This window comes from Nostoc sp. ChiQUE02 (assembly GCF_034531305.2).
Classification (GTDB): domain Bacteria; phylum Cyanobacteriota; class Cyanobacteriia; order Cyanobacteriales; family Nostocaceae; genus Nostoc.
Window position 1 is genome coordinate 1 of sequence record NZ_JAVRBN020000003.1, and the last position, 343,703, is coordinate 343,703.

The following is a 343,703-nucleotide window of genomic DNA, read 5'->3' on the forward strand; positions in this document are numbered from 1 at the left end:
TTTGCTCAAAAGCTGGTGCGTTAGGCTAAAGCCATAACACATCCTACTTAAGATTGTAGTTTTTCACTCTCTCCCCTAAAACAAGAGTTTGCAGTGTAGGTAAAAGTAGGGGTGACTATCGTATGGTAATGTAAAAAATAATAGTGCAATAAAGCCAAAGCACGAATGAATCGACTGAGCAAAGAAGACCTCTCACAGATGAACCAAAACTACTTCCAATCTCTGGACAAAGAGAAATTGGTAGAAGTTGCAGGTAATCTTCATTCTTTAGCAGTCGAGCAACTAGAAAAATGAGAGCAAAATTCAAGCAATAGTTCGTTACCCCCATCATCAGACCAATTTAAAAGTAAAGAGAAAGTACCATCACTAGAATTACAACCAACGGGGAGTGAAACTTCCGTTTCAGAATCAGAGCGAGAAGATAAGAACGTTTCACAAGAAATAATCCACCTTGATGAAACGCCCTGGTATGAAAAAGGAAAATATCGGTGGTTATGGGTAGCAATTACAAGTACAATCGCGGTTTTCCACATCGGCAGTCGTCGCAAAGAAGAATTATTGCACCTGATAAGTGAGGCGTTTGTGGGATGGCTAGTCACTGATGGCTATGGAGCTTACAGTAGTTACCCCAAACGCCAACATTGTTTAGCCCATCTCATCCGTAAAGCCATTGCTTTGACCACATCGGTAGATCAAGAAGTTGCGGATTTGGGACAGTGGCTATTAGAGGAACTCAGGGAACTGATACATACACTTGCTACTGGCGACGGGGAATCAGATGAATCAGACTCACACCCCGCTCGCTTATATCGAGTCTGCCGATTAGCTACGGTGCTAGAGCATACTAAGTTAAAAGCTCTGGCAAAAGAAATTTTAGCTGATTGGGATGCTGTGGTTGCGTGTTTTTATAATCCGCAATTACCGCCGACTAATAATGAGGCAGAACGCGCTTTACGCCATGCTGTAATTGCCCGACGTATTAGCTATGGGACTCGCACACCAGAAGGCAGTTTAGCTTATTGCTCTGTTTTAAGTGTTGTTGAAACTTGTCGTCTGAGAAAAGTTAACCCTTAGTGTTATGTTGCAATGGTTCTTACTCAGGCTCGTAAGGGTATAAAACATCCTCCTATTCCTGTGCCTTCTTAATCCCTTTTTACTGGGGGAGAGTGAAAAACTACTTGAGATGGACAATCATTCAAATAGACTAAGCACAATATTTCATTAATACTGTTGCGATCGCAGTCAGATAATCTAATGCATTTAGAGTTCTGCGAATCTTTCAATGAGATTATTCTATATTAAGCTGGGCTGTCCTAGTTAGTGGTCTAGATTTTTCAAAAATAAATAAGTAATATAATATTTGTTTTGAAATTCTTGTATTGTAAATTTCGTTGATTCTAAAAATTCAAGATATAGAAAATATAAGTTAGTCAGACATTAAGCCTTTAATTCGATAATCATCTAACTTTTTACCAATATTTGAATACCATGGCTAATATAAATCCGGAAAAATATCCTCATGAAGATTTACGACTATTATCTTATTACAAAAGCACAATAGAAGAAATTTTGAATGAACTAAATGATATCAAACAGTTGTATCCTTCTCTATACAACAAAGCTTGGCATCTCCACAAAAACATAGAATGGCACATCCAAAATATTGAAAACAACGGTCAACCTAAAGCACCGAGACTTCCCACTGATTTTTAACTATAGTTTTGTGGAACATAGTACCAACTGTAACGCTATATGAAGTAAAACACTCGTTACACTGGTATCTGCATTCATTCTTCAATTTCCGGGAATTGGTAGATTCGCAATAGGGGCATTTTGGCTTTCCACCCCAGCGAATTTGCTCAAGTAGGGCAAGGCATTCTTCGTGATTTCGTGACATGGTTATTCTCAGAACTCTGAGAATAACCATGTCAAAAATTACTCTTTTATGTTGCAGGAGTATGCATTAGATCCAAAGAAAAACTCCAAAGCAATTAATCTTTTTGATACTTTCTACTTAGCTAATTGAAATATTTATAGATTCTTTTGTTACTGTACACCTTTCTCTTGCAACAGTGCATCTGCTTAAACTGCATCTGCTTCTGATAATGCTGGTACTGGCTGTTGGCTCTATGAGTATAGACTTTAAGAACTTAAGAATTCAGCACCCAGCACTATAGCTAACTCTACTTCTCAATTTTGTTGACTCCTGAATTCTTACGAACAACTAGTAAGGGCTGCACCACATTGATCTTCCCTTGTTAACCAACCCTTAAAACCTTGATATTCCACCTGCGCCCAATCTCCCTGACAGCCTAACAATTTGACAACCGTATTAGCAGGAATTGTTCCCACTTTTTGGCTTTGTTGACTGGTATTAGCATATAAATCTACGCCATTAGTACCGTAGCCCTGCGTTGTTAAGCCTAATTTTGGCACAAATACCCATCCAGTTCCTTGAAAACCATCACTGGCATTAGTAATCTGCACCCAATCTCCAGCAGCACCAATAACCTGAACTGTTTCGTTGATAGGTATTTGTCCTAGAATTGTCTTATTTGCACTTGCACCACTCCGCACATTTAAACCTTGCGGATCTGTATCGGTGACGTAGGCAAGAATATCGCACTTTTGAGGATCAGTTGATTTCGCTAAACTTATTTGATGAGCTATACCAGTATTGAGCATCACACTAATACAAATGGATGCCAATCTTATTATTAACTTTGATGCTGGATTTTTCACTTTTTTTGTCATCTTTTCTTCAATTATCTGGCATCAGTATCCAAGGTTGGAGTCTTATTTTTATCTCAGAATCTACTTCAATAAATTATGGTTAACTTTGTAATGTAATTCTCTACAATAGATTTTAGTACTGTAATAACACTTTTAATTTTACAAAATTTAGTCCTGCGATCGCTGATTGTTGCAACACAACGACATGATTGAGTACTAAAATGCCAGTATATGGTGTAGTTATCAACAATAGTGAGTTTAAGTTTCGACAAAGCTTTATTATGAAGTTATGTCAATACTAAGATACAGCCGTCTGAACTGAATGAAATTAATGAAAAAATAACCACGGAAATTTCGTGGCAAAAAGGGGATATTTTAATCATTGATAATACAAAAATACTTCATGTAAGAAGAAGTTTTGCTGACGATCAAAGAGATATTTATATCAGGCTATATTTTCCAGCTTTTTCACTCTGATATTTTGTTAGTTTTAGATAAGTTTGACTGATAAAAATCAATTAAGCTGATAGCCAGCATAGATTTTTACCAGTTTATATCTAATACGTTACTTCATATTATAGCCAAACAAATTTGGGTCTACTTCTCCTAACTGCAACTCTGCTAAACCATACTCCGCCCATCGTCTCTCTACCATCGCCGCCACATCTGGGTCAGATTCCAAGGGTGCGCCCCATTCATGGTCTGTTTCCGGCGGAATCTTTGTAGTCGCATCAATTCCCATGCGTCCACCTAAGCCAATCTTCTCACTGGCAAAATCCAACGTATCAAAAGGTGTATTCGGCAAAATAAATACATCCCGCACTGGGTCAACTTTGGAACTAATCGCCCACACAACTTGACGCGGATCGCGAATATTTATGTCTTTATCGACAACAATGACAAATTTAGTGTAAGTAAATTGTGGCAAAGCACTCCAAAACGCTAAAGCCGCCCGTCGTGCTTGTCCGGGATATGCTTTATCAATAGAAATAATCGCCGCTTTGTAACTCAAAGCTTCCATTGGTAGGAAGAAATCGACAATTTCTGATACTTGTTGCCGCAATATGGGCGTATAAATGCGATTTAGTGCGATCGCCATCATCGCTTCTTCTTTAGGTGGACGACCGCTAAATGTTGTTAAGTAAATCGGATTTTTCCGGTGCGTCATACACTCGAAGCGTATCAACGGTGAATCTTCCACACCGCCGTAATAACCCATGTGGTCGCCAAAAGGCCCATCTGGTAGCACTTCCCCTGGTGTAATCGTCCCTTCCAAAACAAATTCTGAATCTGCGGGAACTTCCAAATCGACGGTTTTACACTTTGCCAACTGCACACCAGAACCGCCGTAAAGTCCAGCAAACAGCCATTCTGATAAATCTACAGGGATGGGTGTGGCAGCTGCCATGATAATTAGAGGATCTACACCAAGTGCGATCGCAACTTCTAATTTTTTCCCACGTTCGGCCGCTTTTCGCAAATGCCTCGCCCCACCTCGCACTGATAACCAGTGAACCGTCATCGTATTTTTAGATTGTAGTTGCAAGCGATACACACCTACATTTGGAGTACCCGTCTCACAATCTTTGGTAATTACCAGTCCTAGCGTGATAATCTTGCCAGCATCACCAATATAAGGACGTATCAAGGGCAACTTGTTTAAATCTAAATCATTACCTTGAAGCACAACTTGCTGACAAGCAGGGAAAAAGTCCCGTCCTGGTTTCGCCTTCACCACATCAAACAGTACTTTTCCAAAATCTATCGCCTGGGAAATTTTCTTCGGCGGTTTTGGCTGTTGCAGCATACTCAATTTTTTCCCCAGAGTTTCCAACTCCTCTGGATGCTGCATATTCATCGCCCAGCAAATCCTTTCCACGGTTCCCATCAAATTTACCGCCACTGGGAAGGAAGCGCCTTTGACGTTTTCAAACAACAACCCTGGACCACCTTTTTGCAGCATCCGGTTGGAAATCTCAGCAATTTCTAAATCAGGGTCAACTAAAGCTGAAATCCGCCGTAATTGTCCCTTCTCTTCCAAAATTTTGATGAATCCCCGCAAGTCTCTTGCCATTGTTCTAATAAAGCTGATTATTTAAGAAGTGTGAAGCGCTTTCTTATATTATGGGGCATGGGGCATTAGGCACTGGGCATTGGGAAATATTTTTCCGTGTCCCCATATCCCCATCTCTCGATTTGGGGAATTGTTGGTTTTAATTAGAAATTAACCGATTTAGTAACTTTTCTTAACTGTGTTTTCCAAAGTATTTAGTTATCGTATCTAGGGATACGCAATTATTTTTTACAAATAAGCGCTAACCTAATCAAACATGGCCAGAATATACTATACCTTCCTGGCAGGTGGCCTTGTTATATAGCCCCTGCTGGGTTTATTTGTTACAAGCTTGGGCTGTGTCTTGCTTTTGAATTATTGTAAGTTTGCGTGCGTTAGCGTAGCCCAACCCAGGCATCGCGACATAATAGCATTTTCAAAAATCTGTGCAAAAAATGCATCAACTGTAGGCGTTTAAAACTGTACGCCCCTACCAATGTATATATAACGAGTATTTTGTGAAATGGAATAAGAAATATTTTTCTGAGTTGAGCAATGAATTTGATTAATCTTTAAGGTTATCAATAAAAAATATTTTATAACTAATAATTTTTCCAACATCATCAAACTAAGAATACTACACCTAAAAGGTGTGAGATGTTTAAGTAATAATGTTGACTTTACCAGTGTCAATATCATAACAAGCGCCAACAATTTTTAGTTTACCTTCACGGATCAATTTGGCTAAAATTGTTGAGCTTTCCTGCAATTTTCCAGCTTGGTATTGAATATTGGCTATAACTGCATTCTGCATATTATCACCTGTTTTTAACTTTACCTTTTCTATAGATGGTTTGATGCCCTCAATAATCAAACCAATTCTGCCAGGAAGTGGCTCGTTTTTGATTGCTTCTGCCACTGCACCGCATCTTCTATGACCCAAAACCACAATCAACTGCGAACCCAATACTGCTGTAGAATATTCCAGACTACCTATAACCGTGTCACTGACGACATTACCAGCAACTCGCACGACAAATAAATCTCCAAGTCCTTGATCAAATACGATTTCCGCAGGTACTCTGGAATCTGCACAACCCAATATGGCAGCAAAGGGATACTGAGCTTTAGCAACTAATCGTAGATGTTCTAGTGATTGATCGGGATATTGACGTTTTTGATGGATAAATCTTTGATTACCATCCAGCAAGCGTTTTATAGCTTCATTCGGATTGATTGGATTAGGGTTAACTGGGTGAATATCAGCAACAGCAGTTTGCTCTGGATTCCAAAAGCTATCACCAAAAGCAGTAGCCGCAATACCTAACACACTTGCAAATTTGAAGAAATCACGTCGCCCTACAAATCCATTAATTCGACTCATTAATCTACCTGACAACAATAAAGCTGTTTTCAGGAAGATATCAGATTAAAGCAAGAGACAAGAGTACTCTTTTACACGATTTAAGAGTCATTTAATCTTCATACTGCATCGGATTTTAGAAATTTTATCCTCTACATATTGATTATTATATGCATCAAGCAAATTCAATAACATTTGTCAAATTTAAACCCAGGTTAGCCATAACTAGGATAATTTTTCTAATACATTATCCTCTGGTTATGAAAGAGTATAATTCGTGTCAAAAGCCAAAACGCTCTACTGTTTATATTTCCTGCGCTTTTGGGAATACTTAACAGAGTACTGGCTATAGATATGGCTTTTTTAAATAAAATAAACTGGAATTTACTACGTAAAAATGCTCCAAATAGCTCTGGGATAGATCCGTCTACTTCCAGTCCACAACCTGTAGTACGAAACAAACCTGCAACACCATTAACCCCCAAAACCCTTGCTGAATTAGAGTATGAAATGCAGTTAGAAAAGCAGGTTCTCAAAACATCCCCTCAGCAACTGCATCGCAAAGCCAAGCGGGGTATAGGTAGTAGACTTATTTGGATAGCAATACTTATAGGCATTCCAGTTGGTGTAATTTGGGTGGCGAACCAGCCTTATCCGGTGATTCGTCGTCCAGTGATGATCCATGCACCTTTTTTGTTACTACCCAGCTACATCAGCATGGATAATCACTATCGGCAGGCGTTGGTATCAGTCGAGCAAGCTGAACAGTTGATTGAAAAAGCTACTAGTCCCGCTGATTTGGCTTTGGGAGAACAGAAGCTACAAGAAACACAAAAACATCTAGATCAGTTACCAACTTCCTTTGTCAACGATTGGTCACAATACAGCTATTGGTGGTATGACTCACGCTTTAGCATCTACGGTTTTAATGCATTCCGGAGTAAAGTTGGGCAGCTAGAAGCTCAGGTTTTTCAAGAAAAGAATGCTCAGTCCTTGCTTACCGATAATATGCAGACCTTCTTAAATGCAAAACAGCAATATGAACGGGCTGCAACAGCAACTGATAAACAAACTGCAACAGCTGCTTGGCAAACGGCGCTTAATCAATTTGAGCAGATTCCTGGTGAAACTCTGGCAGGAAAAACTGTACAAAATCAACTAGACAATTATAAGCATGAGTTTAAGGAAGTTGTTGGATTGGCAGCGGGGAACGATCGCATCAGTGCCTTAATCACCGCAGCGCGGCAATTTTCCTGGCAAGCTGCCAAAGCTGGTCAAAATCCGCCGCACAGCGTAACTGAATGGCGACAGATAGAAAATTTGTGGATAGAAGCAATTGAACGGCTTAAAGAGATTCCTTCAAAAGACGTGGCGGGTTATACCGAGGCACAGAAGTTATTAGCAATTTATGAGGCAAATTTAGGTCAAGTTAAGGTAAGACGGCAAGCTGAGGCGGATGCTGTGGAAGCTTTGGAGGCAGCACAACGAGAAATCGAAAGCTTGTTGGCTTCAATTCCTGCTGATGCTCATGATGTGAAGCGCAATCGGTTGTTGAGCCAATTGCAGAGTATTATTAATCAATTAGAAAAAGTGCAAAATGGCACAACAGCCTATCTGAAAGCTCAAGAGTTACTACTATCGGCAAATAATAAACTAAGGCAACTACAGATTCATTAAATGGTGGCGATCGCTTTGATATGATCCCCTTGGCTAAGTGATGACGAGGCATCACCTGACTTAAATCTGCGTAAGTCCATTTGTACTATGTGTTTTCTGTTTGATTTCTAGCCAGTTGTGGTGAAGCGGTGACGCTTGCGCTGCATCCCCTTTAGGGTGGTTCGAGAGCGTGGGCGTCAACAACTGGCCATTGGGTGGGATTTTGAGACGGGAATTCATCCCTTGTAGAATTTTCTCAATGTCCCTGTAACCCTGTTGATATCTCAATTAAAACCGCAACAGAAAAATTTTGGATGCCAAATTGCCAAAAGCACTCAACATAATAATTACTAATTCGTAATGACGCTCTCTACGTTCGCGCAGCGTGTCGCAGACAGACGCTGGGTGTAGCTTGCTTCTTTGCAGGAGTACGCGGACTCGCTAACGTAATTCTTAATTAAGAAACCAGTTAGAGTAAGACATTTATATAGGTGGCGACCTTATGGTTGGGGTCTCTGTTGCAAAATCCAGAGTGGAGGAAACCTCCGCTCCAGTTTTGCGCTAAATCCCCAACCATAACGTAATTAAGAATTACAAATTGCTAATCGGGGTTTTGGCAGTCCGGGTAATTTACATTTTGATCGCTTTTTCCTGAATGAATGTCCTGTTTTACTTCTCGACTAGCTGTAGATGTGATTAGAAACGCAAGGATTATTGGGGAGAATTCTTTGAGCATCGAAAACGACGGTCGCGGCAGTGGCAGGATGTGTATTAGTTATATAGCGCAGGCGCAGCCCACCGTAGGCATCGCTATCGCCTGGTGAAGCTCCCTTATTAAGCTGGTGTTATGTTGAATGGGGCAAGAGTGATTAAAAAGAGTTAATGTCTCTTACCCGCTCCCAGATATAGCTCACCCACTTTCGGGTCATTCAACAATTCTTCACCAGGGCCGGAGATCGCATCACGTCCCGACTCTAATACATATCCACGATTAGCCATCTCTAAAGCTTTACGGGCATTTTGTTCTACTAATACGATCGCAGTACCTGCCTGATTAATTTGTTTAATCTGCTCAAATACTTGTGTCACCAAAATCGGCGACAAAGCAGCAGATGGTTCATCTAAAATCAGCAAGCCAGGTTCCAACATTAAAGCTTTGCCCATCGCTAGCATCTGGCGTTCTCCTCCAGAGAGAGTACCAGCGCGTTGACGACGGCGATCGCTTAGTCTGGGAAACATAGTAAATATTTTATCTTTAATTGGTTTCAGGGGAACGTTAAGTACAAAAGCACCCATCTCCAAGTTCTCTTCAACACTCAGAGAGGGGAAGACATTGGCGATTTGCGGTACGTAGCACATTCCTCTTTGGACGATTTGATTGGACTTTAGCCCCACGATATTTTCACCTTTGAAGGTAATTGTGCCTGTGTGGGGGATCAAAAGCCCAAAAATTGCTTTTGCCAAAGTAGATTTACCCGCACCGTTGGGGCCAATCACTGTTACCAATTCTCCTGGTGCAACCTGGAAATTCACACCTTGCAGGATATCTACATCTTTGATGTATCCAGCGTGGACATTTTCAACGTCTAATAAATAGTCATTTGTCATTGGTCATTTGTCATTTGTCATTTGTCAACAGTCAAGTCAAGCATAACTATTGACTGTTGACTATGGACTATTACGGAGTTTTTTGCAACTCCGGTCGTTCTTCTGGAAGAATCGCCCCTTCTACTGGGCAAACTTGGAGACAGATGCCACAGTCGATGCAAGTGGCAAAGTCAATCCAGTACCAATCTGTTCCCTTGGTATTTTTGCCTGGGCCCTCATGAATGCAAGCTACTGGACAAGCACCTACGCAGTCAGCAACGCCTTCACAGACTTCTGTAACAATTGTATGCGGCATGTTCTCGATTCCCTCTTTTCTGTATCGGCTATTTCTAGCCTAGCAGGGGAGTGGGGAAGAAGCAGGGGAGCAGGGAGCAGGGGGCAAGGGGGAGAATAAATAATTAGCTCTTTCTCCTCTGCTCCCTGCCCCTTTGCCTCTTTCGCCATGTCCACTAAAGCAATGGTTCTATTTTTGGTGGGCCATCAGCTTTGATCCAAGCAATTTCGGCAATGCCGCGATCGCGTGCATATTGGCGAATAGCCTCTGCATCTCTTCCCCCCAAATCAATTTCTACCCGCACCAAATCAGTAGAATCTCTGAGTTTTTGCGCGTAGGCAAAGGCGGCGGCGTTAGCACTGGCCGTCTCTGGTACTACCAAATAGTTACTCGCTGGGGTTACTTGTGGTAATTGCTGAGTAGACAATAAAACTTGGTATAAATCTTCAATGCTGAGTCCAAAACCAATACCAGGGATGTTTTCTCCTTGAGGATGATATAGCCCCAAAAGCTGGTCATAGCGACCACCACGCCCTAAAACTCTGGCTTGGGATTCGGTATCGTTGACAACCTCAAAGACAATGCCAGTGTAGTAATCTATAGTCTGGATGAGGCTGAGGTCGAGGATTAACGGAAATTTTTTCTCTGATTCTAGTAATTCTACTAGGGATTTGAGGTTATTCACCGCCTCTCGCTGTTCTTCATCTAGATCCAAACTACTGACTTTTTGCAACACGTCTGCACTTGGGCCGCGCAAATCCATGATGATTCGGGCGCGATCGCGTAGTTTGTCACTCAGGGGTAAATTATCTATAGTAATGCGGTCAAGATGAGCGATCGCACTGCGAACTTGATCTTGGAGATTAGCAGGAAAAGCACTTAGGAGCGATCGCGTAATTCCCGCCTCACCTAAAATTAAATGCCATCCCTGCAAACCCAGTGCTGCCAAACAATCTGCTACTAACAGCAGTACTTCGGCATTCGCCAGCAATCCGCCAGCACCTAACAACTCTACCCCAGCTTGATAGAACTCCTGTTGGCGATTGTGTCTACTTTCCCAAGTGCGGCGAAACACATTGGCGTTGTAGTACAGCCGTTGCGGATAACGCAAACCTGCCATTCGAGTCACAACAGTACGAGCAATAGATGCTGTTAATTCTGGACGTAGACCTAATTCTTCATCTTCGCCATTTTGTTGTAGTTGAATCACCATCTGACGCTGGATTGCTTCCCCCGCCATCAGGGTATCCATGCGTTCTAAAGTTGAGGTGATTATCCTGTGATATCCCCAACGGTGAAACACCTGTTGTAACCGATCTTCAATCCAGCGTTTTTTCTCCACATCCAAGGGCAATAAATCCCTGGCTCCCGCTGCTGGTTGATACACCATTATTTTTTCTTCCCACCAAACAAACCACCGAACAAACCACCACTACCAGATTTATCTGGTTGCTTATCTCCATTATTGGGGGATGAAGTCACCTTATGATCGCTAGATTGTTGTCCTAAAGCCTTATCGATTTTCGGTTTCCATTGCAACGCTGTTTCGTCATTGGGGTCTAATTTGAGAGCGTTGTCGAAGTGGATTTTTGCCATTTTTAGCTGATTTTGCTTCAAATAGACCATTGCAATTAAGCTATGGCAACGACTATTTTTAGGTTCTAGCTTCAGGGCATCTTGCAACTCTACTTTGGCTTGGGCAAATTGGTTTTTGTCAATCAAAGATTGAGCGCGACGAACATACTGTTCTACAATCGTGTCTTCTTTTGGTGGTGTCGATGCTGATGCTGATGGTATATTTTTTGGTGTATTTGGCTGAGGCGTACCTGATTGGACTTTGGGTTGAGCAGGTGGCGGCGGCGCTGCGGATGATTTGCTTGCACTCCGCATTAAATACACTAAATTCAACTCACTAACTTGGGCAATGACTTGCAGCGCTTGCTCTAAAGAATTATATTGGGTTTCGCCGATTTTTGCGATCGCATTTTTATAGAAATGATCGATATTAGGCGCATCAGCTAACTGTCTACCCAAGTCGGTATTGAGAGTTACCGAAGTAGACTCTTGTACCAGGCGCTTGCCAATTTGCGACAAAATTAAAATATATTCGGTGCGAGTGCGATCGCCACACAGTTTTTCGTAAGCTGGGTTAACCAGCTTTGATAACAATTCGTTCCCTAGATGTTTTTGAGCAGCGGTTTCAGTAAAACTACTGTCCGGGTGCAAACGACGAGCGATTTTGAGATAGCGTTTGCGAATCTCTTTGACATCCGCATCAACTGGAACGCACAAAACTGCGTGATGATCTATGAAATCATATTTAAATAGTCCACGATCTATTTTGAAAGACATATAGAGATTTTGCACCAAAGGAGCAGTTAGATTCTTTTTAGTTTACCCAAAGTCGGGGGGAAAGCCCCCACCTGCTACACCCATGCTGACAGTGGTGGAACTTGTAAAAGTTCGCGACTAAGAGAGTTGTGAATATAACCATTTGTTGCAAGAATTCTACCTGACTCAATTTTGACGGGAGTGTCATCGTAGGCGGTGACTTTGCCTCCAGCTTCTTGTAACAAAATTATCCCGGCGGCAATATCCCAAGGAGAAAGCCCTCGTTCCCAGTAACCATCGACACGTCCACAGGCGACATAAGCCAAATCTAACGAGGCGGAACCGCTACGTCTGACTCCTTGGGTAAGATGGGTGAGGTGACAAAATTCTGCGTAGTTGTTATCAGAGGTTTCGCGGCGATCGTAGGCAAATCCTGTCACTAGTAGGCTTTTACTCAGTTCAGATGTTTCTGAAACTTGGATGGGACGACGGTTACGCGTTGCTCCCAAGCCAGCCGCCGCACGGAATAGCTCGTTGTGAAAGGGGTCATAAATTACACCAACTTGTGGAACACCATTAATTAACAGTCCAATAGAAACAGCAAAAAATGGGTATTGATGGGCGTAGTTGGTTGTGCCATCTAGAGGATCTATTGCCCAGAGGTATTCATTCTCTTGATTGCCTAATTTCCCTGATTCTTCAGCGAGGATAGAGTGCTGGGGAAAGTGGCGACGCAAAATTTCTAAAATCAACTTCTCTGAGGCTTTATCAGCAGCAGTGACTAAATCACCAGGGCGTCCTTTTTCAATAATTGCGTCTTCTAACTTACCCAAATAACCTTGCAAAATCGCACCAGCAGCCAAGGCCGCTTCTGTCGCAATATCTAGAAAAATTTGTAGATTAGTCATTAGTCATTGGTCATTGGTCATTGGTCATTGGTCATTGGTCATTGGTCATTGGTCATTGGTCATTGGTCATTGGTCATTGGTCATTGGTCATTGGTCATTGGTCAAAATCAATAGTTATTCTTCCCCTGCTTCCCCTGCTTCCCCTGCTTCCCTGCCTCCCTGCCTCCCCTGCCTCCCCTGCTTCCCCTGCTCCCCTGCTCCCCTGCTCCCCTGCCTCCTCTGCCCCCTGCTTCCCACTCAAAGATTTTGCCGGCGAAACTCAGCGGGAGTGAGGCGCATAGGTTTTTCTGAGTTCCAGATTCCTTGTCCCATGAGTCTAGCCCATTGTTGAGCACGTTCTAAACGCAGGTCATATTTGTGGTTAGGCGATCGCCCAACAAACATTGCATTCCCTTGTTTCACCAATTCTTCATTCAACAACACCTTATTTTTCCACACATAAGCTAGAGTTCGTCCAATTTTGTCTTTTGCTTCTAAATCAAACTCCAGCGTTACAGACTGTTCTGCACCACCAATTAGATTCTCTAACTGTTCTTTTGCTGCTTCCCCCCAAGGTCGCTGTCGCAAATCTGGTGCATCAACACCAACCAACCGCACTTGGGAAATCAAATTTGGTTGTTCAGCCATGCCTAAAACTTCCAAACTTTGCCCACTAACTACCCGTGCTACTTTCACCTGAGCCTGATTGTTTGGCAGCTGGTTTTTACCTTGGCAACTCACCAAGAGCAATAAGCAAGCCAAAATAGCTATTTTTCGCACCCAGTCACCAAGACCTATAGGCATCAGAACTTCTCTTATAGTCGCCGCTGCGCGTAGCTGGCTTCCCCTCAAGGGTACGGTGACTTTGAATTGCTTATTCCTCATCTAAGGGTAAACCCGCTTTAACTCTCCCCCTAGCAAAATAGCGTCCAAACTGGAGTTCGTAGACTTCATCTTCGTCTTGTGTCTCCACTTCCAAGTCAGACCGGGGGTAACTCACACACAACAAGGCATAACCTTGCCGACGTAAATCTGGCGACAATCCGATCGCCTCTGGTTGGTAAATTTCTCCTGAGAGCACCCTCACAGCACAAGTGGTGCAAGCCCCATTGCGGCAGGAAAACGGCAGTTCTACCCCTTGTTTTTCGGCAGTGTGCAGGATGTAGCGGTCTTCTGGCACTTGTAGGGTATATGTTTTGCCAGTGGCGCGATCGCGAACTCTAATTGTGTATGTACGGGACATCTGGATTTGCGTTTTGGAATTGGGACTTTCAGATTCAATCTAAAATCTCTTTCTTTATCTTTGCATTTTTTGGGATTCTATAGTATGATCGTAACTTGTGGCACCTGGAGAGGTGGCCGAGCGGTTTAAGGCGCAGACCTGGAAAGTCTGTAATGGGGGAACCTATTCGAGAGTTCGAATCTCTCCCTCTCCGTTGAACGTATATAGGGTAAGGCTTTTGGGCTTTACCCTTTACTATTTTACCGTTTTATGCAGTCAAAAATGGTTTAGGAATTGTTTTAGTTGGTTTAGTGATTCGGTTGAGTCAATAGCACCAAAGTACTACTTTCTGTACCATCGATTAATATAAGAAACTATCATCAATGCTGTAAAAGAGTGATATTCATTACTTATAAGTAATGAATATCAGTTATTGATAAGTAAAATTTTGGCGATACTTAAATAGCATAGTTTTTCCTTATCTTAAGTTACCCGATCCGTTCATCAGGCTGTTGCCATAGTGAAGTAGGAGTTTGACGACTTTACAAAATGCCTCGATTATGAGTGAAAAATAAACAGATGTTACTTCCTGCTGGATTGTGTATTGAATTTAGCAGTCAGATTTAACACTTAGCTGTGCCTGAGGTATGAAGAGAAGACTTGGGTAGCAGACGTAGGTTAGGGGTATGACTGTTAAATACAGCGTCAAACCTTTAGGAGAATCACAATGGTTCAACTTAGCGAACGTCCCGGTACCAAAAAAATCACAAACTTGCGCGATAAGTTTCTCTATGAACTTGCTGCTATATACGATGCTGAACATATCTTTTTGGAAGCACAGCAATTAATGTGGCAGTATAGCCAACATAACCAGTTGAAGTCCTTGATCGAAACCCATATTCGGGAAACCGAGCAGCAAATTAGGAATCTGGCGCAAGCGTTCAGCACCTTGGGACAGCAACCACAGCGGGTTCATTGCGAGGTTGCAACAGCTCTTGTTAGTGATGGTCAAAAATTAATACTATTGAGTGCTGATAATCCTACAATTGTAGATTTGGCGCTTGCAGGGGAACAGGCTAAGGTCGAACAGTTAGAAGTTGTCACTTATCGTGGCTTGATTAAGGATGCTGAACAGTTGGGGCAGAATCAAGTAGTGCAACTGCTACAGCAAAACTTGCAGCAAGAAGAGCAGACTGCTCAAAAGATTGAACAGCTTAAGCCGCAGTTACTTCAGGAGGCGAAGTCGGCTGAAGGTGGAAGTGGTAATAGGTCTAATAGGTCTCGCTAATTCTGTGTCAACCACTGGTGTAACGGGGTGAGTCAAAAGAGCAGCGAGGTCACAAGTACCTCGCTTCTCTATTGGTTCCTGTGATACCTTCTCTACGAGACGCTATACGCTATGTAGGGGTACGGTAAGCTTTTCTCCGGAGCGCTGCGCGTAGCTTGGCTTTTGAGCAGGGGCGCGATCGCACTTTCAAAGCATTTTTGAGAATATATTTGTTATGCACTTTTCAAAAATCCTTGTAACACATGAATCAGCTGTAGGGGCGTACAGATGTGTACGCCTCTACTAGGTTTTTTGTGAAATGATATAACACCAAACGTATGGAGTTCTAAGGCACTTCAATGGGAATCAAAGCATTTTCTGGCAAATAGTTGGAAAAACGCCCTTCATCAGCAAGCACCAAAATCAGACGCAGGGGATAATCTGGCGGAACTTGCAAGTCTGCCCAGGGTACTGCTAACTCTAAACAACTATTTAAAGCAACTTGAGCACGACTGAAACGGGGATGCCATTGATGATTGTCTCCAGCTTCCCGAAACTGAATCGATTGCGTCAGCAAGTTAACTTCCAGAAGATGGTGGAAAAGATAATTTAGTGGGGCTGCGTCTGGTACATTTGCCAAGGGAACTGGGCTATTGACCATTGTTTTTTCTGGATAAAACCATAGCAAATTCAACTCTGTTGGCAAATCTTGCCCTGGTGTAGCGCCACTTTTAAAGTCCAGCCGCAAATAGAAATTGAGGTGATCCACCCCATACCAAAGTCGTTGGATGACGCTGCTATTGTGCATCGTTCCTCGCGCACCGCCGATTTCTATGCGTCCAGCTTTATCCCAATCTTGTTCATCACCCTTACCATCGATGATGGGATGAATAAACCCTTGTGGGGTGTGGCTTCCCTGTGCTTCGTGGATTTCCACTGGTTGCTTGAGATAGGGTGGTGCAGGTTCATTTAATGCCTTGTAAATGCCAAACAAGTGTTCTCGAAACAACTGGTCAAAAATGGCATCCTGGTTTGAGGAATGTCCTGCACCAAACCACCAAAACCAGTCGGAACCTTCTGCGGCATACAATGCTTCCCAAGCTTCTGGGTTGTTTTCTTCCGTTGCTTCGGGATGACTTGCGAGCATTTCCCTAGCTTCTGTCAAGTAATCCCAAGCACGATTTTTGGCGGGATCGCCGATCCAAGTGGTGAAACTGCCATCCACCCAAGAACCACTATGTAGTTGCCTTCCGGGGATAGTGGCTGTAGCTGGAAATTCTTCGAGAAATTCGGAGACAGTAACGAGTTTGAGATGGGGTTCATCGCTCAAGCTTTGATACAAAGCTTCTAGGAAGGGTTTGCCGTCTTGGGGATAAAATTCCCAGCAATTCTCCCCATCCAAGGCGATGGTAACTAGCCAAGGTTGCTCACTTTGACTATCTCTTTGCATTTTAGCGATCGCTTGCAAATGTCCCACTAAATCCGCTGCTGCTTGTTTTGCTGGCATGGCGCTGTAGGTAAAGCCAATCAAATCTGATAATCTGTGGTCGCGAAATACAATGGACACGTCACCCTCGGCGGTTTGCAGGCGATAGGGTCGATACAACAGTTCTGGTTGCTGCACATTCCCCGCTCCATCTCGATGAAAAAAGTGTTTCAGCGTCCACCCTAAGACGGCTTCATCTGAGCATATCCACTTAAATCCTTGGTCAATAATATGTGGAAGTATTGCCGGGCTTACTGACTGTTCTGAAGGCCATAAACCACGAGGTATCTGTCCAAAGCGTTCTTTATAAAAGTTCCAAGCTTTTTGCAAGTGGCGGGGAATATCTTCTACCCACTCAAATCGCTGCTTGGGTAGCGTCATATTGGGCACAGCTACCCGACCAGAGTTAGTATCAGCTAATAAAGGTAAAATCGGGTGAGTGTAAGGCGTAGTGGTAACTTCTAGCTGCCCCGCCTCCTGCATTTTTCGATGCTGAGGGATAATGCGGCTGAGGATTTCTCGCTGTTTTGAATAAATGCGCTGGCGATCGCTTAAAGTAAAATTCCGACCCTGTTTTAACCAAGTCGCAATTTCCGGGTCATCCCAAAACAGCGGATCGATCCAAGCCAAATTGTGCCAAGCTAGCAAATCACCATAATCTGGCAATTCCCAATTTGCTAAACACCAAGCTTGCCCTTTTTCCTGCCTTTGCTGGTATAACTCGGCATAGCGGGGATGAGGATCAATCAGAGTGTGGTGATTGGCATCGAAAAAGTGTTGGATAATAAATTCCCGCTGTTGCTGGGTGAGTTGTTCATCTGGTGTTAAGCTGGCTGTGAGGTAAGGGTCAAAAGCAGTGCCAGCAATATAATCTTCGAGTTGCAATATCAGCGATGGTACTAAATTCACCGTTTGGTGTAACTTAGGATACCGCTCTAAGAGCAATACCAAATCCAAATAATCTTTAGTCCCATGCAAACGTACCCAAGGTAGACGGTACTGCTGACTTGGAGATAGCGAAACGCCGCTGCCAGGAGATTTGTACAGCGGCTGATGTTGATGCCAGATAAAAGCGATGTAAAGAGGATGGGACATAAGAATAGTTAGGAGTTAAGAATGAGGAGTTAGGAGTTGATTCAAAACTCAATAACTCCTAACTCCTAACTCCTAACTTTTACACCACTTGCTCAATTTCTGCAATTTCAGGAATCATTTCCTTGAGGCGGCGCTCAATACCCATTCTCAGGGTCATTGCAGAACTGGGACAAGAGCCACAAGCACCTTGCAACCGTAGTTTTACAACAGGCCCATCGAGTTCTACGAGTTCCACATTGCCGCCATCAGACATGAGATAAGGGCGCATTTCATCTAAGACTGTTTCAACGTTGTCAATTGTGAGTTCCATAGTTTTAGACCTGCTAAGTGAATGATGGGCATTGGGCATTGGGGATTGGGCATGGGGCATTGGGCATGGGGCATTGAATAATAATGATCCCTGTACCCTATGCACCGTTACTCATTAACCATTATCCAAAATTTTATTTTTCAGCTTTGTTAAATCGATCCTAAATCTAATTGCCGCTAGATTGTCAGGTGTCAGTTTTTAATGACTTTTGACTAAATCACTGCTGATTTTAGCAACTTGATATTAGATTAGCTGAACAATTTGTTGTGCAAGCCCTCCTACTCTACTTTAGCCTTTAAAGTACTGAAGAGAACGCAAGGAGGTGAGGACAAGGAAGGTTGGCGTTGCAGAACAATGGGATGAATTGAGGCAAGTAGGGGAGGCAGGGGAAGCAGAGGAAGCAGGGGGGGAATTTTAGAAATTGCCAAATCATCCCGCTTTTTTTTTGCAAGGCCGGAAGGTTTTTTCCCAATACCCCATGCCCAATCTGGTTATTAAATAATAATTGCTAAAAAATTTAAAACTTAAAACTTAAAACCCTGTACTGGTAATATTCCAGATGACTAATGACCAATGACTAATGACTAACTCAGCACTCAGCACTGTTTATTAAGTCGCTATCACTAGATGAAACCATGACTGGCTGTTGATATAGTGGCACGGTGAATGTGACTGTTGAGCCAAGTCCTTCGCCCAGACTATAAAAATGTACCTCACCGCCCATTGCCTCCACTAGCTTTTGGGATATTGCCAGCCCTAAACCTGTACCGCCATACTGGCGAGTGCGGGAGCCATCCACCTGAGAGAATAATTGAAACAGTTTATCTTGTTTGTCCAAAGAAACACCGATGCCAGTGTCTGCCACACGGACTCTTACCATCCCAGGAAATTCCTGACCTTGAAAGTTCGGCTTCGCTTTTTTGAGTACTAAATCGGCGCTGACGGTAATGCCACCTTCATGGGTAAATTTGATCGCATTACCTACCAAATTGAGCATAACTTGTAGCAAGCGTTGGTAGTTGCTTTGGACAATGATTTCATCGGAGGTAGCAGGCATTTGCATCCGGAAGCTGAGGTTTCTCATTTCTGCTTGGGGACGCATGTAATTTTCTACATCACTGAATAGCTCATCTAGCTTGACTGGAGCGTAAGCTAGCTCCATTTTGCCTGCTTCGATTTTAGCAATGTCCAAAATGTCGTTAATGATATTTAGCAGATGTATTGATAACTGATGAGCTTCTGCCAAAAATTGGTTTTGTTCTTCTGGGTCATCTGCCATCCCTTCTAAAATCAGCTTCAAGAAGCCAATCATGCCATTGAGGGGAGTACGAATTTCATGAGATACATTAGCCAGAAACTCGCTTTTGAGGCGGGAGGCTTCTTCGGCTTTTTGACGCGCTGATTCTAATTCTTTATATAAAGTAGCATGAGCGATCGCAGTTCCCAATTGATCTGCTGCTTCTTTTGCCAGTTCTAATTCCGATTCTGTTAATGTGTAGCATTCATCCTGCCAACTCAAGGCAACCAATCCATTGGCTTGGTCTTGATAGCAAGTCGCAACTACTAAAGTTCTCTGCCGCCCAGACTCTTTGTATCCAGGTACTTCCATCACAACTGGTTCTAGGGTTGCCAAGACTTGAGCAAAGGCAGGCTCAGAAACTATATCTATTTCTGAGCCAAGCATTGATTTGAGTTCTGGCTGGCGATACTCAGCCTTCACCTCCACTTTTGAGCTAGAGGGCTGATAAGGACAAATAATACAGCGCTCTAGCCGCAGTGCTTTCCCCAAACTGTCAACTGTTTGCTGCCAAATAATATCTAAATCCAATGTCCGGCGAATATTTCTGGTAATGCGATTTACCAGTTTTTGGTGTTGCTGCGATCGTATTGCCAATTCTATCTGTGTGGGCGTTTTTGATGCCGCACGCACTTGTTTTTTGTTGAGTGTCGCTTGCACTAAGCGTCCCATCACTAAAACTGTAGTGGCAGTCGTTCCTAAACTCGGCATAATCGGACTAATCACTAAGTCCAACTCAAATAATTCCTGGTGGTAGCTAAACCAACACTGAAACCTTTCTGGCACCAAACTTGTCAAAATTCGGTGCAATCGTTCCAAATAAGTAACCTTATCCACTGGGGTAAAGGTTTGGCTCTGGTTCAGCTCGTCAACTATTTTTTCAGCATTTAATCCCAGGAGTTCGCTGTGCTGCCAACAAAAGGTCAGATAGCGCCCTGCCCCATCTTGCGTATACACCAACTCGGCTCCTAAAGTTGGTAATGAGCCATCAGTCTTACTGGTAGTAGATTCCAGATTTTGGGAAAATATATTTGGCAATTGGGAATTGGCAGTAATAGTCATTAATTGAGTTGGATAGACAAAGGGTGTCCGACCGGAATTTTACTAAAGCCGCTCAAATTTATGCATAAATTCTTACAGCTTTTTTGTTTTTGATTGGGTATTTCTTGGTGTTCTAGAAACGAGATTGACAAACTTTACTTTTTTTAACTTGCATTGACAGCTGATTAATGGGGTCAATCGTTCCATTCACCACGAGGAGGAACAGGGGTACGCACAGGGGTGCGCGTCAATTCATCATCTCTGAGGATTTCACCCCGCAACCACTGGCGAATCGCCACCTCAATCACTTTACTTGGGTCATTAGTGAGATGCTGAATTTGCTCTAGTAACTCGGAGTCTAGGCGGACAGCAATTTCTACCTTATCGGCTCGTGTGTTTTCCGCTTCGGTAGTTTTCTCTTGCATATTCATAGGTTTGATATACTCTGAATTGGTTTTGTCTAAAGCTTTGTAAAGTAGTTATATTCATCATTTGGGCTAGTTCACTGAAAAATCTTCAAGGGGACAGTTACATAGTTCCCAGAAATAGCACCAAAGTAACAGCTTTAAGTTTCAAATCGCATTTTTCATATAACTGACTAGACAATGGCTCTAGAAGTTTTGCCGATAAATCAGTGATTATGAGTAATTACGGGTCGTAATTGCCCATGATCCCTACATGATCCCTACATGTACTTATTTACATTTATTGTACGCTCCTAGCTGTTGAATACTAGCAGCAACAAATAGACTTTCATAATATTCTTAAAAGTCCACCTATTTAGATCGAAAGTTAAAGATGGGGTGAAGAGGCAGGGGGCAGGGGGCAGGGGAAGCAGGGGAAGCAGGGGGAGTAGGGGGAGAATAATAACTTTTAACTCCTAACTTTTAACTTCCTACTCGGCAATAAAAGCTAGCAGCGTCTTGGCTAAGAAAGCATTAAAATACATTAAGTAAATTGCTCTTTTAACTTTGGTTGCTGCTAAGGCAAAGATAGTATATGACTGACGTTCCCGCAGTTCGCATTCGCAATTTTTGTATTATTGCTCACATCGACCACGGGAAATCAACCCTCGCCGATCGCTTGCTGCAAGCTACTGGCACTGTTGAAGACCGACAGATGAAGGAACAGTTTCTTGACAATATGGATCTGGAACGGGAGCGCGGCATTACAATTAAGCTGCAAGCTGCCCGGATGAACTACACAGCTAAGGATGGTCAGCAGTATGTGCTGAACCTCATTGATACTCCGGGGCATGTGGATTTCTCGTATGAAGTTTCCCGCTCTCTTGTTGCTTGTGAAGGAGCGCTATTGGTAGTAGATGCGTCCCAAGGTGTGGAGGCGCAAACTTTGGCTAATGTATATTTAGCCTTAGAAAATAACCTGGAAATTATCCCGGTTTTAAATAAAATTGATTTGCCAGGGGCTGAACCAGAACGGGTAATTGGCGAAATTGAAGAAATTATCGGTCTAGATTGCAGTGGTGCGATTCTGGCCTCTGCTAAAGAAGGAATTGGTATTGATGAGATTTTAGAAGCAGTTGTCGAGCGGATACCGCCACCGCCAAATACCATAAATGAACGCTTACGAGCGTTAATTTTTGATAGTTATTACGACAGTTACCGGGGAGTAATTGTGTATTTCCGGGTGATGGATGGCACCCTGAAAAAAGGCGATCGCATCCATTTAATGGCATCCGGTAAAGAATTTGAAATTGATGAGTTAGGTGTCCTTTCTCCCACTCAAAAGCAAGTTGAAGAACTGCACGCTGGGGAAGTAGGCTATTTGGGAGCGGCAATTAAAGCTGTAGCTGATGCACGAGTAGGAGACACAATTACCTTAAGTAAGGCGAAAGCAGAGTCACCCTTACCAGGTTACGCAGAAGCGAACCCGATGGTTTTTTGCGGGATGTTCCCCATTGATGCTGACCAATTTGAAGATTTGCGGGAAGCCTTGGAAAAGCTCGAACTCAACGACGCAGCGCTACATTACGAACCAGAAACTTCGAGCGCGATGGGGTTTGGCTTCCGTTGCGGGTTTTTGGGCTTGCTGCACATGGAAATTGTCCAGGAACGTCTAGAGCGGGAGTATAACTTAGATTTAATCATTACAGCCCCCTCAGTGGTTTATAAGGTGATTACCCTCAAAGGTGAGGAACTGTACATCGATAATCCCAGCCGTTTACCTTCTCCCAACGATCGCGAAAGAATTGAAGAACCCTACGTCCAAGTAGAGATGATTACCCCGGAAACTTATGTTGGCAGCTTGATGGAGTTGTCACAAAATCGCCGTGGCATCTTCAAAGATATGAAATATCTGACCCAAGGGCGAACCACCCTCACTTACGAACTTCCCTTGGCGGAGGTTGTGACTGACTTTTTCGATCAGATGAAGTCGCGATCGCGCGGTTATGCTAGTATGGAATATCACATTATCGGCTACCGTGAAAATCCTCTGGTGAAGTTGGATATTATGATCAACGGCGATCCCGTAGATTCCTTGGCAATGATTGTACACCGGGATAAAGCTTACAACGTCGGGCGGGCAATGGCAGAAAAACTCAAGGAACTAATTCCCCGTCATCAATTTAAAGTACCAATTCAGGCATCTATTGGCAGTAAAGTGATCGCCAGCGAACACATCCCCGCCTTGCGGAAAGATGTGTTAGCCAAGTGCTACGGTGGTGACATCAGTCGGAAGAAGAAACTATTGCAGAAGCAAGCAAAAGGTAAAAAGCGGATGAAATCTGTGGGTACTGTGGATGTACCGCAGGAAGCCTTTATGGCAGTACTGCGCTTGGATCAAAGCTGATTTAAGAGTGCTTAATCCTCAGAGACGATTGGCTGCTTGCAGTTACATCTCAACCTGAAAAAGCATAAAAGACCTAACCCCCCAGCCCCTTCCCTTGTAGGGAAGGGGAGTCAAACCCTCTCTCCGAAAAAGAGAGGTCTGATATTTAATAATCAGAAATAAGGTAGGAATATTTCTGGTTTAAGATCCGTTAATTTTAATTACAAAGGCTGTCAACAGCAGCCTCAAGTGTAGAAGTTTCAGCCTGCTGCTGGTAAATTTAGCTTTCAGAAAGCCAGACTGACTCGCTGTTGGCTCAACCATCTTTGAGTCTGCCTCTAACTACAGGATTTCTAACAGCAAAATATAATTTATTGTAGAAATTCAAAACATCATGAGTCGCAAGCAGGCCCAAGAAAAACTCTCTGAGGCAGAACAAAAGTATCGCACTCTGGTAGAGCAAATTCCGGGCGTTGTTTATATCTCACCAATTAATACCACTGCAAAAGAAGCTTATATTAGTCCGCAAGTGCAGCAATTATTGGGTATTGCTGCGGAAGATTGGAATCCTGCTTTCTTGAATAGTTGGTTAGATTACACTCATCCAGACGATCGCGATCGCTATTGGCAAGCTGTAAACACTGCGATCGCAACAGGAGAGCCTTTGAGGATCGAGTATCGGCTGATTAGGCGCGATGGCAGAACAATTTGGGTACGAAACCAAGCTAATCTCGTTCTCTGTGCCGATGGGCAAACTCAGGTACTTCAGGGTTTAGTGTTTGATATTAGCGAACAACAAGCTGCGCCACGCGATGTCTACGACGAGCTTCTCTACGAGACCCAACCCGTAGCTTGCTTCTTTGTTCGCGCAGCGTCCCGTAGGGAAGGAGTACGCTTACATAAACAGGCAGAAGCTACGCGGCAAGAAAGCGAAACGCGTTATCGTACTATCCTCGAAGACCAAACGGAACTGATTGCTCGAACCTTGCCAGATGGCACTTTTACTTTTGTTAATGAAGCTTTCTGTCGATTTTTTGGACTGAAGCAGGAAGAGATTATTGCCCAGCACTACAAACCTGTTGTGTTTGAGGAAGACCGGGAACGTGTATTTAGTCTGATAAATTCCATTAGCTTAGAAAATCCCGTTGTCACTATTGAAAATCGGGTCATAGCTTGCCAGGGGGTGCGGTGGACGCAATGGATTAACCGAGGGATATTTGATGACCAGGGTACTCTTGTAGAACTTCAATCGGTCGGACGAGATATTACCGATCGCAAACAAATAGAAGAAGCCCTAAGTGAAAATGAGAAAAAACTTCGTGCGATCTTTAATCAAACTATTCAGTGTGTGGGATTGCTTCAGCCGAATGGAGTTGTGTTAGAGGCCAACCAAACAGCACTAGATTGTGGTGGGATTACTCGAGAAGAAGTAGTCGGCAAGCCATTTTGGGAAGCAAAATGGTGGACAATTTCTCCAAATACCCAAGCGCAATTGAAAACTGCGATCGCAGCTGCTGCTAATGGTGAATCTATTCGCTATGAAGTTGAAGTTTGGGGTAAAGACGATCGAGTTATGACGATTGATTTCTCACTTCGTCCCATATTCGATGAAACAGGGCGTGTGGCACTACTGATTTCAGAGGGACGAGATATTAGTGAATTTCAAGCCGCGCTACGCGAACGCCATAAAGCTGAAGAAGCATTGCGCTCAAGTCAAGACTTTTTACAAAAGGTTGCTAATACCGTACCGAATATTTTGTATCTGTTTGACCTCTTACAAGGAACAAGCATTTATCTGAACGAGAAAAGTGTTACCGTTTTAGGCTACTCCCCAGAGGAAATTTGCCAAGCAGATCCGCAGTGGTTGATGAATTGCTTTCATCCAGACGACCAACACCTCTGCTATAACGTACCGAGTCGCTTCGTTAACCTGGGTGACAATGAAGTTCTTTCCACCGAATACCGATTCCGACACAAAGATGGAGAGTGGCGTTGGCTAAATACACGAGAAGTCGTATTTGCCAGAGATGTTAGTGGCACTCCAACGCAGATTCTTGGCTCGGTAGAGGACATTAGCACTCGCAAACAAGCTGAAGCGATGCTGCGACAACAGGCAGAGGGGGAACGGCTAATTACTGAAGTAACTCAACAGATTCGGCAATCACTGAAATTAGAAGAGGTTCTTAATACAACAGTCAACAGTATTCGTAACTGTTTGGGTTCAGATTCTGTAGCTATCTACCAGTTAGAGCCTGACGGAAGTGGCAATTTTGCGGCAGAGTCATTGGGTGATGACTACCCCCAGAGATTAGAACTGACAATGCACCCATTCTCGATCAAACGAGATTTTAGCCACTATTACCAGGGATTACCTACAGTCCTGCACGATATTCAGGAGTCTGATTTTTCAGCCGATCTTTTTGAATTATTACAACTCTATCAGATTAAGGCTGCTATAATAGTGCCGATTTTGAATGGAGAGCATCTATGGGGTTTACTCATTGCTCACCAGTGTGCCGCACCTCGTTACTGGCAGGCCTTTGAAGTTAATTTGTTGCAGCAGTTGGCCAGCCAGGTAGCGATCGCTATTCATCAATCAGTACTCTACCAGCAAGTACAAGCCGCCAATGAAGAACTAAAAAGATTGGCTACCCTAGATGGCTTGACTCAAATAGCCAATCGCCGCCGATTTGATGAGTATCTGGAGATTGAGTGGCATCGACTCAAACGCGAGCAAGTGCCGCTTTCTTTAATTTTGTTCGATGTCGATTTTTTTAAACTCTACAACGATACTTATGGTCATTTGGCAGGGGATGATTGTTTGCGGCAATTGGCGAGTGCCCTCAAAAATATTGTTAAGCGTCCAGCCGATTTAGTAGCCCGTTACGGTGGGGAAGAATTTGCTGTCATTCTACCTAATACAGAGATTCAAGGAGCAATCAATGTAGCTCAAACCATTCGACAAGCAGTCCGTAACTTAGTCATTCCCCATGCTCAGTCTAGTGTGTGCGATCGTGTTACCGTGAGTCTAGGCGTTGTCAGCATTGTGCCAAATTGCGAAATTTCGCCCTTAGGCTTAATTAATGCAGCGGACAAAGCACTTTATATAGCCAAACAGCAAGGGCGCGATCGAGTTTATGCTGTTTGTGTCGTTACCCCTTCTTAAGCCTAAGTTGCCAAAAGGAGGCTTAATTGTTCTAATTACGAATTAGCATTATACCTTGCTTCTTATCCCTAGCCCACAGTTGATAACCTTTGATAAGCTTTAACAAAATCACTGTTAAAAAATCTAAAAATTTTAGTAAAAGTACTCACTGCATTCGCCAGACTTGTATTTTTAGGTCAATGTAGTTTTTTAGATATTTGTAAAGTGTCGGGGAGTCTAGTAGATGAAGATACTGGTACTGAGTTGGGAGTTTCCACCAAGGATTATTGGGGGAATTGCGCGGCATGTAGCGGAGTTGTACCCAGAACTGGTAAAGCTAGGACATGAAGTCCACCTGATTACAACGGAGTTTGGTCAGGCATCAATGTATGAGGTGGTTGAGGGAGTAAAGGTGCATCGGGTGCCAGTTGGCCATAGTCACGACTTTTTCCACTGGGTAGTAAATCTCAACCTGAGTATGGGAGATCACGGTGGTAAGTTGATCTTGGAAGAAGGGCCCTTTGATTTAATTCATGCCCATGATTGGTTGGTGGGAGATGCTGCGATCGCTCTCAAGCATAATTTTAAAATACCACTAATTGCTACAATTCACGCTACAGAATACGGGCGCTATAACGGTATTCACACAGACATTCAAGGCTATATAAATGGCAAAGAAACCTTGCTGGCTTACAATGCTTGGCGGATTATTGTTTGTAGCGACTATATGCGCCAAGAAGTAGAACGAGCGCTACACAGTCCTTGGGAAAAAATTGATGTCATTTATAACGGTATCCGAGCCGAAAAAAAACAGCATCACATAGATTTTCATGCTCTGGATTTTCGCCGCCAATTTGCCACAGACAATGAGAAAATCGTTTACTACCTCGGTCGGATGACCTACGAAAAAGGTGTACCTGTATTGCTCAATGCCGCACCCAAAATCCTTTCCCAAATGGGAGGTAACGTTAAATTTGTGATCGTTGGTGGCGGCAATACTGACCATCTCAAGCGCCAAGCCTGGGATTTGGGAATTTGGCATCATTGCTATTTTACAGGTTTTCTCTCCGATGAATACTTAGATAAATTTCAAACTATCGCTGATTGTGCTGTGTTTCCGAGTCTTTACGAACCCTTTGGAATTGTGGCTTTAGAAAGCTTTGCTTCTCGTGTTCCTGTAGTAGTTTCTGATACTGGTGGTTTTCCAGAAGTGGTGCAACATACCAAAACAGGTATTGTGACTTGGGTTAACAATCCCGATTCTTTAGCTTGGGGAATTTTGGAAGTGTTGAAAAATCCAGGTTATCGGCAATGGCTGGTGGATAACGCTTATGAGGATTTAGAGCGACGCTTTAGCTGGCCGAAATTAGCTAAGAAAACCGAGGAAGTATATCAGCGAGTTGTGCAAGAGCGATCGCAAATTGCTTGGTAGTCTAGAGAATACACTCTTTCATATATGACATCAGGGACAGCTAAATTTAGCTGTCCTTAGCTATTGCTGAATCGAAGTGCATAAATGCCATTTTTTTTGAACTTGCATAAAGTTTTAATTAAGGGGTGATAGTTCTTCAACGTGCACAGCTTCAGCAAAAAGTGAATAACTAATAACTGATTTAATTTCTTGAGCAGAGTAAATTTAGCGAGGTTACAGATGTCACTTTTTCAATTACGTCATCATTAACGCTATGAGACTAGCCCTTTCAAGGTAGTGAGGCCATATCTTATGTTTGCTTTAAAGCCTTGCCAGACATTGATTCAGCCTAAATAACCTTTAAAAAATGGGAGGCGATCGCTTTAGAGAGTAACTTAGTCTCAGGTTTATCAACCTTTGCCGTTCAACTAATTTACTCATTCCGAGCGGAACTTCTCAAATTGTAGACTACAGTTTTGACAACAGTAAAGGCTGTCAGCTAATCCATGTAGTCTCTACAAGAGTTGTTTAATTAACCTTGAAAGGGCTGTTATGCACTGTGCAAATAGACAGTAGTATGCATGAGCGCTCCTTCCTTATAGGTAGGGTAAAAAAGTTTTCCCTTGCTCCGATTTCCAAAATTGGAAATGTAGTTTCCGCTCATGACGATGCCTTCCTAGTTAGCTTGGACTTATTGTTTGAGTTGTAAGGCAAACAATAAATATCGCAATTACGGAAGGATCTGAGAAAGCAGATTACAGCTGATCTGCATAATTTCTGTCAATTTAAGTCCTAACTCTCTTGCGGCACTTATTAATAAACAGCCGCGTAGTAAACAATCAATGGAAAACTTCAGCCGAATTTAAGTGCACAGAAAGATTGCACTCAAGTTTTGTTGAAAACAAATCATGATTAAGGAAAATTGTCATGCCCTTAAATAGACTTTTTGATTCAGGACAGGCTTTGCCAATACCTGATGTGCAAAAAACTACTTTTGCATTAGATGCAGTTGCTCGTTTGGTTTGCAATACTTGGGAAGAAATCCTCGGAGCACAAGCAGGTGGTCAATTTGACGCTGTGGTGATTGGTTCAGGGATGTATGGTGCATACACAGCTACCAAGTTGTTTGAGTTTGGTAAGGATTTACCAAACCGACAACCACGCATTCTAGTTTTGGAGTCTGGGCCATTCCTGATCAGCGAACATTTTCAAAATCTGACTCGTGTTGGTAACTTATTTAACTCAGTTTTGGAACCACTGGTTGAGCCAAATTCCCAGGGAAGAAACATCGGCGAACCCTCAAACTATGCCGGTGCTAATAGGCTAAATGACCATCACCGTTGTGTGGGTGGCAAATCGCTGTTTTGGGGCGGCTGGACACCGCGTCTGGTCGAAGAGGATCTCAAACATTGGCCCCCCGAGGTTGTGGAATATCTGCGGCTCAAACAGCAGCCCGACGGCTATGAATACGTAGAGCGTGAAATCGGCACTTGGCCTGTCGCCGACTTTATCAATGGCGATCTGTTCGATATTCTCAAAGACCGTGCTAAAAGCGTGTTGAGCAAAGTGCCGTCACTAACAACAGTGCAAGATCCACCGATCGCAGTGCTAGGTCAATCGCCAGGCTCTGGCTTGTTTAGTATGGACAAGTTTAGCAGCTTGCCTCTGCTGCTCAATGCCATCCGCGAAGCCAGTAATCAAAATGATGCCAACCGACGGCTGTTTCTCGTGCCCAACGCCGAGGTAATCAAGTTAGAAACTAGTAACGGCGTCGTCACCCAAATTGTGGTGGCTTTAAAAAATCCGTTTGACCCCAACAACAAGAGCCAAGCTCGAATCGTGCGTCTGGATGTCAAACCCAGCGCTGCGATCGTGCTGGCAGGCAATACTGTCAACTCAACACGCCTGGCTTTAAACTCATTCCCACGCCCCAAAGCGTTGCAGCCTAACTCCGAGTTGATCGGGCGAAACTTGATGGTTCACGTTCGTGGCAACTTCATCTGGAAGATCACCCGCCCCGCCTTGGGTGTTCCGTCAACACTAGAAAAAGAGTTGCAGACTGCTGCTCTCCACATCCCAGGCTCAACACAAACGGCCAAAGGCCCGGGACAATTCCACTTTCAGTTTTATGCTGCCCCGAATGTATTCACCTCCGCTTTTCCTGGTGCCCCCAATAATCCGGAAGAGTTCCTCTACCGGGTGGTGCCGAACATTGAGGAGTTTGAGAAGATTCTCGCCGCTCAAACTACCGGAACGATTGAGAATAAGGTTGTGATCGGCATTCGCACCTGTGGCGAAACCTTTGGCGATCGCACAACCCCAATCGGTAATCCTAATAGTAGTTGGATCAGTGTCAATCCCTTTGGCGGTACTGGCGATGATGTGTACTTTGAGAACGGACGGGAACTGCGCGTACCTAAAGCATTTGTAAACCTAGTAGAAACGCCCGCAGACAAACAAGTTCGAGATGCTCAGTCTGAAGCAGCTTTTGCCTTCATTGAGGCGTTGGCTGGTCAACCAAAAGGCACTGCCACCAAAAGAGACCCCAATGCACCAATTGAGTTCTTTAGCGGCGGGGAAGATGGAATAGGTACCACTTATCACGAATCAGGGACATTGTGGATTGGTAATGACTTCACCACATCGGTCACTGATGTAAATGGTCGTTTCCACCACGTATCTAATGCCTATTGCGTAGATCAGTCTATTTTCACTACCGTTGGTTCAGCGAATCCTGTACCCACAGGGCTAACCCTATCTCGTAAAATTGCTCGCTCAATTATTGAACGCTACTCCCAAGTTCAAACTGTTGACGATGAACCAGGTTTTGAAACTCTTTATCGGGGTAACTTCAAGGCTGATGGTTGGGAAATTGCAGCATCAGGTAGCCAAAACTTCTTTGATGTCCCAAATCAGAGTGGTGCTGTGCTTGGTGCAGGTGTTGGTAATAAGAATGTCGCCCTGGGCGTTCTCTGGTTTACTCGGAAAAAATTCAAGAATTTCATCCTGAGGTTGGACTGGAAAGCCTTCGACATCGAAGCTAACTCTGGTATTTTCCTGCGAACACCAGAACCTAAGGCTCTTGATGATAGCTTCTATCATTCCAGCACCGAAATTCAAATCGATGAACGCGGTTACGATTTTCCCAATAATGTTTATGGTAGTCCCTTGCACAAAACAGGTGCAGTATATGAAGTTTTCCCCGCTCAAAAATGGGCTGCTAAGGTCTTAAGTCCGCGCAACTCTGGTAACCAAGAATACTGGAACAGCTATGAAATCAGAGTGCAAGGTAATGAGATTGAAGTCAAACTCAATGGTCAATTAGTTAGTAAAGGAGCCTTCTCGGGACTCTTGGGATTCGCCGATCCCAGCGATGGTAAGAAGAAGCGTTCAGAAGGTTTCATTGGCTTCCAGTGCCATACCGAAGTAGTTCAGTTCCGCAACATTCGGATTAAGGAACTGTAATCAGAATATTGCGACACCTTGGTACCATTCCAAGCTGACCTCTTCCCTACTGGCCCCTACGGTACACACAAGTCGAATTACCCCCCTTAATCCCCCCTTATAAAGGGGGGAAAGAGGAAGTTTAGTTCCCTCCCCAATGCATCGGGGAGGGCTAGGGTGGGGTAAAACCTATGTTTTCCAGCTATTTTCAGACTTGTGTGTACACCGTAGCCCCTAAAAGGAGAGGGGAAGAAAAGCTTCCTATTCCCTTATAGGGAACTCTGTTGGAGGGTTAGGTTTCATGACTGTACTTTATCCAACCGAGAATCGTTACAAATGCGATCGCACGAAAAATACTTTCCCAACACGATTCAGCATCTTAAGTTGTTTAAGGAGTAAACAATGCCACTAGACCTCAATTCCAACAAAGAACCTATTGACCAGAACGACCAACAGTATCAAGATGTTCTCCAAGACTTACAAGGCAACATTCTCAAATCACATGGAAGAGACAACTCTGTACATATTTTCTTAACTTTTCCCAATCCCAAAAACAATCTGGACAAAATCAGATCGCTTAAGCAATGGATTGCTCAACTCGCAAATAAAGATATTATCTCTACCAAGAAGCAGTTAGATGATGCTGTTGCCTGGAGAAATGAAAAACGTGATGCAGGTGTATTTGTCCACTTCTCTTTATCTTCGTCAGGCTACGCAAAACTAGGTTTACCTAATTCTCAACAGCCGAAAAGTCCCAATCTTCAGAATCGAAAAACACCTGACGAAAAACAACTGAATGATGACTATGCTGATGTCTTCCAAGACGGCATGAAGACCCGACAGTATGCACTTCTAGATCCACCAGTTAGCGCTTGGGAGGGAGGATTTCAGAACGACATTGATGCATTGGTGATCATAGCAGCCAATAATTTAACAGATGTCAATAAAAAACAATCAGAAATTACCGACCAACTGAGGAACATTGCGACAATAGCCACTGTTGAGCCAGGACTGGTAATCCGTCGCAAGTTTAATAACACTGGCAAGAATAATGTTGTTGAGCCTTTTGGCTTCACAGATGGTGTTGGCGACCCGCTCTTTTTTCAGAAAGATGTAGTTGAAGAACAAGGCAATATTGCCAAAAATCTGTTCAGCGCTCGACTCAATCTTGCCCTGGTTCAAGATCCCTTTGGCACTCAAAATGTTAGCTTTGGTAGTTTTCTTGTCTTTCGCAAACTTGAGCAAAATGTTCAAGGATTTAAAAAAGCCGAAGTTGCCTTAGGTAATGCATTGGGGATCTCTCCTCAGCAAGCTGGAGCAATGGTAGTAGGACGTTTTGAAGATGGCACACCACTTGTTCAATCAGAAAAAGACGGGCAAAAAAACCTAAATAACTTTGACTATAGTGATGATGCTGCTGGATTAAAATGTCCATTCCAAGCGCATCTTCGCACAACTAATCCGCGATTAGAATCGGTTAGAAAAGGCGGGCCTTTTGCCCAGAGCCAAGAACAGGAGCTTGGACATCGGATTACACGACGTGGAGTCACCTATGGTGCAGAGATCAGCGACTATAGCAACCTCGATCGACTACCTAAAGGTGGTGTTGGGTTGCTATTCATGTGCTACCAGTCTGATATCTGGGAACAATTTGAGTTTATTCAGCGGTTCTGGTCTAACAATCCCACATTCCTTGAACCCGCTATGTCCCTGTCGCGCAACATAGAAAATAAAAATTACGACAGAACCGGATTGGATGCAGTCAGTGGTCAAAGCCAACCTGGTCAAAGCGATCCGGTGATTCAAGAAGTGCCACAGCCAGCGCAAAACTGGTTAAAAGAGCGGGATCAACCAACCGCAAAATCTGATGTCAAGTTTGTAAACTTCGTAACACTCAAGGGCGGTGAGTACTTTTTCTCGCCAAGTATCAGTTTCCTGAAGAACTTGCCCAACCTACCTGAGGATTTCACCGCGCCACAACTTCAAGAACCCATACCAAGCAAAACATACGTTGTGCGACAAGGTGACGATTTATCAAAGATAGCCCAGAGAGCTTACGGTGATGAAAGTATCTTCACGTTAATCTATGAGGCTAATAAAAATGTAATTGGGCCGAACCCTGGCTCGCTTTTAGCTGGGCAGATACTTTACATTCCAATACTGCCAACAAACATTAGACCTGAACCTGGGAAAGAATATGTTGTGCTACCAAATGATTATCTCTTTTTGATAGCCGAAAGAGCTTACAGTGATGGCAATAGGTTCAGAGAAATTTATGAAGCTAATCGAGATGTGATTGGGCCCGACCTTACCGTACTCGTGCCTGGGCAGCGAATTCGCATTCCGTAACTATAGGGAACAACACCTAAAGGCTCCGCCAAAGAAAGCGTTGACTTTAGAGATGCGATGAAGAATTAAGTCAATTTCAACAACTGAAAGATAGGAGAGAACAACAATGGCAAATCTATCTACCTTACCTTCAACAGAAACCCAAACCAACCGCCACTTGAGACTGATCTCTGACAGCGTGGGTGATTTTTCTACTGCTGGTGCCGTGATAGAGCTTGATTGGCAATATACTTTCTTGGGCGGCAGAGGCGGATTTTATTCTGCATCGCCATTACGCATTTCTGTGACGCCAGCGCATCCCGATCTTGTGGATAATATAAAAGTGAAGCTGGTGGAACCTAATGGCCGTACCGGGGCGTTGGATAAGGAAGAGAATGTTACGCTCGATCGCGAAAATGACAAGTACGTTGGGCAAATTACCTGGGATTCAACAACCAACAATCCTTATCAAGAGTTAAGCGTCTTGTTTGAAAACCGCAGCAATAGTGCTAACCTCTCTCCTTCTCTGTTGAAAGACCCAATCAGCAAGCGTTTTAATTTCTTAATTTCGTTGCATAGTGAAGGCGTGTAATTCGGGCTAATGATTGGGAAACAGCCAATATTCTTTGGTTAAGGAAAATTATTTGTTGAGGCAAGCAGTTTTTGAGTAGGGGGAGTTTTTCTCCTCCTACTTCTCCAGTTGATCCGAACCGTATTCAGAGTTACCTTCTTGGTTTTCAATTTTGGATTTCATCTGGTCAAAATTATAGCGGTTGTCGCTTCAAGCGATCGCGAGAGAATATTGCTGTGCCCCTACTGTGTATTGTGGTGTATTGCTTCCATTGGAGAAGGAGAAGCACTATAAAAGACACAAGTAATAGGGAGATTTTCGCAGAATAGGGCAGAGAATAAATGATTACTCCGCGATATTTTGCGTTAACAAACAGTACAAGCCCTGTACGCTGGAAATTCTACCCTATCTAGTGCCAGAGTTAAGCTAGTACGCGTCTAAGTTGCACATTTTTTCGTTAAAACTGTCATTTGTCATTAATTATTTACAAAGGACATCTGATAAATGACTAATGACAAAAGACGAATTTCACGGATAAATAAGCAATTAAAGTGCGTAACAGCCTAGCAATAATTGCAGTTTGCTCCAGAAGTTTAGTATGACAAAGGCATTCCCAAGCATAGCAAGGCGCTTGAAAAGTACAGGAATCAAGTTGTTGAAAATGGGAACCTTCCTAATAACCCGTTTTATTGCAAGCTGGAAACGCTACTTCCTGGGTGACACTGTTGATGTCCGCCCCTCCCCATCTCCCTCCTATGATGTCCGTCCCTCCTTAGGGGGCCCAGTCCTGAGCTTAGGTGGGGGAGGCCCTGATGTCGATGATGCTATCCAATGGATGATTAACCAAGTTCGGGGAAGTAGCAACTCCAGTACTAAAGTTAATGTTGTAGTTCTCCGCACTAATGGTAATCACGATTACAATCGGCTAATTTCTGCTATGAAGGGCGTAAACTCTGTGGAAACTCTTCTGGTTAGCAATAGACAAGAGGCAAACAAAGCCGAGATTTATGAAAAAGTCAGAAATGCTGATGTGGTTTTCTTTGCTGGCGGCGACCAATGTCAATACATCCGCAACTGGAAAGATACCAAGCTTGAGGCTGCTGTTAAGTCAGTTTACCTGAAGGGAGGTGGTGTTGGTGGCACCAGTGCGGGTGCGATGATCCAAAGTGATTGTGTCTATGATGCTTGTGCTTCTTCCGAAAAAGGCATTGAAACTAGAGACGCACTCGAAGATCCTTACCGGGACATTACTTTTACTTACAACTTTTTCAATTGGAGTAATTTGAAGGGAACTATTGTAGATACACACTTCGACAGGCGAGAAAGAATGGGTCGAATTATGACTTTCATTGCCCGTCAAATTAAGGACGGTGTATCTAGCAGTGTTTTAGGCATAGCAGTTAGTGAAAGTACATCGGTTCTTGTGGATAAAAACGGTTTGGTAAAAGTTATGGGTAGGGGTGCGGCGTACTTTGTACTTGGAAATCATCTACCGGAAGTATGCGAACCTCGAAAGCCTTTGACCTTTTCCAATTACAAAATTTGGAAAGTTCGCAGTGGCGATACCTTTAACTTGAGAAACCGGCCAACTTCTGGGTACTATCTCAGGAGTGTCAAAAGGGGACGGATTGATTCAAATCCTTATTAAAATTTGAATGTTGAGCCTCAAAAGCTCAATTTTGACCTTTTGAGGCTCGAAGTTGACCTTCTGAAGCTCGACGTTGACCTTCTGAGGCTCAATGTTGACCTTCTGAGGCTCAATGTCTCCTATTTTCTACCAAGTAACTCCACAATTTTCATCAAAAAACCCTCCGCTTGAAGCATCATCAGGTAAAGTAGCAAGTCTTACTGCTGCGTAGGTGTAGCCCCCCGTAGGGATCGCTCCTTGCTCAACAGTGCGATACCCTTGGTATTGATTAATATCAGTCGCTGTGAAACCAGGGTCAGCAGCATTGATTTTAATCGCGGTATCTTTAAGTTCAGCAGCAAACAGAACTGTGAATTTAAACGGAGTTTATTCGCCGCTTCTTCACCACGTTTTATATCTCTTGCACCAACAAGAACGGTAGCACCTCTAGAACCGAGTTGCCGTGCAATCTCATACCCAATACCTTTGTTTGCACCAGTGATCAGCGCAACTTTGCCTTTTAAATCTTCTGACATGTGACTTCTCTATTTTGATAAACACTGGCAACTGTTAATATCTTCGAGCAAGCCTACGGAAGACAAGTGGCTCAAGTCACTTGTCTTGTTAATTGAGATAGTAGCTGGATTTACACCGTGCTGTACTAATGTATAAGTAGTATGTATCAACACAACATTCAGGATTTAGTAATCCTACATAAGTAGTGATTCGCTGTCGTGTTTTCAGCAGTAGTCATTCACACTTCAGATAGCGGTTGAGAAAATATTTGTAACCTAAACTAGCAATTGACTCAAAAATCCTTGGAGAAAATAGATATGCAAACCAAACAGCTCGGTAATTCGGAGCTTCACATTACCCCAATTGGCTTTGGTGCTTGGGCGATCGGTGGAGGTGGGTGGGCTTTTGGTTGGGGAGTGCAGGATGACCAGGAATCGATTGAAGCGATCAATCGCGCTCTTGACCTCGGTGTTAATTGGATTGACACCGCAGCTATCTATGGTCTGGGACATTCTGAGGAGGTTGTGGCTAAGGCGCTCAAAGGTCGATCTAGTCGCCCCTACATTTTCACTAAATGCTCAATGATCTGGGATGAAAAGGGTGAAATTGGTCGCAGCCTCAAGGCGGATTCGGTGCGGCGGGAAGTTGAAGCCAGTCTGCGCCGACTCGACATTGAAACCATTGATCTCTACCAAATCCACTGGCCTAACCCTGACTCAGAAATTGAAGAAGGCTGGACAACTCTCGCCAAGCTCAAGAATGAGGGTAAGGTTCGCTATATTGGGGTTTCAAACTTCAATGTAGAACAGTTGAAACGTGTCCAGGAGATTGCACCAGTTATCTCATTGCAACCACCTTATTCACTGGTGAAGCGCGATGTTGAGAAGGAAATTCTGCCTTTTTGTAAGGAAAACAACATCGGTGTGATTGTGTATTCGCCTATGCAATCTGGTTTGCTCACAGGAAAGATGACACCTGAGCGGATTGCCAATTTACCAGATGATGATTGGCGTAAGAAGAGTGATGAGTTTCAGGAGCCACGTCTATCTCGTAACCTGAAACTGGTCGAGGTGTTGCAGCACATTGGTGAACAACACGATCGCTCGGCCGGTGAGGTGGCGATCGCTTGGACTTTAAACAATCCGGCGGTGACAGCTGCGATCGTTGGCGGACGTAATCCAAAGCAGGTGGAAGGAATCATCAGTGCTGGGGAATTTCGCCTCAATCAGCAGGAACTAGATCAAATTGGTACTTTCCTGCGCGAAAATCTCTAAAATCTCTGATATCAGAAACCCCACGCATCAAGCTGGGGGTTTAGAGGTTGTTTGAAAAGTCTACGGTTATATCGAGATCCTCCTAAGCAAGCCTTTTTTTTCAAAGTCCTCCTTTTTAAGGAGGATTTAGGAGGATCTAAAATTTTTGATACATCAGCCACTACTTTTCAAACATCCTCTTATTCATATTTTTATTCAGCAACCCCAAAAAGTTGTTTCACTTTGTCGCTACACCGATAATATGAGGACTAACTATCGGCAATTGTGCGTCAAATCGCTCATAATTCACACTAGCAAAACCAGCATTTTCTAAGGATATCCAAGTTTCTCTATCTGGATGACAACCATCACCTATCGCTTTCCAAATCGGATTAATTGCGCTTTGTAGTTGTCGTAATAAACTTCCTTGAGGTGCAGCAACATGTTCAATAAATAAGAAGCGTCCACCTGGTTTGAGTACTCTTAAAATTGCCTGTAATGTATAATCTATATTCGGCACTGAACACAAAACTAAGGTACTCACAACTGTATCTATGCTGTTATCTTCAGCATCTAACCATTCAGCATTACCAATGCGGAGGTCGATGTTTAAACTCAGTTTTTCTGCTTGTTTTTGGAGATAGGAATGCATGTGTGGGTTTGGCTCGATTCCTATCCAGTGGATATCTTTAGGGTAGTAGGGTAAGTTAGGACCTGTTCCTGGAGCAATTTCTAACACTTTACCTTGGAGATTAGCAAAAAGAGAACGTTTGCGCTCGCTCACAATTTTATCATACGTACCGCTACTTTGAGCCATCATCCAGGCAAAAAAACGTTTACCAAAGCTGGCACTAATCTGATTTGGTGAATCTCCAATAATTTGGTTGACAGTCATTATCTATTTCCTAATTCCTGAGGCTAAAAATCGGTATGCCAAGCAATCATTTATAGCCTCAAGGTACGATATTTTGTGTTTATTGTACCTCACCCATTAGAATCACCTGATAGGGTGATTTTGATAAATATACACACATAACGACTTACCGCAAGCTACTACAGAAAGAGCAAAAGTATAGAAGCAAAAGTAGAATTTACCTATATAGTTCTTTCAAGGTTGAGTTTTTTCAGATTTGGTCAAATTCTGTCTTTCTGCTAACCAGGTAAACAACACAATACCGCACAGGTCAGCGGCTAAGTCAACTAAATCAAAGCTACGATAGGGTGAAAATAATTGAATTACCTCATCAACTATACAAAAAAATATTACAATCAGTGATGCCATCGGCAGAGAAATATTGAATATTTGAATCTTACGTTTGTTTAATGCTAGATGGCCCAAGTAAGCAGCGATCCCTAGCAATAGGAAATGCAAAATTGTATCATAATAAGGGATTTGTGATATTTTTGCTGGAATAATTCTCAGGTAGGCTGACATCGAGATAAACATTAAAATTCCAAAGTAAACCCAAAATGCAAAAATCCACCGCTGATTAGATTTCATTCTGATGATTTTAAAAAGTATTTATGAGCAATCCAAAGATAACAAAGAGCATTCCACAATCGGGAACGCTCTTGGTTAAATTCTATTAAGATAATATGAATTAAAATCAGGCATGAAGATTTGCTTGTTCCTGTAACCAAGGATCTACAGGTTGTCCATCTTTGCGGCGTAATTCAATTTCTACTACCATCACTTCTTTTGAACCAGGAGGTGCAGGTTTTTTATTGAAAATAATGTCATAATCATCTGGATTGTGTTTACGTTCTTTCAACCATTCTTGTACCTTGGTTGTGGCAAAAAATGATTGCCCTTGCTCAAACATTCGGGTAATCTGCAATTGCAGTGTATAAGGATTTATGCGACCCATTTTCTACCGCCTTTGTTAAGTTAATTTTAGGATAAGTAATCTGCTTACCCTAGATAATAATCATGTTAGTGCGAAGTACCCACACCTGACACTTTGCATACAGCTATAAACTTCCAGTTTCAACGCTCTGCTATTTGTAAGAACAAAGTCTGAACTTAGTTCGGTGTATGGTGCAACAACTTAGTAATGTTATAATAGTACCTCACAAAAACTAATGTCAAAAACTTGACAGCACTTCACTACCGAAGCTGTACGTATACCAAGAGACGAGGAAAGGGAATAGTTAAGGACTGTTCAGCATTTCCCACTGCTTCTACAACATATAACTACTTAATTCTGTTATAGATTGGAGAGAGGCACGCCGCTTCAAAAACTGACCAACAGACTGAGATGGTTGTTATGAAGAGCAAAAATCAAGCTGTTTTCGCTTTAATTGTAAAAAGCACTATTGTATTTTTACCCTTACTGTTATCCGTTGGAATTGCCAGTGGACAATCTGCGCTATCACCCTCCCCAACAATAACTCCTACTCCAGTCTTATCGAATCAAGAACGGGAAGAATTAGCGCGACTACGAGCCGAAAAGCGAATTCAACAGCAAGTCCAATCTGATTTTAATAGCGCTTTTAGCCGTACAACTATCTTACTCAATGTCTGGCTAGTTATATTAAGTCTATTTCCAGTTGCAATCATTGCTTTATTTTGGCTCCTGCGCCGGGTGGTAATCCGTGAAATTGTTGATAGAGCAATGCAACAACTACAAGGAATGGAAAATTTGCAAAATCAGCTAACCACTGTTAAGCAAGAGGCTGAAAATGTTATTCAAGAAGCTAAAAAAATCAATTATGAATTAGAACAAGAAACGACTGCTTTACAACAAAAAATTAAAAGCGAACAAGAAAATGTATCTCTCCTTACATCTGAGCTAGATTTAGCTAAAGCACAAGTATTAGGTAGATTAGAAACTGAACTCAAAAAGTCTCAAGAAAATATAGAAAATTTAGAGTCAAAATTTGCTTCTGGGCTATCTAAGTTAGAGTTTGATGTTCAACAACAAAGAGAGATAGCACTGGAAAATCTCGGAAAATTAGTTTCGGTTATGGCAGAGGAACTGTCTAATTTAAAGTCAGGTATGCAACAACAGCAGGAAGTAGCCGTTGCTGATTTAGAAATCTCAAAGTCTGAGTTCACATCTCAACTTTTTAAATGGCAGTCTGATGCTCAAACCCAAAAGGATATAGCTCTTGAAAGTTTAACAAAGTTGCAGTCAGAATTTGCTGATAATTTATCAGAATTACAGAGAGATGCTCAAAAGCAAAAAGAGATTACATTTGAAAGTTTAGGAGAATTAGATAAACAATTGAAACTTGAATTATCTGAATTACAGGTAGATGCTCAGGAGCAAAAAAATAAAATTGTTGAGAGCTTAACAGTATTGCAGTCAGAATTTGCTAATAAACTATCAGAATTACAAGGAGATGCTCAAAAGTGCAAAGAGTTAATCATTGAGAATTTAGAAAAATCTGGTTCTGAATTCACTTCGCAATTCTCAGAATTACAAGTGAATGCTCAACAACAAAAGATTCTCATTTTGGAGAAGCTGGAAAGATTAGAAACTGAATTTGTCTCTCAACTCTCTGAGTTACAATTGGATGCCCAAGAAAGAAAGGATCTGATTCTTCAAGAATTAACTGAAATTACACCAGAATCCATTCCAGAAGCAGGTAATTCTGAAGTTAAGGAAGAAATACAGGAACAGCCACAACAACCGGAATTAACCGCTGATGAGTATGTACAACAGGGAGACGGGCTGTTTTCTAAAAGGCGTTATGAAGATGCGATCGCAGCTTACAACCAAGCGGTTAAAATCCAACCTGATGAACCTGTGGCTTGGTTAAAACGAGGTCTAACTCTCGGAAGATTGAAACGCTACAAAGATGCGATCGCTTCCTACGATCGAGCTATTCAGATTCAGCCAGATTATCATCAAGCTTGGTGCGATCGCGGCGTTGCTTTTGGTAACTTACAACAACACCAGCAAGCCTTTGGCTCATTTGACAAAGCTACACAAATCAAGCCTGATGATGCAGTTGCTTGGTTAAATCGCGGTCTTTCCTTAGTAGCATTAGAGCAATATGAAGAGGCAATAGCGTCTTTGGATAAAGCGCTGGAATTCCAACCCAATTCTCCCAAAATTTGGGATAAACGCGGTTATACTTTGGTGAGATTGGGACGCGATGATGAAGCGATCGCTAGTTTTAACAAAGCCTTAGAAATTAAGCCAGATTATGCAAGTGCCCATTACAACAAAGCAGCCTGTTACGCACTGCAAAGACAAGTTGAACGATCTCTGCTAACTCTACAACAAGCGATTGAACTTAATCCCAGGTATAAAGAAGACGCAGCAACTGACCTAGATTTTGATGAGATTGCCGATGACGAGCGCTTTAAGCAGTTAATTGCAGAATAAAATGTCATTTGTCATTTGTCATTTGTCATTAGTTATTCTCCCCCTGCTCCCTTGCTCCCCAGACATGGCTTTGAGTTTAGATGTGAAAGAGTCAGAGCGATCGCTTTTTTCGGGAGTAAATTGCCCGATTGGGGCATGAATAGCAGCAGGTGGGAGCAATTTTGGCTGTCGTTGATGATGGCTTGGTGATGGAGAAGGCGGTGGACTTTCTTGTGAAGTTTGCCTTTGGCTGACAGCAGACGAAAGCTGAAGCGTTGCAGAAGAGGCAAATTTCCCAGAAAATGGAGATTTTAGGACAGTTTTATTGTCTCTATCTTCCTGCTTCTCCTCTTGTTCACTCAAAGATGTCTTTGGCTCGTAACTTTTCAGTTGTAGAGTTGTAGTATTGCTTTTTTGATAACCGTTGTGAATCCTAGCTGGTGGTAATTGAGGACTCGTCACTTTCTCTACAGTAGGGTTTCTCTTGGCTAGCGGTAGGGCTGGAGCAGGCAATGAGGTTAAACTTTGGGGAAATTTGCTACAAATCATCCGTTCAAATTCCATGTTGAAATGATATGTAGCCTGATCCCGGCGCTGCCAAAATACTAAGATTTGCTGCACGGAAACCGCTTTATAACGACCTTGATATAGTGCCTCAATCACTGCCAGGTGTAGCCAATTAAGCGGGTATTGCGTTTGCCAACGCTCAACTAGCTCATTGGCAGTATAACCACTGAGATCGAAACTATAGTTAATTAATAAGGCGATCGCTAAGTTGGCAGAGGTGTCTGGAAGTGTTGTTAACATGGGGCTATTAGCTTTAGGCAATAGGTCTCAAATTTGTCACCCATCGCATATTAGCCTAACGTGCTTTTAACTACATGGTTTTTTTTCCAAGAGTTACCAAGCCGATAAGCAGTGTTTCCTATTCTACTTGTCAACTTCTAGAATGCAACCCTACATAGACTGATTTAATCGCAGATGTTCGCCCAATAGCGACTAATGCCTGATAAACCATCGCTGCAACTTCAGCACGTGTTGCCAAACGTGAAGGTGCAAGCACTTTTGGATCGGGATAGTTGACAACTATTCCCCCTTGTGTAGCAGTGGAAACGGCTGTCCGGGCGTAGTCGGGAATGGTATGACGATCGCTATATACTTCTAAAACATCGCTATCAACTGCTGGTAGCCCTAGTCCGTTTACTAGGGAGACAATCACCTGTAGCCGCTGTACATTTTGATCGGGGCGGAAAGTGCGATCGCTAAATCCGCCAACAAAGCCACCGCTAGCCGCAATTTGGATCGCACTATAAGCCCAAAAATCCTTGAGTACATCCGTAAAATCAGGTGCTGGAATTTTGGGAAATGGGTTAAAGGCGATCGCCACCAGAACTGCATACTGGGCACGAGTCATGGGTTTATCTGGCTGGTAGCTACCATCGGCAAAAGCATGAGTTAAATCCATGCTCACTAATGCCTTAATAAATGGTTCTGCCCAATGTCCATCTAGTTGGGGAGATGCGGGGAGTTTTTGAGATGAGGATTCTGTTGGGGGAGCGGAGAAACTGGTGCTAACTGTTACTTGATTGGTTGAGATAATTTCGACTAAGCCCTTGACCAGAGCAGGATTTAATTGATTACCTACGGAAACTAGCTTTTGTGTAGTGGCATTGTATAAATCAAATTCATTATTATCACGAAAAATATTATCAGCGGGATCTTGGGTATTGCCTAAATCAGGGACTGCATTGCCATTGACTAATAGACCACCTTGGGTATTTTTAACAATAAGATTTTGACGCAGCACAGGTTGGGCGTTGCGAGAAAGGGCGATCGCCGTGCGATTTTCTGATAACTTGTTATTTGCGATCGCAGGAGTGGCAAAGTCACTAATTGCTATGCCTAAAGGGTTTTTTTGAAATACATTCCCTAGTACTTCTCCCTGGCTATGGCCTGCCATCACTAACCCGCTAGCAGTATTTTGCACAAATATGTTATCTAAAATTGCGGGTTTGGCAGTACCAGTACTAAACACACCTTCCCGCCCACAGTTGCTTAAAGTATTGTTACCTAAAGTAGGTGCAGCCGATTCAATCCAGATACCAGTACCTTTGGCTGAGGGATTAGTGACAGTTACACCTAAAAGACTGGCATTATCTACCAAAAGCAGCGTGATATTTTGCATACCAAAGCTAGGACTTTGATACTTGCCACACCCGGAAATTATAATCCCTGCACCTTTGTTTGCTTCGTTACCCACCACATTCGCCTCTCCAGGAACGATCAGTGGGAATACCTCACCACTAGCGGCGCTGTAAGTCCCAGATTCGAGATGAATTATTGTGGGGATTTTGGTTACTTTTAAGGCACGGGTGAGGCTTTTAAACGGACTCAACCGTGAACCAGTATTGGTATCATTCCCTGTCATAGGGTTGACATAGAGTGTGACAACGAGGGTAGAGTTCACCATTGATAGTTGAGAGTCAATTGTTTTAATTATGACAATCATAAATAACACTACTTGTAACAAAGTTTTTGAAAGTAGTATCTTTGTGTGTAGAAAATATATCCACGTTACTTTTTCTCGCAAGGGAATCGTGTGTACACACAAGTTATAGACTCTCATGCAACATTCCAAGTTCTCATCTCGAAGTTCCGAGTTTTGAGGGCGATGTTTGGGTTAGGCTACTTGCGATCGCTCCACTGGGGACTGGGGAAGAAGCAGGGGAGCAGGCTTGCCGTGAGCGTAGCCGAACGGGAGCAGAGGAAAAATTCCTCTCCTCTGCACCCTTCTCTGTGCCTCTTGTGCCCAATCCCCAATCCCCAATTCAATTGTGAATCAGCGTACCTGCCATTTTTTGCAGTTTTCTGCCCACCTCTTCCATCGTGTAGAAGAATGTGAAAAATCGGAGTAGCTCATCCATTGGGTAATCTTGCTGCTTAATCTCTTCCAATCGATTTAATTGCCCTCAGAATCGTTGACATCCCATCGGGAGTAGCAGCCCAAGTTTGCAATGCTGTGATGATTCTCAGCTTGGGCGATTGCCGTGCAGGTGGAAGGCCATTGGAGAGTTGTATCATGGTTGCTGTTTAAGACGTTGTTTGAAAAACCGATACCAGCGATCAATTGCAAAACGTCGCGGAAACCAAATTTTTGAGTATGTTTACTCTTTCAGAATGCGAAATACATCATCCCATAGATGGGTAATGTGTTAAGTGCAACAGTCGACACAAAAACGACTGTTTCACGGCTTTGATGAGTTTAACTCCAGATCATGGGTATCGGGACTATTTGATTTGACAAGTCTCAATGCGAGAGAACAAAGCAACACATAATCGCCACCAGGAAGCTGTAGCGATCGCACTATGCCATTCCCAAACACCTAATACCTTTAACCGCCAAACCTGCTCAAAAAAACCAAAGTATGGTAACTGCCCATTGGGAGCATCTTCTTCCACAATTAAGTTACTATAATCAATCCAGGAATCTTTTAAACGCCACCCAGCGCGATTGCCAAAATCAATACAAGTTTGGGAAGCAGCAACATTATCATTACCAATGATCAAAGCCAGCACAGGATCGCTGGCAGAAGTATCTCGAATACTCTCCCAAATCCGCTTCTGGACGCTGAAACCGAAGCGTCCATGACTATATTTAACCCAGAGAGCATCGATAGCACATAAGTCGATGCAGGGAAAGTTTTCTAGACTTTCTAAATCAAGATAGCGTTTTTCTTCTCTACCAGCTATTTTCAAGATGAGAGTTGTAGTTTCCTCATCCGCCTCTAACCATCTCCCAGCTTTGAGTAAATCCCGCAGTTGAGTGTAATCTACCCCTAAGGCTGAACTCAAATCATCTAAATCTTCAGCTTTTTGTTCCGAAGTATCGCCCGAAAACAAAGTTTTTCCTGGTAAGACTTCAATCACACCTTGAGAACCAAATAACCAGAAATATAATTCGATATCGGTGCGCGATAATTCTACTTGTAATTGTGTGATCCAAGCTGCGGCGGTGAGTCCAGATGCTTGGATATTAGGGGCAGACGGCTGTGCTACTTTATTTAGGGTATCTACTAAACAAGAAGCAAAGCGTTCACTTTCTAAGGGTGGCGCAGCAGCAGCAATTAGACATTGTTCATCTAGTCCCAGTTGTAGTTCTTCCACCCAATCGCGTAGAGATGCAGATGTGTGCGTTCCCACAGGGCAATCTAATATGATAATTTGTTGCGAGCGACATCGGCGCAGCTGTTTTCTCAACCAGGAACGATTAAGTACAACATTATCAGAAAGTACTAATACTGCTTCTCCTTGTTCAGTTTCTTGAATCTGCCCTCGCAAGTATAAAAATACAGTTACGGTTTCTTCTATAGAATTGGCGGTATTGGGTGACTCAGAAAAAGATTCAGATAGTAAGCACTTTTGGATCGCTTTGCGGACATCTGAAGAAGGGGTTTTTTCGCTAATAGTCCAATAATTTACCTCAAAGCCACCAGATGTATTGAGTATTTTACCCAAAGCTAAAGCACTCTTGCTCTTAGGAAGTCCCTCTATAACTAATGCCTGTCGTGGATGTCGTGTAGAAACTGTTTTATCTGGTTTTAGTCCTAAAATCACTTCTCCGATTCCTTCTACAATTCGCTTAGGCGTTTGAGATGGATATTCTGGATGAATTTGGTTTTCGCCGCGACCTTTTTTTAGCTGATTAATCACCCGCAGTTGCTGATTAGCTTTATCTATATATGCGAGAGTTTGGTGATAAACGTAGCGATAAAGTCCATCTGCTTCGATAATGCCTTGAGAGTCAGCTGCTTCTCCCCGCAGTCCCCGAATTAAGTAATAAGTGAATACTCCATGTTTTAATTGCGGAAATTCCCAAGATTGTTGTCCTTGATCGCAAGATAGTAGGGCATAAAATCCTTTTCTTTTTGCGGCGCGTTGTCGCAGAACTTCTACTAATTCTTGTGTAGGGTTTAGTTGCGGATCTATTGGTGTTTCTCCCCTAGCCCCCAATAACGTCATGCTACCGCTATGACACGCATCCAGCCATACAAGTTGCTGCTGGGCAGCACAATTTTCCAATAATTGCAATAATTCTTGCAACTTTAGACCAGTTTCGATTAAGTTGTCTTTTTGAGTATCTTTGAGACACAATACCACCTGCTGACTCGATGGCTCTAGCATCCCATGTCCAGAAAAATAAAACAGAACGGTGTCGATGGGTTTCGTAGCAGCAGCTACTTGTTTGAGACTGGTACGGACATTTTCTAATAGGGGCTGCCGATGAGCAAAATCGTTGTGAATCTTCACATCCCTTTGCGGAAATCCCTGAGTTGCGGCGTTTAATGCTTCTCCTAAACCTTGGCAATCTAGTGCTGAGTAACGCAAACAGGGTATTTGTTCATCCTGATATTGGTTGACTCCCACTAATATGAGCCAAAGCTTTGCCAAGCCGGTTTCTAAGGCATGAGTTGAGTGACTAGTACGAACACCGACTGGACACATCTGTTAAAATTCCTTGACAGGAAGAGTACGGTAGCTTTTATATAAATAGTATTCAATCGTACTGACATGAATTACTGAAGTTGGTTCCAAAAAGCTAGCGATCGCTATGACAACATTACTGATAAAATACCGAAAATGCGAGAACTTTACCCAGCGATCGAGCCTTACTTAGAAGGTAATTTACAGGTTTCCGACCTTCATACTATTCATTTTGAAGAGTCAGGTAACCCGCAAGGTCAACCCATCGTTTTGCTGCATGGGGGCCCTGGTGGTGGTTGTCCAGCTTTTTATCGGCAATATTTCCACCCAGAAAAATGGCGGTTAGTGATGTTTGACCAGCGCGGTTGTGGTCAAAGTACACCCCATGCTGAGTTACGAGAAAACACCACTTGGGATTTAGTCAGTGATATCGAAAAACTGCGCCAACATTTAGGTATAGAAAAGTGGGTGGTTTTCGGTGGTAGTTGGGGTAGCACATTATCATTAGCCTACAGTCAAACCCATCCCTCTCAATGCGCGGGATTAATCCTGCGTGGAATCTTCATGCTGAGGCAAAAAGAGTTGCAATGGTTCTATCAAGAGGGTACTAGCTATATTTTTCCTGATGCTTGGGAAGAATATCTTAAACCAATTGCGATCGCAGAACGTAATGATATGATCGCAGCATATTACAAGCAGTTAACCAGTCCAGATTTAGAAATTCAATTAACAGCAGCGCGTGCTTGGTCAATTTGGGAAGCTAGCACCAGTAGACTTTTCTTAGATCCAGAACTCATGCAAAAGTTTGGCGAGAGTGAATTTGCTTCAGCTTTCGCTCGGATTGAATGCCATTACTTTATGAATAAGGGATTTTTTGAAACTGAAGATCAATTACTCTTAAATGTACACCGCATCCGCCATATTCCAGCTGTAATTGTTCAGGGACGCTATGATGTGGTCTGCCCGATGATATCAGCTTGGGAATTACATCGGGCTTGGCCAGAAGCCGAATTTATAGTGGTTCCTGATGCCGGGCATTCGATGAGTGAGCCAGGAATTCGTAGTGCTTTAATTGAAGCAACAGATAATATCGAGTTCGGCTGAATACTTAGAGCATGTTTGAAATAGTACACCGTGGCGGAAGTCTGTCTACTTTTAACCAATTGCTTGAGCAACTTGTCTAGTTTTAAGTATGCCACTTCCAAAAAAAGCCCTCACCTTGCTTCGAGGGCTAATAATATCTATTTATATAAGTAGGTCGGCGTGAATAATTATAGTTGGGATAAGGCAGGGAGCAGGGGGCAGGAAGCAGGGGGAAAAGGAGTTTTAGTCTTGTTGAGCTTTCTTCACATAGTTTGGTTTTATTGTGCCAACTTACTTATCTGACTAACATCGAAATGCACAAAAGTGAGATTTGACCTGGAAAAAACCCTTAAGGATTCGTTTGAGTGAATTAAACTTAACCCGCCTGATAGCTTTAGTCACTTCTACCCACTGCCGTTTTCTTTTACTTGCTTCTGGATAATCTTCACTCAGCATCTCGACTGGTAACAAATACATCTTGACGCGGTAAATTTTGCCTCGTTTGCGGTACTTGTAAGTGCCCAGTTCATTGGCGTCTACCTGCCCAATCACCCCTGCTTCTTCCCATGCCTCTTTGGCTGCTGAAGCAGGCGGACTCATGCCATTAGGAATATCTCCTTTCGGTATTACCCAGTGTTGAAAGTTACGGGTTGTGATTAGCAAGATTTCAATTTTGCCATTGTTCACTCTGTAAGGAATTACCCCGGACTGTTTAAACACTTTGCTGACTTTTCGACTCATGTAATTTGCATCCTGTAAGGGCTAGCTTTTTTGTACAATGTTTATTTCAGAAAGTCTAGAGCTGATACCGGATAAATTTTGATTAATTTTAGGTTATGAAAAGGTTAAAAATGTTTTGAGCCATAATAGCTAATTTTTGAAAGTTTTTGATTGTTGAAGTAGGGACGCACAGCTATGCACCTCTACCATCTGTTGCAATAAGACGCGTAGCGGTGAGTTAGAGCTACTCTACGAGAACATCTGCGAACCCGCAGGGTATGAGAATCGCGAGGTTTGTAATCTAACAAATATAAAATTAACTGCTAGAAAATGTGTATTCCTGATGATTGATTGACAAATGCAGCACTATTTCAATGAGCGCGCTTGCTTTGGTATCAAACCAGTTGCAAACCCATATACTCCTGACCGATACCATTAACAGTCCCAAAACGGTATATCAGATTGCAATACTGCTCGGTTAACGCTAAAAAATAAAAATGTGTAGGTTGGGTTGAGGAACGAAACCCAACATTTTGAAGGGTTTGTTGGGTTTCGCTTTGCTCAACCCAACCTACGAATATCCTTAACCGAGCAGTATTGGATCAGATTTAAAAATATGCGCTTGAACTATTACGTAACTATGAAATTTCTGAATGGAAAATTAGCTTTGGTATTTACCTTGTTTAAGTTGAAACTTGGAAAAAACGATATGCTGATGAGCGGGAACGATCATCTATCCCGATAGTCATTCAAAGAGAGGTAAAAACTCAATCACTAGGTGGACAGAATCTTTTGATTTAAAAGATTATTAACGAGTTTGCAAAACCTTGTCTTATATAGATGCAATAGTTCAGGCAAAGCGTAGTAGAGTAAAGTAAGAAATCTCAAGGTGCGTGTAGGTATGGAAACCTACCGACTAGAAATTCAACACCACATGCAGTGGTAACGTTAATCGCTCCCAAAGCAAGATTGTCGCCATGAGCAACTCAACTCCAATGGATGACGATAAAAATCTCCCAAAGAAGAAGGGCAGGACACTCCCTCCAAAGCTGATAATTTGGCTAGGAAAGTTTGTCTGGACGACTATGTGGCAAATAATGATGTCAAAGCTTGCTCCTACCAATCAGTCGGGAGCGTATATTCGTCCTAATAGCCAGTTTCGAAAGTTCATCGGCACAGAGTCAGGGAATCCACACCCACCAGCAGCTGGGCGCTACAAACTCTATGTTGGGCTGGGCTGTCCTTGGGCGCACCGAACCTTAGTTGTGCGATCGCTCAAAAAACTCGAAGCGGTAATATCAGTATGTATTGTCTCTCCTTCTCCCATTGAAGGCGGTTGGATATTCAACGAAGAAGAAGAAGGTTGTCGCACACTGGCCCAATTGTATCAACTGGCAGAACCAGGCTACAGTGGACGCTCGACAGTTCCAGTATTATGGGACAACCAAACAAAAACGATCGTCAACAATGAGAGTGCAGAGATTATCGTCATCCTCAACTCTCAGTTGAACGAGTTCGCCAACAATCCCACTTTGGATCTTTATCCAGAAGCACTCAAAGAAAAGATTGACTGGTGGAATGAGAAGATTTATCATGCCGTAAATAATGGCGTATATCGCTGCGGCTTTGCCCAAACTCAAGAAGCATACAATCAAGCCTGTAACGAACTGTTCGCAACTCTCGATGAGATTGACATTGCATTGCAGACTAATCGATATCTGTGCGGCGATCGTCTTACACTAGCAGATATTCGTTTATTCACGACCTTATTTCGTTTTGATAGTGCCTACTACGGCTTATTTAAATGCAATCGGCGGCGAATTCGAGACTATCAGAACTTAGGAGCTTACTTACGTGATTTATATCAGCTTCCAGGTGTTGCTGACACCTGCGACGTAGAGAGTGTGAAGCGGGATTATTACGGTAACCTATTTCCACTCAACCCGGGCGGGATTATTCCCGATGGCCCTGATATGTCCTATCTTAATCAACCACACGATCGCGATCGCATCGGCAAAGTGAATGTTTCATAAGGTACATTAAGAACTGATACCTCGATGGCTGCATTCCGGAGTTAGTGTAATCGTGAACCAGATTAATCGAGTTGCAATTGTCGGTGGAACTCATGGCAATGAGTTTACAGGGGCCTACCTGATCCAAAAATTTGCCCAGTTTCCCGATTTAATTACTAGACCAAGTTTTGAGACAGTCACCCTGTTAGCAAATCCTCATGCTTTTGCAGCCGGGAGGCGATATGTAGAGAAGGATTTAAATCGCTGTTTTCTTAAGCAAGACTTACAAAACCCGACTCTGAACAGTTACGAAGAATTGCAAGCTAAATCAATCCAAAACACCCTAGCATCAAACGGGAATAAACAAGCAGATTTCATCTTAGACTTGCACAGCAGTACAGCTAATATGGGACTGACAATTATTTTGGTAAATAGTCATCCATTAAACTTGAAATTAGCTGCTTATCTGAGCCAGATCAGCCCTTTGGTGAAGGTTTATCGCTGCTCTTTTAAATTAATTGAAGAAAATCCATTTGTAAATTCTCTGTGTAAATTAGGCTTTGCGATCGAGGTTGGGCCTATTGCCCAAGGTATCTTAAAAGCGACGCTGTTCCAACAAACAGAGGAACTTGTTCATGCAGTTCTGAACTATTTGGAACAGTTTAACCAGGGTGAAATTCCATCAACTAACGAAATGTTAATTGTCTATGACCACTTATCAGTTGTGGACTATCCAAAAAAACCTGATGGTACAATGTTTGGGATGATTCATCCAGAGCTTCAAGACAAGGATTATCAAGCCTTGAACCCAGGAGATCCCATTTTTATAACCTTTGATGATAAAACAATTTTTTATGAGGGTGCATCTACCGTTTGGCCGATTTTTATTAATGAGGCAGCTTACTACGAAAAAGGAATTGCAATGTGTTTGACTCAGAGGCAGCAAATCAATATCTAGGATGTGGAAAATTTTTGTATGCTTGCTTTTTATTGGAAGTAATTATAGAAATTTAGCATCCAAATCATTAATAACTTCTATATCTAGTGCGATGTCTGCGACGGGCTACGCCTACGCTAAAACCTACTTAATATAAGTTTAAATGTCTCTGGGTTATGATATATTGATGACCAGGAATTAAGTACCAGGGTAAAAAGTTGTCTGAAGGGCCGATAAAGTCGATATTAAAAAAGTGCTGAAAGCCTATTGTCTAATTCACCGAGAATATTTTTTAGAGAAACAGAATTTGTTTATAAATATGGGAAACTAATTTGGGCGATGCCTGTGATGGGCTACGCCTATGGAATTGTGATCTTAAAGTCACTCTTTATTTTTAAAATAAGGAGTTGCAAACCTTCTGGCTTGAGGTTTTCCCTAAAACCAGCCTTGAGTCAAACTATGAACCTTTACCGATAAAGCCCAAATTTAACACTATAATTTACGCTTAAAATTGTCCCAATACTTGAACTTATAATGAAAACCAAGAGACCAGGAAATAGACCGATAGCCAGCCTTTCTTTAGACTTAGATAATATTTGGTCTTATCTAAAAAATCAAGGTGCTCCGGGTTGGGAGACTTTCCCCTCTTACCTCGATATTGCAGTCCCTCGTTTCTTAGATATTCTCCAGCAATGGGATTTGACAATCACAGTATTTATTGTCGGTCAAGATGCAGCGCTGGAAAAGAATACCAAGCCAATACAAGCGATCGCTAACGCTGGTCACGAAATTGGCAATCATTCATTCTACCACGATCCCTGGCTACATCTGTATTCAGAGGATGAGATTGAACAAGAGGTGGCGCTTGCCGAACAACATATCAAGCGTGTCACTCATCAACATCCTATTGGCTTCCGGGGGCCTGGATACAGTTTTTCTCCTGCCGTATTGAAAGTTCTAGCACGACGGGGATATGAGTATGATGCTTCGACTTTCCCGACATTTTTAGGGCCAATAGCACGAGCTTATTATTTAATGACCTGTAAATTGAGCAAGGAAGAACGCAAGAAACGGGAAGCCTTGTTTGGCGGTTTCAAAGAGGGTTTGCAGCCTCTAAAACCTTACCAATGGCACATGGGTAAGGATAAACTGACTGAGATTCCCGTTACCACTATGCCAATTTTCAAGGTGCCAATTCACTTCAGTTACATCATGTATCTAAGTACATTTTCTTCGGAAGTGGCGTTACTCTACCTGCGAATTGCCCTCTGGCTGTGTAAACTTACACGTGTCCAGCCTTCTTTACTACTCCATCCTACAGACTTTGTAAGTCAAGAGGATGTGCCAGAACTATCATTCTTCCCTGGAATGAGCGTTCCTACCTACAAAAAGCTAGCAATAGTTAACAAAAGTTTAGAACTTATATCCAGTCAGTTTAATGTTTTGACTGTTGGACAACACGCCAAATTCGTAGCCGGTGCCCGTCAACTGCCTGTATTAGTGCCTCAAAAGAGGTAAAAATACGATTAATGCGATTTCTCACTTAAATTTGTATTCTTGATTACAGGCAAAATTAACTTTGTCCTGTGCTTGAGAAGGAGGTAATAGTGTTGGCAAAAAGATAAATTTATTTCTATAATAGTTCACTATTCCAATGTCTTTATTAAAAACCTCTGGTGATATCCCTTCTCTAGAGGTTATTTTTTTAGATGCGATTAATGTCATATAGAAATCCGATTTTATTCTTGAACTGAGGTTTTCCAGATCCCGTGAAAAGTCAGGTAGTTGCTATTGTCCTGTTGAGAGCGATGATTTCAAATTTTTCGGTTAATACTGTACTGATGTCTTGATTAGCAAAGCGAATTTTTGCTTCTTCTAGACTACCAATAGCACTTAATATAAATCCTGCTTTGATGTCTTCCTATTTGACAAAATTCTTTAAGCTTTGTCTTAAATCGTCCTGAGGTTTCAATCTGATCGCAAAAACTTTCATTAGTTAATAACCATTAATTAGTTGTTTAAGTAATATCAGCAATTAAACCGCAAATAAGTCTCAGGAATTTTACTGAACCATCAAGACAATAAATATTACTAATATATAGATAAATATTGTCAGGATGCTGAATATGTCAGATTTACCACTTCAGTGCAAAAATTTGAAAGGGCAGGTTGAATCTATATTACAACTTTTGCAGCAAGAACCAACGCTACGTTCCCAAGATATTACACCTGTACAAACTTCCTTAAGTAAGGCGATTTCTCCCAAGTTTGAGATTGTGTTTGCGGGTGCGTTTAGTGCCGGTAAATCAATGCTAATCAATGCACTATTAGAAAGGGAATTACTATACAGTGCAGAGGGACACGCTACAGGTACAGAATGCAAAATTGAGTATGCAGAAGTAGATAAAGAACGTGTTGTTTTGACGTTTTTAAGTGAAGTAGAGATTCGGGAACAAGCAGTTTTTTTGTGTCAACAACTAGGATTTAAAACAGTAACTAATATTAACCAAGCTGATGTAATTAACTTACTACGTCAAGATTCTGAAGCGATTATTCAGCAGGAGGGTGGCGAGAGTAGATCAGAACGTGCAAAACAGGCGAAGGCGTTAATGTTATTGCTAGAGGGATATATAGCAAACCGCGATCGCATTAACACGGTTAATAATGCTACATATTCAATGGAACAATTTAATTTTTCTAACCTCAAAGAAGCGGCTGGATATGCCCGTCGTGGTAGTAATAGTGCAGTATTGAAGCGAATAGAATATTACTGTAATCATCCTCTGCTACAAGATGGCAATGTAATTATTGACACACCAGGTATAGATGCGCCAGTAGAGAAAGATGCCCAACTAACTTATGCCAAAATTCAACATCCTGATACTTCGGCGGTGGTGTGTGTGCTTAAACCTGCTTCAGCGGGTGACATGACAAAAGAAGAAACAGAACTTTTGGAATTAATGCGGGAAAATGGGGGAGTACGCGATCGCGTTTTCTATGTCTTCAACCGGATCGATGAGACTTGGTATAATACTCAATTACGGCAACGATTAGATGATTTAATTAGTGGGCAGTTTCGCAATACAAACAAGGTTTATAAAACCAGTGGATTATTAGGGTTTTATGGTAGTCAAATTAAACAGACAAGCCAACTAAATAGATTTGGTTTAGATTCTGTTTTTGCAGAAAGTATTAAAGGTTTAGATGGTAATGAAGAAACACCACAATTTGTCTATGCATTTAACAACTACTGCGTAAACTCCGGAAAACTATCTGCCACTCAATTCCGTGTTTCTGTTAACGGCCATGAAACCCCAAATCAAAATTATGTGCGGATTTTGGGAGATTGGGGAAATGAACTTATAGAACAGCTAATTAAAGATAGTGGGACTGAGGAATTTCGCACAGCTATTACTCGCTATCTTACAGAAGAAAAGCGTCCACAATTATTTAAAAATCTTGCTGATGATTTGGAAGATGTTTGTATTAAGCTGAAGAAACATTATCAGAGCGTCCAACGTGATTTAGATAGTCAGCCCCAAGAGATTGAGACGATGAAGGCGCAAGAATTGCAACAACTGAATCAGCAACTCCAGCAAATTGGGAGAGAATTTAGTGAGCATATCACAGAAGAAGTTAACCATGTAATTAATAATTCTTGTGATGCCTTTGAAGCAGATTTTAAGCAATTGCAATCACGAATGATTCGCCGTCTAGATGAATTACTAGATACTTTTTCTGTAGCTTATGCTTATCGACGTGCAACCATCAGCCATCCTCGCAACGCTACCGCACCTTTAATTGCTATTTTAGTAGAGGCATTTTATTACTTAGCAAATCAATTAGAAGATATTTTGGTTGAATCTTCTCAGCAAGTAGTTGCAAATTATTTTCAGCGGTTGATTGAAAAGATTCGCAAGTCAGAATATTATCGCCAGTTATATCGTTTATTAGCTCATGATGGCGGAATTGAACAAGAGATTAGAAGTTTAGAAAAACAAGTTACTCAAGCATTGGTGAGTGCAGCTAGTGTAGAGTGCGATCGCTTCGTGCGAGAAAGTCCGAGATTTTACGATGAAGGCACTTTTTCTATATATCAATTTCGCCAAACTTTATTACAAACTTCTCAAGGTTACGATGCTGAAAGTATAATAGAAGCAGAACCAGCAATTAGGCAGTTATTGAAGTTAGATTTTGAACCAAAAGTTTCCCAAACTATTCGTAAATCTTTCCGTCAAACCATCAACCAAACTCTGAAAACTCAGTTGTTACCAATGGCAGATCAGCAAGCCGATGAAATTTTGCAACAATACCCACAGGCACGTGCTTATTTAGAGAAAACACTGCAACAAGAGGCTGAAGAAAAAATTGCGAATAATCGCCGATTATTAAATGTCGTTGAAGAAAATATTGCAGCATATAATTCAGCAGTTTCTAGTATTAATAATTGTTTACAGTCCATGCAATTATATGACCATCTTTTGCCTGTAATTGGTGATTTGTTTGACACTGATGGTAAGTTTGCTAATAATGGGTTTGTGATTTCAGATGTTGTATAACAATCCTATTTGATTTGTGAAAATTTGTGGTGTCTAGATCCCCGACTTCTCAAAGAAGTCGGGGATCTAACTTTTTAGAATCCTCATCAAAATTCCTCACATCCCAATCCCCAACTTAATGGTTATGATTATCAAACGTCGGGAATTTCTTACAACCTGTGGACTGGCTACCTTAGCCACCCAGATACCTGCACTTACTGCCCAAGGTAAGCCATCTCTAAACATCATCCGCAAGCCGCCCCGCCTGCAAGTGGGCGATACAGTAGGATTGATTTCCCCTGCGGGTATCGTTGACGCCAAAGACATCGAAGCAGCGCAGAAGTCAATTTCACAGTTAGGGTTAAAAGTCAAGCTAGGGAAGCATATTTTAGACCGTTACGGCTATTTAGCGGGTAAAGACGGCGATCGTGCCCAGGATGTAAACTTGATGTTTAGCGATCGCTTCGTAAAAGCAATTATTCCCATGCGTGGTGGTTGGGGCTGCAATCGCATTTTACCCTTACTAAACTACTCGCTGATCCGCTCCCATCCGAAAATTCTCATAGGTTACAGCGATATTACGACGCTGTCGTTGGCAATTAATGCCCGTAGTCAAATGATTACTTTTCATGGGCCAGTTGCCACGTCTACCTGGAATCAATTTACAGTCGATTACTTCAAGCGCATCCTATTTAATGGTGAAGCAGTGACTATGCAAAATCTCAACCCTAGCGAAGTGCGGGTGGAGACAATAGCACCAGGAAAGGCGAGAGGTAAACTTGTGGGTGGGAACTTATCAGTGCTATCAGCGATGCTAGGTTCACCTTACCTACCTTCCTGGAACAAAAGCATCCTGTTTGTGGAAGAAATTGGCGAGGATGTTTACCGGATAGATAGAATGCTGACGCAGTTAAAAACTGCTGGGATACTTAATCAAATTGCTGGCTTTATCTTTGGGCAATGCACTAATTGTAGTCCTGGGGATGAACCGTCATTTACATTAATGCAAGTATTGCAAGACCACATACTTCCTTTAGGGATTCCTGCTTGGTATGGTTCAATGATTGGTCATATTAAGGAAAAATTTACCTTGCCAATCGGTGTAGAAGTGGAAATAAATGCTGAACTTGGGACAATACGAATGTTAGAGGCGGCTGTTAGTCTTGTTTGAACCACGAAAATCAGCCGCCCTGCAATGATTTTGATTAAGATTTTGATAGACAGTATGCATTTCTCCTCGCTATGTTACGACTAACAGAAGTAAAGCTCCCGCTTGATCATCCTGAAGATGAGATCAAGACTGCCATCCTCAAAAAGCTGCAAATCACGGACGAAGAATTGATCGGCTATTCCATCTTCAAGCGTAGCTACGATGCCCGTAAGAAAGGAGAGATCGCTCTTGTTTATATTCTGGATGTAGAAACAACTCAGGAAACTCATCTACTCAAGCGCCTCAAAAAAGATCCCCATGTGATGGCCACGCCAGACATGAGTTATCGCCCAGTGGCACAAGCACCTAGCAATTTGGCGATTCGCCCCATCATCATTGGTACTGGACCTTGTGGCTTGTTTGCAGGTTTGATGCTGGCGCAAATGGGGTTCCGTCCAATCATTTTAGAACGTGGGAAAAAAGTTCGCGATCGCACCGTTGATACCTTTGGCTTTTGGAAGAAAAAATCAGACTTCAACCCAGAATCTAATGCCCAGTTTGGCGAAGGTGGGGCAGGTACATTCTCTGATGGCAAACTCTACAGTCAGGTAAAAGATCCTCAGCATTATGGGCGCAAAGTACTAACCGAACTCGTCAATGCGGGAGCCTCACCGGAAATTCTCTATATCAACAAACCGCATATCGGCACCTTCAAACTGGTCGGAATCGTCCAAAGTATGCGTGCCAAAATCGAATCCCTCGGCGGCGAAATTCGCTTTCAAAGTCGGGTGGAAGATATTAACATCGAAAATGGACAGGTGCAGGGAGTCACCCTCGCCAGTGGGGAATATATCGCCAGCGATCATGTAATTTTGGCGGTGGGTCACAGTGCCCGCGATACCTTCCAAATGCTATACGATCGCGGGGTTTACATTGAGGCTAAACCATTTTCCATCGGCTTTCGGGTCGAACATCCCCAGTCTTTGATCGACCAATGTCGTTTTGGCCCTCAAGCTGGTCATAAGCTTTTAGGTGCTGCCGATTATAAACTCGTTCACCACTGCCAAAATGGTCGTTCCGTTTATAGTTTTTGTATGTGTCCGGGAGGCTTGGTGGTTGCAGCTGCATCAGAACCGGGGCGACTTGTCACCAATGGGATGAGCCAATACTCTCGCAATGAGCGCAATGCCAATAGTGCGATCGTTGTGGGCATCACCCCCGAAGATTATCCGGGAAATGCCTTAGCGGGAATCGACTTTCAACGGCGCTTGGAAGAACGGGCTTTTGAATTGGGCGGTGGAACTTATGAAGCTCCAGGGCAGTTGGTGGGAGACTTTCTCAACCATCGCCCTTCTACAGCATTGGGTACGGTTAAACCGTCTTATACACCTGGGGTACATTTGGGTGATTTGAGCGAGAGTTTACCAGATTATGCGATCGCAGCGATCCGTGAAGCACTTCCCGCTTTCGACAAACAAATTAAAGGATTTGCGATGGACGATGCCGTATTGACTGGTGTGGAAACCCGCACTTCATCACCGATTCGGATTAAACGCAAAGAAGATTATCAGAGTTTAAATACAGTCGGTCTTTATCCGGCTGGTGAAGGTGCAGGATATGCAGGGGGAATCCTCTCGGCTGGCATCGATGGTATTAAGGTGGCGGAGGCGGTGGCTTTAAGTATTTTGAGGAATTGCGATCGTAAAATCTAAAATATTGCCTTAATATCAAGCCCCACCTAGATGCTTTCGAGGTAGGGCTTTTGCTTTTATGACTGGAGCAATGGGGAATTTATCCGATTGTTAAAGCTGGTTCTTCACAGAAGTTAAATAGGGCTGAATCAGTTTCTGATTCATCTTCAAATACAGCAGATATGTACCATTCACAGGGCGAATTATTCGTATATTCAGCCCAAGCAATTGTTACTGTTTCACCCGATGGAATCCCTGACTCACTCAAGGTAAATGAAGCCCACTCTTCATCATCGACAGATACCCACAACTCTGTAATTGCCTGTTCGGTTTCATTGGTAACGGTAAACGTGAATTGGTCTGACATAAATAGCCTCTTAGCTATAAATAGATTGCAGATTGTCAGTCACCGATTATACTGGCACTATTTTAAAAATTTTGTCATATTAGCTGTCTAATCTATGCTCAGAGAAGGTTTGAAGCTTTTTTGATCCAGTTTAATTTTTGAAACATTGTTAAAAATTTCACAGACTCAACGGTGCGTTAGGCTAAAGCCGTAACACACCCTACTACCGTAAATTGCAAAGTCTGACCGATTTTGTTTTAATACAGTTCATATTTCATTAACTGACAAGGCAGCGCTCCGTTGTACACTGCAATCCGCTGGGATGATTTTAGTCCAATCGATTGAGACAGTTCCTTGTTGCCACTCAGCACAAATGCAGTCCAGCCTTTGAAGCGTTGTTTCAGCACATCGCCCAAAAGTTTGTAAAATGACCCCAAATCACTATCTCGCCCCAGCCGTTCGCCATAGGGAGGATTGCAGAATAAAATCCCACTGTCTGCGGGGGCGACAACATCAGCAAGCTCCATTTGAGAAAACCATACATGGTTATCAACACCGCAATTTTGAGCATTGTTAATCGCTTGCTCGATTATATTTTCATCGCGATCGCTTCCCCAAATAGGTGCGGGCAGGGTATCCAGTTGGCTGTCCTTAGCTTCTTGCAGCAGCTTTTCTAAAAGGGATAAATCAAAATCGAGCCAAGTTTCAAATCCAAAGGATTCACGAAACAGCCCTGGCGCTATGTTCAGTGCCTTTAAACTAGCTTCCAGGGGTAAAGTCCCAGACCCACACAGAGGATCGTAGAACATCTGGTTTGGCTGCCAACCCGAAAGTTGAATGAGGGCAGCAGCTAGAGATTCCTTGAGAGGGGCTGCTCCAACCGCAGGGCGGTAGCCTCGGCGATGCAGACTATTTCCAGAACTGTCGAGTTTAACGGTACAAAAGTCGCGCTCAATGTGAACATTGATCCGCACATCTGGTTCATGAAGCTCTACATTTGAACGCTCGCCCAAATTTTCTTTCTGCTGATCAACGATCGCATTTTTGACCTGGAGAGATGTGAAGTGGCTGTGGTTGAGGCGATCGTTTTTGCCCGTGACATTTACCGCCAGGGTCATGTCTGGCGTTAAATAGTTTAGCCAATCGATGGTCTGGATACCACGATAGAGATCCTTAGCATCAAGGCATGGAAACTCATGGATATTCACCAAGATTCGGAACGGCAGCCTAGCCCAGAGGTTGACGCGATAAAGCAGAGTGCGATCGCCCTCAAAGGCTACACCGCAAAACCCTGGCTCCACAGAATGAGCACCCAGTTGCTCTAACTCCTGAGCCGCCAGGGTTTCTAATCCGCGAGCAACCGTTGCAAAATAATTCATAATTCGTAATTAATCGCTGTTACTAACTTAATTTAGTGATGAAGATAAAAAACATTATTCCTTTTTTTCAGAGCAAGCAGCATTTAGAACTAAGATTAATCTAGAAATTTCTAAAATCAATCATTGTCTGACGATAAGCATCTGGCAATCCTGTATCAAAACACTTACCTTTAACAACATATCCTGTCATTCCCTCTTCCTGACGCAATCTTTCCAGACAAGATGTTAATTGAAATTCACCTCTTTCTCGGAAATTTTGGTTGATATGTTCTGCTAAAAAGTCAAAAATTTTCGGCGTAAGTAAATACAAACCGAATATACATAAAAACTCATTTTCTGCCATTCCTTCTACACGCAAATGCTGTTGTGCATACTCAATGCTAGGCTTTTCATAGAGTTGTGTAACTGACAAAATCGAGTTTAACTCTTCTTGCCAAATGCCTGTCACACACCCAGCTTTATTAATAATCTCTGCTGGCATTGTAGTTAAGCCAACAACACTTTGATTAACTTGTTCGTAAACATCTAAAACTTGACGCGCACAAGATTTTTCAATGTCAGATGAATAAATGTGGTCGCCCAACATTAACAGAAACGGCTCATCTTGCACCCAATCCTTGGCACAAAATACCGCATGACCATAGCCTAGTTGCTCCTCTTGCAATAAGATGGTAACTCTGCTACCTAAATCTTCGAGATATCGGCTATATTCTTGATTTTGCGGCGAAAGTTTATCGAAAAGTTCTTTTTTAGGCGGGTTTTTTAATAAATCTTCAAATATTTCTTTGTCATCTGGCTGCACCACAATCCCTACTTCTGCAATTCCAGAATTAATTGCCTCTTCAATAATTGCGAGAATGACAGGTTTTGCCCTACCATCTCGATCAATAATCGGGAAAAGTTCTTTTTTAATAACTTTAGTAGCTGGAAACAAACGAGTCCCAAAACCAGCTACCGGAATCACAGCTTTTCTAACTTGATATTTCTGCATAAATGGATCGTCACCCCAACTTTTCAAACAACTCCGCCAACACTACATTAGAAAACAAAAACCCTTGGGGATCAATCAAACGCAACCTTCCCTCTGTAACTTCCACCCAACCTTTCTCAAAATAGCCTTGCAAACACCTACAAATTTCCTCCACCTTCTCTTCGCCAAATGCTTCCGCCAACGCCGCTAAACTCAAACCCTCCGCCAAACGCAACCCCAACATTAACGTTTCTAACAATACTTCCTTTGGGGGAGTCAATTCACAATCAATCACACCGCCAGCTTCCACCCACTGGTAATACTCCCTAGTTTTGCGCGGACGAGTGAAGCGTTTCCCCTCAACATAACTTGCTGCACCCATCCCAAAGCCATAGTAAGGGCGGTTTTCCCAATACACTCGATTATGCCGACACTGATGACCAGATTGAGCATAATTGGAAATTTCATAATGCTCATAACCTGCGCCAGTCAAAACTTGCTGCCCCATTTGGTACATTTTGACTGTGGCTTCATCCGTGGGTAAAGGAGTATCGCCGGGTTTGTAGTAACGACCAAAGGCTGTACCAGGTTCGATGGTAAGATCATAGATAGAAATGTGAGTGGGTACAAGCGCTACCGCTTTTGTTAGAGAATCTTGCCATTGATCCAAAGACTGATGCGGCAACCCAGAAATTAGGTCTAAGCTGAATTCGGGAATCTCGACTTGGTGGATTAGTTCCACCGCTGCAAAAATATCTTCAACTGAGTGCGATCGCCCCGCCCTTTGCAATAATTCTGATTGAAAGGCTTGTACACCTAAACTTACCCGGTTCACGCCTGCACTGCGATAGCCTGCTATATGGGCTAAATCAAAGGTGCCTGGGTCAATTTCCATAGAAATTTCTGCCCCAGACGCAATACCAAAATGCTTCTCTAGCTCTGTAACTATCCGTTGTAGCTGCTCCGTTGATAGCAGCGAAGGAGTACCACCACCGAAGAAAATTGTCTTCAGGGGTTGACCAAATGCTGGTGTAATGGCAATTTCTTGACATAGCACCTCAACATATTGGGAAATAGTGCCAGATGTTTCGCCCCGCAAGCGATCGCCCACAACAGACACTGGGAAATCACAATAAAAACACCGCCGTCTGCAAAAGGGAATATGCACATAAGCAGAACTCGCAATTCCAGAAATACTAAATTTTTGACTCATTTTGAGAAAGAATTAAGTTAAGCCAACTGCGAATTAGAGACAATGAAAATGAGTAGTTTATTTACAAGTTTTTGTCGTTTTACAACGAAACAATGAAAAATATTAAGATAAAAGCCTTTGGTTATAATAATTGCAGATATTGCGCTACTAAACCCTTAGTGTAAGTCAATATTGATGAGTTTATCTTACCGATGAAATAAAAAATACTTAACTTTCTCGGTGAACACAGTTGCAGGAAAACAAGACAACCATGCTTGACGCCATTATTATTTTCTCATTTATCCTAGCAGCGTCGGGAATAGGGTTCTACAGCATTGAACTACTACCCAATGGCACACTAGATCAGGTAACAAATCTTGAAGCTTTACGCTTAGTTGTTGCCGTCTTTGCCGCTATTATTGGTGGTGCGATCGGGCTGAGTTTCCAGACGACATATCGTCGTCTAGAATCACAAGTCAAAGAAATGCCTCTGGAAGTGATCTTAACTCGTGCCATTGGCTTAGTGATTGGGCTATTGCTAGCTAACCTCATGTTAGCCCCACTATTTTTGCTACCTATCCCGGCGGATTTTGGATTTATTAAGCCATTGGTGGCAGTTGTCGGTAGTATTATCCTTTCTGTCACTGGCATGAATTTGGCAGATACTCACGGGCGAGGTTTATTACGGTTCATTAATCCCAACACTGTCGAATCGATGGTAGTGGAAGGAACACTAAAACCAGCCAATACCAAAGTTTTAGATACTAGCTGCATTATTGATGGTCGCATTGAAGCTTTACTAGAAACAGGGTTTTTAGAAGGGCAAATTCTTGTACCGCAATTTGTCTTGCAAGAACTCCAACAAGTAGCGGATGCTAGCAAAGACCAAAAGCGCGTGCGGGGAAGACGAGGACTAGAAATTCTCAACCGCATTAAAGAAGAATATCCCGATCGCATTCTGATTAATACAGTTGACTACGACGATATTCCCACAGTGGATGCTAAGTTAGTGCGCTTTGCCCAAGAAATTAGCGGCACATTGCTAACCAATGACTACAACTTGTCTAAAGTTGCCAGTGTTCAGAAAGTACCTGTTTTGAATGTGAATGATTTAGTGAATGCCGTCCGCCCCAGTTATTTACCTGGCGACAACCTTGATTTGAAAATTCTCAAGGAAGGCAAAGAACCCAGTCAAGGTATTGGCTACCTAGATGACGGCACAATGGTAGTAGTTGAAGAAGGTAGCAGTTATGTTGGTGGTGAACTGCGAGTAGTAGTTACCAGTGCTTTGCAAACTACAGCAGGAAGAATGATTTTTGCCAAACCCCAAGCTTCAGCATTGGCGTGAAAAAATGGGATGTTCAATTCAAGTGACACTTAGTAATCGGTGCAGGTTGGCTGCACCGATTATTTATTGATTAGAATCACGAGACTGTTATCAAATAGCTCGTTTATTTGCTATTTATCTAAAATTATTTAATCCAAACATCTATATATTCTAATTTTCATAAATCTCTAATGGTAAATTATCTGGGTCTTTAAAGAAAGTAAATTTTTTACCTGTAATTTCATCAACTCTGATATTTTCTACTTTTAACCCGTTTGATTTTAAATAAAAAACAGTTTCTTCTACATCATCAACTTGGAAAGCAAGATGTCTTAAACCACAAGCCTCTGGTTTACTAGCTCGTTTTGGAGGATTTGGGAAAGAGAATAGCTCTATTTGGGTATTTTCTGCAACTTTTAAATCTAATTTATAAGAATTTCTTTTAGCGCGAAAAGTCTCTTGAATAATCGAAAAACCTAAAACTTCTACATAAAAAGTTTTGGAGCGATCGTAGTCAGAACAAATAATAGCTACATGATGAATACCAGTAGTTTTCATTTTAATTTCTCAAGCTACTAATCATTTACCTTTAGCACTTGTAGCAGAGTTTTGCTAGTTTTTGCAAGACTAGGGCTTTAGCAAAGTGCATCGCATCATTAAACTACCCAACCGCTATGAAATTGTTGCCCCGTCAGTAATTACCACTCTCTGCGGCAGCATTGCTACGTGATGCAGGTATCGACACCATCGCTTACCGTTGTTGCCGGATGTCTAAACTTTCGCATATTTAACTTAAATTTATATTCAATCAGCAAAAAGGCATATTACTTTCTTAAAACTTCATATTTAATAAGCAAAAAGGCATATTGCTTACTCAAAATGGCATTCTACTTTCTCAAACCCCAGTTTGCTTTCTCATTTTGGTGTTTTCCGCAAGTAAAAAGAGCTTTTACTTTCTCAAAGCCCAGTTTGCTTGTTTATTTAAGTAATTCGCGCATTGATTTTGGTATATAGTTGAGCCGAAAGCTTGCGATTGGTTGATAAGGTGGATATCTAGAACAATTCCAATAACTAGTTGTGCCGTTTAGGTTATCTGTAAGGGCGCAATCGCAAACTGATCGGTGGGACTTAAGATTAGAGTATGTATACCAACCAAGATGTTATGGGAAAAATGCAGGATAACATCTATGACTACATAGCGAAAGCTGCCTTTGCACAATATGATATGGCTCAAGGAGAGCGTTATTTTTTAGGTCATAGTGGAAGCGTAACCTTCTGTATAAAAACACAAGCGGAAAAATTTCTTCTCCGTATTCATCAACCAATATCTAAGCTACAAGGCGATGTATGGCAAAGACCACAAGTGATTGACTCAGAACTTTTGTGGCTTACTGCCTTGCGTCATGACACAGAGATTGTTGTGCAGGAGCCAGTAAAAAATCTACAAGATAGATGGCTCACTCAAGTTTTAGATGAGACCGGAGAAATGTTTTATTGCTCACTGCTGCATTGGATTGATGGCAACAACCTCAACGGAGAACAAACTCCAGAACAAGCTTACCAACTCGGTTTGTTGCAAGCTAGATTGCACCAGCATAGTAGTCAGTGGCAACTGCCAGAAAACTTTGTTCGCCCAGCCTACGATCAGAATCGGCTGCAAGCAGCACTTTCGGCACTTTATCCAGCAGTATTACAAGAATTGATTTCAGCAGAAGATTACAAGACCCTCGAAGCGGCGGCTTGTCAAGTTCAAGGAATGATAGAAACACTGGGTCAGACACAAAATATCTGGGGACTGATTCACGCTGATCTTCATGAGGGCAACTATTTATTGCACAACGAGGAATTCCGTCCAATCGATTTTGCTCGCTGTGGCTTTGGATACTATCTTTACGATATTGCAAGTTCGCTTCAATATTTACTTCCCACTGTCCGACCTTCCTTTTTTGAAGGCTATCAAGCTATTCATAAGCTACCTGAACATTACTTACAGATTACAGAAGGTTTCTTTATCATGGCGCTGATTGAAGTACTTTCTTTTCATGTAAATAATCCACAAGAGCATAAGTGGATTTCGGAAACCGTGCCGTATATCGTCAAAGAACACGTTCATCTGTATCTTCAGGGCGAATCATTTCTGCTTAATAAATACTAAGGCAGTCGGTGGCGGTTACGACACAACAAGTCAATTGCAATATCTATTTCTGTAAAACGGTTTTTGATACAATCCTAGTTTTTTTGAGGTCTGCTTCGGAAAGTTCTTCTCCAGCTTGCAGGCGAGTAGCAGAAGTTTGCAACACTGTTGCTGCACCTTTATCTCCAATTTGTAAAGCGGTTTTAGCAGCAGTTTGCAACATTGTGGCTGCACCAGTGCGATCGCCTTGTTGCAATTTCGCCTCGGCTAACTGGGTTTGGCGATACTTCGCTAATGCCAAAATAGACTGCTGCACCTGCGGATTAGAAGCTGGTTGATACGCCCGCACCACATCTGCATACACTGGCACGAGGGGCGAAAGTAAACCTTGTTCGTTAACCAACGGGTCATCATAACGGATTTGCAGATGCCCAATCGCTTGTTTCCCTTCTGGCAATTGTCCCAGATAAATGTTTGCCAAAACTACCCGTTCTACATCCTGCATCAAATCTCCCAAACGGACAGCAAAGCTGCCATCAGCTTCGGGTTCCACTGGTAACTCGATTGTGTCTGGGGCAACTTGGGCAATGGGTTTCAATTCTGCTAATCGGACATTGGGCACTAGAGATAACAGCAAGTAAGCATTAGTTAGCCCAATTGACTGAATCCTTCCAAATAGTCGGCTAAATTGCTCCACAGCTTGTTCAGGATGTTCAATATGAGCTAGAGTACCACCACCGACATCGGCAATTTTTTCCAGCAAATCCTGATTCCAGCTATTGCCAAATCCGAAAGTGTTGATAGTTAGGTTCAGCTTGGCAGCCTTTTGCGCCAGTTTCAGACAGCGTTTATTGTCATCTCGCCCAATATCCCACTTCCAAATTCGCAAACCGCTTTCACCATGCCCATCCGTCAGCAGAAACGCCTGGGAAACAGCGCCTCTTGTCCCCTTCATCAATTCTGTAATTCCCAGTTCCAAACCCTCAGCGATCGCAGTGCCGCCGCTAGCAGTCAGTTTGCTTTTTATTTGAGATTTGATGCTTTCGGGATCTTCGATCGCTTGGTTAGGGATAATGACTTCCGCAGAACCAGAAAAAGCCACAACTGAAATGCGATCGCCTACTTTCAACCGATCGATTAATCCTTCCACCGCCTGGATCACCGTTTTAATTGGTTGTCCATGCATGGAACCACTTCTATCCAAAATCAAGCAGAGATTAAGGGGGAGATTTTGGTCAGACTCACCAGCGATCGCAAAAATAGTCATTGCTAGTTGACGTTGGCTACTTGTTTGAGCCACATCAACATTATTGTCATTTAACGCCGAGAGCAATTTAACTTTCATTGAGGAGGAGTATCTTGCAAAACTGTTTTGGAGACAATTCTGGTTTTCTTGCGATCGCTTTCAGATAAATCTCCACCAGATTGTAGCTGGGTGGCAGAAGTTTGCAACACTGTCGCTGCACTAGTATCTCCCATTTGCAAGGCAGTTTTCGCAGCCGTTTGTAACATCGTCGCTGCACCAGAGCGATCGCCCTGTTGTAATTTCGTCTCGGCTAACTGGGTTTGGCGATACTTCGCTAATGCCAAAATAGACTGTTGCACCTGGGGATTTGGGTCTGCTTGGTAGTTTTTCACTACATGGGCATAAACTGGGATATTTGGTGTAACTAAACCTACGTTGTTGGCGGCTGGATCGTCGTAGCGGACTTGCACATTAGCGATCGCTTGTTCACCTGTTGGCAATTGTCCCAAATAAATATTAGCTAAGATTACCCGTTCCGCATCTTTCATTAAATCTCCCAACCGCACAGCGAAACGTCCATCAGCTTCTTGTTGCAGTGGTAATTCAATTGTGTCTGGGGAAACTTGGGCCACAGGTTTAAGTTCTGCTAGCCGGACATTGGGCATGAGGGAGAATAACAGATAAGCGTTAGTCAATCCCACAGTTTGAATACGGCTGAACAGGCGATTAAACTCTTCCACTGCCTGTTCGGGTTTTTGAATATAAGATAAAGTACCTAAGCCAGCATCGGCAATTTTTTCTAAAACATCTTGGTTCCAGTTGTCACCAAATCCCAAAGTGTTCAAAGTCAAATTATAGCTAGCAGCCAATTGGGCGAATTTTAAACAGCGATTATTATCACCATGTTCATTTTCGCCATCGGTTAATAAGAAGGCTTGGGAAACAGTATCTTTTTTTCCCTTTGCCAACTCCTCAATGCCCAAGCGCAGTCCTTCATCAATCGCAGTTCCACCATCGGCGGCGAGGCGATTAATTTGCTGTTTAATTTTGTCTGGATCTTCGACACTTTGACTGGGTACTAAGACTTTGGCACGGTGATCAAAAACTACCACACTGAGGCGATCGCCCGGATTGAGTCTATCTACCAGACGATTCGCTGCTTTTTTGACCGTTTCTAGCGATCGCCCGTTCATGGAACCACTATGATCGAGAATTAAGCATAAATTCAGGGGTACATGGCGGTCTTGAGTCTCTGCGATCGCCGAAATCGAAATTCCCAACTGACGTTGACTGTTCAGTTGATTTGCGTCCAAATTACCATCATTCAAGGCAGGGTGCAAACTAACCTTCATAACTCAAAGTCCTTATTCAGGATATACATATTAATAAATAACTTCAAAGCACTACTTTAGCTCTACGGAAAACTTATCCAAACACAAATACATTAATATAATCAGAATATCTTAGAAGCCAAGCATTGGCAGATGCAAAGCCACCTTCAGCATTAGGGAGAAATCCGCACCTTGAGGGAAGCGTGCATCGCGCTAGGATGTATTACAGTTAACGGCATAGTTTCAGGCGATCAGTTGCTATGGACATTTCCCCAATCAAGGCTGTTCAAGCCCCATATTACGGCGATAACTTTTACCGGACACCACCGCCAGATTTACCTTCCCTTTTATTGAAGGAGCGAATCGTCTATATTGGGATGCCACTGGTGCCTGCTGTCACGGAATTGATCGTGGCCGAGTTGCTGTTTTTGCAGTCCGACGACCCCGAAAAGCCGATTAAAATCTATATCAACTCGACCGGCACTTCCGGTTACAGTGGCGAACCCATTGGCTTTGAAACCGAAGCCTTCGCCATTTATGACACCATGAAATATATCAAGCCTCCTATCCACACCATCTGCGTCGGTTCCGCGATGGGTATGGCAGCGATGCTACTCAGTGCTGGTACAAAAGGTTGCCGCGCTAGTTTGCCTCACTCCTCGATTATCCTGCATCAGCCCAAGAGCTACGCCCAAGGTCAAGCAACGGATATTCAAATTCGCGCCAGGGAAGTTTTGGTAAATAAAGGGGCGTTAGTTGATATCTTACATCGCACCACTGGACAGGCTCCAGAAAAAATTACTAAAGACATGGACAGGCTGTTATATTTAACACCCTATGAAGCGAAGGAATATGGGCTGATTGATCGAGTTTTTGAGAAAGAAGAACTCGCTAATCCTCCCCTCCCTGCCAGTGTCCTTTAATTTCTCCTACCCTACGAGAAGCCGCTGACGCGTCTATGTCATTCGTCCAAAGTCCAATTGTTAATAACCAAAAATTATTAATAACCAATGACCAATGACTAATGACTAATGACTAATGACTAATGACTAATTAAGAACGGAGTAAATTATGCCTATAGGCGTTCCTAAAGTTCCTTACCGGATGCCCGGTGGACAATATACAGATTGGATTAGCATCTACGATCGCCTTTACCGGGAACGGATTATTTTCTTGGGGCGAGATATTGATGATGAAATCGCCAATCAAATTATTGCTGTAATGCTGTATCTGGACTCGGATGATCCAGGTAAAGATATTTATTTATACATCAATTCCCCCGGTGGAATGGTTACATCTGGTATGGCTATTTTTGATACCATGCAACATATCAAATCAGATGTAGTGACTATTTGCGTAGGTTTAGCTGCTTCAATGGGGTCTTTCCTACTGGCCGCTGGCACCAAAGGCAAACGGTTAGCATTGCCTCACTCACGGATTATGATTCACCAGCCATCTGGTGGCACTCGGGGACAAGCAACCGATATCGAAATTGAAGCTAAAGAGATTCTGCGGATTCGTCACCAGCTCAATGGCATTTATGCTGATAAAACTGGTCAGACCATAGAAAAAATTGAAAAAGATATGGATCGTGACTTTTTCATGTCTGCTGAAGAGGCTAAGGAATACGGTTTAATTGACCGTGTAATTGAAGAACGAACCTCTGTAGTAGCAGGGGAGTAGGGAATAGGGAGATGAGGAAGCAGGGGAAGCAGGGGAAGAATTATAACTCCTAACTCCCCACTTTCCACTCCCCTCCCCTAAAGAAACTGTCAACATTGAACTTTAAAATAGCAAATTTGCCCTTATTATTAATAGTTCAGGCTTAAAGCTCATAGCTGATAGCCCTTAGCTGGATATTCGATAGCTCATAGCTCAAGATGGATCTTGGAGATTGCTACCGTTTATTGGGTTTAAGGTCGGGAGCTTCTTTTGCTGATATCAAGGCGTCTTACCGACGGCTGGCGCAGCAATATCATCCCGATATCAACCCAGATGACAACAAAGCCAAAGATAAGTTTATTGCCTTGACAGAGGCTTACAAACTCCTACTGACGGTAGTACTGCCAGAAGAAACTGCTGCCCATTCAAGTCAGGTGTCAACGTCTGGGCGTGGTAACGCCAAGGCAACGCAGCGACAGAAAACACCAGTAACAACAGTCACAAGCCAACAACCACCGAAACCAAAGCCGCCTAATCTGTTGGAAATAGAAGAGCGGCTGAAGTGGAAGACTTATGAGCAATTGCAGCGATTTTTGCAAGAAAGACGATTTCCGCAAGCGATCGCACTGGCGGAAGCTTTAGCAGATCGTTTGTCATCAGATGCAGAAGTTCGCCAATGGTTAGCGATCGCTTATCAAATTTGGGGACGGGCGCTAATTTCCGAAAACCAACTGCTCAAAGCCAAAATTTATCTTAAAAAAGCTCTGAAGACAGACCCCCATAATAAAAGTCTCTGGTATGAAGTGCAGCGCGATTTTCAGCGCTTAGAACAAATTTTTTAAGGATTTACGTAAGTTTACTGAAAACTGTGTCACTCAATTTTGGATTTTAGATTATCTTCAATCCAAAATCGTTTGACTGAGCGAACGCGAGTGCGTCTCGCAGAGAAGCCGAAGTCCAAAATCCAAAATTAGTACGGTATTACCGCCATCCGCGCAAGACTGCTCCCAAGGTAGCAATTCCCTCGACAATCTTTTCGGTTGGTTGAAAGCTAAAAGCTAACCTGATGGCATCATCTCCCTGTCCATTGGCGTAGCAGCGAGTCCCCGGAAGAAAGCTGATGCCGTGTTCACTGGCAGTGGTTAGGAGTGCTTTGGCGCTGATGTCTGGTGGCAATTTACACCAAACGAAAAAGCCCCCACCTGGTCGCAAAGCAACTACATCACTGGGAAACTCGTGAGCGATCGCCTCTAACAACAAATTGCACTTATGCTTGTAGCAGGCAATTAGCTCTTGAATGTGAGCATCTAGTTTGCCTGTGGCACAGTAGCGACCAACCACATGGCTGACAAATGGTCCCACAGGCCCTTCGCTTTTGAACATTGCCAACCGCTCAATAATTGTTCTATCGCCACAAGCCCAGCCCAACCTCACACCCGGTGCAATAATTTTCGAGAAAGTACTCACATATAACACCCACCCTTCCTGGTCTAGGGATGCGAGGGAGGGCACAGCTTCTCCTTGGAAGCGTAAATCGCTGTAGGCATCGTCTTCCACCACCAGCACGCCATACTCAGCCGCCAGTGCTACTAACTTTTGGCGGCGAAATAACGGCATAGTAGTGCCTGTGGGATTGTGAAAGGTCGGAATGGTGTAAATAAACCGGGGTCGAATGCCCTGTTTCTTCAAATCACTTAAAGTTTCCTCTAGGGCGTCCACATCCATTCCCAATTCATCTACAGGAATAGTCATGAGGCGTGCACCAGCATGGACAAATCTACTAACTACTCCCAAGAAGGTTGGCCCTTCCACAATCACCACATCACCAGGTTCGATAAATACATCTGGTAGCAAGCCGAGAATCTGACCAGAACCGTAGCCAATGAGCAGGCGATCGCGATCGGCAGCGATTCCTTGAGCCTGCAAGCGGAGGATAATTTGTTCATACAATTGGGCTGAAGGCGGCCCGTAATTGAGAGCGTTCGGAGCTTCTTCTGCCAGTACAGCAGCACTTGCAGCAGCCAAGTCAGCGTGGGGAAAAAGAATTGGGTCAGCTAGACCGTAGGCAAAGCTGACGGTGATGATTTTGGTTAACTCTGTGCCGTAGGTTGGTGGTGTCAGATTTCTAGCTCGTTCGGCGAATAAATCAGTAATTTGGTAAGCAGGGGTGGTGGGAGCCATAAGCAATTCAAAATTAGAAGTCAATTAGCGAAAAGTCAGATCCGAAGCTTCCTTCGATCTGTTAGCGCAACGTTAGCGATAAGGCTGCGTTGGAACGAGCGTCCGCAGGAGCATCACTTTTCAAGAGAGTGGGGGTCTTAAACTTTCCTTAGTCGCCCAGAATTCATGGTGGATTCTGGCTCCTGACGGATGTATTCTTTTTTATAACATCATGACAAGTATCGTGAATATTCACTGATAAAACGGAATTACTAGAGTGAAATTAATTAACTTCAAGTGGCAGCAGCTAATTCTAAGCTTAGGCTGTCTGCTACTGATTATTGCTTGTAAAAGTCTCTATCCCACTACTAACCCAGATGCTAAACCTCTTAAGGTGGCGACAGATCCTACCTTTGTCCCTTTTGAAATCCAAAGGGCTAGTGGGAACTTAGAAGGTTTTGATATTGATTTGATGAATGCGATCGCTAAAGTAGCAGGTTTTGCAGTTCAGTTTGAAAGTCTGCCCTTTGATGGCATGATCTCGACTTTGCAAGCCAAAAGAGTCGATGCAGCAATTAGCGGAATCACGATTACCGCCGAACGCCTGAAAACAATTGCTTTTTCCCGACCTTATTTTAAAGCCGGACTAGCGATCGCTGTCCGCAAAGACAACCAGAATATTAAAGACTTCAATAGTCTCAAAGGTAAAAAAATTGCTGTACAAATTGGTTCTACTGGGGCAGATTTTGCCAAAAGCATTCCCAACGCCAGAATTAGTACTTTTAATTCTGGCCCAGAATTTTTCCAAGACTTGCTCAATGGTAATGTTGATGCTGTGGTTAGCGATGCTTTCGCTACTTTGTATGCGATTAAAAATGGCAAACTCAAAGGCATCAGAGTTGTTGCCGATCTGCTCACTGAAGAATACTACGGGATTGCTACCCCTAAAGACTCCCCCCATCTGGATGCAATTAACAAAGGTATAGCTACTTTGTTATCCAATGGCACTTACAAGCAAATTTATCAAAAATGGTTTAATGCTGAACCTCCACAATTGCCAGACTCTTGGGCATTAGTCATTAGTCATTAGTCATTAGTCACTTGTACTGGGCGTAGCCAAAGTATTGGTCAAGAGTTAGAAATTCTTCCCCTGCTCCACGGCAGTTGCTCTACTTGGGGAAACCCCATCGCGCAGCGTCTCGTAGAGAAGACCGCACTGCCTCCCCTGCTCCCCCTACTCTCTTAATTCCCCACTCACCCATTTATAAGAAATTGGCTGCCAATTATTAAATATTTATCTAATATGCGTCACAATTAATACTGCCACCAAAATTCATTGATAAACTACAATCTCTTATAGGTCTACTGTAGTCAGGGACAGCCAATTGTGGCACCTTGGATCTTAGTGGCTAGAAGCACTTTGGAACGGGAATAAAGGAACTTCCACTATGCTGATTTGCCCTCAGTGTAAATTTGAAAACCCCAATAGCAACAAATTCTGTCAAAACTGTGGCATGTCCCTGACTCACAAGGTCTGTCCTGAATGCAGTGCCGATGATGTACCTGTGAATGCACTACGTTGTCATAACTGTGACACTGAATGTGGAACAGTGTTTTGGGCAATTATTGCTAAAGAAACAACTAGGGGAGCTTTGGGAGTAGAGAAGGATAAAGGAGATAAGGGAGATGTGGAAGTAGAAGAAGATGAGGGAGCAATATCCTCCTCATCTCCTCTATCCTCTAGTTCTCAAATTGCATTAGGCTCCTATTTAGACTCTCAAGAGCGCTATCAATTGTTAGATCCGCTACCTGCCCAAACTGAAACTGCCACCATTACTGATGTAGGCGTCAGAGTTCTAGACTGCCAACCGTATCAAATATCACCCATTGATGCGATACTAGCAAGTCAACAATCAGATTTGCTAACGCCATCAGTAGAAGCAAGTGAAATTCCTCGCCTTGCTAAACTTTATATTGTCTTACAATCCCAAGGTGAGCGCGGGATACCGCCGATCCACGATTCATGGCAACAGGGGGATATCCAGGTAGTAATACTTGAAGACCGCTCGGGTTGGCAGCATTTACTCGATCGCTGGCAAGAAGAAACAACGAGTTCGTTAAAAATTTTACACTGGTGTTATCAGATGACCCAACTTTGGGCAGTATTGGAACCAGTAAATTGTCGTCAAAGCCTTTTAGATTTGTCGAATTTGCGATTGGATGAAGACCAAACGCTGGCGCTACAAAGGTTGTATGTGGAATCATCGAATTCTCAGCCTGCTACCGAGTCCCCAGAAGATGCCCAAGCCCAAACATTTGCTATTCCAGAGGAGCCGTTAACTATCAAAGCTTTGGGGCGGGTTTGGCAAGCGTTATTTAGAGAGTCTCAACGCACTCAATTTGGCTCTGTAGTCCAGATGTTGGGGGATTTAGATGTAGGTAAAATTCAGACGATCGCACAGTTGCGATCGCGTTTGGAGGAAATCTCTGTTGAACTGGAAGCACTAGGAACCGCAACTTTACCCCCAATCAAGGAGAAAAATACTGCTGTGCCCACTATCCCGCAATCAGATGAGCCAGAAGATATCATTAGCAAAACTGATGATATGCCAACTGTTGTGCTGGCGATGCAGTTAAGTAGCTTAGAAGATGCAGGACGCACAGATGTTGGGCGTCAACGTCATCATAACGAAGACCACTTTGGCATTGAAACCAAAATTCATAAGCTAGAGTTGCCCAAAAGTCGAGTCCTGCAAGGGTATGGTTTGTATATTCTCTGTGATGGCATGGGTGGACACGCTGGCGGCGAGATAGCCAGTGAGTTAGCAGTCAACACCCTACGGCAATACTTTCAAGAACACTGGATTTCCAACCAACTGCCAACAGAAGATAGCATTCGCGAGGCAGTGTATTTAGCTAATGAGGCGATTTACAAGCTCAATCAACAAGATGCCCGTTCTGGAGTGGGGCGTATGGGTACAACTCTGGTAATGCTCTTAATTCAAGATACTCAAGCAGCAGTTGCTCATGTGGGAGATAGCCGTCTCTATCGCTTGACGCGCAAGCGGGGACTAGAACAAGTCACAGTAGATCACGAAGTTGGGCAACGGGAAATTACGCGCGGAGTAGAAGCAAGCATCGCTTACGCCCGCCCCGATGCCTACCAACTCACCCAAGCCTTGGGGCCTCGTGACGAAAACTCGATTAATCCCGATGTCGGCTTTTTCGACATCAATGAAGATACCCTTCTGCTGTTGGCATCAGACGGTCTATCAGATAATGATTTACTAGAAACCCATTGGCAGACTCACTTAGAACCCTTACTTAGTTCTGGCGCTAACTTAGAACGGGGCGTTACAGATTTAATTGAGTTGGCGAACCAACATAATGGTCATGACAATATTACTGGTATACTTGTTCGGGCAAAAGTACGCCCAAATCTGGAAAGTTAAAAATAAATTGGCATGGGGTATAGGGTATGGGGCATAGGTAATAAGAAGAAAGAACAATCACCAATTCCCAATAGACATATCAGCTAATTAACGTCAAAAGCTTATAAATCAAGCGTTAAAACCTAATTTACGGATAAATTTAATGCCCAATGCCCAATACAACTCTTGGAGAGGCTGCGCCAACGGCTTACCTCAGCTTCGGCTCCATCGAGCGACTTGTACTGAGCGTAGTCGAAGGAAGTCGAGATGCTCGGCACGAGTCGCTCAGTACAAGTGCCCAATGCCAAATACAACTCTTGGAGAGGCTGCGCCCTAAGCGTAGCTATGCCGCAGGCTTTACGGCTTCTCTACGAGACGGTACGCAAACGCTCAGTACAAGTGCCCATTCCCCGATCCTTTTACCTTGTAGGTTGTATTGTGGTTAGTCTGACCCTGTTAGAACCGCAACAGAAAACGCCCCTCCAGCAGTGGTGCTTTGAGAACTCTTCCATAATTCGGATTGGTCGAGCGGCAGATAATCACGTTGTTTTAACTGATAGTTTAGTTTCGCGGCATCATCTAGAACTGAGACAAGTCAGTTCCTCTACCAATGGCGATACTTGGCAGCTGATTAGTCAGGGTACAAATGGGACTTTCCTCAACGGTGTCCTTGTGATTCAGAGTCCGTTACCAGATAATTCCCTTTTGCAACTGGCACAGGGAGGCCCAATACTGCAATTCCAAATTCAGGATGTAACAGTGCTGGAAACTGGTTTGCGATCGCAACAAATGCAAGGGACAGAAGAAAACGCCGCCGAGACACTTTACTCAGCAAAAAACCTGGCAAATTCATCCTCCACTTGCACGCACGAAGGTAACTCCCCGAACAATTTGTTTTGCATCCACTGCGGTCAACCTCTCTCAGTACAACAGAGGATTCGCCATTATCAGGTGTTGCGAACTCTCGGACAAGGAGGTATGGGTACTACTTATCTTGCTTGGGATGGCACTGGTCAGATTGGGAGTATCCCACAACTGTTGGTGTTGAAGCAAATGAATGCTGATATGGTAAGAATTGCCAAAGCTCAAGAATTATTTGAGCGTGAGGCCTATACTCTCAAATCCCTTAACCATCCTGGAATTCCCAAGTATTATGATTTCTTTGTAGAAGACGGAAAAAAATACTTGGCAATGGAACTAATCCACGGACAAGATTTAGAGAAACGTGTCTATACCACTGGGCCAGTGACACCAAGCCAAGCGATCGCTTGGATGATCCAAACCTGCGATATCTTAGACTACCTTCATAGCCAAGAGCCTCCACTGATTCACCGCGATATTAAACCCGCTAACTTAATGGTGCGAAGTTCAGTAAATCGCATAGTGGTGCTAGATTTTGGCGCAGTTAAGGAAATTGGCACAGCGCCTGGGACTCGGATTGGTGCAGAAGGTTACTGTGCTCCTGAACAAGAACGAGGACAACCTTTGACTCAATCTGATTTGTATGCAATTGGGCCAACACTGATTTTTCTGCTCACAGGCGAAAACCCTTTCAAGTATTACCGCCAACGAGGACGAAACTTCAGGTTTGATGTGGCAAAAGTTCCCACCATTAGTTCCCAATTAAGAGATGTGATCGATCGCGCTACAGAACCGTTGCCACGCGAGCGCTATCAAACTGCAAAAGAGTTAACTGCGGCTTTAGCTGCTTGTAAAGTATAGGAGAAACGCGATTAATCGCATCTGTACTGGGGAGTAGAGAGTGGGGAATATTGAAAATCCCTATTCCCTATTCTTCATCCCAAGTTTCTACAGCTAGCAATTCACTAACTGGGTCTTGCATACTAAAGCCAAAGTCCAGCAGTTCCTGTTTCCAGTGCTGCCATTCATTACCGTAGAGCAAAGCGATTTTCCAGATGCTATCGCTTGGCTTGATAATATTCGATTCTATGAGTGATTGCACGTTGCGTTGCAATTTCACCATTGGGTGAATCACTTGCTGAGTCATAACCTCGATTGAATTCAGATTTTGTTGGTAAATACTTAATTAAAACTGCTTCCCATTCTGCAATTGTTGCCGGGTCGTAGAGTGGTGTAATTTTGGTAAAGCTAGTCTTAACTTTCTAACTATACCATAACAAACTCTACTAAATTACTGGTAAATTCGATTTTGTACGGTAATTACCACCACAAAACTCCAATTTCACCAAGCAGTCCTTAAACTTTTTGCAGAAGCTAGGCAAAAGTTTAGGGGGTAAGGGTTAAGGGATGAAGGGGTAAGGGATGCTTTTGTTTCCCCTTTTCCCTTCTTCTTTTTCCTCTTAACTTTTACCCTTTCTCCACTACAGTGCAACAGTACCTTTTGTCATAGATACATTGTGGACGCCGAGTAGAATAATTAGTCGTCTGGTAAATTGCACTAAGAAGTCTGACTAAGGACGAGTGAGAAAATTCTATTTGTTTTAATCACAAAAAATATGTGTGCTTGTTGAAAAACCCATAGGACACGGGCTAGTTTGAAAGTTTTTGACTGACAGGGAAATTTGCAATTGAGTAGAAATGACTACTGTTGTTATCTATTTAAACGTTATTTAGAATATCGCAAACATCTGGCATTAGGTAGAATCATCGCAAATCTTTATATAATTTTAATGTTTCGCCCAATGAATAAGACCTGAGGGGTTGGCTCTGTCTAGACGCAGGAGAGGGTTTTACTTTGAAGCATAGGGGCGATCGCATGGCAAAATTTTCAGTAAGCATGGGCTTACCATAAAGTTTCCTCGTCTTCAGAAGTCAGCATTTGAATTTTGTGTAAAAAATTTGTAGCCAAAATGTTAGTTTCTGTTGGGCAGATGGGTAACCTCATAATGGGAGGCTTGCTACTACCTAAGTATTTACCACAGCAAGTATGTGAAGTATGACTGGTTCGGGGGATGAATACCTAATTTCCCGCAAAAAGCAGATTGAGCGGCGACAAAAGATTGTCACGATAGTGTCGTTAGTGGGGTTTGTTGGTTCTACGGTGTTTGCAGTAATTCCAGCAATACAACAGGCTAGTCAACCTAAGCCAGAGCCAGCAACTGCGTCTGCTTCTCCTGAGTCAGGATTACAACAACAGGCGCGGGGCTACGAGCTGGTTTTACAACGGGAACCAGAAAACCAACTTGCTTTAGAGAAACTGTCTTTGGTGCGGCTGCGATTGAAGGATGCTAAAGGTGCGATAGAACTTTTGGAAAAGCTGGTGAAGTTGCACCCTGAACGGCAAGATTACAAAGTTCTATTAGAGCAGATTAAAAAGCAATTTGACAACAGCGATCGCAGCCCAAATCAGCAGCCCAAATCTAAGTAGGAATTTCACTTAAATATTTTTGGTAAAAAATAATTTACAGATTACAAATAAACAAAAAATGTTTGATAGTAAATCTATTTTGATTACTGGTGGTACAGGCTCCTTCGGCAAGCAATTTGTGAAAACGATTCTCAGCCGATATCAACCTCAGAAAGTCATAGTTTATTCACGGGATGAACTGAAGCAATACGAAATGGCGCAGGAGTTTAATGCACCAGTGATGCGCTATTTTATTGGAGATGTGCGCGATCGCGATCGGCTACGTCTGGCAATGCGGGGTGTCGATTATGTTATTCATGCTGCGGCGCTCAAGCATATTCCCGCTGCTGAGTACAACCCAATGGAATGTATTAAAACTAATATTTATGGGGCAAATAATGTTATTGATATCGCTCTTGATCAAGAAGTAGAAAAGGTGATTGCTCTCTCAACAGATAAGGCAGTTAATCCAATTAATCTCTATGGTGCAACCAAGTTAGCTGCTGATAAACTCTTTGTTGCAGCTAATAATATTGTTGGGACAATGAGAACCCGGTTTGCCGTAGTTCGCTACGGTAATGTTGTCGGTTCAAGAGGCTCGGTAGTGCCTTTTTTTCAAAAACTGATTCAAGAAAAAGCCAGAGAGATTCCCATTACAGACCCACGCATGACCCGCTTTTGGATTACGCTACCACAGTGTGTAGATTTAGTAATTAACAGTTTTGAAAGAATGCACGGCGGAGAAATATTTGTTCCAAAAATTCCTTCAATGAAAATTACCGATTTAGCTGAAACGCTTGCACCGGGAGTTCCAATTAAAATTGTTGGCATTAGACCAGGAGAAAAACTACATGAAGCCATGTTTTCTTCTGAAGCTTCACATTTAGTATTGGAGTTTACCGATCATTATGTGATTAGACCAACTATTGAATATACTCATTCTGTGGATTACGCCTGCAACGCTTTAAGTCAAAAAGGAGTGCCCGTTTCTGAGGGGTTTGAGTATAGCTCTGAGATAAATACAGAATGGCTAAAAGGTTTCCAACTACTCGATATGTTGAAGCAATGAGTGACTACATTCCTTATGGAAAGCAAGATATTAATCAACAAGATATTGATGCCGTAATTGAAGTTTTGCGCTCAGACTGGATTACTCAAGGCCCAACCATAGAGAGGTTTGAGCAAGCTGTTGCCAACTATTGTGGAGCGAAATATGCCGTAGCGGTTTCTAGTGCGACTGCCGCATTACATATTGCTTGTCTTGCTGCTGGTTTGGGGCAAGGAGATATTCTCTGGACATCACCAAATACCTTTGTTGCCTCAGCTAATTGTGGACTTTACTCTGGTGCAAAGGTTGACTTTGTTGATATTGACCCAAATACTTACAATTTGAGCATAGATGAATTAGAAAGTAAGTTAGCTGAGGCAGAAAAGCAAGGTTGTTTGCCCAAAGTATTAATACCCGTGCATTTTGCAGGACAATCTTGTGAGATGGAACAAATTGCTGCTTTATCACAGCGTTATGGTTTCAAAATTATCGAAGATGCTTCTCATGCGATTGGCGGAAGCTATCAGGGACAACCTATTGGTTCCACTAAATTTTCCGATATGGCGGTTTTTAGCTATCATCCAGTAAAGATTATCACAACTGGTGAAGGTGGTATGGTGCTAACAAATCATGAGGAATTGTATCAGAGATTGATTAGATTAAGAAGTCATGGCATAACTCGTAATCCAGATTTGATGCAAGCAAAATCTCATGGTTCTTGGTATTATCAGCAACTAGAACTAGGCTTCAACTATCGAATGACGGATATCCAAGCAGCATTGGGTGCTAGTCAGATGCAACGACTAGATAAATTTGTGGAATATCGGCAGTTGATAGCTCAAAGATATAATCAGCTACTACAAGATTTACCCCTGATATTACCTTGGCAACACCCTGATTCTGAATCTAGCTGGCATTTATATGTCATTCGGCTCAAGCTGGATAAGATTAATAAAACTCATCGACAAATATTTGAAGAACTTCGTAGTGCAGGAATTGGGGTAAATTTGCACTACATTCCAGTTCATACACAACCTTACTACCAAAAATTAGGTTTTCAATCAGGGAATTTTCCCCAATCCGAAAAATATTATCACGAAGCAATAAGTATTCCTATCTATTATACTTTGCCTGAAGAGGCTCAAGAAGAAGTAGTTAATTTAATTAGACAAAAAATTGGGTGACAACATATAAACATTAATACTTCAGAAAAATAGGAAATAGCATGATGCCAACTATAAGTTGCAGTCAATCATTAGAACCAATAGAACCAGATGTTTTTACTCTAGCTCTTATCCTATCCAGTTTTGAGCTAAGTAACTATAGTGATGTATCGGCTCTAACTAAGGTAGTTGATATTTTTTTAGAGGGTTATCAGAGCTTTTTCAGCACGTGAAGCTCTTCTTAGAGTAAAAGTATTTGTTGTCACACTTGGAATGAACGAGGTTTGGACTCTAAAGTCTGATGGTTCTGTATTCTCAAGGTGTCCGTGGGGCTTTGCCGCATCCCTCGTAGAAAGAAAAGTATTAACAGTAGAAGAAAATGTATATAATCTGCTGCCCAAGTAAAAGCAGCAAGTCTTCCTATCTGAGAGTCAGTTACTTAACTGTATACAATGATGGTTATATTACCGTTTAAGTGTGGAAGAGCAATATAAAGTGGTAAAAGGATTACAAGAATTTTTTTATGAAAACTGTGGCAATTATTCAAGCGCGTATGGGTTCTACTCGCTTACCGGGAAAGGTAATGAAACAACTTTGTGGAAAAACTGTTTTGTCTCATGTGATTTCTAGAGTTAAAGCTTGTTTCTTAGTAGATGCAATTGTTGTAGCAACAACTAACTCTTTAGCAGACGATGTGATTGTAATAGAATCCGAAAAATGTGGTATCCATTGCTTTAGAGGTAGTGAAGATGATGTTTTAGAACGTTATTATTTGGCTGCTAAAGAATATCAAGCAGATGTAATTATAAGAATAACTTCTGACTGTCCTTTATTTGATTCAGAAGTTTTAACTGCAATGTTGGAATACTTTAAAACCGAAACAGGAGATGGTTTAGAAATAGACTACCTTAGTAACTGTTTACGTCGCAGCTATCCTCGCGGTTTAGATGCAGAAGTTTTTACCTTTAAGGTTTTAGAAAAAGCCTTTCAAGAAGCACATGAATCTTATGAAAGAGAACACGTTACCCCTTATATCTACGAGCATCCTGAAACTTTTTCTTTATATAACCAAACAAATAATGAAGATATATCTAATTATCGCTGGACTTTAGATACCGAAGAAGATTGGAAATTAATAGAAGCAGTCTATACAGATTTATATCAGGAGGGAAAAATTTTTACAACTAATGAAGTAATAGCTCAATTTAGAGTAAAGCCAGAGTTAGTGAAGCTAAATGCTCATGTGAGGCAGAAATGAAAATTCCCTTTGTGCAAGCAGTACAAGCATCAATTATAGAATCTGAATCTATAAGAAAGCTTGATTTACTATTCACTTTTGGTATTTTAATTCATATTAATTTAGATGAAATATAAATTTTATATACAAAAATTATGAAATTTATTTTCGGGATACTTTGCTTAATGATTACTACAATTTCGTACTTATAGAAATGAATTACTGAGAGCATACAAGTAAACTATTTAAGCATGATTTTGCTGTTGAATTTATTGAACAACATAGTGGCAAAGTGTCAGCTATTGACTATGAATTTTTGTGGAATAGACTACACCCAGGATGGGACAACACGACTTGGTTTTTGCTATAAAAGATTGCTTAACACTTTATGCCTTAAGGAGCATTGACTATGACTAAATACATTCAGTACTGCATTAACTGTATTATGCCAGAAACTAAACCAGATTTATATATTGACGAGCAAGGAGTTTGTAGTGCCTGTCGCAATTTTGAAAAGCGACAAGAAGTTGACTGGCCAGCACGGAAAAAGGAATTTCTTAAGATCCTAGAGCGTTACCGCTCTAAGAACAGCAGTAATTATGACTGCATTATCCCTGTTAGTGGTGGTAAAGATAGCCACTTTCAGGTACTCAAAATATTAGAGATGGGGATGAATCCTCTGTGCGTGACAGCGACAACAGACAAACTATCTGACATTGGACGACGTAATATTGAGAATATTAAAAATCTCGGTTTAGATTACATAGAAGTGGCCACCAATCCTTTAGTGCGTCGCAATATCAATCGTCTATCGCTAACTGAAATTGGCGATATTTCCTGGACAGAGCATGTAACTATCTTTACCATACCTGTTCGGTTAGCTGTACAACTCAACATACCACTGATTATCTGGGGAGAAAACCCACAGAATGAGTATGGTGGCCCTGCTGCTGCTGGAAGCAATAATTCCCTGACTAGGCGATGGCTAGAGGAGTTTGGCGGACTGTTAGGACTGAGAGTCACTGATTTGATCGGGCAAGAAGGGATTAAGGCACAACACCTCATTCAATATACCTATCCCTCTGATGAAGACTTACAAAGGGTTGGGGTAACGGGGCTTTTTCTCGGTTATTATCTGCCTTGGGATGGCTATCAGAACGCGCTCTATGCACAAGCTCACGGCTTTGAAACTTACCACAAGAGTGTTGAAGGTTCCTTAGTTAACTACGAAAACTTAGACAATTATCAGACGGGAATACACGACTACTTTAAGTTTCTAAAGTATGGTTTTGGGCGAGCTACTGACCTTGCTTGTATGCACGTCCGGCGTGGACGACTGGGAAGAGAAGAAGCTATCAAACTAGTGAAGATGCACGATGGCAAATTTCCTTGGGTTTACTTAGGATGCCCTTTAGAGGAGATTCTCAAAGATATTGACATGACTGTGGAAAAGTTTATCCAGGTTTGCGATCGCTTCACCAACAAAAAGCTGTTTCTTTGTGATAAAACGGGTAACTTGATAAAAGACAAAGAAGGAAATCTCAGTAAAATCAACTATGACAACATCATTTTTACCTCAGAGTTAGACTCGGAGCTAACTCTCAATCATGTCACAATCTCATAATATACCAATGAAGAAAGTCGCCATTGTTGACTATGGTATGGGAAATGTGGATTCTGTCGCCCGTGCAGTTCAGCACTGCGGTGGCGAACCAGTTATTACCTATAAAACTGCTGATTTTGAAGTAGCAAATTATATCATCTTACCTGGAGTGGGTGCTTTTGAAACTGGAATGAAAAATATCCGTACCCACGGTTTAGAAGCAGTGCTACGAGAACAAGTCTTGGAAAAGGGTGTCCCTTTTTTGGGGATTTGTTTGGGTATGCAACTGCTAGCTACTAAAGGTTGGGAAGGAGGAGAAACAGAGGGGTTGGGTTGGATTGAAGGAGAAATAAAGCGACTTGTACCTGATAGCTCTGGTAGCCGCATCCCCCATGTGGGATGGAATGACGTTATTTTCAACCAACCTTCATCTGTATTTCAAAACATTCCATCGGGCAAAGATTTTTACTTTGTTCATAGCTACCACTTCTCATGCAATCATCCGCAGGACGAAATTGCTCATACACCTTATTGTGGAGGTTTCGTTTCAGTAGTTAATAGAAATAATATTTTGGGTGTCCAGTTTCATCCAGAAAAGAGCCAACGGCTGGGATTACAAGTTATCAAAAATTTTCTCTCTCTTTAGCAGGCGCTATGCTGAAAGTTCGTATCATGCCAACTTTGTTATTTAAAAACTTCGGCTTAGTTAAAGGTATCCAATTTAACAGTTGGCGGCGGGTTGGTAGTGCTATGCAAGCTGTTAAAGTTTACAATATGCGCGAAGTCGATGAGTTAATTTTTCTTGATATTAGTGCTAGTAGTGAAGGGCGTTCTCCTGACTTTGAAACCGTTGATGAGCTTGCAGATGAGTGCTATATGCCCTTAACTGTAGGCGGCGGCGTACAAACAGTTGCAGATGTAAAGCGATTGTTGCAGGTTGGAGCTGATAAAGTAGCTATCAACACTGCTGCTGTATTTACACCAGAACTCATTCAATCAGTAGCCCAGCAATTTGGCTCCCAATGTGTAGTGGTTTCAATTGATGCCAAAAAACTCCTACATGGAAACTATGAAGTATTTACTCATGGTGGAACACAGCCTACAGGAAAAGACCCTGTGACATTTGCTCAGGAAGTTGAAGCACTGGGTGCTGGTGAAATACTGCTGACATCTATTGACGCAGATGGGATGATGAAAGGTTACGACATTGAACTCACAAAAGCTATTACCCAGGCTGTTTCTATTCCTGTGATTGCATCTGGGGGAGCTGGGAATTATGAACACATGGCTTCGGTATTAATTGAAGGAGGAGCATCTGCGATCGCAGCCGCTAGTATATTTCATTTTACTGAGCAGACACCTTTAGAAGCTAAACGTTTTCTCAGGGAAAAAGGTATCAATGTACGACTGTGATTCACTGCTGAAGCGGACTTTTAAATAATAAAGAAGAGCCAAAAAAAATCCGATGAAATTAATCATTCGTGCAGATGCTTCTAGAACAATTGGCACAGGTCATGTTATGCGCTGTCTAGCCTTGGCCCAGGGATGGAAAGTAATTCCAGAAAAAGCAATTTTCGTCATGAGAACAGAAGTTCCTACTTTGGAGGCGCGTCTTAAATTAGAAGGATTTGAAATCTTCCATCTGCCAATGCATTTAGAACAGGTAGAGGATGCCAGAAAAACAGCAAGTTTGGCAAAGCAGTTAGATGCTAACTGGGTTGTAGTAGATGGCTACCACTTTAGTGCTGAATATCAACGAATAATTAAAAACTTTGGGCTAAAGCTTTTGTTTATTGATGATTATGGACACGCAGAACACTACTATGCGGATATTGTCTTGAATCAGAATCTCTTTGCAGATGAAAGTTTATATAAGAATCGAGAACCTTACACCCAATTATTGCTTGGCACAAAGTATATACTCTTACGGCGAGAGTTTTGGCAGTGCCAAGGATGGCAACGTATAAACCCATTCATAGCCAGCAAAATACTAGTTACAATGGGTGGTGCTGATCCTGATAATGCCACCTTTAAGGTAATTCAAGGGTTACAGTTGCTCTCAGTTAATGATTTAGAAGTAGTGGTAGTGGTAGGAGGAAGTAATCCTCATTATGAGCAACTAAAATTAGTGTCTGAAACATCTCAACTTCCAATTCGGTTAGAAAAGAATGTCACAAATATGCCTGGGTTAATGGCTTGGGCTGATTTGGTAGTAACTGCTGGTGGCAGCACTTGTTGGGAACTCGCTTTTATGGGTTTACCTAGTGTAATTTTAATTCTGGCTGAAAATCAACGAGCGATCGCACAAAAATTAGATGAAATGGGGGTATCTATCTATCTTGGTTGGCATCAGGATGTTTCTGCTGCTGAAATAGCGTCGGCAGTTGCTCATCTATTAATAGCTGCACATACACGAGTAGAAATGACTAGACGCGGCCAAGAGTTAGTGGATGCTGAAGGAAGTAAGCGTGTATTGAGGCATTTAGAAGCTAAGTTATTTAAATTACGTTTAGTTTGCCAAGAAGATTGTCGGTTGTTGTGGGAATGGTCAAATGATCCAGAGGTAAGAGCTGTTTCCTTTTCCACAAAACCTATAGCTTGGGAAAATCATGTTCAATGGTTCCAATCTAGATTAGATTCTTTTCATTATATTATCTATATTATTGTTGATATAAATAATTTACCTGTTGGGATGATTCGATATGAATTAGAAGGTAAAGAAGCTATTATTGCTATCACTATTGATCAAAAGTTTCGTCATCAAGGTTATGGCAGCAATTTTATAGAATTAGGATCTGAAGAGATATCCAAGAGTTTAAATATTCTCAGCATTCATGCATATATTAAACCTAGCAATGAGATATCAATAAAAGCTTTTTCTCGGGCTGGTTTTCATAATATAGGAATAACTAAACTACGAGGACATGAAGCGGCTCATTTAATCAGAAAAAATAAAAGTCCAATTACAAAATTAGATGCAAGAAATTAACATAGTAGGTAAAAAAATTGGTGCAAACCATCTACCATTTGTGGTTGCTGAAATGTCTGGCAATCACAACCAATCATTAGAAGTAGCTCTAGAAATAGTTGAAGCAGCTGCTAAGACTGGTGTACATGCACTCAAAATCCAGACTTATACAGCAGATACAATGACTTTGGACATCAATGAGGGTGAATTTTACATTGATAATCCTAATAGTCTCTGGAATGGTAAGTCTCTGTATCAGCTATATCAACAGGCTTACACGCCTTGGGAATGGCACAAACCAATTTTTGATCGCTGCAAGGAATTAGGAATCATCGGCTTTAGTACTCCCTTTGATGCTACAGCAGTCGATTTTCTCCAATCCTTGGAAGTACCATGCTATAAAATTGCCTCTTTTGAAAATACAGATTTACCCCTAATTCGCAAAGTTGCTAGCACTGGTAAACCGATGATTATCTCTACTGGTATGGCAACAATCTCTGAGTTAGATGAAACAGTGCAAACAGCACGACAAGCTGGTTGTAAGGACTTGATGCTACTTAAATGTACCAGTACCTACCCTGCTAGACCAGAGAACACTAACCTACTGACGATTCCTCATCTGCGTGACTTGTTCGATGTGCAGGTGGGACTATCAGATCACACGATGGGGATTGGATCTGCTGTTGCTAGTGTTGCTTTAGGGGCTACATTAATTGAGAAACACTTTACTCTGTGTCGGGCTGATGGTGGAGTCGATTCAGCTTTTTCAATGGAACCAGTAGAGATGCAGCAACTGGTGATAGAGAGCCAAAGAGCTTGGCAAGCTTTGGGCAATATAAAATATGGGGCAACTGAGGCTGAAAAAGAGTCGCTGGTTTTTCGGCGATCGCTCTATGTTGCCAAAGACATGAAAGCAGGGGATATATTCACGCCAGAAAACCTCAAGGCAGTACGCCCAGGATTTGGTTTGCCGCCGAAATATTACGATATTTTAATAGGAAAAAAAATCAAACAAGATACTAAAAGGGGAGCACCGATAAGCTGGGATTTATTTATTTAATCAGCTTAAAGTATTGATTAGTTGAGGCTGTGAAGATGAAATATTGCTGTTGGAGTCATAACTCTAAGTAACTAAGCATGAATAAACCTAACTTATGTAACAGAATGTAAATCTCTCAAAACCCATGTGATTGCTTGACTCTGCTTCACTCCGTTTGCAATGACGTAGTTATAAATTTTCGCGCCCACCTACTTAAGTAGTTGATTTAAATTTTTACAAAGGCTCACTGTCGTGTAACCACCGGGAATTCACAGAAGTGATTTTGCAGTTCGCGTAAATTTAGAAGAATTTATCAGTACAATTCCCCTTGGATACATAGTAGATATAGCGTTAGATTGCTTGAGTTAATAGGCGATCGCTTTGCATTTATCCAGGGAAATGGGAGATATTTTCACATAACTAAAATATTTTTTTTAGAAAGTAAATTAACATTATGTCTACCAAAAATAAAGTTCTTTTCTTTTCTCCGTATGGTTTGTGGTTAATTCATAACCAACTGGATGCTGTTGTAGCTACTGCATTACAACTTCGTGACTGTGAAGTTTTGGTTGTAGGTTGTGACGGCATTTATAATGACTGCGCTATTACAAGGTTTAATAGCAGCGAAGAATTATGCAAAAGCTGTTCTAAAGTAGGCGAAAACTTTTTTGAAGATTTATTTGGTCTACCATACACACAACTACGCAATTTTATTGAAAACGATGATTACACAATTGCTAAAAATTGGATAAAAACAGTCAGTCCTGAAAATTATAATAATGCTGTATATAATGACTTACCAATTGGTAAATGGGTAACTTCAACTATTTATACCCACTTTCGTATATCTGTTAGAGGACTAGCTAGTAATCACATCCAAAGAGTTCATAGAAAATATTTAATCGATGGTTTAGTTACTTATAATGCACTGATTAGACTATTTAATAATTATAAACCAAGTAATCTATTTTTATTTAATGGACGATTTGCTCCCTATCGCATTGCATTTGAAGTAGCACGTCAGCTAAAAATCGATGTCATAACTCACGAAAGAGGTTGGATTGATGATAGCTTTATGTTTTTTGATAATACTACTACATTGAGTACACAACCACCTTTAAATTGTGTAAAAAATTGGGAAAATACAACACTAACTAATGAAGAACTAACGCTAACCAAAAATTATTTTACAAATCGTGAATATGGCTTAGATATGAACTGGCCATCATTTTATAATTTTCCAACAAATCATATAGATATTCGTCGTCAATTAAGAATACCTTTAGAGGCTAAAATTTTTGCAGTATTTACCTCAAGTGAAGATGAATTAGCAGCGTTAGATGATAGAGCAAGAATTACTGAACAATTTAATATTATTGCCAATCTAATAGAAATATTTAAAAATAGAAATGAATACTTAGTAATTCGTCATCATCCTTATATAGGAGGTAATAAAGATACTCCAATAGAGACAGATTCTTTATCAAAAGCTTATCAACAGGTATTTTCTCTACCAGAAAATGTCCGCGTTGTGATGCCTTCTGAGCAGTTAACTTCTTATGCATTGCTTTGGCATATAGATGCAGCGATCGCCTTTTTTAGCACAGTGGCAATTGAAGCGATCGCTAGAGGTGTACCAACAGCAACATTAGCAACTTCATCCTATGAAAAAGCCTCACGATACACGATCAAAGACACTAGTATTGAACATCTAAATCAACTCGTTGATAGTCTCTTGAGAGATTCATCTAAACTAACAGCAGAAGATTTAAAGAGACTTTATCGCTTTACGAATGCTTACTTCTTTAAATTTTCTCATAAATTTAGCTCAATTGGTATAAAGAATTTTTATTCCCACGACTTGAGATTTGAAACTCTAGATGATTTGCAGCCAGGTAATGATCCAACCTTAGATAAAGTTTGTAACAGGATTATACTAGGTTCTTGCCTCGAAAATTTACCTAGCAACGATTTGGATAATCGATTGCCAGAACAAGAAGAGGCTTTTTACAAGCAAGAATTGCAAGAAATAGAACAGCATAAAACTCTGGTAAGAGAACAGAGTTTAAATTATCATAATAATTTGGTTCAAGATATCTGTGTAGTAGCTATTGTATATCTAAAATACAAAAGTTTATCAGCAATTGAAAATCAAATTTTACCTGATTATTTGCATCAATCTCGATATAAAAATATAGTAATATATGAAGTTAATAATTGCGAATTAAGCGGTTATCAAACTATCATAGACTCTATTTTATCTTTAACAGAAAATATAGTAGCAGATTATATACTTATCGCTAACAACTATACTCAGTATGATGAATCCTTTATATCCTCAGCTATTGATATCCTAATATCTAGAGATTCTCAAGATAAAAATGGAGTTTTTACGGGAGGTTGGCTCTCAACTGTAGAAAACAGAATAGAGGATGGCGTATTTATTTCTGGGGTATTCAATCAGCAAGAAAAACTTGTATTCCGCCAGGGAAACATTACATATCCACAAGCATTAGAAGTACTTCCACTACTCAATATTCCGCTTAGTGTGTTGTCATTTGGAATACTTAGAAAGAGTACACTAAGAGAAATTCTACAAGAAGTCAGAACAATACCAGAAAAGCAAGCTGCTCAATACTTATTTAAATCCGTTTTTAATAGTGATAATATTTGTAAAATTGAATTGCCTAAGCTGGTTATTCGTCAAGAGTTAGAAGTCTTGAAGGCTGTTAATAACTCAACGCCAGGATTGCCAATTCATTTTTTTACAATAGTCCTAAATGGGCAACCGTTTATTCAGTATCACATTGAAGTATTTAAACATCTTCCTTTTAAATGGCATTGGCATATTGTTGAAGGTGTAGCAGACTTAAAACACGACACAAGTTGGAGTGTGAAACTAGGTGGAAATATCAGTGATGAAATCCATAAAAATGGTCGTAGTTACGATGGGACTACAGAATATCTAGATGAAGTAGCGCAACTTTACCCGACTCAAGTCACAATATACCGAAAACCAGAGGGTATTTTCTGGGACGGAAAACGAGAAATGGTCAATGCACCACTTGTCAATATTCAAGAGGAATCTTTGTTGTGGCAGGTTGATGTAGATGAATTGTGGACATTAGAGCAGATTTGTACTACTAGAGAAATGTTCATTAGCAACGCTGATAAAACAGCTGCTTTCTATTGGTGCTGGTGTTTTGTTGGTGAAAAATTAATTATCAGTACTCGTAACTGTTATACACAAAATCCTCAACTAGAGTGGCTAAGAACTTGGAGATTTAAACCAGGAGCATTTTGGGCAGCGCATGAACCGCCCGTATTAGTAGAAACCTCATTAGATGGTCAATATCAAAATGTGGCAGCAATCAATCCTTTTTTACATCAAGAAACTGAGAAACTTGGTTTAGTTTTCCAGCATTTCGCCTATACAACAGCAAAACAATTGCGATTTAAAGAGCAATATTATGGTTACAGTAATGCTGCTTATGAGTGGCAGACTTTGCAGGAAGCAACTAAGTTTCCAGTTCTTTTACGTGAATACTTATCATGGGTAAGAGATGAAACGAGGGCTGATACTGCTGAAACATTGGGTGTAGTACCAATTGCACAAAAAGAACTCAGCACCAATAATTGGCGATTTTTACAACAAGATGAAATGCAGCAGCAAATTGCACAAATTAAAAAACCAACACCAATAATTATAGTTGATGGTGTTTTCTTTCAACTTCATCAGACTGGCATTGCTCGTGTTTGGAAATCTTTGCTAGAAGAATGGGCTAAAACCGGATTTGCTAAACATCTTATTGTGCTTGATCGTGAAGGGACTTCTCCCAAAATCTCAGGTATTAAATATAGAACTATACCATTATATAACTACTACAAGACTGAAGTTGATAGGACAATGTTACAGCAAATATGTGATGAAGAGAATGCAGATTTATTTATCTCTTCTTACTATACAATGCCGATAACAACGCCTTTTGTCTTCATGGCACATGACATGATACCAGAAATCATGGGCGAACTTTTGGGATGGGACTTGAATCATCCCCTTTGGCAAGAAAAGCATTGTGCAATTCAGCACGCCATAGCCCATATAGCTGTTTCAGAAAATACAGCTAAGGACTTAGTAAAGTGTTTTCCTGATATTTCTCTAGACTCTGTAGCAATTGCTAAAAATGGTGTTGATCATCAAGTATTTTCACCCGTGTCTCAGGAAAATATTAACTTATTAAAAACAAAATACGGTATTACCAAACCATACTTTATTTTAGTTGGTGCTGGTACTGTCTATAAAAATAGTATGTTGTTTTTTGTAGCTTTTTCACACCTTGTGAGTAAATGTGGATTTGATATTGTTGTGACAGGTAGCGGCGGTTTACTAGCAAATGAAATCAGAGAATACACATCAGGTAGTGTTGTTCATAGGGTAGAACTCAGTGATACTGAATTAGCAACAGCTTACTCTGGTGCAGTGGCGCTTATTTATCCTTCTAAATATGAAGGTTTTGGTATGCCTATATTAGAAGCAATGGCTTGTGGTTGTCCTGTAATTACTTGTCCTAATGCTTCGATTCCAGAAGTTGCAGGTGAAGCTGCAATATATGTGAATGATGATGATGTAGATGGAATGACAATTGCACTTTGTGAAGTGCAAAAACATAGCGTTCGTCAGTCATTAATTAGCACAGGTTTAGTACAGGCGGAACAGTTCTCTTGGATAAAAATGGCGAAAACTGTCAGTTCTGTGTTAATTGATGCTACACTTATTTATTTAAATCTCAAGGAAATTAATCTAATTATTTTCCCTGATTGGTCACAACCAGAAGAGTCTCTTGGTTTAGAATTACAACAAGTTATCAAGGCGATCGCCACTCATCCTAATAGTGAAGAAACTACCCTACTTATCGATACTGGTAAAATTGCTGGTGAGGATGCTGAAATGTTTTTATCTAGTGTGATTATGAATCTTTTGGTAGAGGAAGGCTTAGACGTTACCGAAGGATTAGAAATTTCTCTAGTGGAAAACTTGGCTGATATTCAGTGGGAAGCTTTGCTACCTCGCATCAATGCCAGAATTATTTTAGAACATGAGGATCAACAAGCTTTAGCACAAGTGGCAGTAGCTAAAGTACCTTCTTGCCAAATCGATAACTTAAGTAATCAACTAAATGTTTTATTGAAGCAAGAAAAACAAATTAAATACCAATTATCTAAAAAATTTATTACTTATAATATTAAAGAAATTCCTATAAGTCTTCCCTACGATCATGCTTTACCACATTATCAGAATAGGTTTAGACTTTATGATAAATTTATAGGTGTTATAGCTAAGTATTTACCAAACAATCAAGATTTTGTAGTTGATATTGGAGCAAACGTTGGTGATACAACAGCTCTGCTGCTGCAATATTGCTTAAATCCAATTATATGTGTAGAAGCAGATGAAGAATTCTTTGATATTATGAAACATAATCTTTCAGAATATAACAAAAGAATTATTTTTGTAAATTCTTTTGTATCGGGGCACAATTTCAAAAATGTAGAACTGGTAAAAAATAACGGCACAGCAAGAGCAGTAGAAAATAAAACAAAAATTTTGAAATCAGATTCATTAGAATCAATTATTAAAAATTCAAATTTAGGCAAGTGTATACTTTTAAAAACTGATACTGATGGATTTGACTTTGAAATTCTACTTTCTTCTCTAAGCATAATCAAAGAAGATAGTCCAATACTTTATTGGGAAAATGAGATTTCATCCCTAAATGACATAGAGCTTGCGAAAGATTTACTTAATAAATTAGCAAATATGAATTATACAAAATATATCGTTATAGATAATTTTGGTAATCCGCTGTTTTATGGATGTTCATCTCAATTGTTAGAGCAAATTAATGAGTATCTGTTTAACAATATTTTAACTAAAAATAATACTTTTTATTATACAGATATAATTGCTTTTCCAGAAAGGTATAGTCATCTTATTCCACGAATTGCATCTGAGTATAATGATTTTATTAGAAGTTCAAATGTCTACCCTAATTATTAGCACGATTAATATATGAAATCTGCTCGTTCTCCTAATGATGTCTATTTGCAATATATTCAAAAATTACTTCCATCTATTGATGCTGATACTTTATCGAAGATTACTTTAATTCTGGCAGAAACTTCTTGGGATAATCCTAATTCCTCAGCTGATTGGAATAACTTAGCAGTGGTAGCTCTGATCGAAGCAGAACAGTGTAATGATAATTTAGTCATGCGTTCAGTTTATCTGGAAATGGCTTTTGAAGCTCTGAATAATGCTTTGAACATAGATGGACATCCGACTTGTGCTGCTCATCTTGCTTTAATTCATAGCATGATTGGAGAAATATCAACAGCAACAAAAATAGCATTTAACACTTTTATCAACACTCTCCATCTTGCTTATACAAATGACGAAAATTATCCTAATTTCTTAATATACATATTTGTAAATAATAAAAATATTTCAAAAGATTATCAAAAACAAATTGAGATTATTTTGCGTTCTGATGATATCTATCAACAAGCATTATTTTTGTTAAGTGAAATAATCTGTCGTTCACAGATAGCTTTTTACACTACTGCCAGTCGTCGGATGTTACATCTAGCTGATCGAGTTTTACTAAACTCAGTTAATGTTGGTCTAAAACTAGGAATATCTAGTTTAATAAATGGACAACAGGAAGGAATTTTATATTTACATCAAGCTAGAAAGTTAGCGCCAGATTATGCACCGATTCTTCAGGCACTGTATTTGGCTTACCGAGACTTAAACCACATAGAAGTCGCAGCTTACTGGCAGGAAGTCTCCCGTAAATTTTATCAGCCAACTTCCCCATCTCCAGAGTGGCACTGGACTCAATTACCCGAAGATAGTCTGTTTACTTATGTACCTTTTGAAGATAATTTAATAATGGCAGTTGAGCCAAGTTTACGTAGCATTGTCACCAGCGTATTAATTACTGAGCAAGACTGGTTTGAAAAAGAAATAGAGTTTTGGCGAAATAGTATTAAACCCGGTATGACGGTTATTGATGTCGGTGCTAATGTGGGAGTCTATACTTTCAGCGCTGCCTTAAAAGTTGGCTCAGAAGGAAGAGTGTTAGCAGTTGAGCCTTTCTCAGGTTGTGTACGTTGCTTGCAAGAAACCTGTAGAATTAACCAATTCTCATGGGTAAATGTTTGTGCAGGGGCAGCTAGCGATCGCAACGGTACTGTAAAGTTATTACTACATCCTGCTAGCGAAATCAACCAGGTTATTTCCAGTGATGCATCAGAGAATATGCCTTCTGGATCTTTTGAGGAAGTTACTTGTTTTACTTTAGATAGCTTAATTGAGCAAGAAAAAATTCAAAAAGTGGATTTTCTTAAAATAGATGCAGAAGGTCATGAGATGGCAGTTCTTGCAGGTAGTTATAAGCTACTTACTCAGCTTGCCCCAGTTATTCTATATGAAAATATTTCAGGTACTCAAGTCAGTAATATTGAGGTTGCACAGTATTTAATAAATATAGGATATGAACTATTTTATTATGAATCTTACACTCAAAAGTTGATATCAGTCAATTTTACTAATGATTCTAACGATTTTAACGAGCAGCTAAATTTTATTGCTATACCGCCTCAAAAAGCAGCTATTTAAATTGTCTCTTTATACATAAATAAACCATATTGAACATGCAAATTACTTTATCGTTAACTACAAGCTGTAAAGTTATTTTATATTAATGTAAACTTCCTCACAGACATTTTTAAAAATGGAAATAACTAACTTAAATACAAAAAAAGAAATATCTATCTGTGACTCGCTTACTGTTAAATATGGAAAGATAAATATTATAATTTTTCCCGATTGGTCACAACCAGAAGATTCACTAACTTTAGAGTTAGAGCAAGCAATTAAAACGGTGATAACTCATCCTGATAGCAAGCAGATGACGTTATTTATAGACACCAATGGCATTTCTGAAGATGATGCAAATTTGGTTTTATCTGTTGTAGCTATGAATCTACTCATAGAAGATTTTGATATCACTGTAGGATGTGAGATTACTCTACTGGAAAAATTAGATGAGAGTGGTCGGCAAGCCATATCTGCTTTTCTTCACGCTCGAATTGTTTTAGAAACTGAAAATTCGCAGGAGTTAGCATTATTCAAAATAGAGAATATTCCGGCGTATGAAATAAAAAATTTCAGCAATATACAACTGGGACAGTTAGTTTTTGATTTAAGCAATAGACTATTTGAAGAAGAAAGATGGCAAGAAGCGATCGCGCAATATCAAATATTTCTAGAAATGCACCCAGGAGATGCAGAGATTTATTGGCGTTTAAGCCAATGCTATAGAAATTTAAACTTATTAGATAAATATTTTCACGCTCTCCAGACAGGAATTAAACTTTATCCTACAGAAGCTAGACTACATTTTTCATTAATTATTGACTTACGCCGTAATGGACTCACTCAAGAAGCAATCTTAAGTGCTGAGAATGCTTGTAAATTATTACCAGATGATTATACTTTTCAAATCCTCAAATATTTAACAGTTCCAACAATTTATAATAATCAAGAAGAAATTACTTTTTATCGGCAGCGCTATATTCAAGGGCTGCAAAATTTAATTCAGCACACAACTTTGAAAACGTTACAAGAACGAAATAGTGCTTTAGCTAGTATAGGCAGACTAACTAACTTTTATTTATCCTATCAAGCACAAAATGATGTAGATTTACAACGCCAATATGGACAGTTAGTGCATAAAATTATGGCAGCTAACTTTTCCCAATGGGATGTGCCTTTATCTATACCTAAGCTTCAGCCTCAGCAAAAAATTCGTATTGGCTATGCTTCCCATTACTTACATTCTTATAGTGGCACACTTTGGTTAATTGGCTGGTTGCATTACTGCGATCGCCAAAACTTTGAAATTTACTGTTACTACACAGGAACCCAGCCAGATCCTGTTACCCAACAGTTCCAAAATTACAGCGATGTTTTTCACCATATACCTTATAACTTACCAGCAGCTTGTGAACAGATAATTGCTGATAAATTGCATATTTTAGTCTTTCCTGAAATAGGTATGGACCCGCAAACCATGCAAATGGCCGGTCTGAGACTTGCACCTTTGCAATGTGTGGCTTGGGGACATCCAGTGACAACAGGCTTACCCACAATTGATTACTTTTTATCTAGCGAGTTAATGGAACCCGAAAATGCCCAAGAACATTACTCAGAAAAATTAATTCGTTTACCCAATATTGGAGTTTCTTACCCTAAGCCATATATTCCCCCAGTTATCAAAACCCGTTCAGATTTTGGGTTAAAAGATGATGCAGTCATCTATTTATGCTGCCAAGCGCCTTTTAAATACCTACCGCAATATGATTTTATTTTTGCGGAAATTGCTAATCGCCTCCCTCAAGCTAAATTTGTGTTTTTGCGTGGTACTTTACTTGAGCCACGCCTAAAGCGTGCTTTTGCTGCTGTTGGACTTAATACTGAGGATTATTGTGTATTTCTCAATATTCCAGAGCGGCTAGACTATCTAATGATTAACTTGCTTTCAGACGTTTATTTAGATACATTCACCTGGTCTGGTGGTAATACTACTCTAGAAGCGATCGCTTGTAATCTCCCCATTGTCACCTGTCCAGGGGAATTTATGCGGGGTCGTCACTCTGATAGCTTCTTAAAAATGCTAGGAGTGACAGATACCATTGCTCAAAACGAAGCCGAATATATCGAAATTGCTGTCAAATTAGGACTAGATCAAGCTTGGCGAGGCGCTGTTGCGGAAAGAATGAGCCAAAATCAGGATCGTCTCTTTGATGATAAAGCTTGTGTCGCAGGTTTAGAAGCCTTCTATAAACAAGTTTGTAGTAAGCACTTCAGTACTTAAATTTTTGACGCTCCCACCCCTGAAGGACGTAAAACCCCGAAATATTTTTGGGATTTCAGAGTTTTACTGGTGAGCTTTCTGCTCTACTAGTTGTAATTTCAGAGGAGGACTAAAATCCTCACTACGAACTTTGAAATTGTTGGTAGTAAGGACTTTAGTGCTAAAAAAATCTTTGTATAAATATCACAAGCTCACAGGAGAACAAAAAGCTGAACTAGTTAAAGCTTAAGCAGGGTTATTCACCTTACTCAACTTTGAGGGCTGAAACCGCTTACTACAAGCTTATTTTTTCTCAATATAGTTTTGCCACATTTGCTCGTAAGCCTTCTCCATCTCACAGGTGAATTGTTTTCCATTCCACAGTGGTGCTGTGTGTCGAGATGCTTTCAGTTTCATAGCCACTTGTTGGCGTAAAGCTTCATCTTTCCCCAAGCGCACACCCCACTCTACATACTCTTCATCAGTCCACGCAATACCTTCTGTGATACCAGCATTCATCATCATAGTGTAGCTATTTCGGGCAGCAAATTGCTGTCCAACTCTTGTTACTAAAGGAATACCCATCCAGAGTGTTTCTAAGGTTGTCGTCGCGCCGTTATAAGGATAAGTATCTAATACAACATCAGCAATGGCTAAATTTGCTCTATGGACAGACTCAGAGATATCCAACAGTAAAAATCGTAGACGTGAACACTCTACACCCTCTTCCTCTGCTAACTGCATAAAAAATTTCTGCACAGCTTCAGAGTCCGCTAACCCTTTAATCAAAAAATAGCTTTTAGGCACTTCCTTAATAATTCTCATTTGCAGCCGTGCTGTATTTGGGTGGCGCTTAAATCCTCGTTGAGCGCTGAGATAAACTACAGCATCACTAGGAATATCAAGATAGTCCCGCCGTAATGTTGGGACACCTACTTCAAAACCATCCACTGCTATATAGGTTTGGGGTAACCTCCAGATTTTTTCTGTATAGTATTCTTGAGCAGACTCTGGTAGAACATAAGGATCAGCAATAAAGTAATCAACAGCTGGTATTCCTGAAGCATCCCAACCTAACCATGTTGCTTGCACAGGCGCAGGTTTAAACGCCATAATTTCACAAGTAATATCTAAAGTAATGCTATCCAAATCGATTAAAATATCAATCTCATCTTCGTAAATTTTTTCTGCAATGTCCTCACTATAAATTCCACCTTGATAAGCTTGAGTAAATTGCTGAACATACCATTCTTGTAATGGATCGTCTACTTGTTTATAATTTATAAAATAGCCATAAATATCAAACTTTTCTCGGTTGTGATGTTGAATTAGCCACCGAGCTAACCAGCCAACTGAATGCTTAGATAAACAATGAGATAAATAGCCAATTTTTATTTGCTTTGTTTGTCTACCTAACTTTTGATGTCCATATCGCTGAACTTTTTCTCTCGCATACTCTTGCACATTAAGCTGGCAAAGTTGTACCAAGTTATTTTGAATTTTTCTATTTTGTTCTGGGACATCTCGCAAGTAAGGTGCATAATAATTGGCATTAAATAACCAGAGAACCGTAAATGATTCCATATTTGTAGGATGTTCTTCTATCAAAGACATCAGCAGAAATTCATGCTCTAGGAAAACTGCACAAGCTTCATTCCAATAAGCTGGTGCTTCCATTAATCCTCGTTGGATCAGGTGTTTGGCAAAAACTTGATCAGTTACAGTCTTTGATAGTGAGTAGCATAACTTAGCTACTTCTATTCCTTTAGAATAATTGTTATCTTTTAAATAAAAAGCAGCAAGATGACGTAAAAGCTCTATCTTTTCAGGTTCAAGGCGCAAACATAGTTCAGTCATTAATACTGCTACTTGAGGTTGCCGCATAGAATGGGCAATTTTGACTGCCGCTGGCAGCAAAATATTAATGAAAGGTTGAGGCTGAGTAACATGAGCTAGACAACACTCTGCAAACTCTAGAACAGAGGGATGTAAAGGATCATCATTGATGATGCTCTCCAATACTTGCAACAATAACTCAATATCTATAATTTTTTCTGACCGAATTAACTCAATTACCTCTAGAGAAGTTAATTCATCACCAGTAAAATTTTCTAGTTTAATAGATAGCTCAATTAAATACAGAAGATTATTCACATATTTAGGAGAAATTTCCCGTATATGTTGGCGAATTGCCCAAGCAACTGAATAATCTGCCAGTGTCTCTCTGCGTTCGGCTTCGATTTGCAGAACGTTTATCAATTCCACAGTCCATTGTTCAACTTGTTGGGCTTCTCCCTCCTCCATACCCAGCAGCCAAGTCATTTGCGCTTCTGCTTCTTGTCCCTGCAATAGCAACATTAATCCTAAGTTCCAGTAATGAGATTTCACTTCTGGTTCTGTTTCAATAGCTTGTTCATAACAGCTAGCAGCTTGAGTATAGTTACCTTTAATAAAATATTGCTGGGCTTGCTGTTCTGATGGAGTAATGACAGTAGGGATTTGGACAGAAGTCATAGTCAAGAATTTTCAGGATAGTACTAGTACTATTCCCAGAATTAAGAACAAAATTAAAGTGGGTAGCTTAGACTACCCACTGTTGTAAAGTTTGCAATTAGATATAGAACTCAAGTTGTTATTTAGAAGTCAACTCTGAAAAGCCTGTGTTACAACCAGGTTGCACTGGAGTACCTGATGAGTTTCCAGCTGTGCCATAACTTGCTACTTCAGCACTCCGGTCACCAACAGTATCAGACTGGCATAAAACGGCAAGAGTAGTTGCTTCACTGGTAGACAATACTATTGATTTAACAACAACACCCTTGTAGGATTTGAGCGTTCCTTTCAGAGATATACCATTGTTGGCAACCAGAGTAGTATTCCCATTAATAGCGTATGCATAATTTTCAGTTTGGGTTCTAATACCAAGACCTAATTTATCCATTACAGTGGTGAAATCACCATTTTCCAAAAGAAATGCTTGTTGAGCGCGGTTCATAGAACCAGTGTACTGTTTAGCTTCTGACTGCTTACCTTTGTTAGCTTGGTTGAGGAAAGAAGGCAAAGCGATCGCAGACAAAATACCAATGATGATAATTACTACTAATAGTTCAATGAGTGTAAAACCCTCATTTTCCTTCTTTTTGCCGAGGAGGTGTTGGAGAAACTTTGCTTTCAATTCGGTTTTCATAAGTGTTTTTCCTGGGGTAGGAAGCGCTTGTGTGTTCTAGATGTAACTTACCCACTCGTATTTGGTTTCATATCACCCCACCTAAAAAAACTTTTTCAACTATTCATCTGTGTTTTTATTTATATGGCGATCGCGTTAGATTATAGGCTGTTTTCCTTATGTATAAAGAGTTTTATCAGTTACAGATCCTCCAATATCGGTATTGTTCAGTTAAAAAAGCTATCTGTTGAAGCCATCTAGGGAGATAGGATTGATACTGGTTGCAGGTTATTAAAGATCACTTAACCCCTTTTGCAACTTCCGAAGACTCTATGGGACAGTTGACAGGGTGGAATGTACTATACATACTTGCTTATGAAAATACATGGAAATTGAGCAAGAGATGTCTATTTTTGTAAAGAGCCTTAAAGAAAAAGGTCTGCTTGACCAAATTCATATAACAGTATGCAATGTAGGATCTCGTAAATTATCATCAGAAGATGACTATGGTGCTGGTGCTTGGAATTTATTTGCTCCTAACCTGACTATTTACGGTTTTGATGCAGATGCAGATGCTTGTGAGGCTGCTGAAGCTGAACTGGAATTGAAACAAATAAATTGGACTGAAAAGCATATTCCTTTAGCACTTGGGAAGTCTGTAGAAGAGGCAACCCTTTATGTAACTAAGCATCCCATGTGTAGTTCCCTATATCCGCCAAACGAAGCATATACAGCCAGATTTAAGAATCTGCCGGAATTATGCAATTTGGATTTCACTATAGAAATTGAGACAACTACATTAGATACTTTTTGCAATGCCGAAGCAATAAATACAATAGATTTTTTACAAATTGATGTTCAAGGTGCAGAACTTCAAGTTTTAGAAGGAGCATTGGAGATTTTAAAACGTGGTGTGTTGGGAATTCAAGTAGAAGTTGAATTTTCACATTTATACGTAAATCAACCTTTATTTGCTGATGTAGATATTCTTTTAAGAGGACATGGTTTTACGTTATTCGATTTAGAAACTGCCTACCGTCATCGCGCTCGCTCACCAATCCCATCAACACGGCGTCGAGGGCAAATACTGTGGGGAGATGCTTATTATCTCCAAGATCCAATTAGAGAAAATGTTAATTTTCAGATTCAAGAACAGTCTAAAATTCTAAAACTAGCTTGTTTAGCTGATGTTCTAGGTTTTCCAGATTATACTTTAGAGTTACTAGAGCACCTAACAGTAAACTATGGCGATAATCCGAAATATAACTTTGCTCAATCCATTATAGAGAGCTTATCTAGTTTTCCAGACTTGATTAAATATGGATTAGATTCTCTACCTGTGGTAGCTAATATTCGTCCTTTTCTTAACATCTAGGGTCTTGATAAATTGATTAAACTCAACGAGACTGTCATCAGCCCCGCTGGTCTTCAAAATCCTTCTACTCGTTAGGATTATATAGAGGTTACAGTTGCGGATTGAGTATGAGCAGATGGAAGAGAGTTAGGATTGGCTTTCCAACATTACGTAACCAAAACTCTCCAGCCTCAGTAACAGCTGTTGCACCATCTCAAAAGCTTGCCCTTCATCTGTAGGCTTTAAGGTTATAGGATCTAAAGGTCTAAATTGTTTCCAGTGCTCTACCAAGAACTTCATCGGCTGGGGTTGTTCTAATAAAGGTATTAAGCAAAGTGCTAATGAGCTATCTATCCCAACAAATTCCTCAACTAGCGATAAATAGTCACTGATAGGAAATATTCTGAATTCCGTAATACAGGCTATGAGGTCTTCTTGGAAATTGCGAGTTTTTAACTGAGGATGCAGACTCACCTTTGCCAGTTGCCAATCAGAGTCAGCCCATTGTGAAACTGGTAGAAAAGTCTGTACTTGATTAGAATGACCGCACCAAAAGTCAATCAACCGATGAATAGGATTTATTAGTTCAAATAACTGTAGCCGCTCTTCTATAGAAATTTCTGGTAAACTCATGTCCAGAAAAGCAGGCAAATTATCTGGATCTTTAAATAAGTTTATTAAGTCCCACTGTCGCCAGTTAACCATGCTGATAAACTCTAGATCGGCTGCTTTCAAAGCCGTAAACATATCAGAAATCGTGTAACCTTTATCTCCTTGAAATAAGTAATTCATTAAAATTCCTTCTTTTCCATTCTCTCCTTCATACTTATTAGGATTCCATGTTCTAGCTTTGAGTTCGACATTATCTTTCAAAGCTTTCATTGTTTCTACTACAATTTCCATTTCTAAGTCTTGTGGATTTTCGTCCATCAAACCCATCATTGTAAAGACTTTCTGAGCGCGGAAATAAGGGAATCTCTGGATTGAGCTATGCAGATTGCTGCGAATTATCCCATTAGGCTTTAAAACAGATATCATTCCTTGCAAGGCAGCAGCTAAATCAGGAAAAAGATATAGAAGCTCATCACAATTAATATAGTCAAACTGGTAATCTAGCTTTGGCAATTCCTGAATTGGCAATACGTGAAACTCTGCATTGTAAAATCCATGATGTTCTAAGCGTTGCTGTGCTAATTTAATCGATTCTTCTGATATGTCAATCCCAACAATTTTTGCACCTGGATTAGCTTCTGCTAAGACTAATGATTTATAGCCAGTGCCACATCCAGCATCCAAAATTACTTTATCTTTGGTATCGATAACTTTTTGGTTTCTTAAATAGTAAGGTGTGACTAAGTTATGAATGTAAAGTAAATTAGGATTGTCTTTAGGAGATTTATCAAGAGGAACTCTGGGATAGGGAGAAGTGTCAAATTGCTGACGAATTTTATCTAGTAAATCAGATGCTGGACTGATCATTTAAATTACTCCTGTTAATAACTTTCTTCTGGTGCATTCCACCAGTACGCAAACTCATTTTTGAGTTTGACGCACATGCAAATATATCTCATGCTGCCTGAGATAGCGCCACACCCAAGCTTGAGTATTCCCAACTTATAGGGATTTCTCTCACAATATTTAAGAGTCAATTAGAACTGGATGAAGCGGGTTACATTGGTAACCATCAGATCTGGAACCAACTCCACAAAGTCTCGCTTGGTCTTCTTCAATCGGTCAGCGCGAACAAAAGACATCTCAGGCGATCGCAGGTTTATTTTTTCCGATCGCTTACCATCTGGCATAGCCAATCACAGTTTGTTATGCTATATTAAACGTAGTCGTTATGAGTTCGTATATTTTCATGACTAACCCGACAGTAGAAAACTTAGTAATTATCGGTTCAGGGCCAGCAGGGTACACAGCTGCCATCTATGCCGGACGCGCTAACCTGAAACCCGTTGTATTTGAAGGTTTCCAAGCCGGGGGATTACCTGGTGGGCAATTAATGACAACGACGGAAGTTGAGAACTTTCCAGGGTTTCCCCAAGGGATTACCGGGCCGGAACTGATGGATCAGATGAAGGCGCAAGCGGAGCGCTGGGGGGCTGAACTATATACTGAAGATGTTATATCAGTTGACTTGAGTCAGCGTCCATTTACAGTGCGATCGCAAGAAAGGGAAATAAAAACCAACAGCATCGTCATTGCTACTGGCGCAACAGCAAAGCGTTTGGGTTTACCCAGCGAACATGAATTTTGGAGTCGGGGTATTTCCGCTTGTGCAATTTGCGATGGTGCGACACCGATTTTTCATGGCGCAGAATTGGCTGTAATTGGTGCTGGCGACTCGGCGGCGGAAGAGTCAATTTACCTCACCAAGTATGGTTCCAAGGTGAATATGTTGGTACGCACCGATAAAATGCGGGCTTCTAAAGCGATGCAAGACCGCGTTTTGAGTAACCCGAAAATCCAAGTGCATTGGAACACAGAAGCCGTTGATATCTTTGGTAATGGTCACATGGAAGGGGTGAAAGTCCGCAATACCAAAACTGGTGAAGAGAGTCAACTGCACGCTAAGGGTTTATTCTACGCCGTTGGTCACAGTCCCAACACCTCTTTATTTAAAGGTCAGTTAGAACTGGATGAGGTAGGTTATGTTGTCACTAAGCCCGGTTCTGTAGAAACCAGTGTAGAGGGCGTTTTTGCTGCTGGCGACGTGCAAGATCATGAGTTTCGGCAAGCAATTACAGCTGCGGGTACTGGCTGTATGGCAGCGATGTTGGCAGAACGTTGGTTGTCATCCAGTGGCTTGATTCAAGAATTCCATCAACAGCCAGAAACAGCGGTTAATGAATTAGAACATCAGCCAGCCAAAAAGACTGAAGCCGAGGAAGAAGCTGGATTTAACTTGGATGCAACGCGCCATGAGGGAGGTTATGCTTTACGGAAATTGTTCCATGAAAGCGATCGCTTACTCCTTGTTAAGTACGTCTCTCCCGGCTGCGGCCCTTGTCATACCCTGAAGCCAATTTTAAATAAAGTGGTGGATGAATTTGACAGCAAAATTCATTTTGTAGAAATTGACATCGACAAAGACCGAGATATTGCTGAAAATGCTGGTGTGACAGGCACGCCAACGGTTCAATTGTTCAAAAACAAGGAACTGGTGAAGGAAGTCAAAGGTGTGAAGCAAAAAAGCGAGTACCGCCAGTTGATTGAAAGTAATTTGTAAGAGAATGAGGCATAGGGCATGGGGATGAGGGAGAAATAACCAATGCCCTATGCCCAATACTCAAATAAACTGAATAACGTCCTTTGGTACTCTACCCTTAAGGACAGCAGAAACTAAAACATTGGTGTCAATAACAACTTTTATTCACCGCGTTGATAAGCTTCAATTTCTGCTGATATTTCGGTTTCTGTAATATTTTGTACTCCGGGTAGCGACTGTGTTTTATCAAATAAATCTTTCAGCTTTTTACTGATTTCCGTTCTTGGATTATCCTCAGCTAATATAATTATTTCTACTCTCTGTCCTACCTGAAAAGGTAAATCAGATAATATTACTTGATTTGGATCTGTAATGGTGATGTATTTTTTGTAAGCGTTCATAATTCCTCCATTAGCTTGGCCTTTCTTTACCTGAAATCATTTACCTTTCTGGTAACACTTGGCTAGTAATTTATCTCCACCAAAAATAAGGCATAATCTCACCTCTAACTCAGCCTAGCTCTGTATCCACCACGAAACAGTTGACTTTTATTCACGATGTTTACGCAATATCCTATCTGATATGTAAAATGGTCAGCGTATCAAGCTTTGATCCAGGCGATCGCTTTATGGCCATTACAAAACGGCGACTACCGACATTTTTACAGTTTGGCAAAAGTCCAAATCTTTCCCAAAAACTCATGCTCATCGGGTTAGCCATTACCCTATTTTTCATTTTCCTGGCATTCTTCGCTCCTGTATTCCAGGCTTGGGGATGGCTACAAAACCCCAAAGATTTTCTCTCTAATCCAATTCACGAGCCACCCTCAGCTAAATATTGGTTTGGTACTAGTCGCCTGGGCTATGATGTGTTCTCCCGAACATTGTTCGGCGCTCAAGCTGCTTTGCAGGTGGTGATTTTGGCAACAGCGTTGAGTATGATTATCGGTGTGCCTTTGGGGATGCTGAGTGGTTATCTCGGCGGGAAATTGGATAAAGTGTTGCTGTTTATTATGGATAGCATCTACACCTTACCAGGGCTACTGCTGTCTGTGACACTGGCGTTTGTGGTGGGACGTGGGATATTAAATGCAGCGATCGCTATTAGCATTGCCTACATCCCCCAATATTACCGCGTTGTTCGCAACCACACGGTGAGTGTGAAAACTGAAGTCTTCATCGAAGCTGCTCAAGCAATGGGTGCTTCCACTTGGGTTGTGCTTTCTCGTTATCTATTTTTCAACGTCATTCAAAGCGTACCCGTCCTCTTCACACTCAACGCCGCTGATGCAATTTTGGTGTTGGGCGGTTTGGGCTTTTTGGGGCTAGGACTTCCCGAAGAAGTGCCAGAATGGGGACATGATTTAAAACAAGCCCTAGAAGCTTTACCTACTGGCATTTGGTGGACTACGCTTTTCCCTGGTTTAACCATGACATTTATGGTGGTAGGGTTATCACTACTTGGGGAGGGGTTAAATGAATTTGTCAATCCCCGATTACGGAGAGAAAATAGAATCCGGAAATAGTCAGTCAACAGTGGACACTTCTCAGTCAACGGGCTGATCATTGATAACTAGTAACTGATAACTGGTAATTGATAACTGGAGAGATTTGTGTGAAAGATAACCTGACGTTAATTGCCGCCGCTACTGGTGGGTTTATCCTTTCTGTTGCCCTTGCTGGTATCTTAAGAGGTGCTCCAGTTACAGCTTGGCAGGAGCAATCGAGTTTCCGCACCACGACTTTTGCGAATTTACAGAAATCGGAGTTGAAAGCTTTGCGTCTTCTCCCTGGGGAAGACGCAAAGCGAACAGATCGGGGATGAAAAGGACTCGCACCCAATAAAACAGAAAATTTAGAATTTTTTCGTGCTAAAACGCTAAGTACAGATTTGGCTAAAACTCTGATGAATTGAGCTTTAAAATTGAAACGCTCCAAGACACAGAAGTTTAATACGTGGCCATTTTATTGGCTACGAACTTGTGCAAAGCTGTACTACGATGCTTTTTAAGCCGAAAATTTGCGGCTTAGTCTGAGGATTGTAAAGTGGTGAGTTCTCAAGTAATTGGCATTGATGTGGGGGGAACAGCAATTAAGCTGGGGCGTTTTACACCCGATGGTACTTGTCTGCAATCTTTGACTGTGGCATCTCCCCAACCGACAACACCAGAGAACGTGCTGGCGGTAATCGTAGATGCGATCGCCCAAATCGATCCAGATAATCAAACTGTTGCTATTGGTGTTGGTACTCCTGGCCCATCCGATGCCGCAGGACGCGTTGCCAAAATCGCAATTAACTTGCCTGGATGGCGCGATGTGCCTTTAGCAGACTGGTTAGAAACCAAAACTGGCAAACCGACTGCGATCGCTAACGATGCTAATTGCGCGGGTTTGGGAGAAGCTTGGTTGGGAGCCGGTCGCCACTTTCAAAATCTGATTCTGCTAACTTTAGGAACTGGTGTTGGTGGTGCAATTATCCTCAATGGCAAACTATTTGTTGGACATCAAGGAGCCGCTGGGGAATTGGGTTTAATTTCATTCAACCCAAATGGGCCAGTTTGTAATAGTGGCAATCAAGGCTCTTTGGAACAATATGCCTGTGTGACTGCGATTCGCCGTCGCACTCTCAAGGAACCCATTGAATTAGGTGTTCTTGCCCAACAAGGAGATGCCGCGGCATTGACTTTCTGGGAAGAATATGGTAGAGATTTGGGAATTGGTTTGACGAGTTTGATTTATGTCCTCACACCGCAAGCGATCGTCATTGGTGGTGGTATAAGTGGCAGCTTTGAATTTTTCTTACCAGCAGTGAAGGCAGAAATTGAGAAGCGAGTGCAGCCTTTATCACGGGCGGGGTTACAAATATTGCCAGCGGAGTTAGGCAATTTTGCAGGGATAGTAGGTGCAGCAAGGTTGGCGTGGCAACACTATTCAGAATTTTAAATTAGAGTTCAAACAATCACAGCTAGAGACATCTGTCTTTACGAATTAGAAAAAAAATTTGGTTTAAAGGTTTCTACAGACACCAACTTACTGTCTTGTCTTCTCTACGTTCGCGTAGCGTGTCGGAGACAGAGGCTGCGCCAACACTTAGAGTGAGTTTTGTCTGCAATACGCTCTTGCGTTCGAGCGTCACCCAAGGGGTAAGAGCTTCAGCCCTTCCTATGAGACAATTTGATTAGTTTTACATTGCGTAACATAGTTTAATTTATTTTTGCCTAACTAATTAGCAATTCTGACTGATGGTGAGAAGTGAGTGAAAAGCAACTATCTAAACATGAATAAGCACTATCTGATGTCAGAAGAAGCGGTAAAGATATTTTTCTGGCAAAAATCATAGAAAATGAGTATGTTATTCAGAAACAAAGCCAGTCCAATGACTAAAGGCTTTAAGAATCAGCAAAGAGTCAAGCAAACTTTTACCGTAGTACTAATAAGAGCTAGCCATCGCTACGTACTCGTGGCATTGATACTCAGCTTGATAATTCTTGCCTGCATTAACATCTTAAAATCTAACCAATCTTCAGTCACCGAGTCTCCTATTAACAGTAAAGTCCTGAAGATTTGGTCGGATAAAGGTTATACTCTGGAAGAAGATGAAGCGCTCCAGCTGATCATTAGTAACTGGGAACAACAAAGCGGCAACAAAATTAAGCTTTCTTTCTATACTAACGATGAGTTGCCACAAAAGACTCAAAGGGCACTTCAGGCTGGTAATCCGCCTGATATCGTCATAAATAGCAGCGCTGAGAGGGAGCTGTATCCGCGTCTTGCCTGGGAAGGCAAACTGGCAGATGTCTCTGATGTAATTGAGCCAGTCAAAAGTCTTTATTCTGAAGGTGTACTGGAAGCCGTTCGTTTATATAATAACGTCGATAAAAAGCGGGGCTACTATGCAGTCCCAATTGATCAATTAACAATTCATGTCTTCTACTGGCGAGACCTACTAGAACAAGTAGGTCGAACTCAAAGCGATATCCCCAGAGAGTGGGATGCCTTTTGGGAGTTTTGGAAACAAGTGCAGAATGAGCTGCGGGCACAGCAAAAACAGAATATTTACGGGTTAGGCTTTCCTTTCTCCATTGGATCTACAGATACCTATTACTTGTTTGAGCAGATTTTAGAGGCATACAATGTCCAAATTTTAGACTCCAAGGGTCAACTTCTCCTCAATGATTCTAAGGTGCGTCAAGGTATTGTTGAGAGCTTAAAGTGGTATGCAAAATTTTTCCAGCAGGGCTACGTACCACCAGATGCAGTGAACTGGTTAAATCCAGACAATAATCGCAGCTTGCTCAATCGTGGCGTGGTTATGACGCCTAACTCCTCGCTCTCAATTCCTGCTGCTGTCCGCCAAGATCCTGACACCTATCGTAACAAGCTTGGTATCCTAGAATTTCCGAACAAACCCAATGGTAAACCGATGCGCTACTTAGTCTCGGTTAATGAAATAGTTTTGTTTGCCGAGTCTAAAAACCAGAAGGTAGCCAAGGACTTTCTCGCGTATTTAATTAAACCTGAGATAATAGGAAACTATCTCAAAGCTGCCGGAGGTAGGTATTTACCAGTAATGAAACCTGTTTGGAAAGACACCTTTTGGACAAATCCAGCAGATCCTCATCTTTCCACTGCAACTCAAACACTGACTAAAGGTCTAACTCGCCCATTTTATATTGTCCAAAACCCTGCTTACAGCCTAGTTTTAGAAGAGAATGTTTGGGGTAAGGCTCTCAATCGAATAGTTGTCAATAGCATATCTCCAGAAGAAGCAGCAGACACGGCAATTGAGCAGATAAAACAAATTTTTGACGAATGGCAGTGAGCTATATGTAATTTTAAAATCACCACCTTACTACTAAAATTACAATTTTCTTTTTAGATAACTCTACAAAAAAGATGATTTAATAGCTAGGCTAATTCAGCAAAAATTTCCAAAAACCATTTTTTAAGATTGATAAAACAGTAAATCTGTTTTTTAAGTTTCCTGTTACCTTGTTCTGCTATACAAGAATTTCAAGACAAAGAATATCCTGTTGCTTTCTTAACGTATTTCACAACTTTTTCATAAGATTCAGGATTACTCACAGGGTTAATGATGATGGGAATAGTACCATCTGGCAACCAAAAAGTTATCCTGCCATTTGGTTCATGACAGAAAGAACTGATGCAGTTGAGATTAATTACATATTCGTTTTTTTCGTAAAAAATTTTCACCCAGTGGGCATGATCTAATTCTAATCCTGTCACACATTCTAAATAATCGAGAATCTTTTGATAATCTTCCAAGTTATTTTGCGGGTTAATTACTATTGGAATGGCACTATCAGGTAGCCAAAAAGTAACCCTGCCATTCAGTTCATAACAAAAAGCATGGACACGTTCAAAATTCACTACATATTCTCTCCTCTCGTAAAGGATTTTCACCCAGTACGCCACAACATCTCCTCAAGTCCGAAATTTACGAATGATGCACCCTGGATATTCAAATCTACTGAAGCCTTAAGTTAATGTTGCTATGCGCCAATTCAAAATCTAAAAAATTAATTTTGAATTATGAATTACGAATTCTGAATTGTTATGACACCTCCAATGGTGTTGGTGTGCTAGATGTAGAAAGAGAAAGAGCGATCGCTGTTTGAATAAACCCTTTAAATAAGGGATGAGGTGCACTGGGGCGTGATTGAAATTCTGGATGAAATTGGCAAGCAAGAAAGAATGGGTGCTTGGTTAATTCCACAATTTCAACTAAACGTCCATCGGGAGAAGTACCACTAATCACATAGCCAGACTTTAACAACAAATCGCGGTAAGCATTGTTGAACTCATAGCGATGTCGATGTCGTTCATAAATCACATCTTCTTGATAGAGCTTAAAAGCTAAAGTATCAGGGAGAACACGGCAAGGATATAGCCCTAAGCGCATTGTACCCCCTAAATCCACTACTTCCTGCTGTTCTGGCAATAAATTTATTACCGGATCAATTGTATAAGGGTCAAATTCAGCACTATTGGCATCTGTTAATCCCCCTACGTTTCTGGCCCATTCAATCACAGAACATTGCATACCCAGGCATAAACCCAAGAAGGGAATTTGGCGATCGCGGGCGTATTTAATGGCGGCAATTTTGCCATCGACTCCTCGAACCCCGAAACCTCCTGGCACAACTATGCCATCGACACCCTCAAGATAATTTTCGGCTGGTTCAGTTTCCAAATTTTCTGAATTTATCCAACGCAGGCGCAGTTTGCCATAAGTGGAGATTGCAGCATGGTTCAGCGCTTCCACTACAGATAGGTAGGCATCACTTAACTGCACATATTTACCAACGATGGCAATTTCTACCTCGTGCTTAGGACTATGTAAATGTTGTACCAGGGTTTGCCACTGCGTCAAATCTGGTTTACGTTGTTCCATTTGCAGCAAGTTCAGGACTTGTTCTGCCATTCCTTCCCGTTCTAGATTCAGCGGTACTTCATAGATACTTTTGGCATCTTGGGAAGTGATGACGCATTCTTCCGGTACATCGCAAAATCCCGACAATTTCTGCTTTAATCCCTTGGGTAAAGGGCGATCGCTCCGACAAACTAAAATATCTGGTTGAATACCAATGGATCTCAGTTCCTTAACTGAATGCTGTGTCGGCTTAGTTTTCATTTCACCCGCAGAGGCAATCCACGGCACCAGCGTGACGTGCATATACAGCACATTCTGCCGTCCCACCTCTTTACGGAACTGACGAATTGCTTCCAAAAACGGCAGTGATTCAATATCTCCCACCGTCCCGCCAATTTCTGTAATTACTACAGAAGGGTTTGTACTTTTAGCAACTCGCAGAATCCGCTCTTTAATTTCATTGGTAATATGAGGAATTACCTGTACAGTACCGCCATTGTAGTCTCCGCGCCGCTCTTTATTGATGACTGCCTGGTAAATCGAGCCAGTAGTCACACAATTTAAGCGCGACATCGAGGTATCGGTAAAGCGTTCGTAATGCCCCAAGTCTAAATCTGTCTCCGCACCATCCTGGGTAACGAATACTTCCCCATGCTGAAAGGGACTCATCGTGCCAGGATCGATATTGATATAAGGGTCGAGTTTGAGAATCGACACCGAATATTCGCGCGACTTGAGCAAACGCCCTAGACTTGCTGCTACAATGCCCTTACCAATACTGGAAACTACGCCTCCAGTAACAAAGATAAACTTAGTCATAGTAGTTTGAATTTCTAACAACTTCTAAAAATACATCCCGTCATTGTGCCACAGTTGTTGTGGTGTAATATTCTGTGATTTGCTGTGAAAAACCTCTTAGGATTAGTAATATTAAGCTGTATTCTCACCTCCTCAGTAGCATTGGCAGAGCCATCTCTTATAGTCGTTTTTCCCCAGACAAACTACCAGACAAGTGCCCAAAAAATCTTCTTTCTGGGCACTGCACCACCAGATGGTCAGGTTTTGATCAATAGTAAGCCAATTACCCGCAGCAAAGCTGGTCATTTTTCGCCTAGTTTCCCCTTGCAGTTGGGGGAGAATCTTTTTACTGTGCGTTACCACAATCAAGAACTTAAGATTAAGGTGATCGGGCTTAACGCTAGCCCTGAACTACCACAGGGGGTAGCCTTTGCGAAAGATTCCCTGACTCCCGCAGTTGACATTGCCAGATTACCGGGAGAAGTAATTTGTTTTAGCGCGTTAGCGAAGCTCCCCGAAGGGATCGCACCCCCTAACGCTAATGTCTCTGTAACCCTGGCTAATCAAACTATTGCCCTTTTACCACAACCTCAACAGGCACAACTACCAAGTAATTTGGCAGCTTTGACAGGGCAAAATCAGCCTCATGCCCAGTCTAGCGTAGGCAATTATAAAGGTTGCACCACAGTGGCAACAGCCGCCGATCTGGGAAAACCTCAATTTCAACTGACGTTTGATGGCAAGACGATAACTCAATCAGGATCTGGTAAGATTGAAATCCTCTCAAGAGCACAGTTGCCAGTTTCTGAGGTTACAGTAGAGTCAGGCGTTGCTCGTACTGGAGCTAGCACCGATTATTCTCGACTCACACCACTGCCCAAGGGCACACGCGCAACAGTTACAGGTAGGGAAGGTGAATGGTTGCGCCTAGATTATGGCGCTTGGATTAATAGTAAAGAAACCCGCATTCTACCTGGTGCAGTTCCGCCACAGACAATAATTCGCAGTGTCGGATACCGTCAACTCCCTAGTGCGACAGAGATAGTTTTCCCCTTGCAAGTTCCCGTACCTGTGAGCTTACAACAAAGTGAGCAAGCTCTCGCTCTCACTCTCTACAATACCACTGCCCAAACGGACATAATTCGCCTGGATGATAACCCCCTAATTTATCGCCTAGACTGGCAACAGGAAGCTCCAGGACAAGTAAAATACACCTTTAACCTCAAAAAAGCTCAACAGTGGGGATATAAGCTGAGATACGACGGTACAACCCTGGTTTTAGCTTTGCGTCATCCGCCTAAAATTGGGAACACAAGACGCAAGCCTTTAGCTAATTTCAAGATTGTACTAGATCCAGGGCATGGCGGTAAAGAATCTGGTGCCAGTGGCCCAACTGGATATTTAGAAAAAGATGTGAATTTGGTGATATCTAAGTTGCTGCGCGATGAGTTGGTGAAGCGAGGAGCAACGGTGGTGATGACGCGGGAGGATGATAAGGAGGTTTCGCTAGTAGAACGTCAGGCAATTATCAGTCAAGAAGAACCTGCGATCGCTCTTTCCATACACCACAATTCCTTACCAGATGATGGCGATGCCGAAAAAACCAAAGGATTTGCCGCTTTTTGGTATCAACCCCAAGCCCACAGTCTGGCAATATTTTTACAGACCTATGTTGTTAAAAAACTCGGCAAACCTTCTTATGGTGTGTTTTGGGACAACCTAGCACTGACACGCCCAGCAGTTGCGCCATCGGTGTTATTGGAATTGGGTTTTATGAGCAATCCCGATGAATTTGAGCAGGTAGTGAACCCAGTAGAACAGAAGAAGATGGCAAATGCGATCGCTCAGGGAATTACTGAGTGGTTTAGGAGTATTAAATAAATTTGGCGATTCTGGCATCTTTAGAGCAACCACACATTCCGCCCGATTCTTTTCTGGAGGATGAGACTCTAGCAGAACCACCTGAAGATTTTGCTGCTAAGATCGCTGAAATAAAACAACGTGGCGATCATTCTCAATCTGTGATCCGACGAGGTTCTACAGGTCAAGACTTGCTCAAATTTGCTGGTACTTGGTATGGAGACGACCTAGAGGAGTGTCTAGCATTTCTTGATGCAACCCGCTCAAAAGCGAAGTTTTAAGCCAATAATGTATGTATTTGCTCGATACGAATCACTATAGTTACATCATTAACAACAATCCTCAAGTTGTCGCAACTGGTCAAAGCTATACTCAAGATCCTTTTGGGATTAGCATTCAAAAACTTAGCTTCCCTCATGTTGGCTCCTGTGAGGTTGCTTCCGGAGAGAATGGTTCGCACAGGTGGCAGATATAGCGTAGCTGTCACAAAGTGCAAACTCAACTGTCTAGTTTAATATTAGCCCGTCTTGTTACCAGCATTAGAACATTAAATTACACTCACTTGAAGTTTCTCCTTTCCAACCAGTTACTACTTGTTTACATTCCCATTGGGATTGAAACTTAACTATTGGATATACTTTAACAAAAAATATTCCACTAAAAATATAACCTATTAATAATATAGGTGTTAATAATAGCCTAACTAAATATATTTTGCAGCTAACTTTTTTAGCTATGAAATTACAAACTCTAAAATAAATAATTAAAATATAAGAGATAATTATTGTAACAAATATACAATTGTACAGCACAGTAAGAGCATTATAATAATCTCTATAAAGATAAAGACCGGGTGGGATAAAAATCAAACAGGCAACTACCGTAACCATTATACTTTGATAAGCTTTACTATCATTGATTCGTGAAAGAAAACTAAATAACAAAAGAAATAATCCAAATAAAAATATAAAGATAGCAATAACTAATATTAGTTTGAACATAATAAAAATAAAGTAATGACTCAAACTTAAAAGAAATTATCAACTTACTGGCATTAAGCCGATCTCGGTGCCAAAACAGAAATAGAAGCTAAAAGAGCTTGGCAATTCTAGGTTTCCAAGATTTCGGGAGGGAGATGATAGCGGTCTCAAATGCTTAGAGAATATTTTGATTTTTCACTACATAATCGCCATACTGCTTATTGCTCAATTGAAGATAGCTATTAAAGTAAACGCACTTTACTACTAATTTTCATAAATTTTGTTTGTTACCAGACCCTAGTGCTTCTGTAACAGCTTGTTTCAAGTCATTTAATATCGTTACTAAGTTCTTAACTTCATCCATTCCTGCTCCTACTTCTTCATTTGGTAATCTAGTTACTGAAAAAACAGTTTCTTGATTTTCAAGTTTTGTGATTTCATGTTTTACAAAGTTTATTTTACCTATTAAAATTGAATCTAAGACAATTGAATCAGTTATGTAATCTTGTAGATTTATATCTATTATCGAATTCAATTCAACTATATAATGGGCTAACTTAAGTGTTTCTTTAGGCTCAATACCAATAAGATAGTCCAGCTTTTGTGGTGATATTTTAGTTCTTTTTAATAGGACTATATTTATAACATCTTTAAGACGTTCAGACCATTGGTGTAAGTTGTTATAAACTTCATAATAAGTTATTTCGTTAGCCACACTTACTTTAATATCAACAAAGCAACTAGGCTTTTCACTTAGTACTACAAGTGTAGGCTTTATTAAAGCAAGGGCTTCTGATAATCTATTACCCACAGCATTAGGCAGGGTAAAAGTATAAACAAATTTACCAGATTCTTGAGACAATTTTAAGGTAACAGAAATTCCTAAAAGATTTTCAAGATTTAATTTTAATGTTTCTATTATTTGCTGATTGTTGTTAATCTCTTGCAAGGACATATAGGTTTTTAGTTGTTTGGTAAATTATTTTGATAAGGAGTTGTGTACATAAGGCAATTCAAAAGAAGCTAGTGTACGTCTTATTATTAAGTAAAAATTAACAGTACATTTAAAATGACCGTTCATGTTCTGGATCATCGAGAGACCTCTGACTGATGTTATATCTACAAAGTCTTTAAATGCGCTAGATTTGGTGAGTTTTATGATGGAATACAGGAATGAAGTTAATTGGTTTTTCTGACCAGGGTAAAACAAAACCACTAAATGCTTCTAATTATTAGCCATAAATGATTTCATCATCCTCGCTCTGTCTTTTAAAGTCTTCCGCATAATTACCTGTGTTTGACACTTTCTTTTATTAAGAAAGTTCGCAAATTGCAAGAGACTAAGTGCGCGACAGGGTGCTGCTATGTGAAGGTATCCCGACTGGGCAAGAAGGGTGCGAGAGAATAGCTCTCAAAACCATTGATATCAAAACCATTGCTATGGCTTGCCTATGGTAACTCAAGTCAGAAATTTTGTGCGGGAGTTTCTTACTTCCGGGTTTTTCAAAGCTTTTTTCTATCTGCTACTTTGAGGCGATCGCTCTCCTAATAAACTCAAAAACGCTTATCTAAACCAGCTTGTTTCAATACTCCATTTGCAGTATGACGTGATTTTATTTTACTATCAACTACAAAGTTATTATCTGTAATTGGGCTATACCAAATTTCATGATCTCCTTTACCTTGCCTTTTAAAATAACATCCGGCTTCTGTTAAAAGCTTTTTAACTTCAGGAGTAAAGGAAACACTCATTAGCCAGCCACTTTGATTGATTCATGACGATGCGTTGTTAAGTATAAATCAATGTAATCTTTGTTGCCAGATTCAACTCTATTTAATTCAATAAGTTCTGGAATCATAGCTTTGAGTTTTTCTGTTAACACCTCAATAGTAGAAGCTTCTGTAACCAACCCAGGTAGATTATCACTGCTAGCTACCCACACATCAACCTCAGAATCCCAAAAAGCGCTTACTTTGACAATAAAAGTATTCATAATTCGCTTTTTTAGCTATCGCATGTATGTAAACAATTTTAATTCAGAACTTTGAAAATTTTGCAATCTTGACTTGTTATCAGATGCGTAGGCCTAGCCCGTCGTAGACATCGCCCCACTGCCAAACCCAAAAAATGGAGCCATGCAGAAGATAGCAAAAACAGCCCTTAAGTTATTGAAAGGTGCGTTGGCGTAGCCCGTCATAGACATCGCTGATTTGCCTACTAATGAAAAGCTCGTTGAAGTCTGTGGTAAGCTTTTACCTGTAATTACTAAGTTTTTCGGCTTACTATAACTTAGTAAATATTACTCTACATCTGGATCAATACCCATTGCTCTGAGCCGTTCTGCTAATTGTGCAGTTTTTCGTTCAGCTTGCTCGGCTCTTTGCCTTTGCAAATCAGCTTCTTCTTGACCAATCAGTAACAGATTTCCCTCTAAATCCCACCAGCGCAACCACAATTGTTCAGGATTATTTAAGTAGTTTCCCTGCCATAACCCTAGTTCTACTCCTAAAGGAGGAATTGGGTAGTGGCCTCGTTCATTAGGCTGCATCTTGTGGTAACAAAAATCTACCAGGTGATAAACTTCCAGTTTGTCATTACTAATTTCATAAATGGCATAGTAGGGAATTCGGATTATTCGCTCATATACCCAGAATTTACCTGGTTTTGCGCCTTCCCGACTATCAGCTAGAGGTAAAGGAGTGACATCTCGTTCTTCATCGCCATTACCACTAGCTAGTTCTACGGCAATCAATGGGGGTATATATTCCCGCCACAAAACATAGGAGCGGCGGTTTTTGCCATCTAGCCTTGGTGGTACACCAGGGACGTAAAACCAATCGGGTGCTGCTGCTCCTTTTTCTGGTGGATCGGTCTCTCGCCAGTAAATACCACAATCTTGACCAATGCAATACTGTCCATCTGGATGTACGCGTTGCAAAACCTGAACAATTGAGTCTGTGAGAATGATGGTTTGAGGATGCTCTTGAAAATTTTTCACAAACGTACCATCAGACTCTGGTAGTTGAGTGTGATCGGGAAACTGAGGCGGTATGGCAATATCAGCAAGTGTTTCACTCATACTTTGAAAAGTATTGGAGCTATTTATTTAGTGCTTTACGCTTCCCATAAGGTGTTACTAACTAGTATAACACCTTGCTCTGTCTTGATTTCAGTGCTTTTACCCTGCCAGAACCGCTTTGATCGCGGGTAGAAATATATGAAATCTTATATTTTGAAAGTGTATGTATTTTAAGTTAGGCGGCATGGTGGGAGCGATCGCTATTTTATTAAGTAATGGTAGTGCGATCGCCCAAGATGCACAAAGATATATCACTGTAGGGCATGATAAATTGGGAAACAGCGTAGCTCTGGATACAAAAACTATTAAGGGCACGACATACAAGCTTTACGGAATGTATGGTGATGGCATCTTCGAGACTACGTTCGATGCTTCGTGCAAAGAATCACGGCTTTTTCGGAATCGCATTGCCATTTACGGATCTGAGGGACAACTACTTCAAGAAGATCAGGAGAAAGGAGAAATACCTTTTGTAGCCAATTCTTCACCAGGTAAAGGAATGCAAATTGTTTGTCAAAAGATTGGTGCACGTGGTTGGTAGGTGCTCATTCGGGAGGCAGGAGAGAGGGAAGCCACCCATCAGGGACGAGGTTTCAAACTTACCTAATGAAAATTTGCTGTAATTTACTCTTCTTCAGCCCCTATCGAATGTACAGGTAGACATAAGTTAGGTGGACATAATTAAACGTAAAATACCAGCCACTGAAATCTAGCTTCCTGAGCAGTTTTTACCTCGTGCCTCCTGCCTTCTACTTACTAAGGACAAAACAACGTGTCACGCGTATCTCGTCCTGTAATGGGATTAGTTCCTTTGGCAAGTTTGCACAATTTTTTTTGCTCATCGGAACGTAGTAGCGTATCGGTAAAATCTGCCCCGTCAATGATTGCACCATCAAATCTGGCGTTAGCAGCAAAAGCACCCTCCAACAGTGCATTTGTCAAATTTGCTCTGACTAAACGAGCTGAGTCTAAAGTGGCATTTCTCAAGTCAGATCCCTCCAAATTCGCAGACTCCAAATTTGCTGCAAAGAAACTGACACCGTTCAAATTAGCATGGCTGAAGTTACTCTGGCGGAGATTAGCTTTGGTAAAGCTGGAGTCTGTTAAATCGCGTCCTGAGAAATCAGCCTCGACCAAAATTTCTTTATTATATTCGAGTGCCAAAGCTGTTGGAGCAAAACCTACGGTTGCGGTGATGCCAACTATTCCCCAAAGGAATAAGCTGAGTATGCTTGCCCAAATGTGATGGTTTGTTTTACGCTTCAATCCCAACTTTGCTCGGGATGAGTCGAGTGTAGAATCCGCTGTGCGATCGCTTAACTTAGAATTCATAGAATTCATGATATTTTTAGTCAATGGCTAACCTTCCTCCATCTCATTATCCAGATATTGGCTCTCTAGGAGAAGACCTAGTAGCCCAATGGTTGCAATCTACAGGTTGGATAATTCTGCATCGTCGCTTTTCTTGCCGCTGGGGAGAAATTGATATTATTGCTCAATATGATGGAAGTGTAGGGGAAGCAGGGGAGCAAGGAGGAAAACTCTTAACTCAACAATCATTACTGGCATTTGTCGAAGTCAAAACCCGCAGTTCAGGTAGTTGGGATGGAGGGGGAAGAAGTGCAATCACCCCACAAAAGCAAGCAAAAATCTGGCGTACAGCTGGAATATTCTTAGCCCAGTATCCTGAGAAAGCAGATTATTCTTGTAGATTTGATGTTGCTATTGTCTACTGTCAACAGATATCAAAAAATATAACTGGGGTTACAGCAAGCCAGAAAGCTCTAGCTACTTCATCAGTAGCCGGATACAAGTTTAAGCTGCAAGAATACATTCTGGCAGCTTTCGACTCTTCAATTGATAATGGTTAATCGGTAATGGATAAAATATCTTCATTACCAATGACCATAATTTTGTAGTGGCGTTACAACCAAATAGTGTCACGCCAAAGTTTCTGGGCAGTAGCCTAAGCCTCGGACAAACTGTTGCCGGAATGCCTCGATTTCGTCTCTCTCTGGACTACCATGAGAGACGATCGCTACCTGATAGCGACGCATCACGTCCACAGGGCACTGTCCCGCTTCCAAACTCCAAAGTGCCATTTGCACCCTCATTGGCGGTTCGTAGCTGATTCCTAATTCATTTAGAAAAGCGCGAAAGTCGCCATCTTCTTGGGGCGAGACTTGACCTCTGAGTTTGATCCTAACCACCCAGCCATCAATTTGATGAATTACGGTGACGAACGAAACTGGTGTCTGGGGTCTAGCGTGCAGGTGTTGAACGACCCTCAGGGTTAGACTGGCATTTGCCAGATAGTACAAGTATTCCATGTTTGTTGGTGCTTGGGATCAAAGCCAATCCTACATATATATATTCGTCAATCAATGCCTGTTCCCGGTAGGGTAAAAGCCCCCGTTTTTAGATGGGGAGGTTTACCCAATTTTTATGTTAATTTTTCCGTGTTACTTAATAGTATCAATCTTATAGCCTAGCGAGAAAACTGAGCGAAGATGCCTTAAAGTTCCTTTAGAAGGGAAAGCTAAAACCAGCTTTTTTAAGAGAGTATAAATACTAAATAAACCAAAAACTAGTACAAGCCAATTTGAAAGACACATCTAGCCCACAAGAAAAAAATTTTGAATTAGATTGCTCGGTAGCTGGCTATGACTACGAACTATCTCCAGAACTCATTGCCCAAAATCCAGCAGTTCCTAGAGATAGTTCGCGCTTACTGGTAGTTGATTCTCCCACTACAGGCACCGAAACAGCACCCCTACACCACATTTTCCATGATTTGCCTGCACTGCTGCGCTCAGGTGATTTGTTGGTTATGAACAATACAAGAGTCATTCCAGCGCGGCTTTATGGCCATAAATCTACTGGTGGTAAAATCCAGGTGTTGCTATTGGAAGAACGGCAGTATAACTGTTGGTTAACTTTAGTTAAGCCAGGAAAAAGCTTCAAACAGGGAGCGAAGATTATTTTTGAAGCAAGGCAATTAGGAATTAGGGAGCAAGAAGATTCTTACCCAGTTCCCAGTCCCCAGCTAACGGCTACGGTTTTAGAAACAGACGCAGCAACTGGGGGGCGTTTGTTGCAATTTGATGTACCAGAAGGAAACTCTTTGGTGCAACTGTTAGAGGTATTTGGTGAAGTACCGCTACCACCGTACATTACTACCTCAGAAGCTGCTGATGAGCAGTATCAGACAGTTTATGCCAAACAGCCAGGAGCGATCGCAGCTCCGACGGCAGGATTACACTTTACCCCAGAATTATTACAAAAGTTGCGCGATCGCAAAATCAATCAAGCTTTTGTCACGCTACACGTTGGTGTAGGTACATTTCGCCCTGTGGAAGTGGAGGACGTAACTACCCACCAGATGCATGAAGAATGGATTGAAGTTCCTGCCGCCACAGTAGAGCAAATCCGCGCCACTAAAGCAGCTGGCGGGCGGATTATTGCTGTGGGAACAACGGCAGTACGGGCTTTAGAAGGGGCGGCTCAATCTGGAAATTTACAACCATTTTGCGGTAAAACAGACTTGTTTATTTATCCCAGCTACCAATGGCGGGTGGTAGATGGTTTGATTACCAATTTTCACTTACCGCGTTCCAGTTTGCTGATGTTGGTAAGTGCGCTCATTGGCAGACAACGGTTATTGAATATATACAACGAAGCGATCGCTTTTGGATATCGTTTCTATTCCTTTGGTGATGCCATGCTAATTTTACCGGAAGCTGTGAGAGTGGGGAGTTAGGAGTAGAGACGCGACGCCAGTCGCTACAACGGGGGGAACCCCCGCAACGCGCTGGCTCATTAATCGCGTCTGTTAAAAGTTGAGAATTTGGAATTTTTTCTTTCGTGGTGGGTACTCTGACTTATGAGGAGTTAAAAATAAGTACAGGTCTACTACTCATGTCTGAAAAATTCCTATTTTCTCATTGGTTAAATTTATTTTGCCAGGTGACACTCGGTGGCTGTTCTGCGTTTTTGGTCTTGGCTGCACCAACAATTACTAATTTCGCCGGAAGCAAGCTGCTGGCAGAAACCGCAATTTCTCAGGATCTTCAAGCAGCGAGCTTTTTCCAGCAGGGAGTGACGCGCTATAACCGCAAAGACTTACAGGGGGCGGAATATGCCTTTCGTCAGGCATTGCAGCGAGATTCTAGCCTTGGGGCAGCGCGAAATTATCTGGGTAATATATTCATGGAACAAAATCGCCTGGATATAGCTTTACAAGAATATACAGAGGCGATTAGGATTAATCCCAATTTTAGCGAGGCTTATTACAACTTAGGGTTAGCGTTGCAGCGACAAGGAGAAAAAGATGCAGCGATTACGGCTTATCGCCAAAGCCTGGTTATAGATCCCACAAGGGTAGCAGCGCTGTATAATCTGGGTTTGGTGCTGTATGAACAAGGACAAATACAGGAAGCGATCGCAGCATACCAGCAAGCAATTAATTTAGATAGCAGCAATGCCAATGCTTATTTTAACTTGGCGGTCGCCTTGCAACAACAAGGTCAAATTGAGCCTGCGATCGCTACTTACCGCCAAGCCTTGCAGCTAGATCCTAAAAATGCCACAGCTTACAACAACATGGCAAGTTTACTGGCACTGCATGGTCAAGCTGCTGAGGCTATTTCTGTTTATCGGCAAGCTATTCGCCAAAATCCTAAAAATGCCTCAGTTTACTATAACTTGGGAGTCACTTTATATAATCAGGGCGACTTCAAGAAAGCCAGTGGAGTCTTGAAACGTGCTCATAACGAGTATCGTCAGCAAGGCAACATTGAGCAAGCTGAAAAAATTGAGCAGCTAATGCAGCAAATCGCCCAGAAGGCTGGGCAACAACAACCCCAAGCCAGTCAAACAGCTACTCCGTCTCAGAGTTCAGATTCTACAAGTAATGTAGTAAAAACGCCTGAGGCACAGACGCCAAATCAATCAGAAACGCCCGCGAACCCTGTCTCAGTTGAACCACAATCTACCTCAACGAGTCCCAGACAATAAAAAACTTAGAGTTATTAATGCGAGGTGCAACTTAACATTCTGACCTCTCTCCTACCTGCAAGGAGAGAGGCTTTTAATTTTCCCCATTCCCTAGTAGGAAAGGAATTTGCAGGTTAGGTTTCAGTAAAAGTTGCACACGGCATAATTAATAACTCCAAACTCTTGTACAGACGCGATTAATCGTGTCTCTCCAAACTCCAAACTCCTAACTTTTTTAAATTGGCAAACGATTGATATCTTTATTGCAACCAATAACGACCATTGCTGAACCACGTTCTAAACGCTTGGTGGAGTCAGGATTGATTTGAAATTTACCATCCTGGCTCACTGCTAACAAATTTAAACCGTAGCGGTTACGAAGTTGCAGTTCGGTGATCGTTTTGCCATGAAATTCATCAGGCACAATCAACTCTACAATACTGTTATCTGGGTCGAGGTCAAACCGATCTAGGATTGCTGGTTTGGTAAGGGTACGTGCTAGGGCACAACCCGCTTCATATTCAGGAAAAACAACATGATCTGCTCCTACTCGCCGCAAGAGTTTACGGTGAACTTCACTAGAAGCTTTGGCAACTACATGAGGTACACCAGCCTCTTTCACATTTAGGGTGGTTATGATGCTTTCCTGAACGTAATTGCCAATCGCGATAATCACAGTATCAAATTCAAAAATTCCAGCTTCTTTGAGTGCGGCTGGTTCTGTAGAGTCTAGTTGCAAAGCATGACTAACTATTCCCTCAGTTAATGCTTCTGAAACTTGTTTTTCATCAATATCTGTTGCCAGCACTTGATAACCAAAATTGTGCAGCGTGGAACAGACAGACCTACCAAAACGACCTAACCCAATTACAGCAAATTGCTGGTTGTCTTTACGTAAACTGCGAAAAAAACTTAATGATGACAGATTCACCGTTGTTATCCTTATTATGGCTCCCTGTATTTAGGGCAAAAAACGGTTATACCGCTTGAATTAAAAATTTTATTTTTTGCCTTTCAAGGTATATTTTATCAGTTTAGTCATGAGTCATTAATCATTAGTCAGTTGACAAGAATTATTGGGAGCATGTCAACTTTGCTAGAACAGATGAACTATTGAAGAGTGGCAGAATCAATGAAAATAGAGGAAGAAATCAATTCTTACTCAACAATGAAACCAGCCAATCAGAAAAAACTCCAGAAACATCTTCAAGCCGTAGCAAAAATTCTGTATCAAGAAGCAGAGACTGAAGAATTAGAGAGTCTAGCCGGGATTGAAAAAACAATCAGAGCGCAAACTCTAGAATACATTACACCAGAATTAGGGGTTTTTTTCTCAAAGAAGCAACAGGAACTTCATCCGGACGAGTAAGAACAATCAAAAGTATTCTCGGAGAATTACCAGTCAGTGAGAAACAAGCACGAAAGTTAAAACTAGAAAACAATCAAAAAATAAGTCCTTATTTAGAGCAATGTTGCTTGAGAGCAAGTGCGAATGTCTCCTATGAGAATGCAGCCAAAGATATTTATAAATATACCGGGATGTCGATTTCTGCTAATACACAACAAAGAATCGTTCAGCGGTATGAGTTTCCCGAAATAGGATACCAACAAAAAATCGAAGAAATTAGCGTGGACGGCGGCAAGGTAAGGCTTAGGACTGAACAAAAAGGAAAGCCATGCATCTGGAAAGACTATAAAGCCATCTGCATCAACCAAGAAATAAAAGTAGCTAGATTGGGTGAAAATGAAGCTTTAATCGATTGGGTAAATCAACAACATTTGGCAGAACCATTAACCTGTTTAGGTGATGGACATCCAGGGATTTGGAAAATAATTCGACAATTTAATTGTCTAGGAGAAAGACGGGAGATTTTAGATTGGTTCCATCTCATCGAAAATCTACATAAAGTGGGTGGTTCTCTCAAGCAACTCAAAACTGCGGAAACTTTTCTTTGGTTCGGAAAAGTTGATGAAACTCTCGCTCTGATCTCTCCACTTCAAGCTAAAAAAGCTCAAAATTTCTGCCAGTATTTGGAAACTCATCGGCATCGAATTGTCAATTATGATTATTATCAAACCGAAGGTATTTGTTCTATCGGTTCTGGTGCCGTCGAGTCTACTATCAAACAGATAGATCGGCGATTAAAAATTTCTGGAGCGCAATGGGATGAATATAATGTCTCTCAAGTTCTCAAGCATCGCTGCGCTTATCTTAATGACCAACTTTAGAACCTGTTTAGTTCGTTTGTTCTAACAAAGTTGACATGCTCCCGAATTATTCTCTCCCTACTCTTTACTCCCTACTCTTTACTCCCTACTCCCTCTCCCTAACTATCCTACGAGCAAATTTTCTTCAGGATAGCGAATTCTAGTAGGACGTGGGTCTCCTAGTACGGCAGACATCAGTAGTAAAACACCTACTCGTCCAATGTACATAGTGACAATTAAGATCAGCTTTGCTGCTGTGGAGATACTTGCTGTAATGCCTGTAGAAAGCCCCACGGTAGCGAAGGCTGATACCACTTCAAACAAAATTTGAATAAAATCTAGTGTTGGATCTGTGAGGCTAATTAAAATAGTAGCTAAAATCACCGTCGCTACTGAACCCACTAATACACCTACAGCTTTCAAAATTAAAGATATTGCTATCTTGCGATCGTACAATAAAACTTCTTCTTTTCCTTGGAGAATCGTTTTAGTGCAACTGGTCAAGACTCTCAGGGTTGTTGTTTTCATTCCTCCTCCTGTACCACCTGGACTTGCACCTATAAACATCAGCGCGATCGTAATAAATAGACCCGCGGTGGTCATTTTGCCAATATCGATGGTGTTAAAGCCAGCAGTTCGGGGAGTAACTGATTGAAACCAAGCTACTAATATCTGATCGCTTAGTTTTAGATAACCAAATGTTTCAGGGTTTCTAATCTCTATACAGAAAAAGGCAACTAACCCTATTACTAATAATATAATAGTTGTGCTGGTTGCAACTTTGAAATCTAGGGAAAATGTTTGGTTATGATTTTTTTTGAGAATGCGATCGCGGAACCAAAGATACATTTCTAAAATTACCTGATAGCCAATTCCCCCAAAAATAATCAACATGCTGATGGTGAAGACTATTAAGAAGGATGACTGATAGCCAATTAAGTTATCTTTAAACAAACTAAAACCAGCATTATTCCAAGCATTAATACTATGAAAAATCGCCAACCAAAGTCCTTGATTCCATCCATATTCAGGAACAAAAGCTGGTAGAAGTAAGAATACGCCTGTAATCTCAAAAATTAAAGTTGTGGCAATAATTGAACGGATCACTTGAGCACTACCACTCATTCCTGGTCGGTCTAAAGCTTGTTGAATAGCTACCTTTTGTCGCAGGTCAAACTTGCGTCCAATCAGCAGAATCAGAAAGGTAGTGCTTGTCATGTAGCCCAAACCGCCAATCTGAACCAACAGTGTCATAAACAACTGACCCCAAAAAGAAAAATAAGTACCAGGATCAACCACTGATAATCCAGTAACACAAACCGCGGATGTCGAGGTGAATAGCGCCACAATAGGGTCGTTCCATGTACCATCGCTAGTCGAGAAAGGCATCATCAGCAAGATGGTTCCTATAGCGATGACAGCCAAAAATCCCAGGCAAACTGTGCGAGAAACGGTCATAATTAATTCAAAATTCAAAATTCAAAATTCAGAAAGCTAGATTTAATATGGGTTGGCACATGCTTCAATCTGTAGCCATATTTGGGATTTTTGGTATAAATTCGAGCCAGAACAGTTTATTAGTGTAAACCAGGATTTTTCCAAGGAGGATAAATCCTGGTTTACTTTTCTTGAAACAAAAATACCCTTATTTAATTAAAAACACACATGGTAGCCTACAAGTATGTTTTTTTTTGAATTCTACTTCGTCTCAATATTACTTTTTTCATGAGTGCAACACTTTACCAGCAAATTCAGCAGTTCTACGATGCTTCCTCTGGTCTGTGGGAACAGATTTGGGGCGAACACATGCACCACGGCTACTATGGGGCTGATGGTAGTGAGAAAAAAGACCGTCGGCAAGCGCAAATTGATTTAATCGAAGAACTGCTCAATTGGGCAGGGGTACAAGCAGCAGAAAATATCCTCGATGTAGGTTGTGGCATTGGCGGCAGTTCTTTATACCTAGCTGAAAAGTTTAAGGCTAAGGCTACAGGAATTACTTTGAGTCCTGTGCAAGCTGCCAGAGCAACGGAACGCGCTTTGGAGGCGAATTTGAGTCTGAGAACTCAGTTTCAGGTGGCCAATGCTCAAGCGATGCCCTTTGCTGACAATTCTTTTGACTTGGTTTGGTCGCTGGAAAGCGGTGAACACATGCCAGATAAAACTAAGTTTCTCCAGGAGTGCTATCGGGTGTTGAAGCCTGGTGGCAAGTTAATTATGGTGACATGGTGTCATCGACCAACTGATAAGTTACCACTAACGCCGGATGAAGAAAAGCACTTGCAGGATATTTATCGGGTGTATTGTTTGCCTTATGTGATTTCTTTACCAGAGTATGAAGCGATCGCACTTCAACTTCCATTAAACAATATTCGCACCGCCGATTGGTCAACCGCCGTCGCCCCCTTTTGGAATGTAGTCATTGATTCAGCATTCACTCCCCAAGCGCTTTGGGGCTTACTCAATGCCGGTTGGACTACCATTCAAGGGGCATTATCGCTGGGATTGATGCGTCGCGGTTATGAGCGTGGGTTAGTTCGGTTTGGCTTATTATCTGGTGTTAAGTAATTAATGTAGGGTGTGTTATCGCGTTAGCGTAACGCACCGTACTCCTTAGGATTACGAATTATCTTGTCCTTAAAAGACCCCCAAGGATTTAACTTTCCTGAATCTGAACCCTTTACAGAATTTGCTAGTTTACAACCATTAATTGTTGGTACAAGGTTGCATTTGGGTGTAATTTTGGCAGTTGTGGCAGCAGTGTTAATTTGGGGAGTACTGCGGCAAAAGTTTTTTGTGCGGGTAGTTGGTTTTAGTCCCAAGGCTGCGGTGTATGCTGGGATAAATAGTGATGTCTACGACAGGCTATGCCTACGCAAATTTGGCTAACTCTGTTATTTAGCGGTGGATTAGCAGGTTTAGCTGGTGTGTGCAAAGTTCTCGGCCCTAATAGTCAACTCCGCCCTAGTATTTCTCCAGGTTACGGTTATACTGCCATTATTGCTGCTTTTATTGGTCGATTAAATCCACTGGGTATTATTTTATCCAGCTTACTAAGTGGCAGTTTTGTACGTAGGCGGCGAATTAGTGCAAATTAAATTGGGGCTTCCTTTTGCTTTAGCTGGGATGTTTCAAGTTATTTTATTATTTTTTCTTTTAGCAGCAGATATATTAATTTACAACCGACTACGAGTGAGGTAATAGGGAGATAAGGGAGTAGTGGAACAGGGGAAGGATTCCTAACTCTTGACTAATCACTAATGACCGATGACCAATGACCAATGACTAATGACTAATATTTGAGGAGATTTAATGTGTTCAGTCGTAAATTATCTTTGTTACTGAAACTAATAATCATTACATCGGTTACTGGTGCTGGTAGTTTAGGTATCAGTTTACTTTTAGCTACAAACGGATTTGAGCATTTGTTGGGAATTATAAAGCCAAAAAGCGAGAGTGGTAAAGCGAGTCAGAACAAGCTGATGAGTGCATCCGCACAGAATATCAGCCCAGCAATAAACCAGATGAATGAAGTGCCAAAGGTATTTCAGGGAACAATCGTTTATCAAGCGAAACTAAAAGCAAATGAGAAAGTCATCGCCCTAACTTTTGATGATGGCCCCGGCCCCAAAAATACGGCACAGATTTTAGAAATTTTGAAGAAAAATGATGTGAAGGCAACATTCTTCATGATTGGGCAAATGGTGAAGTATTTTCCCCAGGTTGCCAAGCAAGTGGCTGCTGATGGTCACGTAATTGGTAATCACACATGGCACCATTGGTATTTTCAAATGGATGGGGCGACTGTGGCTAGTGAAATTGATCGCACAGCAGACATCATCTACAAGACGACAGGGGTGAAAACTACTCTGTTTCGCCCCCCTGGCGGCTTTCTGAATAATGGATTAGCCGAATATGCCAAAAACGAGAAGTACGCTGTCATGATGTGGTCAGAACAGTCAGGAGACGCTGAACGTCGTTCGCCTCAAGTGCCAGGGCTGGTCAAAAATGTCCTGAAACATGCAAAACCCGGTGCAATTGTATTGATGCACGATGGGGGCGGTAACCGTTCAAAATCTGTCAAGGCCTTACCAGAAATGATTGCAGGTTTGAAGGGCCAAGGCTATCGATTTGTGACGATTCCCCAACTACTGGAAATACAAGCCCAAGAAGAACATTTGGCAAAGATAGCTTCACCTACGGTTACAAAGGATGACCATCCAAACCATCAGCTTAATCATCAGTGATACGCTACGGGCTGCTACATCTCTAATTTTGGCAGCACTAGGTGAATTAGTGACCGAAAAATCGAGGGTGTGTTATTCGATTTTAAATTTTGGATTTTGGATTGAAGAAAAAATCTAAAATCTAAAATTTGCAGAGTTAGGAGTTAGTGTAAACTACCACTCCTGATTGGCGAAAATAATAAATTTAAAATTTTGAATTGTTAACAATGCAGCCTCCATCTTTTCAACCAATTACGCAACGTCCAGTATTAAAATTACCCAATAATGCCAGAGTTGCTGTGTGGGTAGTGATGAATGTAGAACATTTCACTTTTGGCAAACTAGGAACAGCAATTCAACCTCATTTAAACAGTTACCCAGAAATTGCTAATTATGGTTGGCGAGACTATGGTAATCGCGTTGGTATTTGGCGTTTGTTTGAACTGTTCGCCGAGTTAGAAATTCCGGTAACAGCAGCAGTAAACGGTGAAATTTGTAGATTTTATCCCGAAATTATGACAGCTATACAGAAATATGGCTGGGAAGTAATGGCGCATGGTATTAATAATTCCACTGGACATAGTGGTATGGATCGGGAAACAGAAATAGATATAATTGATAGAACTTTAATTTTACTACGTCAAGCTACTGGTAAAACTGCTAAAGGCTGGTTAACACCAGGATTTTCTATTACTGAATCAACTTTTGAATTATTGCATTCAGCCGGAATTGTTTACACTGCTGACTGGGCAAATGATGACCAACCTTATTGGTATCCATTACCCAATGGTCGCTTGTTAGCAATTCCTTATACTATAGAAGCAAATGATATTAGCTTATGTTTGAGTAACCGCTTTTCTGGTGTAGAATTTGCCCAAGCAATAATAGACCAATTTGACCAACTCTGGCAAGATGGAGAATCCCAAGGACGAGTAATGGCGATTGGCTTACATCCATTTATTGTTGGTCAACCACTACGGTTAAAATATTTAAAACAATGTTTGCTACATATTAAAAATAAATCTGATACTTGGCTAACTACAGGTGAAGGTATTTACAATTGGATAAATAAATCACAATAAAACCATGACTATTTCCCAAACCCAAATTCTCAAAATTCCTGTAATCGAAGCCAATACAGAAAATATCAAACCCTATGGACATCTATTAGGCGATGATGTCAGCAAACCCGGATTAGGAATTCCTTTTTATCAAGAAAGAGTACTAGAAGGCGAAAATATTGACTTTACTTATCGGGGAACAGCAACCTTCAGAACAGCCAAGATAATGCCTGGATATCCGCCAATTGTCTGGCTAGAACGCCATATACATATGACCCAAATGTTTATTGGTATGGGACAATCACCATTTATTATGGTGTTAGCATCGCCTAATCACGATAATGACGAAACCTTGCCAGACTTAAATCAAGTTAAAGCGCTACGGTTCCCCCCTGGCTACGGATTATTGCTGCATATTGGGACTTGGCATGATTTTCCCATAGCTTGCGATCGCTCCGTCATCATCCTCACGGCAAATTCTGATGAAGTCGTCACTGCCTTGAGTCAAATGCAAACACCAGACGAGATGAATCAAGGCGATGTTTATAAGATTTCCCTACCCAAAAGATTAGGCTATACAATTCAACTAGATATTTGATAAAACTCTGCGCTACTCTGCGCTTCCCTCCGCATTCCTATGCGTTTAAATAAAAGATGGATTTGCCAAACGTCGAAACTTATTTAAATCCTGATAATATTCAAACTATCACAAATTGGGGTGAAGATTGGGCTTGGTTAGCGGGTGGAACATGGCTATTTTCCGAACCACAACCACATCTGAAAGCGCTGGTAGATATACAGAATTTGGGATGGTCAGAGATTGAAGTTCAAGAAAATTATTTAATTATTGGTGCGACTTGTCCATTAATTAAATTATTAGAATATCCCTGGTTATCAGAATGGACAGCAATTGAGGGATTAAAAAGTGCGGTTGCTGCACTAGCAGCATCATTAAAAGTAATTAATGTGGCAACAGTGGGAGGCAATATTTGTCTGGCTTTGTCAGTAGGAACCTTAGCACCAGTAATGGTAGCGCTGGGTGCAAGTTACGAAATTTTGAATCCTAAAGGAGAGTCGCGTCAAGTTGCGGCGAAAGACTTTCAACTTGGTTTAAAATCCACAATTTTGCAACCAGGAGAAATATTAAGGCGGGTTTTAATTCCTTTATCTAATTTAAAATGGAAAGTTAATTATCAACGCTTTGGAATTGCTGCAAGTGACCCAGCTTTAGCAATTGTGGTAAGTGCTAGCAATCTTCAACAGATACGCTGTGTTATTGGTGCTAGTGTTGCTGCACCCCAACTGCTGGAATTGGATGATGTAAAGACGCAAGATTTCGCGTTTTTACAGAAGGTAAATTTTATTGAAGATGCCAAGGCGAGTGCAATTTATCGTCGAGAATTGACGGCAGTTTTAATCAAGCGATCGCTATCAGCTTTATTATGCCAGAACAGTTAAAATTTCAAGTTAATAATCAGTCTTATACAGAAAATTGTCACCCTGGAACTAGCCTTTTGAGTTTATTACGTCAATTAGGCTGGTTTGGTGTTCATCGTGTTTGCGATTCTGGCGATTGTGGTGCTTGCACAGTTTGGGTAAATGATACACCTATCCATAGTTGCATTTATCCGGCAATGCGAATTAAAAATCAATCGGTAACTACTATAGAAAGACTTTCCCAAAATGGTGAACTTGCGCCGATGCAGCAAGCATTTTTGGAAGCACAAGGTTTTCAATGTGGTTTCTGCACTCCTGGGATGATTATGAGTGCGGCAAAGTTGCCAGAATTATCAGAGGATGAATTGCGTTTAGCTTTGAAAGGAAATCTCTGCCGCTGCACTGGATATCAAGCGATTATCGAGAGTATTCGACTTTCTCAAAACTCACAACTCAGTACAGAAGCGATTAATTGCGTCTCTCTTCACTCTCCACTCTCCACTCCCCACTCAGTAGGAGAAAGCATTCCCAAACAAGACGGTGCAGCCATTGTCACCGGAAAAGCGTCCTATACAGGAGATATTTCACCACCTGGATTATTACATCTTAAAGTACTGCGATCGCCTCATCCCCACGCTCGTATCTGCAAGATTGACACCCAAGAAGCCAAAGCACTCCCCGGTGTGGTTGCGATTTTCACCCATGAAGATGTTCCCAGAATACCTTATACTACTGCCGGTCATGCCGAACCAGTACCCGATCCGTTAGATCATTACCTATTAGATAATAAAGTAAGATTTGTAGGCGATCGCGTTGCGGCTGTAGTTGCAGAATCAGTAACTATTGCCGAACAAGCTTGTCAATTAATTGCCGTCGATTACGAAATTTTACCACATATTATCGACCCTGTGCAAGCAATGAATGCTAGCCGTGTGGTGATTCATGATGAACCAGAATCATCACAAATTCGTGATAGAAATCGCAACATTGCTGGGCAAATATTTCTCGAATATGGTGATTTAGAACAGGGATTTGTCGAAGCAGATTTAATTGTTGAAAATACCTATAAATTACCAGCAGTACAACACGTCCACCTCGAACCACATATAACTATTAGTTGGCTAGAACCAGATGGTACTCTAGTTGTGCGTTCCAGTACTCAAGTACCATTTCATTGTCAGCGGTTACTCTCACAAATTTTCAACTTTCCTCAAGATAAAATCCGCGTTTATAAAGCACAACTTGGCGGTGGATTTGGTAATAAACAGGAAATTTTATCAGAAGACCTCTGTGTTTTAGCAACCCTCCGTACAGGTAAACCCGTGCAGTGGGAATTTACTAGAAAAGAGGAATTTACTGCCACAAATAGCCGCCATGCTATGACAATCAAAATTAAAAGTGGTGTCAAAGCAGATGGTACACTTGTTGCCCAAGATATGGAAATAATTGGTAATACAGGTGCTTATGGTAATCATGGACAGACAGTAGTATTTTTATCAGGTTATATCCCTCTAGGTTTATATCGTTGTCCAAATAAAAGATTGCGGGGTTTTGCCGTTTATACAAATACGATGCCAGCGGGTGCATTTCGCGGTTATGGTGCAACTCAAGGCACTTTTGCAATGGAAAGTCAAATAGATGAAATTGCTCAAAAGCTCAATATTGACCCTATAGAAATACGTTTAAAAAATCTTATTCGTCCGGGAGATGTAATTAATTTAGGTAAGTCTGAAGATCACTTTAACTTAATTGGTAGTTACGCCGTTCTCGAATGCTGGGAAAAAGTTACGCAGTCACTTGGTTACGTTCCTGGTACACCACCAAGCGTAGAAGGTTCTCGCTGTCGTGGTGTAGGATTTGCCGTTTCTATGCAAGGTAGTGGTTTATCTAAAATTCACATTGCCAAAGTCAAATTATCACTTTTAGCTGATGGTAAATATGAATTAAGAACTGGTTCTGTCGATGTTGGGACTGGCTCAGATACAACATTGCGACAAATAGCAGCAGAAGTTTTAGGCGTGAGTGTTGGCGATATTTATATCATTTCTGGCGATACTCAAGAAACACCTTTTGATGCTGGTTCTTATGCTTCTGCGACAGTTTATATTTCTGGACAAGCAGTCAAATTAGCGGCTGAGAAATTACGGGATAGATTAAAAAACGAAGCACTAACGTGTGGAGAAATAAGTGAAGAGATAACTTATGCAGCAGATGAATCAACTTTAACTTTCGCTGTTCAAGGTGTGGAAGTAGAAGTTGATATAGAAACAGGTAAAATTCAAGTTTTACGATGTGTGCAAGCGATTGATTTAGGTAAAGCAATTAATCCGCGAATTTGTCACGGACAAGCAACGGGGGGAATAGCGATGGGAATTGGCTATGCTTTAAGTGAAGAACTATTATTTGATGAACAAGGATGTATTTTAAATCCTACATTGCGAGAATATCGCATCCCCACAGCGGCAGATATGCCACCAATAGAAGTAATTTTAATAGAACAAGCCGACCCCCACGGCCCTTATGGCGCTAAAGGAGTTGGGGAAATTACTACCAATTGTACAGCGCCTGCTATTGTAAATGCGATTCGCGCTGCGCTTGCGATCGCTTCGCGTAACGCTCACGCCACAAGCTGTAGACTATACCAACTCCCCATGACACCCGAAAGAGTTTGGCGACAACTAAACAACTCTTCACCTTAAACTCTTTTCTTCCTCAAATGCTTGACTTCTACCAACAACTAGCAAAAGCCTTAAAAAACAGTGCTGTGGTTTTAGCCACTGTCACCAGCATCAAAGGTTCTACACCCAGAGAAGTCGGCGCGAAAATGTTCATTAGCGCTGATGGTAAAACATTTGGAACAATTGGCGGTGGTGCTGGAGAAGCAAAAGTTTATCAGCAAGCTTTGCAAGTGCTACAAACAGGTAAAAAACAATTTGTAGAAATTGATTTATCTGGCGCACCCCAACGAGAAACTCAAGGCGTTTGTGGTGGCACAATGCAGGTATTATTAGAGTTATGGTCAGGCAGTGAAAGCTTAAACTTAGTCAATCAGATTATAAGTACTTTAACATCTGGGCGTTTAGGAACAATTATCACGCCGTTTAATACAGATGAAAAACCTTATCTACTGGTAGAAACAGAAGTAATTGCATCTTTACAGACCATAGCATTAATTGAACCTTTACTAGCACCACCAACATTATTAATTATTGGCGCAGGACATATTGCTGTTCCTCTAGCGCAGGTTGCCAAAATAGCAGGTTTTCAAGTTATTGTACAAGATGAACGCTCAGACTTTGCTACAAAAGAAAGATTTCCTGAAGCCTCGTGCGTGTTAGCAAAACCTATCACGTCAATTCAAGAAATATTAGATAAAAATCCTAATTTATATATCTCTTTAGTTACTAGAGGTTATCTGCAAGATTTAGCAGTTTTACGGCTGCTATGCAAGTATCAAGTACAATATATCGGCATGGTTGGCAGCAATAAACGAGTCAGCACTGTGTACAAAATACTGCAAAATGAAGGTTACGATCCAGAATTTTTACATCAAATATATGCACCAATTGGTTTAGATATTGGTGCTTTAACGCCAGAGGAAATTGCAGTTAGTATCTGTGCTGAGTTAATTAAAGTTCGCCGTGGTGGCACTGGAACTTCTTTATCGGAAAAATTTAAGTCTGGATAAATAGTTAATTTCTACCAAATTACAGTTACAAATCATTCTTCTCTGCTCTTCTGCTCCTCTATCCCCCTGCTTTCCTACCCCTTTGGTTGTGTTCCTCATCTAGACTTCATCTTTCTTTATAACCAAGGAAAGAGGTACAGAAAGCTACTCGTGTGGAAACCTAGATATTAGTGGTGAAAGTAATTTCTCACTTTTCCTAAGCTACCGAAGATTCCATGCAAAGCAATTTAGTCATATTTCCTAACGCTGGGGCTGCGAAAAAGAGCACGCAAACAGAAGAAAGAACAATTACCAAGTACGATCGTGCTGAGAAGCAATTTGTAGAACTGCTAGCAATGGAGGATTTGGACAATAAACTGGATGTAAAACCTGCAATAGCCACTGAGTTTCAACAGGCGCTCTCTATGGCAATTCGTGCCGCTTATCAAAACGATCGCTCTGATGAACAGGCTCACCGTTTTCTCCAACGCATACTTTATCGAATTAATCGGCTAAAGCTGTTTTGGTACGACGATTTGCGGCACTATACCAATGAGCGATCGCTTTACTTGTGCTCATGTCGTGACCAAATTGAAGCTGCTTGGCAAAAGTGGGAACTGGCACAAATCGATGTGGCCGCACTGCAACAATTAGATGTAGAACAAGCTTTAATTGAGCGTGCATCTGCCGACTTAAATCCGCCTTTATCGGAGAGTAGTCGGTATATTCGTGAAGAAATGACTGAAGCTGGCTATCGTCACTTACTGGCCATTGGCTCCTTTGATGGCTTGGTTGAAGCTAGTCATCTTTCCCGCATTTTGGGTGGTGTTGCTAATGAAGTGCAGTGTACGCTGATGCGGGTATTAATAGAAGAATACGGCAATGGTCGTTTATCTCGCAAGCATTCTACATTTTTTGCCCAAATGCTTGCTGAATTTGGAATGAATACTCAACCAGAGGCGTATTTCGATTTAGTACCTTGGGAAGTATTGGCTTCTACCAATCATAACTTTCTGGTGACTGAGCGCAAACGCTATTTTCTGCGTTACAGCGGTGGATTGACCTATTTTGAAGTGGCTGGCCCTGCGGTTTACAAAAATTATATGGTGGCGGCGCAACGGCTGGGACTTTCAGAAGTAGCGGTAGGTTATTGGGAACTGCACATCAGGGAAGATGAACGCCACGGCCGTTGGATGGTAGATGATGTGGCTTTGCCATTAGCAGAACGATATCCCAATGATGCATGGGAACTGGTGCTTGGATACGACCAGCAGAAACTCATGAGCGATCGCGCTGGTGCTGCTGTTGTGCGATCGATACGCGAAGCAAAACAATCCGCCTCAGTCGTCTAAGAAATCTAAAAAATTAGAAATGACAGATTTTTTCTGACGTTTCTAAATCATTCTATTGCTAATTCACCTACAACCCAATTTCTTTAGTAAGGACTTTTTTACTAAAGGAATGGTTATTTATTGTCTTGATATTAAGGTAGTAAATAACCTCTTATCACATTGATTATACCTTACACCTTAAATTGCAGTCAAATGAAAGATATCTTTTTTTGTCCTGAAGAATCTAATTTCTACTCAAACTGCTTAGAAAGCTTTGTGATCAGAAATTGTAAAAATTCTGAATCTATTGTGGAGTTTGGCTCAGGAGATGGTAGCCCTGTAATTAATTCTTTATTGAAAAACAAGTTTGATGGCGTAATTCAGGGATTTGAATTAAATACTTCTGCATGGAAAGTCGCCAATTCAACCATCGATGAATATAATCTCACTAATAAATACATAATCCATAATTCATGTTTGTTTAATTCTTCTCAACCTGATGCCGAATATCTTGTAGCCAATCCACCCTATCTCCCCGCACCAGATAATGATATTTATATGCCACTCTTATTTGGGGGCGTAGATGGAGCCACTGTTACCAACGATCTTTTGTCGTTAGGTTATGAAAATGTATTGGTTTTAATATCTAGTTTTTCTAATCCAATAAATACGTTGAACATAGCCAAAGAAAATGGTTATTGTGTTCAAAATTTCATGATGTTACCTTTGCAGTTCGGCTACTATAGCTCTGATCCCAAGGTAAAAAATCACATAGAAGAACTCCGAAAAAACAAGATGGCATTTTATTCTGGCGATTATTATTTTTTAGCTGGCGTTTTATTTAACAAATGTCAGGAGTCTGTAATTGATTTATCTAATCAATTAGCTCAGGTCATGACTAGTTTGTAAAAATGTAAAGGCTCTGATTCCCGACTTATTGAATAAGTTGGGAATTTTGTTGTTCATGACTGCAACTCTGATTTTATCCTGCCAACATTCATGAGGAAAAAAGTTTAAACCGCAGGTTCTCGGTGACAGCAAAAGCCGTATCTGGGTAATCGCTAAATACGCCATCAACACCTAATCTGAAAAATAGTTCATATTCACCTTGGGGATTTCCTTGAAAATCTAGTGGCAAAAAACAGTCTTCATTGCGGAAAGTCCAGACATGAACCAGCAAACCAGCCGTATGAGCATCGATGACTAAAGATGTAGGCGATGTCTGGCGACAAGCCGCTCCGCGTCTACGCAATTTACCATTGCTGTCTCTAGGAACCAGTAAATTTTTATGAACGCCAACCGCTTGTGCATATTTAGCAATTTCTTCTAAACCTGACGCCGTGACTAAATCTGTATATGTGCGATCGCAACCACTAACTACAAAGTCATAAGGTTTACCGCTGTTATTCAGCAATTGCACCAGAGGTAAATCAGTCTTTGTAGATAAATCTTGTAAATTACTCACTTCAAAAGACTGAATGAAAACAGGTGCATTAGCTCCCTCATAACCGTTGGCTGTCAAAGTTGCAAGTAGGGGTGCTTCTAGGGCTAACCCAATAGATTTAAAGTAAGTTGGGTGCTTAATTTCTGGGTAAATGCCGATCGCCCGATTAATTTTGGTACTTTTACCCTTAACTAAATCGATTATTTCTTGCAGCGTGGGAATTCCTAAGAGTCCATCATAGGCGGTATTTTGCGATCGCAGTTGCCCAATTCGCTCTTTGGCTCGGAGTGTTTTCAGTTCTGCCAGGGTAAAATCTTCAGTAAACCAGCCAGTTTTCGATTCGCCATCAATTATTTTAGTGGTTTGACGGTGAGCAAATTCGGCATGGCTAGCAACGTCGGTGGTTTCAGAAATCTCATTTTCGTGACGAGCAATTAAAACACCATCTTTGGTAGAAACTAAATCAGGTTCAATATAATCAGCGCCTAGTGCGATCGCTAATTCATAAGCAGCTAAAGTATGTTCTGGACGATAGCCGCTAGCACCTCGATGGGCAATGATAATTGGCGATGCATCTTGCAAAATTCTAGTCATTACTTTCCCCGCCTCAAAGAACTGGCATAAAAGAGAAAGATACTAGCACATAACGGCAAACATCAAGCTACCATCTGAAGTAGGCAAAAAGCTTACTGCATAGGTGTTTTTTCTTTTGACTTTTGACTTGTTGTACTAATAACCACTGACATCAACCAATCGATATCCTTCACCAACCAGTTTGTCAAAAGTTGCTTGATACTGGGCTGAGGTCAATCCATGTCGCGCTTGCCAAGCTGGACTGTCAGACTTCTCCCAAATCGCGGCATATCGATTTTGTCCGTTGACATTATAACCACTGACATCAACCAATCGATATCCTTCACCAACTAGTTTGTCAAAAGTCGCTTGATACTGGGCTGAGGTCAATCCATGTCGTGCTTGCCAAGCTGGGCCACCAGACTTCACCCAAATCGCGGCGTATCGGTCTTGTCCATTCACATCATAACCACTGACATCAACCAGTCGATATCCTTCACCAACTAATTGGTCAAAAGTCGCTTGATATTGGGCTGAGGTCAATCCATGTCGCGCCTGCCAAGCTGGGCCGTCTGACTTCTCCCAAATAGCAGCGTATCGGTCTTGTCCGTTCACACTGTAACCGCTAACGTGAACCAATCGATATCCCTGACCAACCAGTTTGTCAAAAGTCGCTTGATACTGGGCTGAGGTCAATCCATGTCGTGCTTGCCAAGCTGGGCCGCCAGACTTCACCCAAATAGCAGCGTATCGGCCTTGTCCGTTCACATCATAACCACTGACATCAACTAACCGATATCCTTCACCAACCAGTTTGTCAAAAGTCGCTTGGTACTGGGCTGAGGTTAATCCATGTCGTGCTTGCCAAGCTGAACCGCCAGATTTCACCCAAATAGCGGCGTATCGGTTTTGTCCGTTAGCTATTGCTTGTATTGTGCCCTGAGGAATTCTCTGTAATTGGATGACATTTTGAGCAAGTACCTTTGTGTTTGGCTCGATATTGTTGACACTACTAGCAAAGTTGTTGGGAGCGGCAAAAGCGGAACTGATTAAAGTTGAAAGTAACACTGCGCTAGAGGCAGTAAATGTTAAAGAGTGCATGAACATATTAGTAAAATAAATCTGTAAGAATGTATTGGGTTTTTGGGCTGCACTAACTAAATAGGTTGGCATTTGTTTTTTTATGCAATACCAGGTAGCAGTGCTGACAATTGTGGATACCCTTGATTTACAGATGATTCCGGAATTCAGAATACTGATATTTTATTTGTATATTTTAAGTATAATTATGTGTTTAGACTTTGGTCTATAATACTTAGCATGTTTAAAATATTTATATAATAAAAAATTATGTTGATGTGTTGAACAGGGAATGATTTATTGTCAGGAAGCGCTGTACGTAAAATGTTAGGTCTAGCGATGGATGCGACGATTGGTATTAAATTAATTAACCTAGAAAAGTCGTAGTGTTTGCCCAAAGTTCCTCTGTTAATGGCAAACTGATTAGTCAAACCCTATTTTTATGTGAAGTACCTTGACCCGACGACGGTCAGTCGCGGCTATCCAAACAAAGCCTGCTAAAGCAGGTTTGATCATCTTTAAATTGTATTTGCTAGATATTTTGTAATCATTCTAATGACACAGATTAAGCCTGAAGTAAAGCGCACAGAAGAATTGCGTCAGTTATTGCAACAAGCCAGCTATGCTTATTACGTCCTAGATACTCCAATCATGGAGGATGCAGTCTATGACCAGTTATATCGAGAATTGCAACAACTGGAAATTCAATATCCAGAGTTGACGACACCCGATAGTCCGACTCAGCGCGTGGGTGAGAGACCAGCAACGCAGTTTACCTCAGTGCGGCATAATATCCCCTTGTACAGTCTGGAGAATGCGTTTAATCTCGATGAGTTGAAAGGGTGGGATCAGCGTTGGCGGCGACAAGCACCAAAAATAGATTCAGTGGAATATGTTAGTGAACTGAAAATTGATGGTTCTGCTTTAGCTCTTACCTACCAGAATGGTGTTCTAGTAAGGGGTGCAACTAGGGGTGATGGGGTAACAGGTGAAGATATCACCCAAAATGTGCGGACAATTCGCTCAATTCCCTTGCGTTTGAATTTTGAAGGGTTAGAAATTCTGGAAAGGGTGGAAGTGCGAGGCGAGGCATTTTTACCCTTGGAAGTGTTTAAACAAATTAACGTGGAAAGGCAAAAAGCAGGTGAGCAATTATTTGCCAATCCCCGCAATGCCGCAGCTGGTACACTCAGACAACTAGACTCCCGCATTGTCGCTAAACGGCGCTTAGATTTCTTTGGCTACACCTTGCACATTCCTGGTAGAGATGACACCAGTATTGCCAATACCCAATGGGAAGCGTTGGAATTGTTAGAAAAGATGGGCTTTCGCGTGAACCCCAACCACAAACTGTGTGCCTCGATCGCAGAAGTGGCAAAATATTATGAATACTGGGATACGGAACGCCTGAATTTACCCTACATGACTGATGGGGTAGTAGTGAAACTGAATTCTTTTAAACTTCAGGAACAGCTAGGGTTTACCCAAAAATTTCCCCGCTGGGCGATCGCTTTGAAGTACCCAGCCGAAGAAGCACCCACCCGTGTGGAAAATATTGCTGTAAATGTGGGACGAACGGGGGCGTTAACACCGTTAGCCGAGATGCGCCCTGTGCAACTAGCGGGGACAACAGTTTCCCGCGCGACTTTACATAATAGCGATCGCATTACTCAATTAGATATCCGCATTGGCGATACTGTCATTGTCCGCAAAGCTGGGGAAATCATCCCAGAAGTGCTGAGGGTACTAAAAGAACTCCGTCCCGCTGACACCAAACCCTTCGTTATGCCTAGCCATTGCCCAGTCTGTGGTCAATCGGTGGTGCGGGAATCAGGTGAGGCGGTGACTCGGTGCGTCAATGCTTCCTGTGCAGCGATTCTCAAAGGTTCCATTGAACATTGGGTAAGTCGTGATGCCTTGGATATTAAAGGTATGGGGGAAAAGTTAGTATATCAACTCGTCGATAAAGGTTTGGTACATTCCGTTGCTGATTTATATGAGTTGACAGCAGAGAAGTTATCTGCATTGGAAAGGATGGGGAAAAAGTCGGCAGAGAAATTAGTGGATGCGATCGCTCAATCAAAAAATCAACCTTGGTCAAGGGTATTGTATGGTTTAGGCATCCGTCATGTTGGCAGTGTAAATGCCCAATTGTTGACTCAGAAGTATTTCACTGTAGACCAGTTAGCTACAGCAAAGCAATCAGATATTGAAGGCATTTATGGTATTGGTGCTGAAATTGCCCAATCTGTGTACCAGTGGTTTCGGATTGACGCCAACCAAAGATTGATAGAACGCTTGCAAGCAGAAGGATTACAATTAGCTGCCACAGAGGAAACCAAAACATTTACTGATGGTAATCAAAAGTTCGCAGGTAAAACTTTTGTCATTACAGGTACATTGCCAACCTTAAAGCGAGATGAAGCAAAGGCTTTGATTCAAAAAGCTGGAGGAAAAGTGACTGATTCAGTGAGTAAAAAAACAGATTATTTAGTATTAGGAGAAGATGCAGGTTCTAAATTAGAAAAGGCGATATCGTTAGGAATTATACAGTTAAGCGAAGCGCAATTGTTAGAGATGGTTGAAGATTGAAACAAGGTAAACGCCTGGAAAGCTTATATTTAGTGAACAAATCCAGGCGATTAACCCAGACTTAGGTGATTTCTGATTAAAAAATACTTCTGTTGACGAGTTTCGACTTCGCTCAACTCTCGACTGCTCAGTTGGTTGAGCGAACTTGTACTGAGCGACTTGTGCCGACGAGCGAAGCCGAGGTAAGTCGAAGTAGTCGAAACCAACGGCTATGGTAAATTTATTACTAGAATTCACCTTATCAATCAGCCCAAAAGTACGATCGCTACAACCCGTATTATTTCGTTGGCTGATAAAACCTGCCTATGCTTGCACCGCTATTACAACTAAATCTTTGAGACTCTGGTATCACAACATATTAACCACTACTTAACACTTAACTAAATATAACTTCATAATATCTTTTGCGGAATTTTGATATGTTCATGTGTATTAAACTTTATTGGCTTATATCTTGCTCCTCTAATATTAACTGTTATTGAGGGAAGTAAAACATCTTATAGAGTAATTACTTTCCCTTTTACTGTCGTTGATATGAAAGCTGGGTGCAAGATATAAGCCAATATGAACAATTAACTCTTTGTATATTTAAAAAAATTGTCATGAACAAAAGACAACAGGTTTTTAACGGTATTGTCTTGTGGTTGGGACTGGCATTCCTGGGTTTAATGCTACAAAACTTCTACAGTGTATTGCAATATATTTTCTTTCTCCGAGTCCCGATAATTGTTGGCTTATTGCTGTTGTTCTTGCCAACAATTTCAGTTAATACTGGTTTATCAGCGATGCTGAAAAACTTGTTTGTACTTCGCGCTAATAACCAGTTGGTTTTAGTTATTGGAGGTACAGTTTTAGCAGGACTGTCTACAATACAAGTTTTCGATATCATCTTGTATAATTCCCATCTTCGTTTTGATGTACCTCAGCAGCAAGGAATTCCAGAATTGCTCCAATATTTAATCGCTATTATCTTAAGTCTTCCAATTGCCATTAAGGCAACTCAGCTTTCCAAGAAAGAAATAGAAGAAGCAGATCATAGCTGGGAAGGTTGGGGAATTATATTTGGCGTCGTTGCTGGAGCTTTGGTGCTAATAACAGCTTACTTTGCTAGAAAGTTTTTTGAATCAAATCAAGTTTTAGAAAAGGTATTATTGAAAATAATTGCTTTTTTCCCAGAAAGGATACAAAGAGGTTACATAGATGGAAATAGTAATCTATCTTATGGAATTGCTGGAATAGCAGTATTTTCCATCTTTCTATTAATTGTTTATGGTTTAGGTTATTTTATCTTTAAACCTCGTTCAATTAGTAATAGATTTGAAGTTCCTGCGCTTTTTTATATTATTCTCATTTTGTCAATCATGGTAGTGTGGGTAGGGGGAATTTCTTTCTTTAATGACGTATCTCGTATTCCCACATTGCTATTGTTTTTAGTAATCTCATCTGCTTCTTATACTATTTTTAAAATAGACCATTTTTACAAAATATACTCAAAAAATAACTGGTTAAAACCGACAGAAGAAAAGTGGATTAATGTTATCTCTCAACGTCTGAGAAATCAGCAAAGTGAAGATAAAACTTTAGTAGTAGTTTGTGCAAGTGGTGGAGGTATTCAAGCATCTGGATGGACAACTAAAGTTTTGACTGGTTTACAACAAGAACTTGGATCTAAATTTACCCAAGCCATTGGTTGGATAAGCTCAGTTTCTGGTGGTTCTGTCGGAACAATGTTTTATTTGGATAGATTTGGAGATCAGGGTTATCCAGAAGAAAATCAATTAAAACAGATTTTTAAAAGTGCTACAGAAGATAGTTTGGATGCTACAGGTTGGGGATTAGCTTATCCAGATTTACTGCGTTTTATTGGTTTACCTTTTGTCATACCAAAAGAGCAAGAGGATGATACCGCAACTGAGCAAGACCGTGGTACTGCTATCGAAATAGATTGGAAAGGGGAAATGAAAAATCCCAGTGCAAGTTTAGGTAGCTGGAGTGAGAAAATTGACCAAGGAATTATTCCTATTCCTATTTTTAATGCAACTTTAGTTGAAGATGGACGGCGTTTTTTAGTTAGTCCAATGACTTTTAGTAAGCATGAGAATTGCAAGTCTATAGATTTTAATACCCTTTACCCAGAATATGATATTGATGTGACAACAGCCGCAAGATTATCTGCTACTTTTCCTTATGTATCTCCTGTGTGTCGTCCTAGTCAAGAAAGTAGATGGAATTATCATATAGGTGATGGTGGTTACTTCGATAATTTTGGTATTGGTACTAGCATAGAATTACTCGATCAACTATTAGAATCTGCTCAATCTCACCAAATCAAAAAAGTTATTTTATTACAAATCAATGCTTTTCCTGATGATGAGAATCCCGAAAAAGAAAAAGGCGCTCCCGGATGGCAAATGGAAGTCATTGGTTCATTGCTCGCTTTATTAAATGTTCGTAGTTCGACGCAGAACGAAGGCAATACATTAAATATCGAACTTTTGACAGACAAATATAAATGTGGCTACAAGCATGATGAGCAGGAAAAAATGCTGCAATTTTTGAAAGATAAATCTTGTCAGAAAGGAGTAGAAATTATGCATATTCCCGTTAAATTTCCTCGTGGTAAAATTAATCCTCCACTTTCTTGGCAGCTAACTCAAGAACAAAAAGAAGCCATTCAAAATGCATGGAAAGAGTGGAAAACGAGCAACTATGAAATTATTTCTGAACTCAAAAAGATATTCCCAGAATGATGAGTATCCATTCAGAAAATGTTGTAGGATTTCTGTAGCAATCCTATATCAATTGTGAGAATTATAACCCGCAGAACCCCGACTTTTCAAATAAGTCGGGGTTCTTGTTTCTCACGAATGATTCAGGATTGTTATAGCAAACTAGTTGGTTTTGCAAAATCGGATGATTTTCGTAAGGGCAATTAATGAATTGCCTCTACTCGAATGGAGGCAAGTTATTCGGGTCAATACCCTGAGATTGCAAATAAGCAATCAGTCGTTCTTTTTGCTGGCGTTCTTGTTCAGCGCGTTGGCGTTCTTGTTCAGCACGCTGGCGTTCTTGTTCAATCTGTTCCACAGCCCACGGTAACAAATTACCAGCTTTATCCCACCAGCGCAACCAATAACCAGTGCGAGCTTCTTTTGTGCCTTGCCAAGTTCCCAAAAATAAGCCCATTACATCAATCCAATGACGACCATTTTCGTCAGGTTGCTTTAACTCATAGCGTTTATTTTCCAGTTGATAATATTCTAATAAACCACCATCTGGTTCAAAAATGATGTAGATGGGAATCTGCAAAATTTGCTCGTAGAAAAACCATTTTCCTGGTGGATAAGTTCGCTTGACTGAATATTCTCCACCCTCAGTGTCGGATAAAAATTCGATAACGATCGCAGGGATATCTCCTTCTAAATTGGGTGTATAACTTTTGCGATTACCCACCACTTCATTAACTGATGGCACATAAACCCAATCAGGTGCTTTGGCAATAAATTGACCGTTGACTGTCGCACAAAGACCAAAGTTTGAAGCTATCAACATCTGGGGTTGGATGAATCCACTGATTTCTAGGCTTTCACGCAAAGTACCAGCCAAAAGTGGCTGACCGGTATTCTCCACTGGTTCATCCTCTAGTTGAAAATCTTTGGGCAAGGCTTCCCAAGAGATTACCAGTTCTGTTGGTGATTTGGCTTGGCTGAGTTGGGTTGCCATAAACACACCATGAATTTATTTTTGATCTTATCGCTTGCGATACTAGGATCAAAAAAAAGGGACAGAAAACCCAATACGGTTGGGTTAAGGGTTATTGGTGTAGATGATTGGTCTTTAAAGACGCGATAAATCGCGTCTCTACATCAGGGTTTTGTTGCTCATTCTGAACTGTATTGGCAGAAAACCTACCCCTTCATGCTCTAAAGTAGAACTTTAGCTAAAATCGGTTCCACACTCTTAGAAATCTCTGGGACATACACTTGTGTAACGTAGTCGGCAATCATTCTGTCGGTGTTGAATAATGGCGCATTTGTCTTAATCGACGTTTTCATCATCTGCACCCAACGGTGAGGAATCCCTTGAGCATCTTGGTCGTAGTATAGAGGAACGATTTCTTCTTCTAAGAGCTGATAAAGCGATCGCGAATCAATCTGATCTTGCAATTGTTGATCGCTAGTATTAGCATCTTCACCAATTGCCCAACCGTTAATTCCCTTACCATCTGGCCCTGCTTGGTAGCCTTCGCACCACCAGCCATCCAAGACACTGCAATTAAGACCGCCGTTAAAGCAGACTTTTTGCCCACTTGTACCAGACGCTTCCAAAGGACGACGGGGATTATTCAACCAAACATCCACACCTTGCACCAATTTTTGACCAGTGTAAATGTCGTAATCTTCAATAAAGGCGACTCGGTTAATAATCCCGGAATTGTGACACCACTCCATCAAGCGTTGGATAATCCGCTTACCTTCCTCATCAGCTGGGTGGGCTTTACCTGCAAAGATAATCTGTACTGGACGTGAGCGATCGCCAAAAATCTTCAGTGCGCGTTGAGCATCGCGCAAAATCAGATCCCCGCGTTTGTAAGGGCTGAAGCGTCTGGCAAATCCAATGGTCAACACATTGGGATCAAGTAGTCTTTCAGTTGCTTGAATGAGTTCATAATTTTCGCCACGCAACTCCCGTGATTTCTTCACCTTATAACGAGTGAAGGCAATCAATCTTTCTTTGAGGATAAGATGCCGTGACCACAGTTCCTCGTCGGGAATGTCGTCAACTTTAGCCCACATCTTAGGATCAACGGCGCGATTTTTCCAGTCTTCTCCCAAATATTCGTTATATAAGTCACCTAACAGGGGTGCAGTCCAAGTGGGTGCATGAACGCCGTTGGTAATGTAACCAATTGGTACTTTGTCTTCCGATCGCTGCGGATAGAGAACTGTCCACATTTTACGGGAAACTTGACCGTGCAATTCACTCACACCATTACAAGCACGAGACATCCGCAATGCCAAAACGGTCATCCCAAACGGTTCCCAAGGATCGCCCAATCGCCTTGCACCCAGTGCCAAAAATTGTTCGCGAGAAAGTCGCAATTGCGGCCAATAGCTGGCAAAGAAGGAATCTATTAAATCGGGGGAGAAGACATCATGACCAGCGGGAACGGGGGTATGGGTGGTAAATACACAGCTGTTCCGTACCTTAGCTTCGATGTCGTAGAAGGATTTGCCAGTCCGCTCAATTTCTAAGCGGGCAATTTCTAAGGTGCAGAATGCAGCGTGTCCTTCGTTGAGGTGATAGACAGAAGGTTCAATTCCCAAGGCGTGTAGGGCGCGAACCCCACCAATTCCCAAAACGACTTCTTGGGCGATGCGGGTTTCCAAGTTACCGCCATATAAGTGTCCTGTTAGCCAGCGGTCAATGGGATCATTATCGTTGCGATCGCTATCTAATAAATATAATGTGACTCGCCCAACTTGCACTCGCCAGATTTGCACTTTTACAACCCGCTGGCGAACTTGTAACTCGATAGTGACCGATTCCCCTTGCTCATTTTTAATTAACTCCAGGGGCATGTGTCCGAAGGGATTGTCAATATAATAATCTTCTTGCCAACCGTGGCGGTTCAAACGTTGCCGAAAATAACCTTGGCGATACAACAAGCCAACACCAACCAACGGCACACCCAAATCTGATGATGATTTTAGGTGATCCCCAGCGAGAATTCCCAAGCCGCCAGAGTAGACTGGTAGAGATTCATGGATGCCAAATTCAGCGCAAAAGTAAGCAATGGGGCGCAATGCAGATACTTGCGGTGCAACTCGACTAACCCAAGTATCTTGCTGGTTGATGTATTGGTCAAACTCACGCGCTAGGGCGGATATCTGCTTTAGGTAAAATGGGTCTTCTGCTAATTGCGTCAGACGCTCATAACTTGCCGACTCTAAAATCGCTACTGCATTATGCCCACAGCGTTCCCATTCTTGGGGATCAATTGTTTGGAATAAAGAGATGCGATCGCCACTCCAACTCCACCAGTAGTTATAAGCCAAATCTGCCAAACGCTTGAGCGGTGAAGGTAACTTTTCACTCAAGCGTCGTGCTGCGTTGATTGCACTGCTATTAGCCATACTAAATCCATGTCCTCGCGCTTAACTTTTTCTCTATGTATTGGGGATTGGGGACTGGGGATTGGGCGAAACCAATGCCCAATGCCCAATGTCCAATCCCCAGTTCCTTATATTTCTTCTTCAGGTTTATAACACCGGAGTCTTCACTTGCTGAATTCTCCCCCTGAAGTTGGAACAGTTTATCGACATCAAACCTTATCCAATTAAATGGTTTTTATTGTTTTTGTCTTTTAAAAATTATCCCTATTTTTGGACACTTTTGATATTTTTTTCTATCAAATTCATTGACATTATTTTAACTTTTTTGTTTTGTTGTTAATATTTGTTTAAATGTTAGTAATAAGTAACTCAGATTATTGATATATCTTGATATATAGACAATTTTGACTAAAGCTATTTGCATCCAAATAATGCTTTTTATACGCCAATCACAGCAATTGTACGTTATTCCCGGTAAACCTTATATCTATATAACAAAGAATTAAGGATGAATTATAAAGTGGCAAAATGTGCATCCTAAGATTCAGTTTCTATAAAAGCTCCACATGCCTACTATGAATTAAAATAAGTCTGAATATATCAGAATATTAAGAAAATTCAGATATAAATTTTGTTTTGTTAACAAAAACAATGCAGTTGAATCGAAGTAATTTTCTCAGGTTTCTGCTCCAGTCAGAGCCAGGAAAACCAGCTATATCTAACGGCTTGCGAGCTGCGTTAGCGTTAGGGGTTCCGATGCTAATTGGGCAATTAATCAACCAAAGGGAAAGCGGATTATTTGTCGGTTTAATGGCTTACTTTGTCAACTTAGCGAATGTTGGTGGCCCTTACCAAATTAAAGCTAAGGCGATGGCGACGGCTACTTTGGGAATGGCTGTTTCAGTATTTGTGGGTACTTTAGTCGCTAGTGTTCCAGTACTAGCTGTGGTGCTGACATTTGTCTGGGGACTTGCTTCAGGTTTTGCGTCGCTGTACGGTAATGCTGGTGCAAATGTCGGTCTGGTGGTAGGCACATCATTTATTTCCACGATCGCACAGCCAGGAAACTTGGAAGTCGCACTCATGCGATCGCTGCTATGTCTCATTGCAGGTGGATGGGCAATGCTCCTTTCCTTAGTAATGTGGCCCTTTAGACCTTATGATCCATTACGGATAGCTTTGGCTAACTGCTTCAGTGCGTTGGCGCAGCCCACCGGAGGTATCGCCAACTACATTCAGGCATTTCTCGGTAAGGTGGCAACACCTGAAAATATTCTTGAAATTAGACAGGCATTAGAGACAGCACGGACTACTTTAGGTACAGTCAGAATTGGACAGCCAGCGCGGAGTTGGATGAATGAGCAATTGTTGGTGTTAATTCAGGATGGCGATCGCTTGCTTGGCACAGTTATTGCCTTAACAGAGTTACTAGAAACTCACTTCCAACATCAGCAATATCAGGCTGTTCAGCAATTAGTAGACGATGCACTCGAACAAATATCAGTTATTCTCCAAGCCATAGCGAAAGTCATATCTCGCAAGCCTGCCAGCATCGATCTAGGAAATCTCAAGCGCATCTGTGAGGCACTTAAGGAACAAGAAAATCTGCAAAGAAAAGCAATTGCTGGGAGTGAGACAGACTACACAACTCTTGTTGCTTTTACTAACCTGGTGCTAACGATCGAAAAGCTGATTAAGCAATTGCAATACACGGCTCAAACAGCTAACTCTCTGGTAGATCGCAGCAACAAGAGTCAACGTCATGTAGATAGACTTCTTTTAGTTGAAGACGAACAGCGATCGCTCTTAAATTTACTCAAAGAAAACCTCACCTTAGACTCAGCAATCTTTCGCCATGCTCTCCGCATTGCTGTAAGTCTAACTGTAGGCGTAATCTTATACAGCATTACCAATTTACCAATGGGGTATTGGGTGACACTGACAATCATGCTAGTCCTCAAACCGAACTTGGGTGCAACTTTTCAGCGGTTTTTTCAGCGAGTTGGCGGGACTATCTTGGGAGCTGTGTTAGCCGCTGTCCTAGTTGCAACTATTACCAGTAAACCTATATTAGACATCATCATTTTGCTGACAGTCTTTTTTGGCATTTCCCTAATCGGTTTCAACTATGGGTATTCGGTGGTTTTCTTGTCAATATTTGTCTTACTGATTATCGATATTGGTCATCCCATTGGTTGGGAATTTGCTGGCTTTCGCGTGTTGAATACATTAATTGGAGCAGGACTGGCTTTTGCAAGTCATTATTTTATATTGCCAAATCGGGAACGCGATCGCTTACCCAGTCAACTCGCCACTGCTTTGCGAGAAACTCACAAATACTTTCAGGATGTGATGGCTGTTTACCAGGGAACAAAAGAGCGTGACTCTACTATTATCAGTCAACGGCGACAAACTGGACTAGCAATTGGCAATGCCCAAGCCTCCTTCCAAGGATTGCTGCGCGAACCCGAAATGCACAAAGAATTAGTAGAACCAGTGATGACGCTGCTAGCGTACATGGGACGTTTTAATAGCGCCGTGACAGTTTTGGCAGTACATCTCGAACATTTTCGAGGAACAGTGCCACTCCCAGAATTAGAAACCTTTATCCGTCAAATTTCGCTACTGTTAGAGCAGTTAGCTGATTCAGTACAGCAGGAAGTTACCCCACCCCCCTTACCTGACTTAGAAGCAACGCTGCACAAAATCCAACCGCACCTGCAAGCACTGCGTACAGCCCGTATAGAAGAATTAGCTGTCAATCAAGGACATACGCCCATTCGACAAGCAGTCATTGATTACAGCATATTAGATTTGGAGATTGACCAGATTGTTCGGCGGTTGACTGCTATGCACTCAGCGATGGTAAGGCTAATATCAGTTAAATAAAATAGATTTAATAATAACTGGATCTGTCATTTCTTTAAGTCTTTTTTATTAAATTTCAATATTTCTTTGTTTCCAGTAATTCGGTTTGCGCTTACCATGCGCGATTGCAATAACCCAAATCACTTCTTCAAGCACCGTATAAAAAATCAGATAGGGAAAACGTTGAATAGCATAACGACGTATTCCTTCAATCTTGTGTGGGGTTCCTAAATTGGGGTTTTGCTGAATTTTAAGAATAACTTTTTCCACTTCAGACAGTAAATTTAGTCCCAAGCCTACTTTTTGAGCTTCATAGTAAGCTATTGCAGCGTCAAGCTCCTTTCGAGCTTCGGTGTGGATAACAATAAACTTCACGAATACTTTTCTCGTAACTCAGAAAAAACTTGAGATGATGATTCTCCAATAGCTGTTTTGCAATTAATATCCTCCAACCGTTGGGTTAATTCCGTATCCCAAGCAGTTTCTAGATTATCATCTATACCCTCATCTAGAGAATGAATTAAAAAGTAGGCAATTTCAGCACGTTCTTTTGTAGAAAGCTGAGAAAGTTCGAGTTTAAGTTTTTCGGCAGTTTCACTCATGCTTTGGAGTCTCCCCAAGAATTCTCATTATAGACTCAACTATCAGATCGTAACTGCTTTACAGATAAATTGCGATCGCATCCAAAAACCCAAATAACCTTACAACAGACGATCAAAAAATCTTATATCAACCGCCCTTATTCTAGATACCTGTAAAATTAAGCAAGAGCGATGATCGCATAGAAGCACAAGACAATGATACGAATTCCATTAACAGAAGCTCAACTTCGTTTACCCGAACTGATTGCAAGTCTGCAACCCGGTGAAGAAGTGCAGATTTTTTCCGGCGATGTCTCACGACAAGCCGCTACGCGTCTACGCACTGTCGCTAGACTGATTGGCGAACTCCAACCACCCCGCAAGCCTCGCCAGCCTGGTAGCGCAATCGGAACCCTAACCATCCTGTCTGAAGACGAAACCCACTTGGAAGACTTTCACGACTACATGCATATCAAGTAGGTGAAGTACCCCGTCGTATAGATGGATGGGGATTTAGAACCCCGATATAACAGTCCACGCTTAGTTGTGTATTTCTCTTAGTGCAGTATCCCTGTATCAAAAACGGAGAAGGAAATGGTATTGCACTTTATTGCTCTTGCTTCGAGTTTAACTGTATCAATAATATTTGCTGTATTTGCGCCAGTTCAACTCACCACTAGCAAAGTACCACAGTTAAATAATGAAGAAGCTCCTACAAACAAATTGGAAATAGTAAAAAAACGTGCTGATTTAATTCGTCTCAATAATCAACAGGTCAAACTGATTGGACGTTACACATCAAAAAGCTGGAAACCTGACCCACAATCTACTGGAATTCCAGGTTTTCAAGGACTTTATACACAATCGCAAATAGTGCTTGAGGATGATACCAAGGTCAGCATTTTCCCATCTTGGAATAAACAATCGTTGCGATCGCCAGATGAAGTAGAAAAATACAATAATCAAATCGTTGAAGCAATTGGAGTGGTACAGTTTGAAGCTATACCCTTTCCAAATTCTCAAATATGCGAATCCTTCATTAATTTAAGTCAATTAAGCTTGTACATACAGTAAGAGTCTGTTTCACTCACCAACGCTGTTCCTATCGAGAGCAACTCTCCGGTTTTGGAATTCATAAACTTTTCCAAGTGAATCTCTGCTAATCATGCTACTCGCGCGTTAATGCTTGCTATATGCCTGATAATTAATAAGGCAATCTACACAGAGCAAAGATGCAGACTCTCCAAAAACTCTTTCTTCCAAGCATGGGCTGCGGAACTTGGGCCTGGGGCAACCAACTGCTTTGGGGATATGACGAAAGTATGGATGACCAGTTGCAAGCCGTCTTTAACCTTTGTGTCAGCAACGGTGTAACTTTATTTGATACAGGTGATTCTTACGGAACTGGGAGATTGAATGGTCGCAGTGAGTTACTACTGGGACGATTTAACCGAGAATATGTAGGTTCAGGCAAAGAAAATATTTGTATTGCTACTAAACTTGCTGCTTACCCGTGGAGATGGACACGCCAATCAATGGTAAGGGCTTGCAAGTCATCTGCTCAACGGCTGGGAAAAAACGTCGATTTGGTACAGATGCACTGGTCTACAGCAAATTATGCTCCTTGGCAAGAGGAAGGGCTGTTAGATGGTCTGGCTGATGTGTATGAGCAAGGACTGGTTAAGGGAGTGGGACTATCCAATTATGGGCCCAAACGGCTTAAGCAAGTGCAGATAAAGTTTGCTGAACGAGGCGTTCCGATTACAACTCTACAAGTTCAATACTCTCTGTTATCTACATATCCTGTCACCCAACTCAAGCTCAAAGAACTTTGTGATGAACTGGGAATTAAATTGATTGCCTACAGCCCTCTAGCTTTGGGACTACTGACCGGAAAATACTCTGAGCAAGGCCCTTTGCCTAAAGGCATCCGAGGTCTGCTATTTAAGCAGATATTACCAGGAATGCGATCGCTTTTGGGATGTTTGCGAGAGGTGGCACAGTCTAGAAACAAAACTATGTCACAGGTAGCAATTAATTGGTGCATTTGTAAAGGAACCATTCCCATCCCTGGAGCAAAGAGCGTCGAACAAGCGAGGGAGAATCTTGGTGCGTTGGGTTGGCAATTAGAGGCTAGTGAAATTGCAGAGTTGGATAAGGCGGCGGCAAATACAGACAAAAAAATGGTACAAAATATCTTTCAAACTAAGTGAAATTTCAATGTAACTGAATTTGAATATGAATCATTGCAAAACCTGGTTTAAATATAAAAATAAAAATCCTTGGATTTTCCATAATTTCAGACATTAATCTCTTAATTATGTCTGAATAACTAGTAATATAAACTACTTTAATTAGATTAAGCTACAGCAATATTTTACTAATTATCTTGTCAAGAACCACTTTCAATACGGTTCGGATAAGGTTTTTTGATGACACGCCGCTAATCGCAAAGACGCGATAAATCGCCGTCTTTACAAGAATCAGTCCTTTGTAGAGACGGCGATTTATCGCGTCTCTTGCCTTAACCGAACCGTATTGGAACCACTTTAATATCGGCTATCTACGGAATGCTAATTCCGTAGAATCTATTTTTAGATAACATCTAAAAAAGACTTAAATCAAGGAGTTATGTCCTAATATCTAGTCTGAAGAACTTGATTTTTCAGGTTTACTAAGAAAAAATGAAAGTTGAGTCTAACATCTTGTAGACACTCTTGGTGACAACTTAACCTTATCCAATGTCCAAAGTCCGCAAAAGCGGACTTTTTTTATGCAGTCTTAAGCATTATTGATGGGCAAATTATCTAACTAATTATAAGTGCATTATTCTACAGCAGGTTTTCTTAAACTATGACTGAGATGGGAACTTAGGGAACTCCAAAAAATAAATTATCCCAATTTCTGGACTTAACGCGACTGTTCCTTCCCCCTGCTCCCAACTCCCGTTCGGCTACGCTACTTCGACTTACCTCGGCTTCTCTGCGAGACGCTACGCGAACGCTCGGCACAAGTCGCTTAGTACAAGTCACGGCAAGCCTTAAATGCAACGGGATAGTTTTTTAGTTGGAAGCCCCTTAAAAGCCTTGTAAAATCCACAGAACTTGGTATTGAATGTAATGATAGCTTCAGCAATATCAACTAAAATAATGATATTTGTAACGAAAATCGTAGTGGTAGTAACTAAACTCGTAAGAATGTAACGAAAATAATGATGTTTGTAACGAAAATCGTAGTCGTGGTAACTAAACTCGTTATTTTAGTAACTTGAAGTGTGATGTTAGTCGTGATGTTAATAACTACAACTGGTTTCAATTCCTTAAACGATGACCGCCTGGGTAGAGTGTTGGACAAAGTGTAGTCCAAAGGATTAACAGAAAAGAAGTATTGGTAACGGAAAGATGCTCTCATTACTGCACAACGACTCAGTGCAAGTATCACGTTAGGAGACAGAAAGCAGTATTCCTTATGCAAGAACTGCCCGAAGCTCTCTAAGAGACGCTGCGCGTAGCTTGCTTCCCCGTAGGGGTACGCGGACTCGCTCTAAGCGAAGCCATGCCGAAGGCTTTACGCTGCGCTATCTGCCTTTGTTGTTGAAAAAATCAAATAGGAGTCCTATATAATAGCCTGGATATTGTTTAAAAAGATTCGCCGCTAATAACTTTTTCCTTCGCGACGGCAGTCGCCACAACGGGGGGGAACCTCCGCACCGCGCTGCCTCTTTTTAGCATCCTTTGCGGTTCAATACCCTAACCATGTCCATCCAACCCACAATTCAAAGCATATACACCGATGGAGCTTGCACCGGTAATCCTGGCCCTGGCGGTTGGGGTGTTGTCGTCTACTTCAGCGATGGCTCAATCCACGAAATGGGCGATACATCCCCTCATACCACTAATAATAAAATGGAGATGCAAGCTGCGATCGCCGCCCTCCAATTCCTGCAAACATCTCAACAAGACCAACCCATCACCCTTCATACCGATAGCGAATACTTGATTAACTGCGTTACCAAGTGGGTGAAAGGCTGGAAAAAGAAAGGCTGGAAAAAGTCAGATGGTAAACCAGTCCAAAACCAAGAACTTTTAGAAATCTTGGATGAACTCAATACCCAACAGGTAAAATGGCAACACGTCCGAGGACATTCTGGTAACATAGGTAACGAACGTTGTGATGCGATCGCTCGCACCTATGCCAGTGGGAAAATCCCTTCCCTACAACAATTATCTCCCGCAAATATTTACAAATCTTTACCATCAATAAATGAACTAAATGTAGCAAAAGTAGCTGATTATGAAAAAAACTCCAGAATAATTAACCAAAGTTCGCAACAAATCAGTACTTCTGCACCAGAAATAACCGTTATGGAACCATCAACAGGGACAACTGCGGCCGCAACCGATGAAAAACCGCCAGAAATGAGGGTTTCGCAACTCCGCAGCTTGGTCGAAACTCTGCGTATAGCTGACGAAATTTCTGAAAAAGGCTACTTAATCACCAGTTCTGAGTTAGCAGACTTGATGGATGTTCATGCCAGCGCTGTAACCAGTCGGGGAGATCAATGGCGCTGGCGAAATTGGATAGTCTCACGGGTACGCCGTGAAGGAAATCAAATTCTTTGGGAATTGGAACGCGGGGATCAAGTAGGAGGTGAAGAGGAGTAGAGGAGGTAGGGGGCAGGGGGCAGAGGGAGAATAATTAATGACTTAATGACTAATGCCCAATGCCCAATGCCCGACTATATATACTTGCGTCCTCGCCATTCGCGCGGGGTGCGGAACGCAGATAAGTAGATTCGCAGCACAGCTAAGGGATCAGCCAAAGGGGAAAGCCAGAATAACCAGCTGCCTTTAGCGCTTGTGCGATCGTAAGAAGGTGCAATCGCTATCAGCATAGCAAAGCGAATCACCAGCAGGAATAAATTCAGTCCCAGCAGCAGGAGTGTGGGGGTGGGTAGAGACGCGATTAATCGCGTCTGTAGCGAGTCGGATAGTGAAGGAGAAATCAACAAGAAACCAAGGACAATCAAAAGGGGTAAACCTTGAACAGATGTGAGTAGCCATAAATCCCCCCACAACTGAGAACGAGAAGTTGCATCTTTGAGGTCAAGACTGCGCCCCCATTCCTTCCACGTCTCTATTGCCCCTTCATACATCCGTACCTTCAGCACCTTGGCGCCGTCTAAAAAGCCGACTTTATACCCTTGGATAGCAATATTCCGTGCCAATGTTACATCATCACAAAAAGAACCACTCGCAGTGCTGTAACCACCCACAGCAGCTAAAACGGAGCGACGACACAAAAAACACTGCCCATTTGCCATCACCCGTTCTGGCTGCTCTGTATTGATCCCCGCTGGGTCAAATCGGTAAAGCAGAGTCATCAACAAAGCTGGTTGTAACCAGCACTCCCCAGGATATTTAAGGATGAACTGGGGTGAAAGAGAAACGAGATCGTAGCCTTGTGCTTCAGCCGTCTTCACCAAACCAGCAACTAAACCAGGATGTGGTTGGATATCAGCATCCAGCCCAAGAAACCAGTGACTAGCTTCTGAGCTATATAGAAAACCGTTATGCAACGCCCAAGGACGCCCCACCCAACCAGAGGGTAAGGGATCATCTGTCATCAGGCGAAAGCGCGGATCTTTCTGCTGTGAGGCTTTTACTAAGTCGGGAGTACCATCACTGGACTTGCTGTCTACAACCATAATTTCCCGAACTTCATAGCTTTGCTGACTTAAACCAGCCAACAGAGGACTAATGCGAAGCGCCTCGTTCAGTGTCGGAACGACAATGCTAACCCTACCCAAAAGCTCTGGTGTCGACTGTTGGGGTTCTATTGGAGGATGGCGTCTTGGCCCCTTTAACAGGCGCGAAAATAGAATCGCCGTTGCTGGTACTTGGATAAGTAGCAATAAAAGAGAAATAGCGCTTTCTACTATCAAAGCATTGTCATTAGTCATTAGTCATTAGTCATTAGTCATTAGTCATTTGTCATTGGGTATGAGAAAGAGGACAAGGAGACAAGGATAATTAGGGACAAGGGGAAAGACTTGTTGCAAGTTCTCACTAAAGTCACCTTGTCCCCTTGCCTCCCCCGCTCCCCCAGCCTCCCCTGCTCCACGGCAGTTGCTCTACTTGGGGAAACCCCATCGCGCAGCGTCTCGTAGAGAAGACCGCACTGCCTCCCCTGCTCCCTCATTCCCCACTCCCTAATTTATCGGCTTACTTTAAGGCAACTTCAACCTTTGCTACTGACACTTCTTTGCTTACTGGTTCAACAGTAACTTGAGCGGGTGTGGTTGAACTCCTTAACCACAGCGCCACAGCAGGTATCACACCTAGCAATAAGCCGAGCAACACAGGGATGGAGAACCCAGCTGCCAAGCTGAGTCCGGCGGCAAATGCAAAGTTAGTTAAATAAACGACTAAGGGCAGATTAAGTTGCGATCGCTCTAATTTAATCGAAGAATTTCTCCACAATAATCCTGCCACACTCATAAACAGTGCGCTAGTACCAAACCAACCCGCATAGTTTTGGTAAGGTGTACCAAAGAAAGCTCCTGGATGTTCCCAATACCAGAAGGGCAGAGAAGTTTGACTCATAGCTGGTTCAAGGGCAAAGTCCCAGCAAGTGAAGAGCAAAGCACCAACAGCTATAGCAGCAATATGGCGTCCCCAACTGGGTTTTTGAGCCACTTTCAAACCAGTTCTAGCAATTAAGTAAGAAGACAGCCCAACATAAAACCAAGATAAAGGAATTGTGAAAGGAACTAGCCCCCCAATCTTATAGCCCAAGCCACTCAAGTAGCTATAATCACCAAATGGAAAACCTGTGCTAGTTCCCAGTAGTTCACTCCCCAAAGAGATAAACATAGCCGGCAGCATAAATGCTAGCCAATTTCCCAATCCCAATGTCCGGTAGGCATAGATAGAGACAGCTATTGTCCCTAAGATAATATCAACTACACCGCCGCCAGCCATACTTAACTGTATGGCAGTTTCTCCAACCTGCGATAAATTTAAAATTATTTCGGCATTAGGTACGACCAGTAGCATCCCTACCAGTCCAAAGGCTTTTGACACGATATGACCAATGAGGCATACGCGTTCAGCAATAACAAGTTGTCTCATGATAATTCCTTAACAAGATGTGACACGCGGCTACTCGGCTGCTAACAGTTTACAAATGTTTAACAACATATTTAACTACTTTGTACCGCAATTCTCGACAAACTTGTTTGGCTTTCTTGGGAAGAGCATAACAGCCTATTGATTGAAGCTATAAGAAATATGATGATAGACTTACTAGTTTAAGCCATATAGTCAAAATCTACATAATTTCATCTGCAAGAACTTCTGGTTTCTTGTATAACTGATACCCAGATGGTGAAAAATCCGTTTTATACTAGGACATCGTTGAGGGAGGACAAGCATCATCAACTGAGCAAGCCCTCAAGCAAAATAAAGTCTTTAGTTACTACACTTAGTTATGCAATAAGACCTTGACCCTGTACTAGGAATATCAACCCATGTCAATTTTGAAAAGAGTTCCTTGGGTGTCCCTGGCGCTAGTACTGCTTAGTTACAGTACTTTGGGCTGGGTCATATCAGAAACACGTGCTCCTCTGTTTGTGTGGGTGGTAACTGTAGTTGCTATCTTGCTTTTAATAGTAACGTTGACTGCTCCTTGGCCGAAAATGACCTATTACTACAGTATTTTGCTTCAATCAAATACCAGGTCTTTCGGCATTGCTGTCTTAGCAGCTTTCTTATTCTTTATCATGATTGCCTGGTTTCGGGTATTTCTTGATACTTTACTCATTATTTCAGCAACTATATTAGTCAGGATAGACTTTCAAAGAGCAGGTCTTAGAGAAGGGCTAGCCTTTTGCACTACGTCTATCTTTTCATTAGGAGGTTTAGCTTTGGGTGCACTAATCTACAAGTTAATATATTCTTCAATTCCACTAACGTGATGAAGTCTACCCAAAAAAGCTAGCGATGCCTGCGGTGGTCACTGAGCGGCTGGTAAGGGGCTTGCCCTGAGCGTAGTCGTTGGCGTTCGCGTTAGCGTCTCTGAAAGAGAAGCCTCTCGTAGAGAAGTGCGGGCTGCGCCAACACTTCAGAACCAGCATTAGTTACCCGCAACTTCTTTTTCGCTCAGATTCCCAACTTCTTCAAAAAGTCGGGAATCTTGTTTTTCAAAACTTGGATTCAAAATGCAGGCTGTTCAAACAGCAGTAGAGATAAGAAAAAATCCATTATAAAAATTGATACCCAGCTAGTAACAACTGCTTTTGTTGCAGATTCTCCTACTTCCTTAGCGCCCCCCTTAGTAGTTAACCCCCAACTACAGCCAATGACAGCAACCAGCGCCCCAAAAAGAAAGCCTTTTAGCAAAATAATAAACAAATCTGACGGTTCTAAAAAATTTCTGACTGATTCTAAAAATGTTTCGGGAATAATTTGGTAAAACTTTGATGCGGCAAAAACTCCGCCGATGATGCCCGTAACTAAAGCCAAAATCGTCATCAAAGGCACCATCAAACAACAAGCAATTACTCTAGGAAGTACTAGATAATCAATGGGATCAGTTTTGAGCATATAAAGTGCATCAATTTGCTCAGTCACTCGCATTGCACCTATTTCTGCTGCAAAAGCAGAACCAACTTGTCCCGCCATAATACTAGCAGTCAAAATTGGAGCCAACTCTCTACAAAAAGCTAAGGCAAAAGCACCTCCCACTGCATTTTCAGCACCAAATCGCACTAATTCCCTCGCCGTCTGAATAGTAAAAATCATTCCTGCAAAACCGCTGACAAGGAGAACTGGAGAGATAGAAGCTGGCCCAGCACTCACCAGATGTTGCAGAATCTTGCGGTAGCAAGTTTTTCCTTGGAGCAAATGTAGCCACACTTGACCGAAAAGCAGTACTGCTGCCAAACAGCGTCCAATTCCAGATTGCTCGAAATTTGTTTTTGGTTGCAATTTTAACGTCCTTAAGACTGACTTTTTTTGCACATTATGTCATGTCAACTCTCCAAAATAAGACTACAGATACAAATGGCGAAAACCCAGCCAGATGTAATCTGACTTTCTCAATTACGTAGACGCACAAGGGGCGGCTTCCCGTAGGATATTACGAATTGGTATTAGAGCAATACTTTTCGGAGAAACCCAACAATCTCGCTTTTGGTCTGGGGAAAGGTTAATGGGCTTGCGGGTAAAGGTAAATTCAAACCCTTTTCCCGTTAACCGAAAAGTATTGGGTATTAGGGTATGGTACATGAACAGACGCACTAGATGTTTACCCTCAATGTAAAGGAGGTGTTTGGGTATGGTTCAGTTTAGGTTAGTAAACTTTAGCGGAAAATAGCACCTATGGTATTGTGAGCTTTTTTGCTGCTGGCCTCATGCTTTGTGTGCTAAAGAGTTGCAATCTCTGTTCTGTCAACTGAGAGAAGTAATTAACTCAACTCAAAGGGTTTAAAAATTTAATAATATTTCCAAATAATCTTAAATAATTTTTTATGAGCAGGATTAAATACATAATATTTTTGTTGTTATTAATACTGTCTTTCTCCGTGGGATATCCGGCTTTTGCATCTGTATGCCGCAATTACGATGTCTACGATGGGCTACACCTACGCCACCAGATTTGCATTCTCAGTATCAACCGAAGTGCTAAAAATTATTGGGAATACAGGGCAACCGTTAGTGTAGATGGAGTAAAAAGACCCACCGAGGTTTATAATTGTCGTGAACGAGTCAAGGTTCAACAAAATGGGACTGTTTTGCCCTTTGAGCAAAAAGACCCTGGTGAGATGATATGCAGCTTTTTTAATTCTTCTCGGCGGTAAACACGCGCCAGATAATGAAAACGGTGAAACCTAGATAGGCGAATACTGTTAGCCATTCTTGCCAGCTACCAAATGCATTGTTCATCAGCAAAAGTCGGAAAATCAATATTTTAAATCCTACACGCTAACGCTACCAGTCGGTTGCCGTATTTTAGGAGACGAAGGAAGGCTACTCAAAAATTCTTAGTTAATTTTCCGGAATCGATAACGTCTGGGTGGTAGTACATATCAGAGCAACGATGATTATACTGAACCTCTATAATTAACCTTCGGGGAATATAGCCCCATTGTTTTCACTCAAAAGCCCGGTCTTCATGACCGGGTTTTTGATTTTACTTCTATTTACCGTTTCTTTAACTAGTTCAGTTCTTCATTTAGGCTTGTCACAATTATCACTACATTTTGCGCTATCTGAACTGTCTGGGATTTCTGAATCATCTAGGTTGTTAGACTTATTAATATTTCCTTGGGACTTAGTTGTGCCAAAAAAATAAACGACTGCAATTTTCACAATATCAAAGTATGCAGGACGATTGCTCTGATCAACAATTGCCAAAGAGAGCGAACCTGCTACTAAGATAACTAATATAGGATGAAACTGTTCTTGTCCAGAAAAATTGCTATGTTTTCTTGTCATTTTTCCTTCCGTCTCCAATTGATAATTTCTTGACTGATGTTTGGCAAAAAAGTAATGTGTTAGATTGGGAAAATCTTCTAACACATCCTAAATACAGTTAGGTATACTTAGAGACGAAGTTTTTCACGGCTCTAAAAAGCTTTACAAAGGAATTCAGACTTTCACACTAGCAGTCATACTGTTTATTTAGAGTGGGCGAGGATATTAATTGAAAATCATGCAAGATGTGAAAGTCGAATATTCATTGTGAGATGTTAACGAACAGATTCAAAAATTACTGTCGTCAATATTAAGCAAAGAAGAATCAGTCCACACCGAAAAATGAACCAGTAAAAAACAAAAGGTAATAGACTCATCGCAATATGTGAGCCTCCGAAAATAGCTGACAAAACGTAAGCGATCGCTAGACCAAATAATCCCAACAAAAAATATTTAATGAATTTGGAAGTCAAACGAAATAACAAGCTGTTACGATTCGTAGTCATATTTTCCTCCTGATAGTTGAATAAAAAAATAACAGGGTTGATGTGGCACTTATTAGCACCATATCAACCCTGCTGTAGTCTTTTTGTAGACTCTCTTGGGCTGGACAACTATTCACTTGTTAACCTCAATAACGAAAACAATTTTCTACTGTTTCTCTAAACCTTGAGGTGAAATCAGTGGTTTTTGTTAATTACTTAGAATAATCAACAAAAACAACTAAACTCAGTCAATATCCAACAATTCAGATACCATCAAGCCAAATATCGGCGCGGTATTTCCCTTCTTGCATTTAGAAAAGTCTAGTCTGAGTAGTCCAAACCCCTTCTTTAACAATCCCCTCAATCCCACTCGAAAGCGATCGCGATATATGGATACCTGACTTTGCGTATCTGTTGTATCTGTCGATAACTCCTCTAAATACCTATGTAGATCCCCATGAACGCAACGAAAAGAACCTCGGAAAGAGATGACACGCAACTCAAACTCTTCAGTTCCGATCTTGCGGATAGTCACTTCAATCATTCCATCCTTGCAAGTATGGCAGGCAAGAATATCTTTCTCAAGCAAGTCAAATAATTCCTGAGCGGAATTTGAAGCGTCAGGTGTTGGCATAGTGTGGGGTACCCCAGTGCTAGTTACTTCAGCTATCCTCGCGATTCACACCTAATTTCTTATCGATATTGTATATTTACTTGATTAATCTTGTCAATCTAGTTGATAAATCAAATTGACAAGTTGATAATTTAGAGTATAGTTAGTAGTGTCTTGTCAATACGCTTTTCTGTAAAACGCTAGGCGATGTCTACGATGGGCTAGGCCAACGCACGGGACTGGGGACTGGGAAACCACACCCCATAAAGCCAATTTCATCCTCTCCCGTTTTATCTGCCCAGAGATGACTTTATAAATAAGTAGAAATATATCTCACATCTACCTCACATATATATAAATAGTTTTGGCTGGAGAAATTTATTTCATGACGGAAATTCCTGAAAGTTTCTTGAGAGCGGTTGCAGCCGAACACAACGTATCTGAGGCTGAGGTAAGTGCCTTACTTCTAGCTTTAGCTGGTCAAACGGCAGAATCTATTGCAACCACTCTCGAAATTAGTGCAGCAGCAGTGCGGAAGCGACTTGGTTCGGTTTACCAAAAGTTTGACATTGCTGGGAGTACTCCTGGGAAATTAGAGGTGATTAGAAGTATCCTCCAGGAAAAATATCAGTTATCAACAGTAGTTAATACCTCATGCTGTTATGATTTTGGCGAAGCGCCTGATGTCCCCGTTTTCTTTGGGCGTGAATCAGAGTTAGAGGTTCTAGAGCAATGGGTAAATAAAGACCGTTGCCGACTGGTGGCAATATTTGGTATAGGGGGAATTGGCAAAACAGCGTTATCTATCAAGCTGGCACAGAAAATTCAGGGACAGTTTGAGTATGTTATCTGGCGATCGCTACGTCATGCACCCTCTGTTAAGGAGATTCTTGCAGACCTGATTGAGTTTTTCTCCAAAAAGAATGAGCCTAAAGAAGTAGGAATTTCGCAACTGATTGCCTGTTTGCGGAAACATCGCTGTTTATTGGTACTAGATAATGTAGAGTCAGTCATGCTTGGAGGTGATTATGTCGGACAATATCGAGAAGGATATGAAGAATATGGAGAATTTTTTCGACAAGTTGGCGAAGTACCTCATCAAAGCTGTTTAGTCTTAACCAGTCGCGAAAGTCCAAAAGAAATCGTCACCTTAGAAGGGAACAATCTTAAAGTTCAATCCTTGCAGCTAAGTGGGCTAGAAAACATCGCCGCAAAAAGCATATTTGTAGGCAAAGGTGATTTTTTAGGTTCAGAGAAAGACTGGAACAAGTTAATTAATCAGTATGCAGGTAATCCTTTAGCCTTAAAAATCGTTTGCAATACGATTCAAGAAGTTTTTGGTAGCAATATCTCCGAGTTTATTAGTTGTGATATTTCTGTGTTATTTGGTGATATCCGAAATCTATTAGAACAGCAGTTTAATCGGCTATCAAATTTAGAAAAAGAAATCTTATACTGGTTAGGAATTAATTGCAAACCCACTTCTTTTGTAGAATTGCAAGCAGATATTATCTCAACTACATCACAACCCCAATTAATAGAAGCTTTAGAATCGCTGCGACGGCGATCGCTAATTTTTAATGAGAAAGGTTTGGCAAAATTCATGCTCCAAGCCGTAGTTATGGAATATATTATTAGCCAATTTGTTACCCAGGTTTGTGAAGAAATTGTTTCTGAGATTAATCTAGAGAATATTTCCTTGTTAAAGAGCCATGCTTTATTCAAAGCACAAATAGAAGGAAAGGTTAGAAATGCCCAAATCCGTTTAATTGTAGAACCAGTTATTGAAAAGCTAATTAATAAATTTGGCAATAAAGTCAGAATTAAAGAACATCTTTTAAAAATTATAGAATTGCTGCAAGTAAACACTCCTCTGACATCAGGCTATGCTGGCGGGAATATTATTAACCTCTTTTGTCATCTGGAAATTGATTTAAGCGGGTGTGATTTTTCCAATTTCAAGATATGGCAAGCATACCTAACAAATGTGAACTTGCATAATGTAAACTTTGCTAAATCTGACTTATCTAAGTCTATCTTTACAGGAATATTTGATAGTATTTTATCAGTGGCTTTTAGTCCTGTAAATGGAGAAATAGTTGCTACAGGTGACGCTGATGGTCGGATTAGTTTTTGGCAAGCTACTTATGGTGAGCAACTGTTTCATTGGAAGGCACATGCTAACTGGGTAAGAACTGTTGCTTTTAGTCCTGATGGTAAAACTTTAGTTAGTTGTAGTGATGACCATACTGTGAAACTCTGGGATGTTGATAGCCAAAAACATCTCATGACTCTTGAAGAACATACTAGCTGGGTCAGGTCTGTTGCCTTCAGTCCTGATGGCAAAATTGTCGCCAGTGCTAGTAGTGATAAAACCATTAGACTCTGGGATTTGGGTACTCAACGATGCTGGAAAATTTTCAAGGGACATAGCAACTTCGTTCGTTCTGTTGCCTTTAGTGCTGATGGAAAAATACTCGCCAGTGGTAGTGCTGACCAAACTGTGAAGTTGTGGGATGTAAAAACAGGTAAATGTTTGAAAACTCTTGAGGGACATACTAAATTAGTACAGTCCGTAGTTTTTAGTTCTGATGGTGAAATACTTGCCAGTTGTAGCGATGACAAAACCGTGAAACTCTGGGATGTTCAAACAGGGAAGCTATTAAAAACTTTAGAAGGACACACTAATTTAATCCATTCTATAGCCTTGAATCCGATCCCCTCTTCACAAGGAGGAGGGATCATCGCCAGTAGTAGCGATGACAAAACTGTGAAACTCTGGGATATTCAAACAGGGAAATTATTAAAAACTTTGGAAGGGCACAGTAATTCTATTCTGTCTGTTGCATTTAGTCCCGACGGGAAAACACTCGCCAGTGGTGGCTATGACAAAACCGTTCGGTTCTGGGACATCGAGACTTATCAATGTATCCAAATATTGCAGGGATACACCAATTGGGTACACGATCTAGCCCTGAGTCCAGATGGGAAGATAATTGCTAGTAGCAATGATGATAAAACCGTTAGGCTGTGGGATGTTCAGACTGAGCAATGTATCAGCACTTTGGAAGGACACCCTGGCCGCCTTTGGTCAGTTGCTTTTAGTCCGCTAGCTGAGGGACTATTAGCTAGCGGCGGTGATGACCAAACTATCCGCTTTTGGGATACTCTGAATGGACAGTGCGTGAAAGTTTTGCAAAATAGCGATCGCATCCGCTCTATTGCTTTTAGTCATGATGGTCAAATTCTGGTTAGTGGCAGTATTGACTGCAACATCAAGCTATGGAATATTCGGACTGGCCAATGCTTTGAAACTTTACAGGGGCATACAAATTGGGTGCGCTCTGTCAGTTTTAGTCCTGATGGTGAAATTCTTGCCAGTGGAAGTGATGATCAAACACTGCGGTTGTGGAATGTTTATACAGGGGAATGTATTCGCGTTTTGAAAGGACATACTATGCGAATATGGTCTGTTGCTTTTAGCCCAGTTGTTTCTTCACAAGGGCAATTTGGAGGGTTATTAGCTAGTGGTGGTGATGACAAAACAGTACGGCTGTGGGATGTTCAGACTGGCGAATGTTGTAAAATTTTAGTCAATAATGATTGGATACGTTCTGTTGCTTTTAGTCCTGATGGTAAGATTCTTGGCTGTGCTTGTGTTAATCACACTATAGAAATTTGGGATGTTGACACAGGTCAACGTCTGAAGATTTTGCAAGGACATAATAATTGGGTTCGTTCTGTTACCTTCAGTCCAGATGGAACTTTGTTTAGCGGCTCACAGGATGGAGCTATTAAACAATGGAATGTCACAACTGGAGAGTGTATCAAAACCCTCATGCCCAAAAGACCCTATGAGGGAATGAATATAAAGGGTGTGTCCGGTCTAGGGGAAGAACAAAAAAATACACTTAAAGAATTGGGTGCTATTGAAGATTAATTGGTTAATTAAAAATAATAATGATGTTATTTAATTGCACTATTGGAAATGTGTATTAGTTTCTTATTATTGAATATCATGAATTTTTTGTGAGGATTGCCATTATGCCAAATTATATCGGTCGGATGATTTTTCAAAACTACCTGACTCATATTATTGCTAACGTGTCACTATATTTTCCAGATACTTCTTAATACAGTTCGGATAAAACTCGATCCTCCTAACCCACGCCACTTGCTCCACTTGGGGAGACCCCAGACGCTTGATGACTCGCTACCGCTTTTAGCGTCTCCCCTTCTCCCAAAGAGAGAGGCTAGCGCCAAGGGAGAAGACCGCGCTGGCCCCCATAAGAAGGGGGGAACCAGAATCAAAGTCCCCCTTTTTAAGGGGGATTTAGAGGGATCTAGAACTTTTAATACCGACAAGAAGACTTTTCAAACATCTTCTAGGGAATGTGCACCTTAACCAAAGCCTATTGAGATACAAAAGTATTTTTTATGTGAATAAAAATAATAATTAAATGTCGCAACTTAACCCTAAAAAAATTGAGTTATATGAAATTAAAGATATAGATCGGCTTCCTCAACTGCAAAAACTTTCAACAGCAGACCGCTTGGCAATGAAAGCAGTTGCCCAAGTATTGCCGTTCCGTGTCAATAATTACGTAGTAGAGGAACTGATTGACTGGGAGAAAATTCCTGATGATCCCATTTTTCGCCTCACCTTTCCTCAAAAAGAAATGTTGGATCCTGAATCTCTAGACAAGGTAATTTGGCATCTCCAAAATTCGACGCCAGAAGACCTGCGTCAGGTAGTAAATACAACGCGATCGCAACTTAACCCCCATCCAGGCGGACAGGCAGAACATAATATTCCAACTTTAGATGGAAAACAAGTACCAGGAATTCAACATAAATATCCCGAAACAGTTTTAATTTTTCCGACAGCAGGTCAAACTTGTCATGCTTATTGCACATTTTGTTTCCGTTGGCCCCAGTTTGTGAAGATGGACGGAATGAAATTTGCTACCCGTGAATCAGGACTTTTTCAAGAGTATCTCCGCCAACATCAGGAAGTCACAGATGTTTTAATCACTGGCGGAGATCCAATGACAATGAAAGCTAAACATCTGGCTTTATATATTGAACCACTGCTAAATTCGGGTTTTGAACATATCCAGACAATTCGGATTGGTACGAAATCGGTAGCTTACTGGCCTTATCGCTTTGTTACAGATGAAGATGCTGATGATATCTTACGTTTGTTTGAGAAAGTGACGAGTTCAGGCAAACATCTGTCGATAATGGCACACTACGATCATCCGACAGAAATTAAAACTGAAATTGCTCAAGCAGCGCTCCAACGTATTCGTAGTACAGGCGCACAGATTCGCACCCAAGGGCCACTCATGCGGGGAATTAACGATTCTTCGGAAGTATGGATACAGATGTGGCGAGAACAAGTTCGCCTTGGTTGCATTCCCTACTATATGTTTATGGAACGAGATACTGGAGCCAAACATTACTTTGAAGTGCCAATTATTCGAGCTTGGGAAATTTATCAAGCAGCAATACAAAAAGTGTCTGGGTTAGCTCGCACGGCTCGTGGCCCAGTCATGTCAGCACTACCAGGTAAGGTTGCAGTGGATGGCGTAACTGAGATTTATGGCGAGAAAGTATTTGTACTTTCTTTTTTGCAAGGACGCGATCCCAATTGGTGTAAACGTCCTTTCTTTGCACGTTATGACGAGAAAGCAACCTGGTTAACTGATTTGGTTCCAGCTATGGGAGAAAAGGAATTTTTCTATGAGAATAAACTAAAGGAAATTCTGAAAATACAAAGTTAAATTGGGGATTAGCACCAAATTAGAGAATAATTTATACCCATTTCCAGAAACTTTTAAGAGATTTTATCGGTCTGGTTCTCCAAATTCTGCAAAAATCTGCCAATGTCATCTTCTGCTCAAGGTATTCCCGGATTACCTGATTTGACGCATCCAATTGAGCTTGTCCAATTTGGAACTCAGGCGCTCAAAGCTTCACTATTATTAGTATTTTTGATCGTAGCTTTGGGAGTTGCGATCGCACTGATAAGTTTTTCCCTACGTCGAAGCCAGCCGGAACAAGTAATATTCATAGGCGAATGGGCTGTTCGTTATTCCCAACTGTTGCGGGGATTGCAGCATTTAACTCTAGTATTAGTTTTATTAATACCTGGATTTTTTCTCTGTTCAACTTTAAGCAATCGCTACCACTACTGGGAACAAGCAAGGGTGGCTCAAGTGGCTGAAAGTGTTGCAGGTGAAAAGCTCGAACAATTTGCGCCCCAAGTCCGTTACTCTATTCGAGAGCCATACACATATAACACTCAAGTCGCTGGCAAGATAGTTAAGGTAAATGAGACACGAGAAATTACTCGCTTTTTGATGCTGGCTGGTTCGCAAATTCAAGTCAAGCTTGACCAAAGCGTAGATGTTCCAGGTCGCAGCTCAATTTATCGGGTAAATTATACTGCCGATTATAAAGTAGTTAACCAACTCAAGGATATTAATAATTTTTTCTTTGAAGCACCGCCACCCAACGGCTACACACTGCTTGAGAGCTACAAAATCGAGCGTGACGGGACTAGGTTACAACCAACCAACGCGGGTGATTATAATTTTCCCTTTCGCCTACAACCAGGGGAAGAAAGCACCTTTCGAGTCACCTATCAGGCTCAAGGAGGACCGCGCTGGGTTTATAGTGCAACGGGACAGTTGCTTTCCAACTTCCGCCTCACCGCAATTGCCAACTTTGCTCCAGCTGATTTTGCCAGTGGTATTGTACCTAATGAAATAAAAGTTGATGGACGCAGTACGCAATTTACTTGGAAATTTGACGATAATGTTTCGGTAAAAAATCCATTTGGAGTGTTTACCAATACCGAACCTATTCGTCACACTGGCGTAATTCCCCGGCTTTTATTACTAGCACCAGCAATATTTTTATGGTGGATATTGTTGTTATATTTGTCACTGCCAATGAGTTTCAAAAATATTGCGATCGCTGCTAGTATTTACTTTGCTTGTCTGTTGACTTTGACCTATTTAGCTCGCGCCATCAATCCTCAGTTGGCTTGGACTTTAATTTCCATCATCTTGCTAATTTTAACATGGGGATTGGGAGCCAGCCGCAGTGCTTCCCTGGCTGCGATCGTCGCCACTATTGCTGGAGCAGTGCTACCTATTTTTGGATTATTAGTACCTTTCAGCGGATTAACCCTTAGTTTGGCAGGTTTACTTTCAGCGGTTTGGCTAGCAGTTCGTCACTGGTATGGCTGGTATAGTTTGCATCCAGAAGACCAAAGATTGCAGGCTCAGAAAAATCCTAAAGATTAGATGGTTCCGCTATGATTAGTAAAGTTTTAGCAAAAAGGATTTATGGATAACGATTTACTGGCTTTCTTTGCGGGTGCTGGGTTACTCGTACTCTATCTCATCTTCTCTGCATTCACTGAAATGGGGACTAAATTGCCTTGGAAGAAATAAGCTAATAGGGCGATGAAGTTGCTAAAAATTGACATTTTTCAACCTGATTGGGCTTGGAAAAAGGAATAAACATCCTTTAGCCTGAGTTAATATACTTATTTTTCAAGAGAGTGCCAAATGCGCGAACCACAAAAAAACCACATTAAAATCGAGCCAGCAACCCTCGTTTTGATTGTGTCTCTCCTAATACTCTTGCCTCTGCTGTTTGTGGGTTTTTTCTCGCAGTGAACATTAGATAGTTTAAAAATATCTAGAAAAATCCTTCAGTAGATTGGGTTAAACCTGATGAAACTCAAAATGTGCAATTTGATATTTCCTAGTAGTCAAAAAAATGCCAGAAAAAAGTCAGATAGTCAACCTCAACAAGCAAGATAGTGAGAAAGACTCAACAGATATATTCCCCCGGCGTTTATCACAAAAACAGAAGGAATCCCTCGATGAATGCGAACGCCTGATCCAGCATTTTAAAAAAGAAGCTCTTCAACATAAACGTTGGTTTCAGGGACTCAAATATTCAAGCATTTTTCTTGCCGCAACTGTCACTATTCTTTCTGCGATCGCTGCAAGTAAAAAGATTGAGCAATTAAATTGGGCTGTTCCGGTTATTAGTGGGCTTGCTACCCTCTCTACCACATTGTTAACTCAAACAGCCTCTCAGAAAGTCTGGGTACACTCACGAGGAGTAGAACAAAAACTACAAGTAGAAAAGTTTTTATATTTACAAGCTGCTGGTGTTTATTCACAAATAGCAAATGAAGAGGAAAAAATTTGTCAATTTTCCAATCGGATAATGGAGATATGGTCACAAGGTCATGAAACTTGGGAGAACAATGTGGCTGATGGAATAAATAGAAAAAGCAATTAATAGCAAATACAAATTTAGCGGATCAGCTTTTATTAAATTCTCAAACAATGCCATAGCAATCCTAAATCATTTGTGAAAACTTATTTTTCTGCTTTTTTATTATCTTCTCTACGAGAGGCTACGCCCTAAGCGTAGCTATGCCGCAGGCTTTACGAGATGCTCTGCAAATGCAGTTCATTCAAAAAGATTCATTTTCACGAATCAAATAGGATTGCTATAGCGCGATCGCACTTTATATCAGGTGCGTTACGCTACTATTAACGCACCTAATTATGCCAAAACTACTTAGGTAAAACTTGCTGTAGTGCTGCTAAAAGTTGGTCAACACTTTCCTTACGACTATTAAAGCCCATCAATCCGACGCGCCAGACTTGACCAGCTAGTTCGCCAAGACCACCGCCAATTTCAATATTATGTTCATTGAGTAACTGCCGTGCGATCGCTTTCCCATCTACCCCTGCTGGAATGCGAACAGTGGTAAGCGTTGGTAGTCGATACTCTTGCTCAACGTGCATACTCAGTCCTAAGCTTTCCAACCCTTCCCAGAGATATTCTACGTTCTTTTGATGCCGCAGCCAGGAGTTTGCTAACCCCTCTTCTGCAAGCAAACGTAGTGCTTCCCGCAATGCATAGTATAAATTAATCGGTGCTGTATGATGATAGGTGCGTTCAGCGCCCCAATACTTGCCCAGTAACGACATATCCAAATACCAGTTTGCAACTTTTGTTTGGCGTTGCTGCAATTTCTCAACTGCACGCGCACTCATAGTAAAGGGAGAAGCACCAGGCGGGCAACCCAACCCTTTTTGGCTGCAACTATAGGCTAGGTCAACTCCCCAAGCATCCAAAAACAAGGGGACGCCACCCAAACTCGTCACCGTATCCACCAGCAGCAAAGTGCCAAATTCACGACACAAATCAGCGACCCCTTCCAATGGTTGACGTGCGCCGGTGGAGGTTTCGGCATGAACTAAACCTAAGATAGCCGGACGATGAGTTTTTAAGGCAGTTTGGAGTTCATCGAGGTTGAAGACTTGTCCCCAAGGTTTGGTAATAGTTCGCACATCTGCGCCATAACGCCCAGCCATATCCACAAGGCGATTACCGAAGTAACCAGCTACACCAATCAAAACCACATCACCGGGTTCAACAGCGTTGGCGATGGTTGCTTCCATTGCGGCTGTTCCTGTACCGCTGACTGCAATGGTGAGTGGGTTTTCAGTTTGCCATACATAGCGTAGCAACGACTGAATTTCATCCATGAGTGCGAGAAAAGCTGGGTCAAGATGCCCAACGGGTGAGGTATTCATCGCTTGGAGAACTGTGGGATGAGCATTGGAGGGCCCAGGCCCCAACAGCAGACGTGATGGTATTTCTAGCGGTGTGAGTTGCAAGCGCCCAGAGTCGTTGATTGAAATTGTTTGCGTCATAATCTGTCTTCGCCTAGACGATACTTACCGGATCATATAGGAATCCGATTTGATTCCTGAACTTACTTGCATAGGGAGGGAACAGGAAAGAAGGGAAGCAGGGGGAGAATTTTGGAAGTTGCTAAATCATCCCGCAAATATGCAACGTCGGAAATAGATGTGTACTGAGTTTTTTATCAAAGGTTTCAGGTACTTTCTATGCCTACAAACTTCTAAAATCCCATTAATGAAATTGGTGAATTTACTGAGGAAAAGGGTTTATTTTATTCCTACATTGAAAGGCAACTACCATAAATTACCTGCAAAAATCTTCATTTTTGCTCAATATCAGGGACTTACTATTGGACAACTATGATAAAGCACAGTAGCAATAAAAACTTTACTATAAACAAAATATCTAACAGCATTAATAGTAAGCCAACTTTAGACTTGTATCCTACTCGCCTAGTTTTTATTGACCCACAGGTTGATGACTACCAAAGCCTGGTAATGGGTGTATTACCAGATACCTCAGTTGTAGTCTTAGATGCCAACCAAGATGGCGTTGAGCAAATTAGTCAAGTGCTGGAGTCTCATCAGGGAGTCAAGAGTCTGCACATTGTTTCCCACGGCGCACCTGGGTGCATCTATTTGGGCAACAGTCAACTCAACAACGAAACGCTCAATCGTTACGCAGCACAACTTATGGGTTGGGCAAATGCTTTGAGTGAAGATTCACAACTACTGCTGTATGGTTGCAAAGTAGCTCAAACAGAGCCAGGTGTGTTGTTTATACGCTGTCTGAGCGAATTGACAGGTGCAGTAGTAGCGGCGTCTGATGACTTGACGGGGAGTGCTGCATTAGGTGGTGACTGGGAATTGGAGGTTTGTACAGGGGATATTGTTCCTCGTTTGGCGTTTGGGAAAGAAGTAATAGCAGCCTACACTTCAGTTTTATCTGTGGTACTTCTTGATGCTAGCTTTGATAGTGATGGTAAGGTCATTACTGATATCGGCTCAGGCACTAGCGATACTGCTAGAAGTGTTGTCATACAAACCGATGGCAAGATTTTGGTAGCGGGAGTGAGTAGTAGTAACTTTGCTGTGGTGCGTTACAACAGCGATGGTACTCTCGACACCAGCTTTGATAGTGATGGCAAGGTCATTACTGATATCGGTTCAAAAACCAGCGATACTGGCAGAAGCATTGCCCTGCAAGCTGATGGCAAGATTTTGGTAGCGGGAGTGAGTAGTAGTAACTTTGCTGTGGTGCGTTACAACAGCAATGGTAGTCTCGACACTGATTTTAATACTACTGGCAAAGTCACTACTGATATTGGTGATGGTACTAACGACAATGCTTACAGCGTTACCCTACAAGGTGATGGCAAAATTATCGTGGCAGGAGTGAGTATTAATAACTTTGCCCTGGTACGTTATGACAGCAATGGCAGTCTTGACACCAGCTTTGGTAGTAATGGCATAGTCACTACTGATATTGGTTCAAAGACCACCGATACGGCCTACAGCGTTAGCGTGCAAGCTGATGGCAAGATTCTGGTGGCAGGTTCGAGTAGTAGTAACTTTGCTTTAGTACGTTACAACAGCAATGGTAGTCTCGACACCGATTTCAACATTACTGGCAAGGTAATTACTAACTTAGGCAGTACTGATATAGCCTACAGCGTTACTGTGCAAGCAGATGGCAAGATTATTTTGGCGGGAAGGCGCGGTAGTGACTTTGCTTTGGCACGTTACAACATTAATGGCAGTCTTGACACCAGCTTTGGCAGTGGTGGCAAGGTAATTACTGATATTGGTTCTGCCACCAGCGACATCGCCTACAGCGTTAGCGTGCAAGCTGATGGCAAGATTCTGGTGGCAGGTTCGAGTAGTAATAACTTTGCTTTAGTACGTTACAACAGCAATGGTAGTCTCGACACTGATTTCAACACTACTGGCAAGGTAATTACTGATATCGGCACAAAGAGTACTGATAATGCCTACGCTCTCACCCAACAAGCCGATGGTAAGATAATAGTTGCGGGAGTAAGCGCCAATAACTTTGCTGTGGCACGCTACAGGATTAATCAAAATCCAGTGCTAGTGAATGAAATCGAAAACAAAGAGACTCTACAAGGCATAGATTTCAACTTCACCATCTCAAATAGCTTCCAAGATCCAGATCCTGGAGACACTCTCACCTTCACTGCTACCCTAGAAAACGGTGGCTCTCTACCCAGTTGGTTAAGCTTCAATGCTGCGACCAAAACCTTCAGTGGTACTCCCTTGAATGCAGACGTGGGTAGCCTGAATATTAAAGTTACCGCTACAGATATTGCTCTTGCTCAAGTCAGTGATGTGTTTACACTCACCGTTAAGAACGTTAACGATCCGCCTGAACTAAAACAGGCGATCGCTAACCAAGAAGCAACAGAAGATACAGTTTTCAATTTCACTATCCCTGACAACACCTTCATTGATATCGATGCTGGCGATAGCCTCACTTACACTGCCACCTTGGAAAACGGTAGCCCCCTACCGAGTTGGTTAAGTTTTAATGCTGATACTAAAATCTTCAGTGGCACTCCCTTAAATGCAAACGTGGGTAACCTGAACATTAAAGTTACCGCCACGGATACAGCTTTTGCCCAAGCGAGTAATGTGTTTGTACTGACAGTTACTAACGTCAACGATTCCCCAGAGGTAGCTTTGGCGATCGCTAACCAAGAAGCAACAGAAGATACGGTTTTCAATTTCACTATCCCTGACAACACCTTCATTGATGTCGATGGTGATAGCCTCACCTACGCTGCCACCCTCGAAAACGGCGGTTCCCTACCCAGTTGGTTAAGCTTCAATGCTGATACTAAAACCTTCAGCGGCACTCCCTTAAATGAGGACGTTGCTAGCTTAAACATCAAAGTTACTGCCATAGATCCTGCTCTTGCTCAAGTTAGTGATGTGTTTGTACTGACAGTTGCTAACGCCAACGATCCGCCAGAGGTGGTGAATGAAATTGCAGATCAAGAAGCAACAGAAGACACAGTTTTCAATTTCACTTTCTCAGAAAACACCTTCATTGATATCGATGCTGGCGATAGCCTCACCTACACTGCCACCCTCGAAAACGGCAGTTCCCTACCCAGTTGGTTAAGCTTTAATGCTGATACTAAAACCTTCAGTGGCACTCCCTTGAATGCAAACGTGGGTGGCCTGAACATTAAAGTTACCGCCACGGATACAGCTTTCGCCCAAGCGAGTAGTGTGTTTTTACTCATTGTTAAAAACGTCAATGATGCGCCAGAGGTGGTGAATGAAATTGCAGACCCAGAAGCCACAGAAGACACCGTTTTCAATTTCACTTTTTCAGAAGACACCTTCATTGATGTTGATGGTGATAGCCTCACTTACACTGCCACTCTCGAAAACGGCGACCTCCTGCCGAGTTGGTTGAGTTTTAATGCTGATACTAAAACCTTCAGTGGCACTCCCTTAAATGAGGACGTTGCTAGCTTAAACATCAAAGTTACTGCCATAGATCCTGCTCTTGCTCAAGTCAGTGATGTGTTTGTACTGACAGTTGCTAACGCCAACGATCCGCCACAGGTGGTGAATGAAATTGCAGATCAAGAAGCAACAGAAGACACGGTTTTTAATTTCACTTTCTCAGAAAACACCTTCCTTGATGTCGATCCTGGCGATAGCCTCACTTACACTGCCACTCTCGAAAATGGCGACCCCCTGCCGAGTTGGTTGAGTTTTAATGCTGATACTAAAACCTTTAGTGGCACTCCCTTAAATGCGGACGTGAGTAACCTCAACATCAAAGTTACCGCTAGGGATATTTTTGGAGTTGAAGTCAGTGATGACTTTGCACTCACTGTTAAGAACGTCAACGATGCCCCAGAGGTAGTTGAGGCGATCGCTAATCGAAAGGTAGTCATCGATACCCAGTTCAATTTCACTATCCCAGAGAACACTTTCATTGATGTCGATGCTGGCGATAGCCTCACCTACACTGCCACCCTAGAAAACGGCGCTCCACTACCCAGTTGGTTAATATTTAATACTGCTACCCGAAATTTTAGTGGTATTCCTACGGTGGAAAATTTGGGTCAGCAGAATATCAAAGTCACTGTTAAGGATATTTCTGGGGATGAAATCAGTGATGTGTTTGTATTGACAGTTGCTAAAACCAATAATGCCCCAATTGTAGATCAGGCGATCGCTGACCAAAAAGCTACAGCAAAAACTATCTTCAACTTCACCATCCCTGAAAACACCTTTAGCGATGTGGATCTTGAAGACACCCTGACCTACACTGCTACTTTAGACAATGGCGACCCACTACCGAATTGGTTAAGCTTCAATGTTAACGATCTGACCTTCAGCGGCACTCCTACGAATAATAATGTGGGTAGCTTGAATATCAAAGTCACCGCCACAGATCCGGCTCTTGCTCAAGTTAGTGATGTGTTTGCACTCACAATTGCTAAAGCTAACAACGCACCAATTGTAGATCAGGCGATCGCTGACCAAAAAACCACAGCAGAAACTACCTTTAGCTTCACCATCCCTGAAAACACCTTTAGCGATGTGGATCTTGAAGATACTCTGATCTACATTGCTAGCTTAGACAACGGCGACCCACTACCCAGTTGGTTAAGCTTCGATGCTAATAAGCGTACTTTCAGCGGCATTCCTACGAATAATAACGTGGGTAGCCTAAACATCAAAGTCACCGCCATAGATCCGGCTCTTGCTGAAGTCAGTGATGTGTTTGCACTCACCGTTGCTCAAGGGATTACTCCTGAGACTGAATCAACCAACCTACTCACAAGAATTACAGGTGATATCTTTACTATTAAAAGTCAAGTTAACGGTGAAAAAGCCAAACTCTCAGTCAAGATTAAAAGCAGCAGTTCTCAAGAAGTCAATGAACTGGGTGTGTTTGTCGTTGACGATGCAGAAGGTACGATTGACGGCGTAGCCCCTGGTGCAGCAAATTACACGGAACTAGCTCTTCAACGAGCAACGGTGCTTTTTTCATCTCTTGCCAAACTGCCCAATGGTTTTAATCCCACTGATCTCAAAAGCCTACTGGAATTAAACTCTCAGAGCAACCTGAGATTTTATTTAATCCGTAGCAGCACTACTCAGGCGGTGCTATCTGGACAAACTTCGTTTTCTCAGGTGCTTTTTTCCTCAGATACGAATGTGGACGATGAAGGATTTTCTCTCAACTTCCAGAATTATTTGGTTGTCAAGATTGAAGCAACAGACCAAGATCCACCTCTAGGTACAGGTCTTCAAGGAAAATATGAAGCTGAACTGATAGATTTGCGGGATGTGACACAATCGCTAAAAGCCGAATTTGTGGTTCATAGAGAAGCAGCTTTTAACAACTTTGTCGGTTTTTATCAGATAACTGATCAGAATGGTGGCATTGATACCAATGGCGATGGTACAGCAGATGTGCTTGTTGGCCAGGCGGGTTATACTCAAGCAGCTATTACTAACCGTGTTGCTGATATTGATTTGAGTGTGGCTAACCAAGGTACAGCAACTTTCACAGGTACTTTCCAACCTGGTGCTATTTTCGTCCCATTTATCATCGTTAATGCCGGGCCTGATGCAATTCTTGATAGCAATACCAATAACGATCCCGCAGTTTACTTCTCCTTCTTGGGCGCTAACACTGACAAAGCAGATCATATTCGCCTGTTAGGCAATAACGCTTTTGGCTTTGAGGATTTGGCAAATGGCGGCGATCGAGATTACAACGATTTGATTGTCCAAGTTAATTTGAGTATGGACTAGTCTGAAGAGACTCGGTATAGATATAGCCTGTAAGCTTTATTGAGCAATGAATACAGGCTTTATTTTTTGAAAAATCTAAGTATATGTAGTGGCGTGGCACAGTTACTACGTGTATTTCAAAAATCAAATAGGAGTCCTAGAGAGCGATCGCATCACTAATGTTTTAGTGAATCTGTCATTTGCCAGAAGATAGGATTGCCGCAAAGTATTACACTAATTAAGACAAATATCTAACAGTGTACTTATTCACTTAGCCGGAAACATAATTATGGTTTTTGCTGGCAAACGACCAAATAATTTAGGTGTTAACAACGGTAAATTAGCATCCTGCCCTAACTCTCCTAACTGTGTTTCCAGTCAAAGTGCAGATGCAGATCACAAAGAAGTTATGGTTTAAAAACTAACTTTTTCAAAACAAAAATTAGTAAACCACAAACTTTTGCAAAAAAAATGTAAAAATAAGCGTTTGGGTTCTCCAAAGAGTAGCAACTGGAGTACGATTTTTAATCGCGATCGCTTGGTGCAAGATATTTGTGAAACTTAATTTATTTAAAAACTTTGACTCTCGGCCCAGACTAATTATTGCTGTCGGACTTGCCGTATTGGTTTCAGTAATCCTTCCACATTCTCTGCACTTACCAACTCGCATTCTCTGCGCTTGGAACTCTGGTACTGACTTGTTCTTAGCCGTGACTTGGTGGAAAATGGTCGAGGCTACCCCAGAAAAAATTCGCCGTTATGCTGAGAGTGAATATGAAGGGCATTTTGCTATATTCATGCTGGTGATAGCTGCCGCTTGTGCTAGTGTTTTAGCCATTGGGTTTTTACTAACTGATAGAAAAGGGTTATCAACAATTCTGCTTACCCTACATGTCATACTTTCAATTATGACCATTGTTGGTTCCTGGTTACTAGTGCATACGATGTTTGCAGTGCAATATGCACACAGCTATTACAAATATATTAATCGTAATCATAATGAAGAAATCACTGGAGGTTTAGATTTTCCTCATAATGACTATCCAGACTATTGGGAATTCTTATATTATTCATTTGTAATTGGCATGACTAGTCAAGTTTCAGATGTGCAAACGACATCACGCAATATGAGGCGCTTGACTCTGTTACATGGCATATTATCCTTCTTTTTCAATACCACCATTGTAGCTATGAGTATTAATATCATTGCATCGCTGATTTAAAAATTGCTTGACTCAGCCAAAAGGATGATTATTTGGTTCTCTACTTACAGAAAGATGAAATTAGATTGCCCGTTTTTTAACATGAACTTAAGTTGAAATAACCGGAGTGAGTTTATGCCTTATAACAAAATAGATGAATTATCTGAAGAAATCAAAGAACAACTGCCAGAACACGCACAACAGATATTCGTTGCAGCATTTAATGCTGCTCAAAGTGATGGTTTGAGTGAAGAGGGTGCGCGTGATGTTGCTTGGAATAGTGTAAAGAATGAATACGAACCAGGCAACGATGGCAAATGGCAGAGAAAGCCTGAAGATACTGCAATACATAATAAAGCGGTTGTATCTGGTGGAAATTAAGTAAATTTAACCTCTGCATAACTATCTGAAGTCAGAGGTATTATAAGGGTTTGAGGGGAATTTCATTCTCACAAAGCAGAGATGGAATTTCCCTTCCTTTTTTAGAACTAATGCCAGAAGAGAGATATTTTTAAAAAACTATATTTATTATTTAAATTGTCATAAAAAATATATATGGGAATCCGATTTGATTTATGAAAAAATCTAAGTATCTGTAGGGTGTGTTATCGGCGAGAGTACGGCACCAAAGCCTTCAGACGGTGCGTTAGCCAGAGGCATAACGCACCCTACTGGCGTGGCAAGGCTAAATTGTTGCAAAAAAATTTGTAGGTTGGGTTGAGGAATAAAACCCAACACTCCTATTAATGTTGGGTTTCGCGTTGCTCAACCCAACCTACATCTAATGCATCATTTTAGCTGTGCCAGACCACTACGTATATTTCAAAAATCAAATATGAGTGCTATATAATTTATGCTGATTCAAAAAGGCGAAATAGCTATTCGTCTCATGCAAGATGAAATCTATGATTATGAGTTGCTGGCAAAATGGTTAACTGATGCAAAACTTTTGCAATTTTATGAAGGAAGAGATAATCCTTTTCCTTTAGAAAGAATTATAGAAATGTACAAACCGATGATCGGGGGAGATGAGCCGGTTGTTCCCTGTCTGTTCTACTATCAAAATATTCCCATTGGTTATTTACAGTATTGTGCCCTTAATGATTTATCACAAACCGATAGGCAATTGTATCATCTCGACGAAACTGATCGTGTTTATGGGATTGACTTGTTCATAGGCGAAACCGACTATTGGAACAAGGGAATTGGTACAACAATACTGTCAGCAATTATCAACTATCTTTTTGAACAGCTGCAAGCTCATAAAATTGTCATAGATCCGCACGTTGATAATCTTCGCGCTATCCGCTGCTACGAAAAATGTGGTTTTATGAAGGTAAAGCTATTGCCTGCCCATGAACTGCATGAAGGGGAATACTCAGATTGTTGGCTTATGGCAATTGAGCGAAAGAAATTATAACCCCCTAATTTATAATGGTTTTTCAGTTAATGTCCGATCGCATACCGGGAGTCGCGCAGCAGCCTACACCAGACTGTAAGACTGTAAGTTGGTATAGGAGTATGTCACTAAATTAACTCGCATCTTCCCAATCACTGAGTAACTCATGCTGTTGTGCTGTCTTCTTGCATTTGCGAAATGGTACTTTAGGAGTACCAATATTCATGCCAGGAAAAGACTGTTTTTTTGTCTTGCTGGGTCTATTTTCTTCTGTCGTTGAACTGATCTGTTGGGTTTTCATTGGTAAATAAATCTCTGATTAAAACCTGAGCACTAATTTATAACATCAAATTTCAAACGGCAAATTTCTCAAGACGGATAAAAAATACATATTCCGCTTGTAAAAGTATATTTTTTAACTTGAGCTTGTTTTTAACTGTCTATATTAAGGTTAAGTTGACACCAATAGCTGTACGCTCAAGGTTAATCATGCTCAATGAGATTAACGATCGCTGCTGCTAAATCTACTGAGTCGACGGGTTTAGGTAGGTGTTTTTGAAATCCAGCTGCCATTGCTTGGTTATAATTAATCTCTCCAGCATAAGCAGTCAAAGCGATCGCTGGAATTTGTCCGCCTTGTTCTGGCGGTAATTTTCTCACCTCACGCAGCAACATATAGCCATCCATCAAGGGCATTCCAATATCGCTTAACAGAATATCTGGCTTTGATTGGGCTAATATTTCCAGCGCTTCAATTGCTGATTCAACTGCTGTTACAGTTGCGCCATATTGTTCCAGCGCAAAGCTAAAAAACTCTCGCACATCAGCTTGATCGTCCACAAGCAGGATTTGCACTCCAGCAAGTAATGTGTCGTCATTACTGAGTTCTGGTTCAGAAGCCTCACCACTGCTGATTCGCAACTCAGAATTTTTGAGCAAAGGTAGTCTGACTGTAAAGGTAGCGCCTTGTCCTTCTCCCAGACTCTCTGCCTGAACTGTACCACCATGAAGTTCTACGAGATGGCGCACAATTGCTAGTCCTAATCCCAATCCGCCAAATACTCTGGTTGTTTTGGCATCTGCTTGCCGGAAGTAATCAAAGACGTAGGGCAAAAATTCCGGGCTGATTCCTTTACCTGTATCAATCACCTGGATTTGGGCATCTAACCCAACTTGCTCTAAACGCACTTCTACAAGTCCATCTGTGGGTGTGAATTTAACAGCATTGGAGAGGAGATTCCACATCACTTGTTGCAAGCGATCGCCATCACCGAGAACTTTGCCGATATCATTACTTAACACCGTTTGAATTTGAATTGATTTAGCTTCTGCTGCTAAACGCACCGTTTCTAGTGCAGATGCGATCGCTACTTTCAAATCCACTGCATAGAGATTTAACCTGACTTTACCTTGTAAAATCCGCGAAACATCAAGTAAATCTCCAATCAGTTGGGTTTGTAATTTGGCATTCCGCTCGATTGTTTCCAATGCCCGAATTCTAGTGGCTTCGTCGAATTTGCGGGTTCTGAGTAACTTTGCCCACCCTAAAATTGGATTCAGGGGAGTTCTGAGTTCATGAGAAAGAACAGCGAGGAATTCATCCTTAATCCGGTTAGCTGTCTCAGCTTGTGCCCTCGCAGTCTTTTCGGCTTCGTAAAGTTGAGCGCGAGCGATCGCTTGAGCACACTGCTGTCCCAGTGTCAACATAAATCCCCGGTCTTCTTCATTAAATATTTGTACAGTGGCAAAGCTTAATCCCAGTCCCCCAATTACTTTGCCTTCTGTTATCAAGGGAATGGAAGCCCAGGCATTATTCCCTGTCAGAGCCACAACATCTGCTAAATTGGGATATCTAGCAATCATGGCTGCTAAATTTTCTATAAAAATCGGCTGCCTAGTTCTGACTGCTTCCGCTAGTTGGTTAAGTGCAGTGATGGGAAAATTTGTCCAGGCATCTATGACTGATTGCGGATAGCCAATTGCTTGCACTATTTTCAGTTCTTCACCTCCCTCAGTAAGTAAGGCAACGGAACCAGCAGTGGCTTGCAAGGCGGCAATCCCTTGGTTCACCACCACATCAGCCACCTGTTGGGGGGTTAGGGCTTCCGAGAGGGCAGCAGTTATTCTTTGTAAAAGTACCGTGCGATTGACAGACCGTTCAGCTGCCTGTTTTGCCTGTTGAGTTTCTTGGTAGAGTCTGGCGTTGTCGATGGCTGTCGCCGCCCGACGAGCAATATCCTCTGCTAAAGCCAAGTCTGTCTGTTGGTAGTGCCGACCTGATTCGGCAGTAAAAAAAGAGATTGCTCCAAATAATTGTCCACGGGAACGAACTGGGATCACCATTAAAGAACAAATACCCAAATTTCGCAGCAATTGCAGATGTTCGTCGTCTTCAGCCATCTGTAAAAGATGAGAGTCAGATAATTCGGGATAAAAGATAGATATTCCCAGCCTTAGCTGCTGCACAAGCTGTTTGGCTCTGGTTTTGGGCCGATAACGCCGTCGGATTTCGTCTAAAGTATTTAGTTTTGTGGGATCGGCAATTGCGATCGCAATTTGTTTACTTGACCAATCTTCCTGGAAAACATCTACAATACACCAGTCAGCTAAGGTGGGAACTGCTAGATTAGCCACACTTTCCAAGGTGATTTCATAATCTAATGAGGCAGCTAGTAAGGTGCTGGCTTCGACTAAAAACTGTTGTGTTGTTTCAAATCGTTTGCGTTCACTGATATCTTCAATAATGCCTAACGCATACTTTGGTTGCCCATTAGCATCCCAAACTGCTGATGAAGTTAGGTTTACCCAAACAATGGAACCATCTTTGCGGATGTAGCGCTTTTCTAAGGAATAACCACTAATTTCTTTTGCTACAACTCGTCGTGCATTTTCCCAATCAATTTCTAAGTCTTCAGAGTGGGTAATTTCCTGAAAGTTCATTTGGATTAACTCTTCATGACTATACCCAGTAATTTCGCACAGAGCAGGATTAATTTGCAGAAATTGTCCATCCAACGCTACCAGAGTAATCCCCACAGCTGCCTGGTTGAACATTGCTCGGAACCTTTCTTCGCTTTCCCGCAAAGCAACTTCTGTTTGCTTTGCTGCTGTCACATCTGCCAAAATAATCCCAATTCCTATCGTTTCACCCATTGCGTTTTTGACTGGGTAATAGTTGCCCAGCCAGTAGCCGTAACGTTCGGGTTGCTCCCTTGTCTCACCGCTGATTTCTACATTCAGCAGAGATTCTCCAGTATCCAACACGTGCTGTAACTCTTGCTCAAACTCAGCCGCCATCGCTGGCAACACTTCACTAAATATGCGTCCTAGATGTTCTTCTATGGTCAAACCGTTAATGTCAGCGAAAACTTGATTAATTCGGATGTATCGCAATTCCCGATCCAAAAAGCATAGGGCAACGGGAGCAGCTTCTAGCAGCGCATCTAGAAGAGATAGGGATTCGGCATAATGAACTAAAGCCTGCTGGATATCTCGATAAAGTCCGGCATTTTCCACTGCTAAGGCAGCACGATGGGTAATCTCTATTGCTAAAGTTAGGTCAGAGCGATCGTAGCGACGGTTTGATTGGGTGCTGACAAAGCTAATAGTGCCGAGGACTCGCCCTTGTGCGATTAACGGCACAATCATCACAGACTTCATCCCCAATTGCCGAACCAGTTCTAAGTGTTCCTGATTCTGAGTACTTGCCACTAATAACGAGTCAGATATCTCTGAGATTAATTCACTTTGCCCGGTTTGCAGTACTCTAGTAATTGCACTTGCACCTTTGTAATCTGTCGCATACTCCTGAAGTTTACGCGCCAACTCCGCTTTCGATGGGTCTGCATGGGCAATGGGTAGGCGGCGAATAGAACCATCTTCATTTAAAATATCAACGCTACACCAATCAGCTAGCTGGGGAACTGATATTTTGGCGATTTGTTCTAAGATTTCTTCGTAATCTAGCGAAGTGGAGAGAAAACTACTAATTTGGGCGATATAGCGAAGTCTTTCTTCAGCCTGCTTGCGCTCTGTAATATCAACAACAAAAAAAGCTCCTGCATTTACAGTGCCTTCAAAGCGGCTAGCACCTACCAAAATCGGGAAGCGTGAGCCGTCTTTACGGACATATTCCTTTTGATATGGTGTGCAAAAGGAACTGTCTTGAAGTTGAGTCAGTGCTTGCTTATCGAGTTGCACGTACTCTGTAGGAGTTAAATCTTGCCAGTTAATTTTTCCAGAAACTAATTCTTCACGGGTATAACCCACCATATTCAGCAAGGCATCGTTAGCGTCTGTAATCCCACCGTCTCTATCCCAGAAGCCAATACCAATCATATTTGACTCAACTACGCTGCGAAACTTCCCTTCGCTTTCCCGCAGTGCTTGCTCAGTTTGTTTCAGTTGAGTAATATCAATTGAACTAATGCCCACTCCCAACAACTGCCCATCCGGCAAACACACCGGATAATAGCTGACAAGACCATAACGATACACCCCAGGCGGATAAGTTTCACCGTTCACTTCCTGGTTTAGCAAGGGCTGCCTAGATTCCATCACTTGCCCAAAAACAGGCTCAATTTGTGCTGCCCATTCTGGCAGTACTTCCCTAAAGGTGCGACCAATATGTTGACTTTGCGGTACACCGTTAATGGCAGCTAGCGCTTCATTAGCATGAATGTAGCGAAGTTCAGTATCAAGAAAAGCCAGCGCCACTGGTGAACTAGTAACCCAAGCATTGAGTAAAGCTAGAGATTCGTCTTTTTGGTGAATAGCTTGTTGAAGTTCCTGGTGCAATCTGGCTTTTTCTAGTTCTGCCTGCTTGCGCTCAGTAATATTTACACCTGCACAGGTAATACCCTGAATGCTATTGTCTACATCCCTTAGCGGTTCAACTAACAAATCGTAGTAACGGTCTTCTCCACAAATTGTTAGATAAACCTCTTCACGGGTTGAAACACCAGTCTCTAGTACTTTCAGCTTAATTGCCCTCAATTGCTCCGCTACTAAAGCTGGAAATAATTCATCATCAGTCTTACCTAAAATTTCCTCAGCAGTATCTAGACCTTGAGGATTATGAATCCACTGATATCGTAAATTGCGATCGTGCTGAAAAATTACGATATCTGAACTACTTAACGCTAATCGAAATCGCTCCTCACTAACCCTCAGCTTTTGTAGATTTTCATCAGCCCGTTTTTTAGCAGTCTTTAATGCCTCACATAAGATACTAAACAGCAATCCTTGTAATGCAAACAATCCAATTCGCACAAAATTGGATAAGTCAAAACCCAGTTCATAAGATGGAGCGAGAAAGAAGTAATCACTCAGTAACGCAGATAAGAAAGTTGCTACCAGCCCTGACTTCAAACCACCATACCAACTACTCACCATTACAGCGCTAAAAAATAGCAAAAAAGGAGTTCCACTCATGCTTAACCAGGGGTCTAGTAGCAGCATTAGCACTAATGCAATTGTAATAATTAATACAGTAATGCCATAACGCAGTAACAGGGAATAATTAATATTGGGCATGAAAATGTCTTGGAACAAGCAATACTTATTGCAGAGGCTGTACATACCCTAAGCTAGTTTGCAAATTTTAGTAACTTATCTCTAGATAGATTTTTGCTGAGTTCCAAAAACATCTTTTACCAGAGGTTAATTTGTTATTTATCTGATATAATAATTAAAACCTTACCTTGATAATCGCAGATAAATTACACTGTTTTGCTAATGGAAAATAATAAATATAAAATAAAGGTGTGAACCAATTTATAATAAAAGTTATAAAATCCTATCTAGGTAAAGATAGAGATAAACAGAAAATACTGGATGTATTAGTAAAATAATATATTTTTAATCCCAATTGATGAAAATTACGAGTTAATTGTTTAGTTATCTTCTTTCCATGTAAAATGTTTCGTTAATTGCTCATTATGTTGTACTACTATTTATTTGGCAGAAATCGATATTTAAATTTGAATGAATAAGTTAAATATTGATGTTTCCAGGATTTCTACTTAAATATTAGATATAGTAACAGCGCGATCGCCTCCTTTTAGTTTCGCTTTACCGAAAGTTTTTTCTACTTTTTTAATTAGCTCATCTGTTCGCCGTATTCATCAGAGGATAAATACACAGTTTTACTTGCAACAAGTGCTTCTGCTGTCTCATGGCTTAGAGGTTCAGAGAACAGATAACCTTGGCCAAATTTGCATCCAAGTTGCTGTAACCATTGAAGTTGCTGTGATGTTTCAATACCTTCTGCTATAACCACTAATCCGAGTTGATTGCTCAAAGCAATAATAGTACTAACGACCTGATAATTACGGTTACCTTCCTGCATTTGATTTACAAAGGAGCGATCAATCTTCAAATTATCAGCGGGTAAACGATGGAGATAATTGAGCGATGAATAACCACTACCAAAGTCATCAATGGTGATTTGAATCTTTCTAGCCTTTAATTGAGTTAATAAATCAATTGTCTTACTGATATTTTCAATTAACATACTCTCGGTAATTTCTATCGCTAGAAAATCGCCTTCTAAACCCGTTTTAGCTAGTGTTTGGTCGATATCTTCAAGTAATCTGGCTTGGCGAATATCTTGAGCAGAGAGGTTAATGCTTATCTTCAGTGGTAAGTCATTAGTAAACTTGCTTTTCCAGTTTGCCAGTTGTTGACAAGCTGTGTAAAACATCCAGCGATCAATTTGCACAATTAGCCCCGTTTCTTCGGCAATAGGAATAAATTCCCCTGGCAAAATAAACCCGCGAGTTGGGTGTTGCCAGCGCACTAATGCCTCAAATCCAATCAGCCGAACTGCTTGCATCTGCGATTCTCTACCAGACTCTCTGCTAACGCGTTGGCTTTGTCCGCCATAGGCATCGCCAAGTATGTCAACAATCGGCTGGTAGTATATAACAAACTCTTCTCGTTCGAGAGCTTTACGGATATCGGTTTCTAGAGTTAGTCGATTTACGGCTTGAGTGTGCATTTCTATATCAAAAATTTTGTACGAATTTCTATCTTGAGCTTTGGCTTTATACATGGCAATATCGGCATCTCGGAGTAAATCAGAGGCGTGAGAATAGTCCTTTGTTCCTAAGACAATACCGATGCTCGTACTGATCACCACTTCGGAATCATTAAGTATCAATGCTGTTTGAAAATCTGTCATAATCCGCTCAGTAATTTGAATAGCTTTTTCAATACCAGAAATATCTTCCAGCAGAATTACGAATTCGTCACCACCGATTCGAGCGACTAAATCAACCTCTCGCAAATGAGTTTTTAGCTTTTGAGCAATGGTTTTGAGTAGTTGGTCTCCAGCTAAATGTCCTAAGCTGTCATTGATTACTTTGAACCGATCTAGGTCTAGAAACAAGACGGCATAAAGATAGGTGTCTACTCGTTTGGCTCGGTTAATGGCTAGTTCTAGCCGTTCCACCAAAAGTGTCCGATTCGGTAAATCTGTTAATGGATCGTGCAAGGCGTTGTGAATAATCAGTTCTTGTGCCTGTTTGCGATCGCTTACATCTAATAAAACCCCATGCCAAACAATATCCCCATTTTCTCGACACTCTGAACGAGCACTTGCCTGTACCCACTTGAGTTTCCCAGAGGGTGTAGCTAATCGCCACTCATAAAAGAATGGACTTAAAGTTTGAGCGCTTTGTTTAGCAGCCACACCAAATCCTGCACGGTCATCAATATGAATTTGTGCAAAGCAAAGAGAGGCATTTTCTAAAACTTCATCTGGTGTTAACTCTAGAAGATCTAAACAGCCTAAGCTGATATACTCAAAGTCAAAAGAACCATTCAAATGATACACAAAGCTGTAAATCATTCCCGGTATATTAGACGCTAATGTTTGTAGCAGATTTTGGGCTTGTTTGCGCTCTGCCCGCACCTGTGCATCCCGAAGTTCTCGACGCACCGCCACTGGTAATCGGTTTAAGTTATCTTTCATCACATAATCATGAGCACCTGCTTTCATCATTTCCACAGCAGATACTTCGCCGATTGTGCCGGAAACGAGAATGAAAGGAATATCTTTCTGACTCTGCTTTGCTATTTCCAGAGCCATAAAAGCATTGAATCCAGGCAATCGGTAATCTGAAATGATCGCATCCCAGGTACTGCTATTAAGGGCTGTGTGTAGCTCTTGGGCAGTTTGGACACGTTGCCAGATTGGATTGAAACCACCGCGACGCAGTTCATGGATAACTAACATGGCATCAGTTTCTGAATCCTCAACCATCAGGACATTCAAGGGTTCACTCATATCTCATAATCTCCTTGGTAACCTTTGAGTTGATCTGCCAACATCTTTATCCCAAACAACACCGATTAGCAGCTAACGAATATAGTCAAGAGATGCGCCAACGATTTGCAAGCTGGTGCGACGAGTTCACAGGTGTTCAATCAAGTAAGTGGCTGCTAATCTCGCCCTTTTCTGCGCTCAAGGGAGAAATAGTATCTTTTAAGATACCCGCTCAGTTAACTTGACAATACCCCCAGTCTAAATAAATGCATTAATTCAAAGGTTTGACTATTGTATAATCGGGTCTGTGAGTCAACCCTGCTTTGCCCCTCAGCGTACCAATTGAAGGCGGTTGAACCATGCTAGAAATTCCTGAATATCAAATTTGGACAAAAATCCATGAAAGCGCTAACTCACGGGTCTATCGGGGAATTCGTGAACGGGATCATTTGCCTGTAATCTTCAAAATTTTGAAGAAAGACTACCCTACCCCAGAGGAAATTACGCGCTATAAGCTGGAATACGAAATTACGCGCAGCTTGTCATTAGAAGGTGTTATACAAGCTTACAGCTTGCAGCAATATCAAAGTACTTTTGCGATCGTTCTAGAGGATTTCGGGGGGGAATCTTTAACAAAAATTATAGCTACAAGAAGTTTTTCCTTAATAGAGTTTCTGAAGTTGGCTGTGCAGATCGCTGAGAGTATAAGTGAAATTCACACAGCAAATATCATTCATAAAGATATCAATCCATCCAATATTGTTTTCAATCCAGAAACACAACAACTTAAAATCATTGACTTTGGGATTTCAACTGTCCGATCGCGGGAGACATTAACTCTCAAAAATCCAACAGTATTAGAGGGAACATTGGCTTACATCTCTCCAGAGCAAACAGGCAGAATGAACCGTTCTCTGGACTACCGAACTGATTTTTACTCTCTAGGTGTCACCTTCTATCAACTGTTGACTCATCAGCTGCCGTTTGCATCTAGTGATGCCCTGGAGTTGATTCATTACCACCTGGCTCTGGAACCTGTTCCACCCCATGTTATCGATCCAGAAATTCCTATGATAGTTTCAGAAATAGTTCTGAAACTGTTAGCTAAAACAGCACAAGAGCGGTATCAAAGTGCGTGGGGAATTAAAACTGATTTAGAACAGTGTCTGATCCAACTACAACACACAGGACGAATTGAGCCTTTTTTGTTAGCGCAACAGGATATCTCTGATAAGTTTCATATCCCGGAAAAACTGTATGGCAGAGAAAGGGAAGTTGAGACATTATTAGCAGCGTTCGCAAGAGTCGCAGGTAAGAGAGTTAATCGGGAAAACTCCATTTCCCTACATCCCCGTAGCGAGCTGTTTTCTGCTCAAGTTGAACTAATGCTGATAGCAGGATACTCCGGTATTGGCAAGTCAGTACTGGTACAGGAAATTTATAAGCCCATTACCCAAGAACGGGGCTACTTTATTGCGGGCAAATTTGACCAGTATCAGCGCAATATCCCTTACTTTGCGATCGCCCAAGCCTTTGGGTCATTTATCAAACAATTATTAACCGAAGACGAAGTGCAGCTATGTCAGTGGCGAGAGAACCTTTTAGCTGCCCTCGCCTCAAATAGTCGTGTGATTACCCAGGTAATTCCAGCATTGGAATTGATTGTGGGCAATCAACCAGAAGTGCCTGTTCTGCCGCCGACAGAAGCCCAAAATCGCTTTAACCAAGTCTTCCAAAATTTCATTCACGTTTTTACCCAGTCAGAACATCCGCTCGTAATTTTCTTGGACGATCTTCAGTGGGTAGATAATGCCTCGCTGAAGCTGATCCAACTGCTAACTACTGCCACCGAGGGGCAATCTTTTTTGTTGCTTGGGGCATACCGGGATAACGAGGTGAATGCAACCCATCCCCTAATCCAGATGGTGGAGGAAATTCGCCAAGGTGGAGGAGTGGTGAACCAACTTTCCCTCTCAGCATTGAGCCTACCTGATATCAATCAGGTCATCGCCGATACACTGCGCTGCCAACCACAGGATTCCCTCCCCTTAGCTGAACTGGTACGACTAAAAACTGGTGGCAATCCCTTTTTCATCAATGAATTTTTAAAATCTCTTTACACTGAAGGGTTACTGAAATTTGATCGCCAAAGAAAGAAATGGCAATGGTCAATAGAGCAAATTCAGAATCGAGGGATTACCGATAATATTGTCGATTTGATGGCAGGGAAAATTCAGAAGCTCAATGAAAAAACACAGCAAGTATTGCAGCTATCTGCCTGCATTGGCAACTGTTTTGATCTGGAAACGTTGGCATTTGCCGCTCAACTATCCCAGCGAGAAACCGCGCAGACTCTGGGAGTAGCGATCGCCGAAGGGTTGATTCTGCCCATGAGCAATGCCTACAAATCGGTTGAGTTGGATGTACCCCTCCCTAGCCGACCCCCAATAGAATACAAATTTGCTCATGATCGCATTCAGCAAGCAGCCTATTCTCTGATTCCGGAAGTTGAGCAAAGAAAGACCCATTGGCAAGTGGGGCAGTGTTTATTGCAAATGACTTCCCCCGAACAGTTACAATACAAGATTTTTGATATCACCAACCAACTGAACCTGGGCAGAAAACTTATAGAAACTCAATCCGAGCAGGATAATTTGTCTTGGTTAAACTTTATGGCAGGGGAAAAAGCCAAGGCATCAGCCGCTTATGACGCTGCCTTGCAATATTTGCAAACTGGTTTGGATCTGCTGACAACGGATAGCTGGCAAACTAACTATGACCTAACCCTTGCCCTGTATAGCGCAACGGCAGAAGCAGCCTATCTTAGCGGTAATTTCGAGCAAGTAGAGCAACTGTTCCAACAAGTACTTGACCATGCAAAAACCCTACTAGCCAGCTTAAAAGTCTATGATGTCAAGATTCAGACTTATGTTGCTCAAAGTAAATTGCTAGAGGCAATTCAGATTAGTTTACATTTACTTAAGCAATTAGGAGTTCACCTGCCCATCCAGCCAACATTTGAGGATGTTCAGCAAGCGCTTTCGGAAACTGCCTCAAAATTAGCAAACAGACGCATTGAAGATTTGGTTGACCTGCCAATAATGTCTGAGCCAGAGGTGCTGGCGGCAATGCAGCTGTTGACAAGTATGTGTGCATCAGCTTATTTGGCAGTACCTCCCCTATTTCTGGTGATTGTACTCAAGATGGTGGATTTGCTGGTTGAGTACGGAAATATGATGTTGGCTCCCTTTGCCTATGCCGCCTATGGCATCATTCTCTGTGGAGTTGTATTTGAGATTGATGCAGGGTATGAATTTGGTCAACTGGCATTAAGTCTGCTGGAGCGCTTAGATGCCAAACCCATTCAAGCCAGAACCTTATTCCCGGTTAGCGACCAGATTAATGTTTGGAAGACACACGTAAAGGAAAGTCTCAAGCCACTCCAAGATTGCTATCACGTTGGTATTGAGCAGGGCGATTTAGAATTTGCTGGCTACGCTGCTATGCATTTCTGTGGTTATTCATTTGTGGTAGGTCAACCCCTGGCTGAACTACAACTTCATCTGACCAGTTATGCACAGGCAGTGAAACAAATCAAGCATTCAGCTGGCATTCATTTCGTAGAGATTTGTTGGCAAACTGTTTTGAACCTGATCCAGGAGGTTCCTGCACCTAGCATTTTATCGGGTCTTGCTTATGATGAAGCAACCCGGCTACCCCAGATGCAACAAACCAATTTTCACGGAGGTTTGTTTTATTTCTATCTGAATAAATTATTTCTCTGTTATCTGTTTGGTGATGTAAATCAGGCGATCGCCAATGCTGTCCTCGCCCAAGAGTATTTGTCAGCCATGGCCGGATCGGCGTTGGTTGCTATGTTTCGGTTCTACAATTCTCTATGCCGATTGGCGGTGTATTCAGACACAGATGCTGCAACACAATCAGAGTTGCTTGAGCAGGTAGCTGAAAATCAGGCAAAAATGCAAAATTGGGCATACCACGCGCCGATGAACTATCTGCACAAGTGGCACTTGGTAGAAGCGGAACGGCATCGGGTGTTGGGCCAGGTGCTGGAAGCAATGGATGCCTACGATCGCGCCATTGCACTAGCCAGGGAGAACGAATACCTCCAAGAAGAGGCTCTGGCAAACGAACTGGCAGCAAAGTTTTATCTGGCAAATCACCGGATGACAATCGCCAAAGCCTATATGCAAGAGGCAAGATACGTCTACCTACGCTGGGGAGCAACTGCTAAAGTTCAGGATTTGGAGAAGCAGTATCCCCAACTGCTAGAACTGCGATCAGAAAGAACTGGAACACGTCAACTTGACACTACACAATCGACTTCAAGTAAGTTAGAAGCACTTGACCTAGAAACGGTGTTGAAAGCCTCCCAGGCAATCGCCAGTGAAATTCTGTTAGATAAACTCCTGGCAAAATTGATGACCATCTTGATTGAGAATGCCGGGGCGCAAACAGGTTACCTGATTTTGCCAACACAAGACGAATGGCGGATTGAGGCGATGGGGACAATTGGCAATGAGCAAGTAGCCGTTTTGCAATCAATTCCCCTGGAATCGATATCAGCAGACAGCACTCCTTACTTGCCAACTGCCCTGATTAATTACGTGGCTCGCACCCAAGAAAGCATCGTCCTCGACAATGCTGCTCAATTCGGCAATTTTCAATATGAACCCTGGATTGTTCAGCATCAATCGAAATCGATTCTTTGTGCGCCTCTGTTGAACCAGAGAAAACTGACTGGAATTGTCCTATTAGAAAATAATCTCACTACTGGCACATTTACCCCAGAGCGAATTGAAATCCTCCGTCTACTTTCTACTCAGGCAGCTATTTCCATTGACAATGCCCGTCTATTAAAGCAGCAAGCAGAACTGAATCAATCCTTACGGGCTGAAATTGCCGAACGCCAACGGGTAGAGAAAGACCGCGATCGCTTAATTGCCATCCTGGAAGCATCCACCGATCATATTGGCATGGCAACCCCCCAAGGCAATGTCCTGTGGAATAATGCTCAGTTTCGCAAACTCCTCGGCGTGTCAGTGGATGCAGACCTCTCCACCTTGAGCATCCCAAATTACCATCCCCAGTGGGCACTAGAGATTATTCAAAACCAGGGCATTCCGGTGGCGATTCGAGATGGCACCTGGGTTGGTGAAACCGCTTTATTGGGTACTGATAGCAGAGAAATTCCAGTTTCCCAAATGATCATTGCTCACAAAACAACAGATGGCAGTCTGGAATATCTTTCTACCATCATCCGAGATATCAGCACCATCAAAGCGGTAGAGGCAGAAGTCCGCCAACTCAATGCCGAATTGGAAGAACGGGTAATCCAGCGAACTGCCCAATTGCAAGCTGCTAACAAAGCGTTGGAAGCTTTTTCTTACTCTGTTTCCCATGATTTACGAGCACCACTGCGGGCGATCGCTGGTTTTTCTAGAATGATGCAAGAAGACTATGGCGAGCAACTCGATTCGGAAGCCAATCGTTACCTGAAAATTGTCCGTGAGAATGCCAAACGCATGGGTGAGTTGATCGACGATCTGTTGAACCTATCCCGCTTAGATCGTAAGCAAATGTCCTGTCAGCCCGTCTTCCCAAATGAGGTAATTCAACTGGTGCTGAATGATTTGTCCCCGGATTTGAAGGGTCGTCAAATTGAGTTGGCGATCGCCGATTTACCCATGTGTCAAGCAGATATTTCGCTGTTCAAACAAGTCTGGATCAACCTATTGTCGAATGCGATCAAGTACACCCGCAACAAATCCATTGCCTATATTGAAATCGGTTATGAGGTGATGGATGGTGAAGGAGTGTACTTCATCCGAGATAATGGGGCAGGATTTGATATGCGGTATGCCGATAATCTGTTTGGGGTATTCCAACGTCTTCACCCCGAACAAGAGTTTGCAGGTACGGGGATCGGACTGGCGATCGTGCAACGCATTATTCAACGCCACGGCGGGCGCATTTGGGCAGAAGCAGCGATCGATCAAGGCGCGACCTTTTATTTCACTCTCCATAACCCATGAATGACCACCCCATTGCTCAACCCACTGACCCATTTTCCGAGCAAGCAATTTCCATTGTGTTAGTTGAAGATAATCCTACTGATGCAGAATTAACTATCCGAGCATTGCGTCGCGGTAGAATCGGCAATCACATTCAACTGCTCCAAGATGGAGCTGAAGCCCTCGATTTTCTGTTTTGTCGGGGAGATTACGCCCACCGGAGCATAACGAATCAACCTAAAGTCATTTTGCTGGATTTGAAATTGCCAAGGGTAAGTGGATTAGAAGTTTTACGGCAAATCAAGTCTGACTCACGTACACAAATGATTCCAGTTGTAGTGCTGACCTCTTCTGCTGAAGACCAGGATATGATCGAGAGTTACCAGCTTGGGGTGAATAGTTACATCGTCAAACCTGTCGATTTTGAACAATTTAACCAAGCAGTCCAACACCTTGGTTTTTATTGGGTCTTGTTTAACCAATTGCCAGCTTTGTAAAAAGATTGGGCATTGGGGACTCGTTATCCACCTCAGAACCTCAAACCTCCCCATCCCCCATGCCCTTCTTCAGCACTGCTACCAATTTTTCAATATGTACTGCTTCATGAGTTGCCATTAAAGATATTCTGATCCGACTTGTGGGCACTGTGGGAGGGCGAATTGCTGGGGCAAAAATGCCAGCATCTCTTAGCTGTTTTCCAGCTTTGAGGGCATCTGTCGCACTGGGCAATTGAAAACATAATATAGGTGATTCCGAAGGCAATAATTTTAGATTAGGTAACTGTTGTTGCAGCAAATTTTTCAAGTAATGTACATTTTGCCACAATTGGGCACGGCGTTGCGGTTCTTGTTGCACTATCTTGATTGCTGCTAAAGCCGCTGCCGTATCAGCAGGTGAAAGCCCAGTAGTGTAAATCCAACTGGGGGCGCGGTTCCGCAAAAAGTCAATTAGGGCACTACTTCCTGCAATATACCCGCCTAAACTACCCAAAGCTTTACTCAAAGTGCCAACTTGAATTAACGCCTTTCCCGTACATCCAAAATGTTCGACACACCCAGCGCCAGTTTTTCCTAGTACTCCAGTGGCATGAGCTTCATCGACTAGCAGCATACAGCTAAGTTCATCAGCGAGATCCAACAGTGCGGGCAACGGACATAAATCGCCGTCCATGCTGAAGACAGTATCAGTAAGAATCAAACAGCGACGGTAATTTTGCCGTTGTTGACTCAACTGAATTTTTAATACTTCAACATCACAGTGCGGGTATTCTACAACTGTTGCACCGCTGAGAATCGCTCCATTTTTCAGACTGGAATGATTGTACTGGTCAGATAAAATTAAATCGCGTTTGCCAACGAGGGCGGTAATTGCACCCAAATTGGCTAGATACCCTGAACTAAATACCAAGGCATCTTCTGTTTGTTTGGTAGATGCGATCGCCTCTTCTAAATCCCTGTGCAATTCCCTATGCCCGCTGAGTAATCTAGAACCAGTACTACCAGTACCAAATTCGGCGATCGCAGCAGTTGCGGCTGCTATCAACCGCTCATCCCCAGCTAATCCCAAATAGTCATTACTGGCAAAATTAATTACCTCTTGCCCAGCTAAAACCACCGTTGCACCCGGACGACCGTCGATTGTTTGTACCGAACGATACCAGTCTGCCCGATGAATTGTTGCTAAGGACTGTTCTAGCCAAGCATAAGGGTCTGTGGGCATAGGGGGAGTAGGGAGGCAGGGGGAGAATAACAAATGACTAATAACTAATGACCAATGACCAATGACAAATGACAATTAAACTTGTTCGCTACTGAGATGAGCGATCGCTTGTTTAATCCAATCTTCCACATAGGCGTCTTTCGGTAGTCCGATGTCTTCACTCACTACATGGAGGGCGTGACTGACCTCATGGGCGGTATATCCCAAAGCGAAGAGAGTCATTTGCACCTCTTCGAGAATTCCCGGTGCTGGTCCACCTGTGGCGACGAAGAACCCGGCTGATTTGCGCCACTCGACCAATTTGCTTTTCAGTTCCAAACAGATGCGTTCTGCAATTTTCTTACCGACACCAGGAGCCTGAATTAATATTTGTGTATTGCCAGCGATAATTGCTTGGACTAAATCTGGTAGTTCCAGAGTGTCCAGGAGTGCGATCGCTAAGGCTGCACCAATACCTGTGACAGTCAGCAAGTGGCGAAATAAATCGCGTTCGGCTGGCGAAGCAAAGCCATATAGGAAGGGCACTTCTTCGCGAATTTGGAAATGGGTAAAAATTTGCGCCACTCCTCCCGACTCTGGTAACTGGTTTGCTAGCCGTTGGGGAACTTGCAAATCATACCCCAAGCCATTCACTTCTAGAGTCAGAATCACGCGATTAGCGCCAATTGTTTGGATACCAGCGACTATACCTTTTAGATAACTAATCATTACAAGAGACCAAAATAATTTAAGCCTTCAATAATTCCACCTGCACAAAAACCTTTTGCCAGGTAGCGATGGTCAGCGGGATACTCATCGTGCCATTGGAGTAACTCTTTTCGGGCATTCCCCACAATGATTCCCCGTTCGTTGCCTACAGCAAATAAAGCAATATCATTACCTGAATCACCACAGACAACTGTTTGTTCTGCTGCAAATTTCCACTTTTGGCGCAAAAACTGCATTGCCTGACCTTTATCGCTGCTATGGGGTACAATGTCAAGGTCAATACCGCTACTGTAGATTAACTTTACATTTAATTTATATTTCTGCAACTCTGTTTCAAGTTGTGGTATTACTCTGACAGATGCATCTTGTTCTAGGAAAAAACTTACTTTGAAGGGACGCTGTTCTGAATCTGGTTGCCGAACTAACTCAGGATATTTTTTTGTAATAGATAATACCGTTTCGCGTTCCCATCCCGGAGAGAGGATTTCTGACCAACCTGAGTCTGGAGTATCAGTACCATCAAGGTAGATTTCTGTACCAACAGAAAGGACAAGAGCATCTGGTTGCAAAAGATTTTTTTGAGCTTGGAGTTCTTTGTAAAGTACAGGCGATCGCCCAGTAGAATAAACAATTTTAGTGCCGTATTCTTGGCGATGTTGACTCAGTAGTTGATTTAGTTCTGCTAAGGCGCTGTCATCGCCCACAGTGCGATAAACGAGGGTGTCATCCAAGTCAGTTACAAAAAGAAATGGTTTCATAGTTTTGATGTACCTCAAGTTTAGTAGTTGTAAAAATGTCTGAAAATCTGAAACTTAGCCGGATGCAATATTGTGCATATGTGCAGTTTTCCCAACACAGATAAAATCAGTCCTCTCAACCTTACTCACATTTTTTAAAGAAATCAGTTAAGTTCAACAGGAATTGCTTCAGCGAAAACTGATATTGACCGTGCGTTCCGAGTTAATTTACCAGATTTTGGTTCCTGTGTATTCTTACTAGTGCAATAATTTTCTTAGAGGTCTAAAAGAATTAAACTCTCTCTACTCAAAAACAACCGAATAATCTTTACTTTTTCTCGATAGCAACTGTTGCAAACTTTGAGCTTTTTAGCTCTAAAAGCCTTATCCTTTCTACTACTCTTCTATCATTCTGAAGAGAAAAAATTATCAGGTAAATGATGAAAGAAAAATTTGGGAAGGGAATTAGCAATGCCTAGCAGCAAGCCCCGCACCGCTAGGCATTCCAATCAAAATCTTAAACAAAGTTCAAGGCTCACTAGCTGAAAACCTCTCTATAAAACCTTATGCCTGTGTTTGTGCTGTAGGAGATTGCTCAAAAGCAGGTTCTATAACCCGTTCATTAGACTTTCCAGAAGTAGTATCAACTAATGGATTCGGGGTACAACAGCCGTCTTTCCACTGTTTACCTGGTTCGTGCTTACATACTTTCTTAATCTGCTTGCCCATAAAGAGTAGCCATTTTTTCCAAATGCTGTCGAGTACCTATGAATCATAGTACTAAAAGGTAATACTCGGCAACAGGCGGTAAAAAGTGGCAAAAAGCATATCCTTACAGTTTAGTTAAGCATTTCTTTCTTCTCTCAGTGTTGCGCCAGTTGCTACAAAGGGAAAAACTCCTGCAACGCAATGCAATGGCTTCTCTGCGCCTCTGTGGTAGCCTGCGGCAAGTCGCTTCTCTACCAGACGCACCGCGTAGCTTGCTTCTCCGTAGGAGTACGCGTCCACGCTAAAAAAATTGACTTTAACAAAGGGTTTTAGGCTTAACCCAAGCGTATTGTGTTATTAAAATCATCGACACCAACTGATTTTGAGAGTTAATGTCATCATTGCTTCATACAATTACGAGCTATTTTTATCCAAATATTCTATAAACTTGCGCTCACAACGAAGAATGAAGGTAGCCTTTCAAGGCTGGTCTAATGCCAACCAGTACCAACTATTATTAAGAAAATATATAATCTTAGCAAGTGTAGTTATTTTTGCTTCTAATTATCTCTATGGTTAGAAGGGAAAAGTTGTGATGGAATGCGATTATATGGTAATAACAGGTGGTCAAGAAGTTGATCGCGCAATTCTTTAGAAGAGTAGCTACCTCCCGTCATACATTCTATGAGCAGAATGTTGGCATAAACATAATCTTCCAAAGTTTTTATTTCTTCTTTTAAAAGTTTTACATCATCAAAGCCAATGTGTAAATATAGCCTCATCAATGCTTTCAACTTATTTGCCCACTCTTGCCACTCCCATTTGGGAGCATTATCAGAAGGAAAGCAATCTTGCAAGTAAGTTAGTTCATCGATTAAATCCTCGAAATTCAGTTGTCTAGCTGTAGTGATTATGTCTTCTTCATCAATATCAATCCTATTTATAATTCTAGAATCATTGCCAGAACCAGCTTGAAGAGGAAAATGCTCTTTATCAAGGGTAATTTCGCCTTTTTGCTTATTTATAGTAATTAAACCCTTGTCTTTGTCAATAGTGACTCCGCCTTGGATTAGAGAGTTAGTGACCAGATCATCACTTACGGGAAGTTCTTGTCTAAGCAACTGACTCCCTTTCTGAGGGTTAAATTCCTCTGCTTGAGCTTTACCATAGGCTTTAGCATAGCTGTCAACTAAATTAAATGCAAAATCGGATAATTGAGAACGGGGAATCTTTTTGTTCTGTTTTTGATTGAACTCTTTTAACATAGAAGCAAGTTTTTCAGCCAAGCTCAAAGTAGATTTACTTTTAGTAAGTCGATTGATATAAAGTTCAAACTCTTGGTCAACAAATAGATAAAAAGCTCTCCATGAACTCGATTTAACTGCATGTAAGTTAGTTACATCATCTAGCCAAGTCAACATATCTTGTAAAACTTTATTTTTTACTAAAATATTGATCTGGCCAAATATCAGTTTGAGAAAATCATCAGCATTTGCGAGCCGTCCTGCAATCATTAAAAATATTTCTCGCCATTGACGCTTTGTTAATTGCTGCTTAATAACTTCTTTTAAAATTTCAGGATTTCGGCTCTCTACTATGTAATTAGCAACGAAATACTCTTGAAAGGTTAAGTGTGAAAAGGAATACAAGTCTTTAGCTTGCTTAACAAGCAATCCATGATTAGCTTCAAATGTTTTCAATATTTCTTGACTATCAAAAGCAAGAGATTCTGGAGCAATTTCTAGAATGTTTTCAATATAGTTACTAATTAATTTTTCTAGTTCCCTTTGTTGCCAAAAATATTTATGAGGTTCTTGTATAAAAGCCTCATAAGCTATTTTACTTAACAAATTTACTTTTCGTAGAGGTATATTCAATTTGTTAATTGAATCACGATCTATTCGTCTACTAGCATCCCATTTACGTAAAAGTATATTTACAGCATCTTCAGTCAGTGAATATTGATTTTTCGGAAATTCATAGTTATCTTCAAACACCAAGCACAACATAGTTAGTAGCAATGGATTTGTAGTTAACTCTTTGATTGACCTATTTGTTTCTATTTTTTCTAAAAATTCGTCTCCTAATCTCGATTCTTGGCGGTATTCAAACCATCTTTTCACAAAAAGTAAAACTTGGTTTTCATTGAAATCTGCCATTTCTACTTCTGTGAATTGTTCAAATGTATACTCAGAAGCTCCAGAACGGCAAGTTATTACAAATCTATTTTTTGAAAACTGTTCTACAAAAGTAGTAATATTTCGATATATTCGGTTACTTTCGGTCTCTGCAACCTCATCTAAACCATCTAATAAAATCAAGCAACGACCTAGATCCAAGAATTCCTGAACGAGTTGAGTAGGCTCAGAAACGCATGTTATAAATTCTCTTTTAATTACATCAATAAGATTTGGTTTAGTTTCTTCGTCTGCAAATGCCTTTAATGAAATAAAAATTGGGATAGTTTGCTTTCCTATTTCTGTAGCGAAATGCATAGCTAGGTGCTTAAGAAATGTAGTTTTTCCTGCTCCTGGACTACCCCATATTAATAGATTTTTATAACGATTTACTGCATCTAAAGCTCTAATATTATTTTCGATAATCCTATGCTTAGGATTGCTAAAACTTATTAGATTACCAGATACATTAGCTAGAAGTTCTTCAATTTTTTTTGGTTTCTTTGCTTTAACAGTTTCCAAAATATTTACATTCGCATAAATACTATTTAGCTGCACTGGTTGAGTCATAGTAAGCACTTTCATCGTGCCACACTTTGTTTCTATATATTGCTTATAGCGTTCAATCCACTCTGCATTCACATCAGAATCTGACTGCTCTACTTCTTCTAAGCCAGCTTGTTGTCTTAAAGCTTCTTGATAACTTTCGCATTTCAGTAATACCCCGCATAAGAAGTTAAGATTCTTCTCTTGCATCTTCATTGGTTCAGTGTTGTTGAAAAAGTTGCGGATAGTTTTGTCTGAAATAACATCTTTTGAATTGTTTATTTTATCTTGATAGACACGATTCAGTTCAGTAATCAAAAGCTTTGGAGATCCACCAAACTTTTCTATATAAGCTTGTTTTAATTTTTCAAATACTTTTCGATCAATTGTGATTGCTGTCATTTATGCCCTCTTTCTTTACCCTAATTTGTTGAGTATTATAGAAAATCAAAGTATATTTATACACAATCAAGATTGAGTGAATAGTAGTTGTAACAGAAAACAAGTCATTGATCAGATAACTATAGCTTGGGTGCATCCCAGTTTTTATTTTTTGATGAAATAATAAAATTTAACATGTCATTGCGAGGAACGAAGCAATCCCAGCCATTGCGATTGCTTCGTTCCTCGCAATGACGGAAGATTGTTAGATTTTGCAAAAGTGGGATGTTCCCTATAGCTTTACCGTCTATCCAAACCTGCTCATAATCTTTGCTTAAGCATAAAATATGACCTTGAGTATCTCTTACGATATTCACAAGCTATAAGTGTCCAATTCGTTCAGTTGCTAGAATAAGAGGCTTGGTAAGTTACCATTCGGCTTATATATGGTAAATGTTGTAGACTTCTAAAGCCATTATTATATAAATTTTCGAGTATAAATACTCATAGCGCTAGTTCTCTTTTATCTAAAGCTTGAATTTTATATTTGTTTTATAAAGAAACTTTTAGCAGTGCATGAGTAAGCTGGGTGCTTGTAATTAATATACTAAAAGTTTTAGTCTAAGGAATATAAAGTTTTAAGTAATTCAAACTTGAAGTGTATTGGAACAGTAAAAAGTAATTATTAATACTGAGTAACTTCAACTATACTTAATACTATTTTCTCTTATTGCCAGCCAAAATCGATATTTGTAGGGGAATTTTGCTCTGGTTTTAGGAGGCTCGTCAAAGTTGTGGTGCTATTGTTACTCCTAAAGATAGTGTTCACCCTCAAAAATTTTGCTTGTAGATGTAGAAAATTATGCTTGTAGGGGGATATACCTTAGGTAGAAATCTTGTTAGTTTAAAGTTAATTCCGCCAGATACCGCTCGTTACCGCTTAATTCCGCATGTTTTTGAAATAGTAAGCATATTTATGAGTAACAGTACGATCGCTACTAAGGCACAGGCAAATCATATCAATCAGCGATTTGAACTATTTAAGTCTAGTCTCTCCATTGAGTTCAAGTCATACCTCAAGAAAACACTTGATTTGACACAAAAATTCAGTCAAGGTGGACTTGACCAAAGTATTATAACTCAAGCTTTTCAAGACATTGAAGATAACGCCAAAAATCAGCGTCTGCTCTTAGAGAAACTCTTAAACTGGCGTCTTACTTCTAACGAACTTGCTCCGAGTTTCTCTATTAAGCAATCTCAGATAGATCACATCAACCAACAATTTGAACGATTTAAGTCTCCACTCTCTGTGCAGTTGAGGTTGTCTTTACATTCCATACTTTGTTCAACTCATCTTGTCCTTCAAAGTCGGCTTGACCAAAGTAGTAAAGTTCAAAAAGCTTTGGAAGACATTGAACAGAATGCTAAACTTCAGAGTCTGCTCTTGGACAAACTCCTAAACTGGTGTCTTGCTTCCAACGAACTCGACCTTGAAGTTTCTAGTGAACCATCAATAGCAATTAGCCATAAGACTGGTATTTGAAATAGAGGTCATGCCAAAACATGTGCAAAGTGAAGCGCAGTATTAAGAAAAGTAAAGCAAGTTACAACTCTTTTTGGGACTCTGGATAGATTCCCAAATGAAAAAGCCCGAAACCCAAGTTATAAATTGTAGGCTTCGAGCTAGCTATTTTATTTCTTAAAATTAGCTTATCACAAAGACTTATAACTTAACTGTTTTTGTGTCGGCTTTTTTGCTCTTGGCTAGTCTATGGATAATAACTTGGGTTCGGGATTCACTTACAAACAAGGAGAAAAAACAGTGAATCTCAATCGCCACAGTAGTTGGATTTTCCTCTACTCATTTGTCTTAGCGACCTTATTAGCTGTTCTAGCTGGGTTTGATGGGATAGTCACCGTACAAACCACGCCTTTTGGTTTGAAAGTAGTAGTAGACAGTCATTCAACTGATTGTCTAATTGACTCGCAGCTACCAAATAATAATGGATAGTCTCTGCTCAAAATCTTAAGCGAAGGAATAGCTTAGTAATGATACAATTATACCCTGACGTTGCTGTCAGGGTTTTTTGTAAATCTGTAGTTTGATATCGTTCGTTGAATTAAGAGAATACTTAGCACAAAGAAAAGGCAATAATTTCATTGTTCCAAAGACTAACTCTGAGACTTGACGCGATCGCCTGACAGTTTGACTCAAGTTAGATAAACAAGTCCCTAAATCCCATAACTGCTACTCATCACTCAAAGTTTCAATCAACAAATCCACCTGCTGCTGTCGCTGCTGCAAAAAACTTTCGCACTGACGCAAATACTCAACAGCAGTTGCAAATCGCTCAAACACATCTTCCAATTCCAACTCACCCGCCTCAATACGAGCAATTATTCCTTCTATTTCAGCAACCTTCGCCTCATAATTCCAACCTTCCTCAGAACTAGAAGCACCCTTACGTTTAACCATTCAACTCTCGGCGTCCTTGGCGTCTTGGTGAATCAGCGCTGTAGGCGGGTTTCCCGCCGTAGGCGACTGTGAACCCGGAGGGCGGTTCGTTTATTTCCATAACTTTTACTTTAACTCCACCCTGCCCCAACTGAATTACTAACTCTTGCCCCACAGCCAACTCTGCCGCAGAACGAGCGATCGCCCCATCTTCCCGCCTTACCACCGCATAACCACGCTGCAACACAGCTTTCGGGTCAAGACTAGCCAACTTTTGCCGCAACAATTCTAGATGCTGTGTTGCTTGTTGCGATCGCCCCGTCGTAATTTGCACCAATTGCTGACGCTTCCAAACTAGCTTGTCTACCTCTTGCTGCACTTGCCGATCTAATCGCAAACGTCGCAAACGATTCCGCAATACTTGCAGTTTATTCTCAGCAGTTTCCCAAGAGTCATGCACTGCCTCATGTAAAGCCACAATTCGCTGCCGATGCTCAGTATACAACTCTGAAAGTGCTGGCACAACTCTTTCCGCCGCCGCAGTTGGTGTATGTACACAAGCATCTGCAACTAAATCTGCTAAAGATTCATCTCGTTGATGGCCGATACCAGTAATTACAGGAATAGAACAAGTAGCCAGCGATCGCACCACTCGTTCATCATTAAAGCAAGCCAACTCCTCAACCGCGCCACCACCCCGCGATAAAATTAGCACTTCGGCGCGACCATCTCTTTCCACCCGCTCAATTGCTTTGACGATAGATTCAGGTGCTTGCTCACCTTGTACTGTCGCGGGAGAAAATAAAACGTGTAAACCTGGATACCTTTGCTTGAGAGTTTTTTGAATATCGCCCCAAGCAGCAGCCGTTGGTGAAGTGACGACAGCGATGGTTTGGGGGTGGGTTGGGAGCGATCGCTTTCTTTGAGCATCGAATAACCCCTCAGCCAGCAAGCGATTTTTTAGTTGTTGATAGCGCAGTGCCTGTAAACCAACACCAGCAGGTAGAGTCTGCCAAACCGATAACTGATACTCTCCCCGTTGCGGATACACGCGAATGCTGCCCAAAATAATTATCTGCTCACCAGTAACAGGTATCTGGGCGAGTTTTGGCAATTGGCTATTCCATACTACACACTTAATTCCAGCGGTGCGATCGGTATCTTGCAGCGTGAAAAATAAACCACTGCGATGGTGGTTAGCACTGGAAACTTCTCCAGTTACCCAAACTTGCCGCAATTGTTCATCTTGCTCTAACAGCAAGCGGATATAGTCAGTTAATCCAGATACTGAAAGTGCAGTATCAAGAATGAGAGAGTCGGGAAGGTCGAAAGTCATCAAAGATGCCTGAAAGCATTTGTGCTGGAGCGATTCTAGCATTTTAATGAAAACCAAAGGTTAACCCAGTAAACGCTCCAATCTTTTGTAGACATCATCACTCACCATTGCGCTTACCGACTAAAATGACTTCTACTAAATTTTGATCGGGAAAATACCTGTTAATAATTCAATATTCAGCACTATCAACTCGATATAAACCCTAATAACCAGATAGCTGCTCACTATCAGCGGGTAAAGGCTCAACATTCAAAGCCAAAACCTTTTTTGCAATCTGCGCTGGTATTTTAGGCTGTAAACTTGCTGATTGTTTACATAAATAGAATAGTTATTATAGATGGGAATTCAGCAATGAAAATAGCTTACTATTTTGTTACGATCAGTTTATGATTGCTACTCCTGTTGTCGATGCCCTCAACGAGTTAACTATATAGCTGTTGAATGAGCAGAGCATTGGAATTTTGGTTAAGTAAAAATATTTGAATCACTTAATTTTTATATCCTGTATTACAGTATGGATGAGTTATCTGTCCGTTATCTATACTCGCCAATCCGCCATCTTCTTTACGCTGAATATGATCAATCGAAATTGAGTTTCTATGGATAAAGCCATTGCATATTTTACATTTTAGTGCATTTTTTAATGCATCTTTTATATAAATCTCACTTTTTTTATTTGTATTGAAATCTTGTGCGGATGAAGTGATTTCTTGATTTATTGTACGAATAGTCAAATACTGAAAATCATTGCTAGATATAATCTCATGTATAATATTTTCAATTGTTTTTTCCGTTTGTAAATTAGCTACAATTTTCTGAAACATTTTTGATACATCTTTGTAGCTTTTTTGAACAGACCTATATTTTAAATAAATTTGCTGAATTAAGTAATCATATTTTATGAGGAATTCCTCAAATTGTTCTCGTACTTGAATGAAGTCATTTGTTTTTCTTCTTTTATCAAGTTCCATTACAAAATCAGCAACAGCCAGTAAAGACACTGTTCTATGTCGTCCATCTTTTGAGTAAAAGTATATAACTGGATGTAACCCCAAAGATGATGAATGGTTACTATTTAATCTATACACAATTTTTCTGGTATTCTTTAAAATTTGTATTGTTTCTTCACCCGTTAAGTCATTATTAATTCCCTTATTATTAAAATCTAGATTGTTAACGACATTTACAAAATCTAAAATTAGTGGTAATGTTTGCGATGAATATAGTTTTCCTCCAACTGGTATGTCCAGAGTTTTTATAGGAGTCTTTAACTTAGGCGCAAAAAGTATCTCATTAATCTCTTTAGCTATTTCTTGTATTTGATATTGTGTTTCATCTGAAAAAGATGACCAATATTTATGCCCTTTACCGCTTCTGATAATTGCACGCGCCGCAATACTGTTAGGCTTTTTCCTAGATTCAAGAAGTTTTAGTTCAGTTTTATCAATTGGTGCTGCTTGTTGATTAATTTTGAAGAATGAACTTTCTGCTTTAGTAGCATCACCTTCAACCCATTGAAGCTGAATTGCCACAGCTGCTAAATTTTTAGCATATTTGACAACTTCGGGTTTAACTTTATCAGGATATGTGGAAGCCAACCTAAAATCTTCGTATGAGCCAACCGTCTTGTTTACTAATTTTCGTGTTTCTTGAGCAATTTCTACTTGTTCATCAGAAATCACCCCATCATAAAAAAGTTTTGAAATTTTACCATCACCATAATCATCATTTACCCAAGCAGATAAAGCACTTAATCTATGGCTACCATCAATTACAAATAAGTAGCCACCTGTACTTCGCCATAAAATAATTGCTGGTATTAAATCGCCCTCAATAAAACTCTTGACAAATTCACAAATTCTATTTTTGTCCCATTCGTTAGTTTCTCTTTGAAAATCAGGTTTTCTGATGTTTGAAAAGAAGAATGAGTCTATTTTAAGGTCTTCAATAGAAATTGTTTCTTTTTTCTTACCTAGATTAATATTTTCTTCCACATCAAAATCTTCTCGTGGAATCAAAGCATCTAGATTAACTTTAGCCATGATGTTCTCCCCCATACCCTAATATTGGTACAATTATACGTCAAGCTCATAGGCAGCAAGTACGACTGAGCATCATAGCCTCTCAAAGCTGAAATTCACCTAAAGCATTGAAAATTCCTTCACTATTACCATAGAAGCTTTCTACAGCTTACCCGAACCCTATGAAGTCGCTGTAGATGATATACTGACTGGCATAGCGATCGCTCCTAATTTAGCAACCTCTGCAAATACTCACGAGTACGGTTCTACTGAGAGTGTTGTTTAGGTAATTTATTTTTTCTTTGAAAACCCCTTGCTTACCCAGCCAAAAAAAGCTATCTCTGAATGCAAGTTGGTATCATTGTGCAAGACTACCCTAATCTGGTAGCGATCGAGTTACGATCTTGTCACACCCCTTTTTTGATTTGAGAAGTCCTATTCCAGAATTTTCTGGTTAAAATAGTATATCTGTTCTACTCAAACTCCCAGAGCAACACTCCTTAAAACCATATATTAAGAGGCATTAGACGCAGGAATGGCTATCAACACCGATACTTCTGGCAAGCAAAAAGCGCTGACGATGGTGCTCAACCAGATTGAGCGCAGCTTTGGTAAAGGAGCAATCATGCGCCTGGGCGATGCCACCCGGATGCGGGTGGAGACCATTTCCAGTGGGGCGCTTACTCTAGATTTAGCATTGGGTGGTGGTTTACCCAAGGGTCGGGTAATTGAAATTTATGGGCCGGAAAGTTCTGGTAAGACTACAGTAGCGCTACATGCGCTCGCCGAAGTGCAAAGAAATGGCGGTATTGCTGCCTTTGTTGATGCAGAACACGCCCTTGATCCTACTTATGCTGCGGCATTGGGTGTAGATATTGACAATTTGCTGATTTCCCAACCTGACACTGGCGAATCAGCTTTGGAAATTGTCGATCAGCTTGTTCGGTCTGCTGCGGTTGATATTGTAGTCATTGACTCAGTAGCAGCACTGGTTCCCCGTGCTGAAATTGAAGGCGATATGGGTGATGCCCACGTTGGTCTGCAAGCGCGGTTAATGAGCCAAGCTCTACGTAAAATTACTGGGAATATTGGTAAATCTGGTTGCACGGTAATTTTCATCAACCAGTTGCGGCAAAAAATCGGTGTTACTTACGGTAGCCCAGAAACTACTACTGGCGGTAACGCATTGAAATTTTACGCTTCGGTGCGCTTGGATATTCGCCGAATTCAAACCTTGAAAAAAGGTACAGAAGAATTTGGTAATCGCGTTAAAGTTAAAGTCGCCAAAAATAAAGTAGCACCGCCTTTTAGAATAGCGGAATTTGACATTATTTTTGGTAAAGGTATTTCTACCTTGGGTTGTCTTGTTGACTTAGCAGAAGAAACTGGCATTATTGTCCGCAAAGGAGCTTGGTATAGTTACAACGGCGATAATATCTCCCAAGGACGAGACAACGCCATTAAGTATCTAGAAGAAAAGCCCGAATTTGCTGACGAAATTAAGAAACTGGTGCGTGAAAAGCTAGATAAAGGCGCTGTTGTTTCTGCTAACTCTGTAGCTAAAGCCAGTGAAGAAGATGAAGAGGAAGAAGTCGATTTAGAGCCAGAAGAATAAGGAATGTGGATTTATTAATCTGCAATTGCTAATAGATGGTGCGTTACAAAGACAGATGACGCACCTTATTTTTTCCCAAAATCGAGCGAGAGTTGGGCATTGTTAAATACAAACCCAAATCCAGACAGCGAAAAGCTTTGAACTGATATCCACACCATACTTGATATTTTGGCGTAGGCGTAGCCCGTCGTAGACATCGCTGTTATCATCAATGGTCAGAGCCTGGGAATGCAGTACTAGAGGCAGAGCTTCCCAAAAAATTGCCTTCCCTACTAGAAGCCGGGAAGGAGGAGAAAATACTGGATCAGGGTTTCAATCTTAAGTTGACACGAATGACCAGCTATATGCTAATATTTCATGGCATTATGCTAAAAAACTTTGCCTAAAATCAAAGAGTCACCAACCCATGAGTTTAGCTGTAATTAAGTTCTCTTCAGAAGAGTGCGGCATCTGCCACAAAATGTCTTTTTATGACAAAAAGGTGGCTGAAGAACTGGGTTTAGAATTTATCGATGTAAAAATGCAAGATACGACTGCTTACCGCAAGTATCGCAAGATTTTATTGACTCAATATCCCGATAAATCAGAAATGGGATGGCCTACTTACATCATCTGCAATTCTCCAGAAGGAGAATTTCAGATTGTGGGTGAGGTAAAAGGAGGTCATCCCAAAGGGGAGTTTAGAAGCCGTCTGCAAGAGGTTCTGAATTCCACAGCTAATCAGAACTAATTACCTCAAAAGATTTGACCTCTAGGACAGGGCCAATCATGGCGGTAGTCATGATATCTTCGCGCACCTGTCCTTTAACTTTTGCCTTTTGTCCAGCTTTAAGTAAATCTTTGTCAGCCCCTCTGAGGATTTCGTAAGTAACACCCTCTTCTGTGACTAACGCCCATGCGCCTGTGCCAATATCACGACGTTCGATTGTACCTGTAAGTGTGGTGCTCATAACAGTGCTGAGTTGGGGAATGGAGACTGGGGAATGGGGACTGGGTAATGAGGACTGGGGACTAAGAAAGAATTTTCCCAATCACTAGTCCCAGTTACTTAGTCCACAGTACCCTTCTATGCAATTTTTTCTTCGTTTTTCAATGCTAAACGAGCAAGTCCACAACAGATTAGAGCGTTGGCAATGAGGAAGAGGCGTGCCAAGTTACCACTTCCCAACCCCCAAACTGCCGGATCGAAAAACGCACTTGTAGTTAAGCACGCTGCTACACCTAAAGTTGAACCAATGGCAAACCATCTCCAACTAGGATGTCCCAGCAGCAATGCCATTAAAACAATGGGAATCAGTACGCTAGCAAACAGAGGATTCAACGCATCAGTTCCCTGGAGGGTATTGCCTAGTTCGGGAATTGAACTGCCCAAAACCCGGAAAGGCCATTGGGGAAGATCAAAAATATAGATTCCCTTGAGGAAGAATAACCCAGAACTGCCGGCAATTAGTCCACTCGATAAAGACCAACTCCAAGTGAAGGGGAAGTAAACGCGTAGAAACCAAGCCAGCAGATAGGAACCAACTACCATTAAAATCTTGGGTAAGAGTGCGATCGCACCACCATCAATCCAAAAGCCGGGATTAAGATAGCCGCTATCCCGTAACCACCGGAAGAAATCTGAAAAACTGATTTGTCCGCTAAAGGCTAGTTTGACTGCTGCTTCTGCATTGAGTTGTCCAGCGCCATAATAGTTCAAACCATCATCCTGAATAACTCGTGCGGACTGTTTGAGAACTTTTAAAACTTCATCTGGTTCTTTGATACCAGCAGCTTTGATTAATGCCGCAACACCAGCAACGTGGGGAGAAGCCATACTTGTACCCTGGAAGCCCAGAAATACGCCTTCGCCCTTTTCGTCGATGGTTTCTTGGAGAATCTTACCAGCTTCACTACCACCAGGAGCAGAGATATCTACCCCGGCACCAAAGTTAGAATAGGGTGCTCTTTCGCCATCTGGGCCAATTGCCGAAACACCGATAACGTAGGGATAGCGGGCTGGATAGCTTGCTCCATTGGCGTTTTCATTCCCGGCTGCGGCTATAATAACTACACCTTTTCGATGGGCATAGTCGATCGCTTCTTTCATCAACTGGCTTTCACCAGTACCACCCAAGCTCATATTAATCACATCTGCGCCTTTATCAGCAGCAAATTTAATCGCTTCGGCAATATCGGCAACAGTACCACCGCCGTAAGAACTGAGTACCTTCAGTGGCATCAGACTGGCTTCATAAGCAATTCCAGCTACGCCATATTTATTATTTGTGGCTTGGGCAATAGTTCCGGCAACATGGGTACCGTGGCCGTTATCGTCTGTGGCTTCTTCTCGGTCGTTAACAAAATCATAGCCCTTGACGAATTTTGTCTCATACAAGTCGCGAACCTTGGTAATCCCGGTGTCAATCACTGCAACTGTGATGCCACTACCTTTAGTTTGACTCCATGCGCCTTCAATACCGATTTTGTGCAAGTTCCACTGCTTGCTGTAATATTGGTCATTGGGGCCAGTTAATGAAGGGCTTGCTTCTTCATCTTCTTGGGGTCGCAAAAATTCTCCCAGCCAAGCGGCTTCACCTGGTTGTGGAATCTTGTTGTAGATATAGTTTGGTTCAATGAATTCTGTCGCTTGGGCAAACTGAGATTTTTTCAGTTCTTGAAGCCGTTGCCGATCGCCCTTGATAATATACACATTATCTTTTTTGGAAAACTTGTTGTCTAATTGGGGTGTAACGTTGTATTGTTTGGCGATCGCTTGCAGATTCTGTTCCACCACAACTGATGGAATATCTTCCCGAAAATCAAGCAAAATCGTCTCAAACTCTCCTTTAGCTGCCAATCCCTGGAAATTCAGGAAACCATATATGGCAGCTCCCAGCCCAATGACAAACAAGCACAATAATATAAGTTTTCTCATATTAACTCATCACCGCTTTTTGCCAGTTTGCTCACTACCATAACTTATCTGCATCACTTGTTGGTGGATTTTGCACTTTTAGTTACAAGTTTCACTCAGGATTCAGGATTTTTTTAAACGATGGAACGTGGTCTTTTGTGGTTACCCCTGTTAGTAATGTTTTTCTGGTTGGCTTGGCAAGGCTCGAAGGAGTATCAAAAAGTTGAAGCCTATCGCGCCTGGGCAGAGCAATTTGAACGAGCTAAGTATGATATTTATGCTGTATTAGGTCAAAAAGGCAACAATCTAACTTGGGGAAAACCTACGCCTAAAGGCCCGATTAAACTAGAAACATTCTCTTTGCTTGATGTCAAACAAATCCAGTTTTTAGTCAATGACAAATTAGTAGATGTAGAGAATCCACCGGAAAAAGGCCGTTCTATAGAATTAGAATTTCTATTTTCCGAATCTACTAACTCAGTGCGGGTTCCGTTTACAGAAATCCCTTTGGCAGCAGAATGGGGTAAGTTTTTGCAGGGAGTATTACAAGAATTGCGATCGCAACCACAGTAGTAGTTATATTGAATCCCTAGTGATTAATCTATAGCCTGATTGCTGTTTCTGGGTACAAAGCTATCCTTGTTGAGGAAGAGTGCCCAGATTTTGGCGTTGCAAAACAGTGAAATGAATTGGGGCTAGCTCTTGAGGCAGAGGGAGCAGGGGGAGAAATTTTGAAAGTTGCTAAATCATCCCGCTTTCTCTGCAATGTCCAGATTCTTGATTAAATTGCTACTCATTTGCTATTCAAAAATAGTAATAACTAAAGCAGGATGTCTGTTGCAACTGGAGTTAAAAAGCTTATGCCTTGGTTTGTAAAGATTGAAGAAGGCAAAGTCGATAAACCTACCTTTGACCAATATGTACCTGCCCACAAAGCCTACATTCAGGACTTGATTGCTAAAGGACACAAAGCCCGAACAGGGTATTGGGCAGAGCAAAGAGGCGGGATGTTGCTGTTTGAGGCAGCCTCAAAGGCTGAGGCAGAAGCAATTGTAGCTGATGACCCATTGGTGAAACACGGCTGTGTCAACTATCAGCTTTATGAATGGCGAATTGTTATGGAATAACACACACTTACTGGTTTTTAATGTTATGCTTTTAGAAGACCTGGATCTATGCGACTGCAACACCCAAATCTTGTCAGAACCGGAAGGTAGCAGCAACACGGGAGGCTTGTGGTAGGCGTAGTCTCCGGGTCGCCCTATTTTTAGGAGCGTTCAGCAACAATGCCTGGTTTTGGAGATATTGTTCAAAAAGCTTTTTACCTCGGTGTTGGATTAGCTTCTTACGCGGGTGAGAAAGCAGGGGGAAAATTAGCCCAAGTGCGATCGCAAGTCCAAAAACTGGCAGATGAAATGGTGGCGAAGGGCGAAATGAACACAGAAGAAGCCCGCCGCTTCGTTGAAGACATGATGAAGCAAGCCCAACAGGCCCAAGCATCTGCTGAAACCTCTGAGAAAACACCCCCTTCTGAACCTCGCCGCATTGAAATTTTAGAGGAAGATGAAGAGCCAACGGTGAAAGAGGCATCAAGTGATGAGAATGTAGATAAGTTACGTCAAGAAGTGCTAGACCTGCAAAACGAGTTAAAACGATTGCAACGCGATCAATAAAAAGCATTCAGCATTCTTTGATCGAAATATAAATAATAAGTGGCAATTTGACATGGCACTTCAGATAGAAACTTGATAAGATACATTGCCTAGTGTGTAATTTAGTGCTTCAAGCCAGATAACACAAAGCGTCCTGTTTATAGCCTGCAAAGGTGTCAAGTTTATGGAACAGTGGCAAAAAGATTTAGTAGAAATCGTTGAAACAGTGGCTGATGAAGTAGAGCGTTTCTTCCTGGGAATGAGTGAAGTGGTAGAAGCATTTTTTGAGCTAACGGAAGAAGTCACCGAGCAAGTACACAGTAACATTATCACTGAAGTCGATCAGTATTTACAGGATTTGGCTGAACCGATGTTAGAAGCTTACTGGGAACTGGAAGACATTGTAGCAGATGTAGATCCGGGTTTTCCTTATTCAGTTGAACCCACAGCCGAAAAAAATCCTGCCTGCATTGGTTGTACTCACTACCACGGTCAAGTTTATGGTGGTAATTTGTTAGTTTGTGCTATGCATCCCCACGGTTGTGAAGATGAGAATTGTCCAGATTGGGAGAAGGAAGAGTAGAGACGCGATTAATCGCATCTGTACAAGATTTTGGAGTTAACAAGCTACAAAATTACTAAAAGGACGTAAAGATCAGTAAAATAACTAATGACAACTAACAAATGACAACTGATAAACTACCTGAAAGTGTATCCCAGACAAGCCAAGAAATGAAGTATGGCGAACGTGACATTGCGGAAGGTAAACTAATCACCTTTCCTAATCCGCGTGTGGGGAGGCGATATGACATTAATATTACTTTGCCGGAATTTACTTGTAAATGTCCGTTTTCCGGTTATCCTGATTTTGCGACAATTTACGTTACCTATGTGCCTGATGAGCGGGTAGTCGAATTGAAGGCGCTTAAACTTTATATTAATAGTTACCGCGATCGCTACATTTCCCACGAAGAATCTGCTAATCAAATTTTGGATGATTTTGTGGCTGCATGTGAGCCGTTGGAAGTCACTGTGAAAGCAGATTTTACGCCTCGTGGTAATGTACATACCGTGGTTGAAGTGCGTCACCAAAAGTAATATCATCACTGATTAACGCAGATGGTATTAATCGGCTTTATTCAGCAATTTTATTAATGGCAGATTGCACTTGAACCACAACTTTTTTAGACAAAGGAATATATCCGAGTTCCAAACTGGATTTTTGCCCCTCAATTACAGCCCAATCAACAAAGTTTTTCAGTACTTGAGCTTTGGCTCGGTTTGGATATTGCTGATAAGTTAAAAGCCAGCTGTAAGTGACGATAGGATAAGACTTGGCACCTGTAGGATCGGTGATAAAAGCAATCAAGTTATTGGCGGGTAATTTCACTGCCTCTAAGGTTTGAGCTACAGATTCTGGGGTCGGAGTAATATAATTACCAGATTTATTTTCTAAAGCAGCCACAGGAAGTTTATTTTGTTTAGCGTAAACGTACTCTACATAGCCAATAGCTCCTGGTATCTGTTGAATTAGGGCGGTAACTCCTTCGTTACCCTTTCCACCAATTCCCACTCGCCATGCTACAGCTTTACCAGCCCCAACTTTGCTTTTCCATTCTGGATTTATAGCACTTAGGTGTTGCGTTAACACACTCGTAGTTCCACTACCATCAGTTCGGTGTACAACCTGAATCGGTAAATCGGGCAAACTTACCCCTGGATTAGCTACGGCTATTCTAGGATGATTCCAATTCGTAATTTTTCCGAGGAAGATATCTACGTAAACTTGGCGTGGTAGCCTTAGAGCAGTTGGCACATTGACTTGAGGCGACTGATATGCAATCGGTGTGAGGTTATAAGCCAGCACAATAGAACCAGCAGTTATTGGCAAAGCGATGACTCCCCGTTTTATCTTGGCTGCTTGTTCATTTGTAATTCCCACATCACTAGCTGCAAAGTCCACAGTACCGTCGATGAGCTGTTGTACTCCAGCACTGCTCCCTATAGCTTGATAGTTAATTTCAACATTGGGATTTTGCTGGTTATAATCTGAAAGCCAGCGCTCGTACAAAGGCGCGGGAAAACTTGCCCCGGCACCAACAAGGGAAACACGTTTTATGTTTTTCTGATCGGCAGTGCAAGAAGCGATACTTAACAAGATAGCGATTAAGGGTAAGAGGCAAACGCGTCCCTTGAATTGAAGTTGAGCAGACATAGAAATCTTTTGTTCCAATATTTAATAAATACCTCTAGTAATTTCCCAATTTGTAGCTGTGGAAATGGTGTAATTAATTGTAAATAACTTTGAAACGCTCCAGGGGCACAGAGGTTCATACAAAGGTACATAAAGTAATCCTCTGCGTATCTCTGCGATTTCCTTTGCGCCCCTGAAGCGTTTAAACTTCAATCGCCGCCTCTTTCTCCTCACCCTTTGGCTGTGAACTCAGCTGATCTAAAATCTCTAAAACCTCTTGTTCAAAAGCAACTTGGGCGCGATTAGTTTTGCCACCCACATACAAGCGATCGCCTTTTTGCAATGCCCATATTTGCGAATGGGAGAAGTAACTCATCACCACACCCAGCATTAGCAAGCCAAACCCTGAGTAAACAATTGGTATGCCTGGATCTGCTTTTATTTGTAAGCCAGTGCTGCCAACTACATCCAGAATTTTGAGTTTCACGCCATTGATTTGGGTGAACATCCCAGTGCGGACAGTATCAACGAGTTTGCCAGTGGCATCATAAATTAATACCATCCCTTGTAAGTCTTTGGCTAACAGGGAGACACCCTCACTCAAATCCGGTTTAGTGGGAACCCACGTTCCCCAGATACGCCCGTTACCGTTGGTGTTCAATTGCGCCATCGGTAGCTGAAAAATCGGACTGTTGTTAAATTGGACACGAACAGCAGCAATTCCCCAATCAGTTTGATAGAAAGTGACGCCATGATAGCGCAGAGGCTCGTTGACAAAAATCTTTTTGTGGTCAACTTCCTGTCCCTGATTATTCAAGACAGACATATCTGAATAAAATTGATTAATGCCGCCTGATGGAGTGTAGTCAATCCAAAAACGATTGACTCGCACAGCCCAATCTTTAGGGACTTGGGCTGCTGCTAAAGGGCCAGCATCAACAATATTTCTCACCTGAAATGTATCGCCACTCGCCACCATTTCCTGAGCAAGAAACCCAGTCATCGCCCCCCAAATTCCTCCTAGCAGAATAGCGACGATGCCAATATGAACGATAATTGGGCCGATGCGTCCGACTATTCCCTTGCGGGCGTAGAGGAGATTTTCTTTTTCTTGATCTGGAAAAATTTTATAGCGACGTTTCTGTAATATCTGATTTAAGGAATCTAGGGAACCAGTATCTAGTTCTGCACTCAAAGCTAACTTTTGAAATTCCCGTGGTTCTTCGTAATATTTCCAGCGCTGGGCAGCTTTTAAAGCTGGCAACTGACGGGTAAAAGAACAAGCAGTTAAGCTAGTACCAAATAAGATGAGTAATGCCAGAAACCACCAGGTACGATATACGTGGTCTAACCCAACTACCTGAATTACCTTCCAAGTTAAGAAACCAAATAAAGCTGGATGTTCTGGGTAGTTGGCTTGGTAAAATGCGGGTGACTGACCTTGTTCAATTACGGTACCGGTGGAGCTAAAGATTGCAATCAATAGCAGTAGTGCGATCGCTAGTCGTAAGTTGGTCAGTACAGGCAAAAGCTCTTGCCGTAAGAACTTCCCAGGTACTGCCCACCATTTTAATTCTTTCGACGCTGAATCTTCTAAAGTCATTACGTGTAAAATCTAACAAGGGTATTGATAATATCAAAGATTGAAATTAAAAACTGCCAAAGGGAATCCGAGAAATTAAGGAAAACACACCGAATCCTACCAACAGTGCCCCACTAACTGGGTTAATCCAGCCAGACCAGCGGCGCAATTCCAGTAATTTTTTAATTGAAGCTGTAAAAGTACCCGCCAAAATCAACGGTGCTACATAACCTGCTGTGTAAGAAAGTAGCAAAACAGCACCTAAAATTAAGTCTTGTGTATTGGCAATCCAACCCAGTAAGCTCGCTAAAACAGGCGTGCTACAAGGGGATGCGACTAAGCCGAAAGTCAGTCCCAGCAAATAGGAACGCAATCCTGCTGGTAAATCTGGTGAAATCCAATTCGTTTCACCCAAGGATGGAAATTGTAGAGGTAGTGCTTCTAATAAGTTCAGCCCCATGAGAATGGCGATAATGCTGACGATAATTGGCAAACCAATTCCCACTTGACCATAGACTTTTCCGACAAAACCTGCTAAAATCCCCAATCCTGCGAGTGTAGTTGCTAATCCTAAAGCAAACCAAGTTGATTGGGCCGCTGCTTGCAGACGGCTTTTAGCTTCATAACCGCCAATATAACCAATGGTAATTGGCAGCATAGAAAGCATACAGGGTGTGAGACTGGTGAGCAAGCCAGCTGCAAAGATGATACCAATACTCACCACGCTAAGGTGTGTTAGTTGGTTAGAAACTAGGCTGTTGGCAAATTGTTCTAGTTGGTAAATTTGGGTTTGCAGGTTATCAAACATGGGGAGTTTCTGAGCGGGAAATGCTTACTCTGCTTGAATTTTAGCTTATTTTTGGTTTTTGAGTCAGCAGAAGTGATTATCCGAACCTGATATCATCTAAATTTCATCTGCCCAAGGAAATGTATCTAAAATACAATTAAGCTCGGATTATCCCTGAAGAAACACGGCTGGAGTATTTGGCATGATGATTGCATTACCCGGATTTGAAATTGTCACTTTGTTAAAAGCAGGGGTAAAAGCAGTCATATACCGTGGAATTAAAGTTAAAGATAAGTGTCCGGTAATTATCAAAGGGCTACGTCCAGAACAGTGTACACCCAATAATATTGAACAGCTCAAACATGAGTATGCGATCGCTCAAAGGCTAAACACCGCAGCAGTAGTCAAAGCCTACGCCTTAGAGATGCATCAGGGAATCCCTTATCTAATTATGGAGGATTTTGAGGGGCGATCGCTCGACCAACTTCTAGACCAATTTCAACAGCCTGTTCCGTTTCTGAAGATTGCCATTGAAATTACCAGTAAACTCGCACAAATCCACACTCATCACATTATTCACAAGGATATTAAGCCGCAAAATATCTTAATTAACCTCGAAACTAATCAGGTCAAAATTACCGATTTTGGAATTGCTGCTTTTATTCCTTACCAGCAGCAAATGGTTAGCAGTTCCAGTCGCATTGAAGGCAGTTTACCTTATTTGTCACCTGAGCAAACTGGGCGGATGAATCGAGGAATTGACCATCGCAGCGATTTGTATTCACTAGGAGTCACCTTCTATGAGATGCTGACAGGTCAGCTACCATTTCAAGGCAAAGACCCCTTAGAATGGGTGCATTGTCATATTGCCAAATCTCCGCTATCCCCAACAAAGCTAAACTCTGATATTCCGCAAATGCTCTGTGAGATTATCATGAAATTGCTGTCGAAGGTTGCAGAACAAAGGTATCAGAGCGCTTTAGGTTTGCAATTTGATCTGGAACGGTGCTTAAAGCAATTGGAGATAACCAAACAAATCAAATCCTTTGTTTTGGGTAAGCAAGATATCTCAGAGCGCTTTCAAATTCCTCAAAAATTGTATGGGCGAGAACCGGAGATTGCCAAGCTTCTACAAGCATTTGAGCGAGTTGTGCGCCAAGGTAAACCAGAACTTGTGTTCGTTTCTGGCTATGCTGGGGTTGGTAAATCTTCTCTGGTGAAGGAGATTCACAAGCCCATTGTGAGAGAACGTGGCATTTTTATCTGTGGTAAGTTTGATCAGTACAAACGAGATATTCCTTATTCCACTATTGTTCAAGCTTTTCAAACACTCGCTCGACAAATTTTAACGCAGCCCGAAGAGCAACTTGCCACCTGGAAAAAGCTAATACAAGCAGCATTAGGGAACAATGGTAGACTAATCACAGATGTAATTCCAGAAATTGAACTAATCGTTGGAGAACAGTCTGCTGTACCAGAGTTGGCACCTGTCGAATCTCAAAACCGATTCAACTTGGTGTTTCAGAACTTTATCAGCGTCTTTGCTAAAAAAGAACATCCACTCACTGTTTTTTTAGATGATATGCAGTGGGCAGACACTGCTACTTTAAATTTAATTCAAACTATTATTACTGACTCTAGTATCCAGTATCTCTGCTTCATTTTGGCGTATCGAGATAACGAAATAGATGTTGTGCATCCCTTAAATTTGATGATGGAGAAGGTTCGCCAGCATGGAGCAATAACGACTGAAATTCTGCTTAATCCGTTGAATATTGCCTACGTTAATCAGTTGATTGCTGATACTTTACATAGTTCGGTAGAACGAGTAGAACCTCTTGCCCAATTGATTATCCAAAAAACTGATGGCAACCCCTTTTTTGTCAATGAATTTCTCAAAATACTGTATCAAGAAAATCTGCTGAATTTTGATCGTCAACATGGTGTTTGGCAATGGAATATAGCTGAGATTGAAGCTCAAGGTATTACAGATAATATTGTCAGTTTGATGATTGGGCGGATGCAAAAACTGTCAAGAGCAACTCAGCATGTACTGAAGTTAGCCTCCTGTATCGGTAATCGCTTTGATTTAGAAGTTTTGGCAATTGTTGGTGAACAATCTATTGAAGAAACGGCAAATGCACTTTTTGAAGCGATTTTAAGAGGATTAATTATCCCCATAGAGTCAGATGAAACTACCCAGAAAAACTATCGTTTCTATCATGACCGAGTTCAACAAGCTGCTTATGCCTTAATTGCCGATGAATCAAAGTCGGCTGTTCACCTGACAATTGGGCGGCTTTTGCTCAAAAATACTAGTCATGAGCAAGTGAATGAGCAAATTTTTAATTTAGTCAATCAACTAAATCTCGCGGTCGATCTAATTATTGAACAACCAGAAAAAGATGAATTGGTGCGATTGAATTTAATTGCTGCTAAAAAGGCAAAAGCTTCCACAGCCTATACTCCTTCTAAAAGATTTCTGAGCATTGCTATGAATCTTTTGGCTGAAAATGCCTGGATTAAACAATATGAACAAACATTTAATTTATTTAGAGAACAGGCTGAGTGTGAATTTTTAACAGGAAATTTAGAGCAGGCGGAAGAGTTATTTAAACTACTATTACTAAAAGCAGAATCTCATGTGGATAAATCTAATATTTATATGCTGCAAATCAGACTCTATCAAGTTGCCGGTAAGTATGAAGAGGCGTTGACATTGGGATTAGAAGCTTTAAAAGTTTTTGGGGTGATTTTTCCTGATTCAAATGAGCAAGTGCAAAGTGCGATCGCAATTGAGAAAAACCAGGTATTAATAAATTTAGGTGATAGACAAGTCTCTGATTTAATTAATGCTCCGGTTATCCAAGATCCAAATATTAAGACACTGATAAGTCTGTTGACAACTTTGGGACCACCGACTTATCTTGGTAGCCCTCATCTCTTTCCCTTAGTCGTACTTAAAGCAGTTAACTACTCACTCAAGTTTGGTAATACGGAAGATTCCTGTTTCGCTTACAGCATGTATGCCATGTTGTTAGTTTCCATTTTCCATGATATTCCCACAGGCTATGCATTCTCTGAGATGACAATTCAATTGAATGAAAAGCTGCATGACTTGAAACTTAGAGGAGTTGTTCTACACATTCATGGAAGTCATATCAACGTTTGGCGTAACCATATTGCCACCGATATTCCCTTTTTAGAGCGGGGATTTATCGGCTGTATAGAAGCAGGTGATGTGACAATGGCTAACTACAACGGTTATCAAGGCTCTTGGCAAATTATCCAGTTAGGCTCTTCACTTGCAGATACATACAAATCTCTAGAAAAATACACTGCGTTCGCCCGCCAGTCTAAACATGAAGCTGTCTATCAGACAATCAGATTACAGCAGATGCTACTGATGAATCTGCGCGGACTCACTCCCCATAATCTGACTCTAAGTAATGAGAATTTTGATGAATCAATGGCTCTGTCTATTATTACAGATGCAGGTTTTGTCAGTGGAATTATTTTTTATTACATTATTAAATTAATTATATTTTTTACATATAGACAGTATACTGAAGCACTGAATTGTACCTTGAAATTATCAGCATTCCCAGTTACGACACTGGCATTGCCGATTGAAACAGATTATGTTTTATATTACTCACTGACTTTAACGGCTCTTTATCCAACCGTATCTTCTCAAGAGCAAGAACAGTTTTTACAAACCCTAGAATCCCATCAGCAACAATTGCAATACTGGGCTAACCACTGCCCTGCAAACTTCTTGTGCAAGTCTCAATTAGTAGCTGCTGAAATAGCTCAAATTGAGGGTCGCGACTTAGAAGCAATGCGCCTGTATGAGCAATCAATTAGTTCAGCCCGTGAGCAAGGATTTGTGCAATATGAAGCTTTGGCTAATGAGCTAGGTGCTAAGTTTTACTTGGAGCGGGAGTTTGAATTAATTGCCAAAACTTACTTGCAAGCAGCTAAAAATGCATATATGCGTTGGGGGGCATTTGCTAAAGTCAAGCACTTAGAAGAATCCTATCCTCAGCTATTGCCACGACAACAACTTGTCTCTAACGGAACTTTTTTCAGCACAGGTGAGCATTTAGACTTTTTATCAGTAGTTAAAGCCTCTCAAACTATATCTAGTGAAATTGTTCTTTCGCGGTTGTTGCAGACATTAATGCAAATTGTCATCGAGCAAGCAGGAGCAGAAATCGGTTATTTGTTGCTTGAACACGAGCAAAATCTGACGATCGAAGTAGAAGCTAAGGTTAATCCCCAAGCAGAAAAGCTCAATGTTTCTCGACCTGTATTAAAGGGTGAAATTTCACAGGTTATTCCTCAATCAATGCTGAATTATGTCCAGCGAACTCAAGAAACAGTGATTTTGCAGAATGGCACTGAGCAGAATCTGTTTTCAGGAGACGAGTATATAATTCAAAATCAGCCTAAATCTGTACTTTGTTTGCCGATCGCTCGTCAGTCGAGATTACTTGGTATTTTATATTTAGAAAACAATCTCATCTCCAGTGCTTTTACACAGGAAAAACTTTCCGTACTGGAAATTTTGACAGTTCAAATTGCTATTTCTCTAGAAAATGCTCGTCTTTATCAAGGTCTAGAAGACAGCCAAGCACAACTCAATCTGGCGTTAAAATCTGCTCAAATTGGTGTTTGGAGTTGGGATATTGCCAGCGATCGCTTTGACTGGGATGAGCAGATTTATCAACTATTTGGGTTAACACCTGAAACCTTTGCTGGGACTTCCGATGCAATTTTAGCTCGTCTGCATCCAGATGATAGCGCATTGCTGGCTCAATCGTTGAGTCGTGCGATTAACGAAGGCGTGGAGCATAATTTAGAATATCGAATTATTCAAGATGACGGCAGTATCCGTTACCTAGCTTGCCGGGGAAAAGCCTTTTTCAACGAAGCGGGTATTGCCACACACATGAGTGGTGTTGTGCTTGATATCACAGATCGCAAACAATCTGAAGCAGAACGTATCCAACTGATTCAAGAGCAAACCGCCCGACAGGAAGCAGAAGCCAATCAAGAACGAGCAGGGTTTTTGGCTCAAGTTAGTGCAACTCTCGCCTCTTCCCTCGATTACGAAAGCACATTAGCAAGTGTGGCCAATCTAGTTGTGCCTTACTTCGCCGATTGGTGTGGGGTTGACCTTTTGCAAGACAACCAATCAATTCATCGGGTAGCAGTTGCTCACCGAGATCCAGAGAAAGTGAAACTCGGTTGGGAACTCTATCAACGTTATCCTAGAAAGTTGGATGCACCTGAAGGTGTACCGAAAGTGCTGCGTACAGGTCTTGCTGAAATGGCAGCTGAAATTTCAGATGCAGCTCTAGCAACAGCCATTCCAGATGCAGAACATCTGCGTATTCTGCGTGAGCTTGGTTTAAAGTCATGTATAATTTTGCCCCTGATGGCACGTGAAAGAATTTTTGGTGCCATTTCCTTTGTGACTGCTGAATCAGAACATCGTTACAGCACGGCTGACTTGTCACTGGCAAAGGATGTTGCCCATCGGGCGGCGATCGCCATCGACAATGCCCGCCTTTACCAAGAAGCGCAGCAAGCACAAAAAATGGCAGAAAGAGCATTGGAGCGCATTGCTCGTCTCCAGTCGATCACGGCTGCTCTTTCAGAATCCATGACAGCGGCTCAAGTATCTGAAGTCATTGTAGATCAGAGCATGGCTGGCTTGGGAGCCAGTTGTGCTCTCGTCGCTTTGTTGAATGAAAGTAAAACTGAACTGGAAATTGTGCGGGCGGTTGGCTATAACCAAGATTTGGTGAATACTTGGCGTAATTTTGCCATCGATTCACCCTCTCCCCTAGCAGAAGCTGTGCGGACTGGGAAACCTATTTGGGCTGAACCAACAGAAAATCGGGTAGCTCGTTACCCGCATTTGGCCCAAGTGTATGCTCAATATGATTTTGAAGCCTGGATTTCTATTCCATTGATAGTGGAGGGTTGGGCAGTTGGAGGTATAACTTTGGGATTTACCCAGTCTCAACAACTTAGTGGAGAAGATCAAGCGTTTATTTTGGCTGTTGCTCAACAATGCGCCCAAGCGATCGCTCGCTCCCATCTCTATGAAGCCGAACTAATGGCACGAAGCGCTGCTGAATCAGCAAACCGGATCAAAGATGAATTTCTCGCTGTGCTATCCCATGAATTGAGAACACCGCTCAACCCGATTCTGGGTTGGACAAAACTGATGCAAAGCCGCAAACTTGACCAAGCAACAAGCGATCGCGCCCTAGAAACCATTGAGCGCAATGCCAAGTTGCAAACTCAATTGATTGAAGATTTGCTTGATGTCTCCCGCATCCTTCAGGGTAAACTTAACCTCAACTTCGGCCGGATTAATTTGGTATCAGTCATTGAAGCTGCGATCGAGACAGTGCATTTATCAGCACAGGCCAAGTCCATCCAGATTCAGACAAGTCTTGAATCTTTTGTAGGGAAAGTTTTAGGTGATCCCAATCGATTGCAACAAGTCTTTTGGAATATCCTTTCTAATGCTATTAAGTTTACTCCTACCGGAGGACAGGTAAAAATTAAATTAAAGCAAGTTGGCTCACAGGTACAAATTTGTGTAACTGACACAGGAAAAGGGATTGCACCTGAGTTCTTACCTTATGTTTTTGATTATTTCCGTCAAGCAGATGGTGCCACAACTCGAAAATTTGGCGGTTTAGGTTTAGGGTTAGCGATCGTCCACCATCTTGTAGAACTTCATGGGGGAACTGTTCAAGCAGAAAGTCTGGGCGAAGGACAAGGAGCAACTTTCACCGTCAGACTTCCATACTTACAGGATGAAAGCAAAGGAATCAAGGATGTAAAAGATAACTCTTCACTTGTGGCGGCTCAATTATCCCCCTTGTCTGGCTTAGAGATTCTCGTGGTGGATGATGATGCAGATATGCGAGAGTTTTTACCCTTCATGCTGGAGCAGTATGGGGCAACTGTTACCGTTGTTGCCTCAGCCATTGAAGCTTTAACTACACTGAGTCAATCCCTGCCAAATCTGATCGTTAGCGATATTGGGATGCCAGAAATGGATGGCTATATGCTGATGCAACAGATAAGGAGTTTGGAACCAGAGCAAGGAGGAACAATTCCAGCGATCGCTTTAACTGCTTATGCTGGTGAGATAGATCGTCAGCAAGCGATCGCTGTCGGATTTCAACAGCATATCTCTAAGCCTGTAGATCCAGAGGAATTAGTGAAAGCGATCGTGTCATTACAACTATTGTTAACGTGAGTTCGACGGTTAGAAAAAGGCAAAAAGCTTGCTAGATATGAAGTATAAGAAACTGAGCAGGTATTGCGATGGCGCGAAGCGCCCGCCGGATACTGTTGGCGAAAGTGTTACAAACGCACGGACAAAAGTGTTACAACTCAAAGCCGCAACTACAGATTGAAGGTTTGAGCTTACGTAATACTTAATAATACAAAAATGTATTACATTCGCCAACAGTATCCCGCCGGAGGCGATCGCACTGATAAAATTGCTTCTACTTGGGCAACTATCCTACTTAATTGCAAGTACGCTTTTCTTCTGCACCGAAGTTTACTTGGGCAAAATACAGACGATACAATTCACAGGAAAAGTTAACGCGATCGCCCTCCAGTTTCACCAAACCTATACTTTCTAATTTATAAGCGAGTATGGATTCTAATTTTATATGAGCTTGTGCAGCAATTAACTGTTTAACCACCGCGCTCAGTTCTAGCTCCTCTTGAAGTGCTGCTAAGAGTCGCCGTAAGTGGTCGTTATAAATTCCCGACTCAGTAGCTGCCTGTTGCAATAGCTGCTTTAGGGTGACTTTAGAGTGAGAAACGTGATACAAAGCCAGACGCACTAAATAGGGATGTCCCCCTACCATTGCCATGAGTTGCTTGGCTTCTTTACCATCTGTCCAATTTAGTCCATGACGCTGTGCTAAATCCTGCACCTGCTCTATGGTAAATGGCGGCAACTTTAGTGGCAACCCGATATTAAACGGGGATTGGTTGAGCTTTAGAGGAACATAAATTTCCGTTGAATAAGCCACGATTAGCCGGAGTTTTTGCCAAATTTCCGTTTGTTTGGCTTGCTCGTGCCAAGAGCGCAGTAAGGGTAAAAATTCCTTAGCAATTACTGGATATTCAAAAACCCGATTCACTTCGTTCAATGCCAAGACGAGGGGACAGACCAAATGCTCTAACAAATACCCTTGAAAATAGTTAGTACAGCTGACTTTGCTGCCAATCTCTTCATCCCAATAATCATCAAGCCTGGATTCTAGCTGTAACTTATTACTGATATTGGTACAAAACCAGCGTAAAAATTTATCGAGGTTAGCAAATACTGCTGAATCTGCTTGCTGAAAGTCCAAATTCACACTGCGGTAGCCAACAGATGCAGTGTAATCGGTAATGCGTAGCATCAGCGAACTTTTCCCCATCTTGCTAGAACCTTTGATGCGGATCACACTTCCAGCTTCAGTGATTTCTGCGTAGGCGAGTTCTTCAATTGGAGAACGAGGGATGTAAAAGTGAGAGGATAGCATTATCGGTCCACTGGGAAATTCTAAGGTAGGGGCGGTACTGCTGGCGCGTTTCTTGATAAGTTGCTGCTGCGCTTTGGTGAGGGGGCGTAGCTCTAGAGTGTAGCGGAAATTGGCTTTAGCGATCGGTTCTCCAAAGATTTCACTGAGCACATGCCACAATTGGGAAGCCACCTCTCTAATACTTTGTGCCCCATAATGGGCTTGATCTGCCATACTAGCGTAAGTTTTTCCCTCCCAACAGGAGCGCAACACTAATTCTTGGAGCCGTGTCAAAGCCTTTTTCTGGTTTACTTCTAGGAGTTGTAGTACTTCATCAATTTTCATCTTCTGGACGTGTACGTTGCATTCACCTCAATTAGAATTTAGGCAACTCGGACAACAAAAAATGTAGCCGATGTTAGGCTATGTTTTGGAGTTAGTAACAGTATATTTTTGAAAAAGCCTACAAAGCAAGTATTGACAATTTTACTTATCTCTGAAACAACTGCTATTTTTTGATTACAGCAGTTTTGAGAGGAATATATTTAGAAAAACAGACCGTTATTGAGTTAAATATTACACCATGTTTGGGCTTTTATTAGTAAAGTTAGAACACAAAATGTAGGAAACTTTCTGAGGCAAGGAGGTGTTTTCAGGTGAATGAAACAACACTTTTATCTTTACTAAGTTCTGAACATGATTTAACAATACTTTTAGATACCAAGCAAATAGTAAAAAATATTTAAATAGGACGGTGAAAATAAACGATTCCTGATGACATTGGGTTTATGAGAAAGCCAGTAGGTTATTTATATGACCAAAGTTTAAGCAGCTAGCATCATGGAGCATTCGTTATTAGTAGAGAACAAGCAATTTATATTCTTTAATATAGTTTGCTTTATTTCCACCTGCCTGACTTGAAAGTGCTGAGTAGAGACGCTATTAATCGCGTCTCTACAGGAGTTATAAGAGAAGGCAGGTCTTGCTCGAGGAAAGAATGATGAATGAAAGCTTTAGCTCTGGGTCATTACCGAGTTTAAAAAGAAGATACTGGTACGAACTGAGCTTAAACCAGTGTTCACTGATAACTGATATGAACTGGATAAGTTTTAATGAACATTTACTTAGATGATTTTAGTTAATTAGTGATTTATGCAACATCATAACCAGAATTTACACAAAGGTCTTCCTTAAAGGCTTTTGTTGTAATCAACGTTAACAATACAAGCAATAATCAAGTGGGTAAAATGTTAACAGCTTGACAATTTGTGATTATATGAAATAATTATTATCTATCTATTCTATAGAGATACCTTGATACTCTCAATAGGTTTTGATAATACAACCGTTAAATTACTTCAGTTTTATGATCGGACATGAACATATTAATTATTTTGGCTGAAGTCAGCCTTGTAATCTTTGTTTTTTTATTATTGAACTGGCTTGTCAGCAAGTTATTCAAGCTATTTACTAAGACCTCTATATTGAAGAGTGAAGATAGGAGTATAAAAACCCTCCGCCGGAACATCACAGGGTTATTGTTACTTGCTTGCTTAGTGTCGTGCATTCTGATTGTGGGTGCCAATAGTTATCTAGTTTATCGTGGCGAAAACCTTCAGCAATACACGCTCTTATTGATTGAGCGTGTTCCATCAGGATTTTGGGTAACTCTCGGAATTGGCAGCGCTCAGAGCATTGGCACTTTTATTTTAGCGGCGATCGCACTGAAATTTCTGAAATATTGGCTGAAGGTAGCGAGCATTCGCGCCAAGAACTTAGAAAAAAATACTGCCGATGATGAAAGTATTGATGCTTTCTTTAGCGCCCTCTATCACAGAATCAGCGGTGGAATCTGGCTGTGGGCTATCATCTTATGTGCCGAGTTTCTGAAATTGCCAACAACGGTTTCGGAATATCTGTACATTGCACTGCGGATCTATCTAATTATTGCTGTCGGGTTGCTTATACTCAAAGCAGTCGCTGCGATCGTTGATAGCCTAGATGCTCTCAGCGTCAGATACTCCAACCCTGATAACCTCCTGAGATTCTACGATCGGCTACGACACCTGATACCCTTTTTAAAGCGGTGTCTGGAATTTGTGATTTATATCTGCATGGCAACATTAGTAATTCAGCAGGTGCAGTTAATCGCCAATGTTGCAGTTTTTGGCCCACGAATTATTAAGATCATCGGCATCATCTTCATTAGTCGTGTGTTGTTTGAGGTCGTTTACTTATTTGTTGAAGAGGTGCTGTTCAAAGACCGAAATCTGACTGAAATCCAAAAAAGTAGACGCCTAACGCTTGTTCCTCTGTTTCGTAGTTTCTTAAAATACCTCATTTACTTCGGAGCTACGGTTTCCATTCTCTATGCCCTCAATATTGATCCAACTCCGATACTTGCAGGTGCTGGTATTGTCGGAATAGCTGTGGGTTTAGGGGCACAGACTCTAATCAACGATATTGTCTGCGGCTTCTTTATTCTGTTTGAAAACTACTATTTAGTGGGTGACTATATTGAGGCGGGAAAAGCCGAAGATAAAGTTGTTGAAGGTATTGTCGAGGCGATTGAACTGAGAACTACCCGTGTCAGACATCCCAATGGTCAATTGCAGATTATTCAGAATGGGAATATTGGCTCAATTACTAATTACTCCAAACAGTATATCTTTGCAGTCGTAGAAGTTGGTGTGCCTTATGATTCCAACTTGGCGCATGTGTACAAAGTGATTGAGGAAGTGGGACAGCAGTTAAAAATAGATGATCCAGATGTACTCGAAGGCACACAGGTGGATGGAGTCGAAAGTCTCGGAGAGTCTAACTTGTTGCTGCGGACATTGACGAAGGTGAAGCCAGGAAAACATCTTCAGATTCAACGCGTTCTTCGGAAGATTTTTACGGATGCCCTGTTGCGGGAAGGAATTGTAATTCCCATTCGTGCCGAAAGTGCCGAAGGTTAATTGGGTAATATTTCTTCAACAATTTATTTAAAATAGCAATACTTGAAGTAGACAGCAATGAATTATACGCTCATCGCCCAAGCGGCAGAATCTGCATCAAAAGCTCCCGTAGTACCACCACCACCGAGTTTACCAACAAGCGCACAAATTAGCTCTTTCTTCTATATATTCGGCGCATCCATATTTGTTGCTTTTGTACTCTACATATTACTGTTCTATCTACTGCGATCGTTTCTTCGCCGCACAGAAAAAGATACAGCCCTGTTCATCCTTGGGATCTTACAAATCCCGGCGATCGCTATTTTTTTTCTTGCTAGTCTAAAGCTCTCTCTGACTCAACTAGGATCAGGGGGAATTATTAGTTTGATTGATCGAGGACTCACCGCTTTTTTAATACTTGCTTTCACTTATGGCGTAACTTTGTTGTTTACAGAAGCAGCAATTTACTACTTAAAAGACTATGCCCGGAAAACTGAGGCTGTTTGGGATGACGTATTAATTCCACTCCTCCAAAATTTTATCCCAGTCATTACTTACCTAATTGGCATATCTCTTTTCTTCAGTACCCTTGGGGTTGATTTAACAGGAATCGGGTTAGCAATAGGTAGTATTACTGTAGTGTTGGGGTTAGCAGTAAAAGATATTTTAAGCGATTTTTTCAGCGGGTTGGTTTTGTTAGTTGATACACCCTTTAGATTTGGAGATGTAATCTCCATGCCAGATGGTTCAATTGCAATTATCAAACACATTGGCATCCGCGTGACAAAACTATATTTGATTAATGAGCATTGCGAGGTCTATACACCAAACACGACTTTGGGGGGTCAAAATATAGTCAATCTCAGTCGTCCTACAACTCACTATGCTTATACAATTCAAGTATCAGTTAGAGTTGATGCTGATGCAGTGGTAGCAACAAACATTTTGCAACAAATTATCCTCGGTCATCCAGACACATTAGGCGATATTGATGAAAAACTTCAATATTTAGACAGTTTTGCTGCATTGACAGAAGCCGAGGATGATAAACTGTCAAAAAGAGAAGCCGGGCGGCTGCGTTTATTAGTTGAAAAAGATGTGAACACGCAACTGCAAAAAATTGAGCAAGCATTTGAAGATTTTGTTAGAGAAGTTAAGAAGGTAGAAAAGGGTGGGTTGAATTTAGAAGAACTGAAAACTCTCCAGAAAAACTATTTAGAAATATTGAACATTGTGGGGCTGTTAGTCATCACAGAACGTAAAGGTAAACGTCTGCGATCGCGCTTAGAAGAACAAGACCAGACTGAGAAACCAACTTTGATTAGCTTGATTCGTAAATGGTATCAAACTTGGTTAATAGATCCTGATTTAGTAATCGAAGATCAACATCTTTTACCAGACGAATGGGAGCAAAAAATTGAACTTTTGAAAATAAAACTGAATAAATTATTTCAAAAAATCTCAAATCCAGGAGTAGATGAAACTAGATTAGATGACTATTCGTTAAAATTTGTCGAATGGCTGCATGATAGTTTCAAAGAGTCCAATACTGCCTGGAAAGAACCACAAGTTCAGCTAACTGATATCCAAGGCTCTGCTATGCAATTTTCTGTGAGATTCTATGTTGATAATATTCAGTTAGAACACTGGCGGCGTGGAAACCGCGTCCAAAATGAGGTGCGTCGAGAGATGGTAAGGCGGTTAAGACAAGCTTATATCTACACACTAGGATGATGAATTTTAGGTATAAAATAATTTGCCTATCGATAATGTCAAGATGTTGCAGTGTAACGTCTTTACTATGGCTGGTAGAACCCAAAAATATGCAATAAGGAGAAAAACAGCTTTTTAACTCATCCAGTTATTAGTGTTGTACCAGGCTTGATATGACATAGTAAAGAAATTTGAAACCCAGAAAAATTGTGTCCACTTATACAATAAAATAGTAACAATTGTTATAGGCTTGAAAAGCCCTTTACTTTTATACTTTTGGCGAAACTTCACCGCCAAAAAAGCACCAGAGCGATAGGAAATTACCTGTGACCAAGTGCGATTGATACTTATCAAACGCCAACCTGGTTAAGTTGAACATATCTCTGTCAGCAGCATAGGTGACTTCCTACGCCCTGGTTATTTCTTTTAATTATTGTAGGTCAACGGCTTCAGGCGATGTCTACGACGGGCTATGACGCTCGTTCGCCTTACAGCCCTTCTCCTAAAGGAGACGCTACGCGAACGGGCATTCTACGGCAGGCGTCTCCCTTTGGGAGAAGACTCGATCTTGCCTAGCCTCCTTTTTAAGGAGGGAACTGATGTAATAGCCAATACCATCCAGAACCTTCACGGGTTAGCCAAGAGTCCTCAAACTCAGCATGATTTTCATCTGAGTAGGGATGATACATAGGGACATCAGAAAAATCTGAGCCGTCTTGAGAGCGAATCCTGAAATTGCGACAACTTTCTTCTACTTCAATGGTAACAGTATGATTGCGATCGCCAAAAGTAGGTTGCAGGATGCTATTTCTGATGTTTTGCCGTTTCCTATCTACTTCTTGCCTATCTCTGGAAAGACAACGCACTCTTACCAATGAGTTTTCATTGGGATTATCTAGCAGATAGGGAAGGATTTGAGAGTCACGAATTGTGCAAGAAGAGTTGGCAGTTTGTGCACTTGCCAAAGATGTTATGGACAAAAATATGGTTGTAGTGAAGGCAATAAGTTTTCCTCCTAGCCTGGTTTTCATAGTTTCTCCTAAGGCTAATTTCCACTCTCCAGACTGAACAAATATCGCCATATACGCTTATTCATCTGCTTTTTGACCCTTCTGACTCCGGAATTATTCTTCAGTAACAGCTTATTTATTTTCCAAGAGTTGATTGACTTGCTGTCCCCGACGACCAGTTTTTATTTCATAGCGCTGGGTGAGGTTATCTTCGTAATTCATATCTCTAGCAGCGGCGGAGTTAACAAAAGCATCGCAATTTCTGCCTTGAACAACTGTTGAAGAACTATTGCTATTTTCCTCTGTGCGGTTGCTACTTTGATCGCGGGAATTACTATTATTTTTAGTACCTTGGGTAGAACCACTACCGCTAGCACCAATACCTAAAAAGCTAAAACCTCCACCACCACCGTCATTGTGGCTTTCGGCAGAACTGGAACGAGTGTTGGTAGAGTTTGCCAAGGCAAGTTTGCTAGAACTGTTGCGGGTGCTATTACCCAAGCCAACATCACTGCACAAAGCGCGAGGGTCATTTGCTAATGTTTTTGGGTCAACCCAAGATTGATGGTCGCCTAATCCTTGAATTTCAGTATTACCAACTGGATTGCTGGGTGAGCCAGGAGTCGGAGTACTAGGAGTTACATTCCCTACAGTGGCTTTGGGGGTAACAGTAACCGGTTTAAAGATACCAGTAGACTTAACATCAAAAGGGCCGGCGAAAGCTGGTAGTGTACTGGTTAGAAGTGCGGTAGCTGTTAACAAAGAACTAGTTAAGTGACGGAATTTCATGGTCATTTTCCTAATGTTTAAGTGTTAGTGTGTTTTGGGCTTTAACCCCTTCACTTACCTAATAGGTTGACCTTTATTTGTTTATGCACCCTTGTCCCAAATTTTTTAACTGCTGCTAGCAGTCATCAGGATTAATGTTACTTTTCTCCTAGAATTGGGATTAATAGGGTGATAATTTTCATGTTTTCCCCAAAATTATGCAGTATCCTCTGGAACTTACCTTTAAATTCTGGGCATTAGCACCACAAATGTCTGTTGTTGATGCTCAAAGGAATTTGGCTTTCTATGTCAAACAGAAACTCTTCAAGCTCAAGGAAGCAATTACAATCTTTGCTGATGCTGAACAAACTCGTCCTATATACTACATCAAAGCAGATCGCATTATTGACTTCTCGGCACGCTATAACTTTACCGATAGCAATGGTACTTACATTGGTTCAGTAAAACGGCGCGGATTAAAATCTCTTTGGCGTGCGCGTTATGACATCTTTGATGGCGACACGACTACTTTAAACATTCAGGAGAAAAATCCGTGGGTGAAAATTGCTGATGCCCTCTTCGCAGAAATCCCAATTGTGGGAATGTTCACTGGTTATGTTTTTAATCCAGTCTACTTGGTCAGCCGAGCTGATGGCACGATTGCGATGCGTTTGGAGAAAATCCCCACTTTCCTCTCCAGAAAATTTATCATCAAAGCTGTGGATCAACTTAGCGATCGCCAAGAGCAGCAAATTTTGTTAAGTTTGATGATGATGCTACTGCTAGAACGAAACCGTGGCTAATCCGACTAAAAGTTGAAGTATGAAGGTGCCCCACTGAACCTGTACTCAGGTCAGTGGTGGGTAGTTTTCGCTTTACACTTCAAACAGCTTTAGTCTAACCGATTAATTTCTGCCAGCTAGCAGGCCCGATAATCCCATCGGCATCTAAACCATTTTGCTTTTGAAAATTCTTAACTACAACCTCTGTTTGCGGCCCGTAGACACCATCATTATCAACACCTAAACGGTATTGCAAGTATCTGACAACTGCACCACCAGCATGGTTTGGTCTGATAATTCGTTTTGCCAAAATTAGATTGATAGCATTCCATGTAGTTGTATCAGCAATTCCAGTCGGCTGAACTCCGATAATAGTCTGAAATTTTTCTACAGCAGATTTGGTGTTAGCCCCGGTGAAGCCATCTTCTACTAACGCCTTACCATTTTTATCGGTTATTTTGAGTCTATTTAAGGATTTTTGCAGCCTGAGAATAGTTTCATCTACATTATCTTCTTCATCTGGTACAGGGGTAACAGGAGCACTTGGCAATTTACCAGTTAAGCCTTTGACAATCGCATTAGCCATTGCTTCAGGATTAAAAAGATTCATATCTTTTTGCGAATCGATGAAGCAACATTCTATAAGAATCGCAGGCATATCTGTATTTTTCAGAACATACAAGTGGGAACCACTCTTAACGCCACGATTAAAAAATCCCAACTTGACGATTTCATCTAATACAGGTTTAGCGATTTTTCTGCCATTCTCACTAGTTGCAAATACTTCTGTACCATTAGCTTGGTTGTTAAAAGCATTAAAATGAATCGAGACGTAAATATCTACTCTACTCGCATTAGCTGTAGAACATCTTTTTGAGAGTGATTCAGTTACTGTCCGAGCACTACTTGGTCTACATACTACGACTTCATTTCCCAAAGCTCTTAACTTGGCTATAACTCTATTACCTACATCTAGAGTTAAATTATCCTCAACTTTGATTCCTCTAGCTCCTGTGTCTGGTGGACAATTGTGCCCGCTATCAATTCCAAATTTCATGATCTCATCCTCAATTTACTGATTTTTACACTAGTTCAAAACTCTTCCAATTATAGAGACAAAGTTTTGTTAATAAATTTATTGAAGTACTTGTTAGCAATGCCCGCGTTATTTTCAGCATTACTACGCTGGTAGACAAAATAAGTTTTTGTGCTAACGTAAACAACAAATTTTATTTGGTAAACTCCACTAATTCAAAGATATATTGTAACCAAAAACACAACCATTATAATTTATCTAAATCGGGAATAACCAGTTAATTTTTCCAATAAATTGAAATGCAGCAATTGCCTCCGTTATTCAGATAATAACGCTTTGTAAAAGTAGAAAGCTATGAAAAATGTACCTAGTGCACTATGGCGGAAGTTTGCCTAGCTTTAACCAGTTGCTTAAGCGTCTTGTTAATTGAGATGGTATCTGGGTTTACGCCCTGCTGTGGTAGTTCGATGCCCAAATTCCTAAACCGAACGCATCCTTTGATGTGAACGTGGGCTGATAAAGTCGTAAACCCTTTACAGACTCTACCCTGGGCTTCCTGTTAACCCTGAGCAGCTTAACACATAATGCTTTACAGTATTAACTAATACCTGATAGCTTCTAGACATCTGCGGGAGATTAATCAGATAAACTGCTCAAGAAACGAGGCTCAACATGGGATCTTTAAATTTTGTGAAGTTACTGGAGAATTCCATCAATGAACCCGGTTTAGGGTGGACTCTCTGCTTTATAGGAGAAGATCAATCTAACAAACTTGCAGAACTCACGCAAGAATTGAGAGGAGAATTTTCCGCAACAGGCGATGGAAAAGAGATTTTATCTGGTTTTTCTTATTGGGGAATCGGCCCAACGATCGCCTGGGATCATGCTTGCAACGATCGATTCTATCTCGTGATGAAAGAGAGCATAGAGTCCTTTCGATATCGATGGCATCAAATTCATGCTAATAATATCAGAGATCAGAAATATCATTACGTCAGTTTAGGTGTTGGCACAGGTGAAAAAGACCAAAATATTTTAGGTTTATTGCTCAACTCAAATCCCGATTTACTCTATTTTCCAGTTGATATGAGTTCGGAGATGTTAAGGCTAGGTGTGCAACGAGCAACTCGAGGTTCGCAATTGCAAGGTAGCCATGTGTTGCCAATTCAAGTTGACTTTTCAATAGAGAGAAATGTTGACGAATTACGGAAACTACTAGATAAAGTTATCAATGATAGTCCTGTACTATTTTCTCTATTGGGAAATACATTAGCTAATTTTCAACGAGATACAGAACTACTACAAAGTCTTTCTAAGTTAATGCGACCTGAGGATAGGCTACTCCTAGAAGTAGCAACCACTGAAGATTTAAGCGAAGAAGCAGCACAAAAGGCAGCGAAAGAGTACGCTAAAACTAGGTCTTTTAAAGAGTTTGTCACAAGTGCATTGCTGCAAAATACTGATTTACATATCGACTTGAATAGTGTATTTTTTGATGGTTCTATAGAGACTGATAGAGGAATTTTGATAAAAATCCTCTATCGCAACCTCACTGGAAACAAAATTGAAGTGGTATTACCCGATCGGTCAGTAATGAATTTTGAAGACCAAGATACGATTCGTTTGCTTCTGACTCGGAAATATACTTCTAATGGCATCGATAAAACTATATCAGACAGTAAGCTGGTGCTTGTTGATCGGCTACACACAGTATTGGAACCACGTTTAAAAAATGGATTTGGTATGGATTTAATCTTAGTTGCCCCTGACTCTTCAGGAATTAACAAGAATTCTTCTGTAGCGAATGATATATGGTCTAAACGGTAAGATGTGATATGAGTATGAAAAACCTAGTGACCTTGATCACGTTTTTCCCTCTACTTCTGGGATTTATTCTCGCTACAGTCTGGTGGACTAGGGAAAGAAATTTTGAATCACTACTAACAGGTCTGGGATTATTAGCAACAATTACAGGGATTTTTGGTGAACGATGGGCATCAGCTAACGAAAAGAGGATAGAATTTCTGCGTGCCTTACTGAATGAGTGCAGATCAAATGAAGTAATTCTATCTGATAGCCGCTTCGACCCAAACTCACATAAGCCGGGACGACCAATAGTTTTTCCGCGATTAATTATATCAGTAACTGAAACAGCCATCGCATCTGATGTCTTTACCCAGCGTCAAGATAGAGAGTTGTTTTCGCTTATACATAAATGGCGGCATACTGCCAATGAGTTTAATCGGAGATTAGATATTACCGAGTTGCGTACATTCACAAACCTGTCACCACAAGAAATTCGTTCACTATATGAAGCACTACAGGAATCAAAAGAGTTCAATGAAGCACTGAATTTGACTCAACACATCACAACTTTTTTGAAATCAAAATATCCCAAAGGCATTGGTAATAGTGAAGCCCTAACTATCTCAAGGAACTAATGACCGAAATCTGTTGGTAGATATTTAACACTCAGCCTGAAAGCACGTTTAAAATTTAAGTAAAGAAATATTTCGTAGCTTACAGGCATGAAACGCATCGTCTTGGTTGCTGGGTTTGAATCGTTCAACGCTGACTTGTATAGAAAAGCAGCTTTTTTGGCTAACTCTCGCTGTCCTGAGTTGGATATTCGGGTATTTAGCGATCGCGATCTTACCAGTCAACGTGCCGAGGTAGAAGCAGCCCTTCATAACGCTGATGCATTTTTCGGTAGCCTACTATTTGATTATGACCAGGTTGTGTGGCTGCGCGATCGCATTTATCAAATTCCCATCCGCCTAGTGTTTGAGTCAGCCTTGGAATTGATGAGTTTAACCAAGTTGGGCGACTTTGCCATTGGCGACAAGCCTAAAGGAATGCCTAAACCAGTTAAATTCATCCTCGACAAATTTAGCAACGGACGAGAAGAAGACAAACTCGCTGGTTACATCAGCTTCTTGAAAATTGGCCCCAAACTACTGAAATACGTGCCAGTGCAAAAAGTCCAAGACTTACGCAACTGGTTAATTATCTATGGTTACTGGAATGCTGGCGGCCCAGAAAACGTAGCCTCATTATTCTGGACACTAGCAGAAAAATATTTAAATTTAAAAGTCGGCGACATTCCCCCGCTAATTGAAACCCCCAACATCGGATTACTCCACCCCGATTATCAAGGATTTTTTGAATCCCCCCGCGACTATTTAGAATGGTATAAAACCCATTGTAGAGACGCGATTCATCGCGTCTTCCCAAATCGCGTCTCCCCAAATCGCGTCTCCTCAGTTGTAGGAATTCTCCTCTACCGCAAACACGTCATCACCAAACAACCCTACATACCCCAACTAATTCGCAGTTTTGAAGAAGCTGGGTTAACTCCTTTGCCTATTTTCATCAACGGCGTAGAAGGACATGTGGCGGTACGAGATTTGATGACAACCGACTATGAAATTCAGCAACGACAACTAGGTAATATAGAGACTCCCTCACTATCAAGTGAAGCAGTAAAAGTGGATGCGATCGTTTCGACAATTGGCTTTCCTCTAGTGGGTGGCCCGGCTGGTTCAATGGAAGCAGGGCGTCAGGTGGAAGTAGCAAAGCGCATCCTCACTGCAAAGAATGTACCTTATATTGTTGCTGCACCACTATTAATTCAAGATATTTACTCGTGGATACGCCAAGGTGTCGGCGGATTGCAAAGTGTGGTGTTATACGCATTACCAGAATTGGATGGGGCTATTGATACCGTTCCCCTCGGTGGTTTGGTTGGCGAAAATATTTATCTGGTTCCCGAACGGGTACAACGATTAATTGGTAGAGTAAAAACTTGGGTAGCTTTACGGCAAAAACCTCCATCAGAACGTAAGATTGCCATCATTTTATATGGATTTCCTCCAGGTTATGGGGCTGTGGGCACAGCGGCATTATTAAATGTCCCGCGTAGTTTGCTGAAGTTTCTCCACGCACTCAAAGAACAAGGTTACAGCGTCGGGGATTTGCCAGAAGATGGGGAAGAATTGATTCGCTGGGTGAAAGAAGCGGATGAATCTTTTGATCATACAAAAAATATCCCCGCGTCTGTTAACGCCCGTACATTAGAAAAATGGTTGGGATATCTGCAAACCTCCCGCATCGAAAAACAATGGAAATCTCTCACGGGGACTGGTATTAAAACTTATGGCGATGAGTTTCAGATTGGCGGTGTGCAATTAGGCAATGTGTGGATAGGTGTACAACCACCTTTGGGGATACAAGGCGACCCGATGCGCTTAATGTTTGAACGAGATTTAACACCACATCCCCAATATGCCGCTTATTATAAATGGTTGCAAAATGAGTTTGAAGCTGATGCTATAGTCCACTTTGGGATGCATGGGACGGTGGAATGGTTGCCTGGTTCTCCTTTGGGTAATACGGGTTATTCTTGGTCAGACATACTGTTAGGAAATTTGCCTAATTTATATTTATATGCGGCGAATAATCCTTCTGAGTCAATGTTGGCAAAACGTCGCGGTTATGGTGTATTAATTTCTCATAATGTACCGCCTTATGGGCGTGCAGGTTTATATAAGGAATTGGTGGCATTGCGAGATTTGATTTCTGAGTATCGCGAAGATCCACAAAAGAATTATGTCTTAAAGGAAGCGATTTGTAAAAAAATTGTGGACTCTGGTTTAGATGCAGATTGTCCATTTGAGGATGCGAAGAAGTTGGGTATTGCGTTTACTCCAGAAAATGTGCGGATGTTTAGTGGTCATGCTTTTGACCATTATTTGGTGGAGTTATATGAATATTTGCAAGTTTTAGAAAATCGTCTGTTTTCTTCCGGGTTACATACTTTGGGAGAAGCACCGAATGAGGAGGAATTAGGGTCGTATTTGGAGGCTTATTTTGGGGGGGAGGAAGGAATAAACGAAGAACGCCAAAAAGAGGAAAGACTAATAAGAGATTTGTTGATGCAATCTACGGATGAGTTAACGAATTTGTTAAGGGGATTGAATGGGGAGTATATTCCGCCTGCGCCTGGTGGTGATTTGTTGCGGGATGGTGCTGGTGTTTTACCAACTGGGAGGAATATTCATGCTTTAGATCCTTATCGGATGCCTTCACCTGCTGCTTATGAACGGGGACGAGAAATTGCTCAAAAAATTATCGCCCAGCATTTGGATGAACATAAGACATATCCAGAAACGGTGGCGGTGATGCTTTGGGGATTAGATGCGATTAAAACTAAGGGGGAATCTCTGGGGATTCTGTTGGAGTTGGTAGGGGCTGAACCTGTTAAGGAAGGAACTGGCAGAATTGTTCGTTATGAATTGAAGCCGTTGGTGCAAGTTGGACATCCCCGCATTGATGTGTTGGGTAATTTGTCTGGTATTTTCCGGGATAGTTTTGTAAATATCATCGAATTGTTGGATGATTTATTTCAACGGGCGGCTGATGCTGATGAACCGGAAGATCAGAATTTTATTAGAAGACATGCTTTAGCTTTGAAAGCCCAAGGTGTGGAAAATGCATCGGCGAGATTGTTTTCTAATCCGGCGGGTGATTTTGGTTCTTTGGTGAACGATCGCGTGGTTGATGGTAACTGGGAATCTGGTGAAGAGTTAGGCAATACTTGGCAAAGTCGCAACGTGTTTAGCTACGGGAGAGAAGATAAAGGTCAAGCTAGACCGGAAGTGTTGAATACGTTGTTAAAAACTAGCGATCGCATTGTTCAAGAAATCGATTCGGTAGAATATGGTTTAACCGATATTCAAGAATATTACGCCAATACGGGCGGTTTGAAAAAGGCGGCAGAAAAACAACGCGGTAAGAAGGTTACAACCAGCTTTGTGGAAAGTTTCTCGAAAGATACTACACCCCGCAATTTAGATGATTTGTTGCGAATGGAGTATCGCACCAAGTTGGTAAATCCCAAATGGGCGCAAGCAATGGCAAATCAAGGTTCTGGTGGTGCTTTTGAAATTTCCCAACGGATGACGGCGTTGATTGGTTGGGCTGGTACTGCCGATTTTACCGATGATTGGGTTTATGACCAAGCGGCAGATACTTATGCATTAGATGCAGAGATGGCGGAAAAATTACGCAAGGCAAATCCTGAAGCTTTTCGAAATATTTTAGGGAGAATGTTGGAGGCGCATGGGCGCGGTTTCTGGGAAGCTGATAGTGATAAGTTAGATAAATTGCGGCAATTGTATGAGTTGACAGATGAAGAGTTGGAGGGTGTAACGGTTTAGTGAGTTGTCTACGTTAGGCATTGTTAATGCACTTTACTTAATTGTTGAACTAAAAAATATATGACTTCGTTTTTTTGTGATGAGGCTGCTGAAGACGATGAATACAATGTTATTAGAGATAAACCAAGATTTTCACAAGATAAAGCATTTATTGAAGAAATGTGGTTGCAGTATAAACCATATGCAGATAGGCATTTTTTATTGGAAAGCAGAAAAAATTTTAAGCAACGTATATGGGAAATGTATTTGACATGTTCATTGATTGCAAAAGGATTTTCAATTACTTCAGATGATAAAGGCCCAGATATACGTATATTAAAAGAAGGGGTAGTAATTTGGATTGAAGCAGTAGCACCAAAAGCAGGTGAAGGAAATGATGCTGTTACAGAGCTGCAAGATCGAACTACTAGACGAGTTCCTGATGATCAGATTAAACTACGTTATCGTTCAGCTATTGGAGAAAAATACAACAAAAAGTATCAAAAATACATATTAAATCAAATAGTTAAGCCAAATGATTGTTACATTATCGCAATCAATGGCAGTGCGATACCATCTGCTAAACGTGAAACTGAGATTCCCAGAATTATTCGTAGTGTCCTTCCTTTTGGCAATGAAACTTTAATAATAGATGTTGAAAAACATGAACTTTTAGATCGATCTTATGAGTATCAAGATCAAGTAAGTAAAGTATCTGGTTCTTCAGTTTCAACAGATATTTTCCTGAATAATCAGTATGATGGGATAAGTGCAGTGCTATATTCATGTGTAGGTGTAGATTCTCTCAATAGTCCACAGGAGTTGGGAGATGATTTTGTGTTACTACACAATCCCCTTGCAAAAAATAAATTAGAGCGAGGATTGATTAAACTTGGTAGAGAATATTGGGTTGAAAATCCAATTTTGGAATGCACTAATTGGGTAAATCAATAAGTTGCTAAAAAACATGTTAACGAAACGTGTAAAGTAAATGAAACCAGGTTTGATATTCAAGGTGTACGTCAATATTTGATATTTCGTAACATTCAAGAGAAAATTATATGGAAAACTCTTTTACTGCTGTATATGAAAAGATAGATGATTGGTATATCGGCTACGTTCAAGAGTTACCTGGTGCAAATGTCCAAGAGAGAACTATGGAAGAAGCTAGAGAAAGCCTACGGGAAGCGATAGAGTTGATTCTAATCTCAAACCGGGAACTCGCAGAGCAGCAACTTTCCGGTAAAGATGTCGTCCGCGAACAGATTACTGTCAAATTATAGTGAAAAGACGTGAATTGATTCGCCATTTGGAAAAGAACGGCTGTTTGTTTCTTTGAGAGGGTGGAAGGCATACGATTTATTACAATCCATCAAACAACAGAACCTCGGCAGTTCCAAGACATACTGAGATTATTGATATTTTAGCTATCAAGATTTGCAAAGATTTGGAGATTTCCCCACCCTAGTGTTGTACTTGTACAGTGTGTTACGGCTTCCGTAACGCACCGAAAATCGGACGTAAATGGTGCATTATAGATTTCACGCTAACACAACGGCAATAAAGCGGGAGGAACATCTACACCACTTTGGGTGCATCCCAGTTTTTATTTTTTGATGAAATAATAAAATTTAACATGTCATTGCGAGGAACGAAGCAATCGCAATGGCTGGGATTGCTTTGTTCCTCGCAATGACGGAAGATTGTTAGATTTTGCAAAAGTGGGATGTTCCCCACCACTTTTGCCTCCCCTACAGCGAATTCAACCCACCTACTTATTACGAATTACGGTTACCGTCTTCTCAGTTTATAATATACCAAATACCATCAGTAGCTTTGGATAAAATATGATATCTTTTGTCAATCAATTCTAGAATCTTTGGAAACTTTTCTTTAATCAGAGTCTGATAGTTATTACTAATAAATATATAAGGAGGCTTGGATAAATCTAACTCCCTTAGAAGTTGTGGCCATTGCTCAGATAGAAATAATTCAAGTGACCATGCATTTAGTGATGTTGCTTGAGTACGAGCAGATAAATAATAAATAGACGGGTCACCAGCAACAAAAATCTCACCAGGCAAATTTCCTGGTTGAGAGAGAAAGTCAACTTCTGAACGAAGTAATGTATATTCCTTTCTAAATGCAGTTTGATATTTAAATTGTGTATCTTGAGTTAAAGCAAAATTATTCTGAACTAGAGGGATACTCTTGTATAGGATATTTAAGAAAAAAGGTAATAAAAATAAAAATGACACCAAAATCTTAGTTCGTGGTGAACTCAATTCTTTGAAAGGCTGCCATAATATATCTAAACCTTTAGCTGCTAAAATACCTGTAGGTACAAATAATAGTAAATATTGGTAACTCCACAGTGATCTGATTTGGAGAAAAATAATACCCAGCCCCAAAACAAACCAAACAACAAGTAGCAAAGTCAATAAATTCTTAGACTTACGCAATGATACATTTACTGCAACAATAGCCACTAAAACTAAAGTAACGAAATTCTTTAAGAACCATACTGTTCCAAACAGTAACTTAGATATCTTAACTGTTCCATTAGCAACCACCTGGCTGGGATATACAAAAAATGTCTGATATACAATTGATAAACTATTAACCGAAGCAAAGTAGCTGACAACAGCTAGAAGGGGAAAGATAATTCCTAGAAAAATTGGCAAGCAAATTTCAATAAATATTTTTTGAAAATTTTGATGTTTTATCAATACAGAATATAGCAAGATAGTTAGCCAAAAACCAAGCAAAATAGGCAAAAATATTAATTTAAATATCAGGACAATTCCACCCATAAACCCTGATATTAAAAGTTGAATAAATCTTTGCTTTCCTTCCTGATTAAAAGATTGAAAAGTCAGCCAAAGACATAAAAATAAAGGGAACCCAACTAGTGCTTCTAATTGAGTAAGCTGCCGTTGAGATGAAGAAAGATAGTAAACACAAACGGTTAATAAAGGTACTAAACTTGCTATTGTCTGATGCCGAAAATAGGTTTTTAGAGTCTGTTGCAATATTATAGATAAAACCACCATATAAATAAGTTCAAATATATGGATGCCAATCTCATTAAAACCAAACAAATTTCCTGCTAATAAATAAAAGTAATAAATTCCAGGTTGCTTTAGATCCCAAAAATCCCGATAGAGTACCTTTCCTTGTAGCATCTCCAAAGCACCTGTTGTAAATAGTGCTTGATCTCCTGAAAATGGAAAAGGTAAATGTATCAAACCAATTATGACAACAACGATCAAAACTAAAAAGTCAATTTTACTTAGTTTAGGCATACTAATCATCAACAGTTAATTTTCACTGATGTATAATATAATGAAGCTAATCAAAAACTCATAATCATTTTATAGAAATAAACTAAACTTGATTTAATTTTCCATACTAACCAAGCTAATTAAAGTTTAAGGCAACTAATTATACCAGTTAAATGTGCAATATTTGATTGATTTAGCTGTAAATTGATCACGAAAATTCATCGTTATCAAATAGTGATTTGATGAAAACGAGGCTTTTGGTTTGAATGCAAAAAATAGCAAGTCTGAAGAAATCATGATTTTTGCTTGGTTAGGGTTAGTTCATAAAGTGCGATCGCTAGATTGGGCTATTCGGCGTCGCAATTCAGAATTCAGCCAGTACCCAGTAGACACGCACATCACACTTGCGCCAAAATTGATGAAACATTAAATTCCCCCATTTCCCTTACTTCTCCCTTTTCTGGAGAAATATTTACCAGCTAGCTATGATTGATTATGATACTCCTTCAGAGGGCTAGCAGTACTACTAACTAAACAGCAGGTGCATGAAGGTTAAATTCACCCAAGTATTGCCAAAAAGTCAAGAAGCGTTAAGCATTACCTCAAAGTACCCCAAGTAGGTATGGGGCAAAAAAAATATAAAAAATTCCTAAAAAATACACATAAGGATAAGGCTATGGCAACCGAACAGTTGACTAGAGACAGCGATAATCTAGATTTAAATCAGCTACTGAGAACGCTGAATGCTGTTAAACAGGGTGACTTCTCGGCTCGGATGCCCATAGACCATACTGGTGTTGCGGGTAAAATAGCTGACACGCTCAATGATATTATTGATCAAAATGAGCGGATGGCGGCGGAGCTACAGCGAATTGGTAATGTTGTGGGCAAAGAAGGCAAAATTGCCGAACGCGCCTCTCTTGGGAATGTTCGTGGTTCCTGGTCAGATTGCGTTAATTCTGTCAATACTCTCATTACAGATTTAGTCCAGCCAACAGCTGAAACTACTCGTGTGATTCGGTCAGTTGCCAATGGTGATTTATCCCAAACGATCGCAACAGAAATTGATGGCAGACCCCTTCAAGGAGAGTTTCTCCAAACTGCTAATATCGTCAACACGATGGTGGATCGCCTCGGTTCCTTTGCATCGGAAGTCACGCGAGTTGCCCGTGAAGTGGGAACCGAAGGAAAGTTGGGCGTGCAAGCCGAAGTGCAAGGTGTTGCTGGCACCTGGAAAGATTTGACTGATAACGTTAACTTGATGGCGGGTAATCTCACTGGTCAAGTTCGTAACATCGCCGAAGTTGCCACTGCGATCGCTAATGGTGACTTATCCAAAAAAATCACTGTCGATGTGAAAGGCGAAATTCTGGAGTTGAAAAACACCGTCAATACAATGGTGGATCAACTTAATTCTTTTGCTAGTGAAGTAACAAGAGTTGCCCGTGAGGTGGGAACTGAAGGTAAATTGGGCGTGCAAGCCGAAGTTAAAGGAGTGGCAGGTACTTGGAAGGATCTGACAGATAACGTTAACTTGATGGCAGGGAATTTGACAGCCCAAGTCCGTAACATTGCGGAAGTGACAACGGCGGTAGCAAACGGCGACCTTTCCAAGAAAATTACTGTTGATGTCAAAGGCGAAATTTTAGAGTTGAAAAACACCGTCAACATCATGGTGGATCAACTTAATTCCTTTGCATCGGAAGTAACAAGAGTTGCCCGTGAGGTGGGTGCAGAAGGAAAATTGGGCGGTCAAGCAGAAGTTCGCGGGGTAGCGGGTACGTGGAAAGACCTTACCGATAGCGTGAATTTCATGGCGGGAAGCTTGACGGCACAAGTGCGGAATATTGCCGAAGTAACTACGGCTGTGGCAAATGGCGATTTATCTAAGAAAATCACCGTGGATGTGAAAGGTGAAATTCTGGAGTTGAAAAACACCATCAATACAATGGTGGATCAGCTTAATTCCTTTGCTAGTGAAGTTACAAGAGTTGCCCGTGAGGTGGGAACTGAAGGTAAGTTGGGCGTGCAAGCAGAAGTTAGGGGAGTTGCGGGTACTTGGAAAGACCTTACCGACAACGTTAACTTAATGGCGGGTAATCTCACCGGACAGGTGCGAAATATTGCCGAAGTTGCGACTGCGATCGCAAATGGCGATCTATCTAAAAAAATCACTGTCGATGTCAGAGGTGAAATTTTAGAACTCAAAAATACCATCAATATAATGGTGGATCAACTTAGTTCTTTTGCATCAGAAGTTACAAGGGTTGCCCGTGAGGTGGGCAGTGAAGGTAAACTGGGCGTGCAAGCCGATGTGCGCGGCGTGGCTGGCACTTGGAAAGATTTAACCGACAGCGTAAACTTCATGGCGGGAAGTTTGACGGCGCAGGTGCGGAATATTGCCGAAGTGACTACGGCGGTTGCAACTGGCGACTTATCCAAGAAAATCACTGTTGATGTCAAAGGTGAAATTCTGGAACTCAAAAATACCATCAACACAATGGTGGATCAACTCAATTCCTTTGCATCAGAAGTCACAAGGGTTGCCCGTGAGGTGGGAAGCGAGGGTAAACTGGGCGTGCAAGCAGAAGTGCGTGGCGTGGCTGGCACTTGGAAAGATTTAACCGACAGCGTGAATTTCATGGCGGGAAGCTTGACGGCGCAGGTGCGGAATATTGCCGAAGTAACTACGGCGGTTGCAACAGGCGACTTATCCAAGAAAATCACTGTTGATGTCAAAGGTGAAATTTTGGAGTTGAAAAATACCATCAACACAATGGTGGATCAACTCAGTTCCTTTGCAAGTGAAGTGACGCGAGTCGCCCGTGAAGTGGGAACTGAAGGTAAATTGGGCGTACAAGCGGAAGTGAAAGACGTTGCTGGCACTTGGAAGGATCTCACGGACAGCGTGAATTTCATGGCGGGAAGCTTGACGGCGCAGGTGCGGAACATTGCCGAAGTTACGACTGCGATCGCAAATGGTGATTTATCTAAGAAAATTACTGTTGCTGTCAAAGGCGAAATTCTGGAACTCAAGAATACCATCAATATAATGGTGGATCAACTCAATTCCTTTGCAAGTGAAGTAACACGGGTTGCCCGTGAGGTGGGAAGTGAAGGGAAGTTGGGCGTGCAAGCAGATGTGCGCGGCGTGGCTGGCACTTGGAAAGATTTAACTGACAGCGTAAACTTCATGGCAGGAAGCTTAACGGCACAGGTGCGAAACATTGCCGCCGTCACGACAGCTGTAGCTAATGGCGACTTATCTAAGAAAATCTCCGTTGATGTCAAAGGTGAAATTTTAGAGTTGAAAAACACCGTTAATACAATGGTTGATCAACTTAATTCCTTTGCAAGTGAAGTGACGCGGGTGGCGCGAGAGGTGGGTACTGAAGGTAAGCTGGGCGTACAAGCAGAAGTTAAAGGAGTAGCTGGGACATGGAAAGATTTAACTGACAGCGTAAACTTCATGGCGGGAAGTTTGACGGCACAGGTGCGGAACATTGCCGAAGTCACGACAGCTGTCGCAAACGGCGACTTATCCAAGAAAATCACCGTTGATGTGAAAGGTGAAATTCAAGAACTCAAAAACACCATTAACACAATGGTGGATCAGCTAAATTCCTTTGCATCAGAAGTTACAAGGGTTGCCCGTGAGGTGGGAACGGAAGGGAAATTAGGCGTGCAAGCTTACGTCAGAGGAGTTGCTGGGACTTGGAAAGATTTAACAGACAACGTTAACTCGATGGCGGGGAACCTCACCGGACAAGTTCGTAATATCGCGGAAGTTACCAAGGCGGTAGCTAATGGCGACCTTTCTAAGAAAATTACCGTCGATGCCAAAGGCGAAATTTTGGACTTGAAGAACACCACCAACACAATGGTGGATCAACTTAGTTCCTTTGCAAGTGAAGTAACGCGGGTGGCGCGAGAAGTAGGAACTGAAGGAAAGTTAGGCGGACAAGCGCAAGTCCAAGGTGTTGCAGGGACTTGGAAGGATTTAACTGATAACGTTAACTCAATGGCGGGGAACTTAACGGCACAAGTGCGCGGTATTGCCAGAGTTGTGACGGCGGTTGCTAACGGTGACTTGAAACGAAAACTGATGCTAGATGCCAAGGGAGAAATTGAAACTTTGGCAGAGACAATCAACGAGATGATTGATACTCTAGCGACATTTGCCAATCAAGTAACCACGGTAGCAAGGGAAGTGGGAATTGAAGGGAAGTTAGGCGGACAAGCTAGAGTACCTGGGGCGGCTGGGACTTGGAAAGATTTAACAGATAATGTGAACGAACTTGCTGCTACACTTACCACCCAGTTGCGAGCGATCGCAGAAGTTGCTACAGCTGTAACTAAAGGCGATTTAACCCGTTCAATTGCCGTCGAGGCACTAGGCGAAGTAGCGATACTCAAAGACAACATCAACCAGATGATTGCCAACCTGCGGGAGACAACGCAGAAAAACACCGAACAAGACTGGTTAAAAACTAACTTAGCCAAGTTTACTCGAATGCTCCAAGGTCAGCGAGACTTGGAAACTGTATCTAAACTAATTCTCTCAGAACTAGCACCCTTGGTAGGAGCGCAACACGGCGTATTCTTCCTCATGGACTCCCTTGAAAATACAGCGTATTTGAAACTAATTAGTAGCTACGCTTACCGCGAACGCAGACATTTAGCTAACCGTTTTCACTTGGGTGAAGGTTTGGTGGGACAATGCGCTTTAGAAAAAGAGCGAATTCTGCTGACGGAAGTACCGAACGATTATGTCAAAATTTCCTCTGGTTTAGGTGAAGCGTCTCCGCTTAATGCCGTGGTGTTACCTGTACTTTTTGAGGGGCAAGTGACAGCAGTCATTGAACTAGCTTCCTTCCGCCGCTTTAGCGAAATTCATCTGACATTCTTCGACCAACTTACCGAAAGTATAGCGATCGTCCTCAACACGATCGCAGCATCCATGCGAACTGAAGAATTACTCAAGCAATCGCAATCTTTGGCTGAAGAACTCCAAACCCAGCAAAGCGAACTCCGGGAAACCAACAAGCGCTTAGAACAACAAGCGCAATCACTCAAAACCTCTGAGGATTTACTCAAAGGACAGCAAGAAGAACTGCAACAAACCAACGCCGAATTAGAAGAAAAGGCAGAGTTGTTGGCTATGCAGAAGAAAGAAGTCGAGCGCAAAAATCGAGAAATTGAACAAGCAAGACTGTCTTTGGAAGACAAGGCTGAACAACTCGCCCTCTCCTCAAAATACAAATCAGAATTTCTTGCCAACATGTCCCATGAACTGCGGACACCGCTGAACAGCTTGTTGATTTTGGCGAAGTTGTTAACAGATAACATTGATCACAACCTCACCGCCAAGCAAGTCGAATATAGCCAGACAATTTACTCAGCAGGCACTGATTTGTTGGCGTTGATCAATGACATTCTGGATCTCGCTAAAATTGAATCTGGAACTATGTCGATTGACATGACCCAAATGCCATTGACAGAGTTGGGCGATCAGACTGAGCGTACCTTCCGACAAATAGCTCAGAGCAAAGGACTTGCCTTCGCAATTGAATTTACTCCCGAATTGCCACTCACCATCTATACAGATGTCAAACGCTTACAACAGGTATTGAAAAATCTCCTCTCCAATGCTTTTAAATTTACAGAGCAAGGGGAGGTACGTTTACGGATTGCGGTGGCGAAACAGGGATGGAGCAACGACCACGAAACTTTAAATCGTGCCCAGATTGTCATTGCCTTCTCAGTCAGCGATACAGGCATTGGCATTGCCCCCGACAAACAGAAAGTGATTTTTGAGGCATTCCAGCAAGCTGATGGCTCTACCAGTCGGAGATACGGTGGCACCGGATTGGGCTTATCAATTAGCCGCGAAATCGCCCGTCTCTTTGGCGGCGAAATTAAATTAATCAGTCAACCCGGTCAAGGTAGTACCTTTACATTCTACTTACCACAATTCGGTTCCGAGTCACGATCGCTGAGTCCTGAGTCTACATCGATCCTCTCCACTCCCCATTACCTCTTATCCCCAGAGGGGGCCCCACCTTCCCCACTCGCCATTAACCCTTATCCCCAGAGGGGGCCCCACCTTCCCCACTCGCCACTGCTAAATGACGATCGCACTACTATTGAAAGAGGCGACCGCGTGTTACTAATTGTCGAAGATGACATTAATTTTGCGCGTATCCTTCTAGATATGGCGCAACAACAAGGATTCAAGGTGATAGCTGCTCAAACCGGCAGTACAGGTTTGATGTTAGCGCAGCAATTTCTGCCTTCAGCCGTTTTACTAGATATCCGGTTGCCAGAAATGGATGGTTGGACGGTATTGGATCGCCTGAAACATGACCCAAATACCCGTCACATTCCTGTACATATCATGACTGTTGAAGAAGGAAGACAGCGTGGTTTGCAATTAGGTGCGATCGCATATCTGCAAAAGCCCTTAACCAGCGAGACAATATCCGAGGCGTTGACCAAAATTAAAGGTTTTGTTGAGCGCCAGGTGAAAAATTTATTGGTAGTTGAAGACGACGACATTCAACGGCTGAGTATTGTTGAGTTGATTGGCAACAGCGATGTTTCGACCACTGCTGTGGCTACTGGTGCAGCAGCCCTAGAAGCAATTAGCACCCAGCATTTTGATTGTCTTGTCCTTGATTTAGGGCTACCCGACATGACCGGGTTTGAACTGATTGAGCAGATAAAACTTCTACCTCACGGCAAAACTTTACCAATTATTGTCTACACAGGTAGAGAAATTAGCAAAGCTCAAGAAACTGAACTCAGACGAATTGCCGAAACAATCATCATTAAAGATGTGCGATCGCCTGAACGTCTCCTCGATGAAACAGCATTATTTTTACACCGAGTCCAAGCAAATTTACCTGCACCCAAGCGACAAATACTCGAACAACTGCATTCACAAGACTACTTACTCACTGGCAAAAAAGCGCTAATTGTAGACGACGATGTGCGTAATATCTTCGCCCTTACCAGTATGCTAGAGCGTTATCAAATCCAGGTTATATATGCTGAAAACGGCAGAGAGGGAATCGCTCTGTTGGAAACTACAGAAGATATTGATGTCGTTTTGATGGACGTAATGATGCCAGAAATGGATGGTTACGAAACAACACGCTTAATCCGCCAAAACGATCAATTTAAATCTTTGCCGATTATTGCACTGACCGCTAAAGCCATGCAAGGCGATCGCGAGAAGTGTATTGAAGCAGGTGCATCAGACTACATCACCAAACCCGTAGATACCGAACAATTGCTTTCGCTGTTGCGTGTTTGGCTATACCGTTAAGGGAATAGACTTCTTGCAGAAGTTCAGTGCATCGCTGGGGACAATGATCTCAAACTATTGTCATTATTTTCCATCCCCTTTAGGGGATTCACAATCCATCTGCATCACACAATTTCTTCCTTGTGCTTTTGCCTGGTAGAGTCCCTGGTCAGCAGCAGCAATTAAGGTTGCAGGAGATAATTGGCTACGAGGAGTGATGGTTGCCACACCAAGACTGAGTGTGATGAATTCACCGACCTGAGAATGGGGATAAAGCATTTTTAATCCACTAACATTAGTCTGAATATCTCTTGCAACTGCAATAGCCCCTTCGACATCAGTATTAGGCAAAATGACTGCAAACTCTTCTCCACCATAACGAGCAACTAAATCTGTGGGGTGTTTAACTGACTGAGAGATTGCTTTGGCAACCTGTCTGAGTGCATCATCTCCTGCCAGATGTCCATGCGTATCGTTATAAAGCTTAAAGTAATCGACATCACACAAAATCAAAGATAGCGAACCTTGCTCTCGTGCCAATCGTTGCCATTCTGCGTTTAACGTGTCATCAAAGCAGCGTCGATTTGCCACTTGGGTTAGACCATCCGAACAGGCAAGGCGTTGTAACTCCTGGTTTGCTTGTTGTAATTGGCGGTAAAGTTCTGATTGCTGAATAGCGATCGCAGCTTGACCTGCTAACTGGTTAAATAAATTAATCTCCGATTGCTGCCATTGTCTAGGATGACGGCATTGGTGAGCGATCAATAGTCCCCACAAACGCTCTTGCTGCAAAATAGGTACGACAAGGTTTGCCCGGATTTGCAGACTCTGGAGGAGTTCAATATGACAAAGCGATAGTCCCGCATTTTCAACGTCTTCGATCGCTCTGGTGTTACCTTGTTGGTAGTAAGTTGCCCGCGTGGATTTAAAACATGTGTCCATGACGTGAAATCCCAGAATGGACATACACCCTTGTGCTAAGGATTCTACAGCAACTAACCCACTCCAGTCTGGCTTAAACTGATAGATCACCACTCGATCTACGTCAAACAGTTGTCGCACCTCATCTACCGTGATTTGCAAAATCTCGTCTAACTCCAACGATTGTCGAATGCGCTGCGTCACAGCCGCAACAATTCGCTCGGACTCGCTTTGGTGTTGAACTTGCTGCTCAACTAGCTGACAATTTGCTGATGCTATTAATGCGATCGGATCAAAATGAGGGGTTGTGGTCACAGGCACTGCACTGGGTTTAGCAATCAAATAGCCTTGAGCAAGAGTTGCACCTCGTTCCCGCAGCCAGTTCAGTTCCTCAATGCACTCAATTCCTTCAGCAACAGTTTGGATGTTTAACTTTTGAGTAATCTCTAGAAGCTTCTCGGTAATCAAGGCTTTGTAAAGGTTTTTATGCACATCTCGAATTAACTCCATGTCCAGCTTAATAAAGTCTGGACGTAACTGATGCAGCAAGTTTAGGCTGGAATAGCCAGAACCGAGGTCATCAAGGGCGACTAAAAACCCTGCATCTCGGTAGTATTGAAGCACTGCCTTGAGGTGGTCTAAATCTTGAGGCTTGTCTGACTCTACGACTTCAAAGACAACCCGCTCATGGGAAATACCGGCAGCATCAATTGCCTCCACCGTACTATGTAGGCAAAAAGCTGGGTCATAAAGTGACGTTGGTGCAAAATTTATGAAGATGTGCCCACTCACTTGATAGCGGCTGAATTGAGTGATTGTGCTGAGGCGAGCAACTTGGTCGATTTGTGGTATGAGTCCGGCTTCGGTTGCTAACTCCAGAATTGTCCCCGGTAACACTAAATTGCCTTCTTCATCCAGTCCTCGCAAGAGCGATTCATATCCAAAAATCTGCGATGTATCGTTAATTGAGACAATTGGTTGGAAGTAACTGGTGAATCGTTCCGTTGCCAGCATTTCAACCAGCCAGTCAGATTGGTTGAACTTTATGAAGCGTTGTAATGAGACTATGTCACTAAAATCCTGGAGTTGAGGTTGGATAGTACCTCGAATGAAAAGGACTTGTGTCTCCTTTAATTCTCTCGGTGCAAGTAGTTGGGCCAGATTACGGGCAATTTCTTGAGATTGTCCGGGTCTACAGTCTAAACTCAGACCTGGTCGCTCGTGCATCAATTCATACTTAAGGGCAGACTGCTCTAGGTAGGAGGTAACTTTTTTTAGGGTATGTGAAACGGGGAACCAGAGAAAGAGCCTACCTGCCTCCTTAGTCCAGCAGCGTGCAACATTGCGACAAGCACAGGTTTTGGAGATAGGACATATTTGGCTCATAGCTAACTAATTTGCTTAATCCGATTTACTTTATTATTCCCATTATTTTAACTAGAAAAGATAAACTACACTTCAAGTAGATGAAGATTTGATGAGTTAGATAAACTGAATAATTTAGTCGAGTTGGTGAGTCATCAACACATCCTCAAATTTATCCTAAATGCTCAATTAATTGCTGGTAAATTTCGTGTAATGAAGGAAGTTAACTAGTAGTTACATCAACGATTAAAGTTACCAAAAAAAGCAGAAATCAGCCTTAATAGGTAGAATTTTTAGCTGGATTAATTACGATAAAATATATATTTATTAAAAATGAATCTAGCCTTAATAAACAACAAAAGCTTTCAAACAAGTCAATAAAGTATTTCCTATTTTGGCTCGACTTTATCGAAAATTAAGAACTCGGTTTTCTTTATCCGGCAAAAACCCTGGCTTTTTGGCAAATACTTTTTCCACGTCACAGATTATCGATGAAGTTAAAAAAGTAAAAATACCGTCCTAGGTTTCAGTGATAGCGTTCGTGCAACCACTCCGCAGGAGTATCGCGTTGTGAAAAAATGGATAAAGTCGAGCTTAGATAAAATGCATAATTTAAGTTGGAAACTGCTGTATACCCAGTCCTCAATCCCTTATTATACGAACAAAAAGAAAGCAATTAAAATGGCGCTGAGAACAATAGCGAACCCAATAGCGTATTCAACTCTGCGACTAAAAAATCCTATGGCGGCGATCAGGGCGATCGCTAGCCCGATAATCCCAAAATACTGCTCTTTTTGTAAACCGCGGGCAATTAGTGGATCTGTGCTTGGTGAGGGTGTTTCTTGAATTGTTTTTGGGGAAATATCTGATGCTGGTATTGCTTGTACGAATAAATTCATAAATTCCTCCCGTATGGACATTCATTTACGCAGTTTATGCAGAGCAGCCGAACACTTAGCTATTCCCACTTCTGCCAATTAGAGTTGCAATTGCCTTGACTAACTCCTCTGGTTCGACGGGTTTGGACATGTGCTTTTGAAACCCTGATTCGAGTGCTTGTTGCTGGTTAATTTCTCCTGCATAAGCAGTTAAAGCGATCGCCGGAATTTGTTTGGCTTGTTTTGCCTGCAATACTTTAATTTGCTGCATCATCATATAGCCATCGGTCTCTGGCATCCCAATATCACTGAGCAGAATATCTGGTTCTGACTCTGCCAATACTTGCAGTGCTTCTTTTGCTGATGACACAGCAGTTACCCTTGCTCCAGCCTGCTCTAACAAAAATGTGTGGAAGTCACGGGTATCATTGTCGTCATCCACAACTAAGATTTGAACGCCTGCAAGGATTTCAGTCACAGGAGAAGGATTTAATGCAGCAATATTTATGTGTTGTTTTGGGATTAAATCTTTTTTAATTAGCGGTAGCCTGACCCTAAAAATAGCTCCTTGCCCTTCACCTAAACTTTCTGCCCAAATCGTGCCGCCATGTAATTCTATCAAATGACGGACAATTGCTAACCCTAACCCCAAACCACCAAATTTTCGGGTTGTCGTGCCGTCAGCCTGACGAAAATATTCAAACACATAAGGGAGAAAGTCAGGGCTGATTCCCTTACCTGTATCGCTGACGGTAATCTGAGCTTGAGTGTCAATACGCTCTAGTTTAATATCAATTTTTCCTCCTTCAGGAGTGAATTTAACAGCATTTGATAACAGATTCCAAATCACTTGTTGTAAACGACTGGAATCACCCAAAACTTGTCCGAAAGAAGCATCCAGCATCGTCTGAATTTGAATATTTTTAGCTTCTGCTGCTAAACGCACTGTCTCCAATCCCCCCTCAATCACAAGCACTAAGTTGACAGGAAACATATTGAGGTTGAGCTTACCTTGTAGGATGCGAGAGACATCGAGCAAATCTTCAATTAGTTGAGCTTGTAATTTAGCATTCCGCTCGATGGTTGCAATAGCTTTCTTCACGCCTGCTGCGTCAAACTCACGAGTCTGCAAGAGTCTGGCCCAACCAAGAATGGGATTGAGAGGCGATCGCAATTCATGAGAAAGTACCGCCAGAAACTCATCTTTAACGCGGTTGGCTCTTTCGGCTTCAGTTCTGGCAGCTTGCTCAAGTTGGAAGAGGCGATCGCGTTCGCCTTCTGCTACTTTGCGTTCTGTAATATCAATCACTGAGCCAATGTAACCTTTGAACTCACCATCCACCCCAAACCAGGGATTAGCTGCGTCGAGGCAAGAGCGATATTCACCATCTTTGCGCCGCAAGCGGTACTCCATACGAAACGCCTCGCAGCGGGCGCTAGCTGTCAGGAAAACATTCTTGGCGTAATTGCAGTCCTCTGGATGCAAGGCATTCAACCATTCAAATCCCAGACCCGTTTTCTCGCTTTGACCTGTAAAGTCGTACCAGCTGTTACTGAGATAGGTGCAGTAGCTATCGGTATCGGTGACCCAGACCATGAAGGGGGCATTGTCAGCCATGCTGCGGAACCGTTCTTCGCTCGCACGAAGGGCTTTCTCTGCCTGTTTGCGATCGCTGATCTCTGTAACAAAAATGCTTACTCCAAAAGCATTGGGGTAGACGCGATTCTCAAACCAGCGCTGCCAAGCGGGATAAAAGTATTCAAACTGAACAACCGTCTGTTGTGCGAATGCCCGATGAACCTGAGTAGAAAACTCGCTTTTGACCACATCTGGAAACACTTCCCAAATGATCCTACCTAGCAACTCTTCCTTTGGTATCCCAACAACTTCCGCTACCCGCTCATTGACAAAGCTATAACGCCATTCTCGATCCAACACAAAGAACTGGTCTTGGATGCCAGCTAGAACTGTCTCTAAGTGTACTTTTGCAGTCTCAGCTTCAATCCGCAGCCCTTGTTCGCGTTGCATTGCCTCCTGGCGGAGACGAGCCATTTTTAGGGCTGCCTCTACCCGCGCCAACAATTCACGGGCAGAGAACGGTTTAATCAGATAATCATCGGCTCCCGCTTGTAACCCTTCTACCCGTGCCTCTTCCCCTGCCCGTGCCGACAACAGGATGATTGGAACTTTGCTCGTCTGCGGATCAGCTCGTAATTCTTGCAACAGTCTAAAGCCATCTAATCCAGGCATCATGACGTCTGTCAGTACCAAGTCTGGGACACGCCCACGAGCAGAATCCAAAGCAGCTAAACCATCCGGCACTGATTCTACCTCATACTGCTGACTTAATAGCAGTCGCTTGACATAATCTCGCATATCTGAATTGTCGTCAGCGAGGAGAATTCGGGGGGAGGAACGGAGTGGCAGGGGGCCAGAGGAGGCAAGGGAAGAATCTATATATGATATGTAGTCTTCTTGAACAATTTCTTCTCCCCCTGCTTCTCTTCTCTCCCTGCTCCACGCCACTTGCTCTATGCCGGGAAACCCGTCCACCGCAGTGGCTCCCCTGCTCTCTTCTTGCGGTAGCCAACGTAAGGCTTCTTCGAGATAGGGTGTTGCACCTAATGCGGTTGATACTAAAGTTCGTGGGGCACTAATCCGCTCTGGAGGCAAATGAGCAGATCCTGTTGGAATTGATACAGTAAAGCAACTGCCTACTCCTAGAACACTGGTGACATGGACTGTTCCACCGTGCATTTGCACCAATTCTTGCACCAGTGATAATCCAATTCCCGATCCTTCAAAAGTTCGTCCTTGCGCCCCTTTGACGCGGTGGAATCGTTCAAAAAGGTGGGGGATTTCTGCTGCTGGGATACCGATTCCTGTGTCTTTTACTGCGAACTCAATATGGTCATTTGACCACTGTAAGCTGACTGTAATTTCTCCAGCCATTGTGAACTTGAATGCATTCGATAGCAGGTTAAGAACAATCTTTTCCCACATCTCTCGATCTACATACACTGGTGCTGGAAGGGAAGGACAATTGACTGATAGCTGCATCCCTGCCCGTTCTACCGCTGAACGAAATACACTAGCTAGTTCTGCGGTGAAGGTGGCAAGGTTGGTGGGTTCATAAGAGGCTTGAACCCGTCCGGCTTCAATGCGCGAGAAGTCTAGCAGGCTGTTGACCAGTTTCAGCAGGCGGAGTCCGTTGCGCTGCACCATTTCTAACTGCTCCCGATCTTTAGCTGGAAGCAGGGCGGCACAATTGGTTAAGGTTTCCTCTAGTGGCCCCAACATCAGGGTCAGTGGGGTACGGAACTCGTGGCTGACGTTGCTGAAGAAGACGGTTTTAGCCCGATCAATTTCTGCCAAGGCTTCAGCGCGTTTGCGTTCTTCCTCGTAAGCTTGGGCGTTAGCGATGCTGGCTGCAATTTGAGCTGCAACTAAATCGATGAATCCTTTATAGTTGTCATCGAATAGCCTGAAGGGGTTCAAACCAGCAATCAAGATACCAGCTTTTCCCGTTTGACCGGATGGGGCAATCGGTACAGCGATCGCTTGATGGGGCGATCGCTGCCAAACACCACAAGGTAGGCTACTAAAAGACACTTCTAAATTAGAAATCAGTTTTGCCTGATGCGTTCTGATAACTTCCGCAAAGGGCCAAACGCAATCAGAATCGAGAGCCACTGTTTCCGGAACTGCTACGTGGTTTTGCCCGATGCAGCAGCTTCCAGCCAGAAAAGTTTGCTGCTGATCTGGATCAACCAGATAAATCATTGCGAAAGGCAAGTCGTAAGGGTTGCTTTCCAAACAACTCGCACTCAGCGTACAAGCTTCATCGAATGTCCGTGCGTCTGCTGTCCTAGCCGCTAGTTCGCGCAACAGTGCCAACTGACGCTCACCGATGATCCGTTGCGTGTCGTCTGTGTTCGCACAGATGATCCCACCTGTGTCGCCCTGGTCATTAGGAACTGGGCTATATGAAAAAGTGTAATAGGTTTCCTCCGGGTAGCCGTTGCGCTCCATAATTAGCAGCAGTGCTTCGTCGTAAGTGCCCTCATTTTTCAGCATCGCTGATTCTGCTCTAGGCCCAACCTGATCCCATATTTCCCGCCACACGTAGGAAGCTGGCTGCCCCAGGGCTTCTGGATGCTTGCCGCCAATAATAGCCTTGTAAGCGTCGTTGTAAAGGTTAATTAGTTCCTCACCCCACCAGACAAACATAGGTTGACGGGAAGTCAGCATAATCCGCACGGCAGTCTTCAAGCTCTGTGGCCACTGCTGTGTTGGGCCAAGAGATGTTTTTGACCAGTCCCGTTCTCGCATCCGCGCACCCATTTCACCCCCGCCGAAAAGGAAATTTACGTCGGCGTTGCTTGCTGACGTTGACTCGTTCTTCATGAATTCCTCTCGATTGGTCATGCGTCGGTTACAGAACTACATCTGTGGTTGTCTTTTGGTCAAAATCCTCTCTAAATCAGACGTTTACGCTTATAAACAGTCATTTTTGAGGATATTCAAGAGCATATACAGCGTAAAATCCCAACTCTGCTGTGACTTTTCAAAGCATTGAAATCGTCTTTTTGGGGCAAGTTGCTGTTTTGGCTATTTTTATTGTCACCTTTATATCATCGATATTCCAAGCTACCAAGGCTGATTCTCATTCAGAACTCACAAAGCCTGCTCATCTTCTCGGAAGTATGTTTCCTTAAGAATTTGACCACGTTCACCTAACTCATTGAGTAAGCTACTAATTCGCTGTATTGCTAAAGGAGAAGGTGCTACATATCCATTTTCCCAACGATTAATTGTTGGGAAAGTGACGCCAAACTCGGCAGCAAATTTTTCTTGAGACAGATTTAATTCTTGCCGCAGGGCACGAACTAGTTTTCCAAAATTAGGTTGCTTCGACACAAGTAGGCTTCTACTGTGAGGCATATAGATCAAAGTTTATAAAGCACTATATATTATCAATCTTTACGACAGAGTATTCTTTTGCGTCTATTACTCCTGAGATAGAGATTGTAATCTCAAGTCGGAGCATCACAACATTTATCATAAGTTTAATTTATCATTTCAACAAACAAGACTATTTGATTTTATTCTATAAGTCGCTTTATCCTGAAATCAGTAGAGATTGGAACTTTGAACAAATACAAGCTTTTGGCTAAGTAATTAACTCTCCAAATCTCTAGTGCTATCAAACTTAGGTGAAAATGAGGTGCAACATGAATCCTGCCAAATCATCAACCAGCAATGTCAATACCCAAAAGCAACTGTTAGAAAAAGTTGAAGTCAACAAATCAACACTTGGTCAACGAGTAGCTGATGCGATGGCAGCGAGAGTGGGGTCTTGGTCATTTTTAATTGGGCAGAGTACTGTGTTAGCAGCATGGGTAGGATTGAACCTCACTCCTGGAGTGCCTCACTGGGATCAATCACCCTTTATTTTGCTCAACCTGGTGTTTTCCTTTGCCTCTGCCTATACTGCACCCATTGTTTTGATGAGTCAAAATCGTCAGTCTGATATAGAGCGGCAAAAGAATGAGTATGACCATTTGGTAAATTGTCAAGCTGCACAAAATATTGAATTGCTGCATGAAAAACTTGACACATTACAAGCTCAACAAATACAAGAACTGACTCAAATTGTTAAACAGCAGCAGCAAGCGCTCAATGAAATTAAAGCAAGTGTTTTGCCGACAATTAAAGAGCAACAGCAATTTATTAGTGAGATAAAAGTAGGTGTCTTACCAGGATTGAAAGGGCAAAATAATTCTAAATTGCCCAAAGAAGTTTTAGTGTATCTACCTTTCAACTTTGAGAAATCAAAAGAGGACAACAGCTAAATGCTAGAGCAGCAGATTGATTGCCCCACCAGGCCCAAGACAAGTGCAATGATCATGAAACTTTTCCAAATCACTTTAGTGGTCTTAGTACTTTTGATCAACTTAGTAATTGCTTTCCCCTCCTGGGCAGAAAGTACGCCTTCTTTAACTAGCAAACCTAACTACTTTGAAGTTGGACAAAAAGTCATTTGGCTTTACAAGCCTCGCGCGGATTCTAGCGATGTCCAAAGAATTCCCGCTGAAGTTGTCAAGTTAAGTTCCAAGCAAGTGCAAATCAAGGTGTACAAACATAATCACGAATTTGTTAATCGTTGGGTGAATCCAAACAAGCTTGAGAATTCGCAAAAAGTTAAAGAGTCAGTACTATAAAATTGAGTTATATGGAAGTAAATTTAGTAGAGCACGGCGTAAATTCAGCTTCCATGTCAATTAACCAAACAACAAGGGGATTTTGCCCCTTGTTAAAAGTAGACAAGCTTCCGCCACAGTGTATTAGTCCTGAACTATTTTATTTTTTATAAATCAAAAAAACTGAACCAATCGGCCCAAGGTTTTCTACATAAGTTTTCTGGTTATAATACAATCCTGGAGACATACCTCCATCAAATAATATTCCTTCTTGAATCTTACCTAAACAGTTATTGCTAGCAATACCTTCTAGGACATTATCAAACATATCTGGCAGTAACTCTTGATTAACTTGAGATAATTCAATATCTGAATTAGCTTTCAAATCATTAACTAATAAGATTACATAGCCTTGATTAGTAACAGCTGCTAGAGAGCGATTAGTTGCATTTTTACAGGCAAATTCTCCCAAATCTTGACAAATATCTTTAAACTTACCCTGACGATAGAATCTGCCATTACCGCCCACTAAATTGTAATTGAGAATATCACTTTTTCTTCTGCCAGCTTGGATAGTAGCCTGTCGCTGCTGGGGTATACCTCCTGATATCCCAAAGGAAGAACGTTTATTTTTAAATGCTCCTGAATACTCGACGCCGCGAGAAATGTTTAAGCCTTGTGGTTTATCGTCAGTACCTATATAGTCGGCATTAATTGCGGCAATAGGTAGCTGTCCGTTTAATTTGGCATTCTCACCGCTGATGAGTTCACGAAACTGTTTTGGGACATATTCTTTACGCAGTTTCCCCCTAGCATCTTTGGCGTAGAGTTTATGAGATAGACCAACATTAACTTTGAAATCTAATTCTGCTGATTTGGGATTAAAAATAATCACATTGTTAATACCTCTTTGATTTTTTTTACCTTGATTATTGGTTTTAAAAAAATCAATACTGAACTTAGCATCTTTACCAGGGCAAATTTTAGATGCTTTTGGGACTGAATTTGCTTCAATCTCTTGGCAACCTGATAATAAGCTTGCGCCAACGATCAAGATAAATAAGAAAAATAATTTTTTTGTATACATAATAATCCAAAAAAAACCGCTATAGAAATACTATAGCGGGGAATAATTTAAAATTTCAGTCTGGAGTTTATCTCAGAACCAAAACTTAAGAGAACCATTCTAAAACAGCTTCTTCTTTGGTGTTAGTATTTCGGGATGGTGTCTCACGATTAAATTTCATTTGAATTGACCTGGTTTGCTCACCATCAGCAGCTACAGCCAAAATTGGATAGTCAATTAAACCATCCTGGAAGGACATCTGGAAGCGGAATGTCCCATCTGGATTTAGCTTAATTGGACGGCCACCAATGGTGACGGTAGCATCGGGTTCGGTTGCACCGTAGACTATCAATTCAGCATCGGCAATTAACCAGAACTGGCGTGGACGCACTGGTACGGCGGAAGCCGAGAAGCCAACACCTGACATTCCGACACCGGAAGCGGTTAAGCCAGACACGGTAGGAACCGCCCACATACCCACACCAGATGGGAAAATGTAGGAGCTAATAGCTTGTTCAGGACGCGCTGAACCTGGTACTTGGTGCTGGGAGCCGAAGATAGAACCAGCAACCCGTAGTGCTTCGGCAGATTCTGCTAAACCAAATATTTGGTCGTAGATGGGGTTGCCATTGACATTCACAGCATTACCATTGGCGGTAGCTGCAACCTTCTTGGCAGGGGGAACGAGTTCGTACTGAGTCTTGCCACGCAAATCTTCTTCAAAGTTGACAGTGATGAAGACATCTTCTATCCAGTCAGAAGGATAGACGGGAGGAATGTGTACCCTAGTAGAACGAGCTAGTACTAACCAGCGACCATCAGCAGCACGATAGCCGATATCGATCACATAATCGCGATCGCTAACTGGAACTGGTAGATACCATTCTCTAGCTAGTTCATCAGCAGGATATTCTTGAATGCTGTGGGGACTTTGGTATTCGATATCGATGTCGGTGACATCATAAATCCGTAGCGCCAGTTGTTGTCCCCCTTGCCGACGCAGTTCCTCTTTGTGTTCATTGGGAACATCCCAGTAAGTGTAAGCCCACTGAGGATCGCGTGGTAAGAGTACAATCCGGCTATCACCATAGCCAGAGGGCAAATCTGCGAGTCCTTCATCAACATCAGCTAGAGATCCACCAGTACGATCTTCCTGACCCAATTCAAACTTTGCAGCTTCCACGGTTTCCTGTGCCTCCAATGAACGAGATGGACTGAGTAAAGTTTTGCTACGCTGGACTTCTTGTATTGATGCCAGCAGTTGTGATTTACGCATTCGGCTATAGCGAGAGATGCTATATTCGCTAGCAACTTTGCGTAGTTGGCGTAAGGTCATCTCCTCTAGTGGTGGGCGTTCTTTTGCCATTAATTTGGCCTCCAGTAGTTTAAGCGGTAAATGATTTCCCCTGGTTAAAGAATGCTATGTAAAATGTCATCCACTCCAGATGAATTTCTTATTCCTGACTCCTGGTTTTGCCCAGTTTTTAAGTTTTTTAGTCTGTTTTTAAATTGGGGTTACTTCCTGTCAATTCCTGGTTATGCCAAAATTAGCATTTCTTTGGGATCGGAGGAGTTCTATTTGTTAAGTCAATATTAACCACTAAGCATATCTAGGGATCAAGGGGTAAGAAGTAGGTTTTTTGCCTGTTTCACGAATTTATCAGCCCTTCTGGGATCTAATTGTCATGGTTTCATAACATTTTTAGCTAGTTACATGTTGACCAATGACAATAATGTCAATTTTTCATGACATTGCGTTGTAGGTTAGTCAAAAACCGTAATCCACTCAAAGGGAATGGAATGGGGCATTGGGGGCTGGAGGGTTAAAATAATTAGGAAAATGACGAGTGCCGAGTTAAAAGCACTGAGTTTGACCAAATCGCTCCAAGCATAGACTCAAATGAATAACCTGATTCTGGTTGTAGACGACGACGATTTCATGCGAATGCATCTAGGTGAGCTATTGATAGAAGCAGGGTATCAAGTGGTAGAAGCAAGTAACGGTTTAGAGGCGATCGCTACCTATACTCGCCTCCACCCAGATATAGTACTGTTGGATGTCATGATGCCAGTGATGGATGGGTTTTGTTGCTGCGCTCAACTGCAAGCACTCCCCAATGGCAAAGACACACCAGTGTTAATGATTACTGCTTTTTCCGATCAGGCAACCGTAGAGAAAGCTTTTGCTGTGGGTGCAACTGATTTTATTACCAAGCCGATTCAATGGCCCATATTACGTCTAAGATTGCGCCGTCTGTTGGAAGCTCATCGGGCTGTGCAGGAATTACGACACCAAACTGCACAGGCACAATTGCGGGAAGCACAACTCAGGCTGGCATTTGATGCTGCTCGTATGGGCATCTGGAACTGGGATATCCTGACAAACAAAATTAGTTGGTCAGATAATCTGGAAGCACTTTTTGGCTTAGAGAAAGGGACTTTCAACTACACCTATGAAGCTTTCATTAGCTGCATTCATCCCCATGATCGCGATTTTGTCAGGCGATCGCATCAGCAAGCTATTCAGGATCGAGTCAAATATGACATCGAATTTCGAGTTGTTTTACCTGATGGGAGAATTCGTTTTTTAGCAAACAAAGGAGTTGTCTTTCAGGATGAGTCTGGGATAGCTGTGCAAATGTCTGGAGTATGTATGGACATCACCAAGCGCAAGCAAGCGGAGGAAGCGCTAGAAGTTCATGCTAACCAGCAAGCGATGGTGGCAGAACTAAGTCAAATGGCCCTAGCTAGTACAGACTTGACTACACTCATGAACTCATGTGTGACAATTGTCGCCCAATGTCTCAAAGTTCAGTCTTGCAAAATTTTAGAACTACTGCCAGACGATCATAGATTGCTGTTACGCGCCGGAGTAGGTTGGCAACCTGGACTTGTAGGAAAGGCGACTGTTAGCGCGGGGATAAATTCTCAAGCTGGCTACACCCTACTTTCCAAGGAACCAGTGATTGTTGATGACCTCCGTGCCGAAACACGATTTAATGGGCCACCATTGCTACACGAGCATCAAGTGGTGAGCGGTATTAGCGTGGTGATTCATGGCAAAGAGCGTCCTTTTGGTGTCTTCGGGGCACACACAACCAAACACCATACCTTTACCAAAGATGACATTTCTTTTCTCCAAGCTGTTGCCAACGTTCTCGCTACAGCCATTGAGCGCCAACGGGTGGAAGACGCACTCAAAGAAAGTGAAGAACGTTGCCAGTTAGCTGTGCAGGGCAATAATGATGGCATTTGGGACTGGAACGTTATAAATAATCAAGTATTTTTCTCAACTCGCTGGAAGGAAATGCTTGGTTATGAAGAACATGAGATTGCCAATCATTTAGACGAATGGGCAACACGAGTCCATCCAGATGATATTGAATTTGTGAGACAAGCGATCGCCGATCACTTTGCTAAGATTACCCCGTTTTTTATCAGCGAACATCGAGTCCGGTGTCAGGATGACACCTACAAATGGGTTTTGGATCGCGGTCAGGCAGTATGGGATGAAGATGGCAATGTAGTCCGGATGACAAGTTGCTATACAGACATCACTGAACGCAAACAGGCAGAAGAACAATTGCGTCAGAGCGAAGAACGTTTCCAAATAGTTTCCCGTGCTAGCAATGATCTTTTATGGGACTGGGATTTGCTGACTGATGAGGTGTGGTGGAATCAAGCTTTACAAACACTCTTTGGTTACTCGATAGAAGAAATAACATTCAATGCTAATTGGTGGTATGAACACATACATCCAGACGACAGGCAGAGAATCGCCTTGGAAACGATGAGACTTATAGATAGCGGTAGAAAACTATGGTTAAATGAATACCGCTTTCGTCGCAGCAATGGTTCTTATGCCTACGTTTTTGATCGCGGTTATGTGATTCATGACAAGACAGGCAAGCCAGTACGGATGATAGGTGCGATGATGGATATTAGCGAACGGCAAGCCGCGCAGGCAGAATTAAAACGCCAAAATATGCGATCAAAACTGTTTGCTAATATCACCCAGAAAATTCGCCAGTCTTTACAAATCGATAATATTCTTCAAACTAGCGTCACAGAGGTGCAAAAGCTACTGCTTGCGGACCGTGTTTTGATCTTGCGCCTACAGCCAGACGATTCTTTTATGGCGGTTCAAGAAGCAGTAGTTCCTGGTTTACCTGTTGTGCTGGGACAGCGGATTATCGACCCTTGCTTTCGCGACGATTACATCGAGAAGTACCGCCAAGGGCGAATTAGTTCCATTAATGATATCAAAGAAGCTAACATCCAACCTTGCCACGTCGAAATGCTGCAACGATTCGCCGTCAAAGCCAACCTTGTAGTCCCGATTTTCCTCAAAAATCAACTGTGGGGGCTGTTAATGGCCCATCAGTGCGCCCATCCCCGCCAGTGGATTCCCTGGGAAATTGAACTTTTAAAACAGCTGGCAGATCAAATAGGCATTGCCTCAGCTCAGAGCCTGATTTTAGAACAAGAAACTCGGCAACGGCAAGAACTCGCCCGTTCCAATGAAGAATTGCAACAATTTGCATTTGTTGCCTCCCACGATTTGCAAGAGCCACTGCGTAAGATTAAAACCTTTGGCGATCGGCTCAAAAGCATTTGTGGCGACACGTTGACTGAACAGGGACGTGACTACCTAGAACGGATGCAGAATGCGGCCAACAGAATGCAGACATTGATTGAAGATTTATTGACACTTTCACGAGTTACTACCAGGGCGCAACCTTTTGTATCAGTAAATCTGGCAAAGATTGCCCAAGAGGTATTGTCTGATTTAGAAGTGCATATCCAGCAAACTGGCGCAAGTGTAGAAATAGCAGAGTTACCCACCATTAAAGCTGATCCTCTACAGATGCGCCAATTGTTCCAAAACCTGATCGGTAACGCCCTCAAATTCCACCGCCCACAGACACCACCTGCAATCAAAATCTATAGTACTATTTTAAACAATCAAGCAGATAACGTATCTGCTAATTCTGAACTTTGTCAAATCATCGTAGAAGATAATGGGATTGGTTTTGAAGAAAAATATCTTGAACGAATTTTCAATGTTTTTCAACGTTTGCATAGTAGCATTGAATACGAAGGCACTGGCATAGGTTTAGCTATCTGCCGGAAAATTATCGAACATCATCATGGAAATATCACAGCCCAAAGCAAACCTGGGCAAGGAGCAAAATTTATAATCACATTGTCAATTAATTCCCATTCTTGATTTTTCTTCCTGGAGAGGGATTAATTCTAGGCCTCAAAATTAGCTTAATTATACAATTGCACCCTGTAGTTTGTAGTACGGATGTATTGTACAAATAACCAGAATGTTAATTCTTAATAAGATTTGATTATTTCAGGTTATTGGCGACTACCACAGCAATTTTCATTAGATATCGCTTAGTTGTAGCCAACAAATAAAACTTTCATATCCTAAACAAATAAATTAAGTATGTGGGCGTTAAAAAAACTATATTAAGAAAATTAAATCGCTTAAAAGCCTATATTTAAAGCGTTTCTGGTGCTTTAGAGAAGTTTACGTAGTTCGGTTTAATTGTGCCTACTTGCTTACATATTTAATGATTTTTGTCAATGTTAGAGTTGCCATCTGTGCCAAGTTAATAACTTGATTCATAATAATAAACCAATGCAAAGGAGACGATGCATAGTGAAGAGTCGAGAAATAAACCTCACAATCTTAATGGCTGATGATGATGAAGACGACGGCATCTTGGTTCGTGAGGCTTTGGCACAAAGTCAATTGCCAATTGAACTATATATCGTAAGTAATGGTGAAGAGTTGATGGATTATCTGTACCACCGTGGTCGATATGCCAACAACAGTAATTCACCGCATCCGGATTTGATTTTATTAGATTTGAATATGCCTCGAAAAAACGGTCTTGAGGCGCTCAAAGAGATAAAAACTGACCCACAACTGCGGCGAATTCCAGTTGTAGTACTGTCAACATCACGAAGAGAAGAAGATATATATAATACTTACAATTTGGGTGCGAACTCCTTCATTATTAAGCCAGTGAGTTTTGCCTCATTAGTTGAGGTCATTAAGACTCTAGTCAAATACTGGTTCGAAATTGTGAAACTGCCACTAGAAGCAGTGGGAGACAAACATGGACAACAGCCCTATCAAAGTTCTGTTCATTGATGATGACGAAGACGACTATATTTTGACTCGTTATTGGTTCAGTGAATTTCAGGTAGCAAACTGTAAGTTGGAATGGGTTAACAATTATGAAGCCGCAAGGAAGGCGATCGCTCGCCACCAACATGACATTTATCTTGTAGACTACCGTTTGGGACCCCACAATGGACTGGAACTTTTGCGCGAAGCAATTGCCAACGGCTGTTGTTCTCCAATAATATTGCTGACTGGTCAGGGCGACTGGGAAATAGATATCGAAGCGATGAAAGCCGGAGCCGCAGATTATCTTGAAAAAAGCCAGTTGACAGCACCTTTGTTAGAGCGTTCTATCCGCTATGCCATTGAGCGCAAACAAACAGAACAGAAAATCCGCGAACAAGCCGCTTTACTAGATGTTGCCACCGATGCAATTTTTGTATGTGATTTAGACGATAAAATTTTATTTTGGAACAAAGCTGCTGAGAGCCTGTACGGTTGGAAAAAAGAACAAGCTATTAATAAGAAGACACGAGTTCTCTGGCATGAAAAACATGTGTCTCAAGTTCAAGAAGCACTCAGTATTCTGATGAACAATGGCTCTTGGGAGGGCGAGTTACAGCAAAAAACAAAATCGGGTAAAGAAATTATTGTTGAAAGCCGTTGGACACTAGTGTATGAATTCGGCAATAAAGCACAATCTATTCTCATTGTTAACACTGACATCACACAAAAAAAACAACTCGAAGCACAATTTCTCCGCGCCCAACGATTGGAAAGTATTGGTACTTTAGCGAGTGGTATCGCCCACGACTTGAATAATGTTCTTTCCCCTATTCTGATGACAGCCCAACTGTTAGAGGGACAAGTTCATGATGAGCGTTCTCGGCGGCTACTGCCAATATTAATCACAAACGCCAAACGTGGGGCAAATTTAGTTAAGCAAGTATTATCTTTTACTCGCGGGCTAGAAGGCGATCGCACAATATTGCAATTAAAGCATTTATTAATTGAAATTCAACAAATTATAAAAGAAACTTTTCCCAAATCCATAGAACTTTCCACTCAAATTCCGCAAAATCTTTGGACTGTATCTGGTGATGCTACCCAACTGCACCAAGTACTGATGAATCTGTGTGTCAATGCTCGTGATGCTATGCCAAATGGTGGAATTTTGAAAATATCGGCGGAAAATCTCTTAATTGATCAAAATTACGCCAAGATGCATATTGATGCTAAAGTTGGCCACCATATTGTTATTACTGTTAGTGATGGGGGAATTGGTATTCAAACAGAAATATTAGATCGGATATTTGAGCCATTTTTTACTACTAAAGAACTCGGTAAAGGTACTGGTCTTGGTCTTTCTACAGTACTTGGCATTATTAAAAGCCACGGTGGTTTTATTGACGTAGTAAGCGTTCAGGGAAAAGGCAGCCAATTTAAGGTATATTTGCCAGCACAAGATGCGAGAGAAACTATAGAAGAACAAGAACAGGGATTACTTTCAGGACAAGGAGAATTAATTTTAGTCGTAGATGACGAAGCTGACATTAGAGATGTGACAAAAACATCTCTAGAAAGCTATAACTACAAAGCAATCACAGCGAGTGATGGCATTGAAGCAATAGCCTTATATGCAGAACATCAAAATGAAATATCTCTTGTATTGACTGATATGCTTATGCCGTCTATGGATGGAATAACTACTATCCGTACCCTGCGAAAAATTAACCCAAATGTCAAAATTATTGCTGTCAGTGGACTGAGTTCGGCTGATAAAGTTAATATAGCTTATGATATGGGTATCAAAGCCTTTTTATCCAAGCCTTATACAGCTAGCCAATTATTGCAAACTATTAGCACAGTCAAGAAGAGTTAGAGGTTGGGCATTGGGAATTGGGAATTGGGAATTGGGCATTAGGAATTACTAATTTATTTGTTAAACTTGAGACTTATAATTTAGTAACTCATAACTCTTAACTCTTGTACAGACGCGATTAATCGCGTCTCTCCTAACTCTTACTCCTAACTATTTAATTCCCCATGACGAAGGATGAAGTCTTAGCGGCTAATGCAGCTTTTTATCGAGCTTTTGAAAGGAAAGATATTGAGACAATGAGTGCAGTATGGTCACAAGGAACTGGTAGTTTTTGTATTCATCCTGGAAGTAATATACTGCGAGGTTGGAAGGAGATTCGCACCTCTTGGGAGCAGATATTTAAAAATACAGCTTATATCGAAATCAATACAGATATAATTGCTACAGACATAACTGATAATATTGCTTATGTTGTGTTGAGAGAAAATGTGTTCCAAGTAGTAAATGGGAGAAGACTTGAAGCACAATCAACAGCTACAAATGTATTTCAGTTTCTTGGTGGTAAGTGGTATTTAGTTCATCATCACGGCAGTCCAATTTTGCGGTGAGGGAATGAGAAAGTGGGGGGCAGGGGAGCAGGGGAGGCAGGGGAAGAAAACTAATGACTAATACAACTCTTGGAGAGGCTGCGCCAACGACTACGCGGTTCCTGAGCGTAGTCGAAGGGCAGTACAAGTGACTAATGACTAATCAACTCCACTGCATCTCGTCCATCACAATTTTGTAAGTAAACTTTGACAACTTCTTCTTTAGCAGTAGGCAACTGCTTCCCAATAAAATCTGGGTGAATTGGTAATTCCCGATGGCCTCTATCTACTAATACAGCTAAACGAATCACCTCTGGTCTACCGTAGTCGTTGACTGCGTTCAAAGCCGCGCGAATCGTCCGTCCTTTGAAAATCACATCATCCACCAGTACAACCGTTTTCCCGGTAAGATCAAAAGGAATTTCGCTTTTGGTTGGAGTCCGCAATCCAATTTTGTCGAGGTCATCTCGATAAAATGTAATGTCCAAAGCACCGACTGACACGGCTACACCTTCCAGCGTCTCAATTTGACGCGCCAACAATTCGGCTAATAACGCACCCCTGGTATAAATACCAAGAAGCACCAGTTGAGACAAATCACGCGTCCTTTCCACAATTTGAGAGGCAAGGCGAGTCAAGGTACGACGGATTTCTTCGGATGAGAGAATTTCAACTACTTTGGCAGACATAGCTATAGACTGATACCCCTAAAGGATTAGGGACTGGGGACTGGGGACTGGGGAAGAAGCAAGGGAGCAAGGAGCAAGGGAGAAGAGTTTTCCCCTCTGCCCCCCGCACCCGCCCCGATGCCTCTTTTCAATGCCCAATACCCAATGCCTTATTCCCTATATTTATCATTACCTATTTGGGAGTATTAAGAATATAGCGATCGCTATCGCTAACCATAGCAAAAAACAATATCGAGTTAGCTGCAAAGCATTCTGAATAGAAGTTGCACTAATGGGATAAATAGCATCTCCTAGCAGTGGTTTGTACTTAGCTACCCCGCGATACCAATTTGTACCCCCCATCTGCACGTCCAAAAAAGCAGCATAGGCGCACTCACTCCAGCCAGAATTGGGACTAGGATCGTTAATTGCATCCCGACGGCAAATTCGCCAAACATGCATCGGTTTACCCGATAACAGCGCCAGAGTCACGACTGTTAATCGACAAGGTAGCCAAGTCAAACAATCTTCCAACCGTGCACAAAACCATCCAAAATAAGTATAGGGTGCTTCTCGGTAACCCACCATTGAATCAAGGGTACTGCTGGCTTTATATGCTAAAGCCAAGGGAGTTGGCCCCACAATTGGCACAAAGACACCAACAATTGCATAAAAAAGCGGAGCCATCACCCCATCAGTGGCATTTTCTGCAACTGTTTCTAAAACGGCTCGCGAAATTTCTGCTTGTGAGAGGTTTTGTGTGTCTCGACCAACGTAATTACTTAAAATCTTCCGAGCCTTCTCCAAATCTCCTGCTGTTAAAGGTTGTAAAACAGCCACCGCTGCGGCTCGCAAACTTCTGCCAGCAAAACAACTAGCCAAAAGAATGCTATCTATTAAAATTCCCAACAACGGATGAACCCATCTGGCACTTTGAATAATCAAAAAGCCAACAAGACCGCTACCAATTATTAGAATAATCCCTAGTACAATTCCAGCTAGGCGTTGTGTTAGAGAATTGTGACACAATTGCAGAGAAAATTTGGTCAGGCGAGAAATTACCCATCCCATAACTTGCACTGGATGAGGCCAATCCCAAGGATCGCCAATTAAGTAATCTAAAAATGCAGCAATTATTAAGATATAGATGTTATTAGTCATAAGTTATGAGTCAAAGGTCAATATTTAGACTATTGACTCTTGACTAAACCACAAAACTAGCTTCTTCTCCAAGGGAAGCTTGCCAGCTACGAGCATCGTAATAAAGGTCTGCCAAAGTAATACTGTACAAAGCTTCTTTAAGCTTTTGGTTGAGTCTCTGCCAGAGGCTAAATGTTACCCAATCTTCAGCTTGTGCAGGTGCTGGAGTGTGATGGGGTAAATGGCTAGTCTCGCCAACTGCTTCTAAAATTTGTCCTATAGATATTTGTGCAGGCTCTCTTGCCAATTGGTATCCGCCAATGCTACCACGAATTGATTTCACTAAAGACGCACGACGCATTTCTATTAGTAGTTTTTCAAGGTAAGGAGCTGGGATATCTTGGCGTTTGGCGATCGCTCTCACAGATACAGGGCCATATTTTGGCTGTAAACTCAAATCTAGCAACGCCTTCACACTATAGTGTCCTCTGGTAGTTAGTTTCATTTTGGCAAGCTTTGTTATTTGTCCTTAGTCATTTGTAAATAATCAATGACTAAGGATCAGTTTTGCTTATCATTCTGTGACTCAGTTATCATCCTCAGCAACTAGACAACCTTTTGAGCGTTAGTTTAGAAAACTTAAACAAATATAGTCTAGCAGTAATTCACAAACTATATATATATAGTTATCAGCATTGCCAGCATTCTCTAAAATAGATTGTTTTGGCAATATTGGTAATGGCATAACAATTGTGCCTATGAGTGTAATATACTTGGCTAGGTTGAGATAAAAACTAAAGGATTATGTTCCTATTAGCTCAACCTCAGCTAAAATAAAATCGATTCAAACACTTCAAACATTCATTTTCGACCTAAGTTGATGCCTAAACAGAAAAAAATTGAACCCCTACTCGGTGAAGAACTGCTCAAAAAAGTCAAAGAGCTTGAGAACGAGAGCAAGGAAGACAAAGCCAAAAAGTGCGGCTACTATACCGTTACCAAAAATGGTATAGAGCGCGTGAATATGATGAAGTTCTTAAATGCCCTAATTGATGCCGAAGGCATTCAGTTGGACAGTACACCCAGTGCTAATGGGCGGGGTGGACGTAGTGCTAGCTATAGAATTAGTGTGCAATCGAATGGTAACTTACTTATAGGTTCAGCTTATACAAAACAGATGAATCTGAAACCAGGAGATGAGTTTCTGATCACTTTAGGTAAAAAGCACATTCGCCTGAGACAAGTAGATCCAGAAGATCGGGAAGATGATGAAGCCATAGAAGCCACAGCTTAATAAATGGTCATTAGTCAATTGGCTTTTGTCCTTTGTGAAAACTAATGACTAATGACCAATGACCAATGACCAATGACTAATGACTAATGACTATATCTGTGGTAGGTAAGACTGGTAAATAGTGGCGAAGTGCCTTGCGCGTAACTGCTAAATTGCAGGTTAATGCAATCTGCTCTTTTTCTAGTAGTCCCAAAATGCGATCGGGTTTGTCTCGTGCTACCACTGGTAATTGATGCAAACCTCGAAGACTCATTCGGTCTAAAGCTTCAGATAATAGTTCATCCTGCCATGCATAGAGGATTTCAGTAGTACAAATGTCTATGAGAGTTTGACTAGATAAATTATCTGGAATTTCAGTTAGCGAATTTGGGTAACTTTGCCAAAGAGCAAGGGCACGATTAATATCTTCCAGAGAAAGTATACCAACTAATTGCTCTGCTTCATCAATTACTAAAGCACTGCGGACGCGATCGCGGGTCATTTCCACAGCTGCATCTAATACCCCAAGCGTTGCAAGTAGCTTTTTGGGACAGGGGTACATAGCATCTTCTACCAAAATTTGCTGCACAATTTCCGCTTGTTCATCTTTCAATTCCGAAAGACCAATTTGTTGTAGGTTAGAGTTAGAGTTAAAAGTTGGTTTAATCCTTTCCACTAGCCAAACACTCAAACCCACAGCTGCCATCAATGGTAAAACAATGCGATAGTCGCGGGTTAATTCAAACAGCATTAAAATAGCCGTTAACGGCGCTCTGACACTAGCAGCTAGTACTGCTGCCATTCCTACCATTGCATAAGCTGGGGGAGCCGCCATCTGATCGCAAATTGTCGGGAATGCTACAGCCAAAATTTTCGCATAAGCTGATCCAAAAGAAGCACCTAAAAACATTGCTGGTGCAAACAAACCGCCGATGAAACCACTACCTGCACTAATTGCAGTCATCAGTAGCTTCACCACCAACAGCACCACCAACAGGTAGAGTGGAAACTCCACATCCTGAAGCATGGCTTCTACGGTTTCATAACCGACGCCCAGAATTTGCGGGAAGTGCAAAGCAACTGCACCAATCATCACACCGCCAATAATTGGATGAATTGGCTGAGGAATTCGTTCCAAAAAGGCAAAACCTGCAACCTTCCCAGCAAAGCAGGCTTTTGCTAGACGAATAGATTGAGTATAAGCCAGAGAAACTAGGCTGGCCCCTAAACCCAAACCAAGATAAAGGGGTAATTCCAAAGGACTGCGGACTTGGTAAGCAGGTAAATCAAAAGCAGGTTGTGCCCCTAAACCAATTTGAGCAATTAATGCTGCTACCACCGCCGCTAGCAGCACCACACTCACAGCAGAAGTAGCGAAAGATGTTGCTCCCATCACCACCTCTAGGGCAAAAAATACTCCGGCGATGGGAGCATTAAATCCCGCAGCAAGTCCAGCCGCTGCGCCAGCACCCAACAGCAAACGTTGTCGTTCTTGAGATACATTAAGGATCACAGACAACAACATCCCAAAATTTGCGCCAATTTCTACACTCGGCCCCTCTGGTCCCAAAGAAGCACCGCTCCCCAAAGAAACAGATGCAGCCAGCATCTTTGTAACTGGTCGTAGTTGTCGCCTAATCTCTTTTCCCTGAGAGGCGGCGATGAGAGATGAAAGTCCAGGGCCAAAATCTTGAGTGCGCCAGCGCATCAAGCCAACGATTAATCCCCCAAGGGTGGGAACGCAGGCTAAAGTCCAAGCACCCCAGATACCGATTTGACCCATTAAATTTTCCAGCATCAGCTGGTGAATCAGCTGGATTAAATAGTGAAAGGTGACTACACCCATACCCGTACCACCGCCAATGAGCATGGCTAAAAACAGGACAACGGTTTCTGGGGATGGTTGGAAACGATTAATTAGGTGAGCTAAACGAGCGGAAGGTGTAGGAAAGGCAGGTTGTTCCGTTACCTTCCTCAGTTGAGTGGGAGGCAAGAGAGTCATTGAGAGGCGGGGTAAATGTAAGAAAAAATTTAAATTTTTATCTGTTACTTATCATTGTGAGCCATTATTTAGCAACCAGACAAGTAGACTTTATTTGCTTGATTTACAAAGCTTTAGCAAAAAATGTCATTGTGCAAAATTTTTGTGGGGAGAATGGTTAAATGGGAGACAATTATTATTTAGGGGTCAAGGATACCTACGGTGGGCTACGCCTACGCTAGTGGAGTGCGAGTAAGCGCCAATGCTATTCTTTGTAGAGACAACACAGTTTTTGTAGGCTGGGTGGACGCACCCACAAACATTAACTAGGAGTCATCCTTGCCTAAATCTAGCTATACTCGTGTTGCGACCATTGAGCCATCCTTGGTAGTAATACAATGTATGTGTGATTTATGGCTGATGTCAGACCATACTTGAAAGTCTGCTAAGTATTGATCGGAATTCAATATAGCTATTGTTATAGAGCGAGTAAATGGACTAGGCGGACGAGGTAAATGAATATACACACCTTTGATAATCATTATGTTACTTGCCCAATTTGCCAAAGAAATGCTACGCCCAAACCAGTAAAAACGCGCATGGGCTTGTTTTGCTGTCCCTATTGCCAGGAAAGGCTAGTAGTTTGCCAAAGCGGTCATTATGTCCGCGATCCGTTTACTTGGAGGCAGTTGATGATGTCTTCAGCGCTACGTCGGCAAAGCCGACCTTTAGCTAGGATTATCAGAGATTTTGTCTTGCTCAAACGTCCTATGGTAGCCTTGGCTGTAGGAAGTGCCATTTTCTTTAGTGCGATCGCTCTGACCCAAGAAAGCACAAGCCACGATCGCCAAATCTTTCCTACAACAGAGAAAGTTAATGAACCAGGAAACAAATCTCAGTAAATGGATTACTTTGGTATAAATCAAATTTTACTTTGATTTTCGTAATATTATAACTAACTACTTCTGTAAACCGTGTCTTATTCGCCCCAAATAGGACACGGTTTTACATTATGTCTAGTTAAAGACTGATCTACTGATTAGTTGAATTCCTTCTTCTTATAAGTAAGTTAATCTAATTAAACGTAAAATATAAATTCTAGTTCGTACTAAGTACTTTAGTATTCAAAGTAAGGATTTTTAGCACTAAAGTGTTTACTACAACCTGTTGTTGATTTATGCCTATCTAATTATCATACAATTTCAAAATCGAGACATCAGAGCATCTACAATTGAATATCCGGCAATACTTGGGGTGAAAACATTGCCGACAACGACTCATAGTAAGGAAGAAAATAAGTCCGCAATATTACGGAGTTTATTGTTTTTTAAGACTTAAGTACGGTTTTTTATCCTCTCTAGAAAAAGGCAATGCCTACGATGGGCGTAGCCGCAGCCACCAAAACAACTGTGCCCAAATCTTCGATGTTGTAAGGCATTGAGCGCAAGATGAATTAGTGGCGATGTCTACTACGGGCGTAGTTGCTGCAACTTGACTTTCTACAATCGGCTAGTATCTTTTGTAACTAACTTCCAACCTTCAGCTTGGTCAACTAGCTTCATTGACTCTAGTTCAAGATTGTTGAAAGCAGATGCATGAATCAAGAAATAGGGTTGGCCGTTGTAGTGCCAATAATATTGGAGTTCACCAACAGAAGCGGGAATAATGGTGCGATCGCTATAATAATCCAACGAGGGACGATGGTAGGGAAAAGATGTGTAAATCTTCTTCGTAGCTGGATTTGCCCGCACGATCATAGCAGCGACTGGTTTAACTGGATAGGCTTCCGATAATTCCCAAACCCAGTAGTTAGATTTCATTAACAGCAGCAGCGAAATATAACTTCCCCAAAACAAAATCTTCAGAAATTGCCCGTCGCCTCGTTCTGCCAAAATAGCCGCTAAAGTCATAGTTAAAGCTACTGCTGCAAAAATCAGTTGTAAGTCTGTTTTCGGTGTACCCCAACTGAAATAAATGCTGCCAGCAGAAGCAACCACAGCAAGTATTGCTAAACCAGCAACCCAAGCACGGGGATAGGATGAGAGTAAAGGCGCATTTTCTGTTTCTGATAACTGGATACCAAAAGCTAAGGCTAAACCAGGGTAAATCGGGAATAGATACCAGGGAACTTTGGTAATCATGAAGGAAATTATCAGCAGGTAAACGCCACACCACGCCATTACTAGTTTTGCCCAGCTAAGGTTGCGATTTTCCCAGGTTAAGCGGGCAGTTTGTGGTAAGAATAATAACCACGGCCATGTGTACTTAAGAAGTTCAATCACATAGTACCAAGGGGGTTCAGAATTCCCCTCTACACCTGAGGCAATTCGGCCGCCTAGTGATGGGTTTACAAGGCCAATTTGGGCGAAAGTATAACCATAGTGAAATAGTTGGGCACCATACCAACCAGCTACAGGCAGAATGCCAATTAAGATTGCTATCCACAGATAGTAACAGGTGAGTAGTCGTGGCGTATCCCAAAATAGAAATACGATCGCGATCGCACCGAGTAATACGCCTAGCAGTCCTTGAGTCAGACAAATCAGCCCAAAACTAATACCAACACCAAGGCAATAACGTAAATCTCGGCGCGATCGCAACACGCACAACATCATCACCATCAAAAAACTTACCACTACCCCATCCAACATTGCTAACCGCCCATGACGCACCACAGGTAGCATTGTTAGGTAAATCAAAGCGCTGTAAATTGCTGCCCAACGCTGGCGAAATATCTCTCGAGCAATGCAATACAGTAAAGGTACAGATGTCGCTGTTAAAATTGCTCCAGGTAGACGCGTTGTCCACTCATTTTCGCCTCCTAGAGAATAAGCCCAAGCAATTAGTAAATGCATTAAAGGCGGCTTGTGATGATATGGTTCGCCTCCTAACGTTGGGTAAAGCCAACGCATTGAACCTGCTGGTGCGTGCCAAATTTCACGAGCAACCTGTGCCACAGTCCCTTCATCCCAATCTCGCAGCGGCAATCCTCCCAGATTGATGCTAAACAGTAACACTGCTGCAAACAGCAACATGATTAACCATACCCAATCAATCCATTTGCCAACCGTGCGATGCTGTTTTTCCAGATGACTCCAAATAAAGCTTCCTTCTTGCATATTCTCTGGTAATCATTTTACTTGCTGGTTTGATTACATAGAGACCAGAGCGAATCTCCAATGTGCCACCCAGTAGCAACGTCTGTTCTTAACAATTGCTAGTTTCCAAGATTAACTCAACTTTCTCTAATTAGCGCTATTTTTTTAAAAATTTATATTGGTTATTTAAATAACATTTAAGCCAATAAATGATAAAAATAATACAGGTGATAAATTATTTATTACCTTTCATATAGTCCGTAAATAAACTTGTATTTTCTTTTGAAGGTGACGCTTAGTTTAAATTTTATCTAGTTACTTTTTGTCTGGTTAATTTCAAAAACTTATTCAGTGATTGCTACACTAATTCAATAGTGTGTTGAATAGTTAAATAAAATATCTATAATTATTTTGAATAGTAGTTTTACAAAAAACATAATTATTTTTTACCTAAAAAGAATAATAACCAATAATAAAAAACTATTTTTGAATAAAATTATCTCAATCAACAAACTTTATTATTTTAAATTTAATTAAGCAACTATTTAATTTAAATATCTATGTTATATAATTTTTTAAGCATTTTTTTAGAAAAATAAACAGATAAAAAATATTGGAGACTGTCAATGAATTTACCTGTAGTTGTAGATATTACTCTTGGCTTAGTTTTTATTTACTTGATTTTGAGCTTGCTAGCTTCGGAAATCCAGGAACTAATTGCCACATTATTACAATGGAGAGCTAAACATTTAAAAACTTCGATTGAATTACTTTTAGCAGGAGGTAGTGAAAGTGAAAAATCAGATATTATTCATGCAATAAACTTGGTACAGAAACTTTATAACGATCCTTTGATTAATACATTAAATCAGCAAGCTAAGGATAAAGTAGAAAAGCATTTTCGGGAAATTGCTAAAAACCCTGACAAACAAGTAATAGAAAAACAAAGTGGTCCTTCCTATCTTCCTTCTGAAACATTTGCAATCACTTTATTAGATACATTAAAAATTCCCCAGTTAATTAATTATGTAAAACATCCTAGTGAAGATGCTAAAACTAACTTGTACATGATATTAGCATCTTACAAAGAACTTAAAAAAGGTATTAATAATCCAACGAGTGCAAGTTACCAGAGAATTAAAGAAATTTATGGAAATATTGACGAAACTTTTATAAATTTTGTTAATGATGAGCTACCTAATGAAGTACCTAATAATTTAATCAAGAGTCTTGGTGTGATTGCCCAACGTAGTAGGATAAAGGTTGGCGACCTCACAGAAGAAATGAATCAGTTTAAAAATGAAGTCGAAACATGGTTTGATCGCTCTATGGATCGAGCTAGTGGTGTTTATAAGCGAAATGCCAAAGGAGTTGCTATTTTAATTGGAATATTAGTTGCCTTATTAACAAACACTGATACATTTCACCTTATTAAAAGGCTATCGCAGGATTCGGTTATCCGCTCTACAATTACTCAAAGCGCAAGTCAAAAAATCGATTATATTAATGATTCGGAAGCCCGAAAGGAAATTGAGAAACTATTAGGAAATGCTTCTATACCCATTGGATGGCAAAATATTAATCAACAGTTTGAGTTATTAGATACTACAGAATCGAATAGAGTTTACATCAGAATTTCGCAGGTTTTCAAATTAATTTGCGGTTGGATAGTCAGTGGTCTAGCTATTGCTATGGGTGCGCCTTTTTGGTTTGATATCCTTAATAAAGTTATCAATGTGCGGAATGCTGGGCCAAAACCTGCTGCGTATACTAAGGATCAACCGTCTCAAAAATAGTGTTTCAATTAAATCAAAAAATAAAAATAACTTGGAGTTTTAATTCTTTATTCTGAAAAGTAATGTCAATTTGCCTGATAAACTCTCGAAAGTAAAATCGTCGCTCTGTTTCCGACAAATCTAACCAAAATTGTGGTATGGAAACAGCTTGAGCAACAGAACGCAAGTTAACTGGGGGGAGAGTCGCCAACTTTGCTTCGAGCGCAGAAATTTCCGTGCGGAGTTTGTAAGTTCTTAACTTGGCTGTTTCGGCATCTAAAATTCCAGTTTCGATTAAAGCGGGTAACTGAGCAAGTATTTCTTGCTGACGAGCGATCGCTTGCCCTAAACTATTCTTGACTGCATCCAATTGGGGAAAATTCATCCCTGCTACAGCTAAGGATAAATCACGGCAAATCGTTTCAATAGTATGTTCTAAAACCTCTTGGTAGGGAATAGCCTTACATTTGGGGCTTTGAGGACAGCTAGTAGAACGTAAATAAAGATACTCCTTATCTTGGTTGCGTTGGGTCACACGGGTAACTGTCAGATGTGAATGACACTCGCCACAAACAACCAACCCAGCGAGAGAACGCGGTGCACTAGCAGTTCGGGATGGTAAACGGCTGTTACGGCGTAAAAGTCGGTCAACTTGGGCAGCTTCCTCCTTAGAAATGATCGGAATATGGGTATTAGAGATAATTTCACCATTTTGGTAGGCTGTATTACCGCGATAGACTGGATTAGTCAGCCAGCGTCTTCCAGTGGTGACAGAGATTTTCTTGCCGTATTTTTTCGCCAAGTAACGAACTGAACCCCGCAGGGAACCATAGAGTAAAAAGTGTTCAAAAAAATCTTTAACTACTGGTGAAGTACTGCGATCAACAGTATATTTTCCCTTACCTCTGCGATAGCCGTAGGGAACTTTGCCCGGTGGCGGTGCAACCTCAAGACGATTACGGGCGTGTCCTTGACGGATGCGACGACTACGTTGCTGACGTTGGATTGCGTGTAGCAAATTCAGCAAGTCAGCGCCCAGAGGGTAATTTTCAGAAGTGTAGGGCTGTTCAGTAGCGATTACTGCTATCCCCATTACTTCGAGTTGATTCAAGCGATCGCTAATTTCCTCTACAGTATCCCCCAATTCTTCTAACCGACGAATCAGGAGATAATCTGCCCTTTCAGTTTGGCAATCTGTGAATAATTGTTGTAATTGCGATCGCGTAGCGTGCCCAGAAGACTCTTGCTTACCCAAATCTTCATAAACCCGATCCACCTCCCATCCCCAATCGGCTTGATCAGGAGAAGATTCTAGTAACGGATCGGTGTAAGAGTAGGCAATGATTTTCATTAGTCATTAGTCATTAGTCATTAGTCATTAGTCATTAGTTTTCTTCCCCTGCTTCCCCACTCCTTCTCACTGCTGACTCAACTCGATAATATTGCCATCAGGGTCTTGAGTGAACAGGGCAGGGCGACCGGAGGCGCTGGCTTGAATGGGATAATTATGATTGAGCAATTCCTGTTTGGCGGTGTCTAAGTCAGCTACTGAGAAGGCGACATGGGGATTACGTCCCCATTTTCCGTTTGGGTTTTCGGTGGGGACAGTAGTTGCGACTATCAGGTGAATTTGATAGTTGCCGACTTGATACCATATACCAGGGTAGTTTAGGGAACGATCTATTTTGGATAATCCCAATACTTTGCCATAAAAGTGCTCGGAGCGTTCTAAGTCAGTCACAAGAATCGCTGTATGGAGACTGTGGGTAATCTGCATTGTCGGTAAGATGCGATCGCGTTTATTTAAATTCTGACGTAGTTTGAATTCTTTCGGTGAGTGGGGGAAGGCGAAGCAGGGAGCAGGAGGAAAATTCCTCTTTTCTGCACTTCACTTTTGGCTAAGGCTGCTTCGGCTTTTTGGCGATCGCACTTCTTGAACTATTGTGTTGACGCGATCGCAAAAGGATAGTTGAAAAATCTGCTTAAAAGCCCTGAAAAGCGTATCTGCTATTTGGGCTTTTCTGTCAATGCGTAAGTCCTAAATATTTCCGCACTTTCACCCACGCTTCATTTAGAACTGGAATCGTTTGCGGTAACTTCATCGTAAGTCAGGGGTATAATCTTCAACGATTTCTTACTGCAAAACTGTTTGCCTCACTTCAACTGGTTCACCCGTCAAACTAAAAGGGCGAACTTCGGTAATTTTTACCTTCACCAACTGCCCTTTGAGTTCTTTGATGTTGCCGCTAAAAAAGGTTAGACGATTACCGCCAGTGCGTCCCATCACCTGGGTTTGATCTTTAGTATTTTGGTCTTCTACTAAAACTTCTTCAATGCGTCCAAAGTAACGTTGCGATCGCTCTGCTACTTTCAAGTTTCCTAGATGATTGAGCCGTTGCAGGCGATCGCTTTTAATTTCTTCACTCAGTTGATTGTCCCACAAGGCGGCGGGTGTCCCTGGACGCGGTGAATATGCTGCTGTATTCAACATATCAAAGCCGATATCTTCCACCAGTTTCAGAGTATTTTCAAACTGTGCTTCTGTTTCCCCAGGAAAACCGACAATCGCATCGGCACTAATCGAGGCATCTGGCATATATCGCCGAATGGTATCGATAATCCGGCGATATTTCTCATGGGTATAACCCCGCGCCATCGCCTTTAAAAGTTCATTATCCCCAGATTGAAAGGGAATGTGGAAGTGTTTGCACACCTTGGGCAACTCAGCACAAGCCTGAATTAATCTCTCAGTAAAATAACGTGGATGGCTAGTAGCAAATCTTATCCTTTCAATTCCCGGTACATCATGTACGTAATAAAGCAAATCTGTAAAGTTGTGCAGATGCCGACCTTCTGGTGTCACTCCAGGTAAATCTCTGCCGTAAGCATCAATATTTTGGCCGAGTAGAGTAATTTCTTTGTAACCTTGCCGTCCTAATTCTTCCATTTCGACCCGGATAGCTGACGGCGTGCGAGATTGTTCGACACCGCGCACATTGGGAACCACACAGTAGGTGCAGCGTTCGTTACAGCCGTAAATCACATTTACCCAAGCTGTCACTGTACTATCTCGTCGCGGCTGGGTGATATCTTCAATAATGTGAACTGGCTCGGTTGCTACAACTTGGTTACCGTCAAATACCGACTCCAGTAAATCTTTCAGACGGTTGGCGTGTTGTGGGCCCATTACCAAGTCTAATTCTGGCACTCGCCGCAACAGTGCTTCTCCTTCTTGCTGGGCAACACAACCAGCAACAATAAGGGTTAAATCAGGCTGCTCATGTTTGCGCTTTGCTTGTCTGCCGAGGTAAGAATATACCTTTTGTTCAGCATTATCCCGAATTGTACAGGTATTGTAGAGAATCACATCTGCATTATTCGGGTCTTGGCACCACTCAAAGCCCATGTCTTCCAAAACGCCAGCCATGCGCTCTGAGTCAGCTTTATTCATCTGACAACCGAAAGTAGTTATGTGATAGTGGCGTTTAGAAGTGGTCATGGGCAATTCTGCTGTATCAGCGTAATGTATATAAGTTTTATTTCTATTCTATAACGCTCTTAACCTGCTTCAGGAGTGTTGAGTACCTCGGCTTAGATTCCTTTTGATTATAAAAATCTCAAGAAGTTACAAACTGCAAACATTAGCGGTGATGAAATTCGACCTCTTTCTCCAGAATCTTAATATCATAGCTGCCAAAAAAATCGTGGCCTAGTAAGCCGATGCTTGCTTTTGGTGCGATCGCAACCTGAAGATTATTGGCTGTAACTCCACCTGCTGCAATAGATTTTACCTTACTGGTTGGAAATTCTACTTCGCTACCATCGGCAATTTGGGCTTGCATTGTACCTGTAGCCTGGAGTTTAAGTGTATTCGCCATACCTTGAGTGATAATGGTTCCACTAGCACCTGTATCTACAATCATTTCAAAGGTTTTTTTGTCGTTGAAGGTGACATCAATCACAGGAGTTCCACCAAAGCGGCGTTTGATTGAGACTCGAAAAACTTTGTTGTCTGAAGGTGTGGCTATTTCACTGCCACTATTGCCACAAAGGTTTCCCAATCCAACGGTTTTACCAGAGGAGGTTACCATGTAACATGCTCCTGGATCGTCAGCCGTTGCCCGATGAGAGAATGCTAAAAATACTAGCGTCGGCATTAGTGTAATCGCAACTAAATTAACGGTCGTAATCCAACGCCTGAAAGCATTCTTCATATTATATTTTTCTCCAACTTTGCTGAGGTTTTATTGATAGCTAAATTACTCATAATGCCTGCAAAAATTGCTGAAAAAATTAGATTTGAAGACAAAAACACAATTTTAGTAAAACTATAATTTAACAAATTTTCAAATGCATTACTTTATTCAGCTTATAATTTTTGTCTATATATTCTGTCTAGGATATCCACACAATTTTTGTACTTTAAAGATAGTTAGTGAATTTTTTTCTTTTTGTATTAATGTGTCTCTATCAAATAAAATTGCATCTTACTCAATACATCTTACCTAGAATTACTGATTGATAAATTAAAGATTAGGTAAAGACATGATAAAAATACTTAGAGCAGCTTAAATCTGGCAGACTAAGAAGTTAAATAAGATAAATTTGTTAGCTTATGCAAGGGTTGCTGCTGCATGTACAGCAGTTGCGATCGCATTTTTAACAGCAATATCTCTTTGTTCTAAAATGATATTTTCACCATCAGTACGCGAAGCAACTACACCGCAAATAGCTGCGGCTGCAAAATTATATACTCCTGCCATTTTAAACAAGGTGCCGCATTCCATCTCGTAATTCAAGATATTCAAGCGCCGATATTCTTCTGTAATACCATGCAGCGATCGCATTAAGTATGGATTCGCTGAATCAGTGCGTTCTTGTCCTTCGTAAAAAGTATCAACTGATGCCGTAATTCCTATGTAATGTTCAACCTCTAATTCTCGTGCGGCTTTAACTAAAGCAACTGTCAAAAAAGGATCGGCTACGGCTGGATACTCCACAGGTGCAATGTCATTTGCTGCACCTTGGCGACACAATGCTGCACTGCTAATAACAACGCTACCAACTGTTATATGGGGTTGAATTGATCCGCAAGTTCCAATGCGAATAATTTGCCGGATTCCTACTTGTACCAACTCATTAACCACAATACTTAATGAAGGCGCACCCATACCACTTGTAGCTGATAAGATGAGGCGACCATCAGGTAAGTATCCTACATAGCTATTGAGTCCGCGATTTTCTGACAACACGCGTACATCTTGTAAATAAGTTTGGGCAATGAGACGCGATCGCTCCGGATCGCCAGATAATAGAGCAATGCTGGGAGGCGATGAACCCAAATCATCTAGTCCAAAGCCAATGTGATAAAAGCGTTTACTAGTCATAGAGTTGAGAGTAGCGATCGCCCCAGCAGTATAATCCACTAGGGCGTTTTTAAACTTTACCTAAAATCTCCTCCTTCCCATATTTGAAGTTGTCTTTCAGCCGCAACTATGCAATTGAGATATTTGGGTGGATAGAGAAAATGATCGTAAGCTAAAGCCATCTGTCTAGCAGCTTCAGTATATGGCACTCGTCCTATTCCCGTACCCAATCCAGGACAGGCAATGGTGTTAATTTTTTGCTTGGCGTGTTGATTATGGTGTCGAACTGCCAGCAGCATCGCCCACATCGCAATATAAGGAATATCTGTCCCAGCAATAATCATGGGAACTCGCATAGTGGGTGTATGAGCCAAAAAAGGATGTTTGTAATGGACTGTTTCCACAATCATTGATGTTCCCACAGGCTGTTCGCCCAAATAATCCTCAAGGATGCGCTGCTGGACTCTTGCCATTAAGGAATGACCGAAAAAACGGATAATTGCCGCATCTATGCCACCATCCATCATTCCGAAAGAGTTAGCAGGGCTGACCATACAATCAAAATCTGGCAACCACTCGAAATAGTTATTCACTATTTCTACATTGGGTAAGTAATTAAAATGCTGTTGAAAGGCTGCACACAACAAAGAGTCGGGAGCTACCAATATCAATTTCAAGCTTTCATTTCCTCCGCTTGAATATCTATTTTAAAGGTCAGCTAGGGCAAATATCAACAATTTTTCTGTATTATCAGCCTTGTCTTTTATTTGTAGTACATGTATAATACAAGATATATCACCGCTCAGGTGGTGACTGTTTGTCGCTTGGACAAAAGGAAATTTTATGATTCCCCGAACACGCATCCGAAATATTGGTATCTCTGCCCACATCGACTCTGGTAAAACTACGCTGTCAGAGCGAATTCTCTTCTATACGGGCAGAATCCACGCTATTGAGGAGGTGCGGGGAGGTGGCAAGGGTGCAACGATGGACTTTATGCCAGAAGAAAAACTGCATGGTATAACCATCACTTCCGCTGCTACCACCTGCCAGTGGCACGATACTCAAATTAACCTGATTGATACACCTGGACACGTAGATTTCACAATTGAAGTGGAACGCGCCCTGCGGGTATTGGATGGAGCAGTGATGGTGCTGTGTGCTGTGGCGGGCGTGCAGTCCCAATCCATTACAGTGGATCGGCAAATGAAGCGCTACCGTGTGCCGCGTTTGGCGTTCATCAACAAAATGGATCGGACGGGGGCAGATCCATTTCGTGTAGTACAGGGAATACGCGATCGCTTGCAACTAAATGCAGTATTGCTCCAGTACCCGATCGGCAGTGAAGACCAATTCCAGGGAGTGATTGACCTGGTAGAAATGACTGCTGACTACTTTGAGGGTGAAAACGGGGAAAGCTGGGTGAAAAAGCCAATTCCCGAAGCTTTTAGGGATAAAGCACAACAGGCACGCGACAAGCTGCTAGATGCTTTATCGCTGTTCTCGGAACCGATGACCGAGATGCTACTGGCGGGTGAGGAGATTCCCAAAGAATTAATTTGGCAAACCATCCGACAGGCAACCTTGAGTCTACAATTCACGCCTGTACTGCTGGGTTCGGCATTCAAAAATAAAGGAGTGCAAAACTTATTGGATGCAGTTGTGCTCTATCTACCATCTCCGATAGATAGAGAAGTGGTCAAAACTGTAGAGTCGGTGAGTATTTACCCTAACCCCGATGCTTCCTTAGTGGCACTGGCATTTAAACTCACCGTTGAGTCCTTTGGGCAGTTAACCTATACCCGGATTTACTCTGGGACGCTCAAACCCGGCGATACCGTCTACAACTCGCGGACTGAACAGCGGGTGCAAATTGGTCGCTTGGTGAGAATGCACGCCAATAAGCGAGAAGAGGTACAAGTTGCCGTGGCAGGGGATATTGTGGCCCTGTTGGGTGTGGATTGTGCTTCTGGTGATACATTCTGTTCTGGGGAACCACTGGTATCTCTAGAGAAGATGTTTGTGCCGGAACCAGTGATTACGCTGGCGATTACGCCTAAGAAACAGGAAGATAGCGATCGCCTTTCTAAGGCACTGAATCGCTTTCAAAGGGAAGATCCCACCTTCCGGTTGAGCATCGACCCCGAATCAGGAGCAACTCTGATTTCTGGGATGGGCGAACTCCACTTGGAAATCTACCTCGAACGCATCCAACGGGAATATAATGCCGAGGTCTACGTCGGTACTCCCGCCGTGGCGTACCGAGAAACCATTAGGCAGCAAGCTAACTTTGACTACCGATTCAAGAAACAGTCAGGCGGCCCTGGTCAATACGCCCATATTACTGGGTGGATTGAACCCACAGGTGAGCCGTTTGTCTTTGAGAATCGGGTGGTTGGGGGTGCGATTCCCAAAGAATATATCCCTGCGTGTGAGAAGGGTTGCCGTCAGGCGATGCAATCAGGACAGTTGGAAGGCTATCCGGTAACTGGGGTGAAAGTCGTTCTGGATGGTGGTTCCTATCACCCAATTGACTCTTCAGAATTGGCTTTCCGGGCAGCGTCCCATCAGGCAATTGAGGGTGCGATCGCCAAAGCAAAACCCTACATCCTCGAACCTATCATGCTTGTAGAGGTGGAAACACCCAACGAGTTTATGGGAAGGGTTCAAGGTGACTTATCCTCCCGTCGAGGTTTGTTGTTGGGTTCCGAGACAATGCAGGGATACACAGTGATTCGAGCGGAAGTACCGCTAGCGCGAATGTTTGGGTATTCTACAGAGTTGCGATCGCTCACTTCTGGTATGGCTACTTTTTCAATGGAGTTTGCCTGCTATCGCCAGTCCTGAACCTGTTTGTGAAAATTCGCGGTGTCTAGATCCCCGATTTCTTCGAGAAGTCGGGGATCTAACTTTTCACGAATGATTTAGGATTGCTAGAGTTGAGATTAGCGATCGCCTTTGTTAGAGTCTAAATCATCTGCATCATTTAATGAATCATTAATATCTAGTTGATTTGGCAATATATTTGAACTAACTGCACTATTTTTTAAACCACTAATAGCTAGTTTATTAGGCACAATATTTAAACTATCTACATCGGTTGTTAATTCATGAATAACTGGTTTAGATTCAGGGTTATCTCGGTTACCGCCTGCTATTTCTTCTGCTTTACCTATAAAATCCTTTGCAAGTCTTTCACTAAAACCAACAACAAAGGCTATTACAAAAATTAGAGACCTTTGTTGGTCTTGAGATGATTGTTCATTAGTAGTCGGATTTAGCTTAAACACACTCGGATTAACAAACATTAATATAATTCCAGAGTTTATCAAGGCTAAAAATAAAACAGCAAATGCTCCTCCAATCATTGGTTTAAAAGCACCAACCAGGAATGGAGTTAGTGGATCAGAATATTTCTTCTTCTGAAATTCTTCAATTCTGATTAAAATACTGATAATGCTACCTAGTGTTCCTGCCGAAATAGCCAAACTTAGTTGGAGAAGAAATTCATTAGACTTCTCCTTTACAGATTGTCTTTTGCTATATTGTGCATTTAACTCAGCAAGATTACTATTTAGTCTTGTTAGCTCCATACGTTTAAACTCTGCATTTTCTTGTGAAATTGTACTTAATTCTTTTATTTCTTGTTTGCTTTGTTTTGATTTGTTAACATTATTTTCAGGGCTGGAATTTGTATTTTCTGATTGAGTTTGTTGTTCAGCTTTATTTTGAATTGCTTCTACCCGGTTATCTGTATATTTTTGAATTTCTTTTATTTCATTTTGTAATGCTTTTTTGCTTGAATTATAATTATTATTGTTGTAATGATTAACAACTTCTGAGAAAATCCAAAGTCCGGCGATAGAAGAAAAAGTAATTCCTCCATATATAAAAACGGCACTGATGAGTCCAAAAATTACTTTAGTCGTCGTTGATGGTGAACGGTGAACTGATAGAAATGGATTGATGATAAATCCTGTAACAGGATGTTCATATTTGCAAACAATTTGTTCAACGTCAAATCTAATTGCTTGAGCAATATTTATATTTGATGAAGATTCACGCAGAGCTTCTATCGCAAATATTAAAGCTTTCGAAAGTTCAGTCAGTTCTCTTTGAATTTTATCCCTATTGTCAGGTATAACTATTCTCGGTATTTTGTCCCACCAAATATTTTGTGGGGTATTTCTATTAATGAGTTTTTGAAGCCGATTAAACAATATAATTATTTGAGATATTTCTTTTCCTGCTGCTACTAATCCTTCTTTTTTAATTGGATCGGCAAAACTATTTAAGTTGTTCTTATAAAAATCTTTGATAAGTGCCTGAATAAGTGTCCTGCTTTCATCCAAATTCCAATCATTATCAGTTATATTTTGATTAGAAACCATTTTGCCTCCAATTATTTTCTAAAATTGTTAGGTGTTCAATAGAGGTAATAAATATGTGTGAATTAGTTTGAGTAAATTTGCCAAGATACTCAACCACTTTCTTTTTACTTAGTTGCTAGTTGTATCCACATCATTATTAGCATGGAATATACAATTGGGCAGTGAATAGTACACTCAAGGGTACTTTTTGCATAGACGTAAAGCTGTTTTTTGTCAGACATCGCTGGGGTTATTCCCAAAACCGCTAATTCGGTACACTGAATTGGACACTCAGGAGTTTTTGTGCCTACTTTAAGAACCCTGCAACCTGGAGATGAAGCATCACTGGAAGCATTTCTCTTGCAACACACCGATACTTCTATGTTTTTGCGCTCAAATTGGCGAGCGGCGGGACTGCTTGACCAAGGTGCAAGATTTCAAGGAACTTACATAGCAGCCTACACAGATGAGACTATAGTGGCAGTTGCAGCCCACTTTTGGAATGGGATAATCGGAGTCCAAGCCCCTGTACATTTACCAGAGGTGGTGCAAGCAGTTGTAGCACAATCTGGACGTGTCATCTCTGGAATTAGTGGCCCAGCAACACAAGTCGAAGCGACAAAAAGCATTTTGGGACTTAGCAACCGACCAACTCAGCTTGATGAGCCTGAGATATTGTTATCTCTAACACTGGATGACTTACAAATACCTCAAGCTTTAGCATCAGCAAAGGTGCAGTGTCGTTTGCCACATCTAGAGGAGTTGGAATTACTCAGCGAATGGTGCGCTACTTATAATGTGGAAACTTTAGGACAAAGAGATACTCCTAGTTTAAGACCTGCTTGCGATCGCATAATTGAAGCACGTCAAGCTATGGCAATGCATTGGGTTTTGGTAGCAGGAGATACCCCAGTTTCCTACTCTGCTTTCAATGCCAGCCTACCTGATATTGTGCAAATTGGTGGAGTGTGGACACCGCCAGTGCTGCGTGGTAAAGGCTATGCCAAAAGTGTAGTAGCAGGCTCGTTGTTAAATGCGCGATCGCAGGGAGTAAAACGTGCCATCCTGTTTACAGGCGATAATAACCAAGCAGCCCAAGCAGTTTATCGAGGAATTGGCTTTTTACCTACTGGTGAGAAGTATGGCTTAGTTTTATTTGAAGAGACTCAGGCTTGAAAAATATTGGGTCAAATGTTAGAGGTGTAACACCTTACACCCTTACTATCCATTTATAATTTCCCTTTTTCTGGATTTGCTGGAATTGATTTTGTAGTCTCTACTGAATTTCTAGTAATACTTGAACTATGAGCCAGTATCGTTTCAAACAGTCGTTCTCTGATGATCCCAGCTTAAGCGATAAGCTTTTTGACTTGATGGAAGTCACATTTCCCGGACTCAGCAGTTTAGCAGAATGTGCAAGAAAACTAGGTGCATCCTGGGAAACAGCTTCAACTCCGTTTATGCGCTTTCATGATGATATAGCTATTACCCATGTGGGAGTGCTAGAAATTCCCATGCAAATTATGGGACAAAAGCTTACTTTTGGAGGAATTCATGGAGTAGCTACCCGTCCAGAATTTCGCAGGAAAGGGTATTACCGTGAAGTGATGGAAGAAGTGCTGGAATATTGCGATAGTCTTTACGAAACCCTGGTACTGACGACACCACAACCGGGGTTTTACTTACCTTTTGGCTTTCGTGTAGTCGAAGAACACATCTTCAAAGTTAAGTGTAACTCCATAGGTGGCACTGATAGCTTCAGAACACTGGATTTTACAAATACCAAAGATTACACATTGTTACATAGACTTTTGGAAACACGCGCCCCTGTCTCTAATATAGTTGGCGTAGTCAAAGAAAAACCTGTGTTCTGTGTCAATGAAGGAAGTCGTACCTTATACTATGCAGAAGATTTAGATTTAATCGCCTGCATGGAGATAGAAGATAACCGACTTCATCTTTTCGATTTAGTTACAACGCAGATATGGTCTTTGGAGAATATTCTTAGTAAAATACCTCAACTAATTGAAGAAGTGGTGATTTACTTTAGTCCAGAACTTCTCAATGTCAAAGATGTGCAAGCATTCGCCCATGCATTTGATGAAACTGTGCTGATGGTTCGCGGTAAATTTGCAGCGGAGGGCGAGAAATTTATGTTGCCCCGTTCTGCAAGGTGTTGAGTTACTCAAAAACAATTGAATCATAATAGAACTGAAAGTTTCATCATCAGGACTGTTTTATGATGTATCAAACAGACCCGCCGCGATCGCCAAAAGATGTATTGCCAACCATGTATGATCTTCCCAGTGAAGATCCTGAGGAGCCTGGTTTGCCCGATCAGTTTCATTTATTACAACCTCGTCTGTTAGACGAAACCTTTCGTCCACCGAATTATCCAAGCGACGAGATATTTGTTGCTAGCGATCTGAATCTTTATTATGACCCGCGCCATCCACTGTGGCATAAACGGCCAGATTGGTTTGCCGTTTTAGGTGTTTCCCGTCTCTATGAACAACGGGATCTACGCTTAAGTTATGTCGTTTGGCAAGAGGGCGTTCATCCTTTTATTGTCGTTGAATTGCTGTCTCCAGGTACTGAAAAGGAAGACTTGGGGCAGACATTACGAGATATTAAGCAACCACCAGGAAAATGGGAAGTGTATGAACAGATTCTGCGTGTGCCTTATTATGTAGTATTTGATCGGTACAAATATGAGTTCAGGGTATTTAAGTTAGACGGTGGTCGTTATGCTGAAATAGCACTGTCAGAGCCACGCTTCTGGATACCAGAACTAGAATTAGGCTTGGGTGTCTGGCAGGGACGCTATCAAGATATAGAACAGCCCTGGTTACGGTGGTATGATGGGACTCTCAATTGGGTATTGACTTCTACAGAACAAGAAAGTCAACGGGCTGAACAAGAAAGACAACGGGCTGAACGGTTGATTGCACAATTGCGATCGCTAGGCATTGAACCCGATGTAGATTAACTTTTTGCCAACTTATAGCCCTGCAAACCACTCATAGCCCTGATCCTCCCAATAGCCTTTAGTAGATAACAAATTGCTGACGAATGTAATTTGAGTTACCCACTTGCTTTGTTTGTAGCCCAGTTTAATTGGGGATGCTAGGCGCATAGGCGCACCATTATCAACTGATAAGGGTTGTCCATTCTTTTGATAAGCCATGAGAGTTTGGGGATGTACAACAGAAGCAATATCCCAGCTTTCATAATAGCCATCAGCAGATTTGAAGTAGACATAGCGCACGTTTGACTTAGGCTGTACCAGCGCTACTAAGTCTCGTAATCGCACACCTCCCCATTGGACGATCGCAGCCCAGCCTTCAACACAGACATGGCGAATCACCATTGAAGTCAAGGGAAGTTTTTGAATATCTGCCATGCTCAATTGCATCGCGTGATTAACCTCACCATCAATCTTCAGGCGAAACTGTGCCGGATCAATTTGCGGGGTGAAGTCAAAGGTATTAACCAGCAATTTATCTGCTTCTATGGCACTGACAGGAAATTCAGGTATAGGTTTTTGAGTTAGCAGGAGTGCTTCAAGACTTTGGTTTAGTGGCTCAGATATTTGACGCAGATTATCTGAGAACAAATTTGTCCCACAGCCACCAAGAAGAAAGCCTATTCCTGAAAGTCCAGATACTTGCAGTAACCGACGACGGGATAAGGTATGTTTGGGAAGAATCAGACTCATAGAACCTCTACAGAAACATAGATTTCACTAAACGGATGCTTCCTACCTTCAGGGCAAGTAAGGAATGAGCAATTATAAACAGTATGACTGTGGGAACAGTGATAAAGTGAACAGTCCGTAGAGTTTGCCAACTACCAAACAGCCCAGAAAGCCAATACAGTTGGGCAGGTTTGTACATCGCCAGACCACTCAAGATTGCCAGCAGCAACACTGGAATAATAGCAGTATAAACTAGCCGATGCCATGCGTAATTCTTGCGCTTTGGGTTTTGGCTGACTTGCAACGCTTTTAAGTCACCGCGATCGGCAAAGCGACGCTGCCAACGACGAGTTATAAATATATAAAGTCCATACCAAAGTAAGTTCAGCGAAAATAGCCACATAGCAGCAAAATGCCAGTGTCTACCACCCCCTAGCCAACCTCCTAGCAACAGAAAATCGGGAAAACGCCAACCTCCACGCCCTCCAAATACCGGATTAGCATTATAGATTTGCAGCCCACTAGCGATCATCAAAACGAGACTGATGATATTAATCCAGTGAAAGGTCTTTGATAGAAAAGTCTGACTTGGTGTTGAGCGGACTTTGCGTTTAGATGAGGTCATACAAATTTTGGATTTTGGATTTTTAGATTGTTCCCAGTTAGACTTTCGGATTGGGTCTTATAATCCAAAATCTAAAATTAGCAATCTAAAATTGGCACTGTTATGGCTGTCTCACAAAAGTTGAGTGGGAAAGAATGGAGCCAGCCAAAGTTGCACCTGAACATCCCAACCGAGAAGAATAGCAATTGCTGTAGCCACGATCGCTACGCCACCAATCCGCTGCAACGCTGCACTATGGGAGCGGAGATTGAGGATTCGTTGGCTGAGTACTCGCCCACCGTAAGCGATCGCCAAAAGAGGTAAACTTGCTCCAATTCCATAAGCAAGCAGTAGCCAGAATGCACCTATAACTTGATGATTAACTGCTGCTAATACTAAAATTCCCCCCAAAACTGGCCCAGCACAGGGAGTCCACAAAAGCCCCAACTGAGTCCCTAGCCAAAATTCTCCCATGAGTCCGATTCGTGGAGATTTTTTAGCCCATTTGCCAACTGGAATATAACTAAATATTCGGTAACTCCAGGTGGGGAAAATTGCGAGTATTCCCAAAAATAAAAGGAGTGCGATCGCTCCATTCCGTAATAAAATAACCAAGCCTGTAAACCAGCTTGCTGTTACACCTAGTAAACTACCTGCTAGTGCAAAACCAGTGATTAATCCCCCTAACAGTGCTACTGGGCCGTAGATGTGGGATTGGAGCGTAGACGCAAAGCAGTGAGCCAGCGCGGTCTTGGGGGTTTCCCCCATGAGCGACTGCGTTCGCCGAAGGCGTTCTCGAAGAGTACCCGAAGGGCTTGTCGTCAGACATCGTCCCAATAGCACAGGCAAAATCGGTAAAACACAGGGTGAAAGCACATTTAGAACACCCCCCAACAAAGCCAGACTGATCGATAAAGTAGAAGTCGTTATCATTCCTTCTACCCCAATAGCTGGCGGATAGTTTGCTCTATTTTTTCGTATGCCCCTTCACCAAAGTATAGGGATTGGAATTAGGATTTTCCTGGTTAACCAGTCCCTAGTACCCAGTACAAGAAAAGTGAGATGCAAAGTTAGTTGTGGCTAGGGCTTGCTGGAAGCAGGCGATTGCTTCATCGCATCAACTGCTTTATCTTTGCTCATCGCATCGCCAGCTTTATCTTTACCCATCGCATCTTTGCCCATTGCATCGCCAGCTTTGTCTTTGCTCATAGCAGGAGAGGCTTCAGGAGCAATTTGATTGTTGCTTGCAGGACTGCTAGAACAAGCAGTGAGACTGGTAGTTAAAATCAAACCAGCAATTAAAGAAAGTGTTTTCCAGTTCATAGTCTTCTTTCGTCCTTTGGATAGTTATTTTTGTATTGATTGATTCAGAGGAAACTAAACTACAAGCAGATTCATAAAGGCTATTGGGGTAAAGAAGATGCCTTCTTGTAGAGGACTCCATCAGATTCTTGCTACTGCGTAGCTTGCCGCCGTAGGCATCGTATCTACATTGCAATCAAATAAAGCCTTCGGTTCTAACACTACTGATGTTTGAGTTATCCCGAACATCCAAAGTATCTCTGTTAGGACTGAAGCCTATCTGAAACAAAGCCATGATTTTCATAAATTTATCCCTTGAGAAAATTTAGTTAATTATCAGCATTGTCTCAGTTATCTATGGTAATCAAAGCCACAGTATAATTTAGGCATTATAATTTAGGTATTCTCCCAACCAAACCTCATTAATGCTACAAGTTAAATGTTTGACTAATTCAACGGTTAAAGCAAAGGTAAAACTCGATATTTTGCATTTATCTGCCTTGCGATCGTGAACCTAAAGATTGTAAGTTAGTTACATACATGAAAATCCCCTTATCAGTTTCTACTTTATTAATGTGGACTATGGATCTTTAGTTTGTCTTAAGCGCTATTTTAGAAATATTAAAAAGCTTGATTAGCTACAAGTTTCAAATATGTCAAACAACAAAGAATTTTCATCCGAAAAAAGCACTTACATTAAAAATGTCTTGATTATAGGTGCAGCTGGTTATATTGGCGGAGCGCTGTGCCGTAAGTTTTCTCAGACAGAAGATTTTGCCGCATTGGCACTTGTGCGTCCGAGTAGTGATATTGAGGGTATAAAGCCTTTCTGCAAAGAAATAATCCGCTCTCAAGAGGCAGAAATTTCCAGCAATGATGTTGCACAAGCAATTCGCAAGTTATGATATTACAACGGTAATTAATGTAGCTTGGCACATACCTCTAGAATCAACCAAAGAAGCTCAATTCGCTTTCGACCGTATACCATTAGAAGCCGCTTTACACGGTGCTAGTGCAGTTTCACCAGATATTCATGTAATTACAACCAGTGGCAATTTCTCTTTGATTACCGCTAATGGAGGACAAATAACAGAAACACCTCCGCCACTCGGTTATACACTGCCCGAATATTTAGTATGTCTCGACTTACTAGCAGGTGTAAATGTGTTGAAAGATGGGTTAGTAGAAGAATATATCAGCAATGGAGGTAACGCCTCGATTGTCTATCCTTCATCAGTGTATGGTTCAGCCCCAACTCGTGGCAGTTTCTGGGATTTTGCAATTCAGCAGTTCATTACAGGAAAACCACACCAAGGCTCTCAGCCATTTCCACCAGATTTCATGACAGCGTGGATTCATGTTGAAGATTTGGCAGACTGCTACATTGCCATAGTGCGATTTGGCTCCAAAGGAGGACATTACCTTGCTGCGCCTGAAAATTTGAGTGTTAGCCAAGTGTCAACTTTATTTGCCCAGGCTGCTCAGGTAGAATTTCTGGCACCAGTCTTTGAAAACAAAGACAAAGTTATATTTGATGATTCTCATACTAGAGAAGTACTTCAACTTCAATGGAAGTATAAAGTGGCTGATGAGGTGAAAGGTTGGGTAGAGAGAATAAAAGAGTTAGGAACTTATTTTTTAGAGTAAATAAGTAAATAAGGGGAAAAAGTTAAGCAACTGCTGTGAATATTAATTAATATTTATGCAAATTTGATTATCATATCAGTGCTAACTAGCAAGTAGGGTGGGTAATTTGCCCACCCTCACACTCTAACTTGCTACTGCCTCAGCAGGAGCTGCCTCAGCAGCAGTTATGGGTAAATAAACACTAACTTTTTTACGGGTTTTGCCCTTTCTCTCAAACATTACAACACCGTCGATTAAGGCAAACAGAGTGTCATCGCTACCAATACCGACGTTGTTACCAGGGTGGAATTTGGTACCACGCTGACGCACGAGAATGTTTCCTGCACGCACAACTTGACCGCCATAACGCTTGACACCCAAACGTTGGGCATTAGAATCACGACCGTTGCGTGTACTACCTGTTCCTTTCTTATGAGCCATGATTTCCTCTTGTGTATCTACTTCTTTTATTATTCAGCAGCGGTTTCAACTTCTTCGGCAGGACTGTTATCTATAACGGGGGTTTCCTTCTCCGGTTCTCCTTGGGCAGCAAACACTGCACCATTAAGGGTGATGGAGTCAATCATAAGTCTGGTAATTTCCTGACGATGCCCCCGCTTTTTGCGGGTTTTCTTTTTTGGCTTCATTTTGTATACCAGGACTTTACGACCTCGGAAATGCCGCATTACAGTCCCTTCTACAGTCGCACCCGTCACTAGTGGCTGTCCAATGGTGACTTCGCCGTCGTGCTGCACGAGTAATACGGAATCTATTGTAACTTTTTCATCTGGTTCGGTTGTAAGCAGTTCAATGTCGTAAAACCGCCCTGGCTCTACTCGTATTTGTTTGCCGCCAGTTTCAATAATTGCGTAGGTCATGGAATTGTCCTTGAGGTTGCCGTACAGGTAGCTGGTTTTTATCTCCTGTAGAGACGCTTTTGCCAGCTTTTGTAATATGTCTACCTGATCCGAGCAGGAATTAGACAGACAATCTAACATCTTATTTTATTAACAGCTGTCAAGTCAAGCTATAACAGGATTTTTGGGTTTGGCATTGGTGTCTGATGAGTCTGAAGATGAAAAATCAGTTAATTCGCTACTTTCTGTTGGTCATTTTCTAAGAGAGGGGAGGAATTAGCCAACAGTCTTCATGGGCGTAGGCGTAGCCCGTCGTAGACATCGCTTCCCGCAGGAATGTAAATTGAATTTACAAATCCAAATCGATACTTTTTAGCTAAAAATTACTACTATCTTAGGACTGATTTTTATATAAAAGTAACAGCAGTATTAGCCTTAAAGTTATACTTTTTTGTCAAAATCAACACAATTTTCTTCTTTGTTTTAAGATCAGATTTAGATAATGCTAAATCCAAAAATTCTTTACAGAAGTTAGTGAACCCCCAGGAGTTAAATTACTACATTCAAACCTGATATTTCAAACAGGAGATGGATTGTCATGACACAGCAAAATGCTGCCCGACTTTTTCAAGCCGTAAAAAAAGATCAAGCATTACAGCAAAGACTCAAAGCAACAGCCGATCCAGAAGCCTTCATCAAGATTGCTCAAGAGCGTGGCTATGATTTCACCGTCAAAGAACTAGACAATGAGATCAGCAAATTGTCTGAAGAAGATTTAGCCGCAATCGTCAATCCAGGATGGGGTACTAGACGCCACATTTATCCTAGATAATTCCTGCTCTAGGAAAGCAAAAGTATAGGAACAACTGAATTGACAGGTTTTGCTCCTCAAGGGGATACCGTTGCATCATCTCCTTTAGGGGTATTCCTCTTAAACTAAGCAACTCTGTTACCAGAGCTGCTCTTTTTTATAACCGGACATGGAGCCAGTCGTATAGGTTGGTCTCCCAATCTGTGCAAACTAGCTCTCAAGAATCAAGAGTTAAAATTCTTTCTCTGCTCTCCATCTCCCCACCTGCTTAACTCATGAGTTAGGATGACTATATTTTAATCAGGTGAGATGAAAAGAATAGAAGTTGAGCAAAGAACTATTTTAATTGGTTTGGCAGGCAGCCACGGCTATGGTTTAAATCGTCCTGATTCAGACTTTGATTATCGGGGAGTATTCATCGCACCCAAAGGGTACTATTTGGGATTTGATCGGATAGAACAAAAAGATGCTGGTTGGGATGAACCAGGTATATTTCCATTTATAGATGGCAACAAAGACACGGTTATATATGAATTAAGAAAAATCCTCCAGTTATTAGCTGGCGCTAATCCCAACGTTTTAGAATTGCTCTGGTTAAATCATTATCCTTTTGTAAACACAGTTGGACAGCATTTAATTAATCATAAACAGTTATTTTTGAGCAAAAAGGTAAAACATACTTACACTGGTTATGCCTTTGCCCAAATCAAAAAGATGGAAACTCATCGTAAATGGTTGTTAAAGCCACCGCAAAAAAAACCAATACCATCTGACTTCGCCATAGAAGACGAAGCACCCCTTAGCAAAGATGAGCTAAATGCTTTTCTGGAGTATCTTTATAACTTAATCAGAGGGCGGATTGAGTTTTTGGAAGAAGCTGAACAATTATATCAATTGCTGACAGCAGATATTGATTTTAAAGGAGTGCTAAAACAATATACTTTACCAGATGAAACTTTGGAATATACCCAACAGTTAACGAATAGCCGTAAAGATTTTATCCGTATGCTTCAGAAAAGCCAAAATTATCAAATAGCTTTAAGAGAATGGAAGGCTTACTTATCTTGGCAGGAAAATAGAAATCCAGCTAGGGCAGAAATGGAAAGAAAGTCGGGTTTTGACCTCAAACATGGGATGCACTGCATTAGATTGTTACGCAGTGGAGTAGAAATATTGCGGCAAGGTGAAGTGATTGTAGATAGAAGAATAGCTGGTGATGTTGAGGATTTAAAAGCTATTTTAAAGGGTGAGTATTCTTATGAGCAGGTGATGAAAATGGCAGAAGATTTGGTCGCCGAAATGGAAATTGTTTACGAACAATCTGCCCTACCTCACAAACCTGATTTGGAGCAAATTAATAATTTGTGTATGGAATTGGTGGAAATGCAGAATTGGTAAATGGAAAAGTTAGGAGTTAGGAGTTTGGAGAGACGCGATTAATCGCGTCTGTACAAGAGTTAGGAGTTTCTAATTAATTTCTCACTCATAACTCATAACTCATAACTAGTTTTAAAGAGTGTACATTAAGTCAGCAAAGCCATAGAGGCTGATGATGAGTAATAGGGATGCTGTTAGTTGGGTAATTCGTGTTTGGGGTGAGGGGGCGATCGCTTCCCGCACTAAGATAGAAATAGATGCCCCCACTACTAAGCTCAAGCCTAAGATTAAATAGGGTATATCGGGTAAAATACTGGCTATTGCCAGCATTGCGATCGCTAATAAGAGCATCAATAATTCTACAAATCTGGGCGGGTTGTATTGACTAGATAGAACAAAGCTGTTGAACCAAAAAGACCAAAATCTCATATTTCAGTACTGAGTTAAGAGTTAGAAGTTAAGAGTTAGGAGTTAGGAGCTATATAGTCATTGCTGATTGAGGAATTAAAGTTGTGAGATATGAAGCAGCTTTCCATTCAAAACTCTTAACTATTAATTCTTCATCGGAGGCGGAGCGTTTCCGGCTCCGCTCCTAACTTTTAACCTCTAGCCCCTAACTTTTGACCTGTGCCGTTCTTTTGTGCAGTATCACTTTCTGGTAGTTCCACGCCAAAGACGCGGCTAAAAACTTTGGCAACTTTATAGCCAGAATCAATCGATTCTAAAGGGTCTTTCCGCAGTCTGTGACGCAAACATAGCGTAATTACACGATGGATATCATCAACTGTAACTTCAGTGCGTCCTTCATAAGCTGTTAAGGCTTTGGCAGCGCGGTTACTAACAATGTCACCCCGCAAACCATCTACATCCAGTTCTGAACAGACTTCAGAAATTTTTACCCGCAGATCGTAGTCAATTTTCACTTCTGGCAAAAGCTCTTGAGCATTGACAATTTGCTGTTGCAATGCTTCTTGCTGGGGTTTGTAGTTTTCGAGAAATACTGGCGGGTTTTGGTCAAAATCCGCTCGTTGTTCCACGATTTGCACCCGCAAGGCTGGTTCTTTGACTGTGTGAATTTCTGCGTGCATCCCAAAGCGATCGAGTAATTGGGGGCGTAGTTCGCCTTCTTCGGGGTTTCCAGAACCCACAAGCACGAAACGCGCTGGGTGACGGATAGAAATACCTTCTCGTTCTACAGTGTTCCATCCACTGGCAGCGGAGTCGAGTAACACGTCTACAAGGTGGTCATCTAGTAAGTTGACTTCATCCACATAGAGAATACCTCGGTTAGCCTTTGCCAGCAGTCCCGGTTCAAAAGCTTTGACACCTTCAGATAAAGCTTTCTCGATGTCGATTGTGCCACAAACTCGGTCTTCTGTAGCTCCTAGCGGCAGGTCTACCATTTGGACTTTTTTGTGAGCTACAGGAATTTCCGCCCCTTGTTCTAACAGTTGGCGGACTTCATCGCTCATCAAGTCGGGGTCGCTAGGATCGCTACTGAAGGGGTCATTAGCAACCACAGAAATTTCTGGTAGCAGATCCGCCAGCGCCCGGATAGTTGTGGATTTCCCGGTGCCGCGATCGCCCATAATCATTACACCCCCAATTTTGGGGTCAATCACGTTCAATAGCAGCGCCAGTTTCATTTCTTCCTGGCCCACAATTGCCGTAAAAGGAAATACTACGCGACGCGCACTTGCCGTGGATTGAGCAGTTGGACTCACTAAATTACCTTAACAATATTTTTCTTATTACAGTTCTTTATTGTGACACAGGTGGGGTGTAGGGGAATGTGAAGATCGGGGGCAGGGGGCAGGGGGAGCAGGGGGAGAAAATTTTTCCCTTCTGCAAGAGCAGCACCCCGCCCCTACTCCCAATACCCCATACCAATATCTATTGGGCACAAATGCTTACTAGCTGCGTCTAACTATCTTAATATTGTCTGCTTTAGTTTTTCTGGTGCAAAAGTTCCATAAGCAGGGAACGAACAACTACCAACTCATCAATCCTGTACTAAGCATAAATACTTGTAGACTATATGGTTAGTAGATTCAATCGTAAAAGCGAGCAATGGCGTGTGTGGGTAGCTAATGCATCATTCAAATCTATGAAATCATCTTTTATTGTTCAAAGTTGGCGACGACTACTCAAGTCTCTTTTTCCAATTCTCATTTTAATATCCTTTTTTACTGTATTGTTGGTGGACAGTTTCACCCCTGCCATCGCACAGATACCCCGTCAGGAAATTCGCGGGGTTTGGATGACCACTAACGATTTTGACACCCTCAAGAATCGGGACAAAGTGCAGGATGCAGTGAGTCAACTGCGGCGGATGAACTTCAACACAATCTATCCTGTGGTGTGGAATTCTGGCTATGTGATGTATCCTAGTGCCCTAGCCCAACGTGCAGGTATTCAACCTTTTGTCTACAAAGGTTCAGATGGACATGATATTCTGGCAGACCTCATTACCCAAGCCCATCGCAAAGGATTGCTGGTGATTCCCTGGTTTGAGTTTGGTTTCATGGCTCCCCCAACCTCAGAGCTGGCACTGAATTACCCAGATTGGTTCACACAAAAGCGGGATGGTAGCCAAACTTCAAACAGTGCGGCTGGCGAGGTGATGTGGCTCAATCCGTTCCTTCCACAAGTGCAACAGTTCATCACCAATCTCGTGCTGGAAACTATTAGCCAATATGATGCCGATGGCATTCAGTTTGACGATCACATGAGTTTGCCCCACGAATTTGGCTACGATAAATATACAGTTGCCTTGTACACCAAAGAAACCAAAAATGCTCCCCCAACTAATCCCCAAGATGCGGCATGGGTAAAGTGGCGGGCGGATAAGATTACGGCGTTCATGGTAAAACTTAACCAAGCTGTGAAGCAGAGAAAACCCCAGGCGATTTTCTCTGTTTCTCCTAATTACTATGATTTTGCTTACAAATTTCACCTGCAAGATTGGCTAGGTTGGATGCGGCAAAATATTGTGGACGAATTAATTGTGCAAATTTATCGTCCGGATCTACAAAGTTTTGTGGCAAATATTTCCCGCTCAGAAATTCAAGAAGCGCAACAAATAATTCCAACTGGAATTGGCATTATGACAGGGTTACGAAATAATCCAGTTCCTATGCAGAAAATTAAATCTCAGGTGCGGGCTGCCCAAGAACGCGGTCTAGGCGTAACCTTCTTTTATTATGAAAGTCTTTGGAACGATGCTCTAGAACCTTTAAACGAGCGGCAAGCAGGATTTGAAAATCTCTTTCCATCTCCTGCACTCCGCGCCAGAGTTGAATAACTTTTCTGTTGAAGATGATGTTAATGAGTTTGTAGTAAGGACTTTTGTCTTATTTTATAAGCACTTTAGTGCTTACTACAAACTCTTGATTACTAACTTGATATAACTTCCTACTTCCCACTCCCTACTCCTAACTCAGCATGACAATCTTCTACCGAAGTACGTTGTCGCATGGCACTAACTAAAGTCTCGTAGCTAGACCAATTTTCTTGTAGTAGAGTTTTTGCCTGGAGAGCATGAAATCGCAGTTTTTGCTCATAAACTGATTCAGAAAAGCCTAACATTGTCAAGACTCCTATCAGCTTGCTTTTATCATCAGTTCCACCCTCAGCATTATTAAAAACCAGGGTTTCAGCAGCAATACCCGCCATCCAAACAGTACAGTAGCGGTCTAACATTTGGGCGCTGATTTTACCCACTTCTAATTGAGATGCTAATTCGCCATCATCAAAGCTAACGCCGCCTTGCCCAGGTTGCCCCTGTTTCCAGGCTTCCCAAGCGCTGAGGGTGTAGCCGCTAACAGGAATACCCAATAGGTAAGCAACCAAGAAATGCCCTGCTTCGTGGTGGACGATGCGATCGCGGTGTTCACTTGAAAAACCAGCAATCCAATCTACAAAGATAGTACCACCCTTGCCTTGCAAGCTAAAACTGTCAAAAGTCGCTATTCCCAAAATAGCGAAGGTAGCAAGCGCCGGTACTGCCGGCGATAAGTTTAAGAATGGCCCCAGCAGTACCGATAGGGTCATCAGAAAGATAGATATTGCAACTAAATTTAGGCTAGTCTGGCTCATTGAGAGTTTTCTGAGAATCTGCTTAATCTTTCTTTATTATCAGGCAATGTCTACGACCGGCTACGCCCACGCACAGCTTTTATATCAAGGTGGTTGTAGCGATCGCCTAATTTTTTCATCTCACATCTAATTAAATTACTGGATTTATAACGGATGTTTTATCTATCACTAGAATGATGGCTGCTTTTCCAGTCGCAGACATAATGTGACGTTAGTAGGTATAAAACATCAAATAGGAGATGAATGTGGCTGAACAATTCAAAAAGGGCGATCGGGTTGAATGGAACACTTCACAAGGCAAGACAACTGGCAAAGTAGTACAAAAACTCACTTCACCTACAGATATTAAAGAACACCATATCGCTGCAAGTGAAGATAATCCTGAGTACTTAGTTGAAAGTGATAAGACAGGAAAACAAGCTGCTCACAAGCCTGATGCTCTCAAGAAAGTAGAGGAGTAATGTTTAGTCATGAGTAAAGATGTTAAATCAGTGATTGACGAGTTTCATCAAGTTGTCAATATGACAGCCAAAGAACTAGAGTCTTGGCTAGATACGGATGAGTCGCAAACTGTGGGGCAAAAGGATGGCGACGATGAGTCAATCGGTCATAAATCTGGGCGGCGTATCATCCAGCTATTGCAGAAAAAAGATGACTATACCGACGATGAGCTTTCGCACATGAAGAAAGTTATTAGTTACGTCCACCGTCACATGGCGCAGCAGCCATCGGGCGACTTAGAACACACACGTTGGTACTATTCTTTGAAGAATTGGGGACACGATCCGCTCAAGTAAAGTACCTGGCGGCTGCAAACAGCAGCTTGCTAATTTTTACCTTAATCGGCAATTTTAACTTCAGGATTATCCAATCGATAGCAGATAGCCTTGTCAAATAAAACCCGTTTGAATGATTCATCTAGGCTGATAGTCGTTTCACCACTACCGAGAAATAAGTAGCCATCTGGCCTTAATTGCTGCTTGATCTTTTTTAGCAAGGCTTTCTTGGTTACAACATCAAAGTAGATTAAAACATTTCGTAAAAAGATAACGTCAAATTGCGGCAGAGATGACCAAGATTGCAAAAGATTCAACTGACGAAAATCAACCATCTGGCGGATTTGTTCCTTTATTTGCCAGTCAGTATCTAGCTTTTGAAAGTAGCGATCGCGAATATCTTTAGGTAGTCCCCGATTAATTTCAAGTTGGTTATAATGCCCTTCGCGAGCGCGCGCTAAAACCTTAGTAGAAAAATCAGTCGCAATTAGCTTGTGCGACCAATTGGTAAGCATGGGAAAATGTTCATGAATTAATATGGCGATGCTATAAGGTTCTTGTCCATTAGAGCAGGCAGCACACCAAATGTTGAGCGATCGCTCAATAGCTCGTTGTTTAACTAACTCTGGTAGCACGTATTCTTTCAGTGCTTCAAAAGGGTGGCTATCACGGAAGAATGAGGTTTCGTTAGTGACTAGCGCCTCGATTGTCTGGACGTGAAGACTATTAAACGGCTGAGTTCGCAAGTAAGTAACCAAATCAGCGATAGAAGCTAATCCTGCCGATTCGACTATTGGCTGTAAATGTAACTCTGCTAAATAGGTTTTATCACCAAACAACACAACCGCTGAATGATGATGAACTAATTCACGAAGATACTCAAAATCAGTCGTGCTTACACCCATAATCTGCGTCATTACAGGTCTGAAGGAGGAACTTGATTGACACGAATTCTGTGCATAATTTCATCTGCGATTTGGTTAAGTGGAAGAATTTGATTGGCAAGCCCAGCATTAACAACAAAACTAGGCATTCCCCAGACGACGCTAGTAGCTTTGTCTTGTGCAAGTACCTGTCCACCTGCCTCACGTATGCACTGACAGCCATGCAACCCATCTTGCCCCATACCCGTGAGGATGACTGCGATCGCCCCAGCACCATAAACCTCTGCAACCGATCGCAACAACACATCGACTGAAGGACGACAATAATTTTCAGGGGATGCTTGATGGGTGGCAAGTCGAACCCCAGTTTTGTCGCGTTGCACAATTAAATGAAAATCTCCTGGTGCAATCCAGACATGTCCCGGTTTTAGTATCTGTCCAGAAACCGCTTCATCTACTGGAATTTGACACTTGGAAGCTAATTGTTTAGCTAGTAGTTTCGTAAACATTGGTGGCATGTGTTGCACAATCAAAATCGGCACTGATAAATCTGCTGGAAACTCCTTAAGTACTACACCTAGAGCATTTGGGCCTCCGGTAGAAACCCCAATTGCCACAACATCCACCTGCTGTATATCGCTACGAACGGGAAAAACAACTGGATGGGTAATTACACTGGGTGTGAAAAATGCACCAAATACCTTAATTTTGGGAATTAAATCATCCCGAATATGTTGGTTTGTTGCTTCTACACTTCCTAAGTTACTAGGTTTTGTGACATAGTCTGAAGCCCCTAAAGAAAGAGCTTCGAGTGTTGCGATCGCTCCACTGCGTGTGGAGGTACTGTACATAATCACTGGTAAACGTGGATACATCTGTCGGATAGCGGACAGGGTTTGCAAACCATCCATCTCCGGCATCTCGATATCCAGGATGATAACATCGGGATTCACATGGGAAATCTTGGCAAGGGCAATGCGACCGTTAGCCGCGACTCCTACCACCTCTAGTTCTGGATCGCTAGACAAAATTTTACTGACTCGACTCCGCACTACTACGGCATCATCGACAATTAGTACCCGGATTTTGGGCATTGGGGATTGGGGGCTGGGGGGCTGGGGAGCAGAGGAGCAGAGGGGCAGGGGGGCAGAGGGGCAGTGGAGTTTTTATGATTGTTGACGAGTATCAAAGACTCATTAACGGAGTTCTGAGGTAGATGAACGAGTATCAAATACTCATTGTTGCATTCTCAAATATATCTCCTCTGCCCCTCTGCTCCCCCGCCTCCCTGCCTCCTGTTAATACTTGAACTGGTTGACGACTTTCTGCAAATCTACTGCCATACGGGATAGTTCTGTAGCTGCCTCTAAGGTATTACTGGTTCCAGTAGTCGTACTTTGAGTATTGAGTGCCACAATTCCAATATTTTTGGCAATATCTGAGGTTCCTTTGGCTGCCTCAGCCATATTTCGACCAATTTCATTCGTAGTTGCTGTTTGTTCTTCAATAGCGCTGGCGATCGTGCTTTGGAAGTCGTTGATTTGATTGATAATACTAGTAATCTGAGTGATGGCTTGAACGGCACTTTTTGTATCTGTCTGAATAGCTTCAATTCGCAAGCTTATATCTTCAGTCGCACTTGCCGTTTGTTTAGCTAATTCTTTCACCTCGTTGGCGACTACGGCAAATCCTCTACCTGCATCCCCGGCTCTAGCCGCCTCAATCGTAGCATTGAGTGCTAGCAGGTTTGTTTGCCCTGCGATCGAGGTAATGACTTTAATAACTTTGCCAATTTCGATGCTACTTTGACCGAGTTTGTTAATTGTCTCATTCGTGCGGTCAGCCGTTTTAACAGCCTCAGTCGTGACCTTTGCTCCTTCAGTAACGGTCTTAGCAATTTCTCGAATGCTAGCATTCATCTCTTCCACGGCAGTCACAACTGTATTGGTATTCTGACTTACCTGTTCAGCAGAGGCGGACGCAGAAGTGGCCTGTTCGGCTGTTTGTTCGGCGTTCTCAGTCATTTCTTTGCTGACTGCGGTCAGTTCTTCTGAGGAAGACGCAACTGCTGTTGCTACCTCTGTCATCTGTCTGATTGAAGACCTCAGACTGCTAATCATCTGATTTGCATTATCCGTAAGCTGCTTAAATTCTCCTGCATTGCTGGCCTCGATTTGCTTGGACAAATTTCCTTGAGCGACGGCAAGGCTGACCTCATTAATACCTTTTATCTGCTCTTTTAAATTTGTAGACATCTGATTCAAGTTGTCGAGCGATTCTTTCCAACTCCCACCTGCCCCTTTGACAACGGCTTGAGAACCGAGCTTTCCTTCGATACCAATCTCAGATGCCAAGCGATTAACTTCATTAGCAAAGTTTTGATTTAAACTCACCAATTCATTAAATACTGAAGTAATTTCACCCAGTTCATTATTCTCATCAGCTAAACGGACGGTAAAATCACCGTTTTTTGCAGCCTTAAGTGCTATTAGTAACGCTTGCAATTGCACTTTTATCACACTGTCATCGGTCGGTTGTGGATCTGCATTATCCACCGAGGGAGATTTAGAGTTGGGTGTTTTCCCAGCCCGATTTGTAGTCATTGCAAAGCGCTCCTCAATTATTTGATAATCTGATTTGTTAAATTAACATCTAGAATTTTCTCGGCGTCTAAAACTAACAGAAATCCCTCTGGGAGCGGGTAAGCTCCTGCTAGCATCTGACGCATTCTACCTTTTAACGTTGCAGGTGGGGGTTGAAAGGTGTTTTGTGCAAACTCTAAAACATCTCCCACATAATCGACGAGCAGACTGACTACTTCACGATCAGAACACACAATGATATTAAATCCCTGGGCTGCATCTCCAAGTTTTGTAGTTGATTGTGTCTGCGGTTCGCTCATCTCTAATCGACGCTGCAAATCGATGACAGTAATAATTTGTCCACGTAAATTAATCAACCCACAGATATCTGGTGGTGCCAAAGGTACATGAGTCATTGCTTGTGGACGAATCACTTCTTGAACGTGTTGCACGTCAATACCAAAGTAAACTCCTTTGAGAAAAAATGTGCAAATTTGTTGTTCAGCCATGAGTCGCTAGTTGCAGCAAATAAGGGTTAGCAATCCGAATTACAGTCTCAATGTCAAGAATTTCTGTGATTTGCCCTTGAATTACAGCACAGAAAAGCACACCAGGTCTACTAGGAATACCTTTAATGGTTAGTGGTTCTTCCACAATATCAAGAATGCGATCGACCACTAGCCCAACACTGAGTTCTGAGTATGGAGAGACAATAATTATCTGGAGCGTTTCGGCAACTGTCGGCAAAGCTTCATCATTAAAGTGATTACGTTGGCGTAGCCCGCCGTTGGCGTTCGCGTTAGCGTCTCTGAAAGAGAAGCCTCTCGTAGAGAAGGCATCGCTATCAGAAAATATCTTCTCAAGATCAATCAGTGGCAAAATTTGACCGTAAGACTGGAAGACATCCTGATTAGCCACTTTTCCGACAGCAGAAGCAAGAATCTCTTCTAGCCGAAATGCGATCGCTAGTGGAATACCCATGCGTGCGCCTTGGGGCCCCTCAAACAGCAAAATTGTTTGGCGATCGCCTGCTTGCTCTTGGCTATTTGCAGCATTTTCGTTCAACAATTGCTTTTGTTTGGCGGTTATATCAGTTCGGTTTGCCAGACCGACAACATCAATAATTAATGCCACTGTGCCATCCCCTAAAATAGTGGCTCCTGCAAATAGGGATAGCGCCTTTAACTGTCTTCCCAAAGGTTTAACTACAATATCTTGAATGTCTTCAATTGTGTCTACGACCAGTCCAAAGCGATAATTATCAACTTGCACAATTACCAGACTGAGTGTTTCTAAGTTGCTGACACTATCCTGTTGCAATACTTGATTGAGGTAAACCAATGGCACAAGATTACCCCGCAAGCGATACACAGGCACATCGTATAATATCTCAATAGTATTGAGTGCTTCTAGGCGGACTAGCTCTTGTAAACTCGCTTGGGGAATGGCATAGTGATCGCCCCCACTGGTGACAATCAATGCTGGAATAATTGCCAATGTTAGCGGAATCTTGATTTTGAAGGTCGTTCCTTGTCCCTGCTGGCTGTGAATTTCAACCGTTCCGTTAATCTTCTCAATATTGCTCTTGACAATATCCATCCCAACCCCGCGCCCGGAAAGGTGAGTTACCTGTTCAGCAGTCGAGAAGCCGGATAAAAAAATTAAGTTCATCGCTTCTGACTCACTCATAGTTGCAGCCTGCACAGCGCTCACTAAACCAAGTTGCTGCGCTCGCCCTTTGAGCCGTTCTAAATTCAGACCGCGACCATCATCGCCAATTTCAATATTAACTTTGCCGCTTTCGTGAAAGACTCTGAGAAATAGCCGTCCTAAGCTTGGCTTTCCAGAAGCAACCCGTTCGGCTGGTAATTCAATTCCATGATCGATGCAGTTGCGGACTAAGTGCGTCAAAGGGTCTTTAATTGTTTCAATAATACTTTTGTCTAGTTCAGTATCTGCCCCATCCATCTCTACTTCAACTTGTTTACCGGAAGCGATCGCTAAATCGCGGGTGACGCGAGGGAACTTTTGCCAGATGGAACTAATTGGTTGCAGCCGAGTTTTCATTACTCCTTCCTGCAACTGGGCTGTAAGTAGGCTCAGGTGCTGGCAGGTAGCAGCAAAATTATTATCCTTAAATTTTGTACTAAATCCAATTACCTGGTTACGGGCTAAAACGAGTTCACCCACTAGGTTCATCATCTGATCTAGCAGATTAACATTAACTCGGATATAAGCAGATTCTGATGTTGTCGTTGATATTTCTGTAAGTTCGTGATTGAGAGACTCAACAGACTCACTAGCTGCTGTAGCTTTTTGTAGTGTTTGTGTATTAACAGCAGGCAAAGGCGATTGAGAGGCTTTTGGAGTCTGTTTAGTTTCTGACAATTGGGTTAGAGCCGCGATCAGCGCTGAATAATCGCGATCACCATCCTGCTTTGTAGCTTGAATTTGAGACAAGATTTGCCGAATACTGTCAACTGTTTGTAGTAAAGTACTAATAATGTCAGGGGTGATTGCGATCGTGCGATCGCGCAGACACGAGAGCAAATTCTCCCCAGCATGAGCAAGTGATTCCAAATTAGGAAACGGTAAAAAGCCGCAATTTCCTTTAAGCGTGTGGAGTGAGCGATAAACGCGAACTAATGCTTCTCCTTCTTCAGATGCTTTCTCTAGCTCAATAATATCTCGTTCAATTTGATTCAAGTTCTCATAGCTTTCGATGAGAAATGCTTCTATATCATCGTCAATTTCATTTAACTCCATTGGTTAATAAAGTAAAAATTTCTATATTTCATTTTAATACTAATTTAATATTAAATCTCAGCAATCTCTATCCAAAGAGAGATGTTTGTTTTTTTCCGGGCTGAAGACATAATATTTATCCTAATGATATAGTTAAGGGACAGGCAATGTTCTCGTTGCCATTCAACTTAAACTTTCAAGAATAGTCGTCGTCAAGACAGACAGTGTCACAAGTGCAAATAATTAATGCGATCGTCAGTTTCTCAAATCCTACCAAACTTGGTGCTACTCAAACGATGTCAAGCAACTATGCCTCAAAATCTAACTTAATGGCATGAGCCTGCAATAAATCGAGTGGAAACTGATATCCACTACACAAGATTTTTGGGCGTTGCATAAATGCGGGATGAATTGGCGGTTGAAACCATTGAAAAGTCGTTCCAAATTGAGCGAAATCATCCCATTATTCAGCTACGCCGAATTTTGCATTGGCAACGGATAGCAAAGCCTGAATTAGATCGGATTTTAAATACTTAACAATTTTTAAAAATTTACCATTATTAAAAATTTTAGCTCCACAGCATAGCATTATAGTTTCAGCGAGTTTAATAATTTTTCCAAAACTTATCAGTTCTATTGATAATTGTAAAATTATATTTATTTCTTATTTAATTTATTCATTTTAATTAATAATGTAGGCAAATTAGCTTAAATTAAGAATTATTAAGCTAAAGCAAAAAAGGACAAAGCTAATGGCAATGGTTTTGATTATCGATGATGCAGCTTTTTCTCGCAGAATGATCCGTAAGTTTCTGCAAGTCGATGGTTATGAAATTATAGAAGCAAGTAATGGGCTTGAGGGATTAGAAATGGTTTACAACCATAAACCAAATTGTGTATTAGTGGATCTCCTAATGCCAGATATGAATGGGTTTGAATTTCTGAAAGCTATACAAGATAAAGAATTAGAAATTCCGACAATTATCATTTCTGCCGATATCCAAGAAGGGGCACGCAACCAAAGTTATAACTTGGGGGCAGTCAACTTTATTAATAAACCGCCAAAAGAAAATGAATTGCGAAAGGCAGTCCAGCAAGTTCTTAATACCAAGGAATAAGTTTTCATGAATGTGACAGTAGAAGAACTGGATGCCCTGCAAGAGTTAATTAATATTGGAGTCGGTCGAGCAGCAAGTCTACTTAATGAAATGGTAGACTCTCACATTCGTCTGAAAATCCCAGTTGTTAAAGTGTTAACTGCTGCCGAGGCCTATAAAGAATTAACAATACGATTTCATGATGAGACTTTGGCAGCTGTAAAACTACGCTTTACAGGCTCTTTCTATGGCACTGCTAGCTTAATTTTTCCAACTGACAGCGCCTCAACATTAGTTGCAGTGCTTACAGGTGAAGATCCAGAGTCGGCTGACCTAGATGCGGTTAAAATTGGCACCCTGAGCGAAATTGGTAACATTGTCATAAATGGGGTAATGGGTTCACTCAGTAATGTGCTAAAGCGGCATGTAAACTACACATTGCCCGTTTATTTAGAAGATACGCTTGAAAATTTATTGTTATCTGCCTATGAGAGTGATTCAAAAATCTTATTGGCACAAGCCAGTTTCACAATTGAACGTTTAGAAATTATCGGAGATATAATTTTAATCTTTCTGGTGGGCACTTTTGATGCACTGATCACTGCAATGAAGGACGAAATGGGAATAATCCAATAATATAATGTTAGCAAAAAAAAATCGTTGAAAAAAGTCTTAAAAAACTTTGATAATACAATGAATATAATTGAACAAGCTCAGGAAAAATTTAGCCTTTTAGATAAAATTCCTTTAGGAGCTTTTGTTCTACAGTCAGATTATATTGTTATCTTTTGGAACTGCTGCTTAGAGGAATGGACAAAAATTCCAAGAAGTAAGATGTTGGGAACTTCTATTCATGAATATTTCCCTCATCTGAATCAACCTCGTTATGCTAGCCGTTTGTACCAAATTTTTCAAGGCGGGCCTCCGACAATTTTTTCCTCTCAACTGCATAAATATATCATTCCTGTACCTATATCCAAAGATAAATACCGCATTCAACACACAACTGTTACTGCTGTGTCTGCATTGGATGGAGATAGATTTTATGCTCTGTTTTCAATTGAAGATTTGACAGATTTAACTTCCCGAGTTCACGAATATAAAAACCTACGCGATCAGGCTCTAGCAATAGCAGAAGAACGTCAAAAGGCCAAAGAAGTTGCTGAGACAGCAAACCGCATCAAAGATGAATTTTTAGCAATTGTCTCTCATGAACTTCGTTCTCCTCTTAATCCAATTTTGGGCTGGGCAAAGCTATTAAAAGATCGCTCATTAAGCGAAGCTACCACTGTGCGTGCCCTTGAGACCATCGAGCGAAATGCTGAACTACAAGCTCAGTTGATTGAAGATTTGTTGGATATCTCTCGCATTCTTCGAGGCAAGCTAGCACTTAATTTAGAAATTGTTAATCTTCTTCCTACTATTGAAGCTGCCTTAGAAACAGTGCAATTGGCAGCAGAAGCAAAGTCTATCCAAATGAATCTTCATTTGGATAGAGGAATTGGACAAGTAAAGGGTGATAGTAGTCGTATTCAACAAATTATTTGGAATCTACTCTCTAACGCTGTTAAATTCACACCATCCGGTGGACAGGTCGAGGTCTACTTAGAACAGATTAATTCTGAGGTACAACTGAGAGTTAGTGACACGGGTAAAGGTATTAGTCCTGACTTTCTGCCACATGTATTTGAGTATTTCCGTCAGGCAGATAGTCGTACAACCCGAAGTTTTGGTGGACTAGGACTTGGTTTGGCGATTGTGCGCCAACTTGTCGAGTTACATGGCGGTACAGTTTCGGCAGAAAGCGCTGGAGAAGGACAAGGTGCGACGTTTACAGTTAGCCTACCAGTGTTTCAACATCTGGAATTAGGAAGGGAAAATTACAATGTATCAGACGATTCCTATCCATCTTGTATGCTTTATGCTCCACTAGAAGGAATACGTTTGTTAATTGTAGATGATAATGCTGATACCCGTGAGTTTCTGGCATTTCTATTAGAACAGCAGGGAGCAATCGTGACAATCGCAGCATCTGCCACTGAAGCACTGGCTGCAATTATGGAGTCAAAGCCAGATTTACTGTTAAGCGATTTAGGTATGCCAGATGTTGACGGTTATACTTTGATCCGAAAGTTACGAGCAATGCCCGCCAATCTAGGTGGACAAATTCCCGCGATCGCCCTCAGTGCTTACGCCGCAGAAACGACACAAAAACAGGTTTTTACAGCCGGATTTCAACTTCATATCGCTAAACCAGCCGATCCTGCCAAACTGGTAGCTGCGATCGCAGCCCTTGTTAAGAACTGACCTCTTAAAAGTTAGCAAGTTTGACGCACGCAGACTAACAGAAAATCAAGAGGTTATATCGTGTCCGGTTAAAGACTTATCATTAAGACCGCAGTTCTTGCAGGGGGCAGGGAGCAGGGGGAAAGAAGCTTTTCCGATTTTTGCACAGATGTGGTAGATGTTGTAGGCTATTTTACCCGCAACGTGCCTTTGTTTGAGGTAAGTTTCTTGAATATATTTGTTGCTGCGATCGCCATTTTTTTAGCGGTGATTTAAGGATTTTAGGGAAATTCTCACAAATCAAGAGCAAGACTTTGTGCGACACAACTCTCAATAAATTAGTCATGCTTTTGTCACAATTTTGCAATAGCTCTGTCAATCTAACGTGTGATGCTAAAGCTCTGGGTTAAGAAATAGACTCACTCTATATAAACCCACACACCAGAGTTTATCGAGGAGAATCACTATAAGGCACTAACCCTTATTAGGATGATTCTTCTAATCAAAATTGCCAGAATTCTCATAGTTAAAAGGAACAAAAAGATGAATTGGAAAGTACTTGCTTTGCTCCCTGCCTTGGCTTTAGCTACTGCTGCGCCTGCTTATTCTTTAAGCAATAATAAAAGCCACAATACGACTACTGCTACTCACATTGCTCAAAATACACAGCATAGCGGCACCATGAAAAAAGCTAATGCCAAGCATAAGTCTAATAGTAGGGCAAGCCATACTACTGTACTCACGGTAGGTAGCAGAGGAGAGACAGTCAAAACTGCTCAGAATTTGTTAAAACAGCAAGGATTCTATACTGGAAATGTGAATGGTGTCTTTGATAACAAGACACATTCAGCGGTGATCAAATTTCAGAAATCTAAAGGATTAAAAGCAGACGGAATAATTGGACGCCGGACTTTGGCATCTCTGAAATAAAATGGTTTCAGCTTCTTGCTTACTTTTAGCAAGCAAGATTAGCTCGACTTGTCTTTTCCAGTTGTGCAAGAAGTTGCTGTCGTTCCCAACCAAGCTAGCGAAGAGCCTCAAGACCCAACCTTCCAGCCAGCTGCACTAATAATGTTGGATAGCAATATCATGGCGGGAGTGAGCAGTATGATGAATATGCTGTAGCTTAAGGCTCGCACCGACATAGCAACAAACACAAGCAGTAGGAAACAAACTGCGTAGACGTAGCCCGTCGTAGACATCGCTAATGAATTATTGACTAGTAAAACCAGAGCAATGCTGATAATTTCACCCAAAATAGTTCCAACGACTCTTTGTATTGTTAAACTTCTTTTGCAATAGTTTCTGGTAGTGACATATAGCGGTTCTCGCTTGAGTGAGATACAAGAACCCCACCCCCAACCCCCTCCCCGCAAGCGATGAGGGGAATATGATATACCTTGTATGATTAGGAAACGCTATAGCTTTAATCCAAAAATATTTAGTTACCGTTCAATTCTGTTGATCTTAGCAGGTCTATTATTTTCCAAATGAGCCTGGTCAAATTCGGCATTTTTGGGCAAAAAAGATAAAAGTTATTATTTTAAATTTTTCCATTTTGCATAGCAAAATTCATAGATGCCTGCAAGAAGCCCGATCGTAGAGTAAGGTAGGAGGTTGACAGCGACTAGCTTACAACACAGCAATAGATGTAACCATTGATGAAACACATATTTTCGTCAGATGCTTGATTCTTCAGGCTGTCTGTGATATTTTTCTTTTTACATTCTTAAAATACTATAAACCTATTGAGTTACCGTAGTTACAAGATTTCGTTAACCTAATTATAGGGATTTGAAGTTAAGAATAAATAGCTAACCTATCGAGTTTATCTATTGCAGGCAGTAGATTGCGAACCAACGATCTAGAAATTAATTTCTAAGCCAGGGCAACCTTATGAGCAAGATACGTGCTGTGATTGTTGACCCCAATGTGCCGGGGCGTTTGGCACTAAGTGAAGTGACTGCACCAAAGCCTGGCTCAGATGAAGCTCTAGTGCGGGTAGCGGCGATTTCCCTAAATCGGGGAGAGATAAAACGTTCAACCACTGCTGAGGCTGGTTGGCAGCCTGGTTGGGACTTGGCAGGTGTAGTGGAAATTCCCGCTGCCGATGGGTCGGGGCCTCCCCAAGGGGCGCGTGTAGTTGGCTTGCGCCGCGCCGGTGCTTGGGCAGAACTCGTGTCTGTTCCCACCAACGCCTTAGCAGAAGTGCCGCCATCAATATCTTTTGCTCAAGCTGCCACACTGCCTGTAGCGGGTTTAACTGCGTATCATGCTGTGCTAAAAGGTGGTTCACTTTTAGGTCGTCCAGTTCTGGTTACAGGTGCATCAGGAGGCGTTGGCTACTTCGCTATCCAATTAGCGCGGCTATCTGGGGCGCACGTTGTGGCACACATTCGTCAAGCTGGCAATGAGACTCTAGTTAGAGAAGCAGGGGCACAATCGGTGGTGATTGGCGAAGACCTCTCACCCGCCAGCGAGTATGGCCCCTATCATCTAATTGTAGAGTCAGTAGGTGGCAAGACTTTGGGGGTAGCCCTTGGCTTACTGGCACAGGATGGAAAAACTGTGCTGTATGGAGTATCTGGGGGAGCAGAAGTGACCTTCAACGCTGCCCAATTTTTTGGGACTGGTGGCGTGAGCCTATATGGTTTACGTCTATTCGATGAACTGAGATTTGAATCAGCCGCAGTCGGTCTAAAACGGCTTTTAAGTCTAGTAGAAGCAGGACAGTTGCGTCCTCACATTGATTTAGAAGCTTCTTGGACACAAATAGCTGATGTAGCACAACAACTACTTGACAGGCGTTTTCCTGGCAAGGCTGTATTGCACATTTCCAATTGAGTATTAGTAGATGGCATGGGGGATAGTACTGACTTCTGGTTCAAGCTAGATCAGCTTGTAGCCGCTAGTAGTCTCAAGATAGATCGCCCAAAAGGGACATTACATCCACGTTATCCATCCTTCGTTTATCCACTGGACTATGGATATTTACAAGACACTCGTTCTGGAGATGGATCTGATATTGATGTCTGGATAGGTAGCTTGTCTAGTCAAACAGTAACTGCCGTAATTTGTTGTGTTGACTTGGAAAAGCGAGATACAGAAATCAAAATACTTCTAGATTGTACATCTGAGGAAAGCCGAGTCATCTTGGAAATCCACAATACAGGCTCTCAATCGGCAATGTTATTGGTTCGCAAGTAAATTACATTTGAGCGTAAGTTTGTATGAGTTTAGAACTAAAACTATCAGGTAAAACAGCGATCGTCACAGGAGGAAGTGCGGGAATTGGTTTAGCTACTGCCAAAGCTCTTTATAGTGAAGGTGTGAATGTAGCGATCGCAGCCCGCAATCAAGAAAGACTAGAAAATGCCGTAAGTGCTATCCAGTCCCTACCCACGCAAGGAGCGAAAGTGATTGCTATCAGCGCCGATCTGACTAAAGCAGAGGATGTTGAGAAAGTTGTTTCAACAACTTTGACCCAGTTTGGTCAGATTGATATCTTGATTAATAATGCAGGTTCAGCCCGTGCCGCATCTTTCCTAGAATCAACTGATGATTTATTTTTAGATGCTTGGAACTTAAAATTATTGGGCTATATCCGCCTAGTTAGAGCCGTCGTCCCCCATCAAAAAAGTCGCGGTGATGGACGGATTGTCAATATAGTTGGCGGTGCAGGACGCACACCTCGTCCCAACTTCCTAGCTGGTGGCACAAGCAATGCGGCTCTGCTCAACTTCACAAAGGGCATTTCTAAAGAGTTAGCCGAGTACAAGATTCGCATTAATGCTATCTCCCCTGGTGCTACAGCTACTGAGCGTGCCGAGACTTTAGCTCGGCAAAACGCCCAAGCGCAAGGGATCACCGTCGAGCAAGTAAAGGCACAAAATATCCAAAGTATTCCTTTAAAAAGGATCGCCCAACCAGAAGAAATTGCCGCGCTGGCGCTATTTTTGGTGTCTGATTTAGCTGCATCGATTACAGGAACAGAGATTATTGTTGATGGCGGATCTACTCCTGGTGTTTAGCAGTAGAGACGTGATTAATCGCGTCTCTACTCCTGTAAAAACATAAACTTATTGGATCTCAAAAACATGGGTTCTCAATACTTTGACATCAAACCCGTTGCAGGATGTATCGGTGCTGAAATTATTGGTGTTAATCTCAGTTCTAACCTCAGCAATGACATTATCAGTGATATTCGCAAGACTCTAATCAAATACATTGAAAAGAGGGTGGGATGGAACTAAAGCTCGTCTTCTAACTGTTGGGCTACCAGTCTGGCAAATAACCCTGCTTGGGCAATCAATTCCAAAAAATTACCTACCTGCACGACATGGCCAGCGTCAATAACATAGATGCGATCGGCATTACGAATCGTGCTGAGGCGATGGGCAATCACCACTCTGGTAGCATTTAACTTAGCTAAACTTTCAGTCACAATTGCCTGGGTGCGGTTGTCTAAGGCACTGGTTGCCTCATCCATCAAAATAATTTTAGGCTTTGAAACAAGCGATCGCGCAATCAATAATCTTTGCCGTTGTCCACCGGAAAGATTAGTACCTCCCTCGCTAATTATGGTGTACATCCCCATTGGCATTTGCTCAATGTCACCAGCCAAACCTGCCATCCGTGCCGCTTCCCAAGCTTCTTCTTGGGTCACCAAAGCCCCAGCAGTAATATTGTCAAAAATTGAGCCTGTGCCAATTTTGCCATTTTGCAGTACTACCCCTAACTGTCTTCGCACAGCTTGAATATCCAACTCTGCTAAGTTTTTGCCATCATAGTAAACGCTGCCTGTTAAGGGAGTCTCAAACCCCAACAACAACCGCAAGATTGTTGATTTTCCGCTTCCAGAAGGGCCAACGATCGCTACAAATTCTCCCGGTTCGGCATGGAGGCTGACATCGTTAAGGATTAAACTTTTATTCTCAAAGTAGTGAAAGCTGACACGATCCAATGCTATGCGACCACTTAACTTCCCAGGATTGGTTTTAGTTGAGTCTGATTCTGGCTGCGATCGCCAAATCGGCTTGGCTTGCTCCCAAATTGGTACAATACCCAACATGTCTGTCACGGTATTGCTTAGGTCAGTCACTCCCTTAATAAAAATTGTTAAAGCATAGTTAAAAGCAACAAATGTACCAATATTTAAGCGTGTCTGCATCAACAGCATGACAAACCCAAACAGTAGCACAGTACTGATTAAGGGAAGTGCTTCGCTAAATATAGAAACGCCATCTTTTATTTTTTGCCAACTCGCCTTCAAGCGGATCTGCTGACTGTACTTTTTTGCCCAAGCTGCGAATGCTCGTTCTTCTGCCATTGCTACCCGCAGCTTGGCGACACCATTAATCAGTTCCACGGTGAGTCCTTGAATTGCACCTTCTAGTTCTTGCTGTTTTTGTGATTTCTTGACTAGTAGCAAGTTGGAAATAGCCGTGACTACAGCAGCAAGAATTGCTAAACTGACTCCCAAAAGAGCAAGTTGCCAACTGTAAACAAACATCAGCGCTAAGTTGAATAGGGCAAAAACTCCGCTCAACAAAGTCCTTTGGGTTGCACCACTGAGTTGATCGTGAATTTGCCTCACCGCCATAACGCGGTTGACCAAATCTCCAGAAGTGTATTGACGAAAAAAACCTGGACTTAATCTCAGCAGCCGATCCCAGATGGCTGGTTGCAATATGCTGTCAGTAGCACTTTCGACTCGTAGGGTAATAATACTTTGGGCAATCTGAAAAGCTAACTGCCCAAAAGCTGCTGCTAACAATACTAATCCGATCTGCCACAGTAAGGCGCGATCGCTATCAGGAATGGCATTGTTTATTAAAATTGCGGTTGCCTGGGGTGCAATCATTCCCAGCAACGTCCCCATTATCCCTACAAGCACAATACTGGTGATGTCTTTTTCGTAGCCCTTAACCCCAAACTGAAGCATTTCAATGGCATTGTTCACAACCTTAGGTAACGGTCGATAGAGGATATAAGCTACATTTGCCAGTGTTTTTGCTACCGATTCATTTACAGGTGTGCGAGTTTGTGCTATTGGATCAAATAGGATATAACTCTGATTATCTCTGGGCAACAAAGCTACTGGGCAGTTTTCTAACTGGGTATAAGCTAACAGAGGTCCTTGATCCTGCCGCCACCAACCATCTGTTAAAGTTATCCGCCGAATCCGAATTTGCGATGCTCTGGCGATCGCTGCTACAGGGTCTTTAATAGAATTCAAATCATCTGCTGGCGGACGAATTTCTATTCCCAGCGTCCGTCCGACTGCCCCAAATGCTACTAATAAAGGCGGTCCTTCCTGAAAGAAAACCGCCTCCTGCTGCGGCTGCAAAACTGCTGCTAAATCAGAGAGTGCCCCCTCTATTACTTGCTGATTAAATTGCTCGCGTTCCTCAAAGTGCCGAAATTCTGCTTCTGCTTCTTTATTTGCGAGCAAACTGAAGTAGTGAAAGAAATAAGTCTGCAAACTGGCTAAACCTGCCAGGAGTTCCTCAGAATTTTCTAAATCTGCCGTTGGCAACACTTGTCCGATAACTGCATTTTCTGCCTCCAACCACATAGCATTTGTGAGCGGAAATGCTGGTGAGGTAGAATTCAACTTTAATTCCTCAACTCCCATCCAGTGAGTATTGCCTTGCTGCAACTTCACCCATAAAAGTCTTTGTAGCTTGCACTGTAGCGTTTCACCAGGCGATAATGAAAAATCCCGCTCAACCTTTGCCTGTACAAGGTTTAATGGCGTAGTCAAAACTGTTTGCTGGGCGCGAAGAGATTGTCCTAAATGATTTACCCAACCTTCTAAAAGTTCTATGGTTTGAGAGTCAACCACGCTGATTCCCTTAACCAAATCAACCATTGACATCTGGCATAATTGAGTGGGTTCAATTGCGATCGCTACAAAACTCCATTGGCTTTGTCCTATTACTTCCGGTAACAACGCTGCACTAAACAATGCTTCACCAGCGTTGACATGAAACAGATAACGGCGATGCTCTTTTGATAAACTGTTCTGAACTCTAGTTGCAAACACCGCCAATGTTCCAGACTCCAAAATCCAGAATGTTTCTGGGTCATCCAACGGTACTGGTTCATTTGCTTGAAAGGAGTACAGTTTAGAAGAAGGATTCACCTGCGGGCTACTCATTACTCAACTATGCCTCTGCTGCGTGAAGTAAGCGAAGATAAGTTCCGCCTTGCTGCCATAATTCCTCATGGGTGCCACGCTGCACGATTTTACCTTGCTCTAGGACAATAATTTCATCACAATGGCGAATTGTGCTGAGGCGGTGGGCAACTACAATACAGGAACAACCACGCTGTTCTAAATTGCGATTAATAGTCAGTTCTGTTTCCGCATCTAAGGCGCTTGTTGCTTCATCAAGTACTAACACTGCGGGATTTCTGACCAAAGCGCGGGCAATTTCTAAACGCTGGCGTTGCCCACCGCTAATATTCATGCCGCCCTCAATCAACTCAAAGTCATATTTTTCAGGCATAGATGCGATCGCATCATGAATAGCTGCATCTTGGCAAGCCTGCACCAAATCAGCTTCTGGCACAGTAGAGTCCCAAAGAGTGATATTATCTCGCACAGTCCCCGCAAACAAAAAGATATCCTGTTCAACCATTGCCAAACAGTTAGCAAAGACAGAGCGTTTAATTTGCGATCGCACTACACCATCAAAGCAGATTTCCCCATCCCAAGGCTGATAAAGCCCGCAAATTAATTTAGCAATTGTAGATTTACCAGAACCACTTCCCCCCACAAGTGCTATCCTTTGCCCTGGCTTGACAGTCAAGCTCAAATTCTCAATTAACGGGGGTTCCACAGGACTGTAGCCAAAGGTGATATTTCGTAACTCAACCTTACCCTCTAATTGCCAAAGAGATGAGGGAGAACTAATAGCTGTCTCCTGCCCCCTGCTCCCTGCCCCCTGCTCCCTGCCCCCTGCTCCCTGCCCCCTGCCTCCTTCCTCCTGCCCCCTGCCCCCTGCCTCCTGCCCCCTGCCCCCTGCCCCCTGCCCCCTGCCTCCTGCCTCCTGCCTCTCCTCTACTTCTGAGTCAACGGAATTTTGAAGCACATCATCAAGGCGGTTTAAGTCAGCTTCTAAATCTTGCAGGGTACTGCCGAAATTGACGAGGCTATTAACTGGTTCTAAGAAGCTCTGCGTTAAACTTTGGTAAGCAACCAGCATCCCAATACTAAGACTTCCATTCATTACCTGTAAACCACCAACTAGCAAGATAAAAGCTGTGGTCAGGGCGGTTAAAATCGTCGGTAATGTAGTGAGAATTTGAGTTTGTAAACCTAATTGCTGTTCGGCGTTAACAGCTTTGGCATAATAACCGGCAAACCGAGCAAATAAATCTGACTCCAGCCCAGAAGCTTTGACGGTTTCTATTGTTTGGATGCCACTAACCGCTACCCCGCCTACCTTGCCATATTCCTGAGCTAGCCGCATATTGGCATCGACGCGAGTTTGCGATAAAAATAAGAGGGCAAGAATGTTGATAGCAGCAAAACCAACTGCGATCGCACTCAGCAAGCGATCGTACTGAATCATAATCAGCAGGTAAAAGACCATCATCACTGCATCAATTAGTGTGGTTGCCAAACGCCCTGAAAGTATTTCGGCCACTTTGTCATTTAGTTGCATCCGATTACTGATTTCCCCAGCAAATCGTTGGGCATAAAACCCGATGGGTAATCGCAAGATATGCCAAAGAAACTGTCCTGACATGCTGACTGACAATTTAACCATCAATCGCCGCAGGTAGGTAAGCCGCAGTCTAGCCAGGAACGCCCGTAATAGGGCAGTCATAACCATTCCTAACAGCAAAGGTCGCAACCATTGTTCACGGTCTTGAACTAAAATTTCATCAATGAATACCTGAGCAAAGGCTGGTACTGCTAATCGAGGCAGCGTTAGCAATAACCCTGTCAGCAAGCAAAACAAGATAGTAGCTCGTGAGTTTTGCAAGCGGCTACTTAAAGCTGAGACAATGTGATTTTTTTTGCCTCCCTTCTGAAAGTCCGCTCCTGGTTCCATCACCAGTGCAACACCAGTGTATGCGCGATTGAACTCTTCCCAGGAAACTGTTCTCCGACCATTGGCAGGATCGTTGAGGTAGACGCGTTTTTTGCTATATCCTTCTACTACAAGAAAATGGTTAAAATTCCAAAAGGCAATATAGGGAGGGCGGGTAGTTGCCACTTTTTCTAGAGACAGTTTTAAACCTTTGGCATTAAGTCCATAGTTTTTGGCAGCTTTGATGATATTGAAAGCTTTGCTACCATCCCGCGAGACACCACAATCTTCCCGCAGTTTAGCCAGTGGTACAATCCGTCCATAATAGCTAAGAATTATTCCCAAAGCAGCCGCACCACATTCGACCGCTTCCATTTGCAAAAGTGTAGAAGTACGGACACGGTTCGGTTTGAATTTCGGGATGGGGCATGGGGCATTGGGCATGGGGAAGGGGAAATGGGGAAAGGGGTAAGGTTTTATTATTTTAATGACTGATTTATGGATTGAATTTGATTAGATAGCATACGGCTCAACTCCATAGCTTGATTATGAAGTTGTGTATAAGTTGCTTGGTCTAAATAGCCGACTTCTAACGCTACTCTTAAAAGACTGCGAACTTCCTCGGCAGACCCTTTGGCAATATTTAGAAAGTTTAAGTATTCTTTGCGAGAATATCGTTCAAATCCTTCTGCAATATTTGTAGGTATTGATACGCTTGCGCGTCTTAATTTATCCCTTAAACCAAAGTCTTTACTCAGTTCACCTTCCTTAGTCATTAAATATATTTGCAAAACTCAAGTCAATACCTTTTTGCCATACTCTTAAATCCTCAAAAGTTTCAATTTTTTTCCCTTTCCCCTTTCCCCTTATCCTAGTGACATTCTCCCATGCCCCAATTTAATAAATCCCCGTCCAAGAGCGCAGCATAGGAATAATATAAGAAATTGGTGCTTTTTCTCCAACTTTTACTTGAACAGAAGTAGTTGTCCCAGAAGATATTTTTAAGGCTGGGCCATCAGAGGATGACCAATTGTAGCCACTGATTGATGTAGGGTTTTCTTGTAGTTGCACAAGAGCTTGTACTTTGCCTTCACCTTTACCTGCAAGACTAGCCGCAATTTCTTTGTTACCAACGATCGCTGTAATATCTTGTGTAGTTACCGGAAATGAAGAAATATCTGCAACGGTTCCGACAATGCCGCCTTCGCGCTCACGTTTGGCAAAGCTGGGAGTCACTTGTACAGGCATCCCTGGCTTGATTTGCTTACCATCTTTATTAGCAAAGTAAACAAGACTCATAAGTTTTGAATTTGGCTGTTCAGCCTCAATTGACCCCAAGCGACTACCCGGATTCACCATTTGTCCAGGGACAGCACTCAGTTCGAGAATGTGACCATTATATTTGCTAATAATTCTACTTTCTTGAGATAGTTGAAGTTCTAATTGGGCAATTCGCCGCTTTACTTCCCGAATTTGATTGGTTTTATCAATTGATTGCTTTAAGTCTTGTTCTTGTAATTTAGTATTTTGAGTATTAATATCTTTAATTTTGGTTTTAATTTCGTCAATTCTGTTGAGATTTTCTAGATATTCTCGTTGAGTAGTGGTTTCTTGGATTTCGAGATCCTTGATTTGCACATCAATATTCGACAGTTCACTTTGAGTATTAAAATATTCTTGTTCAGCTTGCACCAACATATCTTGGCTGATGACATGCTGCTCAAAAAGGTGACGACGGTTATCAACCCGTCCTTTAAGAGTTTTGAGTAAGTAATTGATTTGTTCTTTGCGGGAATTAATGCTTTGGCGTTTTTGAGCGATCGCTCTCAATGTTTGATCGCGTAACTTGGGCGCACTTTGCTCTCGGCGCAGGTTACTTTCCAAATCCAGTTTTTGCTGCCCAAGCGTCATGATTTGTTGGTCAATCAGCAGCTTTTGTAACCTGTCAGTTTCTTGATTTTGGGTTTGCAGTTGTTGCAACTTTATCTGCTCTTGCTGCAACTGCTGCTTTAGCGCTGATTGGTCGATAATACCCAGTACATCACCTTGTTTAATAATATCCCCCGCCTTCACCTTGAGAGCTAATAATGGGCCAGAACTGGGCGCTTGAAATTCCACAACATGGTGCGGTTTAATCAAGATACCTTGTCCTGTGACGGTGAGGGGAATTCTACCAAACACACTCCAAACGCCAGCCACAGCAACCACAAAACTCATCGCAGATAAAGTCAACCAAGCTTGGGGCTTGACGACATTTATCGCTTGATCCAGTTGTTCTGGTGAAGATAAGCGCTCCAGGGCTTCTGGGCGGAAGATGTGGCTGTGTTTTAGTTGCATTGTTCTCCTTCTTGCTGACAGCACCTAGAGCTTCAAGTTTTCTAGACTTCTAAGATTAAAGTGCGATCGGGGAGAACTAGGGGAGAAATAAAGGAAGCGATCGCCTTTGGTACTGGGCGATCGCGGTCGTTGTCTAAGCCATGACTGAAGATTAGCTGTATCTCTGACTGGGTGAGAACCTTAGCGCATCCGTGCCGATTGATTTTCATTCCTCGACTGTAGACCCTGTAATCCACAGCCTACAACGTTTTGACTATCTGGACAATCACAATATCAGCACTGGTATAAACGTCCGAAGTGTCGAATTAAAACAAAAAGTCCCTTTTACCTTTTAAAGCTCTTTAGGCATTTTGAGGGCAAAAGGAGGTTAATTACTAGAGTTAGGATAAGGATAAAGTAAGTTCCCTGTCTCTTGTCTTAATACTTTAATCTCTGTTTCTAACTCTTCTTTAACTACATTTTCTGATGCTTCGATACTATAACCGAATATCATTTTTATATTCTTATCACAATCTCGAACAGGGTAAATTTTAGGCTGTATTATATTAAAACCAAATTCTTCAATATACTTTAAAATCAACTGTTCTAAACACCATATTCTACCATCAAGGTTTTCGATAATATCAGTAAAACCAGCCTTTATTAAACCCCTTAAACAGCATTTATCTTGGGTTAATAAATAACTATCAGTATAACCCTTTTGATTAAGGTAGCAAATATGATTGATTAAAATTGCTTCTCCTATATCAATTTTATCTTTTTTATCTTTGCTTGTTTTGCTGTAATTTATCAATTTTAAATAAATATTTTTATCAATATCCAAATTTTGCTCTGAAATAGTTGCAAATTTTTCAGTAATTTCTAATGCTTTCTTAACATTATATTTAGTATAATTGTCATTTGCTTGATTCCCTCTATTACGTTTTATTTGCCTATCAAGAGCAAACTTATATTTAAAACTATCGAGTATTTGTATTTGAGTTGCATCAATATCAAATGTTGTCAGGGTTTCATCAAATAAGTCACAAGTAGCCAGTTTAAGAATAATATCATTATCTAAACAATAAAATGACCCTGACAAAGTTTAAACTCCTAAAACTTTCTCTAAATACTGATAGTTTTCATCATTAAAGTTGTCCCAGTCTAATCTATCAGCTAAATATTCATTAATAATCTGTTGAGCATCAACTGTAAAACCTATTTTCTCTAGAGCTTTCTGAGCCAAGCCCCAATTGCTGTTATGCCAAGCGTTATTGAGTACAATTGAATCAACTTCAACAGAAGGATTTTCTATAGCTTTATTCCTAGCGTGTTTTAGTAAATGACCGTTATTATGAAAGTGCTTATCTCCTAAACAGTTATCACAGTCACCTAATAGCAGCTGAGTCGCAAATTTATTTGCTTCGTTTTCTTCATTATCATTGCTATCAGATTCAATTTTTTCATCAATTAAAATACCTTCTTTTAAGTGCCCTAACGCTAAATGAGCTAATTCATGTGCCAAATCAAAAGCTAATCTGGCAGAATATTTATGTTTTGAAGTGAGAATAATTATAGGACGAGAAAATTGCCATTGAATTAATCCTGCAAACTTTTTAGTGTTTTCAGGAAAATGAGAAAAATAAGCAACGGCAATACCCTTACTCCAACAATACTCAAGTAAGGATATTAAATTAATTGTTGTATGATTTTTTAAAATCTCTGTTCTAATTTCATTAACATTGACAGGTAGAGGTTTAAAATTAACCTCTGTACCATACGCAATTAGGTCAACTACTCGACTGACTAAAGCCTGAGCAACATAAGGGTGATCCTTATTTTGGCTATTATGCTGCTTAAACTTGGTAGGGGGTGGAGAATTAAACTTAATTTCTTCTTCTGCTACTAACAAAGTTTTTAAGTCAAGGTTAAGGTTATCAGCAATATAACCAGCCCCTTCCAGCACACCGTATGATTTATTGTTGAGTTCATCATTCCACCAACTTGGTAAACCATTACTTCTTACATAATCTTGGTTTAAGCCTAGTTTGGAGAGTTTATCGTAGAGGGAAGACATAGTAAGCGTTTCTGTCATTGTCTTATCCTCCTTGTTGATGGTAAAAGTTAAAGCTTTATCCTGGTTTTAATCAATGATAGGGACTTCCCTTTATTATAAACGATTTTTCACCCTTCTTAACATAACTGTATCAAAATTCCGGCACTAAATAGGCAGCAAACAACCCTCTATTCACTATATGACCATCTAACCACTTCCCCAAAACTGCGATCACACCTCCCTACCAGTCTACCCCCCCCCGTTTCTGGAACCGAACCTCAAGAATTTCAGAATTCTCGCTGTTTGCCCCTAAAAAAGCGCGATCGCACCTCTGCTGACATACATACCCCCCCGTTTTTGTTTCGAGTCGTAGCCTTTATCACCAGCCAACACCTTGAGAGGGCTAGTTCTGACCCTATTAGTTTACGCTAATAGGGTGTGGTCAAAAGCGGTTTTTGGGTACTAACAACAAACTCAATCCCACAATAATATTGAAGGCAAGTTATTGTTAGCCAGACGCAGCAATTGATAACCAATTCCAGATATACCGGGTAAAAAGCCAGGATTAAATACAGAATTGGGTAAGTTGGGGAACAGTTGATAAGCTCCAGTTCGCTTGGCTCTAGCCACAACATTTGTTGCATTCTGGTGAGCGATTTGATGCCAATCAGGACGGGAACAGATTTTGGCACCGACTAACAGCACTTCCGCCCGACCGAAGTTGCCACAGCACAAGTGATCGATCGCTTGTAAGCCAAAATTCTGAGTAGTTTGGAGAGCAATTTCAATTTCTTGTTGAATTTCTGGCGTTTCCACGATTCTCAAACTGCCTAAGCGTCCCAAACCAATGCCGGCTGCACCATGACACCACTTATTTGAAAAGTCAGGTTGTCCTGGTTGTCCCATTCTGCGGAAGTCTGGCCAGTTGGCAGTGGACTGGCAAAAGACGCTACGCTCATACTCAATTCCTGCTAAACCTGCTTCTAAGTACTTGCCCTCCAAGGTGGCGGCATAAAGTCTTAGCAAGGCATAGGAGATGCCTGCGGCTCCATGAGAGAAACCAGTTAAGGGCTTGTCCCAAAAAGTATGCCAAGCTTTGGGCGCACCATTGTGGCTAATTTGATGGTTGACTAAATGTTGTCCACAGGCGATCGCTTTTTCTAAAATGGTTGCTTCTCCTGTGGCTTGATGCAAGGACAATAGCCCTAAAATTGCCCCAGCTGCTCCACTCATAATATCCAAGTGTTCATCGGCAGCAATTAGTTCTGGTGTCATCAAATTGGCTAATACTTGAGCGTCTGACAACAGCGTTGCATCATCAAGGAATTGACTAATTTTCACCAAGCTATAGATCATCGATCCTAAACCTGTTGCGCCCCCAACGCCCATGAAACGAGCCATGCGTTCCCAAGTTTCTGGATCAATGGTGTGGATTTGGCGGCGCAGAGATTGCACTGTTCTCAATGCTAGATCGCGATAACGGGAATCACTAGTTACTTGACTTAGTGCAGCTAAAAACAAAGCAACTCCAGAGCGTCCGTCAGAGAGACAATTATTCAATACTTGCAGTTGATATCGTTCGGCACGAGGTATAAAGTCTAAGCCAATCCAGTTAACGCTGCCATCAGGGTCAGAAATGGCTCTGGTTTCCAGTTGAGTAGCAATTTCCTTGGCTTCGGCAATCAATTGTTCTGAACTCAGCAACGGTAACGATTCGCCTTGCCATTGCCCACCTTGGGGACTGGAGGTAGTTGCGATCCTGGCATGGAAGGAGCCTTGAATAATTGCTACTTGTCGAGCTAGGTCGGTTTCATCTAGAGATTGTAACTGGTTGAGCAGGTCTTGGTAACTGGCTTGCTTGAAGTAGTTTGGAATGGAAGAAGAACCGTTTAAACTCAGTTCATCAACCACAGCGCTAGCCGTGAAGAAGGGAATATCCAATTGTTCCATCGCTCGGAGTTCCGCGCTCAAAACAGGAAAGGCGTTTGGTTTTTCCTGAGCAACTAGAAAAGCACGACTGAGAACATCGAGTTGAATGCTGTAATCTACCCCGTGTTTGAGGTGATCGGGTGCCAAAGCTTTTTGGAGGATGATGCCATAGATACGGGTGTTGCGGAAGATAAAGCGCACCTGCTGATTTTGCATAGCAGATAACAAACTTTGGCGTGAAATTAAGAAATCTTTGTGCGCCATCAGAAAGCGATACATCTGCTCAAATCCAGTGTTGATTTGTAGTTGATAATCGTTTGGAGAGAGAGCAACTTCACCCAATAACGGCACATTTTTCGCAATCGGCAAGGTTACAGACTCAGACAACAGATGCATATTATCTGTATTAATGTTCTGCCAACGCGGCACTTTACGGGGAGATAGTCGGGGATCTGTGCTGCCTAGCCCGCTAATATCATAAGCGACACTGCGATCGCCACTAAAGTCCCAACGCGGTAAAAGCCCGGTGCGGAGTACGGAATCCCAAAATTGTCGTGTGGCGGTTGTTTCCAAATCTTGGGTAAGCGGTGAGTCTTCAATAAGATTCGGTTCATGGTGCAGCAGTGTTTCCATGTCAATCAGCACCAGATGTTCGCCATTGGCAATTAAGTTGTCGTAATGGCAATCTGTGGCTCTGAGGGCATAAAGCACACACAACAACATCCCAGAACGCTGATAAAATCGTTTTGCAGCTGCTTCATCCACACAAGGTAAATGTTCAACATGTTCCACCCAACCATAACCGTTGCGCTCCAGCACCTGAATGACTTTAAAATCTAAGAGATCGCTGTGTTGATTGCACCAATCCAAAAATTGATTAAAGACAACTTCTAGTCCTAAGTCTTTGGGTTTATAAACAAGTTTAAGTCCAGACTCAAAGGTAAGCAAAATCACCGTTCGTCCGCGTTTATGCGAATCGGAAATAGAGGCTTGAATTTCGGCAACTTTGTTTTGAGAAAATGGGGCGATCGCTTCATTAAAAGTTCGTTGAATATCTGTCCTATCTGCAACTAAACGTTGGAGAAATTCAGCAGTGAACTCAACCCAAAAATTGACCGCTGTTGCCACTAACCGACCGAGAACTGGATACTTTTGAAAGAACGTCAGCATTCCATCTTCCAGGAGTTGATTGACGAACTTGATGTAGTGAGTGTTATTGTTTTGTGTCTCCAGTCCTAGTAAGCCGAGCAAGCTTTGGCCAAAGGGACGCACCTGAGAAAATTCAAAATCTAATGTCTTAGTGCAAAGTCCTGCTAATCGTTGCAGTAGACCACGTTCTAGAGAACTGTAAGCAGCTTGGGAAAGAATCGATAAGGGAAGACACGCTTGGGTGAATTGACTGCCGCAGCGAGTCAGTAATTGCTGTCTGGCTACCAAAATAGCAGGCAAAAGGATATCTTCAAAGGTAATCGGATTTTGTGAATCGATTGGTAAAAATACTTCGGTTGCAGAATTGAATCCTGTAGCGGTTTGGATGATTTGCTGCAAGGTTTCTGCCCACTCAGGCAAAGGTTGATCGGCAAGCAACTCAATGGTTCCCAATCTGGAATTAACGGTATCGAGGTCTAGCCCTTCCCACTGTAAGCGTTTGTGCAACGTATCCAATTTACCTTCTGCTGCAACTTGGCACCAGCGATAGCGCCGACGGTTAATTTCTTGTTCATCAACTCGATCGCCATTAATTGCAAATCTGCTTTCATCAAGGCGTTCCCAAATAAAGCTAGCATTGGCTGCGATCGCTCTTAAATCGTCTGATGTTTTCTGTTGGGATAAGCGAACAACTTGTTGAACCATACCTGGATTTCTCATGGTGGGAAGTTAAAAGGGAAGTATTAATTGTTAAAAAGACAAAAAATTAGTTTCAAATTTATTGATTAGAAATATGAAAACAATGAAATTCCCTCTTTCCCTTGATTAAAAGAACAAAGAGGGAATCTGCTATGCAGCATCTCTTTCTGCGTTAAGCCTCAGTACCAAGTATGGAAGTTATCCAAATTAAAATATTGGAAGAGTTGGATCTAAAAAGCTATTTTAGAAAAACAACCTGACCTTGGAAGCTACAATGCTAAAGAGAAAGAGAAGCTACATACCTTTTTTAGCAGTCCACAGCCTTCTGTGTGACATAGCTTAGGCCATCATTGCACTGGGCAGTGTCCGCCACCACAGCCCGCTGTATGACATAGCTTAGGCGCACTATCAGACATCATTCCACCACTAACACTAAGTAATTCCTCTTCACTCAGTTCGTTGGAGTCCACAAAGGTCAGTTCTGCCAGCATTTGAGAGATGGCTTCGACTGTGAAGTTATAACCTTTCTCTGCACTAGCGATCGCTAGTACTTTGATGGCTTCTGCTTGGTTAGCTGCTGCTTTTACTTGCTGTTGTAGTTGTGCGTTTTGAAGTAATTCTTTGATTTGGTGTAGCATGTCGGTATCCTCCGTTTTTGTTGACTCATTAAACCGCAGAGATTGTGCGCTTGTTTTGAGCGGTGTTCTCTGCCCTTGTGATTTGAATTTAGAGAGAAATAAGGGAGAACTAGGGGAGATAGTTGCAATTGCAGAAAAATTTTTCCGCACCGATTATTTGGAGGATTGGGTACGGGGTATTCGTTATTTCTTTCCTCTACCTCTCTATGATGCTGAGTGTGGTGATGGTAGGCGATCGCTCACACGACATCACGATCGGAGCTAAAGACCATCACATTACTTCCATTGGCGTGACCTATGGCTATGGAACTGAGGAGGAATTGAAAGCTCGTGGTGCTGACTTGATTACCTATTCTCCAAGTGATATTCTGAGACTTTGAATTTGTAATTAATGCCGCCATCTTTAACACTTTTCCATAGTTTGCTTCTTTTTAGTACCACTTTCCTTGCAGGCGGGCTAAATGCTGTAGCGGGTGGTGGAAGCTTTATCACATTTCCAACTCTCATCTTTATGGGTGTACCCCCGATCGCAGCTAACGCCACAAATAATACAGCTATATGGGTGGCTTCCCTAGCCAGTGCTGGAGCATATCGTCAAGATTTAGGTATCGAGCGGCGAGATTTTTCACTTCTATGTGGTGTCAGTTTAGTTGGTGGCATGATTGGCTCGGTAGCTTTGTTATATACATCACCAGATGTGTTTAAAAAGCTGATTCCCTATCTATTGCTACTGGCAACCCTGGTATTTACCTTTGGCGAACCGTTCAAAAAGTGGTTGCAGCGTCAAAACCAGAATACATCACCTGAATCTGTACCCTTGTTTAATTTGGTACTGGCTCAACTAGCGATCGCCATCTATGGCGGTTTCTTCGGCGCAGGTTTAGGGATTTTAATGCTGGCAACTCTGACATTTTTAGGTATCAAAAGTATTCACAAAATGAATGCTTTTAAGACATTTTTAGGGAGTTGTATTAATGGCATTGCGATTATTCCATTTATTTTTGCAGGTGTGATTGCTTGGCATCAAGCTATTTTGATGGCAGTAGGTGGCTCTCTTGGCGGTTATTTAAGTGCACATTATGCTCGTCAACTTGAACCGCACTTAATTCGGAAATTTGTCATGATTGTTGCTTTCAGTATGACTGCCTACTTTTTTATTCATGGCTAGAGAATAGGGACTAGGGACTAGGGACTAGGGACTGGGGCAATCCGCAGTACCGAATACGCACTAGCAAGTAAAATTGGTAGTAGCAATACTTTCATCCTTGGTGCAAGTATTTGTATTGTAGGCTCAATTTTCTTTATGCAGCAAATCTCCACCTTCCGCGATCTGGTTCGTCTGAATCTACATACTGAAGGAGCTTAAAAGAAAAATAGCTCTGACTATTTGAAAGAGTGCATAATCAGGCATAACACCAAAAATTGGTAACAACAATGACTACCATAAATGACCCTACTGTTGTAACTGAAGTAACTGATTTGTACCTCAAGTACGAAGAAGCCCTTTGTAATAACAATTTGGAGGTGATGGATAGCTTGTTTTGGGATGCGCCCGAAGTAGTGCGGTTCGGCATCACAGAAAACCTATATGGCGGCGAGGAGATTCGTAATTTTCGTCAGAATCGACCAAACCCAAAAATAGAGCGAGAAATCTCGAATCTCAAGGTTGTAACCTTTGGGAAAGATGCAGCAACCGTGACTTTAGAATTTCGCCGCAATATTAATGGTGTAGAGCGTTTCGGGCGACAAAGCCAGATTTGGTACAGGTTTACCGAAGGATGGAAAGTGGTTTCAGCGCATGTTTCACTATTGCCATTGTGAGTTTCAAAACTATGACTAACATTACCGAAATTGCCCCAGATATCTATCGCATCTCAACCTATGAGCCAAAAATAGAGACTAATTCTAGTTAGACATTCGCTCCCAGAAAAAATAGTGGGTGTACCTGCTAGACAGTGGCATTTGTTAGCAGAAGGGCGACATCGCTCTTACTTGTTAGCGCAGAAATTAGCAAATTACTAACCGACAATCATTGCTAGTATTACTGAAAGCTATAAAAACTGTCCAAATTATTGCCCAGCAATTTGATAAATCAGTTGAAGTTGTGGGAGGATTACATGAGTGGAATCACAGCAATATTAAATATTTAGATAAAAAGAGTTCGTTGAAAGTCTAGTTTCCTTAAAAATAATTACTATAACAAACAATAAATATAAGTTTAAATATGGTAAATTCATTTGATTGGATTGTCTTAAAATCTAGATATATAGTAAAAGATAGATGGATTTCAGTCAGGTCTGATACTTGCCAAATGCCTAATGGAACAATAGTTGACCCCTATTATGTTCTTGAATATCCAACATGGATCAATGTTGTAGCTTTAACTAAAAATCAGGAAGTTATTTTAGTAAAGCAATATCGCCACGGTCTGAAAAAAACCATTCTAGAATTACCCAGCGGTGCTGTAGAGGCTGAAGATTTTTTACCAGTGGCAGCTGCAAAACGCGAATTATTGGAAGAGACTGGTTACACTAGCAATAATTTTATTGAAACTGGTATCTTATCACCAAACCCAGCTAATCATAGCAATTTAACCCATTGTTTTTTAGCAATAGATGTGGAACGTATAGCTGATTTAAAGTTAGACGTTACCGAACAAATCGATGTAGTTTTGTTGCCTCTGGAAAAGCTAATTGCAAATATTGATAATGGGATATTGCTGCAAACATTACATATAAGTTCATTATTTTTTGCTCTAAAAAAACTTGATAAAGTGCAATTTTCTTAGTCAATGCAATTCAAGATTTGCGAGACTGGGCTTTGCAACACTACGGCTAGACTACGATTTGTCTGGTGAAAGCAGGTTCAAGATTGTTGTAGTAAGTAACTGGGTTTAGTTGGGTTGAACTTTAATGATATTGGAAACCGATCGCTTATTACTCCGGGAAATGCAGATTTCTGACCTCGACGCCCTACTGGTCGTCCTCGGCGATCCAGAGTCGATGCGTTACTACCCAAAACCATTTGACCGCGAGATGGTACAAAAGTGGATTGATCGGCATCGCAGCAACTACGCACAGCACGGCGTTGGTTTTTGGGCAATGGTTCTCAAGGCAACGGGTGAGATAATCGGCGACTGCGGACTGCTTTGGCAAGAGGTCGAGGGACGCCAAGAACTTGAAATTGGTTACCATGTCCGCCGTGACCAACAAATGCAGGGTTACGCAACTGAAGCCGCATACGCGTGCCAGGACTATGCCTTTAACGTCCTGGATTGCGATCGCGTCATCTCACTGATTCGCCCAGAAAACATCCCCTCTCGCCGTGTAGCTGAAAAGAACGGTCTCAAGGTAGTTCAGGAGACCCTCTGGCGCGACATACCGCACTATATATATGCTGTGCAGCGCTCAGAAAGTAAAGTTTTTACAACAAACAATTTCTCTGAAGCAGAGAAGCCAAAATTCAAGGCGTAGCGGAGGTTTTAAACCTTTCCTCCCCATCTCTCTTGTCTCTAGTGTCTAACAAATAAATTAGTGCCTCAACTAAAGCCTGATTTTGTTCATCAGTCCCAACAGTGATGCGTAATTTATCTTCTAGTCCTGGCTGCTTGAAGTAGCGGATTAAAATTCCCCGTTCCTTGAGTTTTTGATAGAGATATTCGGCGTTTCCTTCTTTTGGCTGTGCCAGCAAAAAGTTAGTTTGGGAATCCCAAATATGAAAACCTAATTGTTTCAAGTCTGTTGCTAGCTGATTTCGCGATGCTTTAATTTTTGCCACACAAGCATTTTTATAAGCTTGGTCGGTAATTGCAGCCGTCCCAATTGCACAGGCGATCGCATCAATGTTATAGCTATCTTTGACTTTAAACAATCCATGCAATAGCTTGGGATTCGCCACCCCAAATCCCAGTCGCAATCCTGCCAACGAGTATCCCTTAGAAAGTGTGCGAATCACGATGACGTTTTCATATTCCTTTACCAAAGCCAATGCATTTTCTTCAGTAAAATCTACATACGCTTCGTCAATCACTAAAACTCCAGATAACTGGCTGGCTAATTTTCGCAGGTCATCTGTTGCTACCACATGCCCCGATGGACTATTGGGTGACGCAATAAATGTCACAGAGCCATTGGCAGCAACTAATTCTTCCAAAGGTAAGCTGTAGTCCTCGCTGTAGGAAATCTCAGTAATTTCCGCAGATTGCATTTCTGTTAATGTGCGATATAGCACGTAAGTTGGCATCGGGTAAACTACCTTCTTCCCAGGTTCTACACAGGCTCGAACGATCACACTCAACAATTCGTCACTACCATTTCCCACAATGATCGAATCACTAGGAACTCCTAAAACTTTACTTGCAGCTTGCCGGAATTCCCCTCCAAAAGGTTCTGGATACCGCCGCAACCACTCACCATCGATATTTCGCAGCACAGCTAATGCCGCAGGGGAAGGAGGATAGGGGTTCTCGTTGCTGTTGAGTTTGATGATTTTTGTACCGTGTCTGGGCTGTTCACCGGGAATATAGCTAGCCATTGCATCAACATTGGAGCGAAAGTATTTGTTCATAGGGCACTTGTACTGAGCGAACGCGAGTGCGTCTCTACGAGAAGCCGTAAAGCCTGCGGCATAGCTACGCTTAGGGCGCAGCCTCTCGTAGAGAAGTATTGGGTGCGATGTCTAGCTTGAAAATAGGACATTAATGATTGTACGCAAACTCCGATTACCTTTACGAGTTAAAGAGGATAATCCTTTACGGTTAATTCAATATTCAAAATACCTATCAGACTAGTTAAAGCATTTAACAAGAAGAAACCGAGTCCGCGATCGCGCAGGGCAAATACACCTAAAATCGGTTTGCTAACAAGCAAGCACATGAAAAGGATGTGCGTAAGCGTAGCCCGCACTTCTCTACGAGACACTGCGCGGGCATGGTTCGACTCCGCTAACCAGCCGCTCACTGACCACTGTAGGCATCGCTAACTATCTGAAACTTACACGCTCATTGCATGACTCTGCTATCAATTGGTAGTGAGAAGTCACGAGACCATTCATTCCAAGAGCCAAAATAATTTCTGGCAGAAATTCCTGCCTCTTCTAGGGCTATCAATGTATTAGCAGCCCTTGAACCCTTAAAGCAGTAAATGTACACAATAGACTCTGAAGTAATACCTACTGACTGACAAATTTCTCGGATTTCATCTGGCGATCGGAACGTGGCGATTTCCGATTCAGAATTCATCAGATGATGCCATTCTAACCATACAGCGTTAGGAATTCTACCTTTACGAGGACAAAAGTCAGAAGTGTAGGGAGAAGAACTCAGCCCAAGCCATTCGTTGCGATCGCGCACATCTAATTTAATAATTGCTGGATTGTCAATTGCTTGTAACATCTCGACAGTAGTAACAATCATGTCAGCGTTGGGATGCAATCTAAATATGCTGCTTTCACGTAATGGTACTTCATTGGTAGTAGGTAATCCCGCCCTGAGCCATGCTCTATATCCTCCATGTAAGATAGATACCTGAGCACAACCCAAATACTTCAGTAAGAAAGCTGCTCGACAAGATTGGCCATAACCTTTATTTAAAGCATCTTCATACACAATTAACCGTTCCGCCCCTGATATTCCTAGCTTGCTCATAATTTCTGCAAAATACTCTTGCAATTCCTTTAATCCTGCTGGGTAGGAATTCTCTAAAAGATAGGTGAAAAAATCTCTAATATTTATCGATTGAGGAATATGAGAAATAGCATAATCTTCTTGACTTCGCGTATCGATAATGACAGCCTGTAATGACTTTTCTGCTAACAGGGACGTGAGTTCTGGAGGAGAAATGAGGAGTTTTGTCTTCACGCTTTCATGCTTCTGTTATCGTACCATTAGGCATTATCGCGCTCGGTAGATTTGCGTTTTGAAATGCAAATAACAAAAGAATGAATATTGAATGTTACAAGAGAACTTTTACTTTTGTGGCTTTTGATTCCACTCCCCCCTTTCTAAGAGCAGTTAGGGAGGATAAATAAGTGCCTAAAATCACAGCCAATAAATTTTCAAACAACCTCTAAAATTCCAGATGTGTTCTAGCATCGGAGTCTCGCGCCGTACGTACTCGTTGGTCGGGGAGAAAGGCCACTCTGGGATTGGGTATTGAGTACTAAATATTGAATACTGGTAAGAACAATTTGGTCCCCAGTCCCCAATCTCCAGTCCCCTTTACAAAGGTAAAATTATAAAGAACCGTCAGAACGTAATCATGTCAGCTATCCAAACAACTGTGGTTCTTGCCATGACGGCCGATGGAAAGATTAGCGCCGTAGATCCTAAAGCACCCCGTGATTCCGATGCAGCCGATCAAGCACACGTGGAGTATCAAGTTTCCCTTGCTGATCTAGTCCTGGTAGGAGCAGGGACGATTCGGGCTGAGGGGGTAACTTTTACAATTCGCAATCCCGAACTGTTGGCAGCACGTGAGGTTCGGGGTCAGCCTCCCCAGCCTATTACCTGCGTTGTCTCAGGTTCCCTTGACCTATCGCTGGACTTGCCTTTTTTAAGCCAGGACATTGAGCGATGGATATTTACGACACGGACTGGTTTGGAGCGCAGTTCTGATGCAACAACCTTGCAAAAACTGGCTGAATTAATTGATTTGGGAGATAAAAACCTGGACTGGGATCGAGCCTACACCTTGATGGCAAAGCGGGGTATTCACAAGATCGTTGTTTTGGGAGGCGGCTCTTTAACAGCTGCTCTAGCGCAAGCAGGGCGAATTGACGATTGGTGGTTGACCATTTGGCCGGTCATTTATGGAGGAAAACATGCCCCTAGTCCAGTAGAGGGAGAGGGTTTTGTTACTAGTGCTGCTCCTCATCTCCAACTTGTAGAAACTCGTCAGGTTGGAAGTGAGTTGTTTTTACACTACCGCACACTCAAGTGAGAATGCGCTGCCAGAATTAAGCGCTATGATCGTTGACACTAAAAAGCGCCCTCCCTTTTGGGAGAGCGCTTTTCGATTTAGCTAAACTTTAGAATTAACCGTTGATAGCAGGAGCAGTTAGAGCAACAGGAGCAAGATCGCCAGCAGCCAAATCTAGAGGGAAGTTGTGAGCATTGCGCTCGTGCATTACTTCCATACCCAGGTTAGCCCGGTTGATTACATCTGCCCAAGTCGCAATCACACGACCTTCAGA

At 41.8% G+C, this 343,703-nt stretch carries 275 protein-coding genes, 1 tRNA gene, 1 other RNA gene and 5 pseudogenes; 149 read left to right on the forward strand and 133 right to left on the reverse strand.

The annotated features are described in order from the left end of the window. Nucleotides 1-165 precede the first annotated feature (165 nt). The 3 genes and pseudogenes from RM347_RS03735 to RM347_RS03745 all read left to right on the forward strand — a co-directional run bounded on the left by RM347_RS03735 (nucleotide 166) and on the right by RM347_RS03745 (nucleotide 1,713). Nucleotides 166-294 carry a hypothetical protein gene (locus RM347_RS03735; RefSeq protein ID WP_322716060.1) on the forward strand — a complete coding sequence of 43 codons (129 nt, stop codon included), beginning with the start codon at nucleotides 166-168 and terminating at the stop codon, nucleotides 292-294. Between the two features lie 135 nt (nucleotides 295-429). Continuing rightward, nucleotides 430-1,146: pseudogene (locus tag RM347_RS03740) on the forward strand (IS66 family transposase); the annotation flags it as partial. 342 nt (nucleotides 1,147-1,488) lie between these two features. Continuing rightward, a complete protein-coding gene (locus RM347_RS03745; protein ID WP_322719060.1) occupies nucleotides 1,489-1,713 on the forward strand; it encodes a hypothetical protein in 225 nt (74 codons plus the stop codon). On the opposite strand, the gene RM347_RS03750 is transcribed toward RM347_RS03745, so the two are convergent. Both RM347_RS03750 and RM347_RS03755 read right to left on the reverse strand, forming a co-directional pair. Next, nucleotides 1,682-1,927, reverse strand: a complete 246-nt coding sequence (locus RM347_RS03750; RefSeq protein ID WP_428850507.1) for a transposase — start codon at nucleotides 1,925-1,927, stop codon at nucleotides 1,682-1,684. The genes RM347_RS03745 and RM347_RS03750 overlap by 32 nt on opposite strands. 287 nt (nucleotides 1,928-2,214) lie before the next feature. After that, entirely contained in the window at nucleotides 2,215-2,754 is a 540-nt protein-coding gene (locus RM347_RS03755) for an SH3 domain-containing protein (RefSeq protein ID WP_322719058.1), read from the reverse strand. Nucleotides 2,755-3,072: 318 nt separating this feature from the next. On the opposite strand from RM347_RS03755, the gene RM347_RS03760 reads away from it, so the two are divergent. After that, complete coding sequence (locus RM347_RS03760) at nucleotides 3,073-3,210, forward strand: TauD/TfdA family dioxygenase (protein WP_428850513.1); 138 nt, start codon at nucleotides 3,073-3,075, stop codon at nucleotides 3,208-3,210. An 88-nt stretch (nucleotides 3,211-3,298) separates the two neighbouring features. Here the strand turns inward: RM347_RS03760 and RM347_RS03765 are convergent, their stop codons facing one another. Further along, nucleotides 3,299-4,807, reverse strand: coding sequence for a UbiD family decarboxylase (locus RM347_RS03765; protein WP_322719057.1), 1,509 nt, complete (start codon nucleotides 4,805-4,807; stop codon nucleotides 3,299-3,301). A 640-nt stretch (nucleotides 4,808-5,447) separates the two neighbouring features. Continuing rightward, on the reverse strand, nucleotides 5,448-6,170 hold the full coding sequence (locus tag RM347_RS03770) for a carbonic anhydrase (protein WP_322719056.1): 723 nt from the start codon (nucleotides 6,168-6,170) through the stop codon (nucleotides 5,448-5,450). 333 nt (nucleotides 6,171-6,503) lie between these two features. On the opposite strand from RM347_RS03770, the gene RM347_RS03775 reads away from it, so the two are divergent. Then, nucleotides 6,504-7,826, forward strand: coding sequence for a hypothetical protein (locus tag RM347_RS03775; RefSeq protein ID WP_322719055.1), 1,323 nt, complete (start codon nucleotides 6,504-6,506; stop codon nucleotides 7,824-7,826). Nucleotides 7,827-8,684: 858 nt separating this feature from the next. Here RM347_RS03775 and RM347_RS03780 read toward each other — a convergent pair. The 7 genes from RM347_RS03780 to RM347_RS03810 form a co-directional block, all read right to left on the reverse strand. Further along, complete coding sequence (locus RM347_RS03780; RefSeq protein ID WP_322719054.1) at nucleotides 8,685-9,413, reverse strand: ABC transporter ATP-binding protein; 729 nt, start codon at nucleotides 9,411-9,413, stop codon at nucleotides 8,685-8,687. Between the two features lie 70 nt (nucleotides 9,414-9,483). After that, nucleotides 9,484-9,708 carry an indolepyruvate ferredoxin oxidoreductase subunit alpha gene (locus RM347_RS03785; RefSeq protein ID WP_322719053.1) on the reverse strand — a complete coding sequence of 75 codons (225 nt, stop codon included), beginning with the start codon at nucleotides 9,706-9,708 and terminating at the stop codon, nucleotides 9,484-9,486. A gap of 154 nt (nucleotides 9,709-9,862) precedes the next feature. Beyond that, entirely contained in the window at nucleotides 9,863-11,077 is a 1,215-nt protein-coding gene (locus tag RM347_RS03790) for an ATP phosphoribosyltransferase regulatory subunit (RefSeq protein WP_322719052.1), read from the reverse strand. Beyond that, nucleotides 11,077-12,039, reverse strand: a complete 963-nt coding sequence (locus tag RM347_RS03795) for a J domain-containing protein (protein WP_322719051.1) — start codon at nucleotides 12,037-12,039, stop codon at nucleotides 11,077-11,079. The genes RM347_RS03790 and RM347_RS03795 overlap by 1 nt, the downstream gene beginning before the upstream one ends. Nucleotides 12,040-12,113: 74 nt before the next feature. Continuing rightward, nucleotides 12,114-12,926 carry an inositol monophosphatase family protein gene (locus tag RM347_RS03800; RefSeq protein WP_322719050.1) on the reverse strand — a complete coding sequence of 271 codons (813 nt, stop codon included), beginning with the start codon at nucleotides 12,924-12,926 and terminating at the stop codon, nucleotides 12,114-12,116. Nucleotides 12,927-13,163: 237 nt separating this feature from the next. Further along, complete coding sequence (locus tag RM347_RS03805) at nucleotides 13,164-13,709, reverse strand: thermonuclease family protein (protein ID WP_322719049.1); 546 nt, start codon at nucleotides 13,707-13,709, stop codon at nucleotides 13,164-13,166. A 70-nt stretch (nucleotides 13,710-13,779) separates the two neighbouring features. After that, nucleotides 13,780-14,148 carry a 2Fe-2S iron-sulfur cluster-binding protein gene (locus RM347_RS03810; RefSeq protein ID WP_322719048.1) on the reverse strand — a complete coding sequence of 123 codons (369 nt, stop codon included), beginning with the start codon at nucleotides 14,146-14,148 and terminating at the stop codon, nucleotides 13,780-13,782. Nucleotides 14,149-14,254: 106 nt separating this feature from the next. Between RM347_RS03810 and RM347_RS03815 the strand changes: the two genes are divergently transcribed. Together RM347_RS03815 and RM347_RS03820 are read left to right on the forward strand one after the other, a co-directional pair. After that, nucleotides 14,255-14,341: transfer RNA gene (locus RM347_RS03815), tRNA-Ser, on the forward strand. A gap of 513 nt (nucleotides 14,342-14,854) precedes the next feature. Continuing rightward, the gene (locus RM347_RS03820; RefSeq protein ID WP_322719047.1) at nucleotides 14,855-15,415 is read left to right on the forward strand and encodes a ferritin-like domain-containing protein; all 561 of its coding nucleotides are present in this window, start codon (nucleotides 14,855-14,857) and stop codon (nucleotides 15,413-15,415) included. Nucleotides 15,416-15,740: 325 nt separating this feature from the next. Here the strand turns inward: RM347_RS03820 and RM347_RS03825 are convergent, their stop codons facing one another. From RM347_RS03825 to RM347_RS03840, 4 genes are all read right to left on the reverse strand, one after another. Continuing rightward, entirely contained in the window at nucleotides 15,741-17,975 is a 2,235-nt protein-coding gene (locus tag RM347_RS03825; RefSeq protein ID WP_322719046.1) for a glycoside hydrolase, read from the reverse strand. A gap of 79 nt (nucleotides 17,976-18,054) precedes the next feature. Continuing rightward, nucleotides 18,055-18,285 carry a NifU family protein gene (locus tag RM347_RS03830; protein WP_012408256.1) on the reverse strand — a complete coding sequence of 77 codons (231 nt, stop codon included), beginning with the start codon at nucleotides 18,283-18,285 and terminating at the stop codon, nucleotides 18,055-18,057. A 589-nt stretch (nucleotides 18,286-18,874) separates the two neighbouring features. Beyond that, nucleotides 18,875-20,644: an ATP-binding protein gene (locus RM347_RS03835; protein ID WP_322719045.1), complete on the reverse strand. Its 1,770-nt coding sequence runs from the start codon at nucleotides 20,642-20,644 to the stop codon at nucleotides 18,875-18,877. A gap of 173 nt (nucleotides 20,645-20,817) precedes the next feature. Then, nucleotides 20,818-21,054 (reverse strand): hypothetical protein, encoded by a 237-nt coding sequence (locus RM347_RS03840; RefSeq protein WP_012408258.1) that lies wholly within the window; start codon nucleotides 21,052-21,054, stop codon nucleotides 20,818-20,820. Nucleotides 21,055-21,622: 568 nt separating this feature from the next. Between RM347_RS03840 and lepA the strand changes: the two genes are divergently transcribed. The 7 genes from lepA to RM347_RS03875 all read left to right on the forward strand — a co-directional run bounded on the left by lepA (nucleotide 21,623) and on the right by RM347_RS03875 (nucleotide 35,960). Beyond that, nucleotides 21,623-23,434 carry a translation elongation factor 4 gene (lepA, locus tag RM347_RS03845; RefSeq protein ID WP_322719044.1) on the forward strand — a complete coding sequence of 604 codons (1,812 nt, stop codon included), beginning with the start codon at nucleotides 21,623-21,625 and terminating at the stop codon, nucleotides 23,432-23,434. A gap of 373 nt (nucleotides 23,435-23,807) precedes the next feature. Next, the gene (locus tag RM347_RS03850; RefSeq protein WP_322719043.1) at nucleotides 23,808-26,579 is read left to right on the forward strand and encodes a PAS domain S-box protein; all 2,772 of its coding nucleotides are present in this window, start codon (nucleotides 23,808-23,810) and stop codon (nucleotides 26,577-26,579) included. A 223-nt stretch (nucleotides 26,580-26,802) separates the two neighbouring features. Next, nucleotides 26,803-27,990 (forward strand): glycosyltransferase family 4 protein, encoded by a 1,188-nt coding sequence (locus RM347_RS03855; RefSeq protein WP_322719042.1) that lies wholly within the window; start codon nucleotides 26,803-26,805, stop codon nucleotides 27,988-27,990. 906 nt (nucleotides 27,991-28,896) lie between these two features. Next, a complete protein-coding gene (locus RM347_RS03860; RefSeq protein ID WP_322719041.1) occupies nucleotides 28,897-31,434 on the forward strand; it encodes a family 16 glycoside hydrolase in 2,538 nt (845 codons plus the stop codon). A 381-nt stretch (nucleotides 31,435-31,815) separates the two neighbouring features. Beyond that, the gene (locus RM347_RS03865) at nucleotides 31,816-33,762 is read left to right on the forward strand and encodes a LysM peptidoglycan-binding domain-containing protein (protein WP_322719040.1); all 1,947 of its coding nucleotides are present in this window, start codon (nucleotides 31,816-31,818) and stop codon (nucleotides 33,760-33,762) included. Nucleotides 33,763-33,868: 106 nt separating this feature from the next. After that, on the forward strand, nucleotides 33,869-34,333 hold the full coding sequence (locus RM347_RS03870; protein ID WP_322719039.1) for a hypothetical protein: 465 nt from the start codon (nucleotides 33,869-33,871) through the stop codon (nucleotides 34,331-34,333). A gap of 577 nt (nucleotides 34,334-34,910) precedes the next feature. Beyond that, nucleotides 34,911-35,960 carry a cyanophycinase gene (locus RM347_RS03875; RefSeq protein ID WP_322719038.1) on the forward strand — a complete coding sequence of 350 codons (1,050 nt, stop codon included), beginning with the start codon at nucleotides 34,911-34,913 and terminating at the stop codon, nucleotides 35,958-35,960. 197 nt (nucleotides 35,961-36,157) lie between these two features. On the opposite strand, the gene RM347_RS03880 is transcribed toward RM347_RS03875, so the two are convergent. Beyond that, nucleotides 36,158-36,475 (reverse strand): SDR family NAD(P)-dependent oxidoreductase, encoded by a 318-nt coding sequence (locus tag RM347_RS03880; protein ID WP_322719037.1) that lies wholly within the window; start codon nucleotides 36,473-36,475, stop codon nucleotides 36,158-36,160. Between the two features lie 297 nt (nucleotides 36,476-36,772). On the opposite strand from RM347_RS03880, the gene RM347_RS03885 reads away from it, so the two are divergent. Next, nucleotides 36,773-37,729 (forward strand): aldo/keto reductase, encoded by a 957-nt coding sequence (locus RM347_RS03885; RefSeq protein ID WP_322719036.1) that lies wholly within the window; start codon nucleotides 36,773-36,775, stop codon nucleotides 37,727-37,729. Nucleotides 37,730-37,946: 217 nt separating this feature from the next. Here the strand turns inward: RM347_RS03885 and RM347_RS03890 are convergent, their stop codons facing one another. The 3 genes from RM347_RS03890 to RM347_RS03900 all read right to left on the reverse strand — a co-directional run bounded on the left by RM347_RS03890 (nucleotide 37,947) and on the right by RM347_RS03900 (nucleotide 39,576). Further along, nucleotides 37,947-38,603 carry a class I SAM-dependent methyltransferase gene (locus RM347_RS03890; RefSeq protein ID WP_322719035.1) on the reverse strand — a complete coding sequence of 219 codons (657 nt, stop codon included), beginning with the start codon at nucleotides 38,601-38,603 and terminating at the stop codon, nucleotides 37,947-37,949. A gap of 213 nt (nucleotides 38,604-38,816) precedes the next feature. Beyond that, nucleotides 38,817-39,209, reverse strand: a complete 393-nt coding sequence (locus RM347_RS03895) for a VanZ family protein (protein WP_322719034.1) — start codon at nucleotides 39,207-39,209, stop codon at nucleotides 38,817-38,819. 106 nt (nucleotides 39,210-39,315) lie between these two features. Continuing rightward, nucleotides 39,316-39,576, reverse strand: a complete 261-nt coding sequence (locus tag RM347_RS03900) for a hypothetical protein (RefSeq protein WP_322719033.1) — start codon at nucleotides 39,574-39,576, stop codon at nucleotides 39,316-39,318. Nucleotides 39,577-39,975: 399 nt separating this feature from the next. On the opposite strand from RM347_RS03900, the gene RM347_RS03905 reads away from it, so the two are divergent. Further along, complete coding sequence (locus RM347_RS03905; protein ID WP_322719032.1) at nucleotides 39,976-42,045, forward strand: tetratricopeptide repeat protein; 2,070 nt, start codon at nucleotides 39,976-39,978, stop codon at nucleotides 42,043-42,045. A gap of 18 nt (nucleotides 42,046-42,063) precedes the next feature. Here the strand turns inward: RM347_RS03905 and RM347_RS03910 are convergent, their stop codons facing one another. Further along, entirely contained in the window at nucleotides 42,064-42,831 is a 768-nt protein-coding gene (locus tag RM347_RS03910) for a hypothetical protein (RefSeq protein WP_322719031.1), read from the reverse strand. Between the two features lie 130 nt (nucleotides 42,832-42,961). Then, nucleotides 42,962-44,494 carry a DUF1565 domain-containing protein gene (locus RM347_RS03915; RefSeq protein ID WP_322719066.1) on the reverse strand — a complete coding sequence of 511 codons (1,533 nt, stop codon included), beginning with the start codon at nucleotides 44,492-44,494 and terminating at the stop codon, nucleotides 42,962-42,964. A 65-nt stretch (nucleotides 44,495-44,559) separates the two neighbouring features. Here RM347_RS03915 and RM347_RS03920 point away from each other — a divergent pair, with 65 nt between their 5' ends. Continuing rightward, a complete protein-coding gene (locus RM347_RS03920) occupies nucleotides 44,560-44,862 on the forward strand; it encodes a hypothetical protein (protein WP_322719030.1) in 303 nt (100 codons plus the stop codon). A gap of 102 nt (nucleotides 44,863-44,964) precedes the next feature. Here the strand turns inward: RM347_RS03920 and RM347_RS03925 are convergent, their stop codons facing one another. Beyond that, nucleotides 44,965-45,105: a hypothetical protein gene (locus RM347_RS03925; RefSeq protein WP_322719029.1), complete on the reverse strand. Its 141-nt coding sequence runs from the start codon at nucleotides 45,103-45,105 to the stop codon at nucleotides 44,965-44,967. 207 nt (nucleotides 45,106-45,312) lie between these two features. Next, the gene (locus RM347_RS03930; protein ID WP_322719028.1) at nucleotides 45,313-47,526 is read right to left on the reverse strand and encodes a GUN4 domain-containing protein; all 2,214 of its coding nucleotides are present in this window, start codon (nucleotides 47,524-47,526) and stop codon (nucleotides 45,313-45,315) included. Between the two features lie 135 nt (nucleotides 47,527-47,661). Between RM347_RS03930 and pip the strand changes: the two genes are divergently transcribed. After that, the gene (pip, locus tag RM347_RS03935) at nucleotides 47,662-48,609 is read left to right on the forward strand and encodes a prolyl aminopeptidase (protein WP_322719027.1); all 948 of its coding nucleotides are present in this window, start codon (nucleotides 47,662-47,664) and stop codon (nucleotides 48,607-48,609) included. Nucleotides 48,610-48,891: 282 nt separating this feature from the next. Here the strand turns inward: pip and RM347_RS03940 are convergent, their stop codons facing one another. Next, on the reverse strand, nucleotides 48,892-49,329 hold the full coding sequence (locus RM347_RS03940) for an NUDIX hydrolase (protein WP_322719026.1): 438 nt from the start codon (nucleotides 49,327-49,329) through the stop codon (nucleotides 48,892-48,894). Nucleotides 49,330-50,285: 956 nt separating this feature from the next. Here RM347_RS03940 and RM347_RS03945 point away from each other — a divergent pair. From RM347_RS03945 to RM347_RS03955, 3 genes are all read left to right on the forward strand, one after another. Next, a complete protein-coding gene (locus tag RM347_RS03945; protein WP_322719025.1) occupies nucleotides 50,286-51,341 on the forward strand; it encodes a glutathione S-transferase family protein in 1,056 nt (351 codons plus the stop codon). A 52-nt stretch (nucleotides 51,342-51,393) separates the two neighbouring features. Continuing rightward, nucleotides 51,394-52,278 carry an aspartoacylase gene (locus RM347_RS03950; protein WP_322719024.1) on the forward strand — a complete coding sequence of 295 codons (885 nt, stop codon included), beginning with the start codon at nucleotides 51,394-51,396 and terminating at the stop codon, nucleotides 52,276-52,278. A 513-nt stretch (nucleotides 52,279-52,791) separates the two neighbouring features. Continuing rightward, the gene (locus tag RM347_RS03955) at nucleotides 52,792-53,775 is read left to right on the forward strand and encodes a polysaccharide deacetylase family protein (protein WP_322719023.1); all 984 of its coding nucleotides are present in this window, start codon (nucleotides 52,792-52,794) and stop codon (nucleotides 53,773-53,775) included. A gap of 259 nt (nucleotides 53,776-54,034) precedes the next feature. Here the strand turns inward: RM347_RS03955 and RM347_RS03960 are convergent, their stop codons facing one another. Further along, nucleotides 54,035-54,172, reverse strand: a complete 138-nt coding sequence (locus RM347_RS03960) for a PCC domain-containing protein (protein ID WP_322719065.1) — start codon at nucleotides 54,170-54,172, stop codon at nucleotides 54,035-54,037. Between the two features lie 211 nt (nucleotides 54,173-54,383). On the opposite strand from RM347_RS03960, the gene RM347_RS03965 reads away from it, so the two are divergent. The 3 genes from RM347_RS03965 (at nucleotide 54,384) to RM347_RS03975 (ending at nucleotide 59,657) form a co-directional block, all read left to right on the forward strand. Next, a complete protein-coding gene (locus RM347_RS03965) occupies nucleotides 54,384-56,816 on the forward strand; it encodes a dynamin-like GTPase family protein (protein WP_322719021.1) in 2,433 nt (810 codons plus the stop codon). A gap of 124 nt (nucleotides 56,817-56,940) precedes the next feature. Continuing rightward, nucleotides 56,941-57,966, forward strand: coding sequence for a S66 peptidase family protein (locus RM347_RS03970; protein WP_322719020.1), 1,026 nt, complete (start codon nucleotides 56,941-56,943; stop codon nucleotides 57,964-57,966). Between the two features lie 71 nt (nucleotides 57,967-58,037). Further along, complete coding sequence (locus tag RM347_RS03975) at nucleotides 58,038-59,657, forward strand: NAD(P)/FAD-dependent oxidoreductase (RefSeq protein WP_322719019.1); 1,620 nt, start codon at nucleotides 58,038-58,040, stop codon at nucleotides 59,655-59,657. Between the two features lie 79 nt (nucleotides 59,658-59,736). Here RM347_RS03975 and RM347_RS03980 read toward each other — a convergent pair whose 3' ends face one another. From RM347_RS03980 to hemW, 4 genes are all read right to left on the reverse strand, one after another. Beyond that, a complete protein-coding gene (locus tag RM347_RS03980) occupies nucleotides 59,737-60,003 on the reverse strand; it encodes a hypothetical protein (protein WP_322719018.1) in 267 nt (88 codons plus the stop codon). A 236-nt stretch (nucleotides 60,004-60,239) separates the two neighbouring features. Beyond that, nucleotides 60,240-61,361: a THUMP domain-containing class I SAM-dependent RNA methyltransferase gene (locus RM347_RS03985; protein WP_322719017.1), complete on the reverse strand. Its 1,122-nt coding sequence runs from the start codon at nucleotides 61,359-61,361 to the stop codon at nucleotides 60,240-60,242. A 100-nt stretch (nucleotides 61,362-61,461) separates the two neighbouring features. Continuing rightward, nucleotides 61,462-62,352, reverse strand: coding sequence for a UTP--glucose-1-phosphate uridylyltransferase (locus RM347_RS03990; protein ID WP_322719064.1), 891 nt, complete (start codon nucleotides 62,350-62,352; stop codon nucleotides 61,462-61,464). 10 nt (nucleotides 62,353-62,362) lie between these two features. Continuing rightward, on the reverse strand, nucleotides 62,363-63,544 hold the full coding sequence (gene hemW / locus RM347_RS03995; protein WP_322719016.1) for a radical SAM family heme chaperone HemW: 1,182 nt from the start codon (nucleotides 63,542-63,544) through the stop codon (nucleotides 62,363-62,365). Between the two features lie 250 nt (nucleotides 63,545-63,794). Between hemW and RM347_RS04000 the strand changes: the two genes are divergently transcribed. After that, on the forward strand, nucleotides 63,795-64,871 hold the full coding sequence (locus RM347_RS04000) for a PIN/TRAM domain-containing protein (RefSeq protein WP_322719015.1): 1,077 nt from the start codon (nucleotides 63,795-63,797) through the stop codon (nucleotides 64,869-64,871). 150 nt (nucleotides 64,872-65,021) lie between these two features. Here the strand turns inward: RM347_RS04000 and gloA2 are convergent, their stop codons facing one another. Then, a complete protein-coding gene (gloA2, locus tag RM347_RS04005; protein WP_322719014.1) occupies nucleotides 65,022-65,408 on the reverse strand; it encodes an SMU1112c/YaeR family gloxylase I-like metalloprotein in 387 nt (128 codons plus the stop codon). A 583-nt stretch (nucleotides 65,409-65,991) separates the two neighbouring features. Between gloA2 and RM347_RS04010 the strand changes: the two genes are divergently transcribed. After that, complete coding sequence (locus RM347_RS04010; RefSeq protein ID WP_322719013.1) at nucleotides 65,992-67,005, forward strand: phosphotransferase enzyme family protein; 1,014 nt, start codon at nucleotides 65,992-65,994, stop codon at nucleotides 67,003-67,005. Between the two features lie 43 nt (nucleotides 67,006-67,048). Here RM347_RS04010 and RM347_RS04015 read toward each other — a convergent pair whose 3' ends face one another. Both RM347_RS04015 and RM347_RS04020 read right to left on the reverse strand, forming a co-directional pair. Beyond that, on the reverse strand, nucleotides 67,049-68,329 hold the full coding sequence (locus RM347_RS04015) for a vWA domain-containing protein (protein WP_322719012.1): 1,281 nt from the start codon (nucleotides 68,327-68,329) through the stop codon (nucleotides 67,049-67,051). After that, nucleotides 68,326-69,582 (reverse strand): vWA domain-containing protein, encoded by a 1,257-nt coding sequence (locus tag RM347_RS04020; RefSeq protein ID WP_322719011.1) that lies wholly within the window; start codon nucleotides 69,580-69,582, stop codon nucleotides 68,326-68,328. The genes RM347_RS04015 and RM347_RS04020 overlap by 4 nt, the downstream gene beginning before the upstream one ends. Nucleotides 69,583-69,821: 239 nt before the next feature. On the opposite strand from RM347_RS04020, the gene RM347_RS04025 reads away from it, so the two are divergent. The 3 genes from RM347_RS04025 (at nucleotide 69,822) to RM347_RS04035 (ending at nucleotide 72,065) form a co-directional block, all read left to right on the forward strand. Next, nucleotides 69,822-70,484: an ATP-dependent Clp protease proteolytic subunit gene (locus RM347_RS04025; protein WP_179067383.1), complete on the forward strand. Its 663-nt coding sequence runs from the start codon at nucleotides 69,822-69,824 to the stop codon at nucleotides 70,482-70,484. A 148-nt stretch (nucleotides 70,485-70,632) separates the two neighbouring features. Further along, entirely contained in the window at nucleotides 70,633-71,244 is a 612-nt protein-coding gene (locus RM347_RS04030) for an ATP-dependent Clp protease proteolytic subunit (protein ID WP_322719010.1), read from the forward strand. A gap of 197 nt (nucleotides 71,245-71,441) precedes the next feature. Then, nucleotides 71,442-72,065: a J domain-containing protein gene (locus tag RM347_RS04035; protein ID WP_322719009.1), complete on the forward strand. Its 624-nt coding sequence runs from the start codon at nucleotides 71,442-71,444 to the stop codon at nucleotides 72,063-72,065. Nucleotides 72,066-72,204: 139 nt separating this feature from the next. Here RM347_RS04035 and RM347_RS04040 read toward each other — a convergent pair whose 3' ends face one another. After that, nucleotides 72,205-73,404 (reverse strand): PLP-dependent aminotransferase family protein, encoded by a 1,200-nt coding sequence (locus tag RM347_RS04040; protein WP_322719008.1) that lies wholly within the window; start codon nucleotides 73,402-73,404, stop codon nucleotides 72,205-72,207. A gap of 256 nt (nucleotides 73,405-73,660) precedes the next feature. On the opposite strand from RM347_RS04040, the gene RM347_RS04045 reads away from it, so the two are divergent. The 4 genes from RM347_RS04045 to RM347_RS04060 all read left to right on the forward strand — a co-directional run bounded on the left by RM347_RS04045 (nucleotide 73,661) and on the right by RM347_RS04060 (nucleotide 78,536). Then, the gene (locus tag RM347_RS04045; protein ID WP_322719007.1) at nucleotides 73,661-74,473 is read left to right on the forward strand and encodes a basic amino acid ABC transporter substrate-binding protein; all 813 of its coding nucleotides are present in this window, start codon (nucleotides 73,661-73,663) and stop codon (nucleotides 74,471-74,473) included. Nucleotides 74,474-74,831: 358 nt separating this feature from the next. Continuing rightward, nucleotides 74,832-76,835 (forward strand): serine/threonine phosphatase, encoded by a 2,004-nt coding sequence (locus RM347_RS04050; protein WP_322719006.1) that lies wholly within the window; start codon nucleotides 74,832-74,834, stop codon nucleotides 76,833-76,835. A 149-nt stretch (nucleotides 76,836-76,984) separates the two neighbouring features. Then, entirely contained in the window at nucleotides 76,985-77,260 is a 276-nt protein-coding gene (locus tag RM347_RS04055) for a hypothetical protein (RefSeq protein ID WP_322719005.1), read from the forward strand. After that, nucleotides 77,253-78,536 carry a protein kinase domain-containing protein gene (locus RM347_RS04060; protein WP_322719004.1) on the forward strand — a complete coding sequence of 428 codons (1,284 nt, stop codon included), beginning with the start codon at nucleotides 77,253-77,255 and terminating at the stop codon, nucleotides 78,534-78,536. The genes RM347_RS04055 and RM347_RS04060 overlap by 8 nt, the downstream gene beginning before the upstream one ends. 67 nt (nucleotides 78,537-78,603) lie before the next feature. Here RM347_RS04060 and RM347_RS04065 read toward each other — a convergent pair whose 3' ends face one another. Next, nucleotides 78,604-78,822, reverse strand: a complete 219-nt coding sequence (locus RM347_RS04065; RefSeq protein WP_012407469.1) for a DUF4327 family protein — start codon at nucleotides 78,820-78,822, stop codon at nucleotides 78,604-78,606. A gap of 909 nt (nucleotides 78,823-79,731) precedes the next feature. Between RM347_RS04065 and RM347_RS04070 the strand changes: the two genes are divergently transcribed. The 13 genes from RM347_RS04070 to RM347_RS04130 all read left to right on the forward strand — a co-directional run bounded on the left by RM347_RS04070 (nucleotide 79,732) and on the right by RM347_RS04130 (nucleotide 99,141). Continuing rightward, the gene (locus RM347_RS04070; protein ID WP_322719003.1) at nucleotides 79,732-80,163 is read left to right on the forward strand and encodes a tetratricopeptide repeat protein; all 432 of its coding nucleotides are present in this window, start codon (nucleotides 79,732-79,734) and stop codon (nucleotides 80,161-80,163) included. Between the two features lie 58 nt (nucleotides 80,164-80,221). Next, the gene (pseB, locus tag RM347_RS04075) at nucleotides 80,222-81,211 is read left to right on the forward strand and encodes a UDP-N-acetylglucosamine 4,6-dehydratase (inverting) (protein ID WP_322719002.1); all 990 of its coding nucleotides are present in this window, start codon (nucleotides 80,222-80,224) and stop codon (nucleotides 81,209-81,211) included. After that, nucleotides 81,169-82,374: a UDP-4-amino-4,6-dideoxy-N-acetyl-beta-L-altrosamine transaminase gene (pseC, locus tag RM347_RS04080; RefSeq protein ID WP_322719001.1), complete on the forward strand. Its 1,206-nt coding sequence runs from the start codon at nucleotides 81,169-81,171 to the stop codon at nucleotides 82,372-82,374. The genes pseB and pseC overlap by 43 nt, the downstream gene beginning before the upstream one ends. A gap of 189 nt (nucleotides 82,375-82,563) precedes the next feature. Continuing rightward, nucleotides 82,564-82,758 (forward strand): GSCFA domain-containing protein, encoded by a 195-nt coding sequence (locus RM347_RS04085; protein ID WP_416211905.1) that lies wholly within the window; start codon nucleotides 82,564-82,566, stop codon nucleotides 82,756-82,758. Between the two features lie 118 nt (nucleotides 82,759-82,876). After that, nucleotides 82,877-83,611, forward strand: a complete 735-nt coding sequence (locus tag RM347_RS04090) for a glycosyltransferase family protein (protein WP_322719000.1) — start codon at nucleotides 82,877-82,879, stop codon at nucleotides 83,609-83,611. 388 nt (nucleotides 83,612-83,999) lie between these two features. Beyond that, entirely contained in the window at nucleotides 84,000-85,214 is a 1,215-nt protein-coding gene (locus tag RM347_RS04095; protein ID WP_322718999.1) for an N-acetyl sugar amidotransferase, read from the forward strand. Next, the gene (gene hisH / locus RM347_RS04100) at nucleotides 85,198-85,839 is read left to right on the forward strand and encodes an imidazole glycerol phosphate synthase subunit HisH (RefSeq protein WP_322718998.1); all 642 of its coding nucleotides are present in this window, start codon (nucleotides 85,198-85,200) and stop codon (nucleotides 85,837-85,839) included. The genes RM347_RS04095 and hisH overlap by 17 nt, the downstream gene beginning before the upstream one ends. An 8-nt stretch (nucleotides 85,840-85,847) precedes the next feature. After that, entirely contained in the window at nucleotides 85,848-86,606 is a 759-nt protein-coding gene (wbuZ, locus tag RM347_RS04105) for a glycosyl amidation-associated protein WbuZ (RefSeq protein WP_322718997.1), read from the forward strand. 52 nt (nucleotides 86,607-86,658) lie between these two features. Then, nucleotides 86,659-88,182: a UDP-2,4-diacetamido-2,4,6-trideoxy-beta-L-altropyranose hydrolase gene (gene pseG / locus RM347_RS04110; protein WP_322718996.1), complete on the forward strand. Its 1,524-nt coding sequence runs from the start codon at nucleotides 86,659-86,661 to the stop codon at nucleotides 88,180-88,182. Continuing rightward, complete coding sequence (pseI, locus tag RM347_RS04115; protein WP_322718995.1) at nucleotides 88,169-89,221, forward strand: pseudaminic acid synthase; 1,053 nt, start codon at nucleotides 88,169-88,171, stop codon at nucleotides 89,219-89,221. Before pseG ends, pseI begins: the two co-directional genes overlap by 14 nt. 433 nt (nucleotides 89,222-89,654) lie before the next feature. After that, nucleotides 89,655-95,258 (forward strand): FkbM family methyltransferase, encoded by a 5,604-nt coding sequence (locus tag RM347_RS04120; RefSeq protein ID WP_322718994.1) that lies wholly within the window; start codon nucleotides 89,655-89,657, stop codon nucleotides 95,256-95,258. Between the two features lie 12 nt (nucleotides 95,259-95,270). Further along, on the forward strand, nucleotides 95,271-96,881 hold the full coding sequence (locus RM347_RS04125) for an FkbM family methyltransferase (protein WP_322718993.1): 1,611 nt from the start codon (nucleotides 95,271-95,273) through the stop codon (nucleotides 96,879-96,881). Nucleotides 96,882-96,996: 115 nt separating this feature from the next. Beyond that, complete coding sequence (locus tag RM347_RS04130; protein ID WP_322718992.1) at nucleotides 96,997-99,141, forward strand: glycosyl transferase family 1; 2,145 nt, start codon at nucleotides 96,997-96,999, stop codon at nucleotides 99,139-99,141. Nucleotides 99,142-99,423: 282 nt separating this feature from the next. Here RM347_RS04130 and RM347_RS04135 read toward each other — a convergent pair whose 3' ends face one another. Both RM347_RS04135 and RM347_RS04140 read right to left on the reverse strand, forming a co-directional pair. Next, the gene (locus RM347_RS04135; RefSeq protein WP_322718991.1) at nucleotides 99,424-101,634 is read right to left on the reverse strand and encodes an O-linked N-acetylglucosamine transferase, SPINDLY family protein; all 2,211 of its coding nucleotides are present in this window, start codon (nucleotides 101,632-101,634) and stop codon (nucleotides 99,424-99,426) included. Nucleotides 101,635-101,752: 118 nt separating this feature from the next. Beyond that, nucleotides 101,753-102,307 (reverse strand): type IV pilin-like G/H family protein, encoded by a 555-nt coding sequence (locus RM347_RS04140; RefSeq protein ID WP_322718990.1) that lies wholly within the window; start codon nucleotides 102,305-102,307, stop codon nucleotides 101,753-101,755. Between the two features lie 364 nt (nucleotides 102,308-102,671). On the opposite strand from RM347_RS04140, the gene RM347_RS04145 reads away from it, so the two are divergent. Further along, complete coding sequence (locus RM347_RS04145; RefSeq protein WP_322718989.1) at nucleotides 102,672-103,661, forward strand: FkbM family methyltransferase; 990 nt, start codon at nucleotides 102,672-102,674, stop codon at nucleotides 103,659-103,661. 126 nt (nucleotides 103,662-103,787) lie between these two features. Here the strand turns inward: RM347_RS04145 and RM347_RS04150 are convergent, their stop codons facing one another. Both RM347_RS04150 and RM347_RS04155 read right to left on the reverse strand, forming a co-directional pair. After that, on the reverse strand, nucleotides 103,788-105,119 hold the full coding sequence (locus tag RM347_RS04150) for a class I SAM-dependent methyltransferase (RefSeq protein ID WP_322718988.1): 1,332 nt from the start codon (nucleotides 105,117-105,119) through the stop codon (nucleotides 103,788-103,790). A gap of 200 nt (nucleotides 105,120-105,319) precedes the next feature. Next, nucleotides 105,320-105,421: pseudogene (locus tag RM347_RS04155) on the reverse strand (Uma2 family endonuclease); the annotation flags it as partial. Between the two features lie 80 nt (nucleotides 105,422-105,501). On the opposite strand from RM347_RS04155, the gene trxB reads away from it, so the two are divergent. Next, nucleotides 105,502-106,872: a thioredoxin-disulfide reductase gene (gene trxB / locus RM347_RS04160; protein WP_322718987.1), complete on the forward strand. Its 1,371-nt coding sequence runs from the start codon at nucleotides 105,502-105,504 to the stop codon at nucleotides 106,870-106,872. Between the two features lie 140 nt (nucleotides 106,873-107,012). On the opposite strand, the gene RM347_RS04165 is transcribed toward trxB, so the two are convergent. Then, complete coding sequence (locus RM347_RS04165; protein WP_322718986.1) at nucleotides 107,013-107,252, reverse strand: hypothetical protein; 240 nt, start codon at nucleotides 107,250-107,252, stop codon at nucleotides 107,013-107,015. 227 nt (nucleotides 107,253-107,479) lie between these two features. Here RM347_RS04165 and RM347_RS04170 point away from each other — a divergent pair, with 227 nt between their 5' ends. The 4 genes from RM347_RS04170 (at nucleotide 107,480) to RM347_RS04185 (ending at nucleotide 111,672) form a co-directional block, all read left to right on the forward strand. Then, the gene (locus RM347_RS04170) at nucleotides 107,480-108,376 is read left to right on the forward strand and encodes an ABC transporter permease (RefSeq protein ID WP_322719063.1); all 897 of its coding nucleotides are present in this window, start codon (nucleotides 107,480-107,482) and stop codon (nucleotides 108,374-108,376) included. Nucleotides 108,377-108,465: 89 nt separating this feature from the next. Continuing rightward, nucleotides 108,466-108,675, forward strand: coding sequence for a hypothetical protein (locus RM347_RS04175; RefSeq protein WP_322718985.1), 210 nt, complete (start codon nucleotides 108,466-108,468; stop codon nucleotides 108,673-108,675). Nucleotides 108,676-108,896: 221 nt separating this feature from the next. Then, the gene (locus RM347_RS04180) at nucleotides 108,897-109,793 is read left to right on the forward strand and encodes an ROK family protein (protein WP_322718984.1); all 897 of its coding nucleotides are present in this window, start codon (nucleotides 108,897-108,899) and stop codon (nucleotides 109,791-109,793) included. A 433-nt stretch (nucleotides 109,794-110,226) separates the two neighbouring features. Further along, nucleotides 110,227-111,672, forward strand: coding sequence for a sugar ABC transporter substrate-binding protein (locus RM347_RS04185; RefSeq protein ID WP_322718983.1), 1,446 nt, complete (start codon nucleotides 110,227-110,229; stop codon nucleotides 111,670-111,672). Nucleotides 111,673-111,863: 191 nt separating this feature from the next. Here RM347_RS04185 and RM347_RS04190 read toward each other — a convergent pair whose 3' ends face one another. Then, a complete protein-coding gene (locus RM347_RS04190; protein WP_322718982.1) occupies nucleotides 111,864-112,286 on the reverse strand; it encodes a hypothetical protein in 423 nt (140 codons plus the stop codon). Nucleotides 112,287-112,425: 139 nt separating this feature from the next. Further along, nucleotides 112,426-114,063: a CTP synthase gene (locus RM347_RS04195; protein WP_322718981.1), complete on the reverse strand. Its 1,638-nt coding sequence runs from the start codon at nucleotides 114,061-114,063 to the stop codon at nucleotides 112,426-112,428. 84 nt (nucleotides 114,064-114,147) lie between these two features. On the opposite strand from RM347_RS04195, the gene RM347_RS04200 reads away from it, so the two are divergent. Both RM347_RS04200 and RM347_RS04205 read left to right on the forward strand, forming a co-directional pair. Beyond that, a complete protein-coding gene (locus tag RM347_RS04200) occupies nucleotides 114,148-115,923 on the forward strand; it encodes an N-acetylmuramoyl-L-alanine amidase (protein WP_322718980.1) in 1,776 nt (591 codons plus the stop codon). Nucleotides 115,924-115,925: 2 nt separating this feature from the next. Beyond that, on the forward strand, nucleotides 115,926-116,183 hold the full coding sequence (locus tag RM347_RS04205) for a hypothetical protein (RefSeq protein ID WP_322718979.1): 258 nt from the start codon (nucleotides 115,926-115,928) through the stop codon (nucleotides 116,181-116,183). Here the strand turns inward: RM347_RS04205 and RM347_RS04210 are convergent. From RM347_RS04210 to RM347_RS04230, 5 genes are all read right to left on the reverse strand, one after another. Further along, entirely contained in the window at nucleotides 116,180-116,389 is a 210-nt protein-coding gene (locus RM347_RS04210; protein ID WP_322718978.1) for a pentapeptide repeat-containing protein, read from the reverse strand. The two genes, RM347_RS04205 and RM347_RS04210, sit on opposite strands and share 4 nt — an antisense overlap. A 764-nt stretch (nucleotides 116,390-117,153) precedes the next feature. Beyond that, nucleotides 117,154-117,837 (reverse strand): hypothetical protein, encoded by a 684-nt coding sequence (locus RM347_RS04215; protein WP_322718977.1) that lies wholly within the window; start codon nucleotides 117,835-117,837, stop codon nucleotides 117,154-117,156. 599 nt (nucleotides 117,838-118,436) lie between these two features. Then, nucleotides 118,437-118,634 carry a type II toxin-antitoxin system HicA family toxin gene (locus RM347_RS04220; RefSeq protein ID WP_322718976.1) on the reverse strand — a complete coding sequence of 66 codons (198 nt, stop codon included), beginning with the start codon at nucleotides 118,632-118,634 and terminating at the stop codon, nucleotides 118,437-118,439. After that, entirely contained in the window at nucleotides 118,634-118,876 is a 243-nt protein-coding gene (locus RM347_RS04225; RefSeq protein WP_322718975.1) for a DUF1902 domain-containing protein, read from the reverse strand. Before RM347_RS04225 ends, RM347_RS04220 begins: the two co-directional genes overlap by 1 nt. Before the next feature lie 306 nt (nucleotides 118,877-119,182). Next, nucleotides 119,183-119,962, reverse strand: coding sequence for a Uma2 family endonuclease (locus RM347_RS04230; protein ID WP_322718974.1), 780 nt, complete (start codon nucleotides 119,960-119,962; stop codon nucleotides 119,183-119,185). Between the two features lie 163 nt (nucleotides 119,963-120,125). On the opposite strand from RM347_RS04230, the gene RM347_RS04235 reads away from it, so the two are divergent. Next, the gene (locus RM347_RS04235; protein WP_322718973.1) at nucleotides 120,126-120,503 is read left to right on the forward strand and encodes a hypothetical protein; all 378 of its coding nucleotides are present in this window, start codon (nucleotides 120,126-120,128) and stop codon (nucleotides 120,501-120,503) included. Between the two features lie 215 nt (nucleotides 120,504-120,718). Here RM347_RS04235 and RM347_RS04240 read toward each other — a convergent pair whose 3' ends face one another. Continuing rightward, a complete protein-coding gene (locus RM347_RS04240; RefSeq protein ID WP_322718972.1) occupies nucleotides 120,719-121,294 on the reverse strand; it encodes a pentapeptide repeat-containing protein in 576 nt (191 codons plus the stop codon). A gap of 23 nt (nucleotides 121,295-121,317) precedes the next feature. On the opposite strand from RM347_RS04240, the gene RM347_RS04245 reads away from it, so the two are divergent. Further along, nucleotides 121,318-121,833, forward strand: coding sequence for a YraN family protein (locus RM347_RS04245; protein ID WP_322718971.1), 516 nt, complete (start codon nucleotides 121,318-121,320; stop codon nucleotides 121,831-121,833). Between the two features lie 69 nt (nucleotides 121,834-121,902). On the opposite strand, the gene RM347_RS04250 is transcribed toward RM347_RS04245, so the two are convergent. Further along, nucleotides 121,903-122,292 carry a hypothetical protein gene (locus tag RM347_RS04250; protein ID WP_069068139.1) on the reverse strand — a complete coding sequence of 130 codons (390 nt, stop codon included), beginning with the start codon at nucleotides 122,290-122,292 and terminating at the stop codon, nucleotides 121,903-121,905. 245 nt (nucleotides 122,293-122,537) lie between these two features. Between RM347_RS04250 and queA the strand changes: the two genes are divergently transcribed. Further along, nucleotides 122,538-123,722, forward strand: a complete 1,185-nt coding sequence (gene queA, locus RM347_RS04255) for a tRNA preQ1(34) S-adenosylmethionine ribosyltransferase-isomerase QueA (protein ID WP_322719062.1) — start codon at nucleotides 122,538-122,540, stop codon at nucleotides 123,720-123,722. Nucleotides 123,723-123,880: 158 nt separating this feature from the next. Continuing rightward, the gene (locus tag RM347_RS04260; RefSeq protein ID WP_322718970.1) at nucleotides 123,881-124,978 is read left to right on the forward strand and encodes a tetratricopeptide repeat protein; all 1,098 of its coding nucleotides are present in this window, start codon (nucleotides 123,881-123,883) and stop codon (nucleotides 124,976-124,978) included. Between the two features lie 214 nt (nucleotides 124,979-125,192). On the opposite strand, the gene RM347_RS04265 is transcribed toward RM347_RS04260, so the two are convergent. Continuing rightward, entirely contained in the window at nucleotides 125,193-125,888 is a 696-nt protein-coding gene (locus RM347_RS04265) for a potassium channel family protein (protein ID WP_322718969.1), read from the reverse strand. A gap of 237 nt (nucleotides 125,889-126,125) precedes the next feature. Between RM347_RS04265 and RM347_RS04270 the strand changes: the two genes are divergently transcribed. After that, a protein-coding gene (locus RM347_RS04270; RefSeq protein WP_322719061.1) for an ISKra4 family transposase occupies nucleotides 126,126-127,186 on the forward strand; the annotation gives its coding sequence in 2 pieces (ribosomal slippage) (nucleotides 126,126-126,282 and nucleotides 126,282-127,186; 1,062 coding nt in all). Nucleotides 127,187-127,288: 102 nt separating this feature from the next. Here the strand turns inward: RM347_RS04270 and RM347_RS04275 are convergent. Continuing rightward, on the reverse strand, nucleotides 127,289-128,623 hold the full coding sequence (locus tag RM347_RS04275; protein ID WP_322721456.1) for a TrkH family potassium uptake protein: 1,335 nt from the start codon (nucleotides 128,621-128,623) through the stop codon (nucleotides 127,289-127,291). Between the two features lie 267 nt (nucleotides 128,624-128,890). Between RM347_RS04275 and RM347_RS04280 the strand changes: the two genes are divergently transcribed. The 11 genes from RM347_RS04280 (at nucleotide 128,891) to RM347_RS04330 (ending at nucleotide 139,796) form a co-directional block, all read left to right on the forward strand. Continuing rightward, nucleotides 128,891-129,733 carry a methyltransferase domain-containing protein gene (locus RM347_RS04280; protein WP_322721457.1) on the forward strand — a complete coding sequence of 281 codons (843 nt, stop codon included), beginning with the start codon at nucleotides 128,891-128,893 and terminating at the stop codon, nucleotides 129,731-129,733. Between the two features lie 63 nt (nucleotides 129,734-129,796). Beyond that, nucleotides 129,797-130,054, forward strand: a complete 258-nt coding sequence (locus RM347_RS04285; RefSeq protein ID WP_322721458.1) for a hypothetical protein — start codon at nucleotides 129,797-129,799, stop codon at nucleotides 130,052-130,054. Further along, nucleotides 130,033-130,263 (forward strand): ABC transporter permease subunit, encoded by a 231-nt coding sequence (locus tag RM347_RS04290; protein WP_322721459.1) that lies wholly within the window; start codon nucleotides 130,033-130,035, stop codon nucleotides 130,261-130,263. Before RM347_RS04285 ends, RM347_RS04290 begins: the two co-directional genes overlap by 22 nt. A 216-nt stretch (nucleotides 130,264-130,479) precedes the next feature. Then, nucleotides 130,480-131,412, forward strand: a complete 933-nt coding sequence (locus RM347_RS04295) for a polysaccharide deacetylase family protein (protein WP_322721460.1) — start codon at nucleotides 130,480-130,482, stop codon at nucleotides 131,410-131,412. Nucleotides 131,413-131,618: 206 nt separating this feature from the next. After that, on the forward strand, nucleotides 131,619-132,473 hold the full coding sequence (locus RM347_RS04300) for a polysaccharide deacetylase family protein (protein ID WP_322721461.1): 855 nt from the start codon (nucleotides 131,619-131,621) through the stop codon (nucleotides 132,471-132,473). A 4-nt stretch (nucleotides 132,474-132,477) separates the two neighbouring features. After that, nucleotides 132,478-133,050 carry an ureidoglycolate lyase gene (locus tag RM347_RS04305; RefSeq protein ID WP_322721462.1) on the forward strand — a complete coding sequence of 191 codons (573 nt, stop codon included), beginning with the start codon at nucleotides 132,478-132,480 and terminating at the stop codon, nucleotides 133,048-133,050. 56 nt (nucleotides 133,051-133,106) lie between these two features. After that, a complete protein-coding gene (locus RM347_RS04310) occupies nucleotides 133,107-133,910 on the forward strand; it encodes an FAD binding domain-containing protein (protein ID WP_322721463.1) in 804 nt (267 codons plus the stop codon). After that, nucleotides 133,895-136,588 (forward strand): molybdopterin-dependent oxidoreductase, encoded by a 2,694-nt coding sequence (locus RM347_RS04315; protein ID WP_322721464.1) that lies wholly within the window; start codon nucleotides 133,895-133,897, stop codon nucleotides 136,586-136,588. The genes RM347_RS04310 and RM347_RS04315 overlap by 16 nt, the downstream gene beginning before the upstream one ends. Nucleotides 136,589-136,605: 17 nt before the next feature. Further along, a complete protein-coding gene (locus tag RM347_RS04320) occupies nucleotides 136,606-137,577 on the forward strand; it encodes an XdhC family protein (protein WP_428850508.1) in 972 nt (323 codons plus the stop codon). Between the two features lie 215 nt (nucleotides 137,578-137,792). After that, the gene (locus RM347_RS04325) at nucleotides 137,793-138,908 is read left to right on the forward strand and encodes an iron-containing redox enzyme family protein (protein ID WP_322721466.1); all 1,116 of its coding nucleotides are present in this window, start codon (nucleotides 137,793-137,795) and stop codon (nucleotides 138,906-138,908) included. 192 nt (nucleotides 138,909-139,100) lie between these two features. Further along, nucleotides 139,101-139,796, forward strand: coding sequence for an SAM-dependent methyltransferase (locus RM347_RS04330; RefSeq protein ID WP_322721467.1), 696 nt, complete (start codon nucleotides 139,101-139,103; stop codon nucleotides 139,794-139,796). Nucleotides 139,797-139,884: 88 nt separating this feature from the next. Here RM347_RS04330 and RM347_RS04335 read toward each other — a convergent pair whose 3' ends face one another. Further along, nucleotides 139,885-140,925: a glycerophosphodiester phosphodiesterase gene (locus tag RM347_RS04335; protein ID WP_322721468.1), complete on the reverse strand. Its 1,041-nt coding sequence runs from the start codon at nucleotides 140,923-140,925 to the stop codon at nucleotides 139,885-139,887. 135 nt (nucleotides 140,926-141,060) lie between these two features. Then, a complete protein-coding gene (locus RM347_RS04340) occupies nucleotides 141,061-142,077 on the reverse strand; it encodes a hypothetical protein (protein WP_322721469.1) in 1,017 nt (338 codons plus the stop codon). A gap of 462 nt (nucleotides 142,078-142,539) precedes the next feature. Between RM347_RS04340 and ligA the strand changes: the two genes are divergently transcribed. The 3 genes from ligA to RM347_RS04355 all read left to right on the forward strand — a co-directional run bounded on the left by ligA (nucleotide 142,540) and on the right by RM347_RS04355 (nucleotide 147,326). Continuing rightward, nucleotides 142,540-144,576, forward strand: coding sequence for an NAD-dependent DNA ligase LigA (ligA, locus tag RM347_RS04345; RefSeq protein WP_322721470.1), 2,037 nt, complete (start codon nucleotides 142,540-142,542; stop codon nucleotides 144,574-144,576). 92 nt (nucleotides 144,577-144,668) lie between these two features. After that, nucleotides 144,669-144,794 carry a hypothetical protein gene (locus tag RM347_RS04350; protein ID WP_322721471.1) on the forward strand — a complete coding sequence of 42 codons (126 nt, stop codon included), beginning with the start codon at nucleotides 144,669-144,671 and terminating at the stop codon, nucleotides 144,792-144,794. 384 nt (nucleotides 144,795-145,178) lie between these two features. Further along, on the forward strand, nucleotides 145,179-147,326 hold the full coding sequence (locus RM347_RS04355) for a hypothetical protein (RefSeq protein WP_322721472.1): 2,148 nt from the start codon (nucleotides 145,179-145,181) through the stop codon (nucleotides 147,324-147,326). 196 nt (nucleotides 147,327-147,522) lie between these two features. On the opposite strand, the gene RM347_RS04360 is transcribed toward RM347_RS04355, so the two are convergent. Further along, entirely contained in the window at nucleotides 147,523-148,299 is a 777-nt protein-coding gene (locus tag RM347_RS04360) for a Uma2 family endonuclease (RefSeq protein WP_322721473.1), read from the reverse strand. A gap of 200 nt (nucleotides 148,300-148,499) precedes the next feature. Beyond that, on the reverse strand, nucleotides 148,500-150,713 hold the full coding sequence (gene glgP / locus RM347_RS04365; protein WP_322721474.1) for an alpha-glucan family phosphorylase: 2,214 nt from the start codon (nucleotides 150,711-150,713) through the stop codon (nucleotides 148,500-148,502). 630 nt (nucleotides 150,714-151,343) lie between these two features. On the opposite strand from glgP, the gene RM347_RS04370 reads away from it, so the two are divergent. Next, nucleotides 151,344-153,581, forward strand: a complete 2,238-nt coding sequence (locus tag RM347_RS04370) for an FUSC family protein (protein WP_322721475.1) — start codon at nucleotides 151,344-151,346, stop codon at nucleotides 153,579-153,581. Between the two features lie 48 nt (nucleotides 153,582-153,629). On the opposite strand, the gene RM347_RS04375 is transcribed toward RM347_RS04370, so the two are convergent. Both RM347_RS04375 and RM347_RS04380 read right to left on the reverse strand, forming a co-directional pair. After that, nucleotides 153,630-153,935 carry a type II toxin-antitoxin system RelE/ParE family toxin gene (locus RM347_RS04375; RefSeq protein WP_322721476.1) on the reverse strand — a complete coding sequence of 102 codons (306 nt, stop codon included), beginning with the start codon at nucleotides 153,933-153,935 and terminating at the stop codon, nucleotides 153,630-153,632. Then, nucleotides 153,932-154,162 carry an addiction module protein gene (locus tag RM347_RS04380; protein WP_322721477.1) on the reverse strand — a complete coding sequence of 77 codons (231 nt, stop codon included), beginning with the start codon at nucleotides 154,160-154,162 and terminating at the stop codon, nucleotides 153,932-153,934. Before RM347_RS04380 ends, RM347_RS04375 begins: the two co-directional genes overlap by 4 nt. 195 nt (nucleotides 154,163-154,357) lie before the next feature. Here RM347_RS04380 and RM347_RS04385 point away from each other — a divergent pair, with 195 nt between their 5' ends. From RM347_RS04385 to RM347_RS04395, 3 genes are all read left to right on the forward strand, one after another. Beyond that, entirely contained in the window at nucleotides 154,358-154,621 is a 264-nt protein-coding gene (locus RM347_RS04385; protein WP_322721478.1) for a type II toxin-antitoxin system Phd/YefM family antitoxin, read from the forward strand. Nucleotides 154,622-154,735: 114 nt separating this feature from the next. Further along, nucleotides 154,736-155,215 carry a hypothetical protein gene (locus tag RM347_RS04390; protein WP_322721479.1) on the forward strand — a complete coding sequence of 160 codons (480 nt, stop codon included), beginning with the start codon at nucleotides 154,736-154,738 and terminating at the stop codon, nucleotides 155,213-155,215. Between the two features lie 158 nt (nucleotides 155,216-155,373). Beyond that, nucleotides 155,374-156,354, forward strand: a complete 981-nt coding sequence (locus RM347_RS04395) for an aldo/keto reductase (protein ID WP_322721480.1) — start codon at nucleotides 155,374-155,376, stop codon at nucleotides 156,352-156,354. A gap of 657 nt (nucleotides 156,355-157,011) precedes the next feature. Here the strand turns inward: RM347_RS04395 and RM347_RS04400 are convergent. After that, nucleotides 157,012-157,152, reverse strand: coding sequence for a hypothetical protein (locus tag RM347_RS04400; RefSeq protein ID WP_322721481.1), 141 nt, complete (start codon nucleotides 157,150-157,152; stop codon nucleotides 157,012-157,014). Nucleotides 157,153-157,896: 744 nt separating this feature from the next. On the opposite strand from RM347_RS04400, the gene rnhA reads away from it, so the two are divergent. After that, the gene (gene rnhA / locus RM347_RS04405) at nucleotides 157,897-158,805 is read left to right on the forward strand and encodes a ribonuclease HI (protein ID WP_322721482.1); all 909 of its coding nucleotides are present in this window, start codon (nucleotides 157,897-157,899) and stop codon (nucleotides 158,803-158,805) included. Nucleotides 158,806-158,879: 74 nt separating this feature from the next. Here rnhA and cruG read toward each other — a convergent pair whose 3' ends face one another. Next, nucleotides 158,880-160,103, reverse strand: coding sequence for a 2'-O-glycosyltransferase CruG (gene cruG, locus RM347_RS04410; protein ID WP_322721483.1), 1,224 nt, complete (start codon nucleotides 160,101-160,103; stop codon nucleotides 158,880-158,882). Nucleotides 160,104-160,365: 262 nt separating this feature from the next. Beyond that, entirely contained in the window at nucleotides 160,366-161,274 is a 909-nt protein-coding gene (gene cruF, locus RM347_RS04415) for a gamma-carotene 1'-hydroxylase CruF (protein ID WP_322721484.1), read from the reverse strand. Between the two features lie 398 nt (nucleotides 161,275-161,672). On the opposite strand from cruF, the gene RM347_RS04420 reads away from it, so the two are divergent. Then, complete coding sequence (locus tag RM347_RS04420) at nucleotides 161,673-162,119, forward strand: hypothetical protein (protein ID WP_322721485.1); 447 nt, start codon at nucleotides 161,673-161,675, stop codon at nucleotides 162,117-162,119. 238 nt (nucleotides 162,120-162,357) lie between these two features. Here RM347_RS04420 and RM347_RS04425 read toward each other — a convergent pair whose 3' ends face one another. Next, nucleotides 162,358-163,131 carry an MlaE family lipid ABC transporter permease subunit gene (locus tag RM347_RS04425; protein ID WP_322721486.1) on the reverse strand — a complete coding sequence of 258 codons (774 nt, stop codon included), beginning with the start codon at nucleotides 163,129-163,131 and terminating at the stop codon, nucleotides 162,358-162,360. Nucleotides 163,132-163,673: 542 nt separating this feature from the next. On the opposite strand from RM347_RS04425, the gene RM347_RS04430 reads away from it, so the two are divergent. Beyond that, nucleotides 163,674-164,003, forward strand: coding sequence for a hypothetical protein (locus RM347_RS04430; RefSeq protein WP_322721487.1), 330 nt, complete (start codon nucleotides 163,674-163,676; stop codon nucleotides 164,001-164,003). A gap of 370 nt (nucleotides 164,004-164,373) precedes the next feature. On the opposite strand, the gene RM347_RS04435 is transcribed toward RM347_RS04430, so the two are convergent. The 3 genes from RM347_RS04435 to RM347_RS04445 all read right to left on the reverse strand — a co-directional run bounded on the left by RM347_RS04435 (nucleotide 164,374) and on the right by RM347_RS04445 (nucleotide 165,738). Further along, complete coding sequence (locus RM347_RS04435) at nucleotides 164,374-164,724, reverse strand: hypothetical protein (protein WP_322721488.1); 351 nt, start codon at nucleotides 164,722-164,724, stop codon at nucleotides 164,374-164,376. Nucleotides 164,725-164,894: 170 nt separating this feature from the next. Then, nucleotides 164,895-165,125, reverse strand: a complete 231-nt coding sequence (locus RM347_RS04440) for a hypothetical protein (RefSeq protein WP_322721489.1) — start codon at nucleotides 165,123-165,125, stop codon at nucleotides 164,895-164,897. Between the two features lie 223 nt (nucleotides 165,126-165,348). After that, the gene (locus RM347_RS04445; RefSeq protein ID WP_322721490.1) at nucleotides 165,349-165,738 is read right to left on the reverse strand and encodes a hypothetical protein; all 390 of its coding nucleotides are present in this window, start codon (nucleotides 165,736-165,738) and stop codon (nucleotides 165,349-165,351) included. A gap of 364 nt (nucleotides 165,739-166,102) precedes the next feature. On the opposite strand from RM347_RS04445, the gene RM347_RS04450 reads away from it, so the two are divergent. The 4 genes from RM347_RS04450 (at nucleotide 166,103) to RM347_RS04465 (ending at nucleotide 174,048) form a co-directional block, all read left to right on the forward strand. After that, nucleotides 166,103-169,657, forward strand: coding sequence for an NB-ARC domain-containing protein (locus tag RM347_RS04450; protein WP_322721491.1), 3,555 nt, complete (start codon nucleotides 166,103-166,105; stop codon nucleotides 169,655-169,657). A gap of 520 nt (nucleotides 169,658-170,177) precedes the next feature. Continuing rightward, entirely contained in the window at nucleotides 170,178-171,503 is a 1,326-nt protein-coding gene (locus tag RM347_RS04455; protein WP_322721492.1) for a KamA family radical SAM protein, read from the forward strand. A 102-nt stretch (nucleotides 171,504-171,605) separates the two neighbouring features. Beyond that, entirely contained in the window at nucleotides 171,606-173,033 is a 1,428-nt protein-coding gene (locus RM347_RS04460) for a hypothetical protein (protein ID WP_322721493.1), read from the forward strand. A 481-nt stretch (nucleotides 173,034-173,514) separates the two neighbouring features. Beyond that, complete coding sequence (locus RM347_RS04465) at nucleotides 173,515-174,048, forward strand: DUF4231 domain-containing protein (protein WP_322721494.1); 534 nt, start codon at nucleotides 173,515-173,517, stop codon at nucleotides 174,046-174,048. 281 nt (nucleotides 174,049-174,329) lie between these two features. Here RM347_RS04465 and RM347_RS04470 read toward each other — a convergent pair whose 3' ends face one another. After that, a complete protein-coding gene (locus tag RM347_RS04470; protein WP_322721495.1) occupies nucleotides 174,330-175,478 on the reverse strand; it encodes an alanine--glyoxylate aminotransferase family protein in 1,149 nt (382 codons plus the stop codon). 351 nt (nucleotides 175,479-175,829) lie between these two features. On the opposite strand from RM347_RS04470, the gene RM347_RS04475 reads away from it, so the two are divergent. The 5 genes and pseudogenes from RM347_RS04475 (at nucleotide 175,830) to RM347_RS04495 (ending at nucleotide 183,881) form a co-directional block, all read left to right on the forward strand. Further along, complete coding sequence (locus RM347_RS04475; protein WP_322721496.1) at nucleotides 175,830-181,280, forward strand: putative Ig domain-containing protein; 5,451 nt, start codon at nucleotides 175,830-175,832, stop codon at nucleotides 181,278-181,280. A 268-nt stretch (nucleotides 181,281-181,548) separates the two neighbouring features. Beyond that, nucleotides 181,549-181,662, forward strand: a pseudogene (locus RM347_RS04480) (DUF1499 domain-containing protein); the annotation flags it as partial. Nucleotides 181,663-181,813: 151 nt separating this feature from the next. After that, on the forward strand, nucleotides 181,814-182,482 hold the full coding sequence (locus tag RM347_RS04485; RefSeq protein ID WP_322721497.1) for a DUF1345 domain-containing protein: 669 nt from the start codon (nucleotides 181,814-181,816) through the stop codon (nucleotides 182,480-182,482). Nucleotides 182,483-182,596: 114 nt separating this feature from the next. Continuing rightward, a complete protein-coding gene (locus RM347_RS04490) occupies nucleotides 182,597-182,842 on the forward strand; it encodes a ChaB family protein (RefSeq protein ID WP_322721498.1) in 246 nt (81 codons plus the stop codon). Nucleotides 182,843-183,314: 472 nt separating this feature from the next. Further along, complete coding sequence (locus tag RM347_RS04495; protein WP_322721499.1) at nucleotides 183,315-183,881, forward strand: GNAT family N-acetyltransferase; 567 nt, start codon at nucleotides 183,315-183,317, stop codon at nucleotides 183,879-183,881. Nucleotides 183,882-183,993: 112 nt separating this feature from the next. On the opposite strand, the gene RM347_RS04500 is transcribed toward RM347_RS04495, so the two are convergent. The 3 genes from RM347_RS04500 to RM347_RS04510 form a co-directional block, all read right to left on the reverse strand. After that, entirely contained in the window at nucleotides 183,994-184,161 is a 168-nt protein-coding gene (locus RM347_RS04500; RefSeq protein WP_322721500.1) for a hypothetical protein, read from the reverse strand. Nucleotides 184,162-184,343: 182 nt separating this feature from the next. Beyond that, the gene (locus RM347_RS04505; protein WP_322721501.1) at nucleotides 184,344-189,395 is read right to left on the reverse strand and encodes a PAS domain S-box protein; all 5,052 of its coding nucleotides are present in this window, start codon (nucleotides 189,393-189,395) and stop codon (nucleotides 184,344-184,346) included. 565 nt (nucleotides 189,396-189,960) lie between these two features. Continuing rightward, nucleotides 189,961-192,150, reverse strand: coding sequence for a putative bifunctional diguanylate cyclase/phosphodiesterase (locus RM347_RS04510; protein ID WP_322721502.1), 2,190 nt, complete (start codon nucleotides 192,148-192,150; stop codon nucleotides 189,961-189,963). Between the two features lie 338 nt (nucleotides 192,151-192,488). Between RM347_RS04510 and RM347_RS04515 the strand changes: the two genes are divergently transcribed. Both RM347_RS04515 and RM347_RS04520 read left to right on the forward strand, forming a co-directional pair. Beyond that, nucleotides 192,489-198,185, forward strand: coding sequence for a protein kinase domain-containing protein (locus RM347_RS04515; RefSeq protein ID WP_322721503.1), 5,697 nt, complete (start codon nucleotides 192,489-192,491; stop codon nucleotides 198,183-198,185). Next, nucleotides 198,182-198,661, forward strand: a complete 480-nt coding sequence (locus tag RM347_RS04520) for a response regulator (RefSeq protein WP_322721504.1) — start codon at nucleotides 198,182-198,184, stop codon at nucleotides 198,659-198,661. Before RM347_RS04515 ends, RM347_RS04520 begins: the two co-directional genes overlap by 4 nt. 40 nt (nucleotides 198,662-198,701) lie before the next feature. Here the strand turns inward: RM347_RS04520 and bioF are convergent, their stop codons facing one another. The 6 genes from bioF to RM347_RS04550 form a co-directional block, all read right to left on the reverse strand. Further along, nucleotides 198,702-199,883, reverse strand: coding sequence for an 8-amino-7-oxononanoate synthase (bioF, locus tag RM347_RS04525; protein ID WP_322721505.1), 1,182 nt, complete (start codon nucleotides 199,881-199,883; stop codon nucleotides 198,702-198,704). 75 nt (nucleotides 199,884-199,958) lie between these two features. After that, nucleotides 199,959-200,591 carry a Holliday junction branch migration protein RuvA gene (ruvA, locus tag RM347_RS04530; protein WP_265269913.1) on the reverse strand — a complete coding sequence of 211 codons (633 nt, stop codon included), beginning with the start codon at nucleotides 200,589-200,591 and terminating at the stop codon, nucleotides 199,959-199,961. Then, complete coding sequence (locus tag RM347_RS04535) at nucleotides 200,591-201,349, reverse strand: sucrose-phosphate phosphatase (protein WP_322721506.1); 759 nt, start codon at nucleotides 201,347-201,349, stop codon at nucleotides 200,591-200,593. Before RM347_RS04535 ends, ruvA begins: the two co-directional genes overlap by 1 nt. 543 nt (nucleotides 201,350-201,892) lie before the next feature. Then, nucleotides 201,893-202,057, reverse strand: coding sequence for a hypothetical protein (locus RM347_RS04540; RefSeq protein WP_322721507.1), 165 nt, complete (start codon nucleotides 202,055-202,057; stop codon nucleotides 201,893-201,895). Nucleotides 202,058-202,171: 114 nt separating this feature from the next. Beyond that, the gene (locus RM347_RS04545; RefSeq protein WP_322721508.1) at nucleotides 202,172-202,336 is read right to left on the reverse strand and encodes a hypothetical protein; all 165 of its coding nucleotides are present in this window, start codon (nucleotides 202,334-202,336) and stop codon (nucleotides 202,172-202,174) included. A gap of 260 nt (nucleotides 202,337-202,596) precedes the next feature. Next, on the reverse strand, nucleotides 202,597-205,161 hold the full coding sequence (locus RM347_RS04550) for an NACHT domain-containing protein (RefSeq protein WP_322721509.1): 2,565 nt from the start codon (nucleotides 205,159-205,161) through the stop codon (nucleotides 202,597-202,599). A 955-nt stretch (nucleotides 205,162-206,116) separates the two neighbouring features. On the opposite strand from RM347_RS04550, the gene RM347_RS04555 reads away from it, so the two are divergent. Continuing rightward, nucleotides 206,117-206,683, forward strand: coding sequence for a hypothetical protein (locus tag RM347_RS04555; RefSeq protein ID WP_322721510.1), 567 nt, complete (start codon nucleotides 206,117-206,119; stop codon nucleotides 206,681-206,683). Nucleotides 206,684-206,911: 228 nt separating this feature from the next. Beyond that, nucleotides 206,912-207,151, forward strand: coding sequence for a hypothetical protein (locus tag RM347_RS04560; RefSeq protein ID WP_322721511.1), 240 nt, complete (start codon nucleotides 206,912-206,914; stop codon nucleotides 207,149-207,151). Between the two features lie 237 nt (nucleotides 207,152-207,388). On the opposite strand, the gene xseB is transcribed toward RM347_RS04560, so the two are convergent. The 3 genes from xseB to RM347_RS04575 all read right to left on the reverse strand — a co-directional run bounded on the left by xseB (nucleotide 207,389) and on the right by RM347_RS04575 (nucleotide 210,973). Continuing rightward, nucleotides 207,389-207,616 carry an exodeoxyribonuclease VII small subunit gene (gene xseB, locus RM347_RS04565; protein ID WP_322721512.1) on the reverse strand — a complete coding sequence of 76 codons (228 nt, stop codon included), beginning with the start codon at nucleotides 207,614-207,616 and terminating at the stop codon, nucleotides 207,389-207,391. Next, nucleotides 207,609-208,931 carry an exodeoxyribonuclease VII large subunit gene (xseA, locus tag RM347_RS04570; RefSeq protein WP_322721513.1) on the reverse strand — a complete coding sequence of 441 codons (1,323 nt, stop codon included), beginning with the start codon at nucleotides 208,929-208,931 and terminating at the stop codon, nucleotides 207,609-207,611. Before xseA ends, xseB begins: the two co-directional genes overlap by 8 nt. Before the next feature lie 488 nt (nucleotides 208,932-209,419). Further along, nucleotides 209,420-210,973 (reverse strand): HNH endonuclease, encoded by a 1,554-nt coding sequence (locus tag RM347_RS04575; protein WP_322721514.1) that lies wholly within the window; start codon nucleotides 210,971-210,973, stop codon nucleotides 209,420-209,422. A 514-nt stretch (nucleotides 210,974-211,487) separates the two neighbouring features. On the opposite strand from RM347_RS04575, the gene recA reads away from it, so the two are divergent. Continuing rightward, the gene (recA, locus tag RM347_RS04580) at nucleotides 211,488-212,567 is read left to right on the forward strand and encodes a recombinase RecA (RefSeq protein ID WP_322721515.1); all 1,080 of its coding nucleotides are present in this window, start codon (nucleotides 211,488-211,490) and stop codon (nucleotides 212,565-212,567) included. A 65-nt stretch (nucleotides 212,568-212,632) separates the two neighbouring features. On the opposite strand, the gene RM347_RS04585 is transcribed toward recA, so the two are convergent. Continuing rightward, nucleotides 212,633-212,776, reverse strand: coding sequence for a hypothetical protein (locus RM347_RS04585; RefSeq protein ID WP_428850509.1), 144 nt, complete (start codon nucleotides 212,774-212,776; stop codon nucleotides 212,633-212,635). A 197-nt stretch (nucleotides 212,777-212,973) separates the two neighbouring features. On the opposite strand from RM347_RS04585, the gene RM347_RS04590 reads away from it, so the two are divergent. Beyond that, entirely contained in the window at nucleotides 212,974-213,297 is a 324-nt protein-coding gene (locus RM347_RS04590) for a thioredoxin family protein (protein ID WP_094327275.1), read from the forward strand. Here RM347_RS04590 and RM347_RS04595 read toward each other — a convergent pair. Next, nucleotides 213,284-213,517, reverse strand: coding sequence for a hypothetical protein (locus RM347_RS04595; protein ID WP_322721517.1), 234 nt, complete (start codon nucleotides 213,515-213,517; stop codon nucleotides 213,284-213,286). The two genes, RM347_RS04590 and RM347_RS04595, sit on opposite strands and share 14 nt — an antisense overlap. A 116-nt stretch (nucleotides 213,518-213,633) precedes the next feature. Then, on the reverse strand, nucleotides 213,634-215,484 hold the full coding sequence (locus tag RM347_RS04600) for a S8 family peptidase (protein ID WP_322721518.1): 1,851 nt from the start codon (nucleotides 215,482-215,484) through the stop codon (nucleotides 213,634-213,636). Nucleotides 215,485-215,604: 120 nt separating this feature from the next. Here RM347_RS04600 and RM347_RS04605 point away from each other — a divergent pair, with 120 nt between their 5' ends. The 6 genes from RM347_RS04605 (at nucleotide 215,605) to queF (ending at nucleotide 218,213) form a co-directional block, all read left to right on the forward strand. Continuing rightward, nucleotides 215,605-216,036, forward strand: a complete 432-nt coding sequence (locus tag RM347_RS04605; RefSeq protein ID WP_322721519.1) for a hypothetical protein — start codon at nucleotides 215,605-215,607, stop codon at nucleotides 216,034-216,036. Between the two features lie 287 nt (nucleotides 216,037-216,323). Then, nucleotides 216,324-216,590, forward strand: a complete 267-nt coding sequence (locus tag RM347_RS04610; protein WP_322721602.1) for a YciI family protein — start codon at nucleotides 216,324-216,326, stop codon at nucleotides 216,588-216,590. A 37-nt stretch (nucleotides 216,591-216,627) separates the two neighbouring features. Beyond that, an RNA gene (ffs, locus tag RM347_RS04615) (signal recognition particle sRNA small type) lies at nucleotides 216,628-216,724 on the forward strand. Between the two features lie 25 nt (nucleotides 216,725-216,749). Next, entirely contained in the window at nucleotides 216,750-217,136 is a 387-nt protein-coding gene (locus tag RM347_RS04620; protein WP_322721520.1) for a phasin family protein, read from the forward strand. Nucleotides 217,137-217,299: 163 nt separating this feature from the next. Further along, nucleotides 217,300-217,698: a hypothetical protein gene (locus RM347_RS04625; protein WP_322721521.1), complete on the forward strand. Its 399-nt coding sequence runs from the start codon at nucleotides 217,300-217,302 to the stop codon at nucleotides 217,696-217,698. 101 nt (nucleotides 217,699-217,799) lie between these two features. Then, nucleotides 217,800-218,213 (forward strand): preQ(1) synthase, encoded by a 414-nt coding sequence (queF, locus tag RM347_RS04630; RefSeq protein WP_322721522.1) that lies wholly within the window; start codon nucleotides 217,800-217,802, stop codon nucleotides 218,211-218,213. Between the two features lie 37 nt (nucleotides 218,214-218,250). Here the strand turns inward: queF and pstS are convergent, their stop codons facing one another. From pstS to RM347_RS04645, 3 genes are all read right to left on the reverse strand, one after another. Further along, entirely contained in the window at nucleotides 218,251-219,330 is a 1,080-nt protein-coding gene (pstS, locus tag RM347_RS04635; protein WP_322721523.1) for a phosphate ABC transporter substrate-binding protein PstS, read from the reverse strand. Between the two features lie 181 nt (nucleotides 219,331-219,511). After that, the gene (locus RM347_RS04640) at nucleotides 219,512-220,912 is read right to left on the reverse strand and encodes a cytochrome c biogenesis protein (RefSeq protein WP_322721524.1); all 1,401 of its coding nucleotides are present in this window, start codon (nucleotides 220,910-220,912) and stop codon (nucleotides 219,512-219,514) included. A 46-nt stretch (nucleotides 220,913-220,958) separates the two neighbouring features. Next, nucleotides 220,959-221,699 carry a cytochrome c biogenesis protein CcdA gene (locus RM347_RS04645; protein ID WP_322721525.1) on the reverse strand — a complete coding sequence of 247 codons (741 nt, stop codon included), beginning with the start codon at nucleotides 221,697-221,699 and terminating at the stop codon, nucleotides 220,959-220,961. A 181-nt stretch (nucleotides 221,700-221,880) separates the two neighbouring features. Between RM347_RS04645 and RM347_RS04650 the strand changes: the two genes are divergently transcribed. Beyond that, nucleotides 221,881-228,969: an AAA family ATPase gene (locus RM347_RS04650; RefSeq protein WP_322721526.1), complete on the forward strand. Its 7,089-nt coding sequence runs from the start codon at nucleotides 221,881-221,883 to the stop codon at nucleotides 228,967-228,969. Between the two features lie 274 nt (nucleotides 228,970-229,243). Here RM347_RS04650 and RM347_RS04655 read toward each other — a convergent pair whose 3' ends face one another. Further along, on the reverse strand, nucleotides 229,244-230,584 hold the full coding sequence (locus RM347_RS04655) for an AAA-like domain-containing protein (RefSeq protein ID WP_322721527.1): 1,341 nt from the start codon (nucleotides 230,582-230,584) through the stop codon (nucleotides 229,244-229,246). Between the two features lie 1,031 nt (nucleotides 230,585-231,615). Here RM347_RS04655 and RM347_RS04660 point away from each other — a divergent pair. Further along, complete coding sequence (locus RM347_RS04660) at nucleotides 231,616-233,199, forward strand: mechanosensitive ion channel family protein (protein ID WP_322721528.1); 1,584 nt, start codon at nucleotides 231,616-231,618, stop codon at nucleotides 233,197-233,199. Nucleotides 233,200-233,256: 57 nt separating this feature from the next. Then, nucleotides 233,257-234,912: a mechanosensitive ion channel family protein gene (locus tag RM347_RS04665; protein WP_322721529.1), complete on the forward strand. Its 1,656-nt coding sequence runs from the start codon at nucleotides 233,257-233,259 to the stop codon at nucleotides 234,910-234,912. Nucleotides 234,913-235,475: 563 nt separating this feature from the next. Here RM347_RS04665 and RM347_RS04670 read toward each other — a convergent pair. Both RM347_RS04670 and RM347_RS04675 read right to left on the reverse strand, forming a co-directional pair. Beyond that, nucleotides 235,476-235,973 (reverse strand): hypothetical protein, encoded by a 498-nt coding sequence (locus RM347_RS04670; protein ID WP_322721530.1) that lies wholly within the window; start codon nucleotides 235,971-235,973, stop codon nucleotides 235,476-235,478. Between the two features lie 60 nt (nucleotides 235,974-236,033). Then, entirely contained in the window at nucleotides 236,034-236,690 is a 657-nt protein-coding gene (locus tag RM347_RS04675; protein WP_322721531.1) for a hypothetical protein, read from the reverse strand. Between the two features lie 197 nt (nucleotides 236,691-236,887). Here RM347_RS04675 and RM347_RS04680 point away from each other — a divergent pair, with 197 nt between their 5' ends. Beyond that, nucleotides 236,888-237,472: a hypothetical protein gene (locus RM347_RS04680; RefSeq protein WP_322721532.1), complete on the forward strand. Its 585-nt coding sequence runs from the start codon at nucleotides 236,888-236,890 to the stop codon at nucleotides 237,470-237,472. Nucleotides 237,473-237,566: 94 nt separating this feature from the next. On the opposite strand, the gene RM347_RS04685 is transcribed toward RM347_RS04680, so the two are convergent. Next, nucleotides 237,567-238,508 carry an N-acetylmuramoyl-L-alanine amidase gene (locus tag RM347_RS04685; RefSeq protein ID WP_322721533.1) on the reverse strand — a complete coding sequence of 314 codons (942 nt, stop codon included), beginning with the start codon at nucleotides 238,506-238,508 and terminating at the stop codon, nucleotides 237,567-237,569. A 651-nt stretch (nucleotides 238,509-239,159) separates the two neighbouring features. Here RM347_RS04685 and RM347_RS04690 point away from each other — a divergent pair. The 5 genes from RM347_RS04690 (at nucleotide 239,160) to RM347_RS04710 (ending at nucleotide 245,967) form a co-directional block, all read left to right on the forward strand. Beyond that, nucleotides 239,160-240,314 carry an L-histidine N(alpha)-methyltransferase gene (locus RM347_RS04690; RefSeq protein WP_322721534.1) on the forward strand — a complete coding sequence of 385 codons (1,155 nt, stop codon included), beginning with the start codon at nucleotides 239,160-239,162 and terminating at the stop codon, nucleotides 240,312-240,314. 26 nt (nucleotides 240,315-240,340) lie between these two features. Beyond that, entirely contained in the window at nucleotides 240,341-240,928 is a 588-nt protein-coding gene (locus RM347_RS04695; RefSeq protein ID WP_322721535.1) for a hypothetical protein, read from the forward strand. Between the two features lie 87 nt (nucleotides 240,929-241,015). Further along, a complete protein-coding gene (gene bchH, locus RM347_RS04700) occupies nucleotides 241,016-244,705 on the forward strand; it encodes a magnesium chelatase subunit H (RefSeq protein WP_322721536.1) in 3,690 nt (1,229 codons plus the stop codon). Nucleotides 244,706-244,765: 60 nt separating this feature from the next. Continuing rightward, complete coding sequence (locus RM347_RS04705; RefSeq protein ID WP_322721537.1) at nucleotides 244,766-245,638, forward strand: hypothetical protein; 873 nt, start codon at nucleotides 244,766-244,768, stop codon at nucleotides 245,636-245,638. 107 nt (nucleotides 245,639-245,745) lie between these two features. After that, complete coding sequence (locus RM347_RS04710; protein ID WP_322721538.1) at nucleotides 245,746-245,967, forward strand: type II toxin-antitoxin system HicB family antitoxin; 222 nt, start codon at nucleotides 245,746-245,748, stop codon at nucleotides 245,965-245,967. A 519-nt stretch (nucleotides 245,968-246,486) separates the two neighbouring features. Here the strand turns inward: RM347_RS04710 and RM347_RS04715 are convergent. Next, entirely contained in the window at nucleotides 246,487-247,989 is a 1,503-nt protein-coding gene (locus tag RM347_RS04715; RefSeq protein WP_322721539.1) for a glycosyltransferase family 39 protein, read from the reverse strand. Nucleotides 247,990-248,230: 241 nt separating this feature from the next. Between RM347_RS04715 and RM347_RS04720 the strand changes: the two genes are divergently transcribed. After that, nucleotides 248,231-248,398, forward strand: a complete 168-nt coding sequence (locus RM347_RS04720; RefSeq protein WP_322721540.1) for a hypothetical protein — start codon at nucleotides 248,231-248,233, stop codon at nucleotides 248,396-248,398. 246 nt (nucleotides 248,399-248,644) lie between these two features. Beyond that, nucleotides 248,645-255,298, forward strand: coding sequence for a hybrid sensor histidine kinase/response regulator (locus RM347_RS04725; protein ID WP_322721541.1), 6,654 nt, complete (start codon nucleotides 248,645-248,647; stop codon nucleotides 255,296-255,298). A 63-nt stretch (nucleotides 255,299-255,361) separates the two neighbouring features. Here RM347_RS04725 and RM347_RS04730 read toward each other — a convergent pair whose 3' ends face one another. The 4 genes from RM347_RS04730 to RM347_RS04745 form a co-directional block, all read right to left on the reverse strand. Next, nucleotides 255,362-257,584, reverse strand: a complete 2,223-nt coding sequence (locus RM347_RS04730; protein WP_322721542.1) for an EAL domain-containing protein — start codon at nucleotides 257,582-257,584, stop codon at nucleotides 255,362-255,364. Between the two features lie 632 nt (nucleotides 257,585-258,216). Further along, nucleotides 258,217-258,462 (reverse strand): hypothetical protein, encoded by a 246-nt coding sequence (locus tag RM347_RS04735; RefSeq protein WP_322721543.1) that lies wholly within the window; start codon nucleotides 258,460-258,462, stop codon nucleotides 258,217-258,219. Nucleotides 258,463-258,517: 55 nt separating this feature from the next. Continuing rightward, nucleotides 258,518-262,849: an ATP-binding protein gene (locus tag RM347_RS04740; RefSeq protein ID WP_322721544.1), complete on the reverse strand. Its 4,332-nt coding sequence runs from the start codon at nucleotides 262,847-262,849 to the stop codon at nucleotides 258,518-258,520. A 270-nt stretch (nucleotides 262,850-263,119) separates the two neighbouring features. Next, nucleotides 263,120-263,362 (reverse strand): helix-turn-helix domain-containing protein, encoded by a 243-nt coding sequence (locus RM347_RS04745; RefSeq protein ID WP_322721545.1) that lies wholly within the window; start codon nucleotides 263,360-263,362, stop codon nucleotides 263,120-263,122. Between the two features lie 314 nt (nucleotides 263,363-263,676). On the opposite strand from RM347_RS04745, the gene RM347_RS04750 reads away from it, so the two are divergent. Together RM347_RS04750 and RM347_RS04755 are read left to right on the forward strand one after the other, a co-directional pair. Further along, nucleotides 263,677-264,297 (forward strand): DUF1003 domain-containing protein, encoded by a 621-nt coding sequence (locus RM347_RS04750; RefSeq protein ID WP_322721546.1) that lies wholly within the window; start codon nucleotides 263,677-263,679, stop codon nucleotides 264,295-264,297. Between the two features lie 54 nt (nucleotides 264,298-264,351). After that, the gene (locus RM347_RS04755) at nucleotides 264,352-264,666 is read left to right on the forward strand and encodes a hypothetical protein (RefSeq protein ID WP_322721547.1); all 315 of its coding nucleotides are present in this window, start codon (nucleotides 264,352-264,354) and stop codon (nucleotides 264,664-264,666) included. Nucleotides 264,667-264,805: 139 nt separating this feature from the next. Here the strand turns inward: RM347_RS04755 and RM347_RS04760 are convergent, their stop codons facing one another. Further along, nucleotides 264,806-265,732, reverse strand: coding sequence for a phosphodiester glycosidase family protein (locus RM347_RS04760; protein ID WP_322721548.1), 927 nt, complete (start codon nucleotides 265,730-265,732; stop codon nucleotides 264,806-264,808). Between the two features lie 85 nt (nucleotides 265,733-265,817). Beyond that, nucleotides 265,818-267,077, reverse strand: coding sequence for a DUF4912 domain-containing protein (locus RM347_RS04765; protein WP_322721549.1), 1,260 nt, complete (start codon nucleotides 267,075-267,077; stop codon nucleotides 265,818-265,820). 534 nt (nucleotides 267,078-267,611) lie between these two features. Between RM347_RS04765 and RM347_RS04770 the strand changes: the two genes are divergently transcribed. The 4 genes from RM347_RS04770 to RM347_RS04785 all read left to right on the forward strand — a co-directional run bounded on the left by RM347_RS04770 (nucleotide 267,612) and on the right by RM347_RS04785 (nucleotide 274,286). Continuing rightward, nucleotides 267,612-270,941 carry a PAS domain-containing protein gene (locus tag RM347_RS04770; RefSeq protein WP_322721550.1) on the forward strand — a complete coding sequence of 1,110 codons (3,330 nt, stop codon included), beginning with the start codon at nucleotides 267,612-267,614 and terminating at the stop codon, nucleotides 270,939-270,941. 477 nt (nucleotides 270,942-271,418) lie between these two features. Next, a complete protein-coding gene (locus tag RM347_RS04775; protein WP_416211939.1) occupies nucleotides 271,419-271,883 on the forward strand; it encodes a response regulator in 465 nt (154 codons plus the stop codon). After that, a complete protein-coding gene (locus RM347_RS04780; protein ID WP_322721552.1) occupies nucleotides 271,849-273,738 on the forward strand; it encodes a hybrid sensor histidine kinase/response regulator in 1,890 nt (629 codons plus the stop codon). The genes RM347_RS04775 and RM347_RS04780 overlap by 35 nt, the downstream gene beginning before the upstream one ends. Nucleotides 273,739-273,902: 164 nt before the next feature. After that, nucleotides 273,903-274,286 (forward strand): nuclear transport factor 2 family protein, encoded by a 384-nt coding sequence (locus RM347_RS04785; protein ID WP_322721553.1) that lies wholly within the window; start codon nucleotides 273,903-273,905, stop codon nucleotides 274,284-274,286. Between the two features lie 131 nt (nucleotides 274,287-274,417). Here RM347_RS04785 and pyrR read toward each other — a convergent pair whose 3' ends face one another. The 3 genes from pyrR to RM347_RS04800 form a co-directional block, all read right to left on the reverse strand. Further along, nucleotides 274,418-274,960, reverse strand: coding sequence for a bifunctional pyr operon transcriptional regulator/uracil phosphoribosyltransferase PyrR (pyrR, locus tag RM347_RS04790; RefSeq protein ID WP_322721603.1), 543 nt, complete (start codon nucleotides 274,958-274,960; stop codon nucleotides 274,418-274,420). A 162-nt stretch (nucleotides 274,961-275,122) separates the two neighbouring features. Beyond that, the gene (gene cbiB / locus RM347_RS04795) at nucleotides 275,123-276,094 is read right to left on the reverse strand and encodes an adenosylcobinamide-phosphate synthase CbiB (protein ID WP_322721554.1); all 972 of its coding nucleotides are present in this window, start codon (nucleotides 276,092-276,094) and stop codon (nucleotides 275,123-275,125) included. A gap of 43 nt (nucleotides 276,095-276,137) precedes the next feature. Continuing rightward, nucleotides 276,138-276,578 (reverse strand): Rrf2 family transcriptional regulator, encoded by a 441-nt coding sequence (locus RM347_RS04800; protein ID WP_196513467.1) that lies wholly within the window; start codon nucleotides 276,576-276,578, stop codon nucleotides 276,138-276,140. A 375-nt stretch (nucleotides 276,579-276,953) separates the two neighbouring features. Between RM347_RS04800 and RM347_RS04805 the strand changes: the two genes are divergently transcribed. Continuing rightward, nucleotides 276,954-277,367 carry an AbrB family transcriptional regulator gene (locus RM347_RS04805; RefSeq protein WP_104909531.1) on the forward strand — a complete coding sequence of 138 codons (414 nt, stop codon included), beginning with the start codon at nucleotides 276,954-276,956 and terminating at the stop codon, nucleotides 277,365-277,367. A 76-nt stretch (nucleotides 277,368-277,443) separates the two neighbouring features. On the opposite strand, the gene RM347_RS04810 is transcribed toward RM347_RS04805, so the two are convergent. Continuing rightward, nucleotides 277,444-279,348 carry a chloride channel protein gene (locus RM347_RS04810; RefSeq protein ID WP_322721555.1) on the reverse strand — a complete coding sequence of 635 codons (1,905 nt, stop codon included), beginning with the start codon at nucleotides 279,346-279,348 and terminating at the stop codon, nucleotides 277,444-277,446. A 494-nt stretch (nucleotides 279,349-279,842) separates the two neighbouring features. Between RM347_RS04810 and RM347_RS04815 the strand changes: the two genes are divergently transcribed. Continuing rightward, nucleotides 279,843-280,229, forward strand: coding sequence for a hypothetical protein (locus tag RM347_RS04815; protein WP_322721556.1), 387 nt, complete (start codon nucleotides 279,843-279,845; stop codon nucleotides 280,227-280,229). 597 nt (nucleotides 280,230-280,826) lie between these two features. Here the strand turns inward: RM347_RS04815 and RM347_RS04820 are convergent. After that, on the reverse strand, nucleotides 280,827-282,446 hold the full coding sequence (locus RM347_RS04820; protein WP_322721557.1) for an ArnT family glycosyltransferase: 1,620 nt from the start codon (nucleotides 282,444-282,446) through the stop codon (nucleotides 280,827-280,829). 605 nt (nucleotides 282,447-283,051) lie between these two features. Between RM347_RS04820 and RM347_RS04825 the strand changes: the two genes are divergently transcribed. Continuing rightward, nucleotides 283,052-284,221 (forward strand): hypothetical protein, encoded by a 1,170-nt coding sequence (locus tag RM347_RS04825; protein WP_322721558.1) that lies wholly within the window; start codon nucleotides 283,052-283,054, stop codon nucleotides 284,219-284,221. A gap of 13 nt (nucleotides 284,222-284,234) precedes the next feature. Here RM347_RS04825 and RM347_RS04830 read toward each other — a convergent pair whose 3' ends face one another. The 6 genes from RM347_RS04830 to RM347_RS04855 all read right to left on the reverse strand — a co-directional run bounded on the left by RM347_RS04830 (nucleotide 284,235) and on the right by RM347_RS04855 (nucleotide 290,243). Next, a complete protein-coding gene (locus RM347_RS04830; protein ID WP_322721559.1) occupies nucleotides 284,235-285,551 on the reverse strand; it encodes a recombinase family protein in 1,317 nt (438 codons plus the stop codon). 66 nt (nucleotides 285,552-285,617) lie between these two features. Beyond that, nucleotides 285,618-285,977 (reverse strand): VOC family protein, encoded by a 360-nt coding sequence (locus RM347_RS04835; RefSeq protein WP_322721560.1) that lies wholly within the window; start codon nucleotides 285,975-285,977, stop codon nucleotides 285,618-285,620. Between the two features lie 357 nt (nucleotides 285,978-286,334). Next, nucleotides 286,335-287,699 (reverse strand): tRNA (N6-isopentenyl adenosine(37)-C2)-methylthiotransferase MiaB, encoded by a 1,365-nt coding sequence (miaB, locus tag RM347_RS04840; RefSeq protein ID WP_322721561.1) that lies wholly within the window; start codon nucleotides 287,697-287,699, stop codon nucleotides 286,335-286,337. Nucleotides 287,700-287,841: 142 nt separating this feature from the next. Then, entirely contained in the window at nucleotides 287,842-288,414 is a 573-nt protein-coding gene (locus tag RM347_RS04845; protein ID WP_322721562.1) for a retropepsin-like aspartic protease family protein, read from the reverse strand. Between the two features lie 399 nt (nucleotides 288,415-288,813). Further along, the gene (locus RM347_RS04850; RefSeq protein WP_322721604.1) at nucleotides 288,814-289,587 is read right to left on the reverse strand and encodes a nucleoside phosphorylase; all 774 of its coding nucleotides are present in this window, start codon (nucleotides 289,585-289,587) and stop codon (nucleotides 288,814-288,816) included. Between the two features lie 56 nt (nucleotides 289,588-289,643). Then, on the reverse strand, nucleotides 289,644-290,243 hold the full coding sequence (locus tag RM347_RS04855; protein WP_322721563.1) for a macro domain-containing protein: 600 nt from the start codon (nucleotides 290,241-290,243) through the stop codon (nucleotides 289,644-289,646). A gap of 166 nt (nucleotides 290,244-290,409) precedes the next feature. On the opposite strand from RM347_RS04855, the gene fusA reads away from it, so the two are divergent. Further along, entirely contained in the window at nucleotides 290,410-292,413 is a 2,004-nt protein-coding gene (fusA, locus tag RM347_RS04860) for an elongation factor G (protein WP_322721564.1), read from the forward strand. Between the two features lie 98 nt (nucleotides 292,414-292,511). Here the strand turns inward: fusA and RM347_RS04865 are convergent, their stop codons facing one another. Further along, nucleotides 292,512-293,957, reverse strand: a complete 1,446-nt coding sequence (locus tag RM347_RS04865) for a hypothetical protein (protein WP_322721565.1) — start codon at nucleotides 293,955-293,957, stop codon at nucleotides 292,512-292,514. 282 nt (nucleotides 293,958-294,239) lie between these two features. Between RM347_RS04865 and RM347_RS04870 the strand changes: the two genes are divergently transcribed. The 3 genes from RM347_RS04870 to RM347_RS04880 all read left to right on the forward strand — a co-directional run bounded on the left by RM347_RS04870 (nucleotide 294,240) and on the right by RM347_RS04880 (nucleotide 296,925). Beyond that, the gene (locus tag RM347_RS04870; protein ID WP_322721566.1) at nucleotides 294,240-295,112 is read left to right on the forward strand and encodes a GNAT family N-acetyltransferase; all 873 of its coding nucleotides are present in this window, start codon (nucleotides 294,240-294,242) and stop codon (nucleotides 295,110-295,112) included. Nucleotides 295,113-295,240: 128 nt separating this feature from the next. After that, nucleotides 295,241-296,116 carry a GNAT family N-acetyltransferase gene (locus tag RM347_RS04875; protein WP_322721567.1) on the forward strand — a complete coding sequence of 292 codons (876 nt, stop codon included), beginning with the start codon at nucleotides 295,241-295,243 and terminating at the stop codon, nucleotides 296,114-296,116. 62 nt (nucleotides 296,117-296,178) lie between these two features. After that, nucleotides 296,179-296,925 (forward strand): Uma2 family endonuclease, encoded by a 747-nt coding sequence (locus tag RM347_RS04880; RefSeq protein ID WP_322721605.1) that lies wholly within the window; start codon nucleotides 296,179-296,181, stop codon nucleotides 296,923-296,925. Nucleotides 296,926-296,937: 12 nt separating this feature from the next. On the opposite strand, the gene RM347_RS04885 is transcribed toward RM347_RS04880, so the two are convergent. The 3 genes from RM347_RS04885 to RM347_RS04895 form a co-directional block, all read right to left on the reverse strand. Then, nucleotides 296,938-297,654 carry a molybdopterin-dependent oxidoreductase gene (locus RM347_RS04885; RefSeq protein ID WP_322721568.1) on the reverse strand — a complete coding sequence of 239 codons (717 nt, stop codon included), beginning with the start codon at nucleotides 297,652-297,654 and terminating at the stop codon, nucleotides 296,938-296,940. A gap of 7 nt (nucleotides 297,655-297,661) precedes the next feature. Continuing rightward, nucleotides 297,662-298,258 (reverse strand): cytochrome b/b6 domain-containing protein, encoded by a 597-nt coding sequence (locus RM347_RS04890; RefSeq protein ID WP_322721569.1) that lies wholly within the window; start codon nucleotides 298,256-298,258, stop codon nucleotides 297,662-297,664. A 111-nt stretch (nucleotides 298,259-298,369) separates the two neighbouring features. Continuing rightward, nucleotides 298,370-299,080 (reverse strand): cytochrome c biogenesis CcdA family protein, encoded by a 711-nt coding sequence (locus tag RM347_RS04895; protein WP_322721606.1) that lies wholly within the window; start codon nucleotides 299,078-299,080, stop codon nucleotides 298,370-298,372. On the opposite strand from RM347_RS04895, the gene RM347_RS04900 reads away from it, so the two are divergent. Then, the gene (locus tag RM347_RS04900) at nucleotides 299,004-299,198 is read left to right on the forward strand and encodes a hypothetical protein (protein WP_322721607.1); all 195 of its coding nucleotides are present in this window, start codon (nucleotides 299,004-299,006) and stop codon (nucleotides 299,196-299,198) included. The two genes, RM347_RS04895 and RM347_RS04900, sit on opposite strands and share 77 nt — an antisense overlap. 119 nt (nucleotides 299,199-299,317) lie before the next feature. On the opposite strand, the gene RM347_RS04905 is transcribed toward RM347_RS04900, so the two are convergent. Continuing rightward, nucleotides 299,318-299,560 carry a hypothetical protein gene (locus RM347_RS04905; RefSeq protein WP_322721570.1) on the reverse strand — a complete coding sequence of 81 codons (243 nt, stop codon included), beginning with the start codon at nucleotides 299,558-299,560 and terminating at the stop codon, nucleotides 299,318-299,320. Between the two features lie 632 nt (nucleotides 299,561-300,192). Here RM347_RS04905 and RM347_RS04910 point away from each other — a divergent pair. Together RM347_RS04910 and RM347_RS04915 are read left to right on the forward strand one after the other, a co-directional pair. Then, nucleotides 300,193-300,444, forward strand: coding sequence for a hypothetical protein (locus RM347_RS04910; RefSeq protein WP_322721571.1), 252 nt, complete (start codon nucleotides 300,193-300,195; stop codon nucleotides 300,442-300,444). Further along, nucleotides 300,413-301,186: a hypothetical protein gene (locus tag RM347_RS04915; protein WP_322721572.1), complete on the forward strand. Its 774-nt coding sequence runs from the start codon at nucleotides 300,413-300,415 to the stop codon at nucleotides 301,184-301,186. Before RM347_RS04910 ends, RM347_RS04915 begins: the two co-directional genes overlap by 32 nt. A 123-nt stretch (nucleotides 301,187-301,309) precedes the next feature. Here the strand turns inward: RM347_RS04915 and rpmA are convergent, their stop codons facing one another. Both rpmA and rplU read right to left on the reverse strand, forming a co-directional pair. Beyond that, nucleotides 301,310-301,606: a 50S ribosomal protein L27 gene (rpmA, locus tag RM347_RS04920; RefSeq protein ID WP_099099325.1), complete on the reverse strand. Its 297-nt coding sequence runs from the start codon at nucleotides 301,604-301,606 to the stop codon at nucleotides 301,310-301,312. Between the two features lie 29 nt (nucleotides 301,607-301,635). After that, nucleotides 301,636-302,043 carry a 50S ribosomal protein L21 gene (gene rplU, locus RM347_RS04925; RefSeq protein ID WP_322721573.1) on the reverse strand — a complete coding sequence of 136 codons (408 nt, stop codon included), beginning with the start codon at nucleotides 302,041-302,043 and terminating at the stop codon, nucleotides 301,636-301,638. A 577-nt stretch (nucleotides 302,044-302,620) separates the two neighbouring features. Between rplU and RM347_RS04930 the strand changes: the two genes are divergently transcribed. Next, nucleotides 302,621-302,854 carry a Nif11-like leader peptide family natural product precursor gene (locus RM347_RS04930; protein WP_322721574.1) on the forward strand — a complete coding sequence of 78 codons (234 nt, stop codon included), beginning with the start codon at nucleotides 302,621-302,623 and terminating at the stop codon, nucleotides 302,852-302,854. Nucleotides 302,855-303,142: 288 nt separating this feature from the next. Further along, nucleotides 303,143-304,231: a nucleotidyltransferase domain-containing protein gene (locus tag RM347_RS04935; RefSeq protein ID WP_322721575.1), complete on the forward strand. Its 1,089-nt coding sequence runs from the start codon at nucleotides 303,143-303,145 to the stop codon at nucleotides 304,229-304,231. Nucleotides 304,232-304,342: 111 nt separating this feature from the next. Here the strand turns inward: RM347_RS04935 and RM347_RS04940 are convergent, their stop codons facing one another. Further along, on the reverse strand, nucleotides 304,343-304,639 hold the full coding sequence (locus RM347_RS04940; protein WP_094348316.1) for a hypothetical protein: 297 nt from the start codon (nucleotides 304,637-304,639) through the stop codon (nucleotides 304,343-304,345). A 170-nt stretch (nucleotides 304,640-304,809) separates the two neighbouring features. Next, nucleotides 304,810-305,934: a magnesium chelatase ATPase subunit I gene (bchI, locus tag RM347_RS04945; RefSeq protein ID WP_292733070.1), complete on the reverse strand. Its 1,125-nt coding sequence runs from the start codon at nucleotides 305,932-305,934 to the stop codon at nucleotides 304,810-304,812. A gap of 383 nt (nucleotides 305,935-306,317) precedes the next feature. Between bchI and RM347_RS04950 the strand changes: the two genes are divergently transcribed. Beyond that, on the forward strand, nucleotides 306,318-307,514 hold the full coding sequence (locus RM347_RS04950; protein ID WP_416211937.1) for a glycoside hydrolase family 10 protein: 1,197 nt from the start codon (nucleotides 306,318-306,320) through the stop codon (nucleotides 307,512-307,514). 110 nt (nucleotides 307,515-307,624) lie between these two features. On the opposite strand, the gene RM347_RS04955 is transcribed toward RM347_RS04950, so the two are convergent. Continuing rightward, on the reverse strand, nucleotides 307,625-308,308 hold the full coding sequence (locus RM347_RS04955; protein WP_322721577.1) for an ATP-dependent Zn protease: 684 nt from the start codon (nucleotides 308,306-308,308) through the stop codon (nucleotides 307,625-307,627). Between the two features lie 245 nt (nucleotides 308,309-308,553). On the opposite strand from RM347_RS04955, the gene RM347_RS04960 reads away from it, so the two are divergent. Beyond that, on the forward strand, nucleotides 308,554-308,769 hold the full coding sequence (locus RM347_RS04960) for a DUF2945 domain-containing protein (RefSeq protein ID WP_322721578.1): 216 nt from the start codon (nucleotides 308,554-308,556) through the stop codon (nucleotides 308,767-308,769). 9 nt (nucleotides 308,770-308,778) lie between these two features. Further along, nucleotides 308,779-309,105 (forward strand): DUF3140 domain-containing protein, encoded by a 327-nt coding sequence (locus tag RM347_RS04965; RefSeq protein WP_322721579.1) that lies wholly within the window; start codon nucleotides 308,779-308,781, stop codon nucleotides 309,103-309,105. Nucleotides 309,106-309,146: 41 nt separating this feature from the next. On the opposite strand, the gene RM347_RS04970 is transcribed toward RM347_RS04965, so the two are convergent. From RM347_RS04970 to RM347_RS04990, 5 genes are all read right to left on the reverse strand, one after another. Next, nucleotides 309,147-310,001, reverse strand: a complete 855-nt coding sequence (locus RM347_RS04970; protein WP_322721580.1) for a CheR family methyltransferase — start codon at nucleotides 309,999-310,001, stop codon at nucleotides 309,147-309,149. Further along, entirely contained in the window at nucleotides 310,001-311,062 is a 1,062-nt protein-coding gene (locus RM347_RS04975) for a protein-glutamate methylesterase/protein-glutamine glutaminase (protein ID WP_322721581.1), read from the reverse strand. The genes RM347_RS04970 and RM347_RS04975 overlap by 1 nt, the downstream gene beginning before the upstream one ends. Before the next feature lie 204 nt (nucleotides 311,063-311,266). After that, entirely contained in the window at nucleotides 311,267-312,571 is a 1,305-nt protein-coding gene (locus tag RM347_RS04980; RefSeq protein ID WP_322721582.1) for a methyl-accepting chemotaxis protein, read from the reverse strand. Nucleotides 312,572-312,588: 17 nt separating this feature from the next. Beyond that, entirely contained in the window at nucleotides 312,589-313,059 is a 471-nt protein-coding gene (locus tag RM347_RS04985) for a chemotaxis protein CheW (RefSeq protein WP_322721583.1), read from the reverse strand. Continuing rightward, nucleotides 313,052-315,316 (reverse strand): chemotaxis protein CheA, encoded by a 2,265-nt coding sequence (locus RM347_RS04990; RefSeq protein WP_322721584.1) that lies wholly within the window; start codon nucleotides 315,314-315,316, stop codon nucleotides 313,052-313,054. The genes RM347_RS04985 and RM347_RS04990 overlap by 8 nt, the downstream gene beginning before the upstream one ends. A 378-nt stretch (nucleotides 315,317-315,694) precedes the next feature. Here RM347_RS04990 and RM347_RS04995 point away from each other — a divergent pair, with 378 nt between their 5' ends. The 6 genes and pseudogenes from RM347_RS04995 (at nucleotide 315,695) to RM347_RS05020 (ending at nucleotide 319,608) form a co-directional block, all read left to right on the forward strand. Further along, the gene (locus tag RM347_RS04995) at nucleotides 315,695-315,832 is read left to right on the forward strand and encodes a hypothetical protein (protein ID WP_322721585.1); all 138 of its coding nucleotides are present in this window, start codon (nucleotides 315,695-315,697) and stop codon (nucleotides 315,830-315,832) included. Nucleotides 315,833-316,047: 215 nt separating this feature from the next. Then, nucleotides 316,048-316,413: a response regulator gene (locus tag RM347_RS05000; RefSeq protein ID WP_322721586.1), complete on the forward strand. Its 366-nt coding sequence runs from the start codon at nucleotides 316,048-316,050 to the stop codon at nucleotides 316,411-316,413. A gap of 6 nt (nucleotides 316,414-316,419) precedes the next feature. Further along, nucleotides 316,420-317,028: a chemotaxis protein CheC gene (locus RM347_RS05005; protein WP_322721587.1), complete on the forward strand. Its 609-nt coding sequence runs from the start codon at nucleotides 316,420-316,422 to the stop codon at nucleotides 317,026-317,028. A gap of 57 nt (nucleotides 317,029-317,085) precedes the next feature. After that, the gene (locus tag RM347_RS05010) at nucleotides 317,086-318,699 is read left to right on the forward strand and encodes a hybrid sensor histidine kinase/response regulator (RefSeq protein ID WP_322721588.1); all 1,614 of its coding nucleotides are present in this window, start codon (nucleotides 317,086-317,088) and stop codon (nucleotides 318,697-318,699) included. Between the two features lie 150 nt (nucleotides 318,700-318,849). Beyond that, a pseudogene (locus tag RM347_RS05015) lies at nucleotides 318,850-318,951 on the forward strand (DUF2231 domain-containing protein); the annotation flags it as partial. Between the two features lie 270 nt (nucleotides 318,952-319,221). Continuing rightward, the gene (locus tag RM347_RS05020) at nucleotides 319,222-319,608 is read left to right on the forward strand and encodes a peptidoglycan-binding domain-containing protein (protein WP_322721589.1); all 387 of its coding nucleotides are present in this window, start codon (nucleotides 319,222-319,224) and stop codon (nucleotides 319,606-319,608) included. 107 nt (nucleotides 319,609-319,715) lie between these two features. Here the strand turns inward: RM347_RS05020 and RM347_RS05025 are convergent, their stop codons facing one another. After that, entirely contained in the window at nucleotides 319,716-320,054 is a 339-nt protein-coding gene (locus RM347_RS05025; RefSeq protein ID WP_416211938.1) for an FUSC family protein, read from the reverse strand. Nucleotides 320,055-320,574: 520 nt separating this feature from the next. Here RM347_RS05025 and RM347_RS05030 point away from each other — a divergent pair. The 4 genes from RM347_RS05030 to RM347_RS05045 all read left to right on the forward strand — a co-directional run bounded on the left by RM347_RS05030 (nucleotide 320,575) and on the right by RM347_RS05045 (nucleotide 322,931). Next, the gene (locus RM347_RS05030; RefSeq protein WP_322721591.1) at nucleotides 320,575-321,522 is read left to right on the forward strand and encodes a zinc-binding dehydrogenase; all 948 of its coding nucleotides are present in this window, start codon (nucleotides 320,575-320,577) and stop codon (nucleotides 321,520-321,522) included. A 15-nt stretch (nucleotides 321,523-321,537) separates the two neighbouring features. Beyond that, complete coding sequence (locus tag RM347_RS05035) at nucleotides 321,538-321,885, forward strand: hypothetical protein (protein WP_322721592.1); 348 nt, start codon at nucleotides 321,538-321,540, stop codon at nucleotides 321,883-321,885. Between the two features lie 23 nt (nucleotides 321,886-321,908). After that, on the forward strand, nucleotides 321,909-322,709 hold the full coding sequence (locus RM347_RS05040; protein ID WP_322721593.1) for an SDR family oxidoreductase: 801 nt from the start codon (nucleotides 321,909-321,911) through the stop codon (nucleotides 322,707-322,709). Between the two features lie 66 nt (nucleotides 322,710-322,775). Beyond that, nucleotides 322,776-322,931 carry a hypothetical protein gene (locus tag RM347_RS05045; protein ID WP_322721594.1) on the forward strand — a complete coding sequence of 52 codons (156 nt, stop codon included), beginning with the start codon at nucleotides 322,776-322,778 and terminating at the stop codon, nucleotides 322,929-322,931. Here RM347_RS05045 and RM347_RS05050 read toward each other — a convergent pair. From RM347_RS05050 to RM347_RS05090, 9 genes are all read right to left on the reverse strand, one after another. Beyond that, nucleotides 322,928-325,840, reverse strand: coding sequence for an NHLP bacteriocin export ABC transporter permease/ATPase subunit (locus RM347_RS05050; RefSeq protein ID WP_322721595.1), 2,913 nt, complete (start codon nucleotides 325,838-325,840; stop codon nucleotides 322,928-322,930). The two genes, RM347_RS05045 and RM347_RS05050, sit on opposite strands and share 4 nt — an antisense overlap. A gap of 7 nt (nucleotides 325,841-325,847) precedes the next feature. Further along, entirely contained in the window at nucleotides 325,848-328,169 is a 2,322-nt protein-coding gene (locus tag RM347_RS05055; RefSeq protein WP_322721596.1) for an NHLP family bacteriocin export ABC transporter peptidase/permease/ATPase subunit, read from the reverse strand. A gap of 35 nt (nucleotides 328,170-328,204) precedes the next feature. Beyond that, nucleotides 328,205-328,501 carry a four helix bundle protein gene (locus RM347_RS05060; protein WP_322721597.1) on the reverse strand — a complete coding sequence of 99 codons (297 nt, stop codon included), beginning with the start codon at nucleotides 328,499-328,501 and terminating at the stop codon, nucleotides 328,205-328,207. A 121-nt stretch (nucleotides 328,502-328,622) separates the two neighbouring features. Next, nucleotides 328,623-330,062, reverse strand: coding sequence for an NHLP bacteriocin system secretion protein (locus RM347_RS05065; RefSeq protein WP_322721598.1), 1,440 nt, complete (start codon nucleotides 330,060-330,062; stop codon nucleotides 328,623-328,625). 41 nt (nucleotides 330,063-330,103) lie between these two features. Then, nucleotides 330,104-330,298, reverse strand: coding sequence for a hypothetical protein (locus RM347_RS05070; protein ID WP_428850510.1), 195 nt, complete (start codon nucleotides 330,296-330,298; stop codon nucleotides 330,104-330,106). A 131-nt stretch (nucleotides 330,299-330,429) separates the two neighbouring features. Beyond that, nucleotides 330,430-331,143, reverse strand: a complete 714-nt coding sequence (locus RM347_RS05075; RefSeq protein WP_322721599.1) for a hypothetical protein — start codon at nucleotides 331,141-331,143, stop codon at nucleotides 330,430-330,432. 3 nt (nucleotides 331,144-331,146) lie between these two features. Next, nucleotides 331,147-332,136, reverse strand: a complete 990-nt coding sequence (locus RM347_RS05080) for an ImmA/IrrE family metallo-endopeptidase (RefSeq protein WP_322721600.1) — start codon at nucleotides 332,134-332,136, stop codon at nucleotides 331,147-331,149. 435 nt (nucleotides 332,137-332,571) lie between these two features. Continuing rightward, nucleotides 332,572-335,880, reverse strand: coding sequence for a type 2 lanthipeptide synthetase LanM family protein (locus RM347_RS05085; RefSeq protein ID WP_322721601.1), 3,309 nt, complete (start codon nucleotides 335,878-335,880; stop codon nucleotides 332,572-332,574). Between the two features lie 341 nt (nucleotides 335,881-336,221). Next, the gene (locus tag RM347_RS05090) at nucleotides 336,222-336,512 is read right to left on the reverse strand and encodes a Nif11-like leader peptide family RiPP precursor (protein WP_428850511.1); all 291 of its coding nucleotides are present in this window, start codon (nucleotides 336,510-336,512) and stop codon (nucleotides 336,222-336,224) included. A gap of 206 nt (nucleotides 336,513-336,718) precedes the next feature. On the opposite strand from RM347_RS05090, the gene RM347_RS05095 reads away from it, so the two are divergent. The 5 genes from RM347_RS05095 (at nucleotide 336,719) to RM347_RS05115 (ending at nucleotide 339,985) form a co-directional block, all read left to right on the forward strand. Beyond that, nucleotides 336,719-336,892, forward strand: coding sequence for an HAD hydrolase-like protein (locus RM347_RS05095; protein ID WP_428850512.1), 174 nt, complete (start codon nucleotides 336,719-336,721; stop codon nucleotides 336,890-336,892). A gap of 11 nt (nucleotides 336,893-336,903) precedes the next feature. Next, nucleotides 336,904-337,680, forward strand: coding sequence for a sulfite exporter TauE/SafE family protein (locus RM347_RS05100; RefSeq protein ID WP_322715869.1), 777 nt, complete (start codon nucleotides 336,904-336,906; stop codon nucleotides 337,678-337,680). A 266-nt stretch (nucleotides 337,681-337,946) separates the two neighbouring features. Next, entirely contained in the window at nucleotides 337,947-338,333 is a 387-nt protein-coding gene (hpxZ, locus tag RM347_RS05105; RefSeq protein WP_322715870.1) for an oxalurate catabolism protein HpxZ, read from the forward strand. Nucleotides 338,334-338,736: 403 nt separating this feature from the next. Beyond that, a complete protein-coding gene (locus tag RM347_RS05110; RefSeq protein WP_322715871.1) occupies nucleotides 338,737-339,300 on the forward strand; it encodes an NUDIX hydrolase in 564 nt (187 codons plus the stop codon). A 124-nt stretch (nucleotides 339,301-339,424) separates the two neighbouring features. Continuing rightward, nucleotides 339,425-339,985 (forward strand): GNAT family N-acetyltransferase, encoded by a 561-nt coding sequence (locus RM347_RS05115; RefSeq protein ID WP_322715872.1) that lies wholly within the window; start codon nucleotides 339,425-339,427, stop codon nucleotides 339,983-339,985. On the opposite strand, the gene hisC is transcribed toward RM347_RS05115, so the two are convergent. The 3 genes from hisC to RM347_RS05130 all read right to left on the reverse strand — a co-directional run bounded on the left by hisC (nucleotide 339,975) and on the right by RM347_RS05130 (nucleotide 342,369). After that, nucleotides 339,975-341,078: a histidinol-phosphate transaminase gene (gene hisC, locus RM347_RS05120; RefSeq protein WP_322715873.1), complete on the reverse strand. Its 1,104-nt coding sequence runs from the start codon at nucleotides 341,076-341,078 to the stop codon at nucleotides 339,975-339,977. The genes RM347_RS05115 and hisC overlap by 11 nt on opposite strands. A 167-nt stretch (nucleotides 341,079-341,245) precedes the next feature. Then, nucleotides 341,246-341,470: a hypothetical protein gene (locus RM347_RS05125; protein WP_322715874.1), complete on the reverse strand. Its 225-nt coding sequence runs from the start codon at nucleotides 341,468-341,470 to the stop codon at nucleotides 341,246-341,248. 41 nt (nucleotides 341,471-341,511) lie between these two features. Beyond that, nucleotides 341,512-342,369, reverse strand: coding sequence for a sulfurtransferase (locus tag RM347_RS05130; RefSeq protein WP_322715875.1), 858 nt, complete (start codon nucleotides 342,367-342,369; stop codon nucleotides 341,512-341,514). A 400-nt stretch (nucleotides 342,370-342,769) separates the two neighbouring features. On the opposite strand from RM347_RS05130, the gene RM347_RS05135 reads away from it, so the two are divergent. Then, nucleotides 342,770-343,450, forward strand: coding sequence for a RibD family protein (locus RM347_RS05135; protein ID WP_322715876.1), 681 nt, complete (start codon nucleotides 342,770-342,772; stop codon nucleotides 343,448-343,450). Between the two features lie 94 nt (nucleotides 343,451-343,544). Here the strand turns inward: RM347_RS05135 and RM347_RS05140 are convergent. Beyond that, nucleotides 343,545-343,703: pseudogene (locus RM347_RS05140) on the reverse strand (photosystem II q(b) protein); the annotation flags it as partial.

Bases quoted from the DNA above. Each gene is read 5' to 3' on its own strand.
- RM347_RS03735 (WP_322716060.1), top strand. From the start codon at position 166: ATGAATCGACTGAGCAAAGAAGACCTCTCACAGATGAACCAAAACTAC.
- RM347_RS03745 (WP_322719060.1), top strand. From the start codon at position 1,489: ATGGCTAATATAAATCCGGAAAAATATCCTCATGAAGATTTACGACTA.
- RM347_RS03750 (WP_428850507.1), bottom strand. From the start codon at position 1,927: ATGGTTATTCTCAGAGTTCTGAGAATAACCATGTCACGAAATCACGAA.
- RM347_RS03755 (WP_322719058.1), bottom strand. From the start codon at position 2,754: ATGACAAAAAAAGTGAAAAATCCAGCATCAAAGTTAATAATAAGATTG.
- RM347_RS03765 (WP_322719057.1), bottom strand. From the start codon at position 4,807: ATGGCAAGAGACTTGCGGGGATTCATCAAAATTTTGGAAGAGAAGGGA.
- RM347_RS03770 (WP_322719056.1), bottom strand. From the start codon at position 6,170: ATGAGTCGAATTAATGGATTTGTAGGGCGACGTGATTTCTTCAAATTT.
- RM347_RS03775 (WP_322719055.1), top strand. From the start codon at position 6,504: ATGGCTTTTTTAAATAAAATAAACTGGAATTTACTACGTAAAAATGCT.
- RM347_RS03780 (WP_322719054.1), bottom strand. From the start codon at position 9,413: ATGACAAATGACTATTTATTAGACGTTGAAAATGTCCACGCTGGATAC.
- RM347_RS03785 (WP_322719053.1), bottom strand. From the start codon at position 9,708: ATGCCGCATACAATTGTTACAGAAGTCTGTGAAGGCGTTGCTGACTGC.
- RM347_RS03790 (WP_322719052.1), bottom strand. From the start codon at position 11,077: ATGGTGTATCAACCAGCAGCGGGAGCCAGGGATTTATTGCCCTTGGAT.
- RM347_RS03795 (WP_322719051.1), bottom strand. From the start codon at position 12,039: ATGTCTTTCAAAATAGATCGTGGACTATTTAAATATGATTTCATAGAT.
- RM347_RS03800 (WP_322719050.1), bottom strand. From the start codon at position 12,926: ATGACTAATCTACAAATTTTTCTAGATATTGCGACAGAAGCGGCCTTG.
- RM347_RS03805 (WP_322719049.1), bottom strand. From the start codon at position 13,709: ATGCCTATAGGTCTTGGTGACTGGGTGCGAAAAATAGCTATTTTGGCT.
- RM347_RS03810 (WP_322719048.1), bottom strand. From the start codon at position 14,148: ATGTCCCGTACATACACAATTAGAGTTCGCGATCGCGCCACTGGCAAA.
- RM347_RS03820 (WP_322719047.1), top strand. From the start codon at position 14,855: ATGGTTCAACTTAGCGAACGTCCCGGTACCAAAAAAATCACAAACTTG.
- RM347_RS03825 (WP_322719046.1), bottom strand. From the start codon at position 17,975: ATGTCCCATCCTCTTTACATCGCTTTTATCTGGCATCAACATCAGCCG.
- RM347_RS03830 (WP_012408256.1), bottom strand. From the start codon at position 18,285: ATGGAACTCACAATTGACAACGTTGAAACAGTCTTAGATGAAATGCGC.
- RM347_RS03835 (WP_322719045.1), bottom strand. From the start codon at position 20,644: ATGACTATTACTGCCAATTCCCAATTGCCAAATATATTTTCCCAAAAT.
- RM347_RS03840 (WP_012408258.1), bottom strand. From the start codon at position 21,054: ATGAATATGCAAGAGAAAACTACCGAAGCGGAAAACACACGAGCCGAT.
- lepA (WP_322719044.1), top strand. From the start codon at position 21,623: ATGACTGACGTTCCCGCAGTTCGCATTCGCAATTTTTGTATTATTGCT.
- RM347_RS03850 (WP_322719043.1), top strand. From the start codon at position 23,808: ATGAGTCGCAAGCAGGCCCAAGAAAAACTCTCTGAGGCAGAACAAAAG.
- RM347_RS03855 (WP_322719042.1), top strand. From the start codon at position 26,803: ATGAAGATACTGGTACTGAGTTGGGAGTTTCCACCAAGGATTATTGGG.
- RM347_RS03860 (WP_322719041.1), top strand. From the start codon at position 28,897: ATGCCCTTAAATAGACTTTTTGATTCAGGACAGGCTTTGCCAATACCT.
- RM347_RS03865 (WP_322719040.1), top strand. From the start codon at position 31,816: ATGCCACTAGACCTCAATTCCAACAAAGAACCTATTGACCAGAACGAC.
- RM347_RS03870 (WP_322719039.1), top strand. From the start codon at position 33,869: ATGGCAAATCTATCTACCTTACCTTCAACAGAAACCCAAACCAACCGC.
- RM347_RS03875 (WP_322719038.1), top strand. From the start codon at position 34,911: ATGACAAAGGCATTCCCAAGCATAGCAAGGCGCTTGAAAAGTACAGGA.
- RM347_RS03880 (WP_322719037.1), bottom strand. From the start codon at position 36,475: ATGTCAGAAGATTTAAAAGGCAAAGTTGCGCTGATCACTGGTGCAAAC.
- RM347_RS03885 (WP_322719036.1), top strand. From the start codon at position 36,773: ATGCAAACCAAACAGCTCGGTAATTCGGAGCTTCACATTACCCCAATT.
- RM347_RS03890 (WP_322719035.1), bottom strand. From the start codon at position 38,603: ATGACTGTCAACCAAATTATTGGAGATTCACCAAATCAGATTAGTGCC.
- RM347_RS03895 (WP_322719034.1), bottom strand. From the start codon at position 39,209: ATGAAATCTAATCAGCGGTGGATTTTTGCATTTTGGGTTTACTTTGGA.
- RM347_RS03900 (WP_322719033.1), bottom strand. From the start codon at position 39,576: ATGGGTCGCATAAATCCTTATACACTGCAATTGCAGATTACCCGAATG.
- RM347_RS03905 (WP_322719032.1), top strand. From the start codon at position 39,976: ATGAAGAGCAAAAATCAAGCTGTTTTCGCTTTAATTGTAAAAAGCACT.
- RM347_RS03910 (WP_322719031.1), bottom strand. From the start codon at position 42,831: ATGTTAACAACACTTCCAGACACCTCTGCCAACTTAGCGATCGCCTTA.
- RM347_RS03915 (WP_322719066.1), bottom strand. From the start codon at position 44,494: ATGGTGAACTCTACCCTCGTTGTCACACTCTATGTCAACCCTATGACA.
- RM347_RS03925 (WP_322719029.1), bottom strand. From the start codon at position 45,105: ATGATACAACTCTCCAATGGCCTTCCACCTGCACGGCAATCGCCCAAG.
- RM347_RS03930 (WP_322719028.1), bottom strand. From the start codon at position 47,526: ATGTGTCCAGTCGGTGTTCGTACTAGTCACTCAACTCATGCCTTAGAA.
- pip (WP_322719027.1), top strand. From the start codon at position 47,662: ATGCGAGAACTTTACCCAGCGATCGAGCCTTACTTAGAAGGTAATTTA.
- RM347_RS03940 (WP_322719026.1), bottom strand. From the start codon at position 49,329: ATGAGTCGAAAAGTCAGCAAAGTGTTTAAACAGTCCGGGGTAATTCCT.
- RM347_RS03945 (WP_322719025.1), top strand. From the start codon at position 50,286: ATGAGCAACTCAACTCCAATGGATGACGATAAAAATCTCCCAAAGAAG.
- RM347_RS03955 (WP_322719023.1), top strand. From the start codon at position 52,792: ATGAAAACCAAGAGACCAGGAAATAGACCGATAGCCAGCCTTTCTTTA.
- RM347_RS03965 (WP_322719021.1), top strand. From the start codon at position 54,384: ATGTCAGATTTACCACTTCAGTGCAAAAATTTGAAAGGGCAGGTTGAA.
- RM347_RS03970 (WP_322719020.1), top strand. From the start codon at position 56,941: ATGATTATCAAACGTCGGGAATTTCTTACAACCTGTGGACTGGCTACC.
- RM347_RS03975 (WP_322719019.1), top strand. From the start codon at position 58,038: ATGTTACGACTAACAGAAGTAAAGCTCCCGCTTGATCATCCTGAAGAT.
- RM347_RS03980 (WP_322719018.1), bottom strand. From the start codon at position 60,003: ATGTCAGACCAATTCACGTTTACCGTTACCAATGAAACCGAACAGGCA.
- RM347_RS03985 (WP_322719017.1), bottom strand. From the start codon at position 61,361: ATGAATTATTTTGCAACGGTTGCTCGCGGATTAGAAACCCTGGCGGCT.
- RM347_RS03990 (WP_322719064.1), bottom strand. From the start codon at position 62,352: ATGCAGAAATATCAAGTTAGAAAAGCTGTGATTCCGGTAGCTGGTTTT.
- hemW (WP_322719016.1), bottom strand. From the start codon at position 63,544: ATGAGTCAAAAATTTAGTATTTCTGGAATTGCGAGTTCTGCTTATGTG.
- RM347_RS04000 (WP_322719015.1), top strand. From the start codon at position 63,795: ATGCTTGACGCCATTATTATTTTCTCATTTATCCTAGCAGCGTCGGGA.
- gloA2 (WP_322719014.1), bottom strand. From the start codon at position 65,408: ATGAAAACTACTGGTATTCATCATGTAGCTATTATTTGTTCTGACTAC.
- RM347_RS04010 (WP_322719013.1), top strand. From the start codon at position 65,992: ATGTATACCAACCAAGATGTTATGGGAAAAATGCAGGATAACATCTAT.
- RM347_RS04015 (WP_322719012.1), bottom strand. From the start codon at position 68,329: ATGAAAGTTAAATTGCTCTCGGCGTTAAATGACAATAATGTTGATGTG.
- RM347_RS04020 (WP_322719011.1), bottom strand. From the start codon at position 69,582: ATGAAGGTTAGTTTGCACCCTGCCTTGAATGATGGTAATTTGGACGCA.
- RM347_RS04025 (WP_179067383.1), top strand. From the start codon at position 69,822: ATGGACATTTCCCCAATCAAGGCTGTTCAAGCCCCATATTACGGCGAT.
- RM347_RS04030 (WP_322719010.1), top strand. From the start codon at position 70,633: ATGCCTATAGGCGTTCCTAAAGTTCCTTACCGGATGCCCGGTGGACAA.
- RM347_RS04035 (WP_322719009.1), top strand. From the start codon at position 71,442: ATGGATCTTGGAGATTGCTACCGTTTATTGGGTTTAAGGTCGGGAGCT.
- RM347_RS04040 (WP_322719008.1), bottom strand. From the start codon at position 73,404: ATGGCTCCCACCACCCCTGCTTACCAAATTACTGATTTATTCGCCGAA.
- RM347_RS04050 (WP_322719006.1), top strand. From the start codon at position 74,832: ATGCTGATTTGCCCTCAGTGTAAATTTGAAAACCCCAATAGCAACAAA.
- RM347_RS04055 (WP_322719005.1), top strand. From the start codon at position 76,985: ATGCCCAATACAACTCTTGGAGAGGCTGCGCCAACGGCTTACCTCAGC.
- RM347_RS04065 (WP_012407469.1), bottom strand. From the start codon at position 78,822: ATGACTCAGCAAGTGATTCACCCAATGGTGAAATTGCAACGCAACGTG.
- RM347_RS04070 (WP_322719003.1), top strand. From the start codon at position 79,732: ATGACTGGTTCGGGGGATGAATACCTAATTTCCCGCAAAAAGCAGATT.
- pseB (WP_322719002.1), top strand. From the start codon at position 80,222: ATGTTTGATAGTAAATCTATTTTGATTACTGGTGGTACAGGCTCCTTC.
- pseC (WP_322719001.1), top strand. From the start codon at position 81,169: ATGGCTAAAAGGTTTCCAACTACTCGATATGTTGAAGCAATGAGTGAC.
- RM347_RS04090 (WP_322719000.1), top strand. From the start codon at position 82,877: ATGAAAACTGTGGCAATTATTCAAGCGCGTATGGGTTCTACTCGCTTA.
- RM347_RS04095 (WP_322718999.1), top strand. From the start codon at position 84,000: ATGACTAAATACATTCAGTACTGCATTAACTGTATTATGCCAGAAACT.
- hisH (WP_322718998.1), top strand. From the start codon at position 85,198: ATGTCACAATCTCATAATATACCAATGAAGAAAGTCGCCATTGTTGAC.
- wbuZ (WP_322718997.1), top strand. From the start codon at position 85,848: ATGCTGAAAGTTCGTATCATGCCAACTTTGTTATTTAAAAACTTCGGC.
- pseG (WP_322718996.1), top strand. From the start codon at position 86,659: ATGAAATTAATCATTCGTGCAGATGCTTCTAGAACAATTGGCACAGGT.
- pseI (WP_322718995.1), top strand. From the start codon at position 88,169: ATGCAAGAAATTAACATAGTAGGTAAAAAAATTGGTGCAAACCATCTA.
- RM347_RS04120 (WP_322718994.1), top strand. From the start codon at position 89,655: ATGTCTACCAAAAATAAAGTTCTTTTCTTTTCTCCGTATGGTTTGTGG.
- RM347_RS04125 (WP_322718993.1), top strand. From the start codon at position 95,271: ATGAAATCTGCTCGTTCTCCTAATGATGTCTATTTGCAATATATTCAA.
- RM347_RS04130 (WP_322718992.1), top strand. From the start codon at position 96,997: ATGGAAATAACTAACTTAAATACAAAAAAAGAAATATCTATCTGTGAC.
- RM347_RS04135 (WP_322718991.1), bottom strand. From the start codon at position 101,634: ATGACTTCTGTCCAAATCCCTACTGTCATTACTCCATCAGAACAGCAA.
- RM347_RS04140 (WP_322718990.1), bottom strand. From the start codon at position 102,307: ATGAAAACCGAATTGAAAGCAAAGTTTCTCCAACACCTCCTCGGCAAA.
- RM347_RS04145 (WP_322718989.1), top strand. From the start codon at position 102,672: ATGGAAATTGAGCAAGAGATGTCTATTTTTGTAAAGAGCCTTAAAGAA.
- RM347_RS04150 (WP_322718988.1), bottom strand. From the start codon at position 105,119: ATGATCAGTCCAGCATCTGATTTACTAGATAAAATTCGTCAGCAATTT.
- trxB (WP_322718987.1), top strand. From the start codon at position 105,502: ATGACTAACCCGACAGTAGAAAACTTAGTAATTATCGGTTCAGGGCCA.
- RM347_RS04165 (WP_322718986.1), bottom strand. From the start codon at position 107,252: ATGAACGCTTACAAAAAATACATCACCATTACAGATCCAAATCAAGTA.
- RM347_RS04170 (WP_322719063.1), top strand. From the start codon at position 107,480: ATGGCCATTACAAAACGGCGACTACCGACATTTTTACAGTTTGGCAAA.
- RM347_RS04185 (WP_322718983.1), top strand. From the start codon at position 110,227: ATGACTAAAGGCTTTAAGAATCAGCAAAGAGTCAAGCAAACTTTTACC.
- RM347_RS04195 (WP_322718981.1), bottom strand. From the start codon at position 114,063: ATGACTAAGTTTATCTTTGTTACTGGAGGCGTAGTTTCCAGTATTGGT.
- RM347_RS04215 (WP_322718977.1), bottom strand. From the start codon at position 117,837: ATGTCCTTGCAAGAGATTAACAACAATCAGCAAATAATAGAAACATTA.
- RM347_RS04220 (WP_322718976.1), bottom strand. From the start codon at position 118,634: ATGAGTGTTTCCTTTACTCCTGAAGTTAAAAAGCTTTTAACAGAAGCC.
- RM347_RS04225 (WP_322718975.1), bottom strand. From the start codon at position 118,876: ATGAATACTTTTATTGTCAAAGTAAGCGCTTTTTGGGATTCTGAGGTT.
- RM347_RS04230 (WP_322718974.1), bottom strand. From the start codon at position 119,962: ATGAGTGAAACACTTGCTGATATTGCCATACCGCCTCAGTTTCCCGAT.
- RM347_RS04235 (WP_322718973.1), top strand. From the start codon at position 120,126: ATGTATTTTAAGTTAGGCGGCATGGTGGGAGCGATCGCTATTTTATTA.
- RM347_RS04240 (WP_322718972.1), bottom strand. From the start codon at position 121,294: ATGAATTCTAAGTTAAGCGATCGCACAGCGGATTCTACACTCGACTCA.
- RM347_RS04245 (WP_322718971.1), top strand. From the start codon at position 121,318: ATGGCTAACCTTCCTCCATCTCATTATCCAGATATTGGCTCTCTAGGA.
- RM347_RS04250 (WP_069068139.1), bottom strand. From the start codon at position 122,292: ATGGAATACTTGTACTATCTGGCAAATGCCAGTCTAACCCTGAGGGTC.
- RM347_RS04260 (WP_322718970.1), top strand. From the start codon at position 123,881: ATGTCTGAAAAATTCCTATTTTCTCATTGGTTAAATTTATTTTGCCAG.
- RM347_RS04275 (WP_322721456.1), bottom strand. From the start codon at position 128,623: ATGACCGTTTCTCGCACAGTTTGCCTGGGATTTTTGGCTGTCATCGCT.
- RM347_RS04280 (WP_322721457.1), top strand. From the start codon at position 128,891: ATGAGTGCAACACTTTACCAGCAAATTCAGCAGTTCTACGATGCTTCC.
- RM347_RS04290 (WP_322721459.1), top strand. From the start codon at position 130,033: ATGCCTACGCAAATTTGGCTAACTCTGTTATTTAGCGGTGGATTAGCA.
- RM347_RS04300 (WP_322721461.1), top strand. From the start codon at position 131,619: ATGCAGCCTCCATCTTTTCAACCAATTACGCAACGTCCAGTATTAAAA.
- RM347_RS04305 (WP_322721462.1), top strand. From the start codon at position 132,478: ATGACTATTTCCCAAACCCAAATTCTCAAAATTCCTGTAATCGAAGCC.
- RM347_RS04310 (WP_322721463.1), top strand. From the start codon at position 133,107: ATGGATTTGCCAAACGTCGAAACTTATTTAAATCCTGATAATATTCAA.
- RM347_RS04315 (WP_322721464.1), top strand. From the start codon at position 133,895: ATGCCAGAACAGTTAAAATTTCAAGTTAATAATCAGTCTTATACAGAA.
- RM347_RS04320 (WP_428850508.1), top strand. From the start codon at position 136,606: ATGCTTGACTTCTACCAACAACTAGCAAAAGCCTTAAAAAACAGTGCT.
- RM347_RS04325 (WP_322721466.1), top strand. From the start codon at position 137,793: ATGCAAAGCAATTTAGTCATATTTCCTAACGCTGGGGCTGCGAAAAAG.
- RM347_RS04330 (WP_322721467.1), top strand. From the start codon at position 139,101: ATGAAAGATATCTTTTTTTGTCCTGAAGAATCTAATTTCTACTCAAAC.
- RM347_RS04335 (WP_322721468.1), bottom strand. From the start codon at position 140,925: ATGACTAGAATTTTGCAAGATGCATCGCCAATTATCATTGCCCATCGA.
- RM347_RS04340 (WP_322721469.1), bottom strand. From the start codon at position 142,077: ATGCCAACCTATTTAGTTAGTGCAGCCCAAAAACCCAATACATTCTTA.
- ligA (WP_322721470.1), top strand. From the start codon at position 142,540: ATGACACAGATTAAGCCTGAAGTAAAGCGCACAGAAGAATTGCGTCAG.
- RM347_RS04355 (WP_322721472.1), top strand. From the start codon at position 145,179: ATGAACAAAAGACAACAGGTTTTTAACGGTATTGTCTTGTGGTTGGGA.
- RM347_RS04360 (WP_322721473.1), bottom strand. From the start codon at position 148,299: ATGGCAACCCAACTCAGCCAAGCCAAATCACCAACAGAACTGGTAATC.
- glgP (WP_322721474.1), bottom strand. From the start codon at position 150,713: ATGGCTAATAGCAGTGCAATCAACGCAGCACGACGCTTGAGTGAAAAG.
- RM347_RS04370 (WP_322721475.1), top strand. From the start codon at position 151,344: ATGCAGTTGAATCGAAGTAATTTTCTCAGGTTTCTGCTCCAGTCAGAG.
- RM347_RS04380 (WP_322721477.1), bottom strand. From the start codon at position 154,162: ATGAGTGAAACTGCCGAAAAACTTAAACTCGAACTTTCTCAGCTTTCT.
- RM347_RS04385 (WP_322721478.1), top strand. From the start codon at position 154,358: ATGATACGAATTCCATTAACAGAAGCTCAACTTCGTTTACCCGAACTG.
- RM347_RS04390 (WP_322721479.1), top strand. From the start codon at position 154,736: ATGGTATTGCACTTTATTGCTCTTGCTTCGAGTTTAACTGTATCAATA.
- RM347_RS04395 (WP_322721480.1), top strand. From the start codon at position 155,374: ATGCAGACTCTCCAAAAACTCTTTCTTCCAAGCATGGGCTGCGGAACT.
- rnhA (WP_322721482.1), top strand. From the start codon at position 157,897: ATGTCCATCCAACCCACAATTCAAAGCATATACACCGATGGAGCTTGC.
- cruG (WP_322721483.1), bottom strand. From the start codon at position 160,103: ATGACTAATGACAATGCTTTGATAGTAGAAAGCGCTATTTCTCTTTTA.
- cruF (WP_322721484.1), bottom strand. From the start codon at position 161,274: ATGAGACAACTTGTTATTGCTGAACGCGTATGCCTCATTGGTCATATC.
- RM347_RS04420 (WP_322721485.1), top strand. From the start codon at position 161,673: ATGTCAATTTTGAAAAGAGTTCCTTGGGTGTCCCTGGCGCTAGTACTG.
- RM347_RS04430 (WP_322721487.1), top strand. From the start codon at position 163,674: ATGAGCAGGATTAAATACATAATATTTTTGTTGTTATTAATACTGTCT.
- RM347_RS04440 (WP_322721489.1), bottom strand. From the start codon at position 165,125: ATGACTACGAATCGTAACAGCTTGTTATTTCGTTTGACTTCCAAATTC.
- RM347_RS04445 (WP_322721490.1), bottom strand. From the start codon at position 165,738: ATGCCAACACCTGACGCTTCAAATTCCGCTCAGGAATTATTTGACTTG.
- RM347_RS04450 (WP_322721491.1), top strand. From the start codon at position 166,103: ATGACGGAAATTCCTGAAAGTTTCTTGAGAGCGGTTGCAGCCGAACAC.
- RM347_RS04455 (WP_322721492.1), top strand. From the start codon at position 170,178: ATGTCGCAACTTAACCCTAAAAAAATTGAGTTATATGAAATTAAAGAT.
- RM347_RS04460 (WP_322721493.1), top strand. From the start codon at position 171,606: ATGTCATCTTCTGCTCAAGGTATTCCCGGATTACCTGATTTGACGCAT.
- RM347_RS04465 (WP_322721494.1), top strand. From the start codon at position 173,515: ATGCCAGAAAAAAGTCAGATAGTCAACCTCAACAAGCAAGATAGTGAG.
- RM347_RS04470 (WP_322721495.1), bottom strand. From the start codon at position 175,478: ATGACGCAAACAATTTCAATCAACGACTCTGGGCGCTTGCAACTCACA.
- RM347_RS04475 (WP_322721496.1), top strand. From the start codon at position 175,830: ATGATAAAGCACAGTAGCAATAAAAACTTTACTATAAACAAAATATCT.
- RM347_RS04490 (WP_322721498.1), top strand. From the start codon at position 182,597: ATGCCTTATAACAAAATAGATGAATTATCTGAAGAAATCAAAGAACAA.
- RM347_RS04495 (WP_322721499.1), top strand. From the start codon at position 183,315: ATGCTGATTCAAAAAGGCGAAATAGCTATTCGTCTCATGCAAGATGAA.
- RM347_RS04500 (WP_322721500.1), bottom strand. From the start codon at position 184,161: ATGAAAACCCAACAGATCAGTTCAACGACAGAAGAAAATAGACCCAGC.
- RM347_RS04505 (WP_322721501.1), bottom strand. From the start codon at position 189,395: ATGCCCAATATTAATTATTCCCTGTTACTGCGTTATGGCATTACTGTA.
- RM347_RS04510 (WP_322721502.1), bottom strand. From the start codon at position 192,150: ATGAGTGAACCCTTGAATGTCCTGATGGTTGAGGATTCAGAAACTGAT.
- RM347_RS04515 (WP_322721503.1), top strand. From the start codon at position 192,489: ATGCTAGAAATTCCTGAATATCAAATTTGGACAAAAATCCATGAAAGC.
- RM347_RS04520 (WP_322721504.1), top strand. From the start codon at position 198,182: ATGAATGACCACCCCATTGCTCAACCCACTGACCCATTTTCCGAGCAA.
- bioF (WP_322721505.1), bottom strand. From the start codon at position 199,883: ATGCCCACAGACCCTTATGCTTGGCTAGAACAGTCCTTAGCAACAATT.
- ruvA (WP_265269913.1), bottom strand. From the start codon at position 200,591: ATGATTAGTTATCTAAAAGGTATAGTCGCTGGTATCCAAACAATTGGC.
- RM347_RS04535 (WP_322721506.1), bottom strand. From the start codon at position 201,349: ATGAAACCATTTCTTTTTGTAACTGACTTGGATGACACCCTCGTTTAT.
- RM347_RS04540 (WP_322721507.1), bottom strand. From the start codon at position 202,057: ATGGGCAAGCAGATTAAGAAAGTATGTAAGCACGAACCAGGTAAACAG.
- RM347_RS04550 (WP_322721509.1), bottom strand. From the start codon at position 205,161: ATGACAGCAATCACAATTGATCGAAAAGTATTTGAAAAATTAAAACAA.
- RM347_RS04555 (WP_322721510.1), top strand. From the start codon at position 206,117: ATGAGTAACAGTACGATCGCTACTAAGGCACAGGCAAATCATATCAAT.
- RM347_RS04560 (WP_322721511.1), top strand. From the start codon at position 206,912: ATGGATAATAACTTGGGTTCGGGATTCACTTACAAACAAGGAGAAAAA.
- xseB (WP_322721512.1), bottom strand. From the start codon at position 207,616: ATGGTTAAACGTAAGGGTGCTTCTAGTTCTGAGGAAGGTTGGAATTAT.
- xseA (WP_322721513.1), bottom strand. From the start codon at position 208,931: ATGACTTTCGACCTTCCCGACTCTCTCATTCTTGATACTGCACTTTCA.
- RM347_RS04575 (WP_322721514.1), bottom strand. From the start codon at position 210,973: ATGGCTAAAGTTAATCTAGATGCTTTGATTCCACGAGAAGATTTTGAT.
- recA (WP_322721515.1), top strand. From the start codon at position 211,488: ATGGCTATCAACACCGATACTTCTGGCAAGCAAAAAGCGCTGACGATG.
- RM347_RS04585 (WP_428850509.1), bottom strand. From the start codon at position 212,776: ATGATAACAGCGATGTCTACGACGGGCTACGCCTACGCCAAAATATCA.
- RM347_RS04590 (WP_094327275.1), top strand. From the start codon at position 212,974: ATGAGTTTAGCTGTAATTAAGTTCTCTTCAGAAGAGTGCGGCATCTGC.
- RM347_RS04595 (WP_322721517.1), bottom strand. From the start codon at position 213,517: ATGAGCACCACACTTACAGGTACAATCGAACGTCGTGATATTGGCACA.
- RM347_RS04600 (WP_322721518.1), bottom strand. From the start codon at position 215,484: ATGAGAAAACTTATATTATTGTGCTTGTTTGTCATTGGGCTGGGAGCT.
- RM347_RS04605 (WP_322721519.1), top strand. From the start codon at position 215,605: ATGGAACGTGGTCTTTTGTGGTTACCCCTGTTAGTAATGTTTTTCTGG.
- RM347_RS04610 (WP_322721602.1), top strand. From the start codon at position 216,324: ATGCCTTGGTTTGTAAAGATTGAAGAAGGCAAAGTCGATAAACCTACC.
- RM347_RS04620 (WP_322721520.1), top strand. From the start codon at position 216,750: ATGCCTGGTTTTGGAGATATTGTTCAAAAAGCTTTTTACCTCGGTGTT.
- RM347_RS04625 (WP_322721521.1), top strand. From the start codon at position 217,300: ATGGAACAGTGGCAAAAAGATTTAGTAGAAATCGTTGAAACAGTGGCT.
- queF (WP_322721522.1), top strand. From the start codon at position 217,800: ATGACAACTGATAAACTACCTGAAAGTGTATCCCAGACAAGCCAAGAA.
- pstS (WP_322721523.1), bottom strand. From the start codon at position 219,330: ATGTCTGCTCAACTTCAATTCAAGGGACGCGTTTGCCTCTTACCCTTA.
- RM347_RS04640 (WP_322721524.1), bottom strand. From the start codon at position 220,912: ATGACTTTAGAAGATTCAGCGTCGAAAGAATTAAAATGGTGGGCAGTA.
- RM347_RS04645 (WP_322721525.1), bottom strand. From the start codon at position 221,699: ATGTTTGATAACCTGCAAACCCAAATTTACCAACTAGAACAATTTGCC.
- RM347_RS04650 (WP_322721526.1), top strand. From the start codon at position 221,881: ATGATGATTGCATTACCCGGATTTGAAATTGTCACTTTGTTAAAAGCA.
- RM347_RS04655 (WP_322721527.1), bottom strand. From the start codon at position 230,584: ATGAAAATTGATGAAGTACTACAACTCCTAGAAGTAAACCAGAAAAAG.
- RM347_RS04660 (WP_322721528.1), top strand. From the start codon at position 231,616: ATGAACATATTAATTATTTTGGCTGAAGTCAGCCTTGTAATCTTTGTT.
- RM347_RS04665 (WP_322721529.1), top strand. From the start codon at position 233,257: ATGAATTATACGCTCATCGCCCAAGCGGCAGAATCTGCATCAAAAGCT.
- RM347_RS04670 (WP_322721530.1), bottom strand. From the start codon at position 235,973: ATGGCGATATTTGTTCAGTCTGGAGAGTGGAAATTAGCCTTAGGAGAA.
- RM347_RS04675 (WP_322721531.1), bottom strand. From the start codon at position 236,690: ATGAAATTCCGTCACTTAACTAGTTCTTTGTTAACAGCTACCGCACTT.
- RM347_RS04680 (WP_322721532.1), top strand. From the start codon at position 236,888: ATGCAGTATCCTCTGGAACTTACCTTTAAATTCTGGGCATTAGCACCA.
- RM347_RS04685 (WP_322721533.1), bottom strand. From the start codon at position 238,508: ATGAAATTTGGAATTGATAGCGGGCACAATTGTCCACCAGACACAGGA.
- RM347_RS04690 (WP_322721534.1), top strand. From the start codon at position 239,160: ATGGGATCTTTAAATTTTGTGAAGTTACTGGAGAATTCCATCAATGAA.
- bchH (WP_322721536.1), top strand. From the start codon at position 241,016: ATGAAACGCATCGTCTTGGTTGCTGGGTTTGAATCGTTCAACGCTGAC.
- RM347_RS04705 (WP_322721537.1), top strand. From the start codon at position 244,766: ATGACTTCGTTTTTTTGTGATGAGGCTGCTGAAGACGATGAATACAAT.
- RM347_RS04710 (WP_322721538.1), top strand. From the start codon at position 245,746: ATGGAAAACTCTTTTACTGCTGTATATGAAAAGATAGATGATTGGTAT.
- RM347_RS04715 (WP_322721539.1), bottom strand. From the start codon at position 247,989: ATGCCTAAACTAAGTAAAATTGACTTTTTAGTTTTGATCGTTGTTGTC.
- RM347_RS04725 (WP_322721541.1), top strand. From the start codon at position 248,645: ATGGCAACCGAACAGTTGACTAGAGACAGCGATAATCTAGATTTAAAT.
- RM347_RS04730 (WP_322721542.1), bottom strand. From the start codon at position 257,584: ATGAGCCAAATATGTCCTATCTCCAAAACCTGTGCTTGTCGCAATGTT.
- RM347_RS04735 (WP_322721543.1), bottom strand. From the start codon at position 258,462: ATGAATTTATTCGTACAAGCAATACCAGCATCAGATATTTCCCCAAAA.
- RM347_RS04740 (WP_322721544.1), bottom strand. From the start codon at position 262,849: ATGAAGAACGAGTCAACGTCAGCAAGCAACGCCGACGTAAATTTCCTT.
- RM347_RS04750 (WP_322721546.1), top strand. From the start codon at position 263,677: ATGAATCCTGCCAAATCATCAACCAGCAATGTCAATACCCAAAAGCAA.
- RM347_RS04755 (WP_322721547.1), top strand. From the start codon at position 264,352: ATGAAACTTTTCCAAATCACTTTAGTGGTCTTAGTACTTTTGATCAAC.
- RM347_RS04760 (WP_322721548.1), bottom strand. From the start codon at position 265,732: ATGTATACAAAAAAATTATTTTTCTTATTTATCTTGATCGTTGGCGCA.
- RM347_RS04765 (WP_322721549.1), bottom strand. From the start codon at position 267,077: ATGGCAAAAGAACGCCCACCACTAGAGGAGATGACCTTACGCCAACTA.
- RM347_RS04770 (WP_322721550.1), top strand. From the start codon at position 267,612: ATGAATAACCTGATTCTGGTTGTAGACGACGACGATTTCATGCGAATG.
- RM347_RS04775 (WP_416211939.1), top strand. From the start codon at position 271,419: ATGGCTGATGATGATGAAGACGACGGCATCTTGGTTCGTGAGGCTTTG.
- RM347_RS04780 (WP_322721552.1), top strand. From the start codon at position 271,849: ATGGACAACAGCCCTATCAAAGTTCTGTTCATTGATGATGACGAAGAC.
- RM347_RS04785 (WP_322721553.1), top strand. From the start codon at position 273,903: ATGACGAAGGATGAAGTCTTAGCGGCTAATGCAGCTTTTTATCGAGCT.
- cbiB (WP_322721554.1), bottom strand. From the start codon at position 276,094: ATGACTAATAACATCTATATCTTAATAATTGCTGCATTTTTAGATTAC.
- RM347_RS04800 (WP_196513467.1), bottom strand. From the start codon at position 276,578: ATGAAACTAACTACCAGAGGACACTATAGTGTGAAGGCGTTGCTAGAT.
- RM347_RS04805 (WP_104909531.1), top strand. From the start codon at position 276,954: ATGCCTAAACAGAAAAAAATTGAACCCCTACTCGGTGAAGAACTGCTC.
- RM347_RS04810 (WP_322721555.1), bottom strand. From the start codon at position 279,348: ATGACTCTCTTGCCTCCCACTCAACTGAGGAAGGTAACGGAACAACCT.
- RM347_RS04815 (WP_322721556.1), top strand. From the start codon at position 279,843: ATGAATATACACACCTTTGATAATCATTATGTTACTTGCCCAATTTGC.
- RM347_RS04820 (WP_322721557.1), bottom strand. From the start codon at position 282,446: ATGCAAGAAGGAAGCTTTATTTGGAGTCATCTGGAAAAACAGCATCGC.
- RM347_RS04825 (WP_322721558.1), top strand. From the start codon at position 283,052: ATGAATTTACCTGTAGTTGTAGATATTACTCTTGGCTTAGTTTTTATT.
- RM347_RS04830 (WP_322721559.1), bottom strand. From the start codon at position 285,551: ATGAAAATCATTGCCTACTCTTACACCGATCCGTTACTAGAATCTTCT.
- RM347_RS04835 (WP_322721560.1), bottom strand. From the start codon at position 285,977: ATGCAGATTACCCACAGTCTCCATACAGCGATTCTTGTGACTGACTTA.
- miaB (WP_322721561.1), bottom strand. From the start codon at position 287,699: ATGACCACTTCTAAACGCCACTATCACATAACTACTTTCGGTTGTCAG.
- RM347_RS04845 (WP_322721562.1), bottom strand. From the start codon at position 288,414: ATGAAGAATGCTTTCAGGCGTTGGATTACGACCGTTAATTTAGTTGCG.
- RM347_RS04850 (WP_322721604.1), bottom strand. From the start codon at position 289,587: ATGACTAGTAAACGCTTTTATCACATTGGCTTTGGACTAGATGATTTG.
- fusA (WP_322721564.1), top strand. From the start codon at position 290,410: ATGATTCCCCGAACACGCATCCGAAATATTGGTATCTCTGCCCACATC.
- RM347_RS04865 (WP_322721565.1), bottom strand. From the start codon at position 293,957: ATGGTTTCTAATCAAAATATAACTGATAATGATTGGAATTTGGATGAA.
- RM347_RS04875 (WP_322721567.1), top strand. From the start codon at position 295,241: ATGAGCCAGTATCGTTTCAAACAGTCGTTCTCTGATGATCCCAGCTTA.
- RM347_RS04880 (WP_322721605.1), top strand. From the start codon at position 296,179: ATGTATCAAACAGACCCGCCGCGATCGCCAAAAGATGTATTGCCAACC.
- RM347_RS04885 (WP_322721568.1), bottom strand. From the start codon at position 297,654: ATGAGTCTGATTCTTCCCAAACATACCTTATCCCGTCGTCGGTTACTG.
- RM347_RS04890 (WP_322721569.1), bottom strand. From the start codon at position 298,258: ATGACCTCATCTAAACGCAAAGTCCGCTCAACACCAAGTCAGACTTTT.
- RM347_RS04900 (WP_322721607.1), top strand. From the start codon at position 299,004: ATGAGCGACTGCGTTCGCCGAAGGCGTTCTCGAAGAGTACCCGAAGGG.
- RM347_RS04905 (WP_322721570.1), bottom strand. From the start codon at position 299,560: ATGAACTGGAAAACACTTTCTTTAATTGCTGGTTTGATTTTAACTACC.
- RM347_RS04910 (WP_322721571.1), top strand. From the start codon at position 300,193: ATGTCAAACAACAAAGAATTTTCATCCGAAAAAAGCACTTACATTAAA.
- RM347_RS04915 (WP_322721572.1), top strand. From the start codon at position 300,413: ATGATGTTGCACAAGCAATTCGCAAGTTATGATATTACAACGGTAATT.
- rpmA (WP_099099325.1), bottom strand. From the start codon at position 301,606: ATGGCTCATAAGAAAGGAACAGGTAGTACACGCAACGGTCGTGATTCT.
- rplU (WP_322721573.1), bottom strand. From the start codon at position 302,043: ATGACCTACGCAATTATTGAAACTGGCGGCAAACAAATACGAGTAGAG.
- RM347_RS04930 (WP_322721574.1), top strand. From the start codon at position 302,621: ATGACACAGCAAAATGCTGCCCGACTTTTTCAAGCCGTAAAAAAAGAT.
- RM347_RS04935 (WP_322721575.1), top strand. From the start codon at position 303,143: ATGAAAAGAATAGAAGTTGAGCAAAGAACTATTTTAATTGGTTTGGCA.
- RM347_RS04940 (WP_094348316.1), bottom strand. From the start codon at position 304,639: ATGAGATTTTGGTCTTTTTGGTTCAACAGCTTTGTTCTATCTAGTCAA.
- RM347_RS04950 (WP_416211937.1), top strand. From the start codon at position 306,318: ATGAAATCATCTTTTATTGTTCAAAGTTGGCGACGACTACTCAAGTCT.
- RM347_RS04955 (WP_322721577.1), bottom strand. From the start codon at position 308,308: ATGAGCCAGACTAGCCTAAATTTAGTTGCAATATCTATCTTTCTGATG.
- RM347_RS04965 (WP_322721579.1), top strand. From the start codon at position 308,779: ATGAGTAAAGATGTTAAATCAGTGATTGACGAGTTTCATCAAGTTGTC.
- RM347_RS04970 (WP_322721580.1), bottom strand. From the start codon at position 310,001: ATGACGCAGATTATGGGTGTAAGCACGACTGATTTTGAGTATCTTCGT.
- RM347_RS04975 (WP_322721581.1), bottom strand. From the start codon at position 311,062: ATGCCCAAAATCCGGGTACTAATTGTCGATGATGCCGTAGTAGTGCGG.
- RM347_RS04980 (WP_322721582.1), bottom strand. From the start codon at position 312,571: ATGACTACAAATCGGGCTGGGAAAACACCCAACTCTAAATCTCCCTCG.
- RM347_RS04985 (WP_322721583.1), bottom strand. From the start codon at position 313,059: ATGGCTGAACAACAAATTTGCACATTTTTTCTCAAAGGAGTTTACTTT.
- RM347_RS04990 (WP_322721584.1), bottom strand. From the start codon at position 315,316: ATGGAGTTAAATGAAATTGACGATGATATAGAAGCATTTCTCATCGAA.
- RM347_RS04995 (WP_322721585.1), top strand. From the start codon at position 315,695: ATGCGGGATGAATTGGCGGTTGAAACCATTGAAAAGTCGTTCCAAATT.
- RM347_RS05000 (WP_322721586.1), top strand. From the start codon at position 316,048: ATGGCAATGGTTTTGATTATCGATGATGCAGCTTTTTCTCGCAGAATG.
- RM347_RS05005 (WP_322721587.1), top strand. From the start codon at position 316,420: ATGAATGTGACAGTAGAAGAACTGGATGCCCTGCAAGAGTTAATTAAT.
- RM347_RS05010 (WP_322721588.1), top strand. From the start codon at position 317,086: ATGAATATAATTGAACAAGCTCAGGAAAAATTTAGCCTTTTAGATAAA.
- RM347_RS05020 (WP_322721589.1), top strand. From the start codon at position 319,222: ATGAATTGGAAAGTACTTGCTTTGCTCCCTGCCTTGGCTTTAGCTACT.
- RM347_RS05030 (WP_322721591.1), top strand. From the start codon at position 320,575: ATGAGCAAGATACGTGCTGTGATTGTTGACCCCAATGTGCCGGGGCGT.
- RM347_RS05035 (WP_322721592.1), top strand. From the start codon at position 321,538: ATGGGGGATAGTACTGACTTCTGGTTCAAGCTAGATCAGCTTGTAGCC.
- RM347_RS05040 (WP_322721593.1), top strand. From the start codon at position 321,909: ATGAGTTTAGAACTAAAACTATCAGGTAAAACAGCGATCGTCACAGGA.
- RM347_RS05045 (WP_322721594.1), top strand. From the start codon at position 322,776: ATGGGTTCTCAATACTTTGACATCAAACCCGTTGCAGGATGTATCGGT.
- RM347_RS05050 (WP_322721595.1), bottom strand. From the start codon at position 325,840: ATGAGTAGCCCGCAGGTGAATCCTTCTTCTAAACTGTACTCCTTTCAA.
- RM347_RS05055 (WP_322721596.1), bottom strand. From the start codon at position 328,169: ATGCCCAATGCCCCATGCCCCATCCCGAAATTCAAACCGAACCGTGTC.
- RM347_RS05060 (WP_322721597.1), bottom strand. From the start codon at position 328,501: ATGACTAAGGAAGGTGAACTGAGTAAAGACTTTGGTTTAAGGGATAAA.
- RM347_RS05065 (WP_322721598.1), bottom strand. From the start codon at position 330,062: ATGCAACTAAAACACAGCCACATCTTCCGCCCAGAAGCCCTGGAGCGC.
- RM347_RS05080 (WP_322721600.1), bottom strand. From the start codon at position 332,136: ATGACAGAAACGCTTACTATGTCTTCCCTCTACGATAAACTCTCCAAA.
- RM347_RS05085 (WP_322721601.1), bottom strand. From the start codon at position 335,880: ATGGTTCAACAAGTTGTTCGCTTATCCCAACAGAAAACATCAGACGAT.
- RM347_RS05090 (WP_428850511.1), bottom strand. From the start codon at position 336,512: ATGCTACACCAAATCAAAGAATTACTTCAAAACGCACAACTACAACAG.
- RM347_RS05095 (WP_428850512.1), top strand. From the start codon at position 336,719: ATGATGCTGAGTGTGGTGATGGTAGGCGATCGCTCACACGACATCACG.
- RM347_RS05100 (WP_322715869.1), top strand. From the start codon at position 336,904: ATGCCGCCATCTTTAACACTTTTCCATAGTTTGCTTCTTTTTAGTACC.
- hpxZ (WP_322715870.1), top strand. From the start codon at position 337,947: ATGACTACCATAAATGACCCTACTGTTGTAACTGAAGTAACTGATTTG.
- RM347_RS05110 (WP_322715871.1), top strand. From the start codon at position 338,737: ATGGTAAATTCATTTGATTGGATTGTCTTAAAATCTAGATATATAGTA.
- RM347_RS05115 (WP_322715872.1), top strand. From the start codon at position 339,425: ATGATATTGGAAACCGATCGCTTATTACTCCGGGAAATGCAGATTTCT.
- hisC (WP_322715873.1), bottom strand. From the start codon at position 341,078: ATGAACAAATACTTTCGCTCCAATGTTGATGCAATGGCTAGCTATATT.
- RM347_RS05135 (WP_322715876.1), top strand. From the start codon at position 342,770: ATGTCAGCTATCCAAACAACTGTGGTTCTTGCCATGACGGCCGATGGA.